The organism is Dyella soli (assembly GCF_054482295.1).
On the sequence record NZ_JBTFFU010000002.1, the window covers coordinates 506,800 to 856,945 of the forward strand.

The window sequence follows — 350,146 nt, forward strand, 5'->3', positions numbered from 1 at the left end:
TGATCGACGATCACGGCGGCAAGCCGGTAGGCATCGAGCGCTTCATCGGGCGCAGGCCCATCTTGGCCTTCGGCAACTCCGACGGCGACCAGCAGATGCTCGAATGGACGGTTGCCGGTGAGGGCGCGCGCTTCGCCGGCCTCGTGCACCACACCGATGCGCAGCGCGAATTCGCCTACGACCGGCAATCGTCGGTCGGCAAGCTGGACAAGGCGCTGGACGAGGCCATGACCAAGGGATGGACCGTGGTGGACATGAAGAAGGACTGGAAGCAGATCTTCCCGCCGTAGCAGCCGTGACGGGACGAGGTGAAGTCGTGCAGGCCAGGGAAACGCTTGAATGCAAATCGTCGGCTGCCGTACGCAGCCTTGAACACGAGGAGGTCACGCTATGTTTCGCCCGTGGAAGAACAAGGCAATCCTGAGTTCGTTGACTACGGTGGCCGCGACAGCGTTGCTCGTCGTGGCTGCCGTCACCATCCAGCCACCTGCCGTGAAAGCCCAGGCCAGCGCCCCGGCGGAACAGGCGGACAACGGCAAGCCGAACATCCTGGTGATCTTCGGCGATGACGTGGGCATATCCAACCTCAGCGCGTATTCGATGGGCCTGGTGGGCTACCGCACGCCCAACATCGACCGCATTGCCCACGAGGGCATGATCTTCACCGACTATTACGGCGAGAACAGCTGTACCGCAGGCCGATCGACCTTCCTCACCGGACAGACGGTGCTGCGTACCGGCATGTCCAAGGTCGGTGCACCGGGTGCTCCGCAGGGCATCCAGGACCGCGACATCACCATTGCCCAGGCACTGAAGGGCCTCGGCTATGCCACCGCGCAGTTCGGCAAGAACCACCTGGGGGATCAGGATCGATTCCTGCCCACCAAACATGGCTTCGACGAGTTCTTCGGCAACCTGTATCACCTCAACGCGGAAGAGGAGCCCGAGCGGCCGTACTGGCCGAAGAACAATCCGGACTTCCTCAAGAGCTACAACCCGCGTGGCGTGATGCACACGTATGCGGACGGCAAGATCGAGGACTCCGGCCCGCTTACCAGGAAGCGCATGGAGACCATCGACGACGAGACAACCGGTTCGGCGATCTCGTATATCCAGAAACAGGCGCAGGCCAAGCAGCCGTTCTTCGTCTGGATGAACTTCACGCGCATGCACATCTTTACCCATGTACGCCCCGAATTTAAGGGCAAAGCCGGCCTCGGGGACGGCCATGAGTATGCCGACGGCATGTGGGAGATGGACCAGAACGTGGGAAAGCTGCTGAAGACGCTGGACGATGCCGGCATCACCAAGAACACCATCGTCGTCTTCACCACCGATAACGGACCCAACTTCTTCACCTGGCCGGATGCGGCCAATACCGCGTTCCGCAGCGAGAAGGACTCGAACTGGGAGGGCGCGTTCCGTGTGCCGGCCATGATTCGCTGGCCCGCACACATCCGCCCGAACCTGGTCAGCAATGCGCTGATCTCCGGTCTCGACTGGTTCCCCACCCTGGTGGCCGCGGCGGGTGATCCGGACATTACCGGCAAGCTGCTCAAGGGCGCGAGTATTGGTGGCAAGAGCTTCAAGGTCCATCTGGACGGCTACAACTTCCTGCCCTACCTGACGGGAAAGACCAACGTCTCGCCACGCCAGGAGTTCTTCTACTTCAACGACGACGCCGAGCTGGTCGCCGTACGCTGGGACCCGATCGAGCCCGCCGGCGCGCGGCCCGATGCCTGGAAGGTGGTGTTCTGCGAGCAGCGTGCACAAGGTGGCCTCAACATCTGGCAGGAGCCGTTTACCTGCCTGCGTACGCCTAGGCTGTTCAACCTGCGCATGGATCCATACGAAAGGGCGAACATCGGGCCGACCACCGGGTATGAGAAGTGGGTGACCGACAACGTGTACCTGATGTTTGAAGGTACGCGCCGCGCCGCGGGATTCCTGGAGACCTTCAAGGAGTACCCGCCGAGCCAGTCGCCCGGCTCCTTCACCATCGACAAGGCGGTCGAGGGACTGAAGATGCAGCTGCAGAAGGCAGGCAAATAGGGCTTGGGGATGTTGGCGACAGGGACGTCGCCACGTCGCAGCTCCAATCTCGCCGGCTGTCCCGCTTGCTCAGGCAGCCGGCGATCCGCGCATACTCATGGGGAGTCCAGTCTCGCGTGAATTCCATGCCCAGTGCCGTGCAGCACCGTCGCGTCGGAAAGCCAGTCACCGCAGCGACCCCTGTGTCTACGTCCACGGCAACCTGGCCGACCTTGCTGCTGTTTGGCTCGGGTGCCGCGTCGCTGGTCTACCAACTACTGTGGATCAAGCAGCTGTCACTGGTGGTGGGCGTGGAGGTCTACGCCGTCACCGTGGCGGTGAGCGCGTTCTTTGCCGGACTCGCCATCGGCGGTGCCTGGCTGGGGCGTGTCGCGGACCGCCTGGCGCGTCCGTTGCGCCTCTACGCATGGCTCGAGTGCGCCGTGGCAGCGCTGGCGGTGACGGCGACCCTGTTGCTGGCGCACAGCGCGGCGGCGTTCGCAGTATTGGAGCAATACACGGGCTGGCTTGCCTGGCTATGGCCATTCGCGCTGGTGGGCGTGCCGGCCGTGGCCATGGGCGGCACGCTGCCGGTGCTGGTGCGCGCATGCGCCAGCGACAGCGTCGCGCGCACCGGTGGGCGGCTCTACGCGGCCAACACCGCGGGTGCCGTCGCCGGCGTCCTGCTGGCACCGTTCCTGTTGCTGCCTGCCCTGGGTGTGCAGGGTTCGGCGCTCGCGGCGGCCACGATCAACTTGCTCGCCGCCGCCGTGGCATGGGCGCTTGATCGCCGCGGTGCGCTGCCCGTCGCCATGCATGTCGCGCACGGCGGCAAGGCGGCGGCCCCATCTGCGCGCCGGGCCCTGGCCTTGTACGCCGCTGCCGGCGGCATCGCCCTCGGTTACGAAGTGGTGTGGTCGCAGACGGTCGTGCAGTTCATGAGCACGCGCGCGTTCGCCTTCGCCATGATGCTGGCCGTCTATCTGGTGGGCCTGCTGATAGGCAGCGCGGTGTACGCGCGCTTCGCCGAACGCGTGCGCGACGGCTGGACGGCCTTCGGGATCCTGATCGCCTTGGCGGGACTGTTGGCGCTGCTGCAGATGAGCTGGCTCGGTGCCTGGCTGGGCGAGTGGCAGGGCGGTTTCTCCGCGCTGGTGCTGGACGCCACCGGCAGTCGCCAGGCCGCGATGTGCGCGCGCTTCGTGGTGGCCGCCGTGGCGCTGGTGCTTGGCCCGACGCTGCTGCTGGGGGCCGCGTTCCCCGCGGTGCTGCGCCTGTGCGCCGACCCGGCGCGGAGCGGACGCGGCGTCGGCGCCGCCGTGGCGCTCAACACGCTCGGCGGCATCGTCGGTACGACGTTCACGGGCTTCGTGCTGGTGCCGGCGTTCGGTCTGGTGCATGCACTGGCGCTGCTGGCGCTGGCCGCCGCCCTGGTCGGGCTGGTGGCGGTGCTTGCCGTTCCGGCCGCGCGTTACCGTGGACGCTGGGCGGTGGCGGCGGTGGGCCTCGCTTCGCTGGCCGCGGCGCTGCTGACGCCGCACGACAAGCTGGCCCGCCTGCTGGCGGAGTCGCGTGGCGGCGAGGTGAGCTTCTATGAGGAGAGCCGTGGCGGCACCGTCGCCGTGCTCGCACAGGGACAGGGCGAGCATGCCTTCCACCGGCTGTATATCCAGGGCGTGTCCAATTCGGGCGACACGCTGCCCTCGCAGCGCTACATGCGCCTGCAGGCGCTGCTGCCGCTGATCATCCATCGCGGCGAGCCGAAGTCCGCGCTGGTGATCGGCTTCGGTACCGGCATTACCGCCGGTGCGCTGTCGCAATATCCGGGGCTGAGCACCCGCGTGTGCGCGGAACTGTTGCCCGCGGTGGCGCAGGCGGCCGGGCAATTCCACGGCAATTACGGCGCCGGCAGCAGCGACAGGGGACTGGAGCTGCGGCTGCGCGACGGTCGCCGCGAACTGCTGCGCAGCACGCAGACCTATGACGTCATCACGCTGGAACCGCCGCCGCCGTCGGCCGCGGGCGTGGTGAACCTCTACTCGCGCGACTTCTACCAGCTGGCCTCGTCGCGCCTGGCGTCGAACGGGCTGCTGGCGCAGTGGTGGCCGATTGCGACGCAGAACGACGAAGACTCGCGCGCCATGGTGCGCAGCTTCCTTGATGCGTTTCCGTACGTCACGCTGTGGACCACCGAGATGCACGAGATGATGCTGGTCGGTTCGCGCGAGCCGATCCAGCTCGATGCGGCGCAAATCCAGCGGCGCTTCGCCCAGCCGACGGTGGCCGGGGCGCTCGCGGAGGTCGGCATCGGTTCGCCGGGGGCCTTGCTGGCTACGTGGGTGACCGATCGCGCCGCCCTGGAGCGCTATGCCGGCGACGCGGCGGCGGTCACCGACGACCGCCCCAGCATCGAGTACGCCAGCTGGGTGCGGCGCAACGAGATCGTGCGCGTGCTGCCCGGGCTGTTGTCGTTGCACACGGCACCCGTCGTGCGCGGCGCCAGCCCGCAACTGCTGGCGGAAATGGAGCTGCAGCGCGACGTCCTGTTCACTTTTTACGCTTCAGGCTTGGCCGCCTATCGCGGCGACCGCGAGCGGTGGGGCGATGCGCTGGGCCAGGTGATGCAGGCCGACGGCAGCAACCCGTATTACCGCTGGATCGCCAACGGCAATCCCTGAAGACACGGCAACGCATGGCACGGTAGGCGAGCATGAACGCACGAGAGGCGATCACGGCGCTGCAGGCGCACATGGAAGCGTCGATCATCGGCCAGCGCGACCTGGTCCGGCAGATGGTCGTGGGCTTGCTGGCCAATGGGCACCTGCTGCTGGAAAGCCTGCCGGGCCTGGCCAAGACGCGCGCGGTCAAGAGCCTGGCGAAGAACCTCGACGCGCAGATGCGCCGCATCCAGTTCACTCCGGACCTGCTGCCATCGGATATCACCGGCACCGAAGTGCTGCACCAGCAGGACGGCCAGAACATCTTCCAGTTCCAGCCCGGTCCGATCTTCGGCAACGTGATCCTCGCCGATGAAATCAACCGTGCGCCCGCCAAGGTGCAGGCCGCGCTGCTGGAGGCGATGGAGGAACGACAGATCACCGTGGCCGGCACCACCCACGTGATGCCGGAGCTGTTCATCGTGATGGCCACGCAGAACCCGATCGAGCAGGAAGGCACCTACCCGCTGCCCGAAGCGCAGCTGGATCGCTTCCTGATGAAGGTGCTGATCGACTATCCCGACAACGCCAGCGAGATCGGCGTGCTGGCGCTGGTGCGCGGCGAGGAGGTCGGCCCGGCCCGGGGCAGCGCGCAGGCGCCCGCCGGACGCATCGAGCCGGCCCGCGTTTTCGAGGCGCGCACGGAGATCCATGGGGTGCACGTGGCGCCGGCGATCGAGCAGTACGTGATGGCCCTGATCGACGCGACGCGCCACCCGGATCGCTACGACAAGACGCTGGCGTCGTGGATACAGATTGGCGCCAGTCCGCGCGGCGGCATTGCGCTGGAGCGCACGTCGCGGGTCAACGCGTGGCTGGAAGGCCGTCCCCACGTGGTCCCGGGCGACGTGCGCGCGATGGCGCACAGCGTGCTTCGCCACCGCATCATTCTCACTTACGACGCCAGCGCCGAAGGCATCCATGCCGATCGGGTGATCGACAGGATCCTGGAACTGGTGGCGGTGCCTGCCTGAAGGCGTGGTCATGGCGCGTGCGCAGATCAGCGACATTGGCACGGTCTACGTCACTCCCGCGCACCTGATGCGCATGGAGGCCGACGCGCGCCGCCTCGCCGTGCCGCCGCATCGTCCCAACCAGAGCGTGCTGTCCGGGCGCCATGCGTCGCGACTGCGCGGGCGCGGGCTCAACTTCGAGGAAATCCGCGCGTACGTACCCGGCGACGACCTGCGCTACCTGGACTGGAAGGCGTCCTCGCGCGTGGGTCGCGCCCTGGTGCGCTCCTATACCGAAGAACGCGACCGGCCCGCGCTGTTCGTGGTCGACCAGCGCATCTCGATGTTCTACGGCACGCAGCGCGCCATGAAGTCGGTAGTGGCCGCCGAGATCGCCGCCCTCGGCGCGTGGATGGCCTTTCGTGCGGGCGACCGGGCCGGGGCGGTGGTGTTCGACGACGGCCGCATCGAAGCCATGCGTCCCCATCGCAGTCGTGCCCGCGTGCAGGCGCTGCTGGGCGCGGTGGCGCGCTGCAACCAGGCCCTCCGCGCCGACAGCCCCGTGCGCCCCAACCCGGGTCAGCTCGACGCGGCGCTGCGCGCTGCGTTGCACCTGGCCACGCACGACTACCTGGTCTGCGTGATCAGCGACTTCCTCGGCGCCGGCGACCACACGCTGGCCTTGATGCGGGAACTGGCCTCGCACAACGACGTCATGGCCGCTCTGGTATTCGATCCCTCGGCGCGCGCGGTACCCAGCAGCGGAAAGATCGTCGTCACCGAAGGCGAGCTGCAGGTGGAGCTCGACTTCCGCCAGCGCTCCATCCGCGAGCCGTTGAGCGCCATGTTCGACGCGCGCCAGCACGACGTGGTGGAGCTGTTGCAACGCTGCGGCGTCCCCATGCTGGCGATCGACACCGGGCAGCCGACCGTGATGCAGGTGGCGCGGCTGCTGGGCCGTTACGCACGGCAGCGAGCCTAGACCGATGATCGCGCCACACGCCCATTCGCCTGCCGCCTCCATCGCCCAGTTGAAGGAGATCGCGACGCGAGCACCGGTGTCGTGGGCGCCGCAGGCGCCGGGCTGGTGGGTGGTTGCTGCGCTGCTGTTGCTGGCCGCCCTGCTGGTGGCCCTGGTGCAATGGCGCAAGTGGTGGCGCAACCGCTATCGCCGCGCCGCGCAGGCGGAGCTGGCCGCGATCGAAGGCGCGGTGGCGGATCCGGCACGGCGCGCACAGGCGCTCGATGCCTTGCCTGCGCTGGTCAAGCGCACCGTGCTGACCTGGGCAGCAAGGCCACAGGTGGGGCCGATGAGCGGCGATGCGTGGCTGGGTTTCCTGGATCGCACGCTGGCCGGGCAGGACTTTTCGCGCGGACCGGGGCGGCATCTCGAACGCCTCGCCTATGGCGACGGCGACATCGCCCACGACGAGCTGGACGCACTGCTGGCGCTGCTTCATCGCTGGATCGATGACCATGTTCCAGCTTGAGCATCCATGGTGGCTGCTGGTGTTGCCCCTGCCCCTGCTGGCGTGGTGGCTGTTGCCGCCTTATGGCGAGCGTACCCGCGCGATCCGCGTGCCGTTCTTCGACGAACTGGCGCGCGCCACCGGGCAGACTCCCGCCCGCGGCGCGGTGGTCCTTCGCGGCAACTGGCTGCGCCGCATCCTGGCGCCGCTGTGCTGGGTGCTGGTGGTGTTCGCGCTGGCCGGGCCGCAGTGGCTGGAGCCGCCGGTGGAGCGCACCGAATCGGCGCGTGACCTGCTGCTGGCGCTGGACCTGTCCGGGTCGATGGCCACGCAGGATTTCGTCGACGCGCAGGGGCGCCGCACCGATCGACTGACGGCGGTGAAGGGCGTGGTCGGCGACTTCATCCAGCGCCGCGGTACCGACCGGATCGGCCTGATCGTGTTCGGCACCCATGCCTTTCCGCAGACCTCGCTGACACTCGATCACGCGGCCGTGCGCGAGCTGCTGGACGAACTGCGGGTCAGCATGGCGGGCCCGCAGACGGCCATCGGCGATGCCATCGGCATGGCGGTGAAGATGACCGGGCATTCGAAGCAGCGCGACCGTGTACTGATCCTGCTGACCGACGGCAACGACACCGCCAGCCGCCTGCCCCCGGAAAAGGCGGCGGCCATCGCCAGGGAGCATCACATCGTGATCCACACCATCGGTATCGGCGATCCGCATGCCACCGGCGAAGACCGCGTCGATCTGGACGCGCTCCGGCACATTGCCCAGGTGACGGGTGGCCATAGCTACCGCGGCGAAAACCGCGAGCAGCTGGCCGGCATCTATGCTCTGCTCGATCGCATGACCCCCGGCAAGGTGAAGCATTCGATCTATCGGCCCAAGGTCAAGCTCTACTACTACCCGCTGGGCGCGGCGCTGCTGCTGATGGTGGCGTATCACCTGCTGATGCTCGGCCTGAGGGCGCCGCTGGCACGCCGGCGCGAGGCGCCTGCTGCCGCCACCGATGCGTCGGCGGGGTGAGCGATGGACCAGGGCTTCCACTTCCTGCGTCCGCTCTGGCTGCTGCTGGTGCCGCTGGGGCCGCTGCTGGCGTGGTGGTGGCAGCGCCGCAACGATCCGCTGCAGCGCTGGAAGGGCATGATCGCGCCGCACCTGCTCGCGCACCTGGTGGTGGGCGACAGCGGGCGCTGGCGGCCACGCCCGATCCACTTCGTCTGCGCCGTGCTGATGCTTGGCGGCATCGCATGCGCCGGGCCGACCTGGGAACTGGACCCGCCACCATTCGCGGAGGATCGTGCGCCGCTGGTGGTGGCCATCGACCTGTCGCCGGCGATGGATGCCATCGACGTGACCCCCACGCGCCTCGAGCGTGTGAAGCAGAAAGTGCACGACCTGATGGCCTTGCGCGCGGGCGGGCGCACGGGGCTGATCGTCTACGCGGCCACCGCGCATACGGTGTTGCCGCCCACCGACGACCCGGCGCTGATGGACATGTTCCTCGCCGCGCTGTCCACCGACCTGCTGGCGGGCAAGGGACGCAACGCGGGCGCTGCGCTGGCCAGGGCCGACCGGTTGCTGGATGCCGAAAGCGATCCCGGCACCATCGTGTTCTTCACCAGTGGCTTCGACGACGCGCAGATCCCGGCGTTCGTCGCCCATCGCGAACACTCCCGCCAGCAGGTGTTGATGCTGGCGGCGGGAACCACCGCAGGTGGGCCGCTGCGCGCGCCCGCGGGCGCCCAGGTCAACGATGCCGGCGGTTCGCCGGTGGTGGTGCGGCTGGACGACGCGGCGCTGCAGCGGCTGTCGTCGCAGGCGAAGGTACCGCTGGCCAGCCTCACCACCAGCGACGACGACATGCGCTGGGTGCAGCGCCAGGCCATGCATCACCTGGAGATCATCCACGACCCGGCCTCCACCGTGCGCTGGAAGGAATACGGTTACTACCTGTGCTATCCGCTCGCGCTGCTGGCGCTGCTGTGGTTCCGCCGCGGCTGGATGGTGCGCTGGGTGTTCGTGCTGGGTGCCATCGGCCTCGGCGCGATGCCTGCGCCCGCCGCGGCCAGCGACTGGCACGTCGTCGACTGGTTTTTTACGCCGGACCAGCAGGGCCGCTGGTACTTCGAGCATCGCGACTTCGAACAGGCCGCCGCGCATTTCCAGGATCCGTACTGGAAGGCGCGCGCACTCTACGAACACGGCCGGTGGGAGGACGCGCGCAAAGTGTTCGCCACCTTGCCGGGTCCCGACGCAGTGTTCATGGTGGGCAACTGCTATGCACGCCAGTTCGAATACGAAGAGGCGAAGACGGCCTTCGACCAGGCCTTGCGCCTGCGGCATCCCTTCCCCGAGGCGCAGGACAATCTCCGGCTGATGGCGCAGCTGATCAAGCAGCGCGAGCAGGTGCCGCCCGAGGACCAGGATGAGGAAACGCGGCCGGACGAAGTGAAGTTCGACCAGGAGGGCAAGAAGGGACAGGCGCAGGAGCAGGTGATGGGGCCGCGCAAGGACCAGCTGCCGGCCGCCGTGTGGATGCGCAACCTCAATGTCTCGCCGGCCGACTTCCTGCGCAGCAAGTTCACCATCGAGGACCAGGGCCCGCCGCCGTCAAGTTCCTCCGCAGCGCCGGCGAAGGAGCCGTCGCCGTGAAGGCGTGGCTCGCCTGCCTGCTGCTGTCGGTGGCCGGCCTGGTGCTTGCCGACGAGCCGTCGCCGCTGCTGCAGGTGCGCGTGCACCAGGAGCCGGCGGGCACGCTGCTGCAGGGCGAAACCACGCGCATCCAGGTCGATGCGCTGACGCCCTCGTTCTTCACCGACGCACCCGCCATGCCCGCGTTGCATGTCGATGGGGTCTACCTGGCGTTGTCCGACGAGACGCCCGGGCACCTGGTCGAGACCATCGACGGCGTGACCTGGTCGGGTGTGTCGCGCACGTATCTGATCACGCCGCTGGTGTCGGGCGCCGTGGAGTTTCCCGCCTTCGAGGTGACGGCGCACATCGGCGCCGCTTCGACGCCGGTCACGGCGCGCACGCTGCCGCTCACCCTGCAGGTGCAGGCCTTGCCGCTGCCGGCGGGGGTGACCGAGGCGGTGGTTGCCGGTTCGCTCACGGTGACGCAGGTCGTTACGCCCGATGGCGGGGGACTGCATGTGGGCGACAGTGTCACGCGGCGCATCGAGGTCACCGCGCAGGGCGCGCCGGCCATGATGCTGCCACCCGTGAGCTTCGATGCGGTGGACGGGCTCGCGCTTTACGCGTCGCCGCCCACCACCCGGGATGTGTTCGGCAGTCACGGCGGCTTCGTCGGGGGCAGCCGGGTCGACGCCGCGACGTACGTGATCCGGCAACGCGGCCGCTACACCTTGCCACCGCTGAGCGTCCGCTGGATGGACAGCCGCAGTCGCCTCTGGCGAACCACCCGCGTGCCCGCCGTGCATTTCTACGCATGGTGGGGTGCGCCGGCCACGCCGCGCTTTGCGCTGCCGGGCCAGGGCATCATGCCGCGCGTGTTGACCTTCCTTGGTAGTGACCTCGGCCTGGGCCTGGTGATGCTGGCCGCGCTGGGCGCCGCCGCGTGGCTGGGTCGTCGACGCCTGCAGAAGATCCATGCGCAGTACCAGGCATGGCGCTATCGGCGTCGCCATGCCGAGCGGATCGCGTTTGCCGCCGTGCGTCGCCAGCGCCACGCCACCTCGGCGGCCATGCTGCATGCGGCCGTCGATGCGTGGGTGAGGCGTTGCGCGGACGACGGCGGACCTGCCACGCCGGACGAGTGGTGCAGGCGATTCGGTGATGCGTCCTTGCGCGATCAGTGGAACGCATTGCAGGCGGCGCTGTATGGGGAGTCACCGGTATCGTGGGCGGCGGCGCAGATGGTCGACGGCTTGTCATCGGCGCGGCGACGCTGGAAGCAGAGCGAACGGCGGGCGCGCCTTGCCACCTCGTTGCCGCCGTTGAATCCCGCTTGATCCGCCGTCCGCGCTTTCACGAAGTCATCGCCCGCGCCGGCTACCATGCCAAGGACAGCCGACCTGGCGCCGCGCCGGCACGGGCACGCCTCGTTCTCATGCGGGTGGAATCCGGGAGGAAGGGATGGGACGTTCCAAGAAGCGCCATGGCCGACGCTCCTCGACGGTAACGCCACCCACCGCACCTCCTTCGCCACCCGCGGCCAGTGCCAGCCGATGGTGGTGGCTTCCCTTTGCGATCGGCCTGCTGCTGCTCGTGTCGCTGGGTGCCTGGTGGCTGCATCAGCCGTCGCCCGCCAAGGTGGTTCCCGTGGCCGCGACGGCCTCGTCGCCGACTCCCGCCGCCACGGCCGCGACTCCCGTCGTGGCGCCGGCGCACTACGTCGGCGCGCAGGCCTGCGGCGCGTGCCACGCCGGCGAGGCAGCGGCATGGCAGCAGTCTCATCACGCGCAGGCCATGCAGGTCGCCGATGCGAACACCGTGGCCGGACGCTTCGACGGTTCCGTGCTGAAGCAGGATGGATCCACCGCACGTTTCTTCCGGCGTGACCATGCCTACTTCGTGAAGACCGACGGCGCGGACGGCAAGCCGGCCGAATTCGAGGTGAAGTACACCTTCGGCGTCTACCCGCTGCAGCAGTACCTGGTGGCGTTTCCCGACGGACGCATGCAGGCGCTGCGCGCGGCATGGGACGCCAGGCCGGCAGCGGCAGGCGGGCAGCGCTGGTTCAACCTCTATCCCGGGGAGCGCATCGACGCGCACGACAGCCTGCACTGGACGCGCCTCAACCAGAACTGGAACTACATGTGCGCCGATTGCCATTCCACCCATGTGGGGCGCAACTACGACGTCGTCGCCGACCGTTTCAGCACGACATGGGGTGAGATCAGCGTGGCCTGCGAGGCTTGCCACGGGCCCGGCTCGCGCCATGTGGAGTGGGCTGCGGGAGATGCCGACCGCAAGCGGTCCGACCCGACGCGTGGCCTGGCCATCGCGCTCGACGAGCGCCGGGGCGTGCACTGGGTGCCCGACGGCGCCACCGGCAATGCCATCCGCAGCGCGCCGCTCGCCTCGCACCGCGAGGTCGAGACTTGCGCGGCATGCCACGCGCGCCGCAGCATCATTGCCCGCGATAGCGCACCTACCGGGCGCCTGATGGATACGCATGATCCCGTGCTGCTGGAGCAGGGCCGCTACCATGCCGATGGCCAGCAACTGGACGAGGTTTACGTGTATGCCTCGTTCCTGCAAAGCCGCATGTATGCCAGGGGCGTTACCTGCAGCGACTGCCACGACCCGCACAGCGGCAAGACGCGCGCGCCGGGCAATGCGCTGTGCGAAAGTTGCCATGCACCGAAGGTCTACGACACCGCCGCGCACCACATGCACCGGCAGGGCAGTGCCGGCACGCAATGCGTCGCCTGCCACATGCCGTCAAAGAACTACATGGTGATCAATGCGCGCCCGGATCATTCCATCCGCGTGCCGCGCCCCGACCTGACGCTGGCGTTCGGCGTGCCCAATGCGTGTGCCCAGTGCCATGCGGACAAGGGTGCGCAGTGGGCGGCCGACGCCATCGAAAAGGCGCACGGTCCGGAGCGCAAGGGTTACCAGCATTTCGTCGAGGCGCTGGATGCGGCACGCCACGGCAGGCCAGGCGCGGCATCGCTGCTTGCCACGTTGGCCGCCGACACCACCTCGCCCGGCATCGCACGCGCCACCGCGGTCAGCGAACTGGCGCACTACGCCAGCCCCGCTGCCGTGCCGACGCTGCAGGCCGCACTGGCCGAGGCGGACCCGCTGATGCGGGCCGCCGCGCTGCAAGCGCTGACCGCGTTTCCGCCCGAGGTGCGTGGTCCGTTGGCGGCGCCGCTGGCCTATGATCCGGTGCTCGACGTACGCGTGAAAGCGGGTCGCGTGCTGGCCGGCGTAGCCGATGCCCAGCTCGATCCCGGCCAGCGGGCCGCGCGCGATCGCGCGTTCGCTGCCTACGTGCAGGCCCAGCAGGCCATTGCCGAGCGCCCGGAATCGCACTACGACCTGGGCATCGTCTACGCCGAGCGCGGCGACACGGCGCAGGCGGAACAGGCGTTCCGCCAGGCGCTCAGGCTGCAGCCCGATTTCATTCCAGCTTATGTGAATCTCTCGGACATGTACCGCTCGCTGGGCCGCGAAGACGACGCGGCGCGCGTGCTCGACGAGGGCCTGCGGGCCGCCCCGGGCCATGCCAGCCTGATGCATGCGAAGGGCTTGGCCCTGATCCGCCAGAAGCAGCCGCAGGAAGCGCTGGGCTGGCTCCGGCGTGCCAGCGAGGCCGATGCGTCCAATGCCCGCTTCGCCTACGTCTACGGCGTGGCCTTGAGTTCGGCGGGACAGGCTGGGCAGGCCAGGGCGGTGCTGGGCAAGGCGCTGGTGGCGTCGCCTTACGATCCCTCGCTGCTGTTCGCCCTGGCCGGACTCGAGCGCGACGCCGGCAACGCCAGGGCAGCGCGCGAATACGCCAGCCGGCTCGTCGCCGTGGTGCCCCAGTCGGGCGAGGCGCAGCAGTTGCTGCACAGCGTGCAGGGAGACGAGGCGAAGTAGACACGGCGCGCCTGCCGTCTACCGGGCGGCGTCACGGCGCCCGACGATGCATTCCTGCATGGTTACGGGCAGCGCCGGGACCCATGGCCGCCCGTGCCTGCGATGCCGGGCGGCCAACCCGCGCCAGCGCGGGCTGCGAGCTGGACGTCTATTTCTTGTCCAGCGAATACCGGCCCGGGCCGGTGAGGCACAGCAGCAACAGACCGCCTGCGATGCTGACGTTCTTGTAGAAGTTGATCATGGCGCCCAGGCGATTGGGGTCGATCATGTTCCAGAACTGATGGCCGATCACCGCCGCGGCAATGGTGTAAAGCGCGAGCACCAGGGCCAGCGGCCGGGTGTAGAAGCCGATCACGATGGCCAGCCCCACGAAGAACTCCATGATGACGGCAATCGCGGCGGTGACCGACGGGAGCGGCAGTCCGACCGAGGCCATGTAGGCGGCGGTGCCACTGAAGCCGGTCAGCTTGCTCCAGCCGAAGATCACGAAAAGGATCATCAGCAATAGGCGGGCGACGAGAAGCATCCCGTCCCTGCTGCCTTCCAATAGCGAATATCGCATGGTCGTTCTCCCGTGAATGCACGTGGCGCATGCGGGCATGGTGTCCGCGCCGACCGCCGCCGCCAGGCGGTGCGGTCGACCCCACTATATCTCGCGCGACGTGCGGATAGGGTCTGTCTGGCGTGCAGGAACGGACGTCCGTCGCTACCTCTCCATGACCAGCAGCGTGGAGGTCGCCGTGGCATGCAGCCGGCCGTCGGGGCCCGGTAGGCGGAATCAGGCAGGGTGGCGTTCTGGCCGCCATGCGATGCCCATGGGTTATAGGCGTGGGCCGCGGGCATGCCGGCAAACACGGCCACGCCATCGTCGACACTTGCCAGGTCGAAATCGAGGGAGTGGGCCATGCCCGGTCGCTGGCCCGAGCCGATGAAGGCGCGCAACTGTTCCGGGTCGTCCAGGCCGGCGCCGATGTCGTCGATCATGCTCATGGGGCGGCCGGCTCACTGATGGTGGCGCAAGGCTGGTGTCAGTAGTGCGCGATTCAGGCATCTTCCGCGATATCGCTCTTGTAGCGGTCGGCGGCGTGGTCGCGCGAGAGATTGGGCGCCAGCAGCCGGCGCGCGGCGTCGTAGCGGTTCCAGTCCTCGATGTCCGGCAGCGAGGGAATCGTGACCACCTCGCCCAGGTCGTAGCCGGCCAGTGCGGCATCCACCATCTCGTCCACCTCCATGATCATGTGCGCGGGGATGGCGTTGACGTCATTGCCCGAGCGTTCCCAGATGTCGGTGCGGGTGACGCCGGGCAACACGGCCTGCACGCGGATGCCGCGATCGCCGACCTCCTGGTGCAGTGCCAGCGTATAGGTGAGGACATAACTCTTGCTGGCGGCATAGGCCCCGCCGAACAGTTCGGGCGCGAGCGCAAGCACGGAAGCGACGTTGATGATGCTGCCGCGCCCGCGTGCCAGCAGGCGCGGCAGGATGGCGCCGGCAAGCCGCGAAGGGGCGACCACGTTGAGTTCGATCATCGACGCCACGTCGTCCACCAACCCTGCGGCCAGCGCGCCGCCGCTCGCCGTGCCGGCGTTGTTGACCAGCATGCCGATCGTTTCGTCGTCGCGCAGGCGTTGCTCGACCCTGGCGCGATCCGCCGGCGAGGTGAGATCAGCCGCAAGAATGTCCACCTTCACGCGACGCTCACGCACCAGCCGACCGGCCAGTGACTGGAGCTTGTCGAGGTTGCGCGCCACCAGCACCAGGTCATGCCCCCGCTGGGCGAGTCGATCGGCATAGGCGGCGCCGATGCCCGTCGACGCGCCGGTAACAAGTGCAGTGTCCAATGACCCGGTCGATGACATGGCGAACGTCTCCAGCTGGGAGCGGTGGTTCGCGGGCCGCATGCGCTGCCCACCTCGGTGCGACGGCTCGTAGCCGGGGACGATACGCCTGACGGTGGTGTCGCCGCCACGGCCTGCGGCCAGTAAAACTACCTAGCGTGCATGAGTGGTTTTACGCTCGTGTAGCCAGTCCCTCATGGCTGAACATGCACGCTGTGAATGACTTGTCCTCCATGGCTGCTGGCCCGGCCTGCCGAATGCGCCCGCACGCGCATGACGGCGCCGTGCGGCGGACGCGGAGCACGGCGTGGACGTCGCTGGGCAGCGTGCTCTGCATGCTGGGGCTGGCGATGGCGGTGTCGTTCACGGCGACGGCCGCCGAACATCCTGCACCTGCGTCCACCGCACCATCGCCGCTGGAACAAGGGACGGCCGGCTCGTCCATCGTGGTGTGGAACCGCAGCATCATCACGCTGCATGCGCCGTTCCACGGCGTGGAGCCCGCCGAGCGGGCGGAAGCCGCCAGCGAACGCATCGATGGCGTAATCGACAGACTGAAACCGGAAGACATCACCGTCAGCTGGACCGAATCGGGCGAAGACCGCGGCGCCATGGTTCGGGCGGGCAACCTGGTGCTGTTCGGCGTCCTGCCGGGCGATGTGGAGAGCGGCGATCGTGCGGCGGTCGAGCAGGCGGGCGTGCAGGCGGTGGACACGTTGCGCGGCGTCATCCGCGAGCGCGCACAGGCACGGCAGCCCAGGCTGCTGCTGAACGGCATCCTGCTCGGCGCACTGGCCACGGTGCTGCTGGCTGCCTTGTGCTGGCTGCTGGTCCGGCTCAATCGCTTCGCGCAGCACAAGCTGATCGCCGTCACCGACGCACGCCTGCGCCTGGACATCGCCGGTTTCGACCTGCGTCCGCTGGTCTGGACGGTGCTGCGCCGCAGTGTCGCGTTGCTGCGCCTGCTGTTGATGCTGTTCTTCGGCTACCTGTGGCTGAGCTACGTGCTCAGACAATTCCCGTATAGCCGGCCCTGGGGCGCGCAGCTCGGTGAGTATCTGATCGACATCGGCCTGCGCATGGCGACCGGCCTGGTCAACCAGCTTCCGAACCTGCTGACGTTGCTGGTGATCTTTCTGATCGCGCGCGCCATCGTGCGGCTGGTCGGCGCCTGGTTCCATGCGGTTTCGAGCGGCACCGTGCAAGTGGGCTGGCTGGAGGCGCCGACCGCCGCCGTCACCCGTCGGCTGGTGTCGGTGATGATCTGGCTGTTCGCGCTGGTGGTGGCCTATCCCTACATTCCCGGCGCCGGCAGCGATGCGTTCAAGGGCGTGAGCGTGTTCCTCGGCCTGATGCTGTCGCTGGGTTCGGCCGGCATCGTGAACCAGGTGATGAGTGGCCTGGTGGTGCTTTACTCGCGCGCAGTGCGGGCAGGCGATTTCGTGCACGTGGGCGACCATGAGGGCACCGTGCTCGAAATGGGCACGCTGTCGCTGAAGCTGGTGACCCGCACGCGCGAGGAAGTCACCGTGCCCAATTCGGTGCTGTCCTCCACGCCGTTGCGCAACATGACGCGGCAGTCCCAGTCGACCGGGCTGTTGCTGACCACCACGGTGACCATCGGCTACGACTCGCCCTGGCGGCAGGTGGTCGCCCTGCTGGAACTGGCCGCCGCGCGCACGCCAGACCTGCTGGCACAGCCGCGTCCGTTCGTGCTGCAGCGATCGCTTGCCGACTACTACATCGAGTACCAGCTCAACGTGGGCACGCTGCGGCCGTCCGTCTACATCCAGACGCTGTCGGACCTCAACCGCAACATCGTGGACGCCTTCAACGAGTTCGGCGTACAGATCATGTCGCCACATTTCCGCCGGCAACCCGACGAAAAGGTCTGGGTGCCACCGGAACAGTGGTACGCGTCGCCCGCCACGGTCCCGGCGGATTCCGCTCCACGCGCTGCCACCGGGCCGACCACGCCCAGCGTCACGCAACCCGACGGCAAGCCGCCCGTCTGAGCCACCAGCGGCCATGCATCCAGGCACCAGCCCACCCGACCCAGAGGAGTTGTCACGATGAACAAGCTGCATTATTCCCGTTGGTATGTGCTGGCCACCGCCATGGCCATGACGACGCCGGCCTATGTGCTTGCCCAACCGCAGGAGGCGGCGCACACCTCGACCGTCACCAGCACGGCGCACGAACTGGGCCGTGAGGAAGCCACGCTCACCGCGACGGTGATGAAGATCGACCAGGCAACGCGCATGGTCACGCTGCGTGGTCCCAAGGGTAACGAGGAGACGATCAAGGCTGGCCCCGAGGTGAAGAACCTCGACCAGGTCAAGGTCGGTGACCAGGTGACCGCGCACTACCAGCGCGCCGCGGCGCTGGAGATCCTACCCGCCAAGAGTGCCGAGGCCGGCGTGGAGTACGAAAGCGGCACGACGAGGGCGCCCAAGGGTTCCGCGCCCGGCGGCGAGACGGGCCAGTCGCTGTCGGTTACCTCCAAGCTCACCGCCGTGGATCTCAAGAACCACACCGTGACGCTGACCGGCGAGGACGGCAACCCGCGCGTGATCGAGGTGAAGGATCCGGCGCGCCAGGCCAAGATGAAGCATCTGAAAGTGGGCGACATGGTTCGCGTCACCTATGTCGAAGGACTGGCTGTGACCGTCACGCCCAAGGCCAAGGCCAAGCCCTAGGGGCTGGGCGGCAGGGGGATGGCCGCCCGCTGGCCGTCCCTGCTGTCCCCGGCGAGCGCGGGTTTGCCCGGTGATGGCGCGAGGTGATTCGTGAAGCAGGCGCTGCTGCTGGCGACGCTGGCGTGCCTGGTGGTGCCGCTGGCAGCGTCGGCACAGGACCGGCCCATACTCGATGTCGTGCAGGCCAACCTGCAGCGGCGCGCCAACGGCATGCTCGCGCTGATGGGCTATTCGCAGACGCCCGATGTCACTTCCGGCTCGCTGTCGATCAAGAATCCCGGCACCGACGACCCGTCGTTCAACAACTCGTCGATCGGCGGTGGCTTCACCATCAGCAAGAGCGTGCCCATCTACCTGGAGGGCACGCTGGGATACGCCCGCTACGATCCAAGCTTCGTCGCCACCAACGGCGAGCAGGCGCAATCGCTGCCGACGCGCTGGGACAGCGAGATCGCCACCGCCGGGATTGGCTGGGATTTCCACCTGACGGACCGGCTGGTGCTGCGGCCCATCATCAACGGCAGCTACGGTCGCGTGGAAAGCGAAGTGAAGGTGTCCGGCCAGGTCGTCGTGAACAACACCAATGTCGACGTGGATTTTCTTGCCCATGGCCGCCTGGACGCTGCCGGCATTGGCGGCTCGCTGATGCTCGACTACCAGGACTACCGGCCCACCCACGAAGTAGACGTGGAGCTGCGCTACACGAATATCCGACTGCACAGCACCAATGATTCCTCGCCGCCCGTGCAGGGCAGTTCACGCAACGAGAATGTCGGCCTGTGGGCGCGCTGGCGCGCGCCGATCGGCTGGCATGCCTTCGATCGCCCGGTGCGCTACGTGCTGGAGTTCGCGCACACCACCTATCTCGGGCAGGATGCCGACGTGCTCGGCTTCAACCACCTCACCTCGCTGGGCGCAGGCCTGGAGCTCGATACCAGCCAATACCATCCGCTGTGGATCTACCGCGCGCGCGCCGTGGTGCGCTACGTGTTCGGACAAAACGTCAAGGGCGTGTCGCTGGGGCTGGCGGTCAGCTTCGACTGAAGCCGCCCCTGAGGGCGGCTTCGTGGCGGCAAGGCTTCAGGGCACGCCGCCTTCACGCACCAGTTCCATCACTTCGTAGCAAGCGCCCATGGTGTGGTAGTCGGTCTTGCCGGCCGGACTCTTCTCGTCATCGACCTTGCGGTTGTCGCGCGAAAGAATGCGGTACCACGCGCCGTGCTCATGATCGATGAAATGCTGCCACGCATACGCCCACAGCTTTTCGTACCACGTGTCGTACGCGGCAAGCCCGGTGCGCGCATGCAGCAGCGCGGCGGCGGCCAGCGATTCGGCCTGCACCCAGAAGTACTTGTCGTCGTCACACACGCTGCCGTCGGGCGCGAAGCCGTAGCAGATGCCGCCGGATTGGTCGTCCCACGCGCGGTCAAGCGCGGTGTCGAACAGCTTCATCGCGGTGGGCGCGAGCCAGTTCTCCTCGCGTCCGCGTTCGAGCAGCAGCGGCTCCATGATCAGCAGCAGCTTGGCCCACTCGGTCTGGTGGCCGGGCTGGAAGCCCCACGGGCGGAACAGGTGCCTGGGGTCATCGCGGTGATAGTCCCAGTCCACGTTCCAGTCGACGTCGTAATGTTCCCATACGAGGCCACCTGCCTTGGCCGCCTGCTGGCGCGTCATGCGATCGGCCAGCGCCAGCGCGCGTTCGAGATAGCGTGGCTCGTCGCTGGCCTGGTAGGCGGCGAGCATGGCCTCGCACATGTGCATGTTGGCGTTCTGGCCGCGGTAGCCGCTGAAATTCCAGTGCTCGTCCGCCTCGTCGCGATACAGGCCCGCAGCGGCATCCCAGTAGCGCGCCTCGAGCAACTGCCAGGTTTCGTCCATCCATGCCTGCGCCTCGGCGATGCCGGCCTTGCACGCGGTGGCATAGGCCAGCAGCACGAAGGCCACGCCGTAGGCATGGTTGGTGCGGTCTTCCGGCCTACCGTCGCGCAGGGTCCAGGCGTAGCCGCCGGTGGACGGATCGCGGTGCGCCTCGCGCAGGTAACGCAGGCCGTGGCGGGCGGCGTCGAGATAGTCGGGGTTGCCGAATTCGCGCGCGGCCATGGCGTAGTTGAAGACGAAGCGCGTGCTGCTCACCAGGTGGCGATGGCTGCGGTCGTACACCGTGCCGTCGTCCTTGAAGTAGTGGAAGAAGCCGCCGGCGGGATCGATCGCACGCGGATGGTAGAAGGCCATGGTCTGCGCGATATGCGCGCGCAGGAAAGCCTCGCTGCGGAAATCGGGCGTGGCGGGCGTGGTCATGCGTGGTTCTCCATGAAACCGGCCACTTCGGCTTCGTCGGGCATGGCCGTGAACGAGCCCTGGCGAGTGACAGTCAGGGCGCCGCAGGCCGCGGCAAAGCGCAGCGCGGCGTGCAGGCGCGGCAGTTCGGTGACCAGGTGATCGACGCGATCGCTGGTGGCATCGAGACCGGCGAGCTTGAACAGCAGTCCGCCCACGAACGCATCGCCTGCAGCGGTGGTATCGACGGCGGGCACGGCATAGACGGGCAGCTCGCCTTCCACGTCAGGGTGGAACCAGCGCAACCGGTTCGGCCCGTCGGTAACCACCAGCAGGCGCGTGCGACCCTGCCACAGGCGTTCGAGCACGGCCTCCTCGCCATCGACCGCGAGCCACGCGAACTCCTCCGCACTGAGCTTCACCACATCGGCCAGCTGCAGTGCCGGCCACAGCAGGGGGCGCGGCTCGACGCCGGCAGGCCACAGGGCGGGGCGCAGGTTGAGGTCGAAGCTCACCAGCGCTCCGGCCTGCTGCGCACGGCGCATGCCCTCCCGCGTGGTTTCCGCCAGCGCCGGATCGGTCATGCTGTTGGAACACACATGGAAGACCGCGGCGTCGCCGAAGCCATCCTCGCGGAAGTGGTGCGGCCGGAACAGTAGGTCGGCCGACGGCGGGCGATAGAAGCTGAAACTGCGTTCGCCACCGGCGTCGAGCGACACGAAGGCCAGCGCCGTGTTGGCCTCGCCGGTGCGCGCCACGCCTTCGGTGTCGACGCCCGCGCGGCGCAGGCTGTCGAGCAGGAAGTCACCGAACAGGTCGTTGCCGAGCATGCCGGCGAAGGCGGCCGCACCGCCCAGCCGCGCAACCGCGACGGCCACGTTGGCCGGCGCGCCGCCGGCGTAAGGCACGAAGCTGCGCGGAAAGCCGGACTCACCGAGGCCTTCGCTGTGGAAATCGATCAGCGCTTCGCCGAAACAAAGAATGGAGCGTGACATCCGGTGAGTCTCAGGCAGGGGAGGCCGGCGTGCGGATCAGGGAACCGCGCAGGCCATAGAAAACGATGTAGCCGTAACACAGCATGGGCAGCACGAACGCATGCTGGATGCCGAAGCGATCGGCCAGGAAACCCTGCGCCAGCGGCAGCAGCGCACCGCCCACGATGGCCATGATCAGCAGGCTCGACGCCTTGCCGGTCAGCGGCCCCATGCGTTCGATGCCCAGCGCGAAGATGGTCGGGAACATGATCGAGTTGAACAGGCCGATGGCAATGACACTCGCCATCGCGGCCGTGCCGTGGGTGAGCATGGTGGTGAGCACCAGCAAGCCCGCGATGGCGGCAAACACCGCCAGCAGGCGGCGCGGGTTGAACCACACCAGCAGGGCCGAACCGGCCAGGCGACCGACCATGGCGCCGCCCCAGTACATGGAGACAAAGCGCGAGGCGCGCTGCTCGCTCATGTGGCCGATGTCGGGCAAGGACAGGTAGTTCACCAGGAAGCTGCCGATCGAGACCTCGGCGCCGACGTAGAAGAAGATCGCCAGCACGCCGAAGAACACATGCGGATGGCGCAGCACGTCCAGCAGCGTGTGGTGGACCTTGTCCGCCCGCTCGGTCGCCTCGGTCAGCGCGGGCAGGCGGAACAGCCACACGCCGACGGCCAGGGCGACCAGCGCGAGGCCGAGGCCGAGGTAGGGCAGCTGCACCAGTTCGGCCTGCTTCTGGCGATAGTCGCCGAGCTTCTGCTGGGTGGCCGGCAACAGCTGGCCGCGAATCGACTGCAGCTTCGCCGCGTCGGCGTCATCCAGCCGCGAGGCGGTGAGCTTGTCCAGCGCGCCGGCCAGGCGCTCGGTCGGCAGCGTGTCCAGCCGTGCCGGTGTCTGCGCCGCCAGGGTGGCGATCAGTTGCGTCCCGGGCAACTTGTCCAGCGTGTCGCCGAGCAAGGCGGGCGAGAGGCGATCCAGTCGTGCCACCACGTCGGCGGTCGGCAGGCGCTCGAGCGAATTGCCGGCGACATCGCCCAGCGCCGCCACCAGGCGATCGTCCGGTGCCTGCTGCATGGCGACCAGCGCCTGCGCGGGCGCGCCGCTGTTGAGCGCCTGTACCAGCTCCACCGTGGCCGGCGCCTTGCGCACCTCGTCGGGCACCGCCGTGGCCACGGCCGCCAGAATCAGCAGTCCGCCGAACCAGGGACCCAGCGTGGTGCCCAGCGAGTTCATCGCCTGCGCCAGGGTGAGGCGGCTCGAGCTGTTGCGCTCGGGGCCCAGCAGCGCGACGTAGGGATTGGCTGCCACCTGCAGCACGGTAATGCCGGTGGCGAGCACGAACAGCGCTGCCAGGAAGGCCGGGTACGAATGCAGGTGCGCCGCCGGCCAGAAGCCGAACGCGCCGAGCGCCGCCGTGGCGAGGCCGGCGACGATGCCCTTCTTGTAGCCGAGCACGGCCACCAGCTTGCCGGCCGGCAGCGACATCAGGAAATAGGCGCCGAAGAAGGTGAACTGCACCAGCATCGCGCGCGAGTAGTTCAGCTCGAACACCGATTTCAGGTGCGGAATCAGGATGTCATTGAGGACGGTGAGGAATCCCCACATGAAGAAGATGGTGGTGGATACCGCCATCGCCATGGGGTAGTCGGTGTAGCGCGTCTTGCCGGCGGCCGGCGGCGTGGCCGACGACGGCGAGGGAGGGGCTGCGAAGGCCATGCGGGATCCCGTAGGTCAGAGTGGCGGACAACTGCTTTCGCGCACCACCAGCTCCACCGGCGCGATAACGGTGCCCGCCGGTGCCTGCGGTACACGCAGGCGGGCCAGGATGAGTTCGGCTGCCTGGCGTCCGCGCGCGCGTGGCGCGGTGGACAGCGTGGTCAGCGGCGGCATGGTGAAGGCTGCTTCGGCAATGTCGTCGAAGCCGGTGACGGCGAAATCACGCCCCGGTTGCAGGCCGCGCTGGTGCAGCCCGAGCATCAGGCCCAGCGCCACCGCGTCGTTGTAGCAAACCGCCGCGGTGGGCGAGGTGTCGCCGTCGAACATCGCATGACTCTGGCGCGCGGCATCCACGCGGGTGAGCGCGCTTTCCACGCGCCAGTGCGCGGCGATCGGCAGCCCGGCGGCCTGCATGGCCTGCTGGTAGCCCGCGCGGCGCTCGCGGCACGAGCTGGAATCGTCGTGGCCACCGAAAAAGGCGATGCGTCGATGCCCGCGCGCGATCAGGTGCTCGGTGGCCAGCCGCGCACCGCGGTGGTTGTCGAGCATCAGGCGGTCCCAGTGCGCGTACTCGGGCATGGTGCCGCCCAGTTCGCGGTTGAACAGCACCACCGGCGTGTGCGCGCCGACCGCCGCCAGTACATGGCAGGCCTCGCTGCCTTCGGCCGGCGACAGGATGATGCCGGCCGGGCCATGTTCGACCAGCGAGCCCAGCACCGCCTGCTCGCGCGTGGCCGACTCGCCGGTGCTGCCCAGCAGGGTGACGAAGCCGGCCGCGCCCAGGGTTTCGTCCACGCCGGCGGCAAACTCGGCAAAGAACGGATTGGCCAGCTCGTTGACCACCAGGGCGATGCTCGACGAGGTGCGCCGCCGCAAGTTGGCGGCGGCCCGGTTGTACACATAGCCCTGGCGCCGCAGTTCTTCCTCCACGCGGGTCCGGGTAAGCTTGTTCACCAACGGGCTGCCACGCAGCACGAGCGAGACGGTGGCACGCGAGACGCCGCATCCGGCAGCGATGTCATTCAGGGTGATCTTGCGACCAACAGGGGTCTGGCTTTCCATTGCAGGCCACGGTGATTAGAACGATCCAAAGGTAACCTGCCTTTGGCCGGGAACGGTACTGGAATCGATGGCGCGGCGCAGCATGCCTCCGCTCCCGGGGCAGTGTTAGCTTCCGTGTTTAGAACGATTCAAATTCGACACCCGGGGAAATCCATGACCTGTCTGCCCATCCGTGCGCTGTTGCCCGGCCTGCTGGCCGCTGCCTTGTCACTGTCCCCGGGGGCCGCGGAGGCGGCCGTCGGCCACGCCGGCGACGTGGATCCGCGCATCGGCACCGGTGGCGACGGACATACCTTTCCCGGCGCGACGCTGCCGTTCGGCATGATCCAGCTGTCGCCGGACACGGCCATGCCGGACTTCAAGCACGCCTATAAATGGGCCGCCGGTTACCAGTACGCCGACAGCAGCCTGCTGGGTTTCTCGCACACGCATTTTTCCGGCTCCGGTCATTCGGATCTCGGCGACGTGCTGGTGATGCCGGTGGCTGGCGACGTGCCGCTGGAGCCGGGCGATCCGGCGCGGCCTGGCAGCGGCTACCGCTCGCATTTCAGCCATGACAGCGAGAAGGTGGAGGCGGGCTACTACGCCGTCACGCTCAAGGACTACGGCATCCGAGCGGAACTGACCGCGGGCTCCCGCGTGGGCTGGCATCGCTACACGTTTCCGGCCGGCAAGCCCGCCCACCTGCTGCTGGATCTGCGTCCCAGCATCTACGACTACCCCGGCAAGGTGCTGTGGGCCCGCCTGCGCGTGCGCGAGGACGGCAGCGTGAGCGGCTGCCGCACCACGCGCGGCTGGGCGCCAGGCCGGGAGCTGTGCTTCGCCATGCGTTTCTCGCAGCCGCTGCGATCCCGCACGCTCTATAACCGCGAAACGGACATCGTCTACAAGGGTTTCGCCGGCCCGGGCAACCAGCCGCAGGACCATGACGCGCAGAACGGCCGCGCGCTGGTGGGCGTGTTCGACTTCGGCGAGCTGAAGCAGCCGCTGGGCGTCAAGGTGGCGATCTCGTCGGTGAGCGAGGACAACGCCATGGCCAACCTCGACCAGGAGGCCCAGGGCTGGGACTTCGACGCGCGTCGCGCCGAATCACGCGCGGCGTGGGACAAGGCGCTGGCGGTCATCGACGTGGACGGGCCCAGGGAGCAGCGCGTCAGCTTCTACACCTCGCTCTACCACGCCCTGCTGTCGCCGACGCTGAGCATGGACGTGAACGGGCAGTTCCGTGGCCCGGACGGGGCCGTGCACCAGGCCACCGACCGCAACGGCAAGTTCGAGTTCTATTCGACCTGGTCGCTGTGGGACGTCTATCGCGCGCAACAGCCGCTGATGGCCTTGCTGATGCCCGGGCGCAGCACGGACTTCATCCGTTCGCTGATCGCCGCGCGCGAGACCAGTCCGGCCGGGATCCTGCCCGTGTGGGCGTACCAGGGGCTGGAGACGTGGTGCATGATCGGCTACCACGCCGTGCCGGTGATCGCCGATGCCTACATAAAGGGCGTGCGCGGCTTTGACACCGAGGCGGCGCTGAAGGCGATGGTGGCGAGCGCGACCTACGCGCCCTACGGTGGGCTGGGCGACTACATGAAGCTCGGCTACGTGCCGATCGACAAGGAACCGGAAGGCGCGTCCAAGACGCTCGAGTACGCTTACGACGACTGGTCGCTCGCCCAGATGGCCCGGGCCATCGGGCGCAAGGACGTGGCTGCCACCTTCGAGCAGCGCGCCGGCAACTGGCGCAACGCCTACGACCCGAAGACCGGCTTCATGCGCGCCCGCAAGACCGATGGCGCCTTCCGCGAGCCGTTCGATCCGGATGCCGCCGGCTATGGCACCGACTACACCGAAGGCAATGCCTGGCAGTACTCCTGGTACGTGCCGCAGGACGTGGCTGGCCTGGTCCGCGCGATGGGGGGCGATGCGCCGTTCGTGGCCCGGCTGGACAGCGTGTTCGACGCCAGGGTGGATCCGGCGCGCTTCGCCCATGTCGAGGACATCACCGGCCTGATCGGCTGGTACGCCCACGGCAACGAGCCCAGCCACCATCTGGCCTACCTGTACGACTATGCCGGTGCGCCCTGGCAGACGCAGAAGCGCCTCAAGCAGATCATGGACAGCCAGTACGCCACGCGCCCGGACGGCCTGGCCGGCAACGACGACCTGGGCCAGATGTCGGCCTGGTACGTGTTCACGGCGCTGGGCTTCTACCCGGTGACGCCCGCCAGCGACGAGTACGCCATCGGCCGGCCCTTCGTTCCGCGCGCCACCCTGCACCTGTCCAACGGCAAGACCTTCACGGTGAGCGCCAGCCCGATGGACGCCAGCCACCCCTATGTCGGCGCGGTGACGCTCAACGGCAAGCCGCTGGAGCGGGTGTTCCTGCGGCACGGCGAGATCCTGGCCGGTGGCGAGCTGCATTTCGTCATGCAGGCGACGCCGAACCGCGACTGGGGCCAGCAGCCCGCCACGCGACCTTCGTCGATGAGCGCCATGGGCAGTGCGGCAGGTCAGGCTAACCCTACTAAAGGTTAAGCAGAAAGCCCCTAATTGGAGGTGGTAAAAGCTGGGTTAGTTCTGCAACCATGCCTGACATGTTGCGCTCATCCTGGAAATTGGCGTCGACGCTGCGGCCTGCAATGAAGGACCGCATGGCCCTGCGCTGGCGGTTGGGCGGCCTGCTGTTTGCCGTACTGGTGATCGTCGCCTTGCCCTACATGGTGACGCGCAGTGGCTCGCGTGAGGCGCTGGCGGCCGGCGAGCGCGTCACGCACTCGTCGGAAGTCAAATCCCTCACTTACCGCATCGCCTATGTGACACGCGACAGCGAGGCGGCGATCTATCGCCTCATTGATGGCGATACGTCCGCGCAGGTCCGGCTGCGCGCCGAGCGGGCCAGCCACGAGATTCCGGGCCTGTTGACCCAGTTGCGCGACATGACGCGCGACAGTCCCGACCAGCAGACCCTGATCGGCGCGCTGAGCTCCACCGTCAACGGCAAGCTGGCGCTGACCGGGCAGGCCGTCCGGCGCCAGGAGAAGGGCGACGCGAAGGGCGCCACCGAGGCGATGCGCGACTCGGCCCTGCTGTTCAAGATGGACGACCTGATCGACGGCATCGTCCGCAACGAAAACAACGTCCTGCTGGCGCGGCGCGCGGAGGCGCAGCGCGAGTCGTTCAACAGCAGCCTCGCGCTGGCCATCACGGCCATCGCGCAGATCGTCCTGCTCACCATCGTGGTGATCGTGTCCGAGCGCCAGATCAGCCGGCGCTTGCGGGCCGAGGTGCGCGAAGGGCAGGCGGTGCAGCGCTCGCAACTGATCGTGCAGGCGGTGCGCGAGCCGATCGCGCTGCTCGATACCAGCCTGGGTACCTTGCTGGTCAATGCGGCTTTCGGCGAACTCTACGGATTGCCGCCGGATTTCCGCCAGTCGCTGCCGCTGACCGAGATCGGCGATGGCGCGTGGACCGACAGCGCGCTGCTGCAGCGGCTCAACGACGTGCTGCTGCTCGACCGCGAACTGTGGGACTACGAACTGATCCAGCGCACGGTGGACGGCGTCGATCGCCACGTGGTGATCAATGCCCGGCGCCTGGAGCAGGATGGCGGCGGCGATCCGGTGCTGCTGCTCACGCTCAGCGACGTCACCGCGCGCGCGCTGGTCGAGCAGCAGGTCAAGGAGCTCAATCGCCAGCTCGAAGGCAAAGTCGAGCAGGTCTCGGACGTCAATCGCGAGCTGGAGGCCTTCAGCTACTCGGTGTCGCACGACCTGCGCGCGCCGCTGCGCCACATCAGCGGTTTCGCCGGCAAGCTGCAGCAGCACCTGGGCGAGAATGCCGACGAGCGCTCGCAGCACTACATCGAGGTGATCAACGATGCCGCCCGCCGCATGGCCTTGCTGATCGAGGACCTGCTGGTGTTCTCGCGCCTGGGTCGCGGCGCGCTGCGCCTGCAGCCGGTGGACATGCAGTCGCTGGCCGACGAGGCGCGTGCACTCACCGAGACCGATGCCCACGGGCGCCATATCGTCTGGTCGATCGCACCGCTGCCGATCGTCATCGGCGACGAGAACATGCTGCGCACGGTGTGGCAGAACCTGCTGGGCAACGCGGTGAAATACACCGGCAAGTGCGAGGTCGCACGCATCGATGTCGACGTGCAGCGCGGCCGCGACGGCAGCTACGAATTCGTGGTCAGCGACAATGGCGCGGGCTTCGACATGCAGTACGCCGGCAAGCTGTTCGGCGTGTTCCAGCGGCTGCACCGCGCCTCCGAATTCCCGGGCAACGGCATTGGCCTGGCGAACGTAAGGCGTATCGTGTCACGCCATGGGGGCAGGGTATGGGCCGATGCGCAACCCGGCCAGGGCGCACGCTTCCATTTCACCCTGCCATCGTCCGACCTGGCAGAGAGCTTTGCGCAGAGGCGGCCATGAACCAACGGGACATCCGAACCATCCTGCTTGTCGAAGACAGCCTCGCCGATGCCGAAATGGCGATGGACGCGCTCAACGGCGCGTACCTGGCCAACCCGGTGGTGCACGTCGAGGACGGCGTGGATTGCCTGGATTTCCTCTATTGCCGCGGTGAATGGGCAGGGCGCGAGCCGATCAACCCGGCCGTGGTGTTGCTCGACATCAAGATGCCGCGCATGGGCGGCCTGGAAGTGCTTACCAAGCTGCGTGCCGACGAGCGCTTTCGCCGCGTGCCGGTGGTGATCCTGTCCTCGTCGCGCGAGGAAAGCGACCTGGCGCGGAGCTGGGACATCGGCGCGAATGCCTACGTGATCAAGCCGGTGGACGTCGACCAGTTCTTCGAGGCGGTACGCACGCTGGGGCAGTTCTGGGCCGTGCTCAACCAGGGGCCGGAGCAGGACTGAGTGGTATCACGGGAGCGGGGTATTCTCCCTATGGAGTTGCAGATGGCGGACAGGCATCCCTGGGGACTCCCCAGAATACGAGTACTGCAGATCGAGGACAGCCAGCTCGATGCCGAGCTGGTGCTGTCGGAGCTGGACGCCGACGCGATCGAGTACGACGTGTGCCTGGTGGACGCCGAGCGCGACTACCTGGCCGCGCTGGACGAATTCCAGCCGCACATCGTGCTGTCCGACCTGAGCATGCCCGGCTTCTCCGGGCAGCGCGCGCTGGACCTGTTGCGTGAGCGCGACCAGGACCTCCCCTTCATTTTCGTCTCGGCCACGCTGGGCGAGGAGGCGGCGATCGAGGCGCTGCGCAACGGCGCCACCGACTACATCCTCAAGCAGAATCCGGCGCGGCTGGCCTCGGCCGTGCGCCGGGCCCTGCGCGAGGCCGACGCGCAGCGTGCGCGGCGGCGCGCCGAGGCGGAACTGATCCGCGCGCAGCGCTTCGAGAGCCTGGCGATGCTGGCCGGCGGCCTCAGCCACGACCTGCGCAACCTGCTGCAGCCCCTGCTGCTGGCGGGTGACAGCCTGCAGGACTACCAGCAGGACCCGCGCCTCGCGCGCCTGGGCCGGCTGGTGCGCGACTGCGGCAAGCGGGGCCTGGACATGGTGCAGTCGATGCTGTCGTTCGCGCGTGGCGCCCGGCGTGCCGAGCAGGTGCGGGTTGGCGCGCTGCTCGATGCGCTGGCCCTGCTGCTGCAGGGCAGCGTGCCCCGCGCCATCGTGCTCGACATGAGTCCCTGCGACCCGGACATCACCTTCGACGGCAACCACACCGAGCTGCAGCAGTGCCTGCTCAATCTCTGCCTGAACGCCATCCAGGCCATGCCGTCGGGCGGCAGGCTGCATATCCAGTCATCGCAGCAGGCCTTGCCGGCCACGTTTTTTCACACCGGTGAAGAGGCGCAGGAGGGCAACTACCTGTGCCTGAGTGTCTCCGACACCGGCGTCGGCATGGAGGACGAGGTGCTGGAGCGCATGTTCGAGCCGTTCTTCACCACCAAGGACGGCGGCACCGGCCTGGGCCTGATCTCCTGCAAGCGCATCGTGGCGGCGCACGGCGGTGTCATGCGGGTGGAAAGCCGCTGCGGGGTTGGCACCTGTTTCCACATCTATCTTCCGTTGACCGCGCCGATGCCCATCGAGTCGGTCGAGGAGCAGGACGACGAGAACCTGCAGGGCGAGGCCGAGCGCGTGCTGGTCGTGGTGGAGGAGGCCGGCCAGCTGTCGCTGCTGGTCGACACGCTCGACTCGTGGGGTTACCAGGCGCACGCCAGCCAGAGCGGTACGGCGGCGCTGCAGTGGATCGAGGCGCAGGGCGTGCCGGACCTCGTCGTGCTGGATGCGGACATGAACCTCTTCACGGGCGTGCGCACGCTGGCCGCGCTGTTCGAACACGGCTATCGCCGCGCCGTCTTGCTGCTGGCGCGACCCGATGCGCCGCCGGACATGGACGAGCTGCCGGTGATGGAGCACCTTTACCTGGTCGACAAGCCTATCTCGACGCAGAAGCTGCTGCGCACCGTGCGCGAGGCGCTGGAGGCCAGCGCCGCGACGCAGTTGCCGGACGGATTGCCCTAGCGCGCCGGCTCGGGCGCGGGCAGTCACGGGAAAGGCCGCACCTGGTGCGGCCCCCCGACTCAGTCGATGCCCAGCTTCTTCAGCTTGTAGCGCAGGGCACGGAAGGTGATGCCGAGCTTCTTGGCGGCGGCGGTCTTGTTGTAGCGCGACTCTTCCAGCGCCTTGATGATCGCCGTGCGCTCGAGGTTGCTGATGTAGTCGTCGAGGCCACCGTCGGCCGTCGGCGGCGGCGCGGCGGCCGGCGGTGCGGCCGGGGCCATGCCCGGCGCCAGGCTGCCTGCCTCGGCGTGCTGGCGCGGCGTGCGCTGCGGCAGCATCAGGTCGCTCACGTCGATTTCGTCGCCATCGCACATCGCCATGGCACGTTCGAGCACGTTCTCCAGCTCGCGCACGTTGCCGGGGAAGTCGTAAGCCTCCAGTGCCTGCTGCGCGGCCGGAAGCAGGCGCCCCAGGGCGCCGCCACTCTTGTTGGCCAGCTGGCGCAGCACGAAGCTGGACAGCAGCGCGACGTCGCCCCGGCGCTCGCGCAGCGGCGGCACGCGCAGCTCGATCACGTTGATGCGATAGAACAGGTCCTGGCGGAACTGGCCCTGTTCGACCAGTGCGGCAAGATTCTTGTGCGTGGCCGACAGGATGCGCACGTCGACCGGCACTTCCTCGCGGGCGCCGATCGGACGCACGGCCTTCTCCTGGATGGCGCGCAGCAGCTTGACCTGCATGTGCAGCGGCAGCTCGGCCACCTCGTCGAGGAACAGCGTGCCGCCGTTGGCCGCCTGGAACAGGCCTTCCTTGTCGCCGACCGCGCCGGTGAAGCTGCCCTTGCGATGGCCGAAAAACTCGCTTTCCATCAGTTCGGACGGAATGGCGCCGCAGTTCACCGGCACGAACGGGCCGCTGGCGCGCGGGCCCTGCTCGTGGATCAGGCGGGCGACCAGCTCCTTGCCCACGCCCGATTCGCCGGCGATGTAGACCGGCGCCTGGTTGCGGGCGAGCTTGCCGATGGTGGAACGTACCTGCTGCATCGCCGGCGACTCGCCGATCAGGCGTTCATTGCCGTCGGGCTTGGCCGTGGCCTGGCCGCTGCGCTTTTCCTCGGCCAGGCGCAGGGCCGTGCGCACCAGTCGGCGCAGCATCTGGATGTCGACCGGCTTGGACACGAAGTCGAAGGCGCCGGCCTTGAGCGCGCTGACCGCCGCGTCGACATTGCCGTAGGCCGTGATCATCGCCACCGGCGTGTCCGGGTGCTCGGCCGCGATCAGCTCGATGACCTCATGGCCGGTGCCGTCCGGCAGCCGCATGTCGGTGAAGCAAAGGTCGTAGCTGCGCTCACCGAGCGCACGACGAGCCTCGGCCACCGTGCCCACCGCCTCCACCTGCAGGTCCATGCGACCCAACGTGATGGTGAGCAATTCGCGAATGTCGCGTTCGTCGTCAATGACCAGGACGGTCTGTGCGCTCATGATGTCTCAGGCAGGCGATAACGTCAGAAGGTTACTAGGCGATGCGCGCAAGGGTCAAAGTTTCGCCGTGCGCGCGGCGTCCCCGTGTTCGGCCGGTCCCCGCGCCGGCGGGGTCAGGACCAGCCGGAAGCAGCTGCCGCCACCGGCCACGCGCACGTATTCCAGCGATGCCTGGTTCGCTTCGCTCATCTGGCGGGCCAGGTACAGGCCAAGGCCCGTGCCGTATTCGTGGGTCGTATAGAACGGTTCGAAAATTTGTGCGGCCACCTTGGGCGCGATGCCCGGGCCCCGGTCGATGACCTCGAGCACCGGCACGCCGTGCTCGCCATGCCGCGCCACGACCATCACGCGGGCCGGTTCGCCGGGCATGCGCCCGTAGCGCAGGGCGTTCTGCACCAGGTTCCACACCACCTGCTGCAGCTGCTGCGGGTCGGCCACGGCGGCCACCGGCGTGCTCGCCTGGATCACGCGCAGGGTGTCCTCGCCCAGGTCGTTGCCCTGGCGGTATTCCTCCACGAAGCCATTGGCCCAGTGGCCAAGGTCGAGTGTCTCGGGCCGCGAGCGCTCGCGCCGGGACAGCTGCAGGATGTTCTCGATGATCTCGTTGAGCCGCACGCAGTGGTTGTTGATGATCTCGACCATGCGCTGGTCGGTGGCATCCATGTGCGTCGACTCGGCCAGCAGCTGCGCCGAATAGCGGATGGCCGCCAGCGGGTTGCGGATCTCGTGGGCAATGGAGGCCGACAACCGGCCCAGCGAACTGAGCGTCAGTTCCTCCGCCCGGCGCGACACCAGCGAGGTGTCGTCCAGGAAGATCAGCACGTGGGAGTCGTCATTTGGGGCCAGGCGGCTGAAACGGGGCACCACTTCGGGCACGCCGTCGGCCAGCTGGGTGGCCGATTCGTCCAGCTTGCCCGAGGTCATCCAGTGGTACAGCCGGCGTGACAGCTCCGGCGCCACGCGGCCGAGGTCGCGCTGGTCGGCCGCCGGGTTGCCCAGCAGCATCCAGGCCGACTCGTTGATCTGGTGGATGCGGTTGGCGTCGTCCACCAGCAGCACGCCGGTCTTCATGCGGCGGATGATCAGTTCGTTGACCTGGGCCAGGTTGGCCAGGTCCACGCCACGCTGCTCGGCCAGCGCCTCGGTGGCGCGGATCTGCCGGCTGAGCACGTAGCAGAGCACGGTGATGGAGAAATAGGCCAGGCCGAACAGGCTCGATTCGAGCAGCTCGCGGTCCATGCCGACGTCGCTGTGCTGGCCCTCCAGCAGCGAGTGGCCAAGCACGCCCAGCGTGGCCACGGCGGCAAAGAAGCACGACAGCCGCAGCGGCAGGATCAGCGCGCCGGCGGCCAGGTTCACGGCCAGCATCATCGCGATGCCGATGCGCGCATCGTGCATGGTGGCGATGGCCAGTACGGCGGCGATGATGTCCACCACCAGCGCACCCGATACGGTCAGGCGGATCCACGGCGTGGAGCGCCGGGTCAGCGACAGCATGCCCAGCGCGAACAGCAGGAACAGCACCGCCACGCCGCGGGCCAGGCCCGCGTCGGCCAGCTTGGGCCAGCCCAGGGCGTTCGGGCTCAGCGCAAGGCCCACATAGACCAGGGCCTGGGCGAGGCGGAAGCAGTTGAGGAACAGGAGCTCGTGGCGGGCCGCTTCCGGCGAGGGGCGGGCGCTGGGGTACGCGGGCTGTACGGTGCTGGACACCTGGCTGGGTACTCTCGAGTGGGCTGGATCGGACGGCTCAGCCCAGTATAGACGCGGTATTCACAGCTTGTGGTGGGCCTGCCGCCCACCCCGGCGACAGGCAGGGGAAATCGACCCGCCCCTTTCCATTGGCGCCCGCTTCCGCGAAAATACCGGGCCGTATTGCGCGGTTTTCGTCTTGTCGACAGGCATGGCGGCGGCGCATTGCATCCCGGCAGCGCTCGTATCGCCGTCGTTCCCCCTGACCGCCCAGGCCCCACAGCCTGTGGCGGCCGCCATGTTTCCCCGTACTCTCGAGGTATCGAATGAATTTCCACGAGTACCAGGCCAAAGAACTGTTCGCGCAGTACGGCATTGCCGTGCCGCCGGGCAAGGTCGCCAACTCTCCCGACGCTGCTGTCGACGCCGCCAAGCACCTTGGTGGCTCGCAGTGGATGGTCAAGGCACAGATCCACGCAGGTGGCCGCGGCAAGGCCGGCGGCGTGAAGTTCTGCAAGAGCCTCGACGACGTGCGCGCAGCTGCCAAGGGCATGCTGGGCACCAACATGGAAACCTACCAGTCGGCCGGCCGCGCGCTGCCGGTGAACCTGGTGCTGGTCACCGACGCCACCAACATCGCCAGGGAACTGTACCTGTCGATCCTGACCGACCGTGACAGCAAGTCCGTCTCGTTCATCGCCTCCAAGCACGGCGGCGTGGACATCGAGCAGGTCGCCAAGGACACCCCGGAAGACATCCACACCATCGTGGTGGACTTCGTGGAAGGCCTGCAGCCGTACCAGTGCCGCCAGCTCGGCTTCGCCATGGACCTCAACGCGAAGCAGGTCAGCCAGCTGACCAAGATCATGCTGGGCCTGTACAAGCTGTTCAACGAGAAGGACCTGGCCCTGGTCGAGCTGAACCCGCTCGCCATCCTCGAAGACGGCAACCTCGCCGCCCTCGACGGCAAGGTCAACTCCGACGACAACGCCGAGTTCCGTCACCCGGACCTGGCCGCCATGCGCGACCTGACCCAGGAAGACCAGGCCGAAGCGGCTGCCGTGCAGCACAACCTCAACTACGTGACGATGGACGGCTCCATCGGCTGCATGGTCAACGGCGCAGGCCTGGCCATGGCCACCATGGACGTGATCCAGCTGGCAGGCGGCGAGCCGGCCAACTTCCTCGACGTCGGCGGCGGCGCCACCAAGGAGCGCGTCACCGAGGCGTTCAAGCTCATCCTCTCCTCCGACAAGGTGAAGGCCATCCTGGTCAACATCTTCGGCGGCATCGTGCGTTGCGACCTGATCGCCGAAGGCATCATCGCGGCCGTGAAGGAAGTGGGTCTGAAGATCCCCGTGGTGGTGCGCCTGCAGGGCACCAACGTGGAACTGGGCCGCGAACTGCTCGCCAACTCCGGCCTGGCGATCACGCCGGCCAACGATCTCAACGATGCGGCCCAGAAAGCCGTGGCTGCGGCCAAGGCCTGAGGAGCAACTGAACCATGAGCGTTCTCGTTAACAAGAACACCAAGGTCCTCGTGCAGGGCTTCACCGGCCAGCAGGGCACCTTCCACGCGCAGCAGGCGCTCGATTACGGTACCAAGGTTGTCGGCGGCATCACCCCGGGCAAGGGCGGCAGCGAGCATATCGGCCTGCCGGTCTTCAACTCGGTGTCCGAAGCGGTCGACGAGACCGGTGCCGATGCGTCCGTCATCTTCGTGCCGCCGCCGTTCGCGGCCGACTCGATCCTCGAGGCGATCGACGCCGGCATCCGCGTGATCGTGGCGATCACCGAGGGCATCCCGGTGCTGGACATGCTGCGCGTGAAGAACGTGCTGGCCCAGCATCCGGAAACCGTGCTGATCGGTCCCAACTGCCCCGGCATCATCACCCCGGGCGAGTGCAAGATCGGCATCATGCCGGGTCACATCCACATGCCGGGCAAGGTCGGCATCGTGTCCCGCTCCGGCACGCTGACGTACGAATCGGTGTTCCAGACCACCAACGAAGGCCTGGGCCAGTCCACCGTGATCGGCATCGGCGGTGACCCGATCAACGGCCTGAGCTTCATCGACTGCCTGAAGCTGTTCCAGGACGATCCGCAGACCGAAGGCATCATCATGGTCGGCGAAATCGGCGGCAGCGCTGAAGAAGACGCCGCCGAATTCATCGGCGAGTACGTCACCAAGCCGGTGGTTTCGTTCATCGCCGGTGCGTCGGCTCCTCCGGGCAAGCGCATGGGCCATGCCGGCGCGATCATCTCGGGCGGCAAGGGCACGGCGGCGGCGAAGTTCGCCGCGCTGGAGAAGGCAGGCGTCACCACGGTGAAGTCGCCGGCCGACCTCGGCAAGACCCTCGCGGGTCTGATGAAGAAGTAATCGGGTTTTCTCGACCGATGTGAAAAGGGCCGCAGCGATGCGGCCCTTTTTTTGAGCCCGTTGGCCGCAGCGCGCGTCGTGCGCGACCACCCCGCGGCACCACCACCGCGTTTGGAGGAGTCCCCATGTACCCATCGGCTTTCCTGGCCGGCCTCGGTGCGGGCGCCGGCCTGATCATCGCGATCGGCGCGCAGAACGCGTTCGTGCTGCGGCAGGGCCTGCAGCGCCACTTCGTCGGTGCCGTGGTGCTGGTGTGCGTGCTGGCCGATATCAGCCTGATCCTGCTCGGTGTCGCCGGCATGGGCCTGGCCGTGCAACAGCATCCCGGTCTGCTGCAATGGCTGCGCTACGCGGGCGCCGCGTTCCTGGCGGCCTATGGCGCGCTGGCGCTGCGACGGGCCTGGCAGGGCGAGAGCGGCCTGCAACCGGCCGGCAACGGCAGCGGCAGCCGCGGCCGCGTGGTGCTCGCCTGCCTGGGCTTCACCCTGCTCAATCCGCACGTGTACCTCGACACGGTGGTGCTGCTGGGCAGCCTTTCCACCCGTTACGCCGGGGAGGGGCGCTGGGCCTTTGCCGGCGGCGCGTCCACCGCCAGCCTGCTGTGGTTTGCCGCCCTGGGCTATGGCGCCCGCCTGCTGCTGCCGGTGTTCCGCAGCCCGGCGGCGTGGCGGGTGTTCGATGTGGCGGTGGCGGCCTTCATGCTCACGCTGGCAGCCCTGTTGCTGCTCCCGCGGGCGGCCTGAGCGGCGGGGCGCGCGGCGGCCTCGGGTATCATAGGCAGCTATCCCCGAAGCACGGATTCAGCGGTATGTCCTCCCTACGTCTCGCGCTGGCCCAGTTCGATTTCCCGGTCGGTGCGGTGGCCGCCAATGCCGCCAAGGTCAGCGACCTGATGGAACAGGCGCGCGAAGGTGGCGCCGACCTGGTGGTGTTTCCCGAGCTCACCCTGAGCGGCTACCCGCCGGAGGACCTGCTGCTGCGGCCGAGTTTCCTGGCCGCCTGCCAGTGCGAGCTCAACGCGCTGGCCGCCTCCACCAACGGCGTGGCCGCGCTGGTGGGCCACCCGCACAGCGAGGGCGAGGTGTACAACGCGGCCAGCCTGTTGCGCGGCGGCCGCATCGAGCTGACCACGCACAAGCAGGCGCTGCCGAACTACGGCGTGTTCGACGACAAGCGCTATTTCCGCCCGGGATGCGACAGCGCGGTGGCGATGATCGATGGCGTGCCGGTCGGCATGCTGATCTGCGAAGACATCTGGGAGCCCGAGCCCGCGGCCAGGGCTGCCGCCGCGGGCGCCGAACTGATCGTGGTGATCAACGCCTCGCCGTGGGACGACGCCAAGCAGTCGAGCCGCGAACAGGTACTGCTGGCGCGTGCGCAGGAGACCGGCTGCGCCATCGTCTACCTCAACCTGATCGGTGGTCAGGACGAAGTCGTGTACGACGGCGGTTCGCTGCTGGTCAATGCGGATGGCACCATCGCGGCGCGTGCGCCCACGTTTGTCGATGCCTTGCTGTGGGCCGAGTTCGACCGCGAAACCCGCACGCTGCGTGCCGAAGCCTGGCCGGAGGTTCCCGATCACTCGGCCGAGGCCACGCTCTACGCGGCGCTCGTGCGCGGCATTCGCGACTACATCGACAAGAACGGTTTTTCCGGCGTCCTGCTCGGCTTGTCCGGCGGCATCGATTCGGCGCTGACGCTGGCCCTGGCCGTGGACGCGCTGGGCGCCGATCGGGTGACCGCGGTGATGATGCCCACGCGCTATACCTCGCAGCTTTCGCTCGACGGCGCGCGCGCGCAGGCCGAGCAGCTGGGCGTGGATTACCACGTGATCGATATCGAGCACACGTATCAATCCTTCATCGATGCGCTCACCCCGGCTTTCCGCGGCAAGCCGGCCGACACCACCGAGGAAAACCTGCAGTCGCGCACGCGTGGCGTGATGCTGATGGCGCTGTCCAACAAGCATGGCCGCCTGTTGCTGGCCACCGGCAACAAGAGCGAGATGGCGGTTGGCTACGCCACCCTGTACGGCGACATGTGCGGTGCCTACGCGCCGCTGAAGGACGTCTACAAGACCGTCGTCTACCGCCTTTCGCGATGGCGCAACGCACAGGCGGGGCGCATGGGCGCACCCGATGCGATTCCCGCCGCCGTGATCGATCGTCCGCCATCGGCCGAGCTGCGCGACAACCAGACCGACCAGGATTCGCTGCCGCCCTACGAGGAACTGGACGCCATCCTCGCGCGCTTCATCGAGGCCGAGCAGTCGCAGGCCGAGATTGCCGCGCAGGGGTTCCACGCGGACACCGTGCGCCGCGTGGTCCGGCTGGTGCTGCTCAACGAGTTCAAGCGCCGGCAGGCGGCACCGGGGCCGCGTGTCACCACGCGGGCGTTCGGGCGCGAACGGCGCTATCCGATCACGTCGGGGTGGAAGTAAGGCGACGCCGGGCCTTGCCTCCCGTTCGCGGCCCTGGGCTGCCCCGGAGCCAAAGAAAAGGCCGGTGAGCTTGCGCCCACCGGCCTTTCATTCACGCCGACGTGTCGGCCGCTGGATCAATGATGACCCGAGAACGGGATCATCTTGCGAATGATGGACGGCGAGTGCGGCCACTTCGGATCGGTCAGGTACGGGTGCTTCGGGTAGTTGAGGGCCAGCACCTGGCGCGTCTGGTCCGCGAGGTTCTTCTGGTCCATGCCCAGGTAGCTGCGCGTCAGGATGGCCAGCGCGTCGCCGGTCTGCGGCGCCTGCTGGTAGTGCTCGATCACGTACTGGGCGCGGTCGGCCGAGGCCACATAGGCCTCGTTGCGCAGGTAGAACTCGGCCACGTTGATCTCGTACTGGGCAAGCAGGTTGCGCAGGTAGACCATGCGCTGGCGGGCATCGGCCGTATAGGCGCTGTCCGGGTAGCGGCGCGAGAGCTCGGAGAAGTCATCGAACGACTTCAGGTTGAAGCCCTGGTCGCGGCGCGTCTGCGGCTCGCCGGACTGCAGCAGGCGCTCCATGGCGCCGCCGGTACGGTCGAAATTGATCAGACCGCGCAGGTAATAGGCATAATCGACATGTTTGTGGGTGGGATACGTCTTGATGAAGCGATTGATCGTGGAGTAAGCGTCGTCCATCTGGTTGTCTTTGTACTGGGCATAACCCAGGTCGAGCTGGGCCTGCTCGTTGTAGTCACCGGACGGGAATCGCGCGATCAGGCGCTGGTAAGCCTTGGCGGCCGCCGAATAGTCGGCGTGCTGGAGCGAGTCATGGGCCTTGGCGTAAAGCTTGTCCACCGGAAGGGTATCGTTGGTCTCCTTCTTGTGGCCGAACATCGAGCAAGCGCTAATCGACAGGGCGATGGCGAGCACAACAAAGACTTTGAAAGCCGGCAGCTTGGTTACGCGCATGAGAAAGGGTTCAGATGTTTGATCGAAAAGGGATGATAGCCGAAACCACCGGTGGCCCGGGCAGGCGGCCATGACGACGATTCGTCATGAGGCCACGGTGCCCCTGTCTGCCGCGGGTCGGAGGTTCGACCAGGCCTTGGCCGAGATGTTCCCGGACTATTCGCGATCGCGCCTCACGGCCTGGATCAAGGCCGGCGCCATCACCCTGGATGGCGTCGTGGCGCCGCCCCGGCAGCTGTTGCGCGGCGGGGAGCAGGTGCGGCTGGAGGCTGAACTGGAGGCCGAGGTGGAGCTGGCGCCCGAGGCCATTGCGCTGGAAATCGTCCACGAGGACGAGCACGTGCTGGTGCTGAACAAGCCGGCCGGGCTGGTGGTGCATCCGGGCGCAGGAAATAACGCGGGCACCTTGCTGAACGCCTTGCTGCACCACGACCCGGTGCTGGCCCAGCTGCCGCGCGGCGGCATCGTGCACCGGCTGGACAAGGACACCTCCGGCCTGATGGTGGTGGCCAAGACGCTGGCGGCGCATACCGCGCTGGTGGACATGCTGTCCCGCCACGACGTGGAGCGCCAGTACGAGGCGGTGGTGCTGGGCACGCTGGTGGCCGGCGGCACGGTGGATGCGCCGATTGGCCGGCACATGGGCGACCGCCTGCGCCAGGCCGTGCGCGACGAGGAGGACGGCAAGCACGCCGTCACCCACTACCGCCTGCGTGAACGCTTCCGGGCCCACAGCCTGATCCAGTGCAGCCTGGAAACCGGCCGCACGCACCAGATTCGCGTCCACCTGGCCCACATCGGCCATCCGCTGGTGGGCGACCCGCTGTACGGCGGCGGCCTGAAGCTGCCCAAGGGCGCCTCGGCCGAACTGGCGGCGGCGCTGCGCGGTTTCCGCCGCCAGGCGCTGCACGCCGAGCGGCTGGCATTCGAGCACCCGGTGACCCGCGAGCCGCTGTCGTTCAGCGCGGAACGGCCGGCCGACCAGCAGGCCCTGATCGATGCCTTGCGTGCCGACACCGCCCGGGCGGGCCTGGATGACTGGAAATAGGCCCATGGACAAGCTGGCGCCATGGATCGTGCCGGACTGGCCGGCGCCCGCGCCGGTGCGCGCCGCGGTCAGCACCCGGCAGGGTCCCGGTGTTTCCGTGGCACCGTACGACCGCCTGAACCTCGGCGCGCGCTCCGGCGACGCGCCGCTGGCGGTGGCGGCGAACCGTGCCGCCGTGCAGGCGGCGCTGGGGCTGCCGCGGTCGCCGCACTGGCTGCAGCAGGTCCACGGCATCGACGTGGCCGACATCGACGGCGCCGAACATGACGGCGAGCCGCGCGCCGACGCGGCCGTGACCTGTCGCAGCGGCGAGCCCTTGGCCATCCTGACCGCCGATTGCCTGCCGGTGTTGTTCTGCACGGTCGACGGCCGTGCGGTCGCCGCCGCCCACGCCGGCTGGCGCGGCCTGCTCGCCGGCGTGCTCGAGGCGACGCTGGCGTCGCTGCCCGCGCCACCATCGCAGGTCATGGCATGGCTGGGGCCGTGCATCGGCGCGCCCAGCTACGAGGTGGGCGACGAGGTGCACGACGCCTTCCTTGCCGCCGACGCGGGCGCCGATGCCTGCTTCACGCCGACCCGTCCCGGGCACTGGCTATGCGATCTTGCCGGCCTGGCGCGTCGCCGCCTGCTGGCAGCCGGCGCGGCGAGCGTGCACGGCGGCGGCTTCGATACCCGCATCGATCCGCGCTTCTATTCGTACCGTCGCGATGGGGCGCATAGCGGGCGCTTCGCCAGCCTGATCTGGATCGACGATTAGGCCAGGCGTCCCGGCTAGCCGGCGAGCCGCTGCAGGAACGCATTGCGCCATGCCGTCACATCCTGTTTCTCCAGCACATCCATCATCCGGCGCCAGCGTTCCCGCCGCTCCGGCAAGGGCATCGTCAGCGCGCGTTCGAGGGCTTCGGCGACCTCCTCGGTGTCGGCCGGGTTCACCAGCAGCGCCTCGGTGAGTTCCTGCGCGGCGCCGGCGAAGCGCGACAGCACCAGCACGCCGGGATCCTCCGGGTCCTGGCTTGCCACGTATTCCTTGGCCACCAGGTTCATGCCGTCGCGCAGCGGCGTCACCAGGCCTACGCGTGCCGTGCGGTAGTAGCCGCTGAGCAGCGCGTGCGGGAACGAGTTGTTGACGTAGCGGATCGGCACCCAGTCGGGCGCGGCATACAGGCCATTGATATGGCCGGCGCTGCGTTCCAGCTCGCGCCGGATCTGCCGGTACTCGGGCACGCCGCCGCGCGAGGGTGGCGCGATCTGCAGGAAGGTCACCTTGCGGTGCAGCGCGGGCGAGCGTTCGAGCAGCCGGGCGTAGGCGTGGAAGCGTTCCGGTAGGCCCTTGGAATAATCGAGCCGGTCCACCCCGATGATCAGCGCCCGGCCTTCCAGGCTCTGGCGCAGCTGGTGGATTTCCTCGTGCTCGTCGGCGCGGTTGCCCTCGGCCGCCACCTGGCGGGTGTCGATGCCGATGGGAAACGCTTCGGCGCGGAAGCTGCGTCCGCCGCGGGTGTGCAGGCGCCCGTCGTGCCGCATCGTCGCGCCGGCCTCGTACAGGAAGTACTCCTCCAGCGCGCGCCGGTCGCGTGGCGTATGCAAGCCGATCAGGTCATAGCTGGCCAGCGTTTCGAGCAGCTCGCCGTGGCGCGGCAAGGCAATCAGCAGTCCCGCCGCTGGCAGCGGCGTATGCAGGAAAAAGCCAATGCGATTGCCCACCCCGCGTTCGCGCAGCAGGGCCGCCAGCGGGATCAGGTGATAGTCGTTGACCCACACCAGGTCGTGCGGACCGATCAGCGACATCAACTGGTCGGCGAACAGGTTGTTGACGCGCAGGTAGCCGGCCAGGTGCTTGCGGTTGTAGTCGACCAGGTCGGGCCGGTAGTGCAGCAGTGGCCACAAAGTGCGGTTGGCGAAACCGTCGTAGAAATCGTCGTGATCGCGGCGCGAGAGGTCGATGGTCGCGTACTCGACCCTGCCGTCCTGCTGCCGGTGCACTTCCGAGGCCGTCTGCCGCGCCACCTCGCCGCTCCAGCCGAACCACAGTCCGCCGCGCTCCTGCAGCGCCGCGCCAATGGCCGACGCCAGTCCGCCGGTGGCCGTCTGTTCCGGCAGCGCCACCCGGTTGGACACCACGACGAGGCGGCTCGGGCCGGCGTGGCTCGCCACCGTCACAATGCGTCTTCCCAGCGTCGCGACAGGCGCATGGCCGCCTGGACCAGGCCCACCAGGGAATAGGTCTGCGGGAAATTGCCCCAGTGCTCGCCGGTGCCGGGCGCGATGTCTTCCGAGAGCAGGCCCAGCGGATTCCGCTGCGCCAGCATGTGCTCGAACATGGCCCGGGCGCGCTCCTTGCGACCGGTGGCGGCAAGCGCCTCGATGTACCAGAAGGTGCAGATGTTGAAGCTGGTCTCGGGTGCGCCGAAATCGTCCGGGGCGATATAGCGGAACAGATAGTCGCCGCGACCCAGCGCGCTGCCGATGGCGTCCACGGTGGCGACGAAGCGCGGGTCCTTGCTGTCGATGAAGCCGATGTCGGCGAGCAGCAGCAGGCTCGCATCGAGGTGTTGGCCGTCGTAGGCATCGACGAAATGGCCCAGGCTGTCGTTCCAGCTGCGCGCCTCGATGCGCGCATGCAAGGCCACCGCCTCATCGTGCCAGTAACGCGCGCGGTCACCGAGGCCAAGCTCGGTCGCGATATGCGCCAGGCGATCGCATGCGGCCCAGCACATCGCCGCCGAGTAGGTGTGCACGGCGGCGCGCCCGCGGAACTCCCACAGGCCGGCGTCGGTCTGCTCGGCCATGCGCAGTGCCTTCTGCCCGATGCGTTCAAGGCGATGGAAAGTCTGCGCATCACCCGGGTGTTCCAGGCGTCGGTCGAAGAACAGTTGCGCCGATGCCAGCACGACCGAGCCGTAGGAGTCGTTCTGCCGCTGCCGCCAGGCATCGTTGCCCACGCGCACGGGGCCCATGCCGCGATAGCCGGCCAGGCCGTCCACCTGGGTTTCGGTCAGTTCGCGCTCGAAGGTGATGCCAAAGACCGGGCCAATCTCGTGCTCGCCGTCGGCTGCCACCAGGTTGAACACGTAGCGGATGTATTCCTCCATGCTGCGCGTCGCGCCGAGCCGGTTGAGCGCGCGCACGGTGAACGCGGCGTCGCGCAGCCAGCAGTAGCGATAGTCCCAGTTGCGCGCCGAGCCGGGCGATTCGGGAATCGAGGTAGTCAGCGCGGCGACGATCGCGCCGGTGGCCTCGTACTGGCAAAGCTTGAGCGTGATCGCCGCGCGGATCACCGCCTCCTGCCACTCGTAGGGCACCGAGAGGTAGCGCACCCATTCGCGCCAGTAGGCCAGCGTGCGTTCCAGCGTGTGGTGGATGAAGTCGGCCGGGCTGTGGCCGAGCGTCTCGTCGGGGCCAAACACGAAATGGGCCGGACGATCGAGTCCGAACGGGATCCCGCGCTCGATCATCGGCACCGCCACGTCACTGGTCAGGCGCTGCACGACGCCGCTGAGCAGATAGCGGATGTGATTGCTGCCCGAGGTGGTCTGCGGCGCCTGCGCGCCGTAGTCGCACAGCGGCCGAAGCAATACGCGTATGCGGGGTGCGCCGCCGATCGGACGCACGCGTCGCGCGATCAGGACGGGATGATAGAAGCGCCCCTTGCTGCGGTAGCGGGGGACGAAGTCGACGATTTCCACGCCGGCGCCGTGCCGGTCGTACAGGCGCGTCACCAGCACGGCCGTATTGGGCATGTAGTGCTGTTCGGCGCGCTCGCAGTCCTCCAGTTCGATCGTCCAGTCACCGCCTTCGCGGTGCGGCGAGAGCAGCGCGCAGAAGCTTGCGTCCCCGTCGAAGCGGGGCAGGCAGCCCCACACGATGCGTCCGCGTTGGTCGATCAGTACGGCAACACTGCAGTTGCCAATGACACCCAGCGCCAGGCTGGACTGGGTGTCACGCGCTTCCTCCGAGGGAATCGGCATGCGAGAGGGCTCCATGCTTGAGTGCGTGCAGTACGCGGAACAGCCAGGCGCGCGTGGCGGCGGGCGCAGGCAGCGAGAACCGGGCCAGGCTCGGTTCGCGTGACCCGATGCGGACGCTCAGCCCGCGCTCCAGGTTGGCGGTGGCAAATCCAAGTTCGTCGGTGAGGTCGTCGCCGACATAAACCGGCAGCCTGCCGCTGAATGGCCAGCGGCCCAGCAGGTCGGCCACGGCCTTGCCCTTGTCCATGCCCTCTGGCTTGAGTTCGATCACGTAATGTCCCTGCTGCATCTCGTAGCCGGCAAGCTGCGGCAGCAGCGCATGCACGCTCTCGCGCAGGGCGTCGAACTGCTCCGGCGAGGTACGGCAGTGCAGGGCGACCGCAATGCCCTTGTCTTCCAGCAGCACGCCCGGCAGGCCGGCGGCAATCGTGCTGGCGATGTCGCGCACCAGCGACCGCCGTGCCTCGCCGATATGCACGCCGCGATAGCCGCCGTCGGCGCCACGCAACTCGAGCCCGTGCAGTCCGGCCATGGCCCACGGCGGATGGCCAAACAGGTCGTCCAGGTCGTCCAGGCTGCGGCCGCTCACCAGGGCGAGGGCGCCGTCGAGCGTGGCGTGCAGGTCATCAAGCAGCTCGCGCAGGCGTGAGTCGACGCATACCTGCTCGGGACGGCTGGCGAAATCGAGCAGCGTACCGTCCACGTCGAGGAACATAGCCCAGTGGTCACCGACGCCAGGCAGGGGCGGCGCTGGAAGGGGCGGTTGAGCGGACATGGTGGAAACGGGGGCAGGCGATAGCACGTCACCGAGCCTATCAAGGCAAATGTGAAGGCAAGCTCTGGATGGTGTCTGCTAACTGAAAGTTCGGTGTGAATGCGGGCGCTGTCGCGCTTGAATCGCGACGAGGCGTCCGCACATGAACGTACAGTGGCGGTCCGGCCGCCAAACAGCTTTGACGAGGGGCACCCATGCGGATGGACAAACTGACGTCGCGCTTCCAGCAGGCGCTGGCAGACGCGCAATCGATGGCGGTCGGACGCGACCACAACATGCTCGAACCGGTGCATGTGATGGCCGCGCTGCTCGACCAGCAGGGCGGCTCGACCGCGCCGCTGCTCACGCAGGCACAGGTCAACGTGCCCGCACTGCGCCAGCGCGTGAGCGAACTGCTCGAGCGGCTGCCGCGCGTGAGCGGGCAGGAAGGCAACGTGCATGCCGGCAACGAGCTGACCCGCCTGCTCAATCTCACCGACAAGCTGGCCCAGCAGCGCGGCGACCAGTTCATCGCCAGCGAGTTGTTCGTGCTGGCCGCACTGGACGACAAGGGCGAGCTCGGCGCCGCGCTCAAGGCAGCGGGCGCTCACAAGGCCAATCTCGAGGCGGCCATCGACAAGCTGCGCGGCGGCGAGAAAGTGCAGAGCGAGAACGCCGAAGAGCAGCGCCAGGCGCTGGAAAAATACTGCATCGACCTCACCGCACGCGCGGAGTCGGGCAAGTTGGACCCGGTGATCGGTCGCGACGAGGAAATCCGCCGCACGATCCAGGTGTTGCAGCGTCGCACCAAGAACAACCCGGTGCTGATCGGCGAGCCCGGCGTGGGCAAGACCGCGATTGTCGAAGGCCTCGCGCAGCGCATCGTCAAGGGCGAGGTGCCCGAAGGCCTGCGCGACCGCCGCGTGCTCGCGCTCGACATGGGCGCGCTGATCGCCGGCGCGAAGTTCCGCGGCGAATTCGAGGAGCGCCTCAAGGCCGTGCTCAACGACCTGGCCAAGAACGAGGGCCAGATCATCCTGTTCATCGACGAGCTTCACACCATGGTCGGCGCCGGCAAGGCCGATGGCGCGATGGATGCGGGCAACATGCTCAAGCCGGCGCTGGCGCGCGGCGAGCTGCATTGCATCGGCGCCACCACGCTGGACGAATACCGCAAGTACATCGAGAAGGATGCCGCGCTGGAGCGGCGCTTCCAGAAGGTCTACGTGGGCGAGCCCAGCGTGGAGGACACCATCGCCATCCTGCGTGGCCTCAAGGAGCGCTACGCCGTGCACCACGGCGTGGAAATCACCGATCCGGCCATCGTGGCCGCGGCCACCCTTTCGAACCGCTACATCCCCGATCGCCAGCTGCCCGACAAGGCCATCGACCTGATGGACGAGGCGGCCTCGCGCATCCGCATGGAAATCGATTCCAAGCCGGAAGAGCTCGATCGCCTCGAGCGTCGCCTGATCCAGCTGAAGATCCAGCGCGAGATGCTGAAGAAGGAGACCGACGACGCCTCGAAGAAACGCCTGGCCGACCTGGAGGCCGACATCGAAAAGCTCGAGCGGGAGTTCTCTGATCTCAACGAGATCTGGAAGTCCGAAAAGGCCGCGCTGCAGGGCGCGACCAAGGTGAAGGAGCAGATCGAAGCCGCGCGGTTGGAACTGGAGGCGGCGCAGCGCCGGCAGGACTACGCCAAGATGAGCGAGATCCAGTACGGCAAGCTGCCCGAGCTGGAAAAGCAGCTCGCCGCGGCGCAGGCCGCCGAGAAGCAGGACTTCAAACTGGTGCAGGACCGCGTCACCGAAGAGGAGATCGCCGAAGTGGTGTCGCGCTGGACCGGCATCCCGGTCAGCAAGATGCTCGAGGGCGAGCGCGAAAAACTGCTGCACATGGAAGGCGCGCTGCAACGGCGCGTGGTGGGGCAGGAAGAGGCCGTGCGTGCCGTGTCCGATGCGATCCGTCGTGCGCGTGCCGGCCTGTCCGATCCGAATCGGCCCTACGGCTCATTCCTGTTTCTTGGCCCCACCGGCGTGGGCAAGACCGAACTGTGCAAGGCGCTGGCCGAGTTCCTGTTCGACACGCAGGATGCGATGGTGCGCATCGACATGAGCGAATTCATGGAGAAGCACTCCGTGAGCCGGTTGATCGGCGCGCCCCCCGGGTACGTCGGTTATGAAGAAGGCGGCTATCTCACCGAGGCCGTGCGACGCCGTCCGTACAGCGTGATCCTGCTGGACGAAGTGGAGAAGGCCCATCCGGACGTGTTCAACATCCTGCTTCAGGTGCTCGACGACGGTCGCCTCACCGATGGCCAGGGCCGCACGGTGGATTTCCGCAACACCGTCATCGTGATGACCTCCAACCTCGGCTCGCAGATGATCCAGGAGCAGGCAGGCGACAGCGAGGCCGACTACATGCAGATGAAGGCGTCGGTGCTGGGCGTGGTGCAGGCGCACTTCCGGCCGGAGTTCATCAACCGCCTCGACGAACTGGTGGTGTTCCGCCCGCTCGGCAAGGGCCAGATCCGCGCCATCGCGAAGATCCAGCTGGCCTATCTGGAGAAGCGCCTGGCCGAGCGCCAGCTGAAGCTGGAGATCGGCGACAAGGCACTCGACCTGCTGGGCAATGTGGGCTTCGATCCGGTGTATGGCGCGCGTCCGCTCAAGCGGGCGATCCAGCAACAGCTGGAGAACCCGCTGGCCAGGGAGATCCTCGAAGCTCGTTTCGCGCCGGGCGACACCATCGTGGTGGAGGCGGCGCAAGGGCACCTGACGTTCCGCAAGCAGTGATGGCGGGATGTTGAGAATGCGGGGCGCTCGTTTCGCGCTAGTGCAAGGCTGCGCAAGCCCCGTACCCTCACCCCAACCCCTCTCTCCCACAGGGACTACCTTCGGGTCGCCGCAGGGAGAGGGGTTACGGCAAGTCCCATTGAAGGAACCCTTCTCCCCTCGGGAGAAGGTGCCGGCAGGCGGATGAGGGTTCGGGCGGAGCGTGAGATTGGAAGGCTACGCAAGCCCCGCACCCTCACCCCAACCCCTCTCCCAAGGGGAGAGGGGCTAAGGCAAGGCTCATCGAAGGAACCCTTCTCCCGCCGGGAGAAGGTGCCGGTCCCACGGGGACTCCCTTCGGGTCGCCAAAGGGCGAGGGGCTTAAGCAACACCCACCGTCCGCATCATTCCGGTCTGCTACGATGCCTGCGCCTGAGGTGACCGCCGGCCGTATGCCGGTGGTTGAAACGGGAATCCGGTGCAGCGCCTGTGCGCCCATTCCGGAGCTGCCCCCGCAACGGTAGGCGAGCCGCGATCCCCCGGGGATCGCCGGGACGACATCAAGCCACTGTGCCACGTGCATGGGAAGGCGTCGGTCCGGAAGACATCCATGTCTTCGTTCGCGAGCCCGGAGACCGGCCTCGAGGCATGACCAGGCATGCGGTGGGCAATGTCGTGGATGTCATGCCCCTGGCATGGCCGCCATCTCTCCTTCCGCCTGTCTTCTTCCATGCATTCCGCGCGGGCAGGCGCGGTAGAAGGAGCCATGCAGTGTTGATCCAGACGTTTGGTGTCCGTCGAAGCTTGTTGTCGGCGGCCTTGTTGTGCGTGTTTTCTCCCGTCTTTGCGGACGCCGCCACCGACCTCAACGGCGTAGTCGTCACCGCGACGCGAACGGCGCAGACGCAGGACCAGACCCTGTCGGCGGTGACCGTGATCGATCGCGCCGACATCGAGCGCCTGCAGCCCACCTCGCTGGCCGACTTGCTGCGCGGTACGCCGGGCATGGCGCTGTCCAACAACGGCGGTCCGGGCAAGGCAACCAGCGTGTTCCTGCGTGGCACGGAGTCCGAGCACGTGCTGGTGCTGGTCGACGGCATCAAGATCGGCTCTGCCACGCTCGGCACGCCGGCGCTGCAGGACATTCCAGTCGAACAGATCGAGCGCATCGAAATCGTGCGCGGCCCGTTCTCCAGCCTCTATGGCTCCGAGGCCATCGGCGGCGTGATCCAGATTTTCACGCGACGTCCCGAGGGCGCCTTCGTGCCGAGCTTCAGCGTGGGCGTCGGCAGCTATGACCATCTCGCAGGTTCGGCCGGCATCGCCGGGCAGCACGGCAACGGCTGGTATGCCTTGGAGGCGTCGCACGAGCAGACGCACGGGATCAATGCCTGCCGCGTCGGCGCCGCCGAAGCCGGTGCCGCCTGTTTTGCCGACCAGCCGGACCATGACGGTTACCGCAACAACGCGCTGACCGCGCAGGGCGGCTATCGCTTCGACGAACACTGGGATGCCGATATGCGGCTGTTCCGCAGTGAAGGCCACAACTGGTATGACGGCTCGTACACCGATTCCGACCAGAGCGCGACACAGGTCGTCGGCGGACGTCTGCACTACCGTCCCCGCGAGGATTTCACGCTTAGCCTGAGCTTCGGCAGCAGCGGTGACTTCAGCAAGGACTATCTGCACGGCGTCTACGTGGACCGGTTCGACACGCATCGCGACATCGGTTCGCTGCAGGCGGATATCGGACTTGGCGGCGGCCTGCTGAGCACCGGCTACGACTGGCAACGCGATGGCGTGGACAGCACGACCAGCTATGCGCAGGACCGCCGCATCGACCGCGGCCTGTTCGTACAGTGGCAGCAGGTGTTCGGCCGCCAGTCGCTGCAGGCCAGCGTGCGCCGCGACGACAACAGTCAGTTTGGCGGCCGGAATACCGGCAGTCTGCTGTGGGGCTGGGATTTCACCCGAGCCCTGCGCGTCACCGCGAGCTACGGCACTGCCTTCCGGGCGCCGACCTTCAATGAGCTGTACTACCCGTACTACGGCAATCCCGACCTGAAGCCGGAAACCTCGCAGAACATCGAACTCGGCCTGCGTGGCAGCCATGGCTGGGGGTACTGGTCGCTCAATGCGTTCCGCAACAAGGTGGACGACCTGATCACCTACGACGCCTCGACCGGCGCGCCGGGCAACGTGGAAGAAGCCCGCATCCGCGGCGCGGAAGCGGTGGTGAGCGGTCGGCTGGTCGGCTGGCAGGTGACCGGCACGGCAACCTGGCTGGATCCGCGCGACGAGTCGGCCGGCTATGACGGCAACCTGTTGCCGCGGCGCGCGCGCCAGATGGCCTGCGTCGATGTCGACCGCAGCTTTGGCGCCTTCAGCGCCGGTGGCAGCTGGTACGTGTCGGGCCGGCGCTATGACGATCTGGCCAACACGCATCCGCTGGGTGGCTATGCGCTCACCGACCTGCGCGTCGCCTATGCGTTCGCGCGCGACTGGAAGCTGCAGTTCGCACTCAATAACGCGTTCGCCAAGGACTATGAGACCGCGTGGTACTACAACCAGCCGGGTCGCAACGTCATGCTGACCCTTCGTTATCAGCCGATGCAGTAAGCGTGTGCGACGGGTCGGCTCGATCGGCCCGGCGCACTCCACCCGAGACACAGAGCCAGGAGTCGCATGATGAAAGCACGATCCGGTCCCCGTTTTGCCTTGTTGTCCACGATCCTCGTGCTGCTGATGACGGCAACATTCGCTGTGCCCGTCGCCGAGGAGGCTGGAGCATGACCCACACGCCGGACCAGCCACGCGACGAAGGCGACGCGACCGCGCAGCGGCATCGCGAGCGCATGCAGCGCAAGAAGGAACTGGTGGACCGCAAGATCGCCCGCGCCACCATCGAGCGAGGCGTGCTGGTGGTGAACACGGGCAACGGCAAGGGCAAGAGTTCGTCGGGTTTCGGCATGCTGGCACGGTCGCTTGGCCATGGTTTTCATGCCGGCGTGGTGCAGTTCATCAAGGGCAGCTTTTCGACGGGCGAGGAGGCGTTCTTCCGGCGCTTTCCCGACGAGCTCGACTATCACGTGATGGGCGAGGGCTACACCTGGGAAACCCAGGACCGCGAGCGCGACATCCGAGCGGCGCAGGCGGCCTGGCAGGTGGCCGCCGGCATGCTGGCCGACGCGCGCTACGATTTCGTGTTGCTCGACGAACTCAACATCGCGCTGGTCAAGGGCTATGTCGGAGTGGCGCAGGTGTGCGACGCACTGGCCGCGCGACCACCCGCCCAGCATGTCGTGGTCACCGGGCGGGGTGCGCCCGATGCGCTGCTGGCACTGGCGGACACGGTCACCGAGATGCGGCTGGTCAAGCATGCCTTCGAGGCCGGCATCAAGGCGCAGAAAGGCATTGAACTCTAGGTCGAGCCCATGACAATCAAAGCCAGGCATTGCCCGGCCCTGTTGATCTCCGCCCCGGCGTCCGGCCAGGGCAAGACGTCCGTGACGGCCGCTCTGGCCCGCTGGCACGTGCGCGCCGGGCGACGGGTCCGCGTCTTCAAGACGGGTCCCGACTTTCTCGATCCGATGCTGCTGGAACGCGCCAGCGGCGCGCCGGTATATCAGCTCGACCTGTGGATGGGTGGCGAGGACGACGTGCGCGCGCGCCTGCATCACGCCGCCGGCGAGGCCGACCTGATCCTGGTCGAGGGCGTGATGGGCTTGTTCGACGGCGGCCAATCCAGCGCCGACCTCGCGCAACGCCTTGGGCTGCCGGTGCTCGCCGTCATCGACGGCTCGGCGATGGCGCAGACATTCGGCGCCGTCGCCACGGGGCTGGCAAGGTATCGCGACGGCCTGCAGGTGTATGGCGTGGCCGCCAATCGCATCGGCGGTGCCTATCACGCACAGTTGCTGGCCGAGAGCCTGCCGGCGGATCTGCACTGGTTGGGTGCCTTGCCACGCGACACTGCACTCGCCTTGCCCGAGCGTCACCTGGGTCTGGTCCCGGCGGATGAGCTCGGCGATATCGATGCAAGGCTCGATGCGCTGGCAGACGCCTGGGCCACGCACGCCGCGCCGGGATTGCCGCCGCCGGTGGCGTTTGCCGCCGTAGCGGAGGCGCCTGCGGTCTCATTGCTGGCCGGACGGCGCATTGCGATCGCGCGCGATGCGGCGTTCTGTTTCATCTACCCGGCCAATCTTGACGTGCTGCGCGCCGCCGGTGCCCAGCTGCAATTCTTTTCGCCCGTGGCGGGGGATGCGCTGCCCGCATGCGACGCGGCGTGGTTGCCAGGCGGCTATCCGGAACTGCATCTGGCGGCACTGTCGCGCAACGACGACTTGCGCCAGTCGCTGCACGCGCATGTCGATGCCGGCAGGCCGCTGTTGGCCGAATGCGGCGGGATGCTTTATGCGCTCGACAGGCTGGCGGCGCGTGACGGTGGGGACTTCACCATGGCCGGCCTGTTGCCTGGGCACGCCACCATGCAGGAACGTCTGGGTGGCCTGGGCTTGCAGGCGGTCAGCCTGCCCGAAGGCCGCTTGCGCGGGCACACGTTCCACTACGCCCATGCGCAGATCGATGCCGAGCCGCTGGCGATGGCGCTCAATCCGGACCACGGGCCGAGCCGTGAAGGCGTCTACCGGCGCCAGCGCCTGACCGCCAGTTTCATGCATGCGTATTTTCCGTCCAGTCCCGAGGCGGCCGCGAGGCTGTTCCTGCCATGAGCACGGGAGTGCTGATGGTGCAGGGCTGCACGTCCGATGCGGGCAAGAGCGCGCTGGTCACCGGCCTGTGCCGGTGGTTGCAAAGGCGTGGCGTGGCGGTGGCGCCATTCAAGCCGCAGAACATGGCGCTCAACTCGGCCGTGACGGTCGACGGTGGCGAAATCGGCCGCGCCCAGGCCGTCCAGGCGCAGGCCGCGCGCGTGGCGCCGCACACGGACTTCAATCCCGTGCTGCTGAAGCCCGACAGCGACGTCGGTGCACAGGTCATCGTGCACGGTCACGCCATCGCCAACATGGATGCGCGCGGCTACCACGACTACAAGCGCATCGCGATGGACGCCGTGCTGGCATCGCATGCGCGGCTCATCGCGACCTACGAGGCGGTGATCGTCGAGGGCGCCGGCAGTCCCGCCGAGATCAACCTGCGTGATCGCGACATCGCCAACATGGGTTACGCCGAGGCGGTGGACTGCCCGGTGCTGCTGATCGCCGACATCGACCGTGGCGGCGTGTTCGCGCACCTGGTCGGCACGCTGGCCTTGCTGTCGCCCGGCGAGCGCGATCGCGTCGTCGGCTTTGTCATCAATCGATTCCGCGGCGACATGGCGCTGCTGCAACCTGGGCTTGACTGGCTCGTGCGCGAGACCGGCAAGCCGGTGCTTGGCGTGTTGCCCTACCTGCATGGCCTGCAACTGGAGGCGGAAGATGCGCTGCCGCGCGAGCGCACGCGCAAGGATGGCGCGCGCTTGCGCGTGGCGGTACCCGCGCTGCCACGCATCAGCAACCACACCGACTTCGATGCCTTGCGCGCGCATCCCGAAGTCGAACTGCTGTTCGTCGGGCCGGACGAAGCGCCGCCGGCATGCGACCTGATCGTCTTGCCCGGTTCCAAGGCCACCCGCGCCGACCTGGCGTGGTTGCGCGAGCATGGCTGGACGCAGGCCATCGCTCGCCACCTGCGCTACGGCGGCAAATTGATCGGCATCTGCGGTGGCTTCCAGATGCTCGGCCGCGCCGTGCACGATCCCCACGGCATCGAGGGCGAGGCGGGCTCGAGCGAAGGACTGGGCTGGCTGGACATGGAGACCACGCTGGAACCGCGCAAGCAGCTGCGCCGCGTGCAAGGCAGGCTGGCCCAGGGAGGGGCGCGCGTGAGCGGCTACGAGATCCATTGCGGCGTGAGCGACGGTGCGGCGCTCGCGCGACCGGCGAGCGTGCTCGATGGCGGCACGCGTGATGGCGCGCTGTCGCCGGATGGGCAGGTGCTGGGCAGCTATCTGCACGGCCTGTTCGACGAGCCGCAGGCACTTGCCGCGCTGCTGGACTGGGCCGGCCTGCGCGATGCGCAGCCGGTCGACATGCGTGCGCTGCGCGAAGCCGCCATCGATCGCCTGGCCGACGCCGTGGAAGCCCACCTGGATATCAACACCCTGTTGCGACTATTGGGTCGCGAAGGACCGACATGCGCACGCTGATCCTTGGTGGTGCCCGTTCCGGCAAGAGCGCGCTGGCGGAGCAGATGGTTACCGCGACGGGACACGGCGTGGTGTACATCGCCACCGCGCAGGCGCACGACGAGGAGATGGCGGCGCGCATCGCGCACCACCGCTCGCGCCGGCCCGGTCACTGGCAGATCGTCGAGGAGCCGCTGGCGCTGGCCGACGCGTTGCGTGCCCATGCACGGCCCGGAAGCTGCGTGCTGGTCGACTGCCTCACGCTGTGGCTGAGCAACCTGCTCGGCGCCGCCGATCCGTCTTGCCTTGCGCGCGAGCGTGCGGCGCTGCTCGACGTCCTGCCCTTGCTGGCGGGCCAGGTCGTGCTGGTAAGCAACGAGGTGGGCCTCGGCGTCGTGCCGCTGGGCGAGCTGAGCCGGCGTTTTGTCGATGAAGCGGGGCGCTTGCACCAAGCGCTCGCCGCCCGCTGCGAACGCGTGTTGTTTGTTGCGGCGGGACTGCCGCTCGTGATGAAAGGAAACCTTGCATGAGCCAGACATGGCTGCTTGACCCATGCCTCTCCGTCGATGCCGAAAGTGCCGAACGTGCACGGGCGCACCAGCAGCAGCTGACCAAGCCGCCCGGCTCGCTCGGTGCGCTGGAGGAGGTGGCCATCCGGCTCGCCGGATTGCAGCGCAACCCGCAGCCGGCGCTGCGGCAGGTGTGGATCAGCGTGTTCGCTGCCGACCATGGCGTGGCTGCCGAGGGCGTGTCGGCGTACCCGCAGGTGGTGACCGGGGAGATGATCCGCAATTTCGCCAGCGGTGGCGCAGCCATCAGCGTGCTTGCGCGTGCCCTTGGCGCCACCCTGGAAGTAGTCAACCTCGGCACAGTGAATGATCCGGGCGAACTGCCCGGGGTCAGGCGCGCCGTGATTGCGCCGCAGACGCACAACTTCTGCGAGCAACCGGCGATGTCGCCGGCGCAGCTCGATGCGGCATTGCGCAGCGGCGCCGACAGCGTGGCCAGTGCGCAGGCAGCCGATGCGCAGCTGTTCATCGGTGGCGAGATGGGCATCGCCAACACCACCTCGGCGGCCGCGCTGGCATGCGCGCTGCTGGGCGAATCGCCGGTGCTGCTGGCCGGCGCCGGCACCGGGCTGGACGTCGCGGGCATCGAGCACAAGGTGGCCGTCATCGCACGCGCACTGGGTCGTTATGGAGCGCACGCCGACGCCCTGACGTGGCTGGCGCGGCTTGGCGGGTTCGAGATTGCTGCGCTGACCGGTGCCTATGTCGCCGCCGCGCAACGCGGGGTGGCGGTGCTGGTGGATGGTTTCATCAGCACGGTCGCCGCCCTGGCGGCGGTGCGCATCCAGCCGGACTGCCGGGCGTGGATGTTCTTCGCCCATCGTTCGCGCGAGCGTGGGCACGAGCGCGTGCTCGCTGCGCTGGACGCGACGCCGCTGCTCGACCTCGGCCTGCGCCTGGGCGAGGCGAGCGGCGCGGCCACCGCGGTTCCGCTCATGCGCCTGGCTTGCGTGCTGCATGCGCAGATGGCGACGTTTGCGCAGGCGGGAGTGAGCAACGCATGAGTGGAAGGCATGTCGGCATCGACCTGTTGCGGCACGGGGACACGGGTCAGCGCAGCTATCGCGGGCAACTGGACGACAGTCTCAGCGCGCTGGGCTGGACGCAATTGCGCGCGGCGATCTTCGGGCGCGGCTGGGAGGCCATCGTTACCTCGCCGCTGCGCCGATGTGCCGACTTTGCCCATGACCTCGCCGTGGCCCGGCGCGTGCCGCTGCGGGTCGACCCCCGGCTGGCCGAATACCACTTCGGTGCGTGGCAGGGCGTGCCCATCGAGACGCTGGCCGCGGAGCAGGGCGACGCGCTGGCGCGCTTCTGGGCCGATCCGGTCAACTGCCCGCCACCGGGCGGGGAGTCGTTCTGCGCGTTCCGCCAGCGCCTGTGCGCAGCGCTGGACGATGTGGCCATCGAAGCCCAGTCGCGCCGCGTGCTGGTGGTGACGCACGGCGGGGCCATCCGGCTATTGCGCTGCGAAGCGGAAGGGCGCGACTTTGGCGACATGGCGAACCTCGACGTGCCCCATGCCTCGCTGCATGCGCTGGACTGGCAGGTGTCGTCGGAACGGCAGGCGCACGCCTGATGCGCGGCCTGCTCGCCGCCGTGGGTTTCCTTACCCGCCTGCCGATGCCGGCCTGGGCGTTGCAGCATCCCGCGGCGCCGTCGTCCCTGGCCTGCTATCCGCTGGTGGGCTTGTTGATCGGCGGACTGCTGTGGGGCGCGTCGTGGCCGTTGTCGGCGGCACCGCCGCTGCTGGCCGCCGCGCTGGTGCTGGCGGCATGGGTCGGCCTCACCGGCGGCCTTCACCTGGATGGCCTGGCCGACAGCGCGGACGCGTGGGCGGGCGGTCTGGGCGATCGCGAGCGCACGCTTGCCATCATGAAGGATCCGCGCAGCGGACCCATGGGCGTCACGGCGGTGGTCATCGTGCTGCTGCTGAAGTTCGCCGCGCTGGCCAGCCTGCCTGCCCACAGTGCGGCGCTGTGGCTATCGCCGCTGCTGGCACGCACGGCGCTGACGGCGGCTTTCATGGTGACGCCTTATGTGCGCAGCGGCGGCCTGGGCAGTGCGCTCAAGGCCGCGCCGCGCCTGGCCTGCGCTGCCGGCCTGGGGTTCGCCCTGCTGCTGTGCGCGTTGGCCGGTTGGCCCGGCATGGCCGCCATGGCCGTGGCCCTGGTGGTGTTCGGGGGCTGGCGCCGTGCCTGCCTGCGGCGGCTGGGTGGCATCACCGGCGATACCTGCGGCGCCCTGGCCGAATTGACCGAGGCGGCCGTGCTGGTCGTGCTGGCCCTGGCCGCCTGACGCCGGCAAGCCGTTGAATTTGGGCGGCGTGCCTCGATAATGGAGGGCTGCCACCGCGCGCGACCCCGGCACGTGCCCGCGGCATGGTGGCTGACACCGGAGTTTCCATGCCTATCTATGAATTCGAATGCGGCGGCTGTGGTCATCGTTTCGACCGCCTGCAGAAGATGTCCGACCCTGATCCGTCCAACTGCCCGGCCTGTGCCGAAGAGCAGGTCAAGCGCCGTCTGAGCGCGCCCGGATTCCGCCTGGCCGGCAACGGCTGGTACGAAACCGATTTCAAGAAGGACGGCGACAAGAAGCGCAACCTGGCCGGCGATGGCGGCTCGTCGTCTGCGGCCCCCGCGGCCGCGCCAGCGCCCGCGACCAGTCCGGCCGGCGACAGCTGATCCCCGCGCGGCGGCTGAACGCCGCGTGGCTGGCCGGCAGGTTCCTGCGCAGGGATCGCAAAATATTCAATTCCGGTTGAACATGCGCTCGCTAGCGTGACGCTCCGTCACACAGGAGAGGCATTGATGGTTCGGATCGGAACAGGGGTAATGGGCGTGCTGGCCGGGATGGTGGCGGGCCTGTTGTTGAGTGCGGCACCGGTGGCACGCGCCCAGGATCGCGACGTGGTCCGTTGCGGAAGCGAGGACGGGCGTTTCAGTCGCTGCCAGGTGCCCTGGCGCGACGCGGAGTTGATCCGCCAGGAATCGGACAGCGCCTGTGTGCGCGGCCAGACCTGGGGCGTGGATCGGGGCGGCCTGTGGGTCGATCGCGGCTGCCGTGGCCAGTTTGTCGAAATGGAGCGGGACGGCGGTTGGCACGGCGGTGGCGGCTGGCAAGGTGGTGGCCGTCCTCACGATGACGACTGGCGGCCGGGCCCGGACTGGGATCGCGAGATCCGCCTGCAGTGCGAAAGCAATGATCACGAGTACCACTTCTGCCAGGTCGACGTCGGCGGCCGCGGTTACGCCCGCCTGATGCGGCAGCTGTCCGGCTCCGCCTGCGAAGAAGGCTACAGCTGGGGCTGGAATCGCGCCGGCGTGTGGGTTTCCAAGGGCTGCCGGGGCCTGTTCTCTGTCAATCGACGCTGGTAACAGCCAGGGTCGCGGGCGACGCGCGGTGGCGGCCACCGCGCGTCGCCGTCCGCCTCCGGCCGGGGCGGTGTTAACATTCCGGGTCTTTTCCACGCATCTCGCCGCCCTGCGGCCCGGAGTTCCAAGCGCATGCGCACGCACTATTGCGGCCTCATCGACGAGGCATTGGTCGGCCAGACCGTCACCCTGTGTGGCTGGGTCAACACGCTTCGCCTGCAGAGCCACGTGGCTTTCGTCGACCTGCGCGACCATGAGGGTATTGCCCAGGTCGTGGTCGAGCGCGAGAACGCCGCGGCCTTCGCGGTGGCCGGCGAGATCGGCAACGAGTACTGCCTGCGCGTCACCGGCACCATCCGCAAGCGCCTGTCGGTGAACGACAAGCTGCGCACCGGCACGGTGGAACTGCTGGCCGACACGGTGGAGATCCTCAATGCCGCCAGGGACCTGCCGTTCGCGCTGCACGAGCATCCGAACGAGGACATGCGGATGACCTACCGCTACCTCGACCTGCGCCGTCCCGAGATGCAGAAGATGATGCGCACGCGCATCAAGCTGGTGCAGTCGCTGCGCCGCTACCTCGACGCGCGCGGCTTCCAGGACATCGAGACGCCGATCCTCACCAAGGCCACGCCGGAAGGTGCGCGCGACTACCTGGTGCCCAGCCGCGTGCATCCGGGCCAGTTCTATGCGCTGCCGCAGTCGCCGCAGCTGTTCAAGCAGATCCTGATGATGGCCGGCTTCGACCGCTACTACCAGATCGCCCGCTGCTTCCGCGACGAGGACCTGCGCGCCGACCGCCAGCCGGAATTCACCCAGCTCGACCTCGAGTTCGCCTTCGTCGAGGAAAAGGACGTGCAGGACTTCGTGGAGCAATTGATCCGCCACGTGTTCAAGGACGTGCAGAACGTCGAGCTCGATGGCGTCTTCCCGCGCATGAGCTGGGCCGAGGCGATGCGTCGCTTCGGTTCGGACAAGCCGGACCTGCGCATTGCGCTCGAGCTGGTCGATATCGCCGACGCGGTGAAGCACGTCGAGTTCAAGGTGTTTGCCGAACCGGCCAATGCCGAAAACGGCCGCGTGGCCGCGTTGCGCGTGCCGGGCGGCGCGACCTTCACGCGCAAGGAAATAGACCTGCTCACCGAGTACGTCGCCAAGTACGGCGCCAAGGGCCTGGCCTGGCTGCGCGTGGACGACCTGTCCCGAGGCCGCGACGGCATCAATTCGCCGGTGGCCAAGTTCCTCGACGACAAGGCGCTGCAAGGCGTGCTCAAGCTCACCGGCGCCGAGAGCGGCGACATGGTGTTCTTCGGCGCGGGCACGTGGAAGGCCGTTACCGATTTCATGGGCGCACTGCGCCTGAAGGTCGGCAAGGACCGTGGCCTGGTCGAGAACAGCTGGAAGCCACTGTGGGTCACCGACTTCCCGATGTTCGAGTACGACGAGGAAGAGCAGCGCTTCGTCGCCCTGCATCACCCGTTCACCGCGCCGAAGGTCGACGACGCCAACGAACTGCGCGCCAATGCGGCGAACGCGGTGAGCCGAGGCTACGACATGGTGCTCAACGGCAACGAGATCGGCGGTGGCTCCATCCGCATCCACCGTCCGGACATGCAGAGCACGGTGTTCGACTTGCTGGGCATTGGTCCGGACGAAGCCGAGGCGAAGTTCGGCTTCCTGCTCAAGGCGCTGAAGTTCGGCGCGCCGCCACATGGCGGCCTGGCCTTCGGCATCGACCGCATCGCGGCGCTGATGGCCGGCACCGAGTCGATCCGCGACGTGATCGCCTTCCCCAAGACCACCAGTGCGCAGGACCTGATGACCGACGCGCCGTCGCTGGTGGCCGACGCGCAGCTCAAGGAGCTGCACGTCAAGGTGGCCATTGCGCCCAAGTCGGCCTGAGACGGTGCGCGATCCCTCTGACGCCAGGGGGAATGCAACGCAAGGTTCAGAGCCTTTTGTGCACAATGGACTTGTCGCGGCGTCTCCTGGCGCCGCGCTGCACCCATGGGTGAACCCTCCGTCGATGGAAGTCCCGCACCCGCCATGACCGACCATGTGATCCTGCTGCACGGCCTGTGGATGCGCGGCTTCGCGCTGCTGATGCTGCATCGTCGGCTGATGGAGGCGGGCTTTCGCGTGCACCGCTTCGATTACATGAGCGTGGCCGCCACCCAGTCGCACATCCTCGGGCGCCTGCAGGCGCGCGTGCAGGAGATTGCGCAGGAGGCGCCGGCGGTGCACATCGTCGGCCACAGCCTGGGCGGCTTGCTTGCCTTGCGTGCCTGCGCCGGAGGCGAGCCGCTGCCCCCGGGTCGCGTGGTGTGCCTGGGATCACCGCTCAAAGGCAGCGCGGCAGCGCGCGGGTTCGCCGGCATGGGTCGCGGGGGCGAGGTGTTGCTCGGCCACAATCGCGAATTGCTTGAACATGGCTTCGAGCGCTGGAACGGCGAGCGCCAGGTGGGTGTGGTGGCAGGGCGCCTCGCACTGGGCCTGGGCGCCGTGCTGGGGCGTTTCGAGGGAGACAACGACGGCACCGTGGCGGTCGACGAGACCCAGCTGCCGGGCATTGCCGACCATTGCGTCATCGAGACCAATCACACCGGCCTGCTGTTCTCGCCGGAGGTCGCCCGCCAGGTCACCCGGTTCCTGCAGAGCGGCCGCTTCGATCGCCCTGCCGCCTGACACGGCAACGGCGGGAGCGTCGCCGACGGTGGCCTTGAGCGGACGGCTTGCCCGCCCGTGGCCCCGAAAGGATAGAATTCCCGATCTGTTAGATCACCAGCTTTGCAGGAAGTGTCATGGGTAGAGGCCCGTCCATCGAAGGTCGCAAGAACGCCGAAGACGCCAAGCGCGCCAAGGTGTTCACCAAGCTGATCCGCGAAATCACCGTGGCCACCCGCGCCGGGGTCGCCGATCCGGCGGCCAATCCGCGCCTGCGCGCCGCGGTCGACAAGGCCTTGTCGGCCAACATGACCAAGGACACCATCGAGCGCGCCATCAAGCGTGGCTCGGGCGCCGACGGTGGCGCCGCGATGGAAGAGCTGCGCTACGAGGGCTACGGTCCGGCCGGCATTGCCCTGATCATCGACTGCTTCACCGACAACCCGACCCGGACCGTGGCGGACGTGCGCCACGCGCTGACCAAGCACGGCGGCAACCTGGGCACGTCGGGCTCGGTGGCCTTCCAGTTTGCCCGCGTGGGCGAGCTGGTGTTCGCCACCGGTGGCGACGAGGCGGCCGAAGAGAAGGTGCTGGAGGCGGCGCTGGACGCCGGTGCCGACGACGTGGTCAACGAGCACGGCGAGAGCACCGTGCTGTGCGCGCCGGAGGGCTTCGAGGCGGTGCAGCAGGCGCTGATCGCCGCGGGCCTGCATGCCCAGCACGCCGGCGTGGGCATGCGCCCCAACAATCGCGTCGCCGTGCCCGACGAAGCGCTGGAAACCCTGCTGGACCTGCTCGAGAAGCTCGATGCCCTCGATGATGTCAGCGAGGTGTCACACAACGCGCTGCTGCCGGCCGAGGCCGCCAGTTAAGTTCGCGGGCCACCCACCGGCCCACGGCGAACCTTCGCCCATGACACGCATCATCGGCATCGATCCGGGCAGTCAGCGTACCGGCGTCGGCATCATCGATGTCGACGCCGGCGGCAAGCTGTCCCACGTTTTCCATGGCGCGCTGGCGGTGGCAGGCGAGGCCAGCTTTCCCTTGCGCCTGAAACGCATCTTTGACGAGCTGTGTGCCATCATCGCCGCCCATCGGCCGGACGAATGCGGCATCGAGCGCGTGTTCATGGCGCGCAATGCCGATTCGGCACTGAAGCTGGGGCAGGCGAGGGGAGCCGCGATCTGCGCGGTGGTCAGTCAGGGGGTCGCGGTGCACGAGTATGCAGCGACGGAAGTAAAGCAGGCCGTGGTCGGTAGCGGTCGCGGGGACAAGACCCAGGTGCAGCACATGATTGGCGTCCTGCTTGGACTGAAGGGGCCCTTGCAGGCCGATGCCGCGGACGCGCTCGCCATTGCGGTGACGCACGCCCATACCCGCGCCAGCCTTGGCCGCGTGGGCATTCCGCGCACCGCCTGGAGGCGTCGTCGATGATCGGTCGCCTGCGCGGTGTCCTGATCTCCAAGCAGCCGCCGTGGTTGCTGGTGGAAGTGGGTGGCGTCGGCTACGAGCTCGAGGCGCCGATGTCCACCATCTACGACCTGCCGGGGACCGGCAAGGAAGTCGTCCTGCTCACGCATTACGCCGTGAAGGAAGACAGCGTTGCGCTGTACGGCTTTCTTCACGAGGCCGAGCGCACGCTGTTCCGCAACCTGCAGAAGGTCAGCGGCATCGGCGCGAAGATCGCGCTGGCCGTGCTTTCGGGCGTATCCACTCAGGATTTCGCGCGACTCGTCCAGACTGGCGATGTCGTCGCATTGACCAAGATTCCCGGTATCGGCAAGAAGACGGCCGAACGCATGGTGATCGAACTGCGCGACCGCGTGGACGGCCTGGCCACGGCGCTGCCCGGTTCGGGTGCCCGCGGCAACGGTGTGGCGCTCGATCCCGCCGGCGAGGCCACGGTGGCGCTGCAGCAGCTTGGCTACAAGCCGGCCGAAGTGGCCCGGCTGGTGCAGAAGGTTGCAAGCGACGGCGACACTGCCGAATCGATTATCCGCAAGGCGCTGCGCGCCGCGCTGGGGAGCTGAACCGTGAATCCGGATTCCATGCACGGCACCGACGCTGACACCAAGCGACGCCTCGCGACGCTGGCCCTTGGCGCCATTGGCGTGGTCTATGGCGACATCGGTACCAGCCCGCTGTACACCTTGCAGACCACGCTGCACCACGAGGGTCATGGCCTGCCCACCCCCGAAAGCATCTTCGGCGTGCTCTCGCTGATCTTCTGGGCGCAGATCATCGTGGTGTCGCTGAAGTACGTCGTCTTCATCATGCGCGCGGACAACAAGGGCGAGGGCGGCATCATGGCGCTGCTCGCGCTGGCCTTGCGCAGCGTGAAGGGTGATGCGCGCAGTCGCTGGGCGCTCGCCATCATCGGCATCTTCGGCGCGGCGCTGTTCTATGGCGACGGCGTGATCACGCCCGCCATTTCGGTGCTGTCCGCGGTGGAAGGCGTGAAGGTGGCTGCGCCGCACCTGGAGCACTGGGTGGTGCCCATCACGGCCGTGATCCTGTTCCTGCTGTTCACGCTGCAACGTCACGGTACCGAACGCGTGGGCAGGCTGTTCGGCCCGGTCATGGTGGTGTGGTTCATCGTCATCGCCTTGCTTGGCGTGAACCAGATCCTGCGCAATCCGCACGTGCTGCTGGCGATCAATCCCTACTATGGCGTGAAGTTCTTCTTCACCCATGGCTTCCAGGCCTTCATTGCCCTCGGTGGCGTGGTGCTGGCGCTGACCGGCGCCGAGGCGCTGTATGCCGACATGGGCCACTTCGGCAAGCGCCCGATCCGGCTGGCCTGGTTCAGCTTCGTGCTGCCGGCGCTGGTGCTCAATTACTTTGGCCAGGGCGCGTTGCTGCTCGACCATCCCGAAGCCATCGACAACCCGTTCTTCAAGTTGACGCCCGCGCCGCTGCTTTACCCGATGATCGGCCTCGCCACCGTGGCCACGGTGATCGCATCGCAGGCGGTGATTTCCGGCGCGTTCTCGATGACGCGCGAAGCGATGTCGCTGGGTTACTCCATGCGCATGCCGGTCGTGCACACCTCGCGCGAGATGTCCGGCCAGATCTTCGTGCCGTGGGTGAACAACTTCCTCTTGATCATGGTGCTGGCGGCGGTGCTCGGCTTCCGCAGCTCGGACAACCTCAGTGCCGCGTACGGCATCGCGGTGACGGGCACGATGACGATCACGACCATCCTCGCCCTGATCGTGGCCCGTCGCCAGTGGAACTGGAGCCGCCTCACGGTGATCCTCGCGGGTGTGCTGCTGCTCACCATCGATTTGTCGTTCCTTGGTGCCAACCTGATCAAGATCGAATACGGCGGCTGGTTCCCGCTGGTGCTCGGCGTTGCCGTCTTCATCGTGATGACCACCTGGCGCCGCGGACGCGAGCTGGTGGTGCGCGAGATCAAGCAGTCGGGCCTGGCGCTGGACCCGTTCATCGAGAACATCGCTGAGCATCCGCCGCTGCGCGTGCCGGGCACGGCGGTGTTCCTCACCGCCAACCAGAATGCCGTGCCGCACGCGTTGCTGCACAACCTCAAGCACAACAAGGTGCTGCACGAGCGCAACGTGCTGCTGACGGTGGAGACGCTGGAAACGCCCACGGCCGACGCCGGGGAGCGCATCGGCATCTCCTCGCTGGGCGGCGACTTCTACGGCCTCGAGATCCGTTTCGGCTTTGCCGAGGATCCGAACATCCCGCTGGCGCTGTCGAAGTGTTCCAGGGCGGGCCTGCCGTTCGACATGATGGACACCACCTTCTTCCTCTCGCGCGAGACCATCATCGCGGACGCGCGGCGGCCCGGCATGGCGCTGTGGCGCGACAAGCTGTTCGCCTTCATGGCGCGCAACGCATTGCCGGCGACGGCGTTCTTCCAGATCCCGGGCAACCGCCTGATCGAGCTCGGGGCCCAGGTCGAGATCTGAGGGGTAGGGGGAGCCGGAGGCGGCTTCCCCCGTCGCGCCCTGTTTTTGTCCGCCTCCGCCCCGGGTGCTGCCATAATGCGCACCTATGACCGACCATCGCATCGTCACCGCCGCCGCCCACCTGGACGACGAGGCCCTGGAAGCCTCCATCCGTCCCAAGCGACTGGCCGAATACCTGGGCCAGCAGGCGGTGCGCGAGCAGCTCTCGATCTACATCGAGGCCGCGAAGAAGCGTGGCGGCGCGCTTGACCATGTGCTGATCTTCGGGCCGCCGGGCCTGGGCAAGACCACGCTCAGCCACGTCATCGCCAACGAACTCGGGGTCAATTTGCGCTCCACCTCCGGCCCGGTGCTGGAGCGCGCAGGGGACCTCGCCGCACTGCTGACCAACCTCGAGCCGCACGATGTGTTGTTCGTGGACGAGATCCACCGCCTGTCACCGGTGGTGGAGGAAGTGCTCTACCCGGCGATGGAAGACTTCCAGATCGACATCATGATCGGCGAAGGCCCTGCGGCCCGCTCGATCAAGCTGGACCTGCCGCCGTTCACGCTGATCGGTGCCACCACCCGCGCCGGCCTGCTTACCGCGCCCTTGCGCGACCGCTTCGGCATCGTGCAGCGTCTGGAGTTCTATACGCCCGAAGAGCTCACCTCGATCGTGCGGCGTTCGGCGCGCATCATGGGCATCGACTGCGAGCCGGAAGGCGCGCAGGAGATCGCCCGCCGCTCGCGCGGCACCCCGCGCATCGCCAATCGCCTGCTGCGTCGCGTGCGCGACTACGCCGAGGTGCGCGCGAACGGGCAGATCACCCGCGACGCGGCCCGCGCCGCGATGGACATGCTCAAGGTGGACGCCGAGGGTTTCGACGAGCTCGACCGGCGCATGCTGGCCACCATCATCGAGAACTTCGACGGCGGCCCGGTGGGCGTGGAGTCCCTGGCGGCGGCGCTCAGCGAGGACCGTGGCACGCTGGAAGACGTGGTCGAGCCCTACCTGATCCAGCAGGGGTATCTGGTGCGCAGCGCGCGCGGCCGCATGGCCAGCGCCAAGGCCTGGCGCCACCTGGGGCTGACCCCGCCGCCACGGCAGCCGTCCCCCGTGGACCTGTTCACTGCCGACAACGCCGATGTCTGACGCCACGCAAGGCCATGCCGCCGACCCGTTCCAGTGGCCGGTGCGCGTCTATTGGGAAGATACCGATGCCGGCGGCGTGGTCTATCACGCCAGCTACCTGCGCTTCATGGAGCGGGCCCGCAGCGAGTGGCTGCGCGCCATGGGCATCACCCAGTCCAGCTACAAGGAAACCACCGGGCTGGCCTTCCTGGTCCGGGAAATGCAGATCGACTTCCTCAAGGCGGCCCTGCTGGATGATGAACTGTCGGTAAGCGTCGAAGTCAAAGAACGGCGCGCAGCCAGTATCCTTTTCGCCCAGACGATCCGCCGGGCGGATGGCGCGGAGCTGATCCGCGCGAAGGTGCGCGTGGCGTGCGTCGATGTCCGCCGCATGCGCCCGGTGCAGATTCCGGCCGATTTCATCCCCGGCCTTTCCCCTTGATCAATATGCAGTACGTGCGCTGGAGAACCTTCGAGCAATGAACGGTGGAGTCAACATCCTCAAGCTGGTCGCGGAAGCGAGCATCCTGGTCCAGTTCGTCATGCTGGCCCTGCTGGTGCTGTCCTTCCTCTCGTGGGTCATCATCATCCGCAAGGTCTCGCAGCTGAAGGCGGCGATGGAGGAGGCGGAGAATTTCGAGGAGCGCTTCTGGTCCGGCGCCGATCTCGCCCAGCTGTTCCGCGAAGTGAGCAATCGCGGCGCCGGCAACGGCGGCATGGAGAACGTGTTCGAGTCGGGGTTCCGCGAATTCGTGCGCCAGCGCCAGCGCAAGACGCATGACATGCGCGTGGTGATCGAAGGCTCAGAACGGGCCATGCGCGTGGCCGGCACCCGCGAAATCGGCCGCCTGGAACGCAACCTGGAATTCCTCGCCAACGTCGGCTCGATCAGCCCGTACGTCGGCCTGTTCGGCACCGTCATCGGCATCATGGGCGCGTTCCAGGGCCTGGGCGAGATGAAGGACGTGACCATCGCGGTGGTCGCCCCGCACATTTCCGAGGCGCTGATCGCCACGGCCATGGGCCTGTTTGCCGCCATCCCGGCCGTGTGGGCCTATAACCGCTTCGCCAACAAGGTCGAGCGCGTCGCCTCCCGCTATGAAGTGTTCCAGGAGGAGTTCTCCTCCGTGCTGCAGCGGCAGATCCAGTCCGACGACGCGACTTGAGGGCCTTAAGTCATGCGTAGCTCTGCGCGCCACAAGCGCCTCAAGCTCAAATCCGAGATCAACGTCGTTCCCTATATCGACGTGATGCTGGTGCTGTTGATCATCTTCATGGTCACGGCACCCATGATGAATTCCAACGTCGACGTCAACCTGCCGCAGGCCAATGCCAAGTCGCTGCAGGACAAGAAAGAGCCGGTGATCGTCTCGGTCGACCAGCGCGGACAGCTGTACCTCACGCTGGGCGACACCAAGAAGGAACCCATCGACGCCGAGGCGATGAAGGCCAAGGTCGGCGCCTTCGTGAAGGCCAACCCCGAGGTCAGCGTCCTGGTGGCGGGCGATCGCGACGGCAAATATGACGGCGTGTACCAGGTACTGGCCGAGTTGCAGCAGGCCGGCGTGGCCAAGGTCGGTCTGATGAGCGCGCCGGAGTCGGGCACGAAGAATGGACGACCGTAACACCAAGGGCACGTCACGGGCGGTCCTCCTTTCCGCCATCCTGCATCTGGGCATCGTGGGTTTCCTGACCCTCGCCGTCATCCCGTGCTCGTTCTACGAGAACCTGTTCCAAACCCTGCACCTGCCGGCCAGCTGGAACCCGATCACCTGCGCCAAGCCGCTGGAGCTGCCGGGCGAGATCATCGAGGCGACCCTGGTCGGTCCCACCGGCGCGCCGCCGCCGAAGGCCGTGAAGGCCAAGCCGGTGCCCGATACGGTGCCGCCGCCGCCCACCGTGCCGCCGCCGGTACCCCAGGAAGAGGCGCCCAAGGTCAAGACCTTGCCGCCGCCGCCCGAGCACCCGGATACCCGTGACCAGGAAAAGGTCGTGGCCGACGCCTTGCAGAAAGCCGAGGACGCCAAGAAGGAACAGGAAGAGAAGCAGCGCCAGCGCGCTTCGGAACTGGACGCCCAGGCGGCCAAGCAGAAGCAGGAGAAGCAGAAGCAGCTGGACGAGCTGTTCGCCAAGATGGACGCGGCCGACAACACGCGCAAGAAGGCCGAGGACAAGGCCAAGCAGGCCAAGCAGCAGATGGAAGACCTCAAGAACGCCCAGGACAACGGCCTGGCCAATGTGCCCAATGCCGCCCAGCGGCAGACTGGCACCAATGGCCCGGACACCGGCTTGCTGGCCCAGTATCTGGCGGCGATTCAGAACGCGGTCACGCAGAACTGGACTCGCCCGGATACCATGCCGAACACCCCGTGCGTCGTGCACATCGTGCAGCTAAAGGGCGGTCAGGTAATGAGCGCCAAGGTCGATTCCAGTTGTCCCTACGACGAAGCCGGCAAACGCTCCGTCGAGAACGCCGTGTTGCGCGCGCAGCCGTTGCCCTATGCGGGCTTCGAGAGCGTGTTCCAGCGCCAAATTGATTTCACTTTCAGGCCGCAGTGATGAAGCCCATGCGCAAACTGAGCACCAGCCTCGCCCTCGTCCTGCTCGTGGTGGCCGCGTTGATCGCCGGCCCCGCGGCAGCCCAGTCGCTCAACGTCGACATTGTCGGCGGTCTGAAGACCGCCACGCCCATCGCCGTGGTGCCGTTCGCCCAGGATGGCGGCGCGCCATTGTCCACGGACGTGGCCGACGTCATCCGCAACGACTTCAACCGCTCGGGCAAATTCCGTTCGCTGGCCAAGAGCGACATCGTGGAGATGCCCTCCAAGGGCGCTGACATCAAGTTCGCCACCTGGCGCCTGCTCAAGCAGGACTACATCACCGTGGGCCGCATCAGCGATGCGGGCGGCGGCATGCTGCGGGTGGAATACGAGCTGTGGGACGTCAACAGGCAGCAGAACCTGCTGGCCCAGGCATTCACCGCCCCGGCCGGGGACCTGCGTGGCGTGGCGCACCAGATCGCCGACCAGATCTACGAGAAGATCACCGGCGTGCGCGGTGCGTTCTGGACGCGCATTGCGTACATCACCGCCGTGGGCCTGGGCAACAACACCACTTATTCGCTGATCGTGGCCGATTCGGACGGCTATAACCCGCAAGTTGTTGCGCGCTCGCGCGAGTCGCTGTTGTCGCCGTCGTGGTCGCCCGATGGCCGCAAGATTGCCTACGTCTCGTTCGAGAGCGGCAACTCGGCTATCTACGTGCAGGACATCACCACCGGTTCCCGTCAGCTGATTTCCGCCCGGGCGAAGGGCATCAATGGCGCTCCGGCCTGGTCGCCCGATGGCAGCAAGCTGGCGCTGGCCCTGTCCTACGTGGGCAACCCGGAGATCTACTCGCTCGACCTGGGCTCCCGTCAGGAAACCCGCCTGACCAACAACCTGGCGATCGACACCGAGCCGCGCTGGACCCCGGACGGCCAAAGCATCATCTTTACGTCCGACCGTTCTGGCCGTCCGCAGCTCTACCAGATGCCTGCATCGGGCGGCTCGGCTGACCGCATCACCTTCCAGGGCCAGTTCAACGCCAATGCCTCGGTCAGCTACGACGGCAAGCAGATCGCGATGGTGCAGGGCAACGGGAACGTGTATCGTATTGCCATAATGGATCGCAGTCTGGGTGGGCAGGTGCGCTTCATCTCGCCGGGTCCGATCGATGAAACTCCGAGTTTCGCGCCCAATGCCAGCATGCTGTTGTATGCCGCCTCCGAAGGCCGTCGTGGTGTCTTGTACGCCGTATCGGCCGATGGCCTGGTCAGGCAGCGTCTCGTGCTGGCCGATGGCGACGTTCGCGAGCCGGCCTGGGGTCCCTACCGGCAGCGTTGACCAGTTCATGTCGTGACGCGCAAGCGTCACGGCCATGTGATCCGGGCGTGAAGCTTCACGCGACACTCCGGATCAAGCAGCTTGTCGGTTGCGACCATGCGTCGCAGTCGACGGGCCAGGCGGTCGCGAGACAGCGCGCCGCCGGCAGCAAATGTCAAAATAACAGCCGGTTCACCGGCGATCACTGTCCCGAAACCGCAATCATTATTGACTGTCGGAACTCAAACCTGTTTGAAGGAACGTCCACCATGAATAAGACCGTTCGCGTCGCCCTGGTCGCCCTGCTCTGCGTTGGCGCGGCCGCATGTACGAAGAAGGCGGAAACCAAGCCGCAGGCTCCCGTGGAGCAGGCTCCGGTTGCCCAGGCCCCGGCCGGCCCGGCCAAGTTCACCCCGGCTGACCTCGACACCGACGCTTGCCTGCGTCAGCGCGTCGTGTACTTCGACTTCGACAAGGAAGAAATCAAGCCGGAGTTCCAGCAGATCATGGCGTGCCACGCCAAGTACCTGCAGGATCGCCCGATGGCGCAGATCCGCCTGGAAGGCAACGCCGACGAGCGCGGCACCCGCGAGTACAACCTCGGCCTGGGTGAGCGTCGTGGCAATGCCGTGTCCAGCGCCCTGCAGTCGAACGGCGGCTCGGCCAGCCAGATCAACGTGATCTCGTACGGCAAGGAAAAGCCGGTGTGCCGTGAGCACAACGAAGACTGCTGGAGCAAGAACCGTCGCGTCGAGATCGTCTACACGGCGAAGTAATGAAGAAGCGACTGGCTAACAGCTTCACAGCCAGGATGGGCATGGCGGGCGCATTTGCGTCCGCCATGCTTTTTGTCGTCCCGGCCATGGCGCAGGACTCGCGACTGAGCCTTGCCGACCGCGTTGCGCGGCTCGAGCAGCAGGCGCAGAACCAGAACCAGGGCGGCACCACGCTGGTCAACCAGGTGCAGGCGCTGCAATCGCAATTGCAGCAGATGCAGGGCCAGGTCGAGGAACTGCAGCACCAGCTGCAGGAAGCAAACGACCGCAACAAAGCGCAGTACACGGATCTTGATTCGCGCCTGGGCCGCATCGAAGGTGGCGCCGGGGCAGCAGGCAATACCGCAGGCGCGGCCGGCACGACCACCCCGGCAGCGGCCGCGAGCGCGGCTCCGCCGGCGGCGACCGCTACGGACGGCGGAAAAGGCAAGGGTGGCAAGGCGCCTGCGGGCGGCACGGCCGCGCCAGCCAACGCCCAGGCGGCCTACGACGATGCCTTCAAGGCGCTGCGTGGCGGCGACTACGTGCAGGCGTCGCGCGGGTTTCGCGGTTTCATCCAGCAGTACCCCGACAGTCCGCTGACGCCCAATGCCTATTACTGGCTGGGCGAGTCGTACTACGGCGCCATGAACTACCCGATCGCGCTGGAAGTCTTCCAGCACCTGCTGAGCCAGTATCCGCAGAGCGACAAGGCGCCCGATGCCATGCTCAAGCTGGGCTACACGCAGCTCGAACTCAAGCAGGTCGATGCGGGCAAGACCACGCTGAAGAGCGTTTCCACCAAATATCCGGGTTCCAAGGCCGCTGGCCTGGCCCAGGAGCGCCTGCGTCGTCTGCAGCTGCAGCCGGCCAATTGAGGTAGCCGTTGTGAGTGGCAGTAAAGCAAGCGTGGCGTCCGGCACGTCAGCGCCTGCACAGGCCGAGCGCCTGCGCATCACCGAGATCTTCCATTCGATCCAGGGCGAGGCCGACGCCATCGGCTGGCGCACCGTGTTCGTGCGGCTGACCGGTTGTCCGTTGCGCTGCGTGTGGTGCGATACCGAGTATTCCTTCTACGGTGGCGACTGGCGCGCCATCGATGACATCGTGGCCGAGGTGGCGTCCCACGGCGCCAGGCATGTCTGCGTGACGGGTGGTGAGCCGCTGGCGCAGAAGCGCTGCCTGATCCTGCTCAAGCGCCTGTGTGATGCCGGACATGACGTGTCGCTGGAAACCTCCGGTGCGCTGGACGTGTCCCTGGTCGATCCCCGCGTGCGCAAGGTGATGGACCTGAAGGCGCCCGATTCCGGCGAGTCTGCGCGCAATCTGTGGTCAAACCTTGATCACCTGCTGCCGCACGATCAGGTGAAGATCGTCATTGCCAGCCGCGCCGATTACGAATGGGCGCGCGAGACGGTGGCCGCGCATGGCCTGATCTCGCGCTGCATGGTGCTGTTCTCGCCGGTGCACGGCGCGATCCAGCCGCGCGAACTGGCCGAGTGGATCATCGAGGACAGGCTCGATGTGCGTTTCCAGCTGCAGCTGCACAAGCTGCTGTGGAACGACGAGCCCGGACATTGAATCCGGGAGTGAGTGGAGAGCAGTGAGAAGTGCGGGAGAGCCTCCTCTGCTTTTCTCACTCCTCGCGACTCATTCCTCGCTGCACGCGCATCGGCCTGTGTTGCCGTTGGCGCTTTTCGGCCGGTGACCGGCCCGACCTAGGTGGATGCAACTCATGTCTCAGGAATCTCCCCGCAAGGCCGTCGTGCTCGTCTCCGGCGGCATGGACTCGGCTGTCACCATCGCGTTGGCTCGTGAGCAGGGCTATCAGGTGCATGCGCTGAGCGTTGCATACGGCCAGCGGCACAGCGCCGAACTGGCCGCGTCGGAACGCGTTTCGCGCGCACTGGGCGCGGTGGAGCACAAGACGGTGCAAGTCGACCTGCGCACCATCGGCGGGTCGGCCCTCACGGCCGATATCGACGTGCCGGTCGATCAGGCCGGCGATGTGGGCATTCCGGTCACTTACGTGCCGGCGCGCAACACCATCATGCTGTCCATTGCTTTGGGCTGGGCCGAGGTGCTCGGTTCCACCGACATCTGGTGCGGCGTCAATGCAGTGGACTACTCGGGCTACCCGGACTGCCGGCCGGCCTTCATCGAGGCCTTCGAGCAGCTCGCCAATGTGGCAACCAAGGCTGGCGTGGAGGGCGCGGGCATTCGCGTCCATGCGCCGCTGATGCGCATGAGCAAGGCCGATATCGCCCGCGAGGGCCAGCGCCTGGGCGTCGATTTCTCGATCACCGTGAGCTGTTACCAGGCCGATGCGGAAGGGCTCGCCTGCGGTCATTGCGATGCCTGTCGCCTGCGCGCACAGGGCTTTGTCGCTGCCGGATTGCCCGACCCGACCCGGTACGCATGAACGACTTTGCTTGTGCCATCGGCCACAAGCTCATAAAATTGCGGGCTTGCCTTTGAAGATGGGCCGTTAGCTCAGTCGGTAGAGCAGTAGACTTTTAATCTATTGGTCCCGAGTTCGAATCTCGGACGGCCCACCAAAGCATCCAAGGACTTGCGGAAACGCGGGTCCTTTTTTTGTGGCGAACCTCGCGCAGGCGTTTTGCCGGGGCCAAAAAAAGCCCTCTGCGTGAGGGCTCGCAAAATGCGTAAGGGCGCATGGCGGCCCGGCTTCGGCGCCGGAGTCCGTCGGATCAGTCGTCTGTGGGCTTGCGACGGAGAAACCACTGTCGCGGGTGCTCTCCCGACGTCAGGCTTGCGATGCCCAGTACGGCCGCGACGGCCGCCCCATTGGCAAGGATGTGGAAAAGCATGACTCCCCCCGGAGTTGTCGTCGTGAAATCTTGCTGTAACAAACGGGGGTTGGCAAGCCTGGGCTTCATGGCCCGGGAAACGGGCGCTGTGCCCGGGTCGGCAGGTCGTCCACGGCTCCGCCGGTCAGCCTGCCTGCCGCCAGGCGGGCGAGGGGTGGTTGCGTGGCGTCGTATGGCGCTCCATCGCCGGCATGCAGGGTAGCTCGAACCAGAACGTGCTGCCGCTCCCCGGTTCGGAGCGCAGGCCAATGCGCGTACCCAGCAAGCGTGCCAGGCGTTCGGCGATGGCCAGGCCCAGGCCATAGCCGCCGCGCCGTTCGTTCTCGGCGGTCTGCAGCTGCACGAATTCCTCGAAGATGCGCTGCTGGTGGATGACGGCAATGCCCGGGCCGTTGTCGCGGACTTCGATGCGGATGGCCTGCCCGCGACGCCGTGCGGCGATCAGCACGCGACCGTGCGCCGCATTGCTGATGGCGTTGCTGGCCAGCTGGTAGAGCAGGCTGGCCGCGACATCGGCGTCGCCATGCAAGTGGTGATGGCTGCCACGCCACACCAGCGTGACCTGCTGCAGGGCGGCTTCGTGGCTGAGTGAGGTGCGGTCGCGCATGAACAACTCGGCCGCCGTGAAGCCGACTGGCTTGACGGCGATGACCCCTGCATCCAGGCGCGAGATCTCCAGCAGGGCGTCCAGCAGCCGGGTCATGGCAGCGATGCTGCTGCGCATCTGCCGCAACAAGGATTGCTGCTCGCCGTCGCTGTTGGATTCGGTATCGCTGTCGAGGCTGCCGGCGAACAACTCCAGTGCCTGCAGCGGCTGGCGGAAGTGGTGGCTCACCAGGGCGATGAACTGTGACTTGCTGCGGGTGGCCGCCTGGCTCTGGCGCAGGCGGTCCAGTGCTTCGATGGCATTGTCGCGCTGGATGGCGTTCCAGTCGCGACGCTGTTCCTCTTGCAGGTCGGACAAGTGTTGCAGGGTCTGCCTGACCTGCTCGAACTCGGCGCTGGCCGGCGCCGCGTCCGGGGTCGGGTGGCGTGCATTGACCAGTTCATGCAGTGCGCCCTGGACCTGCGACAGCGGCTCGAGCACGCGGTGGCGGAGCGTGAGCCGGGCCAGCCAGGCGAGCAGCAAGATGCCGACGGCGCAAAGGCCGCCCAGCAACCACACGAGGCCCTGGGCGCGGTGCAGCGACGCGGTGTCGACCTGCAGGCTCAGCCACGACGGCACATGGCTGTTGCCGGTCAGTTCGCTGCGATAGATGGCGCCGCCCTGGACACCGGCCGGTCCGCTGCTCCAGAGGCTGCCATCGGGTCGATGCAGTTCGACGCGAAGCAGCCGCTCGTCCTGGCCGTTGTCATGCATCGTCTGGTCGAGCGCGGCCTGGGGCGAGGTGCCTTCGTCGGTTTCCAGCTGTCGGGCCAGGCGTTCCATGCGCAGGCTGATCGCGGCATCGGTGCGTTCGCCGAGGTTGTGTGTCTGTTGCACGCACAGCGCCAGCACCAGCGCCAGCGCGGCGATCGTGCCCGGCAGTACTACGTCGATGAACAGGCGGGGCAGCAGGTGTGGGCGCGACTCCATCGCTCAGACCTCCCCTGGACGGAAGCCCGGCAGGAGCGGCCCCCTGCACGACCCCGGGGTCCGTTGGCAGAGCGAGACGTGAGTCGGCAGCATGGTGTGGACCCGCGGCAAGGTAGGCAATCCGGTCGGCCTGGGCGCAGCTTCCCCGAGGGAATTGGCCTGCATGGCACTCTAAAGAATCAGCCCGGGCGCGACGATAAGCACTTCGTTCTAGCGCCTGCCGCCATAGAGCGAACGGCCTAGCTGGATCTGCCGGCACGGCCTGGCGGTGGCCCACCGCAGGCCGCGGCCGCGTCGCCGCCGAACGCGCCGCATGACGCCGGCCGGCTTTGGCGTTACCTTCCTCACCCGCAGGGTCCGACGGACCTACTGGAGAACATCATGTCTGCACGTTGTCGCTGGTTGCTCGCCGTCTCCCTGTTGGGTTTCACCGGTCTGGCCCTCGCGCAGGACCTGCCTGCGGACATGCCCAAGCGCAAGGCGGGCCTGTGGGAGGTGCAAACCGGCGGCATGGGTGGTCGTCCGCAGACGATGAAGCTCTGTCTCGATGCCGACACCGACCGGGCCATGTACCAGATGGGCACCAAGGTGCGCGGCCAGGCATGCAGCAAGCTCGACATCAGCATGAAGGGCCAGGTCCTGGTGTCGGACGCGGTGTGCAAGCTGGACGGTCCGAACGGACCGATCAACATGACCAGCCACAGCGAGACGCAGTTCCAGGGCGACACCGCCTACCAGACCACGGGCCATATCAAGTACGAGCCGGCGGTGATGGGGCAGGCCGAGATGCCGCTGACCAGTTCGGGGCGTTGGGTGGGGCCCTGCGCAGCAGGCCAGAAGCCCGGCGACATGGTCATGCCCAATGGCACGACGATGAACATGAAGGACATGCAGCACTGATTCGGCGCGAGGGTGTGCGCGACCTGCCGCGCACACCCGTCAGCCCGGTCCCGTGCCGGGTTGCAGCACGCGCAGATGACTCAAGGCGACAGCTTGGCCCGCTGCCGGATCAGAACACGACGGTCCAGCTGGACGGTTCATCGGCGTCGTCGCTGGCGCGGTCGATCTTGGCCTCGTAGGGCGCTTCACCGGCGCCGCCCGTCGGCGCAATGCGGAACGGGCTGGCGTGTGCGCAGTTCACATGCAGCGGCGGTGGTGCATGGGCGGCGGCTTCCGGTTCGGTGCGGATCTGGCAGGACTCGCGAATGGTCAGGCTTACCGAAAAGCTCGCCGTCGCCGCGGCCCGGACGCCACCGGCGTGCAGCATGCCCGCCAGCGCCATGGCCGCGATTCCCGATGCCTTCCACTTTGACTGCATAAGCGCTTCGCACTCCCGCGGTAGCAACGCCACCGCCCTCCGGAATTGCCCAGACGAGTCCTGAAAACGGCTGTCTCCAAAACACTGTCGGCAGGGCCGCGGGGAACTTGAGGCCTGTTCCGCAAGAAAATCACGCATCCAGGCGGACCCGCCGGAGGTGGCAGGGGCCCGCATCAACGCTGGGTTATGGTGTTCCCCATGCCTGTCACGTGGGCGTGACCGGCATGCGAAGGCGGCATCAAGGCCTGGTAGGGGCCATCAACTGGCGTATCAGCGCTTCGTGCTCGGCATCGATACGCCGCAGGCGTGTCTGCATGGCGCTGTCACTGACCCACTGCGCGCTGTAGACGCGGCGGCGATCGAGGTTGAACTCGATGTCCGCGAACGGCACCAGGGTTTCGTTGCCGGCGGGGGAGAACCCGCTGATGTCATGGATGAGCTGCAGCTTGGCCAGCTCGGCGGCGGCGTTGCGGCCCTTGCCATACGACGTCAGCGCCGCGGTGACGCGCTGGCGCAGCTCGGCCGGCAGGTCGGTCCGCATGACCACCACGGCGTGGGGAATCAGTGCGGAAGTCCACAACACGCGCAAGCGCGCGTACTGGTCGGGGAATCGCTTGGCAAAGCGCTCGAAATCGGCCGTGTTGTTGGTGGCCACGTCAACTTCGTTGTTGGCCACGGCCAGCGCATTGTTCTGGTGGTTGTCCACCATGACGCTGGCGAAGAACGTATCGGAGTCGAGCTTGCGATTGGCGAACAGCTGGGTCTCGGGCACCAGATAGCCGGACACCGACAGGACTTCGCCACGCGCATAACGCAGCCGGCCCGGCTGGCGAAACATGTCGTCGACGCTGTGCAGCGGGGAGTCCTTGCCCACCAGCAGCAGGGAGTAGTAGCCACGCGAACCGTTGGTGCGGGTGAGCTGGGCGATCACCTGCATGCGATCGCGCGTGACCGCGTCCAGTGCCAGGCGACCGGATACGAAGGCGAAGTCGACGCGCTCCTCGGCCATGGCCTGGCCCAGCCCTTCGTAAGTGCTCACGGAAAGGCTGTGGATCGGCAGGTGCAGCGCGCGGCTGAGGTCGTCCAGCATCGGTCGCCAGGCTTCCAGCGATTCCGTGGGGCCGCCCATCGGCAGGATGCCGAAGGTCAGCGCGCGGATGTGGGTGCCCCGATCCGGTGGCGGGCTGGCGGCGACCGGGCGCGCGACGAGGACACAGGCGACGAGACCGGCCAGCAGCCACCGGGCCACGCGTGACCCGGTCGGACAAAGCCAACGGCTTGAGGCCCATGCCATCCGCAACGTGTTATCCCCCCCCACGGGCCGGCCGAGATGCCCGGTCGGCCATGCAGGACCATGCAGGCGTCCTGTCCGCGGCAGAATACGCCGCTCATGTCAGTGCCGGGTGAAAGCCGTTAGATCCCGCTGATGCGCCGGGAGGCCACCACCGCTTCGACGCGATTGCGCACGTTGAGTGCGCGGAAAATTGCCGCAAGGTGGATCTTTACCGTGCCTTCGCTGATGCCCAGGTCGCGTGCGATGAGCTTGTTGGGCTTGCCCTGCGAGAGCAGGCGCAGGACATCGATCTGGCGCTCGGTGAGCAATTTGCGCAGGCGCTCTTCCAGCGAATCGCTCGGCGAAGGGTGCACCATGGCGGGCGTTGCCTGGCCCGTCGCGCCAGCCAGGTCGGGGCGCTCCTGCAGCAGCAGGGGTGGCACATAGACGCCACCGGAGAGCACCAGCCTGACAGCCGACAGCATCACTTCCGGCGAATAGGCCTTGGGTATGAAGCCCGCCACGCCCATGGCCAGCAGGCCTTTCATCAGGGCCGGGTCTTCCGATCCGGACAGCACGATGACCGGCACGTGGGGCAGGATCTCGATCACCTCGGCCAGGTGCTCGCTGCCCTGCACGCCGGGCATGGCCAGATCGACCAGGGCGAGTTCGAGCGACACCGCCTCGGGATCATGAATCGCTTCGCGCAATTCGGCCAGATCCATGGCGATGACAAATTCGGTGTCCGGCCCAAGCTCGCCCAGCTTGAGCTTGACCCCTTCGACAATCAGCCGATGGTCGTCCGCGATCAGTATGCGCATCTCGTTCCCCATGGCGCCATGCCGCATTCCCATCGCCGCACGCCCGCTTGACGCAACATAGCCCCAGGCAGCCCGCGCGGCAACCTCGGCCACGCTTACGAACGGCCTAGTCTCAAGGTGATATGGCCCGCCCATGGGGCGATCACGAGAATCAAAACGCTGCGATGGGGGAATCGCTCATGCCAACGATGCGCAAGACCAGCGGTGGCCCTGACGGCGCAGCCTACACAGGGCGTCCTCACGCCGAGGCCGCCGGAGCATGCATGTGATGAAGGTGAGGCTCGTGGCCTCTGCTGCCGCAGGACGCTAGACACCGTGCGTTTGCTTGAGTGTTTCGCGCCCTTGTTCTCGCTTGGCCTGGCGATTGACGATCAGCCGGCAACGCCGGTTGCCCGCGACGAGCTTGCCCCCCTGCAGACCCGCGTGCGCGTCCTGATCGAACAGGCGCGGAGCATGGCGCTCGCCCAGGGCAAGGCCATGACCGACGTGGAGATCGCCGGCTTCGCCGTGGTGGCCTGGTTCGACGAAATCGTGATGCGCCAGGCCGCGCGCCTGGAAAAGGTCACGCCCCTGCAGGTGTCGCTGTTCCACACCGGCAACGCCGCCAGCGAATTCTTCGACCAGCTGGCCCGGCTGGAGGGCGACGCCGAGGAAGTGCGCGAGGTCTACGGCATGGCGCTGCTGCTCGGCTTCACGGGCCAGTATTACTACGAGAAGAACGACAGCGGCGAGCTCGGGCGCATCAAGGCGCTGCACTGCCGGCCGTATGCCGGTGCCGCGAGCCTGCTGCAGTCGCTGCATCGGGATGCCATCACGCCGCAACCTTATGTCGTGCCCGACTCGCCTGCCCGACGGTTGCCGGCGCCGTGGGCGGGCAGTCGTCCTTCCTTGCTGGTTGCCGCCACGGTGGTGTTCCTGGTGCTGGTGACCTTCGTGGCCCCGGTCTTCAGCGGCGCCATGTCCGCGCAGGCCTGGTATCTGGCCGGCGTGGCCGTTGCGCTGGCCGGTGCACTGGGATGGGGCGGCGCCCAGTACTGGCACCAGCGGGCGGTGATGCGCGCCGTCGGCAACCCGGAGAGCGGTTACGGCTGGGCCAGCGCATGGGCATCGCTGGTGAGCGCCGCGCGCCGGGCACGCGGCGCCGTGCTGCATCCGTTCCGTCGCCGCGGCTCGTGGGGGCAGTTGTCGCGGCGGCCATGGCTGTTGTTTCTCGGCGATCGCGCGGCCAACGTCGAGGGCCTGCTGCAGGCGGCGTCCCATGCCGCCCATGCGCGCAAGGTGCCCGGCGACAACGTATCCAGGCCGTGGCCGTGGTGGGTGTTCAAGTCGCTGGTGGCGATCCACGCGGACCCGCGCCTGGTCGAGCCCCAGGAAGACATGGATGCCGATGCGTCGTCGTGGTCGCGTGGCCTGGGCCTGGTGGCGCGCGAGCGCCGCAAGCTGCCGCTCGATGGCATCGTGCTCTGCATTTCGGTGCACACTTTGCTCGAACGCGGCGAGCCGCTTGCGGCCACCGCCGCGAGATTGCGCGATCTTGCCCGGGACGCCACCACCCGGCTGCAACTGCAGCTGCCGGCATACATCGTGGTGACGGGACTGGAGTCGTTGCCCGGGCATGCCGCCTTCAAGGCGGCGCTTCCCTCGGCCGTGCTTCGACGCGTGCTCGGCTGGCGCGTGCCGATGGCCGATGGCAGCCATGGACGCCTGGACGGCTATCTGGAGTCGATGGCCGAGCGCATCCGTGCCGTCGGCCTGGCCGCGTTGTCCGCCCGGCGCGACCTGCACGGGCGGCGCGAGGTCTACGAATTCGTGCGCGCGCTGCTCGATCTGCGGCATGGGCTGCGCGAGTTCATCGATGCCCTGGCCGCGGGGGATGAAAGCACGGCCACGCGCCTGCGCTGCTGCGGCGTCTATCTCACCGGCACGCCGTCCGCGGGTGCGCCGGGGGGCGAATTCGTCGGCGATCTGTTCAGCCGCTTCCTGCCGGGCGACTGGATCCTGGCGCGTCGGACAGGATGACGGCTGCGACCACGACCGCTGCGCCGCGGCGCTCGTCGGCCGGCTTCATGCCACCGTGGAGCGCGCGGCGTTCCACGCGGCCATCATCGCCTCGCGCAGTTGCTCGGGCGATACCGGCTTGTAGAGCACCGGAATGCGCGCGGCCATGATCTCGCGCAGCCGGTCGCTGCGTGTCTCGCCGGTAATCAGCAGGCGCGGGAACGGCATGTTCCCTTCCTGCTGATAGTGCTGGTCGAGCGCCGCCAGCACGTCCAGTCCGCTTTCGCCATCGCGCAAGCGCAGGTCGGAGATCACGATGTCGGGTGGCAGCGGCCAGTCTTCCGCGGCCAGCAGCGCCTGCGTGCGATCTTCCGCCACGGCGACCTCGCAGCCCCAGCTGCGCAATAGATAGCGGATGCCGGACAGGATCGCCGGCTCGTCGTCGATCACCAGTACCCGCATGCCCGACACGTCCAGCGGCGCTTCATCGGTGGACGCGTGGAACACCTGCTGCGGCGGCACTTCCGGCAGGTGGAAGCTGAACACGCTGCCGCGGCCGAGGTGCGATTTCAGCAGCACCTGCGTATCGAGCAGCTCAGCCAGTCGCTGCACCGTGGCCAGGCCAAGTCCCAGTCCCCGCCGCGGCCCGGAATCGTGCTCGCTGGTGCTATGGCATTCGACCCGGTAGAACTCGTCGAACACGCGTGCCTGGTGTTCCGGCGCGATGCCGGTGCCGGTGTCCCACACATCCACGCGCACGGTGTCGTCGAGTCGGCGGCGCGCCACCACCAGCACGCCGCCCTCATGCGTGTAGCGCAGTGCATTGCTGACCAGGTTGTTGAGGATGCGCGCCAGCATCGTGCGGTCGCTGCGCACCCACAGGTTGGTGGCGCGCATGATCAGGCGCAGCCCGTGCTGCTCGGCGATCATGCGGAAGTTGCGGCTTACTTCCTCGAACACCTGGTCGAGCGGGAATTCGGTGATCTCGATCTGCATCGCGCCGGTCTCCAGCCGGGACAGGTCGAGCAGTTCGCTGAAGAGGTGGTCGAGCGCCTCGACGCATTCCTGGATGTGGGCGATGCGATCGAGGCGCACCGGGTCGCGTTCGTCCACGGCGAGCGACGAGGAGAACAGGGTCAGGGCGTACAGCGGCTGGCGCAGGTCGTGCGAGGCGGCGGCCAGGAAGCGCGCCTTGGCCACGCTGGCGGCCTCCAGTGCCGCGTTCTTGCGCGCCAGTTCCACGGTGGCGTGCTCGATCTCCTTTTCCATGCTGCGTTGCACGTCGAACAACGCCAGTGCCGCGCTGTTGAAGCCACGCTGCAGTTCGCCGATTTCCGTCTGGTCGGTGACCTCGACCTCGACATGCCGGTCGCCACGGCCAAGCTGGTGCACGGCGGCGACGAGACGGCGCAACGGGGCGCTGATCCAGCGCGCGGCCTGCCAGCCAATGACGGCGGCGGCGAACAGGCTGACGGCCAGGGCGATCAGGGCGTGCCGCAGGCTTGCCTGTTGGGCCGCAATGGCATCGCTGAGGCTGACGTCCACCATCACCGAACCGAGCACGGGCTGGCCGGGTTGGTCGGTGCCGATGACGTCGCGCACGACGGTGAGGCTGTCGGTCGTGTTGGTTCCGCTGCGCCCGAGGCTGTCGGCCAGGATCTCGCCATCGGCGGCGCGAATCTGCACGCGTGCCACATGGGGTAGTTCGCCGATCGACTCGGCGATGCGCACCAGTTCGCGGCGCTGCATGTCGCGCAGGGGAGCCATCGATACCGAGGCTGCCTGCGTCGCGATGGCATCGGCGGTGTTCTGCGCCATGCCGCGCAAGGTGATCAACTGGTGGCGGGTGAGCATCACCACCAGCAGCGTGGCCGTCACCAGGGTGGGAACGAGCGCGACCAGGGCCAGTCGCTGCATGAGCGACGTGCGCCGCCACCACCGCACCGTGCGGGAGTTCGCCCCTGAACCCATTGGCCGTGACCCCATCCGGCGCTCTCAGCGCCAAGCTGCGTCAGCCTAGCGCGATTTGGCGGGCCAGACAGCTAGGCCATTGGCAGAGGGGTATCCCCTACATTTCCGGGCGATTGGCCTCGGTGGGGCGCACCTCGCGGCGGCGGAAGCGGCTGAGGCGCTCGACGATCAGCGGCAGCAGGGCGAGCACGCCGATCGCGCTCAGCGGCATCCAGACCGAGCGCTGCATCAGCAGGCCGATGCCAAAGTGGCCCTGGCTGTGGGCCAGCGCTTCGCCAAGCCCGGTCCCGATCGACGTCTCGAAGATCAGGGAGACCGTGCCGCCCAGCCAGCTGGCGCCGAGGAACAGCCACAGCGGACAGCGCAGCCAGGCCAGCGCCACCGTGATCAGGCCGAAGGGCGCCACCGGTACGAAACGCAGGAACATGGTGTAGGCCACGGGGTGGCGCTCGAAACCGTGGTGCAGCTTGTCCACCAGGGCCGGCGGGTGCCTGCTGCCGGCGCCGAAGGCATAGCGGCTGGCCAGGAACAGGATCAGCGTGCCCAGGGTGAGCCCGATGGAGGAATAGATGCTTCCCTCCAGGGTGCCGAAGGCGAAGCCGCCGGCCATGATGATGACGACGGTGCCGGGGATGCCGGTGGACACGGCCAGGGTCAGCAGGCCGATGAAGGCGATGCGGCTGAGCCAGGGCTCATCGGCAATCTGCGCGCGCAGCTGGGCCTGGTGCCGCACCAGCTCCTCGGGATGCAGGCGGTCGAGGATGCCGGAGCTGAACAGCACGATGCCGGCGATGACCAGCAGCAGCAGCGGCAGGGCGGCGCGCAGGCGGCTCAATAGTGTTGCCCGCTCTGGCCGTAGGCAGCCAGCACGCCACGCGCCTGCTCACGCAGGATGTCGCGGCGCACGGCGATGCCGCGGCGTTCGAGCTCACCCACCCAGTCGGCAGGCAGCGGACCCTCGTCGAACTCGGTGAGCTCCTCCACGTCCTCGGCGCGCGCGCCGATCAGCAATGCATCGACACCCGCCCACACCGTGGCGCCGTAACACTGGCAGCAGGGCTGGGCACTGGTGGCGAGCGTGTAGTGGCCGCCATCTTCGTTGATGCGGAAGCTGGCCAGGCGTTGCTGGGCGCTCATGTAGGCCATCATCTCCGCGTGCGCGACCGAACAGGTCTGCGGCACTACGCGATTGACGCCCACCGAGACCAGGCGTCCCTCGGCGTTGAACACCGCAGCACCGAACGGGCCGCCATGGCCGTGTTCGATGTTGTGGCGCGACAACTCGATGGCCAGGCCCACGCGTTCCTCGTCGGTGACGTAGCGCTTGCTGGAATCGGCGACTTCGCCGATCCACGGCGGCAGCGTCAGGTGAATCTGCAGGCGAAGCATGTGACTCTCCCTGTGATGCCGGTGTCAGCCGGCCTGCCTGGTCCATGCGTCACGCAGCGTGACCGTGCGGTTGAACACCGGCGCGCCGGGCTGGTGGTCGAGGCGATCGGCCACGAAGTAGCCCAGGCGTTCGAACTGGTAGCGCTGCTCCGGCGCGGCGTTCGCCGCGGCCGGTTCCAGCCAGGCGCGGACCACGCGCTTGGCTTCCGGGTTGATATGTTCGATCCATGTCTTGCCGTCGCTTTCGTCGTCCGGTGCCGGCACGTTGAACAGGCGGTCGTACACGCGCACTTCGGTCGCCACGCCGTGCCTGGCGCTCACCCAGTGGATGGTGCCCTTCACCTTGCGGTCCGCACCGGGCATGCCCTGGCGCGATTCGAGGTCGAGCGAACAGCGCAGTTCGACGACGTTGCCGTCGGCGTCCTTCACCAGTTCGTCGCACTTGACGATGCCCACGCCGCGCAGGCGCACTTCACCTTCGGGCTTGAGGCGATGGAAACCCTTCGGCGGCACCTCGGCGAAGTCCTCGCGCTCGATCCACAGCTCGCGCGAGAACGGCACGTTGCGCGTGCCGAAGCTCTCGTCCTTGGGATGATTGGCGAACGTGAGCTGTTCTTCGTGGCCTTCCGGCAGGTTGGTGATCACCAGCCTGAGCGGATCGAGCACGGCCATGCGGCGCGCCGCGGTGGCGTCGAGGTCCTCGCGGATGCAGTTCTCGAGGATCGAGTAATCGATGATGCTGTTCTGCTTGCTCACGCCCAGGCGTTCGATCAGCAGGCGCAGGCCGGCCGGCGTGAAGCCGCGGCGACGCAGGCCGCGCAGCGTGTTCATGCGCGGGTCGTCCCAGCCGTCGACCAGGTTCTCGTTCACCAGCTGGGCGAGCTTGCGCTTGCTGGTGATGGAGTAGGACAGGTTCAGGCGCGAGAACTCGATCTGTCGCGGCTTGGCCGGCTCGGTGTGGAAGCCGCCTTCGCGCAGGTGCTGCCACAGCTCCGGATGGTTGACCAGGTCCACCTTGTCGACGAACCAGTCGTACAGCGGGCGATGATCTTCGAACTCCAGCGTGCACAGCGAGTGCGTGATGCCTTCCAGCGCATCGGACAGGCAATGCGCGTAGTCGTACATCGGGTAGATCGGCCACGCGTCGCCGGTGTTCTGGTGCGCGATCTTGCGGATGCGGTAGATCGCCGGATCGCGCATGTTCATGTTGCCCGACGCCATGTCGATCTTGGCGCGCAGCGTCTTGGCGCCGTCGGCAAATTCACCGGCACGCATGCGGCGGAACAGGTCGAGGTTCTCCTCCACGCTGCGCTCGCGGAACGGCGAGTTGCGGCCCGGTTCGGTCAGTGTGCCGCGATAGGCGCGCATCTCGTCCGGGTTGAGGTCGTCCACGTAGGCCACGCCGTCCGTGATCAGCTTGATCGCGGCGTCGTAGAACACCTCGAAGTAGTCCGAGGCGTGGCGCAGGTCATGCCATTCGTAACCGAGCCAGCGCACGTCGTCCTTGATGCCCTCGACGAACTCGGGGTCTTCCTTGCCGGGGTTGGTGTCGTCCAGGCGCAGGTTGCACCAGCCGGTGAACTCGCGGGCGATGCCGAAGTTCAGGCAGATCGCCTTGGCGTGGCCGATGTGCAGGTAGCCGTTGGGCTCGGGCGGGAAACGCGTGCGGATCGCATGGTGCTTACCCGAGGCCAGGTCCTCGCGGATGATCTGGCGGATGAAGTCGCGTTGGCCCTCGGCCTGCGGGGTGGCGGGCGAGGCGATGGGTTCAACGGCGGCGTTTTCGGTGGACATCGGGACTCGAAGCTCGTACGCGGTGACGGAAACGAGGAAGTTTACCTTGTCCTAGGTGGGGGTGTTTTGACGGGTTTCAGGGTGGGTAAACCGGGGCTTGGCGCCGCTCATTCAGCGATGTCGGGTGGGTGCGGGCCTGTTGCTGGTGGCCCCCTATCCCGGCGAGGCTGGCCATCCCGTGACTGTGGCTTGGATGGTGACGTGGCGGCCTTTGGCACCCTCTCCCCCTCCGGGGAGAGGGTTGGGGTGAAGGGCGGGTGCTCGCGGTAACGTTGGGGTTGTTTGGTGTCTGTTTGTCGCGCTGCCGCGAGCGTGCTCGCCTCCGGCGGGGTTCCGAGCCGCTGCCGCGGCCCGGGTTACTTCTCTTTGCGTGGCCAAAGAGAAGTAACCAAGAGAAAGGCCACCCCGATGTCGCGCCTTCCGGGCTGCGCCCTCCAGGTGCGCGGACGGGTTACGGCGGTTTGTCGACAGGGCTTCCTGCCCTGACGACAAACTGGCCGGCATCCCTGCCGGCCACCCTCCGGGCTTTTCCCTCCACCCGCCCGCCGCGCCACAGGGGAATGGAGGTCAAATGCAAAGAGCCAGGAGCCACGAGCCACGAGCCTTCGGCTCTTGATCCACAAGGCCCCTGTGCGGCGGTGAGGGACGGACGATCAGGCCCCGCAGGGGTGCCTGGCAGGGATGCCAGGCACTTTTCGCCAGGGCAGGATGCCCTGTCGAAAAGCCCGGCCGGCCCTCACGGACTTGCCGGGCCATCGGCCCGGCAAGCGCCAAGCGGGGTGCTCTTTCTTTTGGTTACTTTTCTTTGAGCAAGCAAAGAAAAGTGACCCGGCCTCCGGCAGGAGGTCGGAAGCCCGCCGTCCCACAGGGACTCCCCTCGGTCGCAGGCGAGCCAACTTGCTGCACGGGCTGACTCCAAGGCAAAACGGCACGGACGCAGTGCCAGCCTGGGGAAGAAATCCCAACCTTCACCCTGCGAACACATCACACGCAAAAACTTGCCCATCCACCCCCACAGCGCTAGCGTGCCTCCATGCGCATCGCCTATCGAGCCGAAAGCCTCATCGACGCCCATCTGGTGAAAGATGCGCTGGAGCGTGCCGAGATTCCTGCCTTCGTCTCGGGCGAATACCTCACCGGCGCCGTAGGCCAGTTGCCGGCGCTTGATTACGTGGCGGTGCTGGTGCCCGAGGGCAGCCTCGCGGCCGCCGAGCAAGTGGTGCGCGAGATCGAGCGCTCGCTCGCCGAGGCCCGGCTGGCCCTGGGTGAGGCCGACGAAGATCCGGACGCGCCATTCCCCGTGCTTTGCTGACCGGCCGCGGCGCCTGCGCGGCGGGCGTTATCCTCTGGGATTGCCCAGCCCTGGGGTACGGAGCTGACCATGGAAGATACCTTGAAGCAGATGCAGGCGCTGATCCGCGCCGTGCCGGACTTTCCCAAGCCGGGCGTGGTGTTCCGTGACATCACGCCGCTGCTGGCTGATGCCGGCGGCTTTGCGCGCTGCATCGATGCGCTGGCCGAACCGTGGCAGGGTAGTGGGGTGCAGGCGGTGTGCGGCATCGAATCGCGCGGTTTCATTTTTGGCGCCGCGCTGGCGCAGAAGCTGCACGCCGGCTTCGTGCCCCTGCGCAAGCCGAACAAGCTGCCGCCACCGGTGGTCGCGATCGACTACCAGCTCGAGTACGGCGTCGATCGACTGGAAGCGCGTGACGATGCATTGCGTCCGGGCGAACGGGTCCTGATCGTCGACGATGTGCTGGCCACCGGCGGCACGCTGGCGGCGGCGCGCGCCCTGGTCGAGAAACTTGGTGCGCCACTGGTAGGAGCCAGCGTAGTGATCGAGCTGGCGGCGCTGCAGGGCCGCAGCCGCTGGCAGGGCACGACGCCCCTGCATGCGCTGCTGCGTTACTGAGTCGCGAGGACGCCTGGCCTGTCGATAGATTCGCAAGGCGCGGCGCCTGGCGGATGCGGCAACCGCTCAGGGCGGCGCCGGCACGATGCTTTCGACGTAGACCAGCTCGCAGGCGCCGTTGCCGGTGTCATTGCGCGTCATCGACGTATGCCAGCGCCAGCCGTTGGCGCGATTGGCGTCCACCAGGAATCCTTCCAGGTGCACGACCTCCCCCGGCCGCACGCGCTCCAGTTCCTCGCGCACGGTGTCGTCCGCGGGAATCATGTGCATGTTGGCGCTGGAGGTTTCGATCTCGCGGCGTGGAATCGGGAACGCGTCCACGTGCCAGTGATAGAAGCGGTTTTCCTGGCTGATCTTGATGCCTTCCAGTACGTGGCGGTCCGACATGCGGCCCCAGCCGAGCGCGAGGTCGACCGGGGCGAGCGAGGCGCCGGCATCGGAGCGGTAGTCCTCGCGTGACAGCACGCGCGCCGTGAGCTCGAAGCGGGCGCGCGTGACCAGCGTGGTATCGCCGCGTTGCAGGGCGGTACTGTCGTCGAGGTCGATCTGCGTGGGCGCATCCGGCGCCAGCACGCCGGGCCCGGGCAGCATCGGGCGGTGCCGCCACCAGTGGGCGGCGCCCAGCGCGACGATCAGCATCAGGCCGATCAGGATGGGACGTGGCATCGCGGTCTAGCGCCCCCGCTTTGCGGCCGGCCTGGCCCTGGCACCGCCCAGGTCCGGCTGCAGCAGTTCGGCAGGCATGCTGCGGATCACCTCGGCAAAACGCTTGAGGAAGGTGCCCAGCGAGGAACTCTTGCGCCACACCAGCGCGATGCGGCGGCTCGGCGCTCGCCCGCCAAATTCAAGCAAGTGCACGTTGTCGGTGCGCGAGACGGGCGGCTTGATGGCGAGCGTCGGCAACAGGGTGATGCCGACATTGGCCGCCACCATCTGGCGCAGGGTTTCCAGGCTGGTCGCGCGAAAACCGGACCGCTCGCCGGCGCCGGCCAGCGCGCAAACCTCCAGTGCCTGGTCGCGCATGCAGTGCCCGTCTTCGAGCAGCAGCAGGCTCTCGTCTTCCAGGTCAGCCAGCTTGAGCAGGCTCTGCTTGTGCGCCAGCGGATGCGACGCCGGTACCGCGAGCACGAAGGGTTCCTCGAACAGGAATTCCGCATGCAGGCTGTCCTCATGCAAGGGCAGGGCGAGCACGCCCACGTCGAGCGCACCCTCGCGCAGCATCTTCACCACGTGCTCGGTCTTTTCCTCCACCAGCAGCAGTTCCAGCCGCGGGAAATGCGTGCGCACCAGCGGCACCAGGTGGGGCAGCAGGTAAGGCCCGAGCGTGGGGAAGATGCCCAGCCGCAGCGTGCCCGATTCCGGGTCGCGGGTGCGCTGGGCAATGGCCTTGATCTCGTCGATTTCGGCCAGCACGCCACGGGCGCGGCGGGCGATCTCGCGGCCGGTTTCGGTGAGCAGCACCTTGCGCGGCGTGCGTTCCACCAGCGGCACGCCAAGCTCGTCCTCGAGCTTCTTGATCTGGGTCGACAACGTCGGCTGGCTGACAAAGCTCGCCTCGGCCGCACGCCCGAAGTGACGATGCTCGGCCAGGGCCACGAGATAGTGCAGGTCACGCAGGTTCATGGGCAGGCGTCCACATGATCTTGATAGGTCATGGCTATGATTGTGATGGTAACAATCAATTTGAACAATGTACGCCCGGTGCGTAACCTTGCTCATCTGACGGCGCCGACAAGGCGCTTCCCGGTTCCGTAACACCCCCCTGCAGACAGGAGAGTCCACATGCTGACCATCGGCGACAAGTTCCCGCAGTTCAACCTCACCTCCGTGGTTTCGATCGAGAGCCTGGAGAAGGCGTTCTTCCCGATCGCCAATGACACGTACAAGGGCAAGTGGCTCTGCGTGTTCTTCTATCCGAAGGACTTCACCTTCGTTTGCCCGACCGAGATCAAGGGCTTCAGCGACATGAACTCGCAGTTTGCCGATCGCGACTGCCAGGTGCTGGCCGCCAGCACCGACTCGGAGTTCGTGCATTTTGCCTGGCGCAAGGACCACAAGGACCTGCGTGACCTGCAGTTCCCGATGCTGGCCGACATCAAGAAGGACCTGAGCAACGCGCTCGGCATCGTGACCGAAGACGGCGTGGCGCAGCGTGCGACCTTCCTGGTCGATCCGGAAGGCATCATCCGCTTCGTCTACGTCACCGACGGCTCGGTCGGCCGCAACCCGCAGGAAGTCCTGCGCGTGCTCGATGCCCTGCAGACTGACGAGCTGTGCCCGTGCAACTGGCACCAGGGTGAAGAGACCCTGCACGTCGCCTGAGGCTTCGCCTGTCGCATACCGCGCGCTTCACCTTTCCCCCTCACGGGTGGGCGCGCGGCACTCCTGCCGGCGGCGAAGCCCGCTTCGCCGCCGGTTTTTTTTGCCCGGATTTTCCCCCGCTCTTCCAGAGGTGCCCCATGAGCCTTGCCGATCTGAAAAGCCAGATCCCCGATTACGCCAAGGACCTGCGTCTCAACCTTGAGTCCGTGTTGACCGAGGGTGGCGCGCCTGGCCTGACCCAGAAGCAGATCGCGGTGATCGCGCTCGCTTCGGCGGTGGCATCCCGTTACAAGCCGCTGACCGCCGCGGTGGCCGAAGAGGCCGCCAGGCATGCCGACGCCGAAGCATTGAACGGCGCGCGGGTGGCTGCCGCCATCATGGGCATGAACAATATCTACTACCGCTTCATCCACCTGGTGGGCGACGCGGAGTACGGCACGCTGCGCGCGGGCCTGCGCATGAATGCGATGAACAGCCCCGGCGGCGACAAGGTCGATTTCGAACTCGCCTCGCTGGCCGTGTCCGCCGTGAACGGTTGCGGCATGTGCCTGGAGTCGCACGAGAAGACCCTGCGCAAGCATGGCCTGTCGGCGCAGCCGATCCAGAGCGCCGCGCGCATTGCGGCGGTGATCCATGCGGTTGCCGTGGTCCTCGAGCAGGCCGACGCGGCGGGTTGATGCGCAGCTGAAACGACAAGCCCCGGTGTCGCCACGGGGGCTTGCGTGCGCAGTTGGGCACACGCAGGCCTCAGTACTGCCTTTCGACGTCGAACAGAAAGCCCTTGCCGCGGGCGGTGAGCAGCGGCGGCGGCTCGCTCGTGTGTTCGCCGATCTTGCGTCGAAGGCGATGGATCAGCATGTCGAGGCGGTGCGGATCGAAGTCGTACACGTCGTCGGCAAGGACCGCGATCAGGGCCTCGCGGCCCACCGGCGCACCCGCGGCTGCCATCAGCGTGTCGAGCACGCGACGCTCGGGCATGCTGAGCGAAATCACGACACGCTTCGGTGAAACCAGGCGGCGGGCATGGGCATCCAGGTGCCATCGATCGCCGCCACTGGCCTGGCGCTGTGCGAGGTCCGCTTCGAGCACGGCCACGCCTGGGCCCTTGCGCAGACTGCGCGACGCCGCGCCTCGCTCCTTGGCATTCATGACCGCATCTCCTTATCAGACAGACGCCGTCTATTGACTATGCGTTGAGCCCGAATCATTCGCAAGGTTTTGTCAGTTGCGTCTGATGTTCGAGTCACGGGCGATCGGGAGCGTGGCCCCCGACGGCGCGGCCATGCCTTCTGGCACTGTGCCACTCGTCATGGCGGCACCTAGCGTGGAGGTTTGTGTGCCCACGGGAAGCCCATCGCATGCGTCGTTTTGTTCGTCCACTCGTACTCACCGCCCTTGCCGCCTGCTGCGGCGCAGCCCTGGCCGCCCCGGCTGCAGACGACCAGCCGCACGGCAAGCTGCCGCGCTGGGCCATGCCGCAGTCCTATCAGCTCGACTTCAAGGTCGATCCGCGCCAGCAGGACTTCTCGGGCACCACCACCATCAAGCTGAAGCTCGGGCAGGCGAGCGACCACGTATGGCTGCATGGCCGCGAGCTGAAGGTGAGCAAGGTCACCATCACCGACGCCGCGGGCAAGCTGCACGAGGGCAAGTATGTGGACGCCGCGCCGAAGGAAGGCGTGGTGCGCGTCGATTTCGGCAGCACGCTGAAGCCGCAGGAACTGAGCATCACCTTCAACTACACCGCGCCGCTCAACCAGCAGCTGCAGGGCCTGTACAAGGTGAGCCATGAAGGCCAGCCCTATGCAATGACGCAGATGGAGCCGATCAGCGCGCGCTATGCATTCCCCGGTTTCGACGAGCCGTCGTTCAAGACGCCGTTCACCATCCGCCTGACCATTCCCAATGACGAAGTGGGCATCGCCAACACCAAACAGGTGAAGGAAGAGGCCGCGGGCCAGGGCTGGAAGACGCTCAGCTTCTCGCAGACCCCGCCGCTGCCGACCTACCTGGTGGCGTTCGGAGTCGGTCCGTGGGACGTGGTGAAGGGCCCGGAGATTCCGGCCTCGTCGTACCGCACGCAGGCCACCGAGCTGCGCGGCATCGCCGCCAGGGGCGAAGGCCATCGCATGCAGCACGTGCTGGGCGAAACGCCGAGCATCATCAAGTCGCTGGAGGACTACTACGGCTTCGGCTATCCGTTCGACAAGCTCGACCTGCTGGCCGCGCCGGACTTTTCCGCCGGCGCCATGGAAAACCCCGGCCTGGTCACCTTCCGCGACTGGCTGCTGCTGATCGATCCGGATTCCCCGGCCAACTATGTGCGCGGTTCGTTCAACGTCACCGCGCATGAACTGGCACACCAGTGGACCGGCGACACTGTGACCATGGGCTGGTGGGACGACCTGTGGCTCAACGAGGCGTTCGCCACCTGGATGCAGCAGAAGGTCACGCAGAAGGTGCACCCCGAATACCGCGCCGACCTCGACCGCGTGCGCGGTGCGCAGGGCGCCATGAACGGCGACAGCCTGGTCACCACGCGCAAGATCCGCCAGCCGATCACCGGCAACGGCGACATCGAGACCGCGTTCGACGGCATCACCTACCAGAAGGGTGCCGCGGTGCTGGGCATGTTCGAAGGCTACGTGGGCGAGCCGACGTTCCAGAAGGGCATGCGCGCCTACATCAAGGGCCACCAGTTCGCCAACGCCACGGCCGATGACCTGGTCGCGTCCGTCGCCAAGGCGGCCGACAAGGGGCAGGACTTCCAGCAGGCCTTCAAGAGCTTTCTCAACCAGCCGGGCGTGCCCTACGTGCAGACGCAGCTGAGCGAGGAAGGCGGCAAGACCGTGCTGCACCTGAGCCAGAGCCGCTACCTGCCGCTGGGCAGCAAGGGCGACACCAACCATGTGTGGGGCGTGCCGGTGTGCGTGCGCTATGGCACGGCCGACGGCAGCAAGGTGAGCTGCGAACTGCTCGACAAGGCCCAGGGCACCATGGTGCTCAAGGGCGCGAGCAGCCCGGCCTGGGTGCTGCCCAATGCCAATGGCACGGGCTACTACCGCTTTGCGATGGCGAAGGACGATCTGTCCAGGCTCGGCCAGCAGATCGGCAAGCTCGACGACGCCGAACAGCTCGCTTATGCCGACGCGGTGTATGCCAGCTTCAAGCATGGCGACCTGGCGGCCACCGACGTGCTGGCCGCGCTGAAGCCGCTGGCCTCGTCGAAGACGCGCGAAGTGGCCACGGCGCCGCTGTCGAGCTTCAACTGGATCTACCGCAACCTGGCCGAGACCGGCGCGCAGCGCGCCACGCTGGCGCAGTGGGCGAAGGATGCCTATCTGCCGCGCATGCAGCAGCTCGGCTACCACCGCAAGCCGGGTGAGGGCGACACCGATTCCCTGCTGCGCGACACGCTGGCGAACGAACTCGCGCTGGTGGTGAAGCTGCCGGAAGTGCGCGCCGAACTGCTGCGGCAGGGCGACGCCGCGCTCAGGCACAAGGCCGATGGCCGCCTGGACCTTGGCGCGGCGGACGCCGACCTGCTCGGCGCCGCGCTGGGCGTGGCCGTGCAGGAGCGTGGCAAGCCGGCCATCGATGCGCTGGTCGCCGAGGTGCCCAGGACCAGCGACCCGGCACTGCGCAACGCCATGCTCGATGGCCTGAGCGCGGTGGAAGATCCGGCACTGGCCACGCAGGTGCGCAACTTCGCGCTCGACAAGCAGGTCAAGGTGGGCGAGATGGCCATGCTGTTGCGCGGCGGTCGCGACACGCGCATGCAGCGTGACGCCTCGTGGCAGTGGGCAACCAGCAACTACGACAAGATCGTCGACCGCACCGGCAGCTTCGCCGGCGGGCAGCTGCCGGGCCTCATCGGCGGCGGCGGTTGCTCGACGGACGAGGCCGACCGCCTGCAGGCCTTCTTCAGCACGCGCGCGAAGGAAGTCAGCGGCGCCGAGCGCGGCCTGGCGCAGACGACCGAGTCGACCCTGCTGTGTTCCGCCCTGAAGGCAAGGCAGGGCGCGTCCACGATCGGCGGCTGAGCCTGTCGTCAACCAGCAAAGCCGGGCGGTGCGAACCGCCCGGCTTTTTTTTGCCCGCTGGCCAACCCCGTCCGCGCGGCTTGGCCGTTTGACAGGGGGAGGGCGCTTTTCGCGCCCTTCCGCTGGCCCCTACACTGGGCCGGCCCACCCAGGGTAGTCAGGGAGAAAGACATGCGTCGTCCGTGGGGATGGTTGTTGCCTTTGGTTCTGATGGTTTTGCCAGTGATGGCGCAGGAAGTACCGCCGGCTCTGAAGGATTGGCAGGAGTGGGTGTTGCACGACGTACCCCAGCACGCATGCCCCGTGTTGGTGAGCCAGGGCAGGACCGGTGCCGCAAAGGAGTGCGCGTGGCCGGGAAGGCTGGCGATTGACGCTGGCAAAGACGGCGCGCGTTTCACCTTCGCCGTGCACGTGGATGTCCGCAGCTGGATCGCCTTGCCTGGCGACAGCCACAACTGGCCGCAGCAGGTCACGGCCGGCAGCAAGCCCGTCGTGGTGCTGGATCGCAACGGCACCCCGTCACTGCAACTCGAACCGGGCGACTACGAGCTGCACGGCGTGCTGGCGTGGGACAACCGGCCGCCGCGCCTGGTGGTGCCCGAAACGATCGGACTGGTCACGCTGACGCTGGACGGCAACCCTGTCTCCCGCATCGAGCGCAACGGTTTCCAGCTCACGCTTGGCGAGGCCGCCGCCGCGCAACGCGTGGCCGACGCGCTGTCGCTGCGCGTGTTTCGCAAGCTCTCCGATGGCGTGCCCGCGCTGCTCGAATCCAGGCTGGAGTTCAAGGTCACCGGCAGTGCGCGCGAGCAGGTGCTTGGGCCGGTGCTGCCCAAGGGCTTCACGGCGACCTCGTTGTCCGGCGACCTGCCGGCGAAACTGGAAGGTGATGGTCGCCTGCGCGTGCAGCTTCGTCCCGGTACGTGGACGATCTCGCTGGGCGCGCGTGCCGGCTCCGTGCTGTCCAAGGTGAGCACAAGCCTGCCGGCTGCGCCCTGGCCCACGCAGGAAATCTGGAGCTACGCCGACGAGCCCTCCCTGCGCAGCACGCGTGCGGAAGGTGAGGCCACCGACGCCGCTCAGGCCGACGTGCCCGGCGAATGGCGCGGGTTGCCGGCTTACGTGGTCGATGAAGCGCACGGTCTTGTCGTGGAACAGGGCACGCGTGCCGGCGAAGGTGGCCAGGGCGATCAGATCACCCTGCATCGCGAACTGTGGCTGGATGCCGACGGGCGCGGCCTGACAGCGGTGGACGACCTGGAAGGCAAGCTGCGCCACAGCCAGCGTCTGGACGTGACCGCGCCATGGCAATTGCTGCGCGCCTCGCAGGGCGAGATGCCGATGCTGGTGACCACCGCTGGCAAGACAGTTGGCGTCGAAGTGCGTCGGACCTCACTTGACCTCTCCGCGGGCTTGCGTCTGCCCGATCACGGCAGCATGCCGGCCGGTGGCTGGCAGCTGCCGTTGGATGGCATCGACGCCATGCTGCATCTGCCCCATGGCTATCGCCTCGTGGGCGCGACGGGCGCCGACGTGTCGCCCGATTCGTGGATTGCGCGATGGAGCCTGCTCGACCTTTTCGTGGTGGCTTTGATTGCGCTGCTCGCTGGCCGCTACCTTGGGTGGCCGTGGGCGCTGGCGGCGGTGGGCTTCCTCGCGCTCTCGCTGCATGAGGACGGCGCGCCGCGATGGACGCTGGCGGTGGCACTGGCGCTTGCATTGCTGATGCGCGTGTTGCCCGACGGGCGCTTGCGCATCGTCTCGCGCACTGCCGCGGGCGTGCTGGTGCTGGTCGCAGCGCTTTGGGCATTGCCGTTTGCCGCGACACAGATGAGCTACGCCTTGCACCCGCAATTGGAAGAAGAGGCGAGCGTGTACCACGCGCCACCACCGCCCCCGTCGGCGATGGCTGTGGAGGAGGAGGCGTCGAGCAACGCCGCGCCGGCTCCGCAGGCACCTGCTGTTGCCAAGCCCGCTGACATGCTGCAGGACGCGGACGGCAACGAACAGCGAGCCAGGCGCCTGGAAACCGTCACGGTGACGGGTTCGCGCATCGCACCCGCAGACGTTCTCTCGCAGGAGCTGGACGCCCATGCCGTATTGCAGGCAGGCCGCGGCATTCCCCGATGGGACGACGGCAACAACTATCGGCTTGGCTGGTCCGGCCCCGTCACGCCCGACCAGACCGCGCGGCTGGTCATCGCACCCGCGTGGCTGGTGCGCCTGTTGCGCGTGGTGTCGCTGGCATTGCTGGTGGCCTTGCTTGGCAGGCTGGCGCTCAACCTGCTGCGTCCTGCGCGATCGGGCGCCAGCGGCTGGAAGCTGGGTGGCGGTGTCGTAGCCTTGCTGGCGTTGTCGCTGGCGCCACACGGTGCACATGCCCAGTCCACGCCCGACAAGGACATGCTGGCCGTGTTGCGTTCGCGTCTGGTCGAAGCGCCACGTTGCACGCCTGATTGCGCGTCAGTGGCGCAGGCGGCGTTCCAGGTCGGCGGTGACGCGCTGTCGCTCGATCTTGAAGTCCATGCCGGCACGGCGGTGGCCGTGCCATTGCCTCTGGGCGACGACGCCCTGCAACTGCTGTCGGTATCGCAGGATGGTCGTGACGCAGCCTTGCTGCGTCGATCGGACGCGACGCTGGTGAAGGTCGATGCGGGCGTGCACCATCTCGCGTTGCGTTATCGCATCGCGCCGGTGGACACCAGCACGGTGCACTTCCCGCTGATTCCGCGGCACGTCACCTTCCGCGGAGAAGGCTGGGCGGCCAATGGCCTGGACGAAGGACGGCTGCTCGGCGACAGCCTCGCTCTCAACCGCGTGCTCAGCTCGGCCGACGGCAAGACGCTGAGCGCCATCGAGCAGACCTTCCCGCCTTACGTGAGGATCAAGCGCTCGCTGGAACTGGGCAACGAGTGGAACGTCACCAGCGAAGTGAAGCGCATGGCGCCGGTGACCGGCGGCTTCAGCATCGAGCTGCCGCTGCTCCCGGGCGAGCACCCGCTGGGTGACGACATGCGCGTGCAGAACGGCCATGTGGTCGTCACGTTCAACAACGGCCAGGACACGATCGAGTGGCGCAGCCGGCTCGATCGCACCGACCACATTGCGCTCACGGCCCCTGCGCTGGGCGATCGCGCCGAACATTGGCTGCTGGTGTCGGCGCCGATCTGGCACGTGGAAACCAAGGGCGTGCCCGGAAACCTCGAAGACGAAGGGCTGTTGTTTCAGCCGCTGCCCGGTGAAACGCTTGACGTGGCGATCACCAAGCCGAAGGGCGTGGCAGGTGACACGGTGGCGTTCGACAACGTATCGGTGGAGAGCCATGCTGGTGATCGCGCCACGGAAACCACGCTGACCTTGTCGATGCGCGCCATGCGCGGTGGCGAGCACGCGATCACCGTGCCTGCCGGTGCCGAGTTGTTGGACGCGCAACGCGACGACACCAAGCTGAGCCTGGCCATTCGTGATGGCAAGCTCAGCCTGCCGTTGATGCCCGTGTCGGCGCGCTACGTGATCAAGCTGCGTCTACCGCAGGGCGCTGGCGTCATCACCCGCACGCCGGCATTCGCGCTGGATGCGCCGACTGCCAACATCACGCTGAGCCACGTGCTGCCGGACAATCGCTGGGTATTGTGGACGTGGGGGCCGACGGACGGACCGGCGGTGTTGTACTGGTCGCAGCTCGTCGTGCTGCTGCTGGCGGCATGGCTGCTGGCACGCTACGCGCCGACGCCGCTGCGTTTCCAGCACTGGCTTCTGCTCGGCCTGGGTTTCTCGGCCTTTGCGTGGGGAGCGTACGCACTGGTGGTGGCATGGCTGATCCTGCTGGGTCTGCGCGCGCGCCATGTGCTGTCGGAGCGATACGGCACATGGTTCAACGTGCTGCAGGTGGCGCTGGCCGGGGTGACGCTGGTCGCGATCATCGTGTTGATCACTGCCGTGCCAAAGGGATTGCTTGGCATGCCTGACATGCACGTGGAGGGCAATCATTCCGCCGTGCCTACGCTCAACTGGTTCGCGGACCAGGCAGACAGCGCCTTGCCGCAAGGTGGTGTGTTCAGCGTCTCGCTGTGGGTCTACAAGATCGCCATGCTGGCCTGGGCGTTATGGCTGGCCAATGCGTTGATCGGCTGGGTGCGCTGGGGCTTTGATGCGTGGAGTCACGGCGGTTACTGGCGCAAGCGCAAACCCAAGTCCGTCGAACCGCCGCCGATGCCCCAGCCGGCGGAGTAACAAGAAAGGCGCCGCGGCGAACCGCGGCGCCTTTTTCATTTCCAGCAAGAAAGCTCAGTGATCGTCCGCCACCTTCAGCACCAGCTTGCCGGTGTGGCTGCCGTCGAACAGGCGATTGAGCACCAGCGGTGCATTTTCCAATCCGTGCGCCACGGTTTCGCCGGCCTTGATCTTGCCGCTGAGCACCCAGCCCACCAGTTCCTGCACCGCGCGCTGCTGATCCTGATAGTCGAAGGCGAGGAAGCCGCGTACGGTAAGGCGCTTGACGATGATCACGCTGTAGTCGTCGGCAGGCTTGCCGCCACTGGCGTAGTTGGCGATCAGGCCGCACAGCGCCACCCGCCCGCCGTTGACCATGCGTGAAAGCACCGCGCGCATCACCGGGCCACCGACATTCTCGAAGTTCACGTGCACGCCGTCGGGAGTGGCTTCGGCCAGTGCCTGCTTCCAGTGGTCGGCCTTGTAGTCGACGGCGGCATCGAAGCCGAGATCCTCGATCAGGTGGCGGCACTTGTCCGGTCCGCCGGCAATGCCGACCACGCGCGCACCACGCAGCTTGCCGATCTGGCCGGCAATGGAACCGACCGAACCGGCTGCCGCCGACACCACCAGTGTCTCGCCCGACTGCACCGGCGCAATCTCGGTGAGGCCGTAATACGCGGTGATGCCGCTGAAGCCGCAGGCACCAAGCAGGGTCGGCAGCGCCACCGGCGGTTTCGGCGGCAGCTTCACCCAGTCCTTGGCGCGCGCATCGTCGAGCACGGCGTAGTCCTGCCAGCCGACCAGTCCCTGCACCAGGTCGCCCACGGCATAGCGCGACGATTTCGATGCCACCACGCGCCCCAGGCCAAGGCTACGCATCACCTCGCCGATGGCCACCGGCGGCATGTATTGCGGGACATCGCTCATCCACACGCGGTTGGTGGGGTCCATTGACAGATACAGCACGCGTACCAGCGCCTGGCCGTCGGCGAGTGCCGGCGCGGGCTGCTCGCGCAGTTCGAAATTCTCCTGGCGCACCAGGCCTTCGGGGCGGGTCCGCAGCAGCAGTTGGCGATTGACGAGGCTCATGGGTCGGTCTCCGGGATCAGACGGCGCGGGCGCCGCCATCGAGCACGAGCTCAGCGGCAGTCACGTAGCGGCTTTCATCGGACGCAAGATAAAGCGCGGCATAGGCGACGTCGTCGGGTTCGCCCAGGCGATGCATGGGAATGCCGCGCACCAGCTTGCGCATGGCTTCTTCTTCGCCCAGCGCATCGAAGAACGGCTCGACGATGCCGGTGCGGATGAAGGCCGGATGGATGGAGTTGCAGCGCACGTCGATCTTCTGCCGCGCACAGTCCACGGCCACCGACTTGGTCAGCATGGCCACGGCGGCCTTCGAAGTGTTGTAGGCGGTGTAGTCCGGGTCGACCTTGAAGGCGGCCAGCGACGAGATATTGATGATCGAGGCCGGCTGCGAATCGCGCAGGTACGGCATCGCATGCTTGCAGCCCAGCATCACGCTTTCGACGTTGACGCCCATGACGTGGCGCCAGTCCTTCAGCTCGATGCGTTCGACGCCACCCAGTGAGCCAATGCCGGCGTTGTTGACCAGCACCGACAGGCCGCCCATGGCCAGCGCGGCGTCGGCGAGCGTGCGTTCCCAGTTCGATTCGTCGCGCACGTCCTGCGCGGCGGACCAGGCCACGTACGCGCCATGCTCGCGGTTGATGTCGTCCGCCAGCCTGGCGGCCATGGCGCCATCGAGGTCGGTGAGGAAGACCAAGGCGCCGTGCCGCGCCAGCATGCGGGCAATGGCGCTGCCCAGGCCGCCCGCGGCGCCGGTGATGAAGGCACGCTTGCCGGCGGCGCGCGGAGAAATCATGGGTGTCATGAGCAATCCTCGGAATCAGACACAGAGATAGCCGCCATCGACGTTCAGCACGGCACCGGTGGTGTAGGACGCAGCGTCAGAGGCGAGATAGAGCGCGGCGCCGGCCATTTCCGACGGCTGCGCCACCCGGCGCATCGGCACATGGGCGAGCGCCTGCTTGAGGATGGCCGGCGTGTTGACCAGCACCGAGGCGAACTTGGTGTCGGTGAGCCCTGGCAGCAGCGCGTTGCAGCGCACGCCCAGTTCGGCGCATTCCACCGCGAAGGCCTTGGTCATCGAAATCACCGCCGCCTTGGTGATCGAGTAGATGCCCTGCTGCACGCCGGGCACCACGCCGTTCACCGAGGCGACGTTGACGATGGAGCCGCCCCCGTTCCTCGCCATCAGGCGCGCACCGTGCGTGGACATGTAGAAGTAGCCACGGATGTTCACGTCCACGGTCTTCTGGAACACCGCAGGATCGGTATCGAGGATGTGGCCGAAGAACGGGTTGGTCGCTGCGTTGTTGACCAGGATGTGCAGGCGGCCATGCGCCTGTTCTACCCTGGCGTAGAGCGCGTCGATCTGCTCCATCTCGCCGATGTGGCAGGCGATGGCCTCGGCCGAGCCGCCGCTGGTCACGATGTCGTCGACCACGGCCTGGCAGTCGACCTGCTTGCGGCTGGACACGACGACGTGCGCGCCGTGCATCGCCAGCAGCCTGGCAATCTCGGCGCCGATGCCGCGGCTGGCGCCGGTGACGATGGCGATCTTGCCGGTGAGGTCGAAAGTGGCGGGTGTGCTCATGGACGGCGCTCGCGGGTCAGTGAAAATGCAGGAAGGACTGGCAGGCTCTTGCTGATGGAAGCGTGCTCACCGCAGTGTCACCAGCGCGGCATCACCGGCCCGCTCCAGGTGCGGCCAGGCGTTGTAGGTCAGCAGCGTCGCACCGCGCGAGCCTAGTCGCAGTCGCGTCACGCCGGTGTTTACCAGCGGCCAGCTGAGCCTGAAGGCCTGCGCGGTGGGCGATTCCAGCAAGCTGCTGGCGATGACCGCGATGGGGCCGCCGGAGGTGAATGCCCAGGTCGTTTGCGCGGGATGGTCGGCGAGCTGGCGCAGCGCGTCGAGTACTTCTTCGCGAAATGCGCTCCAGCTGCGGCGGTAGTCGGGGTCATGCCGGCCGCTGACCCAGCGCGCGATCGCCTCGGCAAAGATCTGCTGGAACGCACGATGCGGCTCGTCCGAACGGCGCAGCTCGGCACGCAGCGCGCCCGGGCCTTCGAGATCGGGGCGCAGGCGGGCCAGCAGTTCGTGGTGGTCGACCTCGTCCAGCCCGGGCAGCACCACGGGTTGCGCGTCGAGGCCAGCGGCCCGCGTGCACCATGCCGCGGTGTCGCGATGGCGTCGGCGCGGACCCATGGCCACCAGGTCGGGCGCGGGTCCGCAGGCGGCCAGCCACTGGCCAAGCAGTTGCGATTGTTGCTCGCCGATGGGCGAGAGCTGGTCGTAGTCCTCGGCGCTGAAGCTGGCCTGGCCATGGCGGATCAGCAGCAGTTCGCGCATGGCCTAGTGATCCGCCGCACGTACGAGGCGACGGCAGCGCTCGCCCATGTAACGGGCGGCATCGCCGAAGCCGGCGAATTGCGCATTGGTGGTCTGGCCAAGCGCAAAGCGGCGGTAGATCTGCTGGATGATCACCATCAGCCGGAACAGGCCGAAAACTTCATAGAAGCCGAAGCGCGAGACATCCAGTCCGCTGCGTTCGCCGTAGTAGGCGATCACCTCGCGCCGGGTGAGCATGCCGTCTTCGTGCGTCGGCTGGCGACGGAACGACTGGAACACGCGGTCGTCATCCGCCTGCACCCAGTAGGCCAGCGATCCGCCGAGGTCCATCAGCGGATCGCCGATGGTGGCCATCTCCCAGTCGAGCACGCCGATGATGTGCAGCGGATCGTCCGCATCAAGCACGACGTTGTCGAAGCGGTAGTCGTTGTGGATCACGCAGCTGGCGTTGTCCTGGCGTGGCTGGTTGGCATCCAGCCACGCAAGCAGGTCGTCGCAGGGATCGGAGCCGTCAGTGGCCGCCTGTCGCCACCGCTCGCTCCAGCCGGCGACCTGCCGCGCGATGTAGCCGGCGCCCTTGCCGAGGTCGCCGAGGCCGGTCCCGCGGATGTCCACGCGATGCAGTTCGATCAGGCGGTCGATGAAGCCCAGGCACAGCGCGCGCACGCCGGCGCGATCGAGTCCGAGTCCGGGAGGCAGGTCGCGACGCAGGATGATGCCGTCGAGCCGTTCCATCACGTAGAAAGCCTGCCCGATCACACGCTCGTCGTCGCAGCGCGCAAGGATCGCCGGCACGTACGGATAGCTCGGCTTCAGTGCGCCCATCACGCGTGCCTCGCGCAGCATGTCGTGCGCTGCCCCGGACCTGGCACCGGGTGGCGGACGACGCAGCACCAGTTCGCGGTTGGCGTAACGGATGAGGTAGGTGAGGTTGGAAGCACCGCCGGGAAACTGCTCGACGCCGGGCGTGCCGGCGAGGCCGTCCATGTGCTCGCGCAGGAAGGCGTCGACGCGCGCCAGGTCGAAGACGTCTTCCTCGCGTACCGCGCGGGCCTGGTCGTGAAGGGCGGTCATGCGCCGGCCCCCCGTGCGAGCTGCGCCCTGGCTTCCAGCTTGGCCACCACCGCGCGATGCACTTCGTCAGGGCCGTCGGCGAGGCGCAGCACGCGCGCATAGGCGTACAGCTGCGCCAGCGGGACGTCGTCGGTGAGTCCGGCGCCGCCGTGGATCTGGATGGCCGCGTCCGCCGCCTGTTGCGCTACCGCCGGCACCACCACCTTGATCTGCGAGATGAGGCTGAGCGCCGCCTTGCTGCCGTGCGCATCCAGCGTCCATGCCGTCTTCAGGGTCAGCAGGCGGGCCTGCTCGATGGCCATGCGCAGGTTCGCCACGATGTCGGCATTCCCGCCCAGCTGCAGCAGCGGCTGGCCGAACGCCACGCGGGCCTGCGCCCGTTGGCACAACAGCGACAGGGCGCGCTCGGCGGCACCCAGCGCACGCATGCAGTGGTGTACGCGTCCCGGGCCAAGGCGGCCCTGCGCGATCTCGAAGCCGCGACCGGGGCCGAGTATCACGTGGTCCAGTGGCAGGCGCACCTGGCTGAAACGCACCTGGCCGTGTCCAGACGGCTCGTCGTAGTCATGGAACACCGGCAGCATCCGTTCGATGTGCACGCCCGGCGCATCCAGCGGACAAATCACCATGCTGTGCCGGCGATGCGGCTCGGCCTGCGGATCGCTCAGGCCCATGAAGATCACGAAGCGGCAGTGCGGGTGGCCCAGGCCGGTGGTCCACCACTTGCGCCCGTCAAGCACGACCTCGTTGCCTTCCACGCGGGCGGTGGCCTGCATGTTGGTAGCGTCGGAGGAGGCCACGTCCGGCTCGGTCATGGCGAAGCCCGAGCGGATCTCGCCGCGCAGCAGCGGCTCCAGCCAGCGTTCGCGCTGGGCCGGCGAACCGTAGCGATGCAGCACCTCCATGTTGCCGCTGTCCGGCGCATTGCAGTTGAACACCTCCGGCGCGATGAAGGAGTGGCCCATGATCTCGGCCAGCGGGGCATAGTCGAGATTGCCCAGCCGCGGGCCGTCGTGCAGGTCGGGCAGGAACAGGTTCCACAGGCCGGCCTCGCGCGCCTTCGCCTTGAGTTGTTCCATCACCACCGGCTGGCGCCACTGGCGATGATCGGGGCTGCCCGACAACTGGCTGGCGTATACCGGCTCGGCCGGAACGACCTCTTCGCGCATGAAGCGGGCGAGGCGTTCGGTGAGCGCTTGCGTGCGCTCGGAAGGGGCGAAGTCCATGGCGGCTCTCCTGGTTCCGACGCAGCCTACGCCTGTGCCGTCTGATTAGTGAAATGAATATGCTTTATGTCAGTACATTAGAAAAATGAATGGCCTTGGCCGCCACGCCGCAGGAGAGCCCATGGAACGCGACCGTCGCATCGACCTCAACCTGTTCCGCGTGCTGGACGCCATCCATAGCCATGGCGGCGTCAGCGCGGCGGCGCGCGCGCTGCACCTGACCCAGCCCGCGGTGACGCATGCCCTGCGTCGCCTGCGCGATCATCTGGGTGACCCATTGTTCGTGCGGCAGGGAAACCGCCTGCTGCCCACCGAGAAGGTCCGCGCGATGATGCCGGCGGTGCAGGCCCACCTGAAGGGGCTGTTGGCCAGCACCCACGCGCAGCCGAAGTTCGACCCGTCGCAGTTGCGGATGGAGTTCGTCATCGGCTTTCGCGACATCCTCGAGTCGATTGCCCTGCCGTCGCTGATGGCCGGCATCGAACGCGACGCGCCGGGCGTGCGCGTGGTCAGCCGGCGCGTCGCCGCCGACGAGGTGGAGCGTGAACTGCTGACCGGTGCACTGGACCTGGCCGTGGACCGGCCGTTGCGCGCAGGACCGCGCATTTCGCGACGATCGCTGGTGACCGATTCGCTGGTCGTGGCGATGCGCCGGAAGCACCCCATGGCGCGGCAGTTGCGGCGCGCCGACTATCTTGCGGCCGAGCATGTCGCCGTCTCACCGTTGGGAGAGTCCAGCGCGCTGGACCTGCTGCTCGGGCAGGCCGGCATGTTTCGTGAAGTGCGCCTGGTCTGCCAGCACTACTTTTCGGCCTGCCAGATCGCCGCGGCGAGCGACCTGCTGCTGACCGTGCCGCACGCGTATGCGAGCCATCTCGCCGGCCTGCTGCCCATCACGTTCTGTCCATTGCCGATCAGGCTCAAGGATGTTCCGATCCTCGCCTACTGGCACGATTCGAAGGACGACGACCAGGCGCATCACTGGTTTCGTGAACGCCTTGTCACCGCGGTGAGCCAGGCCATGGTGCCGTCGTCGCGTTGACTTGCCCCGGACACGGAGGCCTGCGCACGATGCTTCGATCGCGCTGCCCTGCACCTGGCCGCGACGTGCACCCGGCGCACAATCAGCCCGGCCCGGAAACTGCCGGGTACTCACGACGAGGTGTCTTGCATGTCGGATCTGTCGCCACCGCCCGAGGCCGTCTACGACCCCACCGATCCGCGCCTGCGCAAGGAGCAGATGTTTCCGCGCCTGAGCCAGGCGATGGTGCAGCGCATTGCCGCCTACGGCGAGGAGGAGGACGTGCCGGCCGGCACGGTGCTGTTCCAGCGTGGGCAGCGAGGTTCCGATTTCTTCCTCGTCCTCGATGGGCTGGTCGAAGTATTCGACGTGGACAAGGACGGCCATCCGAACGTCATCACCATCCACGCCGCGCGACAGTTCAGCGGCGAGATGAACCTGTTCAACACGCGCAGCATCCTGGCGTCGGCGCGCGCTGCCTGCGACAGCAAGGTGGTGCGCGTGCGCTCGGAGCAGTTCCGCCGCATGGTCGCCGCCGAGGCGGACATCAGTGAAATCATCATGCGGGCCTTCATCCTGCGGCGCGTCGGGCTGATCCGCCTGGGCTATGGCGGCGTCGTGCTGGTGGGGCCCGGGCACAGTGCGGACACCTTGCGGCTGGAGCGTTTCCTGGTGCGCAACGGTTATCCGCATCGGCTCATCGACACGGAAATCGATCCGCAGGCAGACGGTTTCATCGAGTGCTTCCAGCTGCGCCTCGAGCAGCTGCCGGTGGTGATCTGTCCGGAGCACTGCTTTCTGCAGAACCCGACCACCTCCGAACTGGCCGACGAACTGGGACTGACCGAATCGATCGATCCGACCCATGTCTACGACGTGGCGGTGGTGGGCGCCGGGCCGGCCGGGCTGGCCGCCGCGGTCTATGCCGCGTCCGAAGGCCTGTCCACCATCGTGGTCGAAGGGATGGCTCCGGGCGGGCAGGCCGGCACGTCGTCGAAGATCGAGAACTACTTGGGATTTCCCACCGGCATTTCGGGCCAGGCGCTGGCCGGTCGTGCGCAGGCGCAGGCGCAGAAGTTCGGCGCCCGCATGGCCATCTCGCGCCATGCCACCCACCTCGACTGCTCGGTGCAGCCCTATCAGCTGAAGCTCGATGATGGCCAGGCCATTTCGGCCAGAGCCGTGATCGTGGCCACCGGTGCGCGCTACCGCAAGCTCGCCGTGCCGGGCTATGCGCGTTTCGAGGGCGCGGGCATCCATTACGCCGCCACCGCCATGGAAGGCCAGCTCTGCGCGAACGAGGAGGTGGTCGTGGTGGGCGGCGGCAATTCGGCCGGACAGGCTGCGGTGTTCCTGTCGCGCATCGCGGCGCACGTGCATGTGCTGGTGCGCTCGCAGGGGCTGGCGGCCACCATGTCCGACTATCTGGTCCAGCGCATCGCGCAGTCGGCCGAGATCACCCTGCACACGCGCAGCGAAATCGTCGGGCTCGAGGGGGACGAGCGCCTGCGGCGCGTCACCTGGCGCCACCGCGACACCGGTGAACTGACCACGCGCGAGATCAGCAACATGTTCGTGATGATCGGTGCCGAGCCCAATACGGACTGGCTCGAAGGCTGCCTCGAACTCGATGGCAAGGGCTTCGTGCTGACCGGTCGCGGCGCCGATGGCGTGCCGCTGGAGTCGCCGTTCGCCACCACCAAGCCGGGCATCTATGCCGTGGGCGACGTGCGCTCGGGTTCGGTGAAGCGCGTGGCTTCCAGCGTGGGCGAAGGCTCCGTCGTGGTCCAGGCCGTGCATCACTACCTGCATCCCGAGAACTGCTGAGGCACGGCGTGTTCGATCTACACTGATAGCCCCTTGCCGTCGGAACCGTTCATGCTGCCCTGGTCCTTGCGCGCCGCGCACCGTTGCCTGATCGCCGGAAGCGCGTCGCGTGGCTGACGTGCGGCAGGCATTGGGCGAGGCCGCACTCCTGGTCGGCGACCGGCTGGAGGCGGAGCTGCTGTTGGTGCACGTGCTGGACAAGCCGCGCAGCTGGCTGATTGCGCATGCCGACGATGCCCTGGATGCAACGCATGCCAGCGCCTTCGATGCCCTGGTGCAGCGAAGGCGTGCGGGCGAGCCGCTGGCGTATCTCACCGGGCGTCGTGGCTTCTGGTCGCTGGAACTGGAGGTGACGCCGGCAACGCTGATTCCACGCCATGAAACGGAACTGCTGGTCGAGCTGGCGCTGGACCGGCTACCGCAGGCGACCACGGCGCAGGTGGCGGACCTGGGCACCGGCAGCGGTGCCATTGCGCTCGCGATCGCGCGCGAACGACCGCGCGCCCAGGTCGTGGCGACGGACGCGAGCAGCGCTGCGCTCGACGTCGCGCAGCGCAATGCGCAGCGCCTGCGCATCGCCAACGTCACCTTCCTGCACGGCGACTGGCTGGCGCCGCTGGGCGACCGCCGTTTCGATCTCATCGTGTCCAACCCGCCCTATATCGAAGCGGGCGATCCGCACCTGGGCCAGGGCGACCTGCGCTTTGAACCGGCGAGTGCGCTGGCATCGGGAGCGGACGGACTGGATGACATCCGCCGCATCGTTGACGACGCGCGCACGCGGCTCGCCGGCGACGGCTGGCTGATGATGGAGCATGGCTGGAACCAGGGCGCAGCCGTGCGTGGCTTGCTGGAGCGCGCCGGCTATCGCGAGGTATTCACCGCGCAGGACCTGGAAGGCCGCGACCGCGTCAGCGGCGGCAGGTACCAGCGCTAGGGCAGGGCGGCGGCGTCGCGGTTGCGCGTCCCGCCGGCCGGCCGCATCGATGCGAGCGCCTCAGCCGGCGCTCGCCACATGGGCAGCGGCCAGCTGCGGGAAGCGTGCCCGGATGGCGTTGCGGATGCTGGGCAGGTCCAGGCCGGCCATGGTCAGCACTTCCTCGCGGCTGCCGTGTTCCAGGTAGGCATCGGGCAGGCCCAGGTGCAGGATCGGCTTGACCACGCCGTGCGCCGCCAGGCACTCGGCCACGCCGCTGCCGGCACCGCCGGCAATGGCGTTGTCTTCCAGCGTGACGAACGCCTCGTGGGTCTTCGCCAGCTCGAGGATCATCGCCTCGTCCAGCGGCTTCACGAAGCGCATGTTGACGAGGGTGGCGTCCAGTTCGGCGGCGATCTCGGTGGCCGGCGCCAGCATCGCGCCAAAGCTGAGCAGCGCCAGGCCACGGCCGCGTCGGCGCAGCTCGGCACGGCCGATCGGCAGCGTGTCCAGCTCCTGGCGTAGCGGCACGCCCGGACCCGTGCCGCGCGGGTAGCGTACGGCGGCCGGGCCTGAGTAATGGAAGCCGGTGCTCAGCATCATGCGGCACTCGTTCTCGTCCGCCGGCGCCATGATCACCATGTTCGGCAGGCAGCGCAGGAAGGAAAGATCGAAGCTGCCCGAGTGCGTCGCGCCGTCCGGGCCGACCACGCCGGCGCGGTCGATGGCGAACGTCACGTCGAGGTTCTGCAGCGCCACATCATGGATGGCCTGGTCGTAGGCGCGTTGCAGGAAGGTGGAGTAGATCGCCACCACCGGCTTGGCGCCTTCGCAGGCCATGCCGGCGGCCAGCGTCACTGCATGCTGCTCGGCGATGGCCACGTCGAAATAGCGTTGCGGATATTCCCTGGAAAAGCGCACCAGCCCGGAGCCCTCGCGCATGGCCGGCGTGATGCCGAGCAGGCGATCGTCCGCGGCGGCCATGTCGCACAGCCAGTCGCTGAAGATGTCGGTGTAGGTGGGCTTGGACGGCGCGGATTTCTTCACCAGGCCGGCCTGAGGGTCGAACGGGCCCACGGCGTGGTATTCGATCTGCGCCTGTTCGGCCGGGGCATAGCCCTTGCCTTTGGTGGTGATCACGTGCAGCAGTTGCGGGCCCGGCAGGTCCTTGACCGTGCGCAGCGCGGCGAGCAACTGGTGGATGTTGTGGCCGTCGATCGGGCCGGTGTAGTGGAAGCCCAGCTCCTCGAACAGCGTGCTCGGCACGAACATACCCTTGGCATGCTCTTCCCAGCGCTTGAAGAAGCGCCCGAACAGCGACTGCTTCGGAATCGCCCGCTTGGCCCGTTCGCGCAGGGCATTGAGCCGGCGGCTGCTCATGGCGCGCGCCGCCATCTTGGTCAGTGCGCCCACGTTCTCGCTGATCGACATGCCGTTGTCGTTGAACACGACCAGCATGTTCGGCTCCACGTCGCCACCGTGGTTCAGCGCCTCGAAGGCCATGCCGGCGGTCATCGCGCCGTCGCCGATCACCGCCACGAACTTGCGCGGATCGCCCTTGCGCTGTGCGGCGATGGCCATGCCCAGCGCAGCCGAGATCGAGGTGGACGAATGGCCGACGCCAAAGGTGTCGTACTCGCTCTCCTCGCGGCGCGGGAACGGCGCCAGGCCATCCTTCTTCTTGATCGAGGTGATGCGGTCGCGACGCCCGGTGAGGATCTTGTGCGGGTAGCACTGGTGGCCCACGTCCCACACCAGCCGGTCGGTGGGCGTGTCGAACACGTGGTGCAGCGCCACGGTCAGTTCCACCACACCCAGGCCCGCGCCGAAGTGGCCGCCGGAACTGGCGACCGCCTCGATCAGGTACTGGCGCAGCTCGTCGGCGACGGCGGGCAGCTCCTCATCGGGTACACGGCGCAGGTCGGCAGGCGTCTCGATGGGCGCCAGGTGGGGAAAGCGGGAAAGGTCGTTCATCAGCGTATTGTTGGCCGAGCGGCAGGGCGGGGCAAGGGCGGCCAGGTGAAAACTTGCGGGCTGAACCGTCCGGGGGCGTCTCCACGCGGTGCAGACACGGCCGGCGCGAGGCTCGGGCGTGGCCTTCATTCAGGATCGTCCCCATGAGCACCAGCAAGGCATTCCAGCGTTTCGCCGAAGCGGTGGCGCGCTGTTCAGGGCGGCCTCTGACCTTCGTCCTCGCCGTCGCGGTGGTCGTGGCCTGGGCCGTGACCGGCCCGATGTTTCATTTCGGCGATACCTGGCAGCTGGTGATCAATACCGGCACCACGATCGTCACCTTCCTGATGGTGTTCCTGATCCAGAACACGCAGAACCGCGACACCGCGGCCTTGCAGATCAAGCTCGACGAGCTGATCCGCAGTTCGGCCGCGCACAACGCGCTGCTCAACCTCGAAGAGCTCGACGAGGCCTCGCTCGAGCACATACGCAAGCTCTACTGCAGGCTTGCCCACGAAGCGGCGGACAGCGTGCTGGTCGATCTCGAGCGGGAGCTGAAGAGGCCGGTCGCGGCGCCGCCGACCTAGCCGGCCTCACGCCATGTGCGGCCGGCGGTCGCGCGGCAGGTGGTTGACCAGGAACTCCATCTGGTCGGCCAGGATATTGCGGTTGGAGAGGATCAGGTGCTCCACCCAGCTGGGTCGGTAGGGCACGGCCAGCAGCGGCATGTTGGCCTGCTGCGGCGTACGGTTGCTCTTCTTCAGATTGCAGGCCAGGCAGGCGCAGACCACGTTCTCCCAGGTGTCCTTGCCATGCTTGGAAATGGGCAGCACGTGGTCGCGCGTGAGCTCGCCGCGACTGAAGCGTTCGCCGCAATACAGGCACAGGTAGCGGTCACGGGCAAACAGGGCGGAGTTGGTCAGCGCGGGCGCCGGATCGATCGCGTGGTCGCGGCAATGGCCGGTACTGGCGATGATGGGGTGCAGCGACAGCCTGCTCTGCTGGCCACTGGCGCGGTTATGCCCGCCATGCACGGTGAGGCAGGGGTCACCCAGGGTCCAGGCGACGGCATCACGGACGTAGAGGCAAACCGCCTCCTGCCAACTGATCCAGTCAAGAATGCGGCCAGCGGCATCCAGCGAAAGCACGCGGGTCGAATGAAGGTCGACAACGCGGCCAGGTACTTCCATCAGCATGCAAAATCGTCCTTCAACCAAGGCGGATGAACGTTCGGGCGCTGCGAAGTTGCGTGTAGCGGGGCCAGCATAGACCAATTCCATTACAGAACACACGCAAATGGTTGTCCGTGAAGGGAGAACCCGCCGTGAGGAGGGGTGTTCGCGAGGGCCCCGGGCGCTGATATAGTGATCGTTCATCTGTAGACCCGGGGCCGGGTTTGGGAGGGGGAGCCTGGGTGGCGACCCCGGCACGGCAGGGGAGAGGTAGTAAACGTGGCTGAAGTACTTTTCTACGAGCGTCCTGTTCCGCTCAACCGCACCGAACACAAAGACCTGCGCATCAAGCCCATCCAGAGCCTGAAGTTCGCGGGCACGGTGCACTCGGTGCCGCTCACCGGCGTGGAATTCCCCTCCGCCGCGCGCGACCTGCCCATCCTGTTCGGTGGCGAGACGCCCGAGACCGCCGGTCCGATGGCGCTGCTGGGCCTGCGCCAGAACGAGAACCTGTTCGTCAACGAACGGGGCCAGTGGGAACAGAACGTCTACATCCCGGCTTTCGTGCGCCGCTATCCGTTCGTGCTGGCTGAAAAGCCGCCGGGCCAGGAAGGCGACGACTTCACCGTGTTCTTCGACGAAGGCTACGAAGGCTTCGGCGCCGACGAAGGCGACCGTCTGTTCAAGGAAGACGGCAGCGAGACCGAGCTGCTCAGCAACGCCGTGAAGTTCCTCGGCGAGTACCAGCAGCACATCGGCCGCACTCAGTGGTTCATGTCGCAGCTGGTCAAGCACAACCTGCTCGAGCCGCGCAACATCCGCCTGGAGAAGGATGGCAAGTCCATCAATCTCACCGGCCTGTTCGTGGTCAGCGAAGATCGCCTGCGCGAGCTGGACGAGAAGACCGCGAAGGAATTCCTGCACGAGGGCGTGTTCGGCTGGATCTACGCGCACCTGCTGTCGCTGAGCAATATCGAGCGCGTGTCGGCACGTCTCAGCCAGCGCGAGCGGACCGAAGAACCGACCCCCGCCGCGGTGAACTGATCCATCCACGTCGCGGCATCCGCGGATGCCGCGACGTTCCCCTGGGCGCGCCCTGCGCCCGGGGTGTCGGCGAGATGGCCCGGCGGTTCCCGCGGCCTTGCAGGCCTGCGGCCGTCCTCACAAATTTCGTACGTGCGGGGGATATGCTGGTGTCCCGCGCTCTCCCCGTCGTGCCTGGCCGCATGGTCGCCGACGCCGGCGCGGTTTCCTGGAAGGGGCAGCTGCATGTCGGAGCAGAACAAGCGTGTCGTGCTTGCCTATGTCGATGCGTTCAACCGGGCCGACCTCGACGCCGTCTGCGCGGCGTTTGCGCCGGATGCGCTGATCCACGGCGCGCTGGGCTGGGGCGGCCTGGATATCGCCAGGCCGATCTGGAGTGACCTCATGCGCTGTTTCCAGGTGAGCCTGGAGGTGGACGCGATGGTGGCCGAAGGTGACACGGTGGTCGTGCGCTATACCGAGCGCGGGCGCTCCGTCGCGCCGTTCCGCGGTGGAGCCGTGACCGGGAAGGACTACCAGCTGGTCGCGATGGAATGGTTCGTGGTGAAAGAAGGTCACATCGAGCGGCGCTGGGGGGCACGCGACAGCGCGTCGATGTTCCGCCAGATGGACTTGACGCCGCCCTAGGCCGCGGCGTCGCCCCGGTCGTAGTCGAGACTGGGCCGCCAGTCGACGCTGCGCCCCTCGGGAGTGAGGTCGAGCACGCTCCACAATGGCCAGATGGCGTCGACATGCCGTGGATCCTGCCCCGGCTCGGGCGAGACGAACATCAGCTCGCTGCTCCAGGTGTGGTGGATGTGGCCGTCGCGCCGCAGGAACACATTGAGCGCGGGCAACTGCCGTCCATCCGCCGATTCGCCGTGGTAGTCCGTGCTGTAGGTGTTGTGCGCCGACGACAGCAGGTGCAGGTGCCGCCATCCGCGTTCGCGGGCGAAGTGGCGGATGCGCTGGATGGGGGACTTCGCCACCACCGCCACGTTGGTGCGTTGGGACAGGTGGGGTATCTCGCCGTCGAGCGCATCGAGGATGGACGAGCAGGACGGGCAGGGCTGGGCCATGCTCGGGCCGAACATGTAGCTGTAGATGACCAGGCTGTCCTTGCCGTCTTCGAACAGGTCCGACAGGCGTACCTGCCGCTCGATGTCGGTGTCGACGGGCGTCTCGCCCTCGTCGTCGAACAGGTAGTCCACCGGTACCCGCCCACCCAGCGGCAACGCGCGCCGCAGGGCGGCGGTGGCCTCGATTTGCCGACGCAGCTCCATTTCGGCCCGCAGCAGTCGATCGCGCGCGGTGCGGTAGGCGCTGCTCTCTTCCGGGAATCGCACGGCATGCAGCGGCTGGTTCATGGCTGTCTCCCATGGCGACAAGGCCATGCACGCCACGGCCAGCGCCCCCCATGCGTCACCGCCGATCAGTGGACGGGCTTGGCCAGTCGCACCAGGTCCGCGGCATAGCCCGCGCTCTCGTAGATCGCGCGGGCGCGTTCGTTGCCCGGGAACACCGCGAGCGTCACCAGCTGGCAGCGGTGCTCCCGCGCCCATGTCTCGGCATGTTCGAGCAGGGCGCGGCCGACGCCGCGGCCTTCCTGCTGCTTGGCCACGGCGAGGTCGGAGATATGGCAATTGCTGCGGCCGGTGAAGAAATCCTGGGTCTTTTGCAGGTGGACGAAGCCGACCGGCTCGCCGTCGCCGTCCTCGGCCACGAACAGGAAGCTGTTGGCCGGCTGGTCTTCGAGATGCCGCAGCAGTTCGTTGCGGATGCCCTCGATGCACTCATGCCGCCGCCGCCACGGTGGCAGCGCAAAGTCCACGAATCGGGGCACCAGGCCGAGGATGAAGTCGTCGTCGTCTTCGGCCAGACGGATCAGGTACGTGGCGTCGCTCATGCGGGCAAACCGGACAGCGAGAGAGGTTTGCCGTTTCTACACCCTGGCCCGTTGCGGCGGTAGTCCCCGCGCACGCCGGGCCCTCCCCGTGGCGGGGAGGGCTGTTGCCGGTCAGGCCATCGCCGGCAGCGTGTCCACGCCCGCCTCGATGGCGGCCTTGTGGGTCAGGCTGCGCGGCAGCATGCGGGCGAAGTAGAACCTCGCCGTGTCGCGCTTGGCCTGCTTGAAGGCCTCCTGCTGCTTGCCCTGGGCCAGGGCCGCCACGCTGCGCGCCCACATGTAGGCCAGCGCGATGTAGCCGGAGTAGTAGAGGTAGTCCATGGCGGCGGCGCCGAGCTCCTCCGGATTGGCCTGCACGCGCTGGGCCAGGGCCAGGGTCAGGTCGGCCCATTCCTTGGTGTGGCTGGCCAGGGGAACGATCAGGTCGCGCAGCGCGGCGTCCTGCGCGTGCTGCTGGCAGAACGCCTGGATTTCCTTGAGGAAGATCTTGAAGCCCGCACCCTGCAGCTGGAGGATCTTGCGGCCCAGCAGGTCGGCGGCCTGGATGCCGGTGGTGCCCTCGTACAGCGTGATGATGCGGGCATCGCGGACGAACTGCTCGACGCCGTTTTCGGCGATGTAGCCGTGGCCGCCGTAAACCTGCAGCGCTTCCTTGGTGCTCTCCTGCGCCAGCTCGGTCACCACGCCCTTGGCGATGGGGATCAGGAACGCCACCAGGTCGCTGGCCTGCTTGCGGGTGGCCTCGTCGGCGCCGCGCGCTTCCACGTCGGTCTGCAGCGAGGTGTACAGCAGCAGCGCACGCGAACCTTCCGCGATGGCGCGCTGGGTGAGCAGCATGCGGCGCACGTCCGGCTGCACCATCAGGTTGTCGGCCGGCTTGTCGGGGAACTGCGGGCCCGACAGCGAGCGACCCTGCAGGCGTTCACGGGCGTAGTTGGTGCTGTTCTGCAGGGCACGCTCGGACAGCGCCAGGCCTTGCACGCCCACGCCGAGGCGCGCGGCATTCATCATGGTGAACATCGCGGCCAGGCCCTTGTGCGGCTGGCCGATCAGATAGCCCTCGGCGGCGTCGAAATTCATCACGCAGGTGGCCGAGCCGCGCAGGCCCATCTTGTGCTCGATGGCGCCGGCGGCAACGCTGTTGCGTGCGCCCAGCGAGCCGTCGGCATTCACCTTGAACTTCGGCACGATGAACATGGAGATGCCGCGGCTGCCGGCCGGCGCGTCGGGCAGGCGGGCCAGCACGAGGTGGATGATGTTCTCGGCCAGGTCATGCTCGCCGGCGCTGATGAAGATCTTGGTGCCGGTGATCTTCCAGCTGCCGTTCTCGCCGGCTTCGGCGCGGGTCTTGAGCAGGCCCAGGTCCGAACCGGCCTGGGGCTCGGTCAGGCACATGGTGCCGGTCCAGCGGCCTTCCACGATGGGCTTGAGGTAGGTGTGCTGCTGCTCTTCGGTGCCATGCATTTCCATCGCGTGGCAGGCGCCCTCGGACAGCAGCGGGTACAGGCTCCACGACAGGTTGCCCGACTGGAAGATTTCGGTAGTGGCCGTGCCGATCGCATTCGGCATCGCCTGGCCGCCGAACTCCTCGCCCTGGGTCAGGCCGGTCCAGCCGCCTTCGGCGAAGGCCTTGAAGGCTTCCTTGAAGCCCTTGGGCGTGGTCACCGCATGGGTGGCCTTGTCGAAGTGGCAGCCTTCCTCGTCACCGCTGGCATTGAACGGCGCCAGCACGGCCTCGCTGAGGCGGCCGGCTTCTTCGAGCACGGCGTCGATCAGGTCGCGCGTGTGGCCGTCGCCGCCCTGCAGCGTGGTGAGAACAGCTTCCGCGCCGAGCACGTCGAAAAGGGCGAAGCGCTGGTCGTCGAGAGGGGCCTTGTAAATGGTCATGGCATAGTCCTTCGTGGGTAGTGCGGGCGCTGGAATCAACGCCAGGTGTTGGGGATCCCCGGCACCGGAGAGAACCAGTCGGTGCCGTGGAAACTGAAATCGCGGGTCTTGTCTTCCTGCTCGGGCTTGGCGGCGGCGTTGCCGGCCACGCTGTACGGCACGCTGCCGGCGCTGCCCTTGCCGGCAGTGGCCTTGAGCGCGGCGGACATTTCGGGCGTGGGAAGCAGGTCGATCTGGGTGACGTCGGCGGCAAAGGCCGGAATTTCCAGGTTGAACCTGCCGTGCAGGCGCACCGGCACGAGGTCGGCCACCTTCAGCTCGCCGTCGATGGACTTGAAGTCCATTTCGCCATAGCTGTTGTTCTGGATGCGAACGGTGAGTCGCCACTGGCCGTCCGGCCGCATGGACATCTCCTGCACGCTGACGGTCGGAGGGAACACGCTCTTGCGCGGTGGCCCGCAGGCCACCAGACCTGCCACCAGGACACCGAGCGCTACACAGCCGAGCAGTCGTCGCATGGAATCACCTCAAACGATTGTTTGAATCTTAGCAGGATGGTCGGGCCCTCTGTCACCAGTGGCTGGCCCCGATAGTGATGCCGGCCCCGGCGGGGTTTCCCCCCCAAGATGAGGGAGTCGCCAGCGCGCGGGAGGTTCCCATTGCGCGGCGCAGCAGGCATCATCGGGAGTTCCCACACCCAAGTACTGCCTGCCCATGACCCGACGTATCGTTGCCCGCCGCTCGCCCATCCATGGCAATGGCGTTTTCGCTGCCGCCCCGATCAGGAAGGGCGAGGAAGTCATCGAGTACAAGGGCACCCTGATGACCCACACCGAGGCCGACGTGATGTACGGCGACGGCGGTGAAACCGGGCATACGTTCCTGTTCACGCTCAACGACGAGTACCTCATCGACGCCAACCGCAAGGGCAACACGGCGCGCTGGATCAACCACAGCTGTGATCCGAACTGCCAGGCCCTGATCGAGGAAAGCGCGAACGGCGACCTGCGCAAGGACCGGGTGCTGATCGAGGCGATCCGCAACATCAAGCCCGGCGAAGAGCTGACCTACGACTACGGCATCACGCTGGATGTGCCGCATACCGCGCGCCTGAAGAAGTTGTGGGAGTGCCGCTGCGGCTCGAAGAAGTGCACCGGTACCCTGCTCAAGGCCAAGCGCTGAGTTGAATCCGCCCGCCCTGCGCCGACCGGTCACCGGACGGGCAGGCGCAGGCGCCTGGCCATCCCGGTCCTGGCCGGGATGGCGGACGACCAGGCGAGCCGCTCCGGGCCCGTCCGGCCCATGCCGGCACGACCGACCGGGAGCGCCGACCCGTTCCGGGTGGGCATGCTGCGCAGCGCATCACCGCTCGTCCTGCGGGTAAGCGATGCCCACCACCTCGACCGTGAGGTCACCCGCCGGCCGCTGCCACACCACCTCGTCGCCCACGCGCGCGCCAAGCAGGGCAGCGGCCAGCGGCGATACGTAGCTGACCAGTCCGTGCTCCACGTCGGCCTCGTCCTCGCCGACGATGCGATAGCGCGCCTGGCCTTCGTCGCCCTCCACCGTGACCAGCGCACCAAAGGCCACCCGATCGCGCGGTTGCAACGACAGGTCGACCTCGATGGCGCTGCCCACGCGCGCGTTGAGCCAGCGCAGCTCGCGCTCGACGGCCGCGAGTTCGCTTTGCTGGGGCAGGGTATCGGCGTCGGCGCGCAACGCGTCGCGGCGTTCACGCGTCGCGATCAGGCGTTCACGCAGCAGCACCAGTCCGCGCGGCGTCACGTAGTTGGCGTGTTCGCTGAGCGGAATGTCCGGCTGGCGTTCGCCAACCGACTCATCGGCATCCTTGACGAAGGCTCGGCTCATCTCGTACCTCCAGCGCCGGACCGGCCGGCGCGCGTGCTGTTCATGACATGGCGGCGTGGCGGCCGCGCATCAAGCCATGCGCAGGCGCCCGCGGCATGCGCGACGGGAGTCGCGCATGCCCTCGTCGCGAAGCGGATCAGTCTTCTTCCACGTGAGGCTTCCACGCCTCGGTGAGCTGTTTCTGCACCGGCGCCGGCACGGGTTCGTAATGGCTCAGGTCGAGGCTGTAGCGGCCACGCCCGCCGGTCATTGCCTTGAGCTCGGTCGGGTAGTCGGTCAGCTCGGCCAGCGGCGCCTGCGCCTTGATCACCAGCTCGCCGCCACGCAGCGAATCGGTGCCCAGAATCCGTGCGCGCTTGCCCGCCAGCCCGCCGGTGACATCGCCGACGCTGCCCTCGGGAATGGCCAGCTCCACGTCCACGATGGGCTCGAGCACGATCGGGCGCGCCTTGCCCACGGCATCGAGGAACGCACGCTTGCCCGCGCTGACGAAGGCCACTTCCTTGGAGTCCACCGGGTGGTATTTGCCGTCGTACACGGTGACGCGCAGGTCCTGGATCGGGTAGCCGGCGATCGCGCCGCTGTCGAGCGCCTGGCGCACGCCCTTTTCGATGGCGGGCAGGAACTGGCCGGGAATCACCCCGCCTTTCACCGCGTCGACGAATTCGAAGCCCGCGCCGCGATCGAGCGGCTCCACGCGCAGGAACACTTCGCCGAACTGGCCGGCGCCGCCGGTCTGCTTCTTGTGGCGATGATGGCCTTCGGCGCGACCGGCGATGGTCTCCCGGTAGGCGATGCGCGGCGGATGCGTCTTGACCTCGACGCCGTACCGTTCCTTCATGCGTTCGAGCATGATCTTCAGGTGCAGGTCCGACAGGCCGCGCACGACGGTTTCGTTGAGCTCCTTGTGGTGCTCCATGCGGAAGCAGGGGTCTTCCTCCGACAGGCGTGCGAGTGCCTGCGAGAGTTTCTGTTCCTGCCCCTTGTGGCTGGGCTCCAGCGCCAGCCCGAACATGGGTTGCGGCAGCGGCATCGGCACGAGGTGGATGAGGTTGTCGTCATGCGAGTCGTGCAGCACGGCGTCGAAGTGGATCTCCTCGATCTTGGCAATGGCGGCGATGTCGCCCGGAATCGCCTGTTCGACTTCATCGTGGTTCTTGCCACGCAGGCGGAACAGGTGGCCGACCTTGAAGGCCTTTCGGCTGTCGTCGATGAACAGCTGCGTGTCGCGGCGGATGGTGCCCTGCCATACGCGGAAGATGCCGAGCTTGCCGACGAAGGGGTCGTTGACGATCTTGAACACGTCGGCGACCACGTGCTGCCGCGGATCGGCATTCACCGTGACTCGTTCGCCGTCGCCATTGAGGAAGGGCGGCGGATTGCCCTCGGCCGGATTGGGCAGCAGGCGATCGGCCAGCTCCAGGAACTCCTTCACGCCGGCGCCGTTGCGCGCGCTCACGAAGCAGATGGGTACCAGGTGGCCTTCGCGCAGGCATTGCTCGAAGGCGTCGTGCAGTTCCTGCGGGGTGAGTTCCTCCTCGCCCGAGTCGAGGTAGTGGCCCATCACGGACTCGTTGATCTCCACCACCTGGTCGAGGATGCGCTGGTGCGCTTCGGCCAGCGAGGAGAAATCGGTCTGGCCCGCGGTCTGGAAGAAACAGTCGCGCACCAGCTTGCCGCCCTGCGAAGGCAGGTTCACCGGCAGGCACTGGTTGCCGAATTCATCGCGCAGCGCATCGACCAGCGCGCTCAGCCGGGCGCCTTCGAAGTCGATCTTGTTGATCACCAGCACGCGCGCGAGGCCACGCTCGGCGGCGCGTTCCATCATGCGCCGCGTGCTGTATTCGATGCCGTTGGTGGCGTTGACGACGATCGCCACGGTTTCCACCGCAGCGAAGGCGGACAGCGCCGGTCCGCGGAAGTCGGGATATCCGGCCGTGTCGATGAGGTTGATGTGGCTGTTGCCGAACGAAACGCTGGCAATGGCCGCATCGATGGAATGGCCGCGGGCCTTTTCCTGGTTGTCGGTGTCGGACAGCGTGGTGCCGCGTTCCACCGAGCCCTGGGTCTGGAGGGTGCCGCCGGCATGGAGCAGGGCTTCGAACAGGGTGGTCTTGCCGGCACCGGCGTGGCCGGCGAGTGCGATATTGCGGATGTTTTCCGTGTTGTACGACACGATGCGACCCTCCTCTGGCGAGGCGCGGATTCGTGCCGACGATGACCTGCGGCGCCGCACGAAGCCGCGCAAGCGGCTGACGATGGCGGGCCGTCATGGTCGTCCAGGCGTGCAGGACGCGGGGGCGGTCATGGCGGGTACGGTCGGGGAGACCGTCTGCATAGCGTTGAACCATTGCCCCCCGGGGTCAAGTTGCAGTGCGGGGAAAGGGGAACCCCGGGCACGTCCCGCTTGTCAGCAGAAGTCTCCACACCCCGTCGCGGCCCGAAGGAAGGCGGCCGCGCGATTTCCCCAGGCAAAGACGGCAGGGATTCGTCATCGAGCATACCGAGCAGGTCGAACATCATCGCTGGGCGCCACCCGGGCCCGCAGTGCGGGGGCTGGCGCCCCTCGATGGCCCCACCCGTGCGTTGCTGCACCAGCTGCGCTGGCGCAAGCCGCCACCCGACCGCCGGCGCCGCTGGCTGGCGCTGGGCATCGTGCTGGTGCTGCACGGGCTGTTCGGGCTGCTCACCTGGCACGAGATGCAGTCGCAGCAGCGGTCGTCGCCGGCTGGCATGCGCCGCGGTGCGCTGCAGGTGCGGCTGATTGCACGCCCGCCGCGAGCCGCTGCCGCCGTCGCCTTGCCGCCCACGCCCGCGTTGCCTGCTCCTGCCGTACCGCCGCCGGTCGCCAGGCCCCGGCCGGCACCGGAGCCGCCGGCGCCGCAGGCGATGACCGTCACCCTGCCGCCGCCGGCACCGGCTCCCGTGCCTGCAGCGCCGCTCTACGATGCATCGGGCCAGCCACGGCTTCCGTCCGCCAGCAGCGCGTCGGAGCCACCAGCCGCGAGCTATGTGCAAAGGACGCCACAGGGCGACGCCAGGCTGATGCAGCACGACAGCGTGGTGCACTACCAGCCCACGCGCTTCGACAAGGACTGGCAGAAGGGTGGCGGCAGCAGTGTCGATGATGCGCTCAAGCGTGCGGTGGACAGCAGCACGGTCACGCACACTTTCCACATCGCGCCGGGCGTGCGCCTGCATTGCGCCATATCGTTCGCCGCGCTTGCAGGTGGCTGTGGCGGCGATCCACCGCCGGCGCCGCCATCGAAGGATGGCGACGTGCGCCTGAACATGGCGCCGGCCAGCGCGCTGGCGCCGGGCACGGCAACGTCGACCCCGCCGGGTATGGACGAATGCATCGCCATCTACCGCGCCGACAAGCCGCTGCCGCAGGGCTGCCCGGTCGACACACCCACCCGTGCGGTGGATGCGGAGTTGCGCGAACGCGCCGCGCGGCAGGGCGGTTGAGCCAGTCCGGCAGGGCTTTCCGGCGGATGCGGTCCGGCCGCTACACTTGCTCCCATGGACAAGGAATCCGCGCGCCGACTGACTGTGTCGCTTCCATCGCCAAAGTCGGCGGCGGAGAGCGCCTTCGTCTATCGCCGTCGGCGGGCGGAGCGGCCGCGCGAGCGCTGGCTGCGCATCCTGGGGCTGGTCGGCGCCCTGCTGGTGCATCTCGTGTTCCTGTTCGGTGCCATCCTCGGCCCGGCGTACGAGATGGAAGAACTCACCGAACCGAACACGCCGCTGCAGGTCCGCCTGATCGAGAAGAAGCAGGAAGAGCCGCCACCGCCGCCGCCCGTGCGCGGCACGCCGCCCCGGCAGGTGGGCCCGGTGCACCGGGGTAACGCGTCGAAGGCGCCGCGCACGGCGCGGCAGAGCACGCCGTCCATCCGCGCCAACAGTGACATCGCACCGGTGCCGGTGCCCGCGATGGAGACGCCGGTGATCGCCAGGGCGCCCCGGCCGACGGCACCCAGGCCTGAGATCACAGCCGCACCGTTGCCGCCGGTGACCGTGTCCAGGCCCGCGCCGACCGAGCAGCTGGCCCCGGTGCCGACTGCGCCGGAGCCGCCGCAGGTGGCGCTGGAAACGCCGACCGTGCCGAAGCCCACACCGCCGAAGTTCCAGCCCGAACCCGTGCGCAAACCACAGGTCGAGGGCAATGAACCGGTGCCGCCGCCGGCATCGCTGGCCATGCCCGAGGTGCCTGCGCCGTCCGCGCCGGTGGTAGCGCCGCCCACCATCGCGATGGAGAAGGCGGCGCCGGTCAACACGCCGCCGAGCCTGGCGCAGGTGGCGCGCCCGGAGCAGCCGGCAGCGCCGCCGGAACCGGAAATGCAGGCGGTGCCGTTGCCCGCGCAGGCGGCGCCGACGGTAAACCTGCAGCCGCAGCCCAACCAGGTCACGGCGGTGGTTCCACGCGAGCAGCCTCGCATCGAGGCGCCCGCCATTCGCGTGGCCGAACCCGAGCTCGAAGCCGTGCCCTTGCCACCCAATCCCCAGCCCAGCATCGAGCGCCCGCAGGCACCGAAGCTGGAAACCGCCGCACCCAGGGCGATTGCGCTGGACAACAAGCCGAGCGTCGAGCGGCCGCAGATTTCACTCGAACCGCCTGCCGAAGCGGCGCCCGCCGCGGCCAGCGCAGCGGCGGCGGCACCGTCGAATGCGCAGGCACCGAGCGCGGCCGGCGCGCAGGAGAACGCGGCCAACAGCCAGGCCAACACTTCGGCCGGCGAGCGCGGTGCCAGCAGCGCGCCCAATGCATCGCCACAAGGCAGCAGCACCGCGGCACCGGGGCAACCCAACGGCGTGGCCGCATCCCCCGCGGTGGAGGGCCAGAACGGCCTCAATCTCGCCTTGCCGCCGGGGCAGGGCAACGGCAAGGGCAGTCCCGGACCGGGCGAGCCGGGTGGTCCGACCGGCAGCTACGTCCAGCTCAAGCCTCACGGCAATACCGAAATCATGTCGCACGGCGGGCCCAACATCGGCTACCAGGCCACGCGCTTCGAAAAGGACTGGACCCCGGAAGGCGAAAGCTCGATCGACACGGCCCTGCGCCATGCGGTGGAGAAGACCACCATGCGCCACACGTTCCACCTGCCGCGCGGCGTGCGCGTGGAGTGCGTGGTGATGCCGCTGTTCCCGGTCGCGCTGTTCGGCTGCGGCGATGGCGATCCGCCGCCGAAGCCGGTGGACGACGTGGTCTACGAGCGCATGAAGCTGGCCCCGACCAATCCGCTGGTGCCTCCCGCGCCTTCCACCGCGCAGGGCGCACCGACCATGGCGACCATCAAGCTCGACAACAGTGCGCAATGTGCGGCGGCCCGCGTCGCGGGTGGTCCGATGCCGCCCGGCTGCGAAGCGGATCCGGCCACCGTGCGGCCCGGTCCGGCGCATGCCGGCAGCACCTGGGTGCCGGCGAGCGACCAGTTCCACTGAAGCGGCGCATCGCCGCGGTGATCGCGTTCCCGCCTGTTGGCGGGCCGCGCTAAGTAAAACTACGTCAGCCGTCTGCGCAATATTTCGCTACCGAGGGCCTGGTCGCGCGTCCATGCTCGCGATCGACACCAGCCCCTGCGCGGGCGCGACGGGTTCGACCATGCACGGACGGGACGATGCGGTGGCACCGGCAATCGTGTCGAGAAAGCGCTTGGCCGGCAGGCGAGGGCCATGCGTGCTCGCGTTGGCATGTGCATGGTCCTGCTGCGTGCCTGCACAGGAAAGCGGCGTGCCGGTAACCACCACCGGCACGCCGATGCTGCAGGCCACGGACGCGATGACGCCTGCCCCGCCGCCGGGTCCTGACGAGGCATCCCCGCACTCCTGGCTGAGCGTCATGCGTGATCCGCAGGACGGCAAGTTCGACACCTCGCGCTGGCTGCTGGAGCACCGGGGCTTCCTGCTGGTGCCGGTGATCGTCACCGAGCCCGCGGTCGGCAACGGCGGCGGCCTCGCGGCCGTGTTCTTCCATCAGCCTGCGCAGTCGGACGCATCGAAGGCGAACGGCGAGCGCATTCCCCCCGACATCTACGGCGTCGGCGGCATCGCCACCGAAAACGGCACCAAGATGTATGGCCTCGGGGGCAGGTTCCACTTCAAAGACGACACCTGGCGCTACAAGGGTGGCCTTGGCAGGGGCTCGATCAATCTGGACTTCTATACGGCCGGGCGAGCCGGAGCGCCACGCAAGATCGGCTACAACCTCGATGGCCTGTTTTCGCTGCAGCAAGTGTCGCGTCGGCTGTGGCGCAGCAACGTCTATGTTTCCGCGCGCTGGGTCTACATCGACCTGGACAGTCGCCTCAACCTCGAACAGGACGCGCAGTACTTCACGCCGAAGGAGTTCGCCAGGAAGTCCTCGGGTCTCGGGCTGGGCCTCGAATACGACTCGCGCGACAACACCCTCACGCCGTCGCGGGGCTGGCAGTCGGTGCTCGAAGTCACCGACTATTCGACTTCCATCGGCAGCGACAACAATTACCGGAGTTATCGCGCCAACACGCTGGCCTATCTTCCGCTCGCGTCGGACTGGATCCTGGGCCTGCGGGCCGACTTTCGCGCGGCCCGCGGCGACGTGCCGTTCTACCAGCTGCCGTCGATCGACCTGCGCGGCATTGCCTACGGTCGCTACCAGGCCCCCGACGTCGCCATGGTGGAAGCCGAGCTGCGCTGGAATTTCACGCCACGCTGGGCCCTGCTTGGCTTTACTGGTGCAGGCCGGGCCTGGGGGCATGGGGTGGATTTCGGCAACGCCACCACCGAAACCACCCGCGGGCTGGGTATGCGTTATCTGATTGCGCGCCAGCTGGGCCTCTGGGTGGGCCTGGACTGGGCGTGGGGTCCCGATGACCACGCGTACTACATCCAGGTAGGCAGCGCCTGGCGCTGAGTCTCCGGCAGCCGGACCGCGCAGCGACAACAGAGCGTTCATCGATTGACCGGGCCGGCTCGACCGGCGTCTTTACCAGCGAGGACCGTCATGCACACGCATCGTTGGCTTTGCCTGATCTTCCTGTGTTTCATGGCGCCGCTCGCACCGGCGCTTGCCCAAGGGGACGCCAGGCCCGCGGCCGCCGCCGGCACGGCCGACTACCGCCCGTGGCCGCACAGCTTCGATGTCGGCGGGCAGCACCTGGTGTTGCATCACCCGCAGCTGGACAGCTGGCAGGACAACGTGCTCAAGGGGCGCGCCGCGGTGGCGGTGAAGACCGGCGAGAAGGTCGGCAGCGACGGCAAGCCGCACGACGTGCTGGTGTACGGCGTGATGTGGTTCAGCGCGCGCACCAATGTCGACAAGGCACTGCGGGAAGTGACCTTGTCCAGGGTCACGGTCGACAAGGTGTCGTTTCCCACCGATACCGCCCACCAGGCGCAATACCAGGAGTTGCTGAGGGGCATCGCGGCGCGCGGTGGCCAGGTGATCAACCTCGACACGCTGGAGGCATCGCTGGCGATCCGTCGCGAAGAAAACCTGGTGAAGAACATCGCGGTACGCAACGATCCGCCGCAGATCATCTTTTCCTTCAAGCCTGCCTTGCTGGTGCTGATCGACGGCCAGCCGGCGCTCAAGCCCACGGCGGTGAGCAGCGTAAGTCGCGTGGTCAACACGCGCTCGTTGCTGTTGCAGCAGGGCGGGCAGTACTACCTCACGTTTGCCGGCCGCTGGGTCAAGGCGGCGACGCTGGATGGGCCGTGGACGTCGGCGGGCACGCCACCTGCGGCGGTGGCGCAGGCGGCGCAGGCAGCGGAGCAGGCCAAACAGGTGGATCCGCTCGACGAGCCGTCGGAGGCGCTCAAGCAGGTGCTCGCATCGGGCAAGCTGCCTGACATCGTGGTGCGCAGCCAGCCGTCCGAACTCATCATGGTCGACGGCGAACCGCAGTTCGCGGCGATCCCGGGCACGCAGCTGGCCTATGTCACCAACACCGCGTCCGATGTCTTCGTCGACCAGGCCCATGGCCAGATCTGGTTTGCGCTGATTTCCGGCCGCTGGTTCTCCGCCGATACCACCATGGGGCCCTGGCGCTTCGTGCCCGGCAAGGACCTGCCGCCGGACTTCGCCAACATTCCGTCGGACAGCCCCAAGAGCGCCGTGCTCGCTTCCATTCCCGGCACGCCCGAGGCGCGCGAATCGCTGATCGCCAACGCGATCCCGCAAACCGCCACGGTCGACCGACGCACGACCAACCTGCACCTCAGCTACGATGGTCCGCCGCAGTTCCGTCCGATCGAGGGCACCTCGCTGGCCTATGCGTGGAACACGCCGGTGGCCGTGATACGCGTGAGCCCCGATGCTTACTACGCAGTGCAGAACGGCGTGTGGTTCACGGCCTCGTCGGCGAACGGTCCATGGACTGTCGCGCTACAGGTGCCGGCCGCGATCTACGCCATTCCCGCCAGCGCGTCGCTGCACTACGTGACCTATGTCTACGTGTACGGCCACGACGACGACCAGGTCTATGTCGGCTACGCGCCGGGCTATTACGGCACCGTGGTCAGCAATGACGTGGTGGTCTACGGCACCGGCTACGCCTGCGACCCGTGGGTCGGCAGCGTCTGGTATGGCTGTCCCGCCACCTATGGCTTCGGCGTCGCGTTCGGCTGGACACCCTGGGCGGGCTGGGGCTTCGGCTACGCCTGGGGCTGGGCGTGGGCGTCGGCCTGGTACGGGCCATGGTGGGGGCCGTGGGGTTACTGGGGCGGCTATTACCCGGGCTACTGGGGCGGTGCCATTGCCGCCGCCAACGTCTACGGTCGCTGGGGCAACAGCGTGATTGCCGGTCGCGGCGTGGGCTGGGCCGATCCGTGGACGGGCAACTACGGCCGCGCGGGCCGCGGTGGCTACGTCAACACCGTGACCGGAGGCCGCGGCGTCGGTTACGCGGGCCGCAACACCAACATCTACACCGGAACCACCACCGCGGCGGCCGGCGGCATCCGCTACAACCCCCAGACCGGTCGCGTGGTCGGCGGGCAGGGTGGCGCTGCGGTCAATCCGTATACCGGCAATGCCGTGGCCGGCGGCCAGCGCACGACCGTGAACACGCAGACCGGACGCGTGACCGAACAGGCGGGCGTGGCCGGCCGCACCAACCAGGGTGCCGGGGCTGCCGGTGCGTTCAATACGCAGGGTGCCGGCGGCGATGCGCGCGGCGCCGGCTATGTGCATTACGACAAGGCCACTGGCGAGGTGAGTCGCGGCGGCGTGGTCGACGTCAACGATCAGGTCTACGCCGGCAAGGACGGCAATGTGTACCAGTACAGCGAGGACGGCGGCTGGCAGAAAGTCGACCCCAGCGGCAAGTTCGACAAGGTCAGCGGACCGGACAGCGCCGACACCAATCGTGACCGCATGGCGCGCGACCGCAGCGCGGATGGCGGCGCGTCGATGGACCGCCGCGTGCCGGGACAGAACACGACCTTCGACCGCAGCAATTACAACAATCGCTACCACGGCGGCATGGGCGGCTTTCGTCCTTCGGGCGGCGGCGGTCGCTTTGGCGGTGGCGGCGGGCGACGCCGCTGACGGCGGACCCGCCGCGGTCAGCGCATGATGGCCGAGGCGATCCTGGATGCGGGGCACCGGCACGCCGGGCCCTGCATCCAGGTGTCATGCAGCATCACCTGGTGATGCATGCGCTCAGCGCAGGATGCCGTCGGTCTTCAGCTTCGGAATCAGCGTCTGCGCGAGGTCTGCCGTCGCCTTGGGCACGTCGTTGCTGCCGATGCCCTGGGTGGTGACAGTCCAGATCAGCTTTTCCGATTTCGGATCCCACACGCTGGTTTCAAGCGTGATCACGTCGTACTGCGTCACGTTGGGCGTCGACGCCCAGGCGCCGCCGTACCAGCCGTAGAAGCCGCCATACATCGGACCGGACGGCGTTACGTTGACGCGCTGCTCCACGCGCTGCACGCGGGTGACCAGCACGGCCTGCGCGCCGCTGGCCCGCACCAGGTCACGCAGCTGCACCGCGCCGCCATTGCCGGCGGGTATCTGGGTGTAGCTTGGCGCGGCCTGCACGCCGGCGGCCTGCAGCTGCTGCGAGAAGGTGTCTTCGAAGATGTGGCGCATGGTGTCGCTGCGGGAAATGCCGACGACGACCACGTTGGACGCCGGTGGCCCGGTCCATGCCGGGTCTCGCCACTGGTTGGTGATGCTCATGCTGTTGCACGCGCCCAGCACCAGGGCGATGGCGAGCAGCGGGAGGCGCAACGGTTTCATGACGTCGACTCCTTGGAGGGTGTCCCGCCAGCGGGCGGGTGCGAAGCATTGTGCAAAGCGCATCGTGGATGCCATGCGACGGCCGTGCGCCAGCTTGCCGCGCGCACGGGCATCTGTTAACCGAACTTCCACGGTGTTCGGGGCAGTAAAACTACCGAGTCAGGCCGCCGTCACTGGCGCGGACGCAGCAGCGAGCCGAACGTCAGGTAGACCGAATTGCGCCCGCCCTGGGCATAGCCATAGCCGAGGAACAGCGGACCCAGCGGCGTCTGGATGCCAAGGAACATGCTGCCGGCGTAGATCAGCGAGTTGAGTTCGACCTGGCTCTTGTCGTGCCAGGTGTTGCCCGCTTCCAGGCTCGCGCCGATGTAGATCGGGGTGGAGAACAGCGCGTCGAGCCTGCCCGTGCGTCGATACAGCACGGCGCGCCCCAGCACTGACTGGTTGCCATACAGCGAACGCTCCGCGAAACCGGACAGGTTGAGGAAGCCGCCGAGGAAGCTCTGCGTCTCGAAGGTGTTGGTGTTGTCCAGTGCGCTCGACGCTCGCAGGCCAAGCAACACGTGGTAACGGCTGTCGGCCAGGCCGAAATCGGGCACCCAGTCGGCAATCACGTGCGCCACGTCGGCCTTCACGTCGCCGCCCAGCGACGGGCGGTACATGTCGTAGTAGAGGCTGACGTGCAGGCCACGACTGGGGAATTGCGCGTTGTCCAGGCTGTCCCAGTCGGTGCCGACGCTGGCCACGCTGTAGCGGTTGGTCTGGCTGCTGGGAAAGGCTTCCGTGGGTACGCCGATGCGCAGGTCGCCGGTGTCCTGGCCATGCGTGAATGACGTGACCAGTCGCCAGTTCGAGATGGGCGACCAACCGGCCTCCAGGCCCAGGTAGCGGCGCTTGAGGCGGTATTCGGACAACTGCTTGTCGCCGGTGTTGTCGAACAGCGGAAAGTCCTCGTTCCGCAGCAGCAGGGATGGCATCGCGTAAACCGTGGCACCTTGCCCGAACGGCTGGTAGAACTCGCTGGCGATGCCGCCGATGCGACCGGCCCACAGCGTGCTGCGCCACTCCGCGCCGTAGCGGTTGATGTTGGTGGCGTTGAGTTCGGCTGAAATCAGGTACTCGCTGCGCCCGGCGAAATCGTCGTCGAGCTGGAAGCCGAACTTGCCGTACAGCGGACCCCACGGCTTGTCGGTCGGGATGATCAGCACACCGCGGTCGCCACCGTCCTGCCTGAGGCGATAGTCGATCTGCTGGTAGTTGCCGCGCCCGTAGATGCCGCCGATCTGTTCTTCCAGTTTCTTGGGATCGAATGGCTTGCCGACGTCGGGCTCCAGCCGTTCGGCGACGTAGGTGGCGGTGTCCGTGTGTTTGGCGTCCACCTTGAGGAAGGCGATCAGGCCCGGATCGAACTGGCGCTGGCGGTGGTGCGCGACGAAGTCGTCCCACTGCTGCGGGCTTGCCGCCAGCGCGCGCAGCTTGGGCAGCGCCGCCTCGGCCGCCGCCCGGCCGATCTCGATGGCTTCGGCGCCGCGGTTGAATTCGCCCGCGCCAAGGTCGCCGAGCGCGGGACGGATCAGGATGTCGTTGGGTCCGAGCGTGTCCAGTTGCCGGCGGGTCTTTTCGTCCATCAGTGCGCTGACCATCTGGTTGAGCACCGCGACCGGGTTGCTCAGCTGCTCCCGCTTGGCCAGCGGCGAGCCGACGTCGACGACGATCAGGCGGTCGGCGCCCATGTTGCGCATGACGTCGATCGGCACGTTGTCCATCAGGCCGCCATCGACGAGCAACTGGTCGTCGACGGTGGTCGGCGCGAAGGCGCCCGGCACGGACATGCTGGAGCGGATCGACAGCGCCAGGTCGCCCGAGCCGAACACGACCGGCTTGCCGGCCACGATGTCGGTGGCGACGGCGCGAAACGGAATCGACAGGTCGTCGAAATCGTGCACGTCCCAGGTGGAGATCAGCAGCCGCCGCAGCAACAACAGCAGCTTCTGGCCCTGCACGACGCCGGCGGGCGTGACGATGTGCCCGTTCTTGTAACCGACTTCGAAGTTGAGCAGGTAGCGGTAATCGGCGTCCTTGCGCCGCATGGGCATTTCTTCGCGCGCGGGGTCGTCCGAGAACAGGTCGTTCCAGTCCAGCGTGGTGATGATGTTGTGCATTTCCTGCGGCTTGTAACCGGCCGCGTACAGGCCGCCCACGATGGAGCCCATGCTGGTGCCGGCGACGCGGCAGATGGGAATGTGCTCGCGTTCGAGCACTTCGATGACGCCGATGTGGGCCGCGCCGCGCGCGCCGCCACCGCCAAGCACGAGGCCGATGCATGATGCAGTCGGTGCCGCGTGTGGCGCCTGCGCCCACGCCGGCAGGCTTCCAGTCCATAACAGCAACGCAATCAGTGCGGGTCGGCAGCGCATTGATGGTCCCTCGGGCCTAAGGGGGCAACCTGTCCCTGCATCGCCGACATCGTCGTCGCGAGGTGGTTAGCGCGCACCATGCGTGCAACAGAGTGCACGCGTCAATGGCTGCATGGTGGATACACATTTCCGTCACATGACGCGTCACGTTCTGGCAACGTGACGGCCATGTGTGCGCGCAACACGGGCAACGCAGGCCCGCTGCATGGCAGCGGACCTGGTGCGCGTTACAGCATGCGCAACAATTCCTTCATCAACGGCAGGCGACGCACGCGCACGGCGCTGACACGGAACACGGCGTTGGCCAGCGCTGGCGCCGCGGTGGGCATGGCGAGGAAGCTGGCGCCGGTGGGATCGCGATCGCTCGGCACCAGGATGACTTCGGTGGTGTCGGGCAGCTGCGCCATGCTGGCCAGAGGGTAATCCTTCCAGTTGCGCTGCTGGACCTGGCTGTCCTTGTAGCTGACGGAGAGATTGAGCGCGGTCGACAGCGCATCGAGCGTGGCGCCGGCAATCTGTCCTTCAAGGCCCGTGGGATTGATCACGCGGCCGACGTCGACCGCGCACACGGCGCGCTCGATGTTGAGGCGGTCGCCTTGCAGCGACGCTTCCACCGCATGCGCCACGTAGGCGCCGTCGATGTGCCAGCACGCGATGCCCAGGCCGTTGACCGTGCGCAGCCAGTTCTTCCACTCGATGCGATCGGCGACCAGCCTGAGCACGTTGATGAGGCGGCCGGTATCGAGCGTGCGACCGTCGCCCAGCGGAACCTGGCGCGGCTCGCCGATGAGACGCAGGCGCGTGACGAGCGGATCTTCCTTCAGCGACTGCGCGATCTCGTCGACGAAACTCTCGACCGCAAACGCGTTGCTCAGGTGCGGCATGCCGCGCGCAGGGCCGCGTGGCATGGCGGAGGGCAGGGCGTACCAGTCGCTGCGCAGGTTCGGCACCAGGCCGGCGGGCAACTGGTGCGCGTCCACCTCGGAGGTCCACAAGCGGTTGTCCGGCACGCCACGCATGGCCAGCGCCGAGGCACTCGCCATGCGCTGGTTCCAGCTGACGATCTGTCGCTTGCCATCCAGCGTGGCGCTGAACTTGTGCACGCTGGCCGAGCGGAAGTAGTCCTGGGCGAGATCCTCGTCGCGCGTCCACATCAGCTTGACCGGCTTCTCGACCGCCTTGGCGAGCATCACCGCTTCGGCGACATAGTCGTGATCGAGGCGTCGCCCGTAGCCACCGCCCACGCGGGGCACGCTGATCTGGATCTGTCCGGGCGCCAGCCCGGTGAGCCGCTGCACCACGCGCCATGCCTGCTGCGGCGCCTGCGACGGCACCACCAGCGTCGCGCCGTCCTTGTCGACGCGGGCCAGGCAGTTCATCGGTTCGGCGGTGGCGTGCGCGAGCCAGGGCTGCACGTAGGTGGCTTCGATCCGGTGCGCGGCCTTCTTGCCCGCCGTGTCGACATTGCCGTCCTCGCGCACGCGCATGCCCGGTGTCGCGTTCTTGTCATTGACAAGGTCGGCGGCCTGCTGTTCGAACCAGGCGCTGCTCTCGTTCTGGCTGCCGGGCTTCCACTGCAGCTTGAGTTTCGCGCGACCCTGCAGCGCCGCCCAGGTGTTCTCGGCGAGCACGGCCACGGCGGGCGCACGCACGGTCTGTCCCAGCGGAACGCCGGCCTCGGGCTTCAGTTGCACGACCTTGACCACGCCCTTCACCGCCATGGTGTCGGTGGTGTCGAGGCTTTCCACGCTGCCGTCGGTCCACGGGCAGTGGCTGAGCACGGCGACCAGCGCGTCGCCGGCGTAACTGTCCAGCGCGTAGATGGCCTGCCCCGTGACGATGGCGCGCGCATCCACGTCACCCGCGGGCTGGCCGATCAGGGTGTAGCGGTCGGGCGATTTCAGCGGCACCGGCGCGGTGGGCGGGGCGATCTTGGCGGCGGCTTCGGCCAGCTGGCCGTAGCCAAGGCGGCGGCCGTCCGGCGCGATCACATTGCCTTCGTCGCAGCGCAGGCGGTCGGCCGGCACGCCGAGACGCCGCGCCGCTGCCTGCAGCAGCAGCCAGCGGGCCAGCGCGCCGGCCTGGCGCAGGTCGCCCCAGGCTGCCGGGGTCGAATCACCGAGGCCGCTGGTCTGGTGACCGTAGGTCCAGCGGGGCTTGCCATTGTCGTCGTCGACGCCCAGGCCCAGTGGCAGCACGCTCACGCGTGCCCAGTCGGCGTCCAGTTCGTCGGCAATGATGCGGGGCAGCGTCGTCGCGGTGCCGGTGCCGGTGTCGGGATCACGCGCGCCGATGATCACGTTGCCGCTGGCGTCGATGCGTACGTACGCGCCCAGGCCGTACAGGGCGTCGCCCAGCAGCGCGGGCGGTACCGGCGCGTCGGTGGCATCGGCCAGGCGTATGCCGACGACGAGGGCGCCGGCCGTGCCGGCCAGGACCTGCAGGAAGCGTCGGCGCGAGAGGCCGCTGGTGTTGTCGTGGCCGGCGCTCATGCGCGGCCTCCGTTGGCGGCGCGCTTGATCGCACGGCGCACGCGCGTCTGGCAGCCGCAACGGCAGAGGTTGGGCAACTGGTCGATCTCGCTGTCGCTGGGCTGCGAGTGGCGGTTGAGCAGGTCGAGCGACGCCATCAGCCAGCCGGGCGTGCAGTAGCCGCAGCCAATCGCGTCTTCATCCACGAAGGCCTGCTGCAGCGGATGCAGCTTGCCGTCGGCAGCGGCCAGCCCTTCCACGGTGGTGACCGACTTGCCGGCCAGTTCGGACACCGGGAGCCGGGTGGCCGACGCCAGCTTGCCGTCCACCAGCACCAGGTCGTAGCCGCCTTCGCCATGCTCGCCGCTGTACTTGGTGCCGGTCAGGCGCAGCACGTCGCGCAGGTACCACAGCAGCGGCATCCCGGCGTCGCCGGTGTGGCGGTAGGACCTGCCATTGATCTCCAGGTCGACCCCTTCGCGCACTTTCTCGGGCACGATGGTGCTGGTCGTTCGGGGTGTCAGGACCTGGTCTTGCGCTTGCGCCATCGGTGAAACTCTCCTTCGTGATCCCCGCATTGTGGCATCGCGGCCGCTGCGTTAGGAGGTAACGCGGCTGAACAGGCGTCGCCACACCAGGTAGACCGGAATGCCGGCGGCCATGATGAGCAGGCCGATGCCGGTGTTCACAGGGCTGGCCCGCAGGCTCTGCACCATCACCAGGCCGATCGTGCCGATGAAAATCAGCGGCAGCAGCGGATAGGCCGGCACCCGGAAACTGGCCAGCGCGCCTTCGCGCCGGCGGTACCAGAACAGCGTGCCGACGCCCACGGCGCAGGCCAGCCAGTCGCCGAAGGTGGCGTAATCCAGCAACTGGCCGTAGCTGCCCGACCACACCAGCACGATGGCCCAGCCCGACAGCAGCAGCAGCGCGATGTTCGGCGTGTGATGCTTCGGGTGCAGCTTCGCCACGCTGCGGAAGAACAGCCCGTCCTCGCCCATCACCTGCAGCACGCGCGCACCCGACACGAGGGTTATGTTGCAGAAGCCCAGGGCGGAAATCGCCACGCCCACGGCAATCAGCCTGGCACCGGCGGTGCCGAACACGCGTTGCATCACGTCGGCCGCGGGCGCGCGGCTGGCGGCGAGTCCCGCGTGGCCCAGCACCGCAAGATAGGCCAGGTTGACCAGTGCGTAGGCCGCGATCACCAACAGCATGCCGATCAGCAGGGCGCGCGGCAGCGTGCGCTGCGGGTTGCTCACCTCGCCGGCGAGGTTGTTGAGGTAAGTGAAGCCGGAGTAGGCGAACAGCACCGGCAGCGCGGCGCCCATGAAGCCCACGTCGGCGGTTTGCGGATCAACGGCCAGCACGCCATGGCCACTGGCGCCGGCCAGGAACAGGCCGCACACCACCAGCACCGCCACCGCCAGCAGCTTGAGCAGGGTGAACAGGTTCTGCACCTGGGCGCCCAGCCGCAGGCCGAAAAGGTTGATCAGCGCGACAAACACCAGTGCGCCAATGGCCAGCGGCACGGTGGCCGTGGCGGGGAGGCCAAACAGCGTCGCGGCATAGCTGGCAAAGATGGTGGCGACGGCGGCGGTCGACCCCGAATAGATCACCAGCAGCATGCTCCAGCCGAACAGGAAGCCCGCCAGCGGTCCGAAGGCTTCGCGCAGGTAGACATAGCTGCCGCCGGCATGCGGGCGCCGGGCGCCCAGTTCCGCGTAGCAGAGCGCGCCGATCAGGGTCAGCAGGCCCGCGCCGACCCACATGAGCAACAGCGACAACCCCGACGAGGTACGCATCGCCACCACATAGGGATTGAGGAAAATGCCGCCGCCGATGATGCCGCCGACCACGATCATGGCCGCGTCCCACGGGCGGAGACGGCGTAGGTAGCCGCCGGACGTCGAAGAATCGCTCATGGAACCCTGCATGCTGGGAGGTGCAGTCGAGCATGGCGTGCGGGGCACGCCTCGGCAAGCCCTGCCGGAACCCGGGCAGAAAAGGGCCGGCGCCTCGCGACGCCGGCCCGGAACGACGTACGGAGCGCCGTGCTCAGAACACGCTGAGGAACAGGGCGAGGTTGGTCGCGTTGAGCGTGCCGATGCCTGCCCCCGGCTCGTAACCGCCGACACCCTGGTAGAACCAGTTGTCGCCCGCCTTGATGTCGTTGAAGGCCGAGAACGGGCCGTAACCGAAGACGTTCTGCAGCGGGTAGATCTGCGGGTTCCAGAAGCCCGTACGGCCGTGCGTCGATTGCCTCAGCAGGGCGGCGATGCCATTGAGCTGGGGCGCGACGAAGCTGGTGCCGCCTTCGAAGGTCAGCAGGCCAGGACCATCAAGCGAGGAAACGAAGCTGTAGCCCGTCTCCGGATCCGCGTTCAAGGAAATGTCCGGCTCGTTGCGGCCACGGAAGTTGGCCGGCAGCGTGTAGTTGATGCCGAACGGCGGGAACAGCCAGGTCTGGTTCTTCTCGGTCTTGCGGATGCCCGAGGTGAACCGCTGGTAGAGCGGCGTGGGCCAGAACACGCTGACGCCGCCACCGCTGCCAACCGAGAACACCCGGCTGGTGAAATCAATCCCGAGATAGGTCTTGAAGTAGTTGTTGATGTAATCCCAGCCCCAGACGCTTTCCTTGGTGATCGACACCGTCGGTCCCGTGCGGAAGGCAAAGCTGAAAGGCACGGTCGTGCCGCCTGCCGTGGTCATGAACGGATCCGCCCCCGGCGAGTCCGCGGTGAGCGGCGGCGGTACGGGATCGGTAGGCAGGCCGCCAAAACTGCGCACGGTGTCGAAGGCGCCCGAGTCGCCCGAGGTGGCGAACATCGAGATGCCTTGCACGGCCGCTTCCAGGAACACCTGGTGCAGGGCCTGCATATAGGCGACGTTGGCATCCAGCTGCAGGATGAAGAAGATCTCGGGCTCGCCCCAGCTCACCGACAGGCTGTCGACCTTGTTGTCGGACACGGCCTGGTTGAACACATCGAAGAAGCCGGCATCGGTGTTGGGCGCGTGGTAGACGATGATGTCGGCCTGCGGGGCCAGTCCGCCGGACTGCTCCACGTCAAGCGATGTTTCGCCGGAACCATCGGGTCCGCTCAGCGGGCCGCCGCCGTCGACCGCCACCTTGGTGATGCGGTTGGCCTTCACCGGCAAACCGATATCGCTCCAGTAGGTGTAGGCGTCGGCAATCACGAAATCCGCCAGGGTGGCGATGCCGATGGTCGAACCCTTGCCATTGATGCCGGCCTTGTACAGCGGGTTGACGTTGTAGCGGTTGGCGACATCGCCCACGGTGAATTCGCCGGGCGTGCAGGTCGCGGTCGGATTGCCCGTGCAGGGCGTGGCCGCGGGTGCGGCGGACGCGCTCCTGGCCAGCGCGTTGGCATGGCTGGCGGCCTGCTGTGGCTCCAGTGCGCTTACGCGGTGGGAGCGGAAGTGGGCTTCGGAGTTGAGTCCCGAGGCGAGCACCAGCGTGCCGGAAAGCCCTGCCGGCAAGGACAGCGCCGAGTTCGGGCGATGGAAGGTGGATCCGTCGCTGGCGCGGTAATCGTGAACCGTGGTCTGGAACGCCTTGTTGAACTGGCCGATCGTGCCGCTCACCTGGATGGCCAGGTGATTGGGCAACAGCTGCACCTGCGTCATTCCCTGCTGCTTGATGAAGACCTGGACCCTGGCAATCTCGTCGGCGGTGGCGCCGTAGCGGTCCGCGAACTGATCCGTGGTGAGGAAGCGGTGGTAATTGGGATTGCCCTGGGTCACCGTGCTGTAGATGTATTTCTCCAGCGAGTCCTGGTTGTGCAGGCCAAGGACCAGGGTGACATTCACGGTCTGGGCTGGATTGCTGGCGCCCAGGTCGGCAGGCGAGGAGGCGCCCGCGGCGAACGATGCGGAGCTGAGCCCGCCCAGCACGACTGCCAGGGAGGCCGCGAGCAACTTGCGGTGCAAGTTCGAGTGCATATGTTGTTCTCCATGAGGGTAGAAACGGCCGGGCCGGTCGATGTCGCGGCGTGACGTTGTCAGCGTCCCGCCCCCCGGCAAGGCCGAGAGCCAAACGGTCGTGAACTTTTTTCCCCAACCCGCGCGCCCCCTGGAGAAGCATCGCGCGGGTCGCGGCGAACGTACTGCGCCGTCGACTTGCGTGGAAGTGGCTGACTTGACGCAAAAAAATGCGATATCCGCGCCCATACTCAAGCCCCTGCGCAGATAGTTGCGCCTACGCCTTTCGGCCGATGCGGGCGGGCACGCGGGCCGGCTGGTGCCGTCCGGGCCGGGCCATGCCGTTCAGTTTTCCGGGTCGGCCGGCGATTTGCGGCACAATAGGAGGGTTGTGCGTCGTGGGCAGCCCGTTTCCGACGCCGTGATCCCCCGGAGTCGAAGCAGCCGCCATGACCACCATCAAGCAAGACGATCTGATCCAGTCCGTCGCCGACGCCCTGCAGTACATCAGCTACTACCACCCCGTCGACTACATCACCAACCTCGCCGCCGCCTACGAGCGCGAGGAGTCGCCGGCGGCGAAAGACGCGATGGCCCAGATCCTGATCAACTCCCGCATGGCCGCCGAAGGCCATCGCCCGCTGTGCCAGGACACCGGCATCGTCACCGTCTTCCTCAAGGTCGGCATGAACGTGCGCTGGGACGCCAGCATGTCGCTGGAGGACATGGTCAACGAGGGCGTGCGCCGTGCCTACAACGACCCGGACAACAAGCTGCGCGCCAGCGTGCTGGCCGACCCGGCCGGCAAGCGCAGCAACACCAGGGACAACACGCCGGCGGTGATCAACGTCTCGATCGTGCCGGGTGACACCGTCGACGTGATCGTCGCCGCCAAGGGCGGCGGTTCGGAGGCGAAGTCGAAGTTCGTGATGCTCAATCCGTCCGACTCCATCGTCGACTGGGTGCTCAAGACCGTGCCGACCATGGGTGCCGGCTGGTGCCCGCCGGGCATGCTCGGCATCGGCATCGGCGGCACCGCCGAAAAGGCGATGCTGCTGGCCAAGGAAGCGCTGATGGAGCCCATCGACATCCAGGAGCTGATCGCGCGCGGCCCGCAGAACCGTGCCGAGGAACTTCGCATCGAGCTGTACGAGAAGGTCAATGCGCTGGGCATCGGCGCACAGGGCCTGGGTGGCCTCACCACCGTGCTCGACATCAAGGTGAAGGACTACCCCACGCATGCGGCCAACCTGCCGGTGGCGCTGATCCCCAATTGCGCGGCCACGCGTCATGCGCACTTCACGCTGGACGGATCGGGCCCGGTGATGCTCGATCCGCCGTCGCTGGAAGACTGGCCGAAGCTCACCTACGACGCCAGCAAGGGCCGTCGGGTGAACCTCGACACCGTGACCCGCGAAGAAGTCGCCAGCTGGAAGCCGGGCGAAGTGCTGCTGCTCAACGGCAAGCTGCTCACCGGCCGCGATGCCGCGCACAAGCGCATGGTCGACATGCTCAACAAGGGCGAGCCGCTGCCGGTCGACTTCAAGAATCGCTTCATCTACTACGTCGGCCCGGTCGATCCGGTGCGCGACGAAGTGGTGGGTCCGGCCGGCCCGACCACGGCCACGCGCATGGACAAGTTCACCGAGCAGGTGCTGGCGCAGACCGGCCTGCTGGGCATGGTGGGCAAGGCCGAGCGCGGTCCGGCCGCGATCGAGGCGATCAAGAAGCACCAGTCGGTGTACCTGATGGCCGTGGGCGGCGCCGCTTACCTCGTCTCCAAGGCCATCAAGGCCAGCCGCGTGGTGGGCTTCGCCGACCTGGGCATGGAAGCGATCTACGAGTTCGAAGTGCAGGACATGCCGGTGACCGTCGCCGTCGATTCGGCCGGCACCTCGGTGCACCAGACCGGCCCGAAGGAATGGCAGGCGCGCATCGGCAAGATCCCGGTAGTGGTGGAGTAAGGCTGCATGATCTTGCCCTCTCCCCCTTGAGGAGAGGGCAAGGTGAGGGGTGGGTGCTCGCGGAAGCCTGCACTTCTCCTTCTCCCCTCCGGGTCGCCCGGCGGGGAGAGGGAGTTGCAAGCCTCGCATTTGGACGTCCAAATGCCGGCCGCTCGCTCCCGTTGCAATCCGCCTGCTGCGGCGCAACACTGTGGGGATATTTTTCCCGTAACCCAACTGAGAGAACCGTGACCTCGAATGCCTCCGCGTCGCTTCCTGCCGACGCATCCTGGATCGTGATGAAGTTTGGCGGCACCAGTGTCGCCACCCTGCCGCGCTGGCAGAACATCCTGGAGCTGGTTGCCTCACGTCGTGCCGAAGGCGCGCGCGTGCTGGTAGTCGTCTCCGCGCTGTCCGGCATCACCGACGCACTCAAACAGATGTGCGCCCAGGAAGACAAAGGCAAACGCATCGAGGCTGCCAAGGCGATCGCACAGCGTCACTACGAGCTGCTCGATCACATGCAGCTGGCGGTTCCGGACACCCTCGCTGCCCGCCTGGCCGAACTCGCGCAGCTGGCCGCCGACGGCCCGGCGACCCTGGGTGAACTGGCCTGGGCGGCGCTCGTGCAGGCGCATGGCGAGCTGATGTCCAGCGCGCTGGGTTCGGCCTTCCTCAGCCATAGCGGTCTTGCCACGCAGTGGCTGGACGCGCGCGACTGCCTCGCCGCGGTGGCGCTGCCGAACCAGAACGAGCGCACCAAGCTGCTCTCGGCCATGGTCGAGGCCAAGCCCGACCCGGCCCTGAACGCGCGCCTGGCGCAGCTGGGCGAGGTGTTCATCACCCAGGGCTTCATTGCGCGCGAAGCGAAGGGCCGCACCGTGCTGCTCGGTCGTGGCGGTTCGGACACGTCCGCCTCCTACTTCGGCGCACTGCTGAAGGCGCAGCGGGTGGAAATCTGGACCGACGTCGCCGGCATGTTCACCGCCAACCCGCGCCAGGTTCCGAGCGCGCGCCTGTTGCAGCGACTGGACTACGAAGAGGCCCAGGAAATCGCCTCCACCGGCGCCAAGGTGCTGCATCCGCGCTGTCTTTCGCCGCTGCGCGAGCCGCGCGTGCCCTTGCTGATCAAGGACACCAACCGGCCCGAGCTGGAAGGCACCCTGATCGGTCCGGAGGTGCGCGAGCACGCGCCCAGCGTGAAAGCGATCAGCGCGCGCAAGGGCATCACCCTGGTGTCGATGGAGTCGGTCGGCATGTGGCAGCAGGTCGGCTTCCTTGCCGACGTGTTTGCGCAGTTCAAGCAGCATGGCCTCTCGGTGGACCTGATCGGCTCGGCCGAAACGAACGTCACCGTGTCGCTGGACCCCACCGAGAACCTGCTCGACTCCGATGCGCTGGCCGCGCTGGCGAGCGACCTGGCCAAGGTGTGCCGCGTGAAGGTGATCGCGCCGTGCGCGGCGATCACGCTGGTGGGGCGCGGCATGCGCTCCATGCTGCACACGCTGTCGGGCGTGCTGGCGGAGTTTGGCCAGCTGCGCGTGCACATGATTTCGCAGTCGTCCAACAACCTCAACCTCACCTTCGTGGTGGACGAGAACGTGGTGGACGAACTGCTGCCGCACCTGCACGAGCTGCTCATCACGGCCGGCGCGCTGCGCACCGACGACAGCGCGCTGTTCGGTCCCAGTTGGCAGGCTCTTTACGGCAGCGGCGAAGCGCCGCCGCCGGCGTCGGCCTGGTGGCGTACCGATCGCCGCGACGAACTGCTCCGCCTCGGCGCCGAAGCGACGCCGCGTTATGTCTATCACCTGCCCACGGTGCGCCAGCAGGCGCGCGACCTGAAGACGCTGGCGGCAGTCGATCGGCTGCACTACGCGGTGAAGGCAAACACGCACCCGGCGATCCTCAAAGCCCTGGCCGAAGAGGGTTTCGGCTTCGAGTGCGTGTCGCCGGGCGAGCTGAAGGCCGTGATGGCGGTGGTGCCCGCAACGGCGCCGCTGCTGTTCACTCCCAACTTCGCGCCACGCGAGGACTACGCCTGGGCATTGACCACGCGCGCCACCATCTCGCTGGATTCGCTGTACCAGCTCGAGCAGTGGGGCGAACTGTTCCACGGTCGCGAAGTGGTCTTGCGCATCGATCTCGGCCGGGGACTGGGCCATCACGAGAAGGTGCGCACGGGCGGCAGCGGCAGCAAATTCGGTTTGCCGGTGGAGCAGGTGGATGCGTTCCTGCGCCTGGCCGACACGCATGGTGTCATCGTGCGCGGCCTGCACGCCCACCTCGGCTCGGGCATCCTCGACGACGGCCACTGGGGCGAGGTCTACGGCCAGCTGGCCAGCCTTGCCGAGCGCATCGGCAGCGTCACCTTCCTCGACATCGGCGGCGGCCTCGGCGTGCCGTCGCATCCGGGCGAGGCACGGCTGGACATCACCGCGCTCGACCGGGTGCTGCGCGAGGTCAAGGCGGCCTATCCGCACTACAAGCTGTGGATGGAGCCCGGGCGCTACCTCGTCGCTGATGCCGGCGTGCTGATCACCCGGGTCACCCAGACCAAGGGCAAGGGCCATGGCATGGTGCGCTACCTCGGTGTCGACACCGGCATGAACAGCCTGATCCGCCCGGCGCTGTACGAGGCCTGGCACGAGATCGTCAACCTCACCCGGCTGGACGAACCGGCCACCGCGCTGTTCCAGGTGGTGGGTCCGATCTGCGAGAGCGGCGACGTGCTCGGTACGGATCGCCGCTTGCCGGAGCCGGAAGAGGGCGACGTGGTGCTGATTGCCCAGGCCGGCGCGTATGGCAAGGTGATGTCCTCGCCGTACAACCTGAGGGATGAGGCGGAAGAGATCATCCTCGAGTAAGTCCTTCAACTCCCTCTCCCCTCCGGGGAGAGGGTTGGCGTGAGGGGCGGGTGCTCGCGGTAACTTTTCAACCAGGGACGCTCATGGATGAAGCGTTTAAACGTAGATAGCGCTAGATCGTTGCGCGCCGGTCAGACAGACGCGGAGCAATGGCTTTGGCATCATCTGCGTAGCAGGCGTCTGCTGGGGTGGAAGTTTCGACGTCAGCATGAAATCGGTCGATACATCGCCGACTTCGTTTGTCCAGATGCTGGCCTGATTGTGGAACTTGACGGCGGCCAACATGGCGAGCAGATGATTTACGACGAACGCCGCACTCTGGAGCTGGAAGCGATGGGCTACAGAGTGCTGCGTTTCTGGAACAATGATGTACTGAAGAACGTAGAAGACGTTCTTGAGGTGATTTTGGAGGCTTTGGCTAGGCCGGCCCCTCACCCCAACCCTCTCCCCGATGGGGATAGGGACTAGCGTCGACGGAGACTTGAGCGTGACCACCAACATCAACCCCCGCCTGACCCAGGTATTCCGCTTCGTGCGGTGCAGCTATGCCGATGGCGTGGCCGAGCTGGTGTATGCCTTCGACCATGGCGAAGAGCTGGTCGAGCGCGTGCGCTTTCCGAACGCGCCGGCCATCCCGGCCAGCCATCAGGCTGCATTCGACCAGGCGCTGAAGCTGCTGCATCTCATCGCCGGCGTCAGCTACTACAAGGCGGGCGTGCCGCCGCGCATCGAAGTGGGCGGCGGTCCGCTGGATGACGCCACCGCCGATCTGCTCGACGCGCTGTACCTGCATGGCCTGGCCGAGTTCGCCTACCGCAACGGGCTGGACCTGCGTGGCCGCATTGCGTTCCCGCGCGGCGCCGCCGCGCGTCCGGCCGCCACCGCGCTGGGCCTGCCGCAGCGCACCCTCGTGCCCATCGGTGGCGGCAAGGACTCGCTGGTGGCGGTGGAGGCGATCAAGTCCTTCGGCGGCCAGGCGACGGCAGCGTGGGTCGGCAATTCGCCGCTGATCGCCGCCTGCGCCGAGCGCACCGGCCTGCCCATGCTCAACATCCAGCGCGAGCTGGCGCCGGGCCTGTTCGAGCTCAATCGACTTGGCGCGTGGAACGGGCACATCCCGGTCACCGCGGTGAACTCGGCGATCCTTGCGCTGGCGGCGATCCTTTATGGCTACGACAGCGTGGCCTTCGCCAACGAGCGTTCCGCTTCGGCCGCCACGCTGGAATACGAAGGCCAGCAGGTCAACCACCAGTGGAGCAAGGGCTACGCTTTCGAACAGCTGCTGGGCGGCTGGCTGCACCAGCACGTGGCCACCGACCTCCACTATTTCTCGCTGCTGCGCCCGTATTCGGAACTGGCGGTGACGCGTGCGTTCGCCAGGCTCACGCCGTACTTCGATGCGTTTTCCAGCTGCAACCGCAACTTCAAGCTGCTCGGCCCCAAGCCGGCCGATCGCTGGTGCGGCCAGTGCCCGAAGTGCCACTTCGTCTTCCTCGCGCTGGCACCGTTCCTGGCCAAGCCCCGCCTGTTGTCCATTTTCGGCCGCAACCTGCTCGACGATGAGAACCTCGCGCCGGGCTTCGATGCGCTGCTGGAATACCAGGACCACAAGCCGTTCGAATGCGTGGGCGAGGGCGCCGAGGCACGCGCCGCCATGTACGCGCTGAGCCAGCGCTCGGAATGGCAGGAAGACGCGCTGGTCGCACGCTTCCGCAGCGAAATCCTGCCGCAGCTCGATGTGGCGGAGTTGGCGCTGGAACCGTGGCTGCAGCCGTCGGACGAGCAGCGTATTCCCGCGCGCCTGCAGCCGGCGCTGGCGTTCTTCGCGTGACTTCGCCGCGGCTGCCGCTGCGTATCGCCGACCTTGCCGGCAAGCGGGTGGCGATCTGGGGCTTTGGTCGCGAAGGGCGCGCGGCCATCGCGGCGATTCGCCGGCGGCTGCCGCAACTGCCGCTGACCCTGTTCTGCAGTGAGGCCGAGATGGGCTTGGCGCGGGCTTTTGATGCCGCGCTGATCGTGCACGGCGGCGAGCCCGATGCCGTGGCGCTGGCGCCGTTCGACGTGGTGGTGAAGTCGCCAGGCATCTCTGCGTACAAGCCGGCCCTGCTGGCGGCGCGCGAAGCAGGCGCACGGGTCACCTCCGGCACCGCCTTGTGGTTCGCCGAGCAGGCATCGTCGTCGGTCATCGCGGTGACCGGCACCAAAGGCAAGAGCACCACCACGGCCCTGATCGCGCACCTGGCGCGCAGCCTGGGCAAGCGCACCGCGCTGGCGGGCAATATCGGCATGCCGATGCTGGAGTTGCTGGGGCAATCGGCCGACCTCTGGGCGATCGAGCTGTCCAGCTTCCAGACCGGCGAAGCGGGCCCGGTCGAACTGGGCGTCATCACCAGCCTGTACGAGGAACATCTCGACTGGCATGGCTCGCGCGAGCGCTACATCGACGACAAGCTAAAGCTTGCCGAGGTGTCCCGGCGCCTGCTGGTCAACGCGACCCAGCCCTTCCTGCTCGAACGCACCGCGCAGCATCCGCAGCGCCTCGTCTTCGGCCAGGTCGACGGCTGGCACGTCGCCGGCGGCTTGATCCGTCGTGGCCCGCAAGCGGTGTTCGAGATTGCGCGGCTGCGCGCGCCGGGCGAGCACAACGCACTCAATGCCTGCGCGGCGCTCGCCGCGCTGGAGGCCGTTGGCCTCGATGCCATCAGCGCCGCGGCTTCGCTCGCTGCATTCCGGCCGCTGCCCCATCGCCTGCAGCCGCTGGGCGAGCACGGCGGACTGTGGTGGATCAACGATTCCATCAGCACCACGCCACTGGCCACGCTGGCTGCCCTGGAAAGCGTCAAGGGGCGCGTGGTCACCGTCATGGTCGGCGGTCATGACCGGGGCCTGGACTGGAGCGTGTTCGTCGACGCGATGCGGCACGCCGCACCGCATGCCATCGTTGCGCAGGGGGCCAACGGCGCCCGCATCGCCGATGCCCTGCGCGAGGCGGGCGTCAGCGTGCACGACGAAGCCACCGACCTCACCGCCGCGGTCGACCTGGCCCGCCGCATCACGCCGCCGGGCGGCATCGTGCTGTTGTCACCCGGCGCGCCCAGCTTCGACCAGTTTCACGATTACGCCGAGCGGGGCCGCCGCTTTGCCGAGCTGGCCGGTTTTGACGGCCAGGACATCGTCGGCATCGAAGGCCTGGGCATCGCCTGAAGCGCGCCACTCCCGGACCACCGCCCGCGGGTTTTGCTAACCTGCGGGCCAGGGGGGATCCATGCGAATCATTCGACTGTTGATGGCAGTTCTGCTGACCGGCTGCGCGGCAGCGCCTGCACCTGCGCCTGCACCACAACCCGCGCCGCCCGCTCCTTGGGAAGCCGTGGCGATGGATGCGGGCCGCCACGGCGTGCCGGCGTGCGAGCCCGGGCATGAAGATGCGCTCACCGACGGCGTGATCCGGATCCGTCCGGGAGAAACCCTTTGCGTGTCCCTCGATGCTACGGGCGACTCCGTCACTCCGAAGGCGATCGTGCCGGCGGGTGACCCAGCCAGCTTGCTGGTCCTGCGCTTCTGGCAGGAGCCCGGTAGCAGCCAGATGTTTCTTTCCGTGCACAGCCCGCTCGCCGATGATCTTCGCTACAAGGCCTTCATGGTGCGCTCGGGCAGCCTGCGGCAGGAATACACCAGCAGTTGTCCGGTGCTGTCGCATCGGTTCGGCATCGAAAACTGGCCATTCGCGATCAGCGAGCTGCGGATCACCGGACTGGTGGCCTTGCGCGGAGCGCGCCACATGGAATGCCGCTGAGGCCAGCGCGGTTCCGGCGCGCGCCTGGCAGACGGCGAGTATCGTAGGCGACCGGGCTGGCCGTGCTGACGCCCGGGGGGCGACAAGCCACGCCGTTGCAGCGGTCGGCCTGACCCGCGAACACCAGCGAAACGTCCCCCATCCTGGAGGTCCCTGCGATGAAGCCGGTCATGAATCTCGACGAGGTCGAATTCGACGATATCGAGGAGAACGGTCTCTACACATCCAAGCGCGGCCAGATCAGCGACCACATTGGCGCGCGCAAGCTGGGCTACAACCTCACCGTGCTGCCGCCGGGCAAGGCCCAGTGTCCGTTCCACTGCCATCATGGCGAGGAGGAGATGTTCCTGGTCATCGAAGGCGAAGGCGAGTTGCGCTTCGGCGACCAGACCTACCCGATCCGCAGGCACGATGTGATCGCTTGCCCCACCGGCGGCCCGGAAGTCGCGCACCAGATCATCAATACGGGCACGACCACGATGCGCTACCTGTCGCTCTCGACGCTGGTCGAGATCGAGACCTGCGAGTACCCCGACTCGCAGAAGATCCTCATCGTGACCGGCGAACGCGGCGATGGTGGCCTGCGCAAGATGTTCCGCGCCGAGCAGACGGTCGACTACTACGATCGCGAAAACACCTGAGCTGCGTTGCCGCGGCCGGTCGTGCGCGGTTGGCGTAGCCCGCCAGACGAAAGAGCCACGCCTCTGGCGAGACGTGGCTCCTGTTCTTGGCGGAAAAACCGGCTTACCAGATCTTCACGCGCTGCGCCGGATCCAGGTAGAGCGCTTCACCCGGCTTGGGCTGGAACGCGTCGTACCAGCCGTCGAGGTTGCGCACGGTCTGCGCGCGGAAGCGACCCGGTGCATGCTCGTTGCCAATCACGCGCTGGCGCAGGGCGGCATCGCGGATCTTTTCGCGCCAGGACTGGCCGAAGGCGAGGAAGAAGCGCTGGTCGCCGCTCAGGCCGTCGATCACCGGCGCGGGTTTGCCGCCGAGCGACTTGTGGTACGCGAGGTAGGCGATGGTCAGGCCCGACACGTCGGCGATGTTCTCGCCCAGCGTCTGCTGGCCGTTCACGTGCAGGCCCGGCAATGCCTCGTACGCGTTGAACTGTTCGACCAGCTTCTGGCCGGCAGCCTTGAAGTGCGCCTGGTCTTCCGGTGTCCACCAGTTGGCCAGGTTGCCCTGCGCATCGAACTCGGCGCCGAGGTTGTCGAAGCTGTGGCTGATCTCGTGGCCGATCACCGCGCCGATCGAGCCGTAGTTCGCCGCCGCGTCCGCCTTGGGATCGAAGAACGGCGCTTCGAGGATGGCCGCCGGGAAGTTCAGCGCATTCTGCAGCGGCAGGTTCACCGCATTCACCGTCTGCGGCGTCATCCACCACTCGCCGCGATCCACCGGCTGGCGGAGCTTGGCCAACTGGTGCTGGTATTCGTACTCGTCGGCACGCTGCAGGTTGCCCAGCGCATCGTCGGCGCGAATCTCCAGCTTGCCGTAGTCGCGCCAGTTATCGGGATAGCCCACGCTCACGCGGATGCTGGCGATCTTGGCCTTGGCCCTCTGGCGCGTGGCCGGCGTCATCCAGTCGATGTGGTCCACGCGCTCGTCGAACGCGGCGAGGATGTTGTGCACCATGTCTTCCACCTGCTTCCTGGACGAAGCGGGGAAATACTTCTTCACGTACAGCTGGCCCACGGCATCACCAAGCGCGGCATTGGTGCTGGCCACGCCACGCTTCCAGCGATCACGCTGTTTGGGCGTGCCCGACAGGGTCTGGCCGTAGAAGCCGAAGCTCAGGTCGGCATAGGCCTTGGGCAGGAGCGGGGCGGCTTCGTTGAGGGCATGGAACGCGAGGTAGTCCTTCCAGGTCTGCAGCGGTTCGCTGGCGGTGAGCGCGGCCAGTCCCTTGATGCCGGGCACCTGCCACACATCGACCACCTTCTGCTGGTCGAGGCCGGCGGCCTTGAAGAAGGTGCTCCAGTCCAGGCCGGGCGCGTTCTTCGCGAACGAGCCGAGCGGCCACGGGTTATTGGCCTTGTGGATGTCCTGGCTGTCGACGATGTCGACCTGCGCCTTGGCGATCTTGGTTTCCAGCGCGAGGATGGCCGTGGCCTTCGCATCGGCATCGGCCACGCCGGCCTGCTTCAGCAGCGCCGCGATATAGGCCTGGTACTTGCCGCGTGTCTCCACCATCGCCTTGTCGTCGGACAGGTAGTAGTCGCGCGTGGGCATGCCGAGGCCGCCCTGCAGCAGGTAGGGGATGTTGTGCGTGGCGTCTTCCAGCCCATGCGAGACGAACAGGCCGAACAGATGCTCGGTGTGGAAATTGGTGGCGTTCACCGGATCCACGTCGGCGCGCAGGCCGTTGCCCAGCACGCGGGCGAGATCGGCCTTGCCGGCCATCGCATCGATCTGCTTGAGCTTCGGCTGCAGCGGTGCCAGGCCGCGCTTCTCGATCGCGTCCTCGTCCATGAAGGCGGCGTAGTAGTCGGCGATCCGGCGCTCGTTGCTGCCGGCCGCGGGGTTGCCCTTGCCGGCGTCGCGGATCAGGTCGGCGTTGCGCTGCTCGGCCTTCTGGAACACCTGCAGGAAGATGCCCGTGCTGGAGCGATCGGCCGGGATTTCGGCGTTCTTCTTCCAGTTGCCGTTGGCGTAGTTGTCGAAGTCATTGCCGGGCTGCACGGCGTGGTCGATGCCGCCCAGGTCGATGCCGCTGGCGCTGCGCGCCGGCGCCTGGGTAGGGGCGGGATCGGCCGGCGCGGCGGCCAGGGCACAGGTGCTGGTCAGCGCCGCTGCCGTGAGGATCCAACGAAATTGCCGCATGGGCGGTCTCCTGGAGTGGGGTAAAACGGTAACGATAGTCCGTTGCCCTGTTCGGTGGGGCATGACTTTTGGGCTAGGTGATGGCGCGCGACCGGCGCCGGCTCGGTCGCCGCGGCCTAGCGTTCGTAACGGTAGTTGAGGGCCGCCCGGCTGAAGTCGGTGGCGTTCTGCGCCTCGAAATTCCAGTGCGCGTTGAAGTGATAGCGCAGCGTGATGACCTGTCCGGGATCGAACAGGCCGACGCCGTAGCTCAGGTAAAGCCGGGGCGACAGGTATTTGCCGACGGTGAAGGCCGAGCTGCCGTTGAGCGCGTCGCTGCTGGTGACGCCGATATCGTCGACGCCCAGTTGCGAGCCGATGCTCTTGGCCAGCAGGTTGCCGGTGGCCGAACCCAGCGCCTGCGCGGCGGCGCCCACCATGCTGCCTTCGCCACCCTTGACCTGCGACAGCGGCTTGCCGGTGACCAGGTAGGACAGCGCATCGGATTGCTCCATCACCGGCTGCGAGAACACCGTGAGCACGGGGCGCTGCGCGGTGCCGGCCACGTAGAGCCCGACCTTCTGGCCGTCGTCGATGGTGGCGTTGGGACTGAGCTTGCGCACGGCCCGGATGTTGAGGCCGGGGTTGTCGATCGGCGTGCTGGCGAACAGCAGCTGGCCGCGTTCGATCTGCAGGTTCTGGCCGTACGCCTTATAGGTGCCGTCCACTTCGATCTGGCCCTGGCCGAAGGTGGCGCGTCCCGGCTTTTCGCTGACCACCAGCTGGCCGTGCAAGTGGCCATCCAGGCCCATGCCGACCAGGTGCGTCTTGTTGCCCAGCCGCACGGTGACGGTGGCGGTGACCGGCATGCGGCCGGCTGCCTGCTCCTGCTGCTTTTCATCGACTACCACCACATCGGGCGAGGCCCGCGTGGCGCCCGTGCCGGGCAGCTTGTCGAGGTTCACTTCGGCGCTGTCCAGCGTCACCGTGCCGGTGACGTCCAGGCCCTGCTCGCCGTGGCGGACGGCGAGATCGGGCGATGCCGCCACGCGGGCGGCCGGCACATTGATCAGCTCGACGTTGCTGCCCTTGACCGACAACAGGCTCTGGGCGTTGGCGCCCAGAGCGGCCGAACCCTCCAGTACCAGGTTGCCGTCGCCGGAGTGGATGTTGCCGCTCAGGCGGAAGTTCTTCGCGTCACTGGTGGTGACCACCACGCGGCCCTGGCTGAGCTTGAGGCCCATCGACGGGATTTCCAGCGCGACATCGCTGAGCGCCGCCTGGCCGGTAATGGCCGGCTGGGAGAGCGTCCCCCCCAGGCCGAATTCGCCGCTGATCGCCCCCTTGGGGTTCACCACGTCGGTGGTGAAGATCTCCAGCAGGGCGAGGTTGCTGGCGTGCACGGAGACATGTCCGGCCAGCGCCTGCTGTGCGCCGGAGATCGTCGCCTGGCCGTCCAGACGTCCATGGTTGGTGAGCCCTGCATGGATTTCGAGGTGCTGGCTGGAGGGCGCCAGTTGCGCGTTGAGCGCGAGGTTGTCGTAGGTCAGCAGCGGCTGGTCGGCACGGTCGGCAAAGGCAATGGAGCCCCTGGCCGACGTGATCGTGGCCGTGCCGCTGAGTGCGCCCGCCGCGTTGCGCCGCAGGTTGCCGTTGCCTTCCAGCGAGCCTTCCACGCGCATCGGCACTTTGGCCGTGCTGGCGGCGGTCATCAGCAGGGCGGTGGGCAGGTTGCGCAGGCGATAGCTCGCCTCCAGGTTGCCCGCCTTGTCCTGCTTTGCCGCCGCGCACAGCAAGGGCTCGCCCGCGGTGAGGCAAAGCTCGGAGAGACTGATCGCGCCGTCGTTGTACGCAAGCCGGCTGGACTGCTGCAGGCGCCAGCGCGGCAGGCCCGCGACATCGAGGTTCAGGGTGGACAGCGTGCCGTTCCACGCCGAACCCTTGAGCGCGCCGCTCAGCGCGATGTCCGTCGACAGCGGCGTGCCATGGGCGCTGAGCGTGAGGTTGTGCCGTTCCGCTGAGCCGTCACCGCGCAGGGTGACCTGCGTGAAGGCCATGCCGCCGGCGCCCACGCCGCTCGCCTGCAGGTCGAGCTTGCCACCCGGACGGCTGAGGTCGGGCACGCTGGCGAGCAGGCGCAGGCTGTCTGCGCGCTGGCCGGCGTAGCTGAGCGCTTGTCCCTGCAGGTTGGCGTCCAGTGCGAGCTTCGGATGCCTGCCCTGCACGCGGATGTCGCCCTGCACGCGCCCGGCAGCATCCGGCAGCCAGTCGCCCAGGGTGGCCACGGCAAGCTTGATGGTGACGTTGTTGGTGTTGCCTGGCCGCGCGTCGACCTGCACGTCGCTGGCGCCGGAAATCAGGCGCAGCCGGCCATCGACCACGCCTTCCGGCGGCAGGTGCAGCTTGCCGTCACCGTGCACGGTGCGCTCGCGCAGGCGTCCCTCCAGCTTGCGGATGTCCAGCGTCACGTCGGGACGATCCTGCGTCAGCGTGCCTTGCGAGGCGATGTCGAAATCGAGCGAGCCGTTCCATTTCGCCAGCAGGTGACCCGGGTCGAACCGGCTGGCCGTGGCCTCCGCCTGCCAGGCCAGCACTGGCTGCAGCGCCAGCGTGCCCTTGGCCTGCAGTTCGCCCTGCGCCTGCCGGACGGCCAGCGCATGCAGGTCGATGAGCTTTGGCGTGCCGTCGAGGTTGAAGGTGACGGCGGCGAGCTGGTCGGCCGGCCCGATGGCCAGATCCGCTTCGGCATGGAACTGGTCCACGCTGCCCTGTGCCTTGAGGCTGCCATGACTGAACAGGCGTTGGCCCGCCAGCGCCTCGGGCAGTTCCACTTTTGCCCAGTCGATGTGCAGATCGGCCGTCACTGGCCTGGCGCCCAGCTGCACGATGCCGCGCGCGGTGACGTCGCCGGTGAACTGCGGCGAGCCGACGCCAAGCTGTTCCAGCGTGAGCGTCTTCAGGTCGTCACTGAAACGCGCGCTCAGGGGATGCAGCAGCAACGCATAATCGTTGAGGCCGAGCTGGCCGGTGAATGTGCCGCTGCGGCGGTCGCCACGGCCATCAAGGGCCACGGCCAGGCCGGTCAGCGCACTCTCGCCCAGCAGGGGGCGAGGATCGAAGCGGGGCGCGTCGACACGGGCAGTCCACGCATAGTCGCCGCCTTGCGCCATCTGCAACTGCAGGCGCGCGGCCATGGGTTCGGTCATTTGCAGGTCGGCACGCGCGTTGCGCCCATCGCCATGCGCTTCGAACTGGCCGGCGTAGGTGGTGCCATCGACCTGCCAGGCGAAACCGGCCTTGCTGTCGCCGCGATAGTTGCCGGCCACGACCAGGGTGCCGCTGAGATCGACATGGCCGGCGGGCGCCAGCAAGGCCAGCTGGCGCAATTCGATGCCGTGGGCGGCCGTCCAGCTGCCGGCGAGGTCCAGGCGCTGCGAGGCGAACAACAGCCGGCCTTCCTGGCTGAGCCGGAAGGCACCCACGTGCGCGCGGTCGAGCAGCAGGTCCAACGGTGGCTTCAGCGAGAAGGCGGATTCGCTTTCCGCTTCCTCGCTGCTCCTGGGCAAGGCGATATCCACGCCATCGACCGTGAGTTCGAGCACGTGCAGTTGCTTGCGCAGCAAGGGCAGCGCGCGCAGATCCAGATGCGCCTTGGCCACGTTGACATCAAGGCCGCTGCCGTCGGCGTAACGGACGCCGCTCAGCTCCAGCGGCCCCAGCAGGCGACCCTGCGCGGACTGCACGGCCAGCGCGCCGTGGGTGAAGCCTTCGGCGCGCGCGAGCGCAAAGCGCAGGCCGGCGTCCGTGCCGACCAGCCATCCGGCGGCAAGCAGCAGCAGCAGGAGCACGGCCAGGGACAGCGCGATCCATCGCAGCCAGTGGCGACGCGGCCGCGGCGCGGAAGCAGGCGTGGGCGTGGTGGGCACGGCATTCATCGCTGCGTTCTCACAGATCCGGGCCGATCACGACGTGAAGCTCCACGCCGTGCTCGTCGGGGTTGTGCACCGGCGTGCCCAGGTCCACCCGGATCATACCCACCGGGGAGATCCAGCGTACGCCCAGGCCGGCGCCGATCTTCGGGCGGTAGTCGGTCCCGCTGAACGCGTTGCCGGCGTCGACAAACGCCGCCATGCCCCATTTGCGGCTGAAGTAGTGCTCCACCTCGGTGCTGCCCACCAGCAGGTTCTTGCCGCCGATCACGCGGCCGTAGGAGTTCTTGGGCCCGATGCTCTGGTAGGAATACCCACGCACCGAATGGTCGCCGCCGGCGAAGAAGCGCAGCTGCGGCGGCAGGTCCGAGAAATCGTTGGTCCAGGTCGCACCGGCCGTGCCGCGCAGGATCAGGCGGTTGTTGCCGGCGAAGGCGTCGATCCACTTGGCGTCGGCGGTGACCTGGCTGAAGCTCGCATCGGAGAGCAGCCCGCCGACCGTGCTGCGTGCGGCGAAGGTCAGCGACCAGCCATGGCGCACGAAGACCGGGTTGTCGCCGGATTTGCGCGACAGCGAGATCTCCGGATAGAACAGGTTGCTGCGCCCATGCTCCACGCCCGGCGCATTGTCGGGCTCGCCGCTTTTCTGGCCGACGGTGAAAGTGCCATCCAGCGCATGCACCCCGATCGTGCGTACCCATCCATGCCACTGGCGCGTCTCGTTGGCGACCAGCTCCAGCGTCTTCGAATGCGAGGTGTCGGTGTCCGAGTCGCGATAGATGGCGCCATAGTTGAAGCTGCGCTGGTTGGGGCCGGGCATGGGCACGGTATAGAGCGTGGTGAGCGTCTTGAGGTTTTGTGCGATGACGACTTCGTTCTTCCACTTGTGCCCGCGGTCGTTCACCCAGCGCTGCTCGACCGCCGCGCGCACGCCAAAACCCGTGTCGGTGCCGAAGAAGGGCCCGCCGGTGTAGATCGTGCGTTTGGCCGGCGCCAGCGACACCTTGACGTCGACCACGCCGTCCTTCTTGTCGTCGATGTCCGGCAGCACGCTGACGACGGAGAAGTAGTCAGCGCCGTTCAATGCCTGCTGCAGCTGAAGCAACTGGTCCTGGGCGAAGTAGTCGCCTTTCTTGAATGGCACGTAGCGTTGCAGGAAGCCGGGACGAAACTGCGAGCCCTCGTAGTGCACGTCGCCGAAGCGGTAGCGCGGGCCAACCTCCCAGGCGAGATGGATGGCGGCGCTGCGTTCGGCGCGGTTCACCTCCACGCGATGGGTGAGCAGGCGAGCGTCGAGGAAGCCATTGGCGGTGAGCGCGCCGCTCAGTGCGTCGCGGGTGCTGTCGTAGGTGCCGTGGTTGAGGGTCTCGCCCTTGAGCTGCTCGATGGCGCGCCTGGCGCGGCGGATCGCCGGCAGCTCCGCCGCGCGGGCGTCCAGCTGCAGGTCGACCTCGGTCACCTTCACCGGCGCGCCCGGCGTCACATGGAGCGTGACGCGCCAGTTGTCGCCCGTGGGCTCGAGCTGGCCGGTCACCTTCGCTTCGTAATAGCCGTAGGGCTCCAGCGCGCTCGTGGCCTGCACCAGGGCCTGGTTGTAGAGGCGGTGGACTTGCGCGTCGCTGACATCGCGATTGGCGTATTGCGAGATATCCACGCCCGAGGTGACCGCAAGCTTGAGCGGATCGTCCACGCCATCCACCACGAGCTGCACGCCCGCATGCGCGAGCATGGGGACCAGCAGTAGCAGAGTGAGGCAATGTCGGATGCGTTGCATGCGCTGGGATCCGTCCTCGTCATGGCGTTTCCGATGATGCATCGAATACGGCCCGGATATTTAGCGAGTCGGGTGTCTGCAAAGTATCAAGGAACCCGGCGTCGGCTCACTTCACCGCCCGGAACAGCAGGGGCCACGACTGCCACGGTCCGGTTGCCGCAGGATCGTCCGGATGGAAGCCTTCCCCGGGTGCATGGCAGAAGCCGATCTGCGCACGACTGAAGCCGGCGTCCCGCATCCGTTCGATCAGGTCCCATCCGAAATGATGGAACGTATAGATGCCGCCATGTCGCAGGCCATCGCCATGGTACTCGGGTGGCGCCAGGTGCTCGATCTGCCCGTCGGCGGCGGGGCGTCCGCGCAGCAGGGACTGCTCGCGATCGACGAAGAACGGCACCGTGAACAGGGTCACCCCACCGGGACGCAGCACGCGTGAGGACTCGCGCAGCGCGGCAGGCGTGTCGTAGACGTGTTCCAGCACATCGCTATGGACCAGCAGCCCGAGTGAATCCGTGGCATAGGACAGCGAGGTGATCGACTCGTGCCGCGTGTGCCGCCATCGCCACCAGCGGGTGGACCACCAGTAGTGCCGGCCACTGAAGCGCTGGTCGCCCAGGAATTCCGAGCCGGTCAGCCAGGGCCAGGCGTGATGCGCGCGGCGATAGAGTCGCGTGGTCTGCTCGAGCAGTGCGCCACGGGGCGGCACGTCACCGGTGCCCTGGAGCAGATGATCGCGCATGGCGACGAACACCAGGCGCTGGCGCGAGTTCAGGTGGCAGCGCGGGCAGTGCAGGTTTTCGCGCAGGTTGGGTCGGCTGTCGCTGCTTCCGGACAACACGAACGTCGTCGGTCGTTCGCACACGGGGCAGCGCCCTTCGGCGGCAGCGGCCCCCGCGACCGGCACGTATTGGCCTTCCATGCGGTCCTGCAGGCGGCTGGCAGCATCGACGAAATCCTGTCGGCGCCCGAACCATTGAATCGTAGCCATCGTTCCATCCTGGCCGGCCAGGGCAAGGCCCTGGTTGTCATGCAGGCAGGCGTGGCCTCAGCCGGCCTTGTCGCCTGCCTTGTGGGCAATCCACGCGCCGACGACGGCGGAAACGTAGGGAATCGACTGCGCGGCGAGGATGAACATCCACAACGTGCCCTCGACGTACTGGGTACCAAAGCGCTCGCCCATGCCGATCACGCAGAAGAGCAGGGCGACCGCCATCAACAGTTCTTCGCGCACCGGTGCGAAGGCGGCGAAGTTGCTGCCGCCCAGTCGACGGCTCTTGGCGGTGACCACGAACGAGGTCTTCTCGCGCGTGAGCCCGTGCAGGATGCCGCGGGCGATCGCGTGCGACAGGCCCATGCTGGCCAGCGACGCCATCAGCGTGTCGTACCAGCCGCAGGGAACACGTGCGCGGTACAGCACGATGCCGAAGATCGCCTTGGCGAAGAAGAAGCCGATCACCGGGATCAGGAACAGCTGCATCGGCAGGCTGAAGATGGTCGGGTACGCCACCATGCCGGCGGTCCAGAAGATCGCCATCATGGTGAAGATCAGGTGCAGCGCATCGGCGAACCAGCTGAACCAGCCAGTGAGGAAGTGGAAGCGCTGGCCGCCCGAGAGCGGGCCCTTCCTGGTCATCCAGTGCCAGCGGCCCTTGAGGATCTGCATGGCGCCGAACGCCCAGCGGTAGCGCTGGCTCTTGTACGCCTTGAAGTCGGCCGGGGTGAGGCCCTTGCCCATCAGCTCATCGACGTAGACCAGCTCGTAGCCGGCATGCATCAGGCGCAGGCCGAGCTCGGCGTCCTCGCAGATGGTCCATTCCGACCAGCCGCCGGTGCCTTCCAGCGCGGAGCGGCGCACCATGGTCATGGTGCCGTGCTGGATGATGGCGTTGCGCTCGTTGCGGTGGTGCATGCCGATGCGGAAGAAGCCGTCGTACTCCCACGCGGTCATGCGGCGGAAGCGGTTGTGCTCGAAATCGCGGTGCGCCTGCGGGCACTGCACCACCGCCACCTTCGAATCGTGGAAGTAGCCGGTGAGCGAGGCCAGCCAGTCTTCGCGTACTTCGTAGTCGGCGTCGATCACCGCCACGACGTCGGCGCGCGGGTCGGTTTCCTTCAGGCCGAAGTTCAGTGCGCCGGCCTTGAAGCCAGGCCACGGTTCCAGGTGGAAGAAGCGGAACTTGTTGCCGAGCTTCTCGCAGTATTCCTGCACCGGCTTCCAGATCGCCGGGTCCTTGGTGTTGTTGTCGATCACCAGGACTTCGTAGTTTTCGTAGTGCAGCTTGGCCAGCGAATCGAGCGTGACGAACACCATCTCCGGCGGCTCGTTGTAGCAAGCCAGGTGGATCGACACGAACGGCTGCTTCTCCACCGGGTCGGGCGGCAGCAGGCCGGCGTGGCGGATCCAGTCGCGCCGCCACAGCACTTCGGTGAACTCGAAGCCGTTGATCAGCAGGATGGCCAGGATCGCGATCTGGGCCGGGAACAGCAGCACCAGCATGGTCCAGTCGATCCAGCTCAGGTAGAAATTGAACGGCAGCGTGGCCGACCAGGTGATCAGGCCGCAGGCGAGCTGGATCAGCGCGCAGAAGAAGAAGCGCCCCATCAGCTTGAAGCGGCTGTAGCGGCTGGCGAACCAGATCATCGGCAGCAGCGCGAGCAGGCTCGCTGCCAGCGCCTTCCACGGCCAGGCCGTGTCCTCGGTCACCGGGCCGGTGAACGGGAACTTGGGCTGGCGATCGGCGTTGAACATGCCCCAGTAGGCTTCGGTGCGGCCCGACAGTGCTTCCTTCCAGGGCTGGTCGAACGCTTCCATCACGTAGTAGTCGATGTTGCGTTTCCTGGCCTCGTTGAACCACGTGCGCAGGAAGATCGCCTCGTTCGACACCGAGGGGTCGGCGTACTTGAAGCGGTCACCGTTCGACGGCCAGCCGATTTCGCCGATGACGACCAGCTTGCCGGGGAACATCTTCTGCAGGGCTTCGTAGCTCTTCAGGGCGTCGTTGACCGCGGGGTACTTGTCCAGGTCGCGGCCGGAGCCGACGGCAGAGATGCCGTTCCAGTACGGGAACAGGTGCACGGTGATGAAATCGACGTGCTGCGCCAGCTCGGGGTACTTCGCCCAGATATGCCACGGCTCGGCGATCGACACCGGCTGGTGGATCGCTGCGCGCACGCGGTCGGCATAGGCCATCAACTGTTCGGGCGGGATATCGTTGCGGAACAGCACCTCGTTGCCCACGATCACCCGGTTGATCGAGTTGGGATAGCGCCGCGCCTGCGCGATCAGCGTCTCGATTTCCTTCTCGTTGTTGTCCAGGCGGCGGTCGATCCAGGCGCCCGCCATCACCTGCAGGCCTTCCTGTTCGGCCAGGCGATACATCTGCGGGTTCTGCAGCGTGGAATACGTGCGGATGCGCGGGGTGTAGCGGCTGATCAGCTTGAGGTCGCCGGCAATCTCGTCATCGGACGGAAAATCGTTTTTGAGCGGGTTCTGGTAGCGCTGGAAAGCGGACAGCGCGAAGCCGCCGATCGGACCTTTCCAGTCCTCGGGACCATGCGGCAGATTGCTCCACCACCACAGGCCGATGTTCATCGCTGCCACGATCAGGGCGAGAAGGATGGCGGCGAGCAGCGGATGCCGGCTGTCGTGGGTGGTCGGTGTGGCGCTCAAAACGGTCCCCGTGGCTGCCTCACACGAGGCCGAAAAGCCAGAGGAGCTTAACCATGCAGCGCTTTTCGCTCAATAAAGGCGGCCGCACATGGTCAGCGCAAGGTCAGGCCATGCGCGGCGCCGGCGCGCTCAGCGGGTGGTTCCGGCGAGGCGGCACAACTGTGCAACAAGGGCCACCTGGCTGTGTTTGGCGGTCTTCTCGAACACGTGCTTGAGGTGATTGCGTGCGGTGCCCTCGCCGATGGCGAGCAATTGGGCGCAATCGCGCAGCTCGTGGCCGTCGGCGAGCAGGCCGGCCAGCGCCGCTTCGCGCGGCGTCAGCCCGAAGATCGCCATCATGGCCTCACGGGACACCGGGGGCAGATGTTCGGGTGCCGTGATGAAAACCACCGTACGCGCCGGTGGGCCGGGCAGGGCCAGCAGGCGCAGCAGCAAGGGGGGCGCCCGTGGCGCGGCCCGGGGCAGGCACAGGTACCTCGGGGCAGATGAGTCGCCGGCGCCCGGGATCGCCATGCCCATCAGGGCCAGGGCCTGGCGCAGCCGGCGCGTGTCGGCCGCGCTGGTGGCGGCCAGGCCGGCCGGACTGTCGGCCAGGCCGTCGCGCGTCGCCAGGATGTCGCGGGCCTCGCGGTTGGCGTAACAAAGACGTGAAGCCGCGTCGACCAGCACCACGCCAGTGGGCAACTGGTCCAGCACCTGGGCCAGCACCGGATCGGCCGCGGCGTCAGCCGGCCGTGGCTGCACGCCGTGCCCGTGCACGGTCATCGGCTGCGGTAGTTGTCGCATGGCGCGCTCCAGCCAACCGGCTAGTCCGTTGGGGCTGTCCGGTATGGGACAGGCGGGAAGCATCCGGGAGGCGTATGCAGGGTGTTTGATCCTAATGCCACCGCCGTGAAGGCGGTGCCGCGGAGTTTTGCCATGGCTATCGACGAACAGCGACTCAATGCTTTCCTGGGCAAGGCGGTGGGCGACCTGGGTGCTTCGGTCAGCGCCACCCTGATGCTCATCGGCGACGAACTGGGCTTTTACAAGGCCCTGGCGGCCGAACGCCTCACGCCGGCCGAACTCGCCGCGCGTACCGGTACGTTCGAGCGCTATGTGCGCGAATGGCTGGGCAACCAGGCAGCGGGTGGCTACGTCGACTACGACAAGGCCAGCGGCACGTATGGCCTGAACGAGGAACAGGCATTGTGCCTTGCCGATCCCAGCGGGCCAGTGGACCTGCCCGGCGCGTACGGCATCGTCGAAGCGATGTTCCATGCCAAGGAGCGCACCCTGGAACACTTCCGCAACGGCCAGGGCATGGAGTGGGGCGAGCACCATCCGTGCCTGTTCCGCGGTACCGAGCGCTTCTTCCGTGCCGGTTACAACGCCAACCTGATCGGCGCCTGGCTGCCCGCGCTGGACGGCGTGGTGGACAAGCTTCGCAACGGCGGCCGCGCGGCGGACGTCGGCTGCGGGCATGGCGCCAGCACGATCCTGATGGCGCAGTCGTTCCCGCAATCGGAGTTCCTCGGTTACGACTACCACGCACCGTCCATCGACGTGGCGCGCGATCGCGCCCGCGCGGCCGGGGTGAAGAACGCGCATTTCGAAGTGGCGGACGCCACCGGCTACCAGGGCAAGGACTTCGACCTGATCGCCTTCTTCGACTGCCTGCACGACATGGGCGACCCGGTGGGCGCCGCCAGGCATGCCCGCCAGGCGCTGAAGCAGGACGGCAATTGCATGATCGTCGAGCCGTTCGCCGGCGACAGCGTGCAGGACAACCTCAATCCGGTCGGCCGCGTGTATTTCGGCGCGTCGGCGCAGATCTGCGTGCCGGTATCGCTGGCGCGCCATGGGCCGGCACTGGGCGCCCAGGCCGGCGAGGCACGCTTGCGCGAAGTAGTCGTGGAAGGCGGTGGCTTCAAGCAGTTCCGGCGCGCCACCGAAACGCCGTTCAACCTCGTGCTGGAGGCGCGGCCTTAGCCCTGCATCGGGCGAGGACTGCGCCCGCGCGCGGCCTCACTTCAACAGCGAGCGCAGCATCCACGCGGTCTTTTCGTGCTCCTTCAGGCGGCCCGTCACCATGTCCGCGGTGCCTTCGTCGCCGGCCGCATCGGCCGCCCGGATGACCTGGCGCGAGGTATGCGCGGCGATCTCGTGGCCTTCGACCAGCTGGCTGACCATGTCCTTCCAGTCCGGGATGCCGGATTCCTCCTTGATGGAGGTGAGCTTGCCGAACTGGCTGTAGGAGCCAGGTGCAAACACATCCAGCGTACGGATGCGCTCGGCCACTTCGTCCGCGGCCAGCCATAGCTCGTTGTACTGCGTCTCGAACATCGCATGCAGGCTGTTGAAGTGCGGCCCGGTGATGTTCCAGTGGAAGCTGTGCGTCTTCAGGTAGAGGGAATACGTGTCCGCCAGCAGCTTGGACAGGTGTTCGCCGATCTGCTCGCGGTCCTGCTTGCCGATACCGATGGAAATGGCCATGTCCTGCTCCTTTCGAGGGGGTGGGGTGGAAGCTGCAGCCAGCTTATCGACGCGGTTCATGGCGGGGAAATGAATCCTGCCAATGCGGGCGATAGTCAGCGGCTATCATGTGCGGTCCGATGACCCACGCACCCACTTCCCCCGCCGCCTCCGATCCACGCCTGCGCCAGCTGCGCCAGGCGCTCGATGACGTGTCCAGCCGCGACTACGGTCGCCTCCAGGGTCGCTGGCGCGAGCTTTCGCGCCGTTTCGACGAAAAGAAACTCGCGGCACTGGCCGCCGATATCGAGGCCTCTGCGACCCGACGCCGCGCCCGCGCCGAGGCCAAGCCGGCCATACGGCTGGACGAATCCCTGCCCATCACCGCGCGTGCCGACGAGATCGTCGAGCTGATCCGCCAGCACCAGGTGGTGGTGATTGCCGGCGAAACCGGTTCGGGCAAGACCACCCAGCTGCCCAAACTGTGCCTGGCCGCCGGTCGCGGCGAAGCGGGCATGATCGGCTGCACGCAGCCACGCCGGCTGGCCGCGCGCTCGGTGGCGCGGCGCGTGGCGGAGGAGCTGGGCACGCCGCTGGGCGAGCAGGTCGGCTTCCAGGTGCGCTTCAACGATCAGGTGTCCGAGCGCACCCTGGTCAAGTTCATGACCGACGGCATCCTGCTGGCCGAGACGCAGGGCGACCCCTGGCTGAGTGCCTACGACACCATCATCATCGACGAGGCGCACGAGCGCAGCCTCAACATCGACTTCCTGCTGGGCTACCTGAAGCGGCTGGCGGTCAAGCGCCCCACGCTGAAGATCATCGTGACCTCGGCAACCATCGACACCGCGCGCTTCGCCGAGCATTTCGACGGCGCGCCAATCGTGGCGGTGGAAGGGCGCACCTATCCGGTGGAAGTGCGCTGGCGCTCCGTGGATGAACTGGCTGCGCGCGCCGGGACGACTGGCCAGCGCGGGGGCGACCTGCAACAGGGCAGCGCCGAGCACGTGGCCGCCGCGCTGGATGAAATCACCCGCGACGATCCGCGCGGCGACGTGCTGATCTTCCTGCCGGGCGAGCGTGAAATCCGCGATGCGCATCTGTTGCTGTCGCGCCGCCAGTATCGCGAGACCGAGGTATTGCCGCTGTACGCACGCCTCTCCGCCGGCGACCAGGACCGCGTGTTCAAGCCCGGCCCGAAGCGGCGCGTGGTGCTGGCGACCAATGTGGCCGAGACCTCGCTGACCGTGCCGCGCATCCGCTACGTGATCGATTCGGGCCAGGCGCGCGTGAAGCGCTACAGCCAGCGCAGCCAGCTCGAGCGCCTGCACGTGGAGCCGATTTCCCGCGCTGCCGCCGACCAGCGCAAGGGCCGCTGCGGTCGTGTCGGCCCGGGCATCTGCTATCGCCTCTACGATGAGGCCGACTATGCGAGTCGCGCCGCGTATACCGATCCGGAGTTGCTGCGCTCGTCGCTGGCCAACGTCATCCTGCGCATGCTGGCGCTGCAACTGGGCGAAGTGGACCAGTTCCCCTTCCTCGAGGCGCCGGATCCGCGCGTGGTGGCGGACGGCTATCGGCGCCTCGCCGAAATTTCCGCCATCGACGAGGCGCGCAAGCTCACGCCGATCGGCCGCACCGTGGCCAGGCTGCCGATCGACGTGCAGCTGGCGCGCATGCTGGTCGAGGCGGAAAAGCTGCACAGCTTGCGCGAGCTGCTGGCCATCGTTTCGTTCCTGAGCATCCAGGATCCGCGCGAGCGCCCCGCCGACGCACGCCAGCAGGCGGATGCGGCCCATGCAGCCTTTGCCGATCCCAAGTCCGACTTCGTCGGCGTGCTCAATCTCTGGCGCGACTACGGCAAGGCGCACGAGGACCTGACGCAGTCGAAGCTGCGCGACTGGTGCTCGCGGCACTTCCTCAGCTTCATGCGCATGCGCGAATGGCGCGAGCTGCACCGGCAGCTGCTGCTGGTGGTGCAGGAGCTGGGGTGGAACAGCACTTCTTCCTCTCCCCTCCGGGGAGAGGGCCGGGGTGAGGGGGCAATCTCGCGGGGCGCTGCAAAGGCTCAGGCTGTTGTCGCTGAAAAGAACAAATCCAGGCAGGGCTCCCGCGAGCACCCGCCCCTCACCCCAACCCGCTCCCCAACCCTCTCCCCACAGGGGAGAGGGAATCAAGGCGACGACGAGGCGGCGAAGCACTACGAAGCCGTCCACCGCAGCCTGCTCGCCGGCCTGCCCACGCAAGTGGGGCACAAGGACGAGAAGGGCGTCTATCGCAGCACGCGCGAGCGTCGCTTCCAGGTGTTCCCTGGCTCGGCGCTGTCCAAGGTGCCGCCCAACTGGATCTTCGCCGCGCAGATCCTCGATGTCGGCGGACGCGTGTGGGGCATGATGTGCGCACGGGTCGAGCCGCTGTGGATCGAGCAGCAGGCCGCGCATCTGTTGCGTTCCTCCTGCCGCGACGCGCACTGGTCGCGCAAGCGTGGCCATGTGGTGGCCTACGAGCAGGTGGGCCTGTTCGGGCTCACCCTGGTTGAACGGCGCCCCGTGACGTTCCAGCAGCAGGACCCCGCGCTGGCGCACGAGATCTTCCTGCGCGAGGCGCTCGTGCGTTGCGAGATCGACGCGCGTGCCGATTTCATCCGCGCCAACCAGCGCGTGCTCGACGACGCGCACGGCATCGAAGCCAGGCGGCGGCGCGAAGGCCTGCTGCGCCACGAGGACGAGCTGGTGCGCTTCTTCGAAGGCAAGCTGCCGCAGGACGTCGCCGACAGCCGCGCACTGGACGCGTGGTATCGCAAGGCTCGACCCGCCGAGCAGGCGGCGCTGCGCTGGTCGCTGGACGATGTCATGAGCGGCGGTGCGGGCCTCGACCCGAAGGTGTTTCCGGCGTCGCTGGAGATCCCGCCGCAGAAGTACCGGCTCGAGTACCGCTTCATGCCCGGCGACGAAGCCGACGGCGTCACCCTGCACCTGCCGCTGGCGATGTTGAATGCGCTGCCTGCGGCGCGTTGCGAGTGGCTGGTGCCGGGCCTGCTGGCGGACAAGGTGGCCGAGCTCATTCGTGGCCTGCCCAAGGCCTTGCGGCGCAATTTCGTACCAGCGCCGGATTTCGCCCGCGCCTTTGTCGAGGCCGAGGCGCCGCGTGACGAGTCGCTGGCGAGGGCGCTGGCGGCCTTCCTCAGGCGCGCCACCGGCGTGGACGTGGCGGCCGCCGAGTTCGACGCCGTCGAGCTGGCCGCACACTTCCGCATGCGCTATCGCCTGCACGACGAGAACGGTCGCACGCTCGGTACCGGCCGGGACCTGGCGGACTTGCGCGGCCAGTGGGAAGGGCAGGCGCGCGAGGCGTTTTCGCGCAAGACCGATATCGAGCTCACCCGCGAGGATGTCACCAGCTGGGATTTCGAGGAGATTCCCGCGCAGGTGCGCTCCTCAGGCGGCCTGCTCGCGTTTCCCGCGCTGGTCGATCTCGGCGAGACGGTGGCCTTGCGCGTGTTCGAGCGCAGCGATGAGGCGCGCGAGGCGCATGCGCTGGGCGTCGTGCGGTTGTTGCGCAATGCGCTGGCCAGCGACCTGAAGCAGGCGCGTCGCCGCTTGCCGGTCGCCAATCCGCTGGCGTTGAAATACGCGCCGCTGGGCGGCGTCGATGGCCTGCGCGAGGACCTCGCCGAGGGCGGCTTCAGTGACCTGCTCGAGCGCCATTCGCTGGACGTGCGCACCGCCGGCGCGTTCGAGGCGCTGCGTGCGCAGGCATCGCGCGAACTGTTCGCCGCGGCGGTGGAGCGCCTGAAGCTGGCCGAGCCGATCATCGAGGCACAGGCTGAACTCAAGCCGTGGCTGGCGCCGCCGCTGATGGGCTTTGCGCGCGCAAGCTACGACGACCTGCGCGAACAGCTCGATGCCTTGCTCACGCCGGGGTTCCTGCGCGAGTTGCCGACCTCGCGCCTGGCGCACTATCCGCGTTACCTCAAGGCCATGCGGCTACGTGCCGAACGGCTGCGCCAGGACCCGGCCAGGGACCAGCAGCGCCTGCTGCAGGTGCTGCCGTTCTGGCGCGACTATCTCAGGCATCGCGCCGCCGGCACCGAAGGGCTCGCCGAACTGCGCTGGCTGATCGAGGAATGGCGCGTGTCGCTGTTCGCGCAGGAGCTCAAGACCGCCGAACCCGTCTCCGCCAAGCGGCTCATGCGCGCGCTGGAAGCGCTGGCCTGAGCGGCGCTGGCCTGGCGGAAGCTGCGCCCGGACCAGGTCCAGGGACAGCTTCCGCGGCGCGTGCGCTCAGCGTACGCGCGTGACGCTGGTGGTGTCGTTGCAGCCATCCACCGACATCATCCAGTTGCCGAACAGCGAACGCTTGATCTCCACCTTCGGATTGTTGCTGGTCAGACAGGCGATGCGCGTGTTGTCGGCCTGTTTCCACACCTGGCCATTGTCCAGGGTGAACTCGCCGTGGCCGCTGAAGCCGCTGAATTCACCCTGCACGCGCCCCTGCACCGGGGCGGCTTTCTCGCTGGTGGGATAGAACACCGGCTTGCCAGCCTCGTCGACCACCTTGGTCACGACCTTGCCGTGCCCGCTCAGCCAGGCGTCGAGGTTCTTCAGCTCGTCCGGCGAGAGCTTGTCCAGGCCGGTGGCCTTGAACTCTTCCGGCGACATGCGCTGCTGCAGCGGCACGTACTGGTCCGCGGCATGCGACAGGGAGGGAACGGCGAGGGCGAAACTCATCATCAATGGCAGCAGGCGGGCCAGGCGCATGGGGCAAACCTCTCGAGCACAAGTGAAGGGACGGCGCCGGCGCAGCATACACGGCATGAACCGCCGGTTCATGCGGGAAGCGGGTGCGGCGCTGCGCCTGCACTAGAATGACGGCATGGTTCAAGCCGCCCTCCAAGCAAGCCCGGGTCTCGCCGCGTGGCGCGAACGCACGGGCGCCGTGCCGCCGGTGCTGGCCGAGGTGCTCGACGCGTGCTCGCCGCTGGCGGTGAACCAGGCCGAATGCGTCGACGTGCTCGATCTGCTGGCCATGCTGGGCTGTGATGCGCAAACGCAGGCCGCGGCACTGTGGTTCGAGGTGGCGCGTGTCGATCCCGCCCTGTGGGAGCAGCGTGAAGGCGCGCTGCCCGCCGAGTTGCAGCGACTGGTCGGCGGGCAGGTGGCAGCCGAAAAGGTCTGGGCGCTGCATGCGCAGCACGGCGCGGACCACGGCGCGGAGGGCCTGCGTCGCCTGCTGCTGGCGATCATCCGCGACCTGCGCGTGGTGTTCATCCTGTTGGCGCGGCAGCTGGCGCGCATGCGCGCGGCCAACACGCTGCCCGATGCTGCACGCATGCCGCTGGCCCGGCTCACGCAGGACATCCATGCGCCGCTCGCCAACCGGCTCGGCATCTGGCAACTGAAGTGGGAGCTGGAGGATCTCGCCTTCCGCTACCTGCATCCGGAAACGTACAAGCGCATTGCGCGGCTGCTGGATGAGCGCCGCAGCGACCGCGAGGAGTTCATCCGCGAATCGCTCGACGTGCTGCAACGCGCGCTCGAGGCCGCCGGTATTCGCGCCGAGCTGGCCGGTCGGCCCAAGCACATCTACTCCATCTGGAAAAAGATGCAGCGCAAGGCGCTGGAATTTTCCGACCTCTACGACATCCGCGCCGTGCGCGTGCTGGTCGACAACGTGGCCGATTGCTACGGCGCGCTCGGTGTGGTGCATACCTTGTGGCCGCACCTGCCGGGCGAGTTCGACGATTACGTCGCGCGGCCCAAGGGCAACGACTACCGCTCGCTGCACACCGCCGTGGTCGGCCCTCGCGGCAAGACCCTGGAAGTGCAGATCCGCACGCACGACATGCACCGCATCAACGAACTGGGCGTGGCGGCGCACTGGCGCTACAAGGAGGGCGGCAGCGCCGACAGCGAGTTCGAGGCGAAGATCGCCTGGATGCGCCGCCTGCTCGAGCCACGCCCGGACAGCGACGGCGACCTGGCCGCCGAGCTGCACACCGAGCTGCTGGAAGACCGCGTCTACGTGCTGACGCCCAAGGGCGAGGTGGTGGACTTGCCGAGCGGTGCCACCGTGCTGGACTTCGCCTATCACGTGCACACCGAAGTGGGGCACCGCTGCCGCGGCGCCAAGGTGAATGGCCGCATCGTGCCACTGACCTTCCAGCCGCACAGCGGCGATCGCGTGGAAGTGCTCACGGCCAAGGTGGCCGAACCAAGCCGCGACTGGCTGTCGGCGCACCACGGCTACCTGCACACGTCGCGCGCCAAGGAAAAGGTGCGCACCTGGTTTCGCCGCATCGCACACGACGCGAACCTCGCGGCGGGGCGCGCCATGTTCGAGAAGGAACTCCGGCGCCTGGCCCTGCCGTCGGCGGACATCGGCAAGCTGCCCACGCATTTCCACCTCAAGACGCACGACGAACTGCTGGTTGCGCTGGCCCTGGGCGAAGTGGCGCCGGGCCAGATCGCGCGCGTGTTGCAGGAAGCCGCGGCGCCGCCACCGGCCGTGACCCAGTCGGCGCCGCCGCTGGCGCCGCGCCAGGCGCCGCACGACCACGGGGCACTCAGCATCGAAGGCGTCGGCAACCTGCTGACCACGCTGGCCCGTTGCTGCCAGCCGCTGCCGGGTGATTCGGTGCGCGGCTTTGTCACGCGTGGCCGTGGCGTCTCGGTCCACCGGGCCGACTGCGCCAGCCTGGCGCGACTGGCTGCGCGCGATCCCGATCGCGTGATCGAGGTGGAGTGGGGCAAGGCGGCGGCGCGTGCCTACGAGGTCGACATCGAGCTGCACGGCTACGACCGCAAGGGCCTGCAGAAAGACGTCACCAGCATGATCAGCAACGCGAGCATCCACATCATTGCGTCGTCGAGCCGGGTCTTCACCCACAGCGGCGAAGTGGAGATGCGCTTTACGCTGCGCGTGCGCGATTTCGAGGAGCTGTCCGCCCTGCTCAGCCGGCTGGTGGCCATGCCCAACGTGGTCGATGCGCGCCGGGTCAGCACCGGCTGAACGGCGTGCGCCGCCCGCCCGGTGGCGCGCGGGCGCAATGCTAAGCTGCGCTGGATTGATCCCATTGTCGTGAGCCCATGAACGGACGCAAAGACCAGCACGAGCACGGGTCGCAAGGCCGCACGGAACCCACCCTGGGTGACCTGGACCGTCTGGACGCGCCAGCGCCGCGCGCGAAGGAAGGCGACGAACTGCCTAAGTTCACGCTGGATCCCGAATTGCGTCGCGGGCATTCGCGTGCCCGCGGCGATCAACGTCCCCGCCGTCGCGGCTGGCTGATCCCGCTGGCGCTGCTGCTTGCCATCGGTGCCGGCACGGCGCTGTGGCTGGGGCAGGACCGTCTGCGCGGCCTGGTGCCCAGTACGGAACTCGACGGCGTGCTCGGGCGCGCCGAGACCGCCCTGCAGGATGGCCATCTGGACGGCAATGACGGCACCAGCGCACGCGAACTGTTCGAGGCGGCGCGGGCCTTGCAGCCCGACAACGACCGTGCCCGCGACGGCCTGCGCAACGTCGGCCTGGCCGAAGTCTCGCGCGCCGATGCCGCGCTGCAGGCCGGCAAACTGGACGAGGCCGAGCAGGCGCTCGCCACGGCACGGGAACTGCTCGGCGGTGGTGCCGACGTCGATCGCCTGACCCAGGCGCTGTCCGGCGCGCGCAACGGTTCGGTGCAGACCGAACACCTGATCGAGCAGGCGCAACAGGCCTTCGAGGCAGGCAAGCTCGACGGCGAAGACGGCGCCGGCGCGCTGTATCACCGCGTGCTGGCCGCCGATCCCGGCAATGCCGTCGCGGCCCATGGGCTGGACAAGGTGGGCGAGGCGCTCGCCAGCCAGGTGCACAAGGCGCTGGACGCCGGCGACCGCGCCACGGCGTCCGCCCTGGTTGATCGCATTGCCGCCCTGCTGCCGAACTTCGGCGAATTGCCGGCGCTGCGCGCCGCCCTGGTGCCGGTGGATCAGGCGGGCAATGGTGCGCTCGCCGAAGCCCTCCGCCAGGGCGAGGACGCCTTGCGCGCCGGCCGTATCGCCGGCACGGGCGACGACACCGCGCTTGCCCATTACAAGGCCGCGCTGGCCATTGATCCGGACAATGCCGATGCCAAGGCCGGCCTGGGCCAGGTGGCACAGGCGCTGATCGTGCAGGCCAATGCGGCCGTGGATGGCGGCAACGCCGCGCAGGCGCGCAAGCTGCTCGACCAGGCCGCCGAACTGGCACCGCGCTCGGCCGAACTGACGGCGGCGCGTGCGCGGCTGGGCGATACGCGAAGGTCCCCGGCGGCGCAGGTGGCAAATGACGTAGTGGCCGAATCGGCACAGTCCGGTGAAGCGATGCAGCACCCCGCGCTGACGCCCCAGCAGGGCACCGAGCTGGCGCGCACGATCCAGCGCGCCGAGGTGGCCGCACGGGACGGCAAGCTGATGTTGCCGCCGGGCGAGAGCGCTTATGACCTCTATCGGCAGGCACTGGCCGTCGACGGCAACAACGAGGCGGCGCGGCGTGGCCTGGAAGGCCTGCCCGGCGTCGCCATGAACCAGTTCAACCAGTCGCTGGCCAGCGGTAACCTGGCCGTGGCAGGCAATCGTCTCGCCGACCTGGCCGACCTGTCGCCGGGCAATGCCGGCCTGGGTTCCTTGCGCCAGCGGCTGGCCAGCGCATGGATGGACCAGGCCGAGCAACAGCTGCAAAGCGGCGACCGCGCCGGTGCGGCGCAGTCGCTGGACAGCGCACGCAAGCTGGCGCCGGGCAATCCCCGGTTGGCGGCGTTGACCGCGCGCCTGCAGGCAGGTTCCTGAGGTGAGCCGGATGACCGTGCTGGTTCTTGGTGCCACCAGCCAGATCGGCCGGTGCCTGTTGCCGCGACTGCATGCCCGCGGGGCCGAGGTGCTGGCGTTGAGCCGGCGTGCCCGCGAGGGCTCGCCGGGCGTCCGCTGGCTGACCGGCGAGTTGCCGCACGCCATGCCGGTGATCGAGCCGCCGTCGGCGATCATCAGCTTCGGGCCGCTGCTGCGCTTCGCCGAGTGGCTGGGCACGGTCGCCCTGTCGCCGTCGACGCGGGTGATTGCCACCAGTTCGATGAGCGCCGAGTCCAAGCAGGCCTCGGATGTACCGGCCGAGCGCGCGCTGGCGCAGACCCTGCAGGCGGGCGAGGCGGCGCTGGCCGCTGTCTGCGAACGCCACGGCAGCCCGTGGACGGTATTTCGTCCCACGCTGATCTACGGCACGGGCCTGGACAAGAGCCTGACGCCGATTGCCCGGCGTGCGATGCAGTGGCGGGTGTTTCCCCTGCCGGCCGGGCGCGGGCTGCGTCAGCCGGTGCATGCCGATGACATTGCCCAGGCAGTGATGGCTGCGCTCGACCGCCCCGAGGCCGCGGGCCGCGTGCTGCCGCTGGGCGGCGGTGAACGCCTGCCGGCCGGCGAAATGTTTGCCCGCGTCCGCCAGAGCCTGCCGGTAGCCACGCTGCCGGTGCCGGTGCCGGCGTGGATGTTGCGCATGGGCCGCCACACCGTGCCGCGCCTGCGCGGTCCGCTGACCCGGCTGGAGGCCGACCTGGTGGCCGACAACAGCGAGCTGCAGCGGCTGCTGGGCGTCTCGCCGCGCCCGTTCCACCCCGATGCCAGTTGCTGGACGCCGGTGGCGCCGCCCTGAGGAAAGCCCCCGCTGGCGGGCGATGGGCCGCCGCCGGCCCCGGTCTTGCCTCCCGATTGCCAGAAATTTCCTGCGGCGTTCAGATGCCCGCCGGGAAGCAGGCCCTATGATCCCCGTGCCTTCGTTCAGGATTCCCCTTCATTGGCCGTTTTGACCCGTCTCCGTACGTTCGCCAGCGCCGCCTGGCCCTGGGTGCGCATTCCCTTCTGGGTTTGCCTTGGCCTGTTGCTTGGTTTCGTGCTGCCTTACACGATGGTGCTGAACAAGCGCGTGCAGGATCGCTTCAACGACCTGGTGTTCGCGGTACCCACGCGCATCTACGCGCGCCCGCTGCCGCTTGCTGCAGGCGTGCCGATGTCGTCCGCGGCGCTGGAACTGGAGCTCACCTTCGCGGGCTACAGCAACGACGGCCACGGCCAGGTGGCTGGTACCTGGACCCGGGACGGCAGCACCTACACCATCGCCTCGCGCGGCTATGCCGGGCCGGATGGCGGCGAGCTGGCCAAGCGCGTGCGCCTGGCGCTGGGCAAGGGGCAGATCGCCAGCGTGAAGGATTCGGCCAGCGGCAAGGCGATCGCACTGGCGCATCTTGATCCCGCGCGCATCGCCACGCTTTACGGCTCGCAGCAGGAAGAGCGCCGCATCGTGCGCCTCACCGACGCGCCGCCGCTGCTGCTCAACGGCCTGCAGGCGGTCGAGGACCGCGACTTCAAGCATCACTTCGGCATCGACCTCACGGCCATCCTGCGTGCGTCGTTCGCCAACCTGCGCGCGGGTCACACGGTGCAGGGCGGCTCCACGCTCACGCAGCAGCTGGTGCGCAACCTGTTCCTCGATCGCGAACAGAACTTCACGCGCAAGTTCAACGAAGCGCTGATGTCGATCCTGATCGAGGCGCATTACGACAAGAGCCGCATCCTCGAGGCCTACATCAACGAGGTGTTCCTCGGCCAGCAGGGCAGCCAGGCGGTGCACGGTTTCGCCGCCGCCTCGGAGTTCTACTTCGGCCGCCGCATGGAAGACCTCAAGCCGCAGGAAATGGCCTTGCTGATCGGCATGGTGAAGGGGCCGAGCTACTACGACCCGCGCCGCTATCCTGATCGCGCGATGTCGCGTCGCAACCTGGTGCTGGACGAGTTCGTCGAGACCGGCCTGGTGCCTGCCGACCAGGCGGCCGCGTACAAGGCGACGCCGCTGGGCATCGTCACCAACGGCCAGCTGCCACACAACCGTTTCCCCGCCTTCATGCAGCTGGTGCGCGCGCAGATCACCGCCGACTTCGACGACGAGACGCTGTCCAACGGCAACCTCAGCGTGTTCACCACGCTCGATCCGGCTGCGCAGTTGTACGCGGAGCAGGCCATCACCAGCACCATGAGCAGCCTGGGCAAGCGTGGTGACGCCGCGCAGGCCGCCGCCGTGGTGACCGAAACGCAGACCGGCGCCGTGCTGGCCATCGTGGGCAGCAAGCTGCCCGGAGACCAGGGCTTCAATCGTGCGCTCGATGCGCGCCGCCCGATCGGCTCGCTGGTGAAGCCGCTGGTCTACCTGGTGGCGCTCGCGCAGCCGGAGCGCTGGAACCTCGGCAGCATGGTCGAGGACTCGCCGGTCAGCATGCGCCAGCCCGACGGCAGCTTCTGGACGCCGAAGAATGACGAGGGCGACAGCCACGGCGCGGTGCCGATGATCGACGGCCTGGTGCATTCGTGGAACCTGGCGACCATCAACCTCGGCATGACGATTGGCGTGTCGCGCATCAAGTCGTTCCTCGAGTCCTTCGGTCTCGAGGACGTGAATCCGAGCCCCTCGCTGCTGATCGGTGCGGTGGATCTCTCGCCGCTGCAGGCGACCCAGCTCTACCAGTACATCGCCGCCGACGGGCACGCGCTGCCGCTGGTATCGGTGCGTGGCGTGGTGGATGGCAAGGGCCAGACCATCAAGCGCTACCAGGTGAAGACCGGGCCGGGCGAATACCAGCCCGCCGTGCGCCTGGTGACCTGGGCCATGCAGCAGGTGGCGCGTTCGGGCACGGCGGCGTCGATCGGCAGTTCCGGCCTCGCCTACCTCAACGCCGCCGGCAAGACGGGTACCAGCAACGACATGCGCGACAGCTGGTTTGCCGGCTTCACCGGCGACCACCTGGCGCTGTTCTGGATGGGCCGCGACGACAACAAGCCCAGTGGCCTGTACGGCGCCACCGGCAGCTTGCGCGCGTGGCAGGAATTGTTCCGCAAGTTGCCGACCAGGCCATTGTCGGCGGCGCCCGGCGATGGGCTGGAACTTGCGTGGATGAGTGAAGGCAAGCGTGTGGAACAGGGGTGCGACGGAGCGCGTCAACTACCGGTCGTCGCCGGTACACTGTCGCAGGAAGCCGAGGGCTGCTTCTGGCAGCGTGTCGGCAATCTTTTCGGCGGCGGTGGACAGGCACCCGCACCGGCCTCCACGGCTCCCACCCGAGACTGATCATGTTCCGTCGTACCCTTCGTTACACCTCCGTGCCCGCAGTCGTGGCGGCACTGCTGCTGGCTGCCTGCAGCGAGCCCGTCGCGCCGTCGCAGTCCACCCGTCCCAGCCGGTCGGACGAACAGATGCTGGCGTCCATCCACGCGGCCGGCGACAAGGAAAAGTCGGCCATCGACGTGAATCCGCTGCGTGATGCCGGCGTGGCCGCGCTGCAGGATGCGGCCGAGGGCGACATCCGCACCGGCCAGTACGATGCCGCGGCGAACAAGCTCGACCAGGCGCTCAAGCTGAGCCCCGATTCACCGGGACTGCTGCAGGATCGCGCCGAGCTGGCGATCCATCTGAAGGACTACGCCGGCGCCGAGAAACTCGCGCGTCGCTCGTGGGAACTGGGACCGCGCCTGGGGCCGCTTTGCGCACGCAACTGGCAGACCATCGCCGAGTTGCGCGAGCACGCCGGCGACGATGCCGGCGCCGCAACGGCCAGCAAGAGCGTGGCGCAGTGCCACGTGGAAGGCCTGCAGCGCTACTGAGTCGTCGCGGCGCGCCTGCGGCGGCACATCGCTCACGCATCCGGCCCTGGGCTGGCCGCCCGGCGCTGCCAAGCCGGCGAGTTCGTGCGCCTGCTGTCGCCGCACGAAAGTTGACGACGTGCGCCTAGCCTTCCGCGAGCAGTTGCACCAGGGCGTTGCGACGACGGGCATTCAACTTGCGCATGGCGCTGACCACGGCGCGTTCCTGCGCGGTCAGCGTCTTGTAGGCGCCGCCGGGCTCGCGTACCTGCCCGCTGGAAGGCAGCCGTCCCAGCAGCAGCCAGTCCAGGCTGCATTCGAACTCCTCCGCCATCTCCACGAGCCGCGACACCTCGGGAAAGGCCCGCCCGTGCAGCCACTGGCGCACCGCTTCGGTGGATACGGCAAAACGCAGGGCGAGCGCGGCGCTGCGGGCCCGGCCAGCGGGAATGTCAGCGGCATCGCAGGCTGCCTGTAAGCGTTCCGCGAAACCTGCATGGGGATTGGTTGCTTTCTTGGTAGGCAAGTTAAACCTTGCGTTGGCAAGCCTTATTGCCAAGCCATTCTTGTGAGTTCGTACGGCATGAAAAGCAAGTTTGACTTGCAATCCATGTTCTGATTGTTTCTCCCCCGCAGCGCGGAGGGCGCTGCGTTCCAGCGCTGGTCGCCGGTCACTCGCGGCATCGCGGCGAATCGCGCCTGACTTCCACGGGGAGAACACTCGAAATGATTTCGCGCAGCGCATCATCCACGTTAAACCTCCACCGGCTGGTGCTGGGCATCGCCCTTGGCCTCGGCAGCGGCGCCGCACTGGCCCAGAGCACGGCGGGTGACATCGCCGGCACCACCGATCACGCGGCCGGCGACGCGGTGGTCATCCGGAACCTCGACTCGGGTCTGTCGCGCGCGGTCAATCCGGCGGCCGACGGCAAGTTCCGCGTACCCGCGCTGCCCAGTGGCAGGTACGAAGTGAAGCTGGTTCGCAACGGCAAGGCCGTCAGCACCAGTCAGGTCACCGTGCTGGCTGGCCAGACCGCGCAGGTCGACTTCAGCGCCGAAGCAGCACAGGCGACCCGGCTGTCTACCCTGACCGTCACTGCGAATGCCATCCCGACCATCGATGTCAGTTCGGTCGACACCCGTACCACCTTCTCGGCTTCCCGGTTGAACGCGCTGCCGGTACCGCGCGATATCGTCAGCGTGGCAACGCTGGCCCCGGGCGTGGTCAAGGGCAATGGCGTGTTCGGCAACCTGCCGTCGTTCGGCGGCTCGTCGGTCGCCGAGAACAGCTATTACGTCAACGGCTTCAACGTCACCAATCTCTATAACAACCTGTCGTTCGGCCAGGTGCCGTTCCAGGCCATCGACCAGCTCGACGTGCAATCCGGCGGTTACGGTGCGCAATACGGCTTCTCCACCGGTGGCGTGACCTCGGTGAATATCAAGCGCGGCACCAACGAGTGGAAGGGCGGGGTGAGCTGGACGACCGCACCGGCATGGGCACGCGAAACTTCACCCAACGTCAGGCGCGCCAACGGCACCACCTTCCGCGAGTACGACAAGAACAGCAGCGCCAGCAACACCTATGACGCGTGGCTGGGTGGTCCGCTGGTCAAGGACCGGCTGTTCCTGTTTGCACTGGCCGAGTTGACACGTTCGACCGGCACCACCTATGGCGCTTCCTCGACCTCGAGCCTGAGCAATGCCAACTCGACGTCCACCGCCTACGACTTCACTACCCGGAGTCCGTACTGGGTGGTCAAGCTCGACTGGAACATCAACGACGCCAACCATCTCGAATACACGGGCTTCAACAATACCGACAGCAATATCTACAGCTACTACAAGGCCCCCTACGTCGACGGCGTGGCATCCAGGACGGCCTACAAGGGCGACCTGCACAGCAAGCACGGTGGCCTGACCAACATCGTCAAGTACACCGGCTATCTCACCGACGATCTGACCCTGACGGGCCAGTGGGGCGAGATGGACAGCAACAATTCCACTTACACGGTCAGTCCGACCGGCATCGTCACGCGCTACGACGGCAATATCTTCGCGCCGGCTGCCGGCTGCGCCTACACCGCGTACAACGGCACCCCATGGGGTCCGGCCACCTGCGCCATCACCAGCAGCGTCGACGTGTATGGCGGCAAGGACCAGCGCAAGGCGTGGCGCGTGGACCTCGACTGGAAACTTGGCGATCACGACCTGGGCGCGGGCTATGCCGATGAAAGGTGGTCGTCCGACGCGGGTAGCTCCTATTCGGGCGGCGCCTACCATTACTACTATTCCAGGCCCCGGCCGAAGGCGCCGGGTCTGGTGATCACGTATGACTTCCGCACGGGCGGACATATCGAGGTCGGGCAGAAGTCCTGGTACCTGGAAGACCATTGGCAGGCGACCGACAAGTGGTTGCTGTACGGTGGCATTCGCAACGACGGCTTCAACAACCGGAACGGTGCCGGCGAAACCTTCGTCTGGCAGGCCAATATCTGGCAGCCTCGCCTTGGCTTTTCGTGGGATGTGCTCGGCGACGCGTCGTTCAAGGTGGCCGGCAGCGCCGGTCGGTACTCCCTGCCGATCGCGGCCAATGTCGCCTTGCGGGCCGCGACCGCATCGCTCTATACCGAGGACGACAGCCTCTATTCGGGCATCAATCCCGACGGCTCGCCGGTACTGGTAGGCAAGAAAGGCAGTCAGGGGCACTACGTACTCAACGGCGAGAACGGCAGCACGCCCAATCCGCGTGCGGTGGCTTCCCGGGACCTGAAACCGTATGTGCAGGACGAGTACATCCTGGGCTTCCAGAAGAGCCTGCGCAGCAATACCAGCTTTCTCGATCAGTGGACGGTCGGGGTCAAGGCCACTTATCGCAGGTTGCGCACCACCATCGACGATACCTGTGATTCGCGTCCGTTCTATGCGGAGGCGGTGAAACAGGGCGTGGCCGGTGCCTGGGACGATCAGTGGTCGGTACCTGCCGGCATGGGTGGCTGCTGGATATACAACCCCGGCAGCGCGCTGGCGCTTGCCACCACGCTGGATGGCTCGGCGCGCACGTTCAACGTGACCATTCCAGGCGTTGTGCTTGGCCCGCCCGCCAAGCGCTCCTACCAGGGCGTGGTGTTCAGTGCCGAGAAGCAGTCAGACCGGTACTACGTGAACGCGTCCTACACCTGGTCGAAGAGCTATGGCAACACCGAGGGCCTGGTGAAGTCGAGCAATGGCCAGTCCGATACGGGTACCACGGCCGACTTCGACTTCCCCGAGATCATGGTGGGCGCCAACGGCTATCTGCCGAACGATCGTCGTCACAGCATCAAGCTCTACGGTGCCTACAAATTCACGCCCGAATGGTCGGCGGGTCTCAACCTGCTCGCCCAATCGGGTGCGCCGATCAGCTGTTACGGCGGTGGCGGCGGAACGCTCGGTACCCACTTCGGCTACGGCGCGCAGTTCCACGTCTGCAACGGCGAGGTCAGCCCGGAAGGCACGGCCGGACGCACGCCGTGGCTGTGGACGGTCAGCCCGAACCTGATGTACCAGCCGTCGTGGGCCAAGGGCCTGGGCGTGCAACTCTCGGTGATCAACCTGTTCAACAACGATGCGCCGACCTTCGTCTACGAACAGTCGGAAACCATTTCGAATGGGGGTCGCAAGACCGCGTACACCAACTACAAGCTGCCCAAGTACTACAACGCGCCCCGGTATGCGCGTCTGCAGGTCCAGTATGACTTTTCGCTGTAGGTCCCCGGGGCGCGGGCATGGGCGAGGAGAGTGGCTCCCGGGCCCTTCGGGGGCACACCTTGATGGCGCGGCCACCCCGAAGCCGTTTCATTGAGGAAGCAAGCCGGATCCGCATGGGCGGTGCGCGCCAGGAACATCTGGCGCGCATCCGGTGGCGGTCCGGTCGCAAGGCTTCGCGCGGGGGCCGCCGCCGTGCGGGCCTGTGCCTGCCTTCCTCGATCGCGGGAGGGAGGCGTCAGCGCCGCCGCTCTTCCATCAGGCCGACCAGATTGCCGTCCGGATCGCGCAGGAACGCCAGCCACAGCGTGTGGTCGGACAGCTCGGCAGTGGAGTGCGGTTCGCGTTCGCCGACCGCGCCGCGATTGAGCATGGCGTGGAAGGCCGTGGTGATATCGCCCACCTTGAAGTAGAGAATGGAGTTGGCGCCGACCGCACCGGCGCCCTGCGGCGTCGACAGCATCAGCCGCACGCCGCCACAGTCGAGGAAGGCAAGATTGGGCGCGGGCCGGAACAGAGAGGCCAGGCCAAGAATGTCGCGATAGAACGCCAGCGCCTTGTCGACATCGCTCACGGTGACGGCAATCTGGCCGATGCAGCTGATGGGCGTGGACATAGGGTGGACTCCGCATGCCAGGGCAGGGGAAGTCTAAGGCATTCGCGGGCGCGGCCCAGGTCGGCGATACTGGCGCGATGATCGAACACGAGGATGTCGCCGCGTTGCTGGGCACGGATGGCCCGTTCGCCCGCGAGCTGCCGAATTTCGCCCCGCGCGCCGCCCAACAGGCGATGGCGCGCGCGGTGCAGCATGCCATCGCCGAGCGCGAAACGCTGATCGCGGAAGCCGGTACCGGCACCGGCAAGACCTTTGCCTATCTTGTCCCGGCGCTGCTGTCCGGCCAGCGCGTGATCATTTCCACCGGCACGAAGGCGCTGCAGGACCAGTTGTACTTCCGCGATTTGCCGCGCGTGCGCTCGGTGCTCGCTGCGCACGTGAAGACGGCGCTGCTGAAGGGACGCGCCAACTACCTGTGCCTGTACCGGCTCGACCAGACCGTGCGCGAGGGCGCCAGCTTCGACCGGACACAGGCGGCGCAACTGGCGGCCGTTCGCGCGTGGTCGGCGCGCACCCGACGCGGCGATCGCATGGAGCTGGCCGAGGTACCGGAGGAATCGCCGCTATGGCCGCGTGTCACTTCCACGCCTGAAAACTGCCTGGGCGTGGAGTGTCCGTTCTACGACGACTGCCATGTCGTGAAGGCGCGCCGCGAGGCGCAGGAAGCCGACCTGGTGGTGGTCAACCATCACCTGCTGTTTGCCGATCTCGCGCTCAAGCAGGAGGGCTTCGGTGAGATTCTGCCCGGCGCGCATGCCTTCATTCTCGACGAGGCGCACCAGATACCGGAGCTGGCGGGCCAGTTCTTCTCGCAGAGCATCAGCGCACGACAGCTCACCGAGCTGGCCCAGGACAGCCTCGGCGAATGCAACGGCGTCACCGGTGCGATCGGCCTTTTGCTGGAACCCGTGGAGGCCTTGCAGGACGCTGTCCGCCGCTTGCGCCTGGCCATGGACGCGCTGCCCGAGCGCGGGCCGTTCCATCTGCTCGAAGCCAGCGGCGCCAGCGCCGGATCGTTGCACGAACTGCGCGAGGTGCTGGCCGGGCTCACCGACGTGCTGGTGTCGCAGGCCGAGCGTTCGCGTGGCTTCGCCAACGTGCATGAGCGCGCTGCGCATCTCAGCGAGCGTCTCGATCGCATCGCCGAGCGCGACAGCGAGCGGGATGTACGCTGGTACGAGCTGTATCCGCGCGGATTTGCCCTGCATGCCACGCCACTCGATCTTGCGGCGCCGTTGCGCGCGATGCGCGAGCAGGCCCAGGCGGCGTGGATCCACACCTCGGCCACGCTGTCGGTGGCGGGCAGCTTCGATCACTTCGCGCGCCAGCTGGGGCTCGATGATCCGCAGACGCTGCAGGTGGAAAGTCCCTTCGACTACGCGACGCAGGCGCTGTGTTACTTGCCGGCGGCGTTGCCCGACCCTTCCACGCGCGATTACACCGATCGGGTGCTGGATGCGGTCTTGCCCGTGCTGCATGCCTCGCATGGGCGCGCGTTCCTGTTGTTCACTTCGCACCGCGCCCTGCGCCGCGCCGCGGAATTGCTGCAGGAACGCGTGCCGTGGCCGCTGTTCGTGCAGGGCAGGGCGCCGCGCCATCGCCTGCTGGAGGAATTCCGCGCCAGTGGCCACGGCGTGTTGCTGGGTGCCGCCAGTTTCTGGGAAGGCGTGGACGTGGCGGGCGAGGCGCTGAGCGTGGTGGTCATCGACAAGCTGCCGTTTGCCGCGCCGGACGACCCCGTGCTGCAGGCCCGGCTCGAGGCGCTGGAGCAGGCGGGCATCAATCCGTTCATGGGCTGGCAGGTGCCCAGCGCGGTCATCGCGCTCAAGCAGGGCGCCGGGCGGCTGATCCGCGACGTGCGCGACCGCGGCGTGCTGGTATTGTGCGATCCACGCCTGACCAGCAAGGGATATGGACGGCTGTTCCTTGCCAGTCTTCCGCTGATGCCGCGCACGCGCGAACTGGCGGATGTGCAGGCGTTCTTCGACGATGAAGTGTCTTCGCCCGCCTAGCGGGCAGCTACCGGGAGGCAGGGTCATGGCCAAGGTCATCGGACTGGGCGGGTTCTTCTTCAAGGCGCGCGATCCCAAGGCGCTGGGCGAATGGTATGAGCGACACCTCGGCTTGCCGGTCGAGGAGTGGGGCGGCGCCAGGTTTGGCGAGGACCCGTCGCGTGCCGGTTACACGCTGTGGTCGCCCTTTGCGGCGGACACCACGTATTTCGCGCCGAGCACGCAGCCGTACATGGTCAATTTCCGCGTGGACGACCTTGACGCCCTGCTCGCGCAGCTGCGCGCCGCTGGCGTGACGGTGGACGATCGCGTCGACGAAAGCGAGTACGGGCGCTTCGGCTGGATCATGGATCCGGAAGGCACGCGCATCGAACTGTGGCAGCCACCGGCCGCCTGATCGCCGTTTCGTCATGATCCCGCCGGCAATTGCCCGGCGGGCGCCCCGGCCGTGGCCGCGCCGGCTGCTTTCCTGCTGACTCCGCCTTCAGGAGTGCATGTCATGGGAAGCTGGATGGGAAGCTGGACCGCGAGGGTGCTGGGTATCGGCCTGCTCGCGCTGTTGATGTTGCTGCCGTTGCTGAAGGTGCAGTCGCTGGTGGAAGAGCGGCAAGGCATGCGCCAGTCGGCCGTCGACCAGATCGCGCAGGGCTGGGGCGGCGAGCAGGTGCTCGGCGGCCTGGTGCTCGCCGTGCCGACGCGGCAGCGCGTAAGCACCGGACCGAACGAGGTCCGGGAGCAGCAGGACACGGCGCTGATCCTGCCCGACACAGCCACCATGGACGTCGCCATGACGGTCGACAAGCGCCGTTACGGCATCTACGAGGCGCCGGTGTTTGCTTCCACGGTGCAATTGCGTGGCCGCTTTCGCGCCGCGGACCTGCAGCAGTATCCGCGCATGGACGAAGCCACCTGGCAGGGCGACAAGGCCGAGCTTCGGCTCGTCGTCGGCGATCTGCGGGGGTTGCAGGAGGTGACCGAACTGCTGGTCAACGGCAAGCCGCAGCAGTTCTCCTCCTCGGCCGCCACCTTCGGTGGCCAGTGGTCGACGGTGACGGTACCGCTGGACCTCGATGCATTGAACGGCCAGGCGATCGACTTCGTGCTGAGCTTCCGCCTCGCGGGGACGCAGTCGCTGAAGCTGTTGCCGCTGGCACGCACGATGGACGTGAAGATGCGCGCGCCATGGCCCGATCCGAGCTTTGTCGGCGCGGCGCTGCCGGTGGAGCGGCAGGTGGATGCGCATGGCTTCAGTGCGCGCTGGCACATGCTTGACCTCAACCGCAGTTACGGCCAGTCCTGGCGCGCGAGCGACGTGCGCGTGGACGGCTCCGTGAAGGATTCCGCGTTTGGCGTGGCGCTGTTCCAGCCGGTGGATGTCTACCAGCGCAATGTGCGCGCGGGCAAATACGGCCTGCTGTTCATCACCATGACCTTCGTGGCGTTCTTCCTGTTCGAAGTGCTCAAGCGCCTGCGCGTCCACCCCGTGCAGTACCTGCTGGTGGGTGCGGCCCTGACGACCTTCTACGTGCTGCTGCTGGCCTTGTCCGAACAGATCGGATTCGCTTGCGCCTATGCGCTGGCCGCGGCCTCGGTGGTGCTGATCGTGGGCGGCTATGCGATGGCGGTGCTGCGGGCCAGGCGCGCGGGCCAGCTGCTGGGCGGTACGCTGGCCCTGGTCTACGCCATGCTCTACATCGTGCTGGCCGCCGAGGAGTATGCGCTGCTGATCGGCGCCGTCGTGCTCACCGTCACCATCGCCCTGCTGATGTATCTCACGCGGCGCTTCGACTGGTACGCCGGCGTTCCCGGCGCGGGCAGCCCGGCACCGGCTATCATGGAGCAGCCATGAACCTGCTAGCCCTCGAAACCGCCACCGAAGCCTGTTCCGTTGCCCTGATCCACGGCGACGAAGTGATCGCGCGCAGCGAAATCGCGCCACGGCGCCATGCCGAGCTGGTGCTGCCGATGGCGGACGCGCTGCTCGCCGAAGCCGGCCTGGGCCGCCATGCCTTGCATGCGATCGGCGTGGGGCGTGGTCCCGGCGCGTTCACCGGCGTGCGTCTGGGCATCTCGCTGGCCCAGGGTATGGCGCTCGCGCTGGATGTGCCGGTGATCACGGTGTCATCGCTGGCGGCGCTGGCGCTGGAGGCGCCGGAAGACGATGCCTGCATCCTCGCCGTCATCGATGCGCGCATGGGTGAAATCTATGCGGCGAGCTATCGCCGCGACGACAACGGCGGACTGGTCGCGCTCGACGAGGAGCGGGTATGCACGGCCGAGGCGCTGCTGCTGCCAGCGGCGGCCGCCTGGCATGTAGTCGGTACCGGCTGGGCCACCTACGCCGACGTGCTGCGCGGGCGACTCAGCGGTGAATTGCGCAGCGCGAATGGCGCCTGCTATCCGCAGGCACGCCACGTGGCCGAACTGGCCGCCCGCGAATTTGCCGCCGGGCGCGTCTGCGCTCCCGAACAGGCCCTGCCGGTGTACCTGCGCGACAAGGTGGCACTCACCCTGGTGGAGCAGGGCAAGGCCTGAGGCCATGCATGCCGGTGACGGCATCCGCCCTGGATCCAGGGCGGATATTGCCGGCGGCGCGGGCCGCCTCGTGCGGCCTCACACTTCCAGCCGGTCTTCCGGTCGCGCCACCAGGGCATAGAGCGCAGGCATCAGGAATACGCTGATCAGCAGCCGGGTAAACAGGCCGCTGACGATGACCAGTGCAAACGGCCGCTGCGTATCCGTGCCCACGCCGGTGGCGAGTGCCGCTGGCAGCAGGCCCAGCGCCGCAACCAGCGCCGTCATCATGATCGGGCGCAGTCGCAGGATGGCGCCTTCGCGAATCGCCTCGGCAAGCTGGGTGCCGCCGCGCCGCAATTCGTTGACGTAGGAGATGTAGACCACCGCCGTCTGCACGGAGACGCCGAACAGCGCCAGGAAGCCCACGCCGGAAGACACCGAGAACGGCGTGCCGGTGATCCACAGGGCGACGATGCCGCCCACCGGTGCCGACAGCAGCACGCCGAGCACGGTGATGAAGGGGAACTTGAGGTTGCTGTAAAGCGTGAACAGCAGCAGGAAGATCAGCGCCAGCGTCAGCGGCAGGATCACGTTGAGCTGCGCCCGCGACGCGGTGTACTCGGTGTACTCGCCGCCCCAGTCAAGCCGGTAGCCCTGCGGCAGTTTCACCTTGCCGTTGACCTGCGCAATCGCCTCTTCCACCGCCCCGGCGAGGTCGCGCCCGGCCACCGAGAACTGCACGCCGATGTAGCGCGAGTTGTTCTCCCGGTAGATGAAGGAGGCGCCGTTGGTGACCCGGATATCCGCCAGTTCCTTGAGCGGAATCTGCTGTCCCGCGGGCGTCGTCACCAGGATGTTGCGAATTTCCTCGGGGTTGTCGCGGTATGGCTGTTCGAGGCGCACGACCAGGTCGAACTGCTTCTCGCCCTGCATCACCTGCGTGGCCACGTCGCCGCCGATGGCCGTCTGGATCAGGCCGTTGATGTCGGCGACATTCAGTCCGTAGCGCGCGATCTGCGCCCGGTTGATCTTGATGGTGAGGCTCGGCTGGCCAAGCTCCTGCACCAGGGTGACGTCGCGAATGCCGCGCACGCGTTCCAGGATCTGCTTGATGGCTTTGCCTTTCTGCTCGAGCGTGTTGAGGTCGGCTCCGAAGACCTTGACCGCCAGCGCGCTCTTGAGCCCTGTTTCCGCCTCGTCCACCGCATCCTCTGCCGGTTGCGTGTAGTTGAAGATGATGCCGGGGAAGGCCTGCAGCTTCTGGTTGATCGCCTCGATCAGGGCAGCCTTGTTCCGATAGCTGCCGGTCCACTGCGAATAAGGCTTCAGGCCCACGTAGAACTCGGCATTGAAGAAGCCGGTCGCATCGGTGCCGTCGTCGGGGCGACCCAGTTCGGAGGCCACCGTGGTGACCTCGGGGAAGGAGCGCAAGACGTCGCGCACGCGCGGCGTCACCTTCGACGCTTCTTCGAACGAGATCGTGTACGGCATCGTGGCGCGCACCCATAGCGCGCCTTCGTCCAGTTGCGGCATGAACTCCGCCCCGATGCGCGGGATCAGCAGCAGGGACACGGCCAGCACGATAGCGGAGGCGATGGTGATGCCCCACGGCCGTGCGAGCGAAAAGTCGAGGCCCTTGATGTAGACCGACTTGATCGCCTCGAACACGCCATTGCGCCGTTCGCGCACTCCCTTGCGCATGAACACGGCGCACAGCACCGGCAGCAGAGTGAGGGTGACCACCAGCGAGCCGACCAGCGCGAAGATCATGGTGTCGGCCATCGGCTTGAACAGCGTGCCGGAAGGCCCCGACAGCACGTAGATCGGCAGGAAGCTGACCACGATCACGGCCACCGCGTAGAACAGCGGGCGATCCACTTCGGCCGCCGCGTCGCGGATGATTTCCTTCACGTTGAGCGGCGTGCCCTGGCGCCCGGCGATCTGCCGGTAGATGTTCTCCACCATGACCACGGCGGCATCCACCAGGATGCCGAAGTCCACCGCGCCAATCGACAGCAGGTTCGCCGAGGCCCCCTGCAGGTCCAGGCAGATGAAGGCGAACAGCAAGGCCAGTGGAATGGTGGTGGCGACGATCAGGCCAGCGCGGAAGTCGTAGAGGAAGAAGATCAGGATCACCACCACCAGCAGCATGCCGCGCAGCAGGTTGTCCTCGACGATGCGGGTGGTCAGCGCGATCAGGTCGGTGCGGTCGTAGAACGGCACGACCTTGACGTCGCGGGGCAGGATCCGCTCGTTGAGTTCCCGGGTCTTTACCTCGACCCGTTTGAGCACGTCCTGGGTCTTCTCGCCGGTACGCAGCAGGATCACGCCTTCCACTGCGTCGTCCTGCTTTTCGTAGCCGAATTCGCCCAGGCGCGGGGCGATGCCGATCACCACGCGGCCCACGTCCTTCACCAGCACCGGCACGCCATCGTGCACGGCGAGCACCACGTTGGAGATGTCTTCCAGGGTCTCCAGCCGGCCCGCGCCACGCACGTAGTAGAACTGTCCGCCCTGCGAATAGAAGCCACCGCCGGCATCGGCATTGTTGGCCGTCAGCGCCGCCTCGACCTGGGTCGCGGAGAGGCCGACCGCGGCGATCCTGGTCTGGTCCAGCAACACCTGGTATTGCATGGTGCCGCCGCCGAAGCCGGAATCGTCCGCGACGCCCGGCACCGACCGGTATTGCGGCTCGACGGTCCAGTCCTCGATGGTCTTGAGTTCCATTGGCGAGCGGTCGGAGCTTTGCAGCACGTAGCGGTAGATCAGGCCCGACGGCGCGGACAACGGCGACACCGACGGCGTCACGCCAGGCGGCAGGCTCAGGTCGCCCAGCCGGTTGAACACTTCCTGGCGCGCGAAGTTGTTGTCGGTGCCGGTCTGGAAGGTGAGGATGACCTTGGACAAGCCGTAGAGCGAAATGGAACGCGCCGTGGTGGTCTTGGGCACGCCGTTCATGCCCAGCTCGACGGGCACGGTGATCAGTCGCTCCACTTCCTCGGCGGCATGTCCTGGCCACTGCGTGATGATTTCCACGATGGGCGGCGAGAGATCGGGATAGGCATCCACCGGCAGGCGCTGCAGCGAGCGCACGCCGGCGCCGGTCAGCAGCAGCGTCATGAGGATGACCAGGAATCGCTGGGCCAGCGACGCGGCCACGATCCGGTTCATGATCGACGCCGTGCGCGACGGCGAGACGGAAGGCAGTGGGTCGCTCATTGGTTCTGCATGAACTGGACGAAGATGCCGCCATCCACCACCACCTGTTCGCCAGGCTGGAGGCCGGAGGGGATATCCACCTGGTCGCCGGTGCGGTAGCCCATGGTCACCGGGCGTCGCGCAAAACTGCCGTCGTGCTGCACGACATAGACGAAGGGCAGGTTCTCGTCATTGCGCAGGATGGCCGAGATCGGCACCAGCAACCCGTTGGCTTCCGCGTGCGAGTGGATCCGCACGTTGACGTACATCTGCTTCTTCAGCAGGCCTTGCGGATTGTCCACCGCGACGCGTGCGGGGACGAGGCGCGTGTCGGGGTTCACCAGGGCCGAGATATTGGTCACCGTGCCCGCGATGCGCCGGGCGTCCATGCCTGGCGCCACGTCCGCGGCATCGCCGAGGCTGATGGCGGCAAGATCACTCTCCGGAACCTGCGCCATCACCCACACGCGCGAAAGGTCGGCCACGGTAAAGCAGGGTGTGGTGCCCGCCTGCAGCAACTGGCCCGGGGTAATCTGCTTGTCGACGACCGTGCCGCTGATCGGCGAGCGGATGACGCCGTCGACATGCGCCACCGGGCGACCCTGCTCGATGGCCTTGATGGTCTGCGCATCGACGTTGAGCCCGATCAGTGCCTGCCGCGCCGCATCGCGATCGGCCTCGGCATTGGCGGCGTCGGTTTCCGCCTGGTCTTCTTCGCGCTGGGCGACGCCCTGGTGCTGCACCAGGTCCTTCTCCAGTTCGGCGAGCCGGCGCGCGGTGTGCGCGGTGGTGATGGCCTTGCGATAGGCACTGATGGCCGCGGCGAAATCCGGCGAGTCGACGACCGCCAGGGCGTCGCCCTTTTTGACGCGGTCGCCGATGCCGACCAGCAGCTTCGCCACCGGGCCGGAAATCGGCGCCAGCACGGCCGTCGCCTGGTCGTTGTCGAAGTCCACCACGCCGGTGACTTCCAGCGTCTTGTGGAAGCTCGAACGCGTCATCGTATGCAGCTGGACATGCTGGTGCTGGGCCGCCGTCAACGTCACATTGGTCGGTGTGACGGACCCCTCCGGCGCGCCGCCTTCGGTCTGGCTGGAGCAACCCGCCAGCAGGGTCGCGGCCGTGGCCAGCAGCAGCGCTGCCACAGGTGCGCGAGGCAAGCCGCGCCGGTGCCTGGTCATCGATGCAGCATCCAACAGGTCATTTTTCATTTTTATCCTGGACGAGTTCCGCGCGGTTCCACCATCCGCCGCCGAGCGCCTGGAACAGCGCCGCCGTGTCGGCGTAGCGACTGGCCTGGGCTTGCACCAGGTTGATCCGCGCCTGCTGATAGGACTGCTCCGCGTTCAACAAGGCGAGATAGTTGGCGTAGCCCGCCGTCACCTGCCGTTGCGACAGGTCCAGCGTGCGCCGGGCGGCCTCGGTGGCGGCAGCGGCTGCCTTGAGGCCCGCGGCATCCTGCTCGAGCGCGGCGAGCGTGTCGGCGACGTTCTGGAAGGCGGTCAGGACCGTGCTGCGATATTGCTCGGCCGCCTGCACGTAGGCGGCCTTCGCCGCGCGTTCCTGGTGCAGCAGCGTGCCGCCCTGGAAGATCGGTGCGGTGATGTCGGCGCCGATGGCCCAGAACTCGGTCCCTGACTTGAACAGCTGGCCCATCGACAGCGCCGTGCTGCCCACGTTGCCGCTGAGCACGATATTGGGCAGGCGGTTGGCAATGGCGACGCCGACCTGCGCACTGGCGGCATGGAGGTTGGCCTCGGCCTGGAGCACGTCCGGCCGTTGCGCCACCAGCGCCGACGGCAGGCTCAGCGGAAGCTCCTCGGGCAACTGCAGGCTGTCGAGGTCGAAATGCGCGATCGATGCCTGGTCCGGAAACCGTCCCACCAGCACGGCCAGCAGGTCGCGCTGCTGCGCCAGTTGCTTGATGAGCGGCGGCAGCGTGGCGTTGACCTGCTCCAGCTGAGATTCCTGCGCTGCCAGGTCCAGCCCGCTGGCGTAACCCTTGGCAAGCTGTTCGCGCAGGATCTTCACCATGCGCGTATTGATGTCGACGAGTTCGCGTGTGGCATCGACCTGGGTCTGCAGTGCCGCCAACTGCACGACCGCGGCCACGACGTTGGTGCTCAGGGTGATCTGGGTGGCAATGGTCTGGAAGCGGACCGACTGTTCCTGTGCCTGCACCGACTCCACCGTGCGGCGGTTGAGGCCGAAAATGTCCGGCACGTACGACACGCTCACCTGCGGCGTGAACAGGTTGTACTGGAACGCGTTCGAACTGGGCGTCGGCGCAATGGTGCCCGCCTGCCGCTGGCGGCTGGCCGAGAAGCTGGCCGCCACGCTCGGGTAGTAGGTACCCCGCTGCGCGAGCGCGTTTTCCCTGGCCACGGCCAGCGCTGCCTGCGCCGCCTTGAGGTCGGCATTGTTGGCCAGCGACTGTTCGATCAGGTCATTGAGAGGTCGGGAGTGGAACAGGGTCCACCAGTCGCCGCTGACATCGCTGCCCTGCGCAAAATGCTGTGCTGCGCCACCGGTCACGCCTGCCGTGGCTGCGGTAGTGGTGACGGGTTGCTCGGTGTAGCCACTGACGGCCGGTACCGCGGGCCGCTTGAAGTCGGGCCCCACGGCACATCCGGCGACCAGTGCAGAGGCCAGGGCCGCCGCCACACAGAGACGGCATGACGACGGCAGCTGGGCGAACCGCAAAACAGTCATGGCTAGGCTCAATGTTCTTCTTGTCCGGTCCTGGCCCACGAATCGGCCCACGTGAATCTGGCGAGGGGCTCCCCGACGGCACCCGCGACCGCCCCAGCCAGCCGCTGTTCCCGACATCCCCTGCGCCGGGTGGCGGCGGAGATATAACACAGGGCCCGACCGTGATCGCGCTGGCCGGCGGCGAAAGTTTTCACGCCGGGCACCGCCGCACCGCCGCATGGCGCCTGCGGACGACCGGGCTAGGCGTTGCGCCCGGCGCAATCGACGTCAGCGATCCAGTGGCGCTTGCGCCGCGCCAGCCGTGCCTCGGCGTCCTCGCCCTCGAAACTCGCCGGGCCACGGCGAAACAGCGACGGGTCCACGTTCTGGAACGTGTTGATGTTGACCACGGCATACAGCCTGTCGTCGATCATGCTGGTGACGACAGGCACCACGCCGCATCGCGCGCAGACGAGAAACTCGGCCGTTGCAGTCGCGAACGCGTAGCGGGACACCAGCGCTTCGTCGTCGATGGTGATGGCCAGGCGGCCATCGGGATTGGACGTCCAGACGGCGCCGTGTCGCGTGCAGAACGAACAGCCGCAGGCACGGGCCGGGATCTCGCCGGGATCCGGCTCCCAGCTGAGCGAGAAGGCAATGTTCCCGCAATGGCATGAGCCGTGGATGAGCATGTCCTTCCGGGATCCCGCAGCGGCGTTGCCGTGAAGGGTAATGCGTTTCGCGCCCTCAGAGCTGCCCGATCGCCAACTGCACCAGCAGGCTGCTCACCGACACGGCCGCCCAGACACCCAGGCCGAGCAGGATCGGCTGCGCACCGGTCGAGGCCATCTTGCGCAGGTTGGCGGAGAGGCCGATCGCCGTCAGCGCCACGATGATCAGGAACTCCGCGGCCATGTGCAGCACGGGTTGCAGCGCCACCGGCACCAGGCCCGCCGTGCGCACTGCCGAGGCCACCAGGAACCACAGGATGAACCAGGGGAAGATGCGGCGCAGGCTGAAATCGCTGGCACCTTGCTTCTTCTGCTTCCACGCCACCGCAAACGCCAGCACAAGGCAGATCGGAATGATCAGCGTGGCACGCGTCAGCTTGACGATGGTGGCGTAGTCACCCGCCTGCTTGCTGAAGCTGTAGCCCGCGGCCACCACCGACGAGGTGTCGTTGATCGCGGTACCGGCCCACAGCCCGAAGCCAAGGTCGGACAGATGCAGCATGTGGCCGAGCAGCGGGAACAGCAGCACCGCCACCAGGTTGAACAGGAAGATGGTGGAGATCGCAAACGCCGTGTCGTGGTCGTCCGGCTTGATGATCGGCGTGACCGCGGCAATGGCCGAGCCACCGCAGATGGCGGTGCCCACGCCGATGAGGATCTGGAGCTTGTCATGCACCTTCAGTGCGCGGCCGAGCAGCCACGCCGACAGGAAGGCGACGGTCATGGTCACCAGGGTCACCGACAGCGATTCCAGGCCCGTCCTGGCGACCTGGCCGAGACTCAGGCCGAAGCCCAGCGCGATGATCGACCACTGCAGGACCTGCTTGCCGGCAAACTGGATGCCGGGGGTATAGCTGCCGCCGGGGGCCATGAGGTTGCGCACCATGATGCCCAGCACGATGCCGAACACCGGTCCGCCGATCAGCGGCAGGACCCGCCCGAGCCCCCAGGCGAGCAGGGCGATGACGACCGCCAGCAGCAACCCGGGAAGGCGCTGGCCGAAGCTTGGCTGGGCGGTGGTGACGGCGGTGGCGTTCATGGCGTTCTCCGGTGACGGCGTCATTGTCCGCCGGCCATTCCATAAAGAAAATTTTGAAATATTGATTCGTGTAATAAGATTGGCTGATGCTGAACATCAGCCCGCGCCAGCTCGAGGTCTTCGTGCAGATCGCACGGCTGGGCAGCGTGCGCGCCGCCGCCGAACAGCTGCATCTCACCCAGCCCGCGGCCAGCATGGCGCTGGCGGAAATGGAACGGCAGCTGGACTCACCGGTCTTTGCACGCGAGCGGGGTCGCCTGCGGCTCAACACCCGCGGCCGCGAACTGCTGCCGCTGGCGCAGGAACTGCTGGAGCGCTACGCCGAGTTCGGACGGGTGCGCGCCGGTAGTGACCAGGCGCTGGGCGGCGAGCTGCGGGTCGGCGCGAGCAATACCGTGGGCAACTATCGCGTGGGCGAACTGCTGGGCGAATTCGTCCGCGCGCACCCGCATGTCTCGGTTCGCCTGCGCGTGTCCAATACGGCGGAAATCGTCGCGGCCATGCTCGATCACGCGCTGGAACTCGGCTGCGTGGAGGGGCCGGTGGCGCATGCGTCGCTGGAAGTGCGCCCCTGGCGCGACGACGCCCTGGTAGTCTGCGCGCCCCCCGATCATCCCCTCGCGCGCAAGCGCCGGCTGTCACCTGCCGACTTCGCCGGCGCGCGCTGGGTGCTGCGCGAACCGGGATCGGCGACGCGTAGCCTGAGCGAACGCGCCCTGCTGAACCTGCCGCCGGGCGAAACCGTGCTGGAACTGGACCAGGCCGAGGCCATCAAGCAGGCGGTGATCGCCGGGCTCGGCATTGCCTGCCTGCCGGCCGTGGCGGTGACGCATGCGGTTGCGGCGGGGCGCTTGCACGTGCTGAAGACGCCGTTCCTGGACCTGCAGCGCAAGCTCTCGCTGGTGCTGCACCGGCAACGCTATCGCGGTGCGCTGATCGAGGCGTTCCTGGCCACGGCCGGCCGGCAGTGAGCTTGCAGTGGCGGTGGTGCAGCCCGCGCGACCGCCCGTGGTTCAGTCACAGAAGCTGGCGAGCAGCGCCTCGGCTTCTTCATGCGTACGCGCACGCAGGATGCGCGGCGCGTGCGCGCGCAACGAGGCGTGGTCGAGCGTGGCGAGGCGATCGCGCACATGCAGCAGCTGGCTGGGATGCATGCTGAACTCGCACAGGCCCAGCGCCAGCAGCAGCGCCGTGAAGCTGGTATCGCCGCCGATCTCGCCGCACAGGCTCACCGGCTTCTTGGCGCGGCGGCCTTCGGCGATCACATACGACAGCAGTCGCAGCATGGCCGGTTGCAACGGGTTGTAGATGTTGTCGAGCGCATCGTTGCCACGGTCCGCAGCCAGCACGTACTGGGCAAGATCGTTGGTGCCGATGGCGAGGAAGTCCGCGTGGTCCAGCAAGGCGCGCACATTGATGGCCGCGGCCGGCACTTCGACCATCGCACCCAGCGAAAGCTTCTCGGGCAGGTCGACGTTTTCGCGCTTGAGTTCCTGGCGCGCCAGCTTGAACAGCGTGCGCACCGCGATCAGTTCGTCCGGCTGGGTCACCATCGGTACCAGCACGCGCACCGGTCCGTAGCAGGCCGCGCGCAGGATCGCGCGGATCTGGGTCGAGAACACGGCCGGGTAGCGCAGCGACAGGCGCACGCCACGCACGCCCAGTGCAGGGTTGTCCTCGCCGCGCACCACCAGGCCGGCCGCGTCGGCCTTGTCGGCGCCAAGATCCAGCGTACGAATGGTGACCGGCAGGCCGCCCATGCCCAGCACCAGGTCGCGGTAGGCGATGAACTGCTCGTCCTCGGTGGGCAGGCCCTTCTGGCGCAGGAACAGGAATTCGGTGCGATACAGGCCGACGCCGTCGGCGCCGCGTGCGCGTGCCATGGCGATGTCGGCCGGCATCTCGGCATTGGCGAACAGGCGGATGTCGACGCCGTCGCGCGTGCGGGTAGGAGCATTGGCCAGCGTGGCCAGTCGCCGGCCTTCCTGCGCCGCCTCGCGCTGCCAGGCGCGGTAGCGGGCGAGATCCTGCGCGGTGGGGTGGACCACGGCTTCGCCGCGTTCGGCGTCGAGCAGGATCAGGTCGTCGTCATGGATGCTCGACAGCGCATCGCGCGCGCCGACCAGCATGGGCAGGTCGAGGCTGCGTGCGAGGATGGCGCTGTGCGAATAGGCGCTGCCGGAGCTGGCGACCACGCCGAGCAGGCCGCTGCCGGCCAGATGGGCCATGTCCGCCGGCGCGATGGTGTCGGCAATCAGGATCTCGCCCACGCGCGCGGCCAGCTTGCGCTCCTCGCGGCTGGTCTGGCGTTGCAGGGCCGAGATGACGCGGCCAATGACCTGGTCGACGTCCTCCTTGCGCGAGCGCAGGTAGGGGTCGTCCATGGCTTCGAACACCGCGGCGAGGCGGTCGCGCTGCTTCTTGAGCGCGGCGCCGGGGCGGTAGTGGCCGATGCGGACCAGGTCGTCGAGGCCGCGCAGCAGCTCCGGGTCGTCCAGCAGCAGGCTGTGCGCGTCGATGAACTCGTTGACCTCGCGCGCCAGCGCGCCGTGCAGCTTGCCGCGCAATTCGCGCAGCTCCTGCCGGGCCGTTTCCAGCGCACGGTGCAGGCGCGCCAGCTCGACGTCGACCTCGTCCTCGTTGAGCGGGCGGGTGTCGACCAGATAGCGACTGGGCTGGACCAGCCGGGCACGTCCGAGCGCCATGCCCCTGGCCGCGGTGGTGCCATTAAGTACCTGTCTCATGCCTGCCCTCCATGGCCGGCGGGCCGGTCAGGCCAGCCCTGGCGACGGCATCCGGCCGCCGCGGTCATGTCCCGTGATCCGGAAAGCCGGCACGGCAAGGGCCGTGGGACCGTCGAGGCGGCCCCGGGGCACGTTGCTCGGGCAATGACTTTCCCCACTCAGGCTCCTTCGTCGAATTTACGGTCGAACAGGGCGACCACGGCGTTGATGGCCGACTCCTCGTCGGGCCCATCGGCCCGGACGATCAGCGGTGTGCCGATGCCTGCAGCCAGCATCATGACGCCCATGATGCTTTGCGCGTTGACTTCGCGGCCCTTGCTGATCAGCCAGACGGTGGATTTGAAGCCCTGCACCAGTTGCACCAGCTTGGCCGACGCGCGAGCGTGCAGGCCGAGCTTGTTCGAAACGACTATCTCTTTCTCAAGCATGGTCGATGAAGATTCCCCCGCGTCCACCGCTGGCGGCGATCTCCGCCAGCTCGTCCAATGGTTTTTCCGCATAGTTGAGCACACGCAGCAGCATCGGGAGGTTGAGCCCCGACACACAGCGCAAACGCACGCCCAGTGCGCTGAGCGACAAGCCGATGTTGCAGGGCGTGGCGCCGTACAGGTCCGCCAGCACCAGCACGCCGTCACCCTCGTCGAGTTCGCGGGCATGCCTGGCCGTGAGCGTTCGCATCACGTCCGGATCGGCCTGGGCCGGCACCTCCACCGCCTCCACGCGCAAGGGCAGCCTGGGCAGCACGTGGTGGGCGGCCGAGACCAGCGCCTTGCCGACCGCTTCGTGCGTCATCAACAGCACGCCGACGCTCATGACGGCGTGCCAGTCCGGATCAGCGGGATGGACAGCATGGCAATCACTCGAGTTCGCGATGGAAGGTGAGCACGCCGTCACGCAGCGCGCGGTAGTGGGCCGCCAGCTTTTCCACCAGGTAGACCGAGCGGTGGCGACCGCCGGTGCAGCCGATCGAAATGGTCACATAGCTGCGGTCGTCGGCCTCGAAGCGCGGCAGCCACGCATCCAGCCAGCGCGCCGTGTCGGCGAAGTATTCGGCCACCAGCGGCTGGGCATCCAGGTAATCGCGCACCGGCGCGTCCTTGCCGGACAGCGGGCGCAGGGTGGGATCCCAGTGCGGGTTCGGCAGGCAGCGCGCGTCGAACACGAAATCCGCATCCAGCGGCAGGCCGCGGCGAAAGGCGAATGACTGGAACATCAGCGTCAGTCCCTCGGTGGCCTCGGCGTAACCCGTGGCGATCAGCCGGCGCAACTGGTGCACGTTCATGTCGCTGGAATCGATGACCTTGTCGGCGATCGCGGCAATCGAGCGCAGCACCCGGCGCTCCTCGACAATGGCGTCTGCGAGGGAAAGCCCGCGTGACGACAGCGGGTGGCGGCGGCGCGTTTCCGAATAGCGCTTGAGCAGCACATCGTCGCGGCAGTCGAGGAAGATCAGGTGCGCGTGCACGCCGGCGGCGGCCAGTTCCGACAGGATGGCCGGCATGCGCTGCAGGTCTTCCTCCGGATTGCGCACATCCACGCCGACGGCCACGTTGCGCCGCTTGCCGTGCATGCCGCGGCTCGCGGCGGCCACCAGCTGGGGCAGCAGGGCCGTGGGCAGGTTATCGACGCAGTAGAACTCCAGGTCTTCCAGTGCCCGCAGGGCCACCGTCTTGCCGCCACCGGACATGCCGGTAAGCACGACCAGGTGGATCGCGTCGGGCTGGTGGATGGTCTGGCCGAGGATCTGTTCGCTCATGGTTCACCACGGAGGCAGCCGGCGCATCTGGTGCGCCTGGCGGTCGATGAAGGTCTGGGCCGGGTCGATGCCCTTGCTCTTGAGCACATGATTGCGCACCGCAGCCTCGACCAGCACGGCAAGGTTGCGGCCCGGCGCCACGGGAATGGTGATCATCGGCACCTGCACCTCGAAGATCTCCCGGCGGCCGATGTCGCCGGTGAGGCGGGTGAGTCCGTCCGTGTCCTCGCCCTCGCGCAGCGGCTTGAGGTGCACGACCAGGCGGAGGTACTTGGACGGCTTGACCGCCGTGTGGCCGAACATCTCGCGCACGTTGAGCACGCCCAGGCCGCGCACTTCCAGCAGGTCCTGCAACAGTTCGGGGCAGGTGCCGTCGATGACGTCCGGCGCGATCAGGGTGAATTCGGTGGCGTCATCGGCCACCAGCCGGTGACCGCGGCTGATCAGTTCCAGCGCCAGCTCGCTCTTGCCCGAGCCGGACTCGCCGGTGATCAGCACGCCGATCGAGAACACTTCCAGGAACACGCCATGCAGGGTGATCTTGGGCGCCAGCATGCGCGCCAGGTAGTACTGCATCCAGGTCAGCAGCTCGTGGCCGCGCTTGGAGCTGATCCACAATGGCGTATTGGTTTCCTCGGCCACCTCGCGCAGGTCGGCGGGAATGGCCTGGTCCTTGGTCACGATGATGGCCACCGGCTGGTAGGCCGCGATCTTGTTGATCGCCTCCCAGCGCTGGCGCGAGTCCAGGCCATCGAGGAAGTTCAGCTCCTCGGTGCCGATGATCTGGATCTTGTTCGGATAGATGACGTTGAGATAGCCGATCAGCGACGGGCGCCGCGTGGTGGTGGCCGCCTGTTCGAGCACCCGCGATTCGCCGCGCATGCCGGAGACCCAGCGCAGCGCCATGCGCTCGTGGACGCCATCGTAGAGTTGTCGGGCGGTAAGCCGATCCAAGCCTGGTCCTTTGCACCGCGTGGTTGGACCCGGCGGGGCCAGTGCGGCTACGCGGGCATTGTGCCAGTTCACACTGGCGGCTGCCTTGGACGTGGCGGGGAACGGCAGGGAAGTGGCCCGCCCGGGGGCAGGGCGGGCCGGGAGGGATCAGCCGTAGAGGCGCTCTTCACGAGCGGCGCGCTGATGCTTGTCGCAGATTTTCTCGCGGTGTTTGCGCAGCTGGGTGACCAGCTTGTCGAACAGGACGTCAATGGAAACGTACATGTCCGCCTCCAGGGCTTCGGCGTGCAGCGCGGCACCCGAAACGGCAAGCGTGCCTTCGGCGCGCTGCTGCAGCTTGTTGACGGAAAGCACGATGCTCAGGCTGAGGATTTTGTCGTCGAGGCGGGTGAGGCGGTCGAGCCGGCTATTCACATGATCACGAAGAGCCTGGGTAACTTCGATCTGCTGACCGCTGAGCTGAACTTGCATGTTGCGCCTCCTCTGGTGCTTGCCGCTGGCGCGGCTGGGGTCGATGTGCAGGTCACGGGACTGCGGCCGGCACACCTTTGATGTCCAGGGTTTTTCGATGATGGTTCCGGTCTCCTCGCCCAAGGCTGGAAGGCAACTATGCACTTCCGGGTAATCGGCCGCGTTAGATGAGTCTTCACGCGGAGCGCACGACAGGTTTCCTTCAAGGAATCTCCCTGCCTGTATGGGGACGCCTTTTTTGCCGTCAAGTTCCCCGGGCCGATGGTCGCAGGCGCATGTCACCCGGCGCGCTGGCGCTCGCTGGAGCTCGGAATGCGCATGGCTTCGCGGTATTTGGCGACGGTGCGGCGGGCAACCTGAATGCCCTTGCGGTGCAGTTCCTCCGCGATGGCCTGGTCGGAAAGCGGCTTGCGTGCATCTTCGGCGTCGACCAGCTTGCGCAGCATGGCCTGGATGGCCGTGGCCGACGCGCTGCCGCCATCTTCGGTGGAGACGCCGCTGGAGAAGAAATGCTTCAGTTCGAAGGTACCGCGCGGCGTATGGATGTACTTGCGCGTGGTGACGCGGGAGATGGTCGATTCGTGCATGCCCACTTCCTCGGCCACTTCGCGCAGCACCAGCGGGTGCATGGCCTCGGGACCGTAGTCGAGGAAGGCGCTCTGCCGGCGCACGATCGCTTCGGCCACCTTGAGCAGGGTCTCCGCGCGCGATTCGAGGCTCTTGATCAGCCAGCGCGCCTCCTGCAACTGGCCGCGCATCCAGCTGGCGTCGGTGCCGCGGGCCTGGGCGATCAGCCCGCAATAATGCTGGTTGAGCCCCAGTCGCGGCTGGCAGTCCGGATTCAGGCTGACGCGCCAGCGCCCGCCGTCCTTGCGCGCGTAGACGTCAGGCGCCACGTATTCCACCGGCGTGACGTCGAGCGCGGCGCCGGGGCGCGGGTCGAGGCTGCGGATCAGCACGGCGGCGGCGGCGGTGTCGTCCTCGCTCGCGCGCAGCTTGCGGGCCAGGCGGGCGATGTCGTTGCGCGCCAGCAGTTCCAGCTCGCTGTCGACGATACGCATGGCCAGGTCGCGCTGCGGCAGCTCGGGATCGAATTGTTCCAGCTGGACGTGCAGGCAGTCGCGCAGGTCCAGGCTCGCCACGCCCGTGGGGTCGAAGCGCTGCAGCATGCGGCGCACCTGTTCCACCTCGGCGTCGCTGGCCGCCAGGTCCGCGGGCAGGGCGCCAATCAGCGAGTCCATGCTTTCGGTGAGATAGCCGTCGGGATTCAGCGCATCGATCAGCACGGAGGCGATGGTGCGTTCGCGCGTGCTCAGGTGCGTGAGGTTGAGCTGCCACAGCAGGTGTTCCTGCAGGGTTTCCGGCGCGGCGCTCTGGGGCTCGAAGCCATCCTCGTCGACATTGCTGCCATTGCGCGACGAGATGCCGCTGCCGGAGAAATCGATGGGATCCTCGCCCGCGCCGTCACCGTCGCTCCATTCGGGCGCATCGGCATCATCGACGGTGTCGCTGGCACTCGAGCTCGCGCTGTTGCCGGGAGGCAGCCCGTCGACCATGGAATCGACCGTCTCGCGGTCGTCGCCATCGACGTCGTCCGGGTTGTCATCGGAGAACTCGAGCAGCGGATTGCTTTCGGCGATCTGCCGCAGCTCAGCCTCAAGCTCCAGCTGGGACAGCTGCAGGAGGCGAATGGCCTGCTGCAGCTGAGGAGTCAGCGTAAGCTGTTGATTGAGTCGAAACTGCAGTCCGGGTTTCATGCCAGCCGGTTCGGATGTGCTCGAGGGTCATCGTAACGCTTGCCCCGGAGCCCGGCCATAGGTCAAACGCGAAATCGCGTATCACCTCCGGTTTATGGCTGTAGCGGCACCGTTACAGCTTGAATTCGCGACCCAGGTACACCTCTCGCACCTTTTCGTCGGCGAGGATATGGGCTGGCGTGCCGCGCGACAGCACTTCGCCGTCGTTGAGAATGTAGGCCCGGTCACAGATGCCCAGCGTCTCGCGCACGTTGTGGTCGGTGATGAGCACGCCGATGCCGCGCTCCTTGAGGTGGCGCACGATGCGCTGGATCTCGCCCACCGAAATGGGGTCCACGCCGGCGAAGGGCTCGTCCAGCAGCATGTAGCGCGGATGGGCGGCCAGCGCGCGGGCGATCTCCACGCGGCGACGCTCGCCGCCGGACAGGCTGATGCCCTTCTGGTCGGCAATATGCGCGATCTTCAGTTCATCGAGCAGGCTTTCCAGCTCGTTCGTGCGGCGCTTCTCGTCCCAGCCTTCACGCAGCTCCAGTACTGCCATGATGTTGTCGGCCACGCTGAGGCGGCGGAACACCGAGGCTTCCTGCGGCAGGTAGCCTATGCCGAGCTTGGCGCGCTGGTGCATCGGCAGGCCGGTGATGTCCTGCTTGTCGAGCTTGATGACGCCGGCGTCGGCTTCGATCAGGCCCACCACCATGTAGAAGCAGGTGGTCTTGCCGGCACCATTGGGCCCGAGCAGGCCGACCACCTCGCCTTCACGGATCGAAAAGGCGAAATCGCGCACGACCTGGCGCGCCTTGAAACTTTTTTGCAGACCTTCAGCCGAAAGCATCGATCAGTTGCCCCCGGTCGGCGCAGTCGACGCCTTGGCCGGGGCCGCCGCCGGCCTGGCGGGCGCGGCAGCCGGCCTGGCCTTGGGCAGGAACATGCCGTGGACCACGCCCTCGCCACCGGCCTCGCCGGTGATCAGGCTGGTGGTGGTGTTGTAGGTGAGCTTGTCGCCGTGGAACTCGCCGCGGCCCTGCTGCTGCACCGAGGCGTTGCCGGTGAGCACGGCGATGCCGTTGATGTTGTCGTAATCGAGCGTGGCGGCGTCGCCCTGCATCAGGTTGTTGTTGTCGTCCATCTGCTGGATGTGCGCCGGGTTGCCGGTGACCACAACGCGCGCGATCTGCGTGTCGGCGTCCAGGTGCACCTTGGCCACGCTGCCGGTCACCTTCAGCGTGCCCTGGGTCAGCACGACGTTGCCGGTCAGGGTGGAGATGGTGTTCGGCGCGTTGTACGCGTCGGTGGTCTTGGCCTGGAAATTCATCGGCTGGTCGCGGTCGGACTGCTTGGCAAGCGCCGGCTGCAGCGCGAGCAGACCCACGCAGAGCAGGCCGAAGGAAAGCTTAGGACTTGCGTTTGCGCGGCGGGAACGAGCCGTGGCTTTCATCGAGCAGCTCCAGATGATTGGTATTGAGGTTGGCGCGCATGCCAACCCCGCTCATTGTACTGTCGCCCTGCACCATGTGCGCCGGAGCCGCCGTTTCCATGCGGTTCTCCTTGGGCCAGGCGGTGACGTCCGCCGTGTGCATTTCCGCCGCCGGGGTGTCGGCGAAGGCGGCGCGGTGCATGTACACCGGCCCCTGCAGCTTGAGCAGGGCGCCGCTCTTGTCGACCCAGGCGTACAGCGAATCACCCAGCCAGGGCGGGGTGCCGGGCTGGTTCGAGGGCAGCTCGAACTTCGGCGAATTGATGTAGAGCGAGTCGTCGTTTTCGCGGCGCTCCAGGTGTGGCGCGACCATGTGGAAACTCGGCTGGCCGTCGACATCGTAGGACCACAGCCGGAAGTTGGTGAGCACGTAGCCCGAACGCGGCGGACCCACGAAGTCGCTGACCTTGGGGCTGGGCGCCAGCCACCAGTACAGCATCTGGGTGGCGCCGGCGGCCAGCCCAACCAGCACGATCGCCACCGGCAGGCCCCGGTCGCGCAAGTAGGCGCGCAGGTTCACTGCCAGCGCTCCCGCTCGGCGGCCGTCTTGCCCTGGGCCTGGAGAATCATGTCGCAGACCTCGCGCGCCGCCCCCATGCCGCCGCCGAGGCGGGTTTGCCAGTGCGCCTGCTCGGCGACCCAGGGATGCGCATTGGCCACGGCCACGGCCAGGCCGACCTCGCGCATCGGCGGCAGGTCGGGAAGGTCGTCGCCCACGAAGGCCACCTGCTCCGGCGTCAGCTGCAACGCTTCCAGCAGCTGACGCAGGCAGGCGCGCTTGTCGCCCTGGCCCTGGTAGACATGGGCGATGTCCAGCTCTTCCGCGCGCAGCGCCACGGGGTGGCTGATACGTGCGGACATGATGGCCACCTGCACGCCATGGGCCTGCAGGCGCTTGAGGCCCAGGCCGTCGTGCACATGGAACACCTTGGTCTCGTGGCCGTCCTCGGCATACCACAGCCGCCCGTCGGTCAGGGTGCCGTCCACGTCGAATATGGCCAGGCGGATCTTGGCGGCGCGGGCAAGGATGTCAGCAGGAATATCGGCCAGGTACATGGGAAGGGTCGGCAAGAGGGCAGGGAGGCGTCGCTACGAACGCCGGCGGCGCCTGGCGGTGGACCGTCAGGCAGGCAGGCAAGGGAACGGCTGAGCCGCCGGATCAGACCACACGGGCGCGCAGCAGGTCGTGAATGTTCAGGGCGCCAACCACCTGCTGCTGGTCGTTGACCACCAGCAGGGCATGGATCTGGTGCTTCTCCATCAGCTGGGCAGCCTCGATCGCCAGCTTGTCCGCGCCGATGGTCTTGGGGCCGCGGGTCATCAGTTCGGCCACGGTCGCGCCGCGCAGGTCCACATCGTCGTCGTCGAGGGCGCGGCGCAGGTCACCGTCGGTGAACACGCCAAGCAGGCGCATGTTGCCGTCGACCACCGCGGTCATGCCCAGGTGCTTGCGGGTCATTTCCATCAGCGCCTGGGTCAGGGTGGCGTTCGGCGGCACGGCGGGGATGCCCTCGCCGGTGTGCATGACGTCGCTGATGTGCAGCAGCAGGCGGCGGCCGAGGCTGCCGGCGGGGTGCGATCGGGCGAAGTCCTCGGAGGTGAAGCCGCGGGCCTCCAGCAGCGCGATGGCCAGCGCATCGCCCATCACCAGGGCCGCGGTGGTGCTGGCGGTGGGCGCCAGGCCCAGCGGGCAGGCTTCGGCGGCGATGCTGGCGTCCAGGTGCACGTCGGCCTGGTCGGCGAGCGAGGAATTGGCATTGCCGGTGATGGCGATCAGCGGGATGCCCTGGCGCTTGATCACCGGCAGGATGAACAGCACCTCGTCCGTCTCGCCCGAATTGGACAGGGCCAGCACCACGTCCTGCGGCAGGATCATGCCCAGGTCGCCATGGCTGGCCTCGCCCGGATGCACGAAGAAGGCCGGCGTGCCGGTGGAGGCCAGGGTGGCGGCGATCTTGCGGGCGACATGGCCGGACTTGCCCATGCCGGTGACCACGACGCGCCCGGCGCAGGCCATGATGAGACGGCAGGCGTCCACGAATTCCGGCCCGATCCGTGTTTCCAGCGCACGGATGGCTGCCGCCTCGGTAGCGATGACGGTGCGCGCGCTCTGGACGATGGCGTCGGCGTTGATCGCGTTCTGGCTGGTAGGGACAACGTGGGCGTTCATGTTTCCTCGGGGGTAGGTGCCGGATTTCCGCCTTGATTCTGAATCGGCAAGGCTGGATGGAAATAGTCCGTCAAATCAGTCTGTTGATGGTCGGTAGCGGTCAGGGTGGGGGTGCTGCCGGTCATCCGTGTCGTTTCTGCGACAGAGGTTTTCCATTAACATGGCATATTCGCATTTTAACGTCATAGTCGACGCCATTGGATTCCCTTGCCTTGGGAATCCGCGACGTTGACCCGACTCCCGCAAGTGGAACACCCATGGACGCTGCCACCATCCAGGCAATGATCGAACAAGGCCTGCCCGGTGCGCGGGCGGCCGTCAACGGCGACGACGGCGTCCACTTCGAGGCTGAAGTGGTGGCTGAACAGTTCGCCGGCAAGCTGCCGCTGGCGCGGCACCGCCTGGTTTACGCCACGCTGGGCGATCTCATGGGCGGCGCGATCCACGCGCTGGCCCTCAAAACCCTGACTCCCGCGGAGGCCGCGGCGCGCCGTTGAGGCTGCGCTGCGACTCCCAAGTACCTTCCAAGGACTTTCGATGGCCAAGATCCTGATCAGTGGCGGCGAGCCGCTTCACGGCGAAGTGGGCATTTCCGGCGCCAAGAACGCCGTGCTGCCGATTCTTGCTTCCTGCCTGCTGGCCGACGAGCCGGTGGCGATCAGCAACGTGCCGCACCTGCACGACGTCACCACCTTCATCGAGCTGCTCGGCCAGATGGGCACGCAGCTGGTGCTGGACGATCGCATGAAGATGCACATCGACCCGCGCTCCACCGACAAGTACTTCGCGCCCTATGACCTGGTGCGCACGATGCGCGCGTCGATCCTGGTGCTGGGCCCGCTGGTGGCGCGCTTCGGCGAGGCGGAAGTGTCGCTGCCGGGCGGCTGCGCCATCGGCTCGCGTCCGGTCGACCAGCACATCCGCGGCCTGCAGGCGCTGGGCGCCGAGGTCGTGGTGGAAAACGGCTACATCAAGGCCCGGGCCAAGCGCCTGAAGGGCGCGCATATCGCGATGGACATGGTCACCGTCACGGGTACCGAGAACATCATGATGGCCGCCGTGCTCGCGCAGGGCACCACCATCATCGAGAACGCCGCGCAGGAACCGGAAGTGGTCGACCTGGCGCATTGCCTGATCGCCATGGGCGCCCAGATCGAGGGCGCGGGCACCTCCACGCTGACCATCCACGGCGTGGAACGCCTGCACGGTGCCGAATACGAAGTGCTGCCGGACCGCATCGAGACCGGCACCTTCCTGGTCGGTGCGGCCATGACCGGCGGCAAGGTGCGCGCCCGCAACGCGCGTGCCGACACGCTCGACGCCGTGCTGTGCAAGCTGGAAGAGGCTGGCGCGCAGATCTCGACCGGCGCCGACTGGATCGAGCTGGACATGCGTGGGCGCCGCCCCAAGGCCGTCAACATCACCACGGCGCCGTACCCCGCGTTTCCGACCGACATGCAGGCGCAGTTCACTGCGCTCAACTGCGTGGCCGAGGGCGTGGGCATCATCACCGAAACCGTGTTCGAGAACCGCTTCATGCACGCGCTCGAACTGCAGCGCCTGGGCGCGGACATCCGCCTTGAAGGCAATACCGCCATCATCAAGGGCGTGCAGAAGATGAGCGGCGCACCGATCATGGCGACCGACCTGCGCGCGTCCGCTTGCCTGGTGTTGGCCGGCCTGGTGGCCGAAGGCGACACCACGGTGGATCGCGTGTACCACATCGATCGCGGCTACGAGAACATCGAGGAGAAGCTCGGTGTGCTGGGCGCGAAGATCCGCCGACTGCCGTCGTAGAACCGGTTTGCATCGCTGCCAGAGAAAAGGCCGCGTCAGCGGCCTTTTCTTTTGCTCGTCATCCCCGCGCAGGCGGGGATCCAGCGTCTTTCGCTTTCACACGCACCCCAACGGCACTGGGTCCCCGCTTTCGCGGGGACGACGATGAAGCGCGGGGACGACGATGAGGTACGTGGCGGTGATGAAGAACGAGGCCGCGCCAGCGGCCTTTTCTCTTGCTCGTCATCCCCGCGAAGGCGGGGATCCAGCGTCTTTCGCTTTCACCCGCACCCCAAAGGCACTCGGTCCCCGCTTTCGCGGGGACGACGATGAAGCGCGGGGACGACGATGAGGTACGTGGCGGTGATGAAGAACGAGGCCGCGCCAGCGGCCCCTTCCTTTGATCGTCATCCCCGCGCAGGCGGGGATCCAGCGTCTTTCGCTTTCACACGCACCCCAACGGCACTGGGTCCCCGCTTTCGCGGGGACGACGATGAAGTGCGGGGACGACGATGAGGTACGTGGCGGTGATGAAGAACGAGGCCGCGCCAGCGGCCCTTTCTCTTGCTCGTCATCCCCGCGCAGGCGGGGATCCAGCGTCTTTTGCGCTCACCCGCACCCCAACGGCACTGGGTCCCCGCTTTCGCGGGGACGACGGTGAAGTGCGGGGACGACGATGCGGTACGTGGCGGTGATGAAGAACGAGGCCGCGCCAGCGGCCTTTTCTTTTGCTCGTCATCCCGGCGCAGGCGGGGATCCAGCGTCTTTCGCTCTCACACGCACCACCAAGGCACTGGGTCCCCGCTTGCGCGGGGACGACGATGGGGTCAGTTACCGTTCTTGAAGCTGACAAGCTCCAGGGTCAGGTTGCCGCCGTCGCTCTGTGCCAGCTTCACCGGCACCGGATACTTTTGCGGCGCATACCAGGCGCTGAAACTCTGGTTGTCGCTGCGCTCGACGCGTTCGGCCTGGAAGCTGCCGGCCGGTACCTTGACGCTGTCGGTACCCGCCACCTTGAACTGCTGGGTTTCCACGTTGCGCTTCACCGCGACCGGCAGCGCCACCGCCTGCTTGCCGGCGCGCAGGGCCAGGCCCAGTGCATACGGTGTCGTGTTGCGATCCACCATGCCCGGGACGCTGGCGTAGTTCATCGGACCCTTGCCGTCGTCCACCGTGACCTGGTGGGTGTTCCAGTTCACCTCGGTATGGCGCTGCTTGCTCTTGATCGCGGCGTCCATGTGGTAGTCGTAACTCACCGTCTCGGGCGCGTTGTTGTTCCAGCGAAAGTGCGTGGTCTCGGACGAATTGGCGCCCAGTGCGGCAGCCAGGCCCGAGGTCCCCCGGGTCTGGTTGCTGTATTCCCACTGGCCATTGCCGACGGACTTGAGCGTGACCACGGCTTCGCCGATCGCCTGGCCGCCCTGCGAGACCTGATAGGTCGCCGTGAACGGCGCAGGCGCGGGCGTGGCGGCGGGTGCGGCAGAAGCGGCGAAGGCCAGCATCACGCCGGCCGCGAACGTGCAGAGAGAGATGGGCTTGGTCATGAGGTCCGCAGTCTACGTGTCGTTCCTGAACGACTTGTAGGCAGGCGGTGAGGGCTCAGTCAACCAGTTTGCCTTCGCGCAGTTGCAGCGGTTCCCGCTGGGGTTGTCCGTCCAGCGCGACGCGATCGGGCGGCAGCAGGGCCACGCGCCCCTCGGCGATCAGCCGCAGCACGGCGGGCAACAGCTGATGTTCGAAGCCGAGCAGGCGCTGGGCCAGCATCGGTTCGTCGTCGCCCGGGCGAATGCCGATGCGTGCCTGCGCGATCACCGGGCCGCCATCCAGCTCCGCCGTCACGTAATGCACGCTGGCGCCATGCTCGGCATCGCCGGCTTCCAGCGCGCGACGGTGCGTATGCAGGCCGCGGTACTTCGGCAGCAGGGAGGGGTGGATGTTGATCATGCGGCCCACCCACGGCGTGAGCGCGTCGCCATCGATGATGCGCATGAAGCCGGCCAGCACCAGCAGCTGCGCGCCGCTCGCCTCGAGCCGTCGGAACAGCTCGAAGTCGTAGTCGCGGCGGCTGGCGAAGGCCTTGGGGTCGAGCGTGAAGGTGGGAATGCCGGCGTCCTGCGCCAGTTGCAGCGCGCCCGCCCTGGCCTTGTCGCTGCCCACGGCGACGAAGTCGACCGGCAGCTCGCCCGCATCACGCGCAGCGATCAGGGCCTGCAGGTTGCTGCCGCGCCCGGAGGCGAGCACGGCGACGCGAAGAGGCGCGGTCGACACGGCGCTCAGCCGATATGCACGCGCTCGTCGCCCCCGGCGGGCACGATCTCGCCGATCACGCGGCTGGCGAGGCCGTGCTTTTCAAGCAAGGCGCTGGCGGCGCTGACGGCGTCGCGCGGCAGGATGATGGTGAAGCCGATGCCGCAGTTGAAGGTGCGCCACATTTCCTCGCGCGCCACGTTGCCTTCGCGCATCAGCCACTCGAATACCGGCGGCAGCACGATGGCAGCAGCGTCGATCTTGATGCCGAGGTTTTCCGGCACCACGCGGATGATGTTTTCCTTCAGGCCGCCACCGGTGATGTGGGCCATGCCATGCACCGGCTGGTTCTTCAGCAGGTCGAGCATCGGCTTCACATAGATGGTGGTTGGCGCCATCAGCGCGTCGGCCAGGGTGACGCCGCCGAGGTCCAGCTCCAGCGGGTTGCCGGCGCGCTCGAGGATCTTGCGGATCAACGAATAGCCGTTGGAGTGGGGGCCGGAAGAGGCCACGCCCAGGATCACGTCGCCGGCCACGATGCTGTCGCCCGAAAGCAGCTGCGACTTCTCGACCGCGCCGACGGTGAAGCCGCCGAGGTCGTATTCACCCGGCGGGTACATGTCCGGCATTTCGGCCGTTTCGCCGCCGATCAGCGCGCAGCCGGCCAGTTCGCAGCCCTTGGCGATGCCACCGACCACGGCCACGGTGGTGTCCACGTCCAGCTTGCCGGTGGCGAAGTAGTCGAGGAAGAACAGCGGCTCGGCGCCCTGCACCAGCACGTCGTTCACGCACATGCCGACCAGGTCGATGCCGATCGTGTCGTGGCGGCCGAGCTGCTGGGCCAGCTTGAGCTTGGTGCCCACGCCGTCGGTGCCGGATACCAGCACCGGTTCCTTGTACTTGCCCGACAGGTCGAACAGGCCGCCGAAGCCACCCAGGCCACCCATGACTTCGGGACGGGAAGTGCGCTTGACCAGCGGCTTGATGCGTTCGACCACGGCATTACCGGCGTCGATATCAACGCCAGCGGCGCGGTAGGTGAGGGCGTCGGACATGGGGGCAACCCGGCGTGGAGAAACGCCAAAGTGTAGCAGTGAAGGCACGTGGCTGCCTGACGGGCAACCGCGGCGCGGCAAGTGGCCAAGGCGAGACCTGGCCGATGGACGCTGTGCGCCGGATTGGGCAGACTTCCGGGCGTTTCCCACCGGATCCCGCCGCCCCATGCGCCTGTCCCGCCTGCTGCTCGTCTGCCTTGTGCTGGGGCTTGCCCCGCTGTTGTCCGTCCATGCGCAGGGACAGGTCTCGCCCTACACCGTAGTGGTGCCGGTGACCGATACCAGCGATGCCGCACGCGACAGCGCGTTCAGCGACGCGCTGGCCCAGGTGCTGGCGCGTACCTCGGGCGGCCAGGACCTCACCGGCAAGGCGGGTTACCCCGAAGTGCTCAAGGGCGCGGCCGGCATCGTGCAGCAGTACCAGTACCAGCGGGCCGCCACCGGGCTGAGCCTGCAGGTGACCTTCGACCAGGCCGCCGTGCAGCGCGCCGTGTCGCAGATGGGCGCGACCGCGGCGGGTTCCAAGCCACCGGTGCTGCTGCTGGTTCGCGACGAGGACGGCAGCGTGCTGACGCGTGACGCGCTGGCTGCCCTGACCCAGGCCGTGGCCGCCCGTGGCTACAGCGTCGTGCTGGCCGATCCGGCCAAGACCGGCGACACGCCCAACGTGACCACGGCCGAGCCGGAGCAGGTAGCCACCCTGGCCAGGCAGTACAAGACAGGCCTCATCCTGCTCGGCCAGTTGCACGGCAACGCCGGCGAGTGGGTGCTGGTGTCGGGCGGACCCCAGCAGCGCTGGAGCAACAACGGCGCCAATACGGCAGGCGTGCTGACCGACGCGGGCGGCGGGCTGGCCGACCGCCTGGCCAAGCAGCTGAACGTGATCGGCTCGGCCACGATCGAAGGCAAGCTGTGGGTCTCCGGCATCAACTCGGCGGCCGATTACGCCAACCTGCTGTCCACGCTGCGGGCGGATCCGTCCGTGCGCCAGGTGACGACGCTGAGCGCCGCGGGCGACGGCATGCTGTTCGCGCTCAAGGTGAGCCTGCCGATGGATGCGCTCGCGGCCAATCTCGCGGCAGGCGGGCGCCTGTTGCGCGGTGACGCGCACAGCGATGCCGACGCCAGCCTGCGCTGGGTCCATTGAGGCCACGCCTGCGTTTCCGGTGTGCCGGTGATGCCGCCCACGCGCTGGCGATGCCGCGGCGCATGGGTCACACTGCCCAACCCTTTTGATGAGCCATGCCCATGACTCATGAGACCTCCCGGCGCTGGCAGATGTTCGCCATCGCCGCGGCCATCGCCTATGTGTTCTGGTTGCTGGCGCCGGTGCTGATGCCGTTCGCCTGCGCCGCCATGCTGGCCTACCTGGGAGATCCGCTGGCTGATCGCCTGCAGCGCCTGGGCATGGGCCGCACGCTGGCGGTCAGCATCGTCTTCATCGTGTTCCTGTTGCTCGCCGTCGGCGCGCTGCTGCTGCTGATTCCGCTGATCTCGCGCCAGGTCGACAACCTCGTGCAGAACCTGCCGCGCTACGTGGACTGGGCGCGCAACACCGTGCTGCCGTGGCTGCAGGCCAAGCTTCACCTCGATCCCCGTGCCTTCGACACCGATCGCATGATGGCCCAGATCAAGGATCACCTCGGCTCGATCGGCGATGCCGCCTCGACCGTGCTGGGCCAGTTGTCCCGCTCCAGCATCGGGGTCGTGATGTGGCTGACCAACCTGGTGCTGATCCCGGTGGTGACGTTCTACCTGCTGCGCGACTGGGACCGCCTGGTGGCGTGGATCGACGGCATCGTGCCGCGTTCGATCGAGCCCACCCTGGCGCACCTTGCGCGCGAGGCCGACGCCGTGCTCGGCGCCTTCGTGCGCGGCCAGTTGCTGGTGATGCTGGCGCTGGGAGCGTTCTACGGCGCCGCGCTGACCATCTTGGGGCTGTCCGTCGGCCCGCTGATCGGCATGGTCGCCGGCCTGCTCAGCTTCGTGCCCTACCTTGGCTTCATCGTGGGCTTCGGCTCGGCCCTGATCGCCTCGCTGGTGCAGTACGGCGACTGGAACCACGTGCTGATCGTGGTCGGCATTTTCACCGCGGGCCAGCTGCTGGAAGGCTATGTGCTGGTGCCGCGGCTGGTCGGTGGCAAGATCGGGCTGCATCCGGTGGCAGTGATCTTCGCCGTGCTGGCGGGCGGCTACCTGTTCGGATTCCTGGGCGTGCTGCTGGCCTTGCCGGCGGCGTCGGTGATCCTGGTCGTGCTGCGCTATCTGGCGGAACGTTACCGGCAGAGCGGCCTCTACATGGAGCAGGGCCGCGGCGATCCGCTGCTGGCCGAAGCGGGCGTCGTCGATGCGACCGGAGGCGCGGCGGCGGATACCATCGTCAGCGATGCAGGCAGGAAGGAAGAAGTACCAGCTCCATGATTCCGCAGTTGCCACTCGCCTTGCGCTGGCCACGTCGCCAGCGCTTTGAACACTTCCACCCCGGCGCCAACGCCGCCACGCTCGCCGCGGTCGAGCAGTTGTCGCGCGTGCCCGGCACGTCGTGGCTTTACCTGTGCGGTCCGGCTGGCAGCGGCAAGAGCCATCTGTTGATGTCGGCCTGCCAGGCCGCGGTCGAGAGTGGTCGCACGGTGCAGTATCTGCCGCTGGGCAGCCTGCGCGACAAGGCGGCGGCGATTCGTGGCGTCGCCGGCAGCGAGTTCCTCGCGCTGGACGACCTGGGCGCGATCGCCGGCGACCGCGAGGCCGAGCACGCGCTGTTCGATGTCTACAACCGCGCCCGGGCCGAGGGCGCCGCCCTGCTGTTTGCCGCCGAGGCGCTGCCTACGCAGCTGGGCCTGGGCCTGCCCGACCTGCGTTCGCGCCTGGGCGCCTGCCAGCAGGCGCTGCTCAGGCCGCTGGACGATGAGGAACGCCGCGTGGTGCTGCGACAGCAGGCCGCCCTGCGCGGCATCGAGCTGGACGACACCGTGCTGGACTGGCTGTTCGCCCGCTACGCACGCGACCTGGGGGCGCTGCTGGACCTGCTCGAGCGCCTGGACCAGGCCTCGCTGGCGGCGCAGCGGCGCATCACGGTGCCGTTCCTGCGCGGTTTCCTGCGCGACGCCGAATCGGGCTGACCGGGTGCGGAAGCGACAAGGCGCCCGCAGGCGCCTCGTTTTGCCCCACGCTGTGCCGGCCGCTCAGGCCATCAGCAGGCGCGGCGTCGCATTGGCGCCAATGGCATCGACCATGGCCTGCACCACGTGCATGTTGCCGGCGACGATGTTGCCGCTCTCAGGGATGCCGTCGCGGCCGGCGAAATCGCAGTAGCGGCCGGCGGCCTCGCGCACCAGCAGGGCGCCGGCGGCCATGTCCCACGGCTTGAGGCCGATTTCGAAGTAGCCGTCGTAGCGGCCGGCAGCGGTGTAGGCCAGGTCCAGCGCGGCCGAGCCCGAGCGGCGGATGTCCTCGGCCTGGCCCAGCATGGCGCGGGTCATGTCCAGCTGGGCGTCCAGGTGCGAACGCTGGCGATAGGGGAAGCCGGTGGCGATCATCGCGCCGCCCAGGTTCTCGCGCTTGCTGACGCGGATGCGGCGGTCGTTGAGATAGGCGCCATCGCCCTTGCTGGCGGTGAACAGCTCGTCGCGCAAGGGGTCGAACACCACCGCGTAGACCGGCTCGCCCTTGTCCAGCAGGGCGATCGATACGCAGAAGTGCGGGATGCCGCGCAGGTAATTGTGCGTGCCGTCGAGCGGGTCGATCACCCACACCAGCGGACCCTTTCCGATGGCGCCGCTTTCCTCGGCGAGGAAGGCGTGGGTCGGGTAGGCGCGCTTGAGTTCCTTGACGATCTCGGCCTCGGCCAGGCGATCGACTTCGGAGGCGAAGTCCATGCGCTGCTTCTCGACGATATTGAGTCCGTCGATACGGTTCATGTAGCGCAGGATGATGTTTCCTGCGGCGCGCGCGGCGCGCACCGCGACATTAACGGCGGGTCTTGGCATGGCTTCGACTTTCGAAAGAACGGGGGTTTCGGCCGGAAAGTCTACCAGAGAGCGGGCCGGGAGGTAGGCGGGCGGCCATCCCGGCCGCTCCGGTTTGACAGGCGGGCCAACAGTTTCCAAGCTTTGCGCCCGTTTTCCCCCGATCAAGCCCCCGCCGATGAGCACCGCAACCGACCTCGCCGACCGCATCCGCTACGTGCTGGTGCGCACCTCGCACCCGGGCAATATCGGCAGCTCCGCGCGGGCCATGCGCACGATGGGCTTCGGCCGCATGGCGCTGGTGTCGCCGCAGCGATTCCCCGACCGCGAGGCCTCGGCGCTGGCGGCCGGAGCCGACGACGTGCTGGAAGCCGCCGTGATCAGCGAGGGCCTGGTCGATGCCCTGGCCGGCACCAGCCTGGCGCTGGGGCTGTCGGCCCGGCGCCGCGGGGTGGACCTGGAAGAGATCACCCCGCGCGAAGCCGCCAGCCGCGCACTGGCCGCGGCCGCCCGTGGCGAGCAGGTGGCGCTGGTGTTCGGCAATGAGCGCACCGGGCTGGAAAACGAGGAGCTGGCGCGTTGCCATGCGATGGTGCGCATTCCCAGCGTCGACGATTTCAGCTCGCTCAATCTCTCCCAGGCCGTCCAGGTGATGGCCTATGAGCTGCGGGTCGCCGCGCTGGGCGAGGTGGCCGCCCCGGTGCGCGCGGATGCCGAATTGCCGGCCGATGCGGCCCAGATGGAGCGGTTCTACGAGCACCTGGGCCAGATGCTGGACGACATCGACTTCCACAAGGGCCGCGCGCCGACCACCATCATGTTGCGCCTGCGCAAGCTGTTCCAGCGCGCGCAGATGGATGAGCGCGAACTGCGCGTGATGCACGGCATCTTCGCCGATGCCCAGCGCATGGCGCAGATTGCCAACGACAAGCTCAAGGGCGGCCGCGGCGGCTAGGCCGCGCCTCAGAAGCCGTCTTCGTCCACCTCGATGTGGGGCACGGGCGTCACCAGCAGCTTGTCGATGCGGGCGCCGTCCAGATCCACCACTTCGACGCGAAATCCGCGCCACTCGAACACTTCGCCCGTCTGCGGGATATGCCCCAGCGCCGCCATCACCATGCCGGCGGCGGTGCGGTATTCGTGCTCGGCCTCGCCGGGCAGGGCATCGACGTGCAGGAGTTCGCGCAGGTCGTCGGTGGACAGCGAGCCGTCGATCAGCCAGCTGCCGTCGGCGCGCTGCACGATCGGCTGGTTCTCGTCCGAGCCGGCGCTGCCCAGCTGCGTGGCGCCGACAATCGCCGCCAGCAGGTCGTTGAGCGTGACCAGGCCGACGATGTCGCCGTATTCGTCCACCACCAGCGCCAGCTGCGTTTCGGCGTCGCGGAATTCCTCCAGCAAGTCGAGCGCGCGGGCGGTGGCGGGCACGAACAGCGGCTTGGACAACTGCCCGAACACGTTGGGCTTGCCCTCGGCGTAGCCGCGCAGCAGGCGCTTTACCTCGACCACGCCCACGATGTCGCTTTCGTCCCCGCGGTACACCGGATAGCGGGAATAGGGCGTGCTGCGCAGGATCTCCGCGTTCTCCTGGTAGCTGGCCGCCTGGTCCAGCCACACGATGCGGGTGCGCGGGGTCATCACGCTGTCCACCGTACGGTCACCCAGGCGCAGCACGCGGTTGACCATGTTGTGCTCGTCGCGATCGAGCACGCCGTGCTCGGCGCTTTCGGCCACCAGCAGGCGGATTTCCTCTTCCGTGGCCGCTTCATTGCCCCGATTGCGCACGTGCAGCAGCCGCAGCAGGGTGCCGCTGGAGACATTGAGCATCCACACGAACGGAGCGGTCAGGCGCGACAGCACCAGCATGGGCATGGCCACGTAGCCGGAGATCACCTCGGGGGCCGACAGCGCCAGGCGCTTGGGCACCAGTTCGCCGATCACGATCTGGATGAAGGAGATCAGCACGAAGCCGAGCACCAGGCCGATGACCTTGGCATAGGGCTCGACCCAAGTGGCATGCCCGCCGTGGATGGCGACCGCGATATGGTCGCCCAGCACGTCGCCGGCCAGGGCGCCGGTGATCAGGATCACCAGGGTCATGCCCACCTGCACGGTGGACAGGAAGCGTTCCGGCGCCTCGGCATGGCGCAAGGCCATGCGGGCACGGCGACTGGTACGCGCCATCTGCTTGAGGCGGGTCTTGCGCGAGGCGACCAGGGCCATCTCGGAGAGCGCGAAGAAGCCATTGAACAGCGAGAGGACGACGACGAGCGCGATCTCGGTCAGCATGGCGGCCGGTTTGGGTTGAGGTCGCGTATGGACATGAGACGCAGTGTAAGGCCTAAGTGGCGCCCGGCGGGCCTTCCGGAGGTTCGGCCTGCCACCGAAGAGGCCTCGTCGCGCATGTGATGCGGTGCAGTAGGGCCGTCCTGTAACATACTCGTCATTTTCGCCGTCCCCGAACCCAGGCAATAACCGCATGTTTTCATTGCAAACGATTTTCGGCAAAGGCGACAAGTTCTATGGCCTGCTCGAGCAAAGCGCCGAAGCGGCGCGCGAGAGCGCCAAGGCCCTGCGTGAACTTGTCACCGGCAACGACCACGCACCGGTGATGGCCGCCTTTGCCGCCGCGCGCCAGCGCGAGAAGGCGCTGGCCGGGCAAATCAGCGAGGAGCTGGTGAACACCTTCGTCACCGCGCTCGATCGCGAGGACATCGAGGCGCTGAACTCGGCGCTGTACAAGATTCCCAAGACCATCGAAAAGTTCGCCGAGCGCTACGAGATCGTGGTCGGTCGCGTGACCGACGTGGACTTCGCCGCCCGCGCGATGGTGCTCGAGCGGGCCACCAGCGTGGTGTCGGAGATGATCGGCGAGCTTCGCCGCGGCCTGCGCATCGACCCGGTCAAGAAGCTGCAGGATCGCCTGCAGACGCTGGAATCGGAAGGCGACCGCCTGCTGCTGTCGCCGTACCGCACGCTCTACGTGGAAGGCAACGACGCCATGCGCGCGATGCTGGCGAAGGACCTGTTCGAGCTGCTCGAGAAGGCGATCGACAAGTGCCGCGACGTCGGCAACATCGTCTACTCGATCGTGCTGAAGAACTCCTGAGGCCGGCCCGATGACCTCGTCCTGCTTCCGTCGCCCGGTTGCGCTCCGGGCCTCCGCCGCCGCGTGCGGGGTGCGTGCATGAGCATCGGCTTATCCATTGCCGTCGTGCTCATCGCACTGGCCTTCACCTACATCAACGGTTTCCACGACACCGCCAACTCCATCGCCACGGTGGTGGCGACCAAGGTGCTCACGCCCGGCCAGGCCGTGCTGATGGCGGCGATCACCAACCTGATCGGTGCGCTGTGGGGCACGGCGGTGGCCAAGACCATCGCCGCCGGCCTGATCGACACCAGCGTGATTGCCGCCGGGCCGCAGCTGCTGATCTGCGCCCTGCTGGCGGCCACGGTGTGGAACCTCATCACGTGGTGGGTGGGCCTTCCGTCCAGTTCCAGCCACGCGCTGGTGGGCGCGCTGGTGGGCTCGGCCATTGCGGCCTCGGGCAACAACTTCGCGGCGGTGATCTGGTCCCAGGGCGGCGAGCACTGGTGGCAGGGCAAGGGCGTGCTGCCCAAGGTGGTGATGCCCATGGTGGTGTCGCCGCTGCTGGGCTTTGTCATCGGCTTCCTGCTGATGGGCGCGATCTACGCACTGCTCAGCTGGTTTTCCAGTCGCACGGGCTTCCTGCGCCGCTTTGGCCGCACGCCGTTCGTCAACAGCTTCTTCGGCAAGGCGCAGATCGTGTCGGCCAGCGCCATGGGCCTGGCGCACGGCATGAACGACGCGCAGAAGAGCATGGGCATCATCGCCCTGGCGCTGGCCGGCGCCACGGCGGCGGGACAGTTCGATGCGCTGCCGGCATGGCTGGGCTTCCTGCGCATCCAGGGTTCCGCCAGCGGCGGCTTCGACGTGCCGTCGTGGGTGGCAGTGGTGTGCGCGCTGACCATGGCCGGCGGTACGGCGGGCGGTGGCTGGCGCATCATCAAGACGCTCGGCCACCGGATGGTGAAGTTGCATCCCATCAACGGCTTCGCGGCCGAGGGCAGTTCGGCGGCGGTGATCCTCACCGCGTCGGCGTTCGGCATTCCCGTGTCGACCACGCACAACGTGTCGGCGTCGATCATGGGCGTGGGCGCGGCCAAGCGCTGGAGCGCCATTCGCTGGTCGGTGGTGGAGCGGATGGTGTGGGCGTGGATTCTCACCTTGCCCATCACGGCCCTGCTGGCCTACGGCATGGTGCGCCTCTCGGCCTTGTTCTGAGCGGTGTTCAGAGATCGTCGCCGCCGGTGGCGACGATCCGTTCCAACTGGTCGCCCAGTGCACCCAGCTCCTCGATCAGCCGCTTGAGCTCGCCGGCGTCGAGCAACTCGTAAGGGCGGTTCTCGCACAGGTGCAGGTAGGGCGATCCGTCCAGGTCGGCCACGGCCAGGAAACCGTTGCGTTGCTCCCAGTTGAAGCGCAGGCAGCGGCGCGGGTCGGCGCCCGCCAGCGGCCCCACCGGTGTGGAGATGCGCAGGTAGCGGCGCCCGGCCTCGTCTTCCAGTTCCGTGAGATAGATGCCCTGATGACGGTCGTGCGGCAGGGTGAGGTCGAAACTGATCAGGTACGGATCGTTGTGGCGCAGCTCATGCAGGCTGCCGATGTGGGAACGCACAGCTTCGAAATGGCGCATGGTGCGATCTCCTTGGCAGGCCGTTTCGCCGCCGCTACTGTGCCACGACCCGCTGTAAAGAGCCTGTTGAAGATCATGGAAAATCCCATGGATGAAGTCCACGCCCGGGTCTATGCCGCCATTGCGGCCATTCCGTGCGGGCGCGTCGCCAGTTATGGCGCCATCGCAGCCCGTGCCGGCCTGCCGGGCAGGGCGCGACTGGTCGGTCGGCTGTTGGGTGAAACGCCAGCAGGCATGCAGCTGCCGTGGTATCGCGTGCTGCGCGCCAGCGGGCACGTGGCGCTGCCGCCGGGCAGTCGCGGTTTCCGCGAGCAATGCCGGCTGCTGCGCGCCGAGGGCGTCGAAGTGAAGAACGGCCGCGTGGCGCTGTCCAGCTTTGGCATGGATGCCGACCTCGACCGCGCGCTGTGGGGGATGCCCGATTGATGTATCGCACCACCTTGCCTAGCATCGCCTGATGCATTCGTCCCCGCTCGATATCCTGCACAGCGTTTTCGGCTACACCCGGTTCCGAGGCCAGCAGCAAGCCATCGTCGAACAACTGATCGAGGGCGGCGACGCGCTGGTGCTGATGCCCACCGGCGGCGGCAAGTCGCTGTGCTACCAGATTCCCGCGTTGGTGCGGCAGGGCACGGGCATCGTGGTGTCGCCCCTGATCGCGCTGATGCAGGATCAGGTGGATGCGCTGCGCGAAGCCGGCGTGGCCGCCGCCTACCTCAATTCCAGCCTGGACGCCGACGACCAGCGCGAAGTGGAACGCCGCCTGCTGGCGGGTGAGCTGAACCTGCTTTACGTGGCGCCCGAACGCCTGCTGACCTCGCGTTTCCTCGGCCTGCTCGAACGCACCGAAGTGGCGTTGTTCGCCATCGACGAGGCGCATTGCGTGTCGCAGTGGGGGCACGACTTCCGCCCCGAGTACCGCGAGCTGGCCGTGCTGCACCAGCGCTTCCCTCATGTGCCGCGCATTGCGCTCACCGCCACGGCCGACGATCGCACGCGCGCGGAAATCGTCGAGCGATTGGCCCTGCAGGAGGCGCGGCAGTTCGTCTCCAGTTTTGATCGTCCGAACATTCGCTATCAGGTCGGCCTGCGCCATAACGCGCGGCGCCAGCTGACGGACTTCCTCGCCGGCCATCGCGGCGAAACCGGCATCGTGTACGCGCTCAGCCGCCGCAAGGTGGACGAGACCGCCGCGTGGCTGGCCGAGGCCGGCATCGATGCGCTGCCTTACCACGCCGGCCTGGATGCGGCCACGCGCAACGCGAACCAGCGGCGTTTCCTGCGCGAGGACGGCCTGGTCATGGTGGCCACGGTGGCGTTCGGCATGGGCATCGACAAGCCCGACGTGCGCTTCGTGGCGCACCTGGACCTGCCGCGCAGCATGGAAGGCTATTACCAGGAGACGGGCCGCGGCGGACGCGATGGCCTGCCGGCCGACGCGTGGATGATCTACGGCCTGTCCGACGTGGTGACGATGAGCCAGATGATCGCCCAATCCGAATCGGCTGATGAACGCAAGCGCGTCGAGCGGCAGAAGCTGGAGTCGCTGCTGGCCTATGCAGAAGCCACGCAATGCCGCCGCGAGTTGCTGCTGGCGGCCTTTGGCGAGGAGTTCCACGGACCCTGCGCCCGCTGCGACAACTGCATCGAGCCACCGAAGACCTGGGACGCCACGGTGCCTGCGCAGAAGGCCTTGTCGGCCGTCTACCGCAGCGGCCAGCGCTTCGGCTCCGGCCATGTGATCAGCATCCTGCGCGGCGAGGACAGCGCGCGCATGGGTGAACTGGGCCACGATCGCCTTTCCACGTTCGGCATCGGCGCGGACATGGACGACAAGCAGTGGCGCTCGGTGTTCCGCCAGTTGCTGGCCATGGGCCTGCTCGAAGCGGATGCGGAGGGCTTCGGCACGCTCCGGCTGACCAAGGCCAGCCGCGAGGTGCTGGTGGGCAGCCGTTCCGTACGCTTGCGCGAGGACGCGCGCCCGGTCCGCGCATCGCGCAAGCGCCGTGACAGCCAGTTGGTGACCGGCGGCAGCCTGGGCGTGGAAGCCTATGAGCAGCCGCTATGGGACGAGCTGCGCAAGCTGCGCACGCAGCTCGCCAAGCAGCATGGCGTGCCGCCCTATGTGATCTTCCACGACGCCACCTTGCTGGCGATGTTGCGCGCGCTGCCCTCCGACGAAGCGGAGCTGGGCGCCATCAGTGGCGTCGGCGAGGCCAAGCTGAAGCGTTACGGGCGCGACTTCCTGGCGGTGATCAACGCGCAGGAGTGAGCGCTTTTTCCCTCTCCCCGCTGGGGAGAGGGGAGGGTGAGCCCCCAAAAGGGGGTAAAGGGAGGGTGCTCGCGGTGGAGTGGATCGGGCGTGATCTCGTGGCTTTCTTCTCGCTTCGTTCCCGAGCGCTTTCGCCAGCTTGCCGCTTGCGCAGCGGGCGTTTCGAACGGCTGCCGCCGCTCGAGTCACTTTTCTCTTGCTGGCCCAAGAGAAAAGTAACCCAAAGAGAATGGCCTTAAAGGCTCATAGCATTGCGTGGGATAGAAGCCAGGGAAGGTTACGGAGCCCGGATTGCGACCGTCTTCGCCGCCACGCAGCCGCTTCACCGCAACGCGCCGTGGCGTAGAGGACTTAAAGCCGGGCGCCGCGGGCTTTTGCTCCCTCTCCCCGCCGGGGAGAGGGTTGGGGTGAGGGGCGGGTGCTCGCGGTGGCGTTGATCGTGCGTGATCGGGTGGCCTTTTTTTGCTTCGTTCCCAGGCAGTGTCGCCAGCTTGCCGCTTGCGCAGCGGGCGTTTCGACCTCCTGCCGGAGGCCGAGTCACTTTTCTCTTGCTGGCCCAAGAGAAAAGTAACCCAAAGAGAATGGCCTTAGAGGCCCATAGCATTGCGTGGGATAGAAGCCAGAGAAGGTTGCGGAACCCGGATTGCGACCGTCTTCGCCGCCGCACTGCCGCTTCACCGCAACGCGCCACGGCGTAGAGGACTTAAAGCCGGGCGCCGCGCGCCTTGGCTCCCTCTCCCCGCAGGGGAGAGGGTTGGGGTGAGGGGCGGGTGCTCGCGGTGGCGTGGATCACGCGTGATCGGGCGGCCTTTTTCTCGCTTCGCTCCCAGGCGCTGTCGCTAGCTTGCCGCCTACGCGGCGGGCGTTTCGAACGGCTGCCGCCGCTCGAGTCACTTTTCTCTTGCTGGCCCAAGAGAAAAGTAACCCAAAGAGAATGGCCTTAAAGGCTCATAGCATTGCGTGGGATAGAAGCCAGGGAAGGTTACGGAGCCCGGATTGCGACCGTCTTCGCCTCTACATAGCCGCTTCACTGCAACGCGCCATGGCGTCGAGGACTTAAAGCGTAGCGCCTCGCGCCTTGGCTCCCTCTCCACTCGGGGGAGAGGGCAGGGTGAGTCCCCAAAAGGGGATAAAGGGCGGGTGCTCGCGGAAGCATCCATTCAAAGCTGGCTCGATCAAGCGATATCGCAAGACTGACCCCTCACCCCAACCCTCTCCCCATAGGGGAGAGGGAGTAAAAGCGCGCAGCGCTCGGCTTTAAGTCCTCGACGCCGTGGCGCGTTGCAGTGAAGCGGCTATGTCGAGGCGGAGGTGTCCCGCGTCGAGGCCCGGAGACCGTTCCGGTTTGTATCCAACCTGTTGCCGCGAGCTCTTGAGGCCATTCTCTTTGGGTTACTTTTCTCTTGGGCCAGCAAGAGAAAAGTGACTCGGCCTCCGGCAGGAGGTCGAAACGCCCGCTGCGTAAGCGGCAAGCTGGCGAAAGCACTTGGGAACGAAGCGAAAAAAAGCCACACGATCACGTCCGATCCACGCCACCGCGAGCACCCCAACCCTCTCCCCGTCGGGGAGAGGGAGCAAAGGCGGGCTCAGCCCGCCAACTGCCAGCGCGTGCCTTCGCTCGACACGCGCGAATGCGCCAGTGCCAGCTCCGGGATGTAGCGCCACAGCGCCAGCTCGCCCGGGAGGCGAGCCTGCGGGCAGGCGATGCGGGCCGCGATGAGTGCGGCCTCTGCCGTTTCATGACGGCCGATCTCGCGCTGATCCCACAGCACGCGCCATTGGCGGCCGTGGCGAACGATGCGGAACAGGCCGGTTTTCGATGGATAGACGTATTGCGCCAGCATGGGTCGGATCACCTTCGACTGCAGGTTCTGCATAGCCTGCCTGCGGCGCATGACTTTCCTGTTATTTCATCGCGACGATTGCGTGGCGGTTCATCATTTGGCAAATGACGGTCATGCTGCGTTCGTGTTGCAGCGTCATGAGAATCAGCAGGAAGTGAATTGCCATTCGGAACATGCAAGGGCGGCTTGCATGCGCCATCGCCCGCTGCGACTCGCGAGGCTTGCCGCGTTGCGGATCATCCCGCATCACCGCGAGCAGGTTCCTCCAAAACGAACGGCCCGCATCGCTGCGGGCCGTTCGCCAACTCAACGACTACGAGTGCTTACTTGCGCTGCGAGGCCGTGGCGTCGCGGGCGGCACGGAACTCCGAATCCTTGCTCCAGTTCGGCCAGGTGTTCGAATTGGCCAGGTCGCTGCCCAGCGTGTAGAGGATCTGCAGGTCGCGCGCCATGCCGGTGAACGACCAGCCCGCTTCCCACTCGTCCGACGGCTGGTGGTAGTGCTTGGCGACGTAGTCGTCCTCGGCCGCCTTGCCGGCAGCGACGCCGCCGTCGACCCAGTCATTGCCCGTGCCGAACGAAATCGCCGGCACGCCGCGCTTGGCGAACGGGAAATGATCGGAGCGGAAGAAGTGACCCGCTTCGGGCTTCGGATCCGCCGAATACGTCAGGTCCCACTTCTTCGCGGTGGCGGTCAGTTCGTCGAGCAGGTCGAGCTTGGCGCTGCCGGAGATGGTGAAGTTGCGGGCCGGACCATGCGGGTCGAGCGCGTCCATGTTGATGTCGGCGACGGTCTTGGCCAGCGGGTAGAGCGGCTTGGAGGAGTAGTACTCCGAGCCCAGCAGGCCCTTTTCCTCGGCGGTGACGTTGAGGAACACGACCGAGCGTTCCGGCTTGGGCTGGCTGGCGAAGGCGCGGGCCAGTTCGATCAGCGAAGCCGTGCCGGTGGCGTTGTCCACGGCACCGTTGTAGATCTTGTCGCCCTTGGCGTCCGGTGCGCCCACGCCCAGGTGGTCCCAGTGCGCGCTGTAGATCACGGTTTCGTCGGGGCGCTTGCTGCCCTCGATGCGGCCCACGATGTTGTGCGAGGTGATCACCTTGGAGTCGATCTTGTAGTCGGCCGAGAACGACTCACCCTTGAGTTCGACCGGCTTGAAGTCGCGCGTCTGCGCCTGCTTCTTCAGCGCCTCGAAATCCAGGCCGGCGGCTTTGAACAGGTCCACAGCCACGTCGCGCTGGATCCAGGCCTCGACCGGCGTGTGCACGCTGGAGGGGTGGTCGCGCACGACGTCGAACTGGGTATTGGTATTGGAGTTGGCCACCGTGGCCCAGCCGTAGGAGGCCGGGGCGGTTTCGTGCACGATCAGCATGCCGGCGGCGCCCTGGCGGGCGGCCTCTTCGTACTTGTAGGTCCAGCGGCCGTAGTAGGTCATGGCCTTGCCGCCGAAGTCGCCCACGCCGGTCTCGAAGTCCGGGTCGTTGATCAGCACCACGGCGATCTTGCCCTTGAGGTCGACGCCCTTGAAGTCGTCCCAGTTGCGCTCCGGCGCCTTCACGCCATAGCCGATGAACACCAGCGGGGCATTCTTGATCGACACCGCCTTGGAGCCGTCCAGTGCGGCGCGCACGGCAATTTCCTTGCCCTGGGTCAGCGCCTCGTTTTTGCCGTTGACCGAGAACGACAGGGCCGGCTTGCCGGCGATGTCGGACTGCAGCAGCGGCACGGCCTGGGTCCATTCGCGCTTGCCGTTCTTGAGGTCGCCGCCGGGCTGGACGCCGGCCGCCTTGAACTGCGCCACCACGAAGTCGATGGTCTTGGTCTCGCCGGCGGTCGCCGGGCCGCGGCCTTCGAAGGCATCGGACGCAAGCGTCTTGACGTCGTCGGACAGGCGGTGCGGATCGATGGAGGGGGCGTTGGGGGCGGCGGCGAACAACGCCGACGACACCGACAGGGCGAGCACGGATAAGGCCAATCGCTTCATGGACAGCACCTAGGGGGTAAACGAAGCTCGATAGTAGACAGCGATCGCGCCGGGGGTCCATAGCGAGTCGGGGCCGGTCCATGGCCGGCGGCATGTCCGGGCGACCAAAAAAGCCCTGAAAAACAGGGCTCCGGCGCCCCCAATCGTGACTTTCTTCACCCCAGGTTGGTGGCCGACGCAAAAAAACCGCATTTTTTCCGTCTTGCAGCTTGGCGGGATGGCCCGGCATGCCATACATTCCGCATGCCGAGAGGCATCCAAACACCATCATCTTGATGACCACGGGGAAATGTATGGCGAAGGCGCAGAAAGCCGCAGCAAAGAAGAAGACCGCTCCGAAGGCAGCTCCGAAGGCAGCCGCCAAGGCAGTTGTCCATAAGCCGATCAAGGAAGCCCTGGGCAAGTCCGGCCTGGTTGCTCACATCACCGAAACCAGCGGTGTGATCGCCAAGGACGTGCGCGCCGTACTGGCCGCGCTCGAAGCAGCCGTGACCGGTTCGGTGCACAAGAAGGGCGCCGGCCACTTCACCCTGCCGGGCCTGCTGAAGATCACGGCCGTCAGCGTGCCGGCCAAGCCGAAGCGCAAGGGCATCAACCCCTTCACCAAGGAAGAGCAGTGGTTCGCTGCCAAGCCCGCCACGGTGAAGCTCAAGGTTCGCCCGCTTAAGAAGCTCAAGGACGCCGCGCTCTGAGCGCCGTCGTTTCCTGAGAGTTGTGAAGTCTGGTGCGGCGCTTGCGCCGCACCAGACGGACACGGGAAGCATCCCGGTCCTGTATGCATCGAGTCGCCGCGCCGCCGCCGCCGACCCAGGTCCATTGCAAACTCCTGTCAATGACAGTTGCTGCCACTCAACCGTCCAGCGCCATGGTTCGACTCCCCATGACGTACTCCTCGGCTCTCTGCATGGCGAGCTGACACGTTGATCGGCGTGCATGCGCATTCGCTTCGCGGCCCGCGCGCGCATCGCTCACGTTCGCTTGACGCCCACGCGCGGAATCTGGCGACCGCGATGCAGGACGCACTGGCGCGAAAGCGCGCTCATTCGTTAACGGCGACCCAAGCCGCGAAGCATTCCTGGTGAAACTCCCTGGGAGCGCAAGATGAAAAAGACCGTGTGGATCGTGGTCGCGAATCGCGCCGTGGCGCGGTTGTTCCGGACGAACCAGCCGATGGGTCCACTGGAGGAAATGGATGCCTTCATCCACCCCGAAGGGCGGCTGCAGGAGCACGAGCTGGTCTCCGATCGCGCGGGCCGTGGCTTCGAGCGCATGGGGCAGGGCGGCTTTGCCGAAGACACGGACACCACCGCCATCGCCCACGAGACCGCCAACTTCGCCCTTGCACTGACGCGGTTCCTGCAAAAGGGCCGCACCGATGGCCGCTTCGACGTACTGGTGCTGATCGCGGCCCCCGCCTTCCTCGGCAGTCTGCGCGAACGCATGGACGGACCCACGCGCGAACGCGTGATGCTGGAAGTGGACAAGAACCTGGTCCACCTCGACGCCGCCACCCTGCGCGGCTACCTCCCGGAACGCCTGTACTCGGCGGTAGATGGCTGATCGCCGGGCGCCGGATGATTTGGGCGCCAATAAAAAAGCCCGCTCGAAGGAGCGGGCTTTTGCGTTCTGGTGCGGCGGGGTACTGCATTGAACCGTCGCGACTAACATTGATAGTCGGCTCGGGTGTTCATTGGAGCAAGGCAACGATCAGCCGCTTCGGCCACTCGCACAGGCTTTAATTCGCACGTCGACAGCCGCGTGTGCAGCTTGTTCAAGCTTGCTCGTATCCGAGCGCGACTTCAGCAGCGAGCGAAGAGGAAAAAGGAAGAAAGTGGCGGAGTGAGTTTCTGGTTGGAAAATGTCTCTGACCCCTTTGTACTTCCAGCAAAACCAAGGCTATGCCCCCTTGGCATCAGTGTCGCCCAGCCCGTCAAACCAGCAACCGGCGTATCGGTGACGAATAACGCCGGTACGGACGGCCTCGTCTACATCGTCGGCGGAACGATAGGAAATATTGCGGTGGGGTCTCCGTCGGGCTCCACATTCACCGGCATTGCCGCAGCCCCTTGTCCTATCATGGCTTCCGCAGGCGGGTTCGTCACGCTGTTCGACACCGTCCCGCCTACATGGAAACGGTTCGGAAATTAAAGCGGCGTCGCCAGGATATTCATCACGCTGGCTGGCTGGAAGGTGACTTGATCGACATTGACGACCTCATTGTTGTCAATGTCCTTCAGTTCGTAGCCATACCTGGCCAGCCGGCTGAGATAGGACTGGCCCGATGAGTTGGCTTGATTGAGCCAATACTCGTTCACCTCCGTCAGGATGACGGGTCGGTCACGTTCCAGAATGCGGGGCATGCCCAGCAGGACGGCGGGCTCGTGGCCTTCTACGTCCAGCTTGACGAAGGCCACGCGGTCCTTGGTCACGTCATCGGCACGGACGCAGGGGATCATCGTGACCCCCTCTGGCTCGTCAGTGGCAATCATCATGCCCGAGTGCTGGGCGAACGACCTGATGGCGTTCTCGGCGGAGCAGGCCATCTTGCTGGCCGACACGATGCCATCAAACCTGTTCTCGCGGATGTTCTTGGTGAGGATGTCGAAGCTGTCGGACATGGGCTCAAGGGCATGGACGCGGCCTGTAGAGCCAGTCAGGGACGCCATGTGCATGGTGAAGAAGCCCGTCTGTGCGCCAATGTCCAAGCACACGTCGCCAGGCTTGATATGGGCCATCATGACCTCCACGGCCTTGGGCTCATAGACTCCCATTCCCATCTTTACGCCCATGTCCCTGTCCGATGTCCTGAACCAGAACCGGAACCGCTCAAGCTCAGCCATCCACGTGTGCCCGCTGGGGAAGAACCCGCCGCTACGGCTGAATTCGGCGGAATCCAATATCCCGTTGATGAACTGACGGAACGGCACATCGTGGGCGTCAAAAAGGGCTTCCAGTTCCCCGCCTAGCGCTGGCATCCGGCCTAGGAACAGGCGGTAGGCAAACAGGGCGTCAACGACGCTTGTTGGGCCGCTAGGATGGATCGGGGCATAGGCATTCAGCAAGGTCTGCAAGTTCGACATGAGGCGTTTGCGCTGATCGTTGCTGGCATCAAAAGCGGCGTTCATAGGGCCTTCCATCAATGGGTGAGGAGAGCGAAACCATGAAGTAGTTGGCACTTATATTACTTCTACCCTTACTACTGTTTTGCTGCGTTTACGCGCTGTGCGTCTATTTGTGGCTCTTGGTTACAAATCCCGACAAGCCATGGACGATTGCCAATCAGGTGGACGGGCTTGGCGGCGTCAGCGCCAACGGCAAAGAAAACACCACCATCTCAGCTCGGGCGGCTCGCGCGAGGAACGCGAGGGAAGCATTGGGTCAGAGTGATCTTCTGGTTCGAAAATGTCTCTCCAACGGCGTGCTGTGGGATGGCGATAACGATTCATGGCAGCCGCCAAGGGGATGCGAGGCGGTTCTCATCGAGGAGGGCGTCGTCGCCGGCCCTGGCTATATGTATGCCGGCTGTGTCTTCACACCTCCGGTTGGGCCGAAGAATCCATAGGGAGCCTCCCATGCGGTAGCATTCGGCAAAACCATAGGAAGGTGCAATGGGATTGTATCGTCTACTCCTGGCCGTCGCGGTCGTCCTATCGCATCTCGGCTTCGATACATGGCTGTTCGACTTGAGCCCGGGCGTCGTGGCAGTCGTATCCTTCTTCGTGATTAGTGGGTACGTAACCAGTGCACTGATCGAAAAGCACTACGACTCCCTGGCGCAGGCGCCTCAATTCCTGCTCGATCGCGTCATGCGTATCTTCCCGCAGTACCTAGTCTATCTGGCGGCAGCTATCGGTCTACTGGTGATTGGCGGCGACTTGGTCGCCAATTGGCTGCCGGTCACGCCAGTCACCGTGGCTCTCAACGCGCTGATGCTTCCGACCAGTTATTACATGCTCAGTGATGCAGCGCAGGCGCTCAATCCTCCGACCTGGACGCTGGGGCTGGAGTTCACTTTCTATCTGTTCGCTCCGATCCTCATCATTAAGCGATGGACCGTCGCCGCCTTCGTGCTGTCCATGATCGTGTTCGGTCTCGCCTTCTCGGGAGTTATCGACACCGACGTCTATGGCTACCGCCTAATCCCCGGGACGCTCTTCATCTTCCTTTGCGGGAGTTTCATGCGCCCGTCAGCGACTACCCTTCAGCGCGGTCTCGTCGTGGTCGCTTGGGTTATCGCTGCCGCGATGCTCGTTCTCTTCGCCATGATTCCCCGGTTTCATGTTCACTACAACGGCGAACTGGCGACTGGCATCGTCATCGGCGTTCCCGCCGTCGCACTTCTTACGGGGCTTCGTTATCGCAAGATCGACGAAGTCTTCGGGAACATCAGCTATGGTGTTTACGTCAACCACTTCCCATTGATCTGGCTCTTCACCCTGGCAGGGATCGACACGGCCACCGGTAAGACCTGGCCGGCAAGACTGTGCCTGCTAGTCACGTCGTTCGCCCTTTCATGGGCAACCTATAATCTCGTAGAGCGCCCCATCATTCGCATTCGGCATCGCATTCGTCGAGTTCAGCCCGAAATTGCGGCTGCACCCACACCTGCGCTCCAGGCCGCCTCGGAGCGTTGATCGCTCGGGAAGAGATGCTGCCGGAAGATTTGGGCCGGAGTGATTTTCTGGTTCGAAAATGTCTCTGACCCCTCTGTACGTCAGTGCTTCTGGGTGACAAGCGGTGTAACCAATCCACCGCCACCGCCACATCCGGAGGCAATACCCCTATGAAAGGGGAGGTGCCAAAGCGTGAAATATGCAGACGGCCAAGACCTGCGGTTAGGCGACAGAGTAACCCTATGGGGTGACTGTCACGGAGCGATTGTTTGCTCCATTGACGCGGGCGAACACACCTCGGATTTTCGGAAAAACGAGGTCAGAGTGACTTTCTAGCTTGAAAATGTCTCTGACTCCCTTGTACGCGTCTCCATAGTTGAGATTTGCATCGGCCACCATGCTCGCCCCGTTGACTGGTGACGTGTGATGACGCAATGCGAGTGTTCGTGGGTACATCAGCAAATGTGGCTCTTTACCAGGGAGAATCTCCGCCGCTGGACTGTCCACCCGGCCATTGAGCCCGACTGGATCCAAGAATGGATGGCCGGCGTGCCGCTGGATACCCCTCCACTTACCGAGCGTGCGGCGTTTGCCCTCACCAGGCTCTTCCACCTCGAGGGGTGCTCTGCTGAAAACGCGGTGTTGATTGCTGCGTGCTCGATAACCGCTGCTACGAATGGATGGGAGCAAGTCTGCACCCTTGTCGGAATTCCGCCCGATGAAACGAAATGGCCGGATTTTCGACGCCCTGATTCGGATGCCATCGCGGCATACTTTGAGGATTGGTTTGATGCGACGGTCGGCCCTGACGATGACACGGACGCCTACATCGAACGACTGAAGCTGGCCCAGATGCAACAACTGAAAGACCATGAAGGGTGGGGCCTGGCCGCCGTGCTTGCCCAAGTCACAGGCCCGAAGGTAATGAGGAGTCGACGTGACTATTCAGAGTCTTGAAAAGAAGACAGGAGAATTCTTCCTTCGCCACTGGGCTAATACCGGGCTTTCCATTCCGGAGTGGCAGTGCTGGGATGATTTTTTGCATGCGCCAGTTCCCAGTTATAACTTGGGCGGGTGCTATGCGCTGTTTCAAGGATCAAGTCTGATCTACGTTGGATCAGGAATTAGCAGGGGTAGTGGTCGTTACCGCGATCAGGGAATTTCCACCAGAATGATGAAGCACGTCTATTCGACGGACCGAGACAAGCCGGGGATGTACAAGCTTTGCGACAAGTGGGCGGCTGTCACGGCCATCTTCACCATTGGATTCCCAAATGAATGCGCCTATCTGGCGGTAGCCTTGGAAACATATCTGATTCGCGAACTCGGTCCGCCAAGAAATCGTAGGCTCTAACAAGCAATTGGCAAGCCGGAGCGCTACCTTTGGCCCCTTACCCTTCGGAAGGCGCGTTTGGCCGATGCATCCAGTGAAGGGGCGGCTCCTCCCGCTGGGCGAACGTTGAAGCACGCGTACACCTGCTGATGTTGCAGGGCATTTACGGCCCGAACTATCGGCCGCCCGTGGAGGGTATCTGCCGCTTGTTGAAGCACTGCACCGGCTTCAACCTACGGTTGGCGCCCCTCTGCGGTATGCGCATCTCGCGGCGGATGACTTGCGCGGGGCAGCGTGCCGGATCGACGGCACGTTTTTGACACCCACAAAAAAACCGCACCTGGTGCGGTTTCTGTAAGTCGCTGACTTAAATGGTGGCCGGGGACGGAATCGAACCGCCGACACGGGGATTTTCAATCCCCTGCTCTACCAACTGAGCTACCCGGCCAAATTGTCCATGAGCGCGTATCGCGCCCCGTGGAGCCGTGCATTAAAACGGAAGCGCGGCGCTTCGTCAAGACTCTGCGTCGGGGGCGACGTAGCCTTCGGGCTGTTTGGCGTCGCCGCCGAACAGGAATTTCTCCATTTCGCCGCTCAGGAACTGGCGGGCCTTGGGGTCGAGCGGGCTGAGGCGATATTCGTTGAGCAGCATGGTCTGGTGGGCCAGCCATTGCTGCCAGGCCTGCTTGGAAATTTCCGCGTAGATGCGCTGGCCGAGTGGGCCGGGCCAGGGTGCGAAATCGAGGCCTTCGGCGTCTTGGCCGAGCTTGGCGCAGTGGACGATACGGCTCATGCGGTGCAACTCATCAGGTGACGTTTTCAAAGGCCCTGCAGCAGGCTGCGCACGGGCGCAGGCAGGCCGAGGGCGGCGCGTTCGCCGGCATCGCACCAGCGCAGGGAGGGATTATCTGCGATGCCGCGGTGGGCTGTCGCCTCGTCGAACAGCAGCGGCTCGACCTGCAGCCGGTAATGGCTGAAGACATGGACGAACGGGGCCAGCGCCTGGGCGTCGTCGATGCGGGCCAGCGACTGTGCCGCGCGCCAGGCGCCGTCGAGATCGCCGGCCTCGGGCAGGCTCCACAGGCCCGACCACACGCCTTGCGGCCCACGCCTCTCCAGCAGCACGCGGCCTTGTGCGTCGCGCAGGATCACCATCACGGTGTCGCGCGTGGGAATGCGCTTGCTCGGTTTGGCGCTGGGCAGTTGCGCGGTGAGTCCGTCGCGCTTCGCCACGCAGCTGGCGGCCAGCGGGCAGGCGTCGCACAGCGGGCGCGAGCGCACGCAGACGGTCGCGCCCAGGTCCATGATGGCCTGGGTGTAATCGGCGACGCGGTCGGCGGGCGTGAGTGCATCGGCGTGCTGCCAGAGCACTTTTTCCACCGCGCTCTGGCCGGTATGGCCATGGATGCCGAGCTGGCGCGTGAGCACGCGCTTGACGTTGCCGTCGAGTATCGGAAAACGCAGGCCATGCGCCTGGGCGAGGATCGCGCCGGCCGTCGAGCGTCCGATGCCCGGCAAGTCGGCCAGTGCATCGAAGTCGCGCGGCAGTTCGCCGACATGCTTCTCCACGCAGATCTGCGCGGCGCGTTGCAGGAAGCGTGCGCGCCGGTAGTAACCGAGGCCGGACCAGAGCGCGAGCACGTTGTATTCTTCGGCCGCCGCCAGGTCGCGCAGGGTAGGCAGCGCCGCCACGAAGCGCTGGAAGTACGGAATCACCGTAGCCACCTGTGTCTGCTGCAGCATGACTTCGGACAGCCACACGCGATAAGCGTCGCGCGGCTGCTGCCAGGGCAGGTCCTTGCGGCCGTGGTCATCGAACCAGGCCAACAGCGCGGCGGCAAACGGATTCATGGCGTCTTGCGGGTAGGGGCGGGTTTGGCGGTCGCGGGCTTCACCGGTGCAGCTGGCTTCGGCGCAGGGGCACTGGCGGCGCTGGCCGGCACGTCGGAACCGGCCTGGATGGTGAGGCCTTCGATGCTGATGTCGCCGGTGTCGATCTTCGCGATCTCGGCATGGCCGTTGCCTGGCGGCACCGCGAGTCGCGGGCCTTCGTCGTGGTCGAGCTGCGTCCACCAGTCCGCCAGTGCCAGCGGCGGCAGGTGCAGGTCGGCATGATTGTCCGGACCATCGATCTTGAGCGACAGCATCAGCGGGTTGCTGTCGTCAGCCGGTGCCAGTTCGATCGCGGTGACGTACTGCCCGGTGTCGGCATGATCGAGCTTGCCGGCGAGGTGGGCCGAGGCATCGGCAGCGCCGCGCCAGCGTGCGTCGCCGGCGAGTTGCAGCGTCAGCGTGGTGCTGTGGGTCAGGCGCAGCGCGATGTTGTCCAGTTGCAGCGCGCCGGCCTGGATGCGTGGCGTCAGCGTCAGGCGCAGTTGGGTTGGCGTGCCGTTGGCGTCCTTGGCGGAAATGGTCAGGCGGAACGGATGCTCGGAGGCGAGTCGCCCGGTTTCCAGCTCCACGTCGCCCAGCAGCAGCTGGTTGCCGCGCACCAGGCTGCCGCGGCTGATCTGCACGCCGGCGTCGATGCGGGGAATGTCTTCGGGCGCCGCGGCCGGCCCCGAAGGCAGGTTGGCCAGCCATGACTGCAAGGCGTCGAGGTCGACGCGCGGCGAGTCGATCTGCATCTGCGAGATGATCGTCTCGCCGCGGAACAGCGTGCGCCACGGCAGCGCCAGCCTGCCGCGTGCCGCGAGCAGGATCGGCATGCTGGCACCTTGCGCATTGAGCGTGATGCCTTGCAGCTCGAGCGCCGGGCGCGGGAACAGCGCAGGCGTTGCCGGGCTGGCCAGGTTGAGCTCGAGGCCTGCGCTGCGCGCCTGCGACTGCAGCACGGCGGTGATGCGCTCCGGCTGCAGCAGGAAATGGACCGCAATGAGTGCGATGACCACCAGCACCAGGGTGGCGCTGCTGGCCCATAGCAAGGTCAGGCGGAGCCAGCGCGGCACCGGTCGGCGCTCCTCAACCCTGTCCGAGGCTGGCGGGCAGAAGGCCGTCGACGTAGGCATCTGCTTCAAAGACGCGCAGGTCAGTCGCGGTTTCGCCCAGGCCCACGTAGCGGATCGGCAGGCCGAATTCGCGCGCCAGCGCGAACACGACGCCGCCCTTGGCGGTGCCGTCCAGCTTGGTCACCACCAGGCCGGTGACGCCGACGATCTGGCGGAACTGGCGCACCTGGCTCACCGCGTTCTGCCCGGTGGTGCCGTCGATGACCATCAGCACTTCGTGCGGCGCGTCGGCATCGAGCTTCTTGAGCACGCGCGCGATCTTGCCCAGTTCGTCCATCAGGCCGCCCTGCGTGTGCAGACGTCCGGCCGTGTCGGCGACCAGCACGTCGGCGCCGCGCGAGCGCGCCGCCTGCAGTGCGTCGAAGATCACGCTGGCCGAGTCGGCGTCCTGGCCCTGGGAGATCACCGGCACGCTGTTGCGCGCGCCCCAGGTCTTGAGCTGTTCCACCGCGGCGGCACGGAAGGTGTCGCCGGCGGCGAGCATCACCTGATGGCCTTCGTCGCGATAGCGGCGCGCCAGCTTGCCGATGGTGGTGGTCTTGCCGACGCCGTTGATGCCGACGGTGAGGATCACGAACGGCTGGTGACCGGTGATCGCCAGCGGCTTTTCCACCGGCCTGAGCAGCGCGACCAGCGACTGGCGCAAGGCCGCCAGCAGTGCGCCGGCATCGGCGAACTCGCGCTTGTGCATGCGCTTGCGCAGGTCTTCGACCAGCGCGGTGCTGGCTTCGATGCCCACGTCGGCGGTGATCAGCGTGGTTTCCAGTTCGTCGAGCAGGTCGTCATCGAGCTTGGGATGGCGATTGAACAGCGACGACAGGCCGCGTGCGAACGCACTGCCGGAGAGACGGTCGCGCCAGCCGCGCTTGGCAGTCGCGGCCTCGGCAAGGGCGATCGGCTCGAAGGACTCGTCTTCCACCGGCGCATCGGGCGGCGGTGGCGTTTCGGCCAGCGCTTCGCCCAGTGCGGTCTTGTCCAGTGAGGTGGCGTCAGTGTCGTGCGCAAGCTCGGCCGCAGGCACGGATTCCGTGGCGGGCCCTGCAGGCTGGCCCGGGGGTGTCTCTGCGGGTTTCTTCTTCCAGAACTTGAGCATTGCGGCAGCGATTCAAAGACAATGGGACGCATGCTACCACCCCCATCCGTACTGACCGCTGAGTTGGCGCTTCCATGAAGGCTGCCTCCGGGCGCATCCGCATCATTGGCGGGCAGTTGCGCAATTCACGCCTCGACGTGCCCGATCTGCCGGGCCTGCGCCCGACAGCCGAGCGGGTGCGCGAGACGCTGTTCAACTGGCTGGCGCCGATCATTGGCGGTGCCCGGTGCCTGGACCTGTATGCCGGCACCGGCGCACTGGGCATCGAGGCCTGGTCGCGCGGCGCGGCCGGCGTGCAGTTCGTGGAGCGCGATGCGCGGGCGGCGCAGGCCTTGCGCGACAACCTGGCGCGGCTGAAGGTGGCGGGCGGGCAGGTGGCCGCGACCGACGCGCAGGTGTTCCTGCAAGGCGCGGCACAGCCCTACGGGCTGGTGTTTCTCGATCCGCCGTTTGCGCTCGGGCTGTGGACGGCGGTGGCCGAGCGGCTGGAGCAGGGCGGCTGGCTGACGCCGGCGGCCTGGATCTACGTGGAGTCCCCGAAGGCGGCGCCGCCGCCGTTGCCGGCCAGCTGGCTGCCGCATCGGGAGGGGACCGCGGGTGAAGTCCGATATGCCCTGTATCGCCGGGTCGCGCCTGGCGCCTGAGCATGCCCTGCGTCGCGCCCCGCCTGCCGGGAAACGGTGTGCCGGCCCGTGCGGACGTGGTTGGAGTGGCTGACGAGTGCTGGCGCGGGCCCCGTTTTCACGCGTCGATCCGGTGCCGCCAGGGCTGTCCCCGTCCCGTGGATTCCATGGTTTTTCGGTCGGCCCGCGGGCTAGGCGGAGATCGCGATCGGGCCTAAGCTAGCCGCCCCTGTCCCTGTGGTCCGTCACGTGAACAAGTCGCCGGTCAACAAGCGCCTCGCCGTCTATCCGGGCACCTTCGACCCCATCACCAATGGCCATGCGGATCTGGTCACGCGGGCGGCACCGCTGTTCGAACGCATCATCGTGGCGGTGGCGGAAAGCCCCAACAAGGGTCCCGGCTTCAGCCTCAACGAGCGCATCGCGCTGGCCCGCCTGGCGCTGGCCGACCTGACCAATGTGGAAGTGCGCGGCTTCGATGGCCTGCTCGCCCACTTCGTGGAGGAGGTCGGGGCGGGCGTGATCATCCGCGGCCTGCGCGCAGTCTCCGACTTCGAGTACGAGTTCCAGCTGGCCAGCATGAACCGCCACCTGATTCCCCAGGCGGAGACGCTGTTCCTGACGCCGGCCGAGCAGTACAGCTTCATTTCCTCCACCCTGGTGCGCGAGATCGGCCGCCTTGGCGGCGACATCTCCGGCTTCGTGCATCCGGCCGTGCAGCAGGCCATGCGCCAGCGCTGGCACTGACCCCCATCGCCCCGGCGCAGGGGCTGCGGGCACTGCACTGCAGCACGTCCGCCTGTGTCGGCATGGGCCGGCCTCGTGTATCCTCGCCGGCATCCTGCGGACAGGACAGTCACTCGCCGCGAACCGGGGGCGCGACAAGGTTGCATGGCACGGGTCATCCGGTGTCGCGGGCAACCTGGTCTCCCGATTTCGGTGCCGTCGAAGGGCGGCTGGATGGTCCCGGCATCCAACGGATCCAACGCCCTGATTCCACCATCCAAGGTGACCACCATGTACAAGTACGCTCTCCTCGCCGCCATCGCGCTCACCAGCACGCTCTCGATCACTGCCTGCAGCCAGCAGGAAGAAGCGCAGCAGCCTGCCGAGCAGGTGCAGGCCGTTGCCAAGCCGACCGACCCGAACGACACCAAGGCCTGGGGCGCGTACCTCGGCCAGATCGTGCAGAAGAACATGCAGGGCATGACGGCTGACCGTCCGTACCCGTACCTGGTGCCGGCCGGCGACAGCGACGACGACAAGGCCAAGTTCCAGCGCCAGCTCGAGCAGGTGCAGGAGACCGTGGCCCGTGGCGTGCTGCCGGGCAACATGCTGGTGTTTGCCGGCCCGAACTCGGCCAAGACCGGCGACTTCCTGATTGACGCGTTCAAGGACGCCAAGCCGGGCTCGTTCAAGGACGTGATCGTCCTGTTCATCGGTGACAAGGCCGACCAGGACCGCGTCAACACCGCCCTGCAGCCGACCGGCGCCACCGTGCGCTTCGTGGCGATGTAAGCCACGCGGCCCAGTGCTGATCCGGGCCCGCGGTGCGCAAGCACCGCGGGCCTTTTGTTTGCGGCGTGGCGTGGCGTCGCCGCGGAAACTTGCGGCCCGCGGGCGTCGCGCCGCTCGCCCACCAGACCCGCCCGGCGCGCCGTGCAGGCGCCACAGCGTGCGCGGCGACCGTGTAAACTCGTCCCCATGTCCCTGAAAATCCTCGATACCTGCGTCAACTGCGACGTCTGCGAACCCGTTTGCCCGAACAAGGCCATCTCGCTGGGCGAGGAGTACTACGTGATCGAGCCGTCGCTGTGCACCGAGTGCATCGGGCACTACGACCAGCCGCAGTGCGTCGAGGTGTGCCCGGTCGAGTGCATCATCATCGATCCCGAGCACACCGAGTCGCACGACCAGCTTGAGCTGAAATACCAACACCTGATGGCTCAGTCAGAGCATTCCTGAAGGACGACGCATGAAGTGTTTGTTGAACTGGCGCGTGACGCTGCTTGGGTTGCTGCTTTCCGGAAGCGTTGCGTATGCCGCCGACAGTCGTCCGCCTGCTTCCCCTGCCGCTGCACCTGCTGCCCACGTCATCGACCGGCGCCCCGGCCATGCCGGCATCGCCAGCGCGAATTTCCACGCCACCCAGGCCGGCCTCGACGTGTTGGCCAAGGGCGGCAATGCGTTCGATGCGGCGATTGCCGTAGCGGCGACGCTGTCGGTGGTCGAGCCGGAAAGCTCCGGCATCGGCGGCGGCTTCATGGCGGTGTTGCATCGTGCCGGTGACGGCCGCGAGGTGTTCATCGACGCGCGCGAGACGGCGGTGGCCGCGGTCAACCTCAGGGACTACCTCAACCCGGATGGTTCGCCCAATCGCGACAACGCGCTCAATGGCCCGCTGTCGGCCGGCATCCCGGGTCAGCCGGCGGGCCTGGCCTGGCTGGCGGCGCACTACGGCAAGCTGCCGCTGAAGGAATCGCTGGCCCCGGCCATCCGCATTGCGCGCGACGGCTTCGAGCCGGATCGGCGGCTGATCGGCGCGATCACCGACCGCGAGAAGGACATCCGCCGCTGGCCCGCCTCGGTGGCCAAGTACCTGCCGAACGGCCAGCCGCCGCTGGCGGGGCAGTTGTGGCGCGATCCCGACCAGGCCCGCACGCTCGAACTGCTGGGCGAGCACGGCTTCGACGGTTTCTACCGCGGCGAGACCGCCAGCCGGCTGGTCGCGGCGGTGCGTGCCGCCGGCGGCAACTGGACCGCGAAGGATCTGGAAAGCTACCAGGTGAAGGAGCGCACGCCGATCACGCTGGACTACCGCGGCTATCGCGTGGTCACCGCGCCGCCAGCCTCGTCCGGTGGCGTGGCCGTCGCCGAGATCCTCAACATCCTGTCCGGCTACGACCTGGCGAAGCTGGACGAAGCGCACCGCACGCACCTGATCATCGAGGCCATGCGCCGCGCGTTCCGCGACCACAACGACTACCTCGGCGATCCGGATTTCGTGCAGATGCCGCTGGACATGCTGTTGTCGCCTTACTACGCAGCGGGCCTGCGCCAGACCATCCTCGCCGACAAGGCCACGCCGTCGTCGATGCTTCCGGTCAGCGCGGGCGCCGAGCCGGGCATGCATACCACGCATTTCTCGGTGATCGACGCGGACGGCAACATTGCCTCGGTCACGCTCACGGTCAACTACACCATGGGCTCCACCTTCGTGGCCGCCGGCACAGGCGTGCTGCTCAACGACGAGATGGACGATTTCGCGCTGGTGCCGAACAAGCCCAACGTCTACGGCCTGCTGGGCAGTGCGGCGAACGCGCCGGCGCCGGGCAAGCGCATGCTGTCGTCGATGACGCCGAGCATCGTGTTCGGCAAGGACCGCGTGGGCGTGATCGGTTCGCCCGGCGGCTCCACCATCATCACCCAGGTGCTGGAAGGCATCCTCGCCTTCATCGACGGCAAGGACGCGGCAGGCATCGCCGGGCAGAAGCGTTTCCACCATCAGTACATGCCCGATCGCGTGGACGTGGAGCCGGGCGCATTCGATGCCGCCACCGCCGATGCGCTGACCCGCATGGGCCATACGCTGAAGGAACGCAATCCCTGGGGCTACATGAACGTGGTCACGTGGGACCTGAAGACCAACAAGCTCGATGCGGCCAGCGATCCGCGCCGCGAGTCGGGCCTCGGCAAGGTGCAGTAATCGTGGAACTCTGGTCGCTCATGGGCAATTCCCAGCAACTTGATGGCGGGGCCATGTTTGGCAATGCTCCCAAAGCGTTGTGGTCGCGCTGGATTGCGCCCGATGCGGAGAACCGCATTCCGCTGGCCTGCCGCTGCCTGCTGGTGAAGGATCTGGACGGCCGCAACGTGCTGTTCGAAACCGGCATCGGCGCGTTCTTCGAACCGGCCCTGCGCGAGCGCTATGGCGTGGTGGAAGAGCGCCACGTGCTGCTCGATTCGCTGGCACGGGCCGGGCTCTCGCATGAGGACATCGATGTCGTCGTGCTGTCGCACCTGCATTTCGATCACGCCGGTGGCCTGCTGGCCTCCTGGGAACAAGGGCAGCCGCCGCGCCTGCTGTTTCCCAACGCCACCTATGTGGTCGGCGCCGAGCACTGGCGTCGTGCGCTGCAGCCGCATCCGCGCGACCGCGCCTCGTTCGTGCCGGAACTGCAGCCCTTGCTGGAAGCCAGCGGACGCCTGGAGCTGGTCGAAGGCGAGTTCTCGCGGGTGCTGGGGGAGGCCGTGCGCTTCAGCTATTCGGACGGCCACACGCCCGGGCTGATGCTGGCCGAAGTGGGCGGCGTGGTGTTCTGTGCCGATCTCATTCCCGGGCGCTTCTGGGTGCACCTGCCCATCACCATGGGCTATGACCGCTGGCCGGAGAAACTGATCGACGAGAAGCGGGCCTTCCTCGACGACAAACTGGCGCGTGGCGTGCGCCTGTTCTTCACGCATGATCACGACTGCGCCGTCGCCCGCGTTGTGCGGGACGAGCGCGGCCGCTACGGTACGGCTGACGAACGGCGCGAGCTGCAGGGATAGGAGCTCGCATGGGCAGGGGGAACAGGGGAGGATCGGATATGCAGCAATGGTTGCGACGCGCGCTTGGCGCGCTGCTGCTGCTGGCGGGGGTGGGGCTGGTGGCGATGACCGAGCAGAGCCTGCTCGATCACCGCAACGCGGCCGAGCGTCACGGGGGCCAGATCCTCGACCTGGGCAGCCATGGCGAGTCCGACACCGTGCAGCACGGCTATCTGGTGCGGGTGACCGGTCCGACGAAGGTGGTCGAGGCGCCGTATGACCCCGAGTTCGGCCAGCGCGCGCAGGTGCCGGTGCTGATCCGCCATGTGGAGATGTTCCAGTGGCGCGAGGTGCGCGTCGGCGCCGACGTGCATTACGAACTGGACTGGGTCGACCGGCCGGTCGATTCGCGACGTTTCGAGCAGCCCCAGGGCCATGCCAATCCGGAGCGCTTCCCCATCATGGGCAAGCAATTCGATGCCGGCCAGGTGCGCGTGGGCGGGTTTGTCATGTCGCCCACGCTGCTGCATGCCTTGCCCGGCAGCGATCCGCTGCCGCCTGACTACCGGCAGGTGCCGCCCAATCTCTCGGCGAGCTTCACGCCCTACGACCGTTACCTGACGACGAGCACCCGGCCGCAGCAACCGCGGCTGGGCGACCTGCGCGTCAGCTGGGACACGGTGCCGTCGCAGGACGTCACCGTGTTCGCCCAGCTGGACGGCGAACAGCTGGTGCCCGCCGTCCATGCCGCCGATGGCAAGGGCTATGACGTGCAGGTGGGCGACCGCGCGCTGGTCGACGTGGTGCCCGACGTGCCCGAATCGCCTTCGTTCGTGTGGCTGCGTCGCGTGTTGGGCTTGTTGCTTGGCGCGTTCGGCGCGCTGTTGCTGTTGCCCGAGCGCAAGCGCACCCATCACGACGGACTGCTGGCCAGCGGCGCCGCTGCGTTGTTGATCGGCGCCGTGGCCTCGGTGTTGTGGCTGGGCACGGACATGACGACGGGCGGCGTGTGGTTTGGCCTCGCGCTGCTGGGCCTGGCGCTGGCCGTATGGCGGCTGCGCGTGGCGACGGCCTGATCGGCTGCGGGTTGCTCTAGCCCCTCTCCCCATGGGAGAGGGGGTGGGGAGAGGGTGGGGGGCTTGCGCGGGTTTGCTGTCTCGCGCTTCGCCCGAACCCTCATCCGCCTGCCGGCACCTTCTCCCGGAGGGAGAAGGATTCCTTCGATGGAAGGGAGAAGGGCTCCTTCGATGGAAGGGAGAAGGGCTCCTTCGATGGACGTTGCCTTAGCCCCTCTCCCCTCGGGAGAGGGGTTGGGGAGAGGGTGCGGGGCTTGCGCAGCCTTTCCATCTCGCGCTCCGGCCGAACCCTCATCCGCCTGCCGGCACCTTCTCCCGAAGGGAGAAGGGATCCTTCGATGGACGTTGCCTTAGCCCCTCTCCCTCCGGGAGAGGGGTTGGGGTGAGGGTACGGGGCTTGCGCAGCCTTTCCATCTCGCGCTCCGGCCGAACCCTCATCCGCCTGCCGGCACCTTCTCCCGAAGGGAGAAGGAATCCTTCGATGGAAGGGAGAAGGGCTCCTTCGATGGAAGGGAGAAGGGCTCCTTCGATGGAAGGGAGAAGGGCTCCTTCGATGGAGACGGCCTCAGTTCGGCCGCTGGTCGGCGAAGGCGTAGACGTGGTCGGCCCACTGCGTGGCTTCGAGGTAGATGGCGGCCATGCGGCGGATGACCTGCGGCTGCACTTCGCCGCTGCGCAGGTCGCCGGCTTCCCACGCGTAGATCTGTTCCAGCAACGGCGCGAACGGGCCCGTGCCTTCCAGCAGGGCGCTGCTGATCTCGCGCGCCAACGGCAGGTGCCACAGCACGAAATCCATCGGTGCTTCCATCAGCGTGTCGAGCAGCGAGAAGAGGCCGGCGGTAAAGGCCATCTCGCGCTGTTCGGCCGGCATCTGCTGCGCCAGCTTTTCGCACATGTGGGCACGGATCAGCGCGGCACGCAGCAGTTCCGGCGGACGATCGCCCAGGCCGCTGAGCGCCATGGTGTAGATCCAGTTGCGGATGCGCGCGGCGCCGAAGAAGATCGCCGCCTGCTGCACCGACTTGAGCTGGCGCGGCAGCGCGAAATAGGCGGAGTTCACGCAGCCCAGCAGCTTGTAGCTGAGGATGGCGTCGTCGCGCACGATCTGGCCCAGTTCGACCGGGCCGGGGTTGCCCTCCTGCAGGGCCTTCATCAGGCGCAGCAGGCTCAGGCGGTTGGCCGTGAGCACCGGTACTTCCACCGGTTCCGGCTTCAGCAGGAAGCGCCCCTGGATGGCCTGCAGCGGCAGCTCTTCGCAACGGTGGTAGGTGGCGTGGTCGTCGACATGGCCGGCGATCACATGCGTGCCGCGCGCGTGCAGGTATTCGCTGCGCGAACGCAGCGTGGCTGGATCGAGCTTGCTGGCGTCCAGCCGGACGAACTGCACGATCTTCAGCAGCGGCTCGACCGCGGCGTTGAATTCCAGCGCCGTGTCGCCGGCGTCGAGCATCAGCGGGCAGCCGCGCTGGGCCATCCGCTGCAGTCGCTCGACCAGGGCGTTGTCGCCGGCGGCATCCGGTCCCAGCAGCACGCCGAAGCGTGGCTGGTGCTGGAGCACGTCGGTGTCCTCCATCAGCAGGTCGCGCGACAGCCGCAGGAAGGTGCGGTTGCCGCGCACCAGGCGGGCCAGCGCGCCGTCGGTGATGGTGGCCAGGGCACGGCGCATCAGCGCCGCTTCGTCGCCGGCATCGTGCTGGAACACGATCTCGTAGGCGAACAGCTCGCGCTTGGTGTCCAGCATGGGCAGGCGTATGACCGGCAGCGGTTGCTCACTGGCAGTTGCGCCTGACGCTTCGAGGGCGGAGGGGATGGCCGCGGCTTCGCTCATGGTCGGTCGATGTGGTTGCATGGGGTAAGGGATGCGATGGTTGTCGCTTGCATGCAGGCACGCGCTACGGAAGCTGTGGCGCGCGTCATGTGGCTCAGGCCTCGGCCAGTGTGTGCGAACGCAGGCTCGTGCGCAGTTCGCCGGCGCGGCCGTAGACGCTGGCCTCGAGGTCGTTTCCGGTCAGCACCGCCAGCGCCTTGCGCACCTGCTGCAGGCGGACACCGACCAGGTATCCGTTGCGCTGGTTGAGCTGCTGGCATGCGCGCAGCGACTGCAGCACCTGTTGCCATAGCGGCGCCAGTGCGCGGCTGGCTTCGGGTGCGCTCTGGCTGAGCTGCACGCGTTCGCCGTCGAGGTGTTCGAGCCGCAGCATGAGGGCCTGCTTGCCGGCGCCGGCGCGATTGAGCGATTCGACGTCGGCGGCTTCGAGGGCGGTGCGCTCGTCCTGCAGCGCATCGGACAGCTGCTCCACTGCGAGCCGCATTTCCTCGACCGTGGCCGTCAAGGCTTGGTCCAGTTCGGCTTGCAGGGCAGTGTTCATGACTTACCGTTGATCTGCTTTTCCAGCGACATCATGCGGTCCGCGATGCGGCTGGGATCGATGCGGTAGCTGCCGTTGGCCAGCGCCTGGCGGATCTGGTCCACTTTCCTAGTATCGACCGTGGCGCCCGCGTTGGTGCGCGAGGCTTCCTGCAGGGCACGGGCCGAGTCCGTCAGCTGCACGCGGTCGTCCGCACCCGCGCTGGCGCTGCCCGCTTCGCTGGCGCCGGAACCGGCGGCATTCTGCGTCGAAGCGCCCTGGCCACTGGGGGCCTGGGGAAGCTTGGGCATGCCGTTGTTGGAAATGGTGGTGTTCATGGGTCCGTTCTCTATGCGGTTTTGGCCCTGTTACCGTCAGGATCGGCCGGTTGGCCGCAAACTTTAATGGTCCGTGCCCGGCTAGGGGAGGGCCAGTACCTCACCCGGCGCGGTGACCATGGCGTCGACCACCTTGCCGGAACTGCCGTTGCGCACGCGCAGGCGCGAGCCGTTGTCGCCATTGCCCAGCGCCACGCCGCTGGCACGTACCTCGATGCCGTCCAGGCGCGACACCAGTTGTACCTGGTCGCCGGCGCGGACGGCGCTGCGGCCGCCGAGCGCGCCGGGGGTAAGCACGCTGCCCGCGGCCAGGGCGCGCGACAGCACTCGCCCCTCGGCCTCGCCCATGCTGCTGAGGTAGCCGTAGCCCAGGCGGGTGATGTCGCGTTCCTCGCTGCGCACGTCGTCGGCGTGGATGCCGTCACCCCGCTGTAGCGGCCTGGTGACCACCAGCACGTGGCGATAGACCTGCAGCTGCACCGGCACCCGCAGGGTCCAGCCGTCGCTGCCGGGGCAGCGCACCACGACGCTCATGCGTGGCGAAAGCCGGGTGCCGTCCTGCAGGCCGGCCGCCAGTTCGCCCGGGCAGGGCGCCAAGGACAGTCGCGGGTCCAGCGGGCCCGCCTGCGCCACCACGCGGCTGCCGTCGGTGGCGTACTGGTCGCGCAGCCACTGTTCGGCCCGCGCGCGCGCCGCCTGTGCCGGCTCCGCCGCCATGGCGGGCAGGGCAAGGGCACACAGCAGCAGGGCGGGCAGCGGGCGCAAGGTCACAGGTCGGCCAGCAATACGTTGAGTTGGGTCAGCAGTGCCTCGCGCTCGCTTTCCAGCTGTTGCACCAGCTGGCCGGCCTGGTCGAGCTGGCCGTCGGTCAACAGGGTCGCGAAGCTGTTGCCGTGCTCGCGCAGGCGCGCCCCGGCTGCGGTGAGCGCGCTCGCGGCGGGGTGGCCGTCGCGACCGGCGGTGAGGCGGTGCAGGGTGCGGTTCAGCGCCTGCGTATCGAACCAGCGACGGTCGAGCGCGGCCGGTTCCTGCAGGGCGAGCTCCATTGCCTGGCGCAGGCCCTGGGCCGCTTCGCGCACGGTCAGGCTGAGGCTGGCCGGGTCGGCGCCGCTTTCGGTTTCCAGCCAGTCCAGCGCAAGGCGATGGGCAAGCAGGGCGGCGCGGCTCAGCGCTTCGGCCTGGCGGCTGGCTTCGGCGGCGCGGCGATGCCAGGCGCCGAGGGCGGCCTGCGCTGCCACGGCGCGGGCGTGCTGGGCGTCCTGGTTCTTGTGCATGGCGCCGACGCGATCGCCGATCTGGCGCAGTGCCTCGCCGCTGTCCTGCAGCGAGGAGCTGGTCTGGGTGACGCCGGCCTGTGCACGCTTGAGGCGTTGCAGGCCCTGCTGCACGTCGCCGTCCAGCTGCAGCGAGAAATCGCCGATGGAGCCGGTCACCGATTCGATCTCGCCGGTGGCCTGGGAGGTCTTTTCGGCAAGTTGCTTCACTTCGTCGGCGACCACGGCAAAGCCGCGACCGGCTTCGCCGGCACGTGCGGCTTCGATGGCGGCGTTGAGCGCCACCAGGTTGGTCTGGTGCGCAATTTCCTGCACCACGCCGGTGAGCTTGCGGATCTGCGCCACCTGCTCGGCCAGCTTGCTCTGGTTGCGGTTCATTGCCGACAGCGCCGTGCGCAGCAGGCGCAGCTGGCCGTCCAGCTCGCTCACGCTGCGCTCGCCGACGTCGCCGGTCTGGCGCGCATAGTCGAGGCTGGTGGCGATCTGCTGCAGCGACGTCGAGATTCCGGCGCTGCCATCCGTCAAGCGACCGACGCCATCGCGGCTTTCCTGCGCGGACTGGTGCATCGCCGCCTGTTCGCGCGAAAGCTGTTGCGAGGCGCCCAGCACCAGTCCCTGCTGCTCCAGCGTCTGCAAGGCCACGGCGGCCGGCGGTCGTGGGTTGGCGATGCTCGCCAACAGCGGGGCCAGCGCTTGCGCCGCGCGCGGATGGCGGCGCGACAGCAGCGCCACCCGCGCCTGGTCGCCTGCCGCGGCGGCGCGGGCAAGCTCGGCTAGATGCTGGCTCCAGATCAGACTCATGGGGAGATCATTCCTTCCTGCAGGGTTCGTCCCCGGATCGGCGGGGAGCGTCGAAACTTGAGAAGCAAGCGACGTGCCATGCGTCGGATGCGACTGCTCAAGCACGCCCGCAACTTGCCGATACGCCGCAGGTAACCCGCGGCACGGCCGCTTTGCGAGGAGTCCGCATGAGCGGTGCGTGGATGGACAAGGTGGAACAGCAGACCCGGCTGGCCGGCCACAATCGCGTGGCCATGCTGCTGTTTGGCCTCGGCGACCGGCAGCAGTTCGGCATCAACGTGTTCAAGGTGCGCCAGGTCATGCGCCGCCCGCCGCTGGAGCGCATGCCCGACGCCCACCCGCTGGTGGCCGGCAGCTGCGATCACCGCGGGCAGACCATCCCGGTGATCGACCTGGCGCTGGCGCTGGGCTATCCCTCGTTGCGCGACGACGCCTCGGCGCACCTGATGGTCACCGAATTCAGTCGTAGCGTGCAGGGCTTCCTGGTCAACGACCCGCAGCGCCTCGTGCATTGCGACGGCGAATCGCTCGCCGCACCCGCGGCGGCGCTGGGATTCGGCACGCGCGTCAATGCGGTGACGCGCGTGGATGGCGCGCTGGTCGCCGTGGTCGACGTCGAGCACGTGCTGGCCAGCCTCAACGCGACGCCGACCGAGCTGTCCGCGCCGATGCAGCGCATCGCCCGCGTGCACGACCTGCAGCCGCGTCGCGTCATGGTGGTCGACGATTCGCTGGTGGCGCGCAACCAGCTGGTGAATCTGTTCCGGCAGATGGACGTGGAGTGCGTGGTGGCGCAGGACGGCCGCGAAGCGCTGGAACGCCTGGAAGAGCTGGCCCGCGTACCGGAGGGCGAGGGCGTCACCCTGGTGGTGTCCGATATCGAGATGCCGCGCATGGATGGCTACGCGCTGACGCGGGCCATCCGCGAGACGCCTTCGTTGCGGCCGCTCAAGGTGGTGTTGCACAGCTCGATCAGCGGCATCTTCAACGAGGCGATGGTGCGCGAGGTCAGCGCCGACCGCTTCGTGGCGAAGTTCCAGCCGGACCTGCTGGCGCAGACGGTGCTGGAGCTGATGCCGGAGAATTTTCAGAAGTTTTGAGGGGGGCTTTATCGCACCGCGGTCTGACTCTCTCCCGTTATCTCTAATTCGCAGTCGCGTTTTCGCCAGCGTGCAGCCTACGCGGCGGGCGTTTCGATCGTCTGCCGACGCTCGAGTCACTTTTCTTTGCTGGCCCAAAGAAAAGTAACCCAAAGAAATGGCCTCAAAGGCTGGCAGCGCGGCGTGGGATACAAGCGCTGGCGACTGGAGCGAGCCGCGTGACGAGGCTTGCTACCTCATAGATGACGGCTACACCGCGGGGCGCCGGTGGCGAGAGGGCTTAAGGCACGCTCCCTCTAACGAACCCTTCCCCCTTCGGCGACCCGAAGGTAGTCCCTGTGGGAGAGAAGGTGCCGGCAGGCGGATGAGGGTTCGGGCGGAGCGCAAGATGGAAAGGCTACGCAAGCCCCGCACCCTCACCCCAAACCCTCTCCCGCGGGGAGAGGGGCTAAGTGCGAAGGCGCCACGCGTTGCGTTGAGTCCTCAGCACATCACCGCGTCGCGGAGTAGCCGCGGCCCTTGAGGTAACACCCAACGCCACATGGCTCGCCCCTGACCTCAAAAATTGTAGCCAACGTACCGCTGCCAGCTCTGCAAGCCATTTTCTTTGGGTTACTTTTCTTTGACTCCGGGCATCCTGCCCTCCGCCCCTCGGGCCGGCTTCGCCGTTCGCACGCGTTCCTGCGCGTGCTTGGGCCAGCAAAAGAAAAGTGACTCGGCGTCCGGCAGGACGTCGAAACGCCCGCCGCGTAGGCGGCACGCTGGCGGGAACGCGACTACCCAAGGCCAACGCAGACGCCAGGCTCCACCAACGCCATATGGGAATACCGGGAGGAAAGGCGGTCGCGCACTGGGTGCGCTCCTGCAGCGGAAGAACATGCGAAATCGACGGCGACGGGAAGTCGTTGCTGCCCGCGTCGGATTTCCGTCGGCGCGTCCATTGCGCCCGCCGAAGCGGCGGTCCCTTGCGGCGCAAACCAAGCAACGGCGCGGCCTGCGACGATCTCAAAGTTCGTGGCACGCAAATTGCTCAAATCCTCCCGCGGCCATCACCGCGGGAGTGAGCGATGAGTTCGATCAACGACAATCTGTTCGGCTTGCACACCCAGGCGCTGGATCTCTGGCAGCGCCGCGGTGAAGTGCTCGCCAGCAACCTGGCCAATGCGGATACGCCTGGCTACCTCGCGCGCGACGTCGACTTCAGGAAGGCGTTGGCGAGTGCGAGTGGAAACAGTGGCAGCCTGCCGCTGGCGATCACCCGGCAGGGCCAGATCGATCCCGCGGCGCAGGCCGCCGGTCAGCTCGCCTACCGCGTGCCCAGCCAGCCGAGCATGGATGGCAACACCGTCGATGCGCAGGTCGAGCAGGCCAACTTCGCCGCCAATGGCGTGCATTACCAGGCGAGCCTCTCTTTCATCACGGCGCAGATCCACATGCTGCGCACCGCCATCACCGGAGGCCAGTGATGTCGATGTTCAAGATTTTCGACGTGGCGGGCTCGGGCATGGCAGCGCAGTCGCTGCGCCTGAATACCGTCGCCAGCAACCTGGCCAATGCCGACAGCGTGTCGAGCACGCCCGAGGGCGCCTATCGCGCCAAGGAGCCGTTGTTCGCCGCCGTGCAGCGCGCGCTGGGCGGGGTGAAGCATGCCGATGCGGACAGTGCGGTGGGCGTGCAGGTGAAGGGCCTGGCCGAGAGCCAGGCCGACGTGCAGAGCCGCTACGAACCGGGTAACCCGATGGCCGATGCCGGCGGCTACGTGTATGGCAGCAACGTCAATCCCATCGACGAACTGGTCAACATGATTTCCGCGTCGCGTTCGTACCAGAACAACGTCGAGGCGATGAACACCACCAAGCAGCTGATGCTCAAGACCCTCGACCTCGGCAAGTAAGCCGTCGGAGCCACCGTGTCCACTATTCCAGGCAACAGCACCACCACCGGCAGTTCCAGTTCGGGCGCGTCGAACGTGAGCTCTGCCTTGTCCAACACCATGACGCAGGCCGACTTCCTCAAGTTGATGACGGCCCAGCTGCAGGCGCAGGACCCGACCAACCCGGTCGACAACTCGCAGTTCGTCTCGCAGATGGCGCAGTTCAGCCAGCTGTCGTCGACGCAGCAGCTTGATACCGACCTGCAGTCGCTGGCCAGCAACATCAACGCGGCCATGCAGACGTCGCAGGTGCTCAGTTCGTCGAACCTGGTGAACCGCGAAGTGCTGGTGCCGTCCGGCACGATGGGCTTCGACGGCAGCACGGTCGGCGGCGCGGTCAATGTGGTCAATGCCGGCAGCGTCACCGTGCAGGTGCTCGACGGCAGCGGCAACGTGGTGCGCACGCTGCCGCTGGGTAACCAGGCCGCCGGTCTCGCGCAGTTCAGCTGGGACGGCAAGGACGACAGCGGCAACACCGTCGCCAGCGGCAGTTACACGCTCGCCGCGACCAGTGGCAAGGCCACGCTCGACACCTACGTGGCCGGCAAGGTCACCGGCGTGGGCTATGGCGGCGCCTCGCTTGGCACCTACCTGCAGGTGTCCGGCGTCGGCGGCGTGCCGCTGAGCCAGGTCGCCCAGATTCTCTGACGCCCGACGCATCACGCATCTACTCATCACGAGGAACCGAACATGGCACTGAATACGGCGCTCAGCGGCATCAACGCGGCCCAGTCCGATCTCAACGTCATCGCCAACAACATCGCCAACGCCAACACCACGGGCTTCAAGGGTTCGCGGGCGGAGTTCGCGGACGTCTACGCGGTGACCGGCCTCAATCTCAACTCGACCGCCGTGGGCAGTGGCGCGCGCCTGCAAGAGGTGGCGCAGCAGTTCAGCCAGGGCGACATCCAGACCACCAACAACAGCCTGGACCTGGCGATCAGCGGCAACGGCTTCTTCGTGGTCAACAATGGCAGCGGCGTGACCTATACGCGCGCCGGCGATTTCGGCAAGGATCCCGGCGGCTACGTCACCACGCCGGGCGGTTCGCGGCTGCAGGTCTACCCGCCCAACGGCGCGGGTGGCTTCGACACCAGCACGCTGAAGGACCTCAACCTGGTCACGGCGCAGAGCAACGCCACCGCCACTTCGCTGGTGACGATGACCTCCAACCTGCCGGCCAGCGACGGCGTGCCGGCCAACCCGTTCAGCACCAGCGATTCGACCAGCTTCAACGATGCCGCGCCGGTGACCGTGTACGACTCCCAGGGCGGCTCGCACCAGGCCACCATCTACTACGTCAAGACCGGCACCAACAGCTGGAATGCCAACCTGTACGTCGATGGCCAGAGCGCCGGCACGCAGCCGATGACCTTCAACGCCAACGGCAACCTCGCCACGCCCGCCAATGGCATGCTGGCTTTCAACAGCGTCAATCTCGGCAATGGTTCCTCGCCGCTGACGCTGTCGCTCAACGTGACCAACACTACCCAGTTCGGCACCGCCTATTCGGCCGGCACCATCGTGCAGAATGGTTTCGAGGCCGGCACGCTGTCGAATATCGACATCGACAGCAAGGGCGTGGTCACGGCGCATTACTCCAACAACCAGAGCACGCAGATCGGCCAGGTGGCGATTGCCAACTTCGCCAACGTGCAGGGCCTGCGCCAGCTAGGCGACACGACCTGGGCGGCCAGCACCGATTCGGGCGTGGCGGTGATGGGAACGGCCAGCACCGGCCAGTTCGGCACGCTGCAGTCGGGCGCGCTGGAAAGCTCCAATACGGCCGACACCACGGCGCAGCTGGTCAACATGATCCAGGCGCAGCGCGACTACCAGGCCAATGCGCAGGTGCTGTCGACCGACAACACGCTGGCCTCGGCGCTGTTCAACGCCGTGTCGCGCTGATAAGCCGCCATGGACCGTTCCGTCTACGTGGCAATGACCGGCGCGACGCAGATCATGCGCGCCCAGGAAGCGGTGAGCCACAACCTGGCCAACGCTTCCACGGTCGGCTTCAAGAGCGAGCTCTCCGCGTTCCAGAGCGTGCCCGTGCTCGGCCAGGGCGCGAACTCGCGCATCAATGCCGTGGCCCAGGGCATCGGCCAGAGCGGCGTGCAGGGCTCGTCGATCACCACGGGCCGTCCGCTCGACGTGGCGGTGCGCGGTGCGGGCTGGATCGCGGTGCAGTCGCCGGACGGAACGGAAGGTTATACCCGCGCCGGCGACCTGCAGCTGGGCCCTGACGGCCAGCTCACCGATTCGCGCGGCAATGCGGTGATGGGCAGCTCGGGCGCCATCACCATCCCGGCGAGCGCGGAGATCAGCATCGGCACCGATGGCACCATCTCGACGGTACCGCTGGGGCAGGGGCCCAATTCGGTCACCGTGCTTGACCGCATTCGCCTGGTCAACCCCGACCCATCGCAACTGACGCAGGGCGCCGACGGCCTGATGCACATGGCCGGCGGCAGCACGGCCGATGCGGACAGCACCGTCACGGTGGCTTCGGGCGCGCTCGAGGGCAGCAACGTCAATCCGTCCGCCGAGCTGGTGAAGATGATCGCGCTGTCGCGCCAGTACGACATGCAGGTGAAGTCCATCAAGAGCTCCGAGGACAACGCCGATGCCGCCAACAAATTGCTGAGCGCCAACTGATAGCGCGCCGACTTCCGGAGTAGACGATGTTCTCTTCCCTGTGGATTGCCAAGACCGGCCTCGATGCGCAGCAGACGCGCATGGACGTGATCTCAAACAACCTGGCCAATGCCAACACCACCGCGTTCAAGAGTTCGCGCGCGGCGTTCCAGGACCTGATGTACCAGAACAAGACCCAGCCCGGCGGCCAGACCACCGAACAGACGCTGTCGCCGTCGGGCCTGATGCTGGGCACCGGCGTGCGCGTGGTGGGCAATGAAAAGCTGTTCACCGAAGGCAGCATCACGCAGACCGGCAATTCGATGGACGTGGCTATCCAGGGCCGCGGCTTCCTGCAGGTGAGCATGCCCGACGGCAGCGTGGCCTACACGCGCGACGGCTCCTTGCACACGGATCCGAACGGGCAGCTGGTGACGGCCGATGGCTACCCGCTGGAGCCCGCCATCACCGTGCCGGCCAATGTGCAGAGCCTCACCGTCGGCAGCGACGGCACCGTGTCGGTGACGACAACGGCATCGGCCACTCCGACCACCATCGGCACGCTGCAACTGGCCGACTTCATCAACCCCGCCGGCCTGCAACCCCGGGGCCAGAACCTGTATCTGGAGACGGCCGCCAGCGGCGCGCCGCAGACCGGCCAGCCCGCGCTCAACGGCATGGGTTCGCTGCTGCAGGGCTCGCTGGAATCGTCCAACGTCAACGTGGTGGCCGAAATGGTCAACATGATCGAGACGCAGCGCACCTATGAAATGAATTCCAAGGCCATCAGCAGCACCGACCAGATGCTGCAGGACCTGACCGACAAGATGTGAGGACTGCCATGTTGTCCACGCGATACCTGCCACAGATTTCCATCGTGCTGTCGATGGCGTTGCTTGCCGCGTGCGGCATGCAACCGACGCGCGACGATCGCGCCTGGGCGGCGACGCCACCGCAGGAGCCTACGGCGCCGGCGCCCACCGACGGTTCGATCTACCACGCCGAGCAGGGCATGGAGCTGTTCAACGATGCACGCGCGCACCGCGTGGGTGACATCCTGACCATCGCCCTGGTCGAAAGCACGCAGGCTTCCAAGAAGGCCAGCACCAACACCAGCAAGAAGGACAAGGCCAACATCGCCGCGCCGACCCTGCTGGGACAGTCGGTGACCCTCAATGGCAAGCCTGTCGACATCAGCACCAGCGGCGACCGCAGCTTCGGCGGCAGCGGCGACAGCAGCCAGAGCAACCAGCTGACCGGTTCGATCACCGTCACGGTGGCGCAGCGCCTTTCCAACGGCAACCTGCTGGTGCGCGGCGAAAAGCTGCTGACCATCAACCAGGGGCAGGAGCAGATCCGCATTTCCGGCATCGTGCGCCCGCAGGACATCGGCCAGGACAACAGCGTGCCGTCCACCCGCGTGGCCGACGCGCAGATCGCCTATACCGGCAAGGGCTCGATGGCGGACGCAAACACCCAGGGCTGGCTGTCGCGCTTCTTCAGCTCCAAGTGGATGCCGTACTGATGAATACACGACCTGTGCGTGGCGCCGGCCGCTTCGCGCGCGGCACCCGAAGCCTGCGGCGCATGCTGCGCAACGCCGCGCTCGTGCTGTGCGCCGGGCTGGCCGCGGTCGCGCCGGTACAGGCCGACAAGATCCGCGACCTCGCCCAGGTGGGCGGCGTGCGCAGCAACCAGTTGATCGGCTACGGCCTGGTCGTGGGCCTGGACGGTAGCGGCGACCAGACCACGCAGGCACCGTTCACCACGCAGAGCCTGGAAAACATGCTCGTGCAGTTCGGCATCACGGTGCCGGCCAATGTGCGCCCGCAGTTGAAGAACGCGGCCGCGGTGACGGTCACCGCGCAGTTGCCGCCCTTCGCCAAGCCGGGCCAGCCGATTGACGTGACGGTGGCGTCCATCGGCAACGCCAAGAGCATCCGCGGCGGCGAATTGCTGATGACGCCGCTGCGCGGCGCGGATGGCAACGTCTACGCGATGGCGCAGGGCAGCGTGGTGGTCGGCGGCATCAGCGCCCAGGGCAGAAGCGGCTCCAGCGTGCAGGTGAATATTTCGGCCAGCGGCCGCGTGCCCAACGGCGCCACCGTGGAACGCAGCGTGGCCTCGTCGTTCGCCACCAGTGGCGGCGACCTGATGCTCAACCTCAACACGCCGGACTTCACCACCGCGGCGCGCATCGCCGAGGCGGTGAACCGTACCTACGGGCCCGGCACGGCCAGCGCCGTCGATGGCGGCTCGGTGAGCGTGCGCGGTCCGACGGACCCGGGCCAGCGCGTGGCATGGCTGGGTGCGATCCAGGGTATCGACGTGGCGCCGGGCGATGCGCCGGCGCGCGTGGTGGTCAATTCGCGCACCGGCACGGTGGTGATCGGTGCGGAAGTGCGGGTGACGGCGGCGGCCGTGGCGCACGGGGCCATCCAGGTGACCATCACCGAGCAGGCCCAGGTGAGCCAGCCCGAGGCATTCAGTCGCGGGCAGACCGCCGTGGTGCCCAGCAGCAACGTGCAGGTGAGCGAAGACGGCGGCCACATGTTCAAGTTCGGCCCCGGCGTGAACCTCGATACCATCGTGCGCGCAGTGAACCAGGTCGGCGCCTCGCCCAGCGATCTCATCTCGATCCTGCAGGCGCTCAAGCAGGCCGGTGCGCTGCATGCGGAACTGGTGGTGATCTGATGGCGCTCCCCGGCGACGCGATGAAGAGCGTCAGCACCTGGACCGACCTGTCCGGGTTCCAGGCGCTACGCCAGAGCGCGCAGTCCGACGCGAAGTCGGCGCTGCCGGTGGTCGCCAGGCAGTTCGAGTCGATCTTCACCCAGATGATGCTCAAGTCCATGCGCGACGCCAGCGGCGGCGACGGCCTGTTCGAAAGCCAGGGCGGCGACGCCTGGCGCGACATGTTCGACCAGCAGCTGTCGATCGAGCTGTCCCGGCATGGCAACGGGCTGGGCATCGCGCAGATGCTGATGCGCCAGCTTGGCGGTTCCGCCGACACCCATGGCGCGGACCAGGCCACCCTGGCCGCCGTCAATGACGACTGGCGCGAGCGCCTGAAGTCGGTGACGCGGGCCGCCCGCGCGGTGGGCAGCGAGGCGGTGCAGTGGTTGCCGCAGGACGCGCAGGACTTCGTGCGCCAGCTGGCGCCCCATGCGCAGAAGGCGGCGGCGAAGCTCGGCGTGTCGGTACGCGCGGTGCTGGCGCAGGCGGCGCTGGAAACCCAGTGGGGCCAGCACATGCCTGCGCACGGCAACGGCGACAGCAGCAACAACCTGTTCGGCATGAAGGCCGGCGGCAGCTGGGGCGGCCAGAGCGTGAGCGTGCCCACGCTGGAATTCGAGGACGGCGTGGCCGTGCGGCGCCGTGCGCAGTTCCGCGCCTACGCCAGTCCGGGCGAGTCGTTCGACGACTATGCGCAGCTCATTGCCGGCAACCCGCGCTACGCCAAAGCGCTTCACCATGGCGACGACGTGCTGGGTTTCGCGCGCGGCCTGGTCAACGGTGGCTACGCCACCGACCCTTCCTATGCGGAAAAACTTGCGGCCATCGCCAACAGCCCCGCCATGCGCGAGGCGCTCGATGCGCTCAAGAAAGTCGTCCGCACGCCGAACTCCTCCGAGTGATCTGTCCAGGAATGATCCATGGCTAACCTTCTGAGTACCGGTGTCTCGGGGTTGAACGCCGCGCAGGTGGCGTTGAATACCGTCGGCAACAACATCAGCAACGTCAACACGCCTGGCTATAGCCGGCAGACGGTAGTGCAGACCGAGAACATTTCGGCGCCCGGCGGCCGCTACACCATCGGCAACGGCGTCGACGTGCAGTCGGTGCAGCGCGCCTACAGCGACTTCCTCACCAATGCGGTGTGGTCGAGCAACTCGGGCATGCAGCGTGCGACGACGTACAACAACCTCGCCACGACCCTCAACAGCGCACTGAGCGCCAGCGGCAACCTGCAGGGTGCGCTGGACAGCTTCTATGGTGCCTTCGGCACGGTGGCCAACACGCCGGGCGTGGCCTCCAGCCGGCAGGCCCTGCTGGGCAATGCCGCATCGATGGTGGCGGTGTTCAACACGCTGGGCCAGCAGCTCGCCGCGCAGCAGGGCCAGGTCAACAGCCAGATCAAGACCACGGTCGACAGCATCAACAGCGTGGCCAGCGGCATTGCCGACCTCAACGCCAAGATCCGCCAGGCCGGCACCGACGTGCCCAATGACCTGCTGGACCAGCGCGACAACATGGTGCAGACCTTGTCGGGCTACCTGGGCGTGTCCACCTTCAACGAGGCGGACGGCACCGTCAGCGTGTATGCATCCAACGGCCAGAGCCTGGTCAGCGGCAACAAGTCGTTTGCGCTGGGGACGGGCAACAACGCCTACGACTCGTCGCGTACCGACGTGTTCGACAGCACGGGCAGCAACATCAGCAGCAAGCTCAGCGGCGGTACGCTGGGGGCCTTGCTCGACTACCGCGGCAACGTGCTGGACGGCGTGCAGAACCAGCTGGGCCAGGCCGCCGTGGCGCTGTCGAGCAGCGTCAACCAGCAGCAGGCCAAGGGGCTGGACCTCAACGGCCAGCAGGGCAGTGCGATGTTCAGCGTGCCGGCGCCGACCGTGCTGCAGGCCGCCGGCAACCAGGGCAGCGGCGGCGTATCGGCCACCATCAGCGATGTCTCGCAGCTCACCGCGTCCGACTATGTGATGAGTTACGACGGCAGCAACTGGAAATTGCAGACCACCAGCGGCCAGAACGTACCCTTGACCGCCAACCCCGACGGCACGTTGTCGGCGCAGGGGCTCACCTTCAGCGTGTCGGGCAGCGCGCAGGCCGGCGACAGCTTCCAGATCCAGCCCACCCGGCAGGCGTCGACGGGGCTGGCCCTGACCATGACGGATCCGAGCAAAATCGCCGCTGCCGCCGCGCTCGCCGCGACGCCGGCCGCCGCCAACAAGGGCAGTGGCGCCATCGGCAGCATCGCCGTGCAGGACCCGGCCAACGCGGCGTTGCTGAGCAATGCCACGCTGAGCTTTCCCGCCGCCAACAGCTACCAGGTCACCGACAGCTCGGGCAACGTGCTGGCCAGCGGCAGTTATGCGGCCGGGCAGACCATCAGTGCCAACGGCTGGAGCCTGACGCTCACCGGCACGCCGTCGGCGAACGACAAGTTCAGCATCGGCATCAACAGCAACGGCCTCAACGACACCAGCAATGCGCTGTCGCTGGCCGGACTGGCCGACGCCGGCGTGCTCAATGGCGGCAAGCAGTCGGTGATCCAGGCCTACGGTGCCTTGACCACCAACATCGGCACAGTGGGCAGCCAGGCTTCGACCAACCTCACCACGCAGACCAGCCTCTTCAACCAGGCGGTGTCCGCGCAGCAGAGCGTGGCCGGCGTGAACCTCGACGAGGAGGCGGCGAGCCTGGTGCGCTACCAGCAGGCCTACCAGGCCTCCGCGCAGGTGATCTCCACCGCGCAATCGATCTTCAGCAGCCTGCTCGCTGCGGTACGGGGATAACCATCATGCGCCTCTCCACCAGTTGGATGTACCAGCAGTCGCTCACCAGCATGCTCAACCAGCAGAGCGCGGTGGCGGCTTCGCAGAACCAGGTTTCCACCGGCGTGCGCATCAATGTCGCCTCGGACGATCCGGGTGGCGCCGGCCAGGTCGTGAGCCTCAGCCACGTGATCGCCGCGAACACGCAGTACTCGAACAACATCGACGGCGCCACCACGCGCCTCAATACCGAGGCAAGCACGCTCGGCTCGGTGAACTCCGTGCTCGACAACGCGCGCACGCTTAGCCTGCAGGCCATCAACGGCACGCTTTCGCAGAGCGATCGCAACAGCATCGCCAGCCAGCTGAGCCAGATGCGCGACCAGCTGGTGCAGCTGGCCAATACCACCGACAGCAACGGCAACGCGCTGTTTGCGGGCACCAGTACGGTGACCACGCCGTTCCAGGTGAGCGCCAACGGCACGGTCAGCTACCTTGGCAACGCCAACCAGCAACACGCGGCGGTCGGCGCCGGCCTGCAGATCGCCACCGGCGACGCCGGCGCGAATCTGTTCATGAATATTCCCAGCGGCAACGGTTCGTTCCAGGCGAGTGCGGGCGCGTCCAATACCGGCACGCTGGTGGTCGGTACCAACAGCGTCACCGACCTGGCCGCGTGGAACAGCACGGTATCCGGCAGCGGTGGCGGTTACACCATCAGTTTTGGCGCGGGCAACAGCTGGTCCGCCGTCGATGCGAGCGGCAATCCGGTGCTCGACGGCAGCGGCAACCCGGTAGGCGGCACCTACCAGGACGGCGGCGCCATCAGCTTCAACGGCATGTCGATTGCGTTGAGCGGCACGCCTGCTGCGGGCGACACCATCGCCGTCGCCACCGGCGGCAAGCAGGACATCTTCAGCACGCTCGACGGCATGATCGCGGCACTCAAGAGCGGTGCGTCCGACACCCAGCTCACCAACGCGATGAGCCGCCAGATCGAGTCGATCGACCAGGCGCAGTCCACCTTGAGCGCCACGCAGGTGACGATCGGTGGAAGACTCAACACGCTTCAGCAACAGCAGGGCGCCTACCAGGACCTCAACGTCACCTACCAGGCCGCGTTGTCCGATGTGGCCAGCGCCGATCCGTACAGCGCGATCAGCAAGCTTTCGCTGCAGTCCGCTGCGCTGCAGGCATCGCAGCAGGTCTTCGCGCAGGTGAAGTCGATGAGCCTGTTCAACTACATCAAGTAAGCGCCGCGCAAGCGTGGCGGGTGTCGTGCACACAGCTGGCATGCCGGCGACGACGATCAGGGAGGCACTGCAGACGGTTGGCTTGGCGGGATGTAACGCGTGAAAAGGGACTTTGCCTGGATGCAAGGTGAGCGCTATCACAAAAACGACGTTACCAACGCTCAAGTAATGGCGAGACGGGCCGAAAAGCTCACTGAGGCGGATGGCGGTTCCCAAGCGAACCTTGCCGCCGGAAGGTAAACAGCCAACAAGCCGGCCATCGGTCCGCAGGAGAAATCCATGTCTCTCGTTATCAATACCAATATCTCGTCGCTGAACGCGCAGAACAACCTGACCAAGTCGAAGAACGCCTTGGCGACGGCGACCCAGCGCCTGTCTTCGGGCCTGAAGATCAACAGCGCCGCCGACAACGCCGCTGGCTTTGCCATTTCGCAGCGCTACACCACGCAGATCGGCGGCCTCGGCCAGGCCAGTGCCAACGCCAGCGACGCCATCAACCTGGCGCAGACGGCCGGTTCCGCGCTGGACCAGGTCACTGCCAACCTCCAGGCCATTCGTGACCTGGCCGTGCAGTCGGCCAACGGCACCTACACCGACGGCGACCGCGCTTCGATCGACCAGGAAGTGCAGCAGCGCCTGGCGGAAATCACCCGTATCGCCAACCAGACCACCTTCAATGGTTCCAAGGTGCTGGACGGTTCGATGCAGACCAAGAGCTTCCAGATCGGCGCTGACGTCGGCCAGACCATCAGCGTGAACCTGGGCACCAGCGTGAAGGCCAGCGACATGGGCAAGATCGCTGAGGTGAACACCTCGGATCTGTCCGGCGCGTTCTCCGATGCCACCGGCAAGTCCTACACCATGGACCTGTCGAAGATCACCATCACGGGTACCGACGGTACGGCAGTGGCCCTCAGCGGCACGGCCAGCAGCGTGCAGGACCTGGCCGATGCGATCAATGCCAAGGCCATCACCGGCGTCAGCGCCGCAGTGGACGGCAAGGGTGGCCTGAGCATCTTCTCCAACGGCTCGTTCAAGGTTGCCGACACCGGTTCGGTCAATGCGGCCTCCACGCTCGGCGCGGCCAACACCAAGATCACCGGCGTCGCCACCGACGTGGGCGCGGGTGCCGCCTATGTGGACGGTGCTGCCGTCAACACCGCCGGCTCGCTGGACGGTTCGGACGTGAAGTCGGTCGACAACGCCAACGCGCTGATCTCGCGCGTCGACGTCGCCCTGAAGACCGTGAGCGACTTCGCTGCCCAGCTGGGTGCGGTGCAGAACCGCTTCCAGTCCACCATCTCAACGGTGGCGGCGCAGACGACCAACCTGCAGGCTTCGCAGTCGACCATCCAGGACGCGGACTTCGCGGCCGAGACGGCCAACCTGAGCAAGGCGCAGGTGCTGCAGCAGGCGGGCATCTCGGTGCTGGCCCAGGCCAACTCCAACCCGCAGCAGGTGCTCAAGCTGTTGCAGTAACGGACGCAGGCCAGGACGCGACTCTCCCGGGTCGCGTCCGCCTCGGCCGGTTTCATCACCCGGTGGGTCCGCCCAAGGCGGCCCACCAGGTGCCACGGGAGCCACCGGCAAAGTCCTTGCGAGGCGAGGGTTTTGCCGGGGGCTCGAAAGCTCCCGCCGAAAGACGGGATTCGTTCGGGAATCTGACAAGGCAGCGCGATGACCACCACCAGTGCCACTTCCAGCAGCAGCCTGGGCACGTTGCTCAACCAGCTCACCACCAGCACGGGGTCGGGCAGTTCGACGGGCAGTTCATCCGGCTCGTCGTCGGGCACGACCAGCAGCGCGGGCGGCACCATCAGTTCCGCCGGCCTCGGTTCGGGCCTGGACGTCAATTCGATCGTGACCGCGCTGGTCAATGCGCGCAAGGCGGCGCCGCAGCAGCAGATCGCCACGCGCACCACGCAGACCAACAACCTGCTGACCGGCCTGTCCTCGCTGAACTCGGCCCTGGGCGCCGTGCAGGGTGCGCTCGCCGCGCTGACCTCGGTCAATACGTTCAACAGCTTTACCGGCACGCTGGCGCCGGTCGGCAGCAGTGCCAGCATCGGCACCACCTCGACCATGGCCAGCGCGCACGCTGGCACGTACACCGTCGCGGTGAGCCAGCTGGCGACGGCGCAGAAGCGCACCAGCGACGCCGTCGCGACCGGCACCGCCGTGGGCGCGGGCACGCTCAGCGTCACGATCGGCGCGAACACCATGAACATCGCGGTGTCGGCGACCAACTCGCTGTCGGACATCGCCAGCGCGATCAACAGCTCCTCGTCCAATCCGGGTGTCACGGCGACCATCGTCAACGGCACCAACGGACAGCAGCTGATGCTCAGCTCGAGCAAGACCGGCGTGGCCAACGGTTTCACCGTCGCCGCCAACGCGACCAGCAGCAGCGGGCTGGCGGCCCTCGCCGGCAAGCTCAACACCGCTGGCAGCAACGAAGCGCAGGATGCCAAGTTGAGCATTGACGGCATTGCCGTCAGCAGCGCGTCCAATGCGGTGTCGGGCGCGATGGATGGCGTCACGCTCAATCTCACGGCGACCGGCAGCAACACGCTGACGGTGGCGCAGGACAACACCGCGGCGACCAATGCCATCCAGGGCTTCGTCGATGCGTACAACAGCTACGTCACCACGGCAGCCTCACTGTCCAGCTTTGACACCACCACCGGCGCCGCCGGCGTGCTGCTGGGCGATGCGACGCTCACCGCGGTGCAGCGGCAGGTTTCCTCGGTGCTGAGCGGCGCCGTGAAAGGCAACAGCTTCGGCACGCTGGCGAACCTGGGCATCACCCGCAACGCGGACGGCACGCTGAGTACGGATACCAGCAAGGTTTCCGCGGCGCTGCAGTCCAACCCCGCCGCGGTGAAAGACCTGTTCGCCGGCGCCAACGGCTATGCCACCCGCCTGAACAAGGCGATCGACGCGTACACGTCGAGCAATGGCGTCATCACCACGCGGATGAACAGCCTCAACGGCACGCTGACCCAGCTGGGCCAGCAGCAGACCGCCCTGGATGCGCGCATGGCCACCTACCAGAAGCAGCTGCAGCAGCAATACACCGCGCTGGACACGCTGATGTCCTCGCTCAACAACACCAGCAGTTACCTGACCACGGCCCTCGATCAGCTGAACAACTCCAACAACTCGAAGAATTGAGCGCGGGAAAACGGACATGACCTACGGTTACATGCGCAATGCCAGTGCGATCTACCAGGACACCAGCGTGCGCGGTGGCGTCGAAGGTGCCGATCGCCACCAGCTCACCGGCATGCTGTACGACGGCCTGATCGACCGGATCACCCAGGCCCGCGGCGCGATGCGTCGTGGCGACGTGCCCGCCAAGGGCACGCACTTCGCCAAGGCGCTGGCCATTCTCACCGAACTGCGCGGCAGCCTCGACCATGCCAGCGGCGGCACCCTGTCCGGTCGCCTCGATGCGCTGTACGACTATGTGGGCCGCCGCTTGCTGCAGGCCCAGCTCAACGATGACGAGGGCGCCATCGACGAGTCGCTGGACTTGCTGACGCCCATCCGCGACGCCTGGCGCCAGATCCGCGACGCCTTCCTGTCGGCGCAGGGCACGGCCGCCAGCGCGGCGGCGTGAGCATGATGCTGGCCTGGGCCGACGAGATCCTCGCGGTGAGTGGCGGCATGCTCGCCATGGCACGCGCGGGTGACTGGGCCGGCGTCACCGCCGGGGAAGCGGAGCGCAAGCGCCTGCTCCAGGCCTTGCCGGCCAACGAGCCGGCCCTGCTCGGGCCGCTGAAGTCCCTGCTGGCCCACAACGAAGAGATCAAGGCGCTGGCCGGCAGCGCACGCGACGACATCAGTCGCGCGCTGGGCCAGCACCAGCAAGCCCATCGCGCCCTCAGCACCTATCTGCAGGCAGCGGTCGACTGAGCCCCGGACTTTTCCGGCGGCCAGGCCATGCGCGCATAATCGCCCTGCCCAAGCCGGCCTGACGCCGACATCGACCCCGCAAGATCGAGGACACGCATGCACGACGACGCCTGGCAGGCCTTCTGTGATCGGGTCAGCTACGAGGACAGCCTGCACGCCGGCTGCGTGGCGGTCGCGTTGCCGCAGGATGAATTGCAGCTGGCCGTGATGCGCGAGCGCAACCTCAATGTGCTCGGCACCCTCGCGGCCTTCGGCGAGCGCCGCCTCGACGTCGCCGACGACGAAAGCCCGCTGGCGCAGGAACTGCTGCGCATGGACAACAAGCTCAACGTGCTGATGGCGATGTTCGACCAGCTGTTGCAGCGCGGCGCCGAACTGCCGGCGCGCCAGCCGGTGCGCTTCAACGCGGTGGGCGCCGTGTTGCCCGCTGCGCTGTGGCCCGGCGGCGCGGCTACCGGCCTGTTGCGCCTGCACTTTGACGGATGCCTGGCACTGCCGTTGGAGCTGCCGGCACGACTCCTGCAAGAGCGTGATGGGGATCACGTTTTCGTGGCGTTCGAAACGCTGGACGACGTGACAGGTGACGCACTTGAGCGGCTCGTGTTCCGCCATCACCGACGCAAAGTGGCAGGCCGGCGGCAGACCGCTCTCTGAACCAGAATCCACGCCTCGCTGGTTATGTGACGCGTATCACGCTACGAAAAACCGGCGCGAAATTTCTTTGACGCCCGTCAAATGCAGGTGCCGTTGCAGGTCACCTTTCGCGGATCGCCGGCGCGAACTTTTGCCCAATGGATTCAGTGACCTGTCGCGTACCGATACGCATCGCAGGTTCGCCCCCGCACGCGTGTGACGCAGACCGGCACACCGCGCCGCCGCCGAGCGTCGGAATTCCGTTCTGTGCTGGCCTTCTTTTTGCTGAATTCCCCGTAAGAAAACGACGATGGATCGTCAGCAAGCGGGTAGTGCAGTCCGGGGTTCAGGGGTCCACAGATGAAGCAGCACGCACGAGAGTCATACATGGGCAAGTTCGATGTACTGGTGATCGAATCCGATCACCGCAGGGCGGAGTCGGTCGTTTCGGCGCTTGAGTTCCTTGGCTACCGGCCGCAACGCGGCGAGGACAGCCACGAAGTAGGGGCGACGACCCATGCGTGGCGTGCGGTATATGTCGGCAACGTGACCGATGTCGAAGAGGCAGAACGGCAGTTTGCGCTGCTTGGCGCAGATGCGGCGCACGTGATGGTGCTGCTGGCGTCGGATTCGGAATGGGTTTCGCGACTCGGGGCGACCTCGTCACCGTTCGCCGCCCGCGTGGGCGTGATCGAATTCCCGCTGCGCTACGAGCAGCTGACCGAGGCACTGCGCGGCCAGCAGGCGCAGTCCCAGGCCGTCATGCGCCGTCCGGAGCTGCGCCTGGTCGGCAGTTCGGGGCCGATGGCCGGCGTCAACGCGCTGGTGCGCCAGGTCGCGCCGTTCGATTCCAGCGTACTGGTGCTGGGCGAGTCGGGTACCGGCAAGGAAATGGTGGCGCGCGCCATCCACGACTGCTCGCCACGCCGCGACAAGCCCTTTGTCGCCATCAACTGCGGCGCGATTCCCGCCGAGCTGCTGGAAAGCGAGCTGTTCGGCCACGAGAAGGGCGCATTCACCGGCGCCATCAGTACGCGCAAGGGCCGCTTCGAGCTGGCCGAGGGCGGCACGCTGTTCCTCGACGAGATCGGCGACATGAGCCTGCCGATGCAGGTGAAGCTGCTGCGCGTGCTGCAGGAGCGGGTGTTCGAGCGCGTCGGCAGCAACCGCACGCAGCGCTGCGACGTACGCATCATCGCCGCCACGCACCGCAACCTGGAGGCCGCCATCGAGGCGGGCCAGTTCCGCCAGGACCTGTTCTACCGCCTGAGTGTGTTCCCGCTGGAGATGCCGGCGCTGCGCGAGCACCTGGAAGACCTGTCGGAGCTGGTGTCGGAATTCAACCAGCGCCTCGCCCGGCGTGGCCTTGCGGGCGTGCGCTTCAGCGCCGGCGCGATGCATGCCATGCACGGCTATGCCTGGCCGGGCAATGTGCGCGAGCTGTACAACCTGGTGGAGCGTCTTTCGATCCTCTATCCGAACAGCGAAGTGCGCGTGAACGACCTGCCGGAGAAATACCGCGGGCAGCAGGTGATCGAAGAGGTGCGCGGCACCGCGCTGCTGTCGCTGATGGTGGGGCAGTCGAGCGTGATGTCCGAACCGATGGCGGCGGTGCCGACCGACTCGCTGGTGATGCTGCCCGAAGGCGGACTGGACCTGAAGGATCACCTGGCCGACATCGAGGTGGGACTGATCCGTCAAGCGCTTGACGTTACCGGCGGCGTGGTCGCGCATGCTGCGAAATTGTTGCGCATGCAGCGCACGACGCTGGTGGAGAAACTGCGCAAGTACGGCCTGCAACCGAGCCTGCAGGCCTGATAACAAGGCTTTTTTCGGCATGGCATGGCTTGTGCATCCACAGCATTGTTTCTCGTCACGCGATGGAATTCCGTCATGACCCAGATCGACGTCAACAACTTGCTGTCGCAAATGCGCCAGCTCTCCTCGCAGGTGAAGCTGCCCGAGCAGTCGTTCACCGCGGCGGCGCCCGGGCAGACGGATTTCTCCAGCCTGCTCAAGCAGTCGATCGCCGCCGTGGGCGACACGCAGATGGAAGCCGGTCGCCTTGCGGCGGGCTTCGAGCGTGGTGATCCGGGTGCCGATCTCGGTCGCACCATGGTCGCCGTGCAGAAGGCGGACCTCTCGTTGAATACGCTGACGCAGGTGCGCAACAAGCTGGTCGATGCCTACAAAGACATCATGAACATGCCGGTTTGAGCGATCCGTTGACGATGTCCCCGCGCCCCGACAGCACGAGCAGTCTTCATGGCCGATAACGCCCTCGCGACGACCGACGACAAGGCCGGTGCTCGCCTGGACCTCAAGCAGCTTGCACGCACCCCGGCAACGCGACAGCTGTTGCTGCTGGTCGGCGTGGCGGCGGCAGTGGCGCTGGGCGTCGCCGTGGTGCTGTGGTCGCGCGGCCCCAACTTTGCGCTGCTGTATGCGGGACTGGAGCAGAAGGACGCTGCCGCCGTCACCCAGGCGCTGCAGGCTTCCAACACGCCCTATACGCTGGGCCCGGACGGCAGCTCCATCATGGTGCCGGCGGCCGACCTCGCCGCGATCCGCCTGAAGCTCGCCGCGCAGGGGCTGCCGCAAGGCACGGCGGCCACCAATGCCACCCAGGCCGCCGACTCGCCGTTCGGCATGAGCGACCTGGCCGAGCGCACGCGTTACCAGCAGATGCTGGAAACCGACCTGGGCAACACCATCGCCGGCCTGCAGTCCGTGCGCGCTGCGCGCGTGCACCTGGCGCTGCCCAAGCCGTCCGCGTTCATCCGCGACAGCCACGAGGCCAGCGCATCCGTGCTGGTCACGTTGTATCCCGGGCGCCAGCTCGACGGCAGCCAGGTGGCGGCAATCGTCCACCTGGTCGCCTCCAGCGTGCCCAGCCTCGACCCCAAGCAAGTGTCCGTGGTCGATCAGCAGGGCCGGTTGCTGACCAGCACCGATCCGGCCAGCGCCAGCTCCGTCGGCGACACCCGGCTGCGCCTGGCCACGCGCATGGAGAACACCTATGCGCAGCGCATCGAGGAACTGCTGACCCCGCTGGTGGGCCCGGGCAAGGTGCGTGCACAGGTATATGCGGATCTCGATTTCAGCGAAACCGAAAAGGCCATCGAAACCTACGGCCACGAACATCCTGCGCTGCGCAGCGAGCAGACCAGCAGCGAGCAGCGCAGCAGCGCAGGCGGCGACGGCGGTGTGGCAGGCGCACTGAGCAACCAGCCACCCAACACGGTGGCACAGCCGACGGCCGCGCGTCCGAGCGCGGGCAAGCCGGCGGCGGGCAAGAGTGCCAGCACCACCGCGGAAGCGACGGCGCCCGGTGAAACCTCGAACAGCGCCACGCGCAATTACGAACTCGACCGCACCATTGCCCATGTGAGCGATCCGGCCGGGCGCCTGGCGCGCCTTACCGTGGCGGTGCTGGTCGACAACAAGAGCGTGCCGGGCGACAAGGGCAACAAGAGCGTGCCGTTCACGCCGCAGGAGCTGGAGCACCTCACCACGCTCACGCGCAATGCCGTCGGTTATAACGAGACGCGCGGCGACAACGTCAGCGTGATCAACCAGCCATTCCACCAGGACACCGCGGGCGACAGCGCCACGCCGCCCACGCCGTTCTGGGAGCGGCCCGGCATGATGGACCTGATCAAGCAGGGCACCGGCATCCTGGTCGCGCTGCTGGTGGCCTTCGGCCTGCTGCGGCCGCTGCTGCGCGGTCTCGCGCGTGCGCCGGCGCCGGGCCGTGGACTTGCGGTGGCGCAGGAAGCGGCGCCGCCGACCATCTCGGTCCGCATCGACGATCGCGACGACGGCGACGAACTGACCCGCCTTGGCGGCGGCATTCCGCCGGCGCTCGCGTACGAGCAGCGCATCGGCCTGGCGCGGCGCATGGTCAGTGAAAACCCCAAGCATGTCGCACAGGTGGTCAAGAGCTGGGTGGGCGAAGATGGCGGCTGAGCACTCGCGCACCACGTGCCGGCCTCGCGCCGGCCGCAGCTGGCTTCGGAAAACGCCTCAAGGGCCGACGGGCCTTGAGCATGCCGCGCGCATCGTCGCGGCGCATCGATCGACGACGCGGACGCAGGCAGGCGGGCGGGACCAATCATGAAGGCAGAAGCACCCCTCGGCGGCGCCCAGCGCGCTGCCATTCTGCTGCTCACGCTGGGTGAGCAGGACGCCGCCGAAGTGCTCAAGCACCTCAGCGCACGTGACGTGCAGGCCGTGGGCTCGGCGATGGCCAGCCTCACCAATGTGTCGCGCGACCAGGTCGAGAAAGTACTCGAGCGCCTCAATGACGACATGGGCCGGCATACCTCGCTGGGCGTGGGCACCGAGGAGTACATCCGCAAGATCCTGGTCAACGCACTGGGCGAGAGCAAGGCCGGCGGTCTTATCGACCGCATCCTGCTGGGCCGTTCGAGCAAGGGCCTGGAATCGCTCAAGTGGATGGAGAGCCGTGCCATCGCCGAGATGATCAGCCAGGAGCATCCGCAGATCATCGCGCTGGTGCTGGCGCACCTCGAACCGGACCAGGCCGCCGAAGTCATCGGCTACCTGCCGCCGCGCGTGCGCAGCGACGCGGTGATGCGCATTGCCACGCTCGACGGCGTGCAGCCGCATGCGCTCAATGAGCTCGACGAAATCATGGAGCGCCAGTTCTCGGGCGGCAACACCAAGAAGCTGAAATCCGCCAGCGTCGGCGGCCTCAAGGCGGCAGCGAACATCCTCAACGCCATGGAAAGCAGTCGCGAAAACGAACTGATGACGGCCATCCGCACCCACGACGCGGGCCTGGGCGGCCGCATCGAGGAACTGATGTTCGTGTTCGAGGACCTCGGCGACCTGGACGACCGCAGCATGCAGACCCTGCTGCGCGAAGTGCCCACGGCGCGCCTGGTCACCGCGCTCAAGGGCGCCGAGCCGGGTGTGCGCGAGAAGATCTTCGCCAACATGTCCAAGCGTGCGGCCGACATGTTGCGCGACGACCTCGAGGTTTCCGGCCCGGTGCGCCTGAGCGAAGTCGACGCCGCGCAGAAGGAAGTGCTGGGCATCGCGCGCAAGCTGGCCGACTCGGGCGCGATCAATCTTTCCGGTACCGGTGACGAGCTGGTGGCATGAACGCTGTACTCAATCGCGACAATCTGCTCGACTTCCAGCGCTGGCTGCCGCCCGACATGGGCGAGGCAACCGCCGTGGCGGCCGCGCCCGCCGAGCCCGCGGCGCAGCCGACCGTGCGCGACCTCGAAGCGCTGGAACAACAGGCGCGCGACGAAGGCTACGCGGCCGGGCATGCCGAAGGCATGGCCGCTGCACGCGACCTGCTGAACTCGCGCATGGCGCAGCTCGATGCGCTGCTCGATGCTGCCGCACGGCCGCTGCAGTCGATGGACGAACTGGTCGAGCTGGAGCTGGCGCGACTGGCCATGACCGTGGCGCGCCAGGTGGTGGCACACGAGCTGCGCACGGCACCCGACCTGGTGGTCGAGGCCGTGCGGCAGTCCGTGCTGGCCTTGCCGTCGGCCACCGGTGCCTTGCGCGTGCGCCTGCATCCCCAGGACCTGGCGCTGGTGCGTTCGCTCGGCGTGGCCGAAGCGAACTGGCAGCTGCTGGCCGACGGCAGCCTGCAACGTGGCGACTGCCTGCTCGAAACCGAGCGCTCGCGCCTGGATGCACGCGTGGAAGCGCGGCTGGCCGCCGTGGTCGATGCCGTGCTCGGCGCCGAAGCGGACGATGTGGACGCGGATGCCGACGAGGTGCGTGGATGAGTCGGCCGCCCGGCCATTCGCCCACGGCGCTGTGGCAGGAGCGGCTGGCCCGGCGCCGGCAGCGCGCGCTCACCGCGCGCACGCTGACCGTGGAAGGTCGCCTGCGTCGCGTGGTGGGTCTGACCCTGGAGGCCGAAGGCTGCGAGGCGCCACTCGGCGCGCGCTGCATGGTCGCCACCGCCGATGGCAATGAACTGGATACCGAAGTGGTCGGCTTTGCCGACGAGCGCCTGCTGCTGATGCCGGTGACCGAGATGCATGGCGTGCTGCCCAATGCGCGGGTGCGGCCATGCGCCCATACCAGCGGGCTGCCGGTCGGCATGGCCCTGCTCGGTCGCGTGGTCGGCGCCGATGGCGTACCGCTCGACGGCATGGGCCCGCTCGACGTGGACGAGCACGCCACGCTCAAGCGCGAGCCGATCAACCCGATGTCGCGCAAGCCAATCGACACGCCGCTGGATACCGGCGTGCGCGCGATCAACGCCTTGCTCAGCGTGGGGCGCGGCCAGCGCCTGGGCCTGTTCGCCGGTTCCGGCGTCGGCAAGTCCACCCTGCTGGGCATGATGACGCGCTACACCGACGCCGACGTGGTGGTGGTCGGGCTGATCGGCGAGCGCGGCCGCGAAGTGAAGGAATTCGTCGAGCACACGCTGGGGCCGGAAGGCCGCGCGCGCGCCGTCATTGTCGCTGCGCCCGCCGATGCGCCGCCGCTCAAGCGCCTGCGCGGCGCGCAGTACGCGACGGCGATCGCCGAATGGTTCCGCGACCGCGGCCAGCGCGTCCTGCTGCTGATGGATTCCATCACGCGCTATGCCCAGGCGCAGCGTGAAATCGCGCTGGCGATCGGCGAACCGCCGGCCACCAAGGGCTATCCGCCGTCGGTGTTCGCCATGCTGCCGGCACTGGTCGAGCGCGCGGGCAACGATGCCGAAGGCCGGGGCTCGATCACCGCGTTCTACACCGTGCTGACCGAAGGCGACGACTACCGCCACGATCCGATCGCGGACGCCTCGCGCGCGATTCTTGACGGCCATATCGTGCTGTCGCGCGACCTTGCCGAGGCCGGCCATTACCCGGCGATCGACATCGAGGCCTCCATCAGCCGCGTCATGCCAGCGGTGGTGACGCGCCAGCATCTGCGTGCCGCGCAACGCTTCCGCCAGGTTTATTCGGCCTATCGCCAGCAGCGAGACCTGATTGCGGTGGGTGCGTACCAGAAGGGTTCCGACCCGCAGGTGGACCACGCCATCACCATGTGGCCGCGCCTGCGCGATTTCCTGCAGCAGGAAGTGGATGATCCCACCGCGCTCGGCGACGCCATCGCCGCGCTCGAGGCGCTTGCCGCCGGGAGCGCGCCGTGAAGTCGCGCGCCAACCGCCTGCAGCCCGCCGCCGATCTCGCGCGCGAGCGCCAGGAAGAGGCTATGCAGCGCCTGGCCGAGCAGCAACAGCGGCTGGCCAAGGGCGAGCAGCAGCTGGCCGAACTGCAGCGCTACCGCCAGGAATACGCCGAGACGGCAGGCGGGGTGAGCGTGAGCGCGTTGCTCAACCGCCGCCAGTTTGTCGAGCGCATCGACCAGGTGATCGCCCAGCAGATGCTGGAGGTGGCGCGGCTGCAGCGCGTGCTCGACCACGTGCGGGGCCTGTGGCGCGACGCACATGCGCGCGAGCAGGCGCTGGGCAGCGTGATCGAGCGTTATCGCGAGCAGGAGCGCAAGAGCGAGGACCGCCGCGAACAGGCCGAGGTCGACGAGCGCATGCAGCACCGCCGCCCGGCGCGGGAGTGGGCGCGATGAGTGGCATCGCCGGCGGCCGGCGCAAACTTGAACAGGTTTCGATGGAGCGTAGTGCATGGCATCTTCCGTTGCCCTGAACATCAAGCCGGCGGCAGCCGCCACGGCGCCGGCCGCGCCTGTCGAGGCGCGGCCCGGTGCTGCCCGTCACGGCGCGCACGATGACTTCAGCCGGCCGTTGCACGAGGCCCGGCAGCAACACACGGCTACGTCGGGCAACGCGTCCGCGACGCGGGCAGCGCCTGCAACATCGACGGCAGCGGCCGAGTCCTCGCGCGATGACACGGACGATCAGCCCAAGGACAGCGACAAGGACAAGCCCGCGCAGGGCGACGCATCGGATGCCACCACGGCGATGCTGGCCCTGCTCGGGCAAAGCGTTCCCGCGCTGGCGGCAGCCGCGCCTGCGGCCGTGCCGGCGGCGGGCGAGGGCAGCGCTGGCGAAGCCGCCGCTACCAAGAGCGCGACGATTGATGTTCTCGCCGGTGCGCTGCCGGCGCCGAGCCCGGGCCTGATGCCGCTGGCCGCCAAGGCGCCAACGCCTGCGACGGGCGATGCCGGTGATGACGCCGGCGTCGTGGATGGCCTCGTTGACGATGCCTTGTCGGCCTCCAAGGGCGACGTCGATGACGCGGCAACTGCGGTGGCGGCAGCGGTCACCGGAACCGGGCCGAAGGGCGATGCCGGCGGCCATGCGACCCCCGCCACCACGACCCAGGGCGAGCGCAGCGATCCACTGGACGCCCTTCGTGCCATGAGCGCCTCGCCGCTGATGCAGGCACCCGCCGCGGCGCCAACCGTCGCGCCGGCGCACGCGCTGACCATGAACTCGGCCGTGGGTTCTCCTGCGTTCGCCCAGGAGCTGGGCCAGCAGGTGGCATGGCTAGGAGGGCAGGACCTCAAGCAGGCGCGCATCCGGCTGCATCCCGAAGACCTCGGCCAGCTCGACGTGAAGGTCAGCGTGCAACACGACCACGTGGACGTGAGCTTCATCGCGCAGCATCCGCAGGCCGTGCACGCCGTGCAACAGACGCTGGGCCAGCTCGACGCGATGCTCGCGCATCACGGGCTCGCGCTGGGCCACGCGGAAGTGGGGCAGGGCGGGCGTGGCGATTCCCACTCCCAGGGTGCTTCGCCTGGCACCGCGGCCAACGGCGATGCCGCGTCGACGGACGATGGCGGGCTGGCATCGGTGGTGGCGCCCGTGGTCAAGGCGGTGGGCTTGCTGGACATGTTTGCCTGAGCCGAGCGGAGCAGCAGCGGTTCCGCAAAACGGCGTGCCTCGCCAAGTTGATCTTCATTCCGATGCAAGCCTCGATCCGCGCCTGCGCCCTGGCGCGGTCGTGACCTCGCACGCGCGACAAGCTTCCGGCAGCCGTCGCCAACCCGCCGCGACCAATCCCCGACGCGCGTCAAGAAAGCGCCACGCATCCATCGCGAGCTAGGGCAAAACGAGCTGCATCAACGATTCCCGCCGATGGCATGGCGTTTGCAAACGACGTCATGAGGCGCTCGCAGCGAGCCGCCTGCACATCAGCAACCGACAGGGATCGAGATTGGCATGGCTCAGAACGAGCAAGTTTCGGAAACCACCGCGTCCGCCCCGAAGAAGGGTTCGTCCAAACTCGTCCTGATCATGGGCGTGGCCCTGCTGGCGATGGCTGGCGTGTGCGCTTACGTGCTGCTGGGCGCACGCGCGCCCCATGAAGGCGCCACGGCAGGGGCGCCCAAGGTGGCGATGTCCAAGCAGGAGCAATACATGCCGCTGGACCCGCCGTTCGTGGTGAATTTCCGCGACGACCAGTCCATGCGCTTCCTGCAGGTCGGCGTGAGCCTGATGTCGCACGACGCTGCTTCGCTGGCGGCCGCGAAAGACGCCGAGCCGGTGATCCGCAATGCGCTGGTGATGCTGTTCAGCAGCCAGGACTACACCATCCTCAGCGACGCCGCCGGCAAGCAGAAGCTGCAGGCGCAGGCGCTGGCCGCGGTGCGCAAGATCGTCAACGACCGCCTCGGCCGCCCCGGTGTCGAGGCGCTTTATTTCACCAGTTTCGTGATGCAGTAACGGACAGGCCGAGCCTCCATGAGCGATCTGCTTTCGCAAGAGGAAATCGACGCCCTGCTCAACGGCGTCGAAGGCGGCGCCGTCGCCACCAGCAAGGACGAGCCGCCGCCGCGCGATGCGGTGCTCTCCTATGACTTCACCCAGCAGGATCGCATCGTGCGCGGCCGCCTGCCGACGCTGGAAATGGTCAACGACCGCTTCGCCCGCTTCTTCCGCACGGCCGTGTTCGGCGTGCTGCGCAAGACCTGCGAGGTGTCGGTGCTCGGCGTGAAGATGATCAAATTCGCCGAGTACGTGCACACCCTGGCCGTGCCAAGCAACCTCAACCTGGTGCGCATCAAGCCGCTGCGCGGCACGGCGCTGGTGGTGATGGAGCCGCGCCTGGTCTTCACCGTGATCGACAATTTCTTCGGCGGCGACGGGCGCTTCCACGCGCGCATCGAAGGGCGCGACTTCACCGCCACCGAGAACCGGGTCATCCAGATCATGCTGGCCGAGCTGTTCGCGTCGATGGTGGAAGCGTGGGCACCGGTGCTGCCGCTGAATTTCGAGTACCTCAATTCCGAGATCAACCCGCAGTTCGCCAACATCGTCAGCCCGACGGAAACCGTGGTGGTGTCGAAGTTCCACGTCGAGCTCGATGGCGGCGGCGGCGAAGTGCACCTCACGCTGCCGTACGCGATGGTCGAGCCGATCCGCACCATGCTCGACGCCGGCGTGCAGAGCGATCGCGTGGACCGCGACGACCGCTGGGCCGAGAACCTGCAGGACGAAGTGCTCGACGCCGAAGTCGAGCTCAGCTCGCTGCTGCTGGAGACGCGCATCAATATCGGCGAGTTCCTGCGCCTGCGTCCCGGCGACGTCATCCCCATCCAGCTGCCCGAGCTGAGCACGGTCTTCGCCGAAGACGTGCCGGTGTTCCGTGGCCGCTATGGCCTGTCCAACGGCCGCAATGCTGTTCGATTCCACGCCCCGACGGGCCGCCGCGAAATGCGCCTGTCGACTGATCTTGTCACGGAGAAGGCCCTCGCATGAATCTGCCCAATGACGCCCTGGCCGGCGGCGCCTCCCAGCGCGTCGAATTCGACCAGCTCAGCAGCCCCGGTGCCGATGGCGCGGAAGTCAACCTGGACATGATCCTCGACGTGCCGGTGACGCTTGCCATGGAAGTGGGGCGCACGCGCATCAGTATCCGCAACCTGCTGCAGCTCAACCAGGGCTCGGTGGTGGAGCTCGATCGCTCCGCCGGCGAGCCGCTGGATGTGTTCGTCAATGGCACCCTGGTGGCGCATGGCGAAGTGGTGGTGATCAACGAGCGCTTCGGCATCCGTCTCACCGACGTGATCAGTCCGGCCGAACGCGTGCGCAAGCTGCGGTGACCTGCATGCTGCTCGCCCTTGCCGTGCCGGCCGTGGCCGCACCCGACATCAACCTGGGTGGCGAACTCGTGCGCGTGCTTCTCAGCCTGCTGGGCATCGTGGTGCTGATCTTCGCCGCGGGCTGGCTCAGCCGCCGGCTGCAGGCGCGCACGGTGCCGGGTGGACGTCGCCTGCGCTGCGTGGAAACCATGGCCGTGGGCGCGCGCGAGCGCCTGTTGCTGATCGATGCCAACGGCAAGCGCCTGCTGATCGGCGTGGGGCAGGGTGGCATGCGCACCCTGCACGTCTACGAAGGTGAGGCGGCCGCACCCGACGTGGCCGCGGCGATGCCGGCGCCGGTGGGCTTCGGCGAGCTGCTCGCACGCTGGAAGCGCACGCCATGAGGACACTCCGCTGGTTGTCCTTCGCCGTGCTGTTGTTCGCCCCGGTGCTGGCATGGGCCGCGCCGTTGACGACGGCGGGCATTCCCGCGCTGACCGTGCAGAACGGCCCGGGCGGCGCGCAGAACTGGACGCTGTCGCTGCAGTTGCTGGCACTGATGACGGTACTGACCGTGCTGCCGGCGGTGCTGCTGATGATGACGTCGTTCACGCGCATCATCGTGGTGCTGGGTTTCCTGCGCCAGGCGCTCGGCACGCAGTCCACGCCGTCGAACCAGGTGCTGCTCGGGCTCGCGCTGTTCCTCACCCTGTTCGTGATGTCGCCCGTGCTCAACCACGCCTATGCCGACGGCGTGAAGCCGTACATGGACGGGCAGATGGGCGCCGAACAGGCCGTACCCGCCGCCGCCGCGCCGTTCAAGCGCTTCATGCTGGACCAGACGCGCGACGCCGACCTGCAGCTGTTCACCCACCTGGCCAATGAAAAGCCGTATGCCAGCAAGGACGACGTGCCGTTCCGCGTGGCGATGCCGGCCTTCGTGACCAGCGAGCTGAAGACCGCGTTCCAGATGGGCTTCCTGTTGTTCATCCCGTTCCTGATCATCGACCTGGTGGTGGCGAGCGTGCTGATGTCGATGGGCATGATGATGGTGTCGCCCACCATCATCTCGCTGCCGTTCAAGATCATGCTGTTCGTGCTGGTGGATGGCTGGACGCTGCTGCTGGGCACGCTGGCGGGGAGTTTCTACACGTGACCCCCGAGTCCGTCATCGAATTCGGCCAGCACGCGCTCTACGTGGCGATGATGGTGGCGGCGCCGCTGCTGCTGACCGCGTTGTTCGTGGGCCTGGTGATCGGCGTGGTGCAGGCTGCCACGCAGATCAATGAAATGACCCTGAGCTTCATTCCCAAGGTGGTGGCGATGGCGGTGGTTGCGCTGATCGCCGGGCCGTGGATGTTGCGCACGCTGGTGCAGTTCACCCGGCAGCTGATCGAGAGCCTGCCGGGGGCGGTGAAGTGACCATGCTCGACCTGGCCAGCCTGCAGCCCATGCTGGGCTCGCTGATGTGGGCCATGGGCCGGGTCGGCGGGCTGTGCCTGATGGCGCCAGTGTTCGGCGATGCGGTTGCGCCCGCGCGCATCCGCCTCGGCATCATGCTGGTGCTGACGGCGGTGCTGGCGCCGCTGGCACCGGCCGCCACGGATCCGATGACCGCCGACGGCATCGCGGTGATGGTGAACCAGCTGCTGATCGGCGCCTCGATCGGTTTCGTGCTCAAGCTCGCGTTCGAGGCGGTGGCGCTGGGCGGGCAGCTGGTGGGCCAGAGCATGAGCCTGGGCTTCGCCGAGACGGTAGACCCGCGCGGCGGCGGCAGTTCGCCGGTGCTGAGCCAGTTCTACCTGCTGATGGTGACGCTGCTGTTTCTCGCCATGGACGGCCATCTGCGCCTGATCGCGCTGCTGGCCGACAGTTTCCGTACGCTGCCGCCGGGCAAGGTGGCGATCGGGCCATCGGGCCTGCATGCGGTGGTGCTGTTTGCCGGCCAGTTGTTCGCCGGCGCGGTGCGCGTGGCGTTGCCCGCGATGACCTCATTGTTGCTGGTCAACATCGGCTTTGCCGCCATCAGCCGTGCGGCGCCGTCAATGAACCTGTTTGCAGTGGGCTTTCCGATCACGGTGACGCTGGGTTTCGTGGCCCTGTGGCTGTCGCTGCACAGCCTGCCGGGCGCGTTCGAATCGTTGCAGGGCAGCGCCTGGTCGCTGATGCACGAACTGGTCGGCGGCTGAGGAGGTCCGGCCATGTCCGAGCAGAGCGACCAGGAACGCACCGAACAACCCTCGGAAAAACGCCTGCGCGAAGCGCGGGAGAAGGGCGACATACCGCGCTCGCGCGACCTGTCGGGCGCGGTGGTGGTGCTGGCCGGCGTGTCGGCGCTGATCAGCGGCGGCGAACGTTCGCTCGAGCATGTGCGGCGGATCTATGGCATGGGCCTGGGCTACGGCCGCGACGCCTTGTTCAGTGACCAGCTGCCCGGACGCGTGTTGAGCCTGGCCATGCACGAGGCCTTCGCGCTGTTCGCCCCGGTGGCCCTGGCGACCCTGCTCGCCACCCTGGCGGCGCCGGTCCTGCTGGGTGGCATCCATTTCAGCTCGCAGGCGTTGCAGCCGAAATTCGAACGGCTCGACCCGCTCGCCGGGCTGGGCCGCATCTTCGCGCTGCGCGGACTGGTGGAGCTGGCCAAGTCGCTGGTGAAGCTGCTGCTGATCGGCGCGGTGCTGCTGATGGTGATGAAGCACTGGCAGGCCGAGCTGATGTCGACCGGTCGCGGCGACGTCGGCGCCAGCATGCTCAAGGCGATGGGGCTGCTCGGACGCGCGGCCCTGCTGTTCGGTTCGATCCTGGCCCTGATCGGCGGCGCCGACGCGCTCTACCAGAAGTTCGACCACGGCAAGCGCCTGCGCATGACGAAGCAGGAGCTGAAGGACGAGTCCAAGGAAAGCGAAGGCAATCCGGAGCTCAAGGGACGCATCCGCCAGCTGCAGTACCAGATGGCGCGCAAGCGCATGATGCAGGAGCTGCCCAAGGCCGACGTGGTGATCGCCAACCCCACCCACTTCGCGGTGGCGCTGCGCTACGACGAAGGCCGCATGGGCGCACCGCGGGTGATCGCCAAGGGCGTGGACGAACTGGCGCAGCAGATCCGCGTGGTCGCCGGCAGCCATCGCATCCCGCTGGTGGAAGCACCGCCGCTGGCGCGCGCGCTGTACGCCACCACCCAGATCGATCGCGAGATCCCCGCCGCGCTGTACGTCGCCGTGGCGCAGGTGCTCGCCTATGTCTTCCAGTTGAAGCAGGCGGTGGTGCGCGGCGACGAGCCGCCGCCGGCGCCCCAGCCCGATATCGATCCGGACCTGATGGGTCCCTACAAGTTCTGACGGAAACCGTGAATGGCCACTGCTACCGCAATCGATAGCCTGAAATCCCTGGGACGCCGCGGCGTCGGTGCGCCGGTGATCATGCTCGCCATGCTGGCGATGATGATGTTGCCGCTGCCGCCATTCCTGCTGGACATGTTGTTCAGCTTCAACATCGCGTTATCGCTGGTGATCCTGCTGGCGGTGATCTACGTGATGCGCCCGCTGGAATTCGCCGCGTTTCCCACCGTGGTGCTGATGGCCACGCTGTTGCGCCTGGCGCTCAACATCGCCTCCACCCGCGTGGTGCTGCTGCACGGCCATGACGGCCCCGGCGCCGCGGGCAAGGTGATCGAGGCGTTCGGCGAGTTCGTCATCGGCGGCAATTTCGCGGTGGGCCTGGTGGTGTTCGCCATCCTCACCATCATCAACTTCGTGGTCGTGACCAAGGGCGCCACGCGCGTGTCGGAAGTGACCGCGCGCTTCACCCTCGACGCCATGCCCGGCAAGCAGATGGCGATCGACGCCGACCTCAATGCCGGTCTGCTCAACCAGGAACAGGCGCGCGACCGTCGCCAGGAAGTGCGCGAGGAAGCGGACTTCTACGGCTCGATGGACGGTGCGTCGAAGTTCGTGCGCGGCGATGCCACCGCCGGCATCCTGATCCTGCTGATCAATATCGTCGGCGGCTTCTTCGTCGGCGTGATGCAACACGGGCTTTCGGCCAGCGATGCCGCCAAGACCTATACGCTGCTGACCATCGGCGACGGCCTGGTGGCGCAGGTGCCGTCGCTGATGCTGTCCATCGCCACGGCGGTGATCGTCACCCGCGTGTCCAAGTCGCAGGACATGGGCAAGCAGCTGATCGGCCAGGTGTTCGGCCAGCCGCGCGCGCTGGCGGTGGCCGGCGTGGTGCTCGGCGTGATGGGGCTGGTTCCCGGCATGCCCAACATGGCCTTCCTGCTGCTTGGCGGTTCCTGCGGCGGCGCGGCGTGGCTGATGGTCAAGCGCGAACGCGAGGCGCGCGAACAGCTGGCCAGGGCCGCCACCGACATACCGGTGGCGCCGGCTCCGGTGGAACGGCTGGAACTGGGCTGGGAAGACGTGGCCAGCGTCGACCCTCTGGGCCTGGAAGTGGGCTACCGGCTGATTCCGCTGGTCGACACGCACCAGGGCGGCGAGCTGATGGGCCGCATCAAGTCGGTGCGCCGCAAGCTGTCGCAGGAGCTGGGCTTCCTGGTGCCGGCGGTTCATATCCGCGACAACCTCGACCTCGGTCCCAATACCTACCGCATCACGCTGATGGGCGTGCCGATGGGCGAGGCGGAGATCCACAACGACCGGCTGCTGGCGATCAACCCGGGCCGCGTGCAGGAAGGGCTGCAGGGCATCGCCACGCGCGACCCGGCGTTCGGGCTGGAAGCGCTGTGGATCGAACCGGGCCAGCGCGAGCTGGCGCAGAGCCTCGGCTACACGGTGGTCGATCCGGCCACGGTCATCGCCACGCATCTTTCGCACATCCTGCAGGGCCACGCGCACGAGTTGCTCGGCCACCAGGACGTGCAGCAGTTGCTCGACCGCCTGGCCCAGACCACGCCCAAGCTGGTGGAGGACCTGGTGCCCAAGCGCCTGTCGCTGGGCGTGGTGGTCAAGGTCATGCAGAACCTGCTGGCCGAACGCGTGCCGATCCGCAACATGCGCAGCATCGTCGAATCCTTGGCGGAGCACGCGGGGCAGAGTCAGGATCCCGGCACTCTCACCGCCGCCGTGCGCGTGGCACTGGGGCGGCAGATCGTGCAGGAGATCAGCGGGCTGGGCACCGAGATCCCGGTCATCACGCTGGCGCCGGAGCTGGAGCAGATCCTGCTCGGTTCGCTCGCCAATGGCGGCGTAGCGGGCGCAGCGGTGGAACCGGGGCTGGCGGACCGCCTGCAGCAAGGCGTCGCCGACGCTGCGCGCAAGCAGGAAATGAGCGGCGAACCGGCGGTGTTGCTGGTCGCGCCGCAGCTTCGCCCGTGGCTCGCGCGCTTCACCCGGCACGTGGCACAGAACCTGCACGTACTGGCCTACAACGAAGTGCCGGACAACCGCAGAGTGCGGTTGGTGCAGGCGCTGGGTCGTTGAATCAGCAGACGAGAGAGGGAATGGGGATGAGTAGCGAGGGCGCGAAAACCAGGCCGCTGGCGAGTGGGCAAAACCTGCCGCGAGGCATGGCCGCGCATGCTCGTGCTGCATCCCACGCCCCTGTCCCGCGGAGCAACCAGGCATGAAGATCAAACGTTTCGTGGCCGCCGACATGCGCCAGGCCATGCGCGAAGTGCGCGAGGAGCAGGGGCCGGACGCGGTGATCCTTTCCACGCGTCGCATGGAAGAGGGCATCGAGATCATCGCCGCGGTCGACTTCGACGAGGCGCTGGTCCGCGAGGCTGCACGCCACGGCGCGCCGTTGCAGGTCGAGGCGCGCACGCCGGCGGTGCCGGCCGCGAACGAGGAAGCACCGGTGGTGGTGCGCCGGCGCGAGGTGCTGCCGCCGCCGCTGCCGCCGATCACGCGCCATGACGACGACGGCGTCACCGTCACCCTGTCGCGCACGCGGCCACCGCTGCCGCCGGCCCCGCAGGCCGCGGCCGAAATCGCGCCGGCCAGGGCCCCTGCGGCCGCGACTGCGCCGCTCGCCGCCGCGGCGGTCGAAACGCCGAAGCCGGTGGTGATGGTCGATCCGTCCGCGCCGATCCATCCGCTGCTCGAACGCGCCGTGCAGGACACGGCACGGGTGCGCGCGGAACTGGGCAGCCTGCGCGAATTGCTGGAGACGCAGCTCTCCAGCCTGATCTGGAATGACATGGAGCGCCGCCAGCCGCTGCGTGCACGCGTGTTGCGCGAGATGACCCGGCTGGGCATCGAGGCCGACGTGGCGCGCCGCCTGGTCGACGAATTGCCGGCCGACATCAACGCCGAGCAGGCGCGCTACCTGCCGCTGGGCATGCTCAGCCGCAGCCTGTCCATCAGCCGCCGCGACCAGGGCGACCGCCGCAGTGTCACCGCGCTGGTCGGCCCCACCGGCGTCGGCAAGACCACCACCATCGCCAAGCTCGCCGCACGCGCGGTCATGCGCCACGGCGCATCGCAGGTGGCGCTGGTCAGCACCGATCATTACCGCATCGGTGCGGCCGCCCAGCTGGAACATTACGGACGCCTGCTCGGCGTGCGCGTCTACCCGGCCTACGACGCGGCCAGCCTGCGCCAGGTGCTGGAACTGCTGCGCGGTTGCCATACCGTGCTGGTCGATACGGCCGGCGTGGCAGGTGGCGATCCGCGGCTGGCCCAGCAGCTGGAAGTGCTGGGCAATGGCGGCGATCTTCGCGCCTGCCTGGTGCTTGCGGCCAACGCGCAGGCCTCATCGCTGGACGAAGCCGTGCGCGCGTACCTGCCGCTGCAGCCGCATGCCTGCATTCTCACCAAGCTCGACGAGGCGCCCAGCCTCGGCGGCGCGTTGTCGGTGCTGATCCGTCATCGCCTCGCCCTCGACTACACCACCGACGGCCAGCGCGTGCCCGAGGACATCGCCGCCGCAGATGCCCGCGTGCTGGTATGCCGCGCCGCGCAAGTGCTCAAGGGCGGTAGCCCGGCGGCGGACAACGACGTGATGGCAGAGCGTTTCGGACTGGCGGTGGCCAACGCATGAACAGTGCTTTTGCAATGAATCAGGCCATCGGGCTGGAAGGCATGCTGCGCGCACTGGCCGAGCGGCACGGCAGCAAGCCGGTGCAGGCGCACGACCAGGCGTTCGGCCTGGCCACCCCGCCGCCGCGCAAGCGCTGTCGCGCGATTGCGGTGGCCGGCGGCAAGGGCGGCGTGGGCAAGACCACGGTGTCGGTGAATCTCGGCATGTCGCTGGCGATGGCCGGGCACGAAGTGATCCTGCTCGACGCCGACATGGGCCTGGCCAATATCGACGTGCTGCTCGGGCTCACCCCAACGCGCCACATCGGCCACCTGCTCGACGGCAGTTGCAGCATCGAGGACCTGCTGCTCACCGGTCCCCACGGCCTGAAGGTGGTGCCGGCCGGCTCCGGCACGCGCCGCCTCGCCCAGCTGAGCAACGGGGAGCATGCGGCGGTGATCCGCGCCTTCGACGACCTGGTGGTGACGCCGGACTACCTGCTGGTGGATACCGCCGCCGGCCTGTCCGACAACGTGGCGATGTTCGCCGCGGCCGCCGACGACGTGGTGATGGTGGTCTGCGACGAGCCGGCTTCGCTCACCGACGCCTACGCCATGCTCAAGGTGCTCAGCCGCGACTTCGGCGTGCGGCGCTTCCGCATGGTGGCCAACATGGTGCGCAACGCCGGCGAGGCCCGCCAGCTGCACCAGAAGCTGGCGCGGGTCAGCGACCGCTTCCTCGACGTGGCGCTGGAGTTCATGGGCATGGTGCCGCACGACGAGCGCCTCCGGCAGGCGATCAAGCGGCAGAGCGCGGTCGTGGACCTGTGGCCCTCGAGTCGTTCGGGTCAGGCATTCAAGCAATTGGCAGGTGCGGTCGATACATGGGGTGAACCCGAGCGACTGGGGCTGGACCGCATTGCCTTCTTCAGCAGGCAGGCCGCAGCGGCTACAGGGTGGTGAGAGATGAGCGTGGCTTCCGAATATCTCCAACTGCAAAGACAAAGCGCCGACGAGCTGGTTCGCCAGCACGCGCCGCTGGTGCGACGGATCGCCTATCACCTGATGGGCCGCTTGCCGCCCAGCGTCGACGTCAGCGACCTGATCCAGGCCGGCATGATCGGCCTGCTGGAGGCTGCGCGTAATTTCGCCACCGGGCGCAACGCCAGCTTCGAGACGTTTGCCGGCATCCGCATCCGCGGCGCCATGCTCGACGAACTGCGGCGCACCGACTGGACCCCGCGTTCGGTGCACCGCAAGGTGCGCGAGATGGCCGAGGTGGTGCGGCAGATCGAGATCGAAACCGGCGCCGATGCCGAGGACGCCGAGGTGATGCGGCGACTGGGCATGGGCGCCGAGGAGTACCACCAGGTGCTGGCCGACGCGGCTAGCGCGCGCTTGCTGAGCCTGTCCGTGCCGGACGACTCGGACAGTGGCGCCGCGTTCGACGTCGCCGATGCCGACAGCCTCGGCCCGCAGGACAGCGTCGAGCATGACGGCATGCGCGAGGCGCTGGTCGATGCCATCGGCAGCCTGCCCGAACGCGAGCAACTGGTGATGTCGCTGTATTACGAAGAGGAACTGAACCTCAAAGAGATCGGCGCCGTGCTCGGTGTCACCGAGTCGCGGGTCTGCCAGATCCACGGCCAGGCCATCGTCCGGTTGCGCGCACGCATGACCGGCTGGCGCGAACACGCGTGAGCAACACCCCCGACATTTCCTGAGGCTTGGCGCACCGGACCGCACGGTGCAAGCGGAGAACGTGGTTTGGACAAGAATATGAAGATCCTGGTGGTGGACGACTTTTCCACCATGCGGCGCATCGTTCGCAACCTGCTGGTGGAGCTGGGTTTCAGCAACCCGCTGATCCAGGAGGCCGACGATGGCGAAAACGCGCTCACCATGCTGCGCGCCAACGCCTTCGACCTGGTCGTCACCGACTGGAACATGCCCAACATGACCGGCATCGACCTGCTGCGCGCGATCCGCGCCGAGCCTTCGCTGAAGGGCATGCCGGTGCTGATGGTCACCGCCGAGAACAACCGCGACCAGATCATCGCCGCCGCGCAGGCGGGCGTGAACGGCTACATCGTCAAGCCGTTCACCGCCGTCACGCTGCAGGAAAAACTTGCCAAGATCTTTGAGCGGCTTGCCGCCAGCGGAGCCGCAGCATGAATGCACAAGTATCCCTGATGGCCGGCGAAACCTTGCCGCCGGAACTGCACGACCTGCTCAACAGCACCGACGGCGCGGCGTTCGAACAGGCCCTGGACGTGCTGGTGCGCCAGCGCGAGCAGCGCGTGTTCCGGGCGCTGGGCGTGCTGGCGCGCGACCTGCACGATGCCGTGCGCCGCCTTGGCGGCGACCTCGCCCAGGAAGGCGTGCCGGGCAGCGTCGCCGACGCGCGCCAGCACCTGCAGGACGTGCTGGAAATGAGTTCGCAGGCCGCGCACCGCACGCTCGACTTCGCCGAGCGCATGCGCCCGCAGGCCGAGGCGGTGGCGGAGAACGCCAGCGCCGTGATCGACGGCACCTTGCCCGGCGACGTGGCCCACGTGCTGGCCACGCAGGCGTCCACCTTCGCCAACGAGTGCCGCGAAGGCCTGGCTGATTTCGTGGTGGCGCAGTCGTGGCAGGACCTGGCCGGCCAGCGCATCAAGAAGGTGGTCAACTTCATCGGCAGCGTGGAGCACTCGCTGCTCGAACTGGTGAGCCTCACCGGTGCACTGGCCAGCGGCGAAGCCGCGGTCGGGCCGGTCAAGGTCACCAGCCAGGACGAGGCCGACCGCCTGCTGAGCGAGTTCGGGTTCTGAAGGGCCGACCCTGATGGATCCCACGTTCGACACCGAGCTGCGCGATGCCTTCCTGGCGGAAGCCGGGGACATCATGCAGCGCCTGGGCGACCAGCTGATCGGACTGGAAAGTTCGCCGCGCGACGCCGAGCTGTTGAACGCCGTGTTCCGCGCGTTCCATACGGTGAAGGGCGGCGCGGGCTTCCTCGCCGTCGAGCCGATGGTGCAGCTGTGCCATCACGCCGAGGACCTGCTCAACGTCGCACGCAACGGCCAGCTCGTGCTCGACGCCAACCGCATGGACGCCTTGCTCGAGGCGCTGGACCTGCTCAACGACATGCTGGCCGCACTGGCCGGCGGCTATGCGATGACGATGCCGCCGCAAAGCCTGTTGCAGCGCATCTCGCCGAGCGGCCACGTGGCTCCGCCCGCGGCGCCCCGGCCGGTCGCGCCTCCGGTGGCGCCGCCACCGGCCGACGGCAGCATCGACGATGCCGAATTCGAGGCCTTGCTGGACAGCCTGTACGGCAACGGCGGCGTTCCCGGTGCGCCGGCGGCGTCGCCATCGTCGCCCGGTGCGATCAGCGACGACGAATTCGAGGCCTTGCTAGACAACATCCACGGCAAGGGTGGCACGCCGGGAACGGCAGCCGCCGCGCCTACGCCACCGTCCGCGCAGGGTTCGATTTCCGACGACGAGTTCGAATCCTTGCTGGACAGCCTGCACGGCAAGGGCAGTGCACCGGGCGCGCAGGCCGCGGCAGCACCGACGCCTGCCGTCGCGGCTGCCGCTGCTACTGCGCCGGCGACCAAGGCTGCGACACCCGCGCCGGAAAACACCGTGCGCGTGGACACCGCGCGGCTCGACGCGCTGGTGCATCGGGCGGGCGAGCTGGTGCTGGTGCGCAATCGCCTGCTGAGCCTTGCGACGAAGCACGGCGACGAAGCCCTGGCGCTTGCCGCCGGCGAGCTCGATCGCGTGGCCGATGCGCTGCAGGGCGCCGTGCTCGGCATGCGCATGCAACCGGTGGGGCGGCTGTTCCAGCGCTTCCCGCGCATCGTGCGCGACCTCTCGCGCCAGCTGGGCAAGGAGGTCGAGCTGGTGCAGGAAGGCGAGGGCACGGACCTCGACCGCAGCCTGGTCGAGGCCCTGGCCGACCCGATGGTCCACCTCATCCGCAATGCGCTCGACCATGGCCTGGAAATGCCCGACGATCGCGAGCGCGCCGGCAAGCCGCGCAAGGGCCAGGTCACGCTATCGGCCAGCCAGCGTGGCGAACGCATCGTCATCACCGTGGCCGACGATGGCCGCGGCATGAATCCCGACGTGCTCCGGCGCAAGGCGGTGGAAAAGGGCGTGATCGACGAGGCCCAGGCCGCGCGCCTGAGCGAGAACGAATGCTACGAACTGATCTTCCGTCCGGGCTTCAGCACGGCGGCCACCGTCTCGGACATTTCCGGCCGCGGCGTCGGCATGGACGTGGTGAAGACGCGCGTGGCTGAGCTGGGCGGCAGCCTGCAGGTGCGCTCGCAGCTCGGTCGCGGCAGCACGCTGGAGCTGGCCGTGCCGCTGACGCTGGCGATCCAGCGCGTGCTGATGGTGCGCGTGGGTGCGCGGCTGCTGGCGTTGCCGCTGGGCAATATCGAGGAAGTGTTCGAACTGGCGCCGGGGCAGGACCAGCGACTGGACGGCCGCAGGGTCGCCTCGCATCGCGGCCGTGCACTCGCGCTGGCCGACCTGGCCGGATGGATCGGCGTCGACGGCCTGTCCGGCAGGCACGTGGTGGTGCTGCACATCGGGCACCTGCGGCTGGGTTGCCTGGTGCACGAGGTGCTGGGCCGCGAAGACGTGATGGTCAAGCCGCTGGGGCCGCTGTTCCAGGGCGTGCCTGCGGTGGCGGGCGCAACGGTGACCGGCGATGGCCGTCTGGCGCTGGTGATGGACCTCGCCGGCCTGGCCGGCAACGACGGCCAACTCCTCCCCTCCCTGAGAGTTTCAGCCTGACATGGACCTGGTAAGCCTCATCGGGACGATCCTGGCCTTCGTGGTCATCATCGTCGGCACCATCCTCAAGGGTTCCAGCGTCGAAGCGCTGTGGAACCCTGCCGCCTTCGTCATCGTGTTCCTGGGCACCATCGCCGCGTTGCTGGTGCAGAACCCGGGCAAGGTGCTCAAGCAAGCGATGGCGATGTTCCCGATGGTGTACAAGCCGCCGCAGCACCAGCCATCCGACCTGATCAGCCGCATCGTCGGCTGGAGCGAGATCTCGCGACGCCAGGGCCTGCTCGGCCTGGAGCCGCAGATCGATTCGGAGGACGACACCTTCATCCGCAAGGGCCTGCAGCTGCTGGTCGACGGCAGCGAGCCGGAGGCGATCCGCGGTGTGCTTGAAGTGGAGCTGGGCGCGCGCGAGCACACCGACCTGGCCGCGGCCAAGGTGTTCGAGAACGCCGGCATCTATTCGCCCACCATGGGCATCATCGGCGCCGTGATGGGCCTGATGGCGGTGATGCAGAACCTCGCCGACCCCAGCAAGCTCGGCCATGGCATCGCCGCGGCCTTCGTCGCCACCATCTACGGCGTGGCCCTGGCCAACCTGCTGATGCTGCCGATGGCCTCGCGCCTGAAGGGCCTCGTGCACAAGCAGACGCAGATGCGCGAGATCCTGGTCGAGGGCCTGGTGGCGATAGCCGAAGGCTCCAACCCGCGCCAGATCGAAGCCAAGCTGCAGGGCTACCTGCCGTGAGCAGGAAAAAAAAGCACCACGAGGACCACGTCAACCACGAGGCATGGGCGATTCCCTATGCCGACCTGATGACGCTGCTGCTGGCGTTCTTCGTGGTGATGTACGCGGTGTCGGTGGTGAACGAAGGCAAGTACCGCGTGATGTCCGAATCGATCATCGAGGCGTTCAACGGCTCCAGCCACGTCATCGCACCGATGCCGCAGACGCGCGTGCAGCCGCACAACGTCGAGCCGGCCGTGGCCACGCCGGCCGGCCAGCCGGGTGCCGCCACCACGCCGGTCAGCGTGCCCATTCCGCTGCGCCCGCAGCCGGTGCGCGCGGCGGACATGCGCGCGCAAGCGCAGCGCGTGTCGCAGCAAAACCTCGAACGCATCCGTGACCAGGTGCAGCGTGCGCTGCAGCCACTGATCGACAAGCAGATGGTCGTGGTGCGCAAGACCACCAGCTGGCTGGAAATCGAAATCCGCACCGACATCCTGTTCTCCAGCGGCGTGGCCAAACTGTCGTCGCCGGCGGACAACGTGCTCAACGAGATCGCCGGCATCCTGCAGCCGTTCTCCAACCCGGTGCGCATCGAGGGCTACACCGATGATCGCCCGATCAACACGGCGGTCTTCCCGTCCAACTGGGAACTGTCCGCCGCTCGCGCCGCCAGCGTGGCGCGGCTGTTTGCCGAACACGGCATCGACCCGCTGCGCCTGGGCATCGTCGGCTGGAGCGAATACCGTCCGCGCGCCGACAACACCACCGAAGACGGCCGCAACCACAATCGCCGCGTGCTGGTGGTGGTGTTGAGCGACCAGGACGCGCCCCGGCGCTTCTACAACGACGCCGAACACATGGGCCAGCTGGCCGAAGGCGACGACGGCCTGCAGGGACCGGCCGTAGCCGCCTCGAGCGCCGCCCCGGCCGCCGTGGCGAGAACGGGCGCGCCCATGCCGACGGTGGTGGTGAAGCCGGGCATGGAGCTGCCGGTCAACAAGGTGATGCTGGCCGGGCCAGCCCGTCCGGCAGGCCGCGAAAACAACGAGTCCGAACCCGCCACCGCGGTCCCCGTGCCGGGTGCAGCGACGGGTTCCATGACCGCCACGGCGCCGCACGCCGCCATGCCGGGGAGCTGATCACGTGAACCATGCACACATCACCGAGGCTGCACGGCGCTGGCTTTCATTCCGGCTGGGCGAGCAGCTTTACGCCGTACCGCTGGTGCAGGTTGGCGAAGTGATCCGCGACGGCGAGCACACGCCGGTGCCCGGTGCGGCGGCCGACCTGCTCGGCATCCGCCACTTGCGCGGACGCATCGTGCCCGTGCTCGACGGTCGCCGCCGGCTGGGCCTGCCGGCCGATGCCGGCGGCAGCGAGGCGGACGTGCGCATCGTGATGCTCGTGCACGGCGCGCACCTGGTGGGCTTGCGCGTCGACGCCATCGGCGACCTGGTGGCGCCGGAGCACGCCGAGATTGCCCCGCCACCGCCCGGTGGCCAGGCGCGCGACGATGATCCGGTGCATGGCGTGCTGCCGTGGCGCAACGGCTTTGTCGCCCTGCTCGACGTCGCCCGGCTGTGCCGCTTGCCGGCGGAGAGTGAAGCGGCCTGAGCCGCGGTCGGTGTACGGCTGGCGCGGGCTAGCCGTGATCGTCGGCGGCGTCATAGACGCACGACAGCACGGCCGCTGCCGCGGCGTAGAGTGTCGCCGGGACATCCTGGCGCAGGCGCAGCGAGGCGAGCAACGCGGCCATCTGCGGGTCATGGTGCAGTGGAATGCCCAGCGCGCGTGCACGTGCCAGCAAGGTTTCCAGCGACTCCGCCGGCAGGCTGGCGGGCGGCGCAACCTCGGTCGAACCACCGGCAAGGCGCAGGCTCACGCGTCGACGCGGGATCGGTAGTGGCGTGCTCATGCCATCGCCTTCAGCAGGATCGCGCTGTGCGGGCTGCTCGCCTGCGGCAGGCCCTGCTGGCAGCTCAGCTGGTCGAGGATCAGGCCGGTCGCCGCCAGTTTCTGGCGCAGCGCGCCGAACTGGTGTTCCAGTCGATGCACGGTGTCCGCGCGTTCGGCCCACAGGCGTACCGACAGCCGCAGGTCGCGCAACTGCAGTTCACCCTGCAGGGGACCCGTCGCGGGCAGGTCCAGCGCGAAACCGAGTGTCCACGCGCTGCCGCCATCGGCGTCGGCCGTGTGCTGCAGCTGGATCTGCAGGATGTCGCGACCGGCGTCGCCCTGCAGCGGAATCTCGATCATCCACGCCGGCACGGTGGTCGCTTCCAGTTGCGCCACCTCGACCCGCGCGAGCGCCGCATGCACTTCGCCATGCAGGCGGCCGAGCAGGGCATCCACGTCGTCGTTGAGCAATTCCGGCGGCAGGCCCAGGCGCGGCTGGGGCTGCAGGCCGCGCTGCTGCAGCGGCGGCGGTGTCTCGTTGTCGCCTGCCGTCGGGCGGCGGGCGGGCAGGTAGTCGTCGAGCAGGCTGGCCAGCCGCAGCATGGCCGCCTTCCAGTCCTCCTGGCTCAGCACGGCCATGTCCACCTGCGACTGTGCCAGCTGCGATTCGAGGAACAGACCGCTGCGACTGATGGCCTCTTTCAGTCCTTCGCCGCGGGTGACCTCGGCAGGCGTGCGCACGCCATGTTCGAGCAGGGCGAGCGCGGGGCGCAGATAGGCCGGCAACTGGCGCAGCGCGGGACGCTGCGCCAGCGCATCGAGCGTGGCGAGCAGCGGTGCGTAGCCGTTCTGCTGCGGCAGGCGCTCACGCAGTGCGACCTGGATGGCCGGCTCGGGCGTGTGCGGGGCAATCACTTCGAGTTGCGGCTGCGCGCCGAGCGTGAGCACGCGCACCTGGAATTGCGATGGCAGCTGGCCGCGCGGCGGTTCGGCCTCGACCGCGAGGGCGCCGATCTGCAGCACCATCATGCCGTCCGGATTGATCCCCAGCGGTCGCGCGGCAAGCACGGTACCGATGCGCCAGCTCTCCGCGGCACTGCCGGAGGCAGCACCGGCCCAGGCGAGGGCGGCGAAGCTGGTGGGTTGAATGATCAATCACGACTCCTTGCGGAGACGCGTCATGCGCGCGCCATTCCGTGCAGTGTGCATCGGCCGGTGCGCGCGCAACTTGAGGCCCGATTTTCGTCGGGTCGGTCACGCTTCGGAACGGTCGCCGGCAGCTAAAGCGGCGGCCGCCACGGCCGATAAGCACACCGAAGCGGCCCGCAGGGCGCAGCGAGGAACAGGGCGATGGTCAACAAGACGGCGAAGCGCACGGGCGAGGGCGAGGCGCGCAGGGTCCTGCTGCCCACGGACTTTCGCCTGGCCGAGGTCGCCGCCGTGAAGGCCGAGCTGATCGACGCCTTCGACGCACCCGCCGTGCAACTGGACGGTGGTGGCGTGGAGCGGGTGGACACGGCAGCCCTGCAGTTGCTGGTGGCGTTCCGCCGCGAAGCGTTGGCGCGTGGCCTGACGCCGGCTTGGCAGGGCGTCAGTGGCGCGATGCGCGACGCGGCGAACCTGCTCGGCCTGGCACAGGCTCTGGAATTGCCGGCAACCATGCCGGCCTGAAACTGAGGTGGAAGATGGCAAAGATTCTTGCGGTGGATGATTCGGCTTCGATGCGCGGCATGGTGGCCTTCACCCTGCGCGGTGCGGGACACGACGTGAGCGAGGCCGAGAACGGCCAGCTGGCGCTCGACGCGGCGCGCGGCGGTCGTTACGACCTGGTGCTGGCGGACGTCAACATGCCGGTGATGGACGGCATCAGCATGGTGCGCGAGCTGCGCACGATGCCCGAGTACAAAGGCGTGCCGATCCTGATGCTGACCACCGAGTCGCACACGGACAAGAAGATGGAAGGCAAGGCCGCCGGCGCCACCGGCTGGCTGGTGAAGCCGTTCGATCCCGAACAGCTGCTGGCTACCGTCAAGCGGGTGCTGGGTTAAGGCAAGGTCCATCGAAAGATCCCTTCTCCCCACGGGAGAAGGTGCCGGCAGGCGGATGAGGGTTCGCGCGGAGCGCGAGACAGGAGGTCGGCGCAAGCCCCGCACCCTCACCCCAACCCCTCTCCCGGTGGGAGAGGGGGCCAAGGCAACGTCATGCTGAAGTTTTGAACCGGTTTCACAGAGAAGCATCCCCATGAGCAAAGCCGTCCTGGCGCAGTTCCAACAGGTATTCGTCGAAGAGAGTCTGGAAGGACTCGATACGATGGAGTCGTCGCTGCTCGCGCTGGACGATGGCGGCGACGGGGAACTGGTGCACACCATTTTCCGCGCGGCGCACTCGATCAAGGGCGGTGCGGCCACCTTCGGTTTTCCGGAGATGTCCTCGTTCACCCATGAAGCGGAGTCGCTGCTGGACGAAGTGCGCAGCGGCAAGCGCGCGATCGACCGCGCCATCATCGAGCTGCTGCTGCGCGCGGTGGACTGCCTGCGCGGCATGTTCGCCCGGGCGCAGGCCGGCGAACCGCTCAACGACGCCGTCGCCGACGGCTTGCGCAACGAACTGGCCGCCGCAATGGGACGCGGCGTGCCGGCGGCGGGGGCGCAGGCGCGCCGCGCGGACGACCATGCCGAGCGCTGGACGATCCGCTTTCGGCCGCACGCAGGCATGCTGGCCGGCGGCAACGAACCGCTGCGCCTGCTCCGCGAGCTCGCGGGGCTGGGCGAGTTGAACGTCACGGCCGCCCTGGAGCAGCTGCCGGCCACGCTGGCGGCGCTCGAACCGACCGAATGCCACCTGGGCTGGACGATCGAACTGAAGGGCCCGGTCAAGCGCGCGGACATTGCCGCGGTGTTCGACTGGGTCGAAGACGAATGCGACCTCGCCATCGAGGCGCAGCAGCTCTCCGCCATCCCCGCGCCGGTGGCGGTGGCCGCAGCTGCCGCCGCGCCGGTGGCTGACGCCGGCGCCGCGCGCGCACAGCGCGACAGCAGCGCCGAATCGAGCTCGGTGCGTGTGTCGATCGACAAGATCGACGGACTGATCAACCTGGTGGGCGAGCTGGTGATCACCCAGTCCATGCTCGACACCTTCCGCGGCGACTACGATCCCTCGCGGCTTGCCGTGCTTGAGCATGGCCTGGCGCAGCTGGCGCGCCACACGCGCGAGCTGCAGGAAAGCGTGATGGGCATCCGCATGCTGCCGATCGCCTCCGTGTTCAATCGCTTCCCGCGCATGGTGCGCGACATCAGCCAGAAGCTGGGCAAGCAGGTGAAGCTGGAACTGGTCGGCGAGCAGACCGAGCTGGACAAGACGGTGCTGGAGAAGATCGGCGACCCGATGGTCCACCTCGTGCGCAACGCCATCGACCATGGCCTGGAGACGCCGGACCGCCGCCGCGCCGCCGGCAAGGGCGATACCGGCACCCTCAAGCTGGAGGCATCGCATCGAGGCGGCAACATCGTGGTGGAAGTCTCCGACGATGGCGCCGGCCTCAATCGCGACGCCATCGTGGCCAAGGCGATCCAGCGCGGCCTGATCACCAGCGGCGAGGGCATGAGCGACGAATCGGTGGCCGAGCTGATCTTCCAGCCGGGCTTTTCCACCGCGGCCGTCACGACCGACCTGTCGGGCCGCGGCGTGGGCATGGACGTGGTCCGGCGCAACGTCGCCGACCTCGGCGGCAGCGTGGTCATTCGCAGCACACAGGGCAAGGGCAGCGTGTTCACCATCACCTTGCCGCTGACCCTGGCGATCATCGATGGCCTGACCGCCGCGGTGGGCGAGGAGCGCTACATCGTGCCGCTGGTCTCGATCGTCGAATCCGTGCAGCTGAAGGCCGAATCGGTGCGCAGCGTCGCCGGCGGCGGGGAGTTGTTCCGCTTCCGCGGTGAGTACCTGCCGGTGATCCGCCTGCACGATGTGTTTGGTTGCGAGGACGCCGTGCGCAGCATCGACCAGGGCCTGATGGTGGTGGTGGAAGGCGACGGCAGCCGCGTGGGCCTGTTCGTCGATGGCCTGATCGGCCAGCAGCAGGCGGTGGTCAAGTCGCTGGAAGCGAACTATCGCCGCGTGCAGGGCGTGTCGGGCGCCACCATCCTGGCAGACGGTTCGGTGGCTCTGATCGTCGACATCGCCGGCCTCGTACGCATGCAGGGACGTCGCAAGGCCGCCTGATCCAGGCGGCCAGAAAGCCTCCGGTGGGGCGCCGCGCGGCAACGGTCGGCGGGCCTCGACCGAGTTGATCGCGCGGTGATGCCGATGGACGCAGTCACCCGCCAGAACGCGGCGCGGCTGCAGGAGGCCGCGCGCCGTCACGGCGAATGGCCCTGGCGATTTCCAGCGCCGGCCAGCCTCAGACCGACTCAAGTTTCCCCTTCCTCCGCCGATCCAGAATCCGAAAGGGAGCCCGGCACGTGGGCTCCACCGACGAGGCAAACCATGTCCGACCACAACCGGAGCGAGGCGCTCCAGTCGCAGTACCTCACCGTGAACCTCGGCCACGAGGAATACGGCATCGACATCCTGGCCGTGCGCGAGATACGTGGCTGGACACCGGTGACGCGCATCCCGCAGGCCCCGCACTACGTGCTGGGCGTGCTCAACCTGCGCGGCGCCATCGTGCCGGTGATCGACATGCGCCTGCGCTTCGGCCTCGCACGCGAGGAATACAACGCCACCACGGTCACCGTGATCGTGACGGTCGCCGGCCGCCATTTCGGCGTGGTGGTGGATGCAGTGTCCGACGTGCTCGACGTGGCCGAAGACGCCATGCGCCCGGTGCCGGACATGGGCACCACCGTCGACACCGAATACCTCAAGGGTCTCACGGCCATCGGCGAGCGCATGGTGTTGCTGCTGGACGTGGACAAACTCCTGCAGCCGCAGGACGCACAGATGCTGGAGGCAGCGCTGCCCGCCGCCTCCGATGTGAAAGCCGTGGCCTGACCGAATTAGCCGGAAAGTGAAATCATCATGAAGAAGTTCACACTGAAAGTCCCCGAGCTCTCCGTCCGCAACCGCATGCGTGCGGTACTGGGCCTGCTTGGCCTGATGCTGATCGGCGGTGCGGTCATTGGTCTTGGCTCCATGCAGCTGCAGAACGACGGCATGCGCGCCATCTACGAAGACCAGATGGTCCCGATGGAAACGATCAGCCAGATCAACACGCGTTCGCTGATGTCGTTCATCACCTTGGGCGAAGCCGGTTCGCTGGTGGGCAAGCCCGATGCGGTCAAGCAGAAGCTGGCCGAGTACGAGAAGTACCAGGCGGAGATGGAAAATCTCAAGAAGCAGTTCGATGCCATGCCGATGTCGGATGCGGTGAAGGCACAGCGTGATCGCTGGCATGCCAACGACGCCGACTACAAGGATGCGAAGGCTTCGATGGTCGATGCGCTCAAGCAGGGCGACACCGGCGCGTCTGAAATCCTGGAGCTGCAGGTGCGGCCGCTGCTGATGGATCGTCAGGATGCACTCGCCAAGCTGGTCGAAGCGCAGCGCGTCGATGCCAAGCAGATCTATGACAGCCAGGTCTCGCGTTACCACCTCATCCGCACCATCAGCATCATCGCCCTGCTGGCGGGCCTGCTGATTGCCGCGGTGATGGCGGTGCTGCTGATGCGCTCGATCCTGGGCACCCTGAGCGTCGCCGTGCAGGTGTCCCATGCCATCGCTGCCGGTCGCCTTGGCCATCACATCGAGACGCGCCGCAACGACGAGCTGGGCGAACTGCTCGACGCACTGCGCACCATGGACGAGCGCCTCAGCGCGATCGTGGGCGAAGTGCGCCACGGCGCCGGCTCGGTCAGTTCGGCTGCGCAACAGATCGCCCGCGGCAACGACGACCTCAGCCAGCGCACGCAGGAGCAGGCATCGAGCCTGGAGGAAACCGCCTCGTCGATGGAGGAAATGACCTCCACCGTGAAGCAGAACGCCGAGAACGCCAGCCACGCCAACCAGCTCGCCAGCGCCACGCGCCGCCAGGCCGAGCACGGTGGCGAAGTGGCCGCGCAGGCCAGCACGGCGATGCGCGAGATCAACGATTCCAGCCGCAAGATTTCCGACATCGTCAGCCTCATCGACGAGATCGCCTTCCAGACCAACCTGCTGGCGCTCAACGCGGCGGTGGAAGCGGCGCGTGCCGGCGAGCAGGGCCGCGGCTTTGCCGTGGTCGCCACCGAAGTGCGCAACCTGGCGCAGCGCAGCGCCGGTGCGGCCAAGGAAATCAAGGGCCTCATCAACGACAGCGCGGAGAAGGTGCGCGTGGGTTCGTCGCTGGTGGACCAGTCGGGCAAGGCGCTGGCCGAGATCGTGGACAGCGTGAAGAAGGTCACCGACATCGTGGCCGAGATCGCCGCCGCCAGCCAGGAACAGTCCGCCGGCATCGATCAGGTCAACCACGCCGTGCTGCAGATGGACGAAATGACCCAGCAGAACGCCGCCCTGGTGGAAGAGGCCGCTGCCGCCGCCCGTGCCATGCACGAGCAGGCCGGCGAGCTGGCCCGCCAGGTCAGCTTCTTCCAGCTCGGTGACGACGCTGCCGAGCCGGCCACCGAGCGTGCACGCACGCACACGGTGATGGCCGAGGCCGAGGCGGTGTTCGCCGCCGTGCGCAACGCGCCCGCACCGACGCGCCAGCCGCGCGCATCGGAAGCGGCCGACGCTGGTGCCTGGAAGGAGTTCTGAGCATGGTCATGCCCGCCACGATCGACGGCAACACCGCCGCGGCGGGCATGAACGGGCCGTTGCTGGGTGATGGCGAGTTCGCCTTCCTGCGCGCCTTTGTCTACCAGCATTGCGGCATCTCGCTGGGCGACCACAAGCGTCAGCTGGTGCAGGGCAGGCTGCTGCGCCGCCTGCGCGCGCTGAAGCTGCGTGACTTCGCCAGCTATTGCGAGGTCCTGCGGCGCGACCCGCAGGGCGAACTGGGCGAACTGGCCAGCGCGATCAGCACCAATGTCACCGCGTTCTTCCGCGAGTCGCATCACTTCGACCTGCTCGCCAGCGAGCTGCTGCCGCGCTGGATCGCGGAAAAGAAGCACGGCGGCCGCCTGCGCATCTGGTCCGCCGGCTGCGCCACCGGCGAGGAACCCTACACCCTGGCCATCGTGCTGGCCGAGGCGCTGGAAAAGCACGGCGGCAACGTCGATGCGAAGATCCTCGCCACCGACCTGTCGCCGCAGGCGCTGGACACGGCGCGCAAGGGCGTCTATCCCATCGAGCGCCTCGAGGGCGTAAGCGCCGAGCGCCGCCGCCGCTGGTTCCTGCGTGGCGAGGGCGAGTACGAGCAGTACGCCTGCGTGCACCCGCGCCTGCGCGAGCTGGTCAGCATCCTGCCGCTGAACCTGCTGCACGAGTGGCCGATGCAGGGGCCGTTCGATGCGATCTTCTGCCGCAACGTGGTCATCTACTTCGACAAGCCCACCAAGCAGCGCCTGTTCCAGCGTTACGCAGGCCTGCTGCCCGACGGCGGTTATCTGTTCCTCGGCCATTCGGAGTCCATGTACGGACTCAACGATCATTTCGACCTGATAGGACGCACGGTCTACCGGAAGCGCAGCGAATGAGCGTCCCAGCAGTACATGTCCCCACTGGCGCGGACTACGACCCCGCGCGCGTATTACCCGGCTTTGAACACCTGCGCCGCTTCTGGGACCCCGCGCACGCCTGCATGACGGTGAAGGTGCTGCCCGGCGAGTTCTACGTGAGCACGCAGCAGGAAATGATCTCCACCGTGCTGGGCTCCTGCGTGTCGGCGTGCATCTACGACCGGCAGCGGCGCATCGGCGGCATGAACCATTTCATGCTGCCGGAGCCGGTGGGCGAGCGGGGCGCCTGGGCCGACACGGTGGGCCGCGCGGCGCGTTACGGCAACGACGCCATGGAGCAGCTGATCAACGCGATCTTCAAGGCCGGCGGCCAGCGCGCGGACCTGGAGGTCAAGGTGTTCGGCGGCGGGCGCGTGCTGGCCACCATGACCGACATCGGCCGGCGCAACATCGACTTCGTGAGGCGCTACCTCGACGCGGAAAAGCTCGATGTGCGCGCCTCCGACCTCGGCGACGTGCACCCGCGCCACGTGCAGTTCTTCCCCAACACCGGCAAGGCGCGCGTGCGCCTGCTGCGCGGCCGCACCGACGCGGTGCTGGTGGACGGCGAGCGGCAGTATCTCAAGCGTTTGGCAAACGATCCGATAAAGGGAGAAGTGGAGCTGTTCTGACCGCGCCACCGCGCGCAATGACAGAGCCACATCGGTTGTATCCGGCGCCGGCACGGGCCAGCAGGAGCGAGGCCCGTGCCGGGCGCTCCGATCCACGAAGGCGAGACCTGAAGTCAATGGAAAGAGTACGTGTCCTGGTGGTCGATGATTCCGCACTGGTGCGGAAACTGCTGTCGACCATGCTTTCGTGCGACCCGGGCATCGAGGTGGTCGGCACGGCCGCCGACCCGCTGATCGCCCGCGAAAAGATCAAGCAGCTCAACCCCGACGTGCTCACGCTCGACGTGGAAATGCCGCGCATGGATGGCATCACCTTCCTCGAGAACCTGATGCGGCTGCGGCCGATGCCGGTGGTGATGGTGTCCTCGCTGACCCAGGAAGGCGCCGAAGTCACCCTGCGCGCACTGGAACTTGGCGCAGTGGATTTCTTCACCAAGCCTTCCAATGACCTGGCCAGCACGTTCGCCGAAGGCGCGCAGGAGATCTGCGCCAAGGTGAAGCTCGCCGCGCTGACCAGGCCGCGCCAGCGCACCGCCGTGCGCAAGCTCGACGTGCCGCCGCGCCTCACCGCCGATGCCGTGTTGCCCCGCGCGCAGACGGCCGGCACGCGTGGCGGCAGCCCGATCATCGCCATCGGCGCCTCCACCGGCGGTACCGAAGCCATTCGCGTGGTGCTCGAGGCGATGCCGCCGGACGCACCGCCCATCGTGATCACCCAGCATATCCCCGCGGCATTCAGCGGCCCGTTTGCGGCGCGCATGGACGCCTGCTCGGCGATGCGCGTGTGCGAGGCCCGCGACGGCCAGCCGATCCAGTCCGGGCATGCGTACATCGCGCCGGGCAGCCAGCACCTGCTGGTGATGTGGGACGGCGCCAAGTACGTGTGCCGCCTGCACAACGGCCCGCCGGTCAACCGCCACAAACCGAGCGTGGACGTGCTGTTCCGCTCGATGGCGGCCAGCGTGAACCGGGCGGCCGTGGCCGTGCTGCTCACCGGCATGGGTGACGACGGCGCGCGCGGCCTGCTCGAACTGCAGCAGAACGGTGCGCGCACGCTGGTGCAGGACGAGGAGACTTCGGTGGTCTGGGGCATGCCCGGCGCCGCCTGGAAACTCGGTGCCGCCAGCGAAAAGCTGCCGCTGGACCACATCGCCGCGCGCCTGCTCGCGCTGGCGCAGCAACCCATTCCCCGCGCCGTCGCGACGGCCACCTGATCTGCGGATACCCCTATGGACGCCATTCTTTCCTTCCTGCGCGTGCGCCCCGTCCTCGGCCTGGCCGCCAGTGCGGCCGCCCTCGTGCTGACCCTGTTGTGGCCGTCCGCCTGGCTGGGGGCCTTGCTGATCGTGCTGATGACCGGCGCGTGGATCGTCGAACTGCGTCGCGCCGCCCCGGCGGCCGAACCGGTGATCGAGGAGGCGCTGGCGCACCATGCACCGGTGCGCGAGGCGCTGGAGGAAGTGCGCAGCTCGCTGGTCGACGAACTCGGCCACGCCACGCGCGAGCTGCACCAGGCGCTGGACCTGCTGCGCGACGCCGTGTCCGAGCTTGGCGGCGGCTTTGACGGCCTGTCGCAGAAGACCGGCATGCAGCAGTCCCTGCTGCGCCAGATCATCGACGCCCAGAACGAGGGCGTCTCGGTGCAGGACTTCGCCGCACGTACCGGCGACCTGCTGGAACACTTCGTCGGCATGGTGGTGCAGATGTCGCGCGAGAGTCTGCGCATCGTCTACCGCATCGACGGCATGGCCAAGGAAATGGACTCCGTGTTCGGCCTGCTTAAAAACGTCAACACGATCGCGGAGGAAACCAACCTGCTCGCGCTCAACGCGGCCATCGAGGCGGCCCGTGCGGGCGAGTCGGGCCGCGGCTTCGCGGTGGTGGCGGGCGAGATCCGCAACCTGGCCAGTCATTCCAACCAGTTCAACGAGCAGATCGGCAGCCACGTCGAGCGCGCCCGCATCGCCATGGAGCAGCTGCGTGGCCTGGTCGGCACGATGGCCTCGCAGGACCTCAACGTCGCCCTGTCCGCCAAGGGCGGCATCGACGCCATGATGGCGCACGTCACCGAGAGCGATGCGCGCACCAGCGCGGTCGCCGACAAGGTGGTGGAGATCAACCGCGGCCTGGGCAGCGACGTGTCCACCACCATCCGTTCGCTGCAGTTCGAGGACATCCTCAGCCAGCTCATCAACCAGACGCGCATGCGCCTGGTCGAGCTGCAGGAGATCACCACCGAGTGCACGCGCGATATCGAAGAGCTTGCCTGCAACCCGATCGACGCCGAACTGCTGGCACAGCGCGCACAGCGCGTGCGCAACCGCCTGGCCATCCAGCGCGAGAAGGCGCGCCTGCGCTCGCGCGGCCCGGCCCTGCAGAACACCATGGACGCCGGCGAAATCGAACTGTTTTGAGGAATCCACCATGAGCCTGATCGTCCACCACGATGCCGAACTCGACTGCGTGACGCTGCAGATGGGCGAGCGCTTCGACTTCACCGTGCACCGCGACTTCCACGACGCCTGCCTGGGCGGGCGCGCCGCGCGCAGCTACGTCATCGACCTGGGCGAGGTGTCCAGCATGGACAGCTCGGCGCTGGGCATGTTGCTGTTGCTGCGCGAGCACGCCGGCGCCGAACGCGCCGAGATCCGCATCGTCAACGCGGACACCAGCCTGCGCGGCACCCTGCGCGTAGCCGGCTTCGACAAGCTGTTCGTGCTGCACTGAGGCGAGGCCGCCCTCCCGGGCCGACCGGGCGCGAACCCCCACCGGGCCATTGTCAGCGGCCTCGCCCTGACGCGCACCCGGCCGCCTCCAGGCGGCGCCTGCACCAGGCCGCTCTGTCTTTTGCCCAATTGACGCCTCGCGCAGGCGGGCGTACGTTCCGCCGCGCGTCAGGGTGACTTCCCCTGTCGCGCTTGCGTCAGTCTTGCGGATGCAAGCGCATGTTTCGCTGATCCCGCCCCCGCGAAATACGTATGCAGTTGGCTTCATCGCGAAAGCTGCCGCTGCCGGCTCGCCGTATCGGTAGCGGCCTGACTTTACCGGGAGATGTTCGACGGGCCGGAGTGGCCGTCGGGGCCGGACGCCCAGCCAGCCGGCTCTCGGGTGCGCGAAGGCACGCCCGTGGCCATCGACGACTTCAACGCAACGCGGGAGGACGTGTCATGGCAATTGGCGTTCGGTTCAGTGTGAAGTGTGGCCTGGTGGTGCTTGCCTGTGCGTGTGCCGGGGCGGTGCTTGCCCAGGACATGGCCAAGGTCGCGCCGAAGAACAGCAAGGTGGTGCTCGACAACGAGCAGGTCAGGGTGATCGAGGTCTGGCTGAAGCCGGGCGAGACGCTGCCCATGCATTCCCATCCGGCCAACGTGGTCTATTTCATCACCGGCGGCAAGATGAAGACGACCACCGGCGACGGCAAGGTGACCGAGGTCGAGCGCAAGGCGGACGAGGTCGTGTGGAGCGAGCCGGTGACGCACAGCAACCAGAACATCGGCACGGCGCCGACCAAGGCGCTGGTAGTCGAGCTGAAGACGGCGAAGTAGGGCGACGGCCGGCCGTCGGCTGGATGGCTGGCGGGTATCGCCTTCTACGGGGTGCCCGCCATGCCGCGATGTCTCCGCCGCCTCGCGGCGGCATGGCCTCAGCGGGACGATGGCGCCTGCCGGTTGGCCTGATAGCGGCGTGATGCCTCGTTGGCCCTGGCGATGCGCTGGTCATTCAGGGGATGGCTGGATACGTAGCGCAAGCCCGTGCCTCCCTTCAGCTCGGGATGCGCGCGTTGCAGCGCCTGCATCGCATGGACGAAGGCCACCGGGTCGATGTCGCGTTGCGCCAGCGTGCGGAAGGCGAACGCGTCGGCGTCTTCTTCGAAGCGGCGCGAGTAGTGGCTGTCGATCAGGAACATGGGGATGCCGGTGGCGACGCCACCCAGCGAGGTCACGTCACCCATCATCATGCCGGCGACGATGAACACGCCGGAGCTGCGCAACACCTGGCGCAGCATATGGTGGCCGGCCTGGTGTCCGAGCTCGTGCGCGATGACGGCGAGGAAGGCCTGGTCATCCGGCACCGCCTTGGCCAGCGCATCGGTGAAGACGATGCTGCCGTCGGGCAGGGCGAACGCGTTGGCGCCGATGGCGGGTGACGCGTAGAACTTCAGCTCCACCACCGGAAGGCCGGGCACGCCGTCGACGAAATGGCGGAACACCGCCTGCAAGTGGGCCTGGCGTGCAGGGCCCAGCGTGGTCGGAAGCAGCAGCCGTCCCTCCAGCGCAACCAGCGACTGCCGCCCCATGGAAGTCTCCAGCGCGTGCGGCAGGCGCGTGGCGATGCGGTCCGCTGCCCACGGCAGGCCGAACTCGAACAGGCCGAGCAAGGACACCACCACGATCACCACGCTGACCAGCGCCGCCACCCAGCGGCGCTCGAGCCAGTCCACCAGTCGTTCCAGCCGGTGGTGGCGGGGAAACCAGTCGTCGGGCAGCAGGTCATGCTCGATCTGCAGGTGCGCGCCATTCGCCAGGTGCAGCACGAACGGCAGGCCCGTGACCCGCGCACTCGGCTCGACCGACGCGAGCGGGACATCCCACTCGCGGGCGCGGTCCGTGCGGCGCCAGCGCAACATCGCGTCGTCACGCCACACGTGGACCCGCGTGGCGTGGCTGGCATGCCCGTCGAAGTAGATCGCCGGGATCATGGCCGTCAGAGACCGATGTCGATGCCCAGCAGGCTGTCCATCTCGGTGGCAGCCGCGCCAATTTCGCCGTGCGCGAACGCGTCGCGGACGAAATCGCCGAGGTCGCCGTCACCGATGATTTCCAGATGCTCGGCGCGGTAGCGCGCCAGGCGGATGCGCGCCCAGGGCATCGCCAGGCCGAGCGAGCACAGCACGGCCAGTCCGTTGCCAAGGTACAGGCCGAGCATCGGCCAGTACGACAGCGTGGAGCGGAAGCGGTACTGCCCCAGCTGCGCCTGGTTGTAGAGCAGGTTGGTCATGCGGGTATGGGCGAAGGTCCAGACACCCAGGTACGCCGGCGCGAGCACGGCATAGACGCCGAGAATGAAATAGAGCGGCGGCGTCTGCGGGCTGATGGCTTGCGTGTGCCCCTTGGTGAATGCCGCCACCACCACCGAGAACACGATCGTGCATGGGAGGAACCATGCGAGCGCCACGCCGGCAGCCTTGAGGTAAACGTCGTAGTAGTTGCCCAGCGCGCTCTTGAAGCGGAATGACTTGCCACCGAAGTGGTGGTTTTCGACCATCCAGCCCTGCTGGTTGCCCTTGATCCAGGGATAGATGCCGGTGAAGGCGGCGAATGCCAGCAGCAGGCCGATCAGCGGGTGGCCGCCCGCCGTGAGCATCACCATCAGCACGAAGGGGACGCCCATCAGGAAGTACACGCCGAAGTACCACTTGTAGCCGCCGAGGTAGTCGTCGCTGAAATAGAAGCGCAGCCCCCGCCACGAGGAATAGCGCGCGCGGAACATCAGGCTCTTGACGATCATCCACGGCATGAAGCAGGCCACGACCAGCGCCGCGGCCGCCTGCAGCGGTTTGGAGACCTGCCCGCTCAGCGCGTAGATGGCGAAGATGCCGGCGGTGAGCAGACGCCCCTTGAGGATGGGTATCGGTCGGGCGAGGTACTCGAACGGCGTATCGCCCAGCCTGGTGCTCGAGTACAGGTAGCGGCGCGTGCGCACGGTGGCCCACGCCGAATAGATGCCCAGGGTCACCAGCGTCAGCGCGACGTTGACGATCCAGATGCGGAAATAGTCTTTGGCATTGCCGCGGAATTCGAGGCGATGCGCCCCTTCGTCGTGGCTTGCCGGTGCAACGTCCATTTCGGGCAGGTACACGCCCGAGGCCATGGTCTCGTCATGCATATCCGTCTGTCCCCTTTTCCTGGAATGCCTCCCCCCGGAAGCGAGGGCAGCATAGCCGAGAACAGGATGCCGGAAAGCGGCAGGATCTTGCGCTCGGCGCGCCCCGATACAGGCGTCAGCAACGGGAGTCGCCGGCCTCGGCCAGGCGCATGCCGTCCATGCCTGCCAGGCTCACGCCGTTGCGTCCGTCGAACTTGGTGCGGTACATCGCCTCGTCGGCCTGGCGCACCAGTTGCTCGAAGCGCGCGCCGGCCCGTGCCGCCGCCACGCCGATGCTGGCGGTGACCGCGATGCACTGGTTGTCGACCCAGGTATGCGAGTGGTCAAGCGCGTGACGCAACCGTTCGGCCACGTCCAGCGCCTGGGTCAGGGTGGCGCCGGGCAGGGCGAGCACGAATTCCTCGCCGCCGTAGCGGCTGGCCAGGCTGCCCGGCCAGTGCGTGTTGTCCCGCAGGATGGTGGTGACATGCCGGAGCACGTCATCGCCTGCATCGTGGCCCCAGCGGTCATTGATCTGCTTGAAGTGGTCCAGGTCGAAGATCAGCAAGGCGAATGGCTGGCCGCGTTGCTGGCAGCGGGCCATGCTCGCGCGTCCCTCGGCGATGATGGCGCTGCGGTTGAGCAGGCCGGTGAGCCCGTCGGTATGCGCGGCGCGGCGCAGATCGACCATCAGCCGCTCGGTCACCAGTTGCAGCAGCGCGAAATACGACGCCAGCCCGGTGAGGATGCCGATGACGTAAGTGGCGGCGATCGGCGTGCCGGCCTTCATGAGGTCCTGGCCCGCGGCGGGGTCCATCGGCAGCAGGCTGCGCACCAGGAAGAAGCCCACGTTGACCAGCATGATGCCGGCGGCGATGCGGCAGCTCGTGCGTATCGCCGCTTCGCCGTAGCGCAGCAGCAGGTAGGCATAGGACAGGTTGAAGACCACCGCCTGCAGGCTGCCGATCACGATGCGTGCATGCAGGTCGGGCGTGGCATAGGTCAGCCAGGCAATGACGGCCGTGTAGAACGCCACCAAGCAGGCGGGCCAGCGCCAGCGCAGCGGTTGATCCAGGTGCCGGGCAATGCCCTTGAGCGTGGCGGCGTTGGACAGCACGATGCAGCCGTTGCCGACCACGATGGAAAGGAAGTCGGCGATGTGGCCGCGCAGGCCGATCAGCAGTACGCCGATGGCCGCGATCCACAGGCTGGCCACCCAGGTGCGCATCACGGCCTGGTTGTGCAGCACGGTCATCAGCGAGGTGAAGCCGATGGACGCGCCGATGCTCATCAGGAGACTGACGAAGGTGAGGGTCTGGACATCCAGATGCATGGCGCTCCCTGTGGCCGCCGCACGCCTTTCGCCGCAGGAGTGCAATAGGCCCTGGCCGAGGCCCGCGGATCGACGCCGTCGTCGATGGTCACGAGTCGTATCGGCACTGGGCCGGAAAACTTGAACCACGTCACAAAACGACAGCAGGAAATTGCGATCCGGCAAAACAAAGAGGCCCCTTGCGGGGCCTCGGGCAAAACCGGGTGGCTCTGCGGATTACCAGGTGCGCACGTCGGCGACGCCGACCGTGTAGGACTGCATTTCCGGATCGAAGCGGAACAGGCGGCCCAGGTCGAAGTCCACGGTCTGGCCCGGACCGATGTTGGTGGTGCCGGCCGGCCAGCCCTTCTTGGACTGCAGCACCTTGCCGGAGCCGTCCTTGGCGTCGATGGTGATCTGTGCGGCGGCGGCTTCGTGGCAGTGGTTCACCAGCTGGCCGGTGAGGCTCAGGCGTGCGCTCATGCCGCTGCCCACGAGCTTCATCTTGAAGTCCTGCACGGCGAAGTCGGTCGGGGCGCAGGCGGCGTGGGCGGCCAGCGGGGCAAACAGGAACAGGGCGGAGGCGATCAGAGTCTTCATGGGCGAAATCCGTCGATGGGGTCAGGTCGGTAATGGGACGACATGACAAACATCGGCGGTTCCGCCGGATTCTTTAGCGCCGCTGTAGGGTTGCCTTCAGCTTCAGGGCGACGAAGCGGCCTGCCCGATGAACCACAGGCCGGCGAACAGCTTGGGGTCGATGGAATAGCCTTCGGCTGCCCGCGCGAACAGCCAGGCACCGGCCTCGCTGCGCGGTACTTCGTGCACGATGATGTGCTCGGACTCATCGCCGCCGCCCGGGCCGACCTTGTGCAGGTCCCAGGCGCGCACGAAGGCGATCATCTCCGTGCTCATGCCCGCGGACGACGGCCCCTCGTGCAGGAACTCCAGCCGGCTGCAGCGATAGCCGGTTTCTTCCTCGAGTTCGCGGGCGGCCGCCAGCAGCGCATCTTCGTCGTCGTGGCCGTGCAGGTCGCCCACCAGGCCGGCGGGCATTTCGATGGTGTGCCGCAGGATCGCCACGCGGTACTGCTCGACGAACAGCACCTTGTCCTCCGGCGTGACCGCCAGGATGATCACCGCGCCGCCCGGGTTGTTGCGCTCGACATATTCCCAGCGCCCGCGTTTGCGCAGGCTCAGCCATTTGCTGGTGCAGAGGGTTTCCACCGGGGCATCGGCATCGGCGGGGACGTGGCGGTCGGGAACAGTCATCGGCATGCGCTTGGAAGGGGCGATCCCGCATGGTGCCGCGGCCCTGCGGCAGCCACAAGCTCGGTGCTCATTCCGACGTGACGGGGAGTTCCACCGGGCGCGGGCGAATGCGCGTCGCCCAGGCCACGCCCGCGACCAGCAGGGCGATGCCGGTCAGCGTGAGCGCGGATGGCGCGTGCCCGCGCAGCAGGAAGGCATACGCCAGCGCCGCCAGCGTCTCGAACACGATCAGTTGGCCGGCCAGTGCGGTGGGCAGGCGCTGGCTGGCTGCGTTCCAGCACAGCGTGCCCAGCCAGGAGGCAAACAGGCCGATGGCCGCCATCAGGCCGATGAAGCGCCAGGGATGGGGACCGAACGGCATGGCAAACGGGCTGCCGCCGGCGCGCAGCAGCACCCACACCAGCAGATAGCCGGCCAGCGCCAGCGGCAGCGTCGCGATGCCCTGCGCGGTGGCCCAGGTGTGTGGCTGGCGATCCGGGTGGCTGCGCAGCCAGTCGGCGTTGCGCAGCGGGTACCAGGTCCAGCAGGCCACCGCGCCGCAGGCCAGCAAGGCACCACGTGCGTAGCGCCACAGTTCGGCTGGCGCAGGGTGATCGAGCGCCGCCAGTTCCGCCCGGTTGACGCAGGCGATGCCCGCGGCGATCAGCACCAGCGACGGCGCGAGCCAGCGCCACGGCAGGTGGCCGTCGCGGCGTGCATCACGCAGGTTGGCGCTGATCGCAATCACCACCGGCAGCGTGCCGATGATCATGGTGGGCAGGGGCGCACCGGCCAGCTGGATCGCGCTGGCCAGGCACAGGTAATAGAGGAGGTTGCCGACCGCAGCGAGCTTCAGCGCCGCCAGCCAGTCGGCGCGGCCGAGCCGGCGCAGCGCGTGGCGGTCCATCCAGGCCAGTGGCAGCGCAATCAGCCCGAACGCGAGATAACGCCCCACCGACTGCAGCGCGGCCGGATACTCCGGCAACAGCAGCGGGCTGATGAAGACCAGGCCCCACATGAGGCCGGCGGCGAGTGCGTAGAGGGTTCCGGTCCACATGGGCCGAGCATGGCCCGGCGCGGGCCTGCCGTCTTGTACGAGATTGCGGCGGACGCGCGCGCCGCCGTCAGCGGGCGATGGCTTTCTGGTAGCGCGCGGGCGTCAGGCCGTAGCGGCGGGCGAAGGTACGGGTCAGGTGCGCCTGGTCGACCAGCCCGACGGCCGCGGCCACCTGCGCCGGTGCTTCGCCGCGGGACAACTGGCGCTTGGCCTCGGCCAGGCGGAGCGCCATCAGCAGCTGTTGCGGCGTCGCATGGTGCTGCGCACGGAACTGGCGCAGGAAGTGGAAGGGGCTGAGGCCTGCCACGTTCGCCAGCTCGTCGAGCGTGAGGCGGCGCGACAAGTGGGCATGCAGGTAGTCGAGCACCGGCGCGAAGCGCACGGCGCCACCGTCGACCGCTGCGTGCGGCACGCGTGCGTGCCGGCGGAATTGCGCCAGCAGCTCGAACAGCAGGCTGTCGAACGCGAGCGGTTCGCCTGCCTGCCACAGCGCGTCCAGCAATGCGGTGACGCGCCGGGCATCCGGCATGTCCTCGCGCACCACGTCGCCAAACCACCAGCCGGGCTCCCCGGTGATCTCGGCCACTGCCGCCGGCTCGATATACGCCATGCGGTAGTGCCAGCCGTCCTCGGTCTCGGCGCGCCCGGTGTGCAACTCGTCGGGATTCATCATCACCACCGAACCGGGTGGCGCCAGATGGTCGGCTCCGCGGTAACGGAAGCGCTCCACGCCGGACTCGATCGCACCCAGTCCAAAGCCATCGTGCGTATGCGGATCAAACGCATGGCGCACGATGTGCGCACGGTACAGTTCCACGCTGGCGCGATGTCCGGCGAGGCGGAACTCGGCCTCGTCACGCGGTGAGGGAAAGCGGTCGGGAACGCCCTGCATGGGCCGCATGCTACATCGCTGGCGACTCAGCCGATCAGCGCCTTCAACCGCGTGCGGGTCAGCGGGCCGAAGCGCAGGCGCTCGCACAGCGCGTCCATGGTCGCCATCTCGCCGGGCGCGCGACGCAGGGCATCGGCATCGTGTGCGACCGGGGCGTCCAGCGCAATGCGCGTGAGCCGGCGATAGAGACGTGCCGCCTCGGCATGTTCGCGCAGTTTCTGCGCGCAGCTGGCGGCGCCGCGCAGGCGCAGGAACGGCACTTCGTCCACGCGATCGAGCAGGGCATCCAGGCTGCCGAAATGCGCCAGCAGCGCCGCCGCGGTCTTGGCGCCGACGCCCGGCACGCCCGGGATGTTGTCGACCGCGTCGCCGCACAGGGCGAGATAGTCGGCCACCTGGTGCGGGTGCACGCCCATGCGCTCATGCACGCCGGCGGGTCCCCAGCGCATGCCGCGGGCGTAATCCCATTGTTCGTCGTCGTCGCCGAGCAGCTGGCCGAAATCCTTGTCGGCCGACACGATCACGCTGCGGAAACCTTGCGCGCGCAGGCTCCACAACGCACTGCCGATCAGGTCGTCGGCTTCGTAGGTATGGTCGATCAGCACCACCACGCCCAACGCCTGCGTCACCTCGCGGCACAGCACGAACTGGCGCTCGAGGTCGGGTGGCGGCAGTTCGCGGTTGGCCTTGTACGCGGGATAGATCGCATTGCGGAACGACGTCGTCAGCGATGCATCGAACGCCACGGCGAGATGCTCCGGCCGCACGCGTTCGAGCAGTTCACACAGGAATCGGGTGAAGCCATGCACGGCGTTCACGGGATGCCCGTCCACATCGTGGAACTCGTCCGGCATCGAATGCCAGGCGCGGAACACGTAAAGGCTTCCGTCCACCAGATGGACGGCTGGACGGCTCATGGCGTCCACGTGCTGAGCACGTCGGCGAGCGTCGGTCGGTCGCGGTCCGGCACGTCGAGCTGCGGCGTGCCGATGTGCACGAAGCCGATCACCTGCTCGTTGTCGGCCAGGCCGATGATGGTGGCCGCTTCGCGGTCGTACGCCGCCCAACCGGTGAGCCACTGCGCGCCGAAGCCCAGCGACTGCGCGCCCAGCAGCAGGTTGTAGGCAATGCAGCCGGCACTGAGCCGCTGCTCGATCACTGGTATCTTGCTGGCCGGATCCGTGCGCGAGATCACCGCCACGACGAGCGGCGCGAAGCTGTAGCGCGTGCGCTCCTTCTCGCGCTTGGACTCGGGCATGTCCGGCTGCAGGCGCAGTGACAGCGCGGCGAGGCGTTCGCCGAAGGCCAGCTTGGCCTCGCCTTGCAGCAGGATCAGCCGGAACGGCTGCAGCTTGCCATGGTCAGGAACGCGGATCGCCGCCTCGAGCAGTGCCTGCAACGTCGCCCCCTCAGGCGCCGGCTCACCCAGCTGGCGGGCAGGGATGGAATGGCGCTGCAGCAACAGGGAAAGGTCGTGCGACATGGGGAATCCGGAGCGGCAAAGCGTCCATGCTAATTGGCCGGGAGCCTGCAGGCGAACTTCGCCGCCGCGCCCCGGGGGATTCGAGGCCGGCGGTCCGGTCGACTCAAGCGTTGACGGCCAGGCGGAACGATCCCGGCAGCAAGGCTTCCACCGTGGTTTCCTGCACGGCGCCATCGAGGTTGCCCAGCCACACTGGCATCGCGTCGTCGCACAGCTCCGACATGACCTGGCGGCAGGCACCGCAGGGGCTGATCGGCCCGGCGGTGTCGCCGATCACGGCCAGCGCCTCGAAGTCACCGGGCCGGCAGCCTGCCGCCACGGCGGCGAACAACGCCGTGCGTTCGGCGCAGTTGCACAGGCCGTAGGAGGCGTTTTCCACATTGCAGCCGGTGAATTGACGGCCATCGCGGGCGAGCACGGCGGCACCCACCAGGAAGCGGGAATAGGGGGCATAGGCACGTTCGCGCGCCTGGCGCGCCAGGGACAGCAGGACATCGGGAACAACGATCGCGGTCATCGGGATCTCCATGACGAGTCCCCGGCGTCGACGGCGGCGCGCCATCGATGGCAGCGGCGGGCCAGTCTACCCCTGTCGGGGCGGTGGTTCGCAAGGCGAGGCATCGGCTAGGATGCCCAGACCTTTCCGCAGGGGATGCACGATGCCGATCACCGTGGCTGCATTGCGTGAAACCGCCGCCGGCGAACAGCGGGTGGCGATCACACCCGAAATGGCCAGGAAATTGCGCGGCAAGGGTTTGCGTGTGCTGCTGGAACATGGCGCCGGTGCGGCGGCGGGCTTTCCCGACGACGCCTACGCCGATGCCGAGTTCGCCGACGCCAGCCAGGTGCTCGCCCAGGCCGACGTGTTCGCCTGCGTGCTTCCCCCCGACGACAGCGTGTGGGCCCGCTTGCGCGAAGGCGCCACCGTGGTCGGCCAGCTGCGGCCCTATGGCGCCGCCGCACGCATCGTGGCGATGGGCAAGCAGCGGCTCACCGCGTTTGCGCTGGAGCTGTTGCCGCGCACTACGAGGGCGCAGGCGATGGACGTGCTCAGTTCGCAGGCGGCAGTGGCCGGCTATCGCGCCATGCTGATTGCGGCGGAGGCCGCGCCGAAATTCTTCCCGATGCTGACCACCGTGGCCGGCACCATCCGCCCGTCGCGGGTGCTGGTGATCGGCGCCGGCGTGGCCGGCCTGCAGGCCATTGCCACCGCGCGTCGCCTGGGCGCGCAGACGGAAGGCTATGACGTGCGCCCGGAAACCCGCGAGCAGGTCGAATCGCTGGGCGCCAAGTTCCTTGACCTGGGCGTCAGTGCCGCCGGCAGCGGCGGCTATGCGCGCGAACTGTCGGCAGAAGAGCGCGCCGCCCAGCAACAGGCACTGGCCGAGCATCTCAAGCTGGTCGATGTCATCGTGACCACGGCGGCGGTGCCGGGCAGGCCCGCGCCAAAGATCCTCAGCGCGGCGATGGTCGACGGCATGAAACCCGGCGCACTGATCGTGGACCTGGCGGCCGAAGGTGGCGGCAACTGCGAGCTGACCCAGCCGGGCCAGCGCGTGCAGCGCAACGGCGTGGTGATCCTCGGTCCGCTCAACCTGCCGGCCGGCGCGCCGCTGCACGCCTCCGAGATGTATGCGCGCAACGTCTACAACTTCCTCGAACTGCTGGTGCAGGGCGACACGCTGGCGCCTGACTTCAACGACGAGCTGATCGCCAGGAGCTGCGTCACGCGCAACGGCGAGCCCCATTTCCACGACTAGCCACGCGCTGGCCTCACCCGTAGTTGGACATGAAAAACCCCGCCGCGGCGGGGTTTTTCAATGTTTCGGCCCGCCATTGGGCGGTGGCGGCGGAGGCATGCCCCGCGGTCCCGGGGCGCCAAACGGAGGACCGGCACCGCGCATTTCCCGATGCCACTGGCGCAGCAGCTGCTCGCGCTGGTCCGGCGGCAGTTGCTGGAAGTGCTGGAACGCCGCGTGCAGCTGCTCGCGTTCTTCCGGCGGCAACTGCTTGAAGCGGCGACTGTTTTCACGCACTTGCTCGCGCTGCTGCGGGGACATCTTCTGCCACTGGTCGATGCGCTCGCGTATCGCCTGGCGCTGGTCCGGCGGCAACGTTTTCCACTGCTGCGCACGCTCGAGCATGCGGGTCTGCCGCTCGGGCGGGAAGGAATCCCACTTCTCGGCCAGCGGCGACAGCACGTCGCGTTCGGCCGGCGACAGGCTCTGCCATGGATGCGCCACCGGCGGCGTCGACGGTCCGCGTGGTCCATGCGGAGGCGGCCCTCCTGGAGGTGGGCCAGGCGCGAAGTCACCCGGGGGAGGTCCCGGCGGAAAGGCACCCGCAGGGGGCGGCGGGGGCGGCTGGTCTTGTGCCATGGCAGTGGTGGTGATGCCGCCCAACAGGCTGGCCAGCAACACCAGGTAAATACAGCTACGACGCATAGTCACCGGCTCGCCTGGCTTTCGCCATTCTTGGCCAGCCAACCATAGAACTCCATGTTCTGGTAGAGCGCGGGGTCGGCTGCGGCGGCATCGGGCGGCAGGTCGCCGTCGGCGTCCGTGGCGACGGCCGAACGCAGGCCCGCCGGGCTGCCCAGCGGCCTTTCCACCGGCGAGGACAGCATCAGGGCTGCCAGGGCAATGGCTGCAAAGGCACCCGCCGGCAACAGCAGCTGCAATAGCCGCTGGGCCAGCGACGGGCGGTCGGACTGGTCGAGCGCCGTGCGGCGGGCCGCGCGCAGGCGCGCCGCCGTGGCCGGGTCGATGCGATGCGCAGCCTCGCGATACAGCTCGCGCGCGCGGCGTTCCAGATCGTTGTCGGGCGCATTCATCGCCAGTCCTCCAGTTGGTCGCGCAGGCGTTGCAGCGCACGCGACAGGTGTGTTTTCACGCTACCTTCCGAACAACCCATGGCCTGCGCGGTTTCCGCCACGTCCAGGCCTTCCAGCATGCGCAGCATGAAAGCCTCGCGCTGCCGTTGTGGCAACAACTTCACCGCCGCCGCCATGTCGGCATACGACTGGGCGTCATGCAGGCGTTCCAGCGGGCCGGGCGCGTTGTCGGCGGGCTCCCACAAGGGCAGCTCGTCGCCGTCCTCATCGCGCCCGCCCAGCCAGCCGACCATGATCGAGCGCACCTTGCGGCGGCGCTGCAGATCGACAATGCGCCGGCGCAGGATGCCCCAGAACAGCGGCGTCCATTCCTGGGCCGGTTTGTCGCTGTAATGCTTGACGAGGCGCAGCATGGCGTCCTGCACGGCGTCGAGGGCATCCTCGCGGTGGCCGAGGTTGAGCTCGGCCATGCGGAAGGCGCGCCGCTCCACCTGGGCCAGGAAGGCATCCATCGAGGCGGGCACCGCGCGGATGTCCTGGGCCAGCAGATCGGCTTCAATCGTGGAAACGGCGCTATTCATGGCGTCATCGTCCGCTTCGCCGGATCGGCCATCCTGAGACTCCATCGGTACGTCGTTGTGCATCAACGTCCGAGGCTCGCGCGGGTTGACCCACGTCCGTATGATGCGGGGACAACGGTGTCCTGGCGGGGAGGGGTCATGATCGACGGGTTCCTGGCGCTTTACATCTTCATGCTGGCCGCTTTCACGGGGTACGAGATCATCGCCCGGGTGCCGGTGATTCTCCACACGCCCTTGATGTCCGGTTCGAATTTCATTCACGGCATTGTGCTGGTTGGCGCCATGATCGCGCTAGGGCATGCCCAGACGGCCTTTGAGGTCGCCATTGGTTTCCTGGGCGTACTACTGGGTGCCGGCAACGCGGCCGGAGGTTACGTGGTGACCGAGCGCATGCTGGAGATGTTCAAGTCCAGCAAGCCGGCTGCCGGCAAGGAGGCGAAGTGATGGGCTGGCTGCCGGTGGTGATCAGGGCCTGTTACTTCCTCGCTGCACTGCTTTTCATCCTCGGCCTCAAGCGCATGAGCTCGCCGCGCACCGCGCGGGGCGGCATCGTGTGGGCGGGCGTGGGCATGCTGGTGGCCGTGCTGGCCACCTTTGCCCTGCCGGACATGCACAACCGGGGGCTGATCCTGGCTGCCGTGCTGATCGGCGTGGCAGCCGCCTGGTGGTCGGGGCGCCGCGTGGCCATGACGGCGATGCCGCAGATGGTGGCCCTGTACAACGGCATGGGCGGCGGCGCGGCGGCGGCCATTGGTGCGGCCGAGCTGTTCAGTTATGCCGGCAGCGCGATAACCCTGCTCGACGGCGGACAGTTCACCGCCGACGGCGCCGCCACGCCGGGTGCGGCGCAGCTGGCGCTGGCCGTGCTGGGCGCGCTGATCGGCTCGGTGAGCTTTTCCGGCTCGCTGATCGCCTTCGCCAAGCTGCAGGGCTGGCTGGACCGGCGCTTCGTGTTTCCGGGCCAGCGCGTGCTGAACATGCTGGTCCTGGCCGGCGCGGCGATCCTTGGCGTGATGGTGGCGAGCGGCCAGCTGAGCATGCCGCTGATCATCGCGTTCTTCGTGCTGGCGCTGCTGTTCGGCCTGATGATGACCTTGCCGATCGGCGGCGCCGACATGCCGGTGGTGATCTCGCTGTACAACGCGTTCACCGGCCTGGCGGTGGCGTTCGAGGGCTTCGTGCTGCAGAACGAGGCGATGATCATCGCCGGCACCGTGGTCGGTGCGGCCGGTACCTTGCTGACCCAGCTGATGGCCAGGGCGATGAACCGTTCGATCGGCAATGTGCTGTTCGGCAGCTTCGGCGCCACGGGAGCCGCCGCGCAGTCCATCGAAGGCAGCCAGAAGCCGATCGAGGCCAGCGACGCCGCGGTGATGATGGCTTACGCCGAGCGCGTGGTGATCGTGCCGGGCTACGGCATGGCGGTGGCGCAGGCGCAGCACAAGGTGTGGGAATTCGCCAAGCTGCTGATCGAGCGCGGGGTCAAGGTGAAGTTCGCCATCCATCCCGTGGCAGGACGCATGCCCGGGCACATGAACGTGCTGCTGGCGGAGGCGGGCGTGCCTTATGACCTCATCGCCGACATGGACGACATCAACCCCGAGTTTCCCAACACCGACGTGGCCCTGGTGATCGGCGCCAACGACGTGGTCAACCCGCTGGCCAAGACCGATCCGGCCTCGCCGATCTACGGCATGCCGATCCTCGACGTGGCTGCCGCGAAGCATGTGATCGTGGTCAAGCGCGGCAAGGGGACCGGCTTCGCCGGCATCGAGAACGCGCTGTTCTACGCCGACAACGCGCGCATGCTGTACGGCGACGGCCAGGCCGCCGCGGGGCAGCTGGTGTCGGAACTGAAGTCGCTGGAGGTGTGAGCGGCCTGCTCAGCCGCCGGCGTCAGGCTGGCGGCTGGCGCGAAACGCGGTCAGCGCCGCCAGGCCCAGGCCGATGGCGTACCAGACGTTGTCGGCCGAGGTGTGGCCCAGGTCGGCCAGCTGCACCAGCAGGCCGACGCCGGCGGTATGCAGGGCGTCGATCAGGCCCATGCCCATCAGCCCGGCAATGCGGGCGGCGGCCATCAGCACGTTGACGTAGATCGCCGCCAGCAACATGGCCAGCGCGGCCAGCAAGGCCGCCTGCAGGCCGGGCGGGCGCACCCAGGCGCGCATCGCCTTGCCCAGCAGCCAGCCGGCCGGTATGGCGAGCCATGGCAGGGCTTGCTGCAGGTACAGCGTAGGCACCATCCAGACGGCACCGGCAGCCATGCCAAGCATGAGGGCGCTGACCAGGGCAAACAGAGACGAAAAGGCGACCCGTGGATTCATGGCCGGAAAAAACCAAGCAAGGCGGCGGACACGGGCTCTTCTCTGGCGTAAAACATCCATCATAGCGCGGCGCGGCCGCCCGGAGCCCGCCTGCGGCGCGCTGGCGGGCCCGTTCCCCCTTGAGATCAGCCCGCCCTGGCCTGATGTGTGCAGGCGAGCGCGGTGATCACGCGGCATAATGGTCAGCTTGGCGCGGCAGCTTGCCACGCCCATTGATGAGATTTGGCAGGATCGGCATGAGCGGTTTCAGTCTTAGCAGCGAACCCTTCACCCTGGAGCGCGACTGCCAGGCTGTCATGGTGCCGCAGGGAGAAACGGTGAGCCTGCCGGCCGGACAGATCGGCTACATCACCCAGGCGCTGGGCGGCAGCTTCACCGTCTACGTGGAAGGCAACCTGTTCCGCATCGCCGGCAATGACGCCGACGCACTGGGCAAGGAAACGCCGCCGCCGATCGAGCTGGCCGTGGACGCTTCGGACGCCGACGTCGAGAACCTGGTGTGGCAGCAGCTGCGCACCGTGTTCGATCCGGAGATCCCGATCAACGTGGTCGAGCTGGGCCTCGTCTACGACGTAAGCCTGGAGCAGCTCGCGCCGGATGCGCGCAAGGTCTACGTGAAGATGACGCTTACCGCGCCTGGCTGTGGCATGGGCGACATCCTGGTGGACGACGTGCGCACCAAGCTCGAACTCATTCCCACCGTGAGCGAGGCCGACGTGGACCTGGTGTTCGATCCGCCGTGGAACCACTCGATGATGTCCGACGCCGCCAAGCTTGAAACCGGCATGCTCTGACACGCCGCGCGCGGCGCCTGGGCGACATCACGACACCCGAAACGAAAGAGGCCCGGCGTTGCAACCGGGCCTGTGCGCGTGACGTGTCCGGCGATGCCTAGCCGTTCGCTTCCTCGAAGCGGTTGGCGTCACGGTTCTTGCGGACCTTGGCGGGGTCCCACACGCGGCCGTTCATGGTGATGTAGACGCCGTCGGGCAGCGTCTGCACGGCGGCCACGGCGCAGCCGACATTGAACACCGCATCCGAACCCTGGAAACGGGCCGGGTTGAGCGCGCCGGTGAGGACGATCACCTTGCCCTTGATGTGGGCCAGCTCTCGGGCGGTCTCGACCATGGTGTCGGTGCCGTGCGTGACCAGCACGTGGCGATGCGGCTGGGCCTCGATGGTGGAGCGCACCAGTGCGCGATCCTCGTCGGTCATGTGCAGGCTGTCCTTGCGCAGGATCGGAATCACATCGAACTGGAACGCCACGCCAAGCTGGCCCAGGATGTCGCCGATTTGCGGCGAGCCGATCTTGTAGTCCGACTTGTCGTCGAAATAGATCTTGTCGATGGTGCCGCCGGTAGTGACGATGGTCAGATGCTGCATGATCGGGTGTCGCCAGGGAGGGAGTGGCGGGCATTTTAGCCGCTGGCGCCGCCCCGTGCTCAGTGCGGCCCCAGCAGCAGGGCGGTATCGGTGGCGTCGACGTGGCCCAGCCGCGACAGCCCGTGCCCGACAAAGCGCCGCAAGGCCGCGCCCGCACGGGCACTGCCGCGCGGCGCCAGCCAGGTGTCGTGGCGCGCGAGCAGGGCCGCCGCCGCGCAACGCGCCAGCGTGATGGCCAGCCCGCGCGCGCCGGCTTCGAGCGCCTCGCGTTGTCCGGAGCGGGTGTCCAGATAGTTCGTGGCAGCCTCCATGGCGGCATGGATCTGCTGGCGGGCGTGGGCGTTGATGCTGTCGGCCAGCCAGCCGTTGATGGCGGTGCGCAGCGCGGCCACGCTGTCGCCCGCCAGGGCGCGCAGGCTGTCCAGCGACAACACGTTGGTGGTGCCTTCCCAGATCGCATAGACCTGCGCATCGCGCAGCAGCTGGGGCAGGCCGGTGTCCTCGATGTATCCCGCGCCACCGAAACATTCCAGCGCCTCGGAGCACAGCTTCACCGCCATCTTGCCCGTCCACAGCTTGGCCAGCGGCGTGAGCAGCCGCAGCAGGGCGGCTTCGTGCGCCTGCGCCGCGCCGTGTTCCACGCGGCCAAGCAGGTGCGCCACTTCGAAGGTGAGCGCAAAGGCCGCCTCGAACTCGGCCTGCATGTCGGCCAGGGTCTGCGCGTGCAGGGGCTGCTGGATCAGCGCCTTGCCGAAGGCCTGGCGGCGGGTCGCGTAGTCGCGCGCCAGGGTGATCGCGCGGGCCATGCTGGCGGTCGCACAGACAGCGTTCCAGGTACGCGTGATGTTGAGCATCGGCGCGACCTGGCGCACGCCGTTGGCGAGTTCGCCCAGCGGCCACGCGGGCAGGCCGTCGAGATGGATTTCCGCGGTGGGCAATTCATGCGTACCGAGCTTGTCCTTGAGCCGGTCGATGACCAGCTCGGGCCGGCGGCGCGGGCCGTCCATGGTTTCCACGTAGAACAGCGCAAGCGCGCCGGTGCCGGAACCGGCACCTTCCGGCCGCGCCAGGGCCAGCGCCACCTCGCCGACGACAGCCGAGCTGAACCACTTGCGCCCGTGCAATCGCCATTGCCCGGACGCATCCTGGCGCGCGACCGTTTCGGTCTGGCCGACGTCGGAGCCGCCGGTGTTCTCCGTCATCCACTGGCCGCTCAGCCAGAACGTGGACGCATCGCGACTGAGCAGGTGCGGTACGGCGCGCTCGATCAGCGCCTTGTTGCCCGATGCCTTCAGGGCCGTGGCCGCACCGTCGGTCATGGCCAGCGGGCAGGTATAGAACTCGCTGGGCACGTGATAGAGATAGACGCGCGCAAATTGTTCGAGCCGGGCGTGCTCGCTCGCTTCGTGGCCGGCGGCAAGCACCGCGTGCCGGGTGGTGACATGCGGACCGTCGCGCCAGGCGTCGGTCAGTTCGATGCGGTCGACACGTTCGCCCCAGGCGTTCCACTGCGTGAGCACCGGCTTGCGCCGCGTGGTGGCAGCGGCGCGTTGCCACGCCGTCAGTGCATGGTCGCCGAGTGCCTGCAGGTCGGCGTCGAGCGCGGCGCGGCGCGCTGGCGGCAGGGCGCGATCGAGCATGGCCCGCAGCAGCCGGTCTTCACGATACGGATGAGCGAGCTGCGGCGGATCTTGGAGGAATCCCATGGACGGCTCCCGGCGGATCGATGCCACCGAGTATAGGTGCCCGCAGCCGCTTTCAGCCGGGATGGATCGCGCCGACCTCGGCCGCCTTCAAGCGTTCGCCTGACGACGAGCGGGGTGTCACGGGGAACCTGTCACCTCGTCCTGGGGCAGCGCCGCTACGGCTTGCGGAAGCTGAGGATGAAGCGGTCGGTCTGGCCGCGCAGCGACGCATCGCGGATGCCCAGCGTGTGGTTGTCCGCCGGATTTCGCAGCACATCGCTTTCGCCCGCGAAGACAAAGCCGGCGCCGGTGACTTCTGCCTTCACCGCCGCCGGGTCGATGCGATGCAGGTCATCGGTCCGCGAGGTGCCGCTGCCCGGGGCCGCCGCATGGTCGAGCACGACCAGCACGCCACCGGGTTTGAGTGCGTCGAACAGGGCGCGGTCGAGGCGGGTCATGTCCGGCTTGCCCATGAAGGGATCGTGCAGGTCGTGATAGTTCTGCGAGGTCCAGATCATGTCGACCTTGGCGGGAATCGCCAGCGTCGTCACCGGCTGCACCAGCACCACGACATTCGGATAGGCGGCCGTGCCCGCGAAACTCTTCAGGCTTTGCAGGCCCTTTGGCGCGATCTTGTCCATCTCCTCCGGCTGCAACGCATAGACCTTGCCGGAAGGGCCGACGATCTTGCTGAGGATGCGCGTGTAGTAGCCGGAGCCCGGCATCAGGTCGACCACGGTGTCGCCGGGCTTGATGCCGGTGAAGACCATGACGTCGGCGGGTTTGCGATGTTCGTCCTGCGCGCGGTCGGAGTCGGGTCTTGCGGCATCGCTGATGGCGGCGGCGATGTAGGACGGTGACGCTGCCGGCGCCGGCGCGGAAACCGTAGCGGCAAGGACCAGCGTGGCGAACAGCAGGCAGAGCCTCATGGCGTGATCTCCGGTGAGCGGAAGCCGTATCGACGCCACCGGCACGGCAGCGTCAGTTGACGTAGTTGAGTGCTATCGCGGGCGTGATGGAAGAGGACGTGCCATGGCCGCCGAGGATCACCCGTGCGCCGAGCAACACGCCCACGTTCGGCGTCCAGCTGTATTCCACGGCGGGGGCGAAACCGTAGGCCTGGCTTGAACCGGAGTTCTGGCGCACGGCGACCGGCGACGTTCCGTCGGTGCCCGTCGTGGTGTGGCCAGTCACCGTGGTGTTGTCGTTGTGGTTGAAGAGGAGGTCGAGCGCGAGTACCCAGCGCTTGGTCACGCTGTATTCCAGCGAGGTATCGACCGACACGGTGTTGCCCGGTCGCGCGTTGCCGCGGAAGTTGTTGTCGGTGCCATAGACGCTCGCGCCATGCACATTCACGCGACTGGAGAACCCCGCCGAGATATTCACGCGCACGCGCAGGATGCGTCCGTTGGGCAGCCAGAAGTAAGTCTGCGAATTGATGCCGATCGAAGTCGTATAGGCGCCGTTGCCCATGCCGTCGGCCGGGCGATCGTCCAGATGGTCGTAGGTCCCGGTGGGCAGGGTTTCCTGCAGCTGGATCGAGATGGTGGGCACCCAGCTGCCTTCATGGAAGCGGGTGAGCCGGTATTGCGCCTGCAGCGTGGTGTCGGCGACCTGCACGCCGCTGCTGTCCGGGCCACCGCTGACGCGGGTGTAGCCGAACGCGGGAATCGCGCCGACGGTGAAGCGGTCGGCGAGCCCGTAGAGCAGGTAGGTGCGCGAACCGAAGCTGTCCGAATGCTCGGAAATGATGTCGTACAGATAGGGCTCGGCCAGCACGTGTCCCTGCGGCAGGGTCTCGGCCGAATTGGCCAGCATCGGGCCCGTCCACCAGGCATTGTCGCGGGACTGCAGGCCGCCGGCGGGCTCCGCGTCGGCCCGTGCGGGTGACGGGGCGGCCATCCAGGCCAGCAGGCAGATCAGGCACGCGCCGGGCAGGCGGAAGCGCCTGGCCGCACGCCGGATCTGTCCCTGCACGGATGCTTGTTCGCGCCTGTCCATGGGGTGCAAGCTATGCCGCCAAGTGGTTTTCTTAAATAGCCACTTTGATGCGATCTGGTATGACCACTTTGGAGGTGCCGCGATGAAGCGCATCCACGCCGGTTTCCTGCCCCCGATGGCGGTGGACCCTGGCAGCGGCTCGCCGATGTACCAGCAGCTGTCGGACTGGTTTCGCCAGGCCATCATCGGCGGCCAGTTGCGCCCCGGCCAGCGCGTGCCGTCCACGCGCAGCCTCGCCAGCGAGCTGAAGATCTCGCGCATCCCTGTCCTCGGTGCCTACGAGCAACTGCAGGCCGAGGGTTACCTGGAAACCTTCGAAGGAGCCGGCACCTGCGTCGCCCGGGCCATCTGGGACGATCCGGCGACGGCCGCCGGTGCGAGGCGACCGCGCACGCCGCCGCAACCGACGGCTGGGGATGCGCCGCGTCGGTTGTCCCGCCGCGCGGCGCAGATGCGCGCACCGGAGCAGACCTGGCTGGGCAACATGGGCGCCTTCCGCGTGGGCCTGCCCGCACTCGACCAGTTTCCGATGGCGATCTGGTCGAAACTGGTGGGCAGGCACGCCCGCCATCTGCCGCTCGAGGCCATGACCTATGGCGATCCGATGGGCCATCTGCCCCTGCGCGAAGCGATTGCCGAATACCTGGGCACCATGCGGGCCGTGCGCTGCGATGCTTCGCAGGTCGTGGTGACCACCGGCGCGCAACAGGCGCTGCAGATCTGCGCGCATGTGCTGCTCGACGCCGGCGACCGCGTGTGGATGGAGGAGCCCGGCTATCCCGGCGCGCACCAGGCGCTGAGGACGGCCGGCGCGCGGATGATCCCGGTACCGGTGGACCACGACGGCATCGACGTGGCCGAAGGCGAGCGACGCGGGCGCGGTGCGCGCGCCGTCTACATCACGCCCTCGCACCAGTTTCCGCTGGGCGTGACGATGAGCGCGGCGCGGCGCATGCAGGTGCTGGACTGGGCCGCCCGCAACGGCGCCTGGATCATCGAGGACGACTACGACAGCGAGTACCGCTTCGGCGGACGTCCGCTCGCCTCGTTGCAGGGCGCGGACACCAGCGCACGGGTGATCTACCTGGGCACCTTCAGCAAGGTGATGTTTCCGGCCTTGCGGCTGGGCTACATGGTGGTGCCCAGGGACCTGGTTGCGGACTTCTGCGCCGCGCGCGATGCGATGGACACGTTTTCTTCCACGCTCTACCAGATGGTGATGACGGACTTCATGCGCGAGGGGCATTTCGCGCGGCATATCCGCCGCATGCGCATGCTCTACATGGAACGGCGTGCGGCGGCGCGCGAGGCGATCGACCACTGCCTCGGCGACCGCTTCGAAGTGATCGGCGCCGAGGCCGGCATGCAGCTGGCAGGCCTGTTGCCGGTCGGCGTGGATGACGTGGCCGTGTCGCGCCGGGCCGCGCTCGAAGGCGTATCCGTGCGCCCCCTGTCGCTGTGCCATCTGCAGCCGCCGGTTCGCGGTGGCCTCATCCTTGGTTACAGCGGTGCCGGCGTGGAGGAGATCCACGCCGCCATGCGCAAGCTCAGTCGCTGCTTCTGAGCTTCAGCTGCGCGGCTTGCGCTTGACGCTTGCGCCGAGGGTGCCGATCAGCGTGAGCGTCAGCGCGATCTCGATCAGCGCAAGCACGCGCTCGTCGGGCGAGCTCCAGGCTTCGGCGATGCCATGGCAGAAATAGAACAGGCTGAGGATGCCGACCCACAGCAGGGCGCGGCGCACATCGCGGATGGCCAGCAGGGGTAGCAGCAGCGGGACCACGGTGAGGGCCAGTGCGACGGCGACGGGAAAGACCTGCGCGGGGAACAGCCAGCCGTGCCAGAGCACTTGCAGGGCGGTCAATGCCGCCCAGCTGGCGAGACCGACGCGATACGACGTGGCGATGGGCGCCGCATTCATGCCTGGCCGCCCAGGCGGCGGGCAACGTCGGCCAGGCGGCGGCCCAGTGCGCGGGCGAGTTCGCGTTCGTGCTCGGTGATGCTGTTCTCGCCCTTGGGGCCAGTCACGTGGCTGGCGCCGTAGGGCGTGCCGCCGCTTTGCGTGGCGGTGAGCGCGGGCTCGGTATAGGGCAGGCCGACGATCAGCATGCCGTGGTGGAGCAGGGGCAGCGCCATCGTCAGCAGGGTGGACTCCTGCCCGCCGTGCATCGTGCTGGTCGCGGTGAACAAGGCGGCCGGCTTGCCGGCCAGTGCGCCGCTGGCCCACTCGGCGCCTGTCGAATCGAGGAAGTACTTGAGCGGCGCGGCCATGTTGCCGAAGCGCGTGGGACTGCCCAGCGCCAGCCCGACGCAGTCGGTCAGGTCCTGTCGCGTGACATAGGGCGCGCCTTCCTCGGGCTCCGGCGGCTGGGCCACTTCGGTCACCGGTGCCACCGGCGGCACCTGGCGCAGGCGGGCGCGCATGCCGCTGATTTCCTCCACCCCGCGCGCGACCAGGCGCGCGAGCTGGGCGGTGTGGCCGGAGCGGCTGTAGTAGAGGACCAGGATGTCTTGGCTCATGGTTTGGGCGCAGGCGAGTGATCGGTTAGTGTACCGGCCGAGGACGCCCAAGTTGCCCGATTGTTCACGCCTTGCCAATGCGACCGGGCCAACCATGGGGCATCTTCGATGCCTGACGCCGAGGAAGGAGCCACCATGGCCTTGCGATTCGATCGCGATCGCGCGCGAAGTTTCAGCCACTTCCTGTGGTTGCGATTCATCGACGACAAGTGCTTCGAAACGGCCGGCGCGCTGTCCTACACGACGCTGGTATCGCTGGTCCCGCTGATCGTTGCCTCGCTGGCGATCTTTGCAGCGTTTCCGGCCTTTGCCGCCGCGCGCACCACGCTGATCGAATTCGTCTTCAGTAATTTCGTGCCGGCGGCGGGCGAGAAAGTTCAGCAGTACCTCAACGGTTTTGCCGACAACGCCAGCAAGCTGACCGGCCTCAGCATCATCGTGATGTTCTTCAGCGCGCTGTCGATGATGGTGAGCATCGAGGATCGCCTCAATCGCATCTGGCGCGTGCGCCGCCAGCGCGGCTGGGGTTCCCGCCTGCTGCTGTACTGGGCGGCACTCACGCTGGGGCCCGTGCTGATCGTTGGCGGGCTGGCGCTGTCGTCGTATGTCACCGCGGTGCCCTTGCTGCAGGATGCGTCGGTCCAGCTTGGCCTGCGCCAGCGCCTGATCGGCACGCTGCCGTTCCTGGTGACGTTCCTGACCCTGGTCCTGATGTACGTGGTGGTGCCCAATCGCAAGGTGATCTGGACTGACGCCGCGCTCGGTGCGCTGCTCGGCGCCGTGCTGTTCGAAATCGCGCGCTGGGGCTTCTCGCGTTTCGTTCACCACGCGCAGACCTATCAGCAGGTCTACGGGGCCGCGCTGGCGGCGATACCGATCTTCCTGCTGTGGATCTATCTCTCGTGGGTCATCGTGATTCTTTGCGCTTCGGTGGCCGCCTCGCTATCGGCCTTCGACTACCAGCCGCCGTCGACGTGTCTGTCCGAGGACGCCGCCTTCCTTGGCCTGCTGGTGGTGCTGCGCCATTTCATCGATGCACACCGGCGGGGTGGCAGGGTGGATCCCGAGGAGGTGCGGATCAGCGACCCGTATCTGCCCAGTGGCGCCATCGCGGGCTATTTCGAGGACCTGCAGCGCGCCGATGTGATCCGGCGCGTCGAAGGCGGCGGCTGGCTGCTGAGCCGCAGCCTGGACAGTACCGACCTGCTGCGCGTGTATGCTCATAGTTCCCATCGCCTGCCGCTGCGCCCGGCGGAGGAAGCCCGGACGCAGGGCATCCGGCTGCCGGCGGAGTTGATCGCGCTGCTCGACATCGCTGCGCAATCTATCGATGCCACGCTGGGTACCCGGCTCAATGCGGTTTACCCGCCGGCACCGCCGGCCACTGAAGAATCGAAGGACATCCAACCATGACATTGTTGAAGTCGCTTGCCGCCCTGGGCATGGCCGTGGCATTTGCCGTGCCGGCGCAGGCGGCCATGCCCGAACAGCCATCGATCAAGGTGACCACCATCGACGGCAAGAGCTTCGACCTGGCCGCGCAGCGCGGGCACTGGGTGATCGTCAATTACTGGGCGACGTGGTGCGTGCCATGCATCAAGGAAATGCCGGACATTTCGAAGTTCGTCAGCGACCACAAGGACAAGGTGGCCGCCATCGGCCTGGCCTATGAAGACAGCGACAAGGCCGACATCCAGGCCTTCGTGGCCAAGCACCCGGTGAGTTATCCGATCGCCCAGGTCACGCTCGACCAGCCGCTGAAGGATTTCGACGAGCCGCGCGGCCTGCCGACCACGTGGCTGATCGGTCCGGACGGCAAGGTGGCCAAGCGTTTCGTGGGCCCGGTGACCGAGGCCTCCCTCGGTCAGGCCATCGGGCTCGGCAAGTAGGCCATGGCCGCGCGGCGCTTCCTCGTCAGCGGCAAGGTGCAGGGCGTGTTCTACCGGGCCAGCGCCCGCGAACAGGCCCTGGCGCTGGGCCTGGCGGGGTACGCGAAAAACCTGCCCGATGGCCGCGTGGAAGTGGTGGCTACCGGCTCGGGTTCCGCGCTGGACGCGCTCGAGCAATGGCTGTGGCGTGGCCCGGCCTCCGCCCGCGTCGATGATGTGACCAGCGAAGCGTGCGAGCCCCCGGGGGGGCGCGGGTTCCGCACCAGCTAGGCGATCTTTCGATGCGCGCGTGGAGGCATCGCCGATCGTGGACCCCGCGCGGATGCCGCTACGGCAGCACGGTCGGCAGGCCGCCCTTCACGCGCGATCGACCTCGACCACACATGCCAGGGCCAGAATGGCCTGTCGATTCCGCGGCCGCCCACTCGTCGTCTGGATGGGAGGTCCGCCCCGGAGTTCCCGCAGCCATCCACCCGCCGATCGGCGCCATCGCCGAGGAGAGCCTGCATGTCTTCCCGCTTCCAGCGCATCACGCCATTCCTGTGGTTCGATCACCAGGCCGAAGAGGCCGTCGACTTCTACGTCTCGGTGTTCGAGAACTCGCGCATCACCGCGACGACCCGCTTCAATGCCGAGAGTGCCGCCGCCTCCGGTTGCCCGGAAGGCTCGGTGATGACCATCGGCTTCGACCTGGACGGCCAGTCGTTCGCGGCGCTCAACGGCGGGCCGGTGTTCCGCTTCAACGAGGCCGTGTCGCTGGTGGTCAACTGCCATTCGCAGGACGAGGTGGACTACTACTGGGACAGGCTGACCCAGGGCGGCGACGCGAAGGCCCAGCAGTGTGGCTGGCTGAAGGACCGCTACGGCCTGTCATGGCAGGTCGTACCGACGGAACTGATCGACATGCTCACCCATCCCGATCCGCTCAAGGTCGGCAAGGCCACCGGCGCGCTGATGCAGATGAAGAAGATCGACCTCGACGCGTTGCGGCGGGCGATGGCCTAGCCCGCCGGCGGCCGGCGATCATTCGTCGCAGGTATCGGGCACCCACAGCGCCTTGCTGGTGACGTGCTCGTCCTTGGGCTTGCCCTTGAGCCTGGGCAGCTTCACTTCGGGAATGGTTTCGTCGTGGCGCGGGATCTGTTGCAGCAGGTGCCGGATCAGGTTGACGCGTCCGCGCTTCTGTTCGTTGAAGTCGACCACGAACCACGGTGCGTGCGTGCGATGCGTGCGCTCGATCATGGCGTCGCGCAGCTGTCCCATCTCGGCATACTTGTGGCGCGAGGCCAGGTCGTTGGGCGAGAGCTTCCAGCGTTTCAACGGGTCCGTGGCACGTTCCTGGAAGCGCTTTTCCTGCATGTCCTGGTCCACCGCCAGCCAGTACTTGATCAGGATCAGGCCGTCGTCGGTCAGCAGCTTCTCGAACACCGGCACGGCGGCCATGAAGGCCTTGTACTGGGCCTTGGTGCAAAAGCCCATGGCCGGTTCGACCACGGCGCGGTTGTACCAGCTGCGATCGAACAGCACGATCTGGCCGGCGCTGGGCAGGTGATCGACGTAGCGCTGGAAATACCACTGCGTGGATTCGGTCGCGCTGGGCTTGTCGAGTGCGGCGATCCGATAGCCGCGCGTATCCATCGACTCGGTGATGGCCTTGATGGTGCCGCCCTTGCCGGCGGCATCACGTCCTTCCAGGATCACCGCAACCCGATGGCCGCTGCCTTGCAGCCATCGGTGCAGGCCGGCCAGTTCCAGTTGAAGTTCTTCCATCGCACGACGGTAGGACTTTTCCTTCTTGGCCATGTGCTCGCTCCCGCGGCTACAGATCCAGGTCGGCAGGCTTGCGTCCGATACGATAGCGCGCGCTCATGGCCTGCAGGGCGCGGCGGAAATCGGCGGCATAACCCTTCATGTCGAACAGCGAGCTTTGCGTGCGCTGCTGCGCCAGGTGATGCTGCAGCGTCGAGAGCGCCTCGCGGTCGTTGCCCAGCTGCGTCGCCATGGCGATGAACGACTCCTCGTCGTCGCAGGCCAGCTCGGGCAGGCCAAGCTCGTGGAGCAGGCTGGTGGCCACGCGACCGGCAAAGGTGCGGCCCGTGCAGGTGAGTACCGGGCAGCCGGCCCACAGGGCGTCGGACGCGGTGGTGTGCGCGTTGTACGGCAACGTGTCCAGGAACAAGTCCACGTGGCGGTAGCGCGACAGGTACTCCGCATGCGGCAGGCGGGGCAGGAACACCAGGCGCTCGGCTGCCAGGCCGGCGGCCACGGCGGCGGCGCGCAGGCGCTCGTCGGCGCCGTCCGGTCCGCTCAGCAGCCACAGCACGCTGTCCGGCGTCTGTTGCAGGATCAGCATCAGGCGCGCGAACGAGGCCGGGTTGATCTTGTAGCTGTTGTTGAAGCAGGCGAATACCGTGCCGCTTTCCGGCAGGCCGCACGCGGCCCGCGAGGGCGGCTCGGCCACCACGCGGGTCGGGTCGTTGGGCTGGTAGCAGCGCGGCAGGCGCAGCAGCTTTTCGGTGACATGGGCGCGCATGGCGTCGGGCAAGACTTGCTTGTCCGCCAGCAGGTAGTCCATCCACGGTGCGCCGCTGGTGCCGGGATAGGCCAGCCAGTTCACCTGCACCGGCGCGGGACGCAGCGCGAACAGCTCGCCATTGTCCCGGCCCGAGTAACCGTTGAGGTCGAACAGCAGTTCGATGCCGGTGTCGTGGATGCGCTGGGCAAGCTGTGCGTTGTTGAGCCCGGCGACGTCGTGCAGCGTGGTGGCTGCCGCCAGTCGACGGCGGATGGGGCCGCCATCATCCGCGGTAGTGGCGAACAGATGAAGTTCCAGGTCGTTGCCCGCGAGGGCCTCGAGCATGGCCACCATCAGCAGGCCGGTGGCGTGCTCATTGAAACCGTCGGCGACAAAGCCCACGCGGATCGGCGCATCCGGGGCCGGCTTGGCGTGGGTGAAGGCAAGTTGCCTGCGCAGCGGCGCGGCTTGCCGGTCGATCGATTCGGCATAGGTGCTGGCGCATTGCTGCTGCAAGGCCGCGTCGACGTCTTCGGCGAGCATGGCAAAGGGGCTGACGACGGCCTGTCCCGTGGATACCGCATGCTGCAGGCGGGCGCTGAGCGCGTCGAGCTCGCGCCAGTCGCACAGCCGGCGGCGGACGAACAGCAGCTGGCCCAGGGCGGGACCGTCGTTCGGGTTGAGTTTCAGCGCGCGCGCAAACGCCTCCGCGGCGGCCGCGAGCTGGCCGGCGTCCTCGAGCGCCTGGCCGGCGCCAAAGGCGTATTGCGGGTTCTGCGGCGCCAGGCGTTCGGCTTGCGCCCAGGCTTCGGCCGCCTCGAGCGGCTTGGCCTGCTCCTGCAGCAGGTTGGCGCGCAGGGCGTAGGCAGCGTCGAATTTCGGGTGCAGCTGCAAGGCTTCGTCGATATGGGTGAAGGCCAGCTCCGGGTGGCCCAGTTCGCGTTCGGCCGCGGCCAGGTTGAGGCGCAGGGCCGGATGGGCCGGCGCGCCGTGCGTGGCCATCGCATAGGACTCGCGTGCGTGCTGGAAGCGCGCCGCCGCCATCAGGGCATTGCCGAGGCCGAGCAGGATCGCCGGGTGCCCCGGCGTCACCCGCAATGCCGCGCGCAAGCGTTCGATCGCCGTATCGGCATCGCCCCGGGCCAGCTCGATGCTGGCCAGGTTGCATTGCACCTCGACGCTTTGCGGGGCGATCGTCGCGGCGTGCTCGAGCGCCACATGGGCGTCATCGGGGCGCTGCAGCTGCAAGAGCGCGATGCCGTGCAGGCGCGCCAGTTCGGCGTCGTCGGGAAACTGCCGGCGCGCCTGGCCGGCGGCCTGTTCGGCGGCACCAAAGAGGCCGCGCTCCAGCTGGGCAACGATCTGCTGCGCCAGCGACTCGGAAGAGGAGGAAAAAAGATCGGTCATCCGCCAAAACTAGCGCAGGGCGCGATGGCTGCCAATCGGTGATTGCATTTCGCCGGCGCCTTGCACGAACCGCCCGCCGCTGTCTAGCCGGCCGTGAGCGCCTTCAGTTCGTCCGCCTGGTTTTCGCGGGTGAGCGTGTCGACCAGTTCGTCGAGATCGCCCTGCAGCACTTCGGGCAGCCGGTACAGCGTGAGATTCACGCGATGGTCGGTAATGCGGCCCTGCGGAAAATTGTAGGTGCGGATGCGCTGGCTGCGGTCCCCCGAGCCCACCTGCAGTCGACGCGATTCCGCCTGCACCGCGGCCTGCCGGCTGCGTTCATCGTCCAGCAACCGGGCCTTGAGCAGGCTCAGCGCGCGGGCGCGATTCTTGTGCTGGCTGCGCTCGTCCTGGCACTCGACCACGATGCCGGTGGGCAGATGGGTGATGCGGATGGCCGAGTCGGTCTTGTTGACGTGCTGGCCGCCCGCGCCGGAGGCACGGAAGGTATCGGTCCTGAGGTCGGCGGGGTTGATCTCGATGTCGTCGATCTCGTCCATCTCGGGGAGGATCGCCACCGTTGCCGCCGAGGTATGGATGCGCCCCTGCGATTCCGTTTCCGGCACGCGCTGCACGCGGTGCGTGCCCGATTCGAACTTCAGCCGCGAATACGCGCCCTTGCCTTCGATGCGGGCCACGACTTCCTTGTAGCCGCCATGCTCGCCCGGGCTTTCGCTGAGTATTTCCACGTGCCAGCGACGGCGCTCGGCGTAGCGCGTGTACATGCGGAACAGGTCGCCGGCAAAGATGGCCGCCTCGTCGCCGCCGGTGCCGGCGCGCACTTCCAGGAACAGGTTGGCCTCGTCGCGCGGGTCCTTGGGCAGCAGCAGGATCTGCAGCTCGCCATCGAGCGCGACGAGGCGCGCTTCGAGCCGCGCGATGTCGTCCTGCGCCATGGCGCGCATTTCGGGGTCGTCGAGCATGGCCCGCGTGTCGGCCAGTTCGCGCTCGGCCACGTCGCGCTCGCGCAGCGAGGCGGCCAGTGGCTCCAGCTGCGCGTACTCGCGCGACAGGTCGCGGAAGCGGTGGTTGTCGGCCAGCACGTCGGGCTGTGCCAGCAGCAGGCCGATTTCCTCATGGCGCTCGGCGAGGGATTCGAGCTTGCGGCGGATCGAGGGGGTCATGCGGGGGCGCCTTCAGTGGTGTGGCAGACAGGACGGGGCACCGGACGGGGCCGGCCGAACAGGGCCAGGCCCGCTACTCGTCCCGCGTCTGCAACTCGCCCGTTTCGTCCAGGCCGTAGAGGCGGCCGGCCGCGTGCAACAGGTCCATGTCGCCGCTGAGCGCCGCTTCGCGCAGGCGGGCGCTGGGGTGGTGCAGCAACTTGTTGGTCAGCGTGTTGGCCAGGAAGGCCAGCGCCTCGTCCGGCGACTTGCCGCGGGCGAGCATGGCGCGCGCCTTCTCCAGCACTTCGTCGCGATAGACCTCGGCGTGCTGGCGCATGTCCAGCGCCGGATTGCGCACGGTGAGCGCCCGGCGCCAGGCCATGTAACGGTCCACCTGCAGGTCGATGATGGCGTCGGCCTCGCGCGCTGCGGCCTCGCGCGAGCGGCGGTTGTCGTCGATGACCTGGCGCAGGTCGTCGATGCCGTAGAGGAACACGTCGTCCAGGTCGCCGACCGAAGGCTCGATGTCGCGCGGCACGGCGATGTCGACCAGGAACATCGGCTTGCGCCGGCGCGTGACGATGGCCTTCTCGACCATGGCGTGCGTCACCACCGGCTGGCGGGCCGCGGTGGAGCTGATGACGATGTCGGCATCGGCCAGGTGCTGCGGGAGATCGGCCAGCGAAATCGCATAGCCGCCGTGGCGACTGGCCAGTTCCTGCGCGTTTTCCAGCGTGCGGTTGGCCACGATCAGGCGGCGCACCTGCTTGTCGACCAGGTGGCGCGCGGCCAGTTCGATGGTGTCGCCGGCGCCGATCAACAGCACGCAGGCCTCGCGCAGGTCGGCGAAGACCTGCTCGGCCAGGCGTACGGCCGTGAACGCCACCGAGACGGTGTGGGCGCCGATACGGGTATCGGTACGCACGCGCTTGGCCACGGCAAACGTGTGCTGCAGCAGGCGCTCCATCGGCGCACGCAAGGCCTGCGCATCGCGCGCCTGCTGGTAGGCGTCCTTCACCTGGCCCAGGATCTGCGGCTCGCCCAGCACCATCGAGTCGAGGCCGGTGGCGACGCGGAACATGTGGCGCACGGCAGCGTCTTCATCGTGCCGATACAGGAACTCCTCGAGCCTGCCCGCAGTCAGTTGGTGATGACGGCTGAGCCATGCCTGGGGGACGCTCTCTGCCCCTGCCGCAACGCTCACATAAAGTTCGGTACGGTTGCAGGTGGACAGGATCAGCGCTTCCTCGACGCCAGGTTCACGGGCGAGCGCCTGCAGGGCGGCCGCAGTGGCCTCCGCATCGAATGCCACTTGCTCGCGCAGGGTGACCGGCGCGGTGAGGTGATTGAGCCCTAGGGCGATCAGCGTCATGGTGTGGGGCAAGTCGAGGCAGGAAGCATCCGGCAGCGTAAACTAGGGTTTAGCACAGGCCGTTCTACAGTGGCGGCGGCCGACACAGACGGATGAGCGGAGAATAGTGTGCTGAGCAGGTGGTCCAAGTTCAAGCAATTGCGTCATTTTGCGGTCAGCGGGATGGTGCTGCTGGCACTGGCCGGATGCGCCACGGTACCGGGGAGCGCCCCGCGCGGGGCAGCCGCATCCAGCCAGCCGTTGGACCATATCGTCGTCGCCACGCCCGACGAAAGCCATGACCTGGTCGCCCAGCTGCTGGGTGGCGAGATGGCGCTTACCCACACTGATCTCAAGACCGCGTCGACGTATTACAGCCGCGCCATGATGCTTTCGGACGATCCGCGCGTGGCCGAGCAGGCTGCCGCCGTGGCCATGGCCGTGCGCGACGTGCCGGCCGCGCAGGCCGCCATCGTCCGCTGGCAGTCGCTGGGCGCGAAGCCCGCGCCGCTGGCCCAGGCGCGTGCCCAGCTGGCGCTGAGCCAGGGCGACACCGACGAGGCGCGCCGCCAGTTGGTGCTGCTGGTGGGCACCGGTGACCCGGACGCCTGGCGCCAGTTCGGCCGCGTGCTGCTGGGCAGTCGCGATGCGGCCCAGGCTGCCCAGCTGCTGGAAGCCGTGGCCACGCCGCAACGCTTGCCGGCCGATCCGCAGGCCTGGCTGGCGATGAGCGAGCTTGGCGACAAGCTGGGCCGCCATGCGTATGCGCAGCAGATCGCGGAGGGCGCGGTGAAGCGTTTCGGCACCGCCGAGACGTATGCCTGGCAGGCCCAGATGAAATTCCACGACGGCGACAAGGCGGGAGCCAAGGCGCTGTTCGACAAGGCGCTGGCCAAGTCGCCAAAGAACACGCGGCTGCGCCTGGCCTACGCGACCCTGCTGGGCCAGAGCGGTGACTACGCCGGCGCCGCGCGGATGCTCGACAACGGTCCGCAGGACGCCGATACCTACGCGCTGCGGGCTGCCCTGGCTGCGCGCAACAACGACACCAAGGCGCTGACGCGCCTGTACGGCCAGTTGCAGCGTTCGTCGCCGGACGTGCGTGACAGCAGCGCCTACCTGCTGGGCCAGCTCGCCGAAATGCTCGACCGCAAGGAAGAGGCCCTGAAGTGGTACGACGCCGTACCCGACGAGGATGAGCACGCCTTCGACGCCGACCTGCGTAGCGCCGTGCTGCTGCAGGACCTGGGTCGCAGCGCCGAGGCCCACCAGCGGCTGGCGCAGATGCAGACCGACTACCTCGACCAGCCGGCCTTGCTGCGCCGGGCCTACGAAGTGGACGCCGAGCTGTACATGAACGGGCAGCAATACGCGCTGGCCGAGCACGCCTTCAGTCGTGCGCTGCAGGTGGTGCCCGACGACCCGGCCCTGCTGTACGGCCGCGGCCTCGCCTATGCGGAAGAGGGTCAGGTGGATCGCGCCGTGAACGACCTGCGTCGCCTGCTGGAACTCAAGCCCGACGACACCGATGCCAGCAATGCGCTCGGCTACACGCTCGCCGACGCCAACCGGGATCTTGCCGAAGCCCAGCGCCTGATCGAGGCCGCCCGTGCGGCGCGGCCGGACGACCCGGCCATTCAGGATTCCTGGGGCTGGCTGCAGTACCGCCTGGGCCATCTGGACCAGGCCGAGAAAACCCTGCGTGGCGCCTGGGCGGTGCACAAGGACGCCGACGTGGGCGTGCACCTGGGCGAAGTGCTGTGGAAGCAGGGGCGCCCGGAAGACGCGCGGCGCGTGTTCGATGAAGTGCGTAAGATCGACCCGCAGAGCATCAGCCTCCACAACACTCTCAAGCGCCTCAATCCATGAAGCTCCCCGTTCGACTCCTCGCGGCAGCCTTGCCGCTGCTGCTGGCCGCGTGCGCGCCTGCCGTGCGTCCCGCGCCGCCCAAGGCCGACCTGTCCGTCCTGCTTGATCAGCAGCGCGCCCGCGAACACGCGCTGGCCCGCGCCGACCATTGGGTACTGCAGGGCAAGATCGGCGTCTCCAACGGCAAGGACGGTGGCAGCGGCACGCTGACCTGGACCCAGGACGGCGAGAGCTACGAATTCGTGGTGCGCGGCCCGGTCGGCAGCAAGAGTTTCCGCCTGCACGTGACACCGGAAGGCGCCGTGCTGGAAGGCCTGGATGGCGGCCCGCTGCGCAGCCCCGATGCCGAGTCGCTGGTGCAGAAGGCGCTGGGCTGGCACGTGCCGTTGCGCGACCTGCGCGCCTGGGTGCTGGGCCTGCGCGCCGACAGCGGTCCGGCCGAGCTGAGCTTCGGCGCCGACGGCCTGCCGTCGCAGCTGACCCAGGACGGCTGGAACGTCGCCTACCCGGGATGGGACGCCCAGCGCCAGCCGGCCGTGCCGACCAAGGTCTTTGCCGAGAATCCGCCGTACAAAGTGAAGCTGTCGGTGGAATCGTGGAGCTTCCAGTAGCCGGGTGGTGTTTCCTCTCGCCGCCGGCGAGGGCAGGCAAGGGCAGACCAGACCGATATTCATGACTTTCCATATCACGCGCGCCCGCCCCGATCAGGTTGATGCCCTGTGCGCCATCGAGCGCGCGGCCGTCGAGCTGTTTCGTGGCCACCGTGCCTGGCCCTCCTATCGACGCGTCTCGGTGCCACCGGAGCTGCTGCGCGACGCAATCGCGCGGGGCCTGGTGTGGGTGGCTGTGATCGGCTCGGGCGAGCCGGTCGGGTTCGTGTGGCTGGATGCGGAAGAGGGCGGCGGCGCCATCGGCGTGGCCGAAATGGACGTGTTGCCGTCCCACGGGCGCCGCGGCATCGGTGCCGCGCTGCTCGAGCACGCCTGCGGCTGGGCGCGCATGGCGGGTTACCACCGGGTCGACCTGGGTACGCTGGCCGATGTGCCGTGGAATGCACCGTTCTATGCGAAGCATGGCTTCGTCGCGGTGGACAAGCACCTGCCCGCCTTCGACTTCGCCCGCGAACGCGACCGCGAGAACGGATTTCCGGACGACCTGCGCGTGTTCATGAGCAGGCCGCTGGCGCCACCGGTGCCCGATGACTGGACCGCCTGGCCGGCGCCGGCCAAGCTGAACCTGTTCCTGCGTATCACCGGGCGGCGAGCCGATGGCTACCATGACCTGCAGACGGTGTTCCGGCTGCTGGACTGGGGCGACGAGATTCGCCTGCGTCCCCGCCGGGACGGCCAGGTTCACCGCCTGACCGACGTTCCCGGCGTACCGGCCGAAAGCGACCTGGTGGTGCGGGCGGCGCGCCTGCTCCAGCCCCATGCGCAGGCGGGCCTGGGCGTCGACATCGAGGTGGAAAAGCGCATTCCGATGGGCGGTGGCCTGGGCGGCGGAAGCTCCGACGCGGCCACCGTGCTGGTGGCGCTCAACCGCTTGTGGGGAACGGGCCTGGACGCGGACACCCTGGCCGGGCTCGGCGGCCGGCTGGGGGCCGACGTGCCGGTGTTCGTGCGCGGCCGTTCGGCCTGGGCCGAGGGCGTGGGCGAGCAACTGACCCCGCTGGACCTGCCGCAGCGCTGGTATGTGGTGCTCGACCCGCACGAACACGTGCCCACCGCTGCGCTATTTCAAGCGCCTGAATTGACACGAAATGCCCCGCCCGCCACAATTTCATCCTTTGCTTCGGGCGAAACGGTCGAGAACGCGTTCGCGCCGGTGGTTCGCGCGCGACATCCGCGCGTCGCCGCGGCGCTGGACTGGCTCGGCGGCTTCGGCCGGGCGAAGCTTTCTGGCAGCGGTGCGTGTGTGTTCCTGGAGACGGAGTCGCCGGAACGCGCCGAGGCCATAGCGGAACGGTGTCCCGCCAGGTTCACGGCCCATGTGGCCATGGGTGTGGATACTTCCCCGCTGCAGCTTGCCCTGGCGCGCCATCGCGGCGACGACGGGGCAGGCAGGTAACTACAGAATCCAAGTGATACTGGGGCGTCGCCAAGCTGGTTAAGGCACGGGATTTTGATTCCCGCATGCGCAGGTTCGAATCCTGCCGCCCCAGCCATTCCACACAATGGCTCAGGTTTAATAGAGATGACAGTCGACACGTCTGGTCCGATGCTCTTCACCGGCAATGCGCATCGTGCGCTCGCCGAGGACGTTGCCCAGCGACTGGGCGTGCCGCTGGGCAAGGCCCTGGTCGGTCGCTTCAGCGACGGCGAGACGCAGATCGAGATCGAGGAAAACGTCCGCCGCCAGGAAGTGTTCGTGCTGCAGCCGACCGGCGCGCCGAGCGCGGAAAACCTGTTCGAGCTGCTGACCCTGGTCGATGCGCTCAAGCGCGCCTCGGCAGCCAGCGTCACGGCGGTGATGCCGTACTTCGGCTACGCCCGCCAGGATCGCCGCCCGCGCTCGGCGCGCGTGCCGATCACGGCGAAGCTGGCGGCCAAGCTGATCGGCACGGCCGGTGTCGACCGCGTGCTCACCGTCGACCTGCATGCCGACCAGATCCAGGGCTTCTTCGACATCCCGGTGGACAACGTCTATGCCTCGCCGGTGCTGCTGGCGGACATCTGGCGCAACCACAGCATGGACGACCTGATCGTGGTCAGCCCGGACGTCGGCGGCGTGGTGCGTGCCCGCGCCATGGCCAAGCGCCTCGATGACGCCGACCTGGCGATCATCGACAAGCGCCGTCCGAAGGCGAACGTCGCCACGGTGATGAACATCATCGGCGAGGTGGACGGCAAGACCTGCGTGCTGGTGGACGACATCGTCGACACCGCCGGCACGCTCTGCGCGGCCGCTGCAGCTCTCAAGGAGCGCGGCGCACGCAAGGTCGTGGCGTACTGCGTGCATCCGGTGTTGTCGGGTGCGGCGCTGAGCAACATCGAGGGCTCCCAGCTCGACCAGCTGGTGGTCACCAATACCTTGCCGCTGCGGCCGGACATCGCCTCGTGCAGCAAGATCCGCCAGCTCTCGGTCGCCGAGCTGCTGGCGGAAACGATCCGCCGCATCGCCTTTGGCGAGTCGGTGAGCTCGCTGTACATCGATTGATTTAATGGCGGCGGACGCGTTGTCCGTCGCCATTGCATGACTCCTCTGGTCGCGGGGGAGTCACCATGACTGCCGCGAGGCAGCTCAACTACTGAAAGGCAATACCAACATGGCTACGACTCACGAAATCAAGGCTCAGGGCCGCAAGGACGAGGGGAAAGGTGCGAGCCGCCGCCTGCGTCATGCCGGCTTTGTGCCTGCCGTTGTCTACGGCGCCGGTTCGGCTCCGGAGAGCATCCAGATCGAGCACAACACGATCCTGCTCGCCGCCAAGAACGAGTGGTTCTTCTCGTCCGTGCTCGACCTGAACGTCGACGGCAAGGTGCAGAAGGTGCTGGTGCGTGACTGGCAGAAGCACCCGTTCAAGCTGCAGATGCTGCACATGGACTTCCAGCGCGTCGATGAAAACGCCGTCCTGCGCGTCAACGTGCCGGTGCACTTCCTCAACCAGGAGAAGTCGGCTGCCGGCAAGACCGCTGGCGTGGTGATCTCGCACAACCTGACGGAAGTGGAAGTCTCCTGCCTGCCGAAGGACCTGCCGGAGTTCATCGAACTCGACCTGGTCGACCTGAAGCCGGGCGACATCGTCCACCTGTCGCAGCTGAAGCTGCCCAAGGGCGTGGAAATCGTCTCGCTGCACCTGGGTGCGGACCACGACATCGCCGTCGTCACCGCCAACACGGTGAAGGAAGAAGTCGACGCCGCTCCGGCCGAGGGCGAGGCCGCTCCGGCCCCCGAGGCTCCCAAGAAGTAAGTCGCTGCGGTCCGCGCCCGCCCGGGCGCGGACCGCAAGCGTGCTTGCGGTCTTATGGCGGGTCTGCGCCTCATCGTCGGACTGGGCAATCCCGGTGCCGAATACCTCCGAACCCGGCACAACGCCGGGTTCTGGTTTGTTGACGCCCTGGCGTCAGGGCAGGGCGAGCGCTTCGGATTCGACGGCAAGCTGCATGGCGAGACCTGCAAGGTCCGCATCGGCGGCTCGCCGGTCTGGCTGCTCAAACCTGCCACCTTCATGAACAAGAGCGGCATCGCCGTGGTCTCGGCGCTGCGCTATTACAAGATCGAGCCGGAAGAGTGTCTGGTGGCGCATGACGAGCTGGATCTGGACGCCGGCACCGTGCGCATGAAATTCGACGGCGGCCACGGCGGACAGAACGGCCTGCGCGACATCGTGGCGCACCTGGGTCATGCCAAATTCCATCGCCTGCGCGTCGGCATCGGTCATCCTGGCCACAAGGACAAGGTGACGCCGTGGGTGCTCGGCCGCCCGTCCGCGAAGGACGAGGACGCCATCGTCGATGGCATCGCGCGCGCACTCGACGTGCTGCCGCTGGCGGTTGACGGCCAGTTCGACAAGGCCATGCAACAACTACATACCCCGGGAGGGGCGAACGGCGAGCGTGGCAACGGAAGCAAGGTGCCCGGCTGATCGCCGCTGCCTGACTCCCGTTTTCGCGCCGCCTGTTCCACCTTCCCTGTTACCCGTTTTCCCGGAGTCCCCATGGGCATCAAATGCGGCATCGTCGGCCTGCCTAACGTCGGCAAGTCCACCCTGTTCAACGCGCTGACCAAAGCAGGCATCGCCGCGGCCAACTTCCCGTTCTGCACGATCGAGCCGAACGTGGGCGTGGTGCCCGTGCCGGACCTGCGCCTGCAGGCGCTGTCGGACATCGTCAATCCGCAGAAGGTCATTCCGACCGCCGTCGAGTTCGTCGACATCGCGGGCCTGGTGGCGGGCGCGTCGAAAGGCGAGGGCCTGGGCAACAAGTTCCTCGCGCACATCCGCGAAGTGGACGCGATCACCCATGTGGTGCGCTGCTTCGAGCACACGGACATCATCCACGTGGCCGGCAAGATCGACCCCATCGCCGATATCGAAACCATCGATACGGAATTGGCACTGGCCGACCTGGATTCCGTCGAGAAGGCATTGAACCGCGCCGAGCGCGCCGCCAAGGCCAATGACAAGGAAGCCGTGGCCAAGAAGCCGGTGCTGCAGAAGCTCGCCGCCGGCCTCAACGAAGGCAAGTCCGCGCGCAGCCTCGGCCTGGACGAGGAGGAAAAGGCGCTGGTGCGCGACCTGTTCCTGCTCACGCTCAAGCCGCTGATGTACATCGCCAACGTGCGCGAAGACGGCTTCGAAAACAATCCGCATCTGGATGCCGTGCGCGCGCGCGCCGTGACCGAAGGTGCCGAAGTCGTACCGGTTTGCGCTGCGATCGAAGAAGAGATGTCGCAACTGGAAGATGCCGACCGCGACGAATTTCTGAAGGATCTGGGCCTCGACGAACCGGGCCTCAACCGCGTCATCCGCGCCGGTTACAAGCTGCTCAACCTGCAGACCTACTTCACCGCCGGCGTAAAGGAAGTGCGCGCCTGGACCATCAAGCGCGGCTTCACCGCGCCGCAGGCAGCCGGCGTGATCCATACCGACTTCGAGCGCGGCTTCATCCGCGCGGAGACGGTGAGCTACGATGACTTCATCCAGTACAAGGGTGAAGCCGGCGCCGCCGCGGCGGGTCGCTTGCGCAAGGAAGGCAAGGACTACGTGGTCAAGGATGGCGACGTGCTGCACTTCCTGTTCAACGTCTAAGCGGCGTCCTGTGTTGCCGGGTACTTCCTGAAACACAGGCGTCGAGAAATAGCACTTCCAAAGCCGCGCTCTTGCGCGGCTTTTTTTTGTGTTTCCTGGACCGCTCCGGACGGATGCGTCGGCCCGGCTCGGGCGTGCTTGGCTCGTGATCGCGAGGCGCGCTGGCAAGCGATCGTCACTTTCGGATACCTCCGATGGTTCGGCGCCAACGGCTCACTGAAGATGCCCGCGCTCGCACGGACTTGCGCTGCTGTCGGCTGACCCAGTGGTTGCTGGGCAGTCGGCAATCTGCAACGCCGGCTGGCAATGGCTTGCGTGACGTCGAGTCACCTGCGACGCAAACGTCGGAATCGTGATTCCGCCTCGCATGTGCGGCCGCATCACCAAGTTCGCTCCATGTCGTGCATTTCCCGATATCACCTGAAACAGGAAACGTTATGAACTCCCGATTGAAGAAGCTCCTCGCCCTGGCGATCGTTGCAGCCCCGCTCGCGGCGTCCGCCGCAACCGGCGATCCGGCCCTCGGCACCATCACCTTCCAGGGCATGGTCACGGACCAGACCTGCTCGGCCACCATCAATGGCGTCAGCGGCAATGCGACGGTGGCGCTGCCCACCGTGACCGCCGCCACGCTGGCCGGCGCCAATTCGACGGCTGGCGCCACGCCCTTCACGCTCGGCGTGACCGGCTGCAACACCGCCTCGGTGCAGCAGACCGTGCTGGCGCGCTTCCAGGGCGTGAGCGTCGATGCCAACGGCAACCTGTCCAACACGGCAGCCGGTGGCGCGACCAACGTGGCCCTGCAGCTGATGGACAGCGTGGGCGGCACCCCGATCAGCCTCAGCGCCGGTGCGGCCAATGTGTACGCAGGCTGGAACGTGGCTGGCCAGGGTATCAACCTGGGTGGCGCAGCCTCCGGCACGCACAACTATGGCGTGCAGTACATCTCGGTGCCCGGTGGTGCGACGGCGGGCAAGGTGATTGGTGCCACGCAGTACGCGATTACCTACCAGTAAGTCATGCCCACCCGTGTGGTCGACGCGCAGGCCCGCGCGTCGATCCACACCCCCAGGTCGCTCGCTCGCACAACCTCCATCCGCACGCAGATCGCGTGCGGATCGGAGCAGTCATGGCTGTCGATTGGGCGGCCGTCAGGGCCAGCCATTTCGAACGTCGATTCGCTGCACATGTCCAGGTGTCTTATGCGTCCGTTGTCCAGCTTCACCAGGAAACTACTAGCCGTAGTCTTGTTGTGTCCATGGATGGCGGCCATTGCGCCCGCGTCTGCAAGCGTGGTGATCACCGGCACCCGCGTGATCTATCCCGGTGGGGATCGGGAGAAGTCGGTACAGCTGACCAACGAGGATGCCTTCCCCAACGTCGTGCAGGCATGGATCGACGTCAACAATCCCGATTCAACGCCTGATTCGGCCGATGCGCCGTTCGTCGTTACGCCCCCGATGGCGCGCCTTGAACCGAAGGCCGGGCAAAGCCTGCGCATCGTATTTACCGGGCAAGGCCTGCCGCAGGACCGGGAGTCGCTGTTCTATCTGAACGTGCTGCAGATCCCTCCGATCAGCCAGGCGAACAAGGACCAGAACCAGCTGCTGGTGATGTTGCGCAATCGCCTGAAGCTGTTCTATCGACCCAGGAATATCCCGGGCAAGCCAGAAGACCTGCCCGGGAAGCTGCAGTTCCAGCTGCAGAAGGCCGCGGCGGGATGGGCGGTGGAGGCGAGGAATCCGACGGGTTACTACGCTTCGGTCGCAGCTTGCACGCTCGCGGTGGGTGGCAAGGACTATCCGTTGCATACCGAGATGCTGCCTCCGGACTCCAGCTCCCGCTGGGCCGTCGAGAGAGCGACCGAATTCGCGGAAGGGACGGCAACCGTCCACTGCAAGCTGGTGAACGATTTCGGCGCACAAGTCGACGTGAATCGCGATGTGGTGCGCTGACATGGGACAGGGCATCCGCACATCGAAGCGAGAGCGATCTGACGGTGCATTCGCTCGCCGCAAGCCTTTGGCGCTGTCCGTCGTCAGCGGGCTATTGCTGTCTTCCACGGCCATGGTCCATGCCGAGGGCGCGCCCGTGGTCGACGGCGCCGTCGAAGGCGCTACGGTAGACCCCGCCCCCGACTATCACTTTGACGACGACCTGTTGCTGGGCAGCCACTTTGGCGGCGGACAGGTTTCCCGCTTCGACCGGGCCGATCAGGTCGATCCGGGCCGGTACAGCGTCGACGTATTCGTCAATGGCGCCATCATCCGACGCATGCCGGTCGAGTTCCGCGCGCTGGAAAAATCCGGGCGGGTCGTTCCCTGCCTGAGTGATCGTTTCCTGGTGGAAGATGCGCGCATCAAGCCCGAAAGCCTGGCCGCTGCAGCAAGCGATGGCCCCAGGCCGGACGCGCATGCGCCGGACGATCAGCCGCGCTGCATGCCGCTGGACGCGCGCGTGGCCGGCAGTACCTACAAGCTGGACATGGCCAGCCTGCGCCTCGACTTGTCCATCCCCCAGTCGCTGATGGAGAGCCGGCCGCGCGGCTACGTCAGTCCGGCGGAGTGGGATGCCGGTAGCAGCATGCTGTATCTCAACTACAACGCCAGCTACTACCGCTCGACCATGACCGGGCCGAGCTCCGCGCCCAGCGATTACGCTTACGTCGGCGTGGACGCGGGTTTCAACCTGGGCCGGTGGCAGTTGCGCCAGCAGGGCAGCTATCACTATTCGAATTACGCCGGGCACAGCGACTCGGGCTACGACGCGGTGCGCACTTACGCGCAACGCGCATTGCCAGACTGGCGTAGCGAGTTGACCGTCGGCGACAGCTTCACGGCGGGCAATCTGTTCAGCAGCATGGCCTATCGTGGCGTCTCGCTGTCGACCGACGACCGCATGTTGCCGGACTCGATGCGTGGCTATGCACCGCAAGTGCGCGGCGTTGCCGCCACCAATGCCCGTGTGGTGGTGAGCCAGAACGGTCACGTGATCTACGAGACCACGGTAGCGCCGGGGCCATTCGCGATCAACGACATCGGCGGCGCCAGCTCGCAGGGCGATCTGGATGTCAGCGTCATTGGCGACAACGGCCAGGTGTCCACCTTCACCGTGCCGTTTGCCGCGGTGCCCACGTCGATGCGCCCGGGCCAGTCGCGCTATAGCGCGACGGTGGGCCAGGCCCGCTATTACGGCGACGGCCATGACGTGTTTGGCGATTTCACCTATCAGCGCGGCATCAGCAATCGCGTCACCGCCAACGCAGGCTTGCGCCTGGCAAGTGGCTACGCCGCGATACTCGCCGGTGGCGTGCTGACCGACCAGGTGGGTGCGTTCGGACTCAATGTCACCGCTTCCAGCGCCACCGCGGAAGAGAACCAGCACAAACAAGGCTGGCGCATGGAGGGCAGTTACAGCCGCACCTTCCAGCCCACGGATACGACGCTGTCGCTGGCGGGCTATCGCTATTCGACCAGTGGCTTCCGCGACCTTCCCGACGTGCTCGGCATGCGTGCTGCCGCCGGCAAGGGCACGGCCTGGCATTCGACGACCTACCATCAGCGCAACCAGTTCACCGTAGCGGTGAATCAGTCGATGGGGCGCTACGGCAATGTCTACGTATCCGGCTCGACGGCCGACTACTACGACGGCAGCAGTCGCGACACGCAGATGCAGTTCGGGTACTCCAATACCTGGCATGGCATCTCATACAACCTTTCGTACAACAAGCAGCGCTCGACCCACTACAACGCGCCGCTGTACGACGACGGGCAAGTACCCAGCTACATCACCCATGTGGTCAATCGGACCATCGTCAACGACAACCTGGTGATGCTCAGCGCTTCGGTGCCGCTGGGCAGCAGCCGGAATGCGCCCGATTTCTCCGGATTCGCCTCCCGCCGCTCCGGTGACGATCATGGTGATGCCTATCAGGCCGGCATGAGCGGGACGCTGGGTGAAAGTCGCACGTTGAGCTACAGCCTCAACGCCAGCCGTGATGCGCGGGGCCAGACCACGGACTGGGGCGGCACGGTGCAGCAGCAATGGCCGTCGGTATCACTGGGTGCCAGCTACTCTCAGGGTGACAACTACCGGACGGCCAGCGCGAGTGCACGCGGTGCCGTGGTGGCGCACAGCGGTGGCGTCACGTTTGGCCCTTATCTGGGCGATACGTTTGCGCTGATCGAGGCCAAGGGGGCCAGTGGCGCCCAAGTGCGCGGCGGGCAGGGCGCGCGCGTCGACCGCTTCGGCTATGCGCTGGTGCCGTCGCTGACGCCCTATCGATACAACCCGGTCGGGCTCGACTCGACCGGCATCGACAACCAGGCCGAGCTGGTGGACTCCGAACGCCAGGTTGCGCCGTACGCCGGCGCCGCAGTAAAGGTGACCTTCAAGACGCTTGCCGGTCATGCCCTGCTGATCAAGGCCTGGCAAGGCGACGGTTCGCCGCTGCCGCTGGGTGCCCTGGTGCGGGACCACCAGGGTGCCACCGTCGGCGTCGTCGGTCAGGGCGGTCAACTGTACGCCCGCGCTGCCGGTAGCAAAGGACAGCTGACCGTGCAGTGGGGCGATACACCCGACAAGACCTGCCGGCTGCCCTACGACCTGAAAGGCTTCAGCGGCAAGCAGCCCTTGATCCGACTGAACGCCATCTGCAGCGCCGCTCCTGCCGGCACACAGGCAATGCCATGATTCCGACCACGATATACCCGCGAAACGTACGCCTCATGCGTCGGCTGTGCCGCGCGCTCGTTGCCGCCGCTGTACTGCTGGCACCGGGCGCCTGGGCAACCTGCAACAAGGTCACGGGAGCGTCGCAGTACGACATTCCAAGCGGCACCTACTACAACCTGACCGGTACCGACGGCGTCGTCAGAAACTGGAGCGACACGGGCGGGACCGGCAAGGGTGGCCCATTGGGGCTGCCAGGTGTCGTCACTGCGCCCAATAGCACAAGCGTCCAGCCCATTGGGACAGTCATTGCCTCCGGCACGGCCCCGTTTTCCCAGTGGGGCAATATGCCCGGCTACGACCCGAACCAGATCCTGTTCCGTTGCCAGGCGGCTGACGCCAGCAGCATGTATGAGATGTATGCCATTCACGGCAATGAGCGCTATACGGAGTACTTTTCCGTGCCCGGCATGACCGGCGTCTATTACACCAACTGGACCAACGTCGGCATCCGCATCACCAACCTCAGCTCTGGCAGCTACTTTCAGCTCAAGTGGAATGCGCGCGCACTGAACAACCTGGACAAGGACTCCAAGGGATACCTGCTCGTCAAGGCGAAAAACTTCACCGCGATCCAGGTCGAGCTGATCCGCACCGACAACGGCAGCAGCGTGGCATCGGGTTCCCAGGGCACCGACGTTTCTGGTCATCCGCAGCCATACAGCTACAGCGGCGTGAACACGTACCCCTCCGGCTATGCATTGGGGTATGTCGCCTTCTCCGGCCCGGGCATGACGGCGCCCATCAACGGTGGCACGTCCATGAATGACGGCAGCCCGGGCTACGGGACGTCCTGGCCGGGCATGGTGGACCTTTACGACTACGTGAAGCTTCGTCGGCAGTCCACCTGCGCAGTCACCAGCGTCACGCCCGTGGTGGTCTTCCCATCGACCACCGTGGCTGCGCTGAACAGCGGCGGCAGCAATACGCAAAACTTCACGCTCAACTTCAATTGCCAGACCGGTGCCATCACCAATACCACCTGGGCGGACACCGCGGGCAGCGGCTCATGCGGCACCTGGAGCTATAACAATGCTGCAGTCTGCACGACGAGCTCGGGCACGACGGTGGGCTTCCTCCCATCTGTTGGTGCCGTGGCGGCAGCGCAGCGTTTTTCCAGTCTCAAGGTCGGTGGCAGCACCGGGCTGACCTACCTGCTCTCGGACCAGTACCCGGCCGCCGGCGTCAATAACGGCATAGCCAGAGGTGTCGGCATCCAGATTCTGCGCAATAGCAGTGCGATCAATTTGTTGAGCGTGGACAACACCGCCGGCAATGCGAGCAAGGTAACCGACACCACCGCGAACAACGCCGGCTGGTACAAGCTGGTGGATGTTGCCACTACCAGTCTTGGGGGCAACAACTACAGCGAGACCTTCCAGGCCAAGCTGGTCAAGCTCCCGGCCGCTACCGGCGAGACGGTGACCCCCGGGAAGGTTTATGCCACGGCCCAGGTGCTGATCCGTGTCCAGTAGGCGCTGGCGCCGCTCGCTGTGTGGCCTGCTTTGTGCCGGCGGATTGCTCTTCGGGGCCGTCGCGCAGGCCGGGGTCACCGCGGAACGAACGCGAGTGATCTTCCCCGCTGGTGCCAGCGAAACCTCCCTCCGGTTGGTCAATCTCAATGGCTACCCGGTGATGGTCCAGACCTGGATCGACAACGGCGCGCTGGACTCCACGCCGGACAAGGCCGTGGCACCGATCATGCCGCTGCCGCCGATGTTTCGCATGTTGCCGGCCGAGCACCAGACGCTGCGCCTGGTTTTCACCGGCGACGCGTTGCCGGCCGATCGCGAGTCGCTGTACTGGCTCAATATCTACGAGGTGCCGCCCAGCGACAGCGGCAAAATGACGTCGCCGGAGCAGCCACGCGTGTTGGTGACGATGCGCACGCAGATGAAGGTGTTTTACCGTCCGAAAAACTTGCCCGTGTCGCCCGACCAGGCCGTGAGCCAGCTGCGATTTGGCCTGCGCAAGGACGCTGCGGGCGAGCAGCTGCACGTCGACAATCCGACCCCGTATTACTTCACGCTGACCACCGTCGGGCTGGGCAACGGCCCATCGCCGCTAGCCATTCCAGGCGGCCTGGTACCGCCGTTCGCTGGCCTCGACCTGCCTGTCGATCCCCGCGCGCAGCCAGCGGCGGTGAATGGGAAAGTGCGTTTCGTTTGGCTGGATGACGATGGCAATGCGCAGACCGGGCAGGCACAGCTGCAGTGACTGCCATCGGAGTAGCCATCCTGCCCCTCCCGGCTTCATGCGTGGCTCGCCATGCTGATTGAGCGCGCCTGGAAGCCCGACCCAACAATCGGACAAATCCGATGGATGTGGCGCATCCAGGAACCTACTCTGGGCTGTGAGGCACGGACTGAGTGAGGAGTGGCATGTCAGTCGAGTATCAGGTACTCCGGTCCGCCGAGTACGGCTGGGTGGTGGTCAGGCTGAGCCGGACCCAGGGATATCGAGGTGCATTCATCGATGCGGTGGAGCTCGCCAATGCCCTCGCTGAGCGCGAGGCCGAGCAGAGCGGTCGCGAGACCAAGGTTGTGATCGCCGACGACGATGCCTGCCATCTCGGGGTTCCCGCCGGCGACGCAGGTCGGCATGGTCGCTGATCGAATCCAGGCGAGGCAGTGGGCCGCAGGAGCGCCCTGGCAGTCCGGTTCCTGGTGGAGAAAACGTTGGCGTGAAGGGCCGGCTACGCGTTCACCGCTTCAGCGGAAAACCCCCTCACACGTCTTTAATCTGAATTTTGCTAGCAGTACCGGTGACGCGCGAGTCGGCGCGGGACCTGGTTGCGGCGGGGCGCCAAACAATGGTGGCCGCATGGGTAGGCACAGGGAGACGCCGCGCGTGCAGCCGCCGTTTCAGTGGTCGAAGGTGGTTCAGCGGGGTGGGGTATGCGCGTCATTATTGCGGATGATCATCCGGTCGTTCTGCTTGGCCTGAAGGCGCTGCTGGCAGGCCATGGTGCAAGGGTCGAGATTGTCGGCGAGGCCACCAACGGCACCGAGGTGCTGGCGTTGGTCGGCAGTGTGGCGTGCGACCTGGTCATTACCGACTTTTTTTCCATGGCCGACTCCCCTGCCATGGAGGACGGCTTGACCATGCTGCGGCACCTGCACGAGCGGCATCCCGAGGTGGCCGTGCTGGTGCTCACCATGCTGGACAATCTCGCGCTGGTCCAGGGCATGTTGGCCCGTGGCGTGCGGGGCGTGGTCGACAAGGCGGCGATGACCAGGGAGTTGAACCTGGCCATGACGGCCATCCGGGCCGGTCGCATCTACCTGAGTGAACGCATCCGCCAGCAAATGCACGAACAGTCCCTGGCCGCCAGTGACGGACGCTCGTTGTCGACGCGCGAGGTGGAGGTCGTCCGCCTGATCGCGCGCGGCCATACGGTTTCCGAAATCGCGAAGCAAACGCATCGCTCGCTGACCACGATCAGCCAGCAAAAGCGCGACGCCATGCGCAAGCTGGGCCTGGAGAATGACAAGCAGCTCCACGAGTACGCGCGGGCGAACGGGCTGCTCAACTGATCGGGTGGCGGCGTCCGGTCGGCAGCTGCCGTCGATGTTGATGACTACATGACTTGGCCTGGCCATGAATCGTTACGGTTGCCTTCGTTCTGCCCGGATCGTGCTCGTTTCGGTGCTGATCCTCCTCAAGTGCCTGGGCGTGTCCATGGCCCAGGAGCCGCTGTCGCTTGCACTGAATTCGGATGAAGAGGCCTGGCGCCGCGGGCATCCCGTCATTCGCGTCGGCGTTTTTGCGGGCGACCACATGCCCGTGGAGGCCTGGTCCGCCGGAAGGCCGCAAGGCCTGGCCGTGGACTACGCGAGGCTGCTTGCGAGCCGGGCCGGCTTGCGCCTCGAGTTTCGGCCCTACTCGAGTTGGGAGTCCGTTGCTTTCGCCCCGAACGGCGACATTCCCTTCGACATGCTGCTGGCCCAGCCGGTGACGCCGGACCGGCTGTCGAACTTCAACATGTTGCGATCCATCCTGACGGATCAGCCGGCCATCGTCGTCCGGCGCGACAACCACAGCATTCATGGCATCCAGGACCTGACAGGTTCGCGGGTGGCAGTCGAGCGGAGGTACCAGCGGGGCATTGCCTTGCTTGCGCACTACCATCCCGGCATCCGTCTGTTGCTTGCGGATGACGCCAACGAGGCGCTGGACTTGGTGGCTGACGGCCGGGCCGATGCTTATGTCGGCCTGGGTGTGCGCGCCACGGCCCTGCTGTTGCGTCGCCCGACGAGGGATCTGGCCATGCTCGCTTCCTCGGGACTGGCGCCGATGGAGCTTGCGCCTGCCGTGCGCAAGGACAACGGCATGCTCACGCAGATCCTGCGCAAGGCGGAATCAGGCATCACCGACAGCGAACGTGCCCGGATAAGAGAGCACTGGGGTGTGCAGAGCGCCGGGAAGTTTGTCCGCAATAACGTCCAGCCACTCTCGGATGAGCAGCGGCACTGGCTGGGCCAGTTGCCGCCCTTGCGGGTGGGTTTCGAAGTGGACCGCTACCCCTACACCTTCGTGGACAGCGCAGGGCGCTTCGATGGCCTGGCGGCCGACTATCTGCGCGCGATCGAGCAGCGCCTGGGCCTGCGTTTCGAGTACGTCCGGGCTGACGACTGGGACAGCCTGCAGGCGATGATCAAGTCGGGACGCGTGGACCTGGTGGCAGCGGTCGGTGAGGGCGATGTGGCGGACAGCGACATGTCGTTCACCCAGTCCTACGAGAATTTTCCGGGCGTGATCGTGACACGGACGGATGGCCCGCCCATTGCCGACCCCGGTGATCTGGACCGGCGCGCCGTGGCGATCCGTGACGAATCCTCGATGATGGCGCAGGCGCGGCACGTGATCGGCAATGCCACGTTCCGTCCCGTGGGCAACAACGAGGCGGGGCTTTCCCTGGTGGCCGAGCGGAAAGCAGATGCCTACATCGGCACGCTTCCCGCGGTGGACTATCTCATTCGCAGTCGTTACCCCAGCGAGCTGCGCGTGGTCGGTCCGGCCGGCGTGGATATGGGCCTGGCGATTGGCGTACGGCCGAAATTCGCCGCTTTGCTGCCGATGATCAACGGCGTCCTGAACTCGATGGAGCAGGGCGAGCGGCAGGCCATACGCGGGCGCTGGCTGACGACGGAATATCACTATGGCGTGCCCTGGCAGTGGGTCGTCGCAGGCTCACTCGGAGCCGCGTTGCTCCTGCTGACGGGCGGCATCGCTTTCATGCGACTGAAGCGGGCGCTGCGGGCGCAGGTGGCGGCCGAACAGGCGCTCGCCAAGCAACTGGACTTCCAGGCGGCGCTGCTGGAGCGTCTTCCCTATCCGGTTTTCGTCAAGGACGCCGACGCTCGCTATGTGGCCGTCAACAGCGCCTACGAGTCGTTCTTCCATTGCAATCGTCGAGACCTCATGGGCAAGCGACTGACCGAGACGATGCATCTCGCGGACCACGATCTTGCCGAACTGGAGCGCAAGGACGCCGACGTGCTGAGCACCGGCATCGGCTCCAGGGAAGAAGTTCAACTCCATGACGCCCCTGGCGACGGCGACATGCGCAGCGTGATCGTATGGATGGACGCCTTGACGTCGCGAAGCGGGCCCAGGCTGCTCGGCACGGTGGTCGACGTCAGCGAGATTCGCAGTGCCGAGGCGCGCGCCCGCGCCTCCGAGCAGCGCCTGTCCGACATCACCCGCACCATGCCCGCGCCCGTCTTCCAGTTGCGCATCTCGCCCGACGGCTCCCGGAAGTTCACCTACGTGGCGGGCAAAACGGTGACTTCACTGGGGATGTCGGCAAACGAGATCGTCGACAACGAACCGGCGCTGTTTGCGCTGGTGCACCCCGATGACCAGCCGCTCGTCACCGACAAGGTCAACGCCGCGGCGCGCTCGCGCAAGGCCATGCCGGCCTTCGACTTCCGCCTGCTGGTCAAGGGCCAGTGGCGATGGCTGCAAACCGAAGGCGGCACGCCGCGGCAGCTGCCTGGCGGCGATGTCGAATGGAGCGGCTACTGGATCGACACGACGCGAGTGCATGAACAAAGCGAAGCGCTGATCGAGGCGAGGAGGCGGGCTGAGGCAGCAACCGAAGCCAAGGGGGCGTTCCTTGCCGCCATGAGCCATGAGATTCGCACGCCCATGGCAGGCGTGCTTGGCATGATCGAGCTGCTGACCCATACGCGGCTGGATCGCGAGCAGCTGCAAATGGTCGACATGGCGCAGGAGTCGGCCAAGGGTTTGCTGCTCATCCTGGACGACATCCTCGATTATTCCCGCATCGATGCCAGGAAGCTGGTCATCGAGTCGGTGGCGTTCGATCCGAGGAGAACGTTCGACAGCATCTGCGGCCTGTTCTCCATTCGTGCCATCGAGAAGGGCCTGCGCCTGTATTGCATCGTGGATGCCTCCCTGGCGCCTCTGGTGGTGGGCGACGAGGCGCGTCTGCGCCAGATCGTCTCCAACCTGATGAGCAACGCGATCAAGTTCACCGAAGAGGGCAGCATCACGCTTCGCGTGCGGGTAGACGAGGCTTCTGCCGGGCTCCAGCACGTGCGGATGTCCGTCCGTGACACCGGCATCGGCATCAGGAAGGCCAACCTGGCGCGCCTCTTCAGCCCCTTCACGCAGGCCGAAGAATCCACCGTCCGGCGCTTTGGCGGTACTGGCCTGGGCTTGGCCATCAGCCGCAGCCTCGCGCAACTGATGGGGGGCGACCTGCGCCTGGAGAGCGAAGAAGGCAGGGGGACGGAGGCCATCTTGTCCGTGCCTCTTCCCGTCGAAGCCGCCCCGCGTGGATGGCCGCTTTTCGACGGAACGGCCGTGCACTTGCGTTGCCGCGACACGCTGCTCGTTCAAGAACTCGAAGGTTACCTTGGGGCCCTGGGGTTTGAAGTGAAGGTGGCCTCCACCGACTGCCAGGTCGACTTCATGATCACTGATGACCGCGTGCAGGCCCGCGGCGCGGTCGAAGCCGGTATCCGTTGCCTGTTGGTCAACGACAGCGGCGACGGCAGCGGCCTGCCCGCGGTGCGTGGCAATCCGCTGCTCTGGCGCGCGCTGCGCGAGGGCTGCTGTGCCGCGCTTGGCGTCGACGACTCGCACCTGGCCGAGCCCGGCGAGCATGCATGCCGCGTCGATGCTGACATACGCGTACTGGTCGCCGAAGATCATCCGATCAACCGCGCCCTGATCGATCGCCAGATGCAGGTGCTCGGTTGCCAATACAGCATCGTGGAGGATGGCGAACAGGCATTGGATGCGTTGGAGGGCCAGACGTTCGACCTGCTGTTGACCGATTGCCACATGCCGAACATGGACGGCTTTGCGCTGGCGCGAACCATCCGCGCACGCGAGCGGGCGGACGTCCATCTGGCCATCGTTGCCCTGTCCGCGAGTGCCCTGCCCGAGCAGGTGCAGAAGTGCAAGGATGCCGGCATGGACGACTTCCTGGCGAAGCCCATGCGCTTGTCGGAGCTCGCGAACAAGATCCTGCTCCACGCACCTCGTTCGCGCCCGGCCGGAACGCGTGGGGATTTCGACGCAAAGCTGCCTGACGGCCACGAGGACACCGGATGGCAGGAGCAATTGCTCAGGGAACTGCTGAAGAGCTGCTCGCAGGATCTGGCCGAGTTCGATCGCCTGGATGACGATGCCGATGCCGCGCGACAGCACTATCTGCTTCATCGGGTGGAGGGTGCCATTGCGGCGGTGGGTGTCACCGAGGGCATCGCCGACTCGGTCGGGCTGACGGTCAGGCAACGACGCGCGCGGATCCAGGAGCACCTGTTTCTTGCCGCCCAGCACCTGTCGCAGCTGAACGCCCGCGCGTCGGGACGTGCGGGCCCGGTTCGCGACAGTCACTGACGATTGCCTGCTGGGCTACCGCCTTGGGATCCGGGCGATCAGGGCGGTTCACCCTGCGGCCCGTCCGGTCCGAGGAACCCGCTCAGTAATCGTCGATGGGACCTTCCATGATGCGGCGCTGGATATGGTCCAGATACGAGTCCAGCTCCTCGACGTTGGCGAAGACTTCGGCCACCGGTACGGCCTTCACGATATCGAACACCTTGCGAACCTGCGGTTGCGGGTTCAGCAGCAACGTATGCCCGCCGCGGGCGCGCATGCTCTTGCGGATCCTGGCGATGCTGCGCAGTCCGGCGCTGCTGATGTACTCCAGCGCGGAAAGATCCAGTACCACCGTACCGCCGTCGCGCACGCGGGGTAGCACGTCCAGTACGGCGTGGTCGAATTCGCCAAAGGTCTGTGCATCGAGTCGACCATGCAGTTTCAGGGTGATGCGCTGGGGGGACTCGCTTTCAGTGCTCAGGTTGAGCGTCATGGCGGGACTCCGTGCGTGCGGGGTGGAGAAAGCGTAGCTGCAGGTGATTGCCTTGCTCGTCGTGGCTGTAGCTCAGTTCGCCGGCCATCGCGCGAATCAGGTGGATGCCCAGGCCACCGACTTCGTCGGGGTCGGCGATGTCGCCGGTGAGCGTCGGCGCCGGTGCCTGCAGCGGGTCGAACGGCCGCCCGTCGTGGTCGAGGTCGATCATGAGCAGGCCATCGGTCAGGCGCATGTGCAGGTCGATCGAATCGCCGGCATCGTGCAGGCGACCGTGATGCACCATGTTGACCATGAGCTCCTCCAGCACGAGCCGGATATCCTCGCGCAGGCCGGGCGCTACGCCGTTGGCGCGCAGCGAAGCGTCGCAGCGCTCCAGGGTATCGAACACATGGTCGATCGACGCGTGGATGGTCAGGTCCAGCATGGGCAGGTTCCCCTCGTTGAGGGCATGATGCCAGCTCAACGCGAGCACGGTGATGTCGTCGGCCTGACCCGCGTCGGCGGCGAAGCGATCCACCTCGGCAAGCAGTCCGTCGGCCAGGTTGGCCGCGCTGCGCGAAGGCAGCTGCGACAGGCAAGCCAACATGCGCTCCGTCCCGTACATCTGCAAGGTCGTGTCGGTCGCCTCGGTAATGCCGTCGGTATACATCAGCAGGGTCTGGCCTGCCTGCAGGCGGCTGGATTGCGGCGGATAGCTGGCGTCCTCATGCAGCCCCAGGGCGGCGCCGGTTTCCAGTTCGATCAGCCGTGCGCCAAGGGCATCGCAGAGCACCGGTGGTTCATGCCCCGCGCTGGCCATGACAAGCTCGCCGTTGGCGGTGTCGAGCATGCCGCACAGGACGCTGACGAACATGCAGCTGTCGTTGTTGCGGCAGAGTTCGCGGTTGAGTGCCGCGAGCAGTTGCTGGGGCGATCGTGCGCGCGGCGCCAGCGCCTTGGCCAGGGTGATGGTTCGCGCCATGAACAGCGCGGCCGGAATGCCCTTGTCCGAGACGTCCCCGACCATCACGCAGAAGCGCTGCTCATCGAGCATGAAGTAGCTGTAGAAGTCGCCGCCCACGGCGCGCGCTGGCCGCAGCAGCGCATGCAGTTCGAAATTCCGGCAGTGGGCGTCGACATAGTGCTCGGCCGGCAGGAGTGCCGTCTGGATCTGGTGGGCAATCTCAAGTTCACTGGCGAGGCGTTGCTGCTCGCGGGCATGGCGGGTCAGCTCAGCCAGGTGCAGCGCCAGCTCGGTACGCATGCGGTCGAACGCGAGCGTCAGCCGGCCGACTTCGTCGGGGCGTCCCACCGCAGGCAATTCAAAGGTCAGTGCGCCCCGGGCCACCTGTTCGGCGCGTTCGGTGAGGGTGGCCAGAGGCGCCAGGGTGCGGCGGGTGATGAGCAGGATCGTCACGGCCAAAGCCAGCAGGGCCGGCAGGCCCAGGGCGAGACCGTCGATGAAGGTCTCGCGCACGCCGGCGTAGATCATCTCCTCCGGCACGGCCAGGCCGAATCGCCAGTGCGTCCCTTCGATGGGCACGAAGTAGATCCACACGGGCTTGCCCTTGGCCTTTGGGTTCTGGGCCACCGCCAGGCGCACGCGGGCCGCATCATGTTGCGCCAGCGCCGCCAGCAGGCCCGGTCCGCCGCGCTGGCCGACCATGGCCGGGTTGTCGTGGGCGAGGTAGGCGCCGCCTTCGTCCAGTACGAACGCGTAGGCACCTGGCGGTTTCTTGAGCGCCTGCAGCGTGCTGTTCAACCAGTCCAGGGTGACGTCGGCGTTGACCAGGCCCATGGGGCGGCCGTCGCTTGCCAGGGCCACGGAGAAATTGATCAGCTCACGCTTGCGCGATTGCGAATAGAAGTGCCGCTGCCAGCAGCCTTGCCGGCAACTCAGTCCGGCCAGGAACCAGCTGGCTTCCCAGTACGGCCGGGGATCTCTGCGCATGTCGCGGCTGGCCAGCGAGCCATCATCGAGGCGGCTGACGAAGGGTGAGGCGAGGGCATCCGTTGCCGTGGGCACGAAAACGGCCGCCAGACCCGAAAGATCGCCGTCCTGCGCCATGGCCTGGCGGAGCATCCGTTCGGCGTCGTCCGGTCGCGGTTCGATCACGGCGGCCAGGATCCGGGTCGTGTCGGCGACCCGCGCGAGGCGCTGCTCGATGCGGTTGCCGGCCTCGCTGGCCAGGGCAGTCGCCTCGTCATGGGACTGCTGCAATATCTGGGCGCTGACCTGATAGAACAGCAAGCCGCCGGCCACGGCCAGCACCAGGGCGGCGCCGGCGAGGACCCATAGGGACAGCCGCGAAGCGATGCTGCGCAAGACCATGCAATCCCCCTGTCGATGAAGCCATCTCGCCTCGCGGCGCCGCCTGGCCGCGCCGATGGCCTGCTTGTTCTACGGTGGTCGGCGTGATCAGATCGTCGCGATGGAAGCTGGCCTGCACATCCGCCTGGCGCACCCCGCCGACGCACGCGCCATCGGGGTGCTGGCGCGGCGGGTGGTTCGACGCTGGGTCCTTCCCGAGCAGCCGCCGGAGGCAGCTGTCCTGATCCTGGCCGGCATGTCCGCCAAAGCCATCCGGCGCAAGATGGACGATGGGCAGCGCTTTCACCTGGCCTTTGTCGACGGGGTGCTGGCCGGCGTGACCGCCATCCGCGAAGACAGCCATGTGTTCCAGCTGTTCGTCGGCACCCGCTATCAAGGGCGCGGCATTGCGCGGCGGCTGTGGCAGCGCCTCCTGCGCGACAGCGTGCGCCGGGCCGGCACGCGTTATTTCACCTTGAATGCAGCCCTCGGTGCCGTTCCCGTCTACTTGCGGCTGGGCTTTGAGCCCAATGCCCGGGCCAGGCCGGCGCCCGGCCCGATCGTCAGCGTGCCGATGATCTACCGGGTCGATCGGCAGCGGCAGGAGCGTCACCCTGCCTGACGTTGGGGTCTGCGCATGCCAGATGCGTCGAACCCCGCATGCTGGCCGAGGGCGCATAATCGCGACTGTTGATCAGCATCGAGCGGAGTACCTGGACCATGCCCGGCAAGCAGCGTGAAGTGAGTTTTCGGTTCCTCGCCCAACCGGCCGACGTCAACTTCGGCGGCAAGGTGCACGGCGGCATGGTGATGAAGTGGATCGACCAGGCCGGATACGCCTGTGCCGTGGCCTGGAGCGGTGCGTATTGCGTGACGGCCTCGGTCAGCGGCATCCAGTTCGTGGCACCCATCCTCATCGGCGATCTGGTCACGGTGCGCGCCCGCCTGATCCACACCGGACGCTCCAGCATGCACATGGCGGTGGACGTGATGGCCCGGGATCTGCGCAAGGACGAGCATCACCTGGCGACGAGCTGCGTGATGGTCTTCGTGGCGCTGGACGCCCCCGACGGCAAGCCGACTGCGGTGCCCACCTGGCAGCCGCTGGACGATGGCGAGAAGCGCCTGCAGGAGCAGGCCATGAAGCTGATGGAGCTGTCCCGGGAGATGGAGCAACTGGTCGACACGCGCGCTGCCGAAACCATCTAGGGCGGCTTCGGCGGGCGGCGAAAAATTTGCCGGAAACCGCCAATTTTTCAACGTACGGGTGTTGACAGTCCGGGGTCTGATCCACACAATAGCCGTTCTTTGTTGGAGGGATACCCAAGCGGCCAACGGGGGCAGACTGTAAATCTGCTGGCTTACGCCTTCGGTGGTTCGAATCCACCTCCCTCCACCAGACGATTTCCGCGAAGGCTGATTCATCCAGGCGGGAGTAGTTCAATGGTAGAACCTCAGCCTTCCAAGCTGATGGTGCGGGTTCGATTCCCGTCTCCCGCTCCATTGAAGTCGTCTCAGGTGTTTCGTGTGTTTCGTGCTCATGTAGCTCAGTCGGTAGAGCACTTCCTTGGTAAGGAAGAGGTCGCTGGTTCGATTCCAGTCATGAGCACCATCTCACCGCGGTCCGCGGGTTATCGCTTCCACTCTCATCATTTGACTCCATCGGGGTTTTAGGCGTATGGCAAAGGGTAAATTCGAACGCACCAAGCCGCACGTCAACGTCGGCACGATTGGTCACGTGGACCACGGCAAGACGACGCTGACGGCCGCGCTGACGAAGGTTGGCGCCGAGCGTTTCGGT

308 protein-coding genes, 6 tRNA genes and 1 riboswitch (1 of these 315 cut by a window edge) are annotated in these 350,146 nt (G+C 67.3%); of the genes, 197 read left to right on the forward strand and 117 right to left on the reverse strand.

Annotated features, from left to right (window positions below):
* From ACXU4B_RS12730 to ACXU4B_RS12775, 10 genes are all read left to right on the forward strand, one after another.
* Nucleotides 1–290: the end of an HAD family hydrolase gene (locus ACXU4B_RS12730; RefSeq protein ID WP_240734148.1), read on the forward strand. The gene continues 742 nt to the left of window position 1, outside the view; the window shows 290 of its 1,032 coding nt (coding positions 743–1,032); the start codon falls outside the window, past its left edge; it ends in the stop codon at nt 288–290.
* A 100-nt stretch (nt 291–390) separates the two neighbouring features.
* Nucleotides 391–2,052 carry an arylsulfatase gene (locus ACXU4B_RS12735; protein ID WP_131411960.1) on the forward strand — a complete coding sequence of 554 codons (1,662 nt, stop codon included), beginning with the start codon at nt 391–393 and terminating at the stop codon, nt 2,050–2,052.
* Nucleotides 2,053–2,234: 182 nt separating this feature from the next.
* Nucleotides 2,235–4,709, forward strand: a complete 2,475-nt coding sequence (locus tag ACXU4B_RS12740) for a fused MFS/spermidine synthase (protein ID WP_240734147.1) — start codon at nt 2,235–2,237, stop codon at nt 4,707–4,709.
* A gap of 32 nt (nt 4,710–4,741) precedes the next feature.
* Complete coding sequence (locus ACXU4B_RS12745) at nt 4,742–5,722, forward strand: AAA family ATPase (protein ID WP_131411956.1); 981 nt, start codon at nt 4,742–4,744, stop codon at nt 5,720–5,722.
* Nucleotides 5,723–5,732: 10 nt separating this feature from the next.
* Complete coding sequence (locus ACXU4B_RS12750; protein ID WP_131411954.1) at nt 5,733–6,683, forward strand: DUF58 domain-containing protein; 951 nt, start codon at nt 5,733–5,735, stop codon at nt 6,681–6,683.
* Nucleotides 6,684–6,687: 4 nt separating this feature from the next.
* Nucleotides 6,688–7,191, forward strand: a complete 504-nt coding sequence (locus tag ACXU4B_RS12755) for a DUF4381 domain-containing protein (RefSeq protein ID WP_131411952.1) — start codon at nt 6,688–6,690, stop codon at nt 7,189–7,191.
* Nucleotides 7,178–8,200 (forward strand): VWA domain-containing protein, encoded by a 1,023-nt coding sequence (locus tag ACXU4B_RS12760; protein ID WP_131411950.1) that lies wholly within the window; start codon nt 7,178–7,180, stop codon nt 8,198–8,200. Before ACXU4B_RS12755 ends, ACXU4B_RS12760 begins: the two co-directional genes overlap by 14 nt.
* Nucleotides 8,201–8,203: 3 nt before the next feature.
* On the forward strand, nt 8,204–9,829 hold the full coding sequence (locus tag ACXU4B_RS12765) for a vWA domain-containing protein (RefSeq protein WP_131411948.1): 1,626 nt from the start codon (nt 8,204–8,206) through the stop codon (nt 9,827–9,829).
* Nucleotides 9,826–11,148, forward strand: a complete 1,323-nt coding sequence (locus tag ACXU4B_RS12770) for a BatD family protein (RefSeq protein WP_131411946.1) — start codon at nt 9,826–9,828, stop codon at nt 11,146–11,148. The genes ACXU4B_RS12765 and ACXU4B_RS12770 overlap by 4 nt, the downstream gene beginning before the upstream one ends.
* A gap of 124 nt (nt 11,149–11,272) precedes the next feature.
* Nucleotides 11,273–13,732, forward strand: coding sequence for a tetratricopeptide repeat protein (locus ACXU4B_RS12775; RefSeq protein ID WP_131411944.1), 2,460 nt, complete (start codon nt 11,273–11,275; stop codon nt 13,730–13,732).
* Between the two features lie 148 nt (nt 13,733–13,880).
* On the opposite strand, the gene ACXU4B_RS12780 is transcribed toward ACXU4B_RS12775, so the two are convergent.
* Together ACXU4B_RS12780 and ACXU4B_RS12785 are read right to left on the reverse strand one after the other, a co-directional pair.
* Complete coding sequence (locus tag ACXU4B_RS12780; RefSeq protein WP_458910883.1) at nt 13,881–14,258, reverse strand: DoxX family protein; 378 nt, start codon at nt 14,256–14,258, stop codon at nt 13,881–13,883.
* A gap of 517 nt (nt 14,259–14,775) precedes the next feature.
* Nucleotides 14,776–15,591, reverse strand: coding sequence for an SDR family NAD(P)-dependent oxidoreductase (locus tag ACXU4B_RS12785; protein ID WP_131411940.1), 816 nt, complete (start codon nt 15,589–15,591; stop codon nt 14,776–14,778).
* A gap of 263 nt (nt 15,592–15,854) precedes the next feature.
* Between ACXU4B_RS12785 and ACXU4B_RS12790 the strand changes: the two genes are divergently transcribed.
* From ACXU4B_RS12790 to ACXU4B_RS12800, 3 genes are all read left to right on the forward strand, one after another.
* The gene (locus ACXU4B_RS12790) at nt 15,855–17,585 is read left to right on the forward strand and encodes a mechanosensitive ion channel family protein (RefSeq protein ID WP_165583224.1); all 1,731 of its coding nucleotides are present in this window, start codon (nt 15,855–15,857) and stop codon (nt 17,583–17,585) included.
* A gap of 57 nt (nt 17,586–17,642) precedes the next feature.
* The gene (locus ACXU4B_RS12795; RefSeq protein WP_131411936.1) at nt 17,643–18,269 is read left to right on the forward strand and encodes a hypothetical protein; all 627 of its coding nucleotides are present in this window, start codon (nt 17,643–17,645) and stop codon (nt 18,267–18,269) included.
* 90 nt (nt 18,270–18,359) lie between these two features.
* Complete coding sequence (locus tag ACXU4B_RS12800) at nt 18,360–19,313, forward strand: hypothetical protein (RefSeq protein ID WP_131411934.1); 954 nt, start codon at nt 18,360–18,362, stop codon at nt 19,311–19,313.
* Between the two features lie 36 nt (nt 19,314–19,349).
* Here ACXU4B_RS12800 and ACXU4B_RS12805 read toward each other — a convergent pair whose 3' ends face one another.
* From ACXU4B_RS12805 to ACXU4B_RS12820, 4 genes are read right to left on the reverse strand one after another with little or no spacing between them, the layout of a single operon-like run.
* Nucleotides 19,350–20,567, reverse strand: a complete 1,218-nt coding sequence (locus ACXU4B_RS12805) for an AGE family epimerase/isomerase (protein WP_131411932.1) — start codon at nt 20,565–20,567, stop codon at nt 19,350–19,352.
* Nucleotides 20,564–21,541: a carbohydrate kinase family protein gene (locus ACXU4B_RS12810; RefSeq protein WP_131411930.1), complete on the reverse strand. Its 978-nt coding sequence runs from the start codon at nt 21,539–21,541 to the stop codon at nt 20,564–20,566. Before ACXU4B_RS12810 ends, ACXU4B_RS12805 begins: the two co-directional genes overlap by 4 nt.
* 10 nt (nt 21,542–21,551) lie before the next feature.
* Entirely contained in the window at nt 21,552–23,246 is a 1,695-nt protein-coding gene (locus ACXU4B_RS12815) for a sugar MFS transporter (RefSeq protein ID WP_131411928.1), read from the reverse strand.
* A 15-nt stretch (nt 23,247–23,261) separates the two neighbouring features.
* Nucleotides 23,262–24,308, reverse strand: a complete 1,047-nt coding sequence (locus tag ACXU4B_RS12820; RefSeq protein WP_131411926.1) for a LacI family DNA-binding transcriptional regulator — start codon at nt 24,306–24,308, stop codon at nt 23,262–23,264.
* A 153-nt stretch (nt 24,309–24,461) separates the two neighbouring features.
* On the opposite strand from ACXU4B_RS12820, the gene ACXU4B_RS12825 reads away from it, so the two are divergent.
* The 4 genes from ACXU4B_RS12825 (at nt 24,462) to ACXU4B_RS12840 (ending at nt 30,810) form a co-directional block, all read left to right on the forward strand.
* Nucleotides 24,462–26,840, forward strand: coding sequence for a GH92 family glycosyl hydrolase (locus tag ACXU4B_RS12825; protein WP_131411924.1), 2,379 nt, complete (start codon nt 24,462–24,464; stop codon nt 26,838–26,840).
* 104 nt (nt 26,841–26,944) lie between these two features.
* Nucleotides 26,945–28,741, forward strand: coding sequence for a sensor histidine kinase (locus ACXU4B_RS12830; RefSeq protein ID WP_131411922.1), 1,797 nt, complete (start codon nt 26,945–26,947; stop codon nt 28,739–28,741).
* Nucleotides 28,738–29,184 (forward strand): response regulator, encoded by a 447-nt coding sequence (locus tag ACXU4B_RS12835; RefSeq protein ID WP_131411920.1) that lies wholly within the window; start codon nt 28,738–28,740, stop codon nt 29,182–29,184. The genes ACXU4B_RS12830 and ACXU4B_RS12835 overlap by 4 nt, the downstream gene beginning before the upstream one ends.
* A 42-nt stretch (nt 29,185–29,226) precedes the next feature.
* Nucleotides 29,227–30,810 carry a hybrid sensor histidine kinase/response regulator gene (locus ACXU4B_RS12840; RefSeq protein ID WP_131411918.1) on the forward strand — a complete coding sequence of 528 codons (1,584 nt, stop codon included), beginning with the start codon at nt 29,227–29,229 and terminating at the stop codon, nt 30,808–30,810.
* 59 nt (nt 30,811–30,869) lie between these two features.
* Here the strand turns inward: ACXU4B_RS12840 and ACXU4B_RS12845 are convergent, their stop codons facing one another.
* Together ACXU4B_RS12845 and ACXU4B_RS12850 are read right to left on the reverse strand one after the other, a co-directional pair.
* Entirely contained in the window at nt 30,870–32,270 is a 1,401-nt protein-coding gene (locus tag ACXU4B_RS12845) for a sigma-54-dependent transcriptional regulator (protein WP_131411916.1), read from the reverse strand.
* Nucleotides 32,271–32,324: 54 nt separating this feature from the next.
* Entirely contained in the window at nt 32,325–33,980 is a 1,656-nt protein-coding gene (locus ACXU4B_RS12850; protein WP_131411914.1) for a sensor histidine kinase, read from the reverse strand.
* 263 nt (nt 33,981–34,243) lie between these two features.
* Between ACXU4B_RS12850 and sucC the strand changes: the two genes are divergently transcribed.
* The 4 genes from sucC to ACXU4B_RS12870 all read left to right on the forward strand — a co-directional run bounded on the left by sucC (nt 34,244) and on the right by ACXU4B_RS12870 (nt 38,779).
* Entirely contained in the window at nt 34,244–35,449 is a 1,206-nt protein-coding gene (sucC, locus tag ACXU4B_RS12855) for an ADP-forming succinate--CoA ligase subunit beta (protein ID WP_276322581.1), read from the forward strand.
* Between the two features lie 14 nt (nt 35,450–35,463).
* Nucleotides 35,464–36,339 (forward strand): succinate--CoA ligase subunit alpha, encoded by an 876-nt coding sequence (sucD, locus tag ACXU4B_RS12860; protein ID WP_131411910.1) that lies wholly within the window; start codon nt 35,464–35,466, stop codon nt 36,337–36,339.
* A 125-nt stretch (nt 36,340–36,464) separates the two neighbouring features.
* Nucleotides 36,465–37,082: a LysE/ArgO family amino acid transporter gene (locus tag ACXU4B_RS12865; protein ID WP_131411908.1), complete on the forward strand. Its 618-nt coding sequence runs from the start codon at nt 36,465–36,467 to the stop codon at nt 37,080–37,082.
* Nucleotides 37,083–37,147: 65 nt separating this feature from the next.
* Nucleotides 37,148–38,779: an NAD+ synthase gene (locus tag ACXU4B_RS12870; protein ID WP_131411906.1), complete on the forward strand. Its 1,632-nt coding sequence runs from the start codon at nt 37,148–37,150 to the stop codon at nt 38,777–38,779.
* A gap of 116 nt (nt 38,780–38,895) precedes the next feature.
* On the opposite strand, the gene ACXU4B_RS12875 is transcribed toward ACXU4B_RS12870, so the two are convergent.
* Nucleotides 38,896–39,735, reverse strand: a complete 840-nt coding sequence (locus tag ACXU4B_RS12875) for an outer membrane protein assembly factor BamD (RefSeq protein WP_131411904.1) — start codon at nt 39,733–39,735, stop codon at nt 38,896–38,898.
* Nucleotides 39,736–39,805: 70 nt separating this feature from the next.
* Here ACXU4B_RS12875 and rluD point away from each other — a divergent pair, with 70 nt between their 5' ends.
* A complete protein-coding gene (gene rluD, locus ACXU4B_RS12880) occupies nt 39,806–40,783 on the forward strand; it encodes a 23S rRNA pseudouridine(1911/1915/1917) synthase RluD (RefSeq protein WP_131411902.1) in 978 nt (325 codons plus the stop codon).
* Between the two features lie 4 nt (nt 40,784–40,787).
* The gene (gene pgeF / locus ACXU4B_RS12885; protein ID WP_131411900.1) at nt 40,788–41,540 is read left to right on the forward strand and encodes a peptidoglycan editing factor PgeF; all 753 of its coding nucleotides are present in this window, start codon (nt 40,788–40,790) and stop codon (nt 41,538–41,540) included.
* A gap of 14 nt (nt 41,541–41,554) precedes the next feature.
* On the opposite strand, the gene otsA is transcribed toward pgeF, so the two are convergent.
* Genes otsA through otsB form a run of 3 tightly spaced genes read right to left on the reverse strand, consistent with a single transcriptional unit; the run spans nt 41,555 to nt 45,466 of the window.
* On the reverse strand, nt 41,555–42,943 hold the full coding sequence (otsA, locus tag ACXU4B_RS12890; RefSeq protein WP_131411898.1) for an alpha,alpha-trehalose-phosphate synthase (UDP-forming): 1,389 nt from the start codon (nt 42,941–42,943) through the stop codon (nt 41,555–41,557).
* The gene (locus tag ACXU4B_RS12895; RefSeq protein ID WP_131411896.1) at nt 42,940–44,751 is read right to left on the reverse strand and encodes a glycoside hydrolase family 15 protein; all 1,812 of its coding nucleotides are present in this window, start codon (nt 44,749–44,751) and stop codon (nt 42,940–42,942) included. The genes otsA and ACXU4B_RS12895 overlap by 4 nt, the downstream gene beginning before the upstream one ends.
* Nucleotides 44,723–45,466, reverse strand: coding sequence for a trehalose-phosphatase (gene otsB / locus ACXU4B_RS12900; protein ID WP_458910884.1), 744 nt, complete (start codon nt 45,464–45,466; stop codon nt 44,723–44,725). The genes ACXU4B_RS12895 and otsB overlap by 29 nt, the downstream gene beginning before the upstream one ends.
* A gap of 254 nt (nt 45,467–45,720) precedes the next feature.
* Between otsB and clpB the strand changes: the two genes are divergently transcribed.
* The 28 genes from clpB (at nt 45,721) to ACXU4B_RS13040 (ending at nt 73,304) form a co-directional block, all read left to right on the forward strand.
* On the forward strand, nt 45,721–48,303 hold the full coding sequence (gene clpB, locus ACXU4B_RS12905; RefSeq protein ID WP_131411892.1) for an ATP-dependent chaperone ClpB: 2,583 nt from the start codon (nt 45,721–45,723) through the stop codon (nt 48,301–48,303).
* Between the two features lie 397 nt (nt 48,304–48,700).
* A riboswitch (cobalamin riboswitch) is annotated at nt 48,701–48,940 on the forward strand.
* Nucleotides 48,941–49,053: 113 nt separating this feature from the next.
* Nucleotides 49,054–50,901: a TonB-dependent vitamin B12 receptor gene (gene btuB, locus ACXU4B_RS12910; RefSeq protein WP_240734146.1), complete on the forward strand. Its 1,848-nt coding sequence runs from the start codon at nt 49,054–49,056 to the stop codon at nt 50,899–50,901.
* Between the two features lie 170 nt (nt 50,902–51,071).
* Complete coding sequence (gene cobO, locus ACXU4B_RS12915) at nt 51,072–51,707, forward strand: cob(I)yrinic acid a,c-diamide adenosyltransferase (protein ID WP_131411890.1); 636 nt, start codon at nt 51,072–51,074, stop codon at nt 51,705–51,707.
* Between the two features lie 9 nt (nt 51,708–51,716).
* A complete protein-coding gene (locus ACXU4B_RS12920; protein ID WP_131411888.1) occupies nt 51,717–53,015 on the forward strand; it encodes a cobyrinate a,c-diamide synthase in 1,299 nt (432 codons plus the stop codon).
* On the forward strand, nt 53,012–54,490 hold the full coding sequence (locus ACXU4B_RS12925) for a cobyric acid synthase (protein ID WP_131411886.1): 1,479 nt from the start codon (nt 53,012–53,014) through the stop codon (nt 54,488–54,490). Before ACXU4B_RS12920 ends, ACXU4B_RS12925 begins: the two co-directional genes overlap by 4 nt.
* A complete protein-coding gene (gene cobU / locus ACXU4B_RS12930) occupies nt 54,478–54,999 on the forward strand; it encodes a bifunctional adenosylcobinamide kinase/adenosylcobinamide-phosphate guanylyltransferase (protein WP_131411884.1) in 522 nt (173 codons plus the stop codon). Before ACXU4B_RS12925 ends, cobU begins: the two co-directional genes overlap by 13 nt.
* Nucleotides 54,996–56,042: a nicotinate-nucleotide--dimethylbenzimidazole phosphoribosyltransferase gene (gene cobT / locus ACXU4B_RS12935; RefSeq protein WP_131411882.1), complete on the forward strand. Its 1,047-nt coding sequence runs from the start codon at nt 54,996–54,998 to the stop codon at nt 56,040–56,042. Before cobU ends, cobT begins: the two co-directional genes overlap by 4 nt.
* Complete coding sequence (locus ACXU4B_RS12940; protein ID WP_131411880.1) at nt 56,039–56,617, forward strand: histidine phosphatase family protein; 579 nt, start codon at nt 56,039–56,041, stop codon at nt 56,615–56,617. The genes cobT and ACXU4B_RS12940 overlap by 4 nt, the downstream gene beginning before the upstream one ends.
* Nucleotides 56,614–57,336, forward strand: coding sequence for an adenosylcobinamide-GDP ribazoletransferase (locus ACXU4B_RS12945; protein WP_131412851.1), 723 nt, complete (start codon nt 56,614–56,616; stop codon nt 57,334–57,336). Before ACXU4B_RS12940 ends, ACXU4B_RS12945 begins: the two co-directional genes overlap by 4 nt.
* Before the next feature lie 107 nt (nt 57,337–57,443).
* Nucleotides 57,444–57,725, forward strand: coding sequence for an FmdB family zinc ribbon protein (locus ACXU4B_RS12950; RefSeq protein ID WP_131411878.1), 282 nt, complete (start codon nt 57,444–57,446; stop codon nt 57,723–57,725).
* 126 nt (nt 57,726–57,851) lie between these two features.
* Nucleotides 57,852–58,418 carry a DUF3011 domain-containing protein gene (locus ACXU4B_RS12955; RefSeq protein WP_240734145.1) on the forward strand — a complete coding sequence of 189 codons (567 nt, stop codon included), beginning with the start codon at nt 57,852–57,854 and terminating at the stop codon, nt 58,416–58,418.
* Between the two features lie 129 nt (nt 58,419–58,547).
* On the forward strand, nt 58,548–60,317 hold the full coding sequence (gene aspS, locus ACXU4B_RS12960) for an aspartate--tRNA ligase (protein WP_131411876.1): 1,770 nt from the start codon (nt 58,548–58,550) through the stop codon (nt 60,315–60,317).
* A gap of 144 nt (nt 60,318–60,461) precedes the next feature.
* Complete coding sequence (locus tag ACXU4B_RS12965; RefSeq protein WP_131412847.1) at nt 60,462–61,100, forward strand: esterase/lipase family protein; 639 nt, start codon at nt 60,462–60,464, stop codon at nt 61,098–61,100.
* Between the two features lie 116 nt (nt 61,101–61,216).
* Nucleotides 61,217–61,951, forward strand: coding sequence for a YebC/PmpR family DNA-binding transcriptional regulator (locus ACXU4B_RS12970; RefSeq protein ID WP_131411874.1), 735 nt, complete (start codon nt 61,217–61,219; stop codon nt 61,949–61,951).
* A gap of 40 nt (nt 61,952–61,991) precedes the next feature.
* Nucleotides 61,992–62,513 carry a crossover junction endodeoxyribonuclease RuvC gene (gene ruvC / locus ACXU4B_RS12975; protein WP_131411872.1) on the forward strand — a complete coding sequence of 174 codons (522 nt, stop codon included), beginning with the start codon at nt 61,992–61,994 and terminating at the stop codon, nt 62,511–62,513.
* Nucleotides 62,510–63,109, forward strand: coding sequence for a Holliday junction branch migration protein RuvA (gene ruvA / locus ACXU4B_RS12980; RefSeq protein ID WP_131411870.1), 600 nt, complete (start codon nt 62,510–62,512; stop codon nt 63,107–63,109). The genes ruvC and ruvA overlap by 4 nt, the downstream gene beginning before the upstream one ends.
* A gap of 18 nt (nt 63,110–63,127) precedes the next feature.
* The gene (locus ACXU4B_RS12985) at nt 63,128–65,014 is read left to right on the forward strand and encodes a potassium transporter Kup (RefSeq protein WP_131412845.1); all 1,887 of its coding nucleotides are present in this window, start codon (nt 63,128–63,130) and stop codon (nt 65,012–65,014) included.
* A gap of 85 nt (nt 65,015–65,099) precedes the next feature.
* Nucleotides 65,100–66,149, forward strand: a complete 1,050-nt coding sequence (gene ruvB / locus ACXU4B_RS12990) for a Holliday junction branch migration DNA helicase RuvB (protein WP_131411868.1) — start codon at nt 65,100–65,102, stop codon at nt 66,147–66,149.
* Nucleotides 66,142–66,570, forward strand: coding sequence for a tol-pal system-associated acyl-CoA thioesterase (gene ybgC, locus ACXU4B_RS12995; RefSeq protein ID WP_131411866.1), 429 nt, complete (start codon nt 66,142–66,144; stop codon nt 66,568–66,570). Before ruvB ends, ybgC begins: the two co-directional genes overlap by 8 nt.
* 37 nt (nt 66,571–66,607) lie before the next feature.
* Complete coding sequence (gene tolQ, locus ACXU4B_RS13000; RefSeq protein WP_131411864.1) at nt 66,608–67,294, forward strand: protein TolQ; 687 nt, start codon at nt 66,608–66,610, stop codon at nt 67,292–67,294.
* A 12-nt stretch (nt 67,295–67,306) separates the two neighbouring features.
* Nucleotides 67,307–67,753, forward strand: coding sequence for a protein TolR (tolR, locus tag ACXU4B_RS13005; protein ID WP_131411862.1), 447 nt, complete (start codon nt 67,307–67,309; stop codon nt 67,751–67,753).
* The gene (locus tag ACXU4B_RS13010) at nt 67,740–68,687 is read left to right on the forward strand and encodes a cell envelope integrity TolA family protein (RefSeq protein ID WP_131411860.1); all 948 of its coding nucleotides are present in this window, start codon (nt 67,740–67,742) and stop codon (nt 68,685–68,687) included. The genes tolR and ACXU4B_RS13010 overlap by 14 nt, the downstream gene beginning before the upstream one ends.
* 8 nt (nt 68,688–68,695) lie before the next feature.
* Nucleotides 68,696–70,012, forward strand: a complete 1,317-nt coding sequence (gene tolB, locus ACXU4B_RS13015; protein WP_131411858.1) for a Tol-Pal system beta propeller repeat protein TolB — start codon at nt 68,696–68,698, stop codon at nt 70,010–70,012.
* Nucleotides 70,013–70,260: 248 nt separating this feature from the next.
* Nucleotides 70,261–70,767 carry a peptidoglycan-associated lipoprotein Pal gene (pal, locus tag ACXU4B_RS13020; protein ID WP_131411854.1) on the forward strand — a complete coding sequence of 169 codons (507 nt, stop codon included), beginning with the start codon at nt 70,261–70,263 and terminating at the stop codon, nt 70,765–70,767.
* Nucleotides 70,767–71,624 (forward strand): tol-pal system protein YbgF, encoded by an 858-nt coding sequence (gene ybgF / locus ACXU4B_RS13025; RefSeq protein WP_205746593.1) that lies wholly within the window; start codon nt 70,767–70,769, stop codon nt 71,622–71,624. The genes pal and ybgF overlap by 1 nt, the downstream gene beginning before the upstream one ends.
* A gap of 10 nt (nt 71,625–71,634) precedes the next feature.
* On the forward strand, nt 71,635–72,327 hold the full coding sequence (queE, locus tag ACXU4B_RS13030) for a 7-carboxy-7-deazaguanine synthase QueE (protein WP_131411852.1): 693 nt from the start codon (nt 71,635–71,637) through the stop codon (nt 72,325–72,327).
* Between the two features lie 154 nt (nt 72,328–72,481).
* A complete protein-coding gene (gene queC, locus ACXU4B_RS13035) occupies nt 72,482–73,168 on the forward strand; it encodes a 7-cyano-7-deazaguanine synthase QueC (RefSeq protein WP_131411850.1) in 687 nt (228 codons plus the stop codon).
* Between the two features lie 60 nt (nt 73,169–73,228).
* A tRNA-Lys gene (locus tag ACXU4B_RS13040) sits at nt 73,229–73,304 on the forward strand.
* A 397-nt stretch (nt 73,305–73,701) separates the two neighbouring features.
* Here ACXU4B_RS13040 and ACXU4B_RS13045 read toward each other — a convergent pair.
* On the reverse strand, nt 73,702–75,153 hold the full coding sequence (locus tag ACXU4B_RS13045; protein ID WP_131411848.1) for a sensor histidine kinase: 1,452 nt from the start codon (nt 75,151–75,153) through the stop codon (nt 73,702–73,704).
* 381 nt (nt 75,154–75,534) lie between these two features.
* Between ACXU4B_RS13045 and ACXU4B_RS13050 the strand changes: the two genes are divergently transcribed.
* Nucleotides 75,535–76,053 (forward strand): DUF3617 domain-containing protein, encoded by a 519-nt coding sequence (locus ACXU4B_RS13050; protein ID WP_131411846.1) that lies wholly within the window; start codon nt 75,535–75,537, stop codon nt 76,051–76,053.
* 109 nt (nt 76,054–76,162) lie between these two features.
* On the opposite strand, the gene ACXU4B_RS13055 is transcribed toward ACXU4B_RS13050, so the two are convergent.
* The 3 genes from ACXU4B_RS13055 to ACXU4B_RS13065 form a co-directional block, all read right to left on the reverse strand.
* Nucleotides 76,163–76,471, reverse strand: a complete 309-nt coding sequence (locus ACXU4B_RS13055) for a hypothetical protein (RefSeq protein WP_131411844.1) — start codon at nt 76,469–76,471, stop codon at nt 76,163–76,165.
* Nucleotides 76,472–76,709: 238 nt separating this feature from the next.
* Nucleotides 76,710–77,720 (reverse strand): phosphate/phosphite/phosphonate ABC transporter substrate-binding protein, encoded by a 1,011-nt coding sequence (gene phnD / locus ACXU4B_RS13060; protein WP_240734144.1) that lies wholly within the window; start codon nt 77,718–77,720, stop codon nt 76,710–76,712.
* 164 nt (nt 77,721–77,884) lie between these two features.
* The gene (locus tag ACXU4B_RS13065; RefSeq protein ID WP_131411840.1) at nt 77,885–78,565 is read right to left on the reverse strand and encodes a LuxR C-terminal-related transcriptional regulator; all 681 of its coding nucleotides are present in this window, start codon (nt 78,563–78,565) and stop codon (nt 77,885–77,887) included.
* Nucleotides 78,566–78,880: 315 nt separating this feature from the next.
* On the opposite strand from ACXU4B_RS13065, the gene ACXU4B_RS13070 reads away from it, so the two are divergent.
* A complete protein-coding gene (locus ACXU4B_RS13070; RefSeq protein ID WP_131411838.1) occupies nt 78,881–80,584 on the forward strand; it encodes a type VI secretion protein IcmF/TssM N-terminal domain-containing protein in 1,704 nt (567 codons plus the stop codon).
* 45 nt (nt 80,585–80,629) lie between these two features.
* Here ACXU4B_RS13070 and ACXU4B_RS13075 read toward each other — a convergent pair whose 3' ends face one another.
* From ACXU4B_RS13075 to ACXU4B_RS13090, 4 genes are all read right to left on the reverse strand, one after another.
* Nucleotides 80,630–82,480 carry an ATP-binding response regulator gene (locus ACXU4B_RS13075; protein ID WP_131411836.1) on the reverse strand — a complete coding sequence of 617 codons (1,851 nt, stop codon included), beginning with the start codon at nt 82,478–82,480 and terminating at the stop codon, nt 80,630–80,632.
* A gap of 151 nt (nt 82,481–82,631) precedes the next feature.
* Nucleotides 82,632–83,369 carry a TVP38/TMEM64 family protein gene (locus ACXU4B_RS13080; protein WP_131411834.1) on the reverse strand — a complete coding sequence of 246 codons (738 nt, stop codon included), beginning with the start codon at nt 83,367–83,369 and terminating at the stop codon, nt 82,632–82,634.
* Nucleotides 83,366–83,923 carry a nucleoside deaminase gene (locus ACXU4B_RS13085; RefSeq protein ID WP_131411832.1) on the reverse strand — a complete coding sequence of 186 codons (558 nt, stop codon included), beginning with the start codon at nt 83,921–83,923 and terminating at the stop codon, nt 83,366–83,368. Before ACXU4B_RS13085 ends, ACXU4B_RS13080 begins: the two co-directional genes overlap by 4 nt.
* 24 nt (nt 83,924–83,947) lie before the next feature.
* Complete coding sequence (locus ACXU4B_RS13090; RefSeq protein ID WP_131411830.1) at nt 83,948–85,717, reverse strand: glutamine--tRNA ligase/YqeY domain fusion protein; 1,770 nt, start codon at nt 85,715–85,717, stop codon at nt 83,948–83,950.
* 1,033 nt (nt 85,718–86,750) lie between these two features.
* On the opposite strand from ACXU4B_RS13090, the gene ACXU4B_RS13095 reads away from it, so the two are divergent.
* Together ACXU4B_RS13095 and ACXU4B_RS13100 are read left to right on the forward strand one after the other, a co-directional pair.
* Complete coding sequence (locus tag ACXU4B_RS13095) at nt 86,751–87,029, forward strand: putative signal transducing protein (protein ID WP_131411828.1); 279 nt, start codon at nt 86,751–86,753, stop codon at nt 87,027–87,029.
* 69 nt (nt 87,030–87,098) lie between these two features.
* A complete protein-coding gene (locus tag ACXU4B_RS13100; protein WP_240734143.1) occupies nt 87,099–87,629 on the forward strand; it encodes an adenine phosphoribosyltransferase in 531 nt (176 codons plus the stop codon).
* 66 nt (nt 87,630–87,695) lie between these two features.
* On the opposite strand, the gene ACXU4B_RS13105 is transcribed toward ACXU4B_RS13100, so the two are convergent.
* Both ACXU4B_RS13105 and oxyR read right to left on the reverse strand, forming a co-directional pair.
* Complete coding sequence (locus ACXU4B_RS13105; protein ID WP_131411826.1) at nt 87,696–88,295, reverse strand: hypothetical protein; 600 nt, start codon at nt 88,293–88,295, stop codon at nt 87,696–87,698.
* Between the two features lie 6 nt (nt 88,296–88,301).
* Entirely contained in the window at nt 88,302–89,252 is a 951-nt protein-coding gene (gene oxyR, locus ACXU4B_RS13110) for a DNA-binding transcriptional regulator OxyR (protein ID WP_131411824.1), read from the reverse strand.
* 159 nt (nt 89,253–89,411) lie between these two features.
* Here oxyR and ACXU4B_RS13115 point away from each other — a divergent pair, with 159 nt between their 5' ends.
* Both ACXU4B_RS13115 and ACXU4B_RS13120 read left to right on the forward strand, forming a co-directional pair.
* Nucleotides 89,412–89,951 (forward strand): peroxiredoxin, encoded by a 540-nt coding sequence (locus ACXU4B_RS13115; protein ID WP_131411822.1) that lies wholly within the window; start codon nt 89,412–89,414, stop codon nt 89,949–89,951.
* A gap of 137 nt (nt 89,952–90,088) precedes the next feature.
* Nucleotides 90,089–90,628, forward strand: coding sequence for a carboxymuconolactone decarboxylase family protein (locus ACXU4B_RS13120; protein ID WP_131411820.1), 540 nt, complete (start codon nt 90,089–90,091; stop codon nt 90,626–90,628).
* A gap of 70 nt (nt 90,629–90,698) precedes the next feature.
* Here ACXU4B_RS13120 and ACXU4B_RS13125 read toward each other — a convergent pair whose 3' ends face one another.
* Nucleotides 90,699–91,100, reverse strand: a complete 402-nt coding sequence (locus ACXU4B_RS13125) for a winged helix-turn-helix domain-containing protein (protein ID WP_131411818.1) — start codon at nt 91,098–91,100, stop codon at nt 90,699–90,701.
* Between the two features lie 209 nt (nt 91,101–91,309).
* On the opposite strand from ACXU4B_RS13125, the gene ACXU4B_RS13130 reads away from it, so the two are divergent.
* Nucleotides 91,310–93,994 carry a M1 family metallopeptidase gene (locus ACXU4B_RS13130; RefSeq protein ID WP_131411816.1) on the forward strand — a complete coding sequence of 895 codons (2,685 nt, stop codon included), beginning with the start codon at nt 91,310–91,312 and terminating at the stop codon, nt 93,992–93,994.
* 270 nt (nt 93,995–94,264) lie between these two features.
* On the forward strand, nt 94,265–98,227 hold the full coding sequence (locus tag ACXU4B_RS13135; protein WP_458910892.1) for a hypothetical protein: 3,963 nt from the start codon (nt 94,265–94,267) through the stop codon (nt 98,225–98,227).
* A 54-nt stretch (nt 98,228–98,281) separates the two neighbouring features.
* Here the strand turns inward: ACXU4B_RS13135 and ACXU4B_RS13140 are convergent, their stop codons facing one another.
* The 6 genes from ACXU4B_RS13140 to ACXU4B_RS13165 all read right to left on the reverse strand — a co-directional run bounded on the left by ACXU4B_RS13140 (nt 98,282) and on the right by ACXU4B_RS13165 (nt 103,945).
* Nucleotides 98,282–99,298 (reverse strand): NADP-dependent oxidoreductase, encoded by a 1,017-nt coding sequence (locus ACXU4B_RS13140; protein WP_131411812.1) that lies wholly within the window; start codon nt 99,296–99,298, stop codon nt 98,282–98,284.
* A 16-nt stretch (nt 99,299–99,314) separates the two neighbouring features.
* Nucleotides 99,315–100,103: an SDR family oxidoreductase gene (locus ACXU4B_RS13145; RefSeq protein ID WP_131411810.1), complete on the reverse strand. Its 789-nt coding sequence runs from the start codon at nt 100,101–100,103 to the stop codon at nt 99,315–99,317.
* 15 nt (nt 100,104–100,118) lie between these two features.
* Nucleotides 100,119–100,889 (reverse strand): SDR family oxidoreductase, encoded by a 771-nt coding sequence (locus tag ACXU4B_RS13150; RefSeq protein ID WP_131411808.1) that lies wholly within the window; start codon nt 100,887–100,889, stop codon nt 100,119–100,121.
* A gap of 66 nt (nt 100,890–100,955) precedes the next feature.
* Entirely contained in the window at nt 100,956–101,645 is a 690-nt protein-coding gene (locus tag ACXU4B_RS13155) for a histidine phosphatase family protein (protein WP_131411806.1), read from the reverse strand.
* A 3-nt stretch (nt 101,646–101,648) separates the two neighbouring features.
* Nucleotides 101,649–102,719: a phosphotransferase family protein gene (locus tag ACXU4B_RS13160; protein WP_131411804.1), complete on the reverse strand. Its 1,071-nt coding sequence runs from the start codon at nt 102,717–102,719 to the stop codon at nt 101,649–101,651.
* A complete protein-coding gene (locus ACXU4B_RS13165; RefSeq protein ID WP_131411802.1) occupies nt 102,716–103,945 on the reverse strand; it encodes an acyl-CoA dehydrogenase family protein in 1,230 nt (409 codons plus the stop codon). The genes ACXU4B_RS13160 and ACXU4B_RS13165 overlap by 4 nt, the downstream gene beginning before the upstream one ends.
* A gap of 121 nt (nt 103,946–104,066) precedes the next feature.
* Here ACXU4B_RS13165 and ACXU4B_RS13170 point away from each other — a divergent pair, with 121 nt between their 5' ends.
* From ACXU4B_RS13170 to prmC, 3 genes are all read left to right on the forward strand, one after another.
* Entirely contained in the window at nt 104,067–104,987 is a 921-nt protein-coding gene (locus ACXU4B_RS13170) for a LysR family transcriptional regulator (protein WP_131411800.1), read from the forward strand.
* Between the two features lie 129 nt (nt 104,988–105,116).
* Nucleotides 105,117–106,793 (forward strand): FAD-dependent oxidoreductase, encoded by a 1,677-nt coding sequence (locus ACXU4B_RS13175; protein WP_131411798.1) that lies wholly within the window; start codon nt 105,117–105,119, stop codon nt 106,791–106,793.
* Between the two features lie 109 nt (nt 106,794–106,902).
* Nucleotides 106,903–107,730, forward strand: coding sequence for a peptide chain release factor N(5)-glutamine methyltransferase (gene prmC / locus ACXU4B_RS13180; protein ID WP_131411796.1), 828 nt, complete (start codon nt 106,903–106,905; stop codon nt 107,728–107,730).
* 60 nt (nt 107,731–107,790) lie between these two features.
* Here prmC and dxs read toward each other — a convergent pair whose 3' ends face one another.
* Nucleotides 107,791–109,683, reverse strand: a complete 1,893-nt coding sequence (gene dxs / locus ACXU4B_RS13185) for a 1-deoxy-D-xylulose-5-phosphate synthase (protein WP_131411794.1) — start codon at nt 109,681–109,683, stop codon at nt 107,791–107,793.
* A 143-nt stretch (nt 109,684–109,826) separates the two neighbouring features.
* Between dxs and ACXU4B_RS13190 the strand changes: the two genes are divergently transcribed.
* Nucleotides 109,827–110,249 carry a low affinity iron permease family protein gene (locus tag ACXU4B_RS13190; RefSeq protein WP_131411792.1) on the forward strand — a complete coding sequence of 141 codons (423 nt, stop codon included), beginning with the start codon at nt 109,827–109,829 and terminating at the stop codon, nt 110,247–110,249.
* A 6-nt stretch (nt 110,250–110,255) separates the two neighbouring features.
* Here the strand turns inward: ACXU4B_RS13190 and ACXU4B_RS13195 are convergent, their stop codons facing one another.
* On the reverse strand, nt 110,256–110,858 hold the full coding sequence (locus tag ACXU4B_RS13195; RefSeq protein ID WP_131411790.1) for an HNH endonuclease: 603 nt from the start codon (nt 110,856–110,858) through the stop codon (nt 110,256–110,258).
* A 255-nt stretch (nt 110,859–111,113) separates the two neighbouring features.
* Between ACXU4B_RS13195 and ACXU4B_RS13200 the strand changes: the two genes are divergently transcribed.
* Both ACXU4B_RS13200 and ACXU4B_RS13205 read left to right on the forward strand, forming a co-directional pair.
* Nucleotides 111,114–111,878, forward strand: a complete 765-nt coding sequence (locus ACXU4B_RS13200; protein ID WP_131411788.1) for a SapC family protein — start codon at nt 111,114–111,116, stop codon at nt 111,876–111,878.
* 225 nt (nt 111,879–112,103) lie between these two features.
* Complete coding sequence (locus ACXU4B_RS13205) at nt 112,104–112,505, forward strand: ester cyclase (protein WP_131411786.1); 402 nt, start codon at nt 112,104–112,106, stop codon at nt 112,503–112,505.
* Here the strand turns inward: ACXU4B_RS13205 and ACXU4B_RS13210 are convergent.
* The 4 genes from ACXU4B_RS13210 to ACXU4B_RS13225 all read right to left on the reverse strand — a co-directional run bounded on the left by ACXU4B_RS13210 (nt 112,502) and on the right by ACXU4B_RS13225 (nt 116,168).
* Nucleotides 112,502–113,224, reverse strand: a complete 723-nt coding sequence (locus ACXU4B_RS13210; protein ID WP_131411784.1) for a DUF899 family protein — start codon at nt 113,222–113,224, stop codon at nt 112,502–112,504. The two genes, ACXU4B_RS13205 and ACXU4B_RS13210, sit on opposite strands and share 4 nt — an antisense overlap.
* A 65-nt stretch (nt 113,225–113,289) precedes the next feature.
* Nucleotides 113,290–113,763, reverse strand: coding sequence for a GNAT family N-acetyltransferase (locus tag ACXU4B_RS13215; RefSeq protein WP_131411782.1), 474 nt, complete (start codon nt 113,761–113,763; stop codon nt 113,290–113,292).
* Between the two features lie 111 nt (nt 113,764–113,874).
* Complete coding sequence (locus ACXU4B_RS13220; protein ID WP_131411780.1) at nt 113,875–115,650, reverse strand: acyl-CoA dehydrogenase C-terminal domain-containing protein; 1,776 nt, start codon at nt 115,648–115,650, stop codon at nt 113,875–113,877.
* A 35-nt stretch (nt 115,651–115,685) separates the two neighbouring features.
* Nucleotides 115,686–116,168, reverse strand: coding sequence for a hypothetical protein (locus tag ACXU4B_RS13225; RefSeq protein WP_131411778.1), 483 nt, complete (start codon nt 116,166–116,168; stop codon nt 115,686–115,688).
* A 196-nt stretch (nt 116,169–116,364) separates the two neighbouring features.
* Here ACXU4B_RS13225 and ACXU4B_RS13230 point away from each other — a divergent pair, with 196 nt between their 5' ends.
* Nucleotides 116,365–116,832, forward strand: coding sequence for an SET domain-containing protein (locus ACXU4B_RS13230; protein WP_131411776.1), 468 nt, complete (start codon nt 116,365–116,367; stop codon nt 116,830–116,832).
* A gap of 180 nt (nt 116,833–117,012) precedes the next feature.
* On the opposite strand, the gene ACXU4B_RS13235 is transcribed toward ACXU4B_RS13230, so the two are convergent.
* Together ACXU4B_RS13235 and fusA are read right to left on the reverse strand one after the other, a co-directional pair.
* A complete protein-coding gene (locus ACXU4B_RS13235) occupies nt 117,013–117,519 on the reverse strand; it encodes a GreA/GreB family elongation factor (RefSeq protein ID WP_131411774.1) in 507 nt (168 codons plus the stop codon).
* A gap of 136 nt (nt 117,520–117,655) precedes the next feature.
* The gene (gene fusA / locus ACXU4B_RS13240; RefSeq protein WP_131411772.1) at nt 117,656–119,695 is read right to left on the reverse strand and encodes an elongation factor G; all 2,040 of its coding nucleotides are present in this window, start codon (nt 119,693–119,695) and stop codon (nt 117,656–117,658) included.
* A gap of 371 nt (nt 119,696–120,066) precedes the next feature.
* On the opposite strand from fusA, the gene ACXU4B_RS13245 reads away from it, so the two are divergent.
* The 4 genes from ACXU4B_RS13245 to ACXU4B_RS13260 all read left to right on the forward strand — a co-directional run bounded on the left by ACXU4B_RS13245 (nt 120,067) and on the right by ACXU4B_RS13260 (nt 127,048).
* A complete protein-coding gene (locus ACXU4B_RS13245; RefSeq protein WP_240734142.1) occupies nt 120,067–120,987 on the forward strand; it encodes a hypothetical protein in 921 nt (306 codons plus the stop codon).
* 84 nt (nt 120,988–121,071) lie between these two features.
* Nucleotides 121,072–122,961, forward strand: coding sequence for a hypothetical protein (locus ACXU4B_RS13250; RefSeq protein ID WP_458910885.1), 1,890 nt, complete (start codon nt 121,072–121,074; stop codon nt 122,959–122,961).
* 289 nt (nt 122,962–123,250) lie between these two features.
* A complete protein-coding gene (locus tag ACXU4B_RS13255) occupies nt 123,251–124,411 on the forward strand; it encodes a BamA/TamA family outer membrane protein (protein ID WP_458910886.1) in 1,161 nt (386 codons plus the stop codon).
* A gap of 90 nt (nt 124,412–124,501) precedes the next feature.
* The gene (locus ACXU4B_RS13260; RefSeq protein WP_205746591.1) at nt 124,502–127,048 is read left to right on the forward strand and encodes a hypothetical protein; all 2,547 of its coding nucleotides are present in this window, start codon (nt 124,502–124,504) and stop codon (nt 127,046–127,048) included.
* A gap of 114 nt (nt 127,049–127,162) precedes the next feature.
* Here ACXU4B_RS13260 and ACXU4B_RS13265 read toward each other — a convergent pair whose 3' ends face one another.
* The 6 genes from ACXU4B_RS13265 to ACXU4B_RS13290 all read right to left on the reverse strand — a co-directional run bounded on the left by ACXU4B_RS13265 (nt 127,163) and on the right by ACXU4B_RS13290 (nt 136,595).
* A complete protein-coding gene (locus ACXU4B_RS13265) occupies nt 127,163–127,744 on the reverse strand; it encodes a DUF4136 domain-containing protein (protein WP_131411768.1) in 582 nt (193 codons plus the stop codon).
* 170 nt (nt 127,745–127,914) lie between these two features.
* The gene (locus ACXU4B_RS13270) at nt 127,915–130,161 is read right to left on the reverse strand and encodes a patatin-like phospholipase family protein (RefSeq protein WP_131411766.1); all 2,247 of its coding nucleotides are present in this window, start codon (nt 130,159–130,161) and stop codon (nt 127,915–127,917) included.
* Nucleotides 130,162–130,388: 227 nt separating this feature from the next.
* Nucleotides 130,389–132,653, reverse strand: coding sequence for a xanthine dehydrogenase family protein molybdopterin-binding subunit (locus ACXU4B_RS13275; protein ID WP_131411764.1), 2,265 nt, complete (start codon nt 132,651–132,653; stop codon nt 130,389–130,391).
* Entirely contained in the window at nt 132,650–133,180 is a 531-nt protein-coding gene (locus tag ACXU4B_RS13280) for a (2Fe-2S)-binding protein (protein WP_131411762.1), read from the reverse strand. The genes ACXU4B_RS13275 and ACXU4B_RS13280 overlap by 4 nt, the downstream gene beginning before the upstream one ends.
* A gap of 51 nt (nt 133,181–133,231) precedes the next feature.
* The gene (locus tag ACXU4B_RS13285; protein WP_131411760.1) at nt 133,232–134,557 is read right to left on the reverse strand and encodes an APC family permease; all 1,326 of its coding nucleotides are present in this window, start codon (nt 134,555–134,557) and stop codon (nt 133,232–133,234) included.
* Between the two features lie 133 nt (nt 134,558–134,690).
* Nucleotides 134,691–136,595 carry a S53 family peptidase gene (locus tag ACXU4B_RS13290; RefSeq protein WP_131411758.1) on the reverse strand — a complete coding sequence of 635 codons (1,905 nt, stop codon included), beginning with the start codon at nt 136,593–136,595 and terminating at the stop codon, nt 134,691–134,693.
* 428 nt (nt 136,596–137,023) lie between these two features.
* On the opposite strand from ACXU4B_RS13290, the gene ACXU4B_RS13295 reads away from it, so the two are divergent.
* The 7 genes from ACXU4B_RS13295 to ACXU4B_RS13325 all read left to right on the forward strand — a co-directional run bounded on the left by ACXU4B_RS13295 (nt 137,024) and on the right by ACXU4B_RS13325 (nt 145,821).
* Complete coding sequence (locus tag ACXU4B_RS13295; RefSeq protein ID WP_131411756.1) at nt 137,024–138,538, forward strand: fumarate hydratase; 1,515 nt, start codon at nt 137,024–137,026, stop codon at nt 138,536–138,538.
* A gap of 227 nt (nt 138,539–138,765) precedes the next feature.
* Nucleotides 138,766–141,384: a bifunctional aspartate kinase/diaminopimelate decarboxylase gene (locus ACXU4B_RS13300; protein WP_276322578.1), complete on the forward strand. Its 2,619-nt coding sequence runs from the start codon at nt 138,766–138,768 to the stop codon at nt 141,382–141,384.
* Between the two features lie 87 nt (nt 141,385–141,471).
* Nucleotides 141,472–141,852, forward strand: coding sequence for an endonuclease domain-containing protein (locus ACXU4B_RS13305; RefSeq protein ID WP_131411754.1), 381 nt, complete (start codon nt 141,472–141,474; stop codon nt 141,850–141,852).
* Nucleotides 141,836–143,215, forward strand: coding sequence for a UDP-N-acetyl-alpha-D-muramoyl-L-alanyl-L-glutamate epimerase (murL, locus tag ACXU4B_RS13310; protein ID WP_425481423.1), 1,380 nt, complete (start codon nt 141,836–141,838; stop codon nt 143,213–143,215). Before ACXU4B_RS13305 ends, murL begins: the two co-directional genes overlap by 17 nt.
* 17 nt (nt 143,216–143,232) lie before the next feature.
* Nucleotides 143,233–144,588, forward strand: a complete 1,356-nt coding sequence (gene murD, locus ACXU4B_RS13315) for a UDP-N-acetylmuramoyl-L-alanine--D-glutamate ligase (protein WP_131412833.1) — start codon at nt 143,233–143,235, stop codon at nt 144,586–144,588.
* A gap of 172 nt (nt 144,589–144,760) precedes the next feature.
* A complete protein-coding gene (locus ACXU4B_RS13320) occupies nt 144,761–145,180 on the forward strand; it encodes a hypothetical protein (RefSeq protein ID WP_131411750.1) in 420 nt (139 codons plus the stop codon).
* Nucleotides 145,181–145,350: 170 nt separating this feature from the next.
* Nucleotides 145,351–145,821 (forward strand): cupin domain-containing protein, encoded by a 471-nt coding sequence (locus ACXU4B_RS13325; protein WP_240734140.1) that lies wholly within the window; start codon nt 145,351–145,353, stop codon nt 145,819–145,821.
* A 103-nt stretch (nt 145,822–145,924) separates the two neighbouring features.
* On the opposite strand, the gene ACXU4B_RS13330 is transcribed toward ACXU4B_RS13325, so the two are convergent.
* The 6 genes from ACXU4B_RS13330 to ACXU4B_RS13355 form a co-directional block, all read right to left on the reverse strand.
* Nucleotides 145,925–148,003, reverse strand: coding sequence for a M13 family metallopeptidase (locus ACXU4B_RS13330; RefSeq protein ID WP_131411747.1), 2,079 nt, complete (start codon nt 148,001–148,003; stop codon nt 145,925–145,927).
* Between the two features lie 116 nt (nt 148,004–148,119).
* On the reverse strand, nt 148,120–151,917 hold the full coding sequence (locus ACXU4B_RS13335; protein ID WP_131411745.1) for a translocation/assembly module TamB domain-containing protein: 3,798 nt from the start codon (nt 151,915–151,917) through the stop codon (nt 148,120–148,122).
* 10 nt (nt 151,918–151,927) lie between these two features.
* Nucleotides 151,928–153,685 (reverse strand): autotransporter assembly complex protein TamA, encoded by a 1,758-nt coding sequence (locus ACXU4B_RS13340; protein WP_131411743.1) that lies wholly within the window; start codon nt 153,683–153,685, stop codon nt 151,928–151,930.
* A gap of 106 nt (nt 153,686–153,791) precedes the next feature.
* Nucleotides 153,792–154,673, reverse strand: a complete 882-nt coding sequence (locus tag ACXU4B_RS13345) for a methyltransferase domain-containing protein (RefSeq protein WP_131411741.1) — start codon at nt 154,671–154,673, stop codon at nt 153,792–153,794.
* A 57-nt stretch (nt 154,674–154,730) separates the two neighbouring features.
* A complete protein-coding gene (locus tag ACXU4B_RS13350) occupies nt 154,731–157,355 on the reverse strand; it encodes a glycosyltransferase family 2 protein (RefSeq protein ID WP_131411739.1) in 2,625 nt (874 codons plus the stop codon).
* 129 nt (nt 157,356–157,484) lie between these two features.
* The gene (locus tag ACXU4B_RS13355; RefSeq protein WP_131411737.1) at nt 157,485–158,141 is read right to left on the reverse strand and encodes a helix-turn-helix transcriptional regulator; all 657 of its coding nucleotides are present in this window, start codon (nt 158,139–158,141) and stop codon (nt 157,485–157,487) included.
* Nucleotides 158,142–158,273: 132 nt separating this feature from the next.
* Here ACXU4B_RS13355 and ACXU4B_RS13360 point away from each other — a divergent pair, with 132 nt between their 5' ends.
* Complete coding sequence (locus tag ACXU4B_RS13360; RefSeq protein WP_131411735.1) at nt 158,274–159,326, forward strand: class I SAM-dependent methyltransferase; 1,053 nt, start codon at nt 158,274–158,276, stop codon at nt 159,324–159,326.
* 36 nt (nt 159,327–159,362) lie between these two features.
* Here ACXU4B_RS13360 and ACXU4B_RS13365 read toward each other — a convergent pair whose 3' ends face one another.
* Entirely contained in the window at nt 159,363–159,830 is a 468-nt protein-coding gene (locus tag ACXU4B_RS13365; protein ID WP_131411733.1) for a Dps family protein, read from the reverse strand.
* A 119-nt stretch (nt 159,831–159,949) separates the two neighbouring features.
* Here ACXU4B_RS13365 and hrpA point away from each other — a divergent pair, with 119 nt between their 5' ends.
* Entirely contained in the window at nt 159,950–164,026 is a 4,077-nt protein-coding gene (gene hrpA, locus ACXU4B_RS13370) for an ATP-dependent RNA helicase HrpA (protein ID WP_131411731.1), read from the forward strand.
* 66 nt (nt 164,027–164,092) lie between these two features.
* Here hrpA and ACXU4B_RS13375 read toward each other — a convergent pair whose 3' ends face one another.
* On the reverse strand, nt 164,093–164,569 hold the full coding sequence (locus tag ACXU4B_RS13375; protein ID WP_131411729.1) for a hypothetical protein: 477 nt from the start codon (nt 164,567–164,569) through the stop codon (nt 164,093–164,095).
* A gap of 115 nt (nt 164,570–164,684) precedes the next feature.
* On the opposite strand from ACXU4B_RS13375, the gene ACXU4B_RS13380 reads away from it, so the two are divergent.
* From ACXU4B_RS13380 to ACXU4B_RS13400, 5 genes are all read left to right on the forward strand, one after another.
* On the forward strand, nt 164,685–166,820 hold the full coding sequence (locus tag ACXU4B_RS13380) for a RelA/SpoT family protein (protein WP_131411727.1): 2,136 nt from the start codon (nt 164,685–164,687) through the stop codon (nt 166,818–166,820).
* A gap of 77 nt (nt 166,821–166,897) precedes the next feature.
* Nucleotides 166,898–168,616, forward strand: a complete 1,719-nt coding sequence (locus ACXU4B_RS13385) for a tetratricopeptide repeat protein (RefSeq protein ID WP_131411725.1) — start codon at nt 166,898–166,900, stop codon at nt 168,614–168,616.
* Nucleotides 168,617–168,626: 10 nt separating this feature from the next.
* Nucleotides 168,627–169,472 (forward strand): NAD-dependent epimerase/dehydratase family protein, encoded by an 846-nt coding sequence (locus ACXU4B_RS13390; protein WP_131411723.1) that lies wholly within the window; start codon nt 168,627–168,629, stop codon nt 169,470–169,472.
* Between the two features lie 141 nt (nt 169,473–169,613).
* A complete protein-coding gene (gene mrcB / locus ACXU4B_RS13395; RefSeq protein ID WP_131411721.1) occupies nt 169,614–171,935 on the forward strand; it encodes a penicillin-binding protein 1B in 2,322 nt (773 codons plus the stop codon).
* Nucleotides 171,936–171,937: 2 nt separating this feature from the next.
* The gene (locus ACXU4B_RS13400) at nt 171,938–172,468 is read left to right on the forward strand and encodes a tetratricopeptide repeat protein (protein ID WP_131411719.1); all 531 of its coding nucleotides are present in this window, start codon (nt 171,938–171,940) and stop codon (nt 172,466–172,468) included.
* Between the two features lie 124 nt (nt 172,469–172,592).
* Here the strand turns inward: ACXU4B_RS13400 and ACXU4B_RS13405 are convergent, their stop codons facing one another.
* The gene (locus ACXU4B_RS13405; protein WP_131411717.1) at nt 172,593–173,195 is read right to left on the reverse strand and encodes a helix-turn-helix domain-containing protein; all 603 of its coding nucleotides are present in this window, start codon (nt 173,193–173,195) and stop codon (nt 172,593–172,595) included.
* Here ACXU4B_RS13405 and ACXU4B_RS13410 point away from each other — a divergent pair.
* Entirely contained in the window at nt 173,174–176,197 is a 3,024-nt protein-coding gene (locus tag ACXU4B_RS13410) for a TonB-dependent receptor (RefSeq protein WP_131411716.1), read from the forward strand. The two genes, ACXU4B_RS13405 and ACXU4B_RS13410, sit on opposite strands and share 22 nt — an antisense overlap.
* Before the next feature lie 235 nt (nt 176,198–176,432).
* On the opposite strand, the gene ACXU4B_RS13415 is transcribed toward ACXU4B_RS13410, so the two are convergent.
* Nucleotides 176,433–176,810, reverse strand: coding sequence for a VOC family protein (locus ACXU4B_RS13415; RefSeq protein WP_131411715.1), 378 nt, complete (start codon nt 176,808–176,810; stop codon nt 176,433–176,435).
* Nucleotides 176,811–176,887: 77 nt separating this feature from the next.
* On the opposite strand from ACXU4B_RS13415, the gene ACXU4B_RS13420 reads away from it, so the two are divergent.
* From ACXU4B_RS13420 to tsaB, 4 genes are all read left to right on the forward strand, one after another.
* Entirely contained in the window at nt 176,888–178,822 is a 1,935-nt protein-coding gene (locus ACXU4B_RS13420) for an ATP-dependent DNA helicase (RefSeq protein WP_131411714.1), read from the forward strand.
* A 25-nt stretch (nt 178,823–178,847) separates the two neighbouring features.
* Entirely contained in the window at nt 178,848–179,219 is a 372-nt protein-coding gene (locus ACXU4B_RS13425; RefSeq protein WP_131411713.1) for a VOC family protein, read from the forward strand.
* 102 nt (nt 179,220–179,321) lie between these two features.
* On the forward strand, nt 179,322–180,671 hold the full coding sequence (gene creD, locus ACXU4B_RS13430) for a cell envelope integrity protein CreD (RefSeq protein WP_131411712.1): 1,350 nt from the start codon (nt 179,322–179,324) through the stop codon (nt 180,669–180,671).
* Entirely contained in the window at nt 180,668–181,357 is a 690-nt protein-coding gene (gene tsaB / locus ACXU4B_RS13435) for a tRNA (adenosine(37)-N6)-threonylcarbamoyltransferase complex dimerization subunit type 1 TsaB (RefSeq protein WP_131411711.1), read from the forward strand. Before creD ends, tsaB begins: the two co-directional genes overlap by 4 nt.
* A gap of 78 nt (nt 181,358–181,435) precedes the next feature.
* Here tsaB and ACXU4B_RS13440 read toward each other — a convergent pair whose 3' ends face one another.
* The 5 genes from ACXU4B_RS13440 to ACXU4B_RS13460 form a co-directional block, all read right to left on the reverse strand.
* Nucleotides 181,436–184,558, reverse strand: coding sequence for an efflux RND transporter permease subunit (locus ACXU4B_RS13440; protein WP_240734139.1), 3,123 nt, complete (start codon nt 184,556–184,558; stop codon nt 181,436–181,438).
* On the reverse strand, nt 184,555–185,697 hold the full coding sequence (locus ACXU4B_RS13445; protein ID WP_458910887.1) for an efflux RND transporter periplasmic adaptor subunit: 1,143 nt from the start codon (nt 185,695–185,697) through the stop codon (nt 184,555–184,557). The genes ACXU4B_RS13440 and ACXU4B_RS13445 overlap by 4 nt, the downstream gene beginning before the upstream one ends.
* A 40-nt stretch (nt 185,698–185,737) precedes the next feature.
* Nucleotides 185,738–187,249, reverse strand: coding sequence for an efflux transporter outer membrane subunit (locus tag ACXU4B_RS13450; protein ID WP_131411709.1), 1,512 nt, complete (start codon nt 187,247–187,249; stop codon nt 185,738–185,740).
* Nucleotides 187,250–187,488: 239 nt separating this feature from the next.
* A complete protein-coding gene (locus ACXU4B_RS13455) occupies nt 187,489–187,920 on the reverse strand; it encodes a GFA family protein (RefSeq protein WP_131411707.1) in 432 nt (143 codons plus the stop codon).
* Nucleotides 187,921–187,975: 55 nt separating this feature from the next.
* Nucleotides 187,976–188,998 (reverse strand): YeiH family protein, encoded by a 1,023-nt coding sequence (locus ACXU4B_RS13460; protein ID WP_131411705.1) that lies wholly within the window; start codon nt 188,996–188,998, stop codon nt 187,976–187,978.
* 86 nt (nt 188,999–189,084) lie between these two features.
* On the opposite strand from ACXU4B_RS13460, the gene ACXU4B_RS13465 reads away from it, so the two are divergent.
* Entirely contained in the window at nt 189,085–189,969 is an 885-nt protein-coding gene (locus ACXU4B_RS13465) for a LysR family transcriptional regulator (RefSeq protein WP_131411703.1), read from the forward strand.
* A gap of 42 nt (nt 189,970–190,011) precedes the next feature.
* On the opposite strand, the gene ptsP is transcribed toward ACXU4B_RS13465, so the two are convergent.
* The 12 genes from ptsP to ACXU4B_RS13525 form a co-directional block, all read right to left on the reverse strand.
* The gene (gene ptsP / locus ACXU4B_RS13470) at nt 190,012–191,742 is read right to left on the reverse strand and encodes a phosphoenolpyruvate--protein phosphotransferase (protein WP_131411701.1); all 1,731 of its coding nucleotides are present in this window, start codon (nt 191,740–191,742) and stop codon (nt 190,012–190,014) included.
* A 158-nt stretch (nt 191,743–191,900) separates the two neighbouring features.
* On the reverse strand, nt 191,901–192,170 hold the full coding sequence (locus tag ACXU4B_RS13475; protein ID WP_131411699.1) for an HPr family phosphocarrier protein: 270 nt from the start codon (nt 192,168–192,170) through the stop codon (nt 191,901–191,903).
* On the reverse strand, nt 192,163–192,555 hold the full coding sequence (locus ACXU4B_RS13480) for a PTS sugar transporter subunit IIA (protein ID WP_131411697.1): 393 nt from the start codon (nt 192,553–192,555) through the stop codon (nt 192,163–192,165). The genes ACXU4B_RS13475 and ACXU4B_RS13480 overlap by 8 nt, the downstream gene beginning before the upstream one ends.
* Before the next feature lie 43 nt (nt 192,556–192,598).
* Nucleotides 192,599–193,498 carry an RNase adapter RapZ gene (gene rapZ, locus ACXU4B_RS13485; protein WP_131411695.1) on the reverse strand — a complete coding sequence of 300 codons (900 nt, stop codon included), beginning with the start codon at nt 193,496–193,498 and terminating at the stop codon, nt 192,599–192,601.
* A 3-nt stretch (nt 193,499–193,501) separates the two neighbouring features.
* Entirely contained in the window at nt 193,502–194,452 is a 951-nt protein-coding gene (gene hprK, locus ACXU4B_RS13490; RefSeq protein ID WP_131411693.1) for an HPr(Ser) kinase/phosphatase, read from the reverse strand.
* Nucleotides 194,453–194,599: 147 nt separating this feature from the next.
* A complete protein-coding gene (gene hpf / locus ACXU4B_RS13495; RefSeq protein WP_131412828.1) occupies nt 194,600–194,923 on the reverse strand; it encodes a ribosome hibernation-promoting factor, HPF/YfiA family in 324 nt (107 codons plus the stop codon).
* Between the two features lie 278 nt (nt 194,924–195,201).
* The gene (locus ACXU4B_RS13500) at nt 195,202–196,680 is read right to left on the reverse strand and encodes an RNA polymerase factor sigma-54 (protein WP_131411691.1); all 1,479 of its coding nucleotides are present in this window, start codon (nt 196,678–196,680) and stop codon (nt 195,202–195,204) included.
* Between the two features lie 112 nt (nt 196,681–196,792).
* The gene (gene lptB, locus ACXU4B_RS13505; RefSeq protein WP_131411689.1) at nt 196,793–197,512 is read right to left on the reverse strand and encodes an LPS export ABC transporter ATP-binding protein; all 720 of its coding nucleotides are present in this window, start codon (nt 197,510–197,512) and stop codon (nt 196,793–196,795) included.
* Nucleotides 197,513–197,515: 3 nt separating this feature from the next.
* Nucleotides 197,516–198,049: a lipopolysaccharide transport periplasmic protein LptA gene (gene lptA, locus ACXU4B_RS13510; protein WP_458910888.1), complete on the reverse strand. Its 534-nt coding sequence runs from the start codon at nt 198,047–198,049 to the stop codon at nt 197,516–197,518.
* Nucleotides 198,050–198,071: 22 nt separating this feature from the next.
* Complete coding sequence (gene lptC / locus ACXU4B_RS13515) at nt 198,072–198,674, reverse strand: LPS export ABC transporter periplasmic protein LptC (protein WP_131411685.1); 603 nt, start codon at nt 198,672–198,674, stop codon at nt 198,072–198,074.
* Nucleotides 198,671–199,210, reverse strand: coding sequence for a KdsC family phosphatase (locus ACXU4B_RS13520; protein WP_165583222.1), 540 nt, complete (start codon nt 199,208–199,210; stop codon nt 198,671–198,673). The genes lptC and ACXU4B_RS13520 overlap by 4 nt, the downstream gene beginning before the upstream one ends.
* Before the next feature lie 103 nt (nt 199,211–199,313).
* Nucleotides 199,314–200,324 carry a KpsF/GutQ family sugar-phosphate isomerase gene (locus ACXU4B_RS13525; RefSeq protein WP_131411680.1) on the reverse strand — a complete coding sequence of 337 codons (1,011 nt, stop codon included), beginning with the start codon at nt 200,322–200,324 and terminating at the stop codon, nt 199,314–199,316.
* A gap of 257 nt (nt 200,325–200,581) precedes the next feature.
* On the opposite strand from ACXU4B_RS13525, the gene ACXU4B_RS13530 reads away from it, so the two are divergent.
* On the forward strand, nt 200,582–200,821 hold the full coding sequence (locus tag ACXU4B_RS13530; RefSeq protein WP_131411678.1) for a BolA family protein: 240 nt from the start codon (nt 200,582–200,584) through the stop codon (nt 200,819–200,821).
* A gap of 40 nt (nt 200,822–200,861) precedes the next feature.
* Complete coding sequence (gene murA / locus ACXU4B_RS13535; RefSeq protein ID WP_131411676.1) at nt 200,862–202,121, forward strand: UDP-N-acetylglucosamine 1-carboxyvinyltransferase; 1,260 nt, start codon at nt 200,862–200,864, stop codon at nt 202,119–202,121.
* 806 nt (nt 202,122–202,927) lie between these two features.
* On the opposite strand, the gene ACXU4B_RS13540 is transcribed toward murA, so the two are convergent.
* The 3 genes from ACXU4B_RS13540 to purM are packed head-to-tail and all read right to left on the reverse strand — an operon-like array spanning nt 202,928 to nt 205,402.
* Nucleotides 202,928–203,644 (reverse strand): DUF3108 domain-containing protein, encoded by a 717-nt coding sequence (locus ACXU4B_RS13540; RefSeq protein WP_131411674.1) that lies wholly within the window; start codon nt 203,642–203,644, stop codon nt 202,928–202,930.
* Between the two features lie 55 nt (nt 203,645–203,699).
* The gene (gene purN, locus ACXU4B_RS13545; RefSeq protein ID WP_131411672.1) at nt 203,700–204,368 is read right to left on the reverse strand and encodes a phosphoribosylglycinamide formyltransferase; all 669 of its coding nucleotides are present in this window, start codon (nt 204,366–204,368) and stop codon (nt 203,700–203,702) included.
* A gap of 5 nt (nt 204,369–204,373) precedes the next feature.
* Complete coding sequence (gene purM, locus ACXU4B_RS13550) at nt 204,374–205,402, reverse strand: phosphoribosylformylglycinamidine cyclo-ligase (RefSeq protein ID WP_131411670.1); 1,029 nt, start codon at nt 205,400–205,402, stop codon at nt 204,374–204,376.
* A 166-nt stretch (nt 205,403–205,568) separates the two neighbouring features.
* Here purM and ACXU4B_RS13555 point away from each other — a divergent pair, with 166 nt between their 5' ends.
* The 3 genes from ACXU4B_RS13555 to hda all read left to right on the forward strand — a co-directional run bounded on the left by ACXU4B_RS13555 (nt 205,569) and on the right by hda (nt 208,521).
* Nucleotides 205,569–206,549 (forward strand): DUF2066 domain-containing protein, encoded by a 981-nt coding sequence (locus ACXU4B_RS13555; protein WP_131411668.1) that lies wholly within the window; start codon nt 205,569–205,571, stop codon nt 206,547–206,549.
* Between the two features lie 101 nt (nt 206,550–206,650).
* Nucleotides 206,651–207,823, forward strand: a complete 1,173-nt coding sequence (locus ACXU4B_RS13560) for an AI-2E family transporter (RefSeq protein WP_131411666.1) — start codon at nt 206,651–206,653, stop codon at nt 207,821–207,823.
* Nucleotides 207,820–208,521 carry a DnaA regulatory inactivator Hda gene (gene hda / locus ACXU4B_RS13565; RefSeq protein WP_131411664.1) on the forward strand — a complete coding sequence of 234 codons (702 nt, stop codon included), beginning with the start codon at nt 207,820–207,822 and terminating at the stop codon, nt 208,519–208,521. Before ACXU4B_RS13560 ends, hda begins: the two co-directional genes overlap by 4 nt.
* Nucleotides 208,522–208,584: 63 nt before the next feature.
* Here hda and ACXU4B_RS13570 read toward each other — a convergent pair whose 3' ends face one another.
* Nucleotides 208,585–209,388, reverse strand: a complete 804-nt coding sequence (locus ACXU4B_RS13570; RefSeq protein ID WP_131411662.1) for an inositol monophosphatase family protein — start codon at nt 209,386–209,388, stop codon at nt 208,585–208,587.
* Nucleotides 209,389–209,545: 157 nt separating this feature from the next.
* Here ACXU4B_RS13570 and ACXU4B_RS13575 point away from each other — a divergent pair, with 157 nt between their 5' ends.
* Complete coding sequence (locus ACXU4B_RS13575) at nt 209,546–210,322, forward strand: RNA methyltransferase (RefSeq protein WP_131411660.1); 777 nt, start codon at nt 209,546–209,548, stop codon at nt 210,320–210,322.
* 8 nt (nt 210,323–210,330) lie between these two features.
* Here ACXU4B_RS13575 and ACXU4B_RS13580 read toward each other — a convergent pair whose 3' ends face one another.
* Complete coding sequence (locus ACXU4B_RS13580) at nt 210,331–211,653, reverse strand: hemolysin family protein (protein ID WP_131411658.1); 1,323 nt, start codon at nt 211,651–211,653, stop codon at nt 210,331–210,333.
* A gap of 190 nt (nt 211,654–211,843) precedes the next feature.
* Between ACXU4B_RS13580 and ACXU4B_RS13585 the strand changes: the two genes are divergently transcribed.
* Nucleotides 211,844–212,473: a DUF47 domain-containing protein gene (locus tag ACXU4B_RS13585; RefSeq protein ID WP_131411656.1), complete on the forward strand. Its 630-nt coding sequence runs from the start codon at nt 211,844–211,846 to the stop codon at nt 212,471–212,473.
* Nucleotides 212,474–212,551: 78 nt separating this feature from the next.
* Nucleotides 212,552–213,673, forward strand: coding sequence for an inorganic phosphate transporter (locus tag ACXU4B_RS13590; RefSeq protein WP_205746590.1), 1,122 nt, complete (start codon nt 212,552–212,554; stop codon nt 213,671–213,673).
* A 7-nt stretch (nt 213,674–213,680) separates the two neighbouring features.
* On the opposite strand, the gene ACXU4B_RS13595 is transcribed toward ACXU4B_RS13590, so the two are convergent.
* Complete coding sequence (locus ACXU4B_RS13595) at nt 213,681–214,085, reverse strand: type III secretion system chaperone family protein (protein ID WP_131411654.1); 405 nt, start codon at nt 214,083–214,085, stop codon at nt 213,681–213,683.
* A gap of 87 nt (nt 214,086–214,172) precedes the next feature.
* On the opposite strand from ACXU4B_RS13595, the gene ACXU4B_RS13600 reads away from it, so the two are divergent.
* A complete protein-coding gene (locus ACXU4B_RS13600) occupies nt 214,173–214,511 on the forward strand; it encodes an MGMT family protein (RefSeq protein ID WP_131411652.1) in 339 nt (112 codons plus the stop codon).
* A 31-nt stretch (nt 214,512–214,542) separates the two neighbouring features.
* Nucleotides 214,543–216,357, forward strand: coding sequence for a DNA helicase RecQ (gene recQ, locus ACXU4B_RS13605; protein WP_131411650.1), 1,815 nt, complete (start codon nt 214,543–214,545; stop codon nt 216,355–216,357).
* A 1,586-nt stretch (nt 216,358–217,943) separates the two neighbouring features.
* Here the strand turns inward: recQ and ACXU4B_RS13610 are convergent.
* On the reverse strand, nt 217,944–218,252 hold the full coding sequence (locus tag ACXU4B_RS13610) for a hypothetical protein (protein ID WP_240734136.1): 309 nt from the start codon (nt 218,250–218,252) through the stop codon (nt 217,944–217,946).
* Between the two features lie 272 nt (nt 218,253–218,524).
* Nucleotides 218,525–220,183, reverse strand: a complete 1,659-nt coding sequence (locus ACXU4B_RS13615; RefSeq protein ID WP_131411646.1) for a M28 family metallopeptidase — start codon at nt 220,181–220,183, stop codon at nt 218,525–218,527.
* A gap of 293 nt (nt 220,184–220,476) precedes the next feature.
* On the opposite strand from ACXU4B_RS13615, the gene ACXU4B_RS13620 reads away from it, so the two are divergent.
* Nucleotides 220,477–220,875 (forward strand): HU family DNA-binding protein, encoded by a 399-nt coding sequence (locus ACXU4B_RS13620; RefSeq protein WP_131411644.1) that lies wholly within the window; start codon nt 220,477–220,479, stop codon nt 220,873–220,875.
* Nucleotides 220,876–221,284: 409 nt separating this feature from the next.
* Entirely contained in the window at nt 221,285–221,743 is a 459-nt protein-coding gene (locus ACXU4B_RS13625) for a host attachment protein (RefSeq protein WP_131411642.1), read from the forward strand.
* Between the two features lie 584 nt (nt 221,744–222,327).
* Here the strand turns inward: ACXU4B_RS13625 and ACXU4B_RS13630 are convergent.
* Nucleotides 222,328–223,308, reverse strand: a complete 981-nt coding sequence (locus ACXU4B_RS13630; protein WP_165583221.1) for an FkbM family methyltransferase — start codon at nt 223,306–223,308, stop codon at nt 222,328–222,330.
* Nucleotides 223,309–223,791: 483 nt separating this feature from the next.
* Here ACXU4B_RS13630 and ACXU4B_RS13635 point away from each other — a divergent pair, with 483 nt between their 5' ends.
* The 3 genes from ACXU4B_RS13635 to ACXU4B_RS13645 all read left to right on the forward strand — a co-directional run bounded on the left by ACXU4B_RS13635 (nt 223,792) and on the right by ACXU4B_RS13645 (nt 226,150).
* On the forward strand, nt 223,792–224,817 hold the full coding sequence (locus tag ACXU4B_RS13635) for an acyltransferase family protein (RefSeq protein ID WP_131411638.1): 1,026 nt from the start codon (nt 223,792–223,794) through the stop codon (nt 224,815–224,817).
* A 441-nt stretch (nt 224,818–225,258) separates the two neighbouring features.
* The gene (locus tag ACXU4B_RS13640) at nt 225,259–225,753 is read left to right on the forward strand and encodes a hypothetical protein (protein ID WP_131411636.1); all 495 of its coding nucleotides are present in this window, start codon (nt 225,259–225,261) and stop codon (nt 225,751–225,753) included.
* A complete protein-coding gene (locus tag ACXU4B_RS13645) occupies nt 225,734–226,150 on the forward strand; it encodes a hypothetical protein (RefSeq protein WP_131411634.1) in 417 nt (138 codons plus the stop codon). Before ACXU4B_RS13640 ends, ACXU4B_RS13645 begins: the two co-directional genes overlap by 20 nt.
* A 351-nt stretch (nt 226,151–226,501) precedes the next feature.
* Here the strand turns inward: ACXU4B_RS13645 and ACXU4B_RS13650 are convergent.
* From ACXU4B_RS13650 to ftsY, 5 genes are all read right to left on the reverse strand, one after another.
* A tRNA-Phe gene (locus ACXU4B_RS13650) sits at nt 226,502–226,577 on the reverse strand.
* Nucleotides 226,578–226,643: 66 nt separating this feature from the next.
* Entirely contained in the window at nt 226,644–226,922 is a 279-nt protein-coding gene (locus tag ACXU4B_RS13655; RefSeq protein ID WP_131411632.1) for an oxidative damage protection protein, read from the reverse strand.
* Nucleotides 226,923–226,948: 26 nt separating this feature from the next.
* Nucleotides 226,949–227,980: an A/G-specific adenine glycosylase gene (gene mutY / locus ACXU4B_RS13660; RefSeq protein WP_131411631.1), complete on the reverse strand. Its 1,032-nt coding sequence runs from the start codon at nt 227,978–227,980 to the stop codon at nt 226,949–226,951.
* Entirely contained in the window at nt 227,977–229,077 is a 1,101-nt protein-coding gene (locus ACXU4B_RS13665; RefSeq protein WP_131411629.1) for an AsmA family protein, read from the reverse strand. Before ACXU4B_RS13665 ends, mutY begins: the two co-directional genes overlap by 4 nt.
* A gap of 13 nt (nt 229,078–229,090) precedes the next feature.
* Entirely contained in the window at nt 229,091–230,230 is a 1,140-nt protein-coding gene (gene ftsY, locus ACXU4B_RS13670) for a signal recognition particle-docking protein FtsY (protein ID WP_131411627.1), read from the reverse strand.
* Nucleotides 230,231–230,304: 74 nt separating this feature from the next.
* On the opposite strand from ftsY, the gene rsmD reads away from it, so the two are divergent.
* From rsmD to ACXU4B_RS13705, 7 genes are all read left to right on the forward strand, one after another.
* A complete protein-coding gene (gene rsmD / locus ACXU4B_RS13675) occupies nt 230,305–230,874 on the forward strand; it encodes a 16S rRNA (guanine(966)-N(2))-methyltransferase RsmD (protein ID WP_131411625.1) in 570 nt (189 codons plus the stop codon).
* 228 nt (nt 230,875–231,102) lie between these two features.
* The gene (gene coaD, locus ACXU4B_RS13680; RefSeq protein WP_131411623.1) at nt 231,103–231,600 is read left to right on the forward strand and encodes a pantetheine-phosphate adenylyltransferase; all 498 of its coding nucleotides are present in this window, start codon (nt 231,103–231,105) and stop codon (nt 231,598–231,600) included.
* A 270-nt stretch (nt 231,601–231,870) separates the two neighbouring features.
* Nucleotides 231,871–232,371: a hypothetical protein gene (locus ACXU4B_RS13685; protein WP_131411621.1), complete on the forward strand. Its 501-nt coding sequence runs from the start codon at nt 231,871–231,873 to the stop codon at nt 232,369–232,371.
* A 186-nt stretch (nt 232,372–232,557) separates the two neighbouring features.
* Nucleotides 232,558–232,818: a YfhL family 4Fe-4S dicluster ferredoxin gene (locus ACXU4B_RS13690; RefSeq protein ID WP_131411619.1), complete on the forward strand. Its 261-nt coding sequence runs from the start codon at nt 232,558–232,560 to the stop codon at nt 232,816–232,818.
* Nucleotides 232,819–232,828: 10 nt separating this feature from the next.
* Nucleotides 232,829–234,559, forward strand: a complete 1,731-nt coding sequence (gene ggt, locus ACXU4B_RS13695) for a gamma-glutamyltransferase (protein ID WP_131411617.1) — start codon at nt 232,829–232,831, stop codon at nt 234,557–234,559.
* Nucleotides 234,560–234,561: 2 nt separating this feature from the next.
* Complete coding sequence (locus ACXU4B_RS13700; RefSeq protein WP_131411616.1) at nt 234,562–235,404, forward strand: MBL fold metallo-hydrolase; 843 nt, start codon at nt 234,562–234,564, stop codon at nt 235,402–235,404.
* A 38-nt stretch (nt 235,405–235,442) separates the two neighbouring features.
* Nucleotides 235,443–236,459, forward strand: coding sequence for a TMEM43 family protein (locus tag ACXU4B_RS13705; RefSeq protein WP_131411614.1), 1,017 nt, complete (start codon nt 235,443–235,445; stop codon nt 236,457–236,459).
* Nucleotides 236,460–237,024: 565 nt separating this feature from the next.
* On the opposite strand, the gene ACXU4B_RS13710 is transcribed toward ACXU4B_RS13705, so the two are convergent.
* From ACXU4B_RS13710 to ACXU4B_RS13730, 5 genes are all read right to left on the reverse strand, one after another.
* Complete coding sequence (locus ACXU4B_RS13710) at nt 237,025–238,287, reverse strand: EAL and HDOD domain-containing protein (RefSeq protein WP_131411612.1); 1,263 nt, start codon at nt 238,285–238,287, stop codon at nt 237,025–237,027.
* A gap of 94 nt (nt 238,288–238,381) precedes the next feature.
* Nucleotides 238,382–238,828, reverse strand: a complete 447-nt coding sequence (locus ACXU4B_RS13715) for a flagella synthesis protein FlgN (protein WP_131411610.1) — start codon at nt 238,826–238,828, stop codon at nt 238,382–238,384.
* Nucleotides 238,825–239,145 (reverse strand): flagellar biosynthesis anti-sigma factor FlgM, encoded by a 321-nt coding sequence (gene flgM, locus ACXU4B_RS13720; protein ID WP_131411608.1) that lies wholly within the window; start codon nt 239,143–239,145, stop codon nt 238,825–238,827. Before flgM ends, ACXU4B_RS13715 begins: the two co-directional genes overlap by 4 nt.
* A gap of 81 nt (nt 239,146–239,226) precedes the next feature.
* Entirely contained in the window at nt 239,227–239,916 is a 690-nt protein-coding gene (gene flgA / locus ACXU4B_RS13725; RefSeq protein WP_131411606.1) for a flagellar basal body P-ring formation chaperone FlgA, read from the reverse strand.
* Nucleotides 239,913–241,220, reverse strand: coding sequence for a methyl-accepting chemotaxis protein (locus tag ACXU4B_RS13730; protein ID WP_131411604.1), 1,308 nt, complete (start codon nt 241,218–241,220; stop codon nt 239,913–239,915). Before ACXU4B_RS13730 ends, flgA begins: the two co-directional genes overlap by 4 nt.
* Nucleotides 241,221–241,387: 167 nt before the next feature.
* Here ACXU4B_RS13730 and ACXU4B_RS13735 point away from each other — a divergent pair, with 167 nt between their 5' ends.
* The 43 genes from ACXU4B_RS13735 to ACXU4B_RS13945 all read left to right on the forward strand — a co-directional run bounded on the left by ACXU4B_RS13735 (nt 241,388) and on the right by ACXU4B_RS13945 (nt 283,311).
* Nucleotides 241,388–242,320, forward strand: coding sequence for a chemotaxis protein (locus ACXU4B_RS13735; RefSeq protein WP_131411602.1), 933 nt, complete (start codon nt 241,388–241,390; stop codon nt 242,318–242,320).
* Between the two features lie 1,067 nt (nt 242,321–243,387).
* A complete protein-coding gene (gene flgB, locus ACXU4B_RS13740) occupies nt 243,388–243,786 on the forward strand; it encodes a flagellar basal body rod protein FlgB (protein WP_131411600.1) in 399 nt (132 codons plus the stop codon).
* Entirely contained in the window at nt 243,786–244,214 is a 429-nt protein-coding gene (gene flgC, locus ACXU4B_RS13745; RefSeq protein WP_131411598.1) for a flagellar basal body rod protein FlgC, read from the forward strand. The genes flgB and flgC overlap by 1 nt, the downstream gene beginning before the upstream one ends.
* A 15-nt stretch (nt 244,215–244,229) precedes the next feature.
* On the forward strand, nt 244,230–244,901 hold the full coding sequence (locus ACXU4B_RS13750) for a flagellar hook assembly protein FlgD (protein ID WP_131411595.1): 672 nt from the start codon (nt 244,230–244,232) through the stop codon (nt 244,899–244,901).
* Between the two features lie 42 nt (nt 244,902–244,943).
* A complete protein-coding gene (flgE, locus tag ACXU4B_RS13755) occupies nt 244,944–246,161 on the forward strand; it encodes a flagellar hook protein FlgE (protein WP_131411594.1) in 1,218 nt (405 codons plus the stop codon).
* Nucleotides 246,162–246,170: 9 nt separating this feature from the next.
* On the forward strand, nt 246,171–246,911 hold the full coding sequence (gene flgF / locus ACXU4B_RS13760) for a flagellar basal-body rod protein FlgF (protein WP_131411592.1): 741 nt from the start codon (nt 246,171–246,173) through the stop codon (nt 246,909–246,911).
* Nucleotides 246,912–246,937: 26 nt separating this feature from the next.
* Nucleotides 246,938–247,723: a flagellar basal-body rod protein FlgG gene (gene flgG / locus ACXU4B_RS13765; protein ID WP_131411590.1), complete on the forward strand. Its 786-nt coding sequence runs from the start codon at nt 246,938–246,940 to the stop codon at nt 247,721–247,723.
* A gap of 8 nt (nt 247,724–247,731) precedes the next feature.
* Nucleotides 247,732–248,415, forward strand: a complete 684-nt coding sequence (flgH, locus tag ACXU4B_RS13770) for a flagellar basal body L-ring protein FlgH (RefSeq protein WP_131411588.1) — start codon at nt 247,732–247,734, stop codon at nt 248,413–248,415.
* A gap of 62 nt (nt 248,416–248,477) precedes the next feature.
* Nucleotides 248,478–249,584, forward strand: a complete 1,107-nt coding sequence (locus ACXU4B_RS13775; protein ID WP_131412822.1) for a flagellar basal body P-ring protein FlgI — start codon at nt 248,478–248,480, stop codon at nt 249,582–249,584.
* Nucleotides 249,584–250,528 carry a flagellar assembly peptidoglycan hydrolase FlgJ gene (gene flgJ / locus ACXU4B_RS13780; RefSeq protein WP_131411586.1) on the forward strand — a complete coding sequence of 315 codons (945 nt, stop codon included), beginning with the start codon at nt 249,584–249,586 and terminating at the stop codon, nt 250,526–250,528. The genes ACXU4B_RS13775 and flgJ overlap by 1 nt, the downstream gene beginning before the upstream one ends.
* Before the next feature lie 18 nt (nt 250,529–250,546).
* Nucleotides 250,547–252,421, forward strand: coding sequence for a flagellar hook-associated protein FlgK (gene flgK / locus ACXU4B_RS13785; protein ID WP_131411584.1), 1,875 nt, complete (start codon nt 250,547–250,549; stop codon nt 252,419–252,421).
* A 5-nt stretch (nt 252,422–252,426) separates the two neighbouring features.
* Nucleotides 252,427–253,653, forward strand: coding sequence for a flagellar hook-associated protein FlgL (gene flgL / locus ACXU4B_RS13790; RefSeq protein ID WP_131411582.1), 1,227 nt, complete (start codon nt 252,427–252,429; stop codon nt 253,651–253,653).
* Nucleotides 253,654–253,932: 279 nt separating this feature from the next.
* Complete coding sequence (locus ACXU4B_RS13795; RefSeq protein WP_131411580.1) at nt 253,933–255,132, forward strand: flagellin N-terminal helical domain-containing protein; 1,200 nt, start codon at nt 253,933–253,935, stop codon at nt 255,130–255,132.
* A 198-nt stretch (nt 255,133–255,330) separates the two neighbouring features.
* A complete protein-coding gene (gene fliD / locus ACXU4B_RS13800; RefSeq protein ID WP_131411578.1) occupies nt 255,331–256,827 on the forward strand; it encodes a flagellar filament capping protein FliD in 1,497 nt (498 codons plus the stop codon).
* Between the two features lie 16 nt (nt 256,828–256,843).
* Nucleotides 256,844–257,275 carry a flagellar export chaperone FliS gene (gene fliS, locus ACXU4B_RS13805; protein ID WP_131411576.1) on the forward strand — a complete coding sequence of 144 codons (432 nt, stop codon included), beginning with the start codon at nt 256,844–256,846 and terminating at the stop codon, nt 257,273–257,275.
* A gap of 2 nt (nt 257,276–257,277) precedes the next feature.
* Nucleotides 257,278–257,571: a flagellar protein FliT gene (locus ACXU4B_RS13810; RefSeq protein ID WP_131411574.1), complete on the forward strand. Its 294-nt coding sequence runs from the start codon at nt 257,278–257,280 to the stop codon at nt 257,569–257,571.
* Nucleotides 257,572–257,667: 96 nt separating this feature from the next.
* Complete coding sequence (locus ACXU4B_RS13815) at nt 257,668–258,225, forward strand: PilZ domain-containing protein (protein WP_131411572.1); 558 nt, start codon at nt 257,668–257,670, stop codon at nt 258,223–258,225.
* Between the two features lie 366 nt (nt 258,226–258,591).
* The gene (locus ACXU4B_RS13820) at nt 258,592–260,022 is read left to right on the forward strand and encodes a sigma-54 dependent transcriptional regulator (RefSeq protein ID WP_131411570.1); all 1,431 of its coding nucleotides are present in this window, start codon (nt 258,592–258,594) and stop codon (nt 260,020–260,022) included.
* A gap of 75 nt (nt 260,023–260,097) precedes the next feature.
* Nucleotides 260,098–260,421, forward strand: a complete 324-nt coding sequence (fliE, locus tag ACXU4B_RS13825; protein WP_131411568.1) for a flagellar hook-basal body complex protein FliE — start codon at nt 260,098–260,100, stop codon at nt 260,419–260,421.
* Between the two features lie 48 nt (nt 260,422–260,469).
* Nucleotides 260,470–262,173 (forward strand): flagellar basal-body MS-ring/collar protein FliF, encoded by a 1,704-nt coding sequence (gene fliF, locus ACXU4B_RS13830; protein ID WP_131411566.1) that lies wholly within the window; start codon nt 260,470–260,472, stop codon nt 262,171–262,173.
* 147 nt (nt 262,174–262,320) lie between these two features.
* Nucleotides 262,321–263,334, forward strand: coding sequence for a flagellar motor switch protein FliG (fliG, locus tag ACXU4B_RS13835; RefSeq protein WP_131411564.1), 1,014 nt, complete (start codon nt 262,321–262,323; stop codon nt 263,332–263,334).
* A complete protein-coding gene (locus tag ACXU4B_RS13840) occupies nt 263,331–263,981 on the forward strand; it encodes a flagellar assembly protein FliH (RefSeq protein WP_131411562.1) in 651 nt (216 codons plus the stop codon). The genes fliG and ACXU4B_RS13840 overlap by 4 nt, the downstream gene beginning before the upstream one ends.
* Entirely contained in the window at nt 263,978–265,342 is a 1,365-nt protein-coding gene (fliI, locus tag ACXU4B_RS13845) for a flagellar protein export ATPase FliI (protein ID WP_131411560.1), read from the forward strand. The genes ACXU4B_RS13840 and fliI overlap by 4 nt, the downstream gene beginning before the upstream one ends.
* Entirely contained in the window at nt 265,339–265,776 is a 438-nt protein-coding gene (fliJ, locus tag ACXU4B_RS13850) for a flagellar export protein FliJ (RefSeq protein WP_131411558.1), read from the forward strand. Before fliI ends, fliJ begins: the two co-directional genes overlap by 4 nt.
* Before the next feature lie 55 nt (nt 265,777–265,831).
* The gene (locus ACXU4B_RS13855) at nt 265,832–267,016 is read left to right on the forward strand and encodes a flagellar hook-length control protein FliK (RefSeq protein WP_131411556.1); all 1,185 of its coding nucleotides are present in this window, start codon (nt 265,832–265,834) and stop codon (nt 267,014–267,016) included.
* A gap of 318 nt (nt 267,017–267,334) precedes the next feature.
* Complete coding sequence (locus ACXU4B_RS13860) at nt 267,335–267,838, forward strand: flagellar basal body-associated FliL family protein (protein WP_131411554.1); 504 nt, start codon at nt 267,335–267,337, stop codon at nt 267,836–267,838.
* An 18-nt stretch (nt 267,839–267,856) separates the two neighbouring features.
* Entirely contained in the window at nt 267,857–268,873 is a 1,017-nt protein-coding gene (fliM, locus tag ACXU4B_RS13865; RefSeq protein ID WP_131411552.1) for a flagellar motor switch protein FliM, read from the forward strand.
* A complete protein-coding gene (gene fliN / locus ACXU4B_RS13870; RefSeq protein ID WP_131411550.1) occupies nt 268,870–269,217 on the forward strand; it encodes a flagellar motor switch protein FliN in 348 nt (115 codons plus the stop codon). The genes fliM and fliN overlap by 4 nt, the downstream gene beginning before the upstream one ends.
* A gap of 5 nt (nt 269,218–269,222) precedes the next feature.
* Entirely contained in the window at nt 269,223–269,600 is a 378-nt protein-coding gene (gene fliO, locus ACXU4B_RS13875; RefSeq protein WP_131411548.1) for a flagellar biosynthetic protein FliO, read from the forward strand.
* Entirely contained in the window at nt 269,597–270,352 is a 756-nt protein-coding gene (fliP, locus tag ACXU4B_RS13880) for a flagellar type III secretion system pore protein FliP (RefSeq protein ID WP_131411546.1), read from the forward strand. The genes fliO and fliP overlap by 4 nt, the downstream gene beginning before the upstream one ends.
* The gene (fliQ, locus tag ACXU4B_RS13885; protein ID WP_131411544.1) at nt 270,349–270,618 is read left to right on the forward strand and encodes a flagellar biosynthesis protein FliQ; all 270 of its coding nucleotides are present in this window, start codon (nt 270,349–270,351) and stop codon (nt 270,616–270,618) included. The genes fliP and fliQ overlap by 4 nt, the downstream gene beginning before the upstream one ends.
* Before the next feature lie 2 nt (nt 270,619–270,620).
* Nucleotides 270,621–271,385 carry a flagellar biosynthetic protein FliR gene (gene fliR, locus ACXU4B_RS13890; protein WP_240734135.1) on the forward strand — a complete coding sequence of 255 codons (765 nt, stop codon included), beginning with the start codon at nt 270,621–270,623 and terminating at the stop codon, nt 271,383–271,385.
* A gap of 12 nt (nt 271,386–271,397) precedes the next feature.
* Nucleotides 271,398–272,534 (forward strand): flagellar biosynthesis protein FlhB, encoded by a 1,137-nt coding sequence (gene flhB / locus ACXU4B_RS13895; protein WP_131411540.1) that lies wholly within the window; start codon nt 271,398–271,400, stop codon nt 272,532–272,534.
* A gap of 12 nt (nt 272,535–272,546) precedes the next feature.
* Nucleotides 272,547–274,637 (forward strand): flagellar biosynthesis protein FlhA, encoded by a 2,091-nt coding sequence (gene flhA, locus ACXU4B_RS13900; RefSeq protein ID WP_131411538.1) that lies wholly within the window; start codon nt 272,547–272,549, stop codon nt 274,635–274,637.
* A gap of 142 nt (nt 274,638–274,779) precedes the next feature.
* The gene (flhF, locus tag ACXU4B_RS13905; RefSeq protein ID WP_131411536.1) at nt 274,780–276,198 is read left to right on the forward strand and encodes a flagellar biosynthesis protein FlhF; all 1,419 of its coding nucleotides are present in this window, start codon (nt 274,780–274,782) and stop codon (nt 276,196–276,198) included.
* Nucleotides 276,195–277,139: a MinD/ParA family ATP-binding protein gene (locus ACXU4B_RS13910; RefSeq protein WP_425481422.1), complete on the forward strand. Its 945-nt coding sequence runs from the start codon at nt 276,195–276,197 to the stop codon at nt 277,137–277,139. The genes flhF and ACXU4B_RS13910 overlap by 4 nt, the downstream gene beginning before the upstream one ends.
* A gap of 3 nt (nt 277,140–277,142) precedes the next feature.
* Entirely contained in the window at nt 277,143–277,877 is a 735-nt protein-coding gene (locus ACXU4B_RS13915; protein ID WP_131411534.1) for an RNA polymerase sigma factor FliA, read from the forward strand.
* A gap of 66 nt (nt 277,878–277,943) precedes the next feature.
* A complete protein-coding gene (gene cheY, locus ACXU4B_RS13920; RefSeq protein WP_131411532.1) occupies nt 277,944–278,351 on the forward strand; it encodes a chemotaxis response regulator CheY in 408 nt (135 codons plus the stop codon).
* The gene (locus ACXU4B_RS13925; protein ID WP_131411530.1) at nt 278,348–278,989 is read left to right on the forward strand and encodes a protein phosphatase CheZ; all 642 of its coding nucleotides are present in this window, start codon (nt 278,348–278,350) and stop codon (nt 278,987–278,989) included. Before cheY ends, ACXU4B_RS13925 begins: the two co-directional genes overlap by 4 nt.
* Before the next feature lie 13 nt (nt 278,990–279,002).
* The gene (locus ACXU4B_RS13930) at nt 279,003–280,973 is read left to right on the forward strand and encodes a chemotaxis protein CheA (RefSeq protein ID WP_131411528.1); all 1,971 of its coding nucleotides are present in this window, start codon (nt 279,003–279,005) and stop codon (nt 280,971–280,973) included.
* Between the two features lies 1 nt (nt 280,974).
* Nucleotides 280,975–281,715: a flagellar motor protein gene (locus tag ACXU4B_RS13935; protein ID WP_131411526.1), complete on the forward strand. Its 741-nt coding sequence runs from the start codon at nt 280,975–280,977 to the stop codon at nt 281,713–281,715.
* Complete coding sequence (gene motD, locus ACXU4B_RS13940) at nt 281,712–282,836, forward strand: flagellar motor protein MotD (RefSeq protein WP_131411524.1); 1,125 nt, start codon at nt 281,712–281,714, stop codon at nt 282,834–282,836. Before ACXU4B_RS13935 ends, motD begins: the two co-directional genes overlap by 4 nt.
* A gap of 4 nt (nt 282,837–282,840) precedes the next feature.
* A complete protein-coding gene (locus tag ACXU4B_RS13945) occupies nt 282,841–283,311 on the forward strand; it encodes a chemotaxis protein CheW (RefSeq protein ID WP_131411522.1) in 471 nt (156 codons plus the stop codon).
* Between the two features lie 28 nt (nt 283,312–283,339).
* On the opposite strand, the gene ACXU4B_RS13950 is transcribed toward ACXU4B_RS13945, so the two are convergent.
* Complete coding sequence (locus ACXU4B_RS13950) at nt 283,340–283,612, reverse strand: EscU/YscU/HrcU family type III secretion system export apparatus switch protein (RefSeq protein ID WP_131411520.1); 273 nt, start codon at nt 283,610–283,612, stop codon at nt 283,340–283,342.
* The gene (gene fliK / locus ACXU4B_RS13955; protein WP_131411518.1) at nt 283,609–284,748 is read right to left on the reverse strand and encodes a flagellar hook-length control protein FliK; all 1,140 of its coding nucleotides are present in this window, start codon (nt 284,746–284,748) and stop codon (nt 283,609–283,611) included. The genes ACXU4B_RS13950 and fliK overlap by 4 nt, the downstream gene beginning before the upstream one ends.
* A 195-nt stretch (nt 284,749–284,943) precedes the next feature.
* On the opposite strand from fliK, the gene ACXU4B_RS13960 reads away from it, so the two are divergent.
* The 11 genes from ACXU4B_RS13960 to ACXU4B_RS14010 all read left to right on the forward strand — a co-directional run bounded on the left by ACXU4B_RS13960 (nt 284,944) and on the right by ACXU4B_RS14010 (nt 295,404).
* A complete protein-coding gene (locus ACXU4B_RS13960) occupies nt 284,944–285,264 on the forward strand; it encodes an STAS domain-containing protein (RefSeq protein ID WP_131411516.1) in 321 nt (106 codons plus the stop codon).
* A gap of 14 nt (nt 285,265–285,278) precedes the next feature.
* Complete coding sequence (locus tag ACXU4B_RS13965; protein WP_130620936.1) at nt 285,279–285,641, forward strand: response regulator; 363 nt, start codon at nt 285,279–285,281, stop codon at nt 285,639–285,641.
* 193 nt (nt 285,642–285,834) lie between these two features.
* Nucleotides 285,835–287,814 (forward strand): chemotaxis protein CheA, encoded by a 1,980-nt coding sequence (locus ACXU4B_RS13970; RefSeq protein WP_131411514.1) that lies wholly within the window; start codon nt 285,835–285,837, stop codon nt 287,812–287,814.
* A gap of 264 nt (nt 287,815–288,078) precedes the next feature.
* Complete coding sequence (locus ACXU4B_RS13975; RefSeq protein WP_131411512.1) at nt 288,079–288,585, forward strand: chemotaxis protein CheW; 507 nt, start codon at nt 288,079–288,081, stop codon at nt 288,583–288,585.
* A 27-nt stretch (nt 288,586–288,612) separates the two neighbouring features.
* On the forward strand, nt 288,613–290,325 hold the full coding sequence (locus ACXU4B_RS13980) for a methyl-accepting chemotaxis protein (RefSeq protein ID WP_131411510.1): 1,713 nt from the start codon (nt 288,613–288,615) through the stop codon (nt 290,323–290,325).
* Nucleotides 290,326–290,327: 2 nt separating this feature from the next.
* Entirely contained in the window at nt 290,328–291,206 is an 879-nt protein-coding gene (locus ACXU4B_RS13985) for a CheR family methyltransferase (protein ID WP_131411508.1), read from the forward strand.
* Nucleotides 291,203–291,859: a chemoreceptor glutamine deamidase CheD gene (cheD, locus tag ACXU4B_RS13990; protein WP_131411506.1), complete on the forward strand. Its 657-nt coding sequence runs from the start codon at nt 291,203–291,205 to the stop codon at nt 291,857–291,859. The genes ACXU4B_RS13985 and cheD overlap by 4 nt, the downstream gene beginning before the upstream one ends.
* Nucleotides 291,860–291,975: 116 nt before the next feature.
* On the forward strand, nt 291,976–293,073 hold the full coding sequence (locus ACXU4B_RS13995; protein ID WP_131411504.1) for a protein-glutamate methylesterase/protein-glutamine glutaminase: 1,098 nt from the start codon (nt 291,976–291,978) through the stop codon (nt 293,071–293,073).
* Nucleotides 293,074–293,088: 15 nt separating this feature from the next.
* Nucleotides 293,089–294,273, forward strand: a complete 1,185-nt coding sequence (locus ACXU4B_RS14000; protein WP_131411502.1) for a methyl-accepting chemotaxis protein — start codon at nt 293,089–293,091, stop codon at nt 294,271–294,273.
* Nucleotides 294,274–294,283: 10 nt separating this feature from the next.
* Nucleotides 294,284–294,586 (forward strand): STAS domain-containing protein, encoded by a 303-nt coding sequence (locus tag ACXU4B_RS14005; RefSeq protein ID WP_240734133.1) that lies wholly within the window; start codon nt 294,284–294,286, stop codon nt 294,584–294,586.
* A gap of 440 nt (nt 294,587–295,026) precedes the next feature.
* On the forward strand, nt 295,027–295,404 hold the full coding sequence (locus ACXU4B_RS14010; RefSeq protein ID WP_165583220.1) for a cupin domain-containing protein: 378 nt from the start codon (nt 295,027–295,029) through the stop codon (nt 295,402–295,404).
* A 98-nt stretch (nt 295,405–295,502) separates the two neighbouring features.
* Here the strand turns inward: ACXU4B_RS14010 and ACXU4B_RS14015 are convergent, their stop codons facing one another.
* The 10 genes from ACXU4B_RS14015 to ACXU4B_RS14060 form a co-directional block, all read right to left on the reverse strand.
* Nucleotides 295,503–296,558 carry a M48 family metallopeptidase gene (locus ACXU4B_RS14015; RefSeq protein ID WP_131411498.1) on the reverse strand — a complete coding sequence of 352 codons (1,056 nt, stop codon included), beginning with the start codon at nt 296,556–296,558 and terminating at the stop codon, nt 295,503–295,505.
* A gap of 5 nt (nt 296,559–296,563) precedes the next feature.
* The gene (locus ACXU4B_RS14020; protein WP_131411496.1) at nt 296,564–297,745 is read right to left on the reverse strand and encodes a YjgN family protein; all 1,182 of its coding nucleotides are present in this window, start codon (nt 297,743–297,745) and stop codon (nt 296,564–296,566) included.
* Nucleotides 297,746–297,860: 115 nt separating this feature from the next.
* Nucleotides 297,861–299,057: a GGDEF domain-containing protein gene (locus tag ACXU4B_RS14025; protein WP_131411494.1), complete on the reverse strand. Its 1,197-nt coding sequence runs from the start codon at nt 299,055–299,057 to the stop codon at nt 297,861–297,863.
* Nucleotides 299,058–299,273: 216 nt separating this feature from the next.
* Nucleotides 299,274–299,636, reverse strand: a complete 363-nt coding sequence (locus ACXU4B_RS14030; protein ID WP_131411492.1) for a hypothetical protein — start codon at nt 299,634–299,636, stop codon at nt 299,274–299,276.
* A gap of 102 nt (nt 299,637–299,738) precedes the next feature.
* Nucleotides 299,739–300,314 carry an NUDIX hydrolase gene (locus ACXU4B_RS14035; protein WP_425481421.1) on the reverse strand — a complete coding sequence of 192 codons (576 nt, stop codon included), beginning with the start codon at nt 300,312–300,314 and terminating at the stop codon, nt 299,739–299,741.
* Between the two features lie 61 nt (nt 300,315–300,375).
* On the reverse strand, nt 300,376–301,344 hold the full coding sequence (locus tag ACXU4B_RS14040; protein ID WP_131411488.1) for a DMT family transporter: 969 nt from the start codon (nt 301,342–301,344) through the stop codon (nt 300,376–300,378).
* 67 nt (nt 301,345–301,411) lie between these two features.
* Nucleotides 301,412–302,236, reverse strand: a complete 825-nt coding sequence (locus ACXU4B_RS14045; RefSeq protein WP_131411486.1) for an AraC family transcriptional regulator — start codon at nt 302,234–302,236, stop codon at nt 301,412–301,414.
* A gap of 26 nt (nt 302,237–302,262) precedes the next feature.
* Nucleotides 302,263–303,153: a 5'-3' exonuclease gene (locus ACXU4B_RS14050; protein WP_131411484.1), complete on the reverse strand. Its 891-nt coding sequence runs from the start codon at nt 303,151–303,153 to the stop codon at nt 302,263–302,265.
* A complete protein-coding gene (locus tag ACXU4B_RS14055; RefSeq protein WP_131411482.1) occupies nt 303,150–303,719 on the reverse strand; it encodes a nitroreductase family protein in 570 nt (189 codons plus the stop codon). The genes ACXU4B_RS14050 and ACXU4B_RS14055 overlap by 4 nt, the downstream gene beginning before the upstream one ends.
* A 103-nt stretch (nt 303,720–303,822) precedes the next feature.
* Nucleotides 303,823–304,236: a cytidine deaminase gene (locus ACXU4B_RS14060; RefSeq protein ID WP_131411480.1), complete on the reverse strand. Its 414-nt coding sequence runs from the start codon at nt 304,234–304,236 to the stop codon at nt 303,823–303,825.
* 142 nt (nt 304,237–304,378) lie between these two features.
* Between ACXU4B_RS14060 and ACXU4B_RS14065 the strand changes: the two genes are divergently transcribed.
* Complete coding sequence (locus ACXU4B_RS14065; RefSeq protein ID WP_131411478.1) at nt 304,379–305,479, forward strand: NAD(P) transhydrogenase subunit alpha; 1,101 nt, start codon at nt 304,379–304,381, stop codon at nt 305,477–305,479.
* A 57-nt stretch (nt 305,480–305,536) separates the two neighbouring features.
* On the opposite strand, the gene ACXU4B_RS14070 is transcribed toward ACXU4B_RS14065, so the two are convergent.
* From ACXU4B_RS14070 to ACXU4B_RS14080, 3 genes are all read right to left on the reverse strand, one after another.
* Nucleotides 305,537–305,962 carry a DUF3106 domain-containing protein gene (locus ACXU4B_RS14070; RefSeq protein ID WP_240734131.1) on the reverse strand — a complete coding sequence of 142 codons (426 nt, stop codon included), beginning with the start codon at nt 305,960–305,962 and terminating at the stop codon, nt 305,537–305,539.
* Nucleotides 305,963–306,165: 203 nt separating this feature from the next.
* A complete protein-coding gene (locus ACXU4B_RS14075; protein ID WP_131411476.1) occupies nt 306,166–306,552 on the reverse strand; it encodes a hypothetical protein in 387 nt (128 codons plus the stop codon).
* Nucleotides 306,549–307,133 (reverse strand): RNA polymerase sigma factor, encoded by a 585-nt coding sequence (locus tag ACXU4B_RS14080; protein WP_131411474.1) that lies wholly within the window; start codon nt 307,131–307,133, stop codon nt 306,549–306,551. The genes ACXU4B_RS14075 and ACXU4B_RS14080 overlap by 4 nt, the downstream gene beginning before the upstream one ends.
* 138 nt (nt 307,134–307,271) lie before the next feature.
* On the opposite strand from ACXU4B_RS14080, the gene ACXU4B_RS14085 reads away from it, so the two are divergent.
* Nucleotides 307,272–307,577, forward strand: a complete 306-nt coding sequence (locus ACXU4B_RS14085) for an NAD(P) transhydrogenase subunit alpha part 2 (RefSeq protein WP_131411472.1) — start codon at nt 307,272–307,274, stop codon at nt 307,575–307,577.
* The gene (locus ACXU4B_RS14090) at nt 307,577–309,007 is read left to right on the forward strand and encodes an NAD(P)(+) transhydrogenase (Re/Si-specific) subunit beta (RefSeq protein WP_131411470.1); all 1,431 of its coding nucleotides are present in this window, start codon (nt 307,577–307,579) and stop codon (nt 309,005–309,007) included. Before ACXU4B_RS14085 ends, ACXU4B_RS14090 begins: the two co-directional genes overlap by 1 nt.
* Before the next feature lie 9 nt (nt 309,008–309,016).
* Here ACXU4B_RS14090 and ACXU4B_RS14095 read toward each other — a convergent pair whose 3' ends face one another.
* Nucleotides 309,017–309,457, reverse strand: coding sequence for a hypothetical protein (locus ACXU4B_RS14095; RefSeq protein WP_131411468.1), 441 nt, complete (start codon nt 309,455–309,457; stop codon nt 309,017–309,019).
* Nucleotides 309,458–309,693: 236 nt separating this feature from the next.
* Between ACXU4B_RS14095 and sufT the strand changes: the two genes are divergently transcribed.
* Nucleotides 309,694–310,251, forward strand: a complete 558-nt coding sequence (sufT, locus tag ACXU4B_RS14100; protein ID WP_131411466.1) for a putative Fe-S cluster assembly protein SufT — start codon at nt 309,694–309,696, stop codon at nt 310,249–310,251.
* 97 nt (nt 310,252–310,348) lie between these two features.
* On the opposite strand, the gene ACXU4B_RS14105 is transcribed toward sufT, so the two are convergent.
* The 4 genes from ACXU4B_RS14105 to ACXU4B_RS14120 all read right to left on the reverse strand — a co-directional run bounded on the left by ACXU4B_RS14105 (nt 310,349) and on the right by ACXU4B_RS14120 (nt 314,502).
* A complete protein-coding gene (locus tag ACXU4B_RS14105; RefSeq protein WP_131411464.1) occupies nt 310,349–310,840 on the reverse strand; it encodes an asparaginase domain-containing protein in 492 nt (163 codons plus the stop codon).
* A 59-nt stretch (nt 310,841–310,899) separates the two neighbouring features.
* A complete protein-coding gene (locus tag ACXU4B_RS14110) occupies nt 310,900–312,546 on the reverse strand; it encodes an acyl-CoA dehydrogenase family protein (protein ID WP_131411462.1) in 1,647 nt (548 codons plus the stop codon).
* 155 nt (nt 312,547–312,701) lie between these two features.
* Nucleotides 312,702–313,454, reverse strand: a complete 753-nt coding sequence (locus tag ACXU4B_RS14115) for a class I SAM-dependent methyltransferase (protein WP_131411460.1) — start codon at nt 313,452–313,454, stop codon at nt 312,702–312,704.
* Between the two features lie 52 nt (nt 313,455–313,506).
* Nucleotides 313,507–314,502, reverse strand: a complete 996-nt coding sequence (locus ACXU4B_RS14120) for a transporter (protein WP_240734130.1) — start codon at nt 314,500–314,502, stop codon at nt 313,507–313,509.
* Between the two features lie 106 nt (nt 314,503–314,608).
* Between ACXU4B_RS14120 and pdxR the strand changes: the two genes are divergently transcribed.
* On the forward strand, nt 314,609–316,090 hold the full coding sequence (pdxR, locus tag ACXU4B_RS14125) for a MocR-like pyridoxine biosynthesis transcription factor PdxR (protein WP_131411458.1): 1,482 nt from the start codon (nt 314,609–314,611) through the stop codon (nt 316,088–316,090).
* A gap of 3 nt (nt 316,091–316,093) precedes the next feature.
* On the opposite strand, the gene ACXU4B_RS14130 is transcribed toward pdxR, so the two are convergent.
* Together ACXU4B_RS14130 and wrbA are read right to left on the reverse strand one after the other, a co-directional pair.
* A complete protein-coding gene (locus ACXU4B_RS14130) occupies nt 316,094–316,444 on the reverse strand; it encodes a DUF2069 domain-containing protein (protein ID WP_131411456.1) in 351 nt (116 codons plus the stop codon).
* Entirely contained in the window at nt 316,441–317,043 is a 603-nt protein-coding gene (gene wrbA, locus ACXU4B_RS14135) for an NAD(P)H:quinone oxidoreductase (RefSeq protein WP_131411454.1), read from the reverse strand. The genes ACXU4B_RS14130 and wrbA overlap by 4 nt, the downstream gene beginning before the upstream one ends.
* A gap of 135 nt (nt 317,044–317,178) precedes the next feature.
* Between wrbA and ACXU4B_RS14140 the strand changes: the two genes are divergently transcribed.
* The 4 genes from ACXU4B_RS14140 to ACXU4B_RS14155 all read left to right on the forward strand — a co-directional run bounded on the left by ACXU4B_RS14140 (nt 317,179) and on the right by ACXU4B_RS14155 (nt 319,937).
* Complete coding sequence (locus ACXU4B_RS14140) at nt 317,179–318,456, forward strand: YihY family inner membrane protein (protein WP_131411452.1); 1,278 nt, start codon at nt 317,179–317,181, stop codon at nt 318,454–318,456.
* Nucleotides 318,453–318,932: a TlpA family protein disulfide reductase gene (locus ACXU4B_RS14145; protein WP_131411450.1), complete on the forward strand. Its 480-nt coding sequence runs from the start codon at nt 318,453–318,455 to the stop codon at nt 318,930–318,932. Before ACXU4B_RS14140 ends, ACXU4B_RS14145 begins: the two co-directional genes overlap by 4 nt.
* 3 nt (nt 318,933–318,935) lie before the next feature.
* Nucleotides 318,936–319,202: an acylphosphatase gene (locus ACXU4B_RS14150; protein ID WP_131411448.1), complete on the forward strand. Its 267-nt coding sequence runs from the start codon at nt 318,936–318,938 to the stop codon at nt 319,200–319,202.
* A gap of 237 nt (nt 319,203–319,439) precedes the next feature.
* Nucleotides 319,440–319,937 (forward strand): VOC family protein, encoded by a 498-nt coding sequence (locus ACXU4B_RS14155; RefSeq protein ID WP_131411446.1) that lies wholly within the window; start codon nt 319,440–319,442, stop codon nt 319,935–319,937.
* 18 nt (nt 319,938–319,955) lie between these two features.
* On the opposite strand, the gene ppk2 is transcribed toward ACXU4B_RS14155, so the two are convergent.
* The 4 genes from ppk2 to hemA all read right to left on the reverse strand — a co-directional run bounded on the left by ppk2 (nt 319,956) and on the right by hemA (nt 325,371).
* Nucleotides 319,956–320,735, reverse strand: a complete 780-nt coding sequence (gene ppk2, locus ACXU4B_RS14160; RefSeq protein ID WP_131411444.1) for a polyphosphate kinase 2 — start codon at nt 320,733–320,735, stop codon at nt 319,956–319,958.
* Nucleotides 320,736–320,751: 16 nt separating this feature from the next.
* Nucleotides 320,752–322,854 carry an O-linked N-acetylglucosamine transferase, SPINDLY family protein gene (locus ACXU4B_RS14165; RefSeq protein WP_131411442.1) on the reverse strand — a complete coding sequence of 701 codons (2,103 nt, stop codon included), beginning with the start codon at nt 322,852–322,854 and terminating at the stop codon, nt 320,752–320,754.
* An 83-nt stretch (nt 322,855–322,937) separates the two neighbouring features.
* Nucleotides 322,938–324,017 (reverse strand): peptide chain release factor 1, encoded by a 1,080-nt coding sequence (gene prfA / locus ACXU4B_RS14170; protein WP_131411440.1) that lies wholly within the window; start codon nt 324,015–324,017, stop codon nt 322,938–322,940.
* Between the two features lie 73 nt (nt 324,018–324,090).
* Nucleotides 324,091–325,371, reverse strand: a complete 1,281-nt coding sequence (hemA, locus tag ACXU4B_RS14175) for a glutamyl-tRNA reductase (RefSeq protein ID WP_131411438.1) — start codon at nt 325,369–325,371, stop codon at nt 324,091–324,093.
* 162 nt (nt 325,372–325,533) lie between these two features.
* Between hemA and ACXU4B_RS14180 the strand changes: the two genes are divergently transcribed.
* The 16 genes from ACXU4B_RS14180 to ACXU4B_RS14255 all read left to right on the forward strand — a co-directional run bounded on the left by ACXU4B_RS14180 (nt 325,534) and on the right by ACXU4B_RS14255 (nt 345,577).
* On the forward strand, nt 325,534–327,219 hold the full coding sequence (locus ACXU4B_RS14180) for a tetratricopeptide repeat protein (protein ID WP_131412812.1): 1,686 nt from the start codon (nt 325,534–325,536) through the stop codon (nt 327,217–327,219).
* Complete coding sequence (gene lolB / locus ACXU4B_RS14185) at nt 327,216–327,830, forward strand: lipoprotein insertase outer membrane protein LolB (protein WP_131411436.1); 615 nt, start codon at nt 327,216–327,218, stop codon at nt 327,828–327,830. The genes ACXU4B_RS14180 and lolB overlap by 4 nt, the downstream gene beginning before the upstream one ends.
* 61 nt (nt 327,831–327,891) lie before the next feature.
* A complete protein-coding gene (gene ispE, locus ACXU4B_RS14190) occupies nt 327,892–329,286 on the forward strand; it encodes a 4-(cytidine 5'-diphospho)-2-C-methyl-D-erythritol kinase (protein ID WP_131411434.1) in 1,395 nt (464 codons plus the stop codon).
* A gap of 20 nt (nt 329,287–329,306) precedes the next feature.
* A tRNA-Gln gene (locus ACXU4B_RS14195) sits at nt 329,307–329,383 on the forward strand.
* A gap of 53 nt (nt 329,384–329,436) precedes the next feature.
* The gene (locus tag ACXU4B_RS14200) at nt 329,437–330,375 is read left to right on the forward strand and encodes a ribose-phosphate diphosphokinase (protein ID WP_131412810.1); all 939 of its coding nucleotides are present in this window, start codon (nt 329,437–329,439) and stop codon (nt 330,373–330,375) included.
* A gap of 109 nt (nt 330,376–330,484) precedes the next feature.
* On the forward strand, nt 330,485–331,129 hold the full coding sequence (locus ACXU4B_RS14205; protein ID WP_131411432.1) for a 50S ribosomal protein L25/general stress protein Ctc: 645 nt from the start codon (nt 330,485–330,487) through the stop codon (nt 331,127–331,129).
* A gap of 54 nt (nt 331,130–331,183) precedes the next feature.
* A complete protein-coding gene (pth, locus tag ACXU4B_RS14210; RefSeq protein ID WP_131411430.1) occupies nt 331,184–331,804 on the forward strand; it encodes an aminoacyl-tRNA hydrolase in 621 nt (206 codons plus the stop codon).
* Between the two features lie 72 nt (nt 331,805–331,876).
* Nucleotides 331,877–332,968, forward strand: coding sequence for a redox-regulated ATPase YchF (gene ychF / locus ACXU4B_RS14215; RefSeq protein WP_131411428.1), 1,092 nt, complete (start codon nt 331,877–331,879; stop codon nt 332,966–332,968).
* Between the two features lie 437 nt (nt 332,969–333,405).
* Nucleotides 333,406–333,984: a fimbrial protein gene (locus ACXU4B_RS14220; RefSeq protein WP_131411426.1), complete on the forward strand. Its 579-nt coding sequence runs from the start codon at nt 333,406–333,408 to the stop codon at nt 333,982–333,984.
* Nucleotides 333,985–334,230: 246 nt separating this feature from the next.
* Nucleotides 334,231–334,923: a fimbrial biogenesis chaperone gene (locus ACXU4B_RS14225; protein WP_458910889.1), complete on the forward strand. Its 693-nt coding sequence runs from the start codon at nt 334,231–334,233 to the stop codon at nt 334,921–334,923.
* A gap of 67 nt (nt 334,924–334,990) precedes the next feature.
* Nucleotides 334,991–337,660: a fimbria/pilus outer membrane usher protein gene (locus tag ACXU4B_RS14230; RefSeq protein WP_458910890.1), complete on the forward strand. Its 2,670-nt coding sequence runs from the start codon at nt 334,991–334,993 to the stop codon at nt 337,658–337,660.
* On the forward strand, nt 337,657–339,174 hold the full coding sequence (locus ACXU4B_RS14235) for a fimbrial protein (protein ID WP_131411424.1): 1,518 nt from the start codon (nt 337,657–337,659) through the stop codon (nt 339,172–339,174). Before ACXU4B_RS14230 ends, ACXU4B_RS14235 begins: the two co-directional genes overlap by 4 nt.
* Nucleotides 339,164–339,916: a fimbrial biogenesis chaperone gene (locus ACXU4B_RS14240; protein ID WP_131411422.1), complete on the forward strand. Its 753-nt coding sequence runs from the start codon at nt 339,164–339,166 to the stop codon at nt 339,914–339,916. Before ACXU4B_RS14235 ends, ACXU4B_RS14240 begins: the two co-directional genes overlap by 11 nt.
* 164 nt (nt 339,917–340,080) lie before the next feature.
* Nucleotides 340,081–340,311: a hypothetical protein gene (locus ACXU4B_RS14245; RefSeq protein WP_131411420.1), complete on the forward strand. Its 231-nt coding sequence runs from the start codon at nt 340,081–340,083 to the stop codon at nt 340,309–340,311.
* Nucleotides 340,312–340,566: 255 nt separating this feature from the next.
* Complete coding sequence (locus ACXU4B_RS14250; RefSeq protein ID WP_240734128.1) at nt 340,567–341,235, forward strand: response regulator transcription factor; 669 nt, start codon at nt 340,567–340,569, stop codon at nt 341,233–341,235.
* Between the two features lie 244 nt (nt 341,236–341,479).
* A complete protein-coding gene (locus ACXU4B_RS14255) occupies nt 341,480–345,577 on the forward strand; it encodes an ATP-binding protein (RefSeq protein WP_458910893.1) in 4,098 nt (1,365 codons plus the stop codon).
* 82 nt (nt 345,578–345,659) lie between these two features.
* On the opposite strand, the gene ACXU4B_RS14260 is transcribed toward ACXU4B_RS14255, so the two are convergent.
* Both ACXU4B_RS14260 and ACXU4B_RS14265 read right to left on the reverse strand, forming a co-directional pair.
* Nucleotides 345,660–346,052, reverse strand: coding sequence for an STAS domain-containing protein (locus ACXU4B_RS14260; protein ID WP_131411416.1), 393 nt, complete (start codon nt 346,050–346,052; stop codon nt 345,660–345,662).
* Nucleotides 346,030–348,366, reverse strand: coding sequence for a SpoIIE family protein phosphatase (locus ACXU4B_RS14265; RefSeq protein ID WP_131411414.1), 2,337 nt, complete (start codon nt 348,364–348,366; stop codon nt 346,030–346,032). The genes ACXU4B_RS14260 and ACXU4B_RS14265 overlap by 23 nt, the downstream gene beginning before the upstream one ends.
* A gap of 55 nt (nt 348,367–348,421) precedes the next feature.
* Between ACXU4B_RS14265 and ACXU4B_RS14270 the strand changes: the two genes are divergently transcribed.
* The 6 genes from ACXU4B_RS14270 to ACXU4B_RS14295 form a co-directional block, all read left to right on the forward strand.
* Complete coding sequence (locus ACXU4B_RS14270) at nt 348,422–348,967, forward strand: GNAT family N-acetyltransferase (RefSeq protein ID WP_240734127.1); 546 nt, start codon at nt 348,422–348,424, stop codon at nt 348,965–348,967.
* A gap of 98 nt (nt 348,968–349,065) precedes the next feature.
* Complete coding sequence (locus ACXU4B_RS14275; RefSeq protein WP_131411412.1) at nt 349,066–349,554, forward strand: acyl-CoA thioesterase; 489 nt, start codon at nt 349,066–349,068, stop codon at nt 349,552–349,554.
* A 104-nt stretch (nt 349,555–349,658) separates the two neighbouring features.
* Nucleotides 349,659–349,744: transfer RNA gene (locus ACXU4B_RS14280), tRNA-Tyr, on the forward strand.
* A 30-nt stretch (nt 349,745–349,774) separates the two neighbouring features.
* A tRNA-Gly gene (locus ACXU4B_RS14285) sits at nt 349,775–349,848 on the forward strand.
* Nucleotides 349,849–349,881: 33 nt separating this feature from the next.
* Nucleotides 349,882–349,957: transfer RNA gene (locus tag ACXU4B_RS14290), tRNA-Thr, on the forward strand.
* Between the two features lie 66 nt (nt 349,958–350,023).
* Nucleotides 350,024–350,146, forward strand: a 123-nt coding sequence (locus ACXU4B_RS14295) for a GTP-binding protein (protein ID WP_415253061.1), incomplete at its 3' end; no start/stop codon positions are given.

What these genes read in the sequence shown, in the direction of transcription:
- ACXU4B_RS12735 (WP_131411960.1), top strand. Translation starts at nt 391, where the DNA reads ATGTTTCGCCCGTGGAAGAACAAGGCAATCCTGAGTTCGTTGACTACG.
- ACXU4B_RS12745 (WP_131411956.1), top strand. Translation starts at nt 4,742, where the DNA reads ATGAACGCACGAGAGGCGATCACGGCGCTGCAGGCGCACATGGAAGCG.
- ACXU4B_RS12750 (WP_131411954.1), top strand. Translation starts at nt 5,733, where the DNA reads ATGGCGCGTGCGCAGATCAGCGACATTGGCACGGTCTACGTCACTCCC.
- ACXU4B_RS12755 (WP_131411952.1), top strand. Translation starts at nt 6,688, where the DNA reads ATGATCGCGCCACACGCCCATTCGCCTGCCGCCTCCATCGCCCAGTTG.
- ACXU4B_RS12760 (WP_131411950.1), top strand. Translation starts at nt 7,178, where the DNA reads ATGTTCCAGCTTGAGCATCCATGGTGGCTGCTGGTGTTGCCCCTGCCC.
- ACXU4B_RS12765 (WP_131411948.1), top strand. Translation starts at nt 8,204, where the DNA reads ATGGACCAGGGCTTCCACTTCCTGCGTCCGCTCTGGCTGCTGCTGGTG.
- ACXU4B_RS12775 (WP_131411944.1), top strand. Translation starts at nt 11,273, where the DNA reads ATGGGACGTTCCAAGAAGCGCCATGGCCGACGCTCCTCGACGGTAACG.
- ACXU4B_RS12780 (WP_458910883.1), bottom strand. Translation starts at nt 14,258, where the DNA reads ATGCTTCTCGTCGCCCGCCTATTGCTGATGATCCTTTTCGTGATCTTC.
- ACXU4B_RS12785 (WP_131411940.1), bottom strand. Translation starts at nt 15,591, where the DNA reads ATGTCATCGACCGGGTCATTGGACACTGCACTTGTTACCGGCGCGTCG.
- ACXU4B_RS12795 (WP_131411936.1), top strand. Translation starts at nt 17,643, where the DNA reads ATGAACAAGCTGCATTATTCCCGTTGGTATGTGCTGGCCACCGCCATG.
- ACXU4B_RS12805 (WP_131411932.1), bottom strand. Translation starts at nt 20,567, where the DNA reads ATGACCACGCCCGCCACGCCCGATTTCCGCAGCGAGGCTTTCCTGCGC.
- ACXU4B_RS12810 (WP_131411930.1), bottom strand. Translation starts at nt 21,541, where the DNA reads ATGTCACGCTCCATTCTTTGTTTCGGCGAAGCGCTGATCGATTTCCAC.
- ACXU4B_RS12815 (WP_131411928.1), bottom strand. Translation starts at nt 23,246, where the DNA reads ATGGCCTTCGCAGCCCCTCCCTCGCCGTCGTCGGCCACGCCGCCGGCC.
- ACXU4B_RS12820 (WP_131411926.1), bottom strand. Translation starts at nt 24,308, where the DNA reads ATGGAAAGCCAGACCCCTGTTGGTCGCAAGATCACCCTGAATGACATC.
- ACXU4B_RS12825 (WP_131411924.1), top strand. Translation starts at nt 24,462, where the DNA reads ATGACCTGTCTGCCCATCCGTGCGCTGTTGCCCGGCCTGCTGGCCGCT.
- ACXU4B_RS12830 (WP_131411922.1), top strand. Translation starts at nt 26,945, where the DNA reads ATGAAGGACCGCATGGCCCTGCGCTGGCGGTTGGGCGGCCTGCTGTTT.
- ACXU4B_RS12835 (WP_131411920.1), top strand. Translation starts at nt 28,738, where the DNA reads ATGAACCAACGGGACATCCGAACCATCCTGCTTGTCGAAGACAGCCTC.
- ACXU4B_RS12840 (WP_131411918.1), top strand. Translation starts at nt 29,227, where the DNA reads ATGGCGGACAGGCATCCCTGGGGACTCCCCAGAATACGAGTACTGCAG.
- ACXU4B_RS12845 (WP_131411916.1), bottom strand. Translation starts at nt 32,270, where the DNA reads ATGAGCGCACAGACCGTCCTGGTCATTGACGACGAACGCGACATTCGC.
- sucD (WP_131411910.1), top strand. Translation starts at nt 35,464, where the DNA reads ATGAGCGTTCTCGTTAACAAGAACACCAAGGTCCTCGTGCAGGGCTTC.
- ACXU4B_RS12865 (WP_131411908.1), top strand. Translation starts at nt 36,465, where the DNA reads ATGTACCCATCGGCTTTCCTGGCCGGCCTCGGTGCGGGCGCCGGCCTG.
- ACXU4B_RS12870 (WP_131411906.1), top strand. Translation starts at nt 37,148, where the DNA reads ATGTCCTCCCTACGTCTCGCGCTGGCCCAGTTCGATTTCCCGGTCGGT.
- ACXU4B_RS12875 (WP_131411904.1), bottom strand. Translation starts at nt 39,735, where the DNA reads ATGCGCGTAACCAAGCTGCCGGCTTTCAAAGTCTTTGTTGTGCTCGCC.
- rluD (WP_131411902.1), top strand. Translation starts at nt 39,806, where the DNA reads ATGACGACGATTCGTCATGAGGCCACGGTGCCCCTGTCTGCCGCGGGT.
- pgeF (WP_131411900.1), top strand. Translation starts at nt 40,788, where the DNA reads ATGGACAAGCTGGCGCCATGGATCGTGCCGGACTGGCCGGCGCCCGCG.
- ACXU4B_RS12895 (WP_131411896.1), bottom strand. Translation starts at nt 44,751, where the DNA reads ATGCCGATTCCCTCGGAGGAAGCGCGTGACACCCAGTCCAGCCTGGCG.
- otsB (WP_458910884.1), bottom strand. Translation starts at nt 45,466, where the DNA reads ATGTTCCTCGACGTGGACGGTACGCTGCTCGATTTCGCCAGCCGTCCC.
- clpB (WP_131411892.1), top strand. Translation starts at nt 45,721, where the DNA reads ATGCGGATGGACAAACTGACGTCGCGCTTCCAGCAGGCGCTGGCAGAC.
- cobO (WP_131411890.1), top strand. Translation starts at nt 51,072, where the DNA reads ATGACCCACACGCCGGACCAGCCACGCGACGAAGGCGACGCGACCGCG.
- ACXU4B_RS12920 (WP_131411888.1), top strand. Translation starts at nt 51,717, where the DNA reads ATGACAATCAAAGCCAGGCATTGCCCGGCCCTGTTGATCTCCGCCCCG.
- ACXU4B_RS12925 (WP_131411886.1), top strand. Translation starts at nt 53,012, where the DNA reads ATGAGCACGGGAGTGCTGATGGTGCAGGGCTGCACGTCCGATGCGGGC.
- cobU (WP_131411884.1), top strand. Translation starts at nt 54,478, where the DNA reads ATGCGCACGCTGATCCTTGGTGGTGCCCGTTCCGGCAAGAGCGCGCTG.
- cobT (WP_131411882.1), top strand. Translation starts at nt 54,996, where the DNA reads ATGAGCCAGACATGGCTGCTTGACCCATGCCTCTCCGTCGATGCCGAA.
- ACXU4B_RS12940 (WP_131411880.1), top strand. Translation starts at nt 56,039, where the DNA reads ATGAGTGGAAGGCATGTCGGCATCGACCTGTTGCGGCACGGGGACACG.
- ACXU4B_RS12950 (WP_131411878.1), top strand. Translation starts at nt 57,444, where the DNA reads ATGCCTATCTATGAATTCGAATGCGGCGGCTGTGGTCATCGTTTCGAC.
- ACXU4B_RS12955 (WP_240734145.1), top strand. Translation starts at nt 57,852, where the DNA reads ATGGTTCGGATCGGAACAGGGGTAATGGGCGTGCTGGCCGGGATGGTG.
- aspS (WP_131411876.1), top strand. Translation starts at nt 58,548, where the DNA reads ATGCGCACGCACTATTGCGGCCTCATCGACGAGGCATTGGTCGGCCAG.
- ACXU4B_RS12965 (WP_131412847.1), top strand. Translation starts at nt 60,462, where the DNA reads ATGACCGACCATGTGATCCTGCTGCACGGCCTGTGGATGCGCGGCTTC.
- ACXU4B_RS12970 (WP_131411874.1), top strand. Translation starts at nt 61,217, where the DNA reads ATGGGTAGAGGCCCGTCCATCGAAGGTCGCAAGAACGCCGAAGACGCC.
- ruvC (WP_131411872.1), top strand. Translation starts at nt 61,992, where the DNA reads ATGACACGCATCATCGGCATCGATCCGGGCAGTCAGCGTACCGGCGTC.
- ruvA (WP_131411870.1), top strand. Translation starts at nt 62,510, where the DNA reads ATGATCGGTCGCCTGCGCGGTGTCCTGATCTCCAAGCAGCCGCCGTGG.
- ACXU4B_RS12985 (WP_131412845.1), top strand. Translation starts at nt 63,128, where the DNA reads ATGCACGGCACCGACGCTGACACCAAGCGACGCCTCGCGACGCTGGCC.
- ruvB (WP_131411868.1), top strand. Translation starts at nt 65,100, where the DNA reads ATGACCGACCATCGCATCGTCACCGCCGCCGCCCACCTGGACGACGAG.
- ybgC (WP_131411866.1), top strand. Translation starts at nt 66,142, where the DNA reads ATGTCTGACGCCACGCAAGGCCATGCCGCCGACCCGTTCCAGTGGCCG.
- tolQ (WP_131411864.1), top strand. Translation starts at nt 66,608, where the DNA reads ATGAACGGTGGAGTCAACATCCTCAAGCTGGTCGCGGAAGCGAGCATC.
- tolR (WP_131411862.1), top strand. Translation starts at nt 67,307, where the DNA reads ATGCGTAGCTCTGCGCGCCACAAGCGCCTCAAGCTCAAATCCGAGATC.
- ACXU4B_RS13010 (WP_131411860.1), top strand. Translation starts at nt 67,740, where the DNA reads ATGGACGACCGTAACACCAAGGGCACGTCACGGGCGGTCCTCCTTTCC.
- tolB (WP_131411858.1), top strand. Translation starts at nt 68,696, where the DNA reads ATGCGCAAACTGAGCACCAGCCTCGCCCTCGTCCTGCTCGTGGTGGCC.
- pal (WP_131411854.1), top strand. Translation starts at nt 70,261, where the DNA reads ATGAATAAGACCGTTCGCGTCGCCCTGGTCGCCCTGCTCTGCGTTGGC.
- ybgF (WP_205746593.1), top strand. Translation starts at nt 70,767, where the DNA reads ATGAAGAAGCGACTGGCTAACAGCTTCACAGCCAGGATGGGCATGGCG.
- queC (WP_131411850.1), top strand. Translation starts at nt 72,482, where the DNA reads ATGTCTCAGGAATCTCCCCGCAAGGCCGTCGTGCTCGTCTCCGGCGGC.
- ACXU4B_RS13045 (WP_131411848.1), bottom strand. Translation starts at nt 75,153, where the DNA reads ATGGAGTCGCGCCCACACCTGCTGCCCCGCCTGTTCATCGACGTAGTA.
- ACXU4B_RS13050 (WP_131411846.1), top strand. Translation starts at nt 75,535, where the DNA reads ATGTCTGCACGTTGTCGCTGGTTGCTCGCCGTCTCCCTGTTGGGTTTC.
- ACXU4B_RS13055 (WP_131411844.1), bottom strand. Translation starts at nt 76,471, where the DNA reads ATGCAGTCAAAGTGGAAGGCATCGGGAATCGCGGCCATGGCGCTGGCG.
- ACXU4B_RS13065 (WP_131411840.1), bottom strand. Translation starts at nt 78,565, where the DNA reads ATGCGCATACTGATCGCGGACGACCATCGGCTGATTGTCGAAGGGGTC.
- ACXU4B_RS13075 (WP_131411836.1), bottom strand. Translation starts at nt 82,480, where the DNA reads ATGCAGCGACTGGCCCTGGTCGCGCTCGTTCCCACCCTGGTGACGGCC.
- ACXU4B_RS13085 (WP_131411832.1), bottom strand. Translation starts at nt 83,923, where the DNA reads ATGCTTCGCCTGCAGATTCACCTGACGCTGCCGCCGTGGATCGGCGAA.
- ACXU4B_RS13090 (WP_131411830.1), bottom strand. Translation starts at nt 85,717, where the DNA reads ATGTCCACCGAAAACGCCGCCGTTGAACCCATCGCCTCGCCCGCCACC.
- ACXU4B_RS13095 (WP_131411828.1), top strand. Translation starts at nt 86,751, where the DNA reads ATGCGCATCGCCTATCGAGCCGAAAGCCTCATCGACGCCCATCTGGTG.
- ACXU4B_RS13100 (WP_240734143.1), top strand. Translation starts at nt 87,099, where the DNA reads ATGGAAGATACCTTGAAGCAGATGCAGGCGCTGATCCGCGCCGTGCCG.
- ACXU4B_RS13105 (WP_131411826.1), bottom strand. Translation starts at nt 88,295, where the DNA reads ATGCCACGTCCCATCCTGATCGGCCTGATGCTGATCGTCGCGCTGGGC.
- oxyR (WP_131411824.1), bottom strand. Translation starts at nt 89,252, where the DNA reads ATGAACCTGCGTGACCTGCACTATCTCGTGGCCCTGGCCGAGCATCGT.
- ACXU4B_RS13115 (WP_131411822.1), top strand. Translation starts at nt 89,412, where the DNA reads ATGCTGACCATCGGCGACAAGTTCCCGCAGTTCAACCTCACCTCCGTG.
- ACXU4B_RS13120 (WP_131411820.1), top strand. Translation starts at nt 90,089, where the DNA reads ATGAGCCTTGCCGATCTGAAAAGCCAGATCCCCGATTACGCCAAGGAC.
- ACXU4B_RS13125 (WP_131411818.1), bottom strand. Translation starts at nt 91,100, where the DNA reads ATGAATGCCAAGGAGCGAGGCGCGGCGTCGCGCAGTCTGCGCAAGGGC.
- ACXU4B_RS13130 (WP_131411816.1), top strand. Translation starts at nt 91,310, where the DNA reads ATGCGTCGTTTTGTTCGTCCACTCGTACTCACCGCCCTTGCCGCCTGC.
- ACXU4B_RS13140 (WP_131411812.1), bottom strand. Translation starts at nt 99,298, where the DNA reads ATGAGCCTCGTCAATCGCCAACTGCTGCTGCGGACCCGCCCCGAAGGC.
- ACXU4B_RS13145 (WP_131411810.1), bottom strand. Translation starts at nt 100,103, where the DNA reads ATGACACCCATGATTTCTCCGCGCGCCGCCGGCAAGCGTGCCTTCATC.
- ACXU4B_RS13150 (WP_131411808.1), bottom strand. Translation starts at nt 100,889, where the DNA reads ATGAGCACACCCGCCACTTTCGACCTCACCGGCAAGATCGCCATCGTC.
- ACXU4B_RS13155 (WP_131411806.1), bottom strand. Translation starts at nt 101,645, where the DNA reads ATGCGCGAACTGCTGCTGATCCGCCATGGCCAGGCCAGCTTCAGCGCC.
- ACXU4B_RS13160 (WP_131411804.1), bottom strand. Translation starts at nt 102,719, where the DNA reads ATGACCGCCCTTCACGACCAGGCCCGCGCGGTACGCGAGGAAGACGTC.
- ACXU4B_RS13165 (WP_131411802.1), bottom strand. Translation starts at nt 103,945, where the DNA reads ATGGACTTCGCCCCTTCCGAGCGCACGCAAGCGCTCACCGAACGCCTC.
- ACXU4B_RS13170 (WP_131411800.1), top strand. Translation starts at nt 104,067, where the DNA reads ATGGAACGCGACCGTCGCATCGACCTCAACCTGTTCCGCGTGCTGGAC.
- ACXU4B_RS13175 (WP_131411798.1), top strand. Translation starts at nt 105,117, where the DNA reads ATGTCGGATCTGTCGCCACCGCCCGAGGCCGTCTACGACCCCACCGAT.
- dxs (WP_131411794.1), bottom strand. Translation starts at nt 109,683, where the DNA reads ATGAACGACCTTTCCCGCTTTCCCCACCTGGCGCCCATCGAGACGCCT.
- ACXU4B_RS13190 (WP_131411792.1), top strand. Translation starts at nt 109,827, where the DNA reads ATGAGCACCAGCAAGGCATTCCAGCGTTTCGCCGAAGCGGTGGCGCGC.
- ACXU4B_RS13195 (WP_131411790.1), bottom strand. Translation starts at nt 110,858, where the DNA reads ATGCTGATGGAAGTACCTGGCCGCGTTGTCGACCTTCATTCGACCCGC.
- ACXU4B_RS13205 (WP_131411786.1), top strand. Translation starts at nt 112,104, where the DNA reads ATGTCGGAGCAGAACAAGCGTGTCGTGCTTGCCTATGTCGATGCGTTC.
- ACXU4B_RS13210 (WP_131411784.1), bottom strand. Translation starts at nt 113,224, where the DNA reads ATGAACCAGCCGCTGCATGCCGTGCGATTCCCGGAAGAGAGCAGCGCC.
- ACXU4B_RS13215 (WP_131411782.1), bottom strand. Translation starts at nt 113,763, where the DNA reads ATGAGCGACGCCACGTACCTGATCCGTCTGGCCGAAGACGACGACGAC.
- ACXU4B_RS13220 (WP_131411780.1), bottom strand. Translation starts at nt 115,650, where the DNA reads ATGACCATTTACAAGGCCCCTCTCGACGACCAGCGCTTCGCCCTTTTC.
- ACXU4B_RS13225 (WP_131411778.1), bottom strand. Translation starts at nt 116,168, where the DNA reads ATGCGACGACTGCTCGGCTGTGTAGCGCTCGGTGTCCTGGTGGCAGGT.
- ACXU4B_RS13230 (WP_131411776.1), top strand. Translation starts at nt 116,365, where the DNA reads ATGACCCGACGTATCGTTGCCCGCCGCTCGCCCATCCATGGCAATGGC.
- ACXU4B_RS13235 (WP_131411774.1), bottom strand. Translation starts at nt 117,519, where the DNA reads ATGAGCCGAGCCTTCGTCAAGGATGCCGATGAGTCGGTTGGCGAACGC.
- ACXU4B_RS13260 (WP_205746591.1), top strand. Translation starts at nt 124,502, where the DNA reads ATGCACACGCATCGTTGGCTTTGCCTGATCTTCCTGTGTTTCATGGCG.
- ACXU4B_RS13265 (WP_131411768.1), bottom strand. Translation starts at nt 127,744, where the DNA reads ATGAAACCGTTGCGCCTCCCGCTGCTCGCCATCGCCCTGGTGCTGGGC.
- ACXU4B_RS13270 (WP_131411766.1), bottom strand. Translation starts at nt 130,161, where the DNA reads ATGCGCTGCCGACCCGCACTGATTGCGTTGCTGTTATGGACTGGAAGC.
- ACXU4B_RS13275 (WP_131411764.1), bottom strand. Translation starts at nt 132,653, where the DNA reads ATGAGCGCCGGCCACGACAACACCAGCGGCCTCTCGCGCCGACGCTTC.
- ACXU4B_RS13280 (WP_131411762.1), bottom strand. Translation starts at nt 133,180, where the DNA reads ATGGCGCAAGCGCAAGACCAGGTCCTGACACCCCGAACGACCAGCACC.
- ACXU4B_RS13285 (WP_131411760.1), bottom strand. Translation starts at nt 134,557, where the DNA reads ATGAGCGATTCTTCGACGTCCGGCGGCTACCTACGCCGTCTCCGCCCG.
- ACXU4B_RS13290 (WP_131411758.1), bottom strand. Translation starts at nt 136,595, where the DNA reads ATGCACTCGAACTTGCACCGCAAGTTGCTCGCGGCCTCCCTGGCAGTC.
- ACXU4B_RS13295 (WP_131411756.1), top strand. Translation starts at nt 137,024, where the DNA reads ATGACCACCATCAAGCAAGACGATCTGATCCAGTCCGTCGCCGACGCC.
- ACXU4B_RS13305 (WP_131411754.1), top strand. Translation starts at nt 141,472, where the DNA reads ATGAAGCGTTTAAACGTAGATAGCGCTAGATCGTTGCGCGCCGGTCAG.
- murL (WP_425481423.1), top strand. Translation starts at nt 141,836, where the DNA reads ATGGGGATAGGGACTAGCGTCGACGGAGACTTGAGCGTGACCACCAAC.
- ACXU4B_RS13320 (WP_131411750.1), top strand. Translation starts at nt 144,761, where the DNA reads ATGGATGCGGGCCGCCACGGCGTGCCGGCGTGCGAGCCCGGGCATGAA.
- ACXU4B_RS13325 (WP_240734140.1), top strand. Translation starts at nt 145,351, where the DNA reads ATGAATCTCGACGAGGTCGAATTCGACGATATCGAGGAGAACGGTCTC.
- ACXU4B_RS13330 (WP_131411747.1), bottom strand. Translation starts at nt 148,003, where the DNA reads ATGCGGCAATTTCGTTGGATCCTCACGGCAGCGGCGCTGACCAGCACC.
- ACXU4B_RS13335 (WP_131411745.1), bottom strand. Translation starts at nt 151,917, where the DNA reads ATGAATGCCGTGCCCACCACGCCCACGCCTGCTTCCGCGCCGCGGCCG.
- ACXU4B_RS13340 (WP_131411743.1), bottom strand. Translation starts at nt 153,685, where the DNA reads ATGCAACGCATCCGACATTGCCTCACTCTGCTACTGCTGGTCCCCATG.
- ACXU4B_RS13345 (WP_131411741.1), bottom strand. Translation starts at nt 154,673, where the DNA reads ATGGCTACGATTCAATGGTTCGGGCGCCGACAGGATTTCGTCGATGCT.
- ACXU4B_RS13355 (WP_131411737.1), bottom strand. Translation starts at nt 158,141, where the DNA reads ATGCGACAACTACCGCAGCCGATGACCGTGCACGGGCACGGCGTGCAG.
- ACXU4B_RS13360 (WP_131411735.1), top strand. Translation starts at nt 158,274, where the DNA reads ATGGCTATCGACGAACAGCGACTCAATGCTTTCCTGGGCAAGGCGGTG.
- ACXU4B_RS13365 (WP_131411733.1), bottom strand. Translation starts at nt 159,830, where the DNA reads ATGGCCATTTCCATCGGTATCGGCAAGCAGGACCGCGAGCAGATCGGC.
- hrpA (WP_131411731.1), top strand. Translation starts at nt 159,950, where the DNA reads ATGACCCACGCACCCACTTCCCCCGCCGCCTCCGATCCACGCCTGCGC.
- ACXU4B_RS13375 (WP_131411729.1), bottom strand. Translation starts at nt 164,569, where the DNA reads ATGCGCCTGGCCCGCCTGCTGCCATTGATGATGAGTTTCGCCCTCGCC.
- ACXU4B_RS13380 (WP_131411727.1), top strand. Translation starts at nt 164,685, where the DNA reads ATGGTTCAAGCCGCCCTCCAAGCAAGCCCGGGTCTCGCCGCGTGGCGC.
- ACXU4B_RS13385 (WP_131411725.1), top strand. Translation starts at nt 166,898, where the DNA reads ATGAACGGACGCAAAGACCAGCACGAGCACGGGTCGCAAGGCCGCACG.
- ACXU4B_RS13390 (WP_131411723.1), top strand. Translation starts at nt 168,627, where the DNA reads ATGACCGTGCTGGTTCTTGGTGCCACCAGCCAGATCGGCCGGTGCCTG.
- ACXU4B_RS13400 (WP_131411719.1), top strand. Translation starts at nt 171,938, where the DNA reads ATGTTCCGTCGTACCCTTCGTTACACCTCCGTGCCCGCAGTCGTGGCG.
- ACXU4B_RS13410 (WP_131411716.1), top strand. Translation starts at nt 173,174, where the DNA reads ATGATTTCGCGCAGCGCATCATCCACGTTAAACCTCCACCGGCTGGTG.
- ACXU4B_RS13405 (WP_131411717.1), bottom strand. Translation starts at nt 173,195, where the DNA reads ATGATGCGCTGCGCGAAATCATTTCGAGTGTTCTCCCCGTGGAAGTCA.
- ACXU4B_RS13415 (WP_131411715.1), bottom strand. Translation starts at nt 176,810, where the DNA reads ATGTCCACGCCCATCAGCTGCATCGGCCAGATTGCCGTCACCGTGAGC.
- ACXU4B_RS13420 (WP_131411714.1), top strand. Translation starts at nt 176,888, where the DNA reads ATGATCGAACACGAGGATGTCGCCGCGTTGCTGGGCACGGATGGCCCG.
- ACXU4B_RS13425 (WP_131411713.1), top strand. Translation starts at nt 178,848, where the DNA reads ATGGCCAAGGTCATCGGACTGGGCGGGTTCTTCTTCAAGGCGCGCGAT.
- creD (WP_131411712.1), top strand. Translation starts at nt 179,322, where the DNA reads ATGGGAAGCTGGATGGGAAGCTGGACCGCGAGGGTGCTGGGTATCGGC.
- tsaB (WP_131411711.1), top strand. Translation starts at nt 180,668, where the DNA reads ATGAACCTGCTAGCCCTCGAAACCGCCACCGAAGCCTGTTCCGTTGCC.
- ACXU4B_RS13440 (WP_240734139.1), bottom strand. Translation starts at nt 184,558, where the DNA reads ATGAGCGACCCACTGCCTTCCGTCTCGCCGTCGCGCACGGCGTCGATC.
- ACXU4B_RS13450 (WP_131411709.1), bottom strand. Translation starts at nt 187,249, where the DNA reads ATGACTGTTTTGCGGTTCGCCCAGCTGCCGTCGTCATGCCGTCTCTGT.
- ACXU4B_RS13455 (WP_131411707.1), bottom strand. Translation starts at nt 187,920, where the DNA reads ATGCTCATCCACGGCTCATGCCATTGCGGGAACATTGCCTTCTCGCTC.
- ACXU4B_RS13460 (WP_131411705.1), bottom strand. Translation starts at nt 188,998, where the DNA reads ATGAACGCCACCGCCGTCACCACCGCCCAGCCAAGCTTCGGCCAGCGC.
- ACXU4B_RS13465 (WP_131411703.1), top strand. Translation starts at nt 189,085, where the DNA reads ATGCTGAACATCAGCCCGCGCCAGCTCGAGGTCTTCGTGCAGATCGCA.
- ptsP (WP_131411701.1), bottom strand. Translation starts at nt 191,742, where the DNA reads ATGAGACAGGTACTTAATGGCACCACCGCGGCCAGGGGCATGGCGCTC.
- ACXU4B_RS13475 (WP_131411699.1), bottom strand. Translation starts at nt 192,170, where the DNA reads ATGCTTGAGAAAGAGATAGTCGTTTCGAACAAGCTCGGCCTGCACGCT.
- ACXU4B_RS13480 (WP_131411697.1), bottom strand. Translation starts at nt 192,555, where the DNA reads ATGAGCGTCGGCGTGCTGTTGATGACGCACGAAGCGGTCGGCAAGGCG.
- rapZ (WP_131411695.1), bottom strand. Translation starts at nt 193,498, where the DNA reads ATGAGCGAACAGATCCTCGGCCAGACCATCCACCAGCCCGACGCGATC.
- hpf (WP_131412828.1), bottom strand. Translation starts at nt 194,923, where the DNA reads ATGCAAGTTCAGCTCAGCGGTCAGCAGATCGAAGTTACCCAGGCTCTT.
- ACXU4B_RS13500 (WP_131411691.1), bottom strand. Translation starts at nt 196,680, where the DNA reads ATGAAACCCGGACTGCAGTTTCGACTCAATCAACAGCTTACGCTGACT.
- lptB (WP_131411689.1), bottom strand. Translation starts at nt 197,512, where the DNA reads ATGCTTTCGGCTGAAGGTCTGCAAAAAAGTTTCAAGGCGCGCCAGGTC.
- ACXU4B_RS13520 (WP_165583222.1), bottom strand. Translation starts at nt 199,210, where the DNA reads ATGTACCTGGCCGATATTCCTGCTGACATCCTTGCCCGCGCCGCCAAG.
- ACXU4B_RS13525 (WP_131411680.1), bottom strand. Translation starts at nt 200,324, where the DNA reads ATGAACGCCCACGTTGTCCCTACCAGCCAGAACGCGATCAACGCCGAC.
- ACXU4B_RS13530 (WP_131411678.1), top strand. Translation starts at nt 200,582, where the DNA reads ATGGACGCTGCCACCATCCAGGCAATGATCGAACAAGGCCTGCCCGGT.
- murA (WP_131411676.1), top strand. Translation starts at nt 200,862, where the DNA reads ATGGCCAAGATCCTGATCAGTGGCGGCGAGCCGCTTCACGGCGAAGTG.
- ACXU4B_RS13540 (WP_131411674.1), bottom strand. Translation starts at nt 203,644, where the DNA reads ATGACCAAGCCCATCTCTCTCTGCACGTTCGCGGCCGGCGTGATGCTG.
- purM (WP_131411670.1), bottom strand. Translation starts at nt 205,402, where the DNA reads ATGTCCGACGCCCTCACCTACCGCGCCGCTGGCGTTGATATCGACGCC.
- ACXU4B_RS13555 (WP_131411668.1), top strand. Translation starts at nt 205,569, where the DNA reads ATGCGCCTGTCCCGCCTGCTGCTCGTCTGCCTTGTGCTGGGGCTTGCC.
- ACXU4B_RS13560 (WP_131411666.1), top strand. Translation starts at nt 206,651, where the DNA reads ATGACTCATGAGACCTCCCGGCGCTGGCAGATGTTCGCCATCGCCGCG.
- hda (WP_131411664.1), top strand. Translation starts at nt 207,820, where the DNA reads ATGATTCCGCAGTTGCCACTCGCCTTGCGCTGGCCACGTCGCCAGCGC.
- ACXU4B_RS13570 (WP_131411662.1), bottom strand. Translation starts at nt 209,388, where the DNA reads ATGCCAAGACCCGCCGTTAATGTCGCGGTGCGCGCCGCGCGCGCCGCA.
- ACXU4B_RS13575 (WP_131411660.1), top strand. Translation starts at nt 209,546, where the DNA reads ATGAGCACCGCAACCGACCTCGCCGACCGCATCCGCTACGTGCTGGTG.
- ACXU4B_RS13580 (WP_131411658.1), bottom strand. Translation starts at nt 211,653, where the DNA reads ATGCTGACCGAGATCGCGCTCGTCGTCGTCCTCTCGCTGTTCAATGGC.
- ACXU4B_RS13585 (WP_131411656.1), top strand. Translation starts at nt 211,844, where the DNA reads ATGTTTTCATTGCAAACGATTTTCGGCAAAGGCGACAAGTTCTATGGC.
- ACXU4B_RS13590 (WP_205746590.1), top strand. Translation starts at nt 212,552, where the DNA reads ATGAGCATCGGCTTATCCATTGCCGTCGTGCTCATCGCACTGGCCTTC.
- ACXU4B_RS13595 (WP_131411654.1), bottom strand. Translation starts at nt 214,085, where the DNA reads ATGCGCCATTTCGAAGCTGTGCGTTCCCACATCGGCAGCCTGCATGAG.
- ACXU4B_RS13600 (WP_131411652.1), top strand. Translation starts at nt 214,173, where the DNA reads ATGGATGAAGTCCACGCCCGGGTCTATGCCGCCATTGCGGCCATTCCG.
- recQ (WP_131411650.1), top strand. Translation starts at nt 214,543, where the DNA reads ATGCATTCGTCCCCGCTCGATATCCTGCACAGCGTTTTCGGCTACACC.
- ACXU4B_RS13610 (WP_240734136.1), bottom strand. Translation starts at nt 218,252, where the DNA reads ATGCGCCGCAGGCAGGCTATGCAGAACCTGCAGTCGAAGGTGATCCGA.
- ACXU4B_RS13615 (WP_131411646.1), bottom strand. Translation starts at nt 220,183, where the DNA reads ATGAAGCGATTGGCCTTATCCGTGCTCGCCCTGTCGGTGTCGTCGGCG.
- ACXU4B_RS13620 (WP_131411644.1), top strand. Translation starts at nt 220,477, where the DNA reads ATGGCGAAGGCGCAGAAAGCCGCAGCAAAGAAGAAGACCGCTCCGAAG.
- ACXU4B_RS13625 (WP_131411642.1), top strand. Translation starts at nt 221,285, where the DNA reads ATGAAAAAGACCGTGTGGATCGTGGTCGCGAATCGCGCCGTGGCGCGG.
- ACXU4B_RS13630 (WP_165583221.1), bottom strand. Translation starts at nt 223,308, where the DNA reads ATGAACGCCGCTTTTGATGCCAGCAACGATCAGCGCAAACGCCTCATG.
- ACXU4B_RS13635 (WP_131411638.1), top strand. Translation starts at nt 223,792, where the DNA reads ATGGGATTGTATCGTCTACTCCTGGCCGTCGCGGTCGTCCTATCGCAT.
- ACXU4B_RS13640 (WP_131411636.1), top strand. Translation starts at nt 225,259, where the DNA reads ATGTGGCTCTTTACCAGGGAGAATCTCCGCCGCTGGACTGTCCACCCG.
- ACXU4B_RS13655 (WP_131411632.1), bottom strand. Translation starts at nt 226,922, where the DNA reads ATGAGCCGTATCGTCCACTGCGCCAAGCTCGGCCAAGACGCCGAAGGC.
- mutY (WP_131411631.1), bottom strand. Translation starts at nt 227,980, where the DNA reads ATGAATCCGTTTGCCGCCGCGCTGTTGGCCTGGTTCGATGACCACGGC.
- ftsY (WP_131411627.1), bottom strand. Translation starts at nt 230,230, where the DNA reads ATGCTCAAGTTCTGGAAGAAGAAACCCGCAGAGACACCCCCGGGCCAG.
- rsmD (WP_131411625.1), top strand. Translation starts at nt 230,305, where the DNA reads ATGAAGGCTGCCTCCGGGCGCATCCGCATCATTGGCGGGCAGTTGCGC.
- ACXU4B_RS13685 (WP_131411621.1), top strand. Translation starts at nt 231,871, where the DNA reads ATGTACAAGTACGCTCTCCTCGCCGCCATCGCGCTCACCAGCACGCTC.
- ACXU4B_RS13690 (WP_131411619.1), top strand. Translation starts at nt 232,558, where the DNA reads ATGTCCCTGAAAATCCTCGATACCTGCGTCAACTGCGACGTCTGCGAA.
- ggt (WP_131411617.1), top strand. Translation starts at nt 232,829, where the DNA reads ATGAAGTGTTTGTTGAACTGGCGCGTGACGCTGCTTGGGTTGCTGCTT.
- ACXU4B_RS13705 (WP_131411614.1), top strand. Translation starts at nt 235,443, where the DNA reads ATGCAGCAATGGTTGCGACGCGCGCTTGGCGCGCTGCTGCTGCTGGCG.
- ACXU4B_RS13710 (WP_131411612.1), bottom strand. Translation starts at nt 238,287, where the DNA reads ATGAGCGAAGCCGCGGCCATCCCCTCCGCCCTCGAAGCGTCAGGCGCA.
- ACXU4B_RS13715 (WP_131411610.1), bottom strand. Translation starts at nt 238,828, where the DNA reads ATGAACACTGCCCTGCAAGCCGAACTGGACCAAGCCTTGACGGCCACG.
- flgM (WP_131411608.1), bottom strand. Translation starts at nt 239,145, where the DNA reads ATGAACACCACCATTTCCAACAACGGCATGCCCAAGCTTCCCCAGGCC.
- ACXU4B_RS13730 (WP_131411604.1), bottom strand. Translation starts at nt 241,220, where the DNA reads ATGAGTCTGATCTGGAGCCAGCATCTAGCCGAGCTTGCCCGCGCCGCC.
- ACXU4B_RS13735 (WP_131411602.1), top strand. Translation starts at nt 241,388, where the DNA reads ATGAGCGGTGCGTGGATGGACAAGGTGGAACAGCAGACCCGGCTGGCC.
- flgB (WP_131411600.1), top strand. Translation starts at nt 243,388, where the DNA reads ATGAGTTCGATCAACGACAATCTGTTCGGCTTGCACACCCAGGCGCTG.
- flgC (WP_131411598.1), top strand. Translation starts at nt 243,786, where the DNA reads ATGTCGATGTTCAAGATTTTCGACGTGGCGGGCTCGGGCATGGCAGCG.
- flgE (WP_131411594.1), top strand. Translation starts at nt 244,944, where the DNA reads ATGGCACTGAATACGGCGCTCAGCGGCATCAACGCGGCCCAGTCCGAT.
- flgF (WP_131411592.1), top strand. Translation starts at nt 246,171, where the DNA reads ATGGACCGTTCCGTCTACGTGGCAATGACCGGCGCGACGCAGATCATG.
- flgG (WP_131411590.1), top strand. Translation starts at nt 246,938, where the DNA reads ATGTTCTCTTCCCTGTGGATTGCCAAGACCGGCCTCGATGCGCAGCAG.
- flgH (WP_131411588.1), top strand. Translation starts at nt 247,732, where the DNA reads ATGTTGTCCACGCGATACCTGCCACAGATTTCCATCGTGCTGTCGATG.
- ACXU4B_RS13775 (WP_131412822.1), top strand. Translation starts at nt 248,478, where the DNA reads ATGCTGCGCAACGCCGCGCTCGTGCTGTGCGCCGGGCTGGCCGCGGTC.
- flgJ (WP_131411586.1), top strand. Translation starts at nt 249,584, where the DNA reads ATGGCGCTCCCCGGCGACGCGATGAAGAGCGTCAGCACCTGGACCGAC.
- flgK (WP_131411584.1), top strand. Translation starts at nt 250,547, where the DNA reads ATGGCTAACCTTCTGAGTACCGGTGTCTCGGGGTTGAACGCCGCGCAG.
- flgL (WP_131411582.1), top strand. Translation starts at nt 252,427, where the DNA reads ATGCGCCTCTCCACCAGTTGGATGTACCAGCAGTCGCTCACCAGCATG.
- ACXU4B_RS13795 (WP_131411580.1), top strand. Translation starts at nt 253,933, where the DNA reads ATGTCTCTCGTTATCAATACCAATATCTCGTCGCTGAACGCGCAGAAC.
- fliD (WP_131411578.1), top strand. Translation starts at nt 255,331, where the DNA reads ATGACCACCACCAGTGCCACTTCCAGCAGCAGCCTGGGCACGTTGCTC.
- fliS (WP_131411576.1), top strand. Translation starts at nt 256,844, where the DNA reads ATGACCTACGGTTACATGCGCAATGCCAGTGCGATCTACCAGGACACC.
- ACXU4B_RS13810 (WP_131411574.1), top strand. Translation starts at nt 257,278, where the DNA reads ATGATGCTGGCCTGGGCCGACGAGATCCTCGCGGTGAGTGGCGGCATG.
- ACXU4B_RS13815 (WP_131411572.1), top strand. Translation starts at nt 257,668, where the DNA reads ATGCACGACGACGCCTGGCAGGCCTTCTGTGATCGGGTCAGCTACGAG.
- ACXU4B_RS13820 (WP_131411570.1), top strand. Translation starts at nt 258,592, where the DNA reads ATGGGCAAGTTCGATGTACTGGTGATCGAATCCGATCACCGCAGGGCG.
- fliE (WP_131411568.1), top strand. Translation starts at nt 260,098, where the DNA reads ATGACCCAGATCGACGTCAACAACTTGCTGTCGCAAATGCGCCAGCTC.
- fliF (WP_131411566.1), top strand. Translation starts at nt 260,470, where the DNA reads ATGGCCGATAACGCCCTCGCGACGACCGACGACAAGGCCGGTGCTCGC.
- fliG (WP_131411564.1), top strand. Translation starts at nt 262,321, where the DNA reads ATGAAGGCAGAAGCACCCCTCGGCGGCGCCCAGCGCGCTGCCATTCTG.
- ACXU4B_RS13840 (WP_131411562.1), top strand. Translation starts at nt 263,331, where the DNA reads ATGAACGCTGTACTCAATCGCGACAATCTGCTCGACTTCCAGCGCTGG.
- fliI (WP_131411560.1), top strand. Translation starts at nt 263,978, where the DNA reads ATGAGTCGGCCGCCCGGCCATTCGCCCACGGCGCTGTGGCAGGAGCGG.
- ACXU4B_RS13855 (WP_131411556.1), top strand. Translation starts at nt 265,832, where the DNA reads ATGGCATCTTCCGTTGCCCTGAACATCAAGCCGGCGGCAGCCGCCACG.
- ACXU4B_RS13860 (WP_131411554.1), top strand. Translation starts at nt 267,335, where the DNA reads ATGGCTCAGAACGAGCAAGTTTCGGAAACCACCGCGTCCGCCCCGAAG.
- fliM (WP_131411552.1), top strand. Translation starts at nt 267,857, where the DNA reads ATGAGCGATCTGCTTTCGCAAGAGGAAATCGACGCCCTGCTCAACGGC.
- fliN (WP_131411550.1), top strand. Translation starts at nt 268,870, where the DNA reads ATGAATCTGCCCAATGACGCCCTGGCCGGCGGCGCCTCCCAGCGCGTC.
- fliO (WP_131411548.1), top strand. Translation starts at nt 269,223, where the DNA reads ATGCTGCTCGCCCTTGCCGTGCCGGCCGTGGCCGCACCCGACATCAAC.
- fliP (WP_131411546.1), top strand. Translation starts at nt 269,597, where the DNA reads ATGAGGACACTCCGCTGGTTGTCCTTCGCCGTGCTGTTGTTCGCCCCG.
- fliR (WP_240734135.1), top strand. Translation starts at nt 270,621, where the DNA reads ATGCTCGACCTGGCCAGCCTGCAGCCCATGCTGGGCTCGCTGATGTGG.
- flhB (WP_131411540.1), top strand. Translation starts at nt 271,398, where the DNA reads ATGTCCGAGCAGAGCGACCAGGAACGCACCGAACAACCCTCGGAAAAA.
- flhA (WP_131411538.1), top strand. Translation starts at nt 272,547, where the DNA reads ATGGCCACTGCTACCGCAATCGATAGCCTGAAATCCCTGGGACGCCGC.
- flhF (WP_131411536.1), top strand. Translation starts at nt 274,780, where the DNA reads ATGAAGATCAAACGTTTCGTGGCCGCCGACATGCGCCAGGCCATGCGC.
- ACXU4B_RS13910 (WP_425481422.1), top strand. Translation starts at nt 276,195, where the DNA reads ATGAACAGTGCTTTTGCAATGAATCAGGCCATCGGGCTGGAAGGCATG.
- ACXU4B_RS13915 (WP_131411534.1), top strand. Translation starts at nt 277,143, where the DNA reads ATGAGCGTGGCTTCCGAATATCTCCAACTGCAAAGACAAAGCGCCGAC.
- ACXU4B_RS13925 (WP_131411530.1), top strand. Translation starts at nt 278,348, where the DNA reads ATGAATGCACAAGTATCCCTGATGGCCGGCGAAACCTTGCCGCCGGAA.
- ACXU4B_RS13930 (WP_131411528.1), top strand. Translation starts at nt 279,003, where the DNA reads ATGGATCCCACGTTCGACACCGAGCTGCGCGATGCCTTCCTGGCGGAA.
- ACXU4B_RS13935 (WP_131411526.1), top strand. Translation starts at nt 280,975, where the DNA reads ATGGACCTGGTAAGCCTCATCGGGACGATCCTGGCCTTCGTGGTCATC.
- ACXU4B_RS13950 (WP_131411520.1), bottom strand. Translation starts at nt 283,612, where the DNA reads ATGAGCACGCCACTACCGATCCCGCGTCGACGCGTGAGCCTGCGCCTT.
- ACXU4B_RS13960 (WP_131411516.1), top strand. Translation starts at nt 284,944, where the DNA reads ATGGTCAACAAGACGGCGAAGCGCACGGGCGAGGGCGAGGCGCGCAGG.
- ACXU4B_RS13965 (WP_130620936.1), top strand. Translation starts at nt 285,279, where the DNA reads ATGGCAAAGATTCTTGCGGTGGATGATTCGGCTTCGATGCGCGGCATG.
- ACXU4B_RS13970 (WP_131411514.1), top strand. Translation starts at nt 285,835, where the DNA reads ATGAGCAAAGCCGTCCTGGCGCAGTTCCAACAGGTATTCGTCGAAGAG.
- ACXU4B_RS13975 (WP_131411512.1), top strand. Translation starts at nt 288,079, where the DNA reads ATGTCCGACCACAACCGGAGCGAGGCGCTCCAGTCGCAGTACCTCACC.
- ACXU4B_RS13980 (WP_131411510.1), top strand. Translation starts at nt 288,613, where the DNA reads ATGAAGAAGTTCACACTGAAAGTCCCCGAGCTCTCCGTCCGCAACCGC.
- ACXU4B_RS13985 (WP_131411508.1), top strand. Translation starts at nt 290,328, where the DNA reads ATGGTCATGCCCGCCACGATCGACGGCAACACCGCCGCGGCGGGCATG.
- cheD (WP_131411506.1), top strand. Translation starts at nt 291,203, where the DNA reads ATGAGCGTCCCAGCAGTACATGTCCCCACTGGCGCGGACTACGACCCC.
- ACXU4B_RS13995 (WP_131411504.1), top strand. Translation starts at nt 291,976, where the DNA reads ATGGAAAGAGTACGTGTCCTGGTGGTCGATGATTCCGCACTGGTGCGG.
- ACXU4B_RS14000 (WP_131411502.1), top strand. Translation starts at nt 293,089, where the DNA reads ATGGACGCCATTCTTTCCTTCCTGCGCGTGCGCCCCGTCCTCGGCCTG.
- ACXU4B_RS14005 (WP_240734133.1), top strand. Translation starts at nt 294,284, where the DNA reads ATGAGCCTGATCGTCCACCACGATGCCGAACTCGACTGCGTGACGCTG.
- ACXU4B_RS14010 (WP_165583220.1), top strand. Translation starts at nt 295,027, where the DNA reads ATGGCAATTGGCGTTCGGTTCAGTGTGAAGTGTGGCCTGGTGGTGCTT.
- ACXU4B_RS14015 (WP_131411498.1), bottom strand. Translation starts at nt 296,558, where the DNA reads ATGATCCCGGCGATCTACTTCGACGGGCATGCCAGCCACGCCACGCGG.
- ACXU4B_RS14020 (WP_131411496.1), bottom strand. Translation starts at nt 297,745, where the DNA reads ATGCATGACGAGACCATGGCCTCGGGCGTGTACCTGCCCGAAATGGAC.
- ACXU4B_RS14025 (WP_131411494.1), bottom strand. Translation starts at nt 299,057, where the DNA reads ATGCATCTGGATGTCCAGACCCTCACCTTCGTCAGTCTCCTGATGAGC.
- ACXU4B_RS14030 (WP_131411492.1), bottom strand. Translation starts at nt 299,636, where the DNA reads ATGAAGACTCTGATCGCCTCCGCCCTGTTCCTGTTTGCCCCGCTGGCC.
- ACXU4B_RS14035 (WP_425481421.1), bottom strand. Translation starts at nt 300,314, where the DNA reads ATGCCGATGACTGTTCCCGACCGCCACGTCCCCGCCGATGCCGATGCC.
- ACXU4B_RS14040 (WP_131411488.1), bottom strand. Translation starts at nt 301,344, where the DNA reads ATGTGGACCGGAACCCTCTACGCACTCGCCGCCGGCCTCATGTGGGGC.
- ACXU4B_RS14045 (WP_131411486.1), bottom strand. Translation starts at nt 302,236, where the DNA reads ATGCAGGGCGTTCCCGACCGCTTTCCCTCACCGCGTGACGAGGCCGAG.
- ACXU4B_RS14050 (WP_131411484.1), bottom strand. Translation starts at nt 303,153, where the DNA reads ATGAGCCGTCCAGCCGTCCATCTGGTGGACGGAAGCCTTTACGTGTTC.
- ACXU4B_RS14055 (WP_131411482.1), bottom strand. Translation starts at nt 303,719, where the DNA reads ATGTCGCACGACCTTTCCCTGTTGCTGCAGCGCCATTCCATCCCTGCC.
- ACXU4B_RS14060 (WP_131411480.1), bottom strand. Translation starts at nt 304,236, where the DNA reads ATGACCGCGATCGTTGTTCCCGATGTCCTGCTGTCCCTGGCGCGCCAG.
- ACXU4B_RS14065 (WP_131411478.1), top strand. Translation starts at nt 304,379, where the DNA reads ATGCCGATCACCGTGGCTGCATTGCGTGAAACCGCCGCCGGCGAACAG.
- ACXU4B_RS14075 (WP_131411476.1), bottom strand. Translation starts at nt 306,552, where the DNA reads ATGAATGCGCCCGACAACGATCTGGAACGCCGCGCGCGCGAGCTGTAT.
- ACXU4B_RS14080 (WP_131411474.1), bottom strand. Translation starts at nt 307,133, where the DNA reads ATGAATAGCGCCGTTTCCACGATTGAAGCCGATCTGCTGGCCCAGGAC.
- ACXU4B_RS14085 (WP_131411472.1), top strand. Translation starts at nt 307,272, where the DNA reads ATGATCGACGGGTTCCTGGCGCTTTACATCTTCATGCTGGCCGCTTTC.
- ACXU4B_RS14090 (WP_131411470.1), top strand. Translation starts at nt 307,577, where the DNA reads ATGGGCTGGCTGCCGGTGGTGATCAGGGCCTGTTACTTCCTCGCTGCA.
- ACXU4B_RS14095 (WP_131411468.1), bottom strand. Translation starts at nt 309,457, where the DNA reads ATGAATCCACGGGTCGCCTTTTCGTCTCTGTTTGCCCTGGTCAGCGCC.
- sufT (WP_131411466.1), top strand. Translation starts at nt 309,694, where the DNA reads ATGAGCGGTTTCAGTCTTAGCAGCGAACCCTTCACCCTGGAGCGCGAC.
- ACXU4B_RS14105 (WP_131411464.1), bottom strand. Translation starts at nt 310,840, where the DNA reads ATGCAGCATCTGACCATCGTCACTACCGGCGGCACCATCGACAAGATC.
- ACXU4B_RS14110 (WP_131411462.1), bottom strand. Translation starts at nt 312,546, where the DNA reads ATGGGATTCCTCCAAGATCCGCCGCAGCTCGCTCATCCGTATCGTGAA.
- ACXU4B_RS14115 (WP_131411460.1), bottom strand. Translation starts at nt 313,454, where the DNA reads ATGAGGCTCTGCCTGCTGTTCGCCACGCTGGTCCTTGCCGCTACGGTT.
- pdxR (WP_131411458.1), top strand. Translation starts at nt 314,609, where the DNA reads ATGAAGCGCATCCACGCCGGTTTCCTGCCCCCGATGGCGGTGGACCCT.
- ACXU4B_RS14130 (WP_131411456.1), bottom strand. Translation starts at nt 316,444, where the DNA reads ATGAATGCGGCGCCCATCGCCACGTCGTATCGCGTCGGTCTCGCCAGC.
- wrbA (WP_131411454.1), bottom strand. Translation starts at nt 317,043, where the DNA reads ATGAGCCAAGACATCCTGGTCCTCTACTACAGCCGCTCCGGCCACACC.
- ACXU4B_RS14140 (WP_131411452.1), top strand. Translation starts at nt 317,179, where the DNA reads ATGGCCTTGCGATTCGATCGCGATCGCGCGCGAAGTTTCAGCCACTTC.
- ACXU4B_RS14145 (WP_131411450.1), top strand. Translation starts at nt 318,453, where the DNA reads ATGACATTGTTGAAGTCGCTTGCCGCCCTGGGCATGGCCGTGGCATTT.
- ACXU4B_RS14150 (WP_131411448.1), top strand. Translation starts at nt 318,936, where the DNA reads ATGGCCGCGCGGCGCTTCCTCGTCAGCGGCAAGGTGCAGGGCGTGTTC.
- ACXU4B_RS14155 (WP_131411446.1), top strand. Translation starts at nt 319,440, where the DNA reads ATGTCTTCCCGCTTCCAGCGCATCACGCCATTCCTGTGGTTCGATCAC.
- ppk2 (WP_131411444.1), bottom strand. Translation starts at nt 320,735, where the DNA reads ATGGCCAAGAAGGAAAAGTCCTACCGTCGTGCGATGGAAGAACTTCAA.
- ACXU4B_RS14165 (WP_131411442.1), bottom strand. Translation starts at nt 322,854, where the DNA reads ATGACCGATCTTTTTTCCTCCTCTTCCGAGTCGCTGGCGCAGCAGATC.
- prfA (WP_131411440.1), bottom strand. Translation starts at nt 324,017, where the DNA reads ATGACCCCCTCGATCCGCCGCAAGCTCGAATCCCTCGCCGAGCGCCAT.
- hemA (WP_131411438.1), bottom strand. Translation starts at nt 325,371, where the DNA reads ATGACGCTGATCGCCCTAGGGCTCAATCACCTCACCGCGCCGGTCACC.
- ACXU4B_RS14180 (WP_131412812.1), top strand. Translation starts at nt 325,534, where the DNA reads ATGGTGCTGCTGGCACTGGCCGGATGCGCCACGGTACCGGGGAGCGCC.
- lolB (WP_131411436.1), top strand. Translation starts at nt 327,216, where the DNA reads ATGAAGCTCCCCGTTCGACTCCTCGCGGCAGCCTTGCCGCTGCTGCTG.
- ispE (WP_131411434.1), top strand. Translation starts at nt 327,892, where the DNA reads ATGACTTTCCATATCACGCGCGCCCGCCCCGATCAGGTTGATGCCCTG.
- ACXU4B_RS14200 (WP_131412810.1), top strand. Translation starts at nt 329,437, where the DNA reads ATGCTCTTCACCGGCAATGCGCATCGTGCGCTCGCCGAGGACGTTGCC.
- ACXU4B_RS14205 (WP_131411432.1), top strand. Translation starts at nt 330,485, where the DNA reads ATGGCTACGACTCACGAAATCAAGGCTCAGGGCCGCAAGGACGAGGGG.
- pth (WP_131411430.1), top strand. Translation starts at nt 331,184, where the DNA reads ATGGCGGGTCTGCGCCTCATCGTCGGACTGGGCAATCCCGGTGCCGAA.
- ychF (WP_131411428.1), top strand. Translation starts at nt 331,877, where the DNA reads ATGGGCATCAAATGCGGCATCGTCGGCCTGCCTAACGTCGGCAAGTCC.
- ACXU4B_RS14220 (WP_131411426.1), top strand. Translation starts at nt 333,406, where the DNA reads ATGAACTCCCGATTGAAGAAGCTCCTCGCCCTGGCGATCGTTGCAGCC.
- ACXU4B_RS14225 (WP_458910889.1), top strand. Translation starts at nt 334,231, where the DNA reads ATGGCGGCCATTGCGCCCGCGTCTGCAAGCGTGGTGATCACCGGCACC.
- ACXU4B_RS14235 (WP_131411424.1), top strand. Translation starts at nt 337,657, where the DNA reads ATGATTCCGACCACGATATACCCGCGAAACGTACGCCTCATGCGTCGG.
- ACXU4B_RS14245 (WP_131411420.1), top strand. Translation starts at nt 340,081, where the DNA reads ATGTCAGTCGAGTATCAGGTACTCCGGTCCGCCGAGTACGGCTGGGTG.
- ACXU4B_RS14255 (WP_458910893.1), top strand. Translation starts at nt 341,480, where the DNA reads ATGCCCGTGGAGGCCTGGTCCGCCGGAAGGCCGCAAGGCCTGGCCGTG.
- ACXU4B_RS14260 (WP_131411416.1), bottom strand. Translation starts at nt 346,052, where the DNA reads ATGACGCTCAACCTGAGCACTGAAAGCGAGTCCCCCCAGCGCATCACC.
- ACXU4B_RS14265 (WP_131411414.1), bottom strand. Translation starts at nt 348,366, where the DNA reads ATGGTCTTGCGCAGCATCGCTTCGCGGCTGTCCCTATGGGTCCTCGCC.
- ACXU4B_RS14270 (WP_240734127.1), top strand. Translation starts at nt 348,422, where the DNA reads ATGGCCTGCTTGTTCTACGGTGGTCGGCGTGATCAGATCGTCGCGATG.
- ACXU4B_RS14275 (WP_131411412.1), top strand. Translation starts at nt 349,066, where the DNA reads ATGCCCGGCAAGCAGCGTGAAGTGAGTTTTCGGTTCCTCGCCCAACCG.